We start from the raw sequence: 461,373 nt of genomic DNA, 5'->3' as shown, positions 1-461,373 counted from the left end.
TCCATGAGCCCCAAACATATTTCTGTAGATAATCGGCTGTGGTGTTGGAATAGAAGCGTTAGGATCTCCCATTTTAGCTGCAATTACAAATCCTCCTTTTACAATCATTTCAGGTTTAACTCCGAATAATGCTGGTTTCCAGATTACTAAATCTGCTAATTTCCCTTCTTCAAGAGATCCTACATATTCTGAAATACCATGCGCAATGGCTGGGTTGATTGTATATTTAGCAACATATCTTTTTGCACGATAATTATCGTTTCCGCTATCTTTATCTTCAGCTAAATCACCTCTCTGCTCCTTCATTTTGCTTGCAGTCTGCCAGGTTCTTGTAATCACCTCACCTGGTCTACCCATTGCCTGAGAGTCTGAACTCATGATACTGAAAACTCCCATATCGTGAAGAATATCTTCTGCTGCAATGGTTTCAGGACGGATACGGGAATCTGCAAATGCTACATCTTCAGGGATATTTTTGCTCAAGTGGTGGCAAACCATCAGCATATCTAAGTGCTCATCGATTGTATTGATGGTATAAGGACGTGTAGGGTTGGTAGAAGCCGGTAATACATTTGGATACATCGCTGCTTTGATGATGTCCGGCGCGTGACCTCCACCTGCTCCTTCCGTGTGGAATGTGTGGATTACTCTTCCATTGATCGCTCTCATTGTATCTTCTAGGAAACCACCTTCATTTAAAGTATCGGTGTGGATTGCAACCTGAACGTCATATTTATCTGCTACTTTTAAAGCCGCATCAATCGTTGCTGGCGTTGCTCCCCAGTCTTCATGGATTTTTACTCCTAAAGCACCTGCTTCCACCTGCTCTTCAATAGGCTCTTCTGCAGAACAGTTTCCTTTTCCGAAGAACCCTAAGTTCATTGGATATTCTTCTGCTGCTTCAAGCATTTTCTGCATATTGAATTTCCCTGGAGTTACTGTTGTAGCATTCGTTCCATCATTAGGACCTGTTCCTCCTCCGATCATTGTAGTGATACCACTATATAGAGAAGTTTCAATTTGTTGTGGACAGATGTAATGAATGTGAGTATCAATACCTCCGGCAGTTACGATATATCCTTTTCCACCGTGAACTTCAGTAGAAGCTCCAATGATCATGTTTGGAGATACTCCATCCATGGTATCAGGGTTACCTGCTTTACCGATTCCTACGATTTTCCCGTCTTTAATACCGATATCACCTTTTACAATTCCCCAGTGATCAATGATTACAGCACCTGTGATACAAAGGTCAAGAACTCCTTCATCTCTTTTGGCTGTAACATTTTGTCCCATACCATCACGTACGGTTTTTCCACCTCCGAAAACAGCTTCGTCTCCGTAATGCGTGAAATCTTTTTCGATTTCAATGATAATTTCAGTGTCTCCAAGTCTGATTTTGTCTCCAGCTGTAGGACCTAATATATTGGCGTATTGTTTTCTATCTACGTTTAAGCTCATCTTACTGATTTTTAAAGTTTAACTCTTCAACTTTTGCAAGGCTTGCTTTTTTCTGATCTTCAGAATCTACCTGTCCGTCAACAAGATTATTGAAGCCCATTGCTTTTTTAGTTCCTCCTATTTCTACCAATTCCACTTCTTTTTCTTCTCCCGGTTCAAAACGTACTGCAGTACTTGCTACAATATTCAATCTCTTTCCGAAAGCTTTTTCACGATCAAAGCTCATTGCCTTGTTCACTTCGAAAAAGTGGAAGTGTGAACCTACCTGAATAGGACGGTCTCCTGTATTGGTTACTTTTATTTTGACAGTTTCTCTGCCTTCATTGCAGATAATTGTACCTTCTTTTACAAAAATTTCTCCTGGTATCATAATCAAATAGGATTAACGGATTGGGTTGTGTACGGTTACCAGCTTCGTTCCATCAGGGAATGTAGCTTCAATCTGAACATCGTGGATCATCTCTGCCACGCCGGGCATTACATCTTCTTTAGTCAAAAGATTGGCACCTTCCTGCATGAGTTCAGCTACTTTTTTTCCATCTCTTGCCCCTTCAAGTAAAAAGTGACTGATGAGTGCAATGGATTCTGGATAGTTTAATTTAAGGCCTCTTGCCTTTCTTTTTAGGGCGAGTTCTCCTGCCAGAAATAGCATAAGCTTTTCCGTTTCTCTCGGTGTTAAGTGCATAGTATTTTTATTTAAAATTGAACAAACGATATCCTGTTCACCTTTCTGAAAAGGCAAATAGATAGAGTCAAGAATCTAAAAAGTGAAAATGACACTTATGAATCTGTATTATAGAATACAAACCATAACGAATCATTAAAAATTGTAAAAACGAGATTAGCAGCCCGCTATCTGCAGGGCATGATACAGAATGTACCTTGGTGCTGTAATATAAACACGGTTTTGAACGGCCGCAACCGAAGTGTTAAAAGTATACTTGGCAAAGAAATAGTGAAGCCATTGCTGAGCAAGTACTGAATAATCAAATTTCACTTTCTCCCAGTCATTGGAATCCTGTACATCCTGTGCATCTGAAAAACTGTACATTTCAGGCTGGGTCTGCTGATCCGATTTTTGCTGAAGAAGATGAATTTTTGATAAGAGATCAGAGTACGGTTCAGTTTTCCCTTTATGTGCCAAAAGACCTGCACATAAAGCTGAGAAAAACAATACAAAAGAGAAGAATATGACTCTTTTTTTCATACCTGATTAATAATGGTGTAAAATTAGAGTAATCTTAAAAGACAGGCTATCAAAAAAATTATTTAAAATGTTCAAAATCGCAACAAATGCAATTTTATCTAAATTTAACATTTCTTTATAAATGCCTTATTTACAACACCTCAAGCCCCTTTATGAACTATGACAAATATTTTATTGTCTCAATTCTGATAATGACCACCAATGCTCCCATCTTTTTCTTCTATATAAAGAATTAAATAAATACATTAAATATTTTTAAAATCTGTCTCCTAAAAAGTGTTATATAGTAATGATTATCGGCACATAAAGTTTATTCCACAAAAACAGGCGGGATTTTTTTCTTTCCTTATAATTATCGTAAATTTGTATACAACATACTTATTAAATTTAATAAAAAATAATAAAACGTAATATGTCAAAAGCAATTTCGCAAGTACCATTAGCGGTAAACGAACCGGTAAATTCTTATGAACCGGGATCTCCGGAAGTAAAAAGCCTTATCAACACTTATAAAAAAATGTGGGCTGAAAAGGTAGAAGTTCCAATGATCATCAATGGAAAGGAAGTAAAAACTGATAATAAAGTACAGCTTCAGTCTCCTCAGGATCACGCTCACGACTTCGGATTCTATTACCAAGGTGGTATGCAGCATGTGGATGACGCGATCAACGCGGCATTGGCAGCTAAAGAAGCATGGAACGAATTAGGTTGGGAACAGCGTGCAGCTATTTTCTTAAAGGCAGCTGATTTATTGGCGGGTCCTTACAGAGATGTAATCAATGCGGCTACGATGATCGGACAGTCTAAAAACGTACACCAGGCTGAAATTGATTCTGCTTGTGAGTTCATCGATTTCTTAAGATTCAATGTAGAGTTCATGACAGAAATGTATTCTGAGCAGCCAGTTTCTGACAACGGAATCTGGAACCGAGTAGAATACAGACCATTAGAAGGATTCTGTTTTGCAGTAACTCCATTCAACTTTACAGCAATTTCCGGAAACCTTCCTACTTGTATGGCCATGTTAGGGAATGTTGTAGTATGGAAACCTTCTGATAAGCAGGTTTATTCTGCAAAAGTAATCATGGATGTATTAATTGAGGCTGGTCTTCCTGCCGGGGTTATCAACATGATTTTTACAGACGGTAAAGAAACTGCTGAAAAAGTATTGGCTCACAAAGATTTCGCTGGTCTTCACTTCACTGGTTCTACAAAAGTATTCCAGGGAATGTGGAAAATGATCGGTGACAATATCCACAACTACAGAACATATCCAAGAATTGTTGGAGAAACTGGTGGTAAAGATTTCGTAATTGCTCACCCATCTGCAAATGTAGAAGCAGTAGCTACAGCTTTAGTAAGAGGTGCTTTCGAATATCAAGGACAAAAGTGTTCTGCGGCTTCAAGAGCTTATGTTCCTAAGTCTCTTTGGGCTGATGTGAAAAAAGTAATGGAAGCTCAAATGGCTACTATTAAAATCGGTTCTCCTGAAGATCCTTCCAACTTCGTAAACGCTGTAATCGATAAAAATTCTTTCGAAAAATGTAAAGGATATATCACAAGAGCTAACGAATCTTCTGAAGCTACCGTGGCTATCGGTGGAACATGTGATGATTCTAAAGGATGGTTTGTACACCCAACGGTTATTGAAACTACAAACCCTCAGTATGAAAGCATGGTAGAAGAGATCTTCGGTCCAATCCTTTCTGTATTTGTTTATGAAGATGCGGACTGGAAAGAGACTCTTAAATTAGTTGATTCTTCTTCTCCTTATTCATTAACAGGTTCTGTATTCTCTCAAGACCGTTACGCCATTGCTGAAGCTTACAAAGCTTTAGAAAATGCATCTGGTAACTTCTACATTAACGACAAACCAACAGGTGCTGTAGTAGGTCAGCAGCCTTTCGGTGGAGGTAGAGCTTCAGGAACTAACGATAAAGCTGGTTCTAAAATGAACCTTCTTAGATGGACATCTGTAAGAAGTGTGAAAGAAACTTTTGTTTCTCCAAAAGACTACAAATATCCATACTTAGGATAATGAGTAATAGGCAATGAGCATTGTTGTCTGTTCTTCAATATAGCCTCGGAATTTCGGTTTCGGGGCTTTTTTATGAATGATAGATAATGATAGATGATGGGGGTGCAACAGTTCAAAGTTTAAGGTTTAAGGTTAATTGTCATTGTAGAAATCACTTTAGTCTGCGCCTTCTCTACTCTAATGCTCTAATACTCTCCAACTCCACTTACCTAACATCTTTTAACAAACTTTACCTATATTTTACGACTTCCCCACCCCTGTTAGGAATAATAGTTGTTTTTTCATCTATACACCCCAAAATAAAATTGTATGAAAAAGTTATTGCTAACAGCCATCGGCATAGGATTATTTGCAGTGAGCTGTGGAACCAAGGAGTCATCCATGTCAACCAGTAATAGTGATTCAGCTAATACACGGGCTGCATCACCCATTACCACAGACACAATGACTACAAAGATGACGAATCCGGACAGTATTAAGATAAAAAAGGATTCGATGGCAACACCTCCTGCCAAATAGTATTACATATGTTTAATTTAAAATGGAAAATCTGCAGTTGAAAGCGCTGCAGATTTTTTTATATATAAATTAGAAGGATAAGGTCACAGGAACCAGGAAAATTAAATTTTAATTTGAGTTTTGGATATTTTACGTTTGACTAACGCCAATAGAATTGGGTATTTTATTGATTGAGCGGGCTAAAGCCTGCACCTATTGATGTTGATAGCCAAACGCACAATAGTTGTTTAATGACAAGATCTTTTATCTTTTATCTTTTATCTTTTATCTTTTATCTTTTATCTTTTATCTTTTATCTTTTATCTTTTACCTTTTATCTTTTACCTTTTATCTTAAATGATTATATTTGATTAACATCAAAAAAGTATTATTATGAAAAAATTATGGCTAGGAGCAGTTCTTGGGCTTCTTTTTCTTGGAAGTTGTGCTCAAAACAAAGAAAAAAGAGAGGAATTTAAAGATGCTCACAACAAAGACTCTTTAAGAAACAGAATGGGTGACTCTGCTGTGGCTAATTCAGAGCCTGCATCCGCAACTCCAGATACTTCCAAAACAAAAACCGACAGTACGAAAGTGAAATAAAATCGCAAATCCACAGAATATCTGTGGATTTGCACTTAAAAAAACTTGACTGAAAAAAAACCGGGCAATCAACCCCGATTATACTGTATAATCATATTCTAATCAGAATATTTTCTTTTGCAGATAAAAAGAGGAACCGTGACAATTTCATCAAAAACGAAATATACACGTGTTCCATATCTGAAGTTTCATGGTTTCGTTTGTTGTAGGGTGTCTATTTATTTCAGTAAAAAAACAATGGTTTCAAAAATAAAATAGATAAAGTGTAATATGATTGTAATCATTCCCATAACATTGTCGCAAAGATAGGATTGCAGGAGTCTTACAAAAAACAATAGGTTATCCATTTTCGCGAAAATGGTAAGACACAATATAGAACGCTATTTGTTTTTAATCGTTTTCGCGAAAATGAACATTTTTATCTAACTGATTTTCAGCATCAAGATGTTTAATATACGCTGATGGTGAAAAGTCTGTAACCGCCTTAAATACTGCTGCGAATTTACTATGCGAAGAAAAGCCACACTCATCAGCCAGGATACTGATTTTATATTGCCTGTACTTGTCATCATTGATAAGTTTATCTACAATATAGTTGATTCTTAATCTATTGATATAAGTCTTGAAATCTGCATTCTTGTGCTGATTAATTACATAAGAAAGATATTTGGTATTGGTATTAAGCTCTCCGGCTAAAAATGAAAGTGACATTCCTTTATTGTTATAAAGATCACCTTTTTCAAACTCATCAAGAAGTTCAAGCAGTTTAGTTTCGGTTTCGGAAGTCATGAGAGAATCATTCCTCTTTCGATCTGCTTCAGAATCTTTTTCATCTATTTCTTCTACGGATATATTGGAAAATTCAGAATTTACAGGCTGTCTTAGTAAAGATCCCTTATAACTGTTTGTAACACTCATTTGGGTTCTTATAATATTTCTCAGCTTTGTAAACTGTCTTTTTTGTCTTGTTCTGAAAAAGATGATTAAACCTACCAATGAAACAAACAATATGATAATGGCTGCATTTTTAGCCACATTCATTTGCCCGTTTCCTTTATTGGTTTTCGCTACTTCTTTACTCTTTCCTGAGAATTCTTGATTACGGACTGCAATACTGTCATAAGCCCTTACATACTTTACAGCATATAAAGATGCTTTGAAATTGTCTCCTATACCTTCATAATAATCATTGATATTAGAATAAACAGCTTTTTTAAGCTTCAAACTTCGGGAAGTATCAGCAATTTTTTCAGCCTTTTTAAGATATAGTTCCGCATCTTTCCAATTCTTCTGCTTTACCCGAATTCCTCCCAGCCCATTATAAACTAATCCAAGGGTACAGCTTCCAGCCTTAAGCAAATCTTCTGCTTTCCTATAATAGTTTTCAGAAACAGCATAATCATTAAGTTTAAAATAAACATCTCCCAGCAGCTGATAAGAAGCTGCTTCGGTCCTATCTTCATTCCGGCTTTCTATTTTTCCAAAATTCTTTAAGGAAAACTCTATGTATTGTATTGCATTTACATAGTTTCCAACCTCCATTTCATAAAAGGCCATTTCTTGATTCAGAAGGCCTTCAACTTCATTACTGTTTTGGAAATTGGAAATTTCTCGGGAAGCTCCCAGCCCTTTAATAATATATTTTTTAGCTCTTTCGTATAACCCTACCTGTCTATATTGTCTCGCTAATAATTTGCATACGCGGGCCATCCATTCTGTATCATGGGCCTGTTCAATTAATGAGTGGGCATTTTCACTATAGCATATTGCTTTTTTAAGATCGCCTCCATGATGATAAAGCTCTGAGGACAGCATCAAACTTTTTACTTTTTCTAATGGCTGATGAGCAACCCTATAAAGAGAATCGGCTGTTTTAATGGCCTTCGGTAAATCTTTATAGGCAGTGATAGAAGAAGCTCTTTCGCACGCTTGATCGAAGTTGTTCTTTTTCTGGGCAGATATGGAGATTGCTGTGACCAGCAAGAGCAGAAGTTTCAATAGATTATTAGACATAAAAAAACAAATTATTATTTTTATAATAACTCATCATTTTCTCACGGGTGTCTTTTTGTTTTTTACAAAATTAGTAATATTTTACTTTTTATTAAAATATTCTATTGAAATTTAATCATTTAACTAAAATAAGCATTTACATTAATTTTAATAATTAGTCCAAAACAATGGATGGTTTTCTTTCATATAAGCCTATATCTGTATTAAAAATAAAGTTCTTCAATAATTATTTTCAATGTGAACAACTTAAATGTCATCATATTTATTACATTTGCAGGAAACAAAACGTTTTTTATGAAAAAGATAGCAATACTTTCTACTCTATTTATAGGTGCATTAGCCTGGGCACAAGGCATTAAATTTGAGGACGGCAATTTTGCCTCTATCCTTGCCAAAGCTAAAAAAGAAAATAAACTGATCTTTGTAGATGCCTACGCATCATGGTGTGGACCATGTAAGTTGATGGTAAAAAATATTTTTCCTCTGAAAGCTGTAGGTGATTATTATAATACCCACTTTATCAATGCTAAAATTGATATGGAAAAAGGAGAAGGGGTAGAACTTGCCAAAAAATATAATGTAAAAGCATTCCCTACCTATTTATTTATAGATGGGAATGGTGAAGCTATACACAGAACATTGGGATATGTAGAAGAAAAAGACTTTATTCAGTTTGCAATGGATGCTGGAGATCCGAGCAAAAGATTGACATCTTTAAAGCAACAATTTGAAAAAGGAGAAAAGGATCCAGTATTTCTAAAAAACCTGGCAGAGCTTACTATTTATAATGATGCTGAATTTGCGGAAAAAGTCCTGAGCCGTTATTTCCAAGTGAAGCCAACGATGGACCAAGAGGATGCTCAATTGCTTATTTCAGGGATACAGACTACCGAAAGTCCTTTATATAAGATCTTTCAGACCAAGAAATCAGAGATTTCAAAACTTTTCCCTGATGATAGATATGAAAAATTCAATCAGAACTTCCAAATGAGCACCATTACTAAAAAGGCTTATAACCCGGATACAAAGACCTGGGATGATCAGTACTTCATTACAGAGGCTCAGAAATTGGTAAGCAAAGACAATGCAGAGAGATTATTAAAAAAACTAAAAGCCAGCAGAGCTTTAAAAAATAAAGACGTCGCTCTTTATGAGAAACTTACCCTAGAAGTATATCAAGATTACTCCAAAGCAGGTTCTAATGAACTGAATTCAGCAGCATGGAATTTTTTTGAAAATGTAAGTAATAAAGCATCCCTAGAGAAAGCTGTAGTCTGGGCACAGGAATCTGTAAAGAAAGACCAAAGTTTTGCCAATACAGATACCCTGGCAAACCTATATCATAAGATTGGTGATAAGAAAAATGCAAAATTGTGGGCTGAAAAAGCTATTGAACTGGCGAAAAATGAAGGCCAGGATTCAACAGACACTGAAAAATTATTGAAAAGTCTTTAGTGATTAGAATATAAAAGATAAAAACCACGGGAGAAATTTCTCCTGTGGTTTTTTATTGCTTTCATTTAATTATTATATACTAAGATTTGCATTTTAGTAAGCATAGCTTCAACATCCCCGTTATATCCCGCGTAAGCAGAAGGAACAAAATTAACGGTAGCACTACCACTCCAGGCACTATATTGAACTTTAAAAGTATAGGTTCCTGCAGAAAGAGTTACTGATTTCAAAAAGGTTACAGGAACAGGCATACTCTGTAAGACTACTCCTCCCGGAAAATTTCCCGCTTTAGAAGCAAAGGCTGAGGAAATTTTCACCCCATTTTGCAAAAGAGAAAAAACACCTTGGCTTGTATTGCCATCTGTTAGTGTTTCATATCCTAAAATCGTAAATAAAAAAGTTTGAGTTCTTCCTACCGGAACAACCAAAGTTATTGTGACACCAGGAACATCAATCGTTTGTCCCTGTGTGGCTGTTGCAGCAGTGGTACCTTGTACATAATATGCATTATTAATGGTTCCTGATATAGTATTCAGGGTTTGCCATGAAGGAGGTGCCCCCACACCTCCGGACGTTAAAATTTGTCCGGAAACACCTGCAGATCCTGCAGTATTGGCATTACCTCCTATATTGAGTTCATTAACAACCTGTAATGAGCCATTGACGTGAAGCGTTTTTTGAGGCGTTGGCGTTCCAACACCAACCTGCGCATTAAGAACAATTGAACCTAAAGCAAACAATGTAGAAAATAGGTTTTTCATCTGGTAATAAATTTTTTTGTTTTCAAATCAAATATACGTACTAATTAGAATAAAGTAATCAATATATCTAATATATGTGAAAAAAAAAATTAAAAATAAACGCTTATTAATCAAAAAAATTACACATAAAAAAACCGCAGAAAAAATCTACGGTTTTTTACTTTTATCATAATGTATAGGTTCTTTTTCTACTAACCTAAAATATTTAATTTGACGCGAAAAATAAATGGATTACTCCTTCAACTTTGAAATCAGTGAATATAAGATATGTTCTTATTTTCATCAAACAGCTAAAATTTGCTATTGAGGCGTTACACTATTTACTTACTTGGTTTTATTCATATTTTGACTCTTTCGTCATTAATATTCAAAAAGAACACTTCCCCAAGTGAATCCGCTTCCAAAAGCAGAAAGAAGAACTAGATCTCCCCTTTTAATTTTTCCTTGTTCAATAGCTTCGCTTAAAGCAATTGGTATAGAAGCAGCTGTTGTGTTTCCGTATTTCTGAATGTTGTTGAAGATTTTCTCATCCGGTAATCCAAATTTTTGCTGAACAAACTGAGCAATTCTAAGATTAGCCTGGTGAGGAATAAACATATCAAGGTCTTCTACTGTTTTTCCAGCCTTATTTAAAGCTTCCATCATTGTTTCCGGGAATCTTGTTACCGCATGTTTGAATACAAAGTTTCCGTTCATGATAGGATATACTTCTTTATTGGTCACATTTTCCGGTTCTTTTCTCATTCTGTCGCTCCATCCGAACTTAGAACCTGGGAACTGTGTACATAGTTCATCTGCATATTTTCCTTCAGAATGCATATTTACGGCCAACACATCTCCTGCATTTTCGTCTTCTGTTGCTGAAAGCACTATGGCTCCTGCACCATCTCCGAAAATAACAGAAACCCCTCTTCCTTCATCAGAAAAATCTAATCCGAAAGAATGAACTTCTGCCCCTACCACTAGGATATTTTTATAGGTTCCTAACTTGATAAAAGCATTGGCAACACTCATAGAATATACAAATCCTGAACACTGATTTCTTACGTCTAATGCTCCGATGGTATCACATCCCAGCATTTCCTGAAGTAAAACTCCACATCCTGGAAAATAATAATCCGGTGAAAGGGTTGCAAAAACAATATAATCAATATCTTTAGCTGTTAAACCAGCTTTTTCAATGGCTTTTTCTGATGCTTTGAATCCTAAGTAAGCAGCTGTTTCCTGAGAATCATTTCTGTTTTTTCTGTGTCTTCGTTCCTTGATGCCTGTTCTTTCCGTAATCCATTCATCATTGGTTGTCATTAGTTTGGCTAAATCATCATTTGTAACAACGTTATCTGGAACATAAAATCCCACACCTTTTATTGTACTTTTAATCATATAGTTTTAATAATTTTGGCAAAGATAAACTTATTTAAAACATAGTATTTCAAAATATTAGTATTTTTACTTTATGCCAATTGATACAATATACAGAAGTACCCACTGTGAATGGGTAGATGTAGAGGCTCCTACTGCGGAAGACCTGAAATTCCTTCATGAACGATACGAAATCAATAACCTTCTTCTGGAAGACACCATAGACCCCAATCACCTCCCCAAATATGAAGAAGACGGGAATGTAAAGTTTTTTCTTCTCCGTGAAAGTACAGAGCTGGAAAGAAAAAACCTGAATACGATCAGTGATATCAGTACAAAAATTGCTATTTTCATTCTGGATAAAACCATCATCACCATCCACAGAATGAAAACCAGAAGCATTTCTGAAACGAAAAAAAAGCTAACACTTACTCAGGAAGAAGTAACTCCTCAGAAAGTAGCTTTAATGATCGCCATATTGATTATGAAAAGCTTTGATGATGAATCGATAAGCTTATTGGAAACGATGGATAATATTGAAAATGAGATTTTCCTTAAAAACACCAATCATACCAGCCAAATCAGAAGACTGTATAAACTTAAAAGAAAATCCGGGCTCAATTCTCGTGTTTTAGTTATTTCCACGGATGCCATCGACAAGTTTAAATTATTAAACCTTCAGGATTCTGAAATTGTAGATTTAAAGGATAAACATAAGGATGTAGTCGCCGATTTTGACCATTTAAATATACAAATCACCAACCTTATTTCAATGTTTCTGGCCCTTTCGGATCAGAAAGCCAACCAGGTAATGAAAGTTTTGGCCATTTATTCAGTTTATTTCTTACCGATAACCTTTATTGCAGGAGTCTATGGGATGAATTTTGATAATATGCCTGAGCTTCATCATAAATATGGCTATTATTTTACATTAGGCGGTATGGCTCTGGTGGTTATCAGTACATTTATCTATGTGAGGCGCAGACAGTGGTAATTTATTTTTCTCGCAGATATCACAGATTACGCAGATGATTATGGAAACTTGCTTGATTAATCCAGTCATATCCTGATGGGAATATTTGATTTTAACTTTGTAATAAACCCAATACATTATCAATCTTTACGATAAAACAATCCTATTATTTCCAAATAAATAGTAATTTAGAGAATGCTTGCCTTATGGTTTGCAATAACCAAAACAAAATATTATAAACAGAAAATCAGAGACCATGAAAACTGAAGATCTTAATAAAATTCTACAGGATGACTCTCTTTCACAAGCTTCTAAGGATAAACTTATTGCTTTGCATGAGAATATTTCTGCTAAAGAATTTTCTGATCTTCTGGACGCGGAAGGCAATCAGTATATAGAATTTGTACAGGAAGGCGGCGGAGTCTGGGGAAGTGCATTGGTAGGTTATCTTTATGGATTGGAGATCTTTGGGATTCGTTTTCTGAAAGTTGCAGGAACCAGTGCCGGCGCTATTAATACTATGCTTATTGCAGCCTGTAAGACCAAGGAAGAACCTAAAAGTGAGCTTATCAAAGAGATTCTTTTCAGCTGGGATTTTGCTGATTTTATGGATGGAAAAACGTATGTAAAAACAACCCTCCATGCCATGCTGAACAATAAGAATTTCTTCAAGATCAATGCGGTTATTGCCGCTATTTTATTCATTATTCTTGTGAGTATTCCTTTTGCAGCTCCTTCCGGAAGTATCCTGAATGCCAAACTGATGTTTTTAATTCCTCTGATTCCGGCAATCATTCTTTTTTTCTGTATCAAAAAATTATACAACAACTTCAGGAAGGAAAATAGCGGGCTTAATCCAGGGATTATTTTCCAGAATACCATGAAAACGGCTTTGGAGAATTTTGGGATTAAAACAGTAGCCAATCTTAATGAGAAGTTTATACAAAAGGAATACGGCCTCAACCTCAACTACCGCTATGGAAATGGACAGGAATATTATAATATCACTTTAGCCGGTATTGAAAAAATCAAGGATAAAAATCTGGAACATATCGATCAGACCAGGTACAAGATCTTCTACGATAGTGCTGTAAATAATGACTATTATAAAAACAATCCTTTTTACCTTCTTCGATCTGAATATGTAGTAATTACTACAGATATCAATGCCAAAATAAAGGTAGAGCTTCCTACAATGGCCAATTTATACTGGTCTGAAGAGGAGCTGAAGCACATCAGCCCAGCAGAGTTTGTTAGAGCATCCATGTCTGTTCCTTTTTTCTTTGAGCCTTTTCAGAAGAGAATCAACAAGGATGACAGTTCTGTAAAATATGCCTGGAAATTCTGGATGAATACGAAACAGCAAGATATTAATCCTGTCGGAGTTTTTATTGATGGCGGGAGTATTTCCAATTTCCCTATTGATCTGTTTCATGCAGATGAAGTTTTTTATCCAAGGATGCCTCTTTTTGGAGTGCAGCTCACGAGCGATTCTGATCTTCTTTCTGAAAGAGGAAAAACGAGTGAGGAAATTCTCAAAACTCCTTTCAGTTATGCCGGAAATATCATCAGTACTTTACAGGGTTTTAATGATAAAGTTTTTCTTACCAAACATAGTTTCTACCGCCTGTACAGTATACAAACCGTTAATTGTGGAACCAGCAGCTGGCTCAATTTTTTTATGAAAAGGGAAGAGAAAGAGGATCTTTTCAACAGAGGCTTTCGGGCAGCCCTTGATTTCCTGAACCAATTTGACTGGGAGAAATATAAGTATGAACGCATGATGCTTACCATAAAAGAGAAAAAAATACTGAAAGAAGAGGATACGCCTACGGTGGGATAAGGATTTTTAGGTATTTTAGTCCCAAAAAGAAACTTATCATGAAATATATCTGTGAATGTTGCGGCGAAGAAAAAGAAGACTGGCCAGCTCTGGCTTATAATGCACCCTATTTTTATTCTTGCTTATCTGATAAGGAACAGGAAAATGCTGAACTTACCCCTGATTTATGTGTAGTGAAAAACAATGATGACACTCATAGATTCATTCGGGCTGTTTTAGTACAAGAAGTCAATGATGACTGCAGGGATCTTGAATATGGAGTCTGGGTTTCTTTAAGTGAAAAGAGCTATACTGAATACGTCGAAAATTACGATAATAAAGAATTCAAAGCTGAATATTTCGGATGGCTTAATACTTATCTTCCCGATTACGACTTCCCAGAAAGCATTCCTACCACAGTCGTGGTAGACAATACCATTGGGCGTCCGTTTGTTTTCCCACATCAAAGCTATGACCATCCTTTCGTTCATGATTTTTATAATGGAATTACGAAAGAAGAGGCTGAAAAAAGAATTAACAGGGTTTTAAATAGTTAAATATGAATAAGGCTAATAAATACATTTTCCTGATAGGACTTTCAATGATTTCCCTTTCCATCATTATGTTTTTACTATCTATAGGAATGTTTACTGCAAGAGGAAGCTATCAGGTATTTATAATCAAACTCAGTGAAGTCTCTTTTGTGCTATGGCTTCCCTTTTTAATTATAGGAGTATTTTTAACTGTATTAGGAATAGGAATCTACATGAAAAAGATCACCAAATAGATTCCTATTATTTTTTATAAGTTATTTAAAAAATCAAGATACATAGGAACACTCTTTTCTATCCACTCATCCGAAGGATTACGTTCTATCCCATAATACACAAAAGGTTCTTCATATTGTGCTTTAATATAATCAAAAGTCAGTTCATAAGGTCTGAAAAGTTCCTTCATTGTATATTTATATATCCCTGCCGATGTATAAGCATCTTCATCAATTCCGGCCGTAACAGCCAACGTCATTTTTTTCTCCGCCAACTTATAGCCGCTGTTACTTCCGTAGGCCCAACCGTACAAAATAACCTCATCCAACCATTGCTTCAGAAGTGGTGGACTGCTGAACCAGTAAAATGGAAACTGAAATACAATAGTATTATGAGATTCCATAAGCTCCTGCTCTTTGCCTACATTAATTTTACCATCAGGATAAGCTTCATATAATTGATGAACAGTGTATTTTTCAGGATATTTTTTTAATTCTTCAATCCATCTTTTATTGATAACAGATTTTTCAATTTCAGGATGTGTGACAATTACTAAAGTCTTCATTATGTTTAAATTTCTACAGCAAAATTACGACACGTTACCTACATTTTGTACATTAGCATCCAATTGTAGGGTACTATAAAAAATGTAAGGAATGACTAAAATAAAAGAAACCTCAACCAATTTTGCCAATAAAAAGGCTCTTGCAGACGAATGTCCTGAGATTTATGCATCAAATATCGTCGGTGGGCAATGGGCATTGGCTATCTGCTGCTATCTCATTAATGGTAAGATGAGATTTGGTGAATTGAAGAAATGTCTTCAAAACATTACAGAGCGTATGCTTACCCTCCAACTTCGAAGGCTGGAAGAAGATAAAATCATCACAAGAACTGTTTATGCTGAAGTTCCGCCAAGAGTAGAATATGAATTAACCGAGATTGGTTATAAGCTAAAACCTATTATTCTTGAATTCGAAAAATGGGGAATAGAACACAAAGAATTAATAAAAAAAGAAATCTACCACAAGGAATGATATTTTAAACCACAAAAGTCACAAAAGCTTTATACTTAAACACTTTAGTTCACATTAGAAAGTTTATAATAATACTGCATAAAGTTCACTTAAGTTTTTGAAAATCTTTGATTTTCGTCTTATGTGAACTTATTATACGCGAAACTTCTCCCTTCAAATTACTTAAGTGGTTAGTTCTTTTGTAACTTTTGGAGTTAAATTTTATAGTCCAGAACCATTTAATTCTTTTCCGTTTCTTTCCACAAAGGTTTCTCTTCTAATACTTTTGTATGAATCGGACAGGTTTCATGATGGGCTCCTTTCAGATATCCTGTGCTCATCAGAAATTCATTTACAATCTCACCACCTGTAAATTTGAATGTTTTCTTAAATAACTTCATCCATTCGGGTAATGTTTTAGGATGATGATGTTCCAGCCATTTCTCAAATGAACCAAATTCTTTTTGCAGTTCCATAATTGTTTTGGCATTTTCAATGGCAGCATTTACTTTTAGCTTGTTTCTGATAATTCCGCTGTCGCTTAAAAGTCTTTCACGGTCTTCCTCTGTATAGGCTGCTATTTTTTGAATATTAAAATCGTCATAAGCCTTTCTGAAACTCTCTTCTTTCTTCAAAACTGTTTCCCAGCTTAACCCTGCCTGATTAATTTCCAGAATAAGCCTTCCAAACAATTCATTATCATCATGAATAGGAAATCCATAATAATTGTCGTGGTAGTTTTTGTGCAGTTCCTTTCTGCTCTCAGGCTGCATTCCATCTATAGCTAAGCAATAACTCATTGAAGTATCTGTTTTAGTTTAATGGGATAAAGATAAGACATGGTTGTGACAACTGTTAGTCAGTAGGATTTTATTTTTAAGAAAAGGAAGATGGATGCTTGGAAGATGGAAGTTTATTGAGTGTGAAAGAACATCTCATATGTTTTTTATTAATAGATTATTTTTTCCAATGATTTTGAAAATATCAGTTGAAGAGTAGAAAATTCCCTTCCAGAGGTGAAGTGACAAAAATTCTTTGAATTTTTGACGGGGTTGTTTACAACATTCCCTACCCATAACTTTTCATGCAACACCTCAGAAATATTAACTAGATTAGCAACCTCAAATATCAGCCATGAAATCACTATTTTCTCTTCTGTTTTCCTTATTTTTAATTTCTCTTCATGCTCAGAATATCTATTCAAAAGCCTATGGAAATCAAGAAAATCCTGCCATTATTTTTATCCATGGCGGCCCCAGTGGAAATGCTACTTTATTTGAAGGAACTACAGCACAAAATCTGGCTGATAAAGGCTTCTATGTAATTGTATACGACAGACGAGGCGAAGGACGCTCCAAAGATGAAAATGCCACCATGACCTTCAAAGAAAGTTTTGAAGATGTGAATCAGATTTATAAGACTTATCATCTCAAAAAAGCACATATTCTTGCCCATAGCTTTGGAGGAATCATCGGGACTTTATTTACCAATCAGTTTCCGGAAAAAGTAAAAACCCTTACCCTTGCAGGAGCCTTATTTACCCAACAGGAAACCTATAATCATATTTTAAATCAAGCCAAAGAGTATTTCAAAAATGAACCGGTTCTGCTACAGGAAATTTCTGAAATAGAAAATCTGGATAAGCATTCTGCAGCTTACCGAAAAAGATGCTACGAAATAGCCAGTAAACTCAATTTCTTCAATATGCCCAATCCTACCGTTGAAAGCAAAATTTTAAGAGAAGAATATGAATCCGGTGAATTTTATAAAAATAATATCAGAAACCATAACGCTCCTATTAAGTTCTACCAGAATGAACCTTTGAATAACCTTGATAACACAGCAGTATTAAAAGAAATCAAAAGAAAAGGAATTCCTCTTTTTGCCGTTTATGGAAAGAATGATGGAATTTTCTCTGAGAAACAACTAAACGACCTTAAAAATATCGTTGGAAAGAATAATTTTAAGCTTATTGATAATTGTTCACACTATTTATTTGTAGATCAGCAGGATGAATTTTTGAAATTTATTAAGTTAACATTAAAATAAAGTGTAGTTTTGTAGGAATGTCAGAAACAAGAATCCATATGAAGACTTACAAAGCCATCATCACGATGCTTATACTGGTGTTTTCATTATCGCCATGTTCTGTTAAAAGAAATGTTCTTGATATTTTTGACATTCAATATATCAGCGGTTTAAATAAAGTAAAAATAACCTCCGGGCTTTCTTTACACTGTGATTCTTCTACAATTTCCACAAAAACCTCTATTTCAAAAGCTAACGTAAAATCCAAATATCAAGGATCTTTTGGGGATGGTACTGCTATTGCAAAAAAAGCAAAGGAAACCAAGCTATTTTTTAATGAATATTCAGGGCATACTACAGGAAACAGCCCGCCGAAGTATATTCTATTTAAAAGACTGAAATTAAATCTGGTTTAAAACTTTTTAAGCCATTATACTCAGTTTTTTACAATACAATATCAACTTCAATGAAACATACTACAAACAGCCAGTCATATGACTTGGCCGGATTATATACTTTATCTCTCCGAATGGTTATCGGGTGGACCTATTTCTCGGCCTTTTGGCGCAGACTTATCCTCGAAAACAAGCTCATCCCTGATGAAAAGGGATATATCGGAGAAAAATTCAATCATTTCCTTCCCAATGCTTTAGGCATTAAACCCATTATCGAATATCTTGTTACCCATCCGGATGCTTTACAGAGATCCATGATGATCTTTACAATTATCGAAGCCATCGTAGGATTATTTATTATTCTTGGCCTCTTTACCCGTTTGATGAGTATAGGAATTTTCAGTCTTGCTCTAGGAATTTTATTGGGTTCTGGCTGGCTGGGAACAACCTGCCTGGATGAATGGCAAATTGGGGTTTTAGGTATTGCAGGCGGCTTTGTCCTGTTCCTTACCGGAAGTGGTTCTTATTCTTTTGATAATTATTTGATAAAGAAAAACAAGCTTTTCACACAATCGAAATGGTTTCAATGGCTTGGTTCGGGAATACTTCCTATTGCCCAACCTAAGGGATTTGTACTGATAGGTTCTCTGTTAATTTTTGGACTCACCCTTTACACCAATCAATATTTTCATGGTGGTGTCTGGGGAACTTTGCATAATAAATCTGTAAAACCAAAGATTGAGATTTCCAATATTTCACATGATAATTCGGATCTGAAATTTGAAGTTTACAGAACAGAAGGCGCCGATGTATATGGCTCTTTTCTTATTGGGATTCATATATTGGATAAAAACGGAAATATTCTAAAAGAAATCGATCATAAAGAGCTTTCAAAGTTTTCTAAAGACCATATTAAAAACCATTATGTGGCCAAAGTAAAACCCGGAAAACACAGCCTTATTATTCCATTGGGAGCAAAGGCAGATCTCAGTATAGGAATTGAGGATATTCTTCAAAAAGATGAAATTCATACCATAAAACTAATTGACATTAGCGGAATTGAATGGGCAGAAATAATAAAATAAATGATTTAAAGCTAATCAGGCGATTAAGTTAATCGACAAAATATTTGATTTTGATTAGCCACAAATTCGCTAATAAAATGATTTTTTTAGGTTTTGGCTAAAGCCAATGGATGACTATTTATAATGAGAGCGGGCTAAAGCCCGCTCCTATTGATGTTGATGCTCTTTGGGATAATTGATTTTTAATAAAATGGCTGCGCTAGACTAAAGCCCACCCCTATTGATGTTGGATATCCAAATGCATAATAGATCTTGAGGAGGGCTATTTCTTCTCCACAATCACCTCATATACACATGAGCTGTCTGGATCAAGTTTCAGAACTTTCATTTTAAGTAAAACATCCAGTCCCATGGTATCGCATGCTCCCTGTATAAAAGGTTCTATAACCGGCCATTTCAGCAGTCCTGCGATTTGGAGACTTTGTGCAATCTTGTGGTAACGGTCTACTCCTTTAATCAGTAGTTCAACTCTGTGGTCATTTAATTCTTTGAAATCAAAATTATATTCGGGACTGGATGTAAAAACTGCTGCTATCAATACTTTTGCTACAGCCGGAATTCCTGGGTGCAAATTAGGTTTGGATTCTAAGTTTCTTAAGGCCATTCGTGATCCAAGATCATACATAAAGGCGGTAGAAAGATCATTAACGGCCTCTTCACCATAAAGCTTACCGGCCTGTTTCAATAATCCGCCATAAAAGGCTCCGGTAATATCTGAAAGACGCTGGGTAAGTTCTGTAAAGGTTCCAGGGAAAAAATCTGAGATAATCTGATCTCGATCTAGTTCAGGCACATAAACATCATTTTTTCTGAAATCTGATAATGCCAGGAAAGTTTCCGGCAGTTGTATTGAATTCATAGGTAAATTTTATAATTGTTTGGTATATTGTTCAGTAAAAAGTTTTTTCAAGGATGAAGTTTTAACTATTTAAATTCTCATCAAGATTATCTAGGTGATCAACTTCATTCCTCTTATAATATTCATTCAGGTCTTTTGCAGAGGTCATTAAGAAATAGTATTGATTAATTTTCATTTTACAACAGACTATCAACATTAATTTAATAATGTTAAAAGCCAATGCTTGTTCTGCTTCTTCAAACTATTTTGGAAACAGAAAAACGATCTTTACTTTATATAAGTACAATCAATAGGGTTAAAATAAATCAATACAATCTAGGAGCTGTTCCTGAAATAAGAATGTTGCGTACAACTTCTATCTGAGCCTTTTGAAAAGGCATACTTAGGGTGAGGGAATTTATTCATATTTTTTCATTTTGTAGTGTAAAGTTAAAAAAAAACAAACAAACTCTCCAATATGTGATATTATTTTTAATAAAAAAAAACAATTTATTAATATGAGTAAGAATTACTTAATAATACAAAGAAACAAGAAGTTGGAAGAAGAAGTGATAGAAGGAAAACTCAGCCTTGCCCTATTCAAATTAAGACCTAATAAACAAAATGCTCGTACAAACTTAACCTCATTCAACAAAAAAACCTCCGGAAATCCGAAGGTTTTAATTAAAATTTAGTGCATGGCTTCACTCAAATCTATTTTTTCTTTACTCTTTCTTTCTTTTATCAATAAGATAAACGGAATACATATTAAAAATATTACCCCGAGGTAAAGAAATACATCCATATAGGATAAAACAGTTGCTTGTTTGGTTACTGATAAGTCAAGCATTTTATAAGCAGCATTCATGGCAGCATCAGGAGTCATCCCTTTTGCAATGAAACTAGCCTTCAATGCTGCCAGTCTTTGCTGGACATCAAAACTGTTTACATCTAAATGGGAAATCAGATTATTCCTGTAGCTCTGGCCTGCATTGGCAATAAATGTTGTAATGGCTGCAATTCCAAAGGATCCTCCCAACTGTCTCATCATCCCTGTAAAGGCAGCACCCTGACCAATTTCCTGGCCTTTCAGGGTACTTAATGACAAAGATGTAATTGGAATAAACAATAATCCTAATCCTGCCCCTCTTACAATCAGCATCCAGAAGAAGGCATCTTTACTGGTATCTGGAGTCAGAATTTTATAGCCCCAGAAACTATAAACAAAGAAGATAAATAGTCCTAATGAAACCAGGATCTGTTGTTTTGCTCCTTTTGCCAGTAACCTACCAATGATAGGCATCATAAATGCGGTTGTCAATGCAGCCGGAATCATCAATGCTCCTGACTGTAGTGCCGTCCAACCCAAAATACTCTGAGTATATAATGGAACAATGAATGTGGACCCATAAAGTCCAAATCCAAGCACAAATGACATCATTGTTCCGATTCTTAAATTACTATTTTTAAGTACTCTGAGCTCCACAATCGGGTACTTAAAGGTAAGTTCCCGCCAAAGGAATAATATAAATCCTAAAACAGCAGCAACAGTAAAGGCTACAATCATCCCGCTGGCAAACCAATCTTCTTCATGGCCTCTTTCCAGAATAAACTGCAATGAACCTACTGTAACGGCTAATAAAGCGATTCCCAGCCAGTCAACATCTGATACTTTACGTTTTTCAGCATATTTCGGACTTCTTACAAACTGAAGCGTCATCAGTGTTGCAGCAATTCCGATGGGAATATTGATATAAAAAATATACGGCCAGCTGTAATTGTCAACAATATACCCTCCCAATGGCGGACCTAAAGTAGGGCCAATAATTACTCCTAATCCATAGATGGCCTGAGCCATACTTCTTTTTTCAATCGGATAAGATTCCGTAATGATCGTCTGTGAGGTTACCAATAAGGCTCCTCCACCAATTCCCTGCATCAATCTGAAGAATACCAGCTCCCAGATATTGGTTGCATTTCCACATAAGAATGAAAATATGGTGAATATAATGATGGATGCCGCGAAGTAATTTCTACGCCCAAACTGCTGAGAAAGCCAACTGGTCATCGGTACGATAATTACGTTTCCGATCGCATAGGCAGTAATCACCCAGCCCACTTCTGAAAGCGTAGCTCCAAGATTCCCCTTCATTTCATTCAAGGCAACATTTACAATCGTGGAGTCTACAATTTCAAGAAGGGCACAAAGAATGGCTGTGATTGTAATAATCACTCTTCGGGCTCCATATTCTACTAATGAATCTTGCATAAGTTTTTTATAATGTAAAAAGTCAATGATGAATTTCGCTTCGCAAGTGAATAATGAATCGCAAAACAGTCTGTTTTAAATTGACCACAAATCAAATTCAATATTTAGCTTTGAAAACTATTGACATTTAACAATTTTAAGTGTTATTTCAATGAAACCTCAGCCTTCACATTCATTCCTGTTCTTAATCTTTTTGCGATATTCTTATCAAGATTTACAAAATCAATTTTTACAGGAAGTCTCTGAACTACTTTTACGAAGTTTCCACTCGCATTATCCGGAGGAAGTATAGAGAACGTAGCACCAGTAGCCGGAGAGAATGAACTTACAACTCCATCAAATTCCTTATCAGGGAAAGCATCAATCTCAATTTTCACTTTCTGACCTTCTACCATTTTATCTACCTGCGTTTCTTTAAAATTCGCCACTACCCATTTCTGGTCATTTTTAACCAAAGCAAATAGCTGAGATCCCGCCTGAAGATACTGGCCTGCCTGAGTAGATACTTTTCCTACATATCCGTCCTCCGGAGCAAGAATTACAGTATACGATAAGTTTAATCTAGCATTTTCTACATCTACTTCTCTCTGTTTTGCTACTGAGTTCGCTACACTGATCTGCTGTGAACTTGCTGCAGTCTGAGATGAAGCGATGGTAGTCTGCTGAGCAATTTGGTTTCTTTGCTCTACCAGTACCTGAAGTTGCTTATCCGCAGATTGTTTGGCAGCCAAAGCCTGCTCATATTGCTGTTCTGTAATAGAGTGATCCTTTACAAGATTGGCATATCTTTTTAAATCCTGAGAAGTTTTCCAAACATTCACTTTAGCTGCTTCAATCTGAGCATTAGCTGTTGCTACAGCTGCTTCAGAACTGTTGATATTTTTAGAAGTAGCTGTTGTAGTAGCTTCTGCAGTAGAAATATTACTTTTTGCTGTCGTTAAAGCAGCTTGTGACTGTTCAAGAGCCATTTTCTGGTCTCTGTTGTCCAAAATCACAAGAGTGTCCCCTTTCTTTACGAATTGGTTATCTTTTACTTTTACCTCAGTTACATATCCTGAGATTTTAGAAATTACCGGTGCCATATTGGAAGCAATCTGAGCATCGTCAGTCTCTTCATGATACTGTCCGTAGCTGTATGCTCTGTAACCGTAGATTCCTCCACCGATTACTACGGCTGCTAAAATGATAGGAAAAACTAAACTTTTTTTCTTTTTAGGTTCAGCTGCCTGTGTATTATTATTTTCCATTTTGGTTTCGATCTGATTATTTAATTGTTAAAGTTCCTGTTGTTTGCAATAGTTTTCTGTAGGCTAAAGCGGCGTCTGCTTTTGCATTGATTACGCCAACGTTAGCTGAAATCTGAGCAGCGTCTGCATCCAATAATTCTGTCATAGTTGCAAGACCGTTATCATATTTGTTTTTAGTAATTCTGTAGTTTTCATTAGCCTGTTCAGCAGATTTTTCGAAAACAGAAATTCTTTTTTTAGAAAAATCTGTATTCTGATATTCTCTATTCACATCAAGCTTAATGTTATCATTCAGCAATTCGTCAGTAGCGGCTAACTGCTTCTCTCTTGCTTGTGATTGTCTTAGTGATGAATTTTCTTTCCAGATATTAGATAAGTTATAAGAAATCCCGATTCCGACATTCAATGCATTATAAACGGTAAGGAACTTAGGGATATCTGCAGCTACATAACCTCCTGTGAATGCTATTGAAGGAAGGTTTTCTGCCTTAGCAGCCTTTGTTCCCAGTTCTGCTGCTTTTCTCTGCTGAACCAAAGCCTGAAGATCCTTACGGTTTTCTCTGGCTTCGTTTATATAAAAATCAACCGGTTTCACCTCTGAACCTTCTTCAATATAGTTCTGATCCACCTCAAGCTCTGTATTATCAGGAAGTCCTAATAACAGATCCATATTGATGTTGGCAATATTGTAATTATTTTTAGCTTCAAGCAGTTGAAGTTCAATATTAGAAGTCTGAAGATTGGCTTTTAACCTGTCATTTCTGGCAATCAATCCGTTATTCTCCATTTTAAGGAACGTCTCATCTCTCTTTTGGGAAGCTGCAAGGTTTTCTTCAAAAACTTTAATAGACTGATTGGCTTTAAATAAGTTATTATAGGCCTGCGCGACATTATAGGCAATAGCAGTCTTGTCATTTTCCGTACTTAACTTTGAAGCTTCAACCAGATATTTTGCAGACTGAATCCCATATTTAATTCGTCCACCGCTATAAATCGGAACACTAAGATTAGCAGAACCGTATAATACTTGGTGAATTTCCGGGCCGCCTGCTCCACCTGCAGCTCCTCCAAGTTTCATATCTACAGTCGGTTTCATTGGAAGATACATATAGCTTCCTGAAATCTTCAGTTCCGGAAGCTGTCTGTTTTTAGCTTCCAAAAGATCAGCGGTAGCCTCCTCGATCTTGGCTGCATCGATCTTGAGATTCTTGCTGTTCTGGATTCCCAGCTGCACAGCTTCGTCAAGAGAAAGGGTCTTTTTCTCCTGAGCATTTGCATTTGCTATTCCTACGAATAGTGATAATGCAATCACTGAGTTATTTATTCTCTTCATAACCTAAAAGGTCTTTTAGTAAATGTTTTATATGTTTGTTAAGTTCTGTATAGTATTTTTCATCAAAAACACTCTCGTCTTCTGTATTATTCAGGAATTCCTTATACATAGGCTTGGCATTGAGAGCATAGAATAAGGTTCCGCTTACTGTGGAATGAAGAAGGTAAATGGGAGGATTCTTTGTAAAAATTCCCTTTTTCAAACCTCGCTCCAGGAGCTGAGAATACATAGAAATAAATCCTATTTTCGTTTCTTTTAAAAATTCTAAGATCTGAGGATTTTCTGCATGTAACTGTTCTCTCTGCATAATCCTGTAAAAGCATTTTTGATTTTTGATTCTGTTAGAAAACTGGTCTATTATTTTTACAATTTTCTCCCACTCATTGATATCAGTTCGTTCCAGGATTTCATTTGAAAAAAACTGTCCTTCCTTCATTCTATACTCTACCAATTTCTCATAAAGTTTTTCCTTAGAACCAAAATAATACGAGATCATAGAGATATTTACATTCGCCGCTTTTGCAATTTCCCGGGTTGAAGTTCCTTCAAAACCCTTTTCTGCAAAGAGCTTTTCTGCAGCGAATAATATATTTTCTTCTTTTGAAATCATGTTAGTGTCCATTTTTCAGGGGGCAAATTTACACAAGTTTTTAAACAAATCAAACGATTGATTGATTTTTTAATATAGATTTAATTTATATTTACAAAAAACAAATTCTATGGGCTTATTCGATTTCCTATTTAAGATATTTAAGAGAGAGAAAAAAACAAAGACAAATGAAGTCACTTTTAGAAATGATATTCCACAGGAAGTGCCAGTTGCTACAATCAATGAAGAGATACCAGCTCCAATACAGGAAACAATTACTCCGTTAACGGAAGAGCCAAATACCACATCCGTGGAAGATATCCCTGGTGTATCAGAAGAAACCGTTGTAACCTTCGATGAAGATGGAAACCGCTTCGATCTTGAAATCATTGAAGCTTTCAAAAGATATCATTCTAATCCTACTCTTGATGTTAATCTTCCGCTTGAAGATGACAGAGGTAATACTTACCTTGCTCATGAAGCTTATGGAGCCCTTTTCAAAGAATGGAAAAATATTCAATCAAAATGGGACCGCATGTCTTTATTCTATAGTTTCTGGGATCAATCTCAATTTGAGAAGCTTGAAGACTGGCAAGTAATAGAACGATTTGTAAAAGATAGATATTCTAAAAAGGCTCTTCAGTATTTTGAAGAAAATATGTCTGATAAAAGAGAGTTTACCAAAGAAGAGCTTGTTTCGCTGTCAAAATTGTACCGCGTATTATTGAATAATCCTACAGCAAAGGAATATATTGAGACAGCCTATCACAGTCATCATGAAGATGATGCTGTAAAAGTAGAATATGCAACTGTTCTGCATATCATAGGGAATCATTCTGAAAAAGAGCTTTCTCATCAGATATTTCATGAGGTATTGGATAAAAAAATACAACTCAATGATACGGAATCTGTTTTTGATTGTTTCAAATTCTCAGAAGGCTATACAGACTCTTCTATTTTTGCAATGTTATACCTGATCAATACTGAATCTGATAATGACACATGGGATCATATGGCTGAAGAATACTACTATTGTCCAGTTTTCAGATATGAACATGCTGTACAATTAGCACAAACAGACAATTCTTTAAGAGCATTGGCAAAACTTACCTCTTTAAGCCAGGAATTCCCATGGTTCAGAACGGCTCTTGAAAGCACTATAGGCAATATTAAGTCTATGCGGAAACAGCTCAATGACCCGAATTTTATGGAAAAAGAGCTGCAGGAATTCCAAGCATCATTAAAAAATGTATAGAGTAAGCAAAAAAATATTACATTTAGCCACTTAAAAATTTTTAAATCATGAAAAAAATCATCTCAATTCTTACCATTGTTTCATTCACCTTCAGTTATGCTCAGGAAAAGCCTAAGGAAGGAAGCTGTTGTGCTGGAAAAGACAAAAAAGAATGTTCTGTAAAAGATAAAAAAGCATGTTCAGATGCTCATCACAAAGGATGTGATGCAAAAGCAAAAACTGCAGAGAACACTTCAAAAGACAAAAAAGCTGCGAAAGATAAAAAGACAGCTTAAATCACAATACGATTAAAAAAACTCCGGAAATTTCCGGAGTTTTATATTATGTACTTTTATGAATATATCTTGATAATTTTATTCCAAGATCCGTCCATACTATTTTAGGATTTCCGTTTCGGGTCAAATGCAGATCTGCCGTATTGATCTCTTCAAGGATATTTTCGATATTGGCTCCACTGATGAACTTTGAAAAGCCAGCCCAGTTGAAACCATTAGCGTCAATCTTTTTATACACCAGATTTTCTGATTGATAATTCTGAAGAAGTGCCAATCTAAAGATTTCAGAACAGTAATTTAAAAAGTTCTTCTGCTTCTCTCTGTTCCAGCCTGCAATTTCTCTTGCCCATAAAATAATACTTCTCAGATACTCGGGTTTCTTCTTTACCATAAACGCATCACGAACCCATTGCACAAAAAGTTTTTCAAACTCATTACTTTTATCTCCGGAATTCAGCAATTTTATTGCTTCATTAAGGTTTCCTTGTGCTTCATGAACAATTTCTCTTACTTTTTCTTCGGTAACAGAAAAGTTTTTCTTCAAATACTCTTCAATATCCTCATCATGAATCCTGGGAATTTCTACCACTTGGGTACGGGAAAGTATGGTAGGAAGAATATCGTTGGTACTTTCTGCGGTAAGAAGGATAACCGTTTTGGCTGGTGGTTCTTCAAGAAACTTCAGAAACTTGTTGGAAGCAGCTATATTCATTTTGTCAGCTCTCCATACGATTAGTATTTTGGTGCCGCCTTCGAAACTTTTTAATGAAAACTTCTGGTTCTGGTCATCAACTTCGTCTGCCGAAATAAAAAGCTGCTTATTTTCCGATTCTAAAAAGGCCGTCCAGTCATCATAACTTGCATATGGAGAAGCCAGAATCATTTCCCGGAATTCCTCAAATTTATTTTTGCTTAAAGAATTTTTGTTATCTGTAAATACGGGAAAACTGAAGTGCAGATCCAGATGGTTAAGATGTTCTACCTTTGAGGCTGCATGCTCATTTTCCTGATTTAAAATCTCCTTTGCATAGGCCAATACCATTGGTAAAGTACCATAACCTTCTTTTCCTACGAAAAGCTGGGCATGGCTCACTCTGCTTTCGGCAATGCTTTCTCTAAGAAGTTTTTTCAGATTTTCCTGTCCGGCGATGTTCTCCCAATTCATGTTTCAAAGATAAAAAAACTGGAGAAGAATTCAGAGTTAAATTTATGAATGGTCAATTTTTACTTCTCAAAGCCAATAACGATATATAAATAAACAAATTAACGAACAAAGTGGATTCACTATTCATCATTCGCATGAATGCAAATTGTGAATTATCTCAATAATTTATATAAATTAATAAATAAAGTAAACTCATGATTAACAATTGACAGCAATAATCTTTAAAGATTAAAAATTCCCCATTACACAGCCCTTAACAAACTTTAACCACATATAATTTTTACAATTCATTAATATTTAAGATATTTGCGCATTGTTTTAAAAATAAAGAATGAAAAAAATCTTTGTAGTATCATTCATATCAGTTGGATATTTTCTGAATGCACAGAGTCTAAGTAACTCTCCGTATGCAAAATATGGAATTGGGGATGTAAAATATGATAATACGATCGAAACGGCTTCCATGGGAGGTATCTCAACCGCTTTTATAAGTGATTTTACCAGTAATTTTAACTTTGCTAACCCTGCAAACAACGCTAATTTCGAACTTACAAGTATAAAACTGGAAGCTACCAACGAAAACAACTATTTCAAATCGAATTTTAACGATATGAAATCTACAAAGCATTCTACGTATCTTTCTAATATTTCACTAGCATTTCCTATTTCCTCAAAGGTTAAAATGGGAATTACGTACCAGCCCTATAGTTCTAAAAGCTATGACATTCTTAGTCAGAATAAAACAAGTGATGGTACTATTATTGACCAAAACCAATTTAGAGGGAGTGGTACTTTAAATACAGCAGCTGTGGCTTTATCTTATAAGATCAATCAGGAATTCTCTGTAGGAGCCAGAGCTAATTTATACTTCGGGGACCTGTCTGATCTTACTGAATATAGTGCTGCAGGTTCAGAATACCTTGCTGGATATGAAACGAAAAACAGAATCAGAAATTTCAACTTTACTTTAGGTACAAGTTATCAGAAGCTTAATAGCCGTACTGATAAGAAATTAACGATCGGAGCTACGGCAACTTTCGGGAATATCGGTAATATGACGACTGAGTATACCAACAGTACTTACAGATATGCTGATGCAGCAGGTACAAAAACAGATATCAATCAAATAGATTATAAAGAAACCAAGTCTAAAAATCTTCTTCCATTACAGGCATCCGTAGGGGTTGGATATGGAAGTGAGAACCATTGGTTCCTTTCAGGACAGATTGATTACAAAAAAGGAGAAGATATTGCTTATTTTGGGCAGTCTTTCAGCTTACAGGATACTTACAGAATCTCTGCCGGAGGATGGTATTTACCTAATTACAACAACTTCAGAAGCTACTTCTCAAGGGTAATCTACAGATACGGAGCCTTCTATGAAAGAGGAAACCTTAAACTGGAAGGTAACAGCATTAATAAATTCGGTATTTCTGCCGGGGTAATGCTTCCATTCAAAAACAGCAGTATAACAAGAATGAGTGGTTTGGAGATTGGTGTTGAGCTAGGTAAGAGAGGTACTCTTAAGAACAATCTTATCAACCAAAACTTTATCAACCTGAAAGTCGGCTTCAATTTTGCTGATAAATGGTTCAGAAAGTCTCTTTATAACTAGAATGAATTTTTCAAAAAAAATAGTATATAAAAATATAGCATACCTTTTTAGTTGTGCTATATTTTTTATATTCACATCCTGTGAAGAGGATCTTACCAAAAAAAATGGAAATAACAGCAAAAATTTTCCTTCACAGATCATCAATAACGCGAATATCGTACAACGTGATTCCGGTTTTGTAATCCTGAAAGCCAAAGCGCCTATTATTGAAAAATATGAACTGATCGACAGTTCTTATACGGTGGCCAGAAAGGGTATTGATATTCAGTTTTTCGATAAGAAAAAACCTAAAACACCAGGAACAATTAAGGCCCAATATGCCAAGTTCTTTGATTATAAGAAATTTTACGAGGCGAAAGGTAATGTAAGAATTACAACCAATGAAGGACAGAAGTTTGCAATGCAGAGTGTCTATTGGGATCAGATAAAAAAAAGGATCTATACCAAAGATACAGTATATGTAACTATGGAAGACGGCTCAACGCTGGTAGGTGCCAATGGAATGACGGCCAAAGATGACTTTTCGGAATATACTTTCTATAACAATTCAGGAGACTTTAATTCTAAAAGACTTTCTGAAAATAAAAAATAGCTTCTGTTACCATGAAAATGCTTGCCATTGGACTCATGTCCGGAACAAGTTTAGACGGATTGGATATCTGTCTTGCTGAATTTGAAAAAAAGGACACATGGCAATTTCAGATTCTGAAAGCAGAAACCCTACCCTATTCCAGTGACTGGGAAAATAAACTTAGAAATTCTATCAACCTTTCTGCAGCAGACCTATTGGAGCTGCACTCCCATTATGGATTCTATCTGGGGCAAAGAACTAAAGAATTTATTCAAAAACATCAGCTTGAAAACATTGATCTGATTGCCTCTCACGGCCATACGGTTTTTCATCAGCCTCATAGAAAATTCACCCTTCAGATTGGAGATGGAAGAGCCATTAAGATAGAAACAGGAATACCGGTACTTTATGATTTCAGAAGCCAGGATGTTCTGATGGAAGGAAATGGAGCTCCATTGGTTCCCATAGGTGATGAGCTTCTTTTTTCTAAATACAATGCCTGCCTTAATCTGGGCGGATTCTCAAATATTTCTTTAACATCAGAAGGTAAAAGGATCGCTTTTGATATTGTTCCTGTCAATATTGTATTGAACCATCTGGCTCAACAGATGAATGAAAATTATGATGAAAATGGCGATCTGGCAAGAAAAGGAGAAGTGAATGAAATATTACTGAACCAACTTAATTCTTTAGACTTCTATCAAAAGGCTCATCCCAAGTCATTGGGAGTAGAATGGTGTCATCAATCTATATTTCCAAAGCTTAAAGATATAGCACCTTTGGAAGCATTGGCAACCTTTACGGAACATATTGCCCAGCAAATTGCCAAGATCATCAATAAATATCAGATAAAGAATATACTGATCACCGGCGGAGGAGCTTATAACACTTTTTTAATAGAAAAAATAAAAGCAAAAACAGAATCCGAGGTGGTTATCCCGGAAAAGCAAATCATCGAATATAAGGAAGCTTTAATCTTTGCTTTTATGGGGGTTTTGAAAATGAATAATGAGATCAATGTACTGTCTTCCGCAACAGGAAGTCTAGCTGATCATTGTTCTGGAACTATTGCTTAACTTAATCTTTGATGACTCCTCAAATTGGGTATATTTGTGCCTATTAAGGTCAACTGAAAATTTGTATTTTTAACTCATTTCTAGAACGAGAAGAAATGGCATCAGTCACCAAAATAAAAACCTATCATTTTCTCCCATGCAAGTATGGACTGGAGCTATTATTGGATATTGGCCGTATCGAAAAGCTGAATCATTATGTATTAGACGATACACTACACCAGCTTAGTTTTTACGAAATCATTTTTATTGAAGAAGGAACGGGCAGCTTTACATTGGACGAAAATAAGATGCCGGTAGCTCCACATACTATTATTTTTACAAGTCCAGGGCAAGTACGCCGTTGGGAAATAGAAGAAAAAGTTAAGGGCTATACATTACTCTTTGAAAAAGACTTTCTTCATCTATTTTTCTCGGATGAATTGTTCCTGTATCGTTTTCAATACTTTCATCAATATTCAAGCCCTACCCAAATGCAAATATCTGAGGCTTCGTTTGGAAAATGTCTGAATCTTTTATATGGAATAGAACAGGAATTCGGACAGCTTCAGAATGACAGCAATCATTTGATCAGATCACTTCTCTATCAATTATTGGTTATTCTCAATCGATATTATGCAAGTGTTTACAATGTTCAGAGAGACACGTCTATACATTCTGATTTTTACAGATTTAGATCTTTATTGGAAAAGAAATTAGGAGATGACCGAAGTGTTGAAACCTACTCAAAAATGTTGAATATCAGTCCGGGATTCCTTAATAAAATCTGCAGACAGTTTAGTGGATTATCCGCCCAGCAAATGATTCATTATAAACTGATTTCGGAAATAAAAAAGCTGCTTCATCAAAATAAGTCGGCCAAGGAGATTTCCTACGAACTAGGGTTTTCAGACCCATCTAATTTTAACCGTTTCTTTAAAAAATTTACAGGCATCACCCCTCAACAATACAGAAGAAATATATAAGAGATCATTTTAAAGAGAAAATGACCTTTTTATAATCTAAGAGTGTTCCTAATTTTACAAAAAAAGGAATATGATAAAATATACATTTAGTTTTCTCCTGTTTGTGATGAGTATATCTTTGTTACAGGCAGAGCAATTATACGTTAACCCTCAAAATGGTCATGACGCGAATATAGGAACAAAGTCTCAACCACTAAAAACTATTCTGGAGGCTGCAAAACGCGTCAATTCAAACAAAGAACAGGAAGCCACCACAATTATCCTTTCAGAAGGGGTACACCTTTTAACTCAAACTGTTGTATTTACGAATGATAAGTACACTCTTAAAAATCGTCTCATCATTCGAGCAGATGTTATGCCTGATGATGCAGACTGGACACCCCAAAAAATGCCGATTGTAGTAACAGCTACTCCACTTGAGTCAGGTATAGGTGGGCAGGAAGCAAGGGGTATACAACCAGAGGTCAGCCATGTTACTATTGAAGGACTTCGCTTTACTGGCAGTCCTGATTACTCGTATATGGATGGTACTAACCTGCGTCGTTCTTATCCTATATGGCGAGATGGAAAAAATCTGGATGATTTGCTTGTAACCCAATGCCTATTTGCTGGAAATGCAGATGTATTGCCTTTGCATGTGGGCGTCATCGCAAATGGTTATGGTCTGGTTATCGATCATTGTGTCTTCTTCAACTGTAAAATTCCTGTTGTTTTTTGGAAAAACGATGGCAAGACCGGCAGCCGTAGTGCGATGCGTTACTCATTGGTATATGGTGGTTATTTCTGCGGCGTTTGGACTACACAAGGAACCAATGGAGATGAGTTTGACTTTCATCATAACATCATAGCCAGCACAAATACAATATGGATCAGAGAAAAAGGCAGTCAACGCAAATACAAAGCTTCTGATAGTATTTTTGCAGATTACACCAAGCTGGCTGGATATGGAAGTGGCCCGTTAAGCGATAGTGATGCAACTTCAACAGATTTCCTGGAAATGAAAAATGTACAGACAACCGGAAGTATAAAAATTGAAAAAGACCAGAGTAAACGTAATTACCTGCAATTGGCAGAAGGTTCGGCTGGTTCTAATCTAAAAGCCGGACTTTTTAAAAAGAATCAATAGAGCTCATAAAAAAACCTTCATTTCTGAAGGTTTTTATGTATTATTTGTAGGCTTCGATCTTATCTGTCAATGTATTGATAAAGTTCTGTAATGGTTTTTCCACCATCATTTTAATGAACGGATTAAATTTCCCTTCAAACAACATCTGAACTTCTGTCTGGTTCTCATTGATCGGATTTAAAGTAGCGGTTAAAGAAAAATCTAAACTTGAACTTGCAGATTTAAGTACTGCTTTCTGATCGTCAACCTCATCAATTTTAAGGGCAATTTCCGGCATTCCCTGTAAACCGAATTTAAAACCATTATCTCTGGTTTCAAATTTCTGAAGACCATCCGGCATGAAATCTTTGTAATTTTCAGGAGTTTTCAGTAACTCAGATAACTCCTTAGATGATTTATTGACAATAATTTTTCGTCCTTCTAAATTCATTTTTTTATTTTGTATTTAAATTCTTATAAAGATAAGCTTCTTTACATTTACAATAACAACAAAATTATAAAAAAAATCTACAAAGACGTTATCCAAAGCATATTTTTAAAAGCAGAAGACTGTATCAGAAAAGAAAAACTTTTCTTTAAATAAAACGAATAAAGAAAGAATCTTATTTTAAACTAAACCAAACAATTGTTTGCATTTGGAAAAATAAAGCACATAGATTGGTTTATTTTCTTGCTATAATTTGATATATTTGCGTATAAATTGTGGTAAAAAGTGTGGTAAAAATAACCTATTTTCCCATCTCTTAACATCACTACCCTCTAAGGATCAATACTAACTATAACTATCTGAGATGTATAAAGTTTTTGTGAACGAAAAAAAATTATTGATATCTAAGCATCCCGAAGAACTTGAAAAAAAGCTTGGGTATGAAAGCTTCACGACTTTAGAGATTGCATTGGATCTTTTAGAGAATACCTCTGTAACCGAGCTTAATGTTTATGGTGAGAATATTGATAAAATCTGGCAGGAATTCCAAAAACTGTTCAGAATTATAGAAGCAGCCGGCGGGCTTGTTATTAAACCTGAAGGTGACATGCTTTTCATCAGAAGATTAGGTAAATGGGATCTTCCAAAAGGAAAAATGGAAAAAGGAGAATCCAGAGAAGAGTCTGCCGTAAGAGAAATTGAAGAAGAGACCGGTTTAAGAGATGTAGAACTCGTACAGTTTATCAATACTACGTATCACATCTATATTGAAAGAAACGGTGATAAAATCCTGAAATGTACCCATTGGTTTGAAATGAACTTCAATGGAGAAGATACTTCAAAGCCCCAGATAGAGGAAGGAATTACTGAAGTTGCCTGGAAAAACACCACTCAGATTGAAGATGAAGTTTTCCCAAGCACATTCCAGAATATTAAGCTTATTGTAAAAGAGTTCTGGGCTTCAAAGGCTAAATAAAATCAATTACCTTTTCCAGCGCTATCCCTCTTGATCCCTTCAGCAGTATATTTTCTGACTGAATTTTATTCTGTTGTAAATATTCAATCAGTTCAGTAGTGTTCTCAAAAGCAAGATCTGATGAATTCACCCCTTTGAAATGCTTTCCAACAGTGATGATCATATCAAACCCAAGTCTTTTCGCTAATTCTAAGATGTTTTGATGTTCTTTTTCACTCTCAGTACCCAATTCCAACATATCACCAATGATAATGGCTTTACGGCCCTCAAACGTGATAAAGTTGTGTAATGAAGCCATCATCGAACTTGGATTAGCATTATAAGTATCCAATACTAAAGTTCTATCTTCTTTTTTCACCACCTGCGAACGCATATTTGTTGGAGTATACTGCTCTACGGCATTCTTTATTTTGTCAAAGCTGATTCCAAAATGAAGACCAAGGCTTGCAGCAGCACAAAGGTTCGTAAAATTATACTCTCCTGTCAGCTTAGATACGGTCTTTTCTCCCTGATAAATCAATCCTACAAAATGATCTTCTGAAAAAGCTTCAAAATTGTAATCAGATTCTGCTTTTCCAAAAGTGATCTTAGGTGAATAATTTTCCGTTTTTTCTACCTGGATAGGATCATTTTCGTTAACGATAATGGTCTGATTATTTTCTTTAAGGTAGTCATACAATTCAGACTTTCCTTTAATCACTCCTTCGAAGCCTCCGAAACCTTCCAGGTGGGCTTTTCCAAAATTGGTAATATATCCGAAATCCGGCTGTGAAATGGTACAAAGGAATTCTATCTCTTTCTGATGGTTGGCTCCCATCTCAATGACAGCCATTTCATGTTCAGGTTTGATGGAAAGAATCGTCAATGGAACTCCAATATGATTATTCAGATTCCCATACGTATATTGAACATTAAATTTCTCTGATAGTACAGCATGAATCAGCTCTTTTGTTGTTGTCTTCCCATTACTGCCTGTAAGTCCGATAAAAGGAATGGTAAGCTTGCTTCTATGATAGATGGCCAATTGCTGCAGGAATTCAAGTGTAGAGGGAACATAGAAAATATTCTTATCCTTATTTTCGAATTCAGGCTGTTCAACAATAACTGCCAAAGCTCCTCCATCTATGGCTTTTTCTGCCAGGGTTGCTGCATTAAAATTATCACCAGAAAAGGCAAAAAAGATATCATTTTTGGCTATTTTTCGGCTATCGATCGTTACTTTGTCGGCCTGTAAAAATAAAGGATAAAACTGTTCTATATTCATATGGAAATATATATTTTTTCAAATAGCAACCACTAACTCTGTATCATGATTTCAGTACTTTTTCGAGAAGGGGTTTCATCGTTCAAAAATAAAAAAACCTTCCGAAAATCCGGAAGGTTTTTTAAAAGTATTTTTTGATAAATATTATCTTCTAGTTCTGCTCTTATCATTAGTTCTAGCATCCTGTGCAACACGGAAACCAACCCAACCATAAGCTCTGCCTTGATTCTTATATCTTCTTTGTCCTGGATCCAGCCAATATGCTGTATCTTGCCAAGAACCTCCTTTTACTACTCTTACTTCGTTAGAGATCGCTGAAGTTCTGTCTTTAGAATCTTTCTGCATTTTCACTCTACCGCTTCCATCTACAACGAATCTCTGACGAGGAGCATTGTACATATTAAATCCTGAAGCAGAATCAGACTCATTTCTGTATTCTAAAGAAGATTGTCTGTCACCGTCTCTATAGTTTCTGTAATCAGCAATAGTTTCTCTCTCGAATTGTCCAGGAAGCCCTTTATATACTAATCTACCATCAGCTAAGGTATCATACTTGATAGTTCCTTCGTCGATCATTTTGTAAGTTCCGTCACCGTTTCTTACAATAGCCTGAGGCATATTTCCTCTGTAGTAGTTGAAATCATTGTAATCTTCATCAATGATAGGTCTGTAAACATCAGCAGTCCATTCTGCAACGTTTCCATACATACCATAGATACCAAGGTCATTAGACGGATATTGTCTTACATCTGAAGTTTGTGCAGATCCATCGTTTTTCCATCCAGCAATACCGGAATAATCTCCTTTACCCATTTTAAAGTTTTCAAGGAACATTCCTCTTTCTTTTCCTTTAACTCCTCTTAATCTTTCGATTTCAGGTTTTTTACCAAGGTATTGGTTGTACTCTCTATTTTTCGCCATTCCTAAAGCTGCATATTCCCATTCAACTTCAGTAGGAAGTCTGAATTTCTGAACCATGGCACCATTAGGAGCTCTGTTGGCAGCCAGCAATCTTTGGTTAGTCGTTTTCATACCAGATTTCTGCTGCATTCTTTTTTCATTGATATACCCTTGCATTTCAGGATCATTCGCTTTGAATTTATCCATGTTAAATGCTGTACCTCCCTGGTTATTGGATTCATTGATATATAAATCTTTAGCAATAACACCTGCCTGCATCAAAGCTTTTTCATTTGCTCTGTCTGTCAGCCATTCACAGTATCTGTTTGCTTGTGTCCAGGAAACCCCTACTACCGGATAATAATCGAATTCCGGAGAACGCAGATAGGTTTCATTATAATCGTTTCTAGATAATTTGTTGTCCCATAATAAGGTATCCGGTAAAGCCCCGTTATAAATTTCCTTAAAGCTAGGATCACTTGGAGGGAATACATACTTCAACCATGTAAGGTATTCGCGGTATTCGTAGTTAGTAATTTCTGTTTCTCCGATAAAGAATGAACTCACCTGCATTCTGCGTGGTGTATTATTCCAATCATGCATAACATCATCTTTCACTAATCCCATTGTAAAAGTTCCACCTTCTACATATACCATTCCCGGCCAACCCTTCTGCTTCTGTTGCTTTCCTGCAAAAAACCAACCCTGTTTTTCGTTTGGTTTCCAACCCGTTTTACTGACAAATTTTTTGGTACCGCCACCTTTGCTGGTCCCTGATCCGCCACAGCTGGTTAATGCAAGTGTAGAACTTAATGCTATTAATGAAAACAACTTTAGTTTTTTCATAGTCGATATAAATATTTTCAAGAGTACAAAGAAAAAATAAATTATTCAATAAATCAAATAAAGATTTGATTTTTTTGAACAACGATAACAAATTAATTTTATTGTATTACAATTTAATTCTAAAATTTTCATTTATTTTGTAATTTAGCAATTTCAATAATAAACATGAAACGAAAAATCACGCTTTTATCTTTAATCGCTTTTGCATCAACACTTTACGCCCAAAGAAACACCATAGAATGGAATGGTTCCAAAATTCAGGATTTTGGTGACATAAAATTAAATCTTCCAAATTTTAAAAATGAAGGTTTTACTTTCAGCCAAAATAACGTTTTTATAGTAACAAAGCAAAAAATCGGAGAAAAGGAGCTAAAAATTTCGGACCTTGCCTGGGATGGAGTTTCTAACCAGGAATTATTTGAATTGGACAAAGGAGGACTTCCGGATCGTGATATTGCTGAAGTTACCTATTATACATTAGATGGGGAAAGATATGCCAGCATCAGTGTAGGTTTATTCAAAAAGACCAAAGGAGGTATTCTCAGATTATCTTCATTTAATGTTTCTGAAGCTTCTACTCCCATTAACAGCTTTGGAGGGGTCAATAAAATAGGAACTACCGACAACCCTCTTGCGAGTGGAAACTTTTACAAAATAAAGGTTGATAAATCCGGAATATTTAAAATTACATCTCAGTTTTTAAGAGATAGCGGCATCAACCCTTCTTCTGTAAATCCAAAGAATTTGAGAGTGTATGGAAACGGAGGAATTATGCTTCCTGAGTTCAATCAGGATGCCCGATATAACTCTTTACAGGAAAATGCTATTCAGGTAGTGGGTGAAGATGATGGCGTATGGAACGATAATGACTACGCCTTATTCTATGCACAAGGCCCGAATGGATACAACCTTTATGATACCAATAATGGAAAAGGGTTTAAAAGAAGAGAGACAAGATCAGATAACAGCAACAATCTCAAAAATATATATGATGATTTCTCCTACTATTATATCAACTTTGATAAAGGGGCAGGAAAAAGAGTCGGTACAATAGATGGGGACCTACCCGCTCAGCTGATTACCCGATATGACAGCTATCAGGTCATCAACAATGATCAGACAAATTTATTGAAAGTAGGAAGAATATGGGTAGAAGAAGCTCCTTTCACCACTGAAAAGACCATCACTCTTACCACAAACTCTCCTATGCAGCCTACAGATGTTATCAGATATAGATCACAGGTAATAGGATACAGGTCTCAACAGAATTTTATGGATATTAACATCAATGGTCTTAATCCTTTTAAGGAGAAGGTTCCAACTGATGACCCAACCTATTCGTATATTTTCTATCCTATGAGATATAACGGAACGATTACCAATCAGACCGGAAATCAGATCACATTGAAATACAATCCAGATATCTCTCCAAACCCTAACGGAGCTTTCTACTTTGACTATCTTGAAGTACAATACAAAGAGAATCTTGCATTCAATGGTTCTCAGATGAATTTCAGAGATTATTCTATTGTAAGCGGAAGCAATACAAATTATGGATTCAGCATTTCCAATACAGCCGGCCTGGAGCAGGTATGGGATGTTACAGATATTACGAACGCCAACAGAAGAGTAAATAAAGCAGGAGCCGGCTCTTTCAATTTCGCTTATACAGCTTCGGATCAGAACTTCAACAATGAATTTGTTGCTTTCCGTGCTGACGCAGCTTTCACTCCACAGTTTGTTGGAAGAATTGCCAACCAGAATCTTTCGGCAATCAGTAATATAGATTATCTGATTCTTACTGTACCTGAATTGATGGGGCAGGCACAAAGGCTGGCAAACTATCATCAAACAAAAAATAACTATAAGGTAGAAATCGTAGATGTCAATAAGGTCTATGAAGAATATGGAAACGGAAGCAAAGATCTTACCGCTGTAAGAGATTTTGTTACCAAATTAAATACTCCGGAAGGAAGACTTAAATATGTATTTATTCTTGGTGATGCTTCTTATGATTATAAGAACAGAATTTCCAATAATAACAATATCGTATCTTCTTACCAAAGTGAGTTTTCTTCAGATTATGTACAGTCTTTCGTTACAGATGATTATATTGTAATGACCCAGCCTCAAACAGCATCCAGTATAACATACAATCTACCTAACCTTCCTGTGGGAAGAATTCCGGCGGCCAATAATACAGAGGCGGCCAATATGATAGATAAAACCTTAGCGTATTACAATGGTCTTCCAGGACAATCCAGCCCTTTTGGAGAATGGAGAATGAGACTTGACTTTGTGGTGGATGATAACGAGGAAGGCGGTGGACCTTTCCATAATGTGATGAACAATACATTGGTCAATATATTTGAACAGCCAGGTGTTCAGACTCTGAAAGAATACAATGTTAAAAAAACATATCAGGATGCCTTTACCATGCAAAGTACCGCAGGGGGACCAAGATATCCGCAGGTAAACCAGTCTATCGCTAACAGCATAGGAAACAGCTTGTATCTTTTCTATTTTGGACACGGAGGAATCAACGGATGGGCTCAGGAAAGGGTATTAACAAGTACTGAAATTCAAAATTCTAATAACTTCTCCAGTGTTTACAGCAGATTCCCGTTTGTGTCTACCATAACCTGTGAATTTACTTTATGGGATGAGCCGGCTACCAATTCTGCTGGAGAGCAGTTTATGAAACTTAAACAGGGAGGTCCTGCTACAATGATTACTTCCAGCCGTGCCATAGCCATTGATTATGGGCGAAGCTTTACAGATACTTTCACCAAAAATATTTTCAAATTAACAAACGATGATTTTAATACATTAGGCTACGCTCATTTAAACGCAAAAAAAGAAACAGGAGCTAACCCTAATCACCTTAGAGTAAATCTATTGGGTGATCCGGCTATGAAACTGAGCCGTCCTCAAAGATTATTGGCTATTGATAATATTGAAACACCTGTGCCGGGATTAATCAGAGGGCTTGATTTTGTTAAAATAAAAGGCCATATCAACAATCCAAACGGTACGGTGAATACAACTTTCAATGGAAGAGTTTCGATTAATATTTTTGATAAAAAACTGAATAAAAAGACTCTGAACAATAATAACTGGTCTTATCCTGTATTAAATTATACAGAAGAAGGAAGCCCTATTGTAAAAGCTTCCGGAACGGCAGTAAACGGGGTATTCACTGCAGAGTTCTATGTTCCTAAAGATATCAACTATACTGTGGGTGAAGGAAGAATATTAGGATACGCAGACAATAAAGTAACTGACGTATTCAATAACCAGGCTGTTCAGGTTGGAGATATCAATCCTAATGGAATTAATGATAACCAGCCGCCAAAAGTAAAATTATATATGAATAACACCAACTTTGCAGATGGTGGAATTACCAATCAGAATCCGATGCTTCTGGCTTGTCTTACTGATGATACGGGAATTAACGCTACTGGATCAGGGGTAGGCCATGATATTACGGTATATTTAGATGGCCAGGTTATCAATACGGTTATTCTGAATGATTTTTATGCTGCTGGGGAAGGAAACGGGTGTTTAAATCCAAGTCTTGCTGAGTATCAAAAAGGAAATGTAAGCTATCCGTTCAGAAATCTTGCAGTGGGTCAACATCAATTAACATTTAAAGTTTGGGATATAAACAATAATTCGACAACTAGTACGTTAAATTTTGAGGTTAAAGATGAAGCTGACCAGCATCTGACGATCAACCGTCCGTTAAACTGGCCAAATCCATTCACCAATAAAACATATATTCAGTTTGAACACAATTGTGATGATATCCTGGATGTGAATGTACAAATTTATACCATCACTGGTAGATTGGTAAGAACTTTATCTCAGCCGGTAGTTGCAGAACCGTTCCTTCAGGGCTATAGAACCCCTCGCCAGGCTATAGAATGGGATGGAAGAGATGATTTTGGGTCTACAGTTGCAAAAGGTACATATATTTTTAAGATATTTGCAAAAAGCCAAAACCAAGAAAAATGCAAAGGAAGTGCCACAGCTGTAGAAAAAATGGTACTTTTGAAATAATTTAAATAACACATAGACAATAAAATTTATAAAAAACTGATAATATATAAAAGACAACATATGAATTTAACTACTAAACTGCTTTTAGGACTTGGGTTAAGTGCTGGTTTTCTAGGCTATTCACAAATAAACCCAGTACTTACCGGAGCTCCCTTCCTAAGAATTGCACCAGATGCAAGAGCGGGAGGTATGGGAGATCAAGGGGTGGTAACCTCTCCTGATGCATTCTCACAATTTTGGAATGCAGCTAAATATCCTTTCAGCAGAACAAGTTCTTCCGTAGGTCTTACCTATACTCCCTATATGGGAAAACTTACCAATGATGTATTCTTATTATACGGAGCATTTCATAAATTCCTTGGACAGGATGAAAGATCTACCATCTCTGCGAGTATTTATTACTTCAACATGGGAGAAGTAGACCTTACTCAATTAGTAGGTAATGATGTTACTTCAAATGGGGTATCAAAGCCTAACGAATTTTCCATTGATGTCGCTTATGGTTTGAAGCTTTCTGACTCCTACTCCATGGCTGTAACCGGTAGATTTATCCGTTCAGACTTAGCCGGAGGATTCAACACAGATAATACACTTAAAGCAGCAAACTCTTTTGCTGTAGATATTTCAGCATACTATACTTCTGAAAGATTTTCAAGTTTCGGAGGATATGACGGTAAATTAAATGCAGGTTTAGCCATACAAAACCTAGGTCCAAAACTGGATTATACCGGAAATGAAGAATCAAGATCTTATCTTCCAACGATGGCAAGATTAGGGATTGGGTATGATATGTATATGGATGACCTGAACAGAATCGGAATCTCCTTCGAAGGTTCAAAACTTTTGGTTCCGGGATCTGAATATGTGGGTGTAGATGCATACAGAAGACCTAAATATGAAATTCCAAATGTGGGGCCAATAGCTGGTATCGGAAAGTCATTCAAAAACCCAAACAGTATCATGTATAGTGGTGCTTTGGAATATTCTTATGACAATGCTTTTTCTGTAAGAGGAGGTTATTTCCATGAAAGTGAAGAGCAGGGAGCAAGACAATTTGCTACAGCAGGTATCGGACTAAAATACCGTTCATTTGGACTTGATCTTTCTTATCTGATCAATATGTCTAAAGTGAATACTGCATTGGATAACACTCTTCGTTTTGGTCTTACCTGGAACATTGGTGAAGAAACATCCAACAATGAACGATAATCAAAATCAACAATTATACAAAGCCTCATCTATTTTGCATGAGGCTTTTTTATTCACCATAGCACAATATGAAAAAATATATAATCTGTTTCACGATTCTCTTAGGCAGCTTTCAGCTTTATTTTTCTCAGACTATCTTAAAAGGCAAAAACTTCAAAGCCCTTATCGGAAATGTATGTGCCGAAACCGCTGAATATAATCCCTGTGCCAGCCATATGATTCATCTCGTTCTCAATTTTCGGGACAACGATGTTGTTTTCATAGAAAAAAACGTAAACAGCTGTAATGAAAATATCACATCCCGTATCCATGCAAAATGGAAACTAGATTCAGCTGGTAAGATCATCCTTTCCTATACTTCCAAAATTCCTGAAGGCAATTTTTTGGAAGGTTTCCGATTACAGTTAAACAACGATAAACTTATACGATATAAAAAGGATTGGCAGGAAAAAATGGTTGAATATGAATTTCAAAAGATCGAATAGTAAATCACCTTTCTATGATCAAGCCATTTTTTATGAAGCTAAAATTCATTATTGATAATCCCGCCATTAACACTATTAAAAAAATATAACATTTAAGTTTACAAAAGTCTATCCTTTATGGCGATTTTTTTAAATTCAATAGCTATTTTTGTAGTATGAACTATTCGGCGGAGCTAAAAAAATTTGTGACCAGTCAATATCTGTATTCTGCTATCAGAATTACATTAGCTACTGTTCTCCCTTGTTTAGTTCTTGCACACTTTGGAATTTTAAAAGAATACTTCCTCTTCCCTCTCGGAACCAGTTTTGTAGCTCTTACTGACCAACCCGGACCTTTTATCAGAAGAAGAAATGCACTGGCATTTGCCATTTGCTGTTTTGTCTTTGTAGCATTAATAGCCAGTCTGGTGATGAATTTTAAGATCCTTGTATTATTGGAGATTGTCGTCTTCGGAATGTTTTTCTCCTTAATTGGGGTTTATGGCCAGCGATTGGCTGCCGTGGGTTCACTATCACTAGTAGTACTCGCCATCTTTATTGATGGCCATCTTACAGGGGCTAATATTTTTAAAAGTTTGTTGATATTTGCCAGCGGGTGTATTTGGTTTTTACTGATATTCCTGGTAGTTACCACCATCCGCCCTTACAAACTGGCAAGTCAGATGATTGGGGAAAACTATCTCCAACTGGCAGAATTTTTAAAGATCAAAGCCAATTATTATCAGAAGAATCCAGATTTTGACAAGCTTACCACTCAGGTTATTGCCAAACAGATTGAAATAAAAAACCTGCAGGAAGATACCAGAGAAACTGTTTTTAAAACAAGAACCATCGTCAACGAATCTACGACTACCAGTCGATTATTGATGTTGATGTTCCTGAATTCCATGGACCTTCATGAGAAACTGATGACTTCTGAAAGTGATTATCAGAAGCTTCAGCAAAGCTTTGAAGACAGTATGATCCTCGTAAACATCCACGATTATCTTAATTTACTGGCAGAAGAGATCACCAATATCGGAATTGCCCTCCAAAGCGGAACACGGGCAAAACCAATGTTTAATCTAGAACTCGAATTAAAAAACCTCAACTATAATTATTTCGAACTTAGAAATAAACAGCTGTCTCCTGATAGTCTGGAAAACTTCATGGTTCTGCGTCAGATCCTGATGCGTATCAATGAAATTACCAAGGAGATCAATGAGATTTACAAAGTATTTTCACAGGATGTAAAACTGGCAAAAAGTTTATCCACGGGATTAGACTTAAGAAAGTTCATGCCTAATGAACCCAAACTGAACTCTAAAGTTTTAAGAAATAATATTTCATTATCCTCTTCCCATTTCCGCCATGCGATAAGAATTACAACAGCATTATTGCTGGGATATCTATTTTCCATGTTTGATTTTCTGGGATTGGGACATACGTATTGGATATTAATTACCATTACAGCCATTCTAAAGCCGGCTTACTCTATCACCAAGCAAAGAAATCTGCTGCGTCTCTACGGAACGGTGACCGGAGCTACAATTGCCTATATTATTCTGCATTTCATACACATCAATAGTGTTTTATTTGCCATTTTGCTGATCAGTATGATTATGTGTTTCAGCTTTTTAAAAGGAAGGTATTTTTGGGCAGTTCTTTTCATGACGATCTATGTCTTTCTGAGTTTTAATTTTTTAAATCCTGGGAAAGTAAATATCATTTTTAAAGACAGAGTTGTAGATACAGCTATTGCCGGAATTATAGCATTTGCAGTTTCCTATATTGTGTTACCTGTATGGGAACATACACAAAATCTGGATCTGATGAAAAAGTCTGCTGCAGACAATCTGATCTATTTCCAGAGTGTAATGTCTAAATTTTTACAAGGAAACTTCGATATTGAAGACTATAAAGTAAAACGAAAAAATGCCATTATTTCATTAGCCAATCTTTCCGATAATTTTCAGCGAATGATATCGGACCCTAAAAATCAGCAGAAAAAACTGGAAGTGGTTCATCAGTTTGTAGCCACTTCACATCTTGTTACAGCCTATACAGCTTCTTTGTCCCAATACTCTAAAAGCAATGAACAATATCCTGAAATAGATGCAGAAAGCTGGAGCAGAAAAATTGAAGCAGAAATGCAGCAAACCTCAACCCTGCTCAATGGAGATGATATCACAGAAGCTCTTAGAATGGAAAGCCGTCTGGAACCGGAAGATTCTTCTATTGAAGATATGCTTTTGAAGAGAAAGACCGAAATTGAGGAAAATGAAATTATTGACCGAAGAGATCCTGATAAAATATCTCATTTAACGGAACTGAAAAACATCCACGATATTCTGGAACTAATCTACGATGTTGCCAAAGAGCAACGAAAAGTAATCGAAAAATACAGAAGTGAGAAACATGCTACTCCTCCACAATCGTAAAGCAGTAGTCATCAAAAAATTCTACTCTGGCTTTAAATTCATCTGAAAACTGTTCATCGTATACACGACAGCTGATTTTATGAAGATGTTTCAACTCAAAAGGTTTCACTTCATAATTTTTCTTCAGTGACCAGTATTTGGAATGATGAATCTTGTACATACTCTCCTTTACACTCCAAATAATGGTGTAAAAAGTATCAGCTTTATCGTCAGGAATAAAACCTCGTTCGTTTTCATAGGTGAATTTATCAATCACCCTTAAAATCTTGGGATTGAATTTTTCAACATCTATTCCTATTTTATTGTTAGAAATAGCAATAGCCGCAAACGGGAAAGAATGGGTGATAGAGATTTCTGCATCCTTGGGAGAAAGAAAAGGTTCTCTCTCATTGTATAGAATTTTAGAGTAAGGCTTTAACCCTTTCAGAAGCTTACGAACCATCAATACTTCTACTAGTTTTTTAGGATGGTAATCCTTTACTTTTTCAGCATTTTCCGGTTCAAGGAGTTCGTTGATATCAAGTTCTTCACTTTCATCATACTTCCAAACTAAAATTGTGGCATTATCATCTGAAAAATCTCTGTAAAGGGGCATTCTTTTTTTATTGGACAAAAATAAGGAAAAAGTTGGAAGATGGGAGCTGGAAGATGGAAGTTTATATTTGTCGATAAAAGTAAATATAAACTTATTTAGAAAATCTATTCAAAAGCAGATATTCTAATTAGCTTAACCACTAGACCTTCCAGCTTCCTTCTTCCAGCTACCCTTCTTATTTATTTCGCCTGATGATTCGCATCATTTCTATGCTCTATAATTTCCAGATTGGCATCTACAAAGTAAGCACTTCCGAAACCATTTACATAAGAACCTTTTGTAGGCTGTAAAGCAATTAGGATAAAGTCACCCATTTCTGAAATGACATCCACTACTTTTCCGTGAGTTTGTTTTAGCTGCGTCACCACATGATTCCATGTTTCTGAGTCTCTTTCAATCTGTGAAGTGGCTGCTTCTATTGTTAAACGCTCTCTGGCATAAATCTGTTTGGTAGCAGACTCATCTTCAATAAACATGATTGAAGTTTTTCTGCCTTCCGAAAGATTTTTAGTATGTCTTGCCATAAAAGAAACCAGGATATAAAATGTATTGTCAACCTGTACAAACGGTGCGTAACTGGAATTAGGATTTCCCTCTGCATCTACAGTAGCCAGGATTACACTTTTTGATCTTTCAATTAACTCTTTTACTTTAGGAGTAACAGGTTTTGTTTTTTTCTCTGTATGAGTAGTATTCATAATATAGTATTTATCAGCTAAAAGTAATTATTTATATTAAGACTAAATAATTTTAAGCTATGTTTAATCTCATGAAACTGAAATTGATCTGCCGTTTTTTTATCTTAATTATAAATTGTAATTTTGCCTTTCGTTATCAATTGAATTTAAATTTATTCATTACATATGAGTACAACAACACAATACGTTCCTTATAAAGTTAAGGATATCTCCCTTGCAGAATGGGGAAGAAAAGAAATTACCCTTGCAGAAGCAGAAATGCCAGGTTTGATGGCAATCCGTGAAGAGTACGGACCATCTCAACCGCTTAAAGGAGCAAGAATCGCTGGATGTCTTCACATGACGATCCAAACGGCTGTGCTTATCGAGACATTGGTAGCTTTAGGAGCTGAAGTTACCTGGTCATCTTGTAATATTTTCTCTACACAGGATCACGCTGCTGCTGCTATTGCGGCTGCAGGAATTCCGGTTTATGCTTGGAAAGGTTTAAATGAAGAAGAATTTGACTGGTGTATTGAGCAGACTTTATTCTTTGGAGAAGACAGAAAGCCATTGAACATGATCCTTGATGATGGTGGAGATTTAACAAACATGGTTTTTGATAAATACCCTGAATTCACGAAAGATATCAAAGGTCTTTCTGAAGAAACAACTACCGGAGTTCACAGATTATATGAAAGAATGAAGAACGGAACTTTGGTAATGCCTGCTATCAACGTAAACGACTCTGTAACTAAATCTAAATTCGACAACAAATACGGATGTAAAGAATCTGCAGTAGATGCTGTAAGAAGAGCTACTGACGTAATGTTAGCTGGAAAAAGAGTGGTAGTTTGCGGATATGGAGATGTAGGTAAAGGTACTGCTGCTTCTTTCAGAGGAGCTGGTTCTATCGTTACTGTTACTGAAATTGACCCAATCTGTGCGCTTCAGGCTGCAATGGATGGTTATGAAGTAAAAAGATTGGATACTGTGGTAGATAATGCAGATATCATTATTACTACAACAGGTAACTTCAACATCGTAAGAGGAGAGCACTTCCTTAAGATGAAAGATAAAGCAATCGTTTGTAACATTGGTCACTTCGATAACGAAATCGATATGGCTTGGTTAAACCAAAACTATGGTCAGACTAAATCTGAAGTGAAGCCTCAGGTAGATATCTATACCATCGAAGGAAAAGAAGTAATCATCCTTGCAGAAGGAAGATTGGTAAATCTTGGATGTGCTACAGGTCACCCAAGTTTTGTAATGTCTAACTCTTTCTCTAACCAGACTTTGGCTCAGATCGAGTTATGGAACAATTCTGCAGCATACGGAAACGAAGTATATATGTTACCTAAGCACTTAGACGAAAAAGTAGCTGCTTTACACCTTAAGAAATTAAGCGTAGAGCTTGAGACCCTTTCTCCTGAGCAGGCTGAGTATATCGGAGTAGATGTAAAAGGCCCATTCAAGCCAGAATACTACAGATACTAAGATTCTAAAATATGATATTATCCCACTATTTTGAAATAGTGGGATTTTTTATTCCCTACCCTCAGAACATTTTCTATTTTTGAGTGCAAAAAATATACTATGAAAACTTACTTATTTCTAGGAGCCCTAAGCTCAATCTTATTATTTAGCAGCTGCAGCGGTGATGATGATGATAATGTATCCAATAATCCTGAAGCTAAAATATTCTTAAGTAAAGTCACAACTGTTAATTATACGAATCCTTCTAATATCAATACAAGTGTAGTAACATTTGATTATAACAGTAAAAAACAATTAATCAAAGTTTCATCACAAGGCAGAACAACAAGCTTTGAATATGATACTACCGGAAAACTTTCAAAAACAAATTACTATAATACAGATGGAACAATTGCTTATTATACCACCTGCACTTATAATGAAAATCAGCTAACTACAATTAAATCAATCTATCCAGATTCTAATGGTAACACAACAAAGGTTTACACCTATAACAATGATAAAATCACGGGTACTTCCCTTTGTTTTTCATTAAATTGTACCATTCCATCTATTTCATCATATACTTACAGCGGTGATAATGTTTCAACAGAAACCTCATTCAGTGATAATACAGGTGGTCCAACTACTATTAAAAGAGAATTCTCCTACGATAACAAGATCAATCCTTATTCTCTGACCAATACATACTTTAGAACTTATTTGGCTGGTACACAATTTTTAAGTCAAAATAATTATACGTCAGAAAAAATAAGCCGTAAGGATGGTGAGGGAAATTGGATTGAGATTCAAAATATGATCTATGAAATTCAATACAATAGCTCTCAATTACCTTCTAAGGTCATAGGAAAAGATGCTACTGGCAAGACCTTGATAGAGTATAATTACGAATATATTACTTTACAAAAACAATATACAACCTTTCCAGGCTAAAAACGTTTTGCCTTTTCAAAAGCAGATTATCAACTTATCTATAATAAGATGGAAGATGAAGATCATAGGTTTATCCCTCCGTATTTTTCCCATATTTTCTAATGATGACAACAATGTTAACAAAAAATGAATATATTTAGCTCTTTAAACAAAACATTAAATTCATGAAAAAACAAAGAGTATCAAATGCGTTTGTTGCAGCCTCTTGGGTCGCATTGGGAGCAGGAATGATTGGTTATATCGTAGGTCTTGCAAGAGCAGAAATGCAGCTGAATGAGAAAGGTTATTATTTTACGATCTTATTATATGGTTTATTTGCTGTGGTTTCTTTACAGAAAGCAGTTCGTGACAAATTAGAAAATATCCAGGTAACAGACATTTATTACGGAATCTGTTGGTTTGCTACCCTTTCTTCCATTGTATTACTAGCCATTGGCCTTTGGAATGCGACAATACTTCCAAGTGAAAAAGGATTTTATGCCTTTGCTTTTCTTCTGGCACTGTTTGGTGCTATTGCTGTACAAAAAAATACCCGGGACAATATGCTTCAGGAATAATACAAAAACTCTCCAACTACTGGAGAGTTTTTTATTTCACATCATTTAACTCATTTTTATTTAAAAAAAACACTTATACACACTTTAAAGCTAACAAAATATCTATTTATTTTATTTTAACTATATTTATTTCACAAAAAAATTAATATGAACAAAAAAAATCAATATGGCCGGGATGTTCAGCAATGCAGAATCTTTCAATCAAAATTTAGGAAACTGGAATCTTAGTTCATTACAAGTAGCAAACAATCTTCTTGAAAACACTCCTATGAGTTGTCAAAACTATAACAGTACTCTGTATGGATGGAGCCAGAATCAGTCAATGCCCAATAATATCAATATATCACCTGTTTCTGCACTGGCCTATTCAACTCCTCAGGCAGCTACAGCAAGGGATTACCTGATAAATACCAAAGGCTGGACGATTAACGGAGATATATACAATCCGGAATGCGTCTCTAATCTGGGAATTTCAGAAATAAATATAGATCATAAAATAAGTCTCTATCCTAATCCTGCAACAGATTGTATTTACATTAAAAACATTCACGCAGATTATTACACGATCCTTGATTTGTCTGGAAGAATTATTTTAAAAGGAGCTCCGGCAGAGGACAGAATTGATATCCGGGTTCTGGCACCAGGAAACTACATCCTACAGCTCCATACAAAAGATGGGAATCAGAATGTAAAGTTCATAAAAAAATAATCCCGGAGACCTGCTTCACCTCATAAAATAAACATCAATCTAAACTATAACCACTTTCCAAAATATTAATATGTATAAAAAACTATTACCATGTATTCTTTTTATTTTATTTTTTCAGATCGTAAAATCACAAAATGAGTTTATCACTGTTTGGAAACCAAGTCTGCCATCTTCACCTCCATCCTTAGGTATTCCTTACGCCTCTAATGAACATCAGATCTGGTTTCCGGGAATAGGAACCAATTATACGATCTACTGGGAAGAAATAGGTTATCCTTCTCATCACGCTACAATACAAAATATCACTTCCAATTATAATCTACTCATAGATTTTGGAGCATCATTAAATCCAGACCCATCTCAAGCAACTTACCGGGTAAAAGTAAGTGGCGGAAACGGGAATTTCAATCAGATACAATTTTTAAGCCCTCAGATCATTAATGGAAATCAAACTATTGGTACAGTAGGAGATCATTATAAAATTACAAACATTGAACAATGGGGGAATATTAAATGGCTTTCTATGGAAAATGCCTTCTTTTATTGTGAAAACATGGATTTTACGGCCACTGATATTCCAGATCTTTCTATGGTAACAAATTTATCCAGAATGTTTTCAAGCTGCAAAAAACTGGTGGGAAATCCAACCATCAATTATTGGGACATTGCCACGGTTACCTACTTAATAGGAACCTTTAGCGGATGTATTGTATTCAATCAGCCTATTGGAAACTGGAACACATCCAACGTTACTTCTACGGCGATAACATTCATGGGAGCAAAGAATTTCAATCAGCCATTAGCGAATTGGAATATGTCAAAAGTTGTTACTACAGCCTCGATGTTTTTTGATGCTTCTGAATTTAATCAACCCATCAACAGCTGGGATATGTCCAGTAATCTTGAAATGGAACTGATGTTTCAAAATGCTTTAAAGTTTAATCAACCTTTAAACAACTGGAACACTTCAAAAGTTATAGAAATGAATCTTATGTTTGCGAATGCCAAATCTTTCAACCAGGATCTCAATAATTGGAATACCGGCAATGTAACAATGATGAATAATATGTTTTTTCTTGCTGATAAATTTAATGGCAATATTTCAAACTGGAATGTAAGTAATGTCGTCAATATGGCTTACATGTTTAATGGGGCTAAAAACTTTAACCAAAATATTTCCGGATGGAATGTAAGTAATGTGACAAGTATGTTTAGTATGTTTAACAACGCGATTGCCTTCAATCAGAATTTGGGCAACTGGAAACTTAACTCGTTACAACAAGCTAATAACATCCTCACCAATACGGCGCTAAGCTGTCAAAACTATGATAAAACGCTTTCAGGATGGAGTCAAAATCCTTTAGGACCAAGTAATATCAATATATCATCAGCTTCACCTCTTTCTTATTCGCTCGCTGAGGCAGTAATGGCAAGAGATTACCTAATGAACTATAAAGGCTGGATCATCACAGGAGATACTTATAATGCTGAATGCAAATCTAATCTTGCAACCTCCGAGGTAAAAAGAGATCACAACATAAATGTCTATCCCAATCCTGCAACAGACGTTATTTACATTGAAAATGCTTATTCAGATCACTATACAATTCTTGATTTGCCTGGAAGAATTGTTTTAAAAGGAGCACTCATGAATGAACAAATTAATATCCAAACTTTAACTCCCGGAAATTATATTCTGCAACTTCATGGAAAAGAAAACACTCAAAATGTAAAATTTATCAAAAAATAAAAGTAAAAAGCCCCACTAAAAAGTGAGGCTTTTTATATACTGAATCGATTATTAAACTATTGATCAAAATGATTGGGATGCTGTGCTTTAATATCTTCCACAGTCCCCAATACTTTATCTTTTAAAGAATCCTGATATTTTTGAAGTTTTGCAGCTACTTCTTCGTTACCGCTTCCAATGATTTTAGCAGCTAAAATTCCGGCATTCAATGCTCCGTTCAACGCTACAGTTGCAACTGGAATCCCACCAGGCATCTGAAGAATTGAAAGCACAGAATCCCATCCATCAATAGAATTGCTGGACAAAATAGGAACTCCAATTACCGGAAGTGTTGTACAGCTTGCCACCATTCCCGGAAGATGAGCTGCTCCTCCTGCTCCGGCAACAATTACTTTAAGACCTCTTTCCTGAGCCGTCTTTGCATAATCAAACATTCTTTCCGGCGTTCTGTGTGCTGAAACTACAGTCAATTCATAAGGAATATCCAGGCTTTTAAGGAAATTTGCAGCCTGTTCCATGATCGGCAGATCACTCTGACTGCCCATAATAATACCTACCATCTTCAATTTTTATTAGATGTTCAAAGATAAAAAATAAAGCTGGAAGTTTATTGCCGAACAATCTAATATCATTCTTTTCATCCTGTAATTCCTACGAAGATCAGCAAAACTACCCTCCTTCCATCTACCCTATCATCTAAGCATTTCCAAAACGGTATCCCTCTTTATCTATATCATATCTCAATTTCTCTAAAACCTACGATCACTTCCATCCTCCAGCTTCCATCCTTCCATCTGTATCATCAAAAATAGTTTCAACTGTATCCATTTTCATCATTAAAAAACTGCTACATTTGCTTGTTACACTTCATTTTACTTTGAAAGATTATAAACTTATTTTCGCTGTTCTCACCGTTGCTTTTGTTTGGGGAACTACATTTTTAGCGATACGCGTGGCTGTGGAAACCATTCCTGCGTGGTTTGTAGCCGGAATCCGTCAGTTTCTGGCCTCAATTATTATGCTTATTCTCCTTCTTTCAAGAAAGGAATTCAAATGGATTGGCTGGAAAAGTTTAAGCTATCAGATTATTTTTGCTACCTTAATGCTGGTCATAGCTAACGGAATGACTACTGTTGCCGAAGAAACCGTATCAAGCAGCCTGGCCTCTCTCATCAGTGCCTGCTCCCCTATTCTGGTATTTTTAGGAAGTGTGGCTGTCGGTTTACAAAAGTTCAGCATCCGTGCTTTTCTTGGTGTTTTGATGTGTTTCAGTGGCATTCTGTTTATTTTCTGGGACGGACTGCAGGATCTGGCCAATCCGGATTACAGGATGGGTATGATCTTCCTTTTCTGTGCTATTTCAGGATGGGCATCAGGAACAATTTTCACCAAGAAACTCAATATCCAAAGCGGAAATATCACCCTGAACCTGTTTTACCAGTTCCTGTTTGCAGGCATCGTTCAAATCATTCTTGCTTTCTTATTTTCAGAGAACTATAACTTCGGAAACTGGACCTTGAAAAGTATTTCAGCAATGTTATATCTTTCTATTTTCGGTTCTGTAGCTGCTTTTTTTGCATTCCATTATGCTTTAACTAAAATTTCTCCTGTGCAAGTTTCCATATTGGCTTATATCAATACCATTATTGCCATATTCCTGGGCTGGCTGATTATGGATGAACAAATTTCAATGAAATTTATTCTTGCAGCTGCATTAATTATTTGTGGAGTATTCATCATTAATTACAAACCGGAAATGTTTAAACGGCAGAAGGTGGCTGCATAAGATAGGTTAGGATAAGAAAATGAATTTATCTTTTTTCAATGGTCTTCAGTAAGAATTCTACAATTATTGAAACAAAACATTACTTGTAGATTCCATTGATTTTTAACCAGTTTAAAAACAAATTTGTCCATTCACCGGTATTGGTATCTTTTTTACCTAATCCCCAGCCATGCCCTCCGGATTGAAACAAGTGCAATTCAGCAGGGACTTTGTGGTCCTTCAAAGCCTGATACATAAGGATACTGTTTTCGACTGGTGAAATAGGATCATCTTCAGACTGTGCCAGAAAAGTGATTGGAGTTCGCTCTGTTACCTGCTTTTCAACAGAATATTTTATCTGATCTTTTGTGTCTGATGATTTTCCCAACAAAGATTTAAAAGAATGTGTCTTGTTGTTGGGTGGAAGCATAGATATCACTGGATAAATCATAGCAGTAAAATCTGGCTTTGCTGAAATCTGATCAATGGCATCCTGTGGAGGATAATATACGATATCAAAAGTAGAAGAAATATATCCTGCAAGGTGACCTCCAGCAGAAAAGCCCAGAACACCTATTTTATCAGGATCAATCTTATATTTTCCTGCATTACTTCTGATGATTCGTAAAGCACGCTGAGCATCCTGAAAAGGAACTGATCTGGTAATCCAACCTTCCCCAGGCAGCCTGTAGATCAATTCAAAAGCTGTAATTCCCTGTGATCTCAGCCATTCTCCTGTAGGATTACCTTCGGAACCAGATTCAATATGAGCATATCCGCCTCCACTTATCACCAAAACAGCAATGCCATTAGGGTTTGCAGGTTGATGTATAATTAATTTGGGAACATTGATACTGGTATAAGAACCTTTTTGAGAAATTTTATTCTCACCCTGAGGTCCCGGTCCATCCGGAACCGTTTTCCATAGGGCAACAGAAGGCAATTGCCCTTTAACAGCAAAACTACTCCCTCCTAAGATAAGATGACAAAAAATAAAAAAAGAGAACAGAATATTTTTCATTTAATTTTAATTTGAGTATTCATCAAAACAACATTATAAATCTATAAAACTGCATTTCAATATATTAAAGATAACAAAAAACATATCCAGCCCAACCTCGTTTTTATATTCTCTTCATTTTTCTTATATTGTATACTCAACCTATACAACATGCTAAAAAACACATTTTTCGTACTTCTTGCGGCCTCTTTTATCCTGGTAAGCTGTGACTACAAGGAAAAGGAGAAGAACCTGACAGACAGGGAAAGACAATTATTGGAAAAAGAAAAAACATTCGCTAAAAAAGAATCCGAATACCAGTCTCTTTTAAAAATGAGGGACAGTATTTTTGCTAAAAAAGATTCTGTAGTAGTTGCTACATGGCCCGCAGAAATCTCCGGCCCATGGAACGGAAAAGTAATCTGTACAGAATCCAATTGCAGTGAATATGCAGTGGGTGACCAGCGTACAGATCTTTGGGAGTTTGATAATGATTCTACCCAGCCTATCACCAAGATCATCAATAACAACAATCTGGTAAGACTGTATTCCGGTAAATTTGAAAATAATGAAATCAGGCTTTCCTTCAAAACAGATTCTACAGCTAAAAAAAATGTAGAAATGAGCGTTCTGCTTAATGATATTTCTGACAACAAGATCAAAGGAACAAGAACCATTACCTCTGATGGCTGTACCGCTAAGTTTTCTGTTGAATTAGTACGTTCCACCAAATAAACACTTATGATTTTACTGAGTATACACAACCTGAGCCTTCCCATAGAGGATCCGGTACTAAAGTTCCTATTGGTACTGGTCATTATCCTTGCGGCTCCCTTATTACTAAATAAAATTAAGGTTCCACACCTTTTGGGCCTTATCATTGCCGGAGCTATTATAGGTCCCAATGGATTTAACGTATTATCCAGGGACAGCAGTATCGTAGTCACCGGAACTACCGGACTTCTTTATATCATGTTTCTCGCGGGATTAGAGATTGACATGGGAGATTTTAAGAAAAACAAATGGAAAAGTCTCACTTTCGGGCTTTATACCTTTATAGTTCCGTTTGTGTTGGGATATTTGGGTGGATATTACATCCTTCATTTCTCAATGCTTACCTCCATTTTATTTGCCAGTCTTTTCTCATCCCATACCCTTATTGCTTATCCATTGGTAAGCAAACTGGGAATTGCCAAAAATAAGGCAGTGAATATTACCGTTGGAGGGACTATGATCACAGATATCCTGGCCTTATTGGTGCTTGCCATCATTGTTGGAATGTCACAGGGAGATGTAGGAACAGAATTTTGGATCAAATTATCTGTTTCATTCATTGTTTTTGCCCTGATTGTATTGATCGTCTTCCCAATTATAGGACGTTGGTTCTTCAAAAGAGTTGATGATAAGATCTCACAATATATTTTTGTATTGGTTATGATCTACCTGGCAGCAATGCTTGCTGAATTGGCCGGAGTAGAAGCCATCATCGGAGCTTTCTTTGCTGGATTAGCGTTAAATAGACTTATTCCTCATACCTCATCTTTAATGAACAGGGTTGAATTTGTAGGAAATGCTATATTTATCCCATTCTTTCTGATCAGTGTAGGAATGCTGATTGATTTTAAAGTATTTTTCAAAAGCTGGGAAACACTGGAAGTCGCTGGAATTATGCTAGTAGCCTCTATCGGAGGAAAATATCTTTCTGCTGTAGCTACTCAAAAGACGTTCAGGCTAACGAAAGAAGAAGGAAAACTGATCTTCGGACTGAGCTCTGCCTCAGCTGCAGCGACTCTGGCATCCGTAATGGTAGGTTATAATATTATCCTTTCTGAAACAGAAACGGGAGAACCTGTAAGATTATTGAATGAGCATGTACTGAATGGAAGTATTCTATTGATCCTTATTTCTTGTACGATTTCATCCTTTATCTCCATGGCCAGTGCTCAGAAAATTGCAGAGTCAGATAATGAAGACACCGTTTCCGGAGACAGTCATGAGGAGGAAAGTATCCTGTTGGCAATTAATCATGAAGAAACTGTGGAGAGAATGGTCAATCTGGGAATTCTGATTAAAGCACATTCCAATACAGAAGATCTTTTTGCCTTAAATGTCATCAATGAAGATAAAAATGAATCTTCAGTGAAGAATGCTGAAAAACTGCTTCACCAGGCGGCTGATACAGCAGCAGCGGCTGATGTTAAATTACAGGCTCTTAAAAGATATGACAATGATGTTATCAATGGAGTAAACAACGTGATCAAAGAACAGAAAATCACGGATCTGATTATCGGATTGGAAGATGAGAAAGGCTTTTCACCGTCTTTTGTTTATAACCTTTATAATGGCTATCTTCAGAATGATGACGTGAACGTATTGGTATATCATGCTGCACAGCCTCTTTCAACCATTAAGAAATACGCTGTGATGATTCCTGAGAATGCCCATAAAGAAGCAGGATTCTTCCATGCACTTTTAAGGGTTTGGAATATCGCCAGAAATTCCGGAGCGACTGTTGTTTTTTATGCCCCGGAGAACATTGTGGATATTCTTCAGAAAATTATTAAAAAAGCCAATATAGAAGCTGAATTCATCATTATGAATACCTGGCAGGATGGTGAAAGAACAGCATCCCAGCTAAAGGATGATGAAGCATTGATTATTTTTATGGCTAAACGTGGGATGCAGTCCTATATTCCTCGTATGAGGCTTATCCCGGAACTGTTAAACAGATACCTGAATGATAATAATTACCTTCTGATCTTCCCATTCTCCGAATATGATAAAAACAGTCCTGAAATACGTTCTGTAGGCAATCATGGAGATTTTGTGGAAATCGGAAATGTGATTCAGAAAATATTTAAGTAAGGAGGTTTTGAAGCCGGAGGCTGGAAGTTATTGAGCATGATAGATAATGAATTTTCTTAAGAAAATCGGAAGTAATTTTCCGTCTGTAAGTAGCTTCCAGCATCCCTCTTCCAACTCCCAACCATTTTACTTATTTTTACTCAAAATTAAAATTCATTGAAAACAAAGAAGATAATCCTTGTAACGGCTGCTTTAAGTGTACAATTATCATTTGCTCAGTTTGCAAAGATTGTAGATAAAGACGGCTATGTGAATGTAAGGGAAAATGCAGATGCCAACAGTAAGATTGTTGGGAAGATCAATTCGGATGAGATTGTTTATATATTTGATCCTAATGATAAAAATTGGGCCAATGTAAGCAATGGTTATATTCATAATTCAAGGCTGAAATATATAGAATCCTATCAAAAAGTTCCATCTATTGCACGTGATGCCAGCAAAGCTGTCTTTAAGTCAGGAAACATTAAAGTAAATATCACTTCCGGAAAGTTTAATTTTAAAGAAAATGAAAAAGATTTCACCTCAACACTATATGGTGATTTCTATAAAGAACAGCAGGTATGGGGACTAGACGGAACCATTCCTAAGACCCACTATCTTTCCATTAGTGCACAAATTGGAGATAAAACCATTCAGATTCCTGCCAAGGAGTTTGAAAACCTGTTCCAGGTCAATAATAAATCTACGAACTGTTATTACGACCGCATCAATGATACTTTATACATCTCAATGCTGAATTCCGATGGAGCTGGTGCTTATGTTGCCCTTTTTACCATTGAAAAAGGCGAGTATAAAGGAAGAACGCTGGAGATTCCTTTTTAGTTTTATTTTCAGAATAATCTAATTTCCATGACCCATTAGAATAAACAATAAAGCTATTCTTAAAATTTAAAATGACCCAATGGCATTGAAAACAAAAAAGATCTTCCTGGCAGCTGCAATTTTAAGCATTCAACTTTCTTTTGCTCAATTTGCTAAAATAGTAGATAAAGACGGTTATGTAAACCTTCGAGAAAATCCGGACGCAAAAAGTAAGATCACAGGAAAGATCAACGCTAATGAAATTGTTTATACTTTTGAACTGGATAAAGCCGATAAAAACTGGCTGAATGTTTATTATGATCATAAAACAGCTGGTTATATCAATAGTTCAAAAGTTAAACTTATTGATTCATACGAGGTAATCCTTCCTATAATCAAAGATGAAAATAAAGCCATTTTCAAATCCGGAAATGTTAAGGTGGATATCATTACTGAAAAGTTCAATTATAAAGACAATAAAAAGTTCTTTTCTTCATCCAGTCATAACGGACAAAAAATAGAGGATAAATATAAAGGAAACCTGACATGGGGGACAGACGGAACTGCTCCCAAAACGCACTATAAATCTATTACCGTTCAGGTCAAGGATAAAAAAATTCAGATTCCCACTAAAGAAATTGAAAACCTTTTTAATATTAGCAATGAATTTACAACGTGTTATTATGATCGTAAAAATGACACAGTATATCTTACTATGATTAATTCCGATGGTACTGGAGCTTATGTTGCCCTTTTTAAAATCGTGAAAGGAGTTTATAAAGAAAGAATCTTAAAGAGACCTTTTTAAAAAAAGATGCCTATAAAAAGGGAGCCATTTTAACTTTAAAACGGCTCCCTTTTTATTATTTTAATTTTAAGTTATTCAGCAATCACTCTCACCATTCCCTTCACCATCACCAGCTTTTCCATAAGCTCTTCTCTGGAATCTGCAAGGACATTGATGTGCCCCATTTTTCTACCCGGTTTGGTTTCAGTTTTTCCATATAAATGAATATAAGTTTCAGGTAACTTCAAAACGTCTTCCATTCCTTCGTATACTACCTTTCCAGCGTAGCCCTCTGCTCCTACCAGATTCAGCATTCCGCTATAGGTAATAGCATCCGTATCTGCCAGAGGAAGATTCTTTACCACACGGTACATCTGCTCAAACTGTGAATTGGTATTTCCTTCCTGGCTCTGGTGTCCTGAATTATGAAGTCTTGGAGCTGTCTCATTCACCCAAACCTTTCCTTCTTTATCAAGGAATAATTCAATGGCAAAGAGCCCTGGGGAATTTACTGCGTTTAAGAACTTCTGAGTAATAATATCAATCTGGCTCTGAACATCTTCAGTAAGCAAAACCGGACACACATTGAAGTCTAAAAGATTAAGTTTTGGATCAGCCACCATTTCTGTCACCGGGAAAGTATTGGTTTCTCCTCTTTCATTTCTGGCAACGATTACAGAAAGCTCTTTATCAATATCTACAAGGCTTTCAATCACTGAAGCTTCTTTCCATAGATGTTGATAATCATCTTCTGTTTTAATCACCTGTACCCCTTTTCCGTCATAGCCGCCTGTATTCATTTTCTGAACAAAAGGTAATGGCATCATGATCTTTTCATCACTGTTCCATACGACCTGAAATTCCGGGCTTGGGATATCGTGAGCTTTATAAAATTCCTTCTGAAGGATCTTTTGCTGAATGGTCTTGATGATACCTGCATTAGGAACTACTTTGATTCCTTGTTTTTCAAGTTCAGCCAAAGCATCCGCATTGACGTGTTCTATTTCAATGGTTACGACATCCTTATCTTTTCCAAAGTTCAGAACAGTCTCATAATCATTGAAATTTCCTTGAGTAAAATATGAGATATTATGACATGGTGCATCAGAAGCCGGATCCAGAGTATAAAACTCATCATCATACTTCAGAGCACTTTGTATCAACATTCTTCCCAGCTGTCCGCCTCCCAGAATTCCTATTTTCATTTTTTATTTTTATTAGATTTACGCTTATTGAATTTTATCAATTTTTAAATATCCCAGTCCTATTGGATTTTCCTGATTTTCAGCATCCGATTTTGTAAGAACAATAGAATATTTTTCTTTCATAGCTTCCGGAAGAATATCATTCACATTAAAAATGTCATCAATATCCACTCCATGTTTGTCATCAATATGGCTTACAGCTCCTTCGAATCCCATAGTTTTATAAAATTCTGTTGCTTTGGCTCTCTTCACGATCTCTCCCATCGATTGCCCTACCATCAGATGCTGCTCATGGAATTCTTCAAAAAAACCTGGCTTATATCCACCCAAATTAAGGAAGAACAACTGATCTTCAGAGCTGTTTTCACCCTTTTCAACGATCTTCACTTCGTAACCATCAGCAAATCTTACTTCCTGATGACAATCTAAATGAATCTTTCCTTCCGCTTCTTTCCAGAAGGCTTTCATATCCGGAACCAAGTCCTTCAGACTTTCAGCAATCCCAAAAAAAACGTCATGCTGCTCTATGTTTCTTCCTTTGGGGGTTGCACCAAGGATCACATAAAATAATTTCATTTCACTTTTCATGCATACAAAAATACGTTAAATTTATCTTTTTCAAATGTTTGGCAGACTACTACAATAATTTTATATTTGTAACATTAATTGTAGTATGTCAGAAATCATCATACTCTTCTTTGGCGCTATTTCTGCGGGCCTTTTAGGCTCACTTACAGGGCTTGGAGGAGGGGTTATCATTATTCCTTTATTAACGCTGGGATTCGGTGTTCCAATGCATTATGCAATCGGTGCGTCTCTTATTTCTGTGATCGGAACTTCTTCCGGTGCTGCGGTAGCTTTCGTAAAAGAAGGTTTTACCAATATGAGAATTGGGATGTTTCTCGAAATCGCCACCACTGCCGGTGCTATTGTAGGAGCTTTGGTTTCAGGAATGCTTAACCCGAATACCATCGGAATTATTTTCGCCAGTATTCTTCTTCTGACCGTTGTTTTAAATTTAAAAGGAAAACCTGACCATCAGGAGCCTTTAATCCATGGAAGCCTTGAAGAGAAACTTAAGCTTTACGGAACTTTTCCGGATAAAGGAATCCTGAAAAACTATTCTGCAAGAAATACAGTACCTGGATTTTTGATGATGATGTTCGCAGGAGCTATGTCCGGATTATTAGGTATTGGATCTGGGGCATTGAAGGTATTAGCAATGGATAATATGATGAAGCTGCCATTCAAAGTTTCTACAACAACCAGTAATTTTATGATTGGGGTAACAGCTGTAGCCAGTGCATTGATCTACTTCCAAAGAGGGGAAATTATCCCTGTAATTGCGGCTCCCGTACTGATTGGAGTGGTCATAGGAAGTTTTATCGGTTCTAAAACCCTAATGGTTTCCAAAACGAAAAAATTAAAAGTATTTTTCGCCATTGTGATTACCATCCTTTCAGTGTATATGATGTATAACGGTATCAACAAAAGCTTCAGATAATGAAAAAGAATTTTACAGATGTAGATCTGAACCGCTCCGTAGGAAACCTCCTTAGACTGGGTGTAATTCTATCTGTGGCTACTTCACTGATCGGCTTTATCAAACTGTTTACCGAAGGTTTTGAAATGCCTAAAAAATACACCAGCCTTGTCGTAGGTACTTCTTCTGAGAAGGTATGGAGCCACTTTTGGGAATCATTATGCAAAGGAGAAGGAATGGCAATTATTCAATTAGGAATCCTTTTGCTGATCTTTACTCCGCTAATGAGAATTATCTTTGCTTTAATAGGCTATTTAAAAGAAAAAGACTACATCTATGTATTCATTTCTTCCGTTGTTTTAGCGATCATGGCAGTAAGCTTCTTTGCAGGTTATGCGCATTAATTACATTTCATAAAACTCCAGAGGCAACTGGTCTGGGTCCTGGGTAAAGAAAAATTCTTTTCCTGTAAATTCATCGATTCGGATCTCTTCGCAATTAAGCCCCTTTCCTATCAGCTCGTTTCTTTTCTCAGTTACATTTTCTACAGAAAAAGCAAGATGCCTCAACCCGCAAGCTTCAGGACGTGATGGACGGGCAGGTGGATTCGGAAAAGAAAACAGCTCAATGACATAATGCTCTCCAATGGCCAAATCCAGTTTATAAGACTGTCTTTCTTCACGATACACTTCACGGACAATCTGTAGGTCTAAAATCTCTGTATAAAACTTCTTTGATGCTTCGTAGTCTGAGCCAATGATGGCAATATGATGGATTTTCATTTTTTATTAAATAATTAGATTTTTATTATTTTATTTCCTTGCAGTTTTGCTTTCTTCGCGTATCAATAATATACTGAATCTTCCATTCATTATTCTGTTTTACCAATTGAAAACTATTGGCTCCGCAATGGGATAATTTTCCTTTCAGATAAAAGCTGTAAGGGGTAAATACACTAGCCATATTCCCATCTGTATGAATAGATTCTATGACAATTCTTTCATCAAGATCATTTGGTTTAAACTTAGAAATAGTGGCTGTAAATTCCTGTATACTATCACTTTTTACAATACCGTCTTTTGTAATGGACTGCAGAATTGCATTTTCAGCAAAAGCTGTTTTTACAAGCTCAGGATCGGCATTTTTCATGCCAAGAAACAGGTCACGGATAGGTTTCTCAATTTCCCTATTCTGTTGTCCGAAACAGAAGCTGCTGAGTAACAAAAGAATTACTGCTATTTTATTCATAAGGAACAGGTTTAGATAACTAAAATAAGTAAAATAAAATTTAAATTGATTATGAGATTTTAAAATCCATTTTTCTTAAATTGTAACAAAATTATTTCAGCCAAAGATTTTTTATATGTGGATTATTTATATGATTCTGGCCATACTTTTATTGGTCTTAACTCTACTACCCAAGATTCAGCATTCTCACTGGATATTCCGGGTTCCCGAATTTGCCAAAATACAGGTCACTTATCTTATATTTTTTACTTTTTTATTAGGGTTTATAATTGATTCTAAAGAATATTTATGGTATTACCAGGGGTTTCTGCTTGTTTTATTTGTTTATCACAGCCAAACCCTCATTAAATATACCCGCTTCTATCCTGTAAAAAAACATAAACACCGTTACAAATCCTCCGAAAAACTCCATTTTGTTTCAGCCAATGTATATCAGTTCAATAAGGAATATGAAAGATTTTCTAACCTTATTGAAAAATATGAGCCTGATTTTTTCATGACTATGGAAAGCAATAGCGATTGGGAAAAAGCAATGAGAAGCCTGGAAAAAAAATACCCCTACCAGCACAAAGTAACTCTTGAAAACACTTATGGAATGCACTTCTATTCAAAAATTGAAATTAAGGAAGCCAAAACTCATTATTTTGTAGCAGATGATATTCCGAGTATTGAGATACATATGGAAACAGCTGACGGTTTTCCATTTGTCTTCTTCGGCGTTCACCCACCGCCGCCAAGTCCAACAGAAGAGGAAACTTCCAAGGAAAGAGACGGGGATCTTCTAAGTACAGCCAAACGGGTAAAAGATATCAAAAAACCGGTTATTGTAGTCGGAGATTTCAATAATGTTGCATGGTCAAGATCATCTGTACTTTTCAGAAAAATAAGCCATCTGATTGATCCGAGAATAGGACATTCTTTTGTTTCCACGTTTCATGCCCGATACCGTCTTTTAAGATTTCCTATTGACCTCATGTTTCACAGTGAGGATATCTTCATCAAACAGCTAAAAACATTGGAAAATTTTGGATCAGATCACTTGCCGGTATACTGTGAGTTTTTCATAGACCATCACAATGATGAACAAGAGGAACTGGTAGAAACAGCCAATTCTGAAGAAAAAGCTGAAGCGGAAAAAATGATAAAGGAAGGAAAGCAGGAAGACGGCGACCGCGATATAGTAGTTACTGAAGATTAATAAAATAGGTGAGCTAAAGCCCACCTATTGAATATTATTTTAGTTTTTAAAACTTCATTACATCCTTCACTACCCCATTCTTTTGAGTATGTTGTAGTAATTCAGCTTCTATAAATGTTTTGATCTGCTCTTCCGAAGTATCACTTGGGAATAAAAGATGTACGTTGGCACCTGCATCCAAAGTAAAAAATAACGGCAGACCAGTATCTCTTCTAAAATCCCAGATTTTATTGATTACCTCTAAAGTTCCTGTTTTCATCAGGATAAAAGCTGGATCACTCATCATCATCATGGCGTGAAGAGTAAGAGCTTCATGTTCTACCAATTTGATAAAGCGTTCCATATCTCCGCTTCTCAGAATTTCCTTCATCGGAACAAAGTTTTCCCTTGCTTCCTGGAATCTTCTTTCTGCATATGGATTGGTATTCATCAGACCGTGTCCAACTGTTGAAGAAACACTTTTCTGACCTTCATGAATCAATAATACCCAATCATTGAAGCTCTTAAACACTGCATGAATTTCAGCCTCAGGATAAGGAACAGCAAATAGATCAGAGCTTCCCTGAACCTCTCCTGTTTCTCCCCAAACAATCAATCCGTTGTATAAACTCCTGCATGCACTACCGCTTCCTAATCTGGATAAAAATGATGCTTTTCTCAAAGATTCTTCTTCAGAGGTTTTCCCTGTAAATTTTTCATCCAATGCCATAAGACATTTAGCAATAGCTCCGAATCCTGATGCAGAGCTTGCAATCCCTGAACTGTGCGGGAAGGTATTTTCTGTTCTGATAATGTATTTTCCTTTTAAAATCCAAGGTAAATACTGCTCGATATTTTTGAAGTATTTTTCAATTTTTTCAGCAAACTTCACTTCTTCATTTCCAGCCAAAAATGTTTGTACAGAGAAAGGTTCATCTGCTAAAAACTCCATAGTTGTATTCGTCTTACAATGGTTTAAAGTATAACTGATACTTGGATTAGCCGGAATCTGATTCTCATATTTTCCCCAATATTTAATCAGGGCAATATTAGAAGGGCAGCTCTCTGAAACCGTGTGTGTATGAATGGTAAAATTTTCTTTTCCTATAAATTGTGTTGTCATAGTTTAATTTAAGTGATGCAACTTAAGTGTTTAAAACTTTCGCGTTTTTTGTGACTTATAAATAGATTAATACATTTTCTCTATAATATCCGCATATTTTTTAAGAACCACATTTCTTTTTACTTTCAATGTTGGAGTAATTTCTCCTGTATTGATATCAAATTCTGCCGGCATTAGTGTGAATTTCTTCACTTTTTCATAATCGGCAAGATGGGTTTGCAGTTCTTTGATTTTCTCTTTATAAAGACTGATGATCTTATCATTTTTTACGGCTTCTTCCCAATTGGTGAAAGGGATATTATTTTTCTTAATATAATCCTGTAAAAACTCAAAATTTGGAACGATTAAAGCAGATACAAACTGTCTTCCTTCTGCTACCAGCATGATCTGCTGAATAAAATTATTATTAGTCAGAAGGTTTTCAATCTGCTGTGGAGCAATATATTTCCCGTTAGAAGTTTTCATCAGATCCTTGAGCCTGTCTGTAATAATCAGGTTACCTTTATCATCAATTTTACCTGCATCACCGGTTTTAAACCAACCGTCTTCTGTAAATACTTTTTCAGTTTCTTCAGGTCTGTTATAATACCCTTTCATGATTCCGTTTCCTCTGGCCTGGATCTCATCACTTTCCCCAATGCGGATTTCTACTCCTGGAAGTGGTTTTCCACTCGTAGCATGTTCAAAATGAGTTAAAGGAAATAGTGTTAAAGTAGCTGTAGTTTCTGTTAAACCATATCCAACAGTAACATGAATGCCCACTGATTCAAAGAATCGGGTTACTTCAGGTGATAATGAGGCTCCTCCACAAGGTAAGAACCACAATCTTCCGCCCATTTTATTTTTGATCTTACTGAAGACCAGCATATCTGCCACGGATTCTTTTAATTTTAATCCAAAAGGAACCGGTCTTTCATTTCTTCTTAGTTCTGCAGTTTCCCATCCGGTTTTTAAAGCCCAGTCAAAGATCTTTTTCTTCAGTGAAGAGCCTTCTTCTGCCTTTTCCAGCACTCCCGCATATACTTTTTGGAAGAATCTTGGTACTGCACACATTGCAGTAGGTTTTACTTCTTCCAAAGCTTTGGCTACATTTTTCGGATCTTCAAGGAAATAAACTCTCGCGCCGCCATAAAGACATAACAAGCTCCAGCTTCTTTCAAACACATGGCTTAATGGTAAAAATGCCAGTGAAAGTTCTTCTTCAAAGTTTTTAAATTTAAAAAATTCAAAGTGAGAATCAAAAGCTTTGATGAAATTCCCATGGGTAAGCATCACCCCTTTAGGGGTTCCTGTAGTTCCGGAAGTATAAATCAACGTTGCCGTATCTTCATTTTCCTTCTTACAAATCTCCAGTTCTGAGGAAGCTTTTGCAATAAAATCTTCAAGATAAAAACTATTGAGTTCTTTCTTGATCCACACTGCTTTTTTAGAAATTATGATGGTTTCAAGATGGTTATCTTCATGATGTAAAATTTCCAGACAGGCATCATATTGCATTTGGTTTCCTACCAGGATCACCTTAGCTTCTGAATCTTTAATGATATATTCTGCCTGCTCCGCATTATTGGTAGAGTAAATAGGAACTGTAATTGCTCCAATAGCCATTGCAGCCAGATCCATAATCATCCATTCAGATGAATTGTCTGAATAAATAGCCACTTTATCGTTTTCCTGAACTCCTGCTTCTTTTAAAGCATTGGCCATTTTAAAAATAATTTCACTGAATTTTTTCCAGCTCAGCTCTTTCCAGGCTTCTTCTTTCTTTTTAAAGCCGATTGCCGCTTTTATAGGATGTTTTTCTACATTTTTAAGGATTATTGCCTCTGCAAGATTCATTTCTTCAGCTTTTTGTCGTTAATATAATTGTTCAGGTGAAAGTCGATACTTTCTTGGATGGGAATAAACCGATAATTCAGTTTCTCCGTGACTTTGTGATTGGAAATAGTGTTGAATGAAGAGATTGCTTCAATATTGGATTCTGTAGCCATTTTCAGCTTGGGAATTAACCATCCGAAAAGGATATTAGCCCATTTCCCTATGTTTAATATTGATCTTGAAAGAATTCTGGCCTCTTTAAGCCCCAATTGGGTTCTGATCTGTTTGGCCAGATCGGCATACCTGTTATTTTCGGAAACGATGATAAAGCGTTCTCCAAAAATATTGTTTTCCATAAGTTCTATGGCCGTTTTAGCAACATCTCTCACATCTACATAAGCGGATCCGCCTGCAAACGTAAAGCTATTATCTTCAAAAGTTGAAAAAAGCTCACCACTGCTTTGTGTCCAGTTTCCGCTTCCCACGATCATTCCAGGGTTAATGATGACAACATTCATTCCCTCAGCAGAAGCTCTCCAGGCTTCCATTTCAGATAGGTGTTTGGAAATAGCATAGGCTGAGTGCTCCAATTTCGGATTAAAATCAGAACCTTCGTCCAGCTCTCCCTTTTCATTATAATTGTCTAAAACAGCTACAGAGCTTACATGCAGAAACTTTTTAACACCTGATCCTTCACAGGCATACAACAAGTTTTCAGTACCTTTAATATTAGTGTGGTACATCTCTTTTTCATCTTTGGGATGAAAACTTACTTTTGCAGCACAATGATACACCTCATCTACTCCATTTAATGCATCCTTTAAAGAATCAATATCATCAAAATCTACATTTATCCATTCGATCTTATTGAAAAAATCATCAGGATTCTCTGTATAAAAGCCGTATGAATGCCTTACTTCGTTTAAATTGCTGCCCGGTCTCTTGGAAGCACGTACATTTTTACCTCTTTTAAGAAGTTCCAGCACGATTATTCTTCCCAGAATCCCAGTTGCACCCGTTACAAAAACCATTAATTATGTTACTTGATTGCTGACTAAAATATGACAATATTTTCTATCCGGCAATTCTTGAGGTTCCTGCAAAAGTTACCCTAAAAACTGCTTTTGCAAATTTGCGATTTTTAAAGCAAAATTCAACTTTATTTAACCAATATTATCATTCTGGAAATCAGAAAATATGAATTTTAAATACAGAATAATTTTATTTTAACCACAAATCGAAGATTCCACAAAGTCAAAGGCACAAAAGTTTTTGAACACTTAAGTTTTTGACAGGGTGGTAAAAAAAGCCCTGAAAGCTAAAAAACTTCCAGGACTACTATATAAAAAAATTAATCATTTATACCATCACAATATTATCTCTTCTCGGCACTTTGTCACAAAGCACATCTGCAATACTTTTAGAGATAAGATTTCCTTCCGTAAGATTATCCAGCCAGAAGAATTCTCCGGCAGCATTGATTTCTATAAAATAATATTCATCTTCAGGAGAAACAATTATATCTATGGCTCCATAATCTACATTGTAAACATCAAGAAGCTCCAGAAGCTTTTCTTTAACATCTGTAGGTAATTCTGTCTGGGTCCATTTATCAAGCAGATTAACCCCATCTTTCCTCCAGTCAACTTTAGCATCTTCAAATTGTTGAGAATCCACTTCAAAAGCATAGATTTCTCTTCCCACAATAGTCACACGAAGTTCTTTCTTCTTTTGGATCATTTTTTGAAACTGCATCGGACAATACAGCAGTGAATCCAGTTCTTCCAATTTATCTTCTCTTACAACATTAGTAAATACTACATTCTCTACTCCGTCTTCATAGATCGCAAATCCTGTTTGCATCTTGGCAACCACATTCTGATGTTTCAGAATAAATTGTTTTGCTTCTTCGGGATTGTTAGTCAGACAGGTTTCCGGTATGGAAAGCCCTATTTTATGAGCAATTTTAAGCTGTTCTTCTTTACTATCAAGCCTTCTGTAAATACTGGGTTTTCCTAATGAGTAAACATCAATAGATTCAAAGAATCCAAATAAAGTATTACGAATCTCACCCATAGCTGCACTATAGAACTTAGCCTCCATTTCGTCTTTCAATCCTTTACCGATATTATAAGCCCGGCGGTACCAGACTGCTGAAATATCATCTAAACGGTATTTTTTCTCAGCTGTTTCAAGCACAGTCACCCATTCCCCATTCTGAAAAACAGTGGACAATTTATTTTGTAAAGGATATAAGTCAACATCAAAGCGAATGACTTCACAATGGTTTTCTTCAATATATTTTGTTACTTTTTCAATGGAAAAATTATCTGCAGTATGTGTTATAATTAAAATTTTATTCATGGATATTAATTCTTTTGATAAGATGATCGGCAATTCTTTCTGCAATAGGAAATCCCAGTTCTTTTTGAAGCATTCCCCATTCTCCCTGCGGATTGACTTCAAGGAAATAATATTTCCCATCTTTCCCACGGATCATATCAATAGCGCCGGTATACAATCCCATTTCCTTCATCATAGAGGTCAGATTGGCTTTGATTTCATCAGGCAGTTCATAGGTTATCCAGAAATAATCTTCATGACCGACCCTCCAATCTGCATTTTCACTGTTGTTGATCTTTCCCGTAAAAAATTCCCCATCTACATACATGATTCTCAATTCATATTCTTTATTGATATAAGGCTGAAAAATCATGGGACAGTAGATAATATCTGAAAGATTCTCCAGTGTTTCCTGTTCAATGATCATCGTGGAGATTAGATTTTCACCACTCATTGTTTTCCGGGTGACCCCATGAAGTTTGGCAATCGCTTTTCCTGAACAATGCTGGTCAAAAAAAGCCTTTACTTTATCTTCATCATTGGAAAAAATAGTAGAAGGAATGGTTAGATTATTTTTGCCGGCTATTTTGAGCTGAAGCATTTTATTTGCATCGATTTTCTTTTCCTGTTCATAAGGATTGATCCACGGAAGATGTTCTAAGTGCGTAAACAGATTATAACGGAAACTTCCATATTCATTCAGAAAAATTTTCTCGTATTCCTGGTCCAATTCTTCAGGAACACTGATCCGCCATGCTTTTCTATGCCATACTCCTGTAATTTCATTGGAATGGATGGAATTTCCTTCCTCATCCGTTATCTCAAATGAGCTCTCGTAGATACTGATCTTCTGAAAATGATTCAGTCGATCAGAATTCAATCTGAAATAGGGAATATTTTTAGAAGAAATGTACTGAAAGAAAAGATCAATAGTATAAAAATCCTGCGAGTGAGTGATACAGAGAATCATTTGCCGATTTTATTAAAAAGGGAAACTTAAGATGTTAAGTTTCCCCGTTTGTTACAATTTTGTTAATATGTTACTATAAAATAATCATTTTATAATTCAGCTGAATCATCATCTCCATCAGAAGGATATTTCATAGTATGTTCCATATCGTTTAACTTAGAAGTTACATCATCGATAATCGGTTTTGTAATAACATCTCTCTCTGGAATTGTAATAATCGTTCCTCCTTTTACTGTTTCAGGATCTTTAAGTTGTTTTTCAAGAAATGACGCGAAAAACGGTTTCTTTTTTGAGTTTTTGTTTTCCATAAGTTAATATGTTTGTTTATTTGATAATCGAATGTACAAAAATTTCAACTTATGGAGAAATAAATTAATACTTTAAGATAATTTTAACATATTATCTCAATATAAAGTATATTATTAATTCAAACCGAGAAAATCCTTAACAACAATAGCAAAATCAACAGGATTTTCAGCCTGAACCCAGTGTCCTGCATTCTTAACCATAACAATTTTAGCTTTTGGAAATTGCTGCTTGATCCCATATTCATCCTGTGGTAAAATATAGTTGGACTTCTCCCCTGCAATGAACAAAGTTTCGCCTTCAAAAACGCCAAATTTCACAGCATTGGATACAAATTCATTATACTTCTCAGAAAGTGTTTTAAGATTAAATCTCCAATTCAGCTTTTTGTTATCGTCCCAGTACAGATTCTTGGTTAAAAACTGTATTGTTGATTTTTCTGGAATATACTGGTTCAAAACAGCTTCCACATCATTTCTTGAAGCTACCGTGTTGAAATCTACTGTTTCAAGAGCTTTGATAATTCCCTGGTGATGCGGTGGATATGCTTTTGGCGAAATATCTACTACAATTAGTTTTTCTACTTTTTCAGGATACTTCAGAGCAAACTGCATCACAGCTTTCCCTCCTAAGGAATGCCCTAAAACATGAGCTTTCTGAATGCCATAATGTGCCATATAACGGGCAATATCATCCGCCAGATCATCATGTGACATATCATCGGAATGAAAACTTCTTCCATGGTTTCTAAGATCAATTAGGTGTACCGGAAGATATTCTCCAAGATCTTTTCCAAAGCTTCCCCAATTATCAAGCATTCCAAACAATCCATGAAATACTAAAAGCGGCGTAGCAGTTAATTCTTCGCCAAATATTTTTGAGTTTAAGATTTCCATATTTTTAAAATAACAGATTTAGATATAGATTCCACAAGACGCAGAATACATGTTCATCATTAAGGCTTACGTTCAACGTCTGCATCTATTTTACCATTTCGCCAATCTTTTCAAATAAGACTGAACCGTATTTTCCAAGCCCATATACAATGCTTCAGAAACCAAAGCATGCCCAATAGACACTTCTAATAGGTTCGGAATATTGTCTGCGAAATATTTTAGATTTTCTAAGCTAAGATCATGACCTGCATTGATCCCTAAACCAAATTCATTAGCTGCAACAGCCGTATCATAATAAGGTTTGATCGCCTGTTCTTTATTGGATACATAGTTTTTTGCATAAGCCTCTGTATACAATTCAATTCTATCTGCTCCAGTTTTAGCAGCATATTCTACTAGCTCTGGCAAAGGATCAAGAAAGATAGAAGTACGAATACCTGCATTTTTAAATGCTGCAATAATTTCCGTAAGATAATCCAGGTGTTTTTTAGTATCCCAGCCTGCATTAGAAGTAATAGCATCATCTGCATCCGGAACCAAAGTTACCTGCTCTGGCTTCACGTCCAACACCATGTCAATAAAAGACTGATGTGGATTTCCTTCGATATTAAACTCAGTCGTCACCAATGGCTTCAGATCATACACATCTTTTCTTGTAATATGCCTTTCATCCGGTCGTGGGTGAATCGTAATTCCCTGACCACCGAATTCCTGAATCTTTATAGCTGCTTCTGTCACACTTGGTGTTTCACCTCCTCTTGCATTTCTTAATGTCGCAATCTTATTGATGTTTACGCTTAGTTTTGTCATTTTTATATTTAGATGTTAGATAGAAGAAGTTAGAAGATGGAAGATGGGGCTGGAAGTTGAGCCAGACTTATTACTTCTTTTTCACGTTCTAATTTCTTTATCATTTAAAATTGAATTTATTTTTTGAGCAAGTATTACTTTCTCTTTTAAACTTTAACACTTACCTGCATTACCTGAAGTTCAAACTCTTTGGATGCTACCAGTAGATGGTCAAAGATATCAGCCTGGATCTGCTCAAAATGTTCCCATTTTGAATCATTCGCAAAACAATACACTTCAAGCGGAAGTCCTTGTGGAGTAATTTCCAGCTGACGAACCATTCTCGTTGCATTTTTTTCGACATCAGGATCGTTCTCAATATATTTCTGTGCATAATACCTGAAAACCCCGATATTGGTAAGCTGTCTTCCATTGATAGTCTTATCATTATTGTTCAGGCTTTCTTTTTCTCTTCTGATTTCTCCTCTTTTTTGTTCCAGATAGTCTGCAATAAGGTTAATGTCTTTTAGACGCTCAATATCCTCATCAGTAAGAAACTTAAAGGAATTGATATTAAAGTAAATAGATTTCTTTATTCTCCTGTTATTGGATTCAGACATTACCTGCATATTTTTGATCTCCGTAGTCAGGAAATCATACGTAGGAATGGTAGAAATTGTTTTATCAAAATTGGTGATTTTAGTAGTTAAAAGGCTTATTTCCGTAATATTTCCTTCTATACTGTATTTGGGAATACTGATCCAATCACCTACTTTTAAATTCTTGGAAGTAGCTACGTGAATCCCGGTAACAAATCCCAGAATAGTATCCCTGAAAACAAGTACCAGAACTGCAGTTATTGCCCCAAGACTTCCTAAAATTGTTCCTCCTTTAATTCCAAAAATCAAGCAGATACCTATTACAGAAAGGACAAAGATTCCAAATATTTTTACACTTTCCGAAATAGCATTAAGCGTCATGATCTTGTAGTAATCCTGCTTAATCACAAAGTAATTTCTAAAAGCTGTTAAGGCTCTAAATAATAATCCTGCTATCACAAAAATAGTTGCTACTCCCACAATCATTTCCAGCAATGCAAAGCTTTTCGGATGTCTGTAGAAAACAGAAAACAAAGCATATCCGGCAAAGTTCAATGCTCCTAAATGAACCACAGAATTTGTAATTCTTGAATCATAAATTGACTTTAAAATAGGAAACTTTTCTTTATCAAAAAAGAATTTGAAAATAGTATTGACAATGAATTTAAAAATAAAATCCAAGATATAAATCATCCCTGCCAGAAATATAAATTTCAGCATAATCTGAATGGGAAGTGCCAGATCAGAATATACGTGATCCCTCACAAAATAATGGATCTGATCACTGATATTCTGTAAAAAATCTCTAGTATCTTGTATTTCGTCTTTCATTACAGCAAATTTATAAAATTAAGAATGATGATGTTGCTATTCCCAATCAATTTTCAGCCCAAAATATAAAGCTGGTTGTAAATTTCCGTTAAACTATTCAAAAATCTCCTGTATTTTCATACTTAGGCCTGTTTGTTGAATGACTAAGGTTTCATATATTCGTTTATATTTTAAAGAATGGATACAACTGTCATTAATATTCTCTGTCTTATTTTATTGTTTGTCGGCATATTAGGAACATTTCTCCCTGTTTTACCGGGTCTGCTATTAAGTATTTGCGGCTTGTTGATTTACAAATTCGGTACAGATGCTGATCTTCCGATGATCTATGTCTGGGCTTTTGGGATTCTCACAGCTGCCTCTGTGGTTTTAAGCTATGTAATTCCCGCAAGAACCAACAGAAAATATGGTGGGACCCGCTGGGGAAGTATTGGTTCGGTAGTAGGGACTATTGTCGGAATTTTTATTCCGATTCCATTAGGCTTCCTTATCGGTATGTTTGCAGGGGTATTTATCGGAGAAATGCTTCACGACAGCAAAGACATGAACAAAGCCTTACAGTCCACTAAAGGTGCTTTAATTGGGTTTATTTATGGTACAGGGTTCAGTTTTGTAGTGGGTGTGGCAATGTTTTTGGTAGTACTCCTTAATATGTTTGATATTATTTAACTCAAAAAAAGAAAAAATCATGCTTCATAAAGCCCTCTTATTTAGCCTGGGAATTTTCGCATTAACAGGATGCGAAGCCCAAAAGAAAACAAAAGCAGAAACAAAAACTCCTGAAATGACAACCCATACCCAATCGTCTGATGAACAAAAGAATGACCTCATCTATCTGACAGTGGGGGAAAATAAGTTCCTTTTGGAGTATAAAATGAACATCACATTCAAAGGAATTTCCGAAGACAGCCGCTGCCCTGAAGGGGTAAACTGTATTTGGGCCGGAGCTGCTCTTGCTCAAATTGAAGTTATGGGAACCTCTACCCGGCCTGTACTCCTGAATCTTGCCAGCATGGATTTCCCAAACAAAAACTATCATCAATCTGCTGAATTTAATGGTTACACCATCACACTCCAAGAAGTCAATCCTTACCCTAAATCAGGTGGAACTGAAGAGTTAAAAGGAAAATATAAAATAGCAGTCAGTATTAAAAAGAACAAAGCATCATCAGATACTACCAAGAAATCGCCTCCTTCCCTTTGGAAATAAGATACTCATTAATTTTTGAGAATGGTTTACTTCCAAAGAATCCTCTATAAACAGAGAATGGCGATGGGTGTGCCGATTTCAATATAAAATGCTTAGCCGGATCTATAAGTTCGGCTTTTTTTTGTGCAAATGCTCCCCACAATACAAAAACTACGTTTTCTTTTTTATCTGAAATTTCCTTGATGATATAGTTGGTAAATGTTTCCCAGCCGAGATCTTTATGAGAATTAGGTGAATGAGCACGAACCGTTAACGTTGCATTCAATAAAAGTACCCCTTGTTTTCCCCAATCATCTAATTCTTTGGAAGTTCTTACTACGCCAAGGTCATCTTTTAATTCAATAAAAATATTTTTAAGGGATGGCGGTGCTGTCACCTGCTCAGACACAGAAAAGCATAAACCATTTGCCTGAAAGTCATTATGATAAGGATCCTGGCCGATAATCACTACCTTCACATCTTCAAATGATGTAATTTCCAATGCTCTGAAGATTTGATTTTTAGGTGGAAAAACCTTAGTAGTTGCATATTCGTTCTTTACTTTTTCCCAAAGGGTTTTAAAGTATTCTGTACTTTTTATCGGGGCTAAAATTTCTGTCCAGGTCATATTGCAAAAGTAATTAATATTAAAATAAAAGCACAACTCATACTTTAAATATCTTCACTTTTCTTTTATGGAAATATTGTTTCATCCGACAATTAATCTCTATTTAATCTAAAAATAATATTGTCCGGATTATGTTCATCCTTTTCACCCTCTTCAAGAATAAAATGATATTTTAAAAGTAGTTTTTTTGAATTTTCATTAAATCTGCTTGTAATGGCTACAATCTGCTGCAACCCTAATTTATGAAATCCATACTCTAAAACAGCACTCAGCGCTTCAGACATAATTCCTTTTCTGTGATAACCAGGTAATAATTCATATCCCACTTCTGCCGTTTTTTTGTCTGGTGAAAAATTCCAAAGACATATCGTTCCAATAAGATTCCAGGAATCTTTATATGAAATTCCCCAAAAAGCGACCTCTTTGTCCTGAGTTTCTTTTTTGATATGTAAAATAAACTCCAGTGCGTCATAGTTGGTTTTCGGAGATCTCCTTTTCACATACATATTGGTTATTTCATTACTTCTGATACGCAGAATATCTTCTGTATGGGTTTCATTAATCTCTTTTAAGATCAGACGTTCTGTTTCCAGTTTCATATTTTTCATTAAAAATTACCCTCAAATCTCTGAAAAGAAATACAGAATAGGGAATCATTCTGCATTAATCTATTTTGTAAATCGCTCAAATATACGTAATAATCAAAATTCTCACTAAATTTGCATTGTGTATATAGATAAAGAAGATTTAGACGAATTAGAGTTTCCGCAATTGCTCGCGGAAATCTCCCCATTTGCGTATTCTCCCAAAACAAGAGAAAAAATTCTTCAACTTCGTCCGATGGAAATTGACGAGGCGGAACTTTCATTGAAAAAAACGTCAGAATATCTGTCGAGTTTTGAAAGTTCAAATGCGATTCCGTTTGATGAATATGAAGATATTGAAAGTGAGCTGAAACTGATGCTGATTGAGAATTACCGTCTGGAAAACAGTGCTTTCATCAAAATAAAAACCATCACGGAACAGATCGGAAGGTTACAAAAGTTCTTCCCTACCATGCCGGAAACATTTCCTACTTTACTGGAAGAGATTTCTGTACTGGAATTCAGAAAAGAGATCATCGAGAAGGTAGACAAGGTATTCAACCGTTTTGGTGAGGTAAAAAATGAGGCTTCTCCGGCTTTAAGAGGAATAAGAACTGAGATCCAGCATGCTAAAAAAGCGATTCAGGAAAATTTCAACCGTGCTCTGACCACCTACGGACAGAGTGACTTTTTGGATGATATACGGGAAACAATTATTGACGACCAAAGGGTTTTGGCGGTAAAATCAGGATTTAAAAAAAGAGTTCCGGGAAGAACCCTGGGAATTTCAAAAACAGGATCTATCACCTACATCCAGCCAGACAGTGTTGTAAAGCATTATTTCAAGCTTCGTGAAAATGAGGAAGAAGAGAAAAAAGAGATTGATAAAGTCTTAAGAACCCTTACTGCAGAGCTTGCAGAATTTCAACCTCAACTTTGGAGATATCAGGCGTATATTTTTGATCTTGATCTGGTAAGAGCAAAAGCTAAGTTTGCAGACCTGATCAATGGTATACTTCCTAAAATCAACCGCCATAGAACATTGAGACTGAAGGACGCTTTCCATCCTTTATTATGGTTAAGAAACAAGGTAGAGAACAAAACGATTCATCCCCAGACCCTGGCTTTAACGGATCACAATAGAATTATATGTATTTCAGGACCTAATGCCGGAGGAAAATCGATTACGCTGAAGACTGTAGGATTGCTTCAACTAATGATCCAAAGTGGTATTCTAGTTCCTGTTCATCCAAAATCCGAGATGTTTTTCTTTGAGAAGATCATGACTGATATTGGTGATAATCAATCCATTGAAAATCATCTATCCACCTATTCATCAAGGTTAAAGAAAATGTCCGGAATCATCCGTGAGGCTGATGCGAATACGCTTTTACTGATTGATGAGTTTGGAACAGGTTCTGATCCTGAATTAGGAGGTGCTTTGGCTGAAAGTTTCATGGAGTTTTTCTATGACAAGAAAAGTTTTGCGATCATTACCACGCACTATACGAATATCAAATTGGTGATAGAACAGCTTCCAAACGCTCAGAATGCAGCCATGCTTTTTAATGAAGAAACGCTGGAGCCCATGTACAAACTGGAAGTAGGACAAGCAGGAAGCTCATTTACTTTTGAAGTCGCTGAGAAGAATAAAATCCCAAGGTTTATCATTCATTCTGCCAAGAAAAAGGTGGAACATGATATTGTGAATCTTGATAAAACGATTGTAAAGCTACAACAGGAGAAATATGAGGTTGAAAAACTAAAAACTGACCTTGCCGAAAGAAAAGAGTCTGTAGAAGACAAACGTGATAATCTCCAAAAACTGAATGAACAGCTTCAGCAGAAACTGTTCAATTTCCAAAAGCTTTATGAAGAGGAACACCGTAAACTTCAGTTCGGAAACAAGATTGAAACTTTCATCGACAGCTATACAAAAGGAAAGTCTAGAAAAGATGTTGTAAAGGATTTTGTAAAACTGCTCGAACAGGAAAAATTCAGAAAGATTGGTGCTGATAAAGATGAATCCAAACGCCTTCAGGTGGTGAAGAGAAAGATCACCCAACAGCTTAAGAAGGAAGAGGTGATTGAAAAAATTGCTGAAACCAACGAAAAACTGGAGGAAAAACGTAAAAGCGACCGTGAAGTATGGATGAAAATAGGCCAGCGTGTCCGAATTACCGGAAGTACCAGCGTAGGAACCATTGAAAAAATTTCCAGAAATAAAGTGATTGTTAATTACGGAACTTTCAAAACAACAATTAATGCTGATGAATTAGAGAGAATCTAATCTATCTGAAAATGCATTAAGTTGAGAATTTGAAAATAAACTGAATACAATAATGGAAGAGAGTGTCTGAGGATACTCTCTTTTCTTTTGTAAATTGTTGTAATAATTTTCCTATTTTTAACAGAAACAATAATTTATGAAACCATTAAAAGTATTATCAGACCTTATTCCGATACCTAGTTATACGGTAATTATCCTTTGCTTTTTCTTTCCTTTTTTCCTGATAAAATGTGGGGATACCACCTTAATGTCTATTAAAGGAACAGATCTTGTAACCGGAGTTTCCAAACAAACAATGAATGAAAGGATGAAGGAAAGTTTAAAACAGAATTCACCTTTTGGTTCAGCTTTCGGGAATGATTCAAGTGATCATTCTTCCAACACTGACAGTGAATATTCACCTCTGAATGATTCCAATAATAAAAATGACAAAGAGAATATTCCTCCAAGCCCATTTATTATCATTGCTTTTCTGGCAGCTATTGTGGGAATTATTATTCATGTGATAAAAAGTATTAAGAAAAAATATATCTGGCATATTACTATTTCCTTGATAGGTCTCATCTCTTTGTTAACTTTTTATCTGACTTTCCAATCCAAGATGGAAGGTCTCGGAAACAATAAAGTTGGAATGGGATTAGGAGGCGGAGTGACCATCAGCTATGGTTTTGGAACGGCTTTTTATGTATGTGGGGCATTATTTCTTCTCATCATTTTATTTTTCGGAGTATTTTCTTATTATCTTAAAAATGATCCGGAGGCTATTTATAATTCATCTAATCAGAAAACAGAATCGTAAAAGAATTTATTTGCAGATAAAAAAAGAGTGTTTGATCCAGTATCAAACATTCTTTTTATTTATTTCCATGTTAGTTTTATTTTACCTTTTAATATTCATTTAAAAAAAACGTTTTTTTAAATCATCGGTTTGTTTGCAAAGTAAAAACAAAGGTTTCGTTATTTCCGATGATTATTATCAGGAGGTAATGGATATTAAACCTCTATTTATCTACTTTCCAATGGTCATTTGAAACTGATACAGGATTTAAAAGAATTGCAACAATATAGTTATCTTCCGCAAAGCATTTAATTTATATATTTGGGGAATTAAAAATCTGTTATAATGATTTCAGTAAACAAAGCATTGTACCTGTCTGCTTTCAGTATTTTTTCTTTAGCTTTCGTTAAAGGTCAGAATAAAGTTCCTTTTGGTGTTGTAAAAGCTGAAGAGGGCTACGCCAATGTACGTGTACACAAGGATAACTACAGAAAAATTGTAGATAAGATCCGTATGCGCAAAGGAGATGTATTTGTTTATGTAAAACCCGCTCCGGGAGAAACGGAATGGATCTGGATCAAATATCCAGAAAAGCAGGACGAAGACAAACCATTTGTTCGCTATGAAACACTTGATAAAGAAGGAATGGTAAATAAAGAGCGTATTGCTTTTATCGATCAGCTTCCTGCCTACACTCCTTCTAAATCTAAAAACGGAAGATCTCTTATTTTCACTGATAATTCCGATCCCAAAATCCCTACTTCCCAGAGAAGCAAAGTAGTAATTGATGTGTACCCATCCAATGCTGGTTACCGTAAAAAGGAAAAAGATGCCGAAGGGAAGCTTCTTACTATTGATAAAGTAAAGCCTTGGGGAATTGGAAATGATCTTCCTGAAGGCATGACGGAAATTAAATCTATCCGATTGCAGCAGCCTGGAAGAGGTTCTGTTTTCGTAAGAGAAGCTATCAAAAATATGTTCCAACCCACTATGGACTTTAACAATATAGGAGTAACCTCCCTGGACAATGACAACATTTTTCTTTATATGATCAATGGTTCCGGAGAAAACCGATATACTACTCTATGGACTATTAAAAAGGGAAGAGTAATCAGCCAGATTATTTACCATAATCCGGAATAAATTCATTAATTTTGCAGCCGAAAAAGTTTTACGCTTATTCATCATAGAAACTGGTTCTGCATAACCGCAGATTAAAAGGGAACCGTGTGAAAATCACGGACTGTCGCGCAACTGTAAGTAACTGAAATCTTTATCAAAAGATCCACTGTGCGAGGCATGGGAAGGAGATAAAAGATGTTACAAGTCAGGAGACCTGCCGCTTTCTTAAACAAGAAACTTTCGCGATTTGAAGTTTTATTGATCTGATGGATTGTTTCAGGGATTTCCAACGTTCCTGTCATTATTCTGTTGTTTTGATACTATTTCATTTCGCCTTAATTAATAATGAAATATGACTACAGAAGAAAGAATTGAAGCTGCCGAAACCAGAATCTTTAAAGCGGTTTTCCCTAACACAACCAATCATTATGATACTCTTTTCGGAGGTACTGCTATGCAGCTTATGGATGAAGTAGCCTTTATTGCTGCGACCCGTTTCGCAAGAAAAAGAGTGGTAACAGTAAGCAGTGACAAAATCGATTTTAAAAAACCAATTCCTGCCGGAACGATTGTAGAACTGATCGGAAAAGTTTCATATGTTGGAAAAACAAGTATGAAAGTAAGCGTTGAAATCTACACAGAGCAGATGTACTCTTATGAGAGAGAAAAAGCTATCGTAGGTGACTTTACTTTTGTAGCGATTGATGAATTCAAGAAACCAATCCAGATACTATAAATAAAAAAGTTTCGGGCGGCCAGAGGCCGCCCGAAACTCATTATAATATGTCTTTATACTAAACTCAGGATAAAATATTCCTGTTTTCTCTGATTTCAGAAAAGCTAAACAAGCAGCTTCTATAGATTACAAGAGGAATAATAAAATCCAGTTATCAGCTTTTTATTTGAGATTATTTTAAAACTTTTTCAGTTTCCAGGCTTCTGGTCAACAACAGTTCAAAAGCTTCTCCCATTTCATCTGATGCTCTCGTAATGGCCGTTTCAAGCATATTCCTGATCTGCTTTTCAGTAACACCTGCTTCTGTCCAGCTTTTTCCTGAAGTATGAGAATTCAGAATGAAAGGCATAATTCTGTCAATAGAACATGCAAAAATAGCATCTGGAGTAACTTCTTCTTCAAATTCAAGCCATAGATTGAAAAACTCTGTACGCAAAGGCTCATCAAGAATTCCGAAGATCTTCTGAGCAGAAATCTTTTCTCTTTCAAACTTCCCAACCATTGCTGCTTCATCGAAAAGGAAAGTATCTCCTGCTTCAATTTCCACAAGGTCGTGAATGGAAAGCATTCTTATCACTCTTAACAAATCGATATCCGCACGATTTTTAGCATAAGGATAAAGGATTTGCGCCAAAATAATGATTTGCCATGAGTGCTCCGCTGTGTTCTCTCTTCTGGAATCATCTGCATTATAATTTCTTCTCTGTACATTTTTCAGGGCATCTACAGCCAGGATAAAATCAATTTCTTTCTGAATTTTCATCTTACTTTTCTCTATTATATTGATCTGATGGATATACCTTCGTTTTGGTAGTCCATTTATTATTTTTCTTTTCTTTTATGGTAACTTTTACATAATCCTCATTGGTAAGATCCTCTTCTTTTTCAAGAACCTTATCAAGTCCTTTATTAGGAATTACTTCAAATTCTGTGGTGAAAAGTCGGCAGCAGCCATCCTTTCCAAAGGTAATAATGCGCTTGCGGACCGGATCTGTTTCAAAAAAATCAAAATTATCTGACCCTAGTTCTGTAAGCTCTTTACTTTTCACAAAAGCCATTCTGGTACTATTAAATACATACACATCATAAGATGCCGAACTGTAATTTCCAATATTACCATTTCTTATGGCGAGATCTTCAGTTCCGTCAAAATTAAAGTCACCAAAAATAAGAGGGCTTTGCTCCTTTGCTAAAGGGATCATTTTTCCACGCTGCAATCTCTGCCCCTTTCCAAGATGTAAAACCAGATTATCTGATGTAAAGGTTTGTACTTTGCTGTTTTTATTATCAAATAATTCCACTGTTCCCTTCTCCATACACTGATCATCAAAACAATTGTTGATATGAATAATGGCATTATAGTTTTTTGAAGCATCTTTTACCTCAAACTGGTACTGCCCAAAACATAAAGGCCCTAATAATAGAAAAGCGGATATACTCCTGTAGTAATTCAAAATATTCATGTTCATAGTAATATTGGATTCAAATGTTTTATAAAAACTTCCAAACAAAAATACGAATCATAGCTTCGATTTCAAAACTCAAATGTATTTAAACTCATTTGATGAAAGATAGATGATAATATATCATTAAACATTTTACCATAGATAAAAAGAAGCCTTACATTGATCAAAACCAGATTTTCATCCCTTATATTTTCAAAATTCACTCAATTTTTAAATTTTTTAAAAGGTTTTTCTCTTAAAATTGACTAATCAAAAAATTTAGTTTAAAAATTATCAATCTGATTATCAGCTTGATAATAATTTTATTTTCAAAATTTCACTACTTTGTATTGCATAATACCATTTTATTTACATATCTTTGTAATGTAAAATTAGAATAGGCTCAACTAGCTAGGAGTACTTTTCTAAAAATATAACCTTAATTAACAAAAATTATCAAAGATGAATACTGAAAATACCAAAGCGCAAATGCGAAAAGGAATTCTGGAATTCTGTATTCTAAGTCTCATCAATAATCGCGAAATGTATGTTTCTGATCTCATTGATGAACTGAAAAAAGGAAAACTGGATGTAGTGGAAGGGACCCTCTACCCTCTTCTTACAAGACTTAAAAACGGAGAGTTTCTCTCTTACAGATGGGAAGAATCTACAGGCGGGCCACCCAGAAAATATTATCAGATCACAGAAAAAGGAAAACTTTTCCTGAATGAACTTCTCAATACGTGGAATGAGCTTACAGCTTCAGTAAACCAAATCACTCAACAACATTAAAAAACAAAGCTATGAACAAGACACTCTCAATAGGACTCGCAGGTTTTTCTTTTACCATAGAAGAACACGCATATATAAAGCTCAGCGACTACCTGAACGCTCTGAGAAGCTCACTGGATGCTTCGGAAGCAGATGAGGTAATGCATGACATAGAAATAAGAATGGTAGAGATCTTCAGAGATTCTCTGGGAAAACGTGAAGTAATCAACGATACCGACGTAGAAAAAGTAATTGCACAAATCGGAACCCCTGAGAAAATCGAAGAACAGGAAGAGGCTTATTTTTCTGAAAAAAACACAACTAAAAATACAAACTCGGGAACTCACTATACAGACAAAAAACAATTATTCCGTGACCCTGAAAAACAAAAAATTGCAGGTGTTTGTGCAGGTTTAGCTCATTACGTAGGAATGGACATTACCGCTATGAGAATCATCTGGGTGGTGGTATTCCTTGTCATGATTCCTGCTGCAGGAAGTGCTTTGGTAATCCTACTGTTGTATCTAATCTTATGGTTGGTACTTCCAAAAGCACAAAGTGCTTCAGATTTCCTGAAAATGCAGGGAAAGCCTATGAACTTCGACAATCTTAAGAATGAGTCTAATAAGTTGGTACAATTTGCCAACGAATCTACTCAGAGGGTCGGAGAAATCTATAACGAAAACAAACCTTATATAGACAATGCAGGAAGCGGAATCTGGAATGTATTCAAATATATCATCGGAGCGTTCTCAGTATTGATTGCTGTAGGAAGTATTATCGGAGTATTTGTATTATTTGCACTTTTCGGAATGGATACAGATTTCCCAGGAGCTAATCAGATTAGATTCTATATGGATGACAATGGTCTGGATAAAGTACTGGCAGCGATCATGATCATAGGAAGTTTAATTCCAGCCATCCTTTTCAGCCTATTAAGTATTAAGATCTTCTCTCCAAAAACAAAACTGAGAAATCTTGGATGGGTAGTTGGTGGATTATTCCTTCTTCTGATCGGACTGGGAACTTATTTCGGAATCAGTATGGCTAAGAAAAACCTGATCTACAAAGGCAGCAAAGAAGATATCGAAAATGTAGCCATCAATACAACCTCAGATACTGTATATGTAGATGTAAAACAAGTAAGCATTCCACAAAACTATAAAGCTTATGATGATGATATTTATTCTGATAAAAGATCAGTGTATGAGGAAGATTATATCTCTGTAGAAGTAACAAGAAAACCGGAAGTAAAAACACCTTACTTAATCATTAAAAAAGAAGGGAATGGCTATAACTTCCCCATTCAGGTAACAGTACCAGTAGAGGTTGTAGATAATAAAGTGATACTTCCCAACTATATCAAATATCCTTATGAACACAGATTCAGAGATTACAGAGTAAATTATGAACTTGTAGTTCCTCAAAATGCAGTAGTAATCCCGTTGAAAAAAGACAGAATTGATTTTGACGGAGATCTGAACGGAGATGGTATTGATGATGACGACCAGGACAGAGATGAACACCATAACGGAATCAGAATCGAGAAAAATAAAATCACGGTAAACGGTTCCAGCATAGAATATAACTCCGATGATAAAGACAGTGTTATCATTAATGGTAAAAAAGTTCCGAACAACCAGGCTAAGAAAGTTATTGATTCCGTAGCATCTGATATCAAAAAAATCAATAAAGATGTGGACATCAAAATAAAAGACGGAAAAAACGAAATATCCATACAAACTAAATAATTAACTACAGAGAGTGGTAGAAGGTGTGAATGGAAAGCAACCGTTTGAAATTCACACCATTCTTCTCTCAGAAAAGTGAAAAAAAACTATTATTTAGTTCTCTATTTGGAAAAATTGTTATAATTTCGTATAGTTAAAATTTAATAACCAACCAACACTAAAAAAACACTCTTATTATGATACAATTTGCAATGGAATTCGTAATGAAAATCGTAGATTTAATCAACGGTTTGTTTTAAGAGCAATAATATTTCAATATATTTGTAAAAGTATAACCCAATTGGTTATACTTTTTTGTTTTAATCCAAGAATCTATGAAAAAGCTGATAGGCAAACTAATGTTAAAATTATTAGGCTGGAAAGTCGTTCTACAGGGCGATGTTAACAACCTGAACAGATGTATCCTGGTGGTAGCACCCCATACTCATAATATGGAATACATTTTAGGAAACTTTGCCTATTGGTCACTGAATAAACCTTTAAAAATCATCATTAAGGATGCTCATACCAAAGCCTGGTACGGAAGTGTTGTAAAAGGACTTGGAGGTATTGGCATCGACAGAAGCCAGAAAAATGACCTTGTCAATTTTGTAGCCAATCAGTTTGCTAAGGAAGATTTCAGTCTTGTTATTACCCCGGAAGGAACCAGAAGCTGGGTTCCGAAATGGAGAAAAGGCTTCTATCATATGGCAATGGCAGCAAAAGTTCCTATTGTACTGGCAGCAGGTGATTTCAAAAGAAATATTGTATACCTTGGCTACACCATTCCTTATGAAAGAATTGCCACAGTTCCATTTTCTGAAATCATGCAGGAAATTCAGGATTATTATGTGAAAAACGATATTGTCCCTAAGGTTCCGGCTAACTGGAATCCAAATATTATGGGAACCGGAGAATAAAAAATTCCTATCATTATTTATCAATCATCTCTTATCTATTATACAATGAAAGGTCAGACAAAAGAAGAAATATTAGCATTCATCAATAATTGGGGCGGCGAAACCCTGGCAAAAGCAATGGAGATCAAATTCATTGATATCGATCTCGAAAATGAAACTCTTACTGCTACCATGCCCGTACTGCCAAGAACACATCAACCCTTTGGGATTATGCATGGCGGAGCAAGTTGTGTATTGGCTGAAACATTGGGTTCAAGCCTGTCTAATATTTTTATTGACGGTGATAAATATTATGGTGTAGGAACCAACATTAATTCTAATCACCTAAGAAGTAAAAAGGATGGTATTGTAACAGCTACCGCACGCTTCATCAGAAAAGGAAAAACAATGCACGTTTCTGAAATTGAAATCAGAGATGAAAAAGGAACGCTTATCAACCATACTACAATGACGAATAATATCATTAACAGATAGGTTGAACATCCATAAAAAGTAAAAGCTCAAAAAATTTGGGCTTTTTTTATATCCTTCCTGCAACCCTTTGTTTTCTGTTTTAAAAACAATGTTTCCTTAAAAAACAGCTCATATAATTTTGACATCTTTAAGACTAATAATACCTTTGCAGAAAGGAAAATCAACTTCGGAATTTCCTATATTATTTCCGGTTAGTGATTTTCAAAATCTGTTCATAACTCATGATTTATTTCAAACTTCCCTTCAACGAAGGATTACATACTATAGAGGAAACAACTGATAAAAACGCTGTTAATTTTTATTCTTACAACAGCTTGAACCAGATCAGCTTTAATGGAAACATCATCAAGGTTGATACTGCTAAATTTAATGATCTTTCGATCACTAATGAGTCATTAACAGAAGACACAACAGATTTTACAGCAGAAACTAAAGAAGAATATTGCAATACTCTACAACAGGTAATTGAAGTAATTAAAGAAAATGATCTTCCAAAATTGGTGTATTCAAGAAGAAAGATCTTTACCGACTTTAATACCATTGATTATAAGGCTAGTTTTAATAATCTATGCACAACCTATCCCAATGCTTTCAGATATCTGTTTAATGATGGAGAAAATGCCTGGATGGGTGCTTTTTCAGAGGTATTAGGCAAGTTTAATAAAGAAACTCATGAGTTTGAAACCATGGCATTAGCAGGAACTCTTCCTACTACTGAACAATGGACAGAAAAAGAAATAGAAGAGCAGAAACCCGTCACCACTTACATTCAGAATATTCTTAAAAACTATTCAAACAACATTCAGCAGTCTGAAACTTATGATCATATTTCCGGGAATATCAAGCATCTTCGTACAGATTTTAAAACAACAATAAACCCCGATAATCTTGACAATTTGATTCAGGATCTCCACCCTACACCTGCAGTTTGTGGTATACCTAAAGATTTTTGCAATGAAAATATCCGAAAGTATGAGAAATTCCCCCGTGAATTTTATGCTGGCTATATTAAAGTGGAAACTCAAGAAAGTGTTCTTTATTTTGTAAATCTTAGATGCGCAAGGCTTTATAAAGATTCTGTACATGTCTTTGTAGGCGGTGGAATTACCGCTCAAAGTAACCCGGAAAAAGAATGGACGGAAACAGAGCTAAAATCTGAAGCCATTTTGAAAAATTTGGCTATTTCTTAGCGGAGTTTCTTTAACCACGGATTTTCACAGATTTCTTTCTGGCACCTATATTCTATTCTACTATTTAGAATAGATAGAAGGATAAAGCCTATCTAAATTGATTCCGAATGAGAAAATCTATATTCTTTATTCCCTGTTTTTTTGTAAAATTTGAAATTACTTGTGTTTCAATAATAAGTTTTGGCTAAAGCCAAATGGAATAATTCGTTTTATTTGTTTGGTGGGCTAAAGCCCACCCCTATTGATGTTGATAGCCAAACGCATAGTAATTGTTTGAAGAAAAGATCTTTGATCTTTTATCCATAAAAAAACCTCCTTCAAAGCGAAAGAGGCTATATCTATATAAATAAATATTCAATTTACTTCTTTACACCGATTCGGCTCCAGGTATCCATGACAAAAAGCAGGATAAGACCTATTGCAGCAGCAGATGCAGAAAATACAAACTTGATGTTGTCCTCATCAGCAATAAGATCATTCTGCCAGTTGATAGCATATAAATTAATAGCGATGAAAACGATGAACAGTACTAAAAATACTTTATAAAACTTCTTCATAATTTTTAAAAATTAACATAATTCAGCACCAATTGGGCAAAATTTGCAGTGAATAATTTAATTGAAATCGCTAAAAGAATAATACCGAAAACTTTCTGAAGAATCATCAAAGTAGCATCTCCTATTTTCTGCTCCAACCATTTCGCTGATTTCAGCACCAAATATACGAAAATTGTATTAAGAATAATCCCGCAGATAATATTAATATCATGAAATTCAGCTCTAAGGGATAGCGCCGTTGTTAAAGTTCCGGCACCTGCTACCAATGGAAATGCGATGGGTACGATAGAAGCAGCCTTTGCTTCGGTTGTTTTGTTGATCTCAATTCCTAAAATCATTTCCAGGGCTATGACAAAAATCACAAAAGCTCCGGCGATTGCAAATGAATTGACGTCCACCCCAATAAGTTTTAGAATTTTATTCCCTACAAACAGGAAAACAATCATAATTGCTCCGGCAGTAACGGCAGCTTTTCCAGCTTCGATCTTTCCGAACTTCTGCTGAAGGCTTACTATAATGGGAACTGAGCCGATAATATCGATAACGGCAAAAAGAACCATAAAGCTGGTAACGATCTCTTTAAAAGAGAAACCATCAAAAATTTCCATCTCTTTGTAATTAAAAATTTCGCAAAAATATGAAAATAAACTGACTATTTGCTAATTTGTGAATATAAATTAACAATTGTTTTCAAAAGTTCTTCTATACCATCATGAGATTTCACAGGAGCATATTTCTCCATCTGAATTTTTTGCTGCAGTCTTCCATATTGTTCAGCCACGGAAGAACCCTTGTGCTTTTCAAGAAAAGTCTTAAACTCCGCAACAGAGCCTTGAAAATACTGGTTTCTTACTTCCTGATCCAGTTCTTCCAAAGTAACAAAAAACTTTTCATACTCGCTGTTATCTTTGAGGTTCTCAAGATAACCGAAATAATCGTTAATATCCGTTTTCATCAACTCTCTGATTTCCTTTTCCGTTTCAGCCACTGAACCCAAAGGTTTTTGAGATACGGTTTCCCTAACTAATGTACGTTTTTTTTGCCAAGTTTTAAATAACAGATACACAACAAATAAGCCCAAAAGAATGACAATATTTGTTAAAAGAATACTCCAGTGGAATTTACTTTTTTCTTTTACTTTAAATGAAGTCGTTTTCAAAACAGGTGTATCTACAGTCTCTAACAGATTATTGGTATATTCATTTACCTTTTCTACTGTAGAACGGGATTCCAGAACCTGATCATGTGAAAGTGCGTTCACATCCAATATTTTTTGTCCCGCCTCTATATATTCTTTGTTTTCAGGATCAAAGAAAGCAAATGGTTCCGTCTTAATAGAAATAGCTCCTGATTTATTGGGAATAACTACATAACTGGCCAGAATCTCTCCTTTCATTCCGGAAGTGCCAGGAGAAACCTTTGAAGTCATTTTGGGAGCAAAAACTTCATAGTCCGGAGATGCTGCAATTTTCGGAAGGATTAGATCAGGCAAATTTCCTTCTCCACTCACCTTAACCACAACATTCAATGGTTTTTTGGCTTCTGGCTTTTCTTTAGTAATATTATAAACGCTTACATTAAAGTTTCCAACAGCATTTTTGAAACCTTCAGGTGCTCCTTCCGGAAGCTTTCTTACATTGATTTTTACTTTATTGGAAACAATCTTATTTTTGTTTGAATAAGTGCTTACAGATGCAGATACTCCCGGCACCTCAACATATCCAGCTTCATTAGGAAATACCATAAACATCGCCAGGATCTGGGAAGCCATATTCCCATTACCGGATGGGTCAATTTCAGATTTGGTGAAATTGATAGGATGTACATTGATATTTTCCTGCTGCGGAAGACGGATATTCTTTACTTTTCTAAGATTATCCATATTTCTGGAATATACTTTCAGAACAGCAATGGTAGGCTGATCCTGATAGACATCCCTGTCTTCAATCTCCATATTCAGGTATACTTCATTGGAAGTATTGCTGGCTAAAGATCTTTTGTCAACAATATCACGAATGTTTACATCGAAAGGTTCAGTTTTATAAATCTTATTGTTTACAGTAACCAGTACTGATCCAATTTTAATTTTACCTTTTTTCTTAGGTTCAAGAGCGATTCTGGATACTTTTTGGGTAATCAATGTATTTGTGGCAGGATCAATCACTGTATTGGTTACAGATCCACTACCGATAATATTGAATTTTGAAAGGTCTGGAAGCTGGAAACCTGTCTGCTGAACAAGGTCGCTTCCATTCAATTCAAGAACAATGGTAAGGTTTACAATATCCTTTCCGCCATACTCGCTTTTATCAGCATCAAGAGAAAGATTTACTTGTCCGTAAGTAATTACGGATGCTAAAGTAAGCAATATGTAAATCAATTTGTCTTTCATCACCAATCTTTCTCGTTGCTTTGGGGCATCGAATAAGAATTTTTGTTTAAAATTCTTCTGGCGGTTTCTTTTTCTTTTTCGTTTATTTTATCTAAGAGCTGATTTTCAAGATTTTTTGGCATTCTGCCCTCATTATTCTGATTTTGCTGAGGATTGCCCTGGTCACTTTTACCTTCGTTTTGCTGGCCATTTCCCTGATCCTGCCTTTGGTCTTTTTTATCACCTTTTTGATCTTCACCTTTGTTCTGATCGTTACCGCTGCCGCCTCCTTTACCGGATTTATTCTGCTCGCTTTTATTTTGCTGCTTTTCTTTTTCCTTCAACTTGGCAATTTCATAATTCTTACGGGTAGCCTCGCTGTAAGGGTTTTGTTTAAGTGCCTTTTTATAATAATCTGCCGCTTTTTCCGGCTGATTCATCTGCATATAGGTATTTCCTAAATTATGAAGGGCAGCCGCTTTATCAGGAAGAGTCTGTGACAGCTGTTCTGCTTTTTCAAACTCTGCTTTTGCTTCTTCATACTTTTTACTTTTATACAGTGCATTTCCCATATTGTAATGAGCAGTAAAATCTTTATCATTAGACTTCACGGCTTCCATGTATTTGGAAGAAGCTCCATCATAATCTTTACCGTCAAATTTCTGGTTCCCTTCATGAACCAAAGTTTTATAGTTTTCCTGCCCAAACAAAAAGCCTGAGAACGAGAAAGCAATTATAAACGATAAAAATATGGTTTTAGTATTCATTACCTGCAAAATTATTCCTTTATATGTTAAGAAACAGAGTTTTATTTGTTAAAATTGGGTTAAAGTACCTATAGATTTTATTCTATAAATAAAGGTAAAACTATAGGTTAAAATCATTTTTGGGATTAAAAATATAAATTAAAAAGAAAAACAGAATAGATACTGCTAAAAAATATTGATAATAATGGTTAGCATTCTGTGACTTTACCATTGTTTCTGATCCTGAAGACTTCTTATTAATCGCATCAATGATTCTGTCTGGAGCTTCATTGATATTATTTCCATCAATATACGTTCCTCCTGTAGAACCAGCCATTTTACTTAAGGCTTCTGTCTGCCTTTTGGAAATAACAGTATTTCCATTGACATCTGTTTTATAACCCATCAGCTGCCCCTCATTATACACAGGAACCGGAGCTCCTTCGTCTGTTCCTATTCCTACAGAAGTAATGGTTATCCCTTCTCTATTGGCAAGCCTTATTGCTGCATTATCATTCCCTTCATTATCCTCACCATCACTCAGTAATATCACTTTTCGTGATCCTTTGCTTACATTTTTAAATTTCTCAGTGGCTGCTTCCAGTCCTTTCAGAAAGTCTGTTCCCTGAATCTTCATAGAGTTCGTTTCAATAGCTCCGATATAAGTTTCTGCAGAATTATAGTCTGTTGTTAGAGGCATAATAGATATAGCCTGACCTGCAAAAATGACAATCCCGATTTTATCGTTCTTCATTTTCGACATTGTCTGCATCATCAGGTTTTTGGCTTCTGTAAGACGGCTTGGCTCAATATCTTCAGCATTCATGGAATTGGAAACATCCAGCATAAAAATCACATTATTCAATCTCTGATTGCTTTTTACCTCTTCGGAACCATTCAAAAGATCGATGATTGAAAATATCAGGAATAATGTACCCAACAGATATAATGCAGGAAAAAATCGTGTAAATCCTGAGTTTTTTTCAAATAAATTATCATGAAACTGGCTGGCCGCAAAAATTTCTCTCTTTCTTTTTCTCCATTTTAAAAAACGGATCAAAAAGGAAGCTAACAGAGGCAGCAGCAACAGTAAAAACAAATACCAGTAATTTCCTAAGGACCAACTCATCAGCTTAAAATTTTATAAAATACCCATCTCAATAATGCATCCAGTACCAGCATCGCCAGAGCTGCCCATAAAAAGATCTTGAAATACTCTTCATAATTGTACAGCTTAGACACTTTTACATCAGATTTCTCAAGCTGGTTGATCTCATCATACACTTCTTCAAGGCTGCTGTTTGAAGTCGCTCTGAAATATTTCCCTCCTGTTGTCTGAGCAATTTCTCTCAGCGTATTTTCATCGATCGTTACCTCAGCTTCCGTAAAAATAAGATCTCCAAAGAAATCCACTGCTGTAGGCATCAGCGCATAACCATTGGTTCCTATTCCGATGGTGTATACTTTTATATTATTATTTTTTGCCAGTTCCGCAGCAAGTTGTGGCGGGATCGCGTTTTCAATATTACTTACCCCATCCGTCATCAGAATGATCACCTTACTTTTGGCCTTACTTTTAATTAAATGATTCACAGCAACCGAAAGTCCTTCTCCTATAGCCGTTCCTGGTTCAAGACCATTAGAATTAAGGTTTTTGATCTCATCAATCACGACCTGATGATCTGAAGTTACAGGAACTTTGGTAAATGCTTCTGCTGCATAGGCAACTACTCCAATCCTGTCATTTGGACGCTTCTGAACAAATTTAACAGCAATATCCTTAAGGGCAGTAATACGATCCGGATTTAAATCTTTTGCCAGCATACTGAGTGAGACGTCAATAGACAGCATGATATCTACTCCTTTGGTATCATCTCTATCTTGTGAAACCGTAAAAGTTCTTGGTCTCGCCATGGCAATTATAAGTGCCGAAAGAATAATATATTTTGATATCTTCAGTAGAAAAAGAACTCCTTGTATACCTCCGCTAGTTCCCATGTTTTTTATGGTAGGAACTTTGATGCCTTTTCTTTTCTTTTTACCCCAATCTTTTATCAAAAGAGGAATAAACAGCAGAAAAAGCAGTAAAAACCATGGACTGTAAAACTCAAAATTAAACATCTTTTCTTAAGTTTTCGAATTCTAAATCTTTAGAGGACCTTTTCACAAAGTCTCTGATATCTGCAAAATCCTTTTCCATTGTAGCCTGATCCGGAAATGTTTTGGCAAATTTCACCAAATCTCCTCTCAGGAATACCTCTTCTACAATTTTTTCATTATCCTGAGAAATGGTATTGTTCTTCTTCATAACATCAATAAGATCATCAGTTAAAAGAACATCTGCAGGAAGATGATATTGTCTGGTAATAAAATTTCTTGATATTTCGATCAGTTCTACATAGAATGAGCGGAAATTACCGCCTTCAATATATTTTTTCTTTTTAAGAGAATCCAGCTCCTTCAATGTTTGATTGGTAGCAACTACTGGAGAGCTTTTCGCTTTTCTACCCCATTTTACAATCATGATAATGGCAATAATCAAAGCAATACCTGCCAATGCTGCCAGAATATAAAACTTGTAAAGCTCCCAATAATCCTTGGCTTCAAGTTTTACCTCTTTATTTTTCATAATGTCATTAATCTGGTCTGCTTTCTGAGCTGTATTAATGACTTCTATTTCGTAAGGAATGGTTTTAAGAATCTTATCTCCTACTTTAAATTCCAGTTCAGGAATGGTAAATTTTCCTTCTTCAAAAACAGCAAATTCTATTTTTCTTTCGTATGAATTGGCATTTTGTCCGATACTGTCCTTAGTTTCTTCAAAGTGAAAAGGCAGCAATTCATTTTTGGCTGCAGAGTTCACCTGCTCATCATGGAGATTATCAATCTTTATCACAAGATGATTGGTTTCTCCCAAAGCAATAGTTTTCTTCTCTATATTCGAGGATAGTATCTGTGAAAAAACATTTGCACAGATTAGAAAAGATAGTATTAAAAGTATTTTTCTCAATGTTAAATAATAATAAAGGCTAAAGCCTGATGTTTTATTGACGGGCAAACCCGATGTTATTTTTTCTGAAAATAATTATACAACAATTTTGAATAATCAGCGCCGGTATTTACATTCATAAAACTGGCCGAACTGTTGGCAAAATCTTCCTCCAATGCTCTTAATTTTTGCTTTTGTGCTTCTGCAAAAGTATATCTCCACCTTGCACTGGAAGTATTGGTCCATATTTCTTGCCCGGTTTCAGCATCATACAGCAATGTATACCCTACATCAGGAATTTCATTATCTTTTTCATCATATACCCTCATTCCCAGCAGCTGATGTTTCTTTGATGCCACCCTCAACATTTTAGAATCATATTCGTCCTGAAAGTCTGAGAACAGAAACACCAACGATTTTCTTTTAAAAATCCCCATCATATATTCCAGTGCTTTATCTATTTTAGATTCTGCCGGGATATAGTCTGCAGTAAGGATATTACTGATAATTGAAAGGATATGCTTTCTTCCTTTTTGCGGTGGTATTACTTTATATACTTTATCTGCAAACAGGATCAATCCTACCTTATCATTGTTTCCGGCTGCTGAAAACCCCAAACTGGCAGCAATTTCTGCCACATATTCTCTTTTCAGCTGGGCTTTTGTTCCATAATCCATAGAAGCAGAAATATCTACCACAAGCATCATGGTTAATTCCCTTTCTTCTTCCATCACCTTTACGAAGGGCTCACGGAACCGAGCGGTCTTATTCCAGTCAATTCTTCTGATCTCGTCACCAAACTGATAAGGGCGAACTTCTGAAAAAGTCATTCCCTGCCCTTTAAAGGCACTGTGATATTGCCCCATCAAAGCAGCCTCCGTCTTTTTTCGGGTACGGATTTCTATTTGCTTTACTTTTTTTACAATATCTTTTATCTGCATAGAGGGTTTTATGTTTAAGGTTTTGTAGGTTTGGGCTAAATTACTTTTCCAAATTATTACTTAAACTCAATAGATACATTCAACCATTCGTCATCAAACTTTGGACCGTATTTTTTATAAAAATTAATGGCAGGTTCATTCCAGTTGAGTACCTGGAAAACCATTCCACTATATGCATTTGATTTTCCATATTCTACTGTAGCATCAAACAGAAGCTTTCCGATCTGTTTTCCTCTCATTCTTTCTGTCACTACCAAATCCTCGAGATAGAGTCGTCTGCCTTTCCATGTTGAATATCTATCATAATATAATGAGATCCCTACAATTTCGCCATTCAATTCTGCAACGAAAGCACCCCAAACCGGGGATTTACCAAAGCCATCTTCCGTAAACTCATCCAGAGTTACAGTAACTTCGTGTAATGCTTTTTCGTATTCAGCCAGTTCTTTAATTAATTCCAACATGGAAGCACAATCCTCCTGAACTGCTTTTCTAATAATAACATCACTCATTATGGTGCCTGGATTTTTGCTAAAATTCTATTAATGATCTCTTCTGTTGTGATTTCTTCTGCCTCTGCTTCAAAGGTTAATCCCATTCTGTGTCTCAATACATCTTTAGCCAATGCTTTTACATCTTCAGGAATTACAAAAGCTCTTCCTTTTAAGAAGGCATACGCTCTTGAAGCAATCGCAAGGTTAATGGAAGCTCTTGGAGAAGCTCCGAAACTGATATAGTTTTTAAGTTCGGAAAGTCCGTAGTTTTCCGGATAACGGGTTGCAAAAACCATATCCAGAATATATTTTTCTATTTTTTCATCCAAATAGATCTGATTGATGATTTCCTTTGCATCCACAATATCCTGAAGAGATATCACAGGATTTACCGTTGGCTGATGGGAAGTTGAAACCATTCTCATCACTTGTCTTTCATCTTCAAAAGCAGGATAATCAATGGTACACTTCAGCATGAAACGGTCGCTTTGAGCTTCCGGCAACAGATAAGTTCCCTCTTGATCGATTGGGTTTTGGGTAGCCAATACCAAAAATGGTTTTGGAAGCTTCATGGTTTCATCACCAATAGTAACCTGCTTTTCCTGCATCACTTCTAAAAGCGCTGACTGTACTTTTGCAGGGGCACGGTTGATCTCATCCGCAAGAACAAAATTTGCGAATACCGGACCTTTTTTTATAGAAAAATCATTGTCTTTGATATTGAAAATCATAGTTCCTACAACATCTGCGGGAAGCAAATCCGGCGTAAATTGAATTCTGGAGAACTCACCATGAACAGCATCTGCCAGGGTTTTAATGGCTAAGGTTTTTGCTAATCCCGGAACTCCCTCAAGAAGAACGTGACCATTCCCTAAAAGCCCGACTAACAGACGGTCTACCATGTATTCCTGCCCAATAATCACCTTGTTGATTTCCTGTCTCAGAAGAGAAAATAAGTAGTTTTTTTCTTTTACTTTTTCCGTCAACTGACGGATATCCTCGGCTTGATATGTATCTGACATAGCTTGATTTAAAATAAGTGGTAAATTTCTGATAAATACTTGCATTAATCAACATAATGAATGCCATATTTGAGTTAAAGTTTGTTAAATATTCCGGGTTTAACAAACATTTTTGAATTCAAAACAGATTCTACTGTGATCATTCTATTTTATATTTCAATCTTTTATATTATCATTCAATCCATTATAAAAAATGTTGTGACCAATAATCATCACAACACTTTTTATATCAATTTAAATTTCTTAAAATAAAACCAGAGAAATTACAACTTTGTAATGTTAATTGTAAATGCACCTTCCGGCATATCTACTGAATCTTCGTAAGATCCTATATTGATAAAATATTCTGTTCCTGCGGTTGTTGTAATGGTCATTGTTTCCGCAGAACCTCCACCACCATTATCTTGTGTACCTACGCAAACCAAATTATCACAGGCTCCACTATACACCCCAATTTTAGGATCAAAAGAAGCTGCTCCAGGAGTAGCCTTGATGGTATATTGACTGCCATCTCCTGTAAATTTGAACCATAAACCATCGTTCATTCCATCATTAGCACATGCTAAAATAAATCCATTATTATTGGTGGAAGACATTCCATCAGCCTGTACAAAAGTATAAGGAAACGATGCTGCCTGCAAAGCTCCGGAACATGCATCATTTACAGGGATTGGAGGAATTGTTTTAAAGGTATAATCTGTACAACCGGCAGATTCTCCGTTAGCTGATACAGCAGTTACTTTAAAATAATAATTAGTATCACGGTTCAGAACAATAGATGGAGAAAGATTATAACTTACTCCATTTACAGTTTGATGATTGATAACATCCGTTCCACCAGGGGTTGTCCCTAAAGATAATCGATAAGAAGCAGCTCCCATTACCGATTGCCAGGTAATAGTTGGTGACAAAACCACAAATTGAGCATTATTGGCAGGAGAAATCACAAGGGGACATCCTGGTGCAATATTAGCAGTCAAACCTAAAATAGTTACAGCAGATTTGTAATCTACTCTTATTCCTCCTGGCGGGGACGCCGGATCAGCAACAGCACGATCGCCTTTATAAACAAGAGTGGAATTTTGCAAGTAAGGATAAACACGAAAAACCTCATCAAAATTATTAATATCAATACTTGGTGAGTCTTCTTTTGCAGCAATTATCAGATTATCAACATTATTATAAGCGAACGGAGTGGTAAAAATGACATCAACTTTATTACCATTCTTAGTAACGGTACCTGTAAATACCTGAGTCAATTGAGCCGCGGGAACCCAATCTGTATTGGATGCAAAGGATATTTTTGGAGTATGTCCAAGATAAACGGTCCAATTGGAAGAATCATTAATAACCGCAGAAGGATCAAGGTAAAAAGTAAGCCCTGTAATATTTCCGGCAGCATTGGCATTCACTTCCTGCTTTGGATAAATCTGCTGAACATAGGAATAAGAAAAAAAACTACTTATGGGTGCAGTTCCAACACCTGTGCTTCCGATATTGATATTGATCTGAGCATTAATAGTAATTACTGCAAACAACAGAGACAAAAGTAAAATTCTTTTCATTATTAATAATATTATCATTAAATACAATGCTAATTTAATAATAAAATATGGATTCTTATAATAAAAAAAAATTATTCAATCATTCCTCTTAATTAACATGAAGACCATCAGTACTCATCGCACTATTCATTTGAAAAATTTAAACATTCAACAACAAAAACATTATTAGGTTAAAAACAAAACCAAATACCTATATTTTTAATACATATTTTAATATATTTACACTAAATATCAACGATATGTATAAAAGACTATTTTTTGCAAGTCTATTTCTTACAGCTCTCTTTAAATCACAGACAACAAATGTGACGAATCTGATTTCTGATGCGGTCTATTATGACGGCTATGCTAATCCGGTAGCCACTCCTGTTCCTCCCGGCTTAATCAGACTGGGAAATACAAGATATGCGAGAAAGCTTACAGACTCAGAAATGGATTCCTTTAAAGCAAAAATTGCGATGAGGGTAACCATAGGCGCTCTGTGTGATAATTACGATCGTCTTGGAGAAGTATTCCTTTCCCTTGTTCCTAAAAATCAGGCAACCTATACTACGAATGACCCCAATGTTAAAAGAATTGAAGCGGCGCGATATATCACACCGTTCATGAATAAGAACCGATCACCCATCGAAGTTCCTTACACTTATGATATCAGTAATCTATACAGTGTATTTCATAATACCGAATTGCGAAATGCTTATGATATGTATATGGAGCTTGATGTTTTTGGAGTACCCTATGCTGCTCAAACGCAGGTTGCAGGCTGTGCAGGTAGAATTGACGTATTTTTAGGAAACCTGACTTTCTTTTCAACAGATGTAGGAGCAACCCCTACAGATTATAATACTATTGTTCCTATACTAAGCTATAATAGGCTCAATAACTACAACAGTACTGACGTTACTGGAGAGACAGTAAGACTGGTTACTTTCAATCTTCCTACCGCTGTCACTAATGCTCGCTTTTTTTTAATCTCCACACCACATGGAGCTGGTACAGGTGGTGAAGAATATATTAGAAGACAAAACTACACCTATATAGATGATGTACAGGTATTAACCTATACTCCGGGTGGAATTTCCTGTGAACCTTTCAGAGTATATAATACACAGGGTAACGGAATTTATCAAAGTGCTCCCGCAACATTTGCTCAATGGACTTCATGGAACAACTGGTGCCCAGGTAATTCGGTTCCTATCAGAGGGTTTACTATACCATCTATGACTGCTGGAAATCACACTTTAAAACATACAATCCCTACTGCAGTTTTTAACGGAAAGGATGGTGATGTATTTTTATCGGTTTATATGCAGGGTAAAAGCAATGCTTCTTTAAATGTAAAGGATGTAAAAACCATAGACGTGAATATTTATCCTAATCCCACCACTGACTTCGTCAATATAAAATCAAAAGAGGATGTTGCATCCATGACGCTTTTCAGTATAGATGGAAGAAAACTAACTGAAGTTTACAGAGAGAACAAAATCAATCTTTCATCATACAGTGCAGGAGTTTATTTCTTAAATATTGTTTTGAAAGACGGAACTACTTTTAAGCATAAAATCATCAAAAAATAATCAAACTCCATAGGCTCAAAAAATCAAACATCCCTTAAAAAACTTATGGAAAACACAAAATAATTCATAAAGAACAGTTAATAAAATAATAAAAAACCCTTCTTTGATAAAAATCATCGGAGGGTTTTTAGCTTCATAAAAATTAATAAATATCTAAAAAGGAGTCGTTAAATTTTCTAAAACCTATTATAATCCCATCAAATTTTTGTGTAAAAAGAAAATAATAAATAATCTGTTTTATTAACATTATGGAACTTTTACTTTAATCCTTTCCCCAAAAAATTGTCATTTCCAGTTTATTAAACTATTTTTGGTGATTAAAATTTCTGCAAAATGAATTATCATTTTCAAGCACACAGACAGGTAAGAAGAAACCTTTTAGATATCCTGCAGAACACCTCCCACGAGGATCTTCTGCTGATTCCAGATGGCTTCAACAATAATATTTACTGGAATATTGCCCACACAGTTGCCACTCAGCAGCTTTTACATTATTATTTAAGCGGCAATCCTTTCCGTATTGATAAATATTGGGTTGAAACTTATAAAAAAGGAACTTTACCCAACTTAAATGTTCAAAAATCCGAAGTGGAAGATCTGGAGTTTTTACTTACAGAAACCTCCAAAATTCTAATGAAGGATTATGACAGCGATTTCTTTTCAGATTACACGCCTTATACAACGAGTTTTGGAATGGATCTGAAGAGCATTCAGGATGCTATCATTTTTAACAATATGCATGAAAGCCTGCATTACGGGTATGTAATGGCGCAGAAAAGAGCAATTTTAGGAGAAAAATATTAAAAAGGAAGCTGGAAGAAGGAAGCTGGAAGTTTGTAGTCCTCATAAAACACAACTCCTCTAATCCCGAAACCACATATCCTTAAACATAAAATTATAGACAAATCAATGAAAGACGATTTTATTTTCGGGCTGCGTCCCGTGATTGAAGCAATTGAAGCGGGAAAAACGATTGACAAGATCTTTGTGCAAAATGCACTTCAGGGTCCTATTTATGCTGAACTAAAAGCAATTTTAGCGAAAAATAAAATCCGTCCCAATTATGTTCCGGTTGAAAAACTGAACCGTTTTACAAGAAAAAATCACCAAGGTGTGGTTGCTTTTATTTCGGATGTTCCGTTTCATAAAGTGGAGGATCTTGTTCCACAATTATTTGAGGAAGGTAAAACACCATTCTTATTGATTCTGGACAGACTTACAGATGTAAGAAACTTTGGAGCTATCTGCCGAACAGCAGAATGCGTGGGGATAGATGCTGTAATTATTCCTGAAAAAGGAGCTGCTCCTATCAATTCTGATGCAATCAAAACGTCTGCAGGAGCTATTTATAACATTAAAATCTGTAAGGAAAATAATCTTGCTCATGCAGTAGATTTCCTTCAACAAAGCGGGATTACTGTATTTTCAGCTTCTGAGAAAGCACAAAAATTAATCTATGATGTAGACTTCACAGAACCATGCGCTATTGTTATGGGAAATGAAGAAACAGGTATTTCTAAAGAAGTATTGCATCATTCTGATGAAAAGATAAAACTTCCTATTGAAGGGAAAACTCAATCTCTGAATGTTTCTGTAGCCTGTGGAGCTATCCTGTATGAAGCAGTAAGACAGAAGAGTTTGAAAATAAATTAATTCGATAACACAACACTTAAAAAAATTAGAAAATGAAAAACATAGCAGCAATAGCGCTATTATCATCTATAGCTCTTGTTTCTTGTAAAAAAGAAACGGCAAAAATCACGAAAGTAGATCCTAAGACAGGAAAAACAGTTACTGTAGAAGTTCCCGCAGATTCTGTAGCGAAAGTTGCAGAAAATCCTGCGATCAGAGACTCTGCCGGAATCGTTACTCAAACTTTCAAACTTGAAAAAGGTAAAACTTACCCTCTTACTACTTATCAGAGAGATGTAAAAACAATGACGGATCCTCAGGGAAAAACAATGACGGCAACCTCTGAATCTACAGATGAAATGAATTTCACCGTAAACGAAATCAAAGGAAATGTGTACGAAATGACACTTAACCTTGTTTCTAAAAGAAGTTCTCAATCTGCACAGGGAAAAACAGTTGTAGTAGACACTAAACAGCCTCTTCCTAAAGAAGATGATCTTAAAATGATCTGGAATATCAACAAAGCACTTACCAGCAACAAACTTGATATGAAAATGGATACCAAAGGAAATGTAATTTCTATTACAGGATTCGATGCTGTTTATACCAAAGTTTCAACGGCTTTGGGAACACTTATTAAGGATGCTAATGAAAGAGCTAGTGTTGTTGCAAGTCTTAAGCAGTCTTTTAATGAGAAAGTATTGAAAGATCAGTTCAATAAAAACCTTTCTATCATTCCTAAAAAAGGGGTGAAGATAGGAGAAAAATGGACTACCTCTGAAAATGCAGATCCAAGCGGAGCCATCAAGGTAACTTCAAACTATGTTTTAAAAAGCTTAGGAAACGGAACTGCTGAAATTGCTGTAACCGGGGGAATTCCTAAGAAAACCGAAAAGAAAGCTCAGGGGCCTATCACCCACAGCATGAGCAGTGAACTTGCTCAAAACGGGACCATCAAGTTTGATGAAAATACAGGATGGATCACGAACCAAAACATCAATGTAAAAACTACGCAGATAGAAACCATTTCAGATGGAAAGCAATCTCAATCTATGAAGAGCGTTTCCAATTCTTCTGTAATGGTAAACCCGTCTGCAAAATAATTCAAGCTTAAAAGTGTAAGATTCAATGTTTGATTCTTACACTTTAAACCTTAAATCAATTTATTATGAAGTACATTCTTGAGTTAGTACTTTCCGCCATTATTATTTTCTTTGTCTGGAACATTCTGAAAAGAATTTTTTTCAAGACATTTTACAGCTACAGGTTCAATAACCAACAGCATAATAATTCAAGAGAAGACATTCACAACTCAAATAAGAATAACAAAAAAGACCTTAAATGGGATGCCGAAACCGTAGACTATGAAGAGGTAAAAGAGAGTAATGACAAAAGGTAAAAAATCCAAGAAATAAAAGATAATAACCAGCATGGCAAAAAATAAAAACTTAATTTATATTGCAGTTTCATTAGTAATATTTATAGTTTTAGCATTTTTATATTCCACTCCTGTATTTTCAGGAAAACAGCTTTTCCAGCATGATATTGTTCAATACAGAGGAGGAGCAAAGGAACTTTTAGACTATAGAGCTAACACAGGAAATGAAACATATTGGAGTGACTCCATGTTTGGGGGAATGCCGACTTACCAGATGGGCAGCCAGTTTAAAGGCGATATCATCAAAAAAATCGACAGCAACCTTAATTTCCTGCCTAGACCGGTGAATTATCTCTTCCTGCTTTTTGCAGGTTTTTTCCTTTTGGGAATCGTCGTGGTCAGAAACTGGAAATACGCCTTACTGGGCGCCACTTTCTTTGGTCTTTCCACTTATTTCTATATCATTATTGCTGCAGGACACAATGGAAAAGTAAATACCATTGAATATTTTGCTCCTCTTTTAGCTGGTATTTTATTGGTTTACATCAGAAAACAATACATTTGGGGATTCATTGTCACTACCCTGTTTATGGGACTTCAAATCGCAGCGAATCACCCGCAGATGACCTATTATCTGTTTTTAGCTCTAGGGTTTTTATTCCTTTCTGAGTTAATCAGAGCGATCCAGAAAAAAACTCCGATGAAACATTTCCTGATTTCTTCAGGGATCATTGCGGCTTCTTGTATTATTGGTGTTGGAATGAATTCCCAAAGAATCATGGCCAATTCAGAGTATGTGAAGGAAACCGTTCGTGGAAAACAGATCTTAACCAATGACAGCCATACTTCAGGAAAATCCGGAATGGATAAGGAAAGTATGCTGATGTGGAGTTACGGGCAACTGGAAACTTTAAACCTTTTCATTCCAAGATTAATGGGGGGTGGAAACCAGGAACCGGAGGCGAAGGAAATGATGAATAAGGTACAGGAACTTGTTCAGGAAAATGTAGGCTCACAAGCTGAAATGGACAGAATTTCAAAAGGATTCAGCGGAATGACCTACTGGGGAGACCAACCGGGCACTTCTGGACCAGCTTATCAGGGAGCCATCGTATGTTTCCTTGCCCTATTAGGATTCTTCTTTGCATCGAAAAAATATCGTTATTGGATTTTAGGAGCTTCTATTCTTACTATTTTATTGGCTTGGGGAAGCAACTTTATGCCATTATCTGATTTCTTTATCGATTATGTTCCGTTTTATAATAAATTCAGAGCTCCTTCTTCTATCCTTGTTGTGGTAGAGTTACTATTCCCTCTAATCGCTATTATAGGATTATACAGATTCTTCACGGATGAGAAGCTGACCGAAGAATACAAACAAAAAATCCTGATCTATGTAAGTGGTGGAACATTAGGTTTGTTATTAGTTCTTTTACTATTCGGTAAATCATTACTAGGCTTTTCTACAGCAGGTGAGAAAACTTACTTCCCGCCCTTCTTATTGGATTATTTAGTGGATGAAAGGTATAAGTTATTTAAGGCAGATGCTTTAAAGGCATTTCTTTATGTAGCCATTGCAGCAGTAGCCCTATTCTTGAGTTTAAAGAAAAAGCTTAATCAGAACATTGCTTTAGTCATTATTGGTTTAGTAAGCTTATTTGATCTATGGACAGTCAACAAGCGTTATTTAAATGACGAAAACTATGTAGACAAAATCTTTGCTGAGAATCCTTTCCAGACAGAAAGCTCAGATCTATTGGTAGAAAAAACACAGGGAAATCCAAACCTTGAGTCTATTTTATCTACTGTAAATATTAATAAAGCTTTAGAAACTATTGCAGATAAAGATAAGGCACACTATAGAATTTACAACCAAACCCTAGGGGTTACCAGTGAGACCAATACCTCTTACTTTAAAGCTTCTATCGGAGGGTATCACGCTGTAAAACTGAGAAGATATGATGATGTTTTGAATGCTTATATCAGCAACATCGACAGTGTGAGAACTCCTAAGATCCTTAACTTACTGAATGCAAAATATATGGTTTTCGGAGGTCCTGATCAACCTCAGGTTGTTCCTAACCCTAAGGCCAACGGAAATGCATGGTTTGTAAGTGATCTTAAGTTTGTAGATACTCCTAATGAAGAAATCAAATATATCGGAGAGGTTGACAATAAAAAAACAGCAGTAATCGCCTCTTCTGACAAAGCTTATTTCAGCAATAAACCAGTTCAGGCAGATTCTACAGCATTTATCAATTTAACAACATACCAACCTAACGAGTTAGAATTTAAATCTCAGTCGAAGACTCCTCAATTGGCTGTTTTCTCTGAAGTATACTATCCTCATGGATGGAAAGTTCTTATTGATGAAAAAGAAGTTCCTTATATTAAAGCAGATTATTTACTTCGTGCGGTACATGTTCCTGCAGGAAACCATCACATCAGAATGGTATTTGAACCGGAAGTCATTGAAAAAGGAAAATGGATTTCCCTTTTAAGCTTCGGTTTATTTATTGCACTGGCTGCCTTTGGAGTTTTCTGGATGAATAAGAACAAGAAAAAAGAAACTTTAGTAGAACAGAAAGTCTAATTTAAACTTTGTACTGTGTCATTCTGAATGGAGCATAGCGCTATGAAGAATCTCAAATCAAAATGAAAACATTAGGAACTCATAATTACTATGTCTATATACTGACCAATAAAATAAAAATAGTATTGTACACAGGAGTTACCAATGATTTGAAAAACAGACTATATTGGCATCAGCATCCGGAATCGATCGATAAAAGCTTCACATCAAAATATAAATGATTTTATTTAATTTATTTTGAGCATTTTGATGACATTGAAACCGCAATAGCGAGAGAAAACAAATAAAAGGTTGGACTCGGAAAAAGAAAGAAAACTTAATTACAGAATTCAATTCCGATTGGACGTTTCTGAATGAAGAGGTAGAATAAGATTCTTCACTGCGCTGCGCTTCGTTCAGAATGACAAATGAATAATAGACCATTCATAAAAAATGGAACAGAAGAAAATATTGATTATTACCTATTACTGGCCTCCTGCGGGAGGCCCTGGTGTTCAAAGATGGCTAAAATTTGCAAAATATCTGCCGGATTTTGGATGGAAACCAGTGATCTATACGCCAGAGAACCCAAGCTATCCATTGATGGATGAAACCCTAATGAAGGAGGTTCCTGAAAACATCGAAATCGTTAGAACAAGAATATGGGAACCTTATCAACTGGCAGAAAAGCTAAATAAAAGCAATAAAAAATTCAAAGCCGGTCAATTTGATGTAGGAAAAAATCAAAGCTGGAAATCCAAACTTTCTATATGGGTAAGAGGAAATTTTTTCATTCCTGATGCCAGAGTTTTCTGGGTAAAACCTTCTATTAAATTTCTGGAAAAATATTTACAGGAAAATAAGATTGATACCATTGTAACTTCCGGCCCACCCCACTCTCTTCACCTGATTGGATTAGGCCTGAAAAATAAGCTACCGAATTTAAAATGGATTGCTGATTTTCGTGATCCGTGGACGGAGATTTCCTACTACAAACACTTGAAGCTTACCAAGAGTTCTGACAAAAAGCATCGCCAGCTGGAAAGTGCTGTCTTTAAAAATGCGGACATTACTTTGGCAACAAGTTACACTGATGCTGAAAATTTCAGAAAAGCCGGAGCCAATGCGATTTGTATCACCAACGGTTTTGATGAAAGTGATTCAAATGAAACAGATGCGGCACAAAAAGATACCCGTATAACCTTTACTCTAAGTTATATAGGAGTTCTGGAACAGCTTAGAAACCCGGAAAACCTTTGGAAAGCACTGGATGAACTGGTAAAGGAAAATGAAGAATTTGCAAAGTCTTTCAGCCTAAAATTTGTGGGCAGAATTGATGATAAGATTCTTCATTCGATAGAAAACTCGGGTTTGAAAAATCATATTTTAAATCTGGGCTATCTTTCACACGGGAAAGCTGTTGAAGAAATGCAGACTTCAGAAATACTGTTGATTACCAACTTCCCGAATGAATCTTCAAAAGGAATTATCCCCGGAAAAATATTTGAATATCTCGCTTCTGGAAAACAGATCCTTTCATTTGGTCCGGATCAGGCTGATGTAGCAAGAATATTGGAAGAAACCCATGTCGGAAAACATTTCGGCTATAATGATTCCGAAACTGTAAAAAGATTCATCCTTGAAAAATTTGAACTTTGGAAAGACGGAAAGCTTACTGAAAAAACTCAAAAGATCGAACAGTTTTCCAGAAAAAATCTCACCCAACAACTGACTGAAATTTTATAGAGAAAGGAAGCTGGAGGCAGGAAGTTATAGAATTGAGAAAAACAATTGTATTTTCATTTTCAAATGTAATTAAAAACTACAGACGTTTTTTATCACTTGAAATTCTTCCAGCTTCCTACATCCAGCTTCTAGCTTTTAAATTGTCCATTGATCATTCACAACAGCAATCAGGTAATATTTTCCCTGAAACTCTTCAAACACAAAACGAAGTGTTTTCCAATCCATTTCACCATTCTTTTCAGTCCCTTTGATGTAGTTTTCTGTAAAATCTTTCTTAGCGTAGATTTTCTCAAGATTATTCAGGGAGTTCCCACCTCCTATAAATTTATTCAGTGAATATTGAGAAGTGGTAAAATCACCTGAAAATACCCATTTTCCAAGATAATCATTAATGGTTGCTTTATAAGGATCTCCGGAACCATCCTTAGCTCCCCAGGTAAATAGTGTTTTTGTAGGCTGGTATTTCTCAAACTCTTCTTTCGAGAAATGTTTATCTCCTTTCGGATCTACAAAAGCATACATGGAGAAACTAATTCCTTTTTCAGGATGAATTAATGATGCGAATGTTTTATAATCTTTAGCTTTTAGAGCCTTCAACACCTCATCATTAACCATTTTAATATCGCCTTCTTTCTTCATTTTCTCCTTAGCAAGTGCAGCACTATCCAATGGTTTTACACGGGTAATAGTATCAATTTCGCTAGGGACCGGCTTTCCAGCCTCTTTCTTACAGGCCACTGCCAGACTCAGCATAAGGACTGAAACGAATAGTTTTTTCATATCTTTTAGTTTTGCAATAACTAGAAAAACACCAAAACTAATGCCAATGCAAGATACGGAGTATAATAGTCTCCAATCAAAAATATTCGTTTATGGCTTTCCTTTCTAGACTACACTGTTTCTCATCTATCCATCTATTATCTACTCGTCTATCATCTCAATATCTATTATCTCTTCCCTCTTGAATACTTTCTCCCAATTACATCGTACCTTTGGGATATGGAAATTTTGGATATTCTCATTATAGGAGCAGGCCCTATTGGCATCAACTGTGCCATTGAAGCCCAGAAAAACAACCTGAGCTATTTAATCATAGAAAAAGGAACCATTGTCAACTCGCTGTACAATTACCCTTTATACATGAGGTTCTTTTCAACTGCTGAAAAACTGGAAATTGATGGAACTCCTTTTATTTCCACAGCTCCCAAACCAGGAAGACAGGATGCTTTGGAATATTATCAAGGAATTGCACGACAAAAAGAACTGAATATTCATCTCTATGAAAAAGTACTGAATGTATACAAAACACTTGATGTATTTGATATTGAAACCACAAAAAAAAACTATAAAGCTAAAAATGTAGTGATTGCCACAGGATTTTATGATATTCCGAACCTTATGAATATTCCGGGTGAAGAACTTCCGAAGGTGAAACATTATTATACAGAACCTTATCCGTATGCAAGGCAGAAATTGGTAGTGGTAGGATCAAGCAATTCTGCTGTGGATGCAGCTCTTGAAACTTATAGAAAAGGAGCTGAAGTGACCATGATTATCCGCCATTCCGAGATTTCAAAAAGTGTAAAATATTGGGTAAAACCAGATATTGAAAACCGGATTGCGGAAGGAAGCATTAAGGCTTATTTTAATGCTGAAATGATGGAGGTAAAAGAAAATTCAGTAATTTTTAAGGATGAAAACAGCCAGACTCATGAAATTACAAATGATTTTGTACTGGCCATGACCGGCTATCTTCCGGATTTTCAATTTCTGAAAAGTTCCGGAATTGACCTGGATGGAGATTGTATGAATCCATTTTACAACCCTCAAACCATGGAAACGAATGTCCCTAATCTATATCTTGCAGGAGTAGTCTGCGGCGGAAAGGATACCCATCTTTGGTTCATCGAAAATTCAAGAATTCATGCTGGGATGATTATCAGTTCTATCCTATCTAAATAACCTGCAGATCGATCGTAATTCTAGTTATAAAATCAGTATTAAAAAGAGACTGAAAGATGGTGAGATAAATGCAAAAAATATGAACAGTAACCATTTATTTTTCGGGATACTTTTCCTTCTTCCGGTCATGAGTTGAAAACATGGGCACAGACAAGGTAAATATCCTGATATTCCCATTTTTCCACCCACCTTTAGCAATACAGCCTGTAGTAAAGGATATGATTCATATCTTTTATAATGATTTGGTCGTAATTTTTAAACACAATGGGACAGCATAAGCTTTTATTCTGTTAAAACTGGTGTGAGTACACTTTATATTTTAACGGTATAAGCCTCCCTATTTACAACTCTTTACAAATAAATTTAAAGCAGCTCAAAAATGAGCTGCTTTATAATTTCATATAATTATGATTTTATTCAAAAAAATTTATTACCCATAAAAAAATAGCATTCTATTTTTTAAACACAATATAATTTCCAGCGAAAACTCCAATGCAAACAAATGTAAATCAATAATTTAACATAAAATAATATATCTCAAATGCATGATATAAATTCATATTTTTAAAGAAGTTATTATCGAGTTAATAGCAGAAAAAAAACAAAAAAAATAAAAACATGAAAAAAAAAATCTACCTGTTTGGGGCTATTGTTGCCATAGGCTGCCAAAGTCTTTACTCACAGAACTTTTGGAAAAAAACAAAAATCAATGAGAGGAATGTAATTGAATCCAAAAGGAACATCGGAATTGATTATTCCAATGCCTATATTTTGGATATCAATCAACTGAAATCAGCATTACAAAATGCACCTGTATCAAAAACAGGGGCTGCAACCCAATCTACTGTAACCATAGACTTTCCCGGATTAGATGGAAAGTTTGAAAAATACAGTGTCCTTGAAACTTCAAACATGGCTCCGGAATTGGCAGCAAAATTCCCAGATATTAAATCCTACAGAGGAACATCTGTAAATAATTCTGGAAAAACAATCAGCTTTGGTCTTTCACCAAAAGGAGTGAATATCATCATATTCAGCCCGGGCCAAAAACCAACGGTAATTGAACCAGCAACAAAAGATGCTTCCGTATATTTGGTAAGTCCGGCAGTTCCGGAAATGCTTTCAAAAATCAATAATTTCGAATGTCAGATTCAGGAAAAAAATGCTGGCGCTGCCGCCAAAGTATTTCCTACTGATAATACCAATGACCAAAGATTCAGAACCTATAGGCTGGCAGCATCTACTGATGGGGAATTTAGTGAATATCATGGTGGTACTCTAGCTAACTCAATAGCAGCTATCAATAACTTAATGAGTTATATTAATCCTGTTTATGAGAGAGATCTTTCCATACATATGAATCTGGTGGCCAATAATGATCAACTTATTTTCCTGGATAAAACGACAGATCCATATTCAACATATGCAAGCTCACAAACATTAGATCAGGAAATTAAAAATACCCTTAATAATACTATCGGCAACGGTAATTATGATCTGGGAATGTTATTTTCCAACCAGAATACAGGCGGTGGAAAAGCTTCTGAAATAGGTTCCGTGTGTAATGGTGGATTCGCATATATTGGTGGATTTACTCCCGAAGGATTCATCTATGCAATTGCAGCAGCTCATGAAATGGGACATATGTTTGGTGCCAACCATACCTTTTCAAAACCTGAAAATGTAACTATAATACCAATGTTTTTGGGTCAACCTCAATCCGCTCAGGTAATTTTACCTGAAACAGGTGCTAATAGGGAGACGGGAAGCGGAGTAACTGTTATGGGATATCCTGGGGTAACAGGCGTGTATGATGTAGCGGATAAATTCAATGACCAGTTTCTGCATTATAGCATCAGCCAGATCAACAAATATGTCAAAACAACCAGTTGTGCTACTATAACAGAATTAGCCAATAATCCCCCAATAGTAAATGCTGGATCTGATTATACAATTCCCAAGGGAACAGCATTTAAGTTGACGGCTACTGGAACTGATCCTGATAATAATAGTCTAACCTACTCCTGGGAAGAGTCAGATATTGCTGCACCTAATCCAAATTTTGAAGTAGATTTCCTTGAATTGCTTTTAAATCCGGCAGGTGTTGTACAAAATCAAATTGCTCCCAAAATGAAATTTACCTATCCTGATCGTAATTCTGCTGTAAATCCAAATTTTAGAGTATATTCTCCCACTTCAAGCCCTACAAGATACTTACCTCCTCTCAACGAAGTTCTTGAAGGCAGCTTATACAGCACTTGGAATATGACCTCTGATGTGGCCCGAAGTATGAAATTCATAAGTTTGGTAAGAGATAATGCTACTGGTGGCGGACAGACAACAACAGATGAAGCCATCGTAAATGTAGATGCAAGCACTGGCCCATTCAAAATTACATCCCTCTCACTAAACCAAAACTATTCACCAGGATCCTCTCATCTTTTAAAATGGAATGTTGCTGAAACCAATGCCGCACCGATTAATACTCAGGCTGTAAATATTTTGATCTCAACAGATGGCGGAGCTACTTTCACACCACTTGTTTCCAATACCTCTAATGATGGTGAGGAAATGATCACCATTCCTTCCACATCTTCACAGAAGGCATTTATCATTGTAGAATCTGTAGGAAATATTTATTATGCTGCAAGCCCGGCATTCGCTATTGGGTATAATATAACGATGAACTGTACCCAATATCCGGCTGATGGTACTTTTGCTTTCAGCCCTGGGTCACCGGCAAACATTACTATCAATGTTTCCAATACAACATTGATTGAGGATATCAATATTATCATGGACCTTACCTACACCGATATTAAAGAATCAGCATTATTGCTTAAAGGTCCCGGAGATCAAAGCAATCAGATATTCTGGCTAGGAAACTGTTCAGGAACAAATATATTAAAAGCTACTTTTGATCAGGAAGGAGAATCTCCGGTGGTCAATTGCAATAATCTTGGAACCAATCCACATATAGAGCCTATAAGACTGGATCTGAGCAAATATTATGGCCAAAGTCCAAACGGAAACTGGATTATCAAAGCACTGCATACTTCAGATGTACTGAACAATGTTACAGCAAACACTTCTTCAGGAACTGTAAAGGCTGCAGCCATCGAACTTTGTACCAGACAACCAATCTCTACACTTGCAGTAAATGATGCAGCTATAGAGAAAGATGGATTCGAGATTTATCCTAACCCATCCAATGGAAAATTCAATGTCCTGATGAAGAAAAATATAGCATCAGAGGTACACATCTTTGATATTGCAGGAAGATTGGTACACAGTCAGAGCAGTATTACCAATGATACCCGAATAGACCTGACCAGCTTTGCCAAAGGAAACTACATTATGGTCTTCAATGCAGGTGGTAAAAAAGTGGCTAAAAAGGTCATTATCAAATAAACATCATTTTTATTTTCAAGAGAAACCCAGCCGAAATTATTTCGGCTGGGTTTTATGTATTGTATAAGAAATGGCTATGACTTTAAACCAAATCTTCTTCTATTTTCTTTTTATCTTTAATCATCCACGGAATAACAAAGTAAAATGCAATCGCAATTCCTGTCGCCAATATACCTGTTCCAACCCATAAAATATTAAAACCTAACTTATCAGCAATCAATGTTCCTATATAAGGGGTAATAATAAACGCAATGGAAAACGACATCCCATTCAGTCCCATATAAGCCCCTTTGTTATTCTCTCCTGAACGAAGGGCTGTAATAGTAGACATAAATGGAAGGGTCCAGATTTCTCCAATACAAAGAAATGTCATGGAAACTAATAAAGTAATCATACTGTAATCAAAAGCTAACATGGCATATGAAAAGCCGCATATAAATGTTCCGATTAACATTGTAAAGGCTAATGTAAAATACTTCTCTGAAAGCTGTACAAAGCCCATTTCAAGAAGAACGATCAGAAAACCACTATATCCTAAAACATATCCTATATTCTGTTGACTCAAATGGGCCGTATCCTTATAGAAAATTGTCAACGTACTGAATAATTGGAAGAAACAAATCGAAAACAACATACATAGAAAACAGAAAATTAAAAACTTAGTATCTTTATAAGGCGAGTTTTCTTTTTTGATAACAATTGCTTCTTTTACTTTTTTTGCTTCCTGCTTCGCTAATTTCGCACGGCCTTTAAAGAACCAGATATACATCAATCCTGCTAATAAAGCAGCCAGAGCATTACTGTAAAACAGGAATTCATAGGAAATGGCAGACAGGATTCCTCCCAATGCGGGACCTATAGAAAATCCTAAATTAACCGCCATACGATTTAGTGAAAAAGCCCGGGTTATATTTTCAGGTTTCGCATATTTTGTGATTGCCACGGAGTTGGCAGGACGAAAGGTCTCACTTACAATACTCTGAGCAAGGATAATGGCAGCTAAACCTACTTCTGTTTTAAATAAGGGAATCATGCAGAACAAAGGCACACTGAGCAATAAGCTCAAACTCTGTACCCTATATTCACCAATCTTATCAGTGATCATTCCACCAAACCATGAACCAATGACCGAACCGATTCCAAAAAAGCTCAGGACAATCCCTGAATTTTCAATGCTAAAGTGTAAATGATCTGTCATATAAACTCCCAAAAAAGGAAGTACCATAGAACCAGCCCTGTTGATGAGCATTACCAACGCCAGCATCCAACTCTCCTGCGAGAGTCCTTTGAAAGAACTCGTGTAAATGTTGATTAGTTTCACAATACTATTTTGGGGAAAAATTTGAAAATGCAAAGTTAGGCAAAAACAACCTCAAACACCTTTATTTTAAGCCTTTTTTATAAATAACATGCATAAAAATAAACTATGAACTGTACCTTAATAAAAGCGAATATTTTTGATATACAAGATTGAAAACCATTTATAAAATTCGTAAATTGCAGTAATAATAGGCTACATAACCTTAAATACAGAAAAAATACTTATAAAAAATCAATCAATACGTAAGAATGATAACCTACGAAAACTTACATGATACTCTGTCTTTTTACAGTATTGACTGCCGCCAATCCTACTATATCTCCTCCGGAAAACCCATTTTTGAATTTCCTAAGGTCCCTTTCAGAATGGATTACTATGCACTCTGTATTTGTACTGCAGGAGAAGTAAGTGTTGAAATAGACCATCGTCAGTATAAAGCAGACGTTCACAGTATTCTGGTTGCTGCCCCATCTACTATTGTGAAATTCATGGAGACCAGCCAGGATTTTATGATGAAACTATTATTCTTCGACAAAAATTTTCTGATCAAAAATATATCAAATCCTTTTATCATAGAGAAAATGAATCTATTCTCAAAAGGTTCCTACAGCATTGTAAAAACAACTCCCAAAAACTCATTGATACTTCAAAATCTTTTGAACTACCTCAAAAAGAAATCCAGAAGACAGGGAAAATTTACTGAAGAAATTGTTAGGACGATTATTTTTAATCTCCTGCTGGAAACAGCAGAAATCATGGAATCTAAACATAATTCAGCCCCTGATAAGGAAGAAGGAAAAAAGGACCTCTACCTTAAATTCAGTCAATTGATCCGTGAAAATATCAGACAGTACCGAACTGTTCAGTTCTATGCCGATCAGCTTTGTGTATCCAACAAATACCTTATTGAGATCATTAAAAAATCCAGCGGAAAAACGCCTCATGAGGTCATTGATGAAGCACTGCTAAAAGAAGCTTATGTCATGTTGGGAAATCCGGATCTGACGATCTCAGAAATTGCTTTTCAACTTCAATTTAACTCTGCTTCAGCTTTTGGACGTTTTTTCAAAAAACATACTTCCGTTTCACCTTCTGAGTACAGAATCTCAGAAAATATACAATCATAGGAATTTCGGGACACTAATTCTGACATTAGGGATATACATTGCTTTTTGAATAGAGGTACCTTTATAATGTTCATTAAAAACAATATAAAATGAGTACGATCAATTCAAAATTCGACAAAGTTTTAAATACCTCTGACCAGTTTGGGAAAGTAAACCACGAACCAGATTCAAGCAAAGAAGTTCAGATTAACACTCCTGAAAAGACAATGCCTTTTTCAGACCAGATCGGAAACTATCAAAGAAATAAGGGAATCCCTTTACAATCCTACGAAAACAGTAAAATCTATATTGTCGGAAGCGGCATTGCAGGGATGTCTGCTGCCTACTATTTTATCCGTGACGGCCATGTTCCTGGTAAAAACATTATTTTCCTAGATCAACTTGCTATAGAAGGTGGCTCACTGGATGGAGCCGGGAATCCAAAAGATGGATACATTATCCGTGGTGGCCGTGAAATGGATATGACCTATGAAAATCTATGGGATATGTTCCAGGATATTCCTGCTCTGGAATTGCCAGCCCCTTACAGTGTACTGGATGAATATCGTCTGATTAATGATAATGATCCCAACTATTCAAAGGCAAGATTAATTCATAATCAGGGACAAATTCAGGATTTCAGCAAATTCGGATTAGAGAAAAAAGATCAGCTGGCTATTGTCAAACTTTTATTAAAGAAAAAAGAGGAACTTGATGACCTCAGCATTGAAGATTATTTCTCCGAATCTTTCCTGAACAGTAACTTCTGGTTTTTCTGGCGCTCTATGTTTGCCTTTGAAAACTGGCACAGCTTACTGGAATTGAAGTTATACATGCATAGATTCCTTCATGCTATTGACGGTATGAAAGACTTCTCATGTCTTGTATTCCCTAAATATAACCAGTATGATACTTTTGTTACTCCTTTAAAAAATTTCCTTGTAGAAAAAGGAGTACAGATTCAGTTTGATACTTTGGTAAAAGATCTTGATGTTCATATTAATACTGAAGGAAAAACCGTAGAGGGGATCATTACCGAACAAAACGGAGAAGAAGTCATAATACCTATTGGTAAAGATGATTATGTGATTGTTACCACAGGATCTATGACAGAAAGTACTTTTTACGGAGATAATACGACTGTTCCTGAAGTGACCATAGACAACAGCAGTGCAGGACAAAGCGCCGGATGGAAATTATGGAAAAATCTTGCTGCTAAATCTGAAGTCTTCGGGAAACCTGAAAAGTTCTGCAGCCATATTGAAAAATCTTCCTGGGAGTCTGCAACGTTAACCTGTCGTCCATCTGCATTTACTGAGAAATTAAAAGAATTATGTGTGAATGACCCTTACTCAGGAAAAACAGCTACAGGAGGTATTATCACAATTACTGATTCTAATTGGGTCATGAGTTTTACCTGCAACAGACAGCCGCATTACCCTACCCAGCCGGATGATATTCTTGTAGTATGGGTATATGCCTTACTGATGGATAAAGAAGGAAATCATGTTAAAAAAACAATGCCGGAATGCACCGGAAACGAGATTCTTGCCGAATTATGTCATCATCTTGGAATGACTGATCAGCTTGATAATGTGATTGAAAATACCATCGTTCGTACTGCATTTATGCCTTATATTACTTCTATGTTTATGCCTAGAGCACAGGGTGACCGCCCAAGAGTAGTTCCTGAAGGCTGTACCAATTTAGGATTGGTAGGACAGTTTGTAGAAACCAATAATGATGTGGTATTCACGATGGAAAGTTCTGTAAGAACAGCCAGAATAGCAGTATACAATCTTCTTAACCTCAACAAACAGGTTCCGGATATTAACCCGTTGCAGTATGACATCAGACATTTATTAAAAGCCACTCAGGCATTAAACGACTATAAGCCGTTCCTGGGAGAGGGAATTTTAAGAAAGATTCTGAAAAACACTTACTTCGAACATATCTTGGTTGACCGTCCTGAAGAAAAAGAAGAACATGAATCTTTCTTTATGGAGCAGGTTGGTAAATTCCAGGACTGGATCAAAGGTGTGAAAGGCTAAAACATTTTCACAATTAATATTGTGAAGTCATATTCTATGTATGTGGTAAAATAAAAATTAAATTATTTTGAACCACATAGTCACATAGGATTTATGCAAATAAAAAAACAGGACTTATTTTTAAGTCCTGTTTTTATTATATAATGATTCCTGAAAATTATTCGGGCTTATAAGAATCTTTTAGTGTTACTGTACGGTTGAATACCAAGGCAGAATCCGTAGAATCCTGATCTTTTGTAAAGTATCCGATTCTTTGGAACTGAAGCGGTTCTCCAACTGCAACATCTTTTAAACTTGGTTCAGCAAAACCTTGAACTGTAGTTACAGATTCAGGGTTGATGAAGTTTAAGAAGTCTACATCTTTTTCAGCATCAGGTTGTTCTACTGTAAACAATTGATTATAAATTCTTACTTCTACAGGAATTGCATGTTTAGCAGATACCCAGTGAAGTGTTCCTTTTACTTTTCTTAAACTTTCTTCTGTTCCGCTTCCGGACTTACTTTTCTCATCATAAGTAGCATAGATGGTTGTGATTTCTCCATTTTCATCCTTCTCTACTCTTTCAGCTTTGATGATGTATGCTGATTTTAGACGAACTTCTCCGCCTAATTTCAGTCTGAAGAATTTATTGTTAGCTTCTTCTTTAAAGTCCTCACGTTCAATATACAATTCTCTTGAGAAAGGAATTTCTCTGGTACCTGCATTTTCCTGTTCAGGGTTATTTTCAGTTTCCACCCATTCCTCTTTATCTTCCGGATAGTTTTCGATCACCAATTTTACAGGATCTACTACTGTCATCACGCGTTTAGCTACCTTATTCAGGTCTTCACGTACACAGAAATCAAGCAACTGGATCTCGATAAGGTTTTCTCTTTTTGCTACTCCTACTTTATCAATAAAGTTTCTAATAGCAGTGGCTGTGAAACCTTTTCTTCTCATCCCGGAAATGGTAGGCATTCTTGGATCATCCCATCCTGTTACGACTCCTTCAGCGACCAATCTCTGTAACTTTCTTTTGGAAGTAATCATATAGGAAACATTCATCCTTGCAAATTCTCTCTGCTTGTTTTTAACCTTTCCTTCTTCATAAACCTGATCTAAGTACCAGTTGTACAATGGTCTATGGTTTTCGAACTCCAAAGAACAAAGCGAATGCGAAATTTGCTCAATATAATCAGATTCACCATGCGCCCAGTCGTACATTGGATAAATTTTCCAAGCCGTACCTGTTCTGTGGTGAGGTTTATTCAAAATTCTGTACATCACAGGGTCACGCATATTCATATTAGGTGAAACCATATCTATTTTTGCACGAAGAGACATTGAACCGCTTTCAAATTCTCCGTTTTTCATTCTTTCGAATAAATCCAAAGACTCTTCAACAGGACGGTTTCTGTATGGAGATTCAATTCCTGGTTCTGCAGGATTTTTTCTTTGCTCAGTAATTACCTCAGATGGCTGCTCATCTACATAAGCTTTTCCTTCTTTAATTAGTTGTACTGCCCAATCGTAAAGCTGCTGGAAGTAATCGGATGCATACAAAACTTTGTCCCATTTGAAACCTAACCATTCAACATCTTTCATGATAGAATCTACGAATTCCTGTTCTTCTTTCTCAGGGTTCGTATCGTCGAAACGAAGGTTTACGGGAGCGTTGTATTTTTCACCCAAACCGAAGTTGATGCAGATGGCTTTTGTGTGCCCTACATGCAGGTAACCGTTTGGTTCAGGCGGAAAACGGAAACGGATTTGATCTTTATTCAAACCGTTCGCCAGATCATCTTCAATAATTTGCTCAATAAAATTGAGTGATTTTTTTTCTTCTTCCATTAAATTAGCTTTTGTTTTATAGCAAAAAAAGTGGTACAAAGTTACGGAAAAATAAGCGTTTTTGAAAATGATAATTTTTCAGTCATATGCATTGTAATTCAGTATTTTTCATTAATTTAGGAAAAGCTAAAACCATCGTACCAAATTATCGCTTATGGCTGTTTATATCTTAAGCAATCGGAAAATCGTTCGTCACAAAGGCGAAAAAGTAGATTCTTTTTCCAATGACGAATATTCAATTCCTAATTTCAGGATCGCAAAATGTGATTTTGATAATTATAAGGAACCTACCGCTGCGGCCAAAAAGAAAAAAGATTACACCAATAGAAATATCCTGAATTACAAACTCTTCTCCGAGCCTGAAAAGCAAGGTTATGAAGACGTTCTGGAAGTTTTATTGAAAGAAAAAGGTATCAAAGAATCTCCACTTACAGCCAATAATCTTGGCGGAACTCAAAAGCTATTCTACGAACTGTACAAAAATATGTCTGCCACCAAAGACAGAAGTGATGTTCTGATATTTATCCACGGCTATCTGTATGATTTTGATGATGAATTAAAGGCAATGATTGATCTTAAAAGATTATTCATAGACAATCCAGCCTCTCCTGTTGAGCATATTTTGTTTGTAAGCTGGCCGGCTTCCGGCAGTATGATTCCATTGAGCTATTTTGATGACAAGGCCTCCAGCATCAACTCCGGAACATCATTGCTGAGACTGTTCTATTTTTATACTCAATTTTTAAAGGATATTTTTTCAAACCGTGATCTGATTCCTTGTAACCAAAGAATTCACATTATGACTCATTCCCTGGGAAACAGAGTCCTTCAAAGTATGCTATACAGTCTTAAAAGGGAAAATATTCTTAGAGTTATTGATCAGGTCCTGCTGTTGAATGCCGATGTTTCTTATAAAGTATTTGAGGATTCTGAAGACTCTTTTAATAAACTACCATTGCTTGCCAACCGGATTTCTATTTATCTGAACAGACAGGATCTGATTTTGGGAGCCTCACAGTTTACCAAAAACATCCTTACTCCAAGACTCGGTAAAAGCGGACCGAGTGATATTACACCCTATAAAGATATTGTTTCTATCATCGACTGTACTTTTGTGAAAGATGATGTATTGAGTGGCTTTAAATATGAAGTTGGAAATCATTGGGGATACCTTTCCAGTTCACAGGTCCAGAATGATATTTTTCAAAATTTATATGGAATAGACAGAAATCTTATCAGCAATAGAACCAAGAATAACGAAAATATTTTCACAATTATTTCTTAATGATTAATTAAAAAAATATTATAAAATCAAACCAATGTTAAAGTTGATTCAAACTTGAAAGATGGCATAATGATTGCCAATTCAAATAACAGAGAATTACAATTTTTTTATCATGAAAAAGATTAAAAAAAGGTTTTCTTATATTTTAACTTATATAAAGAAAGCCATTTTCGTAAAAGATGTGATTTAATTACAACAACCTAAAAAAGCAATAGACTATCCGAGCCAACAATTACTATATCCTTTAAGAATCTCCGAACACTCTTATTATTCCTACACAACATTTTGCAGGAATTTTTCTTCGTGACTATTTTTATGAATAATGGTTGATCTATTTCAACTCTCATATTTGACATATTGATATAAAAACTCTATCATTCTGTTAAAAATCAATAAATTAATTCACCTTATATTGTATAATTTAAAATGATTTTGGATATTTACTAAGCAAACAAACTAAAATATTAACAATGAAAAATCTAAGAAAATTAAACAAAGGAGAATTAAAACAAATTACTGGCGGAAGACCTCCACTTGGATGTAATAGCTGGAATCCACTAGAAGGATGCTGCAGAGCATGGGCTCCAGGTTACTGTGGTGGTACTACATGCCCGGATTCACCACCTCCATATTGCTAGTCACTATTTCACCTTTATATTTTGAATCAAAAAACAACTCATTTATGAGACAAAACCAGATTCAAAAATTATCCCCATAAAGCTCCAATACCTTAAACTTTGTGGTATTGGACTTTTTTATTAATGATTCTTTATTAGCAATAACATGGAATAATTTCACAAAACACTGTACATGTTGGGATTCAGAATATGCGAATATCTTTATATTCCTAATAATTTTATTTTCAAATCAGATCTAATTATCATTCATTAAAAATATCGACTATGAAAAATCTAAAAAAACTTCAAAGAACACAATTAAAGAGGGTTAAAGGAGGAGATATTCCTATTGGCTGTAACATATGGGACGGTGGAAAAAGATGCTGTAGAGAATGGCAAACTGAATATTGTAACAGTCCTACATGCCCGGATGCACCCCCTCCATTTTGTGGCTAATTTTTTCATCACTCGATAATAACATCAATCCAAACTAAATAGCAATTATGAAAAATCTAAGAAAATTAAACAAAGGAGAGTTAAAAACTATTAATGGCGGAAATATTCCTGTAGTTCCCATAGGATGTAACATTTGGGACTCCAGAGCCCGATGTTGCAAACAATGGGATTGGGAACACTTGGATAACCCAACTTGTTAATTCATTTCCTATTTTTTGAACCATAACAGCTCATTTCTAAGATCTAAACTGGATTCAAAATTATTTGTAAATAAAGCTCCGGTGCCTAAACCTTGCGGCATTGGACTTTTTTTCGTGAAGGTATATTGTGCAATAGCATTCAGACCAATATTACTTTCTAATGCAGAAGTAATCCACCAGCCAATATTTTGCTCTTCAGCCAGCGAAACCCATTCATCAGATCCTGCAAAACCACCTACTAATGCTGGCTTCAAAATGATATACTGTGGTTTTATTGTTTCTAAAAGTCTTTTCTTCTCTACAAGGTCTGTAATTCCGATCAATTCTTCATCCAAAGCAATAGGTGTAGGAGTCTGAGCACACAATTCTGCCATATCATTCCAGTTTCCTGCTTTAATAGGTTGTTCAATGGAATGAATATGTAAATCAGCCAATTGTTGCAGAACGGTTACTGCTTCCTTTTTACTGAATCCTCCATTCGCATCTACACGAAGTTCCAGTTTCTCTTTTGAAAATTTTTCTCTTAATGCCTGAAGAATACTATGTTCAGATTTCCAATCCACACCAATTTTTAATTTGATACAATGAAACCCTTTTTCCAGTTTATCCTGGATCTGTTCCTCCATATATCCTACATCTCCCATCCAGATCAGTCCATTGATAGTAATGGCCGATTTTCCTTCAGTAAATTCACTTGGAAAATAAAGATTCATTCCAAACTTTAGGTTCTGAACAGCTTGTTCGTATCCAAACCATAGGGATGGAAAATCATTTAATTCCTGTTTCAGAATATCAGGATCTTGATCGATGTTTTCACAAAGCCATTTTAATTTCTCTTCATAATCCGGTCTGTCATCAAAGCTCAGTCCTCTGAAGATAGCACACTCACCCACTCCTTTCTTTCCATTTTCAGAGACTTCAAGGATAAAGGTCTCCTTATCAAGCAAAACGCCGCGAGATGTTCCACTCGGGCGTTTGAATTCTAATAAATATTTAAAATAGGATGCTTTCATTATTTTACACTGTCAATACGCATAAATTCTTCTGCTTTCTCCACCATATCGATGCTTCCGCAGAAAAATGGAATTCTTTGGTGAAGTTCTGTTGGCTCAACTTCCAAAATTCTTCTGAAACCATCCGTAGCTTTCCCACCTGCCTGTTCTGCAAGGAAAGCCATTGGATTACATTCGTATAATAATCTTAATTTACCATTAGGTGCCTGAGAATAAGACGGATAGATATAAATCCCACCTTTTAGCATATTTCTATGGAAATCTGCTACCAGAGAACCAATATATCTGGAAGTATAAGGACGATCTCCTTCTTCCATCTGGCAATATTTAAGATAATTTTTTACTCCCTGAGGGAATTTGATGTAATTTCCTTCATTAATAGAATAGATCTTCCCCGTTTTTGGGAAAGTCATATTAGGATGTGAAAGGTAATAAGTTCCCAAAGAAGGGTCCAATGTAAATCCGTTCACACCATTTCCTGTTGTATAAACAATCATGGTAGAAGACCCATAGATTACATATCCGGCAGCAATCTGGTTCACTCCTTTTTGTAAGAAGTCTTCCAGCTGTACTGGAGTTCCAGGTTCTGTAACTCTTCTGTAAATAGAGAAGATCGTTCCTACAGAAACGTTCACATCAATGTTTGAAGATCCATCCAAAGGATCAATTAACACTACATATTTACTTAAATGACCATTTTCACCACATTTAATATCAATGAAATCATCATTTTCCTCAGAAGCAATACCACAAACAACCTCTCTTTGAGACAAAGCCGTAATAAAAATTTCATTAGCAATTACATCTAATTTCTGCTGTTCTTCTCCTTGAATATTCTGGTTTCCTGCAGCTCCTGTAATATCTACAATTCCGGCTTTATTTACTTCTCTGTTAACCACTTTCGAAGCCAATCTTATTGCACTTAGAAGACGAGAAAATTCACCTGTTGAATATTGAAAATCGTCCTGTTTATCGATAAGAAATTCTCCTAAAGTCTGTAATGGCTGATTTGACATATTTTTTCTTTTTACTTTTCCCCCAAATTTCGGAAAATTTATTGCATTAAGAAAATTTAATTACAAAAGAACTTAATAACTGTATATCAACACAATATACTCACAACAAAACATAATATCAAAGATTAACTTATGATTACCTCTCCATTTCTTAATCCCAAACTAATGAAAAATTCAGTTTGCTTATTATCCTGTAAAGGTTGAAATGAAACATTGAAAAAATGTACCTGATTATATTGTACTGATTTTGTTCTCAGGTTTCGGCTAAAGCCCATTGAATTTTTGTTTTTTATTAAATGGGCTAAAGTCCATTTCTACTGAATACATTATATAATAAATACAAATTTCATGTTTGCTGCCGATAAAGAAATATCAAATAAAAGTATGGAATAAATAAGATTCTTATTCCCTCTTAATGCTCTCTATTTCTGTGTTCAATCTCTATTAAATAATGCAGTCATGGTAATTTTAATGAAATCTTAATTCTATCACATTGCCTGCCTATTTCATATCTCGCTGTAAATTTATAATTTTGTCGTCCGTAAAAAACTCATGTAATTTTTATCTAACAATTTTATTTTTAACAATTTAATGAAAATTTTCAAGTTTGGTGGCGCGTCTGTGAAAGACGCCGACAGTGTAAAAAATGTGTCCATGGTTCTTCAAAGCCAAGGATTTGCCAAATGTTTGCTGGTAATTTCAGCAATGGGCAAAACGACCAATGAGTTGGAAAAAGTTGTAGAACTTTATTTCAAGAAGGATAACTATCAAACTGAGATTGAAAAGATAAAACGAAAACACATTGAGATTGCGGAGGGTCTTTTTCCAGAAAATCATGCGGTTTTTGCTGAAATCAATCTCTTTTTTGACGATATTGATTCTTTCTTAAGAAGAAATAAATCTCCTAACTACAATTTTGTCTATGATCAAGTAGTAAGCTGCGGGGAAATGATTTCTACCAAAATCGTAAGTGAGTATCTGAATGAGATCCAATTTATTAATCAATGGCTGGATGCAAGAGATTATGTAAAAACAGATAACTCTTACAGAGAAGGGGTTGTAGACTGGACAAAAACTGAAGAGTTTATTTCCAATTTAAATCCTGAACTTTGCTATGTAACGCAAGGTTTCATTGGTTCAGACGAAAATAATTTTACAGTAACGCTAGGGAGAGAAGGTTCTGACTACTCAGGAGCTATTTTTGCTTACTGTTTAAATGCTGATGCCATGACGATCTGGAAAGATGTACCGGGAGTAATGACCGGAGATCCAAGAAAATTCAGTGATGTATCTCTTCTTTCTAATATCTCTTATGAAGAGGCTATTGAAATGGCTTATTATGGAGCAAGCGTAATTCACCCGAAAACGCTGCAGCCTTTACAACAAAAAAACATTCCTTTTTATGTAAAATCCTTTGTAGACCCTACTAAAGAAGGGACTAAAATAGGAACTTCAGATAAAAACCAGCAGGAGGAATCTTATATTCTGAAAGAAAATCAGGACCTTTTAAAAATCTCAACCAGAGACTTCTCTTTCATTGCAGAAGATCATATGAGCTTGATATTTGGACACTTATCTAAATATAAAATAAAGGTTTCCCTGATGCAGAATTCTGCCATTTCACTGGCATTATGTCTGGAGGATAAATTTAATCATCTTGAAGAGCTTAACGAAGAGCTTCAAAAAATTTTTAAAACCGAAGCAATTAAAAATGTATCTTTATTCACAGTAAGAAATGCGAAGATGGATCACATTGATAAATTTTACCATGAAAAAAATGTATTATTGGAACAAATTTCCAAGAATACTCTTCAAATGGTAACACAATAATATTAATTGCGACTAAACACACATGAGTTTAATTTCGAAAAACGATCTGATCAAAGCTTCCGGCTTAAGTAAAATTGGGTTCCTAAAGAATCCAGTAGCATCTGCTGTGATGAGCATTGCTAAAATAAATGAAGTAAATAAATTATACGATAAATTAAAAGATAAGGAAGGCAAAGACTTTTTCGACTCATTTGTAAGAGAAAGAAACCTAAGCTATGTAGCTTTTGAAGAGGATCTGGCAAAGATTCCGAAAACCGGACCATTTGTACTGGTTTCCAATCACCCGCTGGGAGCTATTGACGGAATTCTGATGTGCAAGATCTTATCGGAGGTTCGTCCGGATTTTAAGGTAATGGGAAATTTCCTTTTGGAAAAGATCAAACCTATGGAACCTTATGTAATCGCGGTGAACCCTTTTGAAAACAGAAAAGAAGCTTACAGCAGTTCTTCAGGAATGCGTGAAACACTCAAGCATTTACAGGATGGAGGCTGCGTAGGTATTTTTCCGGCAGGAGAAGTTTCAAACAAGAACAATCCTTACGGAGAAATTTTAGATAAAGAATGGGAAAAAACAGCACTTAAGCTTATTAGAATGGCTAAAGTGCCTGTTGTTCCTATGTATTTCCATGCAAAGAACAGCCGACTGTTTTATCAGGTAGCTAAACTTCACCCAAGTTTACAGACGCTTATGCTTCCTGCGGAAATGATGAATGACAGGGAGAAACCAATCAGAATCAGAATTGGAAAGCCAATCTCTGTAAAAGCGATGGATGAAATGGAAACCATCGAAGAACTGGGAGAATTTCTAAAACGTAAGGTTTATATGATGAAATCTTACTACGAAAAAAGAAAATCTTTAGCTCAGAGCATTAACCTTCAGAATCTTTCTGTAAAATTCCCTTTATTGAAAGAGGAAAACATTGTTCAGAACATTATTGATGAAACCCCTATAGAGGACATCATTAAAGATGTGGATAAATTAAGGGGAACAGAAAAAATGCTTTTCAGTAACGGGAACTACGAGATTTATTTCACTACTTATGAAGAAATCCCTTCAATTATGAGGGAAATTGGACGTCAGCGAGAACTGACCTTCCGTGCAGTAGGAGAAGGAAGTAATCTTCCGTTTGACCTGGATGAATATGACAAGCATTATCATCACCTTTTCCTTTGGGATAATGGTGAAAAAAAGCTGGCTGGGGCTTACAGAATGGCTTTGGGTAGAGAGGTAATGAAGAAATATGGTATCAAAGGTTTCTACACAAGCTCTTTATTTGAGTTTGAGCAGGACATTCACCCTTTCTTTAAAAAGGTCATTGAAATGGGCCGTGCTTATATCTGCCAGGAATATCAGCAGAAGCCACTACCACTTTTCCTTTTATGGAGAGGAATTGTACATGTATGCCTTAGAAATCCTGATCATAAATTCCTGATGGGAGGTGTAAGTATTTCGAATAAGTTTTCTGAATTCTCCAAGTCGCTGATGATTGAGTTTATGCGTTCTAATTATTTTGATTCCGCAGTGGCTCAATATATCACTCCGAGAAATGAATATAAGGTAAAACTTAGAGACAGAGATAAGAGTCTTTTCTTTGACGAAATGGAATCGGATCTTAACAAATTGGATAAGATTATTGATGACCTAGAACCTGAATTAAGATTACCTGTTCTGATCAAAAAATACATCAAACAAAATGCTAAAGTCATTGCATTTAATGTTGACCCGAACTTCAACGATGCTATTGACGGATTGATGTATATTAGGATTAGTGACCTTCCTGAAAGTACGATAAAACCTGTACTAGAAGAAATGAGTGAACAAATTAGAAAGGAGCAGGAAAATAATCCAACTGATAATCAGTAGTTTTTCCAGTTAAGGTAAAAAAAGCACGATGAATACTTGCTTTGTATATGAAAACTTACTACTTTTGCATCACTTTAAAACAACGAAGTAAGTCAAACAAAAATATAATGGTTTCTTAGCTCAGTTGGTAGAGCAATGGATTGAAAATCCATGTGTCCCTGGTTCGATTCCTGGAGAAACCACTTGAAAACCTCTGATTAGTCAGAGGTTTTTTTGTTTTCTCATCTAGCCACAAATTTGCCTATTATCAAACAATATTCGTCACCAGTTTTTATATACAGGCTGAAAGCTACTTCTCTATTAAACTCATTTGTGGTAAACGTATCAAATCTTTGCAATAAGCTCGGTTTTCATTTTTAATGGCTAAACTTATGACTTAATCAAAAAAGGCCAAATAAACATATAAAACAACATTTTAATAATGAAAAATAAATTTCCCGCTTAAAGAAGTTATTTCAGGTAGTCAGCACATCAAAATCTTTAAAAACACTTCCTGTAATTCCTTATGCTGAACTACTTAAGATTTTTTCTTAAAAATTCATACCTTAGAAGTCCTGGAGGAAGCTCCTTACAATAAAAAAACAATTCATATTTGTTGAAATGCCCATCTAAATTGAGGCTATTAATCTTATAAGCCACTTCTCTGGAAATGCGTTCTATATTTTCTTTTTTCTGATCACAAACTATTGTAGAAAGGTAAAGAGTATAAACCAATGTATCTTTAGGATGTAAAAGTTTCTGTTCTGTATCGGGAGATCTTTCTATTTGGGTTAAATGATATTCTTTTTTTAATGCAGCAAATAGAATCTTTTCCTTCGGTAAACTATTAATCCTTTTAGCCGAAGAGAAATAACTTATCCAGGAAGACACCAAAAAACTCATTCCCAAATACACTATTACCCCACTACCTAAAATAATCAAAATCCGATTAATTGTACTTCCCATTAAGTTTTATAAATATCACTAAATATAAAGGTATTTATTTAATCTGCCGGCTGTTTCATCAAAGACATACAAAAAGACGGCACTACTCTTGTCCGAACTATGCTGATATCCAATTCAATAAAATAAAAACACCAGCTCTGAAAATAAAAAAAACATAAAAAACATTGCCAGAATAAAAAAAATACATTATTTTTGCACCACTTTAAAAACAACGAAGTAATGGTTTCTTAGCTCAGTTGGTAGAGCAATGGATTGAAAATCCATGTGTCCCTGGTTCGATTCCTGGAGAAACCACTTGAAAAGCCTCTGAATAATCAGAGGCTTTTATTTTATAGCAATTATTATCTACATACATCCCTTACAGTATTGCTTCCATCAATTTGATGTACCTTAATCAGAAAATGATCCTTTTACGTTGAAAAATGCGCTGCATGATTCTTTGCTTTCCTATCTTTGACTAATTATGTCTTTTGCTAACTCTTTATTTAAAAACTTTTTTACATTTGGGAAATATAAAAGCCCACTGAATCTTTTAATCCTAAATTATATGAAAAATTTAATTCTTCTGTTGTTATTATCTCCATTGTTTTGTTTAGCACAATTAAATTATAAGGATCTTACTTTTTTAGCCCATAATAAAGTTGATAAAAATATTGAATACATCCAACACAAAGGCTACGTTTTCAGACAAGAAAAAGCAACCGGAGATGGTACAAAACAAGTTTACTACGAAAAAGAAAAACTAAGCAGAACAATGATCGTCATGCGGGTATTAGATAATCAAAATGTTGTTATATCTTATGTTCCTGAAGACAAAAATAATTTTGAAAATATACAGAATGAAATCAATAAAACAGGGTTTAATCTGATAGATTCTACTTCAAGTGAAAGAGATTCCTGTTCTTCTTATCAATCAAAAGAATATTTCACCAAGTTTTGTGAAGTACAATTTCCCGGAAGTTCTGAAAAATCATACAATATTACTTTTTACAGAAAGGATGTTTCCTCAAATAACTAATATAAAACGATCATCAATAACATAAGCCTTAAAAATTCAAAAAACACACAAGTTCCTCATCTTGGCCAAATCACTGAGAGGCAAACTATTGTCCCACAACAAAGGACTTATCAATATATTTTTTCAAAAAAACACTGATTAAAACTTGCACAGTATTACAAAATATTATACTTTTGCATCACTTTAAAACAACGAAGTAAGTCAATACTAAATATATGGTTTCTTAGCTCAGTTGGTAGAGCAATGGATTGAAAATCCATGTGTCCCTGGTTCGATTCCTGGAGAAACCACTTTAAAGCCTCTGATCAGTCAGAGGTTTTTTTGTTATATATGATCAATATTTTTTGATACATAATAAACTCCCTCAAATTAATTTGAGGGAGTTACTATTTTTGAAACTAATTAAATCATTATACTGAGTTGTACTATCTTTTAACAAAAGCCTTCAGATCTTCTATTTCTTTATTCTGAGAAATGGCATAGAGTGTTAGTTCTTCAATCTTCTGAAGTAATTTCATTTGAAAGTCTCCCAGGTTAACACCATCTTTTGCAATGATCTCTCCAGAAGGAATCTCCGGAAGGTGCTTATTTTCTTTGACAAAAGATTCCAATTCATGGAGTGTTGGCATTTGATAATCCGGTCTGATGGAGGATTGTCCGTCAAAATATTTCTGAAAGACATAATCTGCAGGAACATTCATGTCCACAACAACATCTTCAGCATGGATTTTTCCTTTTACAGTAAGCTTCTGATCCGGATTCTTTGTTCCAATCCCAACATTACCGTTTGGAGTAATTCTCATCAATTCATTCATAGCAACTGGTGAATTGATACTTGTTTGTGCATTGGCACTTCCCAAAAATTTCACTCCTTCATTTCCTACAGTAATAGCTGTTTTATAATTGGAAAACGAAGCATTGCTTGATACCCATCCATACGCTGTGGAAGGCGATGCCTTGGCTCCATAACTCATATATGTTTCTGCACCGCTTCTTAATGATCCCCAGTTATTGAATGAACCATTTTCATATCGTATAGCTAAAGCATTCACTCCTTCTGTTGCAGATTTGCTTCCGGATAATATTTCTCCTACCACATCTAATTTTGCTGCTGGGGCTTCGGTTCCTATCCCCACATTTCCCTTAAGAAAAACGCGATCATCTCCCACGAAAAATTTAGCAATACTTCCACCATATTTTCCCACAAAATAATGATCAACCTGGTTATTAGTACCTAAGGCTCCGAAACCTCCTAAATGTTGTGTATTATCCGGTGAAACGAAGTTATATCCTCTGGACCATTGGGTAGTGTATCCCACAATTCCCACACCGTTTACAACACTAGACCCGGCATTCAATAAAATTCGTCCCTGAATATCTAATGGGGCTAGCGGCTTCTTGGTTCCTATTCCTACATTATCATTATAATTAACATAATGTTTATTCTGCCCGGTAAGCATATTGGTATAAATGTCGGATAATACTGCTTTATCAATTACAGCAGTTGAATTAGAATGCTGCGTTAGTCTGATAGCATACGTATTGCCGGATTGGCGTGTATGATAGAGTGTTAATTTATACTGTCCTATATTGCTATCCCATAGGATATCTCCAAGATAAATATGATCTGTAATAGGCCCCGATGCTTCTATGATTCTCGATAAAGGCTGATACCAAATACCACCATTAGCATTAGCTCCGATGATAATTTGTTTTTTGATAACACCTACCGTATTTTCATTATTCCATGCTCCTACAACTTGTATTTCTATATTTCCTTGTATTGCATTTCCCAACAAAATATCTACAGCTAAATTGCTTTCCAGATTTGGAAATCTAACTGATAGGTATTTATATTTGAAATTACCGGGAAATGATGTAGGGTCATCCAGGTGTAAGTAACTATCCAAAAGATCTCCAAACTGATTTTCTGTAGGTCTTTTTCCTGCTTTAAAATAATTTTTTAATTCTGTAATTGTTTTTTTTGCCATAATTAGTTTGGTTTTGCATCAATCTCTTTTTTAAGAGCAATGATATACAATGTTAATTCTTCAATTTTTTGAAGTAATTTGATTTGAAAATCTCCTATAGACAATCCACTATCTGTCATTTCCTTTGCTGAAGGGATTTCCGGAAGATGGCTTTTTTCGGAAATAAATTTTTCAAGTTCACCCATTTCTCGTAATTTATAATCAGCTGCAAAAACATGATCTGCTGTAGGAGTAGCTGTAATCACTACGTCTTTTGCTTCCAGTTTACCATGTAATGCCATATTCCCTGCATCAGACAATACAAGTCTGGCACCACCTCCACCATCTGGAAAGTAATTCCAGAATTGTAAACTATTACCATATTGCCCTGTCATATTATAAATGGCCCATCTGTTCGCAGTACCTGGGGTTGTTTTAATCTTATTATCTAAATAGATTGCTCCTCCTTCATTACTACTGATCTGGGACATGATTGCTCCCTGTACATCCAGTTTTTGCTGTGGATTATCCGTACCAATTCCTACGTTTCCATTTGGGTTAATCCTCATCAGTTCATTCATATTGACCGGAAGATCTAAACCAGTCTGCTGATGACTCGAACTTAAAAATTTAATTCCTTCACTTCCTGTAATCACCGCTGTATTATAGCGAGGAAAAGCACCACTGGTTGATAACCATTTTAAACCAGAATTGGGATCAGCCTTAACTCCAAAACTCATATAAGTTTCTGCACTGCTTCTTAGGGATCCCCAGTTATTAACCGATCCATCTTCATACCGGATCGCCATTGCATTATTTCCTTGTGTACCATCACCGTTTCCTGCATAAACAGTTCCTCTGACATCCAGTTTTCCTTTCGGAACTTCAGTTCCTACTCCTACATTTCCATTGGGTTTTACAGTCATTTTAATATTTTGACTGGTCACGAAATTGATAGATCCATAATGAGGATCATAAGAATTATCATTTTCTATATTAAAGTCAAAGTAATCTCCATACCTTCTCCCTAAGCCTGAAAACCCGGAATTCAATTCCAAATTAGCTTTATTATGGTAAGAAAGGCTCAATATATTACTTCCACCTGTTGCCCCGTTAGTGGTAAATTTTGCAACTGTTGCATTTTGATTATGAGAGTTTTCATGTACTACATTCAACTTTGTCTCAGGGGCAGCAGTTCCGATACCTACATTTCCGTCTTTATTTACTTTTAATGCTACTTTTGCACTTTCATTTGACATTAAGTTTCCCACCAAAAGGCTCCACTCATTGGTCATCGGCTGAAAAGGAACAGAAGCAGGGCTATTTCCTCTGATATCGACAGGAACCCATTCAATATTTTTATTAATGGATCTCACTTTAATAAAGACTTTTAATACCTGATCAGGCTCTCCATAGCTGTGAACAGCTCTGATACGGAATCTGTTGGTTCCACCGTTTACATCAACTGTAAAATTATAATTGGGCTCACTATCAATATAATTATTCTTATTAGTTGTTCCACATTCTCTCCAGATATCTGGATTTGAATGTGAAACAGCTGCAATATGAGTTGCTCCACAGGCTATATTTCCTCTTGTATATGCCAGAGATATCTCATAGAATCCTCCTGCATTTGCACTGCAAGGTGTGAAGTTTAAAAATTCCACATAATCTCCCGTCTGAAAATTGGCAGGAAATTCTATTGTAGTTGAATATTCTGAGGATTCATCTAAGTGAACATAGCTGTCTATTAAATCTCCAAACTGATTTTCAGTGGGCCTTTTTGCTGCTTTGAAATATTCTTTTAATTCTTGTCTATTTTTTTTTGCCATGATTATTTTGATTTTAAAATATCAATCTCTTTATCTAAAGAAATGATGTACAGTGACATTTCTTCAATTTTCTGGAGGAGCTTTATCTGAAAATCGGCTACAGAAAGCCCGCTATCTGTCATTTCCTTTGCAGAAGGAATTTCTGGGAGATGCTTGTTTTCATTAATAAACCTTCCAAGATCCTTGATTCCTCTTAAATTATAATCTGATGCAAAAACATAATCTGCTGTAGGAGTTTGGGTAATGACCACATCTTTTGCTTCAAGTTTACCATAGATGGCTACATTCCCACTTTCCTTCCAGTTCAAAACATTGAATTCGATATCTCCTTTCTTAATTCCTAAAGCACCTCCAGTCCAGCCATAAAGAAAAGGACCATCTAGTAAAGAGTTATCACTGTTATACCTTTTATATTTCAAACCATGAGCTAAATCATTACCCCCTAACTGGATAGGAAATCCAGCAGCAATATTAATTCCTCCTGCAACGTCAAGTTTCTGCAGTGGATTCTCTATACCAACTCCTATATTCCCATTGGGTGCTATTCTCATAAGCTCAGCCATAGCAACTGGTGAATCCTGCGGTATTTTTTCATAAGCGGAAGACAAAAACCTGATCCCATCGTTACCTGTAGTAACTGCTGTTTTGTAACTAGGATAAGATCCACTACCTGATAACCAGCCATAGGCTTTAGTATTGTCAGCTTTTGCCCCATAGCTCATATAAGTCTCAGCACCGCTTCTTAATGATCCCCAGTTATTTACAGATCCATTTTCATAACGGATAGAAAATGCATTGATTCCTTCCGTAGCATCACTTCTGCCAGCCTGAACGTTACCCCAGACATCTAGTTTAGATCTTGGATTATCTGTTCCTAATCCAAGATTTCCATTATAGTATACCGAATGTGTTTTTTGTTCAACCAATGGTTTAATATATACATTAGAAAGCCTTACCTGATCTATAAATGCGTTCTCATAAGAAAACTGTTTGATTCTTACAGCATATGGATTTTTATTACTGCTTGTATGATAAATCGTCAATTTATATTCATTTATTGCTGAATCCCAGACAATATCTCCAATGTAAATATTATCTAAAATTGTTCCCGCAGCTTCTACAATTCTGGCTGTTGTGGGATACCAAATATTTCCATTTGGATTAAACCCGATCTCAAATTGTTTTTTTATAATACCAACAGTTGACTGGTACATGGCTCCGCCTGTAATTTCAACTTCCAAACTTCCGTTCAGATAATTATTCCCCAAAAGAATATCCACCGCCATATTGGCTTGCTGATGTGGAAATTCGAAATATAAATCTTTATATTTATGGTTATCAGGGAAAAGAGTTTTATCGTCTAAATTGGCATAGCTATCGATAAGATCACCAAATTGACTTTCTGTGGGTCTCTTTCCAGCCTTAAAATATTCTTTTAAAGCTGCAATTGTTTTTTTTGCCATAATTTTTGTTTTTTTGATATAGTTCCCCCTTTTCCTACTGGTAAGGAGGAACTGTTTTATCTTTATTAATTGTGTGAAAGGTTAATTAAGGTCTTACAATGAATGTTCCCTGTAAAATCATTCCGTCTGTTCCATCGTGGGAAATTCCACCAATATCTGTCCAGGTTTCTTCTTTGTATATCGTAAGGATTTTTTCTTCAGTACTGAACATATTAGAGGTATTCTGAGAGACCATTTTGAAATGATGATATATTACTCTTCCTTCTGCATCTTTAATCTTCATAGGATCCAATCCTAATTTTTCAACAGGAAGGAAAAACTCATTTCCAGTCATATCAAATGCTTCTTTAAAGAACCACTCTTCTGTATTGGTTGCCGGATTATTACCATATACATACAGTTTTGCTTTTGAAGTATCTTTCTCATCTGTATCTATTCTGGCAATTTCTTTCCAGTTCCCCATCGGGCTCATTTTATAAAGATGATATTTCCCTTTATAGCAAACCTGATCCCAGGATAGGATTACCCAATTAATCACATCGGAGTCTACCGACTCTGAATGATATCTCAATACTGGTGCCGGTGGATTATAATTTTCTACCAACATGGTTACCGTAGTTTTTGAGGGTAATGACGGAGCCTGTTCCTGTACTGTTTTAGTAGCTGGTGGTGATACGTTATAATCTGTTGTGGTATACTCCACTTTTCTGGAAGCCACTACACGATAGAAAAGCGGATCTCCATAAGGATTTTCATCCAGGTCTTCAAATTCATCATACACCGTCCATGATCCATTTTCAGGATTTACTTCTACATCAGCAATCTTCACTGTTTTGATGTGTTTCATACTTAGTATGGAATCTGCATCCAGTTTATTGGTTGCTCTGTAAATAGAAATTTCATTGATCTTGTGTACGTCCGTATAAGAGTTCACTTCAATTCTTACTTTTGCAGAGATTCCTAATGTTGCATTGTCTACAATCGGCAATAAACTTAAAATCTTTGGTGGTTCAGCCGGATTGGTGTTAACCAGTTTAATAGGTCCCTGGAATTTACTAAATTCTCCCATCTGCAATTGGTTTCCTAATTCTCTTACTCCATAGAAGTAGAAGTTATCCGAAGCCCCATCAAGAGTGAAATCTGTAAACAATGTTGAATGTGGAGTTCCTCCTTGTCCTTGACTGTATACGGCAGCCATTGGAGCCATATCAAAATCTGCATGAGTAGTAGGCAGTAAATATCCTGAAGCATCCCTGATATTCTGCTTTTTATTTTTAGGTCTGTGCCCTTTCAGATCATTGAAATCAAAATTATGGATCTGCTGATAAATAATAGGAACTTCTGTAAGTGGCAGGAAACAGTTAATAATTGCTTCTTTAATAAAATGTCCGAAACGTAATTCATCAAACTTATTGGGAACTGCCTCAATCACACGATAGTTAATTGGATACGCTCCATTTGTCCACTTTGTTTCATCCAATAGCTTAGCATATCCATTTTGCCCTACTTGTAGGCCAAAATGTTCATTATGATTTGTAATGAAATAATTCATTGCATCAAATAATATTTTACTGTTTGGAAGTGGCATAGCAAATTTTACAGGGCCATCTGGTGGAAATGCTTCAAATCCTGTTGCTGATGTATTAAGAAGCATTTCAAAATCCACAAAATTCATCCATCTGTCAGTAAAAAACGCTTCATCATTACCCCCAAGAGCATTAAGACTATTTTTAATTTCTTCAATCTTTGTTGACTCATATAAAGAAGCTAACAATACAGCATTATTCGCTCTGAAAAACTGTACCGAATATGGTTTATGGTCATATTCCGTAATAAAGCTATAGGTTGACTTTCCGAATTTATCCGGTCTGGTTGCATATTTAGACCCTTTTGGCTTTCTCGGTGGTTTCGGCTCTACCATTCTATTGGCAAACATCACAGCAGGAACACTGAATTTAGACTTATACTTAGCTCCTTGCATGTCCACATTGTCATTGTCAACACTCTTAAATCCAAAGATAGAGTATCTTACATCTTCATTTTCAGGAGGTAAAACAGCATCCTCAATTAAGTTATTGGCTGCATTCTTATACAGATATACTCTGTAGGAAGGATAGTAATTGACCTGCATATTTTTGCCCATAACAGGATCAGTAGGATATACTGGTGGTGTTAAAGGTTTTGTTTGCATTGCTGCCAGATCATCCGGATGATAATTAAATATAGGTAAGTGATTCGCATCTTCATTAATCCTGAAGTTTTCATCATAAATATATACCACAAGATCCTGGCTGGTTCCAATATTTTCTGTTTTTACCACTTTGAAAATAGATCTGGACTCTTTAGGAACTCCATTACCATAATCTTCTACTGTAAATAACCTTACAATACCATTCAACCATTCAACCGAATCTGAGTTGGATGAAAACTGAGAATGCTTTGCCAGCTTGAATCCAGGGAATGTAACTTTATAAACCCCTCTATGGACTCTAAACTTATTAAACGGCTTTTCTATAATCTCTCCCTCACTATTTTGATATTTATCAATCTTCTCATAGTGCATCTCTATTTCAGCAGTTTTCCAGAACCCTCTACTCTTTTCAAGGAATCTCTGAACAGATCCATCCGATTGCTGGGTATGAATAATCTCTCTGTGGATTCCCCAATCATTGGTTCCTATCTTTACTTTCAACGAGTTAGGGTTTTTCGGTCCCCACGTTGGTGTATTCTGCATATTTTCAGTTGCACTGAATAATCCTTCGGTTCCCGGACTGAATGTAGGAAGTACCAGGCTACTCTGATCGATTACCGGTGAAGTCCCTGAAATAATAGCCGCACTTGGAGCTTTTTTAAACACGGTGAATTTCAATCCTGAAGATTCCACTGTGATACCGTTAATGATATAACTTTCGCCATCCAATAGGAAAATTCCTCCGATAAAATCATTAATGGTAGTTCCTGCCGGAATTTCCGATTTTAAAATATTTGTTGGAATTGAAGGTTGTGCAGGCATACTCGATCCCGGAGCAATAGTTCCTCCTGAGCTCGGCAGTGTATAATCTACTGTTTTAATGTCTGCTAAAAGCTGATTATTCGGATGATGACTGATACTGGAAACCTTTGCAGAAATCTCCCTCATCGTATAATTTCTGTAGAAAATCTCCACTTCATCAGCCATTACCTCTTTATCATCCGGGAAAATAGTACCCGGGTTCATATAATAATCATCGGGAAGTGTAGAATCAAATGGAATAGAGTATACAATTTCATCCTGGTAAATATGATGATCAAAACCAAGTCTTACCAATGTTTTATCCGGATCTGCGATTGCATTTCTACGATCCTGTTCTCCCTGAGAAGTAAGGGTTACAGGATATTCTTTCTGGATAAGGAAAGCTGTTGTTGCTGTTGGAGGTAATAACCTATTGTTCGGTTTAATCTTGGTTTCAATTGACAGTTCTTCTCCTCCAATCTGCGCTCTGGAGAACCAGTTGATTCCGTATCCTTTATAGAAATAGGTTCCACTTTTATCCTGCTTATGCATATACAATGGCGCATAGGTATCAGGAATCTGAAGAGGCAGTGTTTCAAAAGAGTCTGCCATACTATCAATATTTGCATATTTAGTATCATGACATAATTCCGGTTTGATCCAGATATAATCATCTGTTTTACCAGGTTCTACCACACGGTATTCAAGACCTGCATATACAGGAAATGTGAAAGAAGAGGCATCAAATTTTTCATACTCCCCCATAAATACCGGGTTTACTTCAAGTTCAGGAACCTGTTGGTTATAAATACTGATATAACGGTATTTTCCATTATGCGAATATCCTTCAGCATCATATAAACCGGCAGACTGCGGATTATTAGAATCCATCCCTTTATTCAGATTCATCAGCTTTACAGGCAATGAAAGTCTTTCAATTTCTGTAGAAACAGGAAGAGACATTGAAAGTAACTGATAGGTCTTATCCCCAGAATTGATATCCAGATTTCTATTGGTATAATATTCTGTAATATAAATATATTCGTTTCCGAAAACTTCATCTTTAATATCAAGATATCCTAATCCCAGCATTCTTGCTACATGGTAATCCAGAGCAGCAATATTCAAAATATCCAGGTTAGACACCTGCATATCTCCATCCTGAGGAAGATTCGTGCTAATATCAACTACCTGTTGTGAACCGGTAGGAGAAAGGTTAATTGAAATGGTTTCATTAGCCTTTGGATTCGGTTGATCATTACTCAACTCTACATATCTTTTAATTACAGTCTGAATGTCTCTGTCTAAAGGACCTGTAGAACTATGCTCCCATTTTTTACGATAATTATCTGTATTTACATACGCTCCATCGTTGTATCTTAACCATGCTCCATGAACAGGGTTCTCATTAGGCAGAGGATCTAACCTCTCAAAAACAGTGTCTCTCTCATCTGTAAGAGAGAATTCTCCCATAAGTTTCCATGCATTAGCCTGATTTCGGCTGATGATGAAGTCTGAATAGAACTCAAATTGAATTCTGGTAACAAGACAGTTGTAGGGTCTGAAACGCAATGTCTTTCCGTTTTCAGCATTAAAATAAGTATTCGCAAGCTCACTACCATAAGGTGTTGCTCTATAAGAAAGCTGCTGTTGGGACAAATTATTCTGATCTGCTACTGAAAGGGCCTCCAACTCCACACGTGCATCTTGCTGTTGATCTTCCACTTGTAACTCAGCAGCAAAGAAAATATCTGATTTACAAAGAACTTCTACAATTTCATTCCCATATTGCTGCATGAATTTAAGAGGATCCTGCATTGGGTTAACAGATTGTCTTACCTGTGCATATTTTGTCTTATTTTTGAAATAGACATAAAAAATTCTACTGTCATTATTAAACTTATATACCCACATCTTCTTACTTTCGTCAATAAGCTGTGGAGCTTGTGTAAACTCCAGATTGAAGATTTTCTTCTCATATAGGGTTCTATAAACTTTAACAAAATCATCAGGTTTATTGAAGTTATTCTTGTTGTCTGTAAGTCTTCCTTTGGGAAGGTGGTTTTCTCCCAATTCACCTCCGAATCCCCATCTCAGATGAATTCCCTTGGTACTATCTTCTCCTCTGGATCCGGCAGCCTGAAGGTAAAAATTAGGTGTTTGTAATCCTGAAAACTCATTGAAAGTAATCTCTGTTCCGTCGCCTCCATTTGATCCACATGCATTTTCATTAGCATAAGGCTTAGTGATGATATCAAAATTAAGTTCTTCTTCTTTGAAATCTACTTTCTTGGAAATATAGGGAGCATCTTTGAGCTTATAACCTTCTAATGATACGTTTATATTATTGGTAGGTGAAGTAAAACAGGTATTAATTCCTTTGCTCACAAGCCCTGTAAAATCGGAACCTTGCGTTCCTCTTACTGTCACTTCATTTCCTACAACCTGATCAATATAAAAACCTTTGATGGATGATTGCTGCGTCCATACAGGTGTATAATCGTATTCAGAATAACAGAAATTATACCCTGCACCTGTAGTTGCGTAGAAAAAATCTTTGCCGTGGATAAATTTTACGGATTGGGAATCCCAATCTTTAAATAAAAATGCTCTGTCATTAGGTGTTAACAAAACAGGTGTTTTGTTAATTTTACCTCCCCAATGCAATTCATAGCCACCCTGTTGGTTCGGACGGCAATAAACTCCGTTTAATACAACAGGAATATTGTTCACAGAAGGATATTGAGCAGTCTCTACCGGTTCATTTACCTGTCCATAGAAGGATACACCACGTGTTACACCATTCAGGGTTTCATTAGCACTAATATGAACTATTTCACTAAAGGTACTAATCCCGGTTACTTCCAGGGTTGCCCCTGGAGTACCGTTATTAATAATATCTGTTCTTGAACTTACTTTCCCTTCCCAGCCGGATAATAAGAGAGTTCCGCTCATCTTTGCGTTTACGTTATAAAAAGTAAGGTAAACCATTGAATCAGCAAGAATGTCAGCAAAAATGCGTCTTTCATCAGTTTCAATCGACTGAAAAACTTTACACCATACTACATCTCCATTTCCTTTGATCCTCATTACAACAGGAGTTTTATAGGAGGTTACTCCTACCACAGCAAAATCACCGTTTTTGAATGGCATTACCTTAACAAAGGTAGTATATCCTCCTTGAGGAGATTTAAAAGCTCTGTTCCATTTCAGGTTACCGCTTTCGTCAAGAACTGTAATCAGCCCGACTGAATCAATATTTCCCACCTGCATTACATTTCCCTGGCTTTTTGTAGAGGAATTGATTAATCCTTTGGAACTTATATAATTATGATTTTTTAAAAAACTCATTTTAGATTTAATTAATTGTTTAGTTTTAATTCGTTGATTGTCACTCCGCTTCCTGGAAATTCAGTATAAACTGATCCATTCCAGTATTTATACATAAACTGCAGTTTTAAATTCTGATCTTTAATCTTATTGCTCTTATGCACGACTAAAATCTGAGAATAATCTTTAGAAAAGATTAATTGGAAATCTTTATTATGTTCGTTTACACTATTAAGAACCTTAAGACATTCCTTCACTTTCTTCAATGGAATTCTAGGATCATTGAATGGCTCCGGATTCCTTATCAGTAATGCCACTACATCATTATTGGTATTGACTATTTTAACAAATTCTGTATTGGTAGGAGGATTTAATGGTTTTAGTCCCATTACTCCTTCAAAAGCGCGGTCAAATACTTCTGAATAGGTATTGGCAAGCCCTTTTAAGTTTGGATTTTCAGTACCTTCTGAAGCTAAGATATAGAGGTCATTAAGCTGTTGTGGCTTAAGATCTGCTTTCACTTCATAGATAGCATCCTTCTGTCCTATCACTTCGTTTTTATCATTATATTCTTTCAGCTTATAACTTTCTACCTGCTCTTTAAAGTCCTTGTATCTTGAAGTTCTGAATACGAACTCATGGATCTTCTGGTTCTCTTCATATACTTTGTAAGGATCTTCCGTTGTTGGTATAGCCTGTGGTTCATATTTTCCATCTCCGTCATCATCAAAGGCATTGTAGATAATGGCTGTGTATAGTTTTTCCGGACTCAGGTCTTCCAACTCAACTGAATATTTATATGCTTTTGGTGTAACCGGTTTCCCAAGATTAATGCTACAAGCCATTCCTGTGTTCGCCTGGTTGGCGTGATTCACATAGTTAAGCATCTGCTGAACTCCTAATGGTAAATTCGGATCATCATCTTCCCAGGCTTCCTTAGTTACCGGTATTGTTTCATGCTTTGTCCAGGTTGTAGGTAATGGATATGGAATACTAATACCTGTTATCGGATCTTTAATCGCGATATTAATGCTTCCTTTGATCTCCTCCACGTCCATTCCATTTACATTATGAGCAGTCCATGTTTTAAGCATATTATAGATATAAGGCTTAGTAAAAGAGAGTTGTATTTTACTCTGCTCGTTACCATAGAATAATGGTTTTGCCATCAGAAGATCTCCGTCTACATTAGGATATGATTTTTGCATATCGATATATGATTTCAGAGAAGTAATTGGATATTCATCTATATTTTTCTTCTTATCTGTCAGATTTCCATCAGCATCTTTAAGCTTTTCAATGTAATCTTCATTTTTCTTCTCAAAGTGTCCGATAGGTCCTGCTGTTTTAAAGGCAAAATAATAATCAATGATATGTGGTGTATCTCCATTTACATTATCTTTCAGTTTAAGATTGATGTAGTATACACTATTTGGTCTCCAAACCGGTTGAACCACTTTGCTCATTGCCTCCTGCATCAGCTGCATGTCGGCAGTTACAGCATCTTGTGATGGAATGGTCTGCTGATATTCGTAATCTTCAGCCGTTATCCATCTTACCTGATGGAACAAAGTATGACAAACGCTGGTTAGGTTACCATTTCCATTACCATCATCATCACTACAGCCGCAGTTTCCTAGCTTGAAAATAATGTCATGAATATCTTTTGTTAATTGTACTGCTACAGACATTTTAGCACCTTCAGTATTCAGATAGCTTCTCAGTTTCTCTACCAGATCTCTCACATATCCTGCTCCCTGGATCAGGTTATATTGTGGGAACTCTTTATCAAACTGGTAGATGGCATCAATGAACATGAAGAAACATTTTGAACTGTATCTTAACTGGGTTACTTCATCTACTCCCTGATAAACAATACATTGGTTAAGATTATACATAAGCCCCGTAAGGAAATCACAAAGTTTTGTATCTTTTGTACAAGGCTCTGCTTTAGAATCACATCCACAATCAGGAGTAAACTTCAGATTAAGAGGTTTTTCTGTGGTCTTACTTACCTTAATGATCGCAACCTTATTAATTCTTTCTTTTGGATAATCACTTGAATAACAGATATCAATACCATCTGCTTTCTCTGAGATTTTTGTAACTACGCTATTATATTTAATAAACTGGTTAGTAGGACCATAAGGTAAAAACAAGAAGATTACAGAATGAGTATTGAAGTCAACGAATGGTGGAGTATTGCCTCCTGTTACCATCATATACTGCGTTTCATAGTCTACCCATTTAGTTGCCACATTAGACATGCTAAAGTTTACTACTCCATTTCCAAATAATCCGTTATATCCATCTTCAACATGCATCACATTGAAATCAAGCTCTTTGCATTGAGAAGAAGTGCATCCTCCTCCTTTCAGTTTTTTCAATTCTTCAAGAAGCTTATCATATTCAGCCTGTTGATCTGGTGAAAGAACTACACTGGTTACCTCACCGGTTGTATTGGCTGTTGCAGTTGCCCAGATCTGGTCAATTTGTGCATTGATAGCATCAATCTCCTGCTGGTTGGCATTGTATGGAATAATTTCAATTTTACTTACATATTGGCCTGCATGATCAGCAGCTTCATAAACAAGCTTTGATGCCAGTTCTGCTTTTGTTTTGGTTACTTCTTCAATCAGGGCATAATTCTGATAAATACCCGTCGAGAATACATCTTTATAATATCTGACTCTCACGGAACTAGCCGTTGTAGAAAGAAACAACTCTGTACTTGCTGATGCTTCAGGAAGCAGGACAACCATTGTATTTCCATTGGTAATCTTTAAGGATTTAGAGAAATTATGTGAGTTGGCTGCATTGGAAACCGTCATATAATCCGTAGTATCCGATACTGTTCCTAAAAGGTTATAGTATGCTCCGTTAATAAAATTATAGGGAGCTCCCGCCGGTGGATAATATACAGTTCCTACCGTTTTGTCTTTCACATCAGACTCATGCCATACCTTTTTTGTTTCCGTACAGAATAGTGATGAAGCAGTAATCCCGTATTGTTCAGGAATAAACCATCCCGGTTGTGCAGCATCCAGGAATGAGAACGGTGTAGATGCCAGAATCCTGATGGTATCATACTTATCATTGGTTTTCTGCCAGAATCCTAATTTAAATTGATCAAGATTACCAATACTATTCGCTTCATCTGTTGTTAATACAGCTCTGTAAGGGTTGTATTTATTCCATACGGTTCCCTGTTTGTTAAGAATTTTAATCTCTACATCTTCAATGGAGTACTGGTGTTTCACCTGACGAAGTACATGACCTCCCGGCTGCGTTTTCTGAGGCGGGATAAGATCTGTAAACTCAGTGGCTCCGTTGGTATGCCCTCCGATTTTTTCACCTGCAGTAGAAGTTGGAATAAGTCCTTTTTCAATTTTGATATCGATATAGGTATCTAATGGAATGGTAGGAAGTTTTTCATGATCTTTAACAGATGGTAACGGCGCATTACCAACCTGCACTACAGGAAGATCAAAGGTCTCACTGGTCAACATATGAACTCCTTTTACCGCATTTTTCAATCTTGCTTCTTTCGGATAATCAATTTCCGGTGGATCTGATTCGTAAGTAAGAGGTGGTACAGCACTTGTATCCACTTTATCACTTTTCTCCCATTTAATACTTAAATGAACTTTAAGCTTAATTTTAAAGATTGCCAGCTTAATCTTGAGTTCGAATTTGAATTCTGCCAGGATCAGGAACGGGAATATAAGTTCTACTCTGAAATAGATCGAGATAAATAAGGCAACACTTACAATGAAAAGATTGATCTCTGCTCCTCCTTCCACATAAATATATCCTCCTACCTGCGGTCTTTCAAAACTGATGTGCGCTCCTACTTCAATAGCGGCATACACTTTTACAATAATCAGATTCAGGTTGAAGTCTACTCTTGCACCAGCTTCAATTCCTTTGGCGGCAATCATCAGATAAGATTCTGCCTTAATATTCACCGAATCTTTAAACAGACTGGCCCTGATCGGCTTGTCTCTTGTTCCGAAGTTGACATACCACGGTCTTTGATTTTTAAAGAAGAAGCCCATCTGAACTTCAGCCTTAATGTCAATGAATGATCCGTTATTCTTGTTAAGCTGGAAGTTACCTCCCGCTCCGATTTCCAGTGAATTATCACCTACAATAACGAATGCATAGAATGGCGGAACTTTAGGGTCATCTTCTGTAAGCCCAAGACGCTCACTGATGATCGTTAATCCGGCATCAATCGCAAACATACTTGGTACTGAAAGCAATACCATGGCACGCAATGAAGCAAGACGCCCATCTAAAGTTGCCAGAGAAGCTCCTGCTCCAAAGGAGAACGGTGCACTGTATTTCTGAGTAAACTGAGGCCCGATAAATTTATCCGTATTGATTCCTCGCTGCGGATGTACATAATAATCGTACCAGGTATCGTTTTCTGTCATTCCAATAGCTGCTTTTTCAGCTACATATCGGTATCCGATGAGTCCACGGAATCCGAAAATACCAAATGAACCTAATGGGATCACGAATGGCAATTCGACGCTTGCATCTACCAGGAATCCCGGATATTTAGGATCAAAAGCCATTTCTGCAGAACCTGAAATATTCATTTTCGGCAACTGAAGAGAAACTTTTCCTCTGTATTCTGTAGATTTTCCTGGTTCAGGAATAGTAAGAGCTCCTTTAATAATGGCTACCGCAGCACTTGCACTCGCTGTTCCCGGAATTACAAGGTCTACTTCTAAAGTTGAGATATGGAAATAATCATCTTTAGTTCCACCGAATTCATCGTTATCAGCAGTATAATAGTACTTTACCCCATTACCTCTTACATCAAGACCTAGTGGATTGATATTGATTCCACCATCAAATCCGATATAATTATAGGTACGCATATTCCCTTTATACATTCGCTGTATGGTTCCCATGTGGATGGCTGTAACCGCCATACGTACCGGACCTAAATTCAGGTGAAGGTTGGTTGGAATGATTGAACTTCCGCCTGCAATTTCAAATTTACCGTTGGCGTAATAACGGATAGCCGGCAGATCAATTCCTTCTTTTCCTAACAGTCTTTCTCCAAATGATCCTTCAGGGAAAGTAATTTTGGTATCTGCTTCCACATAGAAGTTATCATTCTTCTTCCCGATTTCTATTCTTTGTAAATAAAAGTTAAGGATGTTAAAAAGATTCATTTTAAGACCAAAAGGCAGAATGGCAGCAGAAAGTTTGAAATTCTCTTTGCTTTCCCATTCTCCAACAACGTCAATGACCATATCCAGGCCGTTATAATCTTTGAATTTTTTGATTTTCAATCCGGCATGTAATGAGGAATGTACTACCTGCCCCTGGTGGAAATCAATATCAAATTTGCTGAATCCTAATTCCCATGATTTCTCAGTATCTTTCCCAAGATTAAACCATAAGGTACGGTTATCTTTATCAAGACTATCAACAGACAGGCTTGCCAGAAATTTATAATAGTCTTCTTCTTTCTGGAACTCCCTGTAATCTCCTGCAACGGTTCTTAATCCCATTGGATAAACAAACTTAAGCTCAGAAGGTGATGCCAAGCCGTTCATGAAAGACATCAATTCATCCATGTTATGAATAGCTGTTTCATTAGAACTGCTCATGGATTTCACTTTCAGATTAGTATAATCCAGCTTAAAAAACTTGCTGAAGTAATCAACAACTTTTGTCTCGGTTCCTGTTGTTTTAACGGCGTAGGTAGGCCTAATGGCAATATTTCCTGAAAGCCCTCCGGTTCCGATCAGCATATGATTGGCTGAAATACCGATGGTCTGTTGAGTATTTCCTTCTGGATTTTTCTTTTTAAACCATTTTTTAGGAAGGAAAATCTCGGTGTATTCCATATAGACACCCATAAATTCCTTAGGTCTTCCGTCTGCATCGGCTTCAGCAATATTTTCCGTTTTGCTGAGGTCAATTTTAAGGTTGTGAATATCGATGATAAAACCTGTGTTTCCAATCTGAGCAGGGTTACTCATATTCAGGACCAGATCCATATTGTATCCGAAACCTTTTTCTGTATCAGCATAAAATAAAGCTTCCCCAAAACTTAGAGTTACTTTTTTGGTATCATCTTCAATGACTTCTAAAGGAGCAGTCGGGTGTTTTAATGGGTTTACCGGTTTTAAAATACTTCTGGGAAACTCAATCGCTGCCGACAGCATCAAGGTTGCCTTAAACTTCGGAATGGCTACCTCTTTAATGAACTCATCAATATCCTGCGGCATTAAAGCTTTGAAGAAAGTTTTTACCTTTTCTGCTGTCTCCTGGAGGTCGTTGGAAAGCAAATACGTTGCAAAAGCAACAAGAGAGGCATATTTATTATTTGATTTTGCGTAGATATCTTCTACAATATTGGCTACTGTAGTGGTATCATTTACCGCTGCAAGCCCTAAGCCATGTGCAGCATTAATATCACTGACAAACTGCATCAGAGGTGTGATATTCTGATTAACAGGCTTGACAAATGTGTTCACAAAGTGCGCGATGGCCTGTTCTTCCGTTACGTTGAGCACCCTAAGGGCTACCTCGAAGATCTGCTGAGGTTCAAAGGAGAAGTTTCCTAAGCTGAAGTAGCGTAAATACGCCAGGATCTTCCATTGGTATTCAACGGTGATGGGAAATGCGGAGATCGCGGTGTCATCTGTTCCGTTCAGGACTAATGAAATCCCTGTTCCCGGAATTTCAATATCGATTCTCTTGGAAACGACAGATAAACTGTAAAACGCTGAATCTCCTTTCGGCCCTTTACTATACTGTAAATCTTTATAATAGATTTTATCGAGGAGGTTAGTAATCCCCGGTTTTAAGAATCCCAGGATATCCGGGATGTCGTCTTTTGTAACCACAGAGGATAACCTCGGGTAATACCTGTGTGTTACCGGTGTTTGATTTGACATAAAAATAATTTTGTGTTTGGGTGAGTGGAAGGCTTTCGTTTAGGCAAACAAAAGCCTTATTAAGTAGGGGTTACTTAATTTCTCGTGGTGTTGGACTATTTCAGACAGCTTGATAGACTATCAACTTATCATTCTGAACATAATCATTTCTTTTTATTTTATTAAAAAATAAGAAGCAAATTATATAAATCACTATTAATAAAATTCGTGTACAATTTTATTAAATAAGACCTAATATTTCATTATAAAGTATAATGATCTAATAAATTTCCATTATCATCATATTTATAAATTTCCTGAGATGTTTCCCCTACGGAATAACATGAATAGGTAAGTATGCCTCCTTGATTATATTCATTCTCCCATCCTATATGGCTTCCTGATTTATACTCGATTTCTGCTTTTACAATACCATTTTGATATCTCGTAAAAACTATATAACCAGTATATAATTGATTATTATATAATGCAAGTCGACTTCCATCATAATCCCAATCACCCCACTGTATATCATTTAAATTAACTCTTTCTTTTGTTGGTTCTTTTAATCCCATAAAATTTATATTTTAATTTGACATTATCATTCGTATTTCCTTAGTAAGGAAAAAACAATCTGCACATCTAGGCATTATACCATTAACAGTATAGTTTTTATTATATCCTAGAATTTTTTTGAAGACATCATCGGTAATATTAACCCCATTAGCTTCAAGTCTCCATAAAAGTTCATTTAATGCTCTTACTTCAGCATGCGTCCCAGGAATATGTCCTGTAAATCCTTTACTAAAATCATCAATTTTCCATGTGTTTTTAAGTCTTACTTCAATATGATATATAAGTTTCTTTTCAATCCATGGATGTATTGTTCTGTATTGCCCTTTTTCAAAATTAGCATAAATAGATCTTATTTTATCTATATCAAGCATATTATTAGGCTTTGAAGGATTTCTATTCCAAACTACATTCAATGGATTTCCATCATTATTTTTAGGTTCCCGTAAGAAATCATCCATTTTGTTTTTAGAAATATTATCTCGTAATATAATCAGATCTGGAAAATCTTCATGAGAAAAACCACTTTTTAATGTTATATCTTTTAATTCCTTTGCATCATTAATAGCATTAACAGTAATATCAAATTCTTGCTCAACCCTAAGATATAATTTTTGACCATGCATTCCATAATGAGAAAACACTTCAGACAAAGATGTATCAAATGGAAATCCTGATCCTCTAACTGGAATATAATTTCTTAAATAATTTCTTTGAATTACAATATAGCTTGGTTCATTTATGAAATGATTAAAACTGCTTATATCATCTGATTTAAAATCATTATGAAAAATTAACAAATCATCATCTGAATATTTGCTAAAGTAAGTTTTAAAACTTGCTTCACTATTATATTTCTTCCAAGACTTAATGATATCCGGATTTGCTTTTATTCTACTAAAAAATTCTTCCTTACCTAATATATTTAAAAATTCAACCTGTTCCGTAGCTTCTAATTCTAAAAATCCAGCTCTAGTATTTCCTTCTACATGGAAACGCTTCCAAGCTTTTAACAATTGTGGCTTTGCTTTATAGCTATTGAATACGATATCAATATTCTCTACTTTATTTAAAAAGTCCCATCTTCTCTCATAACCAAAAGCTTCTAATTCTTTTTTAAATGAAGGCTCACTATAATATTTTGCCATACTATTAGTTTTTGCCTTACTTATAATAATCTCTAAAGCTGTTCGATCAGATGCACCAAGATTATAAAGCTTTTTCCAATTAATAATTGCTACAACTTCATCATTAATCTTTTCATTCATTTTTAACCATTTGCTAATATCATGCATTTGAATGAAATCAAAATAAAATCCTAATTGTTCTTCTTTAGTAAAATTTAAAAGTAAAGATTTAATATTATTAGTTGTTCCCGGGGCATATGTCTGAAGCAATGCATCTATTTTATCAACCATTGCTCCAAGATATTTTTCACTTCTTGCTAAAGAAATTAAAAAGTTTTTAGCTTCTAAACTAACAGCTATTGTAAGATTAGGATTACTAAGCATAGCTAATATACTTTCAGCTTCTTTTACTGCTTTAGTTTGTGCATACAAAGATCCTAGTCCAGTGCCTAACATTACAAGAAATGCAAGATTTCTTACCCTCTCATAAAACTCTTTATCTGTTTGATTAGTTGATGTTGAACTTAAATAAATGGCAAAATTTGCAAGAGTTGACGCTGTAAATGATATCGTTTCCGTAGTATTAATAATCTTCCAAAGTCGAATTACATTTGATGCATTTTGATAAGCAGAAGGGTTTAAAATTACTTTACCAGAGTCTGATAGGTATTTAAGATATCTCATTTCAGTTAATTCTGATGTGCCAGCTGTAAAATATAATAATAAAGCATCTACTGTAACCTGTACACCAAAATTGATTAAAGCATTTGTCTTATATTTTTCTTCAAATTCTTTGAAATAATAAAACATAAATGCTGGTACCTTAGGAATTGCAGGTAAACGAAACTCTTCTTTTTCATTATCTCCAACTTTCTTATATCCTAAAAGTAATATCGGTTGAAATAAATGATACCATAAATCCTTTTGACTTTCTACTCCTTGATAGATTGTAGATTGTTTTGCTTCGTATTTCTTAATACAAATTTTTTCATTATAAAATTTTTTATCAACTTCATAATGAGTAAATAGTACATCTTGTTCTATTTCGACTGCTTCAAATTCTAAGCTTTTATCTGTGGCAGGTTCACCATTTGATTTTTCAAAATATTCTCGTCCTGGTGAAACCAAGAAAAAACTATTAGGATTTAAACCATCTTGATTAGGTATAACTCCAGAAGGAATATGATTAGGATTATAGGTAGAAAATTTCCAAATAGCATATAAAATATAAACTAAAACTTTACGACTAAGTTCTTTATTTCCTACCGGAATACCAATAAGAGGAATATTAATTTGAATATAATATTCGTTTATTTTATAATACAGGTTTTGGAAATTTAACATTTCTCCATTACTTTTCTTCAATAAAAAACCAAGAAAATTATCTGCATCATTGGAATTGGCAAAACTAGATATGACCTTGAGTAAGTTATTTTGTGTTAAATAAGCTCCATCATCTTGTGGTAAATACTTTGTGTTTAAAGCATCTATCACTATTGCTAATCTAGTATCATAATCGAGTATTCCTAATCCTTCTGTAGTAAGATATTTCAACAATAAGTTTAGGCGGCGTTCATTATCAGCCTTATCTTTTTCTTCTTGGGTAGCCACACCTATTGTTTTATTAGGTAAGGCAACACCATCTTTTGTGATTGGCTTCCCATTAAAATCTAATGGGTTATTCTTACTATCATATCCAAAATAAATATCTTTATCTGCGGCTTTCAATGAGCTGTAAAAGCTTGAAATTGAATTATAATAAGCTTCTGCATATTCTAATGATTTCCCTTCTAATAAAAAACTGGCATCAACATTATCAACATATCCCCAATCTTTGAGTATATTTCCTATTATTTTATCTATTTTAAACAAACTATCATATTCAGAACTATTATTTAATTTTTCTTTCTTGTAAACGGCCTGCTTAATAGTATCCAAATCTTTTTTTGCTAATATTCCAAAAATCTCACTATGTATATAATAAGTTCTAAAGCAAATCATTGTAATTATTTTTGTATAATATTGCTTTCTAAATTCCTCATTATTTACAACTGAAATATTCTTTGTGAAAAACTTTCCAGAATACGAGTTTAGCTGATTATCAGATGTATCCACAATTATTGTATCAATTGGATATTTATTTGGATTAAATAAATCAATCTCCAAATCTTCAATAATTATTGTATATTTTCTTTGTTTATAATATTTGGATGGCTCATCAAATTCTAATCTTTCGAGTATAATGAAATCATACAATTGAGCATATTGAAAATTATTATCAAACCAATTTTTACTATTCAATAGTTCATCCAGTGATATTTTAAAGTTTTTGTACTTCGTATATTCCGTATTTAAACAAAAACCTCCATATCGATCGAATCTGTATTTTTTTGTATTTAATTTATCTTTGTCTCTATCAAGTATGTGTTCGTAACCAATATATATATATCTTAGAGGTGAATTACCACTATTTTGAATATTAAACTCCAAAATTTGTCCCTCAGGAGTTGTTAAAAACTTATTAGATCCTCCCGTAGGTAATAAATTATAAGCCTCTCCATTAGGATTAGTCCCCTCTTTTCTTACTATTTTTCTATTTGCTAAAAATAATGCTTCCATATTATTAAGTGATTTTCAAATTAATAACCTCCTTATTTACCTCTACATTAATTGGCATCCATTTAGCATACTCTTCTGAAGTAAAAACCAAGTTATCTAATGTTATTACAAATATTGGATCTGTTGGAAAGGCTATTAGAAGTTGCCCTAACTGGCTTTCTCCTATAACTCCTAGTAAATATTTTTTATATTGACGGCCTTCGGAAGATTCATAATAAGAAGTTTCTTCAATAAGAATATTTTTAAAATAAAATTTCGGATTATTTAATTGCTTATCAGAAATTAATGATTTAAACTTAGTATTTTCAGTATCTGTAATTCCTACAATTTTTTTACTTGGTAATGTCAGATTTTCTACATTCAGGGATACTCCTGTCATTAAAGCACCATCAGATGCTATCAATTTTTCTGCTTGGAGGTAATAAGGTCTTCCTAGTTGATAAAAATTATTTATTTTATCATTATAAGAAATTGTTCCACTATTAGAATTATCCTGATAAGCTGCCCTGCTTTCAAAAAAACCTCCTACATTCTGTCTAATATTATTCAACAACGTCTCGTAAGTAACTCTTTTCAAATTTTCTGTATCATTTTTCATGATCAGATCCTCCACTTTCTTGGTAGTTACTGTTGCGATATCTTTTCCTCCTGTTTTACTTTCAAAATCAATCAATAATAAATTCTGATCAATTACATATTGAAGCTCATTAGAATTTTTGGATGCTATCATTGGCTTTACATCAATCATCCCGAAAATATCATCAATATCCTTCAAATCATACGTTGTACTTACAGCAGGATCACCCGGATTTGGACCAGGAGTTTCAGAAGTAATTTTCACGGTTTTCCCTTCATAAATCAGTTGTATAAAAGAAGCAACCGTCTTACCGGCACTTGTTTTATCTAATTTAAAAGTAATAGGTTTCGTAAAATTGGTATCTGCTCCGTTTCCATCCTCCTGAAGCAGGTTTTTCCCTCTGATAAAATAATCCTCATTTCGGGTATCTACATGTAAAACACCTTGTTTTACGTACATGGCAGCAGCAGCATTGTTATCCGTTGTAAGCTGAACCACCAATGATGGTTGTGCAACCAGCTCTTTTACCGGCCATCCTGCTTCAAACTGCTCTAAAGAAAGATTCGCAGTGGTGGGTCCAATCTTAATATTGTTGGTATTTCCTTCCAGATTCTGATTTCCATAGAAATTATAAGATCTCTGTCTGCTTCCCTGGATATACAGATAGGTTGTATCAGCTGTTTTAAAGCCTGAAATCTGACTGGCAATTTCTTCTACCGTTTGCAGAACAGAATTATCACTCATATGGATCTTCCCTTTCCCCTGCGTATGTAAACCATAAAAGGCAGCAATATCAAGGAATTGAGTGGCCGTTTCTCTGATCAGTTTCTTTTTAAAAGGGGTATTTCCTATGGCCTGATCTAAAACGTGGTCTGCGCTTCGGGCAAAAGCCAGATTCAATTTAAATGGATTTGGATCGTTCGCTACTGTATAGTCTCCTTCGTTCAATACAATATCAATACCCACACTTCCGTTAGCATTTCCAAGATGCGTTCCTCGTGGGATCATTGGTAGTTCAAAAGCTTTTTTAGGCTGTTCAGTAGCAGTACCTCCGTTGACCTCAACTTTAGAAATCTTAAGGAAATAATCATCAATAAGATCGGATTCTAATTGGGAATTCCCTACTGGAAACCCGATATGCTGAGCCGTAAACTGAGGGACTGTAATTCCCAGCATATTATAGAGACCTGTAAACTCTTTTTTGATAATGTCTATAAAGGCTGTTGGTGTTCCTGATGTGATCAAATCACCTTGGAAGAAATCTGATCTGTTCAGGCCTCTGTATACGATATATTTGATCGCTAATCCTTTAATCGGCTGATTAAAAGGCTTCAGGATCGCATTTACTTTAGTGGAGTCATTTCCACAAGGTTGTAAAAATACCTGTCCCTGGCAAATGGTATATACTTTGCCGGTAAAGCTTACTTTGGAAGTGGTCCTGAATACAGTCCCATTGGCTCCAAATTTTCCGGCTGGCAGTTGCGAGAATACCTTTCCCTTCTCCAGGAAGAAGAAAGATTCCGGCAAAAGATCAGGCCGTACGTTAAGCCCTTTGCTGTCGGGAGCTGTTGATAAGCTTCCCGATGGAATATTTTGTGGCATTTTTGTTATTTTTGGTGTTAATAAAAGATAAGACGGTAGTAATGATCAGTCTGATAAAACTGAAAAGGACCCCGAACCCTTAAGGTTACTGAAGGCTTTAAGAATAGTAAGCCTGGTTATTTTTTAAAGAGTGTTTTTCTTAAAAATCCGATATGATTTTTCTTCATGCATCTTAACTGCTTCAATAATTTTTTTATTCAGTGTTCTTTTAGGTTTTAACAAGTGCTCAATAAGAAGCGTTTTATTCTTTCCGGAAAAGACAAAACCCTTCCTGTACAATCATTCCGTTTGATTGTAGTATTGATTTTCACGGTGAAATAATCCCGGGATTATTTCGTGAAAATTACATATCCGTCTTTATCTTTTGGTAAATTTTGTAAGTTTCTCCAGGTTGCTTTGATCTTTCGTTCGCCTTTCCAGATGGAGTTTCGCTCAAAGTGTGGCAGGTCTTTAAAGGTTTTCCAGTTTCCGCCCCAGTTCCAGCCATGTCTGGCAAATATCTTCACACATTCGTACCAGTCGGCTACACCATCATTATCCCAGTCTTTCGCAGTGTCCCAGCTTGCTGCTTTTCCGTCGATAATAAGGCAAATATCTACTGCTAATCCGTAATTGTGAATACTTTGTCCGGCCTTGGCATTAGTGACTTTTTTTCCGACTTTCGTTCTCCCCTGCGCATACAACGCATCTTGTTCTTTGAAAGTTCTCAGACCTTGGGTAATTCTTACTTTTGCTCTCCCGGTAAGGGCTTCATCACATTCTTTTATAATTTGTGTGACTTCTTTCCTTACCCATGGATGGAGATTTTTTATTCTGTTTTCACTTGGTTTATCCATGGATGATTACTATTTTGTGATTTGGTGTTTGATTCTTTAGCAAAGGTATTTCAGGCTAACGCCAAAACTTGACGTGTTATATTGAATGATTAAAAAAATTGAAATTGTTTGCTACAACTGGTTTGAAACTTTAAGTTTAGAAATGGTAAATATCATCAGGATAAGCAAGCGTACAGTCATCTATAGTTCGTTCTTTAATTCTGAAACAAAAGTATACCCCCCCAACGTCAAAACTTGACGCATTATATTTTTTCGAGGAAAATTTTATCAAAGAAGAAGGATTCACTGAAACTGGCTATTTAATAAGGATGGAAGAAGGAAACTAAGAAGCTTCTACACTATTATAAAACAAGAATCCGGCAACAGACTTATTGTTGCCGGATTTAATTATTCCTGTATTCAGTTATTTCTTACATTTACTATAGTCTGAAATAATCTGTATCAGGTTTTCCTCATTCTTAAGATCAAGACTTTCATTTTTCAGCTGGTCAGAAACCGACTTGCAGTCTTTAAGATAGTCTGCCAGCTTTTCGGATAACTTATCATTGGATCTGCTGTCCAGCATTTGCCCTTTAGGCTGTATATCTGTTTTGATGACATATTTTTGAAGCTCTACAGGATCCTGAAGGAGCATAACCTTATTCTCTTTTGCAACCAATCTATAGAAATAGGAATTATTACCATGCAGACTTCCATAATTCTGAAGCTTTTTCATGAGCTCTCCTTTTACATCCAGGCCATAGTAACATTCTTCGTTTCCATTCGGAGATACACAGAAATGTACTCCTGAATCAGCATCATATACTTTGGTCGCCATACTATTCATCCCTGGTAATCTTTTCTTCAGCGTAACACGTTGTCCAAACCGATCTGCCCCATCCTGAGGAAGTTTTTGTCCAGTTCTTTCCGGATCCAGCATTTCAAACCAAATCGTAACTGCTCCTTCTGTTTTCTTTCCTGATTTCTCAACCAGATACCCCGGAATATCATATAAATTGATACTGCGGTTCACTGCATCATTCATTTTTGCCTGATGAAGTTCCTGATTTTTATAGTAAGCCTGATGTTCAAGTGTATACCCTTCAATAAAAAGATTAGCTACAAACTCATTGATAAATGCATAATCTGAAGGTGCATAAGGCCTTGTAGCGGTAAAGGTAAATTCATTGTTATCAAAGGTTTTTACCAAATATGTTTTCAACCCCTGATTGGTTTGATACATAGAAGCCACCTTCACACCATCCAAATCAGTTACTTCCAGACAAGATCCCGTATTATTGAACCCTACACAGTTAAACGCTCTTGAATATCCAATAATTTTAGATTGAAAGCCTCCGCTATTGATCAAAATTTCTCCATTGGAACCCATTCTTGGATTGTAGAGGCTTCTGATATTATCAAGTCTGCTTTTTCTTGCATTATCTTCAGCAATACTGTTGGTTTTTGCAGCCAGATATTTGTCGCCCAGATTTTCCCTCGGAGTAGTAAAGAATTTTTCTAGTTCTGTCTTATCAAAACCATTTTCATTGAAAAGGTGATATTTTACGGCCAATTGATAAGCTACAATTCTATCTACCTTAAATGAGGTAACCAATACTTCATAAGGAATCTGAGTGGTCTTCCCATCTGCAGATTTCATATCAAGATAATAAAGAAACTGTTCTTTTGCTAACGTCACTCCTTTTAAATCGGCATCAAAAACCTTTTCATTCGCCAGGTTATAAAATTCAAAATGATCTCTGTAAGGGGATTTCAGGATTCCTACTTCCTTTTCATTGAATAAAATCTTATCTTTTTTCAACTGTATCTTTTGAGAGAATACTACAGAAGAAAATAATAAGGCTGTTAGTAGATATATTTTCATGATTCAATAGTTAACAATAATTTAAAGATGAAAAATACGAAAAAAAATGAAGAGAGGGAGAGGTTGGAAGCTGGAAGAGCGAAGGTTACTATTCTATAGGAACTTTTGTTTGTTGTTTGATGGAATAATCTAAATGAAGTATTGGATGATGTATTTTTCTATACGAGGTGTTATTTTTTAGACGCAAAGTTATAGTGATTCGGACGATTTATTTTTAAGTAAGCTAAGATTGCGGTAAACCGCCGATGAAGCGTGGGAATTGTGCATACGTTTAATAAGAATCAATTACATTGATTCTAGTTTTGCTTCCTTAAAATTGTAAAGATTTAAATTTAATCTTCGTTTGAAAAAATCAGGTGATAAATTAAATGGTTTAGATAAAATATTGGGTGATGTGTTTTTCTATACGAACTGTTATTTTTTAGACGCAAAGTTATAGTGATTCGGATGATTTATTTTTAAGTAAGCTAAGATTGCGGTAAACCGCTGATGAAGCATGGGGATGTGCATACGCTTAGTAAGAATCAATTGCATTGATTCTAGTTTTGCTCCCTTAAAATTGTAAAGATTTAAATTTAATCTTTGCGTTTGAAAAAATTAGGTGATAATTAAATACTTTTATTGATTCTTATATTGAGAGCCCTCTTTTCTTGGAATGACAAAATACAAAAGTTAAAAAGACTGAATTATGTATCCAAACCATCAGTACTTCCCTCTTCCAGCATCAGGCTTTCTGCCTCCTTAATTCTTTAACCAGTTCAGGCATTCAGTAATCTGCATTTTACTGATAAATACCTCATCACTTACTTCGGGTTTGGGAGAAAGTTTTAGTTCTACCTTTTGGCTTGAATGCTTGATGATTTCTGTAATTGCTTCTTTATTAATGATAAACTTACGGTTCACTTTAAAGAAAACCTGTGGATTAAGTTTCTGGATAATATCCTTGATGGTATCATCAAAAATATACGTTTGATTATCCATGGTTGTAAGGAAAAGATATTTTCCTGAAGCAAAGAAATAGGCTGTATTTTGTTCATCTACAGACCTTAGCTTATTACCTTCCCGCACCATAAAACGCTTCATCATCTCAGTATCTTCTCCCTGACGTAAGGTAGAAATGGATTTCAATAAAGGTTCTGGATCAAAATTATTTCTGATGGAAACAAATTTCTGTAATGCCTGATGGAGATCTTCTTCTTCAAAAGGTTTCAGGACATAATCTATGGTAAAATGTTTGAAAACACGCATTGCATACTCATCAAATGCCGTAATAAAGATGATGGGAGTAAAAAGCTCTACCTGCTCAAAAATTTCCAGGCTCATCCCGTCGCCAAGATGAATATCCATAAAAATAAGATCAGCAGAATCAGTTTCAAAGAAGTCTATTGCCTTTTTTTTAGAACGAAGAACCACAATTTCCGTAACAGGAATGATGTTTTGTTTATCTAAAAGGTCTTTCAGATAATTAACAGCCAGCAGCTCATCTTCAATAATGGCAATTTTCATACTGCAAAAGTACAAAAAAACCGCTAGAACGGTTAAATTCTAGCGGTTTCAGGGGTTGTTAATATGAAGTGTTCTATAAATTAGGATTATTTTTTCTTGCACTCATCGGATATTCTATTGTATATCTCGGATCATTCTGCTGAAGAATATAGTCCTTACCGTTAATGGTATGTTTAATTTCTTTCTGGTTAGCCCTTCTCAGGTCAAACCATCTGTGTCCTTCTACCGCAAACTCTCTGAATCTTTCATCAAGGATGAAATTCATAAAGTTTGCAGCATTCATTGGTGTTACCATATTCTGAACGGTTGTATATCCTTCCGGAGTATATCTGTTTTTAAGAACTTTTAATAACGTTTCTTTGGCTTCATCAAGTTTGTTCAGTTTCAGTAATGCCTCAGATTTTATGAAATACATTTCTGTAGTTCTGAAGGATACTTTAAATTCTGAACTTCCTTTTTTAATGATTTTATACTGGCTGCCATTTTTTTCGAAATAGAGCTTAAACCTTTTATCTGTAGTAGTATTGAATTTTGACATTAACTCAGAAGATGCAAATGATAAATTCTGTGCAGCACTGTCAAATACATCATCCAAAGCCATAATAGATTCTACCGCCATATAATGATGAGGAAGTGTACTACTGGTATTCAAATCAACAAGATCTCCTTTCATGGCTAATGCCTGTTCTGCATAATACAAAGCTTTGTTCCAGTCATTTTGATAAAGAGCTGTTCTGGCCTGTAAAGCCATTAATGCAATCTTGGAGAATCTATAGTTGATTCCTGCTGTCTGCTTCTGCTCTACCATAAGACCTTCTGCCTTACTCATATCTGCATGGATCAGATTATAAACTTCCTGCACGCTGGATGGCTTTAATACAGCTTCAATATCCATTTCAAGACTGATCGGAACCCCTCTGTCTGTAGAAGCTGTAGCACTGTTGTATGGCTTCGCATATAGATTCACCATGTCAAAATAGGCATAAGCACGTAATGCATAAGCTTCTGCAAGAATTTGCTGCTTTTCAGGAGAGTCTGCCATGGTTTTTACTCCTTCATTGATGATCTGGTTCAGATAAAAGATCACTGAATAAAACTTCACCCATGGGAATTCTAATGTTGCAGAATCATTATTGGTATCTTTCCACATCGCGATTTCACGATATACATTGAAATCACTGATATTTTCATTAACAGTTACCTCATCGGTACGAAGTACTGATAAAGACTTATGATTAGGATATTTTGCATAGGCTGAGGTAAGAACTTTACGATAATCTTCAACAGTAGTCGGAATTACTTTTCCTTCAGGCTGAATATCTAAAAATCTGTCACATCCTACAGTGGTAAAGCTGATAACCGCTAATGCTATGATCGTTGTTATTTTTTTCATTTTTTCAAGTTTTAAAAAGAAACATTAAATCCTACTGTCACTGATTTAGCAATAGGCTGTGCATAAATATTACCATACGTTTCCGGATCAAAATATCCTTTGTATCCATTACTGAATACAAACAGGTTACGTCCTTCCACACTCAGTCTTAAGCTGCTGATTCCCATAGGTGCCGTAAATTCTTTTGGAAGCGTATATCCCAGACGAATACTGCTGATTCTTAGGTAACTGATCTCTTTAGCCCATACATCCAATAATCCATACGTGTTGGAACGGTTTCCTGCAAACCATTTATTAGCCATCCAGCCATTAGGGTTTGCATCCATATCAGGACTTGTAATTCCTGGTAATGAGCCACCAGCTTCGTAAATTTCTCTTGTATAGTTTCTTCCTCTATCCAGATCCATTCCTCTGTAAGAAGGAGTACGCATTACAGTCTGCTTAAAGTTGAATGTCGCCGCAATCGTTAAATCAAAATTCTTAACCTTGAAGTTATTGATGATCCCTCCTGTGAACTTAGGATCTCTGTCTCCTACATAAGTGAAGAGATTTCTCAATTCTTCGTTTGTTAATTTTGTATCTACGAACTGTCCCGGAAGGAAGTCTGCATATACATCATAAAGCTTGAAGAATTCTTCGGCAGATACCTTTTCATTTCCTTTCCAGAATAATGGGTTTCCAGAAGCATCCATTCCTGCAGTTTTTAAAGCAAACACTGCATTTACAGGAAGCCCTTCTCTGGATGGAAGAAACGCATTATCACGAGGCTGCTCACTCAATACATTACTCTTATTATGGGCAAAGTTGATGGTAGTAGACCATTTGAAGTTTTCTTTATCGATGTTTCTTGTAGATAAAGCCAATTCAAAACCTTTGTTCGTGAGGCTTCCCCAGTTCATCATCGTATACTCAAAACCTGATTCAAGCGGCGTTTCCTTCATGCTGATCATATCTGTTCCTTTTCTGCTGTATACATCTGCAGTAAGGTTGATACGGTTTTTGAACAATCCTAAATCAAGACCAAAGTTTACGTTCGTAGTTTTTTCCCAACGAAGTTTATCATTTGGCGGGCTAATCACATTGATTACGTCTTCTCTCATTCCTGGAAGAATATTGGCATAATTGTATTCTCCAATAAAGAATGGTGAAGTATTACGGTCAATATTTCCCTGTAAACCATAGGAAGCTCTCAGTCTCATGTTGGAAACAGGTGTTATATTTTTCATAAAGTCTTCCTTCGTTACCAGCCATGAACCGGAAACAGCCCATATCGGAAGATATTTATACTTTTTGTTGACCCCAAATAAGTTCGTCCCGTCATATCTTACACTTCCGAAGAAAGTATATTTCTGATCGTAAGTATAGGATGCTGTAGCAAACATAGAAGCATAAGCATTCTCTACTGGCGGCATTTCGCGGTATGTTTCATACTTCTTTTCAGCAGCGAAATTGGCACTTGGGAAAGCAATCGGAGTAGCAGTTCTGGTATTTTTGTTATACCCAAAAGCTCTGGTAAGCGTTGTGTTATCTTCTGTTTTACGAAGCTCCGTTCCTGCCATCAAATCAATTTCATGTACAGAATTGATTTTGGTGCTGTAAGTTCCCTGTAATTTCCAGTTGTATTGGAAGAAATCGTTGTCCCAGTTTTGTTTGATGTCTCCGGCAGGCAGGAAATACTTATATCCACCGTCTTTATAATAACGGGTTCCTTCCTTCATCTTTCTGGTAAAATACGTCTCTTGTCCGGCATATTTTTCCGTCTTGTTAGTATCATACTGAATACCTAATTGAGACGTGAATTTCAGATTTTTTGAAACCTTATATTCTAAATCCAAAATCGCCTTTAATGAATGGTTTTTCAGCGTATAACTTGTATTCTGTCTTTCTTCAAGGAAGTTGAAAGGAATATAAGTATCTGCAAAACCATCGATATCTTTATCATACCTATAGCTTCCATCCGGATTAAACGGATTCATGTATGGATTAGCATTTCTTGAATAATTAATAGGGCTTGCAGCAGCATCTGCATCCGTCATAAATGATTCTTTCTCACTCTGAGTTCCGAAAACAGAGATCCCAGCTGTTAACTTATCACTTAATTTATAATTATTCTTTAAAGTAAGGTTATAACGCTTAAATCCTGTACCAATCGTTGTCCCTTCTTCATCATAATACCCTAAAGAGAAATAGTAATCTGAAGTTTCTCCTCCTCCGGAAATACTTACTCCATACTGTTTATTGATGGCATTTCTGTATAACAGTTTCCCCCAATCAGTAGTGTTATTTCTTAGCGCATTGATTTGGTTACGGGTCAATGGACTTAAAGCACCCAGGCCTCCAGTCCTAAAATCATCAAGCTGGTTATTCTGAGTTAAAATTCTCATCACCTCCCCCTTGTCTGCACGGTAAGTAAGATCTGCACGCTGAGCCAGCATCAATTCAAGATCTACTTTCTCTGAGGCGTTCATCAGGTTTAATTTCTCAAAATCAGGACGGGCTGTTACGAAAGTATCTGCAGAGAAATTCAATCTCATGCTTCCCTTCTTTCCTTTTTTCGTAGTGATGGAAATTACCCCATTGGCTGCTCTTGCTCCATAAATGGCTGTTGCAGCAGCATCTTTCAGGATGGTAATATCTTCAATATCATTCGGGTTCAACCCTGCAATAGAAAAATTCTGAAGCTGATCGATATTATCCTTATCGCTGAAGTTAGGAACATCATTTCCTTCTAACGGAAGACCATCAATTACCCATAGCGGATCCTGAGGGCCAGACAAAGACGCTGTTCCACGGATTCTGATTTTTGCAGGTCCACCCGGCGATCCTGTTTCCGGAGTCACCACTACCCCGGCAATCTGTCCGGATAGCATTTGGTCTACACTTGCCACCCCAGCCTGGCTGATGTTATCCATTTTTACCGTAGCAACCGCTGAAGTCTGCTTACGCTTTTCAATCTTCTGATATCCGGTAATGATCACTTCCTGAATCTTGTTTTTATCCGAAACTTCAGGAACCAATCTTACCGTATAGTTGGTTTTATCTTCATTGATTAGAATGATGCGGGATTCATACCCTGGAAAACTTACTAGGATAGATTTGATCCCTACTGGTATTTCCAGTATAAATTTTCCGTCCTTATCAGCTACTGTACCTACAGATACACTTTCGATAATACCGTCTAAATCTGTTTTTGTAGAAACGGACTGGGTTTCTATTTTTATAGATGCTCCTGCAATTACGCTGGAAGTATTACCGTCTTCTATCTTTCCTGTAATGGTCTTTTTTTCCTGAGCCAATGCAACCTGGGCCGCTAAAAGAGGTAAAAGGATTAGAGTTTTTTTCATTGCTGTTTATTTGTTTAAAGCCTCTTCAATACGAATAATTAAATCTGAATAATGCGCTCTTGAAGCGTCATCACCTCTGTATCTGGTTCCATTCAGGAAGTTCAGAACTTTTTGTAATTCTGATCTTTTGTACGTAGTTACTTCAGATACTCTCTTCATGGATGAATAATTGATGTTTCTAAGGTTTTTACCTTCTTCATGATAGTTGCAGATCATGGGCATATTTAATGTCTGATCTGTCTTCAATGTTTTTACGGCTGTTTTTTCGAATAATTTGTTCACCGAAACAATCAATGCATCCACATAGTTCTTCTGCGCCATTTTCTCAAGCATCGTAAGGCTTCCTCTCTTGTTAAAAATGGCTGTTCTTACCTGTTCAAATAAGTTTTCTACTGTGTAGATCTTATCTTTTGAACCTGAAACTTCATGCTTCAACTCGTTCTCAAGGAGTCTAAGCAATCGGTCATCCATAAAAAGGGAATAGATATTGGCATACTGCATTCCTCTGGCCAGGGTATATGGTGTCTGTTCAAACGGTCCCATTGGGGAGTTTTTCACCGAATATGTTTTCTCAGTAATCGGGTTAAAGAATAACCACTCTGGAAGATTGATCGAGTTTTTAACCAAATAATCAACCGCTCTTCTCTGGGTTTCAGCAGGAACTGCTTCATAGGCTTTTTTCTTATTACCAAAAACTGTATTGTTCAGGTAAATTCCTCCTACATTTGCCATTACATGTCCTGTATACAGATCCCATTGTCCAATTACGCCCATGTATAATTTACCAGCATCTGTATAATCTTTACCATCTTCATAGGTCCATTTTAAAAGATTATTGGCAACCACTTTAAGGTTCTTCATTCCGTATTCGCTGGCTTTCATTGCATCATCACCTAAATCTTCAGACTGCGAACGCGGGTCTATCGTTTCAAGATAACTTTGTTGTTCACCATAGAAATATAATGGGTCATCTTCATGCTTCTCTATTAAATTTCTCAGCGCTTTTTTCTCAGCGAATTCATCCGGATACCAACGGTACCCCCATTCAATAGCATATTTATCATAGATTCCGATCTTTGGAGTGATGGCTGTAACTCCATCTTCCGGTTGTGCCACATAATTGTAACGGGCATAATCCATAATGGAAGGAGCTGTACCCCCCATCTTATCGGTAAATTCTTTCGAACGAAGAGATTCTACAGGGAATGCAAAAGAGGATCCCATGTTATGCTTTAACCCGAAAGTATGACCCACTTCATGAGAGGATACAAAACGGATGGCTTCTCCCATATATTCATCACTGAATTTATTCGCTCTCGCTCTGGAATCAATAGGCCCTATCTGAATTCTCATCCATTCCTGAAGAGAAGTCATTACATTGTGCCACCAGATGATGTCTGCTTCAATGATTTCACCACTTCTTGGGTCTACTACAGATGGTCCCATCGCATTAGACTTTGGAGAAGCAGCGTATGTGATTACGGAATATCTTACATCATCAATATCAAAATCTTCATCTTTTTCATCCGGCATCTTAGCGATAACAGCATTTTTGAAACCTGCCTGCTCGAAAGCAACCTGCCAGTCATGAACTCCTGCAATGATCTTTTCACGCCATTGTTTTGGTGTGGAAGGATCTATATAATAAACAATCTGCTTTTTAGGCTCTACCAGTTCACCTCTCAGATATTTTTCTTTGTCTTCATCTTTAGGTTCCAGGTTCCAACGGGTGATGAAAAATTTCTCATCCATTTTCTGCTGCTGGTCATTGAAAGACCAGTGCTTTTCGCTGAAAAACCCTACTCTTGCATCTGCAACCCTTGGTTTCATAGGAACCTTAGGAAGCAGTACCAGATTGCTGGTTACTCCAAGTGTTACCGGAAGATCCACACCGCCTTCATTTACAGAAGTGCTCAGTTGGGATTTCACCACAAGATTTTCCGGGAATGTTTTTACTCCTTCAATAAAGGAAAGACTTGATTTTACTGATCCACCAAGGCCTACATTAGCCAATACATCATTAAAGCTTTTCTGATTTCCGTCAAAAACCTTATTCACTTTGATGGCTACCGAAGTAGAATCATTATTCTGAGCTTCAATATCAAATACCTCAATTACAGATCCTGAAAAGTTATCTTTAACAGATTTTGTAATGGCATCATTTTTAGGAGAAGACACCTTAGCTTCAGAAGTTCTTACCCATACTTTTTTGGCAACACTGTCTTTGTAAAAAGAAATGATCTTATTCTCATAGTTCATTCCTTTGTTCAAACCAGCCTCATTTACCTGCAATGGTACCTGAGACAGCTTGTTCACTACCAAAAACTGGCGTCCCATTAAACTGTCAGGAATTTCAAAATAAAGATCTGTTTTTACCTGAATGGTATTGAAAATCCCTTTTTTGTACGTTCCTTTCTTAATCAATTCGTCAATTTTCTTTGTCTTCTTTGATGATGAAAGATCTGCTTTTTCGGTTTTGTCCTTGGTCGTTTTTACAGTGTCTTTTTTCTGTGCAAGGACAGCAGGCGATGCCATAGCTAATCCAAGATACAGAGCAAGTCTGTAATTCTTCATTAAAATAGTCCGATTCATTCCAAATAGTAAATATCTTAGTTTCAGCTGGCAAAGCTATAGGTATAGTGAATTATATAGGGTGTTTTAGGGAGTGAATGGTGATTATTCGGGAGTGAATGGATTTTTTCATTTTATTTCATTAATGGCAAAAAACATATAAACTTTTCACCATCTACAGAAATATGAAGCGGATTTTCTCTAAAATACTCATAAACCTGATTCAAATAATCAATTCCAAATTTCTCTCCCTGTACTTCTTCCGTTTTGGGCTGATACGTATTCTTTACCGTGATGCCTTTCCCGTCTACTTCTATTGTAATTTCCAAAGGCTGATCTATGGTGGCAACATTATGTTTAATAGCATTTTCCGTTACGATCTGAAGGGATAAATAAGGAATTCGTTTCTTTAAACTTTCGGGATCTTTTATAATGAGCTGGAAAATCAGTTCTTCATCAAACCTGCTCTTCAAAAGCTCCATATATTTCCGGATAAAATCAATTTCTTTGGAAACAGGGACAATATTTTCTTTTGGCGGAACAATCAGGTATCTGTAGATTTTGGAAAGATTCATCGTGAATTTCTGAGCATTCTCTTTATTAATACCTATCAGCATATATAATGAATTCAAAGAATTGAAAAGAAAATGCGGGTTGATATTATTTTTAAGCTGCTGAAGCTGATTAATAACTTCTGCTTTATGCATCTTTTCATTATCAATTAACAGAAGATTTTTTTCGGACTGTATTTTTTCTTTTTCCCTGTAAGCTATACTGGTAGACCGTTGAAATAAAATAAAAACTGTTACAATAAGAAATAGAGCAGCCAGAAATATATAAACAGTATAAGCTTTAACCTTATTAGTATTCTCATCAATGATAAAGTTGACATGATTCACTACTGCATACCCATCAAAATTATCTGTTTTCAATGGTTTTATGAACCGTGTGACTTCCATTCCCAAATACTCTGAAGCTGCAATCCCTTCAGTGTATCCTGATTTTGTTTTATTGCATAACGTGTCCTCCGCTTTAATATCTGTGAATTTAAAAACATTTTTTCCAATGTACTTTTTCTCGGGATGGGTAATACAAATTCCTTCTTTAGTAAAAACGTAAGCATAGGTATTTGAACTTTTATCTACATTGGTAAAATATTGATGCAGATCATCTAAACTTACCGTAGAGCCATAATAAAGAACATTTTTTTCAGGCAATACCAAGGAATCATAACTTACCCAATACATACTGTCTTTACGGGTTATCAAAAGGTCTTTAAAATGTCCGGAACCGTTATTTTTTATGGAAATGGAGCGTGCTGTCTTATTCCTCTCTTTAAAAAGGTCTGATAAAGGATTATTGCTTTCATACGTTCCGGTTTTACTATGGTCATAATAATACCAGCTATAAGTTAGCAGGTTTCTTTTTTTATTTAAATCATTTAAAACCAACGAATAATCTCTATAGTTTTTCAGTCCGTCCTTTTGAATCAATTCACGAAGCAGATACTGATAATCTTCAATATTCCTGAATTCACTTTCCACTGATTCGTACTTCCTGAAAAATGTCTTTTTGGCAAAATCTTCGTTATTTTTACGGTTATCTTCAGCGATCAAATGGCTCAAAACAGCAAAAGCCACTACTGCAATTAAGCAGGTGGATAAAGCAGCAGCATAAATAGATTTTTGGGATAAGGCGTTTTTAAAACTAATACTCAATTCTTCTGCATTTATATTGTCCCCAAAAAAAGAAAGGCAATACCTGAAGCAAAGCCTATATTTTATAATTTATTGTATGGGATAATTTATTCGTTTGCAAAGATATAACAAAGATTCCAGGACCATTGAGTGAAATAAAATTATCTTAAAAATCCTGATAAATACAACCTGTTTTTGATGAAAAAACTGAGGATAAAATGATTTCTTTTGTACAAAAACAAAAACTGCCCTATATACAGCAGTTTAAATATATTCTGGTTTGCATTCTATTCTATAAGTTTTTTAATAATTCTTCAGCATTCAAAACGGATGCAAACTCTTCATTCAAATTGGCTAATGCCATGAGATGAACCAATTCTGCGTCATACTTTTCTCCATTTATTCCTATTCTGTCAAAAGCGGCTGTTGCATCTGAAATAACATAAGTTTCATATCCATAATTTCCAGCCATTCTTGAAGTTGTAGAAACACAATGGTTGGTGGTAATGCCTAGAATTACTACAGTATTTATTTTCTGAGCCTCTAACCTATCTTTCAGATCGGTTCCTATAAAAGCACTGTTCACGTTTTTAGTGATAATGCATTCATTACGCTGAGGCAAGACATTGTCATTAAATTCAAACCCAGGATCAGATTCATGTAATTTAGATTGAGGATTTGTTGAACTGTGTCGAATGTGAAATATTGGCAAATTAAGCTCCCTCCATTTTTCCAATATTTTTCCACTTATTTTTTCGGCGTCTTTATTATTTCTATTTCCACCCCAATAGTTTTCATCAAGAAATCCTTTTTGAATATCTATAAGGATTAATGCTGGCTTTTTATCTCTTAATTTCATATTATTTATTTGAAAAGTCTGCTCATCAAAAACTTTTTATACTGATCAGTCAAGGGACAATTAAAAAGGTCAAATACATGAACTGCCCCCGGAATCACCCAGAGCTCAGTTGCCACTCCTGCCTTATATAGTAATTGAGAGAACTCAATGCCTTCATCTCTTAAAGGATCAAGTTCACAGGCAACAATTGTTGTTTGAGGCAGTGCAGAAAAATTATGGTATTGAGTAAGATCTGAATAGGTAACACTATTCTTCATATTTTCTTTGCCTAAAAAATGCTGCCATGCTATTTCTGCATATCTTTTACTCCATAACGGAGAGTCTGTAAATTCCTGCATAGAAGAAGTATTCAATCCATTATGAATAACAGGATACAATAAAAATTGATGTTTAATATTATCTATATTCTGGTCGGCAGCCATCTGAGCTACTGCTGCTGCCAAATGTCCTCCTGCACTAGCTCCCATCACGGTAAGCTGTTCAGTATTTATTCCTAGTTGATTTTCGCCTTCATCAATCAGCCATTTCAAGGCATCAAAACCATCCAGAATAGGTATAGGAAACCGATACTGAGGCGACAGCCTGTAATCAACAGATATAATGGTCGTCTGCAATTCATCTGCTATCTCAAACATTTGGCTGTCGACCTGCTCTGGTAAACCAAAAACATAACCGCCTCCATGAAAATAGATCAACGTCTTGTTTCTATTAAAATTCTCTGGTTGATAAATATGCAATCGTATTTCTTCACCATTCACCGAACTTGAAATGAAGATATTTTTTATCTTAACATGATCCGGCCGTTTCACAGGATGAGTCTTTGTAAATTCTATTCTTTCCTTCTGTACCGCTTCCGGAGCATTTAAAAATATACTCTCATCGATCTCCAATGAATACGGAACGTTTTCCATGCTGGCCCTCAGCTCCTTATTAATTCTATTTAAATCCATAACATACCCATCTAAAAAAACTATAATAAAAGTCTGTGAAAACAGGACATTCATCCTATATTTCTTCTTTTATTTGTAAATTTAAATCATCAATCCGGTAAAATACAAACCTACGATAGATTGTAGGGAACGAACAAAAATGTTAGTATGAGCATTAAAGAATCATCCACCAATAACGAGAATAAAAAGACGCTGGAATCAAGCTGTTCCGAAATATATGCTGTGAATCTGATTAGCGGACGATGGATTCTTTCCATTTGCTATCATCTCAAAAAAGAAAAGCTGAGGTTTTTTGAACTGAAAAACAGAATTCCCAATATTTCAGAAAGAATGCTTACCCTGCAGCTTAAGAAAATGGAACAGGAAAATCTGATTGCAAAAACAGTATATGCTGAGGTTCCTCCCAGAGTGGAATATGAATTATCTGAAATAGGAAAAAAATTACTTCCGGTACTCAGCCAGCTGGAGATTTGGGGTAAAGAACACAAAGAATCTAAGAAAAAAGGCTAGTTATAATTGTGGTTTTATTATATTAGAAATAAAACCAGACTTATTGTATTCTGCTTTATCAACACCTAAAAACAATTGGAATCTAAAGATATAAGTCTTAAAATTAGTTAATATAGCCATTCTGCTTTAAGATTCCCTCATTTATATTTTGAAAATTATTTATCTTCGCTTCAAATCTTATTTGAAAATGAAGAAGATCATCTCCGGGATATCTATTGTTTGCTCTATTGCCATCTCTGCTCAGGAGACTATACAGTTTCAGGAACTACCATTTAAAGAAATTATAGCAAAGGCCAAAAAAGAAAAAAAATTGGTTTTTATTGATGCGTATGCTTCCTGGTGTGGACCATGCAAAATGATGGAAAAAAATGTTTTTCCTCAGAAATCCGTGAGAGAATACTTCAATACCAACTTTATCAATGCAAGATTTGACATGGAGAAAGGAGAAGGCAGAGATCTTGCTTCCAAATTCGGAGTACGATCTTATCCTACTTATCTTTTCCTGAATGGTGAAGGCGAACTTGTTTCCAGAAACACAGGTTATATGGAAGAAGGTATGTTTGTGGCAATGGCTCAGGATATTAATTCACAAGGAAATAAAAAAGGCTCTCTGAAAGAAAGATTTGCTAACGGGGAAAAAAATCCTGAATTCCTTATCAATATTATGAAGCTTAATTCTGATACTGATTACGAGTTTGCAAAAAAAGCATCTGAAAGATATTTTGAAAATAAAAAAGCATCTGAACCTCTTTCAAAAGATGAAATAGGGTTTATGTTATTTTTCCTGAAATCTACAGAAGATTCCAATTATAAAGCCTTTGTTTCCCGAAAAGCAGAGATCATCAAATTTCTTCCCGAAGAAACATACACTGAATTTGATTCCCAGTTAAAGCTATCAAAAATTGTAGAACAGTCCATTGATGATAAAAACAAAAAAGTAAATGATGATTACTTTATGAAAATGGCTGAACCATTAGTTGGGAAACAAACTGCAATTACTAAATTGAATCAGACCAAACTTAACTATTACGAGCGAAATGCCAATTTCCCGGAATACGAAAAAGCAGCTTTGGATTATTACAAAAATCCTGAAACATTCAATCCGGATGAACTTTTAAGAGCAGCATGGGTATTTGTAGATCATGTACAGACACCATCTTCTTTAAAAAAAGCGACCGAATGGGCTGAGAAATCTGTAATGCGGGGAGAAACTTCAGAAAACACCTACATCCTGGCTAAGCTTTATTTCTTAACAGGAAATAAGGAAATGGCAAAAAATTATGCTGAAATGTCTAAAAACATGGCCGTTCAAGCAAACAGAGATTCTAATCTAGCAGAAGAATTATTAAAACAAATAAAATAAACACTTGATGAAATACAGAGTATTAATGGGTGCTTTGGCATTCCTGAGCATAGGCTCACTGAAGGCTCAGGAACAGGAACAAAGCGAAGATAAAGGTTTGTATGTAAAAGGTAATGCTCTTTTTTTACCAATAGGAATTTTTAACCTAGCTGTAGAAAAGCAGATCAGTCCTAAATACACCCTACAAGGAGATGTTTTTGTCTCACCGTGGAAGTCTTTTGCAGGACATGAGTTACAATTTTACTCTGTTTCTGCTGAAGGAAGGTATTATTTCAAAGAGGCTTTCAAACATTGGTATATAGGAGCGAATGTCTCTGTTGCGGCATACAAAGCTGCTAAATGGAACTATTGGAATGACAATGTTACCCAAAAAGAGGATGGAGAATATGTCATGAATTCTAATCTTTACCAAAAAGGATACTCTATTATGTTGGGTATTACCGGAGGATATCAATTTCAATTATCTGATCGCTGGAATCTTGACCTCTATGCCACCATAGGAACTTCGCAAAGCTTTTATAAAGGATATGACAGAACAACCGGAAAACGCTATGATGATGCAGAAAACTTTAATAAAAGTGGTGAAATAATCCCCTACAGAGGCGGTGTAATGATCTCCTACAAATTTAAATAATACCATGAAACCATTCGGAAGAAATCATATTATCATTTCAGTGATCACTTTTGTGATCCTTTTTTTAATGAATTATCTGGGAAATGATCTTCCAGATAAGGTACAAAGAGCCTTATTAACTGCTTTTGCAGGTGTCGTAGGTTTAACGATTGGACTCTTTATCTTAAACAAGGGTAAAAATGATAAAAATCCACCCCAAAATTTTGATTAAAAATTAAAGGTTGGAAGCTGGAAGCACGAGGCTGGAAGTTACTTTAGTCGTACCACCACTAGGTCATTAAAAAAAGAATACAAGTCATCCTTTTTGACCTTCATAACTTCCAGCTTCCATCCTCAAACCTTTTCTATTCCCATTAATCTTCATACACTACATATCGGGTTCTGATCTTTTCAAAATCCACCAGGTCTTTCTTCCATGAAGCTTTAATTTCTGGGATTGATTTCCCGGCAATAATTTGCTTTCTGAATTCATCAGTCCCGGAAAGAGTATCAAACCACAAATTTTTTAAAAAGAAATCCAACTGAGGATTTTTGTAATTCTGGTAAGCCTTGATTACCCATTCTAGATTCAGTTCTCTTAGATCCTTAGGATAATTGGAAAGGTCTTCGCCATAACATAATTTCCCATTCAGGAATGGATCTTTAGCTCCATAACTTGGCTTAGGAGTAAATTTATAGGGTAAACTTTCCGTCCATGGAGAACCATAGATTTGGAAAGGCTGATCTGTACCTCTTCCTACAGAAACCTGAGTTCCTTCAAAAAAGCATAAACTTGGATATAAATTGATCGCTTTATCATTAGGTAAATTCGGTGATGGTTTGTCTAATATCGGATAACGTTGTTTTTTATGGTAGTTCTTCATCTGGATTAAAGTATACTTTGCCTGAACTCCATTTTTCAGCCATTTTTCTCCATTCACCATTTTTCCATACTCGCCAATAGTCAGCCCATACACTACCGGAACCTCATGCATTCCTACAAAACTAGCCCATTTTTTTCTTAAAACAGGTCCATCAGTATATCCATCGTGAGGATTGGGACGATCCAGAACCAACACTTCAACATTATTTTCAGCACCTGCTTCCATCAGGTAAGTCAAAGTAGAAATATAAGTATAAAACCTCACTCCTACATCCTGAATATCAAAAACAACAAGATCAATTCCTGCCAGTTGTTCAGGCTTCGGTTTCTTGTTACTGGCATACAGGGAAACAATAGGAATTCCGGTCTTCACGTCTACTCCATTTTTTACTTTTGCCCCTGCATCAGCATCCCCTCGGAAACCATGCTCAGGAGCAAAAATAGCTTTGATTTTCACTCCGTTTTTCACTAAAAAATCCACCAAATGAGTTTTATCATTCATCAATCCTGTCTGATTTGTCACGACACCAATGGTTTTATCTTTTAATAGGGGTAAATAAAGCTCAGGCTGATCTGCCCCGGTTTTAAAATCCGGTTGAACTTGAGTTTGAGAATAATATTGGTTGAATACTCCTAAAAAAATTAGGCAAATCAGAAGTAAATTTTTAATTTTGAAATCTAAATTCATAAGCTTGAAGTTTCCTTTATATTTCTCTAGAAAAATAGCGTTTTCCAAAGATAACAAAAATAACCTTTCAAGGGTTATCATCTTCATTGGCAGGCTTTCCGTGGCACTGGGAATTATTGTTTCCCTGATTACAGTAGCCACCGGATTCGGCTCCAAAAAAGCTATTAAAGAGAGACTCGCAGATTTCAGCGGACACATTACGGTAAGATCTACCCGATCTAATTCTTCTTATAATACATCAGTTTTAGATAACCAGGGACTGAATATTGCCAAGATCAAGGAACTTCCTGATGTGGAAGCTACCCAAAAATATGTAACCGTTACCGGAATTATGCGTAATGAGCATAATTTTGCAGGAATTATATTTAAAGGAATTGGAAAAGACTTCGACAGTTTAAGATTTAAAAAATTCCTTATTGCCGGAACTACACCTAAGGTAACTGAAGTAGGTTTTAATAGTGATGTTGCTATTTCACAAAAAATAGCCAATGATCTCCACCTTAAACTCAATGACAGTATAGTCACAGTATTCTTAAAAGCCGATCAAAAACCTCTTTATAGAAAGTTTAAAATCATTGGAATCTATAGAACAGATATTAAACTCATCGATGAACAGTTTGTGATTGGTGGGATTAATCATGCGAGAAAAATTCAGGATATGAAACCTGACGAGATTGGAGGAATTGATATTTTCTTAAAAAATGTAAATGATATTGATAAAGATTTCCCTGATATTGAAAAACTGATCGGTTATAAAAACTATGCGGAAAAAGCAACAGAGAAATTCCCACAGATTACTGACTGGATTAGTATTTTTGATACCAATATTGCTCTTATTATCATCATCATGCTGATTGTAGTGGTTATTAATATTATTATGGTTCTTCTGATCCTTATTATTGAAAGAACGAACTCTATCGGTTTACTTAAGACCTTAGGAGCAAGCAATGCGCAGATTAGAGCTACTTTTATCAATTATACCCTTATCATCATGATTCCGGGACTTTTATATGGTAATGCCATTGGATTAGGGTTAATTCTGATTCAGAAATTCTTTGGAATCATTAAGCTTAATCCTGAAAACTACTATGTAAGTACTGTTCCGGTAGATCTTAATCCTATTGCCATTGTTTCCATTTCATTAGGAATTTTGGCTATATCTGCTCTTGCATTAATTATTCCTAGTTATCTGATCAGTAAGATTTCCCCGGTGAAAGTAATTAAGTATAACTAATTTTATTATTGGTTAAAAAATTAAGCTTTTAATCATCTGTATTAGTTTTTGATCTCAATACAGATAATTTTAAAAGCCTTATCTTTGCACCGCATATAAAACATTTATGAAATACGCAAAAAATATCCTTGAAACTATAGGAAACACACCATTGGTAAAACTTAACAATGTACTGGGTGAAGACTTTCCGGCATTAGTTTTAGCAAAAGTTGAGACATTCAACCCTGGAAACTCGGTAAAGGACAGAATGGCTCTTAAAATGATCGAAGATGCCGAAAAAGATGGCAGATTAAAACCTGGAGGAACCATCATTGAGGGAACTTCCGGAAATACAGGAATGGGGTTAGCACTGGCTGCTATCATCAAAGGCTACAAATGTATTTTTGTAACCAATTCCAAGCAATCTAAAGAAAAGTGCGATATCCTTCGTGCGGTAGGAGCAGAAGTAATTGTTTGTCCTACAGATGTGAAGCCTACAGATCCACGTTCTTATTATTCAGTATCTAAAAGACTGGCGAAGGAGACCGAAAACGGATGGTATGTAAACCAATATGATAACCTATCTAACAGAACTGCTCACTATGAATCTACAGCACCTGAGATCTGGGAACAGACAGAAGGAAAACTGACTCACTTCGTAGCAGGAGCCGGAACAGGAGGAACTATTACAGGATGTGGCACATTCTTCAAGGAAAAAAATAAAGATATTAAAATAATCGGGGTTGACACTTACGGTTCTATTCTTAAAGAATTCCACGAAACCGGCGAATTACACTACGATCATGCTTATACCTACATTACTGAAGGAATTGGTGAAGATATCATCCCTGAAAACTATGATATGTCTGTTATTGATCACTTTGAAAAAGTAACGGATAAAGACGGTGCAATCTATGCAAGAAAACTGGCTAAAGAAGAGGGAATTTTCTGTGGATATTCTGCAGGAAGTGCTATTGCATCATTAATTCAGATGAAAGATCAGTTCACTAAAGATGATGTTATCGTAGTTTTACTTCACGACCACGGTTCAAGATATGTAGGAAAGATCTACAATGATGAATGGATGAAGGAAATGGGCTGGCTGGACTAAGCCAGAACACAACACTATAAAATAAAAATCAGAGCAAAATAAAAAATGCCCTAAAAGTATTTAACTTTTTAGGGCATTTTTTATTATTAAAAGCTTAAGATCTTAATTTTTCAGGAGCCTAATCCCGCTATCCACTCATACTCCTCACGCCATCTCCCTTATCCTTAGCGTAACCAAAGGGCCAACTCCATGCTGCGGGGGTAACCGTTTCTATCGGGGCTATTTTATGAGTAATAAGCAATGAGTAATAAATGATATTATTTTTAGGTATCTATTTTACATATCAACATCAATAAGGAATGTAATCCTTAACTTAATTGAAAGAAGGATGCCAAAAATAAATTCTATTTCCTAGGCTTTAGCTAAAATAAAAACAGAAATCCCATTTATTACGTTGGGGATTCATTCGTAATTTTTTTCAAAAACTTTTCATTAGGTTGTTTAAATACGACAGGTTCTGTCGTTGTTCCGTAGTAGCTTTGTATGATCAACGAAGGATGGCATAAATGCAATGAAGGATCTTAACCATTATAAATATTTCATGTTAAATCACCTAAAAATGATTTGTATGATGTAAAAAAAGTTAAATTTGTAAAAATTAAAAAAAAACTAATATTCAATTTAAAAACAACAAGTGAATGAAAAAGATTTATCTCAGTGCATGTACTGTATGCACTATTCTTGGGCTTTCTGCCCAGGAAGTTCTATGGCAAAAAGACATCCAATCCTCTACTCAGGATTTTCTAAGCCAGGTGACGACAACAATCGATCAGCAATATCTTATTACAGGAAGCTCTATACAGTCAGGAAGCGGGAAGCTGGAGGCTGGAAGTAAGCAGAATAATGGCTATGATTTCCATTTGGTGAAACTGAACCAACAGGGAGAACAGGTCTGGGAAAAGTATTTCTCAGGAAATAACCATGATTATCTTTCTGCCACGGTATCTACCCAGGATGGCGGGTTTCTTGTAGCCGGAACTTCGTATTCAGATAAAGGTCTGGATAAAAAAGATGACTCCAAAGGTGGATCTGATATGTGGCTGATCCGAATCAATGAATTTGGAGATGAATTGTGGCAGAAAACCTTGGGAACTGTCTCTGATGAAGAAGCCAAAGCAGTCATTCAAACTACAGATCTAGGGTTTTTTGTTGCCGGAAATGTACAAAACGCCTCCAAAGGCTATGGCTCTAAAGATGTCTGGATCACAAGACTCGACAAAGACGGAAAAGAACTCTCTCAATTGATTTTAGGCGGAAAAGGTCTGGATGAAGTAGAAAAAATGATTCCAACAAGAGATGGGGGAGCCTTATTGGGAATCTATTCAAGGAGCTCCGAAGTTAAGGATTCTGGGGTTAGAAATCCTGAAAGTAAATCTTCGACTGGAAATACTACTAACTATAACCTGATATCTGCTGCCTCAAAACAAAGCAGCAACTTCGGTGAAGGCGACTACTGGATCGTCAAACTGGATAAAACCGGAAAAGTAGAATGGGAAAAGAACTTTGGAGGGAAAGGAGATGATCATATCAGAACCCTGGCTCTAACGTCAAACGGTTATATCATTGGTGGAGAATCCCGATCCGAAAGATCCGGAAACAAAACCGTCGGCATTGAAGAAGGCACAGACCTTTGGTTGATTGCATTGAATGAAAGAGGCGATGAGCAGTGGCAGAAATCCTACAATTTCAAAAACCGTGATATCCTGATGGGAATGAGTGTGATCCAGAGTCAGGAGCCGAGAGCCAAGAATCAAGACATCACCAAAGGAATTTTATTAGGAGGGTATACCCAGGCCGAAGGAAGAATCGAAAAAGATGATGAAACATTCTGGATGCTGTATCTGGATGGCAACGGAAACGAACAGTGGAGAAAGCATGTAACAGGAGAATCCAGGCAAAAAGAAGAGCGGCTTTCAGACCTGAAATTAAACAGAGACGGTTCTATTGTGTTAGCCGGAACCAGTGCCAAAGAATTAGGCAAAGAAAACTGGAAGATTGTAAAGCTGGGCGACAAGCAGGTGACTGATTTGATTGCCAAATATGACATCAAGATCTATCCAAACCCAGTATCAGATTATGCCTATGTAGAAATCGGCTTTGATTTTAAGGAAGCTGATATTATGCTGTATGATATGAGCGGAAGACAGCTTCAGAATTTTAAAACAAAGAATAAGGTGACCAAGATGAATACCCAGGCTTTGATACAGGGAGCGTATTTAGTGACCATAAAAACAGATAAAAACAAGACAGCGAATGCAAAGCTGATCAAGAAATAAAAAACATTAATCATGAAAAAAAACTATAAAATACCTTTATTCCTTTTATTATTATCTGGTATCAGGATATTTTCTCAATTTGCCAATTTAACTAATGTTGTTCCTACAACCCCCGAAATGTCAGGATTGGTAAAAAGGGTTGATATTCCTGTTAATTACTCTTCAGGGGCCATTAACTATCCATTGAATATTTATACTTTAAAAGTTAAAGACCTTGAGATTCCAATTACATTGAATTATACATCTACCGGATTTAAACCCGGTGAAAATTCCTCTAATATTGGACTTGGCTGGGATCTGGAAGTAGGAGGTAAAATTTCACATAAAGTGAATGGTTTGGATGATCTTCATTCACCCAAAGAATATTCAGTTTTCCCCAATGGCTTTCCGGTTGACATGCCAATAAAAATTGATTTTGTTAATCCTAGTGCATTGAACTATCCTGAATATGGGCTTTTACGTGATAATTCAAATGCCTTATTAGACGAGAACGGAACTTTCATGCGGAATCCAGTTAATCGTATAGACACCGAACCTGATATTTTTCATTTTTCTTACCCAGGAAAAAGCAGCAAATTCTTTTTAGACAAAGATTTCAATGGAAAACAAATGCCGGCTGGAAAAGAAAAAATACAATTTGACGGGCTTAAATTTATAATTACAAATATTCAAGGTGACATTTATGAATATGCTGTTCAGGATGAGATTACTTTACAATCAGATATGGTTCTGTTAAGTGGCTCTTGTCCTTATAGCGGAGGGAATCTCATCTATAATAATTATTACTTATCAAAAATAAGGACTAAGAATGGTGATATCATTGATTTTTTATATGATTATGTTGATTATGCTTATGATAACCCCGCTTCTTATGTGAAAGGCAGTACCAAAGATTATTATAATATTCCAGAAGTTTATACAAGTTCTTTTGAAGTTAAATATTTATCTAAGGTAACACAGCATACTCTTCCCACCTTGAAAGAAATTAAGGTTAACACAAAAACAAAAGTTTCCTTTGAATACAAAAGCACCCCTAGAGGAGATGTAAAAAATAATTTTGCCAGAAAGATTTCGGCACTTGATAAAATAAAAATTCAGGAAGGAGGCAGTAGCTTTACAACAGTATTTGAACAATCTTATTTTACAGAAATGGGAGTTGGTGATTATATTACGGATAAAACAGCTTGGCTTAAATTAAACAGTGTAAGAATAAATGATAAATTATATTCATTTACGTACTATGAAGACCTTATGCCGGGAAAAGATAGTGAAAATAAGGATTTTTGGGGCTATTACAGTAAGTCAGCATACGGAAGATATAATGAGAAAGATTTTAGAGAGTATTTTTATTTGGGAGGCAAGAAGCCAGATCTTGAGAGCAGTCAGACTACGTTGTTAAAAGAAATTGTTTATCCAACAAAAGGAAGTGATGAGTTTATTTATGAAAATAATACTTATGATGAATTAGGATACCAAGAATTTAGTAAAAAGATAATAAGTGCCGGAGTTTATTATACCCCCGAATTCGATAATGGTGATGGTTATACAGAAACAGTAAATTTTGTGGTAGACAAGCCAACTGTATTTTTGTTAACGTATAATATTCCGTTTCAACCAGGAGGAGCTACAGCAGAAGCTAATGTGACTTATGATTTACGAAATAATACAGATAACACGTGGTTTCAATTTCCTGGAATGTCTGGGCATGGACAGACAGAGGTCACCTTATTCCCAGGATCATATACTTTATCTATGACAGCTAAGGGACTTCCTGATCCTTTTGTAATGCTTTATGCGGAAGAAACGGTTAAAACATATACGGGAAGGAAAAACCTTGTGGTTGGAGGAGTAAGAATTGGGAAAATAATTTCAAAGGACTATAATGGGAACCCACTTTTTACCAAAAATATTAATTATAACGATGAAAATAATATTTCCACAGGAAAAATCTATGATAAACCACTTGTTACCGAATTGGAACGAGGCTACACCTTTAAATATTATCCAGAGTTTTGCAAAGTACTTGATAAGTATTTTAATTATAGAAAATATTATAGTACCACGATAAGTGATATTTTAGGGTATAATGGTGCTACTGTATTCTATCCTAAAGTGACGGAAAGTATAACGGATAATGGGATTGATAAAGGGAAAACGGTTTATACCTTTTATGATGAGGATGATGGAAAACTATATTATGATACCCCTTATCTTTTATTTAATGATAATTCATGGAAGCGGGGATTTATAAAGAAACAGGAAATTTTTGAAAAAGGAAATCCAGTTCCTATTAAAACCATAACGAATGATTACTCATTTATTCAAACTCCATCAAGTAAACAAATAGAATCCGGACTAGATTTTACTGCTCCTACTAAACCTAATGAATTTCATAAGATGAGTTACCAAATTTTTGTTACCAGCCCGGAATATTTCCTTACTTGTGTGCCTAAAAACCCGGCTGCTAATTTTGATTTTTATGGAAAAAAACTAGTGTCCGCACAAGTAAATAAAGACAGGGAAATTATAGAAGAAAACCTGAATGGAAAATTATTAAGAACAGAAACTGAATATTTTTATAATAACCCATTACATATCCAGCCTACATCGCAAAAGATTACATTTCCGGACCAGTCTATCCAGGAAACAACTTTTCAGTATGCTCATGAGAAGGGAAATCATTACTTAATTAATAAAAATATTATTGGTCTTCCTTTGGAAACTACTATTGTGAATAAATTATATTCAACAGATACTGGGAAAACTACTTCCAAGATCGTTACATTTTATCCAACTTCTGAGACTGAAGCAAGTAATAAAACATCTGGATTACCATTGCCAACTTCCGTTGTATCCTATGATCTTCAGAATCCTACAGTAGCCTCTAATGAAGTGAACTATGACAAATATGATTCTAAGGGAAATGTCCAACAGTATACTACTAAAGGTGGTGCTTCAACGGTTATTATCTGGGGATACAACCAAACCCAGCCTATTGCCAAGATTGAAAATGCAAAACTGGAAAACATTAGCCAGTCTTTAATTGATAGTATTGTGAATGCTTCTAATACAGATGCTTCTGCTGAAAGAAATAATGACGAAACCAATTTACTGAACGCTTTTAATACTTTTAAGAATAATTTACCCGGTTATCAAATCACCACGTATAGTTACGACCTATTAATCGGAGTAAGAAGCATTACCCCTCCATCCGGAATTAGAGAAGTTTATCTTTATGATGATGCGGGAAGGCTTAAAGAAATCAGAGAGCATAATAATACCGGAAAACTGTTAAAAGAATTCAATTACCATTACAAAAACTAAAACGATGAAAAAAATTATAATTCCCATAGGTATACTGCTGATCAGTCATTCAGTACATGGTCAGCTCACCCAGGGAGAAAACTATATCCAATCCAAGACCTATCTGGATTACAATGGGACTACCCCTTCAAAAACCTCCGAAACCGTTCAGTATTTTGATGGTTTGGGAAGACCCAAACAGGTGGTCAATGTAAAAGCATCTCCATTGGGAAAAGATGTAGCAGTTCATATTGAATACGACCAGTTTGGAAGACAGGTTAAAGATTATCTTCCTGTGCCCCAATCAGCAACTCTGAATGGCGGTATTATTCCCAATCCGTTATCTAATGCTTCCCAGCCTAATATTTATGGCTCAGAAAAAATCTATTCAGAGAAAGTATTGGAAAATTCTCCATTAGACAGAATCCAGCAGCAGGTTCAGGTAGGTAACGATTGGAGTGCTAAGCCTGTGAAATTTAGTTATGAAGCTAATATAGCTGATGAAGTGTATCAGTTTATTACGACCACTACTTGGGAAAAAGGAGCCACAAAAAGTACTGTAAGCTTATCTCCAGGTAGAGTATATGCTCCCTCAACATTGTATAAAAATACTGTTACTGACGAAGACGGCAATCAAACTATAGAATTTAAAAATGGCAAAGGACAGGTTATACTGGTAAGAAAAACGACAAGTCCTGCATATTGGGATACGTATTATGTGTATAATGAATACGACCAGTTGGCTTTTGTACTTCCTCCCAATGCTATTCATAAGCCTGTTAATGATATCCTTCTTGATGATCTTTGCTACCAGTATCGTTATGACGGAAGAAACAGGCTTGTAGAAAAGAAACTTCCAGGGAAAGGCTGGGAATATATGGTTTATGATAAACAAGATAGACTGGTTCTTACTCAGGATGCCAATTTAAGGTCACAGGATAAATGGCTGTTTACAAAGTATGACCAGTTTTCAAGACCAATTTATACAGGATTAGTAGACAGCCAGCCAGGCAGAATTCAACAGGCTGCTGCAATAGAAGGCCATGGTTCCAATAGCGAAGTCAGATCTGCTAACAGTTGGAGTAATAGTGGAATGGACGTCTTTTATACAAGTAACCAAGCTTATCCTACAACTAACTTTAAGCTTTTAAGTGTCAATTATTATGATACCTATCCAGGGTATAGCTTTAATCCACCATTTCCTTCAACAATTCAGCAAGAAGAGACTTTAAAAGAAACAATCTCCTCTGAAGGAAAAAGTACCAAAGGACTTCCTGTGATGAGCCTGGTAAAGAATATTGAAGATGATAACTGGACCAAAAACTACAGCTATTATGACACCAAAGGAAGAGTGATCGGCACCCATTCTATCAATCACTTGGGCGGGTATACCAAAACAGAATCCAGACTGGATTTTGCAGGAATCCCACAAGCAGTCTATACTTATCATATAAGAAGACCAGGAGAAGCAGGAATCTCAGTAAAAGAGCGCTTTGTTTATGATCATGGAAACCGATTAAAGGAACATTATCACCAGGTAGATAGCAACCCTGAACAGCTATTGGCTAAAAACAGTTATAATGAATTATCACAACTGGCTAACAAAGAGGTAGGAAATAATTTGCAGAGTATTGATTATGCCTATAATATCCGGGGTTGGATGACAGATATTAATCCTACCCAGATGCCCTTGTCAGATTTAGGAGGTAAATTATTTGCCTATAAAATTAAGTACAATCAAAAAGATGGAATTGACAACCCAGATCCGGCTCAGTTTGCAGGGAAAAATGTAGTTCCGAAATACAATGGCAATATTGCAGAAGTGGATTGGAGGTCAGTGACAAGTATAGGGGCCAATCCTTCAGTTACTCCCAAAAGATATGGCTATGTATATGATAGTTTAAACAGACTGTCCGCTGCTTATTATCAAAATCCTACCAATGCCTACAGTAAAGAAAATATAGAATCTTTAGCCTATGATTTGAACGGGAATATAACCAGCCTTTATAGAACAGCTTTATTTAATACCGGAACCAATACCGCTACGGTCATTGATAATCTTGCGTATTCATATACCGGAAATCGGGTTATTTCAATTAATGATAATTCTAACAATTCTACAGGATACGAAGGAGGAGGAAGACCAATCAGCTATGATGCCAATGGTAATATGAAAGATATGAAGGATAAACAGATTCTAGGTATTAGCTATAACTATTTGAATTTACCCAACAGCTTTACCCGTGGTCCCGAATTTAGTACCACTAATCTCTATCGTGCAGATGGGGTGAAATTGCGCAAAAGAAATGTTGAAATGGCAGATGGCATTAATGGCACTGTTACCAGTATAGCAGACATTGATTATTTAGATGGATTTCAGTACAGCCATACAGCTGTTGAGGGCGGAGGCGATACTGGCGGAGGAGGTCCCATTGAGTTTTCGATGTCTCCTATGAGAAGAGCAATGGAAATAGAGGCCTTTTCTATAGAAGAAAGAAAAACGTCTGCCAAGACCTTAGAATTAAAATTCTTCCCAACAGCAGAAGGATTTTATGATTATGAAAAAGATCAGTATATTTACCAATACAAGGATCATCTTGGCAATGTGAGAATAAGTTTTGGAAGAAACAGCACAGGCGCTCTTGAAATTACAGATGCCAATGATTACTATCCATTTGGGATGAATCATCTGAAGTCAGGAAATGCATTCTTTGGACAGAGTACATATAAAAATTATAAGTACAATGGGAAGGAGATACAGGAAAGTGGGATGTATGATTATGGAGCGAGGTTCTATATGCCTGATTTGGGAAGATGGGGTGTGGTGGATCCGTTGGCAGAGAAGATGACCAGACACAGTCCATATAATTATGCTTTTAATAATCCTTTGAGGTTTATTGATCCAGATGGTATGGCACCTAAAGATGATTTTAGACTAAATAAAGATGGCTCCCTTAACTTGATCAGAAAAACAAATAGTGACGAAACAAAAGGAACTCACACAATTTATAATTCTGACTCATCAGAAGCTTTAGTTGTTAATAAGGATCTTATTGATAAAAAAGTTGAAGGAGAAAACAAGATGTATGGTGGGACAGCCACATTCTTGATTGAATCAAATAAAAAAGACGCTCAAACGATATTTAAATTTATGGCTAGAAACACCAAGGTAGAGTTTGGTTTAAATGAATATCAATTTAAGGAAGGAAAAGTGTCTATAATATCCACGAATCATGAATCCAATGTAGATACTGCTCAAGCTTGGTTTAATTATTCATTCTATGGAAAAGGAAAAGATTTAAAAATATTGGATAACTGGCATTCTCATCCCAATGCAACAGATTTAAAAGAATTTAAACCATCAGGTTACAACTCAGATGGCACTCCAAATGATTATACTGGAGATAGACAATACTATAAATATTTAAAAGAAAGTAATGGTGCAGGACTACCTCAATATTTTAATATTTATGGTACAAAGGTAAAATCAACTGTTCAATATAATGATCAAGTAATGAAAAAAATCAAAAAACTATGAAATCCTATATTTTAATTTTTCTTTCATTTATTTATCTGGCTTGTGATTCATCGTCGCAAAAAAAAGAAATGCTACCAAATAAGAATGAAATATCTCAAACAGACTCTGGAGTAAAACTAAATCTTATTACAATTAAAGAACCTTTAGAAAGAGAACTGAATGATTTTATAAAAAAGCTAGAAAAGAATGGACATGATAAAAAATCAATTCTTATCTATTTAAAAGATCAAAATGAGAATCATATGGATATTCTCTTGGCTAGTGATACGCCTAAGGAGATAGAGAACTTAAATGGATTTTCTGTCTATAATAATTATACACTTTATTTCTTTTTTAAAAATATTGAGAATAATTGTATGATAAATATTGAAAATAAGACTAGGAACGAAAAATTTAAAATTTTACCACCTGCTCCATATAATAATCCACAGAAAAGAATAGTTTTTAAAAAATGCACTAAGATTAAAGAGGAATATAATGACGGTTGGTAAGCTATAATACCTAAGTTTATCAGTACAAGTACAACGGCAAGGAGCTTCAAGAGACTGGGATGTATGATTATGGGGCAAGGATGTATATGCCTGATCTTGGAAGATGGGGTGTTATAGATCCGCTGGCTGAGAAGATGAGAAGATGGTCACCATATAACTATGCATTTAATAATCCTTTGAGGTATATTGATCCGGATGGCAGACAAGGAACAGATATTTATGAATTGAATAAAAAAGGAGAATTAATTTGGAGAGCAGCATCTGAAAGAGATGTAATTTATGCTTCCAAAAATTTTGATAAGAATAGCAATCTTAACGCTAATAATGATGGTGGTGTAGATGTGGGAGAAAAAGGTTATATTAAAAATAACTCTCAGGAAAAAACATTAAGTTCGCCAATTACAGATAACGAAGGTAATAGCAGTGATAAGCTATCTACATTAAGCTTCCATAATAATGAGTCAAAAGCTTCAGAAGTTGCAGAGTATTTTTACAATAATACGAATGTAGAAACAGCAAATTCTACTTATAAATCGTCTACTTCGGATAGTAATTTTTCTGTAATATCAACTTATCATTTACCTAGTACTTCTCCGCTTGATCCCAAAGGAACGGGATTAATGTCTAATTTTTCAGTAGGAGGCGATAACTTTTTTCAAAGTAGCTTAACAGCACAAGATCATAACCATCCCCTTGGTTATCAATTATCTCCTAGTGGATTTAATTATGGGGCAAAAGGCTTTAAGGTAAATACTTTTGACTGTAATGGAAAAAATTGTGATGTTAATGTAGCAAAAGCTCATGATAATATCAAGCTAAGAGTGTATTCAACTGTTTTAAAAAAATATATTAGATATGATGGATCCAGTGCAAATATTGAATAGGATATTATTTTTATGTGTTATATCATTTACAACTTTAAGTTGTTCAGCACAAAAAATCAATGTAAATAATATTGTTGATACTTATATTGATTACTATTCTTCAAGAAATAAAATTTTTAATCCTAGTAAAACATTTTTACAATTAGGAATTGATAATGAAGAGGATAATCTTAAAGAAAAAAATATCCATATAAATAATAATTGTTTTGATTGTATGGGAAAAATTAATGAAAAAGATTCAATAATTGAATATAGAGGTTATAAAGTAGTTATCTACGCAAACAATGTTGAGAATAAAAATATTTTGTTATCAAATTTTAAAAATACTAAGAAGACTAACGCCTTTTTTCTAAATAAATTTGACGATAATATAATTAATGACGATGGAAGTTGGACATTTAATTATAATGAAAATGCAAAAATATCTTTTTTTTGTAATAGTAATCCTATGAAAAATATGAAAGAGGATATGAAAGAAATTAAACAAAAGCTAGGTATACAGAATGTCAGAGATTGTGTATCAGCTCTACTAAACGATACTAAATGAAACATAGAACCACCGCAACTGCGGTGGTTTTCTTGTTCTGTTTTCATTTACAAAACAGAACAATAGAAATAAACCTTTGGGATAATGTTTAGGTATAGAATAAAAGGTTTGAATTTTTTATATTTGTAGTAATGAATAAAAAATCATGATGAAAAAACTAAAGAGTCTACGAAAACAGCGGGGCTATACTTTCATTGGTATGAGCTTCTAATTTATGTCCTATAAAAAAAATCAGAGCATTTTGCTCTGATTTTTTTATGATTGTATTCTATCTTTTAAAATGGTCTTTAGGAAAGAATAATCTCTTTCACTCATTGATTTTCTGGGAAACATATAACTGTATTTTCCTTCAAGGGAAATGAATTCATTATTACTGTCAAAAAATTCGAAGTCTTTCCATTCACTGGTTTCTTTTTCGCCATCAATATTGACTGTAAAAAAGTTATGATCGAATCTTATTTCGTAAACTTTACATTTTTCCAGTGTGTTCAGATAATGATTAACCTGTTTTTTCCATCTTGAGACTTTATTAACACTTACAGAGAGAAAAACGGCACATAGCAATAAAATAAAACTGAAAAAGTATAAAATTCCCTGACTTTCTTTGCTGAACCATCCTTTAAAAAGAAATGCAACAAGTAAAATCACTGCAGCTGCAATCGTTGTTATGGTTTTGCCTTTTGTGGTAGGAGAAAAAAGCAGACTTCCTTGATTGCCGCTAAAATAAATATCTTCAAAATTCTTTCTCTCAGGTTTTAATATAATCACTTTTTCCTCACTCATAATACATTGTTGCTTTAAAAAGCTACAAAACTAAGCTAAATATCTTCATATTGGTCACTGATGGCAGAAAGTTTATTCATTAGTTCTCTGTTTCTTCGTTTTAAAGCATCCAGTTTCTTCAACATATTATGAATCACCTCCAGACCCGGAAGATTGATTTCAAGATCATAATGCCAATTGGCAAATTTTTCCAAATCAGGCAGATCTTCATACATGAGATAATGCACTTCATTTTCAATCTGTATATTCAGCAGACCATAATCTACAAGCTCATCAAAAAAAGTGATTTCTATATTGTATATTCTTACGAGTTCTTCCCGTGATATTCTTTCACTCATAGCCTAGGAATTTTTAAGTTGTTCAAAAAGATCTTTCTGCTTATCGGTAAGGTTTACAGGCAGTTTCACTTCATAAGTTACAAACAGATCGCCATGCTCTCCCTCTTTCTTATAGATCGGGAACCCTTTTCCTTTCAATCTTACAGTCATTCCGCTTTGGGTTTCTGGTTTAACTTTAAGATTGACACTTCCATCCAGGGTATTCACCTTTACATCTCCACCTAAAACTGCGGTATATAAATCAATAATGACTTTTGTTTTAAGGTCGTCTCCTACTCTTTCAAAATTCGGGTCTACAGGAATATTGAATGTGATATAGAGATCTCCACTAGGTCCTCCATTCATTCCGGGATTTCCGTGGCCTTTTAATTTGATTTTCTGTCCATCATAGACACCGGCTGGAATTGTAATTCTTACTTTTTTACCATTGATTTCAAAAGTTTGTGGATGAGTTACTGCAGCATCCTTCAAATTCAAAGTTAATTCTGCCTGTACATCCTGCCCTTTGAACTTTCCTGAAGCTCTTCCTCTTGAACTTTTACCAAAACCGCCAGATCCGCCAAACATATCCTGGAAGAAATCTGAAAAATCTTCGCCTTCTCCAAAGTCCGCACCAGAGAAACCACCACCATAACTTTGATGTTGCTGATACTGTCTCTGTTGCTGTTGAGCTTTTTCGTACTCCTCACCATGCTTCCAATTTTCCCCGTATTTATCATACTTTGCACGATTTTCCGGATTACTGAGAACTTCATTGGCTTCATTCAGCTCTTTGAATTTTCTTTCTGATTCTTTATCATCAGGATTAAGGTCTGGATGAAGTTTTCTGGCTAATTTCCGGTAAGCCTTTTTAATGTCATCCTGAGTTGCGCTTTTATCTACGCCTAAAATTTTATAGTAATCTATATAAGCCATAGAAACGATGTTTACTCAAATTTATGAAATTTAGGTCTGAAAATTGCATAACAAAGTGTTAAAAATAAACCTATCTTTGATAAAAACTACCACATGAAAGAGGTACTGAAAAACTACTCCGGAATCTTATTTTTACTTCTGGGAATCACCATCGGAAGTATTATAGGAATCGTTGCTCCGGGTTTTGTGGAATACATTAAACCGCTGGGAGACATTTTCCTGAATCTTCTTTTTGTAAGTGTTGTACCTCTGGTATTCTTTGCGGTATCGAATTCTATAGCGTCTCTGGAACAGCAGTCCAAATTTGGAAAAATCATCCTTATCATGGCACTTACCTTTCTGTTTTTTATTCTGACGGCTGCTATATTTACTATCTGTGCAGTTTATCTGTTCCCTGTTTCAGGAGTTTCGGGAAGTTCTGAAATGATAACCGAAGCTGCGAACGAAGACAGTTGGGGAAATAGAATTGTAAGTTTCTTTACCGTAGGAGAATTTACAGCTCTTTTTTCAAGACAAAACATGTTGGCACTTCTTATTTTTGCCTTCATGACTGGGTTTGCAGCCAGAAAAACAGGAGATGCAGGACAACCATTCAGGATTTTTATAGCCTCAGGATATGAAGTGATGAAAGAACTTCTTTTATTGGTCATGAAGCTGGCGCCAATTGGTCTGGGAGCTTATTTCGCATATCAGGTTTCTACATTGGGGCCGCAGCTTTTTGGATTTTACGCTAAACCTTTAGGCTTATATTATGTTGCCGGAATTATTTATTTTCTTGTTTTCTTTTCTATTTATGCCTTTATGGCGAGTGGACAGAAAGGAGTGAAGAGTTTTTGGACAAATGCCATCTACCCAACTCTTACCGCTATCAGTACCTGTAGCAGCTTTGCTACCATGCCTGCCAATTTACAGGCAGCCTCTAAGATTGGAATTCCAAACTCTATTGCTAATCTAGTGATTCCTATTGGAACAACCTTGCATAAAAATGGGTCTTCAATGTCTTCGATTATTAAAATCTACGTGGCTTTTTTAATTATTGGAAAAGACTTTTTTGATCCGGCCAATTTACTTTTAGCTTTGGGAATCACTGTATTTGTAAGTATTGTAGCAGGTGGAATCCCTAATGGCGGATATATTGGAGAAATGCTAATGATCTCTGTCTATAAATTGCCTCAGGAAGCTATTCCGGCAGTGATGATTATCGGAACACTGGTAGATCCTTTAGCTACTGTTCTGAATTCTGTGGGAGATATTGTCGCCGCGATGTTTGTCAATCGATTTGTGAAGGATTGACCGTTCATATGAATTTAACGATACAAGATTCTCTGAATTCAAAAACCACAAGAGATTTAAACACTTAATTAGTGTTAAGCTAAAAATATTGATGAGTATGAAGTACACATAAGTTTCAGAAAATCTTTGATTGTCTTATCCGTAAATATCTGCGAAATTTGTGCAATCTGCGGGAGATCAAAAATCACAATGCTTTATTTATGAGCTGCGATAATTGATTTCATCGTCGATGAAGCTATGTGATTCCTATGTGGTTAATAGAAAAGAAAGCTATACAATCCGGCAAAAATCATCTTGAAATGGAATGGTGAGATTCTTCATTCGTCAGAAATCGAAGATTCGGCGTAGCCAATGACAACAGGTATGAAGTGATATAATTATCAAATTTTAAAGCTTATTCGCTGCGTTTTACGGGTTCCAGATTTTCATATTCTTCCTGGGTAAAAAGCCTGTATTGTACTTTGAATGTTTTTCCTAATGGAGTTTCCAGGGAAAAACCTCCCGGCCCGAAGCCGTCAGTGACATCAAGGGTAAAATGAGAGTATTTCCAGTACTCAAAAAGATCGCGGTCTATCCAGAATTCATGTCCGTTAATGGTTCCGATCATGGCATCATTCATTCTTGGAAAAAATCCGCCTTTTTCGAAACATTGCGGCTGGGTTCCCTCGCAACAGCCTCCTGCCTGGTAAAACATCAGCGGACCATATTTTTCTTCAAGTTCACGGATAACTTCAAGCGCCTTTTCTGTGGCGGAAAGTCTTGATATTTTTGTTTTCATTTTTCTTATTTTAAAGGCATTTATAAAAGATCCCGGTAAATAAATTTTAACCGGGATCAATCACTTCATTATTTAATTTGAGCCTGCAATATCTAATACGATTCTGCCATCAATCTGCCCTTTTTTCATTTTATCAAAGACCTCATTAATATCTTCTAATTTTGCTGAGGTTACTGTAGCTTTCACAAGTCCTTCATTGGCAAAGTCTAATGCTTCCTGCATATCTTTTCGGGTTCCTACGATAGATCCTCTTACAGTAATTCTCTTTAATACAGTTTCAAAAATAGGGAGTTCAAATGATCCTGGCGGAAGTCCGTTAAGAGCAATGGTTCCTTTTCTTCTTAAAACGTCAATTCCCTGTTTGAATGCAATAGGCGAAACGGCAGTAATCAATGCTCCATGCATTCCTCCTACTTCTTTATGAAGATATTCACCAGGATCTGTATTTTTTGCATTCACAACAATGTCTGCGCCTAATTTTTTCGCCAAATCAAGTTTGTCATCTGCTACATCAATAGCAGCAACATGCATTCCCATTGCTTTTGCATACTGTACTGCCACATGACCCAAACCTCCAATTCCTGATATAGCAACCCATTCACCGGGTTTGGTTTCAGTTTCTTTTAGTCCTTTATAAACTGTCACCCCAGCACATAAAATAGGAGCGATTTCCAGAAAGTTCACATCTGATTTTAAGTGTCCTACATATCTTGAATCTGCAATTACATATTCCGCAAATCCTCCGTCTACACTATATCCTCCATTTTTCTGAGCTTCACAAAGTGTTTCCCATCCTGTAATACAATAGTCACAGCAACCACAGGCACTGTAAAGCCATGGCACTCCTACTGCATCACCTTCTTTTACAAAAGCTTCAGGGCCACAAGCTACTACAATTCCCACCCCTTCATGCCCGGGAATAAGGGGCATTTTAGGTTTAGCCGGCCAGTCTCCATCTACTGCATGTAAATCTGTATGGCAAACACCACAGGCTATAACCTTTACAAGTACTTCATATCTTCCAGGGGCTCTAACAGGAACTTCTTCAATCTTCAGCGGCTGGCCATAGCCTTGCACTACCGCAGCCTTCATCGTTTTTGGGATCATATTTTATTTTTTAGGTGAGTTTTTATCATGGTTATTTGAGTAATTATCCGATTCTCATTTTAAAAATTTACTTTTTAGTGTAGATGTACATTAATAGTATCTTTTTGCGTGAGGGATAGTAAGGGCGGCGAGGAACGAGCCGGTGCGGAATATTATGGAGCACCGAAACGAAGTGAAGCCCTGCATAGCCCGACCGTTTGCCTCGGAAAAAGCCAAGGCAATCGGGCACGTCCTACATAATATTAAAAGAAACCTAACTTATTTTTATTATAGGAGATCAGCATATTTTTGGTCTGACGGTAATGGTCAAGCATCATTTTATGATTCTCCCTTCCGATTCCTGATTGTTTATATCCTCCAAAAGGAGCTCCTGCCGGATAAGAATGGTATTGATTTACCCAAACTCTTCCTGCTTCAATCTGACGCGGAATATTATACAATTGGTGCGCATCTCTCGTCCATACGCCGGCTCCTAATCCGTAAATGGTATCATTGGCAATTTTTACCGCTTCTTCTTCATCTTTAAAAGTCGTAAAGGCTAGTACAGGACCGAAGATCTCTTCCTGGAAAATTCTCATTTTATTGTTGCCTTTAAAGATCGTAGGCTGAATATAGAATCCGTCTTCCAGATCTTCTCCAAGATGATTCACATCACCCCCTACCAATACTTCAGCTCCTTCATCTACTCCCAACTGAATATAGGAAAGGATCTTTTCTTTTTGAATTTTAGAAGCCTGTGCTCCCATCATTACTGTTTTATCAAGCGGATTTCCAACTTTAATCGCTTTTACCCTTTCGATTACTCTTTGGATGAAAGCATCTGCTATTCCTTCCTGAACCAGAAGTCTTGACGGGCACGTACAGATTTCTCCCTGGTTAAGGGCAAAAAGTACAGCTCCTTCAATGGCTTTATCCAAAAATTCATCATCAGCATCCATGACAGAATTAAAGAAAACGTTAGGTGATTTTCCACCTAATTCCAACGTCACAGGAATGATATTCTCCGTAGCATATTGCATTACCAAACGTCCTGTAGCTGTGGATCCTGTAAAAGCAGCTTTAGAAACCTTAGGATTGGTAACCAGCGCTCTTCCAAGCTCTGCACCGAAGCCATTGACGATATTGACAACTCCTGCCGGTAGTAAATCTCCTATGAGCTCCATAAGAATCATGATAGAAACAGGTGTACTTTCTGCAGGTTTTAGAACTACACAATTTCCAGCAGCTAATGCCGGAGCCAGTTTCCAAGTAGCCATAAGAATCGGGAAGTTCCATGGAATGATCTGTGCAATAACTCCCAGCGGCTCATGAACGATCAGTGAAACGGTATCTTTATCCAATTCATTGTGAGATCCTTCTTCTGCACGGATGACAGATGCAAAATACCTAAAGTGATCAATAGCCAATGGAATATCAGCTGCTAAAGTTTCTCTGACTGCTTTACCGTTATCAATGGTTTCTACTGTAGCGAGGTATTCTAAATTCTGTTCTATTCTGTCAGCTATTTTATTAAGAATGACACTTCTTTCTGTAGCGGACGTATTTTTCCAGGTCTGGAATGCCTTTTCAGCAGCATCTACAGCCAGTTCCAGGTCTTCTTTTGAAGAATGGGCTACCTGAGTAAAATTCTTCCCATCAACGGGTGAAACTACATCAAAATATTGGCCTTTAACGGGCGGAGTAAATTTTCCGTCAATATAGTTATCGTATCTGCTTTTGAACTCGGGACGCTGCAAAAGTGTTGTTGATCTTGGTTCTGTAAGAGTGCTCATATCAGTATTTATTTTAATTTTTCGATACTGCCAAATTACAGGGATACTTGAAAAACCTATAGCACAATCGTATAAAAAAAGTGTAAAATAATACAGAATTCAATTTTATTATTTTCTTAACTGTAACGTTGGATCAAATTTATTATATTTGAGTTACTGCCTTTATCAAAATATTTAGAAATGAATAATAATAGCAAGTTTTTATTAAACACTCCTGAATTACGCAAGGAAAACCAATTATTGAGTCTTGTTGAGAACCAGACAAAATTCAATCTAAACAATTGTGAATTCAGTATTTATGAGACCCATAAAGCTGCTTTCGGAGTGAAACTTCATTTTGAAAATATTGCTTTTACAGCTATGCTGAGAGGTAAGAAACACATGAAGCTGGATAACAAAACCAGTTATTTTGACTATTCTCCCGGAGAAAGTATTCTGGTAGCGCCAGGTGAAACCATGGTTATTGATTTTCCTGAGGCTGATGATACTCCTACACAATGCATCTCTTTAAGTTTAAATCCTGACTTTATAGAGAGTTCTCTTAATCATTTAAACTATAATCTTCCCAAGGTGGATGAAGCCTCACAATGGAACATTCAACTGGATGAGTATTTTCTTTTTAATAACCAGGCGCTTGCTTCTGCTACTAACAACATTATGAGAATAGCCATGGATGATAATTCGCAAAAGGATATCATGGCTGACTTTGCACTGAAGGAACTCCTGATTCGGCTTATGCAGACACAGGCCAGAAGCATGGTGGAGAGAAATATTGTAAAAAATAAATCAAGAATCGGGTTTGTAGTAGATTATATTAAAAGAAACCTGCACCAGAAACTATCAATTGAAAGTATAGCCAAACTGGCTTATGTAAGTAAATCCAACTTCTTTAAGATGTTCAAAGATGAACTGGGAACTTCCCCAAATGATTTTATTCTGCAGGAAAGAATCAGCAAAGCCAAGGAATTGCTGGCCACTCAAAATAGTATTAAAGAAACAGCTTACCAAACCGGATTTTCAGATACTAATTATTTTACGAGGGTTTTTAAGCAGCTGGAGGGTGTTACTCCTAAAAGTTACCAGAACAGGATTATTATCCGTGAGTAAAATTGCTGATCTTGATGCAAGGTTAATATTAACTCTTTTATATGATTTGGTTCTCAAAATAAAAAAGAGCCCCATTTTCATGGGACTCTGCTTATGTATATTAGAAATATTATTTCTTAATAGTCATCATTCTGTTGAATGTTCGGGTTAGCCTGAATAGCATTAATTGGAAGCGGCCATAACCAGAAATGGCTATCTGCTGCAAGTTCCTGTGTCATCGCAGGTGTTCCGGTACCATCAGCAATATCTCCTTTATTAGATCTTTTAATAGATTTCCCTAATCTTTTCAATGTATACCATCTGTCATTTTCAAAAGCCAGCTCCAATCTTCTTTCTTTCAAGATAGCATCTAAAAGAGCTGTCCCAGCTTCTGTTCCAGGAGTGAATGAAGTATATCTTTCTTTTCTCAACTGGTTTAACAAAGCAAGAGCTGTCCCTTGATTTCCTAAGTTGTAAGAAGCTTCAGCTACGTTAAGCAATACTTCTGCAGTTCTCAGATACTTAACTGGAACAATGTTCACAGGTCCACCGTTACCTGAATATTTAGTAATGTGGTTATACATTTTTTTGTTGTACAAAGCAGTAGTGAAGTAAGCTGTTTTTCTTACGTCATTGCTAGCAAACATATTGAAGAAATCATAATCTGCAACAAATTCTGATCTGTACTGACCGTCAATTAACTGGTTGTAAGCAACCCCTACTGTATTACGCTCAGGTGCAGCATTTGAAATCTGGAATAAAACTCCATCAGTAATTTTAGCTAATCCTTCATTTTCTTTCCAGATACTGTTAAAGTTAGCCAATGTTGTAACACTTGGAGAAAGCCCTAAAGCTAATTGACCATATTTTACAGTATTAGCATAGTCTCCCTGATAAAGATATACTCTTGATAATAATCCGTATACAGCAGCTTTGCTGAATCTTCCTTTATCAGCATCATTCTGAGTAATTTTATCAGCTGCTAGTAACAGGTCATTAATGACTTTCTTATATGATTCATCTATTGATAAACTTCTAGAGGAATTATTATTCAAAGGATTAAAAGATTCAGAATAATAAATTCCGTATTTATTCTTTGCTTTGAAGTTTTGAGTTGGAATAGCGGAGTATGCTCTTAAGATATCAAAATGAGCAGCTGCTCTGATTGCTCTTGCTTCCGCTTCTACATTATCTTTTTGAGTACCAGTTAATACTCCGTTATTTAAATAAGAAAGTACGAAGTTAGCTCTGCTTACTACAGCGTATGCAGCACTAAACAACCCTGTAGTCTGTGAAACATCTGCAGAGAACTCAAAGTTTGCAGCTGCAGCGTTAGAGTTTCTTCCACCGTCTGAAATAATAAGGTTATCTGTAGTAAGATCACCCATAATAAGCTGGCTACCTGTATCACTCGTGTAATATCCTCCACTTTTAAATGCAGTATAAGCTCCATCTAAAGCCTGTCTGAATGATTCTGGTCTCAACATTGCCTGCTCTTCAGCTTCATTCACTGATGAAATCTGATCCAAATTTCTTTCACAAGACGTTAACGATACAAAAACAGTCAACGCAGCTAAACTTATTTTTATTATATTCTTTTTCATAAAGCTATTCAATATTAAAATTCTAATTGCATTCCTACCATGATCGTTCTTACAGCAGGATAAGTATAAAGGTTAAATGATCCTGGAACAAATAATGATGCAGATTCAGCAGATCCTACAGAAATTTCAGGTTCTCCGTGGAAATTAGTAAATGTAAATAAGTTCTGCCCCTGTACAAACAGTCTCAGTTTATTAATCGGAGCATCTTCTCCAAGCGCTTTTTTATCAAATGTATATCCTAATGTAAGGGATCTTAATCTCAAGTAATCTGATTTCTCAATCCACTGATCAGAATCACGCATACCGTTAGAGTCTACTCTTTGGAATACCCCCGTATCACCTGGAGTTCTCCACATATTAGCAGCTGCCTGCGCCATGTTTCTTCCCGCTTTAGCCTGGGTTGGGTCAACAGCAAGAGAATACATGTTGTTATATGTATAACCTCCTAACTTGAATGTGAAGTCTGCACTGAAATCGAATCCTTTATATTGAAGGGTAGTTCCAAAACCTCCGAAGCTTGTTGGGAAAGGAGATTTATCTGTAAGTGCAACAGCATCAGAAGCACTATATTTTTCTGTAATGTTTCCTGCTTTATCGTAATATTGAGCATTTCCATTATCTGGGTTTACTCCTGCAAATCTAACATTATAGAATACATATGGAGTTTCACCTACTTTAAGATAAGTGTATCCTAGGTTTCTTTCAGTCTGTCCGTCTGCTAGTTTATCAAGAGTTGATTTCTGGAAAGAGATGTTAGCACGTACAGTCCATTGGAAATCTTTCTTTCTCATCACGTCTACACTTAATTCAGCTTCAAGACCTTTCTGAGTCATATCACCAGCATTGATATATTGGTAATATGATCCTTCCTGCTTATCTAATGGTACTAGTTGTACGAAATCTTTTCTCTTGTTCTGGTAAACTTCTACGGATCCACGAATTCTTCTCTTCCACATTACAAAGTCAACCCCTGCGTTGGTTACAGCATTAGATTCCCATTTCAGATTCTGGTTACCAATGATATAAACTTTTTCGGTAGTGTTATAAGTTCCAGGAAATAAAGCCGCGTTATTTCCGTATAAATCGAAACCAACATTCGCTACGTTATAATAATCAGATAATGAACCGTCATTCCCGGTTGTACCATAAGAACCTCTAAGTTTCAAATCATTGATGAAACCACCTTTCATGAAGTCTTCTTTAGCAATATTCCAAGCAGCACTTGCTGACCAGAAGATGCCGCTCTTGTTATTAGATCCAAATCTTGAAGAAGCATCTCTTCTTAATGAGGCAGTTGCTAAATATTTACCTTCATAATCATAGTTTACCATACCTGCTAAACTGAAAAGAGTATTTCTGATTTTAGATCCGGTAAATGTATTTCTGTCTGAAGGAGTCGTGATAGAAGGAACACTAAGATTTGTAGATTTTAATCCATAAGCACTTGCATTCACTGTTTCAGTGAAGTTATCGTTATATTCGATAAATCCTAAGAAGTCAAAGTTATGTTTTCCGAATGATTTCTTATAGTTTAATGAGTTGTTCCATGTATAGTTAAACGCATAGAATGAGTTTTTCGCTAATGAACCTGTAGGAACTTTGTTGGTAGTTAAATCCAGGTTAGATCCCTTTTTCATCCACGTGGTATTCATATACCAGTCGTAAAGCCCATTGAAATTCGTTTTAAATTTCAATCCGTTCGTGATCTTATATTCTCCGAATAAAGTTACCGGGATTCTTAATCTCTGATCTTCAGATCTGTTATTACGGATCTGCTCTACAGTGTTAGAACCCGCTCTCATTTTCTGATTGTAGCTTCCATCTGGGTTATAAATTGGCTCGTAAGGAGCATATTTATACATTGCCGCAAATGGGTTCTGTGTATTATTTCTGTCTCTGAAGTTTTCTGTAACCTGATACTGAACACCAAGGTTAACTCCAACGTTTAACTTTTCGCTCAGTTTATTAGTGAATCCGAAGTTACCTGTATATCTCTTAAGCCCGTCTAGGTCTTTAAGAATACCATTATCAGCATCATATCCTAATGAATAGTAGAATGTACTTTCTCTGGATCCTCCCTGTGCACTAAACAAATAAGACTGAATGCTTGAAGGTCTCAAAAGATCTTTTTGCCAGTTGTGGTCATAAGCAGCAAGAGCATCGATTTCCGCCTGAGATCTTGGCACTACTTTTAAGTATCCTAACTCATTCTGGTAGTTCATTAACTCTCTGGCGTTCATCATTGTAAAGTTCTTATCCTTCAGCTTTTCACTGAAACCAAACTTACTTTCAAATGAATAGTTAGTTTTCCCAACTTTTCCAGCTTTAGTTGTTACTACAACTACCCCGTTTGCTCCTCTCGCACCATACTGAGCCGTAGCAGCCGCATCTTTAAGAACAGAAATTGATTCTACGTCTGCAGGGTTGATTGCACTAAACTGTCTAGCAGTCATGTACATACCATTTACTACATAAGTAGGTTCAGAAGAACCACCAACACCAGCAACCCCTCTTACCATAATAGTAGCGGCAGAACCCGGCTGTCCGGTAGCACTTTGTACATATACCCCTGAAGCTCTACCCTGTAAAGAGTTTCCGATAGATGTTGTAGGAGAGTTTCTTCTGATAGCATCTCCACTTACAACGGCCTGAGCCTGGGTAATTTCATCTGCTTTTTTCTTCTGATATCCAGTAACGATTACCTCATCGATCTTATTCTCCTTCAGAATAGAATCATTCTTAGATTTTTGCGCATAGGCAGCTTGTCCTAAAAAAAACAAAGCTCCAGCACTTAATACATGTAACTTCACATTCATATTAACAGATTTTAATATATTCAAGGGGACAAATATGTTAATAAATATTAATACCATCAATTTATTAAAACCTGAAAACCGCCCACCAGATAAGGGTTATTCTCAAATAACTCTAAAAAACAGTAAAGAAAAAGTTTAATTATAATTTAAATTTTAGCAAATAATAAAACATTTTAAGCATTAGTGGGATTTTAAAGAAAATCAAAATAAAAATTAATGTACATTAATTTAAAATATTAAATGAAAAAAATTAACAATAAACATTTATATAAGCGAAAAAAATAAAATAACCAATCTCCGATTTTTGCCTAAAATCAGTAAAAAAAAGCGTACTTTTTCTTAAAACAACGTGAAAAATAACCTGATAAAAATCAGGAAGACTGCCTAAAAAGGCAGTCTCCGTGAAAATAATATTAAAAATCTGTTAATATATGATATCCAGAAATTAGTCTAAACCAGCTTACTTTTGAGAATATTTTCTGACTTTATTTTGCCATTTATTTTATATTTTTCACAAAATAAACTGTTTTATTTAAACCAATCTTGGAAATTCATTTTTTACCAACCCGGATTTTGTTGTGCCGCCAGTGTCGGATTATTCACAACTTCCTCGTTAGGAAGCGGCCATAAAACTCTGAAATCTGTTTTAGGAATCATTGCAACCCCCAATGGTCCTGTATATGGAGTTCCTAAAGTAAAAGAAGCCCCAGTAGGCATAGCATTTGCCATTTTAGCAGGAATACCAGGAGTAGGTACTAAATCATCATATAGCAATCGGTGGATATCTCCCCATCTCATCCCCTCTCCTAAAAATTCAATTCTTCTTTCTGTTATAATAGCATCTACTAAAGAAGCAACATCAGTAAACGAAGCTGCTGTATATTGCTGAGTAGCCGGAGTAGCCAACGACCTGTTTCTCACTTGATTCAACTGAGTAATTGCCATTGCTGTATTACCTAGTCTGGCATTAGCTTCCGCCATAGATAAAATAACTTCGGCATATCTCATGATTGGAGACCCATCTGACAAGCCACTAGTATCTTTGTATTTATTAACAAATTTAACCCCTGAAGCCGCAGTTCTTACCATTAAAGTATCCCTTCTTCTTTTATCATTAGTCATCCATCGTGGATTTCTCCAAATAGCAGGACTAATACAAACCAGAGATCTGTCATTATATATAGATGCAAGTCCAGCATTAGTACCAGGGTTAGTATTTGCTGAATTTTCAATACTAAAAATAGACTCTGTATTATTATAGTTACTTTCTTTTAAAAATGGGATTTCAGGAGTCACAGTAAGACTATAAACAGCACTTAACTTCGCTCCTTCTGTAAGCACTTTATCCCATTTTCTCATATTAAGATATGCTCTAACTTTTAAAGCAATAGCAGCCTCTTTAGTAGCTCTGGTAATTTTAATATTACCATTTCTTGATTTTCTAGACACTGTCAAAATTTCTGCCTGATCCAAATCAGCAAGAATTTTAGTATAAGTTTCAGCGACAGTTCCCCTTCCTACTTTAAGTGCAGTTTCAATAGCTGCTGGGCTATTAATTGCAGTTGTACGATATGGAACTCCTGGATGTCCAGCATCAGCTGTAAAATTATAAGGACGTGAGAAGTGCTTTAACAATTCCAAATGAGCTAAAGCTCTTAAAAAATACATTTCCCCTAAATAATTATCACGTACAGCAGCTGTAATAACACCAGTCTCTCCAGCTTTCTTCAACCCATCTATTGTGATATTTGCTTTATTAACCAATCCATAAGCATTTGTCCAATAGTACGAATTATTAGGAGACCCTCCGTCGTAGGTTGCTGTATAAGTTAATTGGTAAAAAGTTGATGTATTCACCATATCTTCACCACGCATATCATTCTGCTCCACATAAGCAGCTCCAAACACATACCCTCTAGGAGTATTAGCTGCATCAGGCGCCGTTTTATAAACGCCATTCTGAGCAGCATTATATACCCCCATAACAGCAAGATCAACATTCACAGGTGTTGTAAAAGCAACATCTTCATAAACATTATTATAAGGCTGCAAATCCAACGTTTCTCTATCCGAACATGAGTTTGCTGTAGCCATTAATAATGATACCGATAAAACTGACAGTCCTATTTTTATTATATTTTTATTTTTCATTGTTACCTTATTTATAATGAAACATTAAAGCCCATACTGAATACTCTTTGACGAGGTGAGCCATTATAATCTACTCCCGCAGATTCCATTTCAGGATCAAGTCCTTTATATTTAGTAATGATAAAAGCATTCTGAGCTTGGAAATAAATTCTTAACCCTCTAATTCCAACATTTTTAAGAATGTCCTTCGGAAAGTTGTACCCTAAACTGATGATATCAAACTTCACAAAACTACCATCCTCAAGGAATCTTGATGTAGCATTACTTGTAAGATTAGAAAATGTATTATCAGCAGCATACAATTTTGGCGTCCATCCATCTCCCGGATTAGTTGGACTTTGCCATCTTCCTAGAATCTCCGTTGAGTTATTATTAAAGTTCAACGTCATCAAATCTCTTCTTGTTGCATTAAAGATCTTATTCCCACCACTGAAACGAACAGTAGTTCCTAAATCAAAGTCATAAAATCTAAACCTAAGGCTAACTGCCCCAAAATACTTTGGCAAGGTATTTCCTAATACTTTTTTATCAGACAATACCAATGAAGACGATTTGCTAACGTCATTAGGATTGGAAGGATCAAATACAGCATAAACTCCTTTACCAACAAGGCCCTGAACCAAACTACCATCTGCTTTATAATAAACAGGGTTACCATTAGCAACATTCACACCCCAGTACTCGTATCCATAAATAGACCTTAAGGATTCTCCCACACGGATAATATTATTGGCAGTAGGGAAAATATCAGAATTATTATTGGCCAGAGCTAACACTTTATTACTCATTAATGTCAGGTTAGCATTAATATCTAAACCAAATCTTTCAGTGTTAATCACACTGTAATCTGCTGAAAATTCAAATCCTTTATTCTTCATATCTCCAATATTCATGGAAATACTATTATTAGGAACCCCTAATGATGGAGCCAATGGAGCATCCAGAATCATATCTGAAATCTTATTTTCGAAATAATCAAAAGTCAGTTTTAATTTATTTTTCAACATTGAAAAATCTACTCCAACATCATACTTGTCACTAGCCTCCCATTTTAATTCAGGATTATAAATCTGTGAATAAGCTACCCCTGTATAATCTGCATATTTATAATTACTAAACAGTCCCATGTATGGATAATTACCAATATCAGTATTTCCAACTTTTGCATAAGAAGCTCTTACTTTAAAATCAGAAATCACATTGTTAATTTTTTCCATAAAGTTTTCCTTACTCACAGTCCACCCTACAGATACTCCTGGGAAATTACCCCATTTATTTTTAGTTGGTAATGAAGAAAGTCCATCCCTTCTTATAGAGGCTTGCAAGAAATACTTACCTGCATAGTTATAATTAAATCTTCCAGCATAAGACAGGATACCCTGTTCTGTGATCCCTCCACCGGACTGCGGCGTTGCCACAGAACTAGTAATAATTCCATTATTGAAGAAAGGAGTAGACAACCCTATCCCGCCACCATAAAAACTTTGCAACTTCTGTTTCTGATATTCATAAACCGCTACTGCAGTAATGTTATGTTTTTCAGCAAAAGTTTTATTGAAGGTTAGAACATTCTGTATATTAGTTCTCAGATAATCAGAAAAATCATTTCTGATATATCCATTAGATCCACGACCGTCACCATGCACAGGATTCCAATAGATAAATCCTTTAGTCTGAGACTGGTCAACACTCACTTGAAGTCTATAATTTAAATAAGGAAGCAGTCTTAAATCAGAATATACAGATCCTATCAATCTATTTACACTGGATTCCTGTTTATTATTATTAAGCGCATATACAATATTTGTAATATTATCACCTGCAAGTGCTAAGTTTTGCCATTTCCCTACAACTCTAGGGTCAGTGGTATCGATATTATATCCTGTTGGATGATTAGGATTAAAGATTGGTGTATTAGGTAACTGCTTAGTCGCATTATAAATATTTCCAGACAAAGATGAAGCACCTGTATTTAATCCTACATATTCTGTCTTGGTAAAACTAACATTTGTACCAATTTTCAACCAATCAAATGCCTGATGATCAATATTGGCACGAGTAGAATATCTTTTCATTTCATTAGGAAGCGCAATTCCTTCCTGATTTGTATATCCAATGGAAGTATAATAATTGGATTTCCCAAAAGAACCTGATGCAGATAAAGTATTATCTGTTTGAAAAGCCGCAGACCTTAAAACAGCTTTCTGCCAATCCGTATTATATTCTGTTCCAACAGCAATAGCAGACTGACCAGCGTTTGATCTTTTTTCATTTGAAATTGTTATAAACTCTGGAGTCTGAAGTAATTTATACAAACCTACCGGCATTGCATATCCAGCATAATTGCTAAAATTCAGACTTAGTCTTCCTCCTTTCCCTTTCTTAGTGGTTATCAGAATTACCCCATTAGCAGCTCTTGAGCCATAGATTGCTGTTGCGGCTCCATCTTTTAAAACTTCAAAAGTTTCAATATCATTAGGATTGATATCCCCTAACCCGTTAGTAGCTGTCTGTCCTCCGATATCTCCTGAGAAAATAGGAACTCCATCAACAATGTACAAAGGTGAAGTACCAGAGTTTATAGAAGCTACTCCTCTAATTCTTACTCTTGGAGCCTCCCCTAAAATTCCAGTTGTACTGGTAATCTGAACCCCGGCAGCTTTACCAGCCAGCTGTTGTTCAAAACTTGGAGCAGCTATAGTGGCAACATCAGCAGCTTTAATAGAAGTTACAGCACCTGTAATTTCTTTTTTCTTCTGAGTACCATATCCTACTACCAGGACCTCATCAATTTCCTTCGTGGAAATCGTGTCCTTTTTTACCTTTTGCGCCATAATGCCCTGTCCTATAAAAAATAGAACCCCCGCACTTAGCACAGATAATTTCCCATTCATATTAACAAATTTTAAGATATTCCGAAGACAAATATGTTAATAAGAAAGAAAGTTTCAAATAATAAAACTTTGTTAAAAAATAAATTTAAATTAACATTTTACATTAAAAACAAATAAATAATGTAAAATAAAAACTAATTTAGATTAATAAATGAAAACAATAATAGTTAATTTAACTTTAACATAATATTAACAACAATTAAATTTTCAATCAACATTAATTAAAAACAATATTTAAAAGAAAAAAATTAATTAAAAATTAAAATTAAATGAATAAAATTCAATATCACAAATGATGGATTTATGTTAAAAACAACTAATTCGATAGTAAATTAATAAAAATAACCCCAAAAATGATATTAAAAAAACAAAGCATTCCAATTTTAGGAATGCTTTTTATAAAATGAGTTTTTATTTCTATTTTTGACAGCCATAATATCTGGCTCCAACTAAAACAGGATTTTCAGTTTCTATAGAAATAAGACCAAATCCCTTGTAATCGGGATTTACAGACTGAATTAATTGCTTTCTGTGAAGCTTTTCATAGGTTTCAAAATCAATGGCCTTTCTATGATGCAGATTTTCGAATAAATTCCATTTTTCTACCACCTTTTTCCAATGAGCAGATACCTTACCGGCAAAAACCTTTGATTTGGAACCACTTCCATATCCAAGGAATCCAATTTCTTTTCCTGATAGATCTTCATTTTCATTAAAAGAAGTCTGCAAACCGGAAAGTAACGCCATAAAAATAGAAGCTGTATACATATTTCCAATTTCAGAAGAAGCTCTTTGAGTCTTTTCAATAGCTGAATTAATTAATTGCATATAATTTTCAGATTTAGCAACAGCTTTCTGTTCATCTGGAGTTTCATAGGAAATTCCATTTTCAAGACTGTAAATCTCTGTGAATACTCTTTTACCATGGAAGGCATAAGGAAGATGGAAAACAATATACTTCCAGTTTTCATAGGGCTTTTCTTTGCCTGTACTCTCTTTATAATGCTGATACGCTTCTCTGATTCTATCCTGATAACACTGATTGGAATACTGCCCGTCAAAAACCGGCTCATCCGTAAAAATTTCTATTTTATCAGGATATACTTCAGGCGCATCTTTTAAATCCTCTTTTATATATTGTCTTCTTGGTTTGAAAAAATCAAAAACACTTTCCGTAGCAACCCCCCAGTTATTTTCAATCTCAAGAAGGTCAGGCTTGGCAGAGACCAATAACGAAACAGCCCCTCCTCCCTGAGTATATTCTCCGGAGGAAGCCAGTTCATATTTTGCATAGTCACTGGCAATCACCACTGCTTTTTTTTCAGGATTCACTCTTACAAAATCCAGCGCATTATGCAGAGCATCCACTCCACCCACACAAGCAAAAGTCATGTCTATTACATCACAGTTCTTAAAAGCTCTTTCTCCAAAATCTACTTCCAATACTTTTTCCACCATCTGCATTGCATAAGAAGCAGTTGGTTTTGCCGCATCCAGGGCACTTTCTGTACCCATATAAATTCTTGAAATCTCTTTAGGATTAATATTATAATCACGAATTAATCTTAACAATGCTTCTGCTGCAAAAGTTGCTGCGTCCTCATGCACGTCAGGTAATCCCATTTTATGAAGCCCCAGACCCTTCTCCAATTTTGCCGGTTCTATGCCCCTTTTTTCTGCTAAATCTTTAATTTCCAAATACAAAGAAGGCACATAATAGCTTGCCGCTTCTATTCCAAAACTCATAATATTTTAAATTTTAAACGAATTTATAAAAGATAACACAAAAAACAGCAGTGAAAACAACTGATTTTTGTAAGATTATTAAAAATAAATAGAATCCAGCTAAATTTCATGAAAACACTTTTTAAACCTCTTCTACTTATAAGTGCAATTCACGTAAATTAACCTGATCAGACAAATCTATAAAAAGAAAGCCGGCACAATGGCCGGCTCTACATCTTATTTATATTATTTATAATTTTCAATGGTTTTATTAATAGCATCAATCTGTTTATTGATACTTGCTGCATTCTGTGGATTCTGTTTCAGTAATTCCATTTTTTTTCCTAGCCCATCCTTCAGCATTTGTACGACCATCATTTTAGCCTGTGGATTATCCCCTATTTGATTTTTTGCATATCCTAAAATCTTCGTTACATTTTCAGTAGCTTTCAAATTATCAGAAGACATGATCCAATTATATCCTTCTTCTGCAGCTTTACCCAATTCCGGATTCTGGAATTTAATAAACGGATAAAATGCCGCCAATGAAGCAATTTTAGGCATTTGAGAAACCACTTTCTTTTTTACAATAATGGGAAGCAATTGCGCCTTCAATTCGTCTGATGCTCCGTCCAAATCAATTTTATCTGCTAATACATCAACTTTTGATGGATCAGTAGTAAGAACAGCTCCCAACGAACTTGCTTTTACAGCATTAGAAACAGCATTCATTCCTTTTTCAAAAAGAGGAAGGTATTTTTTGTCTTTTGTTTTTGCCAAAGCAGCAATTGCAGCAGCCTGTGTCAATGTTTTAGGATCATTAGATGCTAATTTTTCAACCTCAGTTCCGAGTGCCTTCAGTTGTTCAGGATTGGTAAGATCTATTAATTCCAATGCTTGAATTCTGACTCTGAAGAACGGATCTTTTAATGCAGCGGCCAATAATTTTGTTACAGCTGGGCTTTTTCCAGTCTGATCTTTTATTCCTTCTAAAGCATTATATTTGTTTTTATACTCTTTGGAATTCGTAAACTGCAAAAGATTTTGTTCCGGGGTTTTCTTATCGGTGATATCGGCCAGCAAAACACCATCTGCATTAATGTTTACCAGATCCGGAGCTTTTGAAACATCAAAATTGAATGTATTTTTTGCATCGGCATTTACCCAAACGTTATATCTCTTCGGTTTTCCATTATCATAAACATCAATAGCCAAAGGAAATTCAAACATTTGATCCTGAGCCTGATTGATAGTGACAACCACCTGTTTTTTCACGGGTTCAAATGTAAATGAATAGTTGATCTTTGGATTTCCGCTTCCGAAATACCATTGATTAAAGAACCAGTTCAAATCTTTTCCTGAAACCTTCTCAAAAGAAAGTCTCAGCTGATGTGCTTCTGCATTATTATATTCGTTAGTTTTCAGGTAATCATTCATTCCGGCAAAGAAAGCATCATCTCCTAAATAGTTTCTCAGCATATTTAGAATTCCACCTCCTTTCTGATAAGTTACCAGATCAAATACATCTTCGCGGGATGAGTAATTGAATCGCACCAGATTTTTATTAAAATCAGATGGATTATGGATGTATCGATCTACATCTGTCATCAGATGATAATCAGCCTGATCTTTTCCATATTTATATTCATTCCAAAGGTATTCGGAATAATTAGCAAAAGATTCATTCACAGTAAGATTACTCCAGCTCTCCGCTGTAACCAGATCCCCAAACCAGTGATGGAACAATTCGTGAGCAATGGTATCTTCCCAAGTATTCTCATCAATAAGCTGACCTGGTTTTTGAAGAATATCACTTCCATGAAGTGTTGCTGTCGTATTTTCCATGGCTCCACTTACATAATTTCTCCCGGAAATCTGTGCATACTTTGCCCAAGGATAGTCATAATTCATTCTTTTTGAGAAGAAATCAATCATTTCCGGAGTGTTCCCATAGATCTGTTTTGCATAGGGCTCGTACTCTTTTTCAATATAATAGTCAACAGGAACATTTTTCCATTTGTCTTTTACAATAGCATATTCTCCTACTCCCATAAAGAAAAGATAAGTAGAATGCCTTTTATCCATTACCCAATGATCAGTTCTCAGACCATTGGCCTCTTTCTGAGAATCTTTCAGAATACCGTTTGAAAGTGTTACATATTTATCAGGAACCGTCATATAGATTTCCTGAGTTGTTTTCTGGTTAGGTTTATCAATGGTTGGAAACCATGCAGAAGAAGCTTCTGTTTCTCCCTGTGTCCAGATTTGTGTAGGAAGTTCAGGATCTGTTCCCTGAGCATTAATGAAATACAAACCTTTTGCATCATTAATTGCCATACTTCCCTGTTGCTTCACTTCGTTTGGACGGGAGGTATATTTGATATAGACTGTATAATCCTGATTTTTCTGATAGGTTTTATCCAGCGCGATTTTCAGGATATCATCTTTATATTCGTATTTTAAAGGAGATTTTTTACCATTGTTATCAAGAGCTACTTCATGAATCAACATTCCTTTTGCATCAAGGATCAGCTCATTGGCAGGATAGAAATAAGGTGAAGCAGTAAGCCATTCTTCTCCATTCATCTGTTCTTTTTGATAGTCGAAGTTTACCTTTAGCTTAGTGTGTTTTAATTCTGTTACTTTGGTATGGGTTGCTCTGTATACTTTCTCTCTTCCTGAGGTTTCGGTTTGCGCTGATACATTAGCGGAAAACATGATTCCCAGTATCGCAATCGATAGAATGGCCTTTCTCATCTGTCTACTTTATAATTTTAGAGTTATTTTTTTATTATGATATCGAAAATATCATTGACTAAGGTTTCATAGTCACCTGTTTTCAGCTGTTCTTTTGTTTTGGCAAAAGCTTTTTTCAGTTCACTTTCCGGATTTTCATCATCAACGATTTCTGCTGAAGCAACGCCCTTTAATTGAAGTACAATATTTTTCAGGACTTCTGGATCGGCATTCTCTTCAATATTTATTTTTAAATACTTCATGATCTTGTGCTTGGATTTATAATGAGCCTTTTTGTTAAAGGACTGGAATATAGTTCTTTCAAATTTAAAACTTATTTTGGAAAGAATAGCCCTCTTGGTGCTTTTTTACAGGAGATTATTGTAAAAAAAGAGATATTGGAGGATGCAAGTTACTATCCAACTAAATACTACGTGATATTTTTCTAAGGGATGCTGAAGAACTATGAACTTCAGGAGATTCTTCATTTCATTCGGAACAACAGGAAGCAGTTACCAATCATAAAATGAAAGTGATTTTCCGGCTGAAATAACTTCTAGCTTCCAGCTTCAGGCTTTCTATTCCAATACATCACTTCTCTCTAATGATCTTCCCGTTTTGATACAGAAATACCATCTCACATTTTGTTTGTCTGTCGGCATTAAAAATATATACTTTTTTAGCATCAATACCATTCATTTCAGACAGCATACGGCATTCCCAGTTGTTGTAAAAAATAGGTTCTCTCAAAATAAAGTGCGGATTGGTCTTCAATTCAGTGAGCATATCATATCTCAAGCATACTACTCCGCTTTCAATATGCTCTGTTTTCAATGTTTTACTCAATTCGTTAAACATGTTAAGATTAAACTGATTGGCATAGATCCAGGCATTTTTTACACTCATATTGGTAGTAAGTAAAAGAAAGGCAATTCCCGCCAAAAGGGAACCGGTTATTTTATTTCCCAACTTCAGTTTAAAAGACACATAAATGATTCCTGAAATGATAAAAATTGTATAAAAAAGTCTTATTGCACCAAGGCTTCGGTTATCAAAACCAAAAAGGGTCGGAATATAGGCTGAAACATAAAAAACACTTACTGCAAGGATTATTGAAATCATAGAAATTAATCCTATACTTTTAATGTCCTTCAATTTGTTTTTAAAATCATAGCCGGAAAATACTTTATAAATAGCGGAAGACATAACCAAAGCCAAAATAACTTCTATAATATGGAGGTTTTTAAGATTCAGTATCCCTTTATAAATTCCTACAAAAATATCTTTTAAAAACAGCTTTGCCGTTAAAATAGTTACCTGTACTACTCTTTCCCATTCAAAGAGCTTCCCTACTTCATCCCTTTGATAAGAATGTGCAAATATCCCAGGCTGAATTACTTTTCTGAAAAGAATAATTACTCCAGCAGTTAAAAACAGGAATATTATCCTTTTTTTATTTTCTTTTATTAGAAATAGATTCAAGAGAATAAGCGGCAGGAAAATCTCATAACTTAATATAGAAAGTATAAAAAACAGGGCACTGAGTATAATATTTTTTCGGATATAAACATAATAAATACTTATACAGAAGAATATAGTTGCCAGGTTGGAATTCAGCATAATCGGGGAAAACTGAATACTCGTCCCAATTAAGGAACACGAATACAGCAAAGTGATCAGACTCGCCAGTTCTTTTGACAGTATTTTTTGAGCCACCCCATAAACAGCAATCAATGAAAGTGGAAAAAACAGTATTCCTAAAAGATAAATGGAAGCATTATACTGCGAGAGAAAAACCAAAGTCCCTGTTACAAATCCTGATACCGGCCTTGCAGCCATATTGGAGGCATCCAGATAAGAATATATATAACTGAAATAAGGCTTAGAGACATATTTAGCGTTATAAACTTCTTTTAAATCATCTGCAACAATTACCTTTTCTCTGAAAATTGACAGCCAGATATAAAGGTTGTAAACAATGATCAGGATATTCAAAAATATCAGATATGTATTGCTTTGTTTTTTTTTCATATTATTTTTCAACATCTGTGGTGATCATTAGATTCTCACAAACATCAAAAATAATAGAAATCTGTCAATTACAAAAAATAATAAGGCAGGGATGAGATTAAATAGCTACAGGAGCCTTGATCCCCGGATGCGGATCATAATTTTCCAAGGTAAAGTCTTCAAAATCGAAATCAAAGATATTTTTAACATCAGGATTCAATTTCATGGTAGGAAGTGGTCTTGTTTCTCTTGAAAGCTGCCTGCTTACCTGTTCGAAATGGTTGTTGTAAATGTGAACATCTCCAAAGCTGTGAACATAATCACCTACTTCAAGATCGCAAACCTGAGCTACCATCATCAATAACAATGCATAGCTTGCAATATTGAACGGGACACCGAGGAAAACATCTGCACTTCTCTGATATAATTGTAGTGATAACTTCCCATCTGCAACATAAAACTGAAATAACGCATGACAAGGAGCCAAAGCCATATTCGGAATTTCCGCAACGTTCCATGCAGATACAATCAATCTTCTGGAATCCGGGTTCTTCTTGATCTGATCGATTACCTCAGTGATCTGATCAACGACCTTTCCGTCTGCTCCATTCCAGCTTCTCCACTGTGCTCCATAAACAGGTCCTAAATTACCATTTTCATCAGCCCATTCATCCCAGATGCTTACTCCATTATCTTTAAGATATTTGATATTGGTATCTCCTTTCAGAAACCAAAGCAATTCATAGATAATGGATTTTAAATGCACTTTTTTTGTAGTTACCAAAGGAAACCCTTTTGACAAATCATATCTTAACTGATACCCGAAAACACTTCTTGTACCAGTACCGGTTCTATCGGTTTTATCAGTTCCGTTGTCTAAAATATGCTGTAAAAGATCCAGGTAGTTTTGCATTTTGAAGGGGATTTATGGGTCAAATTTAGTAAAAAAAAGCATCAAAAAAAAGCACCCGGTTAATGGATGCTTCTTATAAGAGATATATCTTTTACCTATTAAAAAACGGTATATTCAATACTTCCAGGCGGTTAGGATAATTCTGAAACTACAAAACAGAAACACTAATTTTCTCACTATTTCCACTGATTGATTTCAACTGACCATATCTGTTTTTATCTATAAATTTATCATTTGAATATTCCAGTTTTACAGGACCAAACTTCACAAGTTTCTGAAACCTACTCTCATCAATGATATCTTTCATTCCGTAATCTATGGAGATATCACCTATTGTCTTCAATTTCCCAAGTCTGCTGTTATCCATGATATCATCAGCCCAGTAATCTATAGTAAGGTTTCCAATCCTCTTTACTTTCCCTGCTTTTTCTCTGGTAAATGCCGAATCATCCCAATAATCTACAGCGATATTTCCCATACTTTTCAGCTTTCCTGCTTTGTCTCTATTAAAAGCAGAATCGTCCCAGTAATCTATTTTTACACCCCCTATGCTTTTAAGTTTTCCATATTTAATCTTATCAAAAACAGTATCCTCATAATATTCAATTTTACCGTTTAAGTCAGGAGCATTGAAATCGGAAATTGATCCGTCAGCATTAAGCGTGATCACAAAACCATCTACAGTAAGCTTTACAGTTTCCAGGTCATAGGTTCTTCCGGAAATAGTTGCACGAACCTGTGCATTGATTAACAAACCACCCAATAAAAAGGCAAAAAGGAGTAAGTTTTTAAATTTCATATGATTAAAATTAATTTACCAAATATGTTCAATATGCTGATCGATATTGTTTATGGTAAATCTCTCACCCATTTTCTTGCCAAACATTGCTTTTACTAAAGGAGATTCTGCAGATACCGTCATAATCTTTTGGTTATCAAAAAGAAATTCTCCCATAGAAGCTGATACATAAAATAACCCTTTATTTGTTTTCACCAAAGCACCGTTCTGAACTTTATCAGAAGGATCTGAAGTTATCTTTTGTAGAATTCCCTGTTGATTCAGTACTTCATTAAGCTGCCGCTGCAGGTTATTGATTTCCTGCTGAAGCATTTCCCTTCCGGTTTCATACTTGTCTCCCATAGAGCTTTTTGTATCATTATTGGAAGCACGGGTTTCTGCAATCAGATTTTCGAAGTACTGGATCTTGTCTGCTATTTTAGCTTTAACTTTATTTATTATTTCCTGTTTGTTCATTGTAATGTGGGAATAGTGGTGATGCGATTTTGACACCCCTCCAGCGGAGGGAAATATAGTACCATTTAAAAACTTGTGACTTTAGGTTTTATTTTTCAAATACGGCGTAATCTGAAACTTTAAAATTGAAGTCTTTGCCTTCATCAAAATTCCTTTTTGTCTTTTCAAATACATTTCTGAAGGTCCCTGATAGATTTCCATCTTCAATTGTAAAATTCACAGGTTCTTTTGACATATTTAAAACAACCAACACTTCATCTTTACCATTTTTTCTTACGTAGGCCAAGATCTTGTCATTAGCGGTGGTATTCAGCAAGTAGGTAACCACATTCGGGTCGCCGCCTCTCAATGCAGGATTAAAAGCCTTTACATCCAATAATGTTTTATAGAAGTCAGCAACCTGATAGGTTTTCGTCCATTTAATTGGGTCTTTCTCGAAAAACTCTAATCTCTTCATGTTGGGAAGTTCCTGACCTGAATATAACAACGGAACCCCGTTCCACGTAGCTGAAAATACCGCCATAGGTTTTGCAATGACTGCATATTTTTCATATTCCGTTCCGTTCCACGAGTTTTCATCATGATTAGCAGTGAACCAGGCTCTCATTGACTGATCCCCGATATTGGAATATTGCACCAATAGATCCTTTAGCTCCTGAAGCGGCTCATTTTTTTTGTAATAATCAGCAGATTTATGCATCCATTTCCATGAATAGCTCGCATCAAAAACTTTCCCATATTCAGGACTTTCTAATTCATCAAATTCTCCCAGCCAGAAAAGTGGTTTTACTCTCTCTACTTCCGGACGGGCTTGTTCCCAAAAATCTACTTCTACCCAAGAGGCTAAGTCACATCTGAAACCGTCAATATCCGTTTCTGTTACCCAGAACTTCATGGCATCAATCATGGCATGACGCATTTCCTGATTTTTGTAATCCAGCTCAATGATATCATCCATTCCGGAAGCAATATGGAATTTCCCATCCGGATCTTTCAAATAAAATTCAGGATGTGTTTTGGTCCAGACATGGTCCCAGCCTGTATGATTGGCTACCCAATCGATAATCACCTTAAAGCCCAATCTGTGCGCTTCATTCACCATGTCCTTAAAATCATCCATTGTTCCAAATTCCGGATTAATGGAGGTATAGTCCGCTGCCGCATAAGGACTCCCAAGGCTGCCTTTTTTATTTTGCTGAGCAATCGGCGTAATCGGCATGAACCAAAGTGTTCTTACTCCCATAGCTTTCAGGCGGGGCATTTCTTTTGCAAATGCTTTAAAGGTCCCTTCCTGAGTATATTGTCTGATGTTTACTTCGTAGATATTTGTAGTATGTTTCCATTCTTTTGGCAGTTCTGTCATCCTTTTTGTATTTTTTTGAGTGGTACAGGAAACAATTCCCAGACCAATTATGGATAATAAAATTAATTTTTTCATTAATCTATTTTTAACAAAAATAAGGATTGTTTTTCAGGGAAAGAGGCTAAAATGGAAAATTACGGATGCTATTTTTGAAATAATACAGGTTATAAGAACAATTGGCCTAGAGTGTATTTTACGTTATCTGAAATTAACAAGTAGATTGGAGTAAGCTTGTAATACAATCACAAAATAAATGAACCATTAAGATTTTTAAGGAGATAAGAAAAATTAAGGAGACAGCTAAAGCTATTGATAAAGCTCTATGTTAAATTCATCTTTGATAAATCTTAAATTACCTTATAATCTTCATTTTTCTTAATGGTTTACGCTTATCATGTTTTTTTCTAACACAAAGTTTTTAGTAAGCTAATGTTATATTTTGAGGGAGCAAAGGGTGGAATCAACTTCATTGATTCTTTCTAAGCAGATGTGTAACTGTATATCTTGATGGAGATAGTTTCATTCAGGCTGCTTTAGCTTTCAATAAAAAAGCCCCGGATTAAAATCCAGAGCTCTATTTTTTATATCTACGTCTTATCTTTCATCATCGTTATCATCTTCATCATCAAAGACGTCATCGTTGTAGTCTTCTTCTTCCTCATCATCGAAGCTGTCATCTTCATCTGAGAAGTTTCCTCCTGCTCCAAAATCATCATCAAAGCTAAAATCATCATCCATAAGAGGTGTAGCGGATTTCTTTTTAGAACCTCCAGCACTTCCGTTTTTGCTAGGTGCTTTCAAAGGAACATTTCCAAATCTGAAAACGGTAATAGGATAGGAAACTCCTTTTTTCTCGTCAATGATTTCTACAAGTTCGCAATAAAACTCCCAAAGATCAAGAAGCCCATATTGAAACTGTGCTTTGTCTCCAGTATTTTCAAAAGCTTCATCAATATAAACATCTGACATAATCTCTCCATCACCATCATCACTCATATCTTCGAGCGGAACACTTTTTACGATTGTTCCATCACTCTCTAACAGATTAAAAGCAGAAAGTTCTTCACCTTGCAGATTGAACGCACTCTTAATTCCTAAATGTAAATTCCATAATGTTTGTTTTCCCCTAACTTCAATATCACGGAAAATATCCTCTTTCGCATCTAATATTACGCGGATTTTGTAAACCATATCAGTTTCTTAAATTACTTTTTTGCCTTTATAATTATGATAAATCTCTGGTGCAAATATATAATAAATGACATGTGACAAAAAAATATTTCAGGATTTTTTAAAATATTTTTTTTTCTTACATTTTGCCGGAATTATTTACTTTTTTCCAGCATAAAACTGAACTTGGTTCCTTCGAGATAAACACTTTCTACGGTAATGTTTTCATTGTGAGCTTCCAGGATATGCTTTACGATGGCTAATCCTAATCCTGAGCCGCCTTCTCTTCTGCTTCTGCTGGTTTCTACGCGATAGAAACGTTCGAAGATTCTTGGAAGAATTTCAGATTTGATTCCCATTCCGTTATCAATGACTTCAATCAGTACTTTATTTTTTAAAACACTGGTTTTAACAATCACTTTTGCTTCTTGCCTGTTAGCATAATGGATAGCATTGGAGATGAGGTTAATAAAAACCTGGGAAATCTTTTGTTTATCAGCTTCTACAAAAATTTGTGGATGTAAAGTCTGGATCTGTAATGTGGTATTATGTTTTTCAGCTTCAAATTCAAGCAGGTCGAAAATTTCTTTGATGAGAAGGTTAACATCAAACCTTGAAACAGTAAGGTTGATTTCTCCTGCTTCAAGCCTGTTAATCATATCAAGATCTGTAACAATAGCAATAAGCCTTTCTACGGATTTATCAATCCTTTCCAGGTATTTATCGCGGATTGTCAGGTTATCTACCCCGCCGTCTCTTAAGGTTTCCACATATCCCTGGATAGAAAACAATGGTGTTTTAAGCTCATGGGAAACGTTTCCGATATATTCTTTACGGTAACTTTCCATTTCCTTCATCATATCGATTTCTGTGGCTCTTTGCTGATTCAGGTCTGAAAATCTTTCCCCTAATTCTTTGATGGTAATATTCTCGTCATTATCATTCACCATTTCCTGGGGAAGAATTCCGGAAAGTCCTTTCACCTGCTTTCTTCCGTAATAATTGAAAAGAAGCTCCAATACTATACAGTTGATAATAAAGATAAGAACAATACAGATTAAAAGACCCGTCTTAAATAAAGGGGTCTCATAATAGATATCTTTTAATGAATCGAAAACGACCACTAAAAATAGCATCACCAAGGTCAGCAGACAGGAGGCGACGAGTGTAAGTCTGTAAAATTTCAATTTTACAACGTTTTAAAAATTGAACGTAAAGGTATTTTTCTCAGATAATTAAACGATAAGTTTATATCCTATTCCTTTTAAAGTCTGAATCGTATTGATTCCTAACTTTTCTCTTAGTCTTCTGATGTGAACATCAATGGTTCTTTCTCCTACGATGACATCATTCCCCCAAACTTTCTCAAGAATTTCTTCTCTTTTAAAAACTTTTTCAGTGTTGGAAGCCAGCAGATATAGCAAGTCAAATTCTTTTTTAGGGAGGAGAAACTGCTGTCCGCTTTTAGAAACTCTGAAGTTATCTTTATCAATGACAAGGTCACCAATTTCGATCAGCTTGGCATTATCAGAAACCTGAGAAGTTAATTGTAATAATGCATTTACTTTAGAGATCAGAATTTTCGGTTTAATCAGCTTTACAACATAATCATTAGCTCCTGCCTGGAAGCCTGCCAATTGAGAAAATTCTTCGCTTCTTGCGGAAAGAAAAACAATAAGTGTCTTTTGAAGTTCTTTTATTTTACGAAGTTCCTGACACGTTTCGATACCATCTTTTTCAGGCATCATTACATCCAGCAGAATAAGATCCGGAACGATTTCCTTTGCTTTTTCTATTCCTTCATTACCGTTGGTAGCGGTATAGATATCATATCCTTCTTTTTCTAAATTGTAAGACAGAATCTCTAAAATGTCCAGTTCGTCGTCTATTAAGAGTATTTTCTTTTGACTCATTTCAAATTTTTACTGTTTCAAAGTTAATCATTTTTGAATGATAGATTAATAAATTAGTTATCGTTCATATAAAGTTAACAATAATATCTTTTTCTTAATGTTTAGTTAAGAAAAAATTAAATTTTACTAAACCATTTACCCCATCAATCTTTTATTCCTTTGCACCGAAAGAAATCTAGTAATAAAGCAAGTAAAGAGAATGAAAATTAATAAACTTAGCATTGCAGTCTTATTTTTATCTGGATCTGTATTCTACGCACAGGAAACGAAGCAGGATACGATCGCTAAGGAGAAAAAAATTGAAGGCGTAGTAATCCAAGGAAGCAGCAATAAGAAAACTGAAACTGCGGTATTAGGAGAACAGAAGAAAGCGATTATTCAGAAACAAGCTGTAAGTGCTGAGGAGATTTCCAGAAAAGGGATCTCCAATGTAGAGCAAGGACTTACGAAAGTAACAGGGATCACTACGGTAGAAGGAAGAGGTCTTTTCGTAAGAGGTCTTGAAGAGCGATACAACTATTTATTAATTAACGGTCTTGGTTCACCATCTAACAACCCTTTCCAGAAGATTATTGCATTAAAGCAATTCCCAACGGATGTTGTAGGTAAACTGAACATCTATAAGACTTTCAACTCCAATCTTTACGGAGATTTTGCAGGAGCTACTTTTGACATTGAAACCCTTACCATTGACAAACCTTTTACGAAGGTAGAATTTAGTGTAGGAGTGAACACATTAAGTACTTTCAGAGATAACTTTAAAGTAGCTGAAGGAGCAGATGGAATGAATGGATATCTTGGATTGAATTCCAGAGACAGAAGACTTCCTGCTGAGATTAGAAATGCAAGACCTAATAACTATAGGTTTACAGCCAATGAATCATTAAGCTCTTTTAAAGACTCATGGAATGTAGATAATGTAAAAGCAATGCCTAATACAAGCATTGGATTTACTACTGCACAGAAGGTAAAAATGGGAGAATCTGGTAACTTAGGAATTCTATTTTCTTTAAATCAGGGAAGTAAATTTGAATATAAAGAAGGGGACAATAACCAATTTAAAGGGTTGGGCCAGCATTCATTCATTGAAAACATGAATTTTCTTAATCGTAAACAATATAATTACGAAACAGAATCTTCAATTTTATTAGGTTTAGGCTATAAAAACAAAGGAACTAATATCAATTTAAATGCTATCTATTTACAAAATACTAACAATATTATAGAAGACAACCATGGTTATAAAGATGGACAGGTACTTAATAAAACAACTTTCTTCAGAACTAACCAGCTAGATATTTCAAGATTTTTAGATTTACAGTTGACAGCTTCACAGAAAATAAACGAAAGACATCAGGTCAAAGCTGGAGCCAGTTATGTCATTAATAATTATCAGCAACCTGATAGAAAAATTGTAGAGGGAAATACAATTGATCCGATTACAGGAGCAACACTTACAGATGGAAACATTTCTATGCGCTATGGTGGAAATAATATTATTCGTCAGTACCTAGATGTTGATTCTAGATTTTATGGTTCTGCATTTGCGGAGTACCAATTATCCTTAGGAGAAAAGGGAGACAGAAAAGATTTTCCAATCCAGATTGCTTTAGGTTATAACGGTTTTTCTGACTTCAGAAAAACTTCCTATAGATTTATCTTTGGACGTACGTCTAATTCAGCATTAACGCCTTTCATTATTAATATCGACAATCCACAAGACATCTTTGATTCATCAATTAGAAAGGGAGATTTATATTATCAGGAAGGGTCTGATGTTTCACAATATTATTCAAGTTTCTACCAAATTATTAATGGTGGATATGCTAATATTAATTTTAAACCTAGTGATTCTTGGGATATCTTATTAGGGGCGAGATTTGAAAACGATATGACTTTAATCCGCTATTCTGAACAAAGTGCTGATAAAAAAATAAATCTGGATAAAAATAAGAACTTCTTTTTACCATCATTATCAATAAAAAAAGCACTTAACAATAAAAATAATGTTAGATTCTCATTTAGTAAAACAGTTACACGTCCTATATTAATTGAGACTATGCCTATTACTTACATTAACCCTGACAATGTAAATATCGTTGGTAATCCGGCTATTAAAAACAGTGAAAACTACAACTTCGATTTAAAGTGGGAATATTTCCCAACAAACAAAGAAATGTTTGCTGTTAACTTATTTGCAAAAAGAATCGACAATGCAATAGAACGTTCATTAGTTCCTTCTGGAAATGCTACTGGTTCTACCATTACTTTCTTCAATGCTAAAAGAGCAGAATTATTCGGAGTAGAGTTAGAGGGGATTTTAGGTTTAGGCAGAATATCCGAATCTCTTAGAAACTTTACACTAGGAGCAAATGCTACGATCATGCATTCAAATGTAGAAAGAAGTCAAGATCAAATTAACATGGAACGCCCTGATTGGTTTGCTATTACAGGAGAAAAATTAAATAAAAGAGGATTACAAGGAGCATCACCTTATACCATTAATGCTGATTTAAAATATGAATTAAAAGGTCGCAGCAATTTAGCACATACATTTTCTCTTGTCTATAATGTTTCAGGAAGTAAAATATTTGCAACCGGAGGGACAGGTACTGATAATTATTATGAAAAACCATTTCATCAGTTAGATTTTGTTTATCAAGGGCAGTTAACAAAAAATTGGAATGTAAAATTCGGAATCCAGAATATTTTAAACAGCCAGTATAAAATCTTAATTGGAGACAAAAATTACCTTCCAACTAATTTTGAGCAAGGAAACAACAGATTTACAAGCTATTACAGAGGTACTACATTCAACCTAACTGTAGGATATACATTCTAATAAATTAGTCAAAAAAATAAAAATAAAGTATAAAAAAGTATAAAAATGAAAAGAAGAGTTTTATCATTATTATCGTTAACAGCCGTGTTAACATTAGCCTTAAATTCATGTACTATCGAGGTAAATGATGGCCTAGGAGACGGTACTACAGTTACTACTCCAGGAACAACTGAAGGTGTTTTAAGCGGAAGCGGAACATTATCAGGTACTATTTCAAAAAATATCCTTATTAAAAAAGGCAACTATACATTAGATGGAATTGTAAAAGTAACCAATGATGCTACCATCACTATTGAAGCCGGAGCAACTTTCAATGTTACTACAACTAAAACAAGTGGACTTGTAATTCTTCAAGACGGAAAGATTAATGCAGTAGGTACTGCATCTGAACCGATTGTATTTACAACATCTACTAAAACTCCAGGAGATTGGGGAGGTATTACACTTTACGGAAACGCTCCAATCAAAGCAATTAATGGAAATGCGCAAGCGCTTTCTGAGGATGGAAACAATGTATACTATGGTGGAACAGATCCAAATTCAAACTCAGGTACAATGAAATTTGTAAGAGTAGAATATGCCGGAAAGAAAATCGGTGATGGTACTTCAGAAACCAATTCTATGACTTTTTATGCAGTTGGAGCAGGAACTATATTAGAAAACCTTGTTACTTACAAAGGAACAGATGATGGTTATGAATTCTTCGGTGGGACAGTGAGTGCTAAAAACCTTGTTTCTTATGGGAACTTTGATGACTCTTTTGACTGGCAAGATGCTTGGAGTGGTCAAAACAACACTAATTGGTATGCATTCCAAACAGGTACAGGAAACTTCGGAATGGAGATTGAAGCTTCTGGTAATGCTGATAATGTAGCCCCAAAAATTTCAAATATTACATTAATCAGAGATGCCAACACACTTCCAGAAACAGCAAATTCCCCAGAAATTACTGCAATCCAGTTTAAAAAGCAAGGAACAGGAATCTTCTCTAATGTTTATGCAAGTGGTTATAAAAATATCGGAACACAAAAAGCTTATAGCGTATTGATTCAAGATGCTGCAACAGAAACAAGCCAGGTAAATACAGGTAAAATAAAAGTAGAACCTCTTGCCTATTTAAATTCTGATAACCTTGGAGTTTGGGGGTATGCCTTCAGTCCAAATGGAGCTAAAACATTCACTAATGGTACTGTTACAAAAGTTTCTCTAGTACCGGGAGCTTGGGCTACGGTAGATGGAGTAAACCTTTTAGCAGCTTTACAATAACTAGTTTCTTCATTTCAAATAAAAAAAGCCATCAGAAAATTTCTGATGGCTTTTTCGTTATATAAAAACAGCCACCGAAAAAACTTCCGATGGCTGATTCACAAAAAACAAGTGTATAAAAAATATATACTACGTAAGATTTAATTTCTCCAGAAAAGGGTCCCTTCGTGCATCAGGGCTTTTATATCAGACATTCTGGAAACAGCTTCTGCTGAGCATGAAGCATCTGCTAAAACTACAGCAGCTTCATCACCCGCTTTAGGCCATTGTTGTTTTCCTTTGTCATCCAAAGGAAGAATACTTTGAGTAGCAAATTGTAATGCTCTTGACAGGGCAAATTCAGTGGCATAGCCATATAATTCTGCGATCAGGTTAGCTTTCTGTAACATACTTCCCGATCCGAAAGTACTCCAGAAATCCTGAACGTTATCATTTCCAATCAAAACATTTACTCCATGTTTTTTCATCGTCGGGATTGGCATAATGGTCTTTTTAAATGGTACTGAAGAAGCAATTCCTACTTTTCCGGCAGCCAGCCTTTCTGAGATTTCCTCAGCTTCTTTTGGAGAAAGATGAGCCAGGGCAAAGGCATGGCTTACAAACGTTTTACCTTGAAGGGCAGGATTTTCAATCGCTTTATCAATCAGATAGTTGATCGTCTTCATTCCGGACTCTCCTACTTCATGCAGGTGAATATCAATTCCTTTATGATGATCCAATGCTAACTGCACTGTAAAATCCATTACTTTTTCGATACTTCCATCAATACTTAATGGATCTACTCCACCAATAAAAGCTACACTTTTTAGTTTCGCAGCTTCTTTCATTAAAGGAGCTGTTTCTGTATAGTACACTCCATGCTGCGGGAACGCTACCAATTCTGCTTTAAAGGAATCTTTTTTATTTTGAAGAGCCTGTTCCAAATTCTCCAATGATTTTAATCCGGATGTAGGATCAATATTGAAATGGGTTCGTGCAAAATGAGTCCCATAATGCTGTTGGAGGCTGATAAGCTGTTCAGCTCTTTCTACTGAAGTTTTTAATAGCTCAGGGATGATTTCCTGCTCATAGGCAATCATATCCTTTACCGTTTTTCTTTTAGCAGAAAGTGCCTGCCAGGGAAGGCCATACCATGTTTTATCCAGGTGAATATGCATATCTCTGAAAGCAGGAAGCATCAGATACCCTTTGGCATCAATCGCTTTGGACGCAGGATCGTTGGCTTTTACCGATTTAATTTTTCCGTCTTCAATTTCTATACTGAAAAGGTCTGTCTTTGTTCCGATAACCTCTTCATTTTCGTATTCAAAACCTGTTTCCAGGCGGACATTTTTAAGAGAATAGTTTCCTTTTGCAGTTAATTGATAGGGAAATTTCATGTTCTAATATTTTAACAATACAAAATTACACCAGCTTCCTTTGAAAACCGGTGTATCAATTATGTCTTGTTTTGTATAAATTATTCTTTGAATTGAGAAGGTGTCATCCCAGTCTGCATTTTAAAGAATTTCGAAAAACTGGCATGGTCATAAAATCCAAGATCATACACAATATCCTTTACAGACATCTCAGAAACTTTCAAAAGACGCTTCGCCTCCAATAAAATACGGTCCTGAATAAGTGATGATGCTGAAGCGTTGAGATTCTTTTTGCAGACAATATTCAGATAGTTGGCAGAAATATTCAGTTTATCTGCATAAAAGGAAACTGATCTTTCGGTTTTGAAATGTTCATCAATCAGATGCAAAAATTTGGAAATAATCGGATTTGAATTGTATACTTCAAAATCCTTAAAAGCACCTTCCACTGTTTGACTCACCAACAAACCGATCAGTTCACTTCTCTTTTGAATCAGTTCCCAAAATACCTTTTCACCATTCAATTCTTTTTGAATCGCTTGAAACTCGTACAAAAATGTTTTAAAAACATCCTTAGAAAGATTAATTACAGGGTGGTTTTGATAATAAGAAGCCGAAAACCTCAATGAAGGTAAAAAGCTTTCAAACCAATCCCTGCTGATCATTAATTGATACCCTACAGTCTCTTTTTCGATCACCCATTGATGTACCTGATCCGGAAAAACAAGATGAATCTGATAATCCTTTACCTGATGTTCTGTAAAATCTATGGTATGTGATCCCACTCCATGTTCAAAAAGATTGATGATAAAAAAATCGTGTTTATGAGGATCATCGATAGAACGTGCTCCGTAGAGTTCATTAAATAACAAATGGCAGCCGCTAAGCTGATTCTCACTAAACTCCTGAATTCCTAAAATGGGAAAATGATCTGTATGATAACTCACGCTACCTGAATTTCTTCTAAAATTAATAAAATTTACGGGAGAAAATAGTAAAATAGCCACAAAAGAAACAAATGAATCCTTTGTGGCTAAAACACCAACTAAATTATATATCTAAATTTTTATGTCCTTGAAATGTTGGAAAATCGCAATGGCGCAAAGATTTTATCTATGATACTGTTTTTAAGGCGCAAAGATTTTATCTTCGATAAAATTAAATACTGCTGATTTTACATTGACAATCATCCTAACCTTTACAATTTTTTATGATTTTAAAATCAGGGCTATTTCTTTAAACCCTAATGATTCTGCATGCTGTAAAGGCGTTTTGCCTGCATGATCAGGAATCGTAAGGTCTGCACCGTTATCCTTCAATATTTGTACAATTTCCTGGTATTTTTGAGTTCCGTTTCCTAAAATTACAGCTTCCATTAAGGCTGTCCATCCTAATTTGTTCACATGATTAATTGGGAAATCTTTTATTTTAACCAATACTTTCACGATTTCTACATGTCCGCGTTCGCAGGCAGGAATCAAAGCTGTTCCATTATACCGGTTGAACACATCGAAGCGGGCCCCGTTTTCCAGGTATAATTTCACCAATTCTGTTTGTCCGCTTGCTCCGGCATATAAAAATGCACTGTCCAGCTGATCATCCTGAAGATTAACATCTGCTTTATAGGAAACCAATAGCTTAGCCATTTCGGTTTGTTTCTCAATGGTTGCTATTAGCAATAAAGAACGTCCTTTTCGGTCTCGTGTATTTACATCTGTTCCATTTTCCAGAGCAGATTTTACAGCTGGAATATTATTTTTCTTTACCTGAGTGATGATGTCTTTTTCCTGCATGATCTTTTCGTTTGGAAAATCACCGGATTTCTCCTGACACGCACTCAGACTTCCGAATGCTAAAAGAAATACCAATATTTTTCTCATGTTATAGTAAGGTTTATTTAAAAAACAACATTTCCCTGATGTACCAATGATTCTACCTTTGAGATTCTGGATACCGCCTCAGCAGAACAGCTTGCATTCAACAGGACAAAATCTGCTTTATCACCCGTTTTAGGCCATTGCTGAGCTCCTTTATCATCCAATGGAAGAATATTTCCTGTTGCAAGTTTTAAACTTCTTGATAATAAAAATTCTGTTGAATATCCGTACAACTGTGCCATCAAATTGGCTTTCTGAAGGACACTTCCGGTTCCGAAAGTATTCCAATGGTCTACAATGCTGTCATTTCCTGTGAGTACTTCCACGTTATGTTTATATAAAGTAGGAATCGGCATAATCATTCTTCCGAAAGGGATGGTAGAAACGATTCCAATCTGTGCTTCTGCTAGTTTTGCAGCAATATCTTCCTGTTTTGCTTCATTCAGTTTTGCCAGTATAAAACAGTGGCTGAGATAAGTTTTCCCTTTCAAAGATGGGTTTTCATTCACTTTTTTAATAAGGTATTCTACCGTTTTCAACCCGGAGTCTCCAGTTTCATGCAAATGGATGTCAATCCCTTTTTTATTGTCTAAAGCTAACTGAACTGTAAAGTCCATTACTTTTTCGATATTTCCATCTACGTTGAAAGGGTCTACTCCACCAATAAAATCAATATCCATTTTTGCGGCCTCCTTCAGATAAGGTGCTGAGTCTGTATAGAACACTCCATGCTGAGGAAAAGCCACCAGCTCTGCTCCGAAACTATTCTTTTTATGGTCTAAAGCTTTCTGCAGATTTTTTAAGGACTGAAGTTTGGAAGTAGGTTCAATATTGACGTGGCTTCTTGCAAAGGATGTCCCTTTTGATTGCAGCAACTCAATTAACTTTTCAGCCTTGAACGTTGAATTTTTCAGCATTTCAGGAAGCATTTTCTGCTCCAGCTCTATCATTCCCTTTACGCCACCTGTTCTTTTTCTTACAGCCTGCCATTTGTCGCCATAGAAAGTTTTATCCAAATGAATATGCATATCTTTAAATGCAGGGAGCATCAATAACCCTTTGGCATCTATAGCTTTTACATTGGGTTGATTGGGAGCAATCTTCGTAATTTTTCCGTTTTCAACCTCTACATAAAATAAATCTGTCTTAGTGGCAGAGACTTCACCTTCATCATATTCAAAACCAATTTCCAGACGAACATTTTTAAGGCTCAATTTTCCTTTTGCTAAATTATTTTTCTCATCCAAAAACGGAGATGCTGTCATGATATTCGGTATTAAAGTTAGTCCTGCCATTGCCAATGCTGAATTTCTGATAAAATCCTTGCGGGACATATTATTGTCTGAAGTCTTCATTTCCAATCTATTTATGACAAAATTAAAAAGAAGTGTTCTGAACAAAGTGTATGGTTTATTACTAAATCTGTATCATTTATATTTTTTTATCATTGTAATAAAAATCCTTACAATAATACATTATTAATTATTTTCTCATTAAAATAACTACTCATATAGGCATTATTGAACTAAAAAACATAGCTTTTAATACATTTCAAGCAATAAAACACGAGCTTTATTTTTTTTCGTATAATTTATATTTGTAAGAAAAATACATGAAAAAATTGATTAGCTTGATTTTAATCGGTGCGGCATCTATTGCATTTGCGCAAGTAGGTATTAATACTGAAAATCCTAAGGCCACCCTGGATGTTACCGCTAAAAAAAATGCTTTAGCCATTGAGGGCTTATTACCTCCAAGATTGACCCGAGCAGAACTTACAGAAAAAGGCAATACTTTATATGGAACTGAACAGGATGGTACCATCATATACATTAATGATGCTTCGGGAGGTGACCAACAAAGCCAAAGAGAATATATTGAAGGTAAAGGACTTTATATCTTTGATGCGGAAGCTTCCAACAAAGAAGGAAGATGGATGTGCTTATATTGTTATGCTGTTCTTTAATCAACTAATAAATAAAAAAGAGACTACCTTATAAATTTACCTTTGAAAAAAATATGAAAAAAATTATCAGCATTATTTCAGTGTGTGCAACTTCTATTGTATTTGCCCAAACAGGGATCAACACAGCAACTCCTAAAGCAACCCTTGACATTACTGCAAAAAAGGAAGTTTTGACCATTGATGGATTATTGCCTCCCAGATTAACCCGTGCAGAACTTACAGAAAAAGGAAACACTCTTTATGGAATGGAACAGGATGGTACCATCATCTATATTAATGATATTTCCGGAGGAGACAGACAAAGTCAAAGAGAGTATATAGAAAGTAAAGGTCTCTATATCTTTGATGCCGAGGCGGCCAATAAGGAAGGGCGATGGATGTGCTTATTCTGTTATGGCTTTGCTTAACAGATTATAGATACAAAAAAAGAGACTGCCTTTTGAGACAGTCTCTTGTTATTTATAAGTTGGAATATTCAAATTTTCTAACAGCTTCCAGTGTCATATCAATCTCTTTTTCCTTGATGGCATCACTGATGAAGTAGGTTTCATAACCGCTTGGCGGCAGATACACTCCATTCTGAAGCATCTGATGGAAGAAATTGTTGAACAATGAATGATTCGCTTCCTGTGCTTCATCAAAGTTTGAAACTCTGTTGGTATGGAAGAATACAGACATCATAGAACCTTTTCTGTTGATTTTATGAGCAATTCCTTTTTCATTTAAAATCTTTCCGATTTCAAGATCCAGCGTTTGGGTTGTTTTACTTAACCTGTTAAAGAATTCAGGATCGTTTTTAATCAGCTGAAGTGTTTTTAATCCTGCTCTCATGGCTAATGGATTTCCACTTAAAGTTCCAGCCTGATATACTCCTCCTTTTGGAGCCAGGTGATCCATGATTTCGTTTCTTCCGGCAAAAGCGCCCACTGGAAGTCCACCTCCAATTACTTTTCCGTAAGTAACTAAGTCAGCTTTTACATTAAATAGCTCCTGTGCTCCTCCGAATGCCAATCTGAACCCTGTCATTACCTCATCAAAAATCAATAAAGCTCCGTTTTCATCACAGATCTTTCTTAAGTTTTGTAAGAAGTCATTCTCAGGCAGTACACAGCCCATATTTCCGGCAACCGGCTCAATAATAACCGCTGCAATTTCTCCCGGATTGTGACGGAAAAGATCTTTTACCTGCTCAATATCATTGTAACGAGCCAACAAAGTATCTTTTGCTGTACCTTCAGTTACTCCTGGAGAATTTGGGTTACCAAAAGTAGCAGCACCACTTCCCGCTTTAATAAGGAATGAATCTGAATGACCATGATAACAGCCTTCAAATTTTACAATCTTATCTCTTTTGGTATATCCTCTTGCCAGTCTTACAGCGCTCATACATGCTTCTGTTCCTGAAGAAACCATTCTGATCTGATCGATATTCGGAACATTTTCGATAATGAATTTAGCAATTTCAGTTTCCAGTTCTGTAGGAGCACCAAAAGAGAATCCCTTTTCTGCCTGGATTTTTAGTTCCTCCAATACTTCAGGATGCGTGTGTCCTAAAATAGCAGGTCCCCATGAATTGATGTAATCGATATACGTATTATCATCGGCATCAGTAAGGTAAGCACCTTTTGCAGATTTCATGAAAACAGGAACGCCTCCCACTGATTTGAATGCTCTCACCGGAGAGTTTACTCCTCCCGGAATGTATTTGTAGGCTTCATCAAACAAAGCCGAACTTCTTTGATACTTCATATATATTTGTCGTTGGTTGACAGTTGCTGGTTGGCAGTTAAGTGTCAACGATAAACTCTCAACAAAAAATTTAAATTAGTTTCTTGGTTTTTTATCAATCAGATAAATCAGCTGTCCTGCAGATGGCTGCTGTCCTTCATCCATCCTGTTTTTAGCATATAATTTATGTAATTTGATTCCGAATTTCTGAGCAATAGCATGCATATCTTCTCCAGACATCGCTTTATAAGTAGCCGTATTTCCTGAGGAATTTTTAGATTCAAGGAACACGATATCATTTTTCTTCAATGTTTCGTTTTCCAGTTCATTCCACTTCATCAGACGGCTTTCGCTAACCTTGAATTTATTAGCAATAAATCTGACATCGGTATCTTCAGGAATCACAATATATTTCAACCCATCATTGGGATGGCTTTTGATGAGGATAGAGTTCAGAATCTCAGCTTTTGTTTTGATTCTTTCTACTCTTTTCTGCTGTTGTGCATAAGAGGTTTGCTTATAAGGAACTTCTACTGTCACCGGCTCTTTCGCTTTTTTTGTTGCCTTACCAGGCTCCAATTGTGCCATGAAAGTTCTGTCGTCTTTCAGATCCGGATACATTTTAAGGACAGCATACAACACTTCATTAGAATTTGTATTGTCGTATTCGTATAGTTTATACTTTTCAATTTTAGTGATTAAGATGGAAGCATAACGCGGATTGGTAGCATACCCTGCTTTTTTCAAGCCATACGCCCACGCTCTGTAATCCTTCATATCCAGATTGAAAAGGTTCTGGTAATATTTTCTAGTGGATAAAAAAATAGAATGATCTTCGTAAGATTGTCTTGGATCGTCATATACTCGGAAACATTCATTAGGAGCATCGTCCGTATGTTTCATTGTTTTACCGGTCCAATCTTCTTTACATTTGATTCCGAAGTGATTTTTACCTTCCTGTGCCAATCTGCTTTGCCCGCCTCCTGTTTCAAGAAGTCCCTGGGCAAGAGTAATAGAAGCCGGAATTTTATATTTTTCCATTTCCTCTACCGCATATTTAGCAAATTTCTGAATATACTGATCTTCGGTTGCCCAGCTCTGGGCAGAAAATTTTGATAAAACTAAAAGGCTTATGGATAGAAAAAGTCTTTTCATGTTTTTCAATTTTACTTATATAATTAAATTTCTATTCTGTTTTTCTAAAAGCAAATTAGCTCCTTCAATTCCCTGTAATCCACCAGTATGAAAGCACAAAACTCTGCTGTTCTCAGGAAAATAGCCTTCTTCAATCAATTCAAAAACCTTCTGCATCATCTTTCCTGTATAAATCGGTTCCAGAGGAATGTTGTATTTCTCTTTGAAATCATTGATAAAACGGATATTTTCATCACTTATTTTACCATAACCTCCAAAACATGAATCTATTAGATCAAAATTATGCTTCAAAGTTAATTCAAAAATTTTATTTTCAAGGGAAGCATCGTCTACGACCTTGCATCCTATAACTTTCTGATTATCTTCACAAAATTTTGAAATTCCGGCAATGGTTCCTCCTGTTCCAACTGCGGTGCAAAGATAATCAAAATCTTTTGTTTGCTCATTGAGCATCATTTTCACTCCTTCTACAGCTTCTTCATTGGTTCCTCCTTCCGGTACAACTAAAGCCTCGGGAAACTCCTGCTGCAGGAATTCTGTCAGTTTTTCTTTATGACGGTATTCTTCACGAGTAACAAATTTCAGGTTCATTCCGTTTCTTTTGGCGAAAAGTAAAGTAGGATTATCTCGCCATTTGTGTTGCAGCTCTTCTCCTCTAATGATTCCCAATGTTGGAATACCCGCTTTATTTCCTACTGCAGAAACAGCAGCAATATGATTGGAAAAAGCACCTCCAAATGTAATGATATAAGGCTTTTCAGGGTTACTTTCCAGATAACGGTTAACATTATAAAACAGCTTCCAGTATTTATTACCTGAAATCTGAGGGTGAATAAGATCTTCTCTCTTGATGAAGAGACTCACGCTTTTATGGATTAGGATTTCCTGAATGGGAATAGGTTCTGTAGGGAGTTGTAATAGCATTTTAGTTTTTTGGACTGCTCATGGGTTTATAGAGTACAAAAATAATAAAAGATTAATTATTAAATTTTTCCACAGGTAGCACAGATTTTCAAAGATGATAATTTCGTAATGCGGTGCAAGATATGTGATTTGTGATATTTTTATTTAAATCTTAGGTTTTGGCTAAAGCCAATGGAATTTGATTATTATTTGGCTGGGCTAAAGCCCACCCCTATTGATCTTGATAGTCGCTTAGATCGTAAATAGAAATACATATAATAGTTATTTAAAGACAAAATATTTTATCTTAAAAATATTTTCTAAAATTCCAGAATTTCCTTTTACTCAAATAATCCAGATTGCTTTCATTGGCATAGGCTTCTCTTTCAAATGAGATTCTTCTGTAGGCCAGGTAGTCATCTTTCAGTTTGAAAAACCAGTAATAATATTCAATCACATAGAAAATGTAGAAAAAGATAACAAGCATCTCCAACTGTTGCCGCAAATGGATTTTTTCGTGATTGATAAGTGTATTATTTTCCTTATCTTCGGGTTTCCTAATGAAGATAAAGGGAAAGAGAGCAATGCCGTTAATTTTTAATTTTTTTAATGGCTTTTGGCATACAATTATCATACTAACAAATATATAAAGTTTTTTGACTTGCATTTAACTTATGGCCCATTATGACATCAAAGAAGGTGAAGACTTTTATTATAATGAACAGGGATATAAAGTTTTTACAGAAAAGTTCCATCTGAAAAGAGGATATTGCTGTAAAAGCGGCTGCAGACACTGTCCTTACGGGTACGATAAAAAGACTGATACATTCATTAAAAATGACAAAAAAAAATAACTAAAATGAAAAAATATATTTTTATTTTGTTGGCATCTGCTACATTAGGTTTAACTTCTTGTAGCCCGTTTCAGGTACGTTCAGATTATGCTGAAACCGCCAATTTCAATTCTTACAAAACCTACAAAATAAGAATTGATGATCTAAAATTGAATGATATTGATAAAGACAGAGTTCTGAATGAGCTTTCAAGACAACTTCAAAGCAAAGGACTTCAATCCGGAGAGAATCCTGATCTTATTATCAACGTAAAAGCAAATCATAAAAAAATTACGGATGTACAAAGTTCTTCTCCTTACGGAATGTGGGGATGGGGCGGCCCATTTGGATGGGGTGTTGGAATGAACAGAACCTGGACAAGCAACTATAATGAAGGCGCTCTAATTGTTGACCTTATTGATGCAAAATCAAATAAGCTGGTTTGGCAGGGTATCGGAAGCGGAATTTCTGTAGATTCTCCAAGATCTAAACAGAGACAGATTCCTGAAATCATGGCTGAGATTATGAAAAATTATCCGCCACAAAGAAAATAAGATTGATAGCTATTATTATATATACCGGTACTTTTGTACCGGTTTTTTGTTTTTATAGGTATAGATTTTCAGGGAGTAAAGCAGAAATAAATTTTGACGAAGAGATATAGTTAAACAACTATTTTAAAGGCCCCATTTCGAGTTGAGGTTTATTTTTTTAACGGTTTTCATCAATTAACTTAATAATTGAATATCGTTTATCATCTTATGGTGAAAACTAAATGCAGCACATCTAAAATTAATGATAATGTAATTTTTTATTCACAAAAATGTAGTAATCTTGTGTGAAATTATATTAATATGAAAAAAATCATCTTATTCTCTGTATTCTCGGGACTTGCCTATGCCCAGGCACCTTCCGGATACTATAATTCAGCCAACGGACTGAGTGGTGCTGCACTAAAAACAGCTTTAAGCAGTATTATCTCTAGTGGACATCAGGATAAAGGCTACAACGGACTATGGACTGCCTATAAAACAACTGATATTGACAAAGACTACGAAAATGACGGGTCTATCCTAGATATTTATTCAGAAAAACCTGTAGGAACTGATCCATATAAATACACACCAGGATCTAATCAGTGCGGAACATACTCTACAGAGGGAAACTGTTACAACAGAGAACATATTGTTCCTCAAAGTTTATTTAATCAAGCCTCGCCCATGGTGGCAGACATTCATTTCATCAGAGCTACTGATGGTAAAGTAAACGGAATGAGAAGCAATTATCCGTTTGGAAAGGTGGGTAGTGCTACTTTTACTTCTCAGAATGGATCAAAACTTGGTAATTCCGTATCTTCAGGATATTCTGGGACGGTTTTCGAGCCGATTGATGAGTTCAAAGGCGATGTTGCCCGTATGATCTTTTATTTTGTAACCCGTTATCAAAGTAAGCTTTCTTCTTTTTCTTCAGGAAATATGCTGGGAAGCTCTACATTCCCTGGGCTTCAGACCTGGGAGCTGAATGTTCTTTTAGCATGGCATAATCAGGACCCTGTTTCCCAGGCTGAAATCAAAAGAAATAATGCATCCTACACGTATCAGGGTAACAGAAATCCTTTTATTGATAACCCAAGCTATGTAAACTTGATCTGGGGTTCTCAGCAGCCGACAGGTGATACTCAAGCTCCTACAGCTGCTACAAGTTTAGCAGTTTCTGCAAAAACTTCCAACAGTATTTCCCTTACATGGAATGCTGCTACCGATAACGTGGGAGTTTCTGCCTACAATGTCTATATGAACGGAAGTCTGAAAACAACAGTAAATTCAACTTCTGCAACTATTTCAGGATTAAATCCATCAACGACTTACGGTTTCTATGTGGTAGCTCAGGATGCTGCCGGAAATTCATCATCTAACAGTGCTACCGTTTCAGGAACCACAAATGCCGGAACTTCTAATCCATCTACGGATTGCGCCAATGAAAATTTCGAATCTATTCCTGCTGCAAGTTCTACCTACTCTACTAAAACGTGGAGCAATGGCGGTATTTCATGGACTGCTACGGATTCACGAACAGACCAAACAATCAACAATAAAGCCATTACGGTAAGAAGCGGATCATTAACATCCGGAAGTTCTGCTAATGGTATTGGGTCTTTAACTGTTACTACCCAGCTGAAATTCTCAGGAAACAATGGTGTTCTTGATGTAAAAGTAAATGGAACAACAGTAGGAACGGTACCCTACAGTACTTCTGCAACGACAACAACGATCAATAATATTAATGTTTCCGGAAATGTTACTGTAAGCCTTGTGAATAATTCGGCCAGCAACAGAGTCGCTATTGATGATCTGAAATGGACTTGCTATTCTGGTTCTTCTGCCAGGCAGGCTCAGAGCATTGCCACAGAGACCGCGCAAAGCTTTAAAATCACCCCTAATCCGGTAACCAATCAGGAAATTACTGTAAAAGGTGATGTTCAGAACATTAAAAGAGCTGAAGTTTATACTCTTCAAGGAAAAGTTCTGCAGACGATCGACAGACCTTTCAGAAACGGAAATGTAATCAGAACTGGAGCTCTTAACCAGGGAGTTTATATTTTGAAACTGGATGGAACCTCAATGCAGTTTATAGTAAAATAATTCAGGTATATTGATAATAAAAAATGGCTGGTCTTCTTTTGGAACCAGCCATTTTTTATTTTTCAGCTAAGATTTTAATCAGTAAACTCATTTAATGATTGCATGGATATTATTGCAAAGTACAATAGTTCAGGGATTTTTTAAAAGAGAATAAAAGATTTGCAATTCAAAAATTCCAGCACCCACCTCCCTTACTAGCTTACCTCCTCCCCTTGTCTTTTTCTTCAATCAACTTAGACCAATCTGTAAACATTTTGGTAATGGTTTTCTCATTCATCAGACAGAAAAAGAACATTCCTGCAAGAACAGTTAACCAGCAATACATCAATTTAATACCATTTTTATCTGTAATAAAATAGAGCACAAAAATGGTAAGTACTCCCAATAAAAAAGTAAACATCATTGTATACAACAGTACATTGATGATATACATATTGATCTTAAGTTTTCTAAAAATCCAACCTATCAAAGCAATTGGCAGCATCAACAATATCGGAATAAGAAGTGCTGCAAAAATCAGCATTTCCGGATGAGCTATCAGATCTTTCTCAAAACCAAAGAAGGTATTAAAACTGAACTCCATGATATTGTTTTTCCTGTTCTGTTACTTCTAGCAGGGTTTTATCATTATATCCAAGCATTTTTGCCAATATCACATTCGGAAATTCATGAATTCCGATGTTATAAAGATTGACACTGTCATTGAAAAACTCTCTTCTGTCGGCAATTTTGTTTTCCAGTTCAGAAATTCTCTTCTGAAGCTCCAGAAAATTAGTATTGGATCTCAGTTCCGGATAGTTTTCAGATACAGCAAAGAATGATGATAAGGCTTTTGAAGTTTCATTGGCCAATTCTGTTTTCTTGTCTGAATCGGTGGTACTATTATAAACAGTTCTCAGCTCCGTCAACTTAGTAAGAATGTCTTTTTCGTAGTTCATGAAATGTTTGGCTACGCTTACCAGATTGGGAATTTCATCAGCTCTCTGTTTCAGGATAACATCAATATTGCTGTACGCTTTATCAACATTGAATTTGAGTAACACCAATTTGTTATATAAATTAATCAGAAAGCTTACTACTGCTACAATCAGCAGTACAAGTAATATAATGGCTACAGTTTGATTCATTATTGTATGAGTATATAAATGATGATTAATAAAATAATAGAGCAGGTGAAAAGAAATGACCTCAGCAAAGGCTGGTATTTGTTCCATACAGTGATTCCTGATGATGAAGTAATCCCAAGAACTTTACGCTGTTCATCTTTTCTAATGAAAGGAACTCCATTTTTGGAATCAGCATAGCCTACCAACAGCATCTGCTGACCATGTTTTAAAAGAGTTTCTTTATATCTTTTATTGTAAGTACTGCTTATATTGGTCTCTCCCAATAAAATCAGTTCAATTCCGTCCGGCTGGATTTCAATGAGTCCTGTATGATCTTTCATCCTGAAAATGTTACATTGGGTTTCTCTATGAACAGTTGTATAAGTATTCTTTCCATCAGAATCTTTATCTACGTCTTCAATGGTATAATAATATCCGATACATTCTTCATTATTTACCGGTGAACGTAAAGGCGTTTCCATCACCAATGTACCTTCTATCTCAACAATTCCTTTAGCCAATGAGGATATTTTGGATGTAGGAAGTGAAGCCTGCAATCTTAAAAAACGTTTGGTTCCGGATGGTTTCAGAATATTAAAAAAAATCAGTATAAAAATGACTAAAGGGATACAATATAAAACACGGCCTGCATACTCATCATAATGGCTATTAATATCTGAAAGGTAATCGTGAAAAGGCATTTTTTCCTTAAAGATCAGCCATACTATATAATAGAGAAAACAGAACAGCACCACACCTAAAACGGTATAGCCTGCAGGGGATATTTTTTTCTTATTCTCCATATATATTGGGGGTTTGAAATCTATTTTCATGTTAGCTGTATTTCAAAAATACATTTTATTTCAGAATCATTCGTTTTTTTATGGCCTTACATCAGTGTTTAAGCACTATTAGCAATATACATCCTGCATTAAGGACAATGATAGCAAAAGATCCGTATAAGGAGATGGTAATTCGCTTTTTAAGAGGTTTATTTATAATATAAGTTATGAGTAAACATGCGAAAAAGGTTGCCACTCCAATAAAAACACAACCAAAAGCAAGCATAATCCAGTTGAGTTCAATTCTATTGGCTCTTTCTCTCGCTTCATTATCCGTAATTTTCAGGATTTGTCCTATTGCAGGTGGTTGGTTATCAGTAATATCCAATGTTTTTATGACTTCTTTTCCATTGAAATTGGTGTATTTTACTCGTGGAAAGTATACTGGCTTGTCATAGTATCCGGAACTGCGAAAGTTTTTGGTAGAAATATTCTCTTTTTTATAACCAATAACAACAGCTTCATATCGCTGTTCTGAAAAGGTTCTGTATGCCTTTTCCCAAAAGAAACTATAAGATAAAACCATCGTTATCGAATTGAGAGAAACCATCAATATACTTATAAAAAACAGCATAAATCCTTTTTCAAGCCATCCAACATTTCCTTTTATGGCACTTCTTTTTTTCAGAATTTTATCAAAAATCCTGTAAGCAATGTAAAGTGAAAATAAACATACAGCTAAAAGGAGGTATCCTAAAAAGGTCATATTTTATTTTGATTTGATGATGGCAAGAATTTAATTCGTTCTCTTGTAATAGGGGAAATACATGTCGTTTAAAATAAAAAAGACCGTCTTATAAAGGACAGTCTTTTATTTTTAAGGAATGAAGACTTAGCTGCTTGGCCAAAGTCCTGCATATTCAGAATTACCATAAGTAATAGTTTCAGCACTTACCACAAAGCTAATCAGCATATTATTGCTGTCTATTGCATCAAAGTCTACCTCGTGCTGGATCACATATCCGTTCTCCCATTTCAGAGTAATTAATGTTCCTTCTTCGTGAGATTTATTGAAATTGATTTCCCCAGTTGTAGGCTTGTATTTGCTGTTTAGTAAACTTTCCAGAACATCAGACTTTTCTGTTGCTTCGATCGTTACTTTAATCAGTGCATTAGACGGGTCTGATGCTACACGTCCTGAAACATCGGTAGCTCTCGAAACGCTGTAATTAAGTTTTAATAACTTCTGACCTTCACCTCCATTGAATTTTAAGATTCCTCTTGAATTTCCTGCCATATTCTTAAATTTAAATCATTAATGATAGCCCTGTTTAAAGGATTTCTCATAACAAAGATAGACTTCATGTTCTAATCTCAAAAGTTTTAGAACAAGAGTTTGAAAAATTGTAGTAATTCTACGACTTTACAATTTCAAGAATTATAAAATTTTCAAGAAAGGACTCTGGTTTTTATTCTTCTCTACAGTATAATCAGAAATGTTTGTAAACATAAGAAACAACCATGATGACAAGATTGATCCCCACCAGCGTCATAAGAACTGAAGAATATTTTCTTTTCCGATCTATAAAACTTATCCCCAGAATAACAAAAAACAGCAATACAGTATATACAGCAGGATACATTTTAAACGCTTCTGAAAACTTTCCTTCAAAAACCATAACAATGGCCCGCTGAGCACCACATCCCAGACATTCTATTCCCAAAAATTTCTTACTGGGACAGGTCAGCATAAAGTCTTCTATATTCATTGATGGAGGATTACAATATTATTATGAAGAGATCTTAGCCCGGGTATATTGATGTGGAAAAAAGCAGTCTTCCTTCATTTCAAAGCTTCCCTGAATAGCAATATATGGGTTCCTTAAGATTTCTCTCGCGACAAAGATCAAGTCTGCCTCTTCATTCTGGAGAATTTCTTCAGCCTGCTCTACTTTTGTAATTAAACCAACTGCTCCGGTTTTCACATGAGCTTCTTTCCTTATCTGAGAAGAAAAAGGAACCTGATAACCATTGAAAACTGAAATTTTTGCCCCGTGGATATTTCCTCCACTGGATACATCTATAAGATCAACGGAATGTTCTTTTAAAACTTTCGCCAACGCTACACTTTCCTCAATATCCCAGCCGTTTTCTGCATACTCAGTTCCGGATATTCTCACAAAAAGCGCTGTGTTATCATCCAGTTCTTCATTCACAGCATCCACAATTTCAATAAGAAAACGAATTCTGTTTTCAAAGCTTCCGCCATACTCATCCGTTCTGATATTGGATAACGGAGACAAAAACTGGTGGATAAGATAACCATGTGCTCCATGAATTTCAATAACATCAAAGCCTGCTTTTACAGCTTTTCGGGCTGCTTCTTTAAAATTCTGAACCTGTTCTTTCACCTCATCGGTACTCAATGCATGTGGAATTCTTTCGGAAGGATGGTAAGGAATGGAACTTGGCGCAATGGTTTCCCAGCCTTCTTCAACCGGGATCTGCAGGTTATTCCACGTAGAGCCTTTTCTGCCTGCGTGAGCCAGCTGAATGCCTATTTTGCTGTCTGAGTTTTTATGAACAAATTCTACAATTCTCTGCAGCTTTTCCGCCTGTTCATCGTTCCAGATTCCCATACAGTGATTCGTAATTCTTCCTCTCGGTTCTACTCCTGTAGCTTCCACTACAAGCAGACCGGTTCCGCCTTGTGCTCTGCTTCCATAATGTACGAAATGGAAGTCATTGGCTATTCCGTTTTCACATGAATACATACACATAGGTGACATAACCCAGCGGTTTTTCAATTCTACATTTCTGAATTGTATTGGAGAGTATAGCATTGTATAATATTAAAAAATTGAACTTTTTCATCGGAAGAATAAAATATTGCCCACCTCATTAAAAAGAACTAATTTTACCCCCCTTTTTTACTGTACAATATATGAAAAAAGACATACAGATCAGTTACGAATATTTTAAAAATAGCAGCGAGCTGAACGATATAGAAAAACAATTATTCGAAAGAGCCAAAGAGGCCCGCGAAAATGCTTATGCGCCGTACTCACAATTTTTTGTAGGATGTGCTGTATTGCTGGAAAACGGAGAAATATATTCCGGAAACAACCAGGAGAATGCCGCTTTTCCTTCAGGGCTTTGCGCTGAAAGAACCACTCTTTTCTGGGTGGCAGCCAATTTCCCTGATGTGAAAGTAAAGAAAATTTTCGTTGTAGGCGGTCCTAAAGAATTTCATGAGAAAAATCCACCAATTCCACCCTGTGGAGCCTGCCGACAGAGTTTGATAGAATACGAAACCAAACAAAATGAAAACATTGACCTTTATTTTTCAAGTATGAATGAGGAGGTAGTGAAGGTACGTGCTGTGAAGGATTTGTTGCCGTTCTACTTTGATTCTACATTTTTATAAGATCAATTTATAAAATTGTAATGCATGATTTTAAAGTAATATCCGGCTTTTGCTGTGATATTTAAAACAATACGGACTTACATTTTATGGTGAGTTATATTGAATTTAAACCAACAGTCGTTCTGTTGGTTTTTATTTTTAATACCTAAAATTTTATCTACATTAAAGTTTAATACAACCATGTTTGTACTCCCATAGCCATGAATGATATGTAGCTTGAAACCTATGTTCCGCTATGGCCTGTATAAGAGCTGATAAGGAATTAAAAAACTATTTTCTAAGAAAAGTAGAAGAGGGCAAAAATAAAATGAGTGTTCTTAATGCTGTAAGAAACAAAATAGTACATCGAATAATGGCCGTAATCAAACGAAAACAGCCATTTTTCCCAAAAGAAGAATTTTTATTAATAAAAAAGGCTTAGAATATTTGCTTATTAACATAGAAATCTATGTGGTTTAATTTTTTTTGCCACATAGGTACATAGATATTAGTCCTAAAAATATACGTTTGCTGAAAATCTTTGATTTTCTTGCTCCTTAAAAGAAGTATTCTTATTAAAACTCTTTGTGCTATTGCATTTTCCAACAAATAGCATCAAAGAAAAATCTGTAAAACCTGTTTAATCTGCAAGAAAAACATTCTCTGTGGAGTTTTTAAGCTCTCACAGATTTTACTAATTAAGCAGATCTTTAAAAATTATTAGAAAATAAAAAGGTTGTCTTATTCCTAAAACAACCTTTTTATTTTTTTACATTACCAATTAATCTTCTGTTTCCTCTTCGTCTTCCTCATCTTCATATTGCTCCAGGTAGTAGCTGAAAGTGAACTCTTCCACTTCTTCCTCTGCGTCTTCTAATGTTGTCAGAAGATCTTCAAAGATTTCCAGCTGATCTACGGTCATATTTACGAATTCAATGTGAAGCGGCATTTCAAGGTCTCCGGTAATGGTATCGAATAGCGCATCAAGGTTATCTCCAAAATGTTCAGGAAGCTGAACTTTTTCTTTTAATTGAGCATAGAAATCCTCATAATCGCCTATGTCTGTAAAATCTATATATACTGTCTTCATATTGAACTAAATTTCCAATTTTTACTGATTAAAAAAGTTTTGCATTTCTGGCAGAAATCCGTTTCTTCATTAGTTGGATTTTTACCTTCCGCATCTCTCATAAAACACATTTTTTCCGGGCAATGTGGCAGCCCCTGTGTATGGCCAAGTTCATGAATGGCAATCTTATAAAACTGCTCATCTGAATTCTCTTTGTTTAACCTAAAATCTGAAGCTACACAAGCCTTTCCAGGTCTATATCCTAAGCCCATCACTCCAAAATCTTTTATTTTGCCTTTGGTCACACTGATGTCTTTAGAAGTGAGGCCAATGGTTACAAAGTTTTCCTTGGTCTTAGTATTCAAAAACTTGATGATTGAATCTGCTCTATAGCGGTTCCTTTCCTTATAATAAGCATTTCCGGGAAAATCTATCGCTTCAAGCACCTCAACATTAGGATACACTTTTTTAATTCCTTCAGCCACAGCTTTTACTTTTTCAGATTGTATATCTCTGAAGGGCTGAATGAGTATGGTTACTGCGGTCTTTTGTTCCGGTTGTTTTTCCGTTTTTTGTTTTTCCGAGCATGAGAACATCAGAAATAAAAACAGTAAATAAGCAAAACTATTATTTTTCAAAATTACTACTTCTTCTCGTTTAAATACAAATTATACTTTAGTCATTGCGAACAGACTGAAGGTTTACAAACGCAGTTCAGAAGAGGCGAAGCAATAACTATTACTGTTTTTCAAAGCTTTTATAATGATTTTTAGTAAGATAAACATCTCCATTTTGGGTATAAATAATCCGGTCTGCATTTCTTTCACCGCAATGGTAATTGACATCAGCTTCAAAATACTTATCGCCATCAGGAAGTCTTCCTTCTCTATTACCGAATTTATCTCCACCAATAGCTTTTCCTGGAAGAACTTCACAAAGATTTCCTTTGGAAGGATTCCAGCCCTGTTTTCTGGCTTCACTTTTTGTAATATAATAATCCGGAAGTCTATGATTTTGTTTTACATAACTGATTACTGTTTTTTCTTCAGTCAGCTTTTCAATAGAAACCTGTGCTGATGAATTTCCGGTAGTATATTGATCCTCCGTTGAAGTACTTCCGTAATTTACAGTCTCTGTTTTATCTGAAGATGAATGATCTTTACTTTTAATAAAATTATTATAGATATACATCACAGACATTCCGAAAAGAAGGCCCAGACATATAAAAAAAACGGCTCTTATTCTGCTGTTCATAGTAAATGGTTTAATGTAACAATGCATCAATATAGCCATGTAAAAAAGACGGATAATCTATTACATGGCTCAATGAGTACATTATATTTATGATGCTCTCCAATCTTCAGGAATTTCACAAACAGGGATAGGATCCATCTTATGTTTTGCAGCCTTATGCATCCTGTCAAAGATTTGGAATACTTCTTTATCTCTGCCTTCATAATCATCCGCTGTTTTGGTCCCATATTCTTTCTGAATTTTTTCCAATTCCGGATAAGTAGCCCCTATTTGCTGCTCATCGGTACGGTCTACATCCCAAAGGCCATCTGTAGGAATCGCTTCCTGAATACTTTTAATTAGGTTTAATCCTTTTGCTAAGGCATATACTTCTGTTTTATAAAGGTCTCCAATTGGAGATACGTCTACACCGCCATCTCCATATTTGGTATAAAATCCAATTCCGAAATCTTCCACTTTATTTCCGGTTCCACACACTAAAAGTCCGTTAATCTGACCATAATAATAGAGCGTAAGCATTCTCAAACGAGATCTTGTATTCGCAAATGCCAGTTTTTCGTTTGGATACAGATCATCCTTTACATCAAAGGTTTTGTAAAGTTCTTCAAAAGCCGGTGTTAAATCAACAGACATTATTTCCACGTTTGAAAATCTGGATTTCAGATCATTCATATGATCCTGTGCTCTGTCTACCTGGTCCGCTTTCTGACGAATTGGCATTTCGATCAATAATGTTTTCAATCCGGTCATGGCAGCGAGGGTAGAAACCACTCCGGAATCCACTCCTCCGGAAACTCCAATTACATATCCATTTACTCTGGCTTTTGTGGCATAGTCTTTTAACCAGCCAACAATATGATCTATCACTTTCTGTGTCTGCATCGTTTATATTTTTTAGTCTATTCCAAATTCTTTGGGATATTTCACCATCCCTTTTTTATTTTTTAATCCTCCTTTTATCAGTTCCATGGCCATTCCGTTTTCTTCCGGAATTTCAAACGGAAATGAGATTCCAAAATTACTTGTTTTTTCGTAACCAAACTTTGGATAATACTCTTCATGTCCAATTAAAATTACCGATTGGTAACCCAGTCTTTGAGCTATAAGATGTCCTTCACGGATTAATTGACTTCCAATTCCCTGATTTTGAAACTCAGGTTTTACAGAAACAGGGGCCAAAGCTAATGATTCAAAAATTTCTGAATCATTTTCAATCTTAAGTTTTGTAAACAAAATATGTCCGGCAATGATTCCATTCTCATCTTCCGCTACTAATGACAGCTCAGGAATAAATGCCTCAGATTTTCTTAATTTTTCAACAAGAAAATGTTCCTGGTGATCACTATGCTCCATTTCTCTAAAGGCCTCTTCTGTCAATTTAAAAACCTCCTTATAGTCTTTTATCTCTTCTTGCCTTATTGTTATCATTATATATTAAAGATATTTTTCACGTTTCAATTCATACCAAAAGCATTTAACTCCTGAATCTTCAAATTCGCCGGTGTTTTCAAAACCCATTTTATTGAGGATATATTTAGAGCCTGTATTTCCAGAGTCTGCATAAGCATATATAGAACTTGCCTTCAATTCATTAAAGCCATAATCAAGAGTTGCTTTCGCTGCTTCCCAGGCATATCCTTTGCCCCAGAATTCCGGAATAAACCGATATCCCAAATCTAATGTTTCTACATATCCGTTTATAGGCTCTTTTAATAGTTTTAAACCACACCAGCCAATCAGTAATCCGCTTTCTTTTTCAATAACAGCGAGTCTTCCTACTCCATTTTCTTCATATTGCTTTTGGATCATTTTGATGACTTCCTTCGATTCTTCTCTGCTTTTCACTGGCGGTCCAAGGTATTTCATCACCTCAGGATCAGAATCCATAAGGAACATTCTTTCAAAATCAGTATCTTCTAGTTTTCTTAAAATCAGTCTTTGAGTTTCTATTTTCATCGTATTAGTTTGGGTCATTGATTCCAAAAATTGTTACATTCGCTTTTAGAGCTTTCTTTATGTCTGCATCATCCATTTTATTTCCGCCTACATTTAAAGTCTGTAAAGCAGCATTTTCGGAAATATCAATTTTCTGGATCTTGTTGTGTTCTACATTTAACCTCCTTAAGTTTTTAAGCTGGGAAAGATCTATTGTTTTTAGCTGATTTAAAGATAATGTTAATTGATCAATTTTTGGTGTTGTCTTTAGGGAAATATTATCCAGGCTATTATTATCCAGATATAAAGAAATGAGGTTTCTGAGATTTTCGGCTTTAAAGGAAGTTACTTTGCATCCAGTGCACGAAAATAGGTTTAGCTTATCCATATCTTGCAGCACGATTGAAGAGATGACATTATCATCCAACACTATCATTTTTACGTTTTTAAAGAAATGAAGATCCTCCGTGGAAGTAATCCCTTTTTCAACCAGAAAGAGATTATTAATTGCTTCTGCCTCAAGCTGGCTGATCGTTCCATCTTTATTCTGATCATAATTTTCAATGACAGCCTTTTCCAGGTTTTTATCTTTAAACGTAAGATTCTGGCCTTCTAAAAAAACAAACCCGAAAATACCGATGAATGCTGTAAATATTTTAAATTTCATCATGAAATATCCATTTAATCCTTATTTTTGTAAACTTAATGTAAAAATAATGAAGATTTTCAGATATATCGCCCTTTCTTCTATTTTAGCCGTAGGATTGATTTCCTGTAAAAAAGAACCTGAAAACCAGTGGAAAATAGAGGTAAAAGATACTACCGAAAAAATTGAAATGGCAGACATTTCCAAAGAACTTTATAACCCTAATATTCCTTTGGATCAGTTTAAAGCTCAGTTTCCATGGTTTCAGGGAACCGTTTCTGATGCAGATTTCTCCAAAAGAAGAACTGATGCAGAAGAAATTAAGATCTATAAAGAAGCTATTGGTAAAATAGATCAGGCTAAATTGCAGAAAGAGCTTCAGGATTTATTTGCCCATATCAAACATTATTTCCCACAGTTTAAAAGCCCAAAAGTATATCTGTTTTCATCAGCCTTACAGATGGTTCAGGATCCTATCTTCTATGATGAAAAAGGAAATCTTCTATTCATAGACATTACCGGTTTTATGGGGGATGGCAATGCTCATTACAAAGGATTGGAGCTTTACTTCCAGAAATCGATGAACCCGCAGAATATTGTTCCTAAAGTTTCTCTTCTTTTTGCAGAGAATATTGTAACGGAGTCACCGGACCATCAGAAATTCATAGATCAGGTTATCCTGAACGGAAAAGTAATGATTCTTCAGGATGCCTTCCTTCCTGATTTTCCAGATTATCTGAAAATGAATTATACAAAGAAACAATATGAATGGGCTACTTACAATGAAGCTAATATCTGGAATTATTTTGTAGAGAGTAATCTGTTATTCGGTGATGATCCGAGATTGGGAGAACGTTTTATTGCACCGGGACCATTCTCAAAATTCTATACTGAAATAGACAATGAATCCTCCCCTCAAATCGGAATTTTCACAGGATGGCAGATCTGTAAAGCCTATCTTAAAGAAAAGCCTGAAACAAAACTGACAGCCTTCCTGAAAATGGATGCTACTCAAATTTTTAACGAATCCGGTTATAAACCTCGTGTAACAAAATAGATAACAACTCATACCAATATAAGACCTTTTGTAACAACAGAAGGTCTTTTTTTATTTTTCACATCTCACCAACACAGAATATATGGAAAACTTAATTAGTATTCGAAATCTAAATTACGGGTTTACTCCCCATCAGCTGATTCTGAAAAATATTGATCTGTCAGTTCCGAAGGGAAGTATTTTTGGATTTCTGGGAGCCAACGGTGCCGGAAAATCTACAACGATGAAAATGCTGATTGGCAGTATTCCTGATGATAACCATGCCATCCGAATTTTTGACAAAGATTTATCTGATCTCTATCCGGAAGGATTTCAAAAAATCGGAAGTCTGATTGATACAGCAGCATTTTATGACCATCTTTCCGGATGGGATAATCTTATTATCATTTCCAGGCTTCGAAACTTACCCGAATCAGAATGTGAAAGGGTTTTGCATCTCGTAGGTCTTTGGGAAAGCAGAAAAATGAAAATGAAGAAATATTCCTTGGGAATGAAACAAAGACTTTCTATTGCCATGACTTTACTTGGAAAACCAGATCTGCTGATTCTGGATGAACCTGTAAACGGTCTTGATCCCAATGGAATGCTGGAAATGAGGGAACTCTTGATAAAACTTAACAAGGAGGAAGGGGTTACTATTTTTATTTCCAGCCATCTGCTTCAGGAAATTGAAAAAATGATCACCCATCTTGCCATTATTTCTCATGGTGAAATACGATTTACGGGAAGCATACAAGATCTTAATGAACTTTATAGATACAACCATATCAGAATAGGAATCAACAATGCCTCCCATTTTATCAATGAAATTCCGGAGCATTATTCTCCTAAAATCATCAATAAGAGTACCATAGAAATCACTGCAGAATCTAAAGAACATATTGCCACTCTTATCAAAAACCTGGTTTTGAATCATGCCGAGATCTTTGAGATCAGAAATAATGCAGGTCTTGAAGACTGGTTTATGGAAATCACAAAAAATTAAAACACAGATGAAAAAATTAATAATAGCCATTGGTACAGAATGGCTAAAAACAAAAGGATTAGGGCTTACTTATATCGCTCTTATTCTAGGTGCATTAATCCCTCTGCTTGGTTTTGTTCCTGACTTTTTCAAAAAGAATATTATCATAGATGAAATGCTGAGCTATTCTATATTTGAAAAAGCCATAGGTGGTGAAGCTATTAAATATTTCACATTTTTCGTATTACTTTTATTTGTGATTATTGCTTCCAACAGAATTGCCCAGACTGATCATAAAAACAATGGATGGCAGCTAATGGAAACTCAGCCAGTAAGCAGGCTTCAGCTGTATTTATCAAAGTATATTATCCTGATATTCCTTTGTACGCTATGTATTGCTTCTTATTTAGGGTTTAATATTATTTTAGCTTTAATAGATTATTATATTCATCCTGATCCTGCAAAACTTCTTACTGTTGATGCTGCCTGGCTGATAAAAACCTTTATCAGAATCTGGGTAACGATCTTAGGAATCGCGGCACTTCAACTCTGTGTTTCTGTAGCATTTCAAAGCTTCATCTGGTCATTTCTCATCGGTTCATTGGGAGTGGCTTCCAATATTACTTCTCTTGTACAGAAGCAGGCTTTTTTCTTCAACCCTTATAGTTCTCTATACACTTTTTGGAACGCTCCGGAAATAAAAGGACTGAACAGTTTCATTTCTCACTCCGAATATATGAGCCTTTTCTGGATGATTATTTTTCTTACTCTGGGCTATTTTTGGTATAGTAAAAAAGGATTTAAAAATGCTTTTCTTAAAAACAAAAAACAGATTCTGGTTTCTGCTGCGGCATTAATCATTGGTTCGGGATTGCTTTATATTTTCCAGAAACCAAAGCCGTATCACAGTGATGGAGCCGGAGTTGTTATTAGAGGAAAATTGGAAACTGATATTAAAATAGACTCTGTGAGGATTTATTCTAAAGATTTTCACAAAAAGATAGGGGCTGCAGCCGTCCAAAACCATACGTTCAATTGGGTGACAACCCGCCCTATCCCATTGGATGAATATATCCTTGAAATCGGAAATAAAAAAGTCAACTTCATTATGGCAAGTGGTGATTGGTTTGATTTTACTATCCAGTTGAACAATACAAAACGGATCTTTTATTTACGGTCTAATAGAAAAGCAGATCAGGCATACAGCAACAATGAAAGTGCTTTTGGCTATGAGTTTGAATCTGCTTTGGAAAAACAGAATTACATCAATGATCCTGCAAAATTTTATGACTTGGCCGAATCCGACTGGAAAGAAAATAAAAGAATCCTGAATGTATTTGCTGATCCCGAAAACAATGCGCTCTCCGAAGAGTACAAAAGGTACAGAAGAGAACTTATGTCTATTGAATATCTAAATGAAATCAATAATTATAGAAAAATGACTTCATTAACTGATGCAAAATTTGCTCCACCTGCATCTTTTCTTAAGGAATTAAATGGAAATATACAGAAACCAAGTGCTTTATTGAGTAAAAATGATAATTACCTGCAATATAAACTGGATCAGCTATTGTCTGATAAAGAACAAATCTCCAATCCCGACAGTATTCTTTTTGTGAAGATCGATCAGATGCCTAAAGGAATTTCGAAAGATCAGTTGTTATCCAAACACTTGGCTAAGACTATAGAACTACAGACTGACAGCATTGCAAGAAACAAAATTTTCAATACTGAAATCAACAAAATAGGTAATATAGATTACAAGCAGGATCTTTATTCAAAACTTGACCGGATCAACAGCTCTCAGAAAGGGGCCTTATTTCCTGATCTTAGCCTTCTTACAGATAAAGGGGTCGCTCAAAAGCTTTCTAAATATAAAGGTAAATATGTAGTCATTGACTTCTGGGCAACCTGGTGCGGACCTTGTAAACAGATCCGTCCCGTGTTTGAAACGAGGAGCCATCAATACAGATATTATGATAATATTCAGTTTATTTCTATCAGCCTCGATGAAAACCAATCAAAATGGACTAATTATTTAAAAACAAAAACATCCAATCTTCCGCAATTTTGGCTGGTAAATGCACAGCAATTTATGAATAAATACAAAATCCAGTCTATTCCAAGATTTATTATCATCGATCCGGAAGGGAAAATTTTTAACTTTAATACTCCATTTCCTGATGAAGATAATTTCGTAGAAATTTTGGATAAGCTAAAGAAGTATTAACTTTGCTAAAAATTTTAGATTGATATGAGAAAAACTCAGATTACGATAGATGTAGAGTTAGATGAAAACCACGTTCCGGAAAACATTACATGGAATGCACAGGATGGCGGGATTGAAAAAGAAGAAACAAAGGCTACCATGATCTCTGTATGGGATGATAAAACAAAAGAGGCTTTAAGAATTGATCTTTGGACCAAAGAAATGCCTGTAGACCAGATGAAGATGTTTATCCACCAGATTTTAGTTTCTTTAGGAAATACTTATCAGAGAGCAACTGGTGAAGAGGATGTAGCACAGTGGATGGAAGAAATTGCTGAAGAATTTGCTATCAAATCAGCTATAAAGTAAAAAAGCATACACAAAATGTAACAATGAAACAATTTAACAGTGTAACAACTAGAAAAACATTGGTAAATTGGTACAATGTTAGATTGATAAATTATAAAATATTATGAATTTTAATACCAAAGTAATTCACGGAGGGCAGCATCATGAGTCTGCAACAGGATCTGTAAATGTTCCTGTATTTTTAACCTCTACGTTTGCACAGAAAAGTCCCGGAGTACATTCCGGATATGAATATTCAAGAGCCGCTAATCCAACAAGACAGGCATTAGAAGATTCTTTAGCAAGTATTGAAAACGGAGCGAGAGGTTTAGCTTTCGGTTCCGGGCTTGCTGCTATCGACTGCGTTTTGAAGTTATTAAATCCTGGTGATGAGGTCATCGCAGTAGATGATCTTTATGGAGGAACTTACAGAATGTTCACCAGACTTTTTGAAAAATATCAGCTGAAGTTCACGTTTGTGAATTTTGATGACGTTTCTAAAATTGCAGATGTTATTACAGATAAAACGAAACTAATCTGGGTTGAAACTCCAACGAACCCTTTGATGAAACTTGTAGACATCAAAGCTGTAGTAGACATTGCTAAAGGGAAAGATATTTTAGTAGCTGTTGACAATACTTTTGCAACTCCTTATATTCAAAGACCTATTGATCTGGGAGCTGATATCGTAATGCACTCTGCCACCAAATATTTAGGAGGACACTCTGATGTAATCGCAGGAGCACTTATCGCCAAAGATGCGGAATTGGGTGAAAAACTTCACTTTATTCAGTTTGCAAGCGGTGGTATTTTAGGTCCTCACGATTCTTATCTTGTACTAAGAGGAATTAAAACACTGGCATTAAGAATGCAGAGACATTCTGACAATGGTCTTGCAGTAGCAAAATATCTTGAAACTCATCCTGCTGTAGATAAAGTAATTTATCCAGGATTAGAATCCCACCCTCAATATGAGCTGGCAAAATCTCAAATGAAGGAATCTGGAGGAATGGTTTCATTCACCTTCAAATCTGGAAAGAAAGAAGATGCAATCAAGTTCCTTGAAAAAGTAAAAGTATTCACATTAGCTGAATCTTTAGGAGGTGTGGAATCTCTAGCGAACCACCCTGCATTAATGACTCATGCTTCTATCCCTGCAGAAAAACGCGCAGAATTGGGAATCACAGATGACCTTGTACGTTTAAGCGTTGGAATTGAAGATGCAGATGATCTAATTGCAGATCTTGAAAGAGCATTTTCGTAAGACATAATAATATAGAAAATGAGAAGGATTTATTATCTTTCTCATTTTTTATTACTACCACCAAATACCTATGAAAAACACAAGAAAAGCAATCATTGCAGATTTACCTCAACTGGCTGAATTGTTCGATCAATACAGAATATTCTATCATAAGTCATCCGATATTCCTGCAGCTTCAGATTTTCTCCAGGAAAGAATTGAAAATCAAGACTCTGAAATTTTTGTAGCAGAAGAAAATGGTATCCTAACTGGTTTTGTACAATTATACCCTATATTTTCTTCCACAAGAATGCAGCGCTATTGGCTGCTGAATGATCTGTATGTCAATGCTCACCACAGAGGAAAAGGCTACTCCAAAGAACTTATTGAAAAAGCGAAAGAATTATGCAAAGCTTCCAGCGCCTGTGGAATTCTGCTTGAAACAGGAAAAAGCAATGATGTAGGTAACCAATTGTACCCTTCCTGCGGTTTTGAACGCTATGATTCCGTAAATTTTTACGAGTGGAGCAATTCATGAATAATAAGCAATGGATAATTAGTAATAAATATTATAAGCCAATATTTTATCTTCCCCGAATATCGTTAAAGGCAAATCCCCTAACTTATAACCCAAAAACAATATGACCCATTTCCAAAAATACATACAAAGATATTTAGATCAGATCCCATCCTCAGATTGGTTAGCTGAGTTAAAAATATCAGAAGAAAAAACAGTAGGAATTTACTCTAATCTTACGGAAGAACAATCAAAATTTGCATATGCTGAAGGTAAATGGACCTTAAAAGGATTACTCCTTCACTTATCTGATACAGAAAGAGTTTTTCAATACAGAATCTTAGCTTTTGCAAGAGGTGATAAAAACAATCTTCCAGGATTTGATGAAAATGAATATGCAGAGCAGTCTTTTGCCAGTGAAAGATCTCTGGAATCTTTACTGGAAGAATACAAACTGGTAAGAAAGTCCTCTCAGATTCTATTAGAAACAATGAATCCGGCAGCTTTACAAAATATCGGTACAGCAAACGGTCATGAAATCTCAGTGGAAACCATAGGAAAACTGATTATCGGACATAATTACCACCACCTGAACATTATTGAGGAAAGGTATTTATCTAAATTAGGATGGATGTAATGTAATAAAACGATAAGATAAGTTTTAGCTAAAGCTAGATGATTTTTTATTCATTGTTAAACGTGCTAAAGCCCATTCCTATTGAATTTGATAAAATGCTGCAAAAAATTATTCTAAAATAATATAATTAGCTTATTTGTTACTGAACAATTAATAATGCTTCCATAATTTTCACAAATACAGAACATCAATAGAGACGGGCTTTAGCCCGTCTTTTAATTTATAAATATTTCATTGGCTTTAGCCAAAACTTAGTTTAAAAAAGATTATTTTTGATAAAAACAACACAAATGTCCTTTATCAAAATTTACGTTCACCTTGTCTTCTCAACAAGAAACAGAACTCCCTATCTCAATACATTCGATCTAAGAATAAAGGTATGGAAACACATTAAAGAATATTCTTCAGAAAAAGGAATATTCTTAGACATGATTAATGGATATTCAGACCATTGTCATTGTCTGATTTCTTTAGGATCAGATCAGAATATAGAAAAAGTAGTACAATTATTGAAAGGGGAATCGTCTTATTGGATCAATAAACATCAACTCACCAAAGATAAATTTGCATGGCAGGATGAATATTTTGCTGTTTCTGTTTCTGAAGCCAGATTAGATGCGATAAGGAATTATATCAAAAATCAAGAAAAGCATCATCAGAAAAAGAGTTTTACAGACGAATTTCAGGAATTCATTGAAAAATATAATTTTAAAATGTAAGTTTTGGCTAAAGCCGGAAGGATTTTTTATTTATTGTTGAATGGGCTAAAGCCCATTCCTATTGAATTTGATAAAATGTTGCAAAGATTATTCTTCATTCATTATATAAAACATCAATAAAGATAGCTAATGCCCATCTTTAATAATTTATAAAACGTTCCAATGGCTTTAGCTAAAACTTAAAGATACTCCGATACACAATCCTTTTTTAGCTACAATTTTTTGCCCAAAATTCATATATTCTCTACCTTTATCCATTATTTTGAATGTAATAAAAATATGGAACCTATTATTGAAATATTAAAATCCGGCGGAACTATTCTGTACCCTACTGATACCATTTGGGGAATTGGCTGTGACGCAACCAATATAGAAGCTGTCAATAAAATTTTTGATATCAAAAAACGTGAAAAAAACAAGTCTATGATTATTCTGGTAGAGTCTGAAAAAAGGCTTCAGGATTTGGTAGATGTTCCCGAAATGGCTTGGGAAATTATTGATTTAAGCGAAAAACCGGTCACCATTGTTTATGAAAACCCAAGAGGTTTGCCTAAAGAATTACTAGCCGAAGATGGAAGTATCGGAATCAGATTGGTAAAAAATGACTTTTGTAAAAAATTAATCACGAAGCTGAATAAGCCTTTAGTTTCTACTTCTGCTAATTTCAGTGGTGATAAAAGCCCGTTGAAATTCTCAGATATTTCTTCGGAAATTATTAATCTTGTGGATTATGCTGTGGAGGAAGACAGAGATAAAGTTTCGAAATATTCAGGATCTTCGGTGATCAAAATATGGAATGATAACAGAATAAAAGTCCTTAGAGAATAAAAATTCTGTAGTAATCTGCTTATTTTTTAGAGTCTTGTCAGTTCATATCGGCAGGATTTCTTTTTTTTAATTCTATCTTTGCAAAATCCAACTCATAAAATACATGCTATGAATCATCAAGAATTCGCTAAAATGTGGGTAAATACCTGGAACTCTCATGATTTAGAGGATATCCTCACCCACTATTCTGATGATATTGAGATTACAACTCCCATGATTGCAATGGCTGCCGGAGGAAAGGAAAGTTTCTTAAAAGGAAAAGAAGCCGTTCGTGAATACTGGAAAAAGGCATTGGACAAGTTTCCGGATCTGCATTTTGATCTGATTCATTCCACAGGAGGAGTAGATTCTGTAGCATTATTTTATAAGTCTATCATGGATAAACATGCTGTAGAAGTTATGTTTTTTAATGAAGAGGGAAAAATAAATAGAATGTACGCTCATTATGACTAATGGCCGGCATTGTTAATTGACGCTATTATAAACGATGAAAATTAATCTTACTCAAAATAAGAATTTAAAACTTTTTAAAATAATTTCTGAAGCCGCAGAAAGAAATAACCAGTCGGTATATATTGTCGGTGGATATGTTCGTGATCTTCTGATGAAGAGAAAAGCATCTACTGATATAGATTTTGTGACGGAACAAAGCGGTATTGAACTGGCTCAGAGTGTAGCTCAGGACATTGATCCTAAATTAAAGGTTTCCGTATTCAAAACCTATGGCACCGCTATGATTAAATATAAGGATCTTGAACTGGAATTTGTAGGTGCCAGAAAGGAAAGCTATACCGAAAACAGCCGAAAACCCGAAGTAGAAGGCGGAACTTTAGAAGACGATCAGAAAAGAAGAGATTTTACAATCAATGCGATGGCTATTTCTCTGAATAAAGACAATTTTGGAGAACTCATCGATCCTTTTAACGGAGTTGAAGATCTGGAAAAAGAAATTTTAAGAACCCCACTAGAGCCTGCTCAAACGTATTCTGATGATCCATTGAGAATGATGAGAGCGGTACGATTTGCTTCCACTTTAGGTTTTACGATTGAAGAGAATTCTTTGGAAGCGATTAAACAGGAAGCAGAAAGAATCAAGATTGTTTCTATGGAAAGAATCATGGTGGAATTCAACAAGATCATGCTCTCTGAAAAACCTTCTGTAGGATTAAAATTAATGGAACAAACAGGGCTTTTAAAGCTTATCATTCCTGAATTGATCGAACTAAAAGGAGTAGAAGAAGTAGAAGGACAAACCCACAAAGATAATTTCTATCACACTCTGGAGGTAGTGGATAATATTTCTGTGAATACCAATAACCTTTGGCTGCGTTGGGCTGCATTACTTCATGATATAGGAAAAGCGCCTACCAAAAAATTTGTTGAAGGTACAGGATGGACATTCCATGGACATGAATTTTTAGGTTCTAAGATGGTAAAAACACTTTTTCAGAGATTAAAACTGCCATTAGGAAGCGATATGAAATATGTTCAGAAGATGGTTAAACTTTCTTCCAGACCTATTGCCCTGATTACGGATGATGCTTCAGATTCTGCATTAAGAAGGCTTTTATTTGATGCCGGAGAAGACCTTGAAGAACTGTTTACTCTTTGTAAGGCAGACATTACAACTAAAAACTCTAAAAAGCAGGAAAAATTCAAGAAAAATTTTGAATATGTAGCCGTGAAGATCAAAGAGGTTGAAGAAAAAGATCAGGTAAGAAATTTCCAGCCACCTATTACCGGAGAAGAAATTATGGAAATGTTTAACCTTCAGCCAGGCCGTGAAATCGGTATTTTAAAGGAAAAAGTAAAAGAAGCTATCCTTGAAGGTGAAATCCCAAATGAAAAGGAAGAAGCAACAAAATTCGTGATTGCTGAAGCCGAAAAACTGGGATTAAAAATAAACTAATTTTCACGATATAGAAAAGTAAAGCTGGATGAGTAATCCAGCTTTTTTATGTTTTTGAACAATATATATCAAAGCCGGGCGGGTTCTAAGAACCCGCCCGGAAAAAAACACAAATGATGAAAAAATAAAAAATTATTTTAAGTACGCCAAAGCGTATTATATTTTTAGTTCCAATATACTGAATTGGAAGCTATACCAGCAGAGAATGTTTTAATAATAGCTCCAGATGTATTGTAAACAACAATTTTACTATCCTTCGTAAATCCGTTTGCATCAGAGGTAAAAATAAGATCTTTAACCACACTGAATCCATATAGATCAGAATATTGTTCAGAGCTAGCTTCTACAGTAAACAATGGTGAAGTAGGTACAGTTCCTAATTTCATATCCATAGTATAAACACTTTTGCCTGAACTGAAATAGAATTTATCATTTGAAATCTCCAGGTTTTTAGCATCAGTAATTCCTGTTAAAGTAGTTGTTTTTGTAATAGCTCCTGTATTTGAAATCTGATAGATATAAGAATCTGTAGTTCCGGCTGCTATAGCATAAACGTTCTGATTATATGAAATAATCTTGTTGATATTTCCGTTTACAGGAAAAGTCTTCTGAATTTCATTGGTTGTTGTATTAATAATAGTGATATTATTTCCATATCCAAATGAAGCATTCTGTACAAAGATATTATTTCCTGCTTCCACAATTCTTTCAACAGTTTCTGTAAAAGGAATTTTTTTGATAAAAGAATTATCTGAAGTCTTATAAACACTTACAAATTTTTCTCCATTATATTTATCATTCGTTACATAAATATTATTGTTTGCAAATGCCATATAGCGAGGTGTATTCAACTCTTTTGTAATTTCACCAGTCGCTTTAAAGTTATTACGGTTTACAATCTGAATTTTATTTGAATTGTTTAATAATAAATAAGCATTGTTTCCATTGAAAGTAATCATTTGAAGAACATCCCCTAATTTTCCACCATTATTGAATGAAAAAATATTATCCTGCTTAAGACTTAAATCTGGAGTAACAAAAGTTACTTCTGCATTTGGCGTTCCATATTTTCCTTCATTGGCAATCAGGAATCCATTACTATAATCAATTCTAGGTAGAAGTTCATCAGTATTATCAGTACTACAAGATACAACACCCAAGAGAAGCGTAAAAGCAAAAAGAAGATGTAAAAATTTGTTCAGTTTCATATTATTTAAAAATTAATTGTTGCATAAATACTATAATTTCTTTTTGGCATCGGATAATCATATACTGTCTGGTAAACTGTATTTGTAAGATTATTCACTTTGAATCCTAGGGTATATTTCTTTAAAATATCCGCAGAAATACCAGCGTTTAAAATAAAATAAGGATCCAGTGCCACAGATCTTTTCTCATCTGCCGTAGTGTAAGTAAGTCCATTCATAAGCCCTTGAGCATATATTTTAAGGAAATCAAACTTATAATCTATTGAGCCACTAGCTTTGTGTAAAGGAACATACATCATCTGTTTTTGGGTTTCCTTATTAATAGATTTTGAATATGTATATCCCGTATTAACCTTCAGGCCATGTCTGCCAAAATTTTTATTCCAGGTAATCTGCGATTCTAAGCCATAAAACTCAGATTTATATGTATTAAAAGGAACCCAATAGCTATATGAAGTAGGAAGCCAGCTGATAAAATCCTTAATATCCATATAATATGGGCTGAGAGTAATCTTAAAATCTCTAAAATTAAACTCATGATCCATATCAATATTTAAGGAGGTCTCAGGACGTAGGTTCAGATTTCCTCCAGGCTGCCAATAAAGATCATTAAAAGTTGGATATCTGAAGTTTCTTGAAAAACTGGCACCTATATGATACCATGATAAAGGATTCCATTTTCCAGAAAAAGAATACAGAACTGGGGATGAAATGTTTTCAACAAAATCTTTCTTTATTCCTGCTTCAAAACGTAAATCTTTAGAAACAAAATATCTTATCATTCCTCCTAAAGATCCTATATTTCGACTGACACTTCCTATCCCTGTCTCATACCCCTCCGCCTTATTCACCTGAAACTCTCCAATCACATTAATATTGATTTTGGGAGTGATGAAATAATTAAAATCGTTTTTAAAGATATAATTCTTTCCTTCTGCTCCACTGGATTTAAGTGAATGGATATCTGAAAAATATTTGTAATTATCTTCCGTATAAGCAGCTTTGAAGCTGTTAGTGAGATTCACCTTATTGATATCCCAGGAGATCAAACTTCTCAAAGTATTTGCCTTATACTTCGACCTGTTACCATTTTCCTCGTAAATTGCGTAATGCTGAGAAGCGTCAAATATCTGGCTTTGCCATGAAATAGTCTGAGAATCCGTAATTTTATAAGCAGTTCCTATATTAAAGGTAGTATTGTAATACCTTCCATTGATATTTTTAAATGGGGTTCTCCCTACTACAAATTCCGGCACCTCATAATCATTAGCACTTACACTATAGTTTGCAGAAGCTTTAAAGCTAAATTTATCATTACTGTAAGAACCCTTTACAAAGTTATTATAGGTATCAAAAGATGCTACCTCTGAAAATAAAGATCCGTGGAATCCTTTATTAAACTCCAGGTTATTATTCAGATGAATACTTCCCCCAATAGCTCCTGATCCGTAGACAATACTTCCTCCACCTGCTTTTATTCCAATCTGGTCATATCCAAACAATGCAATATTATTAATATCTCCCTGTCCTAAAAAATTAGAGTTAATGTTAATACCGTTCCAGACAAAAGCAGTCTGCTGAGCTGATGTTCCCCTAAAAGAAGGTGAAGAAACGGCACCACGCCCATTTTCTTTAATATAAAGGTTAGATTGAAATCTAAGTAATTCTGAAAGATTGCCTGAATTCTTTTGAGCTTCTTCTGGTGTAATAGTTTTCACAGGGTGAAATTGTTTCACCTTGTTCATCTGGCTGTCGAATATATAAATAGTATCTACAGCTTTCTCCTGTCCGAAAAGAAAGCAGCCATAAGATGAGAGAAACAGTACCAGAGATCTTTTTATATCCATATCCTTCTACTTTTCCACCGAAAGCAATATGTTTTTTGATTATTATTCTGGCAGGTCTCCTGACTTTCGCTTTCTGCGCCTTCCCGTTTTTATACAGTGGCTGAGTACAGAAATTGGTATTGCGATCTACAGTTGCGGGGACAGTTTGGGAGTTACACCCAATTCCCTTTTCATTCCAATATACTGGAAACCAAAATTTTTGCAAAGATAGCTTTTTAAATGTATTAGACAAAAAGTGGATGTTGTAGCTGAAAACAAAGAAGATAGGAGTTGAAAAGTAGTAAAGTATATATATCAACAAAATAACTATAGTAATCCCCTTTAAAACTATATCTTTTATCGTAGGCATACTCTGATAAAATTCCCAACACCCCTCTTCAATGATTCATAAAAAACAGCTGTTTTCACTATTGAAAACAGCCATTCATGGTATAACTATTATTAAAATTTGCTAACTTTTACTTCTTAATGAATTTGTAATTCTGCTGTTTGCCTTCTTTCTCTGAAAGCTGTACTATATAATTCCCTTTTGGCAAAGATGATACGTCAATCTGATGTTCCATAGCAGTGTACGATCTTACTTTTTGCCCTACCATATTATAAATTTCTGCTTTTTCGATATTTCCTGTTCCTTTTATATATAAAATATCAGCTACCGGATTTGGATAAATACCCATTGTATTTTTATCTTTTGAAACATCACTCACTGATAAATATTCTGTAAGATCAAGATAAAATGCGACCATTTGATTCGAAGCATTCATTCCCGTTCCTGCTATTTTTTTCCCATCCTGAGAAATCGCCAAAGGAAGTCCCATAGTTACTCCATTGGTATTAATTCCTAAGCTTGTTGCATAATCATTAAGATTAACACGGCCATCTGCTTCTGTCCAGATAAAGCCTTCTCCCGACATAGGCGGTGCTCCAAATGCCCTGTAAAATCCAATAACCCTTGTTCCATCTCCAGAAACACCGGTCGCCCCTCCTTTGAATGAGAAAGAAGCATTAGGATGTGTTATATAAGTCACCCCCGTTGCTGCTTTCCATACATAAGGATTTGGGGTTGCTGAGCCAATAATGGTATTTCCATCTGCAGAAACAGCTCCCGCTTCTCCTACGTTATTTCCATTGTTATCTGTAATGAAACTTTCGACCCCATCTATCCACTTTGCACCACTTCTGGCTCCTGTAGGTTCATCCTGCCATCCTACTACCACAGCTCCATCTGCACTTATAGCATTCGCTCTTGAGCTTCTTCCGCTTACCATACTTCCAAGGTCTACCACTCCGTTTGTCTGATCCCATTTTACAGCATGGGCATTTGCTGCAGTAAGCCAGCCCAGGCCTACAATGGTGTTTCCATTGGGAGATATTCCCCATGTGGAGCTTACACTTCCGTCCCAACCGGTAGGAACAAGGCCGCCTTTGTTTGTCCATGTTGAGGTAAATACATCATAAATTGAAATTTCATTAAAACCTGTTGCTGCATTCGTAATTGATGATGCAATTGTATTTCCATCGTTAGAAACGACAGTTTTTCCCGCAGCCGGATACCCGTTTGAGATGGATCCTATCTGTACAATTCCAGTATTGGATGTCCACATATATATACCACCACCGCTGGTATGCATACTCACTATCCCTTTATCAGACACTGCCCCTACGTTATAATTCCCGAGTCCCATTACCGTAAGTTGAGCTTTTGCTGCACCAATATTTAAAAAACAATAAGCAACAACCATTTTCATTGACACTTTGTAAAAATTTTTCATATATTATTATATTTAATATTTAGAATCAACAGAAACAATATTAACATTATATTTACCCAAACAAAAGAAATAGACTTTCACAATTCGTGAATTTCGAAAGAATTAAAACTTTAAAAAATTAATAATCAAATACTTAAATAATTCTATTTTGTAGGCAGCTTTTCAGGCGAGTTGTTAAGAAGAACATGAAAAATAAATGGTTATTCAGAAAAATGGTTAAAAACAGTAGAAGAATATTTCTGCTGATCTTTACATTATGCTTTCTTATTATCAATGGACAGTCTGGTCCTGATTTTACTATTATTGCTGACAAAGCATTTCAGAAACTGTATCAAAATCCTGATGACTGTATTAGTTATACTCAGGGACTTTTAGTAGGTGATCAGGATATAGAACATAAGATTGTACTTCAGAACATTATTTCACAGGCTTTCGCCATGAAGGGAGATTATATGCAGTCAGTCAATAGTTTTTCTCAGAAAGAAAATCCAGGTCAAAGTCAGGAGCTCTCTTATTTTATGCAGATCTTTGGGGATTATAATCTTGCAGACCAATATCAGAACCTGGGATTGTATACTCAATCTAAAAAGATAATTGCTCATCTTTTATCAGATCAGAAGATTCTGAAAAGCAATGATCCCAAATTAAGAATCACTACCGCAAAACTCTATCAACTTCAAGCTTTGAACCTGGGAATTAATAGAGACTATTCCAATGCATTAAAAAATCTTGACAAAAGTGATCAATATACCAACAATGATAACCAAGAGAATAAAATTATTACAGCAGAGAACAATATTTTCCGTTCCTCTTATTTAATGAAACAAAATAAGCTAGCCGATTATAAAAAATTGATAGAAAATGTAATTTCTGACCTTGAAAAACAGCAAAACCAACCATTTTTACTCAGTTTAGCTTATGAAAATCTTTCCCGGTACTATTTCCTACAGCAGGATTATAAAACTTCAGTTCAAAAACTGGAACTAGGATTGTTATTAATTGAAGACCTTCCTTTTAACAATATAAAGATTAAGATTTACGAGTCATTGTCCCGTACTTATTTTGCCCTCCAGGATGATATAAAATATCATCAATACAACAAATATTATAATGATTTAAAAACCAAAACGGATTACAATACAAAAGAAGGAATACGATACATTGTAAAACTGGTGGAAACCAATCAAAATAAAACCCTTGAATTTGAAAAACAAACTTATTCAAAATCTTTCTGGACTTTCACTTTGATTTTATCTGCAATCATCATTGCTTTATTCATCTATTTTTTGATTATTAAAAGTAAAAATAAAGATTTGAAAAAGCAATTTGACTTCTTTGAAAAACAGAATTACCAGCAAAAACAAATTGTCCTTCCAACCACTATCTTACTCAAAAACACTCCTGATCCAGAAAGGAATTCCAATAAAATTTCTAAGGAAAAAGAGGAAGAAATCCTTCAAAAGCTTGAGGAATTTGAACAGTCTGACCGGTATCTGAACAAAAACATGTCATTATCAATGCTTTCAGCCCAATTGGAGATCAACACCAAATACCTTTCGGAGGTCATCAATAATAAGGAAAAAAATTTCAATGGATATATTAATAAACTAAGGATCAATCATATTGCTCAACTGCTAAGAACAAACCCTACTTTTCTTAACTATAAAGTAAGCTATCTTGCAGAGTACTCGGGCTTTTCTTCACATAGTGCCTTTACCACTGTTTTTAAATCTATTACAGGAATGTCTCCTAACGCTTACATCCAGGAAATCAGTAAAAGTAAAGTATCATGAAACTAAGATTAAAAATTTTCTCATTATTCCTTTTGTCCTCTATTTTTATAAACGGTCAAAGCACTTTAGATGCATCCCTGTTGAAAAAAGCTAAACTGGAAATCTATGATAATCCGGAGAAAGCCATTCGCATTGGAAAACAACTTCTGAAAAAAGACAATAGTCTCAAAACCTCTATTGACATCTATATGCTTCTTTCCACGGCTAATGTTGCCAAAAGAAATTTTGAAGAATCTCTGAAATATATTTTAAAGGCCAAAGAACTTTCACAAAAAACAAATGATGCAAAAAGCCAGGTAAGTGTACTGGTTTCTGTAGCGATACAGTATCAACAAATGGAACTTTTCAGCAAAAGTCTTGAAACATTGGATGAAGCAGATCAATATCTGGCCAAAATCCCTGAAAAAACTCCCGAAAAATATATAGAAACAGCCACAATCTATGCCATAAAAGGAATGATTTATAAAAGCCAATCCAACTCTGACATTGCCCTGGAAAAATTTCTGATCTCTATAGAAAACTTTGAAAAAGTGCCGGTAAAGAAAACTACTTACTCTAATATGAGTGTGGTGTATTACAATATTGGCTATTGCTATCTTAATCTCAATCAAATTGATAAGGCCCAACAGGCATTTTTGCAATCAACAGATTGTGCCCAGCGAAATAATGCCAAAAGTCTGGAAGCATTTGCGTTAAAGGGAATGTCTGAAGTATATAAACAAAAACATGAAAATCAAACCGCTGTCAATCTTTTGATAAAGGCTGAAAATCTCAGTAAAAATACAGGTGATATTATTTTGAATGAGGGAATTTACAATGAGATGGCCAACAACTACCTCGCCATGGGACAGCAGGACCTATATCAGCTGTACAATAAGAAATACTTTGAAATGAAATTTAAGAGAAAACAAAACGAACTGTCATCCATCAACCAAGTCATTGATAATCACAACAAAGAAACATCTGTAAAAAGCCAAAAACTAAAATCTCAGTATTATTATATGAATATTATGTCTTTTGTGATCGCCAGCATTCTTATCCCTATTCTACTATATTTTATTGTAAGAATCAGAAAACAGAATAAAAATTTTCAAAAAGAGATCCAACAGATCATACACACTCCATAATTTATATGCACAAAAAAAACATCCCAAAAATGGAATGCTTTTTTGTTTATGATATTTCAGGCTATTTGCCTATAACTTCAGTGATTGGATTTCCAACACTTCCGCTTGGGAACTGAATTTTCAATAATGAAGAAACAGTAGGAGCAATATCCGTCATGTGATAAGCTTTATTACTTTCTCCCTGCTTCACTCCCCAGCCCATAAAAATTAGTGGAATGTGTGAATCATAAGAATTCCATACACTGTGGGTAGTTCCTGTTTTAGAATACGGTGGAAGCATAGAATCGTGAGAGATTAATTGGATATCACCACTTCTCTGTCTGTTGATTCCGTTGATAATTCTTTGTTTAATAGGCTCCGGAATGCTTGATTCAGCCACTTTGTCTACAGAAACTGCATATAAAACAGTAGGATCTTTTTCTAACTCTTTAACTGTGAAGTTTCTTACATCATCCAATTCAAGTTTACTGTCTGCCAATACTTTTCTGTCAAAATAAATCTGATAGTTATCTATGGCGTTGATTAATTTATCCGCTCCGAATTTATCTTTCAGCTTTTGATTAAGATTCTTTTCAGCACCTTCTCCAAAGAAACCGGTTGGGATTTTATGCTCTTTTAAGAATCCTACAGAATGTGCTCCACCGTGATCAGCAGAAAGGAAAACAGTATACTCTCCTTTTCCTACTTTAGAATCCAGGTAGTTGAAGAATTGTGCTAAATCCTGATCTAATCTGATATACACATCTTCCACTTCAATAGAGTTTGGACCGAATTTATGTCCGGCGTAATCTGTAGAAGCCAGGTTGATCGCTAAAAAGTCTGTAATATTATCACCTCCTAATTTTTCCCCATCTACAGAAGCTTCTGCTAATTTCAATGTTAACGTATTTCCGAAAGGAGTATAACGGATGTTGTCTTTCTTAGTCTGATAATCTTTTGCAAGATCATTGTAAGGGAATGTAGGTGTTTTTGCACTTCCCAATAATCCTTCCCAAGGAGAATTGTCTGGTGCACTTTCCGTATATTGATTGATCGGAAGCAAAGTGTTCCAACCGTTAGCTACCAATTTTTCAGGTAAATTCTGTGAGTTAAATGATTTTACCCACTGAGGCAGATCATTCATATACCATGTACTGGTGATGAAATTCCCGGTACTGTCATCAAACCAGAAAGCTCCGTTGGGTGTATGTCCTGCTGGAAGAATAGAAGCTCTGTCTTTCAAAGAAACTCCGATTACTTTTCCCTGGAAGTTCGTTGCCAGTCTCAACTCATCAGTTACTGTTGTTGACCAAAGGTTTTTTGGAGAATGACTTCCTGTTTTTGTATTGGTTGTACCAACCGGCTGAACACTATCATCAGCAGTACAATATACTCCTTTACCTGTTTCTTTATCTGTCCAGTCATTTCCGGCAATTCCGTGAATTGCAGGTACCGATCCGGTGTAGATACAAGTATGTCCTAAAGCTGTAATGGTAGGAACATATGGAATGTGTACGTTATTTAAAGAATATCCTGTATTCAAAAGTCTTTTGAAACCGTCATTGCCATATTTATTGTAAAAACGGTATAAATAGTCCCAACGCATCTGGTCTACTACCAGACCAACTACTAATTTGGGTCTTTCAAGTTGAGAATTTCTGTTCTTCTGCGCATTGATTGTAACTACGGACAAGAAAGTAGCTGCCGCAATTGAAATGTTCCTAAGCATCCAAGTAAAATTTTATTGTTCACAAATTTAGGGGTTTTGAATGTTTTAGAACGTGAAATTTTATTTAAATTTGATCTTTATTCAATTCTCAACAAAAATTCATCATGATTCTCGGAGTATACTGGTACTTTAAATTCCCTGAAGATTTATATCATTTTAGATTTTTCAAGTTCTTCGAAGGATATGGCGGGCATGCAGATAATGCCGCAGAATTGACAGTAAGAATACAGGTTGGCCATCCGGATGATTTCATTGAAAAATTAGAAGAATTGAAATCAGGGTTTAAAAAGGCTTTTTTACACCTTAATATCAATGAAAATCAGTTCATCATCAGCATTGGAGATCATATGCTTTTTGATTTTCATTTTCAGTTTGCTCTTGAGATAGAAGAGCTTTTGATTCGTGAAAATGCTTTATTATTGGATTCCAGCATTCCATTTAAATCACTTTCTACTAAAACTTATCATGCAGCAAGAGACCAATTTGAAAACAATGAACATCGTTTTATACAGATTGTAGGTTCAGATTTTAAAAAGAATAATGCTGAAAACCTTTCTATAAGGATTGACTGTAACCTGCCTTTACATGATAAAGAATTCTTCATTAGTGATTTGGGTTCTATCTGTCGTGAAGAAAATATCAATGTATTCTATTATAATGATTATGATTTTAACAGCCATTGTAATCTGATGCTTTTCTTTACCAATGGCCGTCAGAAAAAAAATGCAATCCAAACAGTTAATCTCAATTCATTTGGAAATAAGGTCAGACAGCTTACTCAAAAATACCCTATTCATTTCGGTCATCTTGAGGGTTTAAAAAAGTATCCTCAAAACGGGCCTCACGTTGAATTGGTGATAGATGAGGAATATATTTTAAACAAAAAATAATTAAAAAAAACGACTAAATCTAATAGTATGATTAAATTTAAATATGTAATTCTTTATGTAGAAGATGTAGAATCAGCAATGAATTTCTACCAAAATACTTTTGATTCAAAAATAAAGTTCATTACTCCTGAAAAGGATTATGGAGAACTTATTACAGGAGAAACTACGCTTTCTTTTGCTTCCATTGCTTTAGCCAGTTCTAATATCAAAAAGGGATTTCTTCTTTCAAAAACAGAAGCTAAGCCTTTTGGAATTGAACTTGGATTTGTAACAGACGATGTGGAAGCCCTGGTTGAAAAAGCAATACAAAACGGAGCCGTTTTGTATGAAAATATTACCGTAAAACCTTGGGGACAGAAGACAGCTTACATTAAAGATCCTAATAATTATCTCGTAGAAATCTGTACTGAAATTCAATAAAATGATCATCCGTGGAAATAAAAAAACTACAAAGGCTAACGTCTAACCCCAGTTTGAATTGGGGAAACAATGGATATTCTACAGATATCATCTATTCTGTTTCTTCAATAGAATTCAGCGGCACCTTTGAGTTCAGTCTGAGAGAGAAAAAATTATCATACACGAAAGTATGGGAAACCAGTACTGAAGATATTGAAGAACTCAATACCCTCATTGAAAAAGATTCGTCTTTCGGGGCTTTTGCAGATAATGCCCTTCAAGGCTGGATTATCTGTGAGCACAGAACCTGGAACAATAGTTTTTACATTGAAAACGTTCTGGTTAATGAAAAGTACAGAAGACAGGGATTGGGAATTATGCTGATTAAAAATGCCATCAAAGAAGCAAGAAAACTGAACTGCCGGGTGATTGAGCTGGAAACCCAGAACACAAATTATCCTGCCATACAGTTTTACAGAAGAATGGGCTTCAATATCACAGGAGTGAATACCAGATTGTATGATCATTCTGAAGAAATTGCCGTTTTTATGACATTGGATATTGAATAAATCACTGATCAATATTTCAGATATGTTCTAGCTAAAACCAACAGTTTATTTATTGGAGAGCGGGCTTCCTTCGACGGAGCTCTGAATAATAGCCCGCTCCTATTGATTTTTACATTTATTTTATTTTCGGTAAAACGATCAGACTTTCATTCCCGGAAGCGTTTACAGCTTGTACGGCAAAGAAATAGTTGTCTTTAGAATAAGGCAGCTTAATGACAGTTTCTTTGGTAAATATTTTTTTCTGCCATACGGAAGCATCCGTTTCACGCATTAACACATAATATCCTGTTATCTCTCCCGATTTCGGTTTTTCCCAGGAAAGATCTGTAAAGTTGGTAAGTTTGGTGACTTCTATTTTCACATTTTCAGGTTTTGAAGGTGACTTTGCCAGGTTGGCCAGAACCGCAATATTCACGCCTACATTCTTTTTAAAATAGTCAAAATCCATAAATTCCGGTAAGTCTCCATACTGCACTCCATTTTCTTTTCTGATGTCCTGATGCTGATGATCAAAGTTTTCATTGAATTCCGTTAGTCGTACAGCAGAAAACCCCTTTTCAACAAATGGTGTATGATCTCCACCTCTCAAAAAACGGTCGTTTCTATAGATTAATTTGACCTGAAGATTATCTACATACCGTTCTCCTATTTCTTTAATATACCTTGCCAGCTGTCTTGGTTCTCCATCATTTTCTAATCCGAATTTCCTGATATCCTGTGCTTTTTTATCCAGTTCATATTGAGGCAGGCCTTCAGAAAAAACTCTCAACTGATGGGTGTTAATCAAATGGGTATCACTGCTGAGATTATTGGAGATCATATCATTATTCAACAAAGCTTCCAGTTGCCAACTTTCATTAGCAGCCTTCTCAGCCAGCATTTTTGATCCCAACAGGCCTTGTTCTTCTCCGGAAAATGCCACCAATACAATACTGGCAGGAAATTTAGATTTGCTCAGTATTCTTGCACTTTCAATAAGAGCAGCCACTCCACTTCCGTCATCATTGGCTCCTGGTGCATTATCTTTGAAATTCATCACATCGCTTACCCTGGAATCCAGATGTCCACTCATCATAAACACTCTTTTATCGTTGGGATTTGTGCCATGAATAATGGCAATGGCATTTCCTAAATCCGTAGTATGGTCTATTCTTTTTCCATCCGGCTGGATCGTTTGATTCTGGAGAAAAACCTCCATTCTTCCTCCTGCATTTTTCGCATAATCATTGAACTTTTTCAGCACCCATTTTCTAGCAGCATCTATTCCTCTTTTAGGGTCTGTAGTGGAACTCATGGTATGCCTTGTTCCGAAGCTCACCAGAGAATTGATGTGGCTTTTCAGAGAATCTGTACTTACCTGTGAAACATAATTGATGATTTCAGGATCCTGCTGAACTGTTTGCTGAGCATGGAATACAACGGGGATAAAGAACAAAGTGAATATCAGTTTTCTCATAATAGAGCTATCAATTAATCTTTTAAAACTTATTTTGAATTAATAAATTTACGAAAAAAGGGAATTAACAACTTAATTACAAAAGCCAATGACGGGAATATTTGATAAAAAATATGCATCTTTGAAAGACCTTATTTCTTTTTCTAAAGATTTACCATGAAAAATCTCCTTATTTACATCCGCTCTCTTACTCCATTTTCTGATGAAAGCTGGACATTACTTCAGCCCGCTCTCTCTGAAAAAGAATACAAGAAGAATGAAGTGATTTTGAAGGAAGGAGAAATATGTAAATCATTATTCTACATTGACAAAGGATACTGTAAATCGTATTACGAAATAGAGGGTGTAACGAAAAACACTGATTTCTTCTTTGAAAATGAAATAGTTACCAATATCGGAAGCTTCGGAAGCGGAATTCCTTCAGAATTTAATATAGTTGCCTGCGAGGAATTACATGCTGTTGTTTTTGATAAAGAAATACTCTTTACAATTGCACAACAATACATTGAAATAGAATCTCTGGGCCGTCACTGCATCCGTCAGTTTGCTACTAAACAGGAAGAATTCGCCAACCTGTTCAAACTGTATTCGGCTCAGGAAAGATTGGAATATCTTGAAAAAAAACATCCTGAAATGTTACAACGGGTTCCTCTTACCCAACTGGCGTCATTCCTTGGTGTCGCAAGAGAAACTTTAAGCAGAATCAGGAAACGAAGAATTTCGCAGTAGCTGAAACTTCTTACCCAAAGAATCAAAAAAAATAACATCATACCCCAACCAAAATGAAAACATTAATCTGGAAAGGAATTGCTTTTCAATCCTTAGAATATTTCAACATTACAGAAAATGACAAGAACCTGATCGTAGAATCAAAAATAATTGGTTTCTACGAAGACAAAATGTATACTGTAGATTATCAGCTAATCATCGATCCTAACTGGAATATCCTTGAATTTGTCATTGAATCTGAGGTTAACACAATCAAAAATAAATTAACCGGTAGAAAACTGCAGAATGAATGGGAAATAAACGATGTAATCAATCCTGATTTTAAAGATTTTCCTTTCATTGATATTTCTTTAACTCCTTTCACCAATACTTTACCCATCAATAATCTAAATTTGGCTGAAAGTGACATCCAGGAAATTAAAGTTATTTATATTGATGTTTTAAATAGTCTGGTAAAACCGGTTACTCAGCAATACACCAGAATTGATATGTACAGTTATCATTATGACAACCTACAAACTGATTTCAAAGCAGATATTGTAGTTGATAAAAATGGTTTGGTTGTCAATTATCCAGAATTATTTGAAAAAATTGCTGAGATTTAAAGCTCAATCTCATTAATTATTAATTTCTTTCTATTTAATTTCTTTCTATTCAATTTTTTATCTTTGACTCAACATCAACAATCACTATGACTATTGCTGAAATAAAAGAAGCTGCTCTTACTTGTGGGGTTCTAAACCCACAGGAGCTAAGTAAGAAGATAAGAGAATTAAAAGACAGTGGAATTTCATATCTTGGATGTTTTGCATTTACTCAACATAATCAACAAGTTTCCATTTTAGAAGCTAAAAACCTAACATTGGAACTTGATGCGTTTACAGAGGAAGAAAAAGCTGAATACAATGGGTATTACAATTTGATGATGGATGATTTTAAAGAAAACGAAGACTAAAGCTTATGGAAAAAACAGATAACAGAATTCAGGAAATTAAAGATAAAATAGAAAGACCTGCCACAGAATTTTTTACTGGCGGCTTCAGGCCTCTGAATGTGCTAGAAGAATCATGGATCGGGCGGGTATTTGCCTATGCTGAAGATGAAGAAATTCCTTTAGATAAAAATGGTGACCCAATGATGCCGCTTATCCAGTTCTATCTTCCTAACCAACCTTTTGTACCTGAGCTGATCAAGGATAAAAAATTAATTACAGTCTTTATCACTCAAGACTTTCCGGAAACTTTTGAGAAGATGGGGGAAAACTGGTTAATCAGAGAATATGATAGTCTGGAGAATATTGTCATCAAAGATTTACAAAGTCCGGTTTCTTATTTAAAACCATTTCCACTACGCTCCGAATTATATCCTAAAGATGCTCCTTTATGGGATGGTGGCGGAATTGAAGATATAGATTATAAATTAATCTCTGAAATTGTTAAGCTTGAAAGAGAAGGACATTTCAACAGCTATTTTGACATCATTAAGCACTGTTACAGTACTAAATTGGGTGGTTATCCATCATTCTGCCAGCCTGGCATCGGGTTTAAGAATGGTTTTGGAGAAGGCTTCGAGTTTGTTTTTCAGGTTTCCTCAGACAACAAAGCTCAACTGAATGTGATTGACAGTGGAAGCTTTATGTTTGCTAAGAATAAGGAAACTGGGGAGTGGAGTTTGTATTATGATTTTTATTAATAAAACAGGCAGAATGGAGGTTAGTATGGGTTGTAAAATTTTAAAAATCAATTTTAACAGAAAAAATAAATAGCTGTGTTCTTTATGAATATACTATTGTAAAGCTCAGTCTATTTATTTCTATAAGCATCCTGTATTCCAATGCTGGAGTATCTTAAAAATATAATCAGCAGTGAAAATGTGGTGAAAGGAAAATAATTTTTGTCCTTAGTAATAAACACGCCTTCACGATTGTTATAATACTATGAAAACAGTTGCCCTCCTACTCTTTTTTCTGTTTCTCTGACTGTCTTTCCAGCTCAGAATCATCAGTCTGAAGGCTTTTATGAAACTTCAGATCATGTAAAGATCAAATATAAAATCTCCGGAAAAGGAGAAGCTTGTATCTACATCCCAGGAGGGCCTGGGCAGGGATATCCGTCGTTTGAACTGATGGGAGGAAACAATCTGGAAAAAAACATGCAGATGATGTATATGGACCAGCGCGGATCCGGCGAATCCGGTACTTCTGAAAATTATCATCTTGATAAAATGATTCAGGATATTGAAGAACTGAGGCAATATCTCAAATTGAAAAAAATCTTTCTGCTGGCTCATTCTTTTGGAGGAATCATTGCAACAAATTATGCAAAAAAATATCCGCAGCATACCAAAGGGCTTATCCTTGCCAATGTCACGCTCTACTTCCTGAATGATGAATCTGTAAAAGAACAGATTGAATATGGAAACAATCTCTTACAGACAAAAAACAGAGAACTCCCCAAGGACAGCCTTTCTTCAGAGCTCACCAAAATCAGCAGTGCTTTAAGAAAAAAGAGAATCGGATATAAATTCCTGACCGAAGATATCGAAACCATAAAAGAGACAGATAAAATAGATTCTCTCCATCCCCGTATCATTGACTTTGGAATGGCTGTCATTTCAAAACCTAAAGACTTCCCGGAATACTATGCCGATTATACGTCCACTACAAAAGATATCAAAATTCCTGTACTTGTTATTACTGGAAAAAAAGATAAGGCAGTCGGGACTCAACATTATAAAACCTTTCGGTTTCCCAATCAGAAAATAGTTGTCATTGATGGCGGACACCTTCTGTATTACGAGAAAAATAAGGACTTTGTAAATGCTGTAAGCCGTTTTGTAAATGCAAATAAATAAGTCAATAATTATTAATTCAAAACCTTGTTAACATGTATGGAGTTTTTTAAATAAACAGAAAGCCGCGCCCACCGGGCGCGGCTTTCCTATATAAAATTCAGTATATTAGAATTTAAGATCTCCGTTCACTTCTCTTACCGCATTAGCAGCTTCAGAGAATTTCAATTGCTCTTCAGCAGTTAATGTTACGTTTACGATTGATTCTACTCCGTTTGCTCCGATAATAGCCGGAACTCCTAAGCAGATATCATTTTGACCGTATTCCCCTTCAAGCATTAAAGAACAAGGGATCATTTTCTTTTGGTCGCAAGCAATTGCCTGAACCATTACAGAAACAGCTGCACCTGGTGCATACCAAGCTGAAGTTCCTAATAATTTAGTAAGGGTAGCACCTCCTACTTTAGTTTCTTCGATAACATATTTTTGTTGATCTTCGCTTAAAAACTCAGTTACTGGAACTCCGTTTCTTGTAGCTTTGCTCAATAATGGAAGCATTCCTGTATCACTGTGAGCAGCGATTACCATACCGTCAACATCAGAAATTGGAGCTTCTAACGCTTCAGCCAATCTGTATTTGAATCTTGCAGAGTCTAATGCACCACCCATTCCGATGATTTTGTGCTTAGGAAGACCTGAAGTTTTGTGTACCAAATAAGCCATCGTATCCATTGGGTTAGAAACTACGATGATGATTACTTCCGGAGAATGTTTTACTAAGTTTTCAGTAACTTCTTTCACGATACCAGCATTGATACCGATCAATTCTTCTCTTGTCATTCCAGGTTTTCTTGGAATCCCTGAAGTGATTACGGCTACATGAGAACCTGCAGTTTTGCTGTAATCTCCTGTTGTTCCGGTAATTTTTGTATCGAATCCGTTAAGCGACGCTGTCTGCATCAAATCCATTGCCTTACCTTCAGCAAACCCTTCTTTAATATCTACCAAAACTACTTCTGAACAGAAGTTCTTCATTGCGATGTATTCTGCACAGCTTGCTCCTACAGCGCCTGCACCTACTACAGTTACTTTCATATTGTTACTTTTTTAATTATTTATTGTTTAGTTACTATTTAATTTTGAAACTTCCCAAATTTAATAAATCCTGAAAAAATGCACAATTTTTCAGGAAATTTATTAGCATTAAAAGGAATTAGTTGACATTCAGTAAAAATGAGTACAGCTTTTTCGCGCCAGACAGCACTTCTCCGTACTTTTCCTCTGAAACTTCAGTGTCCAAAACGTCTTTAAAGTTCTTCCACATGGATCCTGTATTTTCCTGATAGCATCCGAAGAAGTTAAAAGTCACCGCGTCAAAACCTTCCGTTTTAGAAAGCTGCTTGGCAATAACATTCCCTCCCAATGTAGAACCTTCAATGACATACATAGCCCCTAATGCTTCATGTTCATTTTCAAATTCAAGATGATGGGAAGCCGGTTGATTTTCAAGAGAAAGACTTTCGAGGTCCTTTTCAATAAGAGGAAGCTTCTTTCTTTCGGCAAGCTGAAGTTTATCAGCATACTTGTCAGAAAGGCTGTTGAATATTTTATTTTCACTGTGAAGAAGCATCAGGTAATTGGTATGGATGATCTTTTTATAATCTTCTAAAGTGAAGGTTTTATTAAAAATCTTTTCAGAATTAAAAAGTTTCTCGGCTGCATCGTGATAGTCTGCTGTATTGTGTTTAAGATATTCTGATACCATAATTACATTTTAAAGTTTCTCAAATGTAAGGCTTTTTGAACGTTAAAATGAAGGATGTCCCGTCTTTATTACTCTCATAATCTATATTTCCACCTATTCTTTTCATAATACGGTGTACAATAGACAATCCTACTCCATTTCCTTTAAATTTCTTCGCATTATCCATCCTATTGAAGATCTTAAACATTTTATGCTTCTCAGATTCCGGGATCCCGATTCCATTGTCTGAAATTCTGTAGACAATAGTTTGCCCGTCTTCAGCCCCTTCAATTTCTACCTTAGGCTGATCTTTATGAGACGAGTATTTCACTGCATTATTAATGATATTCAGAAAAACCTGGTGAAGCATCGTTTTATCAGCCAAAACATCCGGACATTCCTTAATAAGAATTTCACTTTGCGGACTTCCATATGTCATCTTTGCATTATCAGAGATTTTTTGAATGGTATTCCCCGTTTTCAGTGTTTCAAGTTGTATCTCACTATGTTTTGCACGGCTCAGCTGCAAAACATCCTGCATCATTTCAGCCATACTGTCTATTTCCTCAATGATTGTATTGATCTTGGTTTTGCTCTTTTCAGAACCATCGGTAAGATTTCCCAAAAGCATTTGTGCATTCAGTTTCATCACCGTTAAAGGAGTTCCCAGATCATGGGAAATCGTATAGGAAAAACTGTCGAGTTCTTCGTTCACTTTTTTAAGCTCATCATTAAGCCTTTTGATGGCATTGTAATTCTTGTGAGATGTTTCTAAAATAAGATCCCTCACAGCCTGCACAGCGCTTATATTTCTAGAATTCCATCTTTTGGAATGTCCTTTAATATTTTCTGTAAAAATACGGAATGAAGTTCTTGGGGAAATCATCTGTCTGTCTTCTCCATTTTGAGAAAACACCTCTATTTTCTTTTCCGGATTTCCAGCCCAGTCAATATGTTCATTAAATTCTTTACGGAACCAGATCAGCATCTCATTTTTATCTCTTTCAATAAAATAGATGATAATTCCAGCTGCGTTTTCAGACAACTTCAATTCCTCACCGTGATTTTTAAGGAAACTTCGGTTGACATAAATTCTGTCACTTGTATTTTCTAATGCCCAGTTTACAATTCTGCTGATACAGACCGCAGTGGGTACAGCTCCTTCAGTGATTATATTTTCATCTGATATTATAGCAAGGCCGTTTGCTTCCGGCAAATTCATTATTTCTGCTTTACTCTCCCAAAGCGAATCAAACAGGTTATTATGCTTTAGAAATTCCGTTTTAAGTTGAGAAATTCTCTCATTCAGTTCAAGTTGATAATTAAGCTCTTTTTTTGACTTAAAAGAAGAATAGGCATTTGCTGCCAAAGCCGTGAAAATACCTGCCTGTACTCTGTCTTCAAGGTCTATATGCTTAGGTTCCACATTCTGGCAGGTCACCAGTCCCCAAAGATGATTATCAATAATAATAGACACACTGAAGCTGGAAGAAACACCTGAATTTTTAAGATATTGCCCATGAACAGGGGACATAGCCCGTGATGCAGAAAGACTCAAATCAATATTCTTCATCGTTTTGCTTAGCACAGGAACCGTATCTGCATAAACATTACTAAAGATTCTTTTTCTCTTTTTAAGATAGAGCTCTCTTGCTTGTTTCGGAATATCAGATTCAGGATAGTGAAGTCCCAGGAAGCTTTCCATATCCTCATTTTTTTTCTCAGCAATTACTTTTCCTGAACCGTCCATCATAAATTTATACACCATTGTCCGGTCATAATTCACCACTTTAGATAGCGTCTCCAGAAGATGATTCCAAAGTTCCTGTTCATCATCAATCACATAAAAGTTATCGTATTTATTCGAGATTCTTTTATCCGGATTAATCAGAACTTCTTCAAATTCAAGAAAAATAGAGCCATTACTCCTGAAAACAGAAAAGTGATATTCCTTTTCATCAATAAAGATCTTGTCAAAATAGGTTTCATTCTCCCTTCTTGTAAACCGGTCCAGAGAAGTGTAAATATCCGAATCAATAATATTTTGAAAACTTTCCGGAAAATCCGTAAGCTTTCTTCCGAATAACCCATCCTGGTTGTCGATTTTAAAAATATCCGATATATTCCTGCTGAAAAAAGTAATGGAATGGGATTTCGCATCAATGCCAATCAGATAGCCAAAACTTTGTATAGAACCCGGAATATGGATAGGTTCTTCATGACATTCTACAAAATTCATATTTCTTTTCAGTCTATCTATCAAAGATAGCGCTTTTTTTTAACTGGTTTTGGTAATGTGGTATATAATTCTCACCTGTGCTAATGTGGTATCACCCAGTAGAAAAGCAGTTTTTACGTCCATTGAAAAATTATCGATTTTCTTCCAATTTCGATATGACATCTTTAAAATATACGAATTTTTTTTCAATAATAGCATTTTTAACTATTAAACTATGATTCATAACATGAAACACTGCTTATCAGCTAAAATAATTATGTTATTTAAACAAATTTAACTAAATTTATATCACCAAATAATGAATATCACCGCAAAACAATTGAATTATTCACAATAATTTCAATATAAATTTTAAATTCAAATAATACTATTATGAAAAAGTTCCCATTAATTTTATTTTCTCTTGTTCTTTCAATAGGATTATGGAATCCGTCAGAAGCATGTACCCGCGTTGTATACAAAGGTCCGCAAAATACCATTCTTACAGCCCGCTCTATGGATTGGCGTGATGAGATTCCGGCTAATATCTGGGTTTTTCCGAAAGGAATAGAACGCAATGGCCAAACCGGTCCTAAATCTGTAAAATGGACTTCCAAATATGGAAGCGTCATCAGCTCTACCTGGGATATTGCTTCTGCAGACGGAATGAACGAAAAAGGATTGGTAGCGAATATGCTATGGCTGGGAGAGTCTCAATATCCTAAATTCGATCCGAAAGGAGGGAAAAAAGGCCTTGCCATCTCTCTATGGGCACAATATTATCTTGATAACTTTTCAACGGTAAAAGAAGCGGTGGAATTTTCAAGAAAAGAACCATTTGTAGTAGTGAGTGATAATATTCCGGGAACAGAAAGATTTACAACCATTCATGTTTCTCTTTCTGATGCTTCAGGAGATAATGCTGTATTAGAATACATCAATGGAAAACTGGTTATCCATCATGATCCGTCTTACACGGTGATGACCAACTCTCCTATTTTTGATGAGCAGCTTGCTCTTAATAATTACTGGAAAGGGATCCCGGGAACGGTGATGCTTCCGGGAACCAATCGTGCAGCCGATCGTTTTGTAAGAGCTTCTTATTATATTGATGCTATTCCAAAAACCGCTGATACCCGCACTGCTGTAGCCAGCGTATTCAGTGTTATCAGAAACTGTTCCGTACCATACGGCATTTCTTCTCCTACAGAACCTAATATTTCTTCTACAAGATGGCGTTCTGTTTCGGATCAAAAGAATCTGGTATATTATTTTGAAACCGTTTTCACTCCAAACACATTCTGGGTAGATCTTAAAGATTTTGATCTGAGTGCCAAAGGAAAAGTGATGAAACTGGATCTAAGCAATTACCAGACCTATCACGGTAAATCAAATACTAACTTCAAAGAAACTCCATCTTTCAAATTCTTAGGCTTAGAATAAAAATTCAGATTTAAAATAAGTATTTAATCTTAGGTGTTTCTTTGTGAAAGAGTACCAAAGTTTAGCAAATCCTGAATATGATATCAGGATGAGAGATAAGATAATTTCCTTCCTCCGGAGAAACATACACCGGAAATGTAATGGAAGGAATTAAGCACCAAAAGTTTTTATAATGTATGGACACATACAGTGCATTCCCTCAATTTATCAAAATAGAGACAAGAACTTTTATGCTTACATACAATTCAAAAAAGCAAAAAATTAAACAAATAGATATGGCCTTTTTTTCATTAAAAAAGAGAAGTTTGATTCTGTGTATTCTCATGAGCTGTTTTTCAGCCAACGCTCAGATACAGGATTCTCTACAGACCACTCTCAAACCACAGGAAGAAGATCATGTGAAATATCCTCAACTTCAGATCAAAGGGCTTTTTCAGGCACGTTATCTGGTAGGAATGAGTAAGGATGTTGACGTAAATGGCCTTCATCATTCCGACGGATCGGGAACCAGCAATAATTTCATGCTGAAATACATGAGAGTGCAGGTAAGAGCACAAATCAGTAAACGTACTGAAGTGGTAGCCTTGGCTAACTTCGCAGATTTCAAAAATGATCCCAAAAGCAGAGTCCTTGAGAATGCTTACCTGAAATATACTTTCAGTCCCAAGTTGGCATTTACCGTTGGACAGTTCAGACCCTGGTTCGGTATTGAGGAGACCTATCCTATCGACATTATTAAATCACTGGACTGGTCTAATCAGTATTCGGAATTTGGAAAACTGGGCTGGACGAGCTTCCAGATCGGACTTTCTGCTACAGGACAAGTAAAATTAGGAGAGATACCTCTTCAATATGCGGTGTCTGTTGTCAACGGAAACGGGAAAAACCAGGTCAATGATAATGACAACGGAAAACAATATTCAACCCGGTTACTTTTCGGATTATCCAAGAAATATAATTTCAATGTTGGTTTAAACGGAGGGATCGGTGAGGTATTCAGCAAAAAAGTATATGCTGTAGGGATTGATTTAAGTTCAATGGTTCAATTTGATCCGAGATGGAGCCTGGATATGCAGCTGGAAGCTAAACAGGCTACCAATCATATTCTATACAATTCTATCGCTCCTGAAGTAAGACCTGATAATCCGGATCAGTACCTGATTCGCGGGGTTTATTTCCTTCCAAATCTGAGATATGAGATCAACCATAAAAATCTAAGCGCTTTCGAATTGTCTTGCCGATATGAGTATCTGGATACGAATTTCAGAATGGCATCCAATCCCAGACAAACTATCACTCCCATGGTAGGTCTTGAGTTTCTGAAAAACTACGGGGCAAGAATTCAGCTGGGTGTACAGTTCGACCGCTACAAATACCAGGTAGAAAATACCAATCAATACAACAACAATCTATTCATAGTGCAAGTACAGAGCAGATTTTAACGGATTAAATAGCAAGTATCATGAAAGAAATTAATATTAAAAACGTTGCGATCACATTTGTCGTTGCGTTAATCATCTGGTTTATTCCAGCTCCGAAAGGTGTTGCTGAGAATGCCTGGCATCTTTTTGCCATTTTTGCGGCAACTATTTTAGGAATTATTCTGAAAGCCGCCCCTATGGGAACCATGTGTATGATGGCCATCGGATTTACAGCCCTTACCCAAGTAGTAGCTCCCGGGGATGCCGGAAAATCTATTACCAAAGCACTTTCCGGATTTGGGGATAAAGTGATCTGGCTGATCGGGATTTCATTCTTTATTGCTAGAGGATTTATCAAAACAGGGCTTGGAAACCGTATTGCCTTTTTATTCATAAGGGTTTTCGGGAAAAGCTCATTGGGACTGGCTTACGGATTAGGACTTGCAGATGTTTGTCTGGCTCCGGCTATTCCAAGTAACACGGCAAGAGGTGGCGGAATTATCTACCCAATTATGAAATCTATGGCGATAAGCTTTGATTCCGTTCCTGAAAAACCGGAAACTCATAGAAAACTGGGTTCATTCTTAACATTGAATAGTTACTATATGAACCTCATCGCTTCTTCTATGTTCCTAACCGGAACTGCAAGTAACCCGATGTGTCAAAAATTTGCAGCCAACCTTGGTATCGATATTACATGGATGTCTTGGGCTGCTGCTGGTTTTCTGCCCGGTTTAGTAGCATTCTTCGTAGTTCCTTTGGTATTGTATAAATTATATCCGCCTGAACTGAAAAAAACAGGTGATGCTCCGAAAATGGCTGCTCAGAAATTAAAAGAAATGGGACCTATCTCCAGAAATGAATGGTTAATGCTACTGGCTTTCTTCATTCTTTTATTCCTTTGGATCTTTGGCGGAGCGCTTTCTATTGATGCCACCACTACCGCATTTATCGGATTAACATTATTGCTGTTAACCTCAGTGTTAACCTGGGAAGATGTAAAAGGTGAAAAAGGAGCTTGGGATACCATTGTTTGGTTCGCTGTTTTAGTAATGATGGCAAGTTCTTTAAATGAATTAGGCTTTATTGGCTGGTTCAGTAACCTTATCAAAGTTCAGATCGGAGGTTTGAGCTGGCAGGTAGCTTTCCCGGTTATTATCGTTGTCTATTTCTTCAGTCACTATATCTTCGCCAGTGCTACGGCTCACGTAGCGGCAATGTATGCAGCTCTTTTGGGAGTTGGAGTTTCTTTAGGAATCCCACCTATGCTTCTAGCCATGATGCTAGGTTTCATGGGATCTATTTATGGGGTACTTACTCATTACGGACATGGTCCGGCACCTGTATTCTTCGGGAGTGGATATGTAGATCTGAAAGCCTGGTGGCTTCGTGGTCTTGAAATAGGAATCGTACTCTTAATCATATACATGGTTGTAGGAGGTCTATGGATGAAAGTTTTAGGATATTATTAATTATTAAATCAACTCTATGTTATCAACATTGTCAAGAAAAATGCTGATGTGCCTTACAGGACTCTTTCTGGGATTCTTCCTGTTGATTCATTTCCTCGGAAATCTTCAGCTTTTTCTGCCTCAGGAGCAGGCTCATCTTCAATTCAATGCCTATTCGCATTTTTTATCAGGAAATATCATCATCAAAATAGTTTCTTATGTTTTGTATGCCAGTATTATTCTGCATGCGGTAGATGGGCTGATGATTACGTTAAAAAACAAAAAATCCGGTGGCAACTATCAGAACGACAGACGCGGAAGAGCCAGCAAATGGACTTCCAGAAATATGGGGATCCTAGGAACCTTAATCCTGATCTTTTTAGTAATCCATTTTCAAAATTTCTGGTATGTCTATAAATTTGGAAATCCGCCATTGGATGAGAATGGAAATAAGGACTTATATATTCTGGTAGTAACCGTATTTAAAGAATGGTGGTATGTAGTGATTTATGTACTTTCTATGATCGCCTTATGCTATCACCTGATCCATGGATTGTACAGTTCTGTAAGAACTCTTGGATTATATCATCCTAAGTTCGTGAAATGGGTTAAAATCATCGGAACTGCCTATTCTATCATTATCAGTTTAGGTTTTGCCCTCATGCCTCTTTATGTATTCTTTACTTATCATTAAAAAAGACCTATCATGATTTTAGATTCAAAAATACCACAAGGCCCATTGGAACAGAAATGGGCGTATTATAAAAAGAAAGCCAAGCTTGTGAACCCGGCCAACCGTAAAAAGCTTGATGTGATTGTTGTAGGAACAGGTCTTGCCGGAAGCTCTATTGCTGCTTCTTTAGGAGAAATGGGATACAATGTAAAGGCGTTTTGTTTTCAGGACAGCCCAAGAAGAGCACACTCCGTGGCGGCTCAAGGTGGGGTAAATGCCGCTAAAAATTATAAAAACGACGGTGATAGTGTGTACAGAATGTTTGTAGATACCTTAAAAGGTGGAGATTTCAGAGCCCGTGAAGCCAACGTATACCGAATGGCAGAATGTTCTTTAAACCTCATCGATCAGGCTGTAGCACAAGGCGTTCCTTTTGGCCGTGAATATGGCGGCTATCTTAATAACCGTTCTTTTGGAGGGGTTCAGGTGAGCCGGACATTCTATGCCAGAGGACAAACCGGACAACAATTGCTCCTTGGGGCTTACCAGGCTTTAATGCGACAGGTTGGAAAAGGTTCTGTACAATTATTTTCAAGACATGAAATGCTTGATCTGGTTACTATTGACGGCAAAGCAAGAGGAATTATCGTAAGAAATCTAGATACCGGAGAAATTGAAAGACATGCGGCTCATACTGTCATATTGGCAACCGGAGGATATGGAAAGATTTATTATCTCTCCACCTTAGCCATGGGATGTAATGGTTCCGCCATCTGGAGAGCACATAAAAAAGGAGCTTTAATGGCTTCTCCAAGCTGGATTCAGGTACACCCTACTTCCCTTCCGCAGTCCGGAGATTATCAGTCTAAACTAACTTTGATGTCTGAATCATTGCGTAATGACGGAAGAATCTGGGTTCCTGCAAAACAGGACGAAAACAGAGCACCCAATGATATTCCAGAAAGTGAAAGAGACTATTATCTGGAAAGAAGATATCCTGCATTCGGAAACTTAGCACCAAGAGATATTTCTTCCCGTGCCGCTAAAGAAAGAATTGATGCCGGATTTGGAATCGGTCCTTTGAAAAATGCAGTATATCTGGATTTTTCTAAAGCAATAAAAGAACAAGGAAAAGATAAAATTAAAGAGAAATATGGAAACTTATTCGATATGTATCTTAAGATCACAGGATATGATGCTTATAAAGAGCCAATGATGATCTCTCCTTCTGCTCACTTCTCCATGGGAGGCCTTTGGGTAGATTATGAGCTGATGACAACAGTTCCTGGATTATTTGCCTTGGGAGAAGCCAATTTTGCGGATCACGGAGCCAACAGATTGGGAGCCAACTCTCTTTTACAGGCTTCTGTAGATGGTTATTTTATTGCACCATATACCATTGCCAATTATTTAGCAGATGAAATTCACACCGGAAAAATTTCTCCGGATACTCCCGAGTTTGAACAAGCTGAAAATGCCGTTAAAAATCAGATCCAGGATTTAATAAATATCAAAGGAACTAGAACCGTTGATTATTTCCATAAAACTTTAGGGAAATTACTGTATGATTATTGCGGACTGGCCAGAAATGAAGAAGGGCTGAAATATGCGATTCAGGAAATCAGAAAACTAAAACAGGAATTCTACAAAGACGTAAGGGTTTCCGGGCAAGGGGACAAGATGAATGCCGAACTGGAAAAAGCAGGCCGTGTTGCAGATTATTTTGAAATCGGAGAACTGATGTGTTACGATGCTTTAACCCGTAATGAATCCTGTGGCGCTCACTTCCGTGAAGAGTATCAGACTCCGGATGGGGAAGCGATGAGAAATGATGCAGAATATCAATTCATCTCAGCATGGGCCTGGACTGGTGAAAATGGCGAACCTGAACTGATTAAAGAACCATTAATCTTTGAAGAAATACAGCCAACGGTAAGAAGTTACAAATAAAAAACAAAAATTATGGATTTACACCTTAAGATATGGAGACAGAAGGACAAACAAAGTGAGGGAAAACTGGTTAGCTATGACCTTAAAGGATTAAATTCTCACATGTCTTTCCTTGAAATGCTGGATACTTTAAACGAAAAACTGATCGTTGAAGGAGATGAACCTGTAGAATTCGATCATGATTGCCGTGAAGGGATCTGCGGACAGTGTGGAATGATGATTAATGGTATCGCTCACGGTCCTTTAAAAAATACAACCACTTGCCAGCTTCACCTTCGTTCATTTAAAGATGGGGAAACCATTCTGATAGAACCTTTCCGTGCAGAAGCATTTCCGGTGAAGAAAGATTTAAAGGTAGACCGTTCTGCCTTTGACAGGATTATTTCTTCAGGAGGTTTTGTATCTGTGAATACCGGTCAGGCCCCGGATGCTACAGCGATTCCGGTAACGCACCAGGTTGCTGAAGAAGCTTTTGATTCTGCTGCTTGCATCGGATGTGGTGCTTGTGTGGCCACCTGTAAAAACGGAAGTGCTGCTTTGTTTACCTCTGCAAAAATTGCTCACATGGCATTATTGCCTCAGGGTAAAGAGGAAAGGAGCAAACGTGTTTTGGATATGGTTTACCAGATGGATACTGAATTATTCGGGCACTGTTCCAATACGGAAGCCTGTGAAGTAGAATGCCCACAGGGAATCTCCGTTCTGAATATTGCCAGAATGAATTTTGAATACAACAGAGCCCTATTTTTTAATAAAAAAGGGTAAATAAACGAAGAACGCTAAAAATGATACTATGTGAAAGGGTGAATCTGCAAATGCAGGTTTGCTCTTTCTATTTTTTATGAATCTGTCTCAAAAAGGTGAAGGATAATATTGTTTGTATTTGTGGAATTTAACGCAAAGTTTTTAGCACATGATCTCTCATTTTTAAGGGAGCAAAGGATGGAATCAATTTCATTGATTCTTTCTAAGCGAATGCATATCCATTAAGCTTCTTCAACGACAAAGTCGCACTTCTTAGCTTCCTAAAATAAAACATTTGAATCATCTTTCTTTGCGATTTAAAAATGATCTGTTGGTTCAACAAAAAGTATAGATTTTATACGAATAACCGAATTTTGCACTTGATCAATTTTTATTAATCTATCATAGCCACTACCCTTGCCGGAGCAGCAGAACCACCTACAATCTTTAACGGAAATACACAGACTTTAAATCCTGATGGTGGTAATGCTTTAAGGTTGGTAAGCTGTTCTATATGCAGATATTCTTTTTCTATTCCTATACGATGACCTTCCCAGAAATATTCAGGATCATTCAATTCTTTAGCTTTTTTAGCCATAAACTTCAGAGGAAGATCCCAACCCCATTGGTCTATTCCCATTACTTTCACCCCTTGATCAATCAGCCATTCCGTTGCTTCACGGCTCATTCCGGTTCCTTTTTCTACAAACGCAGGAGTTCCCATTAATTTGTCCCGATCCGTTCTTATCAAAACAATATTTCCTTCCTGTATGGTAATCCCGTTTTTGTTGAGATCTTTTTTCAGATCATCCACTGTAATCGCTACAAAATCCTCCTTGTGGCTGCAGTCTATAACAATACCATCTCCGTAACACCATTCTAAAGGAATCTGATCGATCGTTTTCGCAGGCTTGCCTTCTACTACAGGTCCGTAATGCCAGGGTGCATCAATATGAGTAGTGGCATGAAGTCCCATATTTTTAATCGTATCATCTGCCCAGCCTGTCCAGTTTTTAGGAAAAAGTCTGAAGGGAAGATTCAAAGCCAAACGAATCAGCCAATGGGATTTTCTATGAGGCTTATGTTTAATTTTCACTCTCATAAACCATGGATCTCCTGCATTGTACTGAATAGGTTTTGATAAGTCGATAATGGTTGTTTTCATAGGTTCAACTTTGGGAATAAAGATAGTAAGTTAGATTGGAAGATGAAGGATGGAAGCTGGAAGTTATGAAGACCACAAAAACAGTTATTCGTCTCTTTTACTCTCTTCAAGATAAGATTAATGATGTGGTTGATTATTAGTAATTAAAACTGAAAGTAACTTCAAGCTTCTTTCTTCCTGCTTCCTGCCTTTAAAATATCTTCGGAATCATAATCTTCTTCGGATCATTCTCATCATACATAATCTCTATAGTTCCTTTTTTAGGGACAGAAGAAAGATTCAGGAGGCTTATAATTTTTTTATAGGTGGCAATATGTTCATTTCCTCTGAAATCTTTGAAACTCACCTGAAACATAATCTGCGGCTGATCGTTAACACTAACCCCTGTTTCACTAACGCTGAGAATATGAGCTTCTGCATTTCTTCCTGCAAAGAGAATCCGCTCGTTTTTCTTATTCTTAAAAAACTTTCCTACAATAAGCTGAAAAACCAATACATAAATAAGAGTCATCACTCCACTGAAAATAATCGGATGCATGAAAGTGAGAAACTGCCAGCCAAAATCAAAGGATTCCCTCATATAGAAATAAGAGTACAGACCGATAATATAAGTAATTAACAATATGATAAATATTATTCTCAACATCATCCCTGATGCATTGAAGCCTACCTTTTGATCACTTAAAATAAAATAAGGTTCCTGTGAGGCATTAGGATTCAACAATACCTTCACATGATTCCCTACATCAAATCTTTTTTCCTGTGGTTTAGAATCATGAAACATCATTTCATGCTCAATCACTGCATTTCTAAGATTAGGAAATGAAAGAACAATCTGAATAGCATTCATATTGGTTTTCGGAAAGTATTTAATAAGCTGATAGCGAATAATTTTTGCTTCTCTTGGAATACCATTTCTCAAAATAGAATGAATGGTATTCTTCTGTTTGAATGTTTTAATGAAAAGAGTATTGATGAAGAATATGAGAATATATCCCCATATTAACAAAGAAAGACCAAGATATCCATAGCTCACCGCTAGTGAATTTCTTGGTCCTATTGTAACTTCCTCAGTCATCATATAAATGAATATCGGAAAGGGTATACAGAAAAAAATGAGGAAAGCTCCCCAGAAAATGAGCATAAATTTCATAACTACTGTTTTGCAATCGGCAATAAAGTTATGATATTATTTTTAATGAAAAACATAAAGGCTGGAAGCTTGAAGAAAGAAGCTGGAGGTTATTTTTGGTTATAGTTACTAATAGTCAACGACATCATTAACTCTACCTTAAAAGGATAAAAACAGACGAATACCTGTTCTTATAACCTTTATAACTTCCAGCTTTTCTGAACTCTATTATACTTCTTTATCGAAATACAATCTATAATATTTTCCTTTATCATCCTCTCCCATCTCAAGTTTCTGACGGTCTCCGTGAATGTAAATATGGAAGTTTTTATCTAGTTTGATGATACTTTTAAAGTGTCTTTGAGTCTTTTTCACAGCAGATTCATTGATCGGGAATTCTTCTGCAATATTCACCTGCATATCCTGTTCGTAATCAGTTTTAAAATTCACAAAGCTTTCGATCACATGCTCATCTCCCAATACTTCATTGGTAAATTCATCCAATTTGAACTCTTCTTTTTCTTTGAAGAAATTGATGGATTTATTCAGGAAATCCGCCTGATCCGCTTTTGAAACTTCAAATTCCTGAGGAAGCTGCTTCGTGATATAATCTTTGTAAACCATCAATGCTTCCTGAGTGTGGAAATACTCATCATCACGCTGTTTTACCTTTAAGAAATCTTCAAACCAGTAGTACATATCTCCGTTTTTGTTGTTATCAACCACAGAAAGTACATAACCTGTATCTTTATTATTGTTGTAGATCAACGCTGCTTTATCAATTTTAGACAAACCAATTCCCTGATCTTTTTCAATATCAAATGTTTCTTCCGTAGGATGAATTTTCAGGAATGATTCTCTTTTCTCCGTTTTAAAAATCCCAATTTTATCTACTTTATCAGGACGGTCGCTTTCATCTTCAAAAAGAACGATAAACAACTCTCCACTCTGAACTCGTGGGTTTTCAGCCGCTTCAAAAAGGTGTTTTGCTATATTTTCAGATTCCCAGATAAATTTGGACTTATCATCAAAAATTTCAGATACAGCACTGTAAATCGGGTTATTCACCAAATAGGTGTCACTATAAAAATGAAAAGTTTCTTCCGACTTGAATGATCCTAAAAAGTAATCCTCAAGCATCTCTGCCATACCTTCCTCCAACTTCAATTCCTCCTGGGAAAGTGTTAGAGAATCTCCGTTGATCTTATTTCCGACTCTGTGTACTATTATTTTTGAAAACATCTTCTGAATATTTGGACTGCAAAGATATTCATTCTATCCTTTCTATGAAACTGAAAATTAGTATTGATTGTGATGATCTTTTTAACCAAAAACCGAAGATTCGACGAAATCAAAAGTCACAAAAGTTTTATTTTAAAAACACTTTAGTTCACTTTAGAAGTTTAAAATAATACTGCAGAAAGTACACTAAAGAGGAAAAACTTAGATTTTCAAGATACACCTTTGATTATTCTTTTCTAATAATTGATGGTTATCATTCTGAATACAAACTGAAGGTTTGCGAACATAGTTCAGAAGTGAAATGAAGAATCTAAACCATATATGAGATTCTTCCTTCGTCAGAAATCGAAGATTCGGCGTAGCCAATGACAAGTATGAAAATCTAAATTACATCAAAAAAACTAAAATTTTCAAATCTCCTGATTAAAGAGAAGCTTCATTTAATATTCTTTAAACCTTATTATATCTTAATGGTTCCTATTCATCTCTTCCAATTTGATAAAATCCTTATCATTTTGAAATGCTTTTTCATCTTTTAAATCTCAAACACAAACTCACAAACAATTGTATTTCAACCAATTAAATTAAACCCAACTTCAAAGGTACACCATTGGCATCATCAATTTCAAAACATACAAAAATGGACTTGAAAACATTGAACCGAATAGACAAACTAAGAAGATTAAAAAGCAAAGGACCCCAAACTCCTAAATGGTTGAAGCCTTATCATTTACTTTTTATCGCTTTTTTAATCGTTTTCATGTTTGGAGCTTTCATTAAACTGTTGGAACAAAACCACATTTAACAATATATACTATGAACTATTTACAAGCTGTACAGGAAATCAATGAGCTACTTCCTGACTTTGAAACGGAATTGAATGAAACGAAAAGCCCCAACTCATACAGTGTGATCCGGACTTTCACGGAACGTATCAAAAATATGATCCGCCAGAATGACAGTAAGCTGCTATTCAAAAGTTTACAAAAAATAGACAAAATGTATCTTCATGGAGATACGTTGTTAAAAAATGCCATTGAAAACACTTTTATCTACTCTCTGGACAATTTTACGACGTTTTGCAGTAAGGAATACCGCCAAATAATCTTCAGCCATATCTCTTCTGACCTGAAAAACAGCTATTCGAGACAAATTTACAGTCATGGTATATGAAACTTTTATTACATTTTTCAAAGGTTTCATTACAAAGTGTTTAAATTAAACAAAAATAAAAATAACTCACAATCAATAGATTATGAAAAATAAAATCAGAAGAATTTCCGATTGGAAAACTTGGAAAAATACGAATAACAGACACAATGCAGAGATATTACTCACTCACATCGCTGTGATTGTAGGGGTTTTTATTTTTGCAGCATGTCTTTAAATTTTGGTATACATTTCGCTGCAATAAAAAGTGTTTGAAAAATTCTTAATTATGATGAAAGTACAAATGCAAACTATTAATCAAAAAATAGCTGTTGAATACTTAAAATTTTTCTATCCGCGACTTCGTAATGAAATCATACAGCTGTCTGGCCAGGACAACTTTGCAGGAATTATGCAGGCAACAGTCAATTATCTGAAAGGATTGTTGAAAGAATCGAAGATCAACATTATTGCCCATCATATCAAACTGATGGATGGACTTTACAGAAACGGAAACTCCTATGTAAGAACAATGATTGAAAATATATTCGTAAGATCTTTTGAAAGCTTTAAAAAACATGCTAAGATTGCCCATTGGAAACTTCTTTACCAGTATATGCCAGTAAGCTTTCAAATTATTTATAATGAGCAGCAGAAGCAGGATCAGATTTATTTCGGAAAATAAATTTTCACGAAAAATTGGCTTGAAATACACAAAATAGATAATGATTTCACAAATAAAGATCATTATAAAATTAAGATTCAATAGATAAAAAATTGCCTCAAATACTGTTATTTGAGGCAATTTTTATTGGGTCTGTAGATTAGAAATTTTTACTTCTTGGTAAATACCTTTTCAATGCTTGAAATCTCTTCTTTACTCAGTTTTGAACTTTTCTCGAGCTTAGCAATAAAAGTGGCTACTTCTTCAGGAGTTGAAGGGGATCCCAAATTCTCTCCTTTAGCATTAAATGAGTCTACCAACACCTCACCTTTTGGATTTAAGATCAACCAAAACGGTAGTCCTGCATTTTCTCCTTTGTATTTATTCATCAATTCCTGTCCACCAGGATTTTCAAGAGACTTCTTCTCTCCTCTTTCCTGAACATCTACATAAGCAGTAACAAACCGATTTCCGAAAATAGATTGGGTCTCCGGAAGGTTCATGTTTTTTTCCATCATCTTACACCATTTACACCATGAAGCATGAAATACTAATAAAACATTTTTCTTACTTGCTTTAGCCTCAACAGAAGCTTTATTTAATACAATATCAGCCTTTTCCTGTGCCGCTCCCAGCTGAAACAACAATAAGGCAACAACCACAATAATTTTTGAATATTTCATTGAATTTTATTTTATGATGTACGAATGTAGGGATTTTTCTCTTGTTGATTCCTTAAATCCGCCCCATAAAATCTTTATTTATATTGGCATTTTTTGTAATTTCGTTTCATTACAATACCATGGTTTTCATTTTTAATCAATATAAAAAATGATTGAAGTAAAAAAATATTCCAACCAGTCAGGGCATCCTGAACCAAGAAGAGTCATCAAGTATACTTTATTCTGGTGCCATACCGGAACTGCTGAAATTCTGATTGACGAAAATATTTTTATACTGAAAAGTAGCCAAACTATTACCATTACTTCCGGACAGTTTCATCAGCTAATTTCAGTGAAAGGTGAACTTACCGCTCTTGAATTTACGTTGGATTTTTTCTGCAAAAGTGACAGTGATATTGAATTGATTTTCCACAACGGATTATTCTGTCATTTTGGAATGAATGAAATGATTACTGTTCAACATCCTGCATTTTTTACAGATACTCTCAACCTTATTGAAAAGGAAATACAAGAAAAACCTTATCAATACCTGATTTCCACACATTCTCTGGTAGAATTATTATTGGTGGAAATTAACCGCAGTAAAATTGCCAATGGTGATGAAATATGGAAACCAGATGCTCTGTTTTTAAAGTTTTTGGAAAGTGTCCGAAATCATTTTTCAGATCATCATCCCGTATCCTATCATGCTGATGCTTTGGCAACCACTGAAGCTAAACTGAATGAGGTTTCTAAACTGCATACCAATAAAACGGCTCAAAACGTCATCTACAGTCTTACCATTTCCGAAGCCAAAAGATTATTACTGTATGAAAAACTGAGTGTCAAAGAAATTGCTTACCAGCTTGGTTTCAATGATCCTTTTTATTTTTCAAATTTCTTTAAAAAACATACTTCCCTTTCACCTAAAGATTATCAAAAATCTGTGAAGAATTAGCATAAGGCGGGAGGATGGAGGCAGAAAGTTTCTGAAGCCTATATCATGATACAATGGATCAGTGCTAAAAATTAATTAATATAAAGGTTCAAAATAATTAATTTTCTACCTCTAAGCTTTTTTGTTTTTTTACGCAAAGTTTTTATTTAAAGTACGCCTTATTGTTAAGGGAGCTAAGAAGAAATCGATTCATCAATTCTGATGAAGCGAATGTTATCCAGCTACTTTATCGAATCAACGGAGTTGATTCCATCTTTGCCTCCTAAAAATAAAACATAAGTTTCTTAAAATCTTTGCGTCTGAACTAAAAACAGATTCAATATAATTTATGTGACTATATACAATTTTACGCCATTGTCATTGACTACGTTGAATCTTCGATTTCTGACGAAGGAAGAATCTCATATATGGTTTAGATTCTTCATTTCACTTCTGAACTACGTTCGCAAACCTTCAGTTTGTATTCAGAATGACAGAATTTCTATATAAGGATTAGTGTAAAATTGTATATAATTACCTGATTTATTAACCCGGATCCTGAACCTCATCCAAATATTATATGCTTTTCCCGGAATTGTCTATTCTTTAGGCGAGCGCTTTCGCTGAACTTTGTACCTGTCATTAAGACCTAAAAATTACGTATATGAAAACAAGACAGGACATCGCAGGATTTTTATTAAGAATAGCATTGGCAGCCGGATTTTTATCTGCTGTAGCCAGCCGGCTGGGCTTTTGGGGTGTGCAGTCTTCAGGATGGAAACATTTTGTAAGCTATACTGCTGAAGTTAATTCATTTTTCCCTTCATTATGGGCTCTTACACTTGCTGTATTCTCCACTGCTGCAGAATTAATCATCGGTATTTTTCTGTTGACAGGGTATCAGGTTCGTAAAGCAGCACTCGCCGCATCTGTTCTTACTTTACTGTTTGGAATTGCCATGAGCATTTCTTTCGGATGTAAAGAAGCTTTGGATTATTCTGTTTTTGTATTCAGTGCGGGAGCCTTTTTACTCAGTACTTTCCCTCACTATATATGGTCTTTAGATCGATTTTCACATTAATAATAATTTAAAATATACTATCATGAGTACTAACATCTACGACTACATCGTAAAAACAGAGCAAAAAGAATGGCAGCCTTTAATTGAAAAAGGAGTTCATTATAAAGGTATTTTTGTAAAGTCCTTAAAATTTGATCCGATACAAAACCGGTCTACAACAATCCTTCTAAAATTTGAAGCAGGAGCAAGCTATCCTTATCATAACCATCCGGCAGGTGAAGAGCTTTTCATTCTGGAAGGTGATGCTGTTATCGCAGGCGGAAACCTGGAAAAAGGAGATTATCTGTATACTCCACCCAATTTCAAACATTCTGTACAATCAGAAAATGGCTGTATTATTTTGTTTATGGTTCCGGAAGAAGTGGAAATCCTTTAATCCGATCAATCCTTTTACAATCAAACCTGTGATGGACTGCTTTTTAATCACGGGTTTGCCTGTTTCTTCCCTTTTATTCACTGTAAAAAATGTATCTTTGACTATCAAATTACATCATGAATAAAGATTTTGAAGCTTTTAAAGAGCAGTTGTCGTGGCTTATTCACCCTTCTCAAATCGATACCGTTTCTGAAGCGGAAATCAGATTATCTCAAACATTCAAAGATACCTTCCCTGTTCTTACCAATTTAATATCCAAGGCAAGGGTTTTGAATCTGAATATTGATCATGAACCTCATCGTCTTTTTTCCTGGACCCATAAAAACAATGAAATTTTCGGTTGGCTAACCAAAACAGAATCTGGTTTTACCTCTACTCTTCCTTTTATTGAAGAACACAAACTGTTACTCAAGGAAATTGGTGGGATCCGGGAATCTTTTAATCAACCAGCTCCAAGTCTTTCCAATAATCAGGAGTTTATGTTCACCGGATCAGCATGTTCTCTAGGGATTAATGATTGGGAAGAATATTATGAAGAACTATGCTCAAGTGAAAACAAATCTCCAATAGCTTGCCAAAACCTCATCAGTTTTGTCATTGAAGCTAACGGAAATACTACCGTATATGATTCCCAGACAAAAGAGGTTTTCCTTTTTGCCCACGATCACGCTTTTGACAATGTAAATTTTCTGGAGAACCAGCCGGAGTATACTTTTCATCAGTTTCACAACATCACCTATTTTACAGATTATGTAGAAGCGCTGGCCCAGGAATGGAAAAATGAAATCATCTAAACCTCCAGTTTTCACCTTAATCTCTTAAATTAATTACTTTTACACCTTATTAAATTTATATCTGAAATGAAAAAATTCGGAATATCCGTTCTTATATGTCTGTCTTCATTATTAAGTGCCCAAAACAAACAGCAGATTGATACTTTCTATACTGCTATCCGTGAGAATAACTTTCCACTGGTAAAGAAAATAGTGGATCAGGGATTTCCAATTAAGACCACACTTCCTGAACAAACAGCACCTGTATTAGCCGCTATCTGGAAAAAGAATTTCCCTATGGTTGAGTATTTGGTAGAGAAAGGAGCCAACATTACTGCTAACAAAAAATTGGTAGATGGAGCTATTGAATATGGAAGCCCGGAAATTACTTTCTACCTTATCAAAAAAGGAGCTTATGCTAAAAATGCATTGTATACAGCAATCTTCTACGAAAATTTTGGAATAGCCAAAGAATTATATCTGAACCACCAGCCACAGACTACCAATTATGAAGACATGGGAAGGTTTTTATTGCTGGCCGTAAAAAGCAAAGATCTGGAATTCATTAAGAAACTTCCACTAAAAACAAAGGATTCTCCAATGGATTACTTTGATGATGATGGATATAATGCTTTATTGCTGGCAGTAGAAAAGAATGAAACTGAAATTGCAAAATATCTTCTTTCTCAGGGAGCTGATAAAAAATCCAGAATCACTTTTGAGACTGATAATGGTACCGCTTCCGGAAAAACAGCCCTACAGATGGCCAAAGCCAATAAAAATACAGAACTTATGAAGCTTTTGAAATAAAAAAACGCCATGAACAATATCAAAAAACTAATAGTCTTTATTGCAGCATCAGTTCTCTGGAACTGTCATGACAATATCCCGAAAACAACTCCAAGTAAAGTGGACCACACTACATTACTGGTGGCTACAGAAGGAAATATTTATAATTTTGATCTTGATAAAAATACCATTGCCTGGCAATATAAAAGCCCAATAGATGCGGCTGGTAACAGAAACTTTTTTGTTTTGGACGGACAGAATATTTTCATGCCTTTTGAAAGCGGAAAATTTATCAATTTTGATCTTAATACCGGGAAAATCATCTGGCAGCAACAGATCTATGGAAATGAAGAAACTCCCATGAGCATGAGCAATGATCCCAATGCTGAAGTTGCAGTGTTACGCCCTTTAGTTCCTTTGTTTATGGCTAAACCTTTGGTCGATGGCCAGAATATTCTGATGGTGTCAGCCGGACAGCCTGAGAATGTAAAAAATGCCTGGTTATACAATTTCAACAGAACGAATGGAGAGCGAAAATGGCTGAGTGAATTACCCACAGTATACAATTATTTTGCTCCGGTAAAATACCGTGATTCTTATTTTGTAAATTCAGCTGTTTTCCTTAACAAATACAGTATACAAAATGGCACAGATACATCCTACGGGATGTTTGACGGTGATGTGGAAATAGCAGGCCAGCCGAGACAGCATCATGAACCTAATCAGTTTGCCAATACTACTTACAGCCAGATACAGACGGATGGAGACCATCTGTTTATTGCCGAAGATAGTGGAAGTATTTATGCTTTAAATCTAAATAAAGACGGCAACCTGCCTGATGGAGATATTTCTGACCCTAATAACACCTTTATTAAAAATCCGAAAGTTTTCAAATGGATATTCCAGGATAAAACTTATGGTTCACATAAAAGCAACAAGTTCTTTTTGAAGGATGGTATCTTATATATAGAATTCGGGCTTCCTATTGATGGCAGAAGCTGTCTTTTTACCCTCAATGCTGATGATGGAAAAATGAAATGGCGAAAAATGATACCTTCTGAGATCAAAAGCTGGACACTTAACGGCGAAAAAATCATAGGTTATACAGCAAAAGGTATTTTTTATATGGATACCAATGGTGAAAACTATGCGGAATTCAATGTCAAAAATTTACCGATCTCTGATATAACATCCATCGACAAAACTCATTTTCTATACATCACCCAAAAAGGGATTGAAATTTTTGATACCGCTGACAAAACAGCAAAGTTGGTAGTAGCAAAAGCATTCAATAATAATGAATATAATAATTTACAGATACAGTATATTTCAAAATAGTATTTTCAAGTATTATAATATGTTTAGATAATAATAACCTACTGTATGGAGGGTTCTAAACAGATGTACAATATTTTATTTTCAATATTATTTATTTTATCGTATTTTGCCTCCCCTCATAAAAAACTAAAAAACCTACGATGAAATTTAATTTTACAAAAAAATCTATTATACTCTGGGGCATTGTCATCATTGCCGTAATCATCTTGCCTGATTCACAAATATATTATCAGCGCTATAAGCTGCAATCTGATCAACTTCCGGAACAATATAAGTCTTATTCTTCACTAGACAGTCTGAAAGATAATGAGTATGAAATCATAAAATTGTCCCGCGGTATCCATGAGCCTGTTATTCAGGAAAACGACAGTACTATTGTCATCATTACCAAAAGAGATCACGATTCTGAAAAAGAAGGTAATAACAATACCTATACGTGGTATAAAATAAATCTGAAAGGCCAGATAACGGATAGTCTCCAATACCAATACAACAGTGAAGATGGTGTACATAATTATCAGACCTTCAATGATTATATTCTGGACGTAGATCAGAATACTTATTCTAATTGGCTGAAGGATGGTGATACCACCCATTATCCTTATAAAAATTTGGATGAAGCTAAAATATTTTCGGTGGCAGAAACCGAAGATATCATTGCCAAAAGGGATTATATGTATGATGACATTATCCATTCTGAATCTCCCGAAAATGAATATAAGTATAAACTCACTGTATTTAAAGATAATGTCTGGAATTATTTTTATGCTGAAAAAAACTGGCATGGTTATCCGAAAAATACACCTAACAAAAAAGCCATTGACTATGGAAAATCTGGTTATGAATTAGATAAACCGTCAGGACTTATCAAAAGAGATCATGTTCAAAAAGAAAAATGGAGTGCCCGTACTTTCTGGAGCCTAAAAAATCTAAGCTGGGGAACTGGAAATGGTTCTGGCGGCCATGGATGGACAGGTACCTCTTATTTCTCCATAAAAATGCCGAAAAAAACACTGCATTATAAACAGAATGTTTTCATAGACTATCCTGATAATAATGTAAGAGACCCTTTTTCTTATTTCGTATACCAGCCTAAAAACGGAGATTATTTGCTGCTCATTGATGAAGAGAGCCAGATCTACTATCTCATAAGGCCTAAAAAACCTTAGAGGGACAATTGTTAAAATTCAGATCAATCTATTCTTATGAACATCTTTAAACTCTTTTTGAAGCGTCTGCTTATTACAGCTATACCTCTGGTATGTCTGTTTATTTTTTCTGAAATTGCATTTCAGAATAATCGGAAAAAGGAACATCCTACAGATGTTGGTTTAGGGATAGCATTGCTCCTCACTTTTATTTTATTCTCTTTGTTTATAGGCTTTATGGCAGATTTTATTATAAGATTAAGAAAGAGAGAGTATAAAACAGCCCTTATTGACCTTCCTTTCCTATTGTGCTTCATTATTCCTGCTTTATATCTTGCCTGTTTATGGGGCGGTGGTGATGGATTCTGCAGCTGGATGCTGGATACTGCACGCAATTTATAATACTGATTGTCTTATTTTTTTATTTTGTATTCGAACTGAATCCGGAGTGAAAGACTACTCTCCTGCCTTCAATGTATCATAATTATTAAATCCTTTATAGATTCTGGTTTCCTTAAGCTTCCCTTTGTTATAGATTTCTACTTTTTCTATATCGGAAGATTTTTTATTAAAATATTTTATTTCGGTCAACTGTCCGTCATTGTTAAAAAATTCGGTTTTGAGGTTTCTTCCGTCTTCCTGAACATGTTTTGTTCGTAGTTTTCCGTTCTTTTTATAAGAATAAGTCTTTTGATTATAAAAATTACCTTCGTTGTAAGTAATTCCCTCATAGGTATACTGAGCAGTATACTTTCCTTCTTCTATCAGTTGCTGGCTTCCATTATAAACAAAATAATACGCTCCATCTTTTGGGTTTATTAATGTATACTTTTCCATTAACTTTGGATAACTATCAGGATAGGTTACCATTACCTCTTCCTTTCTGAAAACAGTGGAATCATTCTGTGATACCCATAATGTATCTGTATCATCTGGACCGCTTTTGTGATGGACTTTTGAGATGATAACGTTTTTGTCGCGGCCATCATTTTTCCCTTTGGTATAATTGCAGGCCATGATAATACCGGCGGGTAACCATAGCAACGATAATATTTTCAGCATTTGAATGTATGTTTTTATTTTATTGTTAAGGTATCGTCTCTACTCCTGATAATTTGAAGTTTCCTTTTTCTTCTTTTAACCAGAAAACAAATTGAGCACCTTCATGTCCATCCCCAAATTCATTCGGGCGGTAAGTGGTATACAATACAATATAATTTCTGTCTTTAAATCCTGGATCAGATTCGTCATAGGAAAACTTTGTTTCATTACGTTTTAGCCTTTCCAGTAATTCTTTATTAAAAATAGTACTGACATGCTTTTTGTAAAAAACATCCTTTGCTACAAAGGCATTTTTCTCAGGAGCACTTTCAAAGCATAGGTAGCAGTATACTTTTGAAGTGGTTAACTGATTCAAGGACGCATAATCTTTCTCCGTAATCAAGTGAATTATTTTTTGAGTAAACGCTTCAGCCTTACTTTGTAATTGTTGAGTCTCCCCTTTTTTTTGCCCATAGCATACCAGCTGTAACCCGATTAAAAAAAACAATGAAAGGTATTTTGTCAACTTCATTTTTAATATTTTTTGGTGATTTTATTATTTTTTTAGGTCTAGTGATTCCTTATAACTTGCAATATTAAAACAATGAATATCATTGTCTGCTTTCTCAAAATTATGATTTACAGCATTTTCATTACTGCGAAAAATAAGCGCGTAAGCATAGTTCTTACTTTCTCTTTCCAATTTTTCTTTTCTTTTCAGTCCAACAAGATCAAACTCATAAATCCCTCTGGGCAGATCAAACCCTCTTGCCGGAAAATAAGATTCAATATGTCCATCTGCTCCTGTTGGAATCTGATCTTCTTTATCCGTTATATTCTGTTTGATATTTTCCAGACGGTATTCCAGATAATCAAAACTGGCAAAGCAAATTCTCCCTATCTCACCCACTTCAAGAAAAAAGTTATTGTACCGAAAGACCTCATCATATTCCTGGGGCCATTCAATATTTTTCTCATCTACAGAAGTAAATATTGTATATTCGAAAACATTGATCTGATAAAACGGAAGAAACTTTCCATCTTTAATAGAGCTCAAAAAAAAGATCCTTATGCTTGTCAAAATAAGACAGCAATTTCTTCCCTCTGCACTTCTTTTCCCTGAGATATTCCGTAAACAGATCTGTAGAAATAATAGCCATTCCATAGCCATCTGCAGAAAATTCACCTATATTTTCCATATTTCAATCCTATTTTTAGATACTTAAATATTTCGTCTCCAATTTTTTAACATGGAAACCACCAACTTATTGAATAGATCCTGTTGTCTTTAAAATACATATTAATATGTCCATCAGAAATATCCTCTTTATCTTCCCTTAATCTGATCACCGGAAGTTCTCCTTCACCAAAACGTTCCAAATGGCTAATGTTTTGTACCGAATTGGGAAATATCTTTTTAATATCCTCCAGCGTAGTCTTTGCATCTATTCTAATTCCTTTGTACAGAATAAAGTTTCCATTGAAAAATCTGAATTCATTAACTCCTACTTTTTGCTTGCTGCTTTCAAAGCAAGATCCGTTTTTATAGAGATATTTATCCTCAGCGCTTCCCTCTTCAAAAATATAGGAACACGGCTGCTCATCAGCCATTAGTTTAGTACTGTCTGCCTTTCCGAAAACTTTTTCAAAATCCTTAAAGTCGAAAATCCTTTTTAGTTTACCATTGAAACGTATATCTTCTGCCAGCATAACATCGTCCTGCCCATCGTTTACTGCTTCTGATGTCTGTATGGTGTTTTGTACTGCGGAATCTGTTCTAGTTGTATTTTCTTTCAGTTCGGTTTTGGATGCCTTCCCCTGCTTTTCTTCTTTTTTCGTATTACAGGCCTGAAATAGAATGATCATGAATGCTATAGAAAAATACTTCATATTTTAAATTTGTTTACATGGTATAAAACTCTGATCAAAAAACAAAGAAAAGAATTCGTCTTCTGCTATCAGAATCGGTTTTATCAACACGAAATTACAAAAAAAGCCTTACTAAAGCATTTTTAGACCCATTATTAATCTTTTTTAACTTTTACAATAAAAATAAGGAAGTGTATTTCAAAGACTCATTATTTCAGATATTTATATTAACTTTTGGTATTATTTTGTAATTTTAAAACCAATCTTAATAAAAGATTAATAACCAACTCATCAGAACATATTATGTCCAATATTGATCACGCTATACTCATTGGCTCTTCAAAAGAAAAAGTATACCATGCCATTGCCAGCCAATCTGGTTTATCTGCATGGTGGACTCCTCATACCAAAACCAGTGCTGAAGTAGGCAGTATTGCCAGATTCTCTTTTGGTCCGGATTATTTTAAAGAGATGAAAATCATAAAACTTACTCCTTTTGAGGAAATTCAGTGGCATTGTATTGCAGGTGCTCATGAGTGGATTGGAACTGATATTTCATTTCATCTTTCATCCGGAGATAAGGAAACACTTCGTAAAATGCATCCGGAAATGGAAGGCCAGATTGAGCAATTGGTATATGACAGCGGTACATTATTGATATTCCGTCACAAAGGCTGGGATATCTACTCACCGATGTTCGCTGAATGCAATTACACCTGGGGGCAGTTTCTGAGAAGTCTTAAATTACTTTGTGAAACCGGGAAAGGAAAGCCCTGGCCACATCAGCATCGAATATGAACTAGTTTTAAGACAGGAAGCTGGACAAGGCAAGCTGGAAGTTACTTTAGCTGCAGCATCAATGATTATCGCAGCATCAATTTATAGTTATTCTTTAGAGGCCGCATAATTCCCACTTTTAATTTCCCAGATTACATTATGGAATGGTATCAATCCCTGTTATTTTAAATTTACCGTCTGATTTTCTCAAAGTAATCATCCCTTGAGCACCTTCCCAATGTTCTGAAGGCGGAGCCAAGGTATATAAAAAGTAAATTCCATGTCTTTTCACTTCTTGATTAAAATAAGGATGGAAAAACTGTATATTAAAATTTTTATATTTTTTCACTTCAGTTTTTAACGGTTTTTCAAAAAATATTTTATAGTGTTTTTTATGAAATAAATCTCTGGTTACCTTCACTGTGAGATGATTACTGTTTTTAGATTCTGTATCATCTCTACACGGTCTGCAATAAAAGGGAAATTCACAAAGGGTTTTTATTTTTTCCTTATTATTGTTCATTACAGCATCGGTAAAATCAGTCCAGAATTTTTGTAACAGAATCTGGTCCTGAGCAGAGATTTTATTATCAGCTATCCCTATCTGCCCGGGAATGCATATTGAAAATAAGAAACTAAATAATACAACCAGAATATTTTTCATAACAGGTTATTTTTATTATTTCAGATTATTATTTTCCTTATAAAATTGATTGTCTGTTTCTCTCAGAAAATCAAGATAACTGAAATTAGCCGCTTTATTTTTTCGATATTCCAGATAATCATTATAATATTGGAACACTCCGCCTAATCTGGAAGTTAACAAAGGGGTTTCTTGGGCACTGATTGCTTCTAAATAGCCAACTTTCTTGCCCTTTTCATTCAACATTGACAATACAAGATATGTGATACCATTCTGCTTACCACTAAAAACTCTGGCTCTATCCACACTATCTTTTCCATTATCAAAAACCAATTTGAACTTTTCCTTTGTATTCAGCAGATAGCCCAATACTTTTTGAAAATTATCCGGATTTTCGAGATTAAGTTTAAATCCCTCACAGTTATTTCCCTGATTTTTTCCGTAAAAAGAAAGCATTCCCGGAGTAAAATTTCCTGATTCCGGAGCATCTTCGATATTAATTCCTCCAAAATTAATGGGAAGCTTACCATTATTCACAACATCCGCTTTGTAGATAGCATATTGAATAGCCTCTGTTCCCACGCCGGTTCCATACGTTTTCAATCCTAATGTTTTTAAATCAGCCTGCTTAATAGGAAGCTTCATTTTCTCTAAATCAAAACCCTGACTTTGACATGATTGAAAAAAAAATGAAAAGCTTAGGATGAAAAAGAGAAATTTCAGTTGATGCATGATATTAAAATTTTATATTGGTAATCAACAGACAAGATACAAAATTTAGATTCTTACTATTCAATATCCAGATCCGGTTTTGGAAATGTTTTTTGAAAATTAAAGGAATATTCTGAAGCTCCATTCTTTTGCAGATACTCTAGTCTTTCCAATGCTTCTTCTATACTTGGATATTGATCATCTTTAATCCACCAGAGTACATATGATGCTTTTCCGTATTTTTGGAACCATTCTTTTCTTCTTCGTAAAAAATCAGCGTGAAACGTTTTGTAAGTAAAATATTCCAATGATTCTTTATCTTTCCATACTGAGAGGTTGATGATGACCTGTTCATCATTAAATGGATTAAAACCTGTAGCGTTATTATCTTCATCCTTTAGCCGCCATACAAAACCATTACTCTCTTCTGCGAGTTGATTCACTGAATCAAAGTGTTCAACAAATTCTTTCATGACCGGATCTTCAATAGTAACGCCAATCATCCTGGCTACATTAATTTGTGCTAATTGATACATTTTATTATTTCCTGTTTTATGTCTATTATTGTGTAAAAATAGGTCCTGCAGTATTAGTAGAAAATAACTATCAATTTAGATACTATAAAAAAGATGGAAAAAAAATGTGAAACTTCTTATATTAATGTCAACCAAAAATCCTACCCTTGTGCCGTAAGTTTTGTAATGGATCTTATTGGCGGCAGATGGAAAGGAGTCATTCTATGTCATTTAAAAAATGGAGACAAACGGTTTGGTGAACTTAAAAAAGAGCTTTCTTTTATCACTGAAACAACATTAAGCCTTCAATTGCGACAATTGGAAAAAGATCAGCTGATTACCAGAACTGTTTTCGGGACAAAACCTCCGGTTAAAACCGTATATAGCTTATCAGAATTGGGCACTTCATTTATTCCGTTGTTAGATAATATCAATGAATGGGGTAAAAATATTCTGGAAAGGAAAATAACATCTTAAAAATCTGAAAAGCTACTCAAATTTTTAAGATGTATTTCAGATTAATACACTTTGCTTCCTTTAATAGTCAGGGCATGTTTAGTTTTTATTGAAGGACAGCATCTTCCGTCTTCTTCAGTATATTCCAGTTTTTCTACAATGATTTTTCCATTTTTAATGGTATCAAAGGCAAACAGGTAATCCGGTTCATATCCTGCTATCACTTTAACGGTATGTCCGTCATTTTTGTACAGTGACAACCCCTGACCTATCAGTGCATTTCCGCCTCTAGGTGCAATATTCCAGTAAATAGCTATATCTTCTATCCCATCACCGGTAAAATCTCCTACATTAGGAACCTGAAGATCAATAACACCATCATCATACGTTTTAAGAATCTTAGGCAGATAGGCTTCAAATTGTTTTACAGCCAATTTCACGGCTTCTTCTTTGGAAATGCTTCTTTTGGGAGCTTCCGATTCTTTTGAATTTGATTTCTGGTCTTTGGATAAAGACTTTCCTTCTTTCAGTTCATCTTTTTGCAGCCCTTTACGGTCAGAATTGTTGCAGCCTGTCAACACTGCAAGCAGCCCTAAAACACCGATGATCTTTCTCATATACTTTGTATTTCTGATAATAAAATTGAAGTGATAAATATACAGTTATATGACACAATCGGGCCCATTGGATTTTTATTATTGGATTAAAAGACAAAATATAACCTTTTGAAAGGTATTATTTAAGTAAAATCTTTATCCGTACGCTACAATCTATCTCGAAAGGAATAAAACCTTGTGAATATTTAAAAACAAAATTAATGTCTGAAAAATCAATTTTCATTTTAACTAAATTCATTAATCCAGCCACTTTATCAAAAAACAGAAAAACCAATCGCTTATTATTATAAGAGATTGGCTGATTGCCACCATCTGCATTTCTTGTACAAAATTAATTTTAATTACTTCATTAAAACTTCAGGATTGGCAATATGAGTTGGATGGCCATTGATATAGTTGATAACATTTTCAAAGGCTTTCCCAAAATACAGCTCGTAACTTTCTTTAGCCACATACCCTAAATGTGGGGTACAAATCACATTATTCATATTCAGCAGACTAAAATCCGGATTGTAAATAGGTTCATCTTCATAGACATCAATTCCCGCTAAAATATTTTTACCGCTTTTCAGTGTATTCAGCAGTGCATATTCTTCAATAAGCTCTGCCCTTGCTGTATTTATTAATACTGAATTTTCTTTCATTTTCATTAAATCCTCTTCTTTTACAATGTGTAAGGTATTTTCATTCAGTCTTAGATGTAAACTGATAATATCTGCTGTCCTAAAGAATTCATCTTTATTGTACGCTTTTTCAAAACCATCCTCTACTGCTTTGTTTCTGGAAGCTTCACTTCCCCAAACCAGAACTTTTGCACCAAATACTTTTGCATATTGAGCAATCCTCTGTCCTATTTTACCATATCCCCATATTCCTATTATTTTTCCATTGATGGTATTCCCAATATTAGTCTGCCAGTGTCCATTTTTCATTCCTTCAATAGCTTGAGGAATTTGTCTTACGGTATTCATTATCAGTCCCCAGGTCAATTCTGCAGGAGCTATTGGAGATCCCACTCCTTCTGCAACAAGAACATTGCGCTCAGTACATTCATCCAGATTCAGATGATTAGATATTTTTCCTGTCTGACTTATCAGCTTCAGGTTGGGCAAGTATTGAAGTAATTCATTAGAGATTTCAGTTCTTTCACGAGTCAGCACTATAACTTCTGAATCTCCAATTAATGATGCTAATTTCACAGGATCTTTTTCGCTTTCATGCAGAATATTTACATTTTGATGTTTCAATATTTGAAAACATTCCAGATTTTCAATGATATTTTGATAATCATCCAATATTGTTATTTTCATATTTTTATTTTTAATATCAGGTTTACAATTGTAGATAATTCCTTACTTCAAATATTGTTCTATAGATTTTTCAAGAATCTCTTTACCATTTATTGTCAGATTTTGATAGCTATAGAAACCATAAACAGAGTCAAAATTCAATTCTGAAAAGCGTTTTTTAATCCTTACTATTTCAGATCTCTCTAAAGGAATTCTATTAGGATAACTATACATAATAGCAAAAAAATTCATACTCGGTGAAAGATACATCGTATCACCACAAAGCATCACTCCATGCTCTGAAAAATGAGGAAGCATCAATATGCTGCTTCCTCTGAAATGGCCGCCAATGTTTTCAATTGTTATAGCATCCCAGAGTTCAAATGATTTACCAGACCAAAGATGTATACATTCCCCATGATCAACAATATATTCTTTATCAAGCTCATGGAGATAAATAGGGCAATTAAATTGTTTTGCCCAATCATTCATATTACTGTAGTAATGAGGATGAGAAATAGCTATTGCATTTATTCCACCTTTTTCACTGATAAAATTGATTACATGCTGATCTAATAAAGGAATACAATCCCAAAGAATATTCCCATTTTCTGAAAGAACCAACAAGGCTCTTTGTCCTATAGCAAATCTTGGAGTAACTGTAATCTCATAAAGATCTTCTCTGATCTTCAGAATCCTGGTTTTATTTGTTTTTGATAATTTTTCATGCGTTGTCCAGGACTGTCCTCCAACTGGTATATATTGCCTTTCATCTGCACATATGCTGCATACCGGCAAGTCATAGTTTTCCGGAAACTGTGTTCCACAGGCTGTACATACATTTTTCATTGTATTCATTTATCATAAAGTGTTAGTTTTCAGAAGTCATATTCATCGAACCATATAGTGTTCAATATCTTATGAATTTCATATTCCAAAATTATACAAAACACCTTTTTGCTGAAATGGATAAAATGTCGAAAGAAATGGATATTTAGGAAGCTAAGAATGAAGTTTTCTGAACTCTGTTGGACTCATCTGATTATTTACCATAAAAAATCTTGTAAAATATGAAGAATCATCAAACCCCAGCTGAAAAGCAATTTCTTTAATCGAAAAATCTGTGTAAGTCAACATTCTTTTAGCTTCTAATAAAAGCCTGTCCTTAATGAGCTGATGAGCTGTTTTATGACTGTTTCTTTTACATAACTCGTTTAAAGTTCTTGTTGAAAATTTAAGCTGCTCACTATAAAAGGTAAGATTGTGCTGATTCCTAAAATGATTTTCCACCAACTCCTGAAACACCTGAAACCGAATAGAATTGGAAGTATAAAGATTATCGATTGGGAAACTTTCTTTTTTGATTTGATATATCTTTAACAGTAATGATTTTAATAAACTTAAAACCAATGTTGTCATTGGAACTCCACTTACCTTGGTTTCAGCAAAAATAATTTCAAAAAGATTTTTGATTTTTTTTGCCTCGCTCATCGGTAAATTAAGAACCGGGAGAACATCAACATCATTGAAAATAGCAAATTTCAATAAGAATTTTGATGCCGGCTCATCATTGGTAAAAAAATGTTCATTGAATTTGATGACTCCACCAGAGGATAATGTATTCTTTTGAATTTTATGGGCATTCCTGGGATGTAACAAAAAAATACAAGGTCCTGAGTAATGGTAATCCACAAAATCAATCGTATGAATTCCGCTTCCTTTTTCTACCCAAATAATTTCGTAATAAGTGTGTTGATGAATATCAAGCCTGTTACTATTTTTGAGATTTGCATCCTGATAATAACTAATGTAAAAGTTTTCTAACATGCTATTAGGAAAGCTATCTTGTTCAGAATAAATATGAATGTTATTTTTTTTCAAAAATTATTGTCTGGAAAGGTTAATTACTAGATACTATCACATCAGCAAATCTATGTAAATTTTTGTAAGTTAAAACTTTAGACTTAAAACTATATTTTTTCTTTTCATAAGTTCTTGTTTAACCTTTACAAAAGCCGATAAACACGACAATTCAATATTATTTTATAAAAAAGTGAAGAAAAAATTTGCGCAACCGATTGGTTTCATTTAACTTTACATATATAATTCCACCAAATAAAATGACAAGACGGGATATTTTTCAGGCCATTGCAGATCCTACCAGACGGGCCATTATCAGCCTCATTGCGATACAGGCTATGACTCCTAATGCTATAGCAGAACATTTTGCAACTACAAGACAGGCAGTTTCAAAGCATCTGCGCATTTTAGTGGAATGTGAACTTGTAAAGCAGGGACACCAAGGCAGAGAAATATATTATTCTCTTGAAATTGATAAGATGAAAGAGATAGATCATTGGCTGGAACAGTTCCGTACAATATGGGAGACTAAATTCAACCAATTAGATGAATTATTAGCAAACATCAAAAAATAAGAAAATATGAAAACTAATCTTTTATTTGATTTTTCTGTAAACAAGGAAAACAATACAATCGTTATCAAACGGGAATTTAATGCCAATCTTGAACTGGTTTGGCAGGCATGGACAACCGCTGAATTATTAGATCAATGGTGGGCTCCGAAACCTTATCATGTTGAAACCAAATCACTAGATTTTGTGGAAGGCGGAAGATGGCTGTATGCAATGGTAAGCCCTCAGAATGAAAAACTGTGGTGTAAAGCTGATTATGATAAAATAGATGTTCAGAAAATATTGACATGGCTGGATGCATTCTGTGATGAAAACGGAAAAGAAAACACAGATAAACCGCGCTCCCATTGGACCAATATTTTCTCAGAAGAAAATGGCATCACCACTGTCAATATTACACTTCAGCATGACAGTCTTGAGGATATAGAGACGATGATTCAGATGGGATTCAAAGAGGGGATTACCATGTGTATGCAGAATCTGGATGAACTTTTGCCAGCCATAGCAAAGTAATTCTCCCTATGATTAAAATTAAAAGTTCTGTTTCAAAAGTTAATTTTAAACTTTTGAAACAGAACTTCTACAATTGAAAATTACCGAAAAAGATCATCTAAAAACCTATATTTATCAAAGTCTTCATCCATGCATTATAGTCTATCTCTGATGGAATATTGTATCTTTTCCTGGATCTGGATTTTCGCATTTCCACAGTGTGAACCGTTACAGAGATATAGGCAGTAATTTGCTTAGCAGAAAAGCCAAGATATAAAAAAGCTGAAAATATAAGTTCTTGATTTTTGATTCTGGGATTAATCTCTAGCATTTTTTCATATACTTCCGGAGCAAATGATTAATCTGTTATTAATAGTAATTCAAAAAAGACAGTTAATAGATATTATTATCACATTCTTTATTTGCTAGTATTGAAAGTCTTTCAATAATTCTTCATAATCAGGTATAAACCCTGGGAAAGCAGTACCTTCTATCCTATAAGTGATGACCTCATTTTTTCCTACATAAGCTTCTAAAACATCTTTTATATAATCTGATATATAGTCATTTTTTTGACCAGTTATATTTACTTTGCCTCCTGAAGCAATTGCTAAATAGATTTTTTTGTTATTAATAAGTCCCACTCTGCTACCAGTTTGATCAAATCTGTAAGTAATACCTACACGAACCAGCTGATCAATCCAGGCCTTCAAATTAGCAGAAATTGAAAAATTATGGATAGGAGTACTGATAACAATAATATCAGCTTCACTCACTCTCTCTAACAAATTATCTGAGTATTTGAATCCTTCAAAAGAGGTATAAGCAGGGTCCTCCGGTGACATATAGAATCCTCGGATCATTGTATGGGTAAATAATGGTGGTTGCTCTTCCACTAAATCCCATGTTTTAACCTCTATTGAAGAATCTTTATTTTTCAGATTCTTAATTATTTCTTTACCTAGATGGGTGCTGTAAGAATCATTTCCTCTGGCGCTTGATGTGATATGCAAAATCATTTTCATCTTTTAAAATTTATATTATTACGATTAAAGTATAATGGGTAAAAGGTCCAATAAAAATTTTATCATCAAATCATTATTGACAATCTTCTATAATGATCTCTTCTTACCTTTTTGATTATTTTTTTAGTTTCTGGGTTGTACTTTAAGTTGACATCAATAGTTTCACTGCTTTTCTATTCGCTATTTTTCACGATCTGATCTACTGGAAGCTAATATTATTCAAAATATACCCCCAATAAATATGACAGTTGACAATTATCTAATGCCGCATTTGGAAAGAACGATTCCATCTCCGAAAATGCTATATGCTCTTCTAAAGCTAAAGTTTTTAACATAACAAAAATTCTTATACAAAGTAAAGACACACATTAAGAGTGAAATGTGACGTTTTGTTAGGTACTATTCAATACCATCATGCTTCTTCTGTGAGAAATAGCATGATGATATTTTTTAATGAGTAATATATCTATTGGAAACAATAAACAAAACTATTTAGAAAAAAAGATGTTCAGAAAAAAGTTACTTTTATTCTCTAGAATTCAGTAGAACAGGATATCTTAATAGTCCTTTTACTTATTTTAAATACTATTTTCTTTATTTCTAGACCATTGATTAACAGCCTTAGTTTGTAAGTTGAATTTAATCGCTATGAACCGAAGAGTGGTAGCTATTACTATGGCTATTATAGCAGATGTCTGGGCATGAATCCCACAGCTTATTCCCAGAATTAAAAATATCGTAATAGCAACAATAGAGTTCACGGCATAATACTGTCCGGGTTTAAAGAAATGAGATTCTTCTTTAATTAATATATCACGAAGCAGCCCTCCTCCAACAGCATTTATAAATCCAATAATGAATGCTGAGAAAATACTGAATTCCAATATAATAGCTTTTTGAGTACCAAATACAGCATACATTCCTAATGAAATAGCATCAATAATATTAATAATCTGTGAGAAATGCTTACTGTATTTATACCAGAACATAGCAATACTGCCAGCTAAAAAAACCGATAATAGATATCTGTAATCCAAGAGAGGGGCAGGTGGTCCATTTTGTAATAACGTATCCCTGATTAAGCTGCCACCGGTACTGGTAACCATTGCAACAATAAAAACCCCTATAAAATCATATCCTTTTTCAATTGCTTTTACAGAACCTGAAAAAGCAAATAAAAAAACTGCTATAAGGTCAAAGAAAGTGGGAAGCAAATAATGTCCGTTCATTTTTTTGTGTTTTCGTAAAAATACACTTTTTATATGAAGGCTATTCTTTTGGAAGATTAGGTAGTTTTAGAGACATGGAGAAAGAAATACTAAAAAAAGGTTAGAATTTAACTTTCAAATAACACAGCCCTATACTTCGCTTAATAATATTAATCTCATTGTTTGAAAATCATATATTATTAAAAATCATTTGAATATAAATTAAATACCAACAATTTAAAATGATAAAACAATAACAAAAGAAATATAAAATAGATGTCCAGTTTACTAATATCTTTATTTTGAGGTACTATTTAAAAGTTTTGAATTTGTTGATTTATTAATGAATATCAAATAATCAAAAGAATTAGCAACATTTGTCTTTTTAAATTCATTTTTATCTGTTCCTGATCCCGTTTTGCGAAATAGAATATCTTTCAATATCCAATGGCCAAGTTTGTTATCATCCTTTCTGATTGCTTTTAAATCCAAAATAAAAATTGGAATGCCGAGTGAATTAAGCTTATATTCTAATGTTTCTGCCCTTGCTTTTTCTGAGTTATAAGTACCTAGTTTACCATCAATACTTGCAGAATAAGTACCTTCATAAAAGGCAAATCCAAAATTCACAAAATCTTTATTATACATTTCATTGATCCAATAGCCCATTCGATCTGATTTTAACTTGGCAATATGATAATTATGAGCGGAGACAATTACTTTAGAATTCTGATAGTTTTCTTTCATCCATTTAACATTCTCCGCCATAAATTGGTCCCTCTTAATAAAACTGAGTTCGATATATTGTCTGATAATATCTACATTTAGCAGGAAGCGCGATTTCTCTTCCGGATTTTTTATGGAGACAGATTTTTGTTTTATTAAAAACAGATACTCAGATATAGTGTTTTGACCTTTTTTAGAATAGGTTCTAAAGCCTCTATTATTTTCTTTTAAAGCTGTTTCAAGATCATTAATCTCTTGTTCAGACCAATTATTTTCCTGATATATTTTTCTTATCTGATCTATCGCTCCATTTGCATACTGCATATCAAACCCATCAAAAAAAACTTTTGAATCATGATTTTCATTATGTTTTTTTAACCATTCAACAAAATTTAAAGTTTCTTCGGTTTGCCAAAGCCAGAAATACATACCTTTTAGAATATCTTTAGGGTTTCCTTTTCCTTCCTGAATATATTGATTCATTAAAAAACTTTCAGGCATATTGGCTTCGAGCGAAAAAACATTGAAATTTTTATTAGCGATCAAATATTCACTTATTCTATATTTCATTTGATACACTTCACTCGAACCGTGAGTAGCTTCTCCTAGTCCTACGACTGTAGAATTTCCAATGAGTTTGTTTAAGATGAGTAAATCACTATTATCTTTTTCCGCCGGGTTTAAAGTTTTGATTGGATATATAAATTTCGAAATATATTCTTTCTCTTCAGGATTTAAATCATTTTTTGATTGTGCATTGATTGTTATAAAAAATACAATCAAAATAAAAGATAATTTCAACTTCATTTGCTGGTTATAGTTATAGTAAACAATTATACAAAAATATTGCTTAAAATTATTAATGTAAACATTTTATAATACACTATGTTGTAGATCTTTTTTCTTTTTCAATTCTTACATCAATATTAATTGCCGGACTTCCTGCAACTATTTTCTCCCAATTGCTGTAAAAAGTTCTTTCAAAAACAGTTCTTAACAATGCAGCACTAAAACCAAAATCACCTTTAAATCCACTCATAACCTGTACAGATACGTAAAAATCTTCTTTATCAATCCAAACAGAATAATCATTTAAATCAAAAGTAAATGTCCCGTCTATGATTTTATCTGCAGTGAGTTCTGTGGTAAGATTTTCCAAAAGAATAGATTCTCCCGGTTGTTTATTTTTATTAGAATAAATATTGAAATTGAGAACTATAGGTTTATCTGTTTTAAACTTTGCAATGTTAAGATGTATTTTCTCTATTTTCAGCCTTTTTTTGTTTGAAAATGGGATTGCAAATTCCCTATAAGCCGTTTGACTGGAACCATTTGAGCTAAACCCATACAGCATTTTCTTTGCTTTTGATTTGACTCCGATATTCTTACTTTCAAAAGCTTTTGGAACTATTTTTAATTCAGCAATTTCATTAACTTTTTCTTTAAGAATAATAGTATGATTATTTGAATGGATAAAATCTTTGATATTTTGCTCAAAAGAATTATACCCTCCTAATTGAACAATTATTTTTTTAGATTGATCAATATCGGATAAATCAATACTGTAATTTCCATTTTCATCTGTAAGTGCTCCGATATTTTCATTTTCAACTCCGATTCTTGCGTAGGGAATCACCTGATTTTTTTCGTTAGAAATAATTTTCCCAGAAATAAGTTGAGAATTTGTAAAATTGAATAGCAATAAAGAAAAAAAGATAAATTTTATTTTCATATGTATATTTTATTATTAAAATACTGATCAAATATACTATTTATTATCAATTTTCATTAGTCAACAGATCTTAGTCATTTGCAAACTTATCTGTTTACCAATACCAATAGAAAAATAAAATCAGAAAATATCAAAAGGTAAAAAAGAAAACCCGCCTTAGATAGTGATCTAAAGCGGGTTTATATATTTATTAATTATTATTAATCAATAATTATTTTACTTCTTCGAAGTCTGCATCCTGTACATCTTCAGCTCCGGCGTTATTTCCGCCAGGGTTCTGAGCACCTGCATCAGCACCTGGCTGTTGACCCGCTGCATATAATTCTTCAGAAGCCGCCATCCATGCTGCATCTAAAGCTTCAGTTTTAGCTTTTACGTCATCAGCATTTTTAGCTTCGAAAGCAGTTTTCAATTCTCCGTGAGCTGCTTCGATTGCTGCTTTTTTGTCAGCAGAAAGTTTTTCACCGAATTCTTTCAATTGCTTTTCAGTTTGGAAGATCAATCCGTCAGCTTTGTTGAAGATCTCAACTTCTTCTTTTTTCTTAGCATCTGCTGCAGAGTTTTCCTGAGCCTCTTTCTTCATTCTTTCAATTTCTTCGTCAGAAAGACCTGAAGAAGCCTGGATTTTGATAGTCTGTTCTTTACCAGTTCCTTTATCTTTAGCAGATACACTTAAGATACCATTCGCATCAATATCGAAAGTTACTTCAATTTGAGGAACTCCTCTTGGTGCTGGTGGAATATCTGTAAGGTCGAATCTACCGATTTCTTTGTTGTCATTGAACATAGATCTTTCCCCTTGTCCTACTCTGATGCTTACCGCTGGCTGGTTGTCAGAAGCTGTAGAGAATACTTCAGATTTTTTAGTTGGGATCGTAGTGTTCGCTTCAATTAATTTAGTGAATACAGAACCCATTGTTTCAATACCTAAAGAAAGTGGGGTAACGTCAAGAAGTAATACGTCTTTTACGTCTCCTGTTAGTACACCTCCTTGGATAGCAGCACCAATTGCTACAACCTCGTCCGGGTTAACTCCTTTAGATGGTTTTTTACCGAAGAATTTTTCTACTTCTTCCTGGATGATCGGGATTCTTGTAGAACCTCCTACCAAGATTACCTCATCGATATCAGAAGTTGATAAACCTGCATCTTTTAATGCTTTAGCAACCGGCTCCATAGATCTTCTTACTAGATCTGCAGATAGTTGCTCGAATTTAGCTTTAGTTAAAGTCTTCACTAAGTGTTTAGGACCTGTAGCTGTAGCTGTGATATACGGTAAGTTGATCTCAGTCTGTGGAGAAGAAGATAACTCGATTTTTGCTTTTTCAGCAGCTTCTTTCAATCTTTGAAGCGCAATTGCATCTGATTTTAAATCTACACCTTCTTCAGCTTTGAATTCGTCAGCCATCCAGTTGATGATTACATCATCAAAGTCATCACCTCCTAAGTGAGTATCACCGTTTGTAGATAATACTTCGAATACACCATCACCTAAATCAAGGATAGAGATATCGAAAGTACCACCTCCAAGGTCATATACTGCAATTTTCTGATCTTTATGGTTTTTATCAAGACCATAAGCTAACGCTGCAGCTGTAGGTTCGTTGATAATTCTTTCTACTTTAAGACCTGCGATTTCTCCAGCTTCTTTAGTAGCTTGTCTTTGAGCATCGTTGAAGTAGGCAGGAACAGTAATTACTGCTCTTGTTACTTCTTGTCCAAGATAATCTTCAGCAGTTTTCTTCATTTTCTGAAGAGTCATTGCAGAAATTTCCTGCGGTGTATATTCTCTGTCGTCGATTTTTACTTTTACTGTATCGTTTGGTCCAGCTACAACTTTATAAGGTACTCTTGAGATTTCAGCAGCATCTTCTTTGAAGTGTGTACCGATAAATCTTTTGATAGAGTAAACAGTTTTAGTTGGATTCGTTACAGCCTGTCTTTTTGCAGGATCACCCACTTTTCTTTCTCCATCTTCTGTAAATGCTACGATAGACGGAGTAGTTCTCTTACCTTCTGCGTTAGGAATAACAACAGGGTCTTTACCCTCCATTACAGCAACACAAGAGTTGGTTGTTCCTAAGTCAATTCCAATTATTTTACTCATAATATTTTTATTTTTTTCTAATTTTTATATTTAATTTACATTCACTATTTCACAACATTTGTACCATACCCCGTTTTGTGACAAAATGACACAATCAAGACAAAAACCCTGAAATAATAAGGTTTTCTGTTACACGAATACTGAAATTTTTTCATGTAAAATTGATTTTACTATTATTATCAGTCATAATCATCACATCATTTAATAAATATATAGATAGGATAAAATAATATTAGACGGGCGGAAATCCCATATTACAACATGACAGGAATAAAAGTGTTAAAATTAATCAAAGTTTAACCTAAGAAATAGAGATATAATCTGTACGAATTATTATTTTTGATAAAATATACACATTTAGAATGTCATTACACTTTAATCCACGAGATATTACATGGTTGGCCTTTAATGAAAGGGTTTTACAGGAAGCCATGGATGAAAAAGTTCCTTTACATTTAAGAATACGTTTCCTTGGCATTTTCTCCAACAATCTGGATGAGTTCTTCCGAGTGCGTGTTGCCGGATTAAAGCGTGCCATGGATTTTAAGGAAAAGGTAATTGCCGAATCCTTTTATCAGCCCCCCTCCAAAATTCTTCAGCGAATCAATGAAATAGTAATGAAACAGCAGCTGAATTTCGATAAGACCTGGAAAAAAATCCAGACTGAAATGGCTGATCATAAGGTATTCATTAAAAATGCCAAAAACCTTACTGCCCAACAAAAGGAGTTTGTCAGAAACTACTTTGATGAAGTGGTAGAATCTAATGTGATCCCTATTCTTCTTCATGAAAACACCCCAATGCCATATCTGAGAGATAAAAGTCTCTATCTTGGGGTTGCGATGAGGAAAAAAGACTGGCAGTATTCCAGTAATTATGCCATCATTGAAATTCCGTCCCGATTTGTAGGCCGATTTGTATTGCTTCCTACAGAAGATCCTGAAGAAAAGAATGTAATGCTCCTGGAAGATGTTATTACTTTCAACTTACCGCATATTTTCTCTTATTTCGGATATGATGAGTTTGCAGCCAATGCATTTAAAGTAACCAAAGATGCAGAATTGGATTTGGATAATGACATCCGTACCAACTTTGCAGAAAAAATAGAGAAAGGGCTTAAAAACCGAAGAAAAGGGAAACCTACCCGTTTCGTTTTCGATAAAGATATGGATAAGGCCTTGCTGGAACTCCTTATCAGAAAACTGAATTTAACCAAGAAAGACAGTATTATTCCTGGAGGAAAAATCCATAATTTCAAACATTTCATGGATTTCCCTGATGTTTTTGAAAAATATGAAAGACCTGTAGAGCGAACATCTTTTACTCATCAGGCTTTTGAACATGGAGAAAGAGTGACAGACGTTATCATGAAAGAAGATGTACTGCTTACTTTCCCATATCATAAATACAACCCGGTGATTGATCTTCTGCGTGAAGCCGCCATGGATCCGGATGTAAAATCGATCCAAATTACCGCCTACAGACTGGCTAGTAACTCAAAAATCAGTAATGCATTGATTTATGCAGCCAGAAATGGTAAAGAAGTAACGGTAATGCTTGAACTGCAGGCCAGATTTGACGAGGAATCCAATCTAGAGTGGAAAAATATGCTCGAACCGGAGGGAATTACTGTTCTGATAGGTCTTCCAAACAAAAAGGTGCATGCCAAGCTTTGCGTTATCAAAAAGAGAGCCCATAATAAAACCATTCAATATGGATTTGTAAGTACTGGAAACTTCAATGAGAAAACAGCAAGAATTTATGGTGATCATTTGCTTCTTACTTCTGACCGAGGCATTATGGCAGATATCAATAAAGTCTTCAATGTGCTTAAAAAGCCAAAAGATGATTACCTTCCCGTTTTGAAAACTTGTAAAAATTTACTAGTTTGCCCTCAATTTATGCGTGAAAAGATTGTTCACCATATTGATAAGGAAATTGAGGAAGCAAAAGCAGGAAGAAAAGCAGAAATCATCGTTAAAGTAAATTCACTGAGTGACAGATCTTTAATAGAAAAATTATATGATGCAGCTACAGTAGGAGTAACCATCAGACTTATCGTAAGAGGAATCTATTGTGCCGTTAACCAAAAAGAATTTAAAGAGAAAATTAAAGCTATCAGCATCGTAGACGAATATCTGGAACATGCCAGAGTCATGTATTTTTATAATAAAGGAGCGGAAGATCTGTATATTTCCTCTGCCGACTGGATGACCAGAAATCTTGATTACAGAATTGAAGCTGCCGCCAAAATAACCGATAAGAACCTTAAAAAAGAATTAAAAGACATTCTCGATATTCAGCTTAGGGATAATGTAAAAGCAAGGATTTTAGATAAAAAACTGAGCAACGAATACATCAGAAACGATAAAAAAGAGTGTAGATCCCAAATAGAAACCTATAAGTATCTAAAAGATAAAACAAGTAAAAAATGAAGATCGCAGCAATAGATATAGGAAGTAATGCCGCCAGACTTCTCATCAATGAAGTAAAGATAAATAACAAAAAACCAGAATTCATCAAACTCAACCTTCTGAGAATCCCTCTGAGATTGGGTATGGATGTATTTACCATAGGAAAAATAGGTCCCGAAAGAGAAAAAATGGTCATCGATTCCATGAAGATTTTCAGTGATCTGATGAAAATTTATAACGTAGATCATTACAGAGCCTGTGCAACCAGTGCGATGCGTGATGCTGCCAATGGCGATGAAATTATAAGACAGGTAAATGAAACCTCAGGAATTAATATTGAGATTATTTCCGGAGATGAAGAAGCCACTTTAATCTATGAAAACCATGTCGCTGAAGGTCTTGACAAAGAGTTTGCCTACTTATATATTGATGTAGGTGGTGGCTCCACAGAACTTACCTTCTATGAAAACGGCAAAATGGTGTATGAAAGATCTTTCAATATAGGGACCATCCGTCTTCTCAACAATCTTGTCACACTAGATAACTGGAATGAAATGAAAGGAGAGATCAAAAAAAATATTGTCAGCAAAAAACCAATCGTGGCCATCGGATCAGGAGGAAACATCAACAAGATATTCTCCATGAGCAAAACCAAAGATGGAAAACCTATGTCTTTATCTCACCTGAAAAAAGTTCACAAAGAATTTAATGAACTTTCGGTAGAAGAAAGAATGACAAAGTACAGCCTTAGAGAAGACAGAGCCGATGTATTGGTTCCTGCCTTAAGTATTTTCAATAATGTAATGGCATGGGCAGATATTAATAAGATTTTTGTTCCGAAGATCTCCGTGGCAGACGGTTTGATCCAGAATATTTACAGCCAGTTGCAGCATAAGAAATAGTTTCTTAAACATAACCAGATTCAGAACCAGGCAATTTTTGTCTGGTTTTATTTTTTCAAGCTGTCATTGCGAGCAAAGCGAAGCAATCTCATCATCACAACAATCAGAAATATTTCATTCAAAACCACCTTATTCTTTAGGTTTTGGCTAAAGCCAATGGAATTTTTATTTATTTAGCCCGGCCCTATTGATATTGACATCCGGATGCATAATAGTTGTTTAACGACAAGATCTTTTATCTTTTATCAAAAAAAAATAAAGTAATCCTTCATCCTCATCCGTCATACAACTATCAATAGCAAAACAATGAATCCAATCAAAATAATTCTTACAGGAGCCACCGGAATGGTCGGTGAAGGTGTTTTAATGGAATGCCTTGAAAACCCTAATATCTCTCAAATATTGAGTATCAGCAGAAAACCATCAGGAAAAACGCATCCAAAACTGAAAGAATATCTCGTTCCTGACTTTTTAAGCATTGATCTCAATGATGAAAATCTCAAAGGTTATGATGCTTGCTTCTTTTGTGCAGGAATCAGCAGCGTGGGAATGAATGAAGAAGATTATACCAGAATCACTTATGATACCACGATCCATTTTGCAGAAGCTGTTTTACATCAAAATCCTGAAATGGTATTCAATTATGTATCCGGAGCCAGTACCGATAGTACCGAAAGCGGAAAACAGATGTGGGCACGGGTAAAAGGCAGAACAGAAAATGCGTTAAAAAAGATGAATTTTAAAGGGGTTTACAATTTCAGACCCGGATTTATGAAACCTATTGAGGGTCAAATCAATGTAAAATGGTTTTTCAAACCTTTTATTTGGTTTTTTCCTATTTTTTTACCGTCAAAATCATTAACTTTACATGAAGTTGGAAAAGCTATGATCAATACCGTAAAAAAAGGGTATCCTTCTTCAACATTAGAAATTAGAGACATTAAAAATTTAGCGATATGAGAGACATGTTAAAAAGAATTGTCCTGGTTATATTTGTACTCTTGGTTCTGACTGCAGTTTCAGGGTTTCTCTATATGCAGAAACACCCTCTGGAAGGTGCTAAATCAGGAACAATGCTAAATTTTTCCGGTAAACCTGCAAAATAGCTAAATCTAAAACATAAGTCTATCATTATTCTCTCTTTTATCAGAAACAGACCTATTTTTTAAACATTTATTAAAATTCCATTAAAATAGTTGACAAACATAAAGTTCATTTTTGTATCTATCTAATTGAAATCAAAAATGATCAACAACTACCTATTAAAAGGGTCTGTCGTAGCTGCATTCTTTTTCCAGAGCGGGCTATTTGGGCAGACACTTATTCATTACTGGAATTTTAATAATAATTCATCCGAAACCGCCATCACTGCACCTTCATCTACACTGGTGAACGGCTCTCTTTCAGCAATAGCAGGAGGAACAAGTGTAATAGATTTTGCAGGAGGAACCGGACAAAATTTCAGTATTGATAATTTAAATGCAAGAAATGGAGATTTACCGGGAACACATTTAAGATTCAACAATCCTATTGGCGGCGGATTACAGTTTAATCTGCCTACAACCGGATACAATAGTGTCATTGTAAAGTTTACAACAAGAAGATCCGGACAGGGAGCCGGAACACAAGCCTGGTCTTATACAACGGATGGAACTACTTTTATCCCTTATCAAACGGTAAGTCCACAAGATGCCGATCCACAATTGATCACTTTTGATTTTTCTGCGGTGTCAGGAGTTTCCAATAATCCCAATTTTAAATTAAAAGTTGAATTCTCTGCAACAGGTGGCGGAACAAGTGGTAACAACCGTTTTGATAATTTTACAGTAGATGCAACACCTACAGGAACTTCCGATACAACTCCACCAACAGCCACTTATCTTCCTATCAACAATACCAATAATGCTTCAACAACTGTAAATCCTACTATTTCCTTTAATGAAAATGTAAGATTAACAAATAACTCTGCGATAACCGATTCTAATGCACAAAACCTTGTAGAATTCCGTCTTGGAAATGCTACAGGTACACAAGTTCCATTCACGACAGCTTTTAGCAACAACGTCATCACCATCATCCCAACTTCCGGCTTAGTGCCGGGACAAATGTATTACCTGGCGCTTAAGCCCAATACTGTTGAAGATTTCAGTGATAATGCCGTAACAGCAGTCACTTCTTCTACATTTACCACTGCCGGAACCTCTATTTCTCTTGAGAAAAATTTCATCAAGGTGGAGGAAAATGCAGGAACACTGGCTTTCAAAATCAATGTAGCCAATCCTTCAGCTTCAACGGTAAATCTTGTTGTAAAACCTGCTCCTTTTAGTACTGCAGATAACAATGACTTTACTTTAGCCAATCAAACCATCAATATCACTCCTTCCACAACGAGTTATACTGTCAATATTCCCATTATTGATGATATATTGGAAGAACAAAAGGCTGAATATTTTGTAATAAGCCTTGAAGATCCAACAGGTGCAACCATTTCAGGAGATAATTCTGCAACGATTTATATTGTAGATAACGATAAACCAGCACCCGTTCCTTCTAATGAGATCAAACTGAATTATATCGGAAGCTTTGATCCTTCCGGAAACAACAACAGTTCTACGGAGATTGTAGTTCATGATCCTGCTACCCAAAGACTGTTTACCATCAGCTCTCTTACCGATGTTTTTGATATTATTGATTTCAATACCCCTACTGCTCCATTGGTTGTGAATACCATCAATATGGCTCCTTATGGTGGAATCACCAGTATAGCTGTTAAAAATGGAATTATTGCAGCAGCATCTCCCAATACCAATCCACAACAAAACGGTTCTGTAGTGTTCTTTGACATCAATGGAAATTTCCTAAAGCAAGTCACTGTAGGAGCCTTACCGGATATGATCACCTTTACACCTGACGGAACAAAAGTAATTACAGCCAACGAAGGAGAACCTAATGATGCCTATACGGTAGACCCTGAAGGAACCATCAGTATCATTGATATTTCAGGCGGAATTGGTAACCTCACGCAAAGCAATGTAACTACATTAAATTTTAATAATTTTGATTCACAAGTGGCTGCTTTAACCGCTACAGGCCTAAGAAAAGTAAGAACCAACAATACCCTTTCCCAGGATCTGGAGCCGGAATATGTTACAGTAAGTGCAGACAGTCAAAAAGCTTGGGTTACCCTTCAGGAAAACAATGCGATTGCTGAGGTGGATCTTGCTACTAAAAGCATCACAGGAGTCTGGGGGCTTGGAAAAAAAGATATGAACCTTCCTGGAAACGGTTTTGATGCTTCAGACAATAATGGTGAGGTTCTTATCGCCAACTGGCCTGTAAAAGCCTATTATCTTCCTGATGCCGTACAAAATTATAAGATAGGAAACACCCACTATATTGTAACTGCCAATGAAGGAGATGAAAAAGATCTTTCCGGATACAGCGAAAGAACTACTGTAGGGGCTAACAGTTACACCCTAGATCCTACAATTTTCCCAAATGCGAATATCTTAAAAGCTTCTCACAACCTGGGAAGATTCAGAGTGTCTTCTGCTACAGGAAATACTGATGGAGATACAGATTTTGAAGAAATTGCAGCTTTAGGAGCCCGCTCATTCTCCATTTTCAATGCAGATACAAAGCAACAGGTATATGACAGTGGAGATCAGTTTGAAAGATATATTGCAGACAAACAACCATTGATCTTCAATGCAGATAATGAATCCAATACCATTAAAAGCAGAAGCCGTGCAAAAGGTCCAGAACCGGAAGGAGTAGCTCTTGGAACGATCCATGGGCAAACCTATGCCTTCATTACCCTGGAAAGAACTGGTGGTGTAATGGTTTATAATATCACGAATCCAAATAATCCTACGTTTACAGATTATAAACATTCTCGTTCTACCTCAGCTTACGGTGGAGATAATGGTCCTGAAGGAATTATTTATATTGCTCCTGAAAATACCACCACTAATAAAGGATATGTTATTATTGCCAATGAGATCAGCGGAACACTATCAATGTATGAAGTGGCCCTACCTCCTACTTTGACCACTGGTGAAGTAAATTCCGAAAAAGCAACATTCAATGTATTCCCGAACCCTGTTAATAAAGGAAATATTTTATATTTCAACAGAAAACAGGATTACGAATTATATGATATGTCCGGAAAACTGATTAGAAAAGAAAAAAATGCCCTTACAATCAGTACTACAAATCTTTCTACAGGAGTTTATCTTGTAAAAACTTCAGAAGGACATCTTAAAAGAATTATTGTAAAATAATATACCATTCTACGATTTGATTGAAGCCTCTATTTTTAGGGGCTTTTTTATTAGGATCTATTTAAATTATACCACTGGAAGAGAGGTTGAAACCACCAACATCCTTGTCAAGGTTTAAAACCTTGACAAGGATTGTCTCTTAGATTAAACTAAAATCTTTGGATTTAAAACAATAACCTATCCCCACCGTTGAAATAGATTTTCTTTATCTTCTAAAAAAGCAATCATTTAACTTTTGATTAACTATGAGAAAATTATTTTGTACTTATATTTACCCACAACAAAAACCAAATTCAATATGAAAAGTATTAAAACAGCAGGTATTTTAGCAATTCTGTTACTAGGAACAGGAACAGCATTTTCTCAATCCAGAAAAACAGAATCTACGAAAGGAGTAGAGCAGTCTAATGGAAAAACAATACAGGTAGACGGTGTAGGCCATACCCTCAATTATAGTCTTAATGGTGGAAATGTTGAGGTTTCGGGAGGTGATAATACAGTAACAGTTAAAGGAAGTGCAAGGAAGATTTCAGTTTCGGGAACAGGTAACAAAATATATATTGATAAAGTGGATAATGTTGCCATAGAAGGAGGTAATAATACGGTATACTACAGAACTTCAGGAACAAAATCAGGAAAACCTAATGCTTCTCTTACAGGAGTGGGAAATAAAGTGGTGAAACAATAATTTACCCATATCATTAAACAACTAAGGCTCAAAGATATCTTTGAGTCTTTTTTAATAGTTTAAATCAACGATTATTTTCAATAGAAATAGAATTTATTTCCCTTAAAGTATAAACTTCTTCCATAATTATATAACACCAAGATTTTTATTCATTCTAATTTTATCCCGCGAAATGAAAAGAGTCTTTCACATACTGTTTATTCTTCTTTATATTGTAGTTTCTTCGGGATTTACTACGAGTAAACATGTGTGTAAAGGGAATGCAAGTGAAGTACATGTAGGTCTGAAAAAACTCTCTGATTTAGACTGTCCGAAATGCAGTGCCAACAAAGAAAAAAATCACAGTAAATGTTGTAAACTGGAAGTAAAAAAGATCTGCAAAGAAGATAACCTTCCTCACTCCTACAAAAACTCTCCTGTTAAGTTTTTATCGGCATCGATTCCTTATTATAATCTGGGTGCTGTATTTGATTCGGTATCTGCTCTTGATGCTGAAAACCATACTTTTTATTTTGATCCTTCAAAATACCATCTCAACTACCCTTCTCTTTTTATCCTTCATTGTGTTTATAGAATTTAGAATAGATTGAATCCTATGTGATCCCGATCGGGACAATTATTTTTCAATTTTAATTCTAAAAATATTCTATGAATTTATCATTCAGAGCACTTATCCTATGGCTGAGTTGCCCTGCACTATCCTTTGCTCAGTTGACGAGTTTAGAGGATGTACTTCTCAGGGCCGAAAAAAACTATCAGTCTATTCAAAAAAAAGAAATCAATATACAGGCTTCACAGGAAAGACTTAAGCTTCAGAAAACATACTATTTGCCGGAAGTAACATTGGCTGTTCAGCAGAGTTTCGGAACCATCAATGCCCAAAACGGACCTATGTACAATATGGGAGTTTCAGGTATTGCCTCCACTTCCATGCCTCTGGCAGAACAAAACTGGAATGCAGCTTTTGGAAGCTTATATCTGGCCAATATCAATTGGAATGTCTATACTTTTGGAAAACTTAAAGCGAAAGAAAATATAGAAACAGCTGATGTGGAGCTTCAAAAAGCAGATTTGAAACAGGAAATATTTCAGCAGCAGATAAAGGCCGCCGCCGCTTATTTCAATCTTCTTGTAAGTCAGCGTCTTGAGCATGTACAACAGGAAAACCACAAACGTTCAGAGGTCATTTATATGATTGCCCAGGCAAGAGCCAATAGCGGGCTGATCCCAGAAGTAGATGCATCACTGGCCAAAGCAGAAATGTCAAATGCACAAACTGCAATCATCAATGCCAATGACCATGTTCTTGATTATAATCAAAAACTATCAGATCTTCTGGCAGAGAACTTCAGAGACTATCAACTGGATCATTATTTCAGTAAAAATACTCCCATTTTCATCCAGGAAGTCTCTTCTTTTGATCAACATCCCAGCAGTCTTTTGGTGACTCAAAAAATTAATAAGAGTAAGCAGCAGGAAGGTTATCTCAATAAATCTGCTTTGCCCTCACTTTCAATGTTTGGTTCATTTCAGGGACGTGGATCCGGTTTCGAATGGAACTATGTTCAGGATAATTCTGCGTATTCCCCATCTTATCTTGAAGGTATTGGCATCAATAGGATGAATTATATTGTAGGATTCAATCTCAGCTGGAACCTTACTGATTTTTACAGGAATAATGCCAGAATAAACGAACAGAAACTGATTACAAAGACTTTGGATGTGGATTATCAGCTCCTCCAGCAGGAACTTTATAATCAGCAGAGCCTTTCAGATCTGAAATATAAAAATGCTTTGTCAAAAGTAACTGAATCCAAAATCCAGTTACAGTCCGCTACCGATGCCTTTAATCAACAAAAAGCACTGTACGAAAACGGATTAACGACTATTGTAGATTTTACACAGGCATTATATCTTCTGAACCGGGCTGAAATCAACTATGAAATTGCCCAGAACAATTCCTGGCAGGCTGTAGTACTGATGGCAGCTTCCAAAGGAGACCTATCACTGATTACCAAAGCAATTGCTCATTAATTCAAAAATTTAAACATGAATCTTATAAAGTTTGCATTACGCAGGCCAATATCTGTAATGGTATTGGTATTGGGGCTGTTGTTTTTCGGAATCAAAGCTGCCAAAGAAGTAAAAGTAGATATTCTTCCTGAAATGAATCTTCCTGTAGTGTATGTTGCCCATTCTTTTAATGGATATACGCCACAACAGATGGAAGGCTATTTTACCAAAATGTATGTCAATATGCTTTTATTCACCAATGGTATTAAAAGTATTGAATCTAAAAATACCCAGGGTCTCACCCTCATGAAAGTTAATTTCTATGAAGGAACCAATATGGGGGAAGCTATTGCACAAATCAATGCACTTTCTACCCGCTCACAGGTGTTTTTACCGCCCGGAGCCCCGCCACCTTTCATTATTCGTTTTGATTCCTCATCACAGCCAGTAGGACAGCTTGTCTTCCGAAGCAATACGAAAACAAATAATGAACTTCAGGATATAGCGAATTTCAATGCCCGTCCTTTTCTTATTGCTATTCCGGGGCTTACTACTGCTCCACCGTTTGGGGGAAGCCCGCGTACCATAGAGGTGAATGTAGATCCTGTTAAACTACGGGCTCATCAATTGTCACCTGAACAGATAGTAGAAGCCATCAGCAGAAATAACATTACCTCACCATCAGGAAATGTCTATATAGGTGAGACCAATTATCTCACTCCTACTAATAATACGGTAAAAAAAGTGGAAGAACTTGGAGATATTCCTTTATTTAAAGGAACTGCAGATAATGTATACGTCAAAGATGTGGCTACTGTTAAAGACGGAGCTGATATCGCCACTGGATACGCTCTTATAGACGGAAAACGTTCTGTATACATCAATATTGCCAAAGCCAGCAATGCCTCTACCTTAGAGGTTGTCAACAAATTAAAACAATCACTCCCGAAAATTCAACGAAATATGCCGGATGATGTGGAGATTTCCTATGAGTTCGATCAGTCTGTTTATATTTCAAATGCCTTGAAAAGCTTAGCGGTTGAAGGTATTTTAGGAGCTTTGCTTACTGGGTTGATGGTGATGCTTTTCCTTAATGACCGCAGAGCGGCTTTGATTGTGATTATGACCATTCCGATTTCAATTATTTCAGGAGTATTATTTCTAAAATTATTCGGACAGTCTATTAATATTATGTCTTTATCAGGACTTGCTCTCGCAATAGGAATATTGGTAGACGAAAGTACGGTTACCATTGAAAATATCCACCAGCACTTTGCGATGGGAAAAAACCGTGCACAGGCTATTTGGGATGCTTGTAAAGAAATAGCCTTCCCAAAATTACTCATCATGCTTTGTATTCTTGCTGTATTTGCACCTGCATTTATGATGACTGGCATTCCCGGATCTTTATTTATGCCTTTAGCAATGGCCATAGGATTTTCGATGATTATCTCTTTTATATTATCACAGACTTTTGTTCCGGTGATGGCTAACTGGCTGATGAAGCATGATCCTAAGATGTGTGAAAATCACAATGCAAATTGGTTTAACAGCTTCCGAGACCGTTTTACCACATTCTTATCCTCTCTCATGAAACGAAGAAAGCTTATCGTGAGTATAAGCCTTGCAGCTGTTTTATGCTTAGGAATCGGATTGTATCAGAAAACTGGAAAAGATGTATTACCTGCTGTTAACTCAAGACAGTTTCAGGTTCGTATAAAAGCTGCAGAAGGAACCCGTATTGAAGTTACCGAAATAAAAGTTAAAAAATTTCTGGAGCATCTGAAAAATAAAGTAGGAAAAGACAATATCGCTATTTCATCTGTGTTTATTGGCCAGCATCCTTCAACATTCGCTGTTAGTCCTATTTATCTTTATAATGCAGGTCCACACGAAGCCTTAATGCAGGTTGCCTTAAAAGAATTCAACGGTAATTCTGATGAATTGAAGGACGAATTGCGAAAGTATTACAAGGAAAAAATGCCGGATCTTCAAATCTCATTTGAACCCATTGAACTTACGGAAAAGATTTTAAGCCAGGGAACCAATACTCCTGTTGAGATCAGAATTTCAGGGATGATGAAAAAAATGAACCGAATGTATGCGGAAAAGCTTTTAGCCAAATTAAAAGAAATTGAATATATGCGGGATCAGCAAATCCCACAATCTATGAGCTATCCTGCATTACAAATTAATATTGACAGGGTAAAAGCTGCACAATTAGGATTGGATGCACAGGATATTGCTAAATCACTGGTAACAGCTACCGCATCTACCCGATATACCAATAAGAATTTCTGGGTAGGCGGAATGATGGGAATTGCTTATGATGTACAGGTGCAGACTCCCCAAAATATTCTCAACAGCAAAGAAGAGCTGGCTAATATTCCGTTATCCAAAAACTCAGATAGACCTGTTTTGGGTGATGTGGCCACTATAAGCTCTGCAAAAGAATTGGGAGAAAGCTACAATTTGGGAACAATGGGCTACACTACTGTTACAGCTAATCTCCATAAAACAGATCTGGAACAAGCTTCCAAAGACGTACAAAAAGCCATCGAATCTCTTGGTGAGCTTCCGAAAGGAATTAATATTGAAGTTTCCGGAATGGCTCCTGTCTTGAATGAAACCATGAGCAGTCTTTCTTCCGGACTTCTTATCGCCGCTGCGGTAATTTTCCTGATGCTTGCGGCTACCTTTCAATCATTCCGTGTTTCATTGGTTATTTTAACAACAGTTCCTTTTGTCATGGTAGGATCATTAGCATTACTAAAATTGACAGGTTCTACCCTGAATCTTCAGTCTTATATGGGACTCATTATGTCCGTTGGAGTTTCTATCGCCAACGCTGTTCTATTGATAAGCAATGCCGAAACCATTCGAAAATCAACAGGAAATGCACTGGATGCCGGCATTGAAGCGGCAAAACTTCGTATCCGCCCGATTATTATGACAACTCTTGCTATGGCTGCCGGTATGCTTCCTATGGCTATAGGCTTCGGAGAAGGGGGTGACCAAGTATCTCCGCTAGGACGTGCTGTGATCGGAGGGCTTATTTTTTCAACCTTCTCTGTTCTGATTATTCTTCCCCTTGTCTTTGGATGGATCCAAAAAAATGCCGGCACTATTTCTCCTTCCTTAGATCCTGAAGATGAAGAAAGTATTCATTATTCTAATTCCAACCCATAATTTTTATACTCAATGAAAAATCTATTATACACCGTTGCTATTCTAACCCTTATGATTATTCCTGCTTCTTGCAGCAAAGAAAAAGAAACAGCTCAACAAGAAGCCAAGCCTATGATGATGACTAGCATGGAAACAGTAGCTATAAAAAAAAGTAATCCCAAAGTAGATCTTAAACTTCCCGGTGAATTGGTTCCGGATCAGGAAACCGCATTATTTGCCAAAGTACAGAGCTATGTAAAAAAGATCAATGTAGATATTGGCTCTTATGTAAGTGCAGGACAGGTTCTCATGGTTTTGGAAGCTCCGGAAATACAATCTCAAGCTGCTAATGCGAAAGCAAAATGGCAGGCACAGGAAGCCATCTATGCTTCTACAAAATCAAGCTACAGCAGAATGTATAAAGCCAATGAAACAAAAGGAGCCATTGCAAAAGATGCACTGGATCAGATCACTGCCCGTAAACTCTCTGATGAAGCACAAGTAAATGCAGCAAGATCTGCGTATCGTGAACTTCAGAATATTAATCAATACCTGGTTATCCGTGCTCCTTTTAGTGGAATAATCACGGAAAGAAATGTAGACCTGGGCGCTTATGTAGGTCCTATGGGAGGAACACCACTTATGGTTATTCAAAATACGTCAAAGCTTCGCCTTAGTTTATCGGTCTCCGAAGCAAATATTCCTTATCTCAATGTGGGTGATACCATCTCATTCCGGGTCAATGCTATTCCTGAGAAAAATTTCAAAGCCACAATATCCAGAAAAGCAGGATCATTAGATCTTAAGCTTCGTTCAGAAAAAATAGAAGCCGATTTTATCAATCATTCCAGAGAATTAAAGCCTTTTATGATTGCTGAATCTATCATCCCGCTACAGAATAAAGAAGCAACTTTTTTTATTCCCAGATCTGCTGTGGTAGAAAGTAATATGGGAATTTATATTATTAAAAAAGACCATGGAAAAGCCAAATTCATTCCGGTTAAAAAAGGAAGAATTCTGAATGATACTATTGAAGTTTTTGGAGAGTTATCCGAAGGAGATCACATCGTTAAAAAGCAAACGAAGAAATTACAGAAGGAAGTTTAATTAAATAATATTATCATGAAATTAATAGTTAGAAACACATTTTTAATTCTTTTCAGTACTATGGCTTTATATGCCTGTAGTAAAGAGAAAATAAAAAGTTCGGAAACTGCAACCGTGCAGAAACAGCAACCTCAGCTTGCAGCCTCAGGAAAGTATGTAAAAGGTAGTCATGTTCCCAATGAAACAGTATGCATGGTTAACAATGCTTATATGGGCAAAAAGCAGATTGAAGTTCCCCACAACGGAAAAATGTACTATGGATGCTGTGAAATGTGCGTAAAGCGTATTCCATCTGATAAAACAGCCAGAGAAGCTATTGATCCATACACCGGAAAAACAATTGATAAAGCTGATGCTTATATTGTCATGATCAGTGATGAAGGTGAAGTAGCTTATTTTGAAAATGAGGAGAATTATAAGAAATTTCTCACTCAGAATTCATAATTATATTTTTAAATTATTTGTTTAAGGCTTGATAACCATTAATTATCAAGCCTTTTTTAAACAGAAACAAAAAAGACAGGCCTTATACAAAAGCCTGTCTTTTTACTATCTCAGATAGAGTATTATTCTACGTTGATTACCTTTTCAATTTCCGGGGCATGTTGTTTGATTGTATTTTCTACCCCTAATTTTAAGGTTGAAAAATTCAGCGAGCATCCGGAACAGTTACCCAGAAGTTTTACAAAAACCTGATTATCCTTCACGTCAATAAGCTCAATATCACCACCGTCTTTGTTCAAAAACGGTCTGATGCTTTCCAGAGCTTCCATTACTCTTGTTACTGTATCTTCGTGCGTTATGTTTGTTTCCATATTTTTTCAGTTCAATTCGGTTTTTTCAAATTTGATTGAAAGTTACTATTATTTTGCTTTTGGTGAGCAACCTGCCATTGTGGAGATCTTCACAGCCTCTGTTGGAGGAAGGTTTTTATTTCTCTCTACAAGACTTTCTACCATTTTTCTTGCTGTTTCAGTATAGATCTCTGCAATTTTAGAATCTTCCTGAAGAGCAGCCGGTCTTCCTACATCTCCTGCTTCTCTGATGCTTTGGATCAAAGGAATCTCTCCCAATACAGGAATTCCAAGATCTTCTGCCAGATATTGTGCTCCCTGGTTTCCAAAGATATAATATTTATTCTCAGGAAGTTCTTCTGGTGTAAAATACGCCATATTTTCTATTAATCCAAGAACCGGAATATTGATGCTCTCCATCTGGAACATGGCAATCCCTTTTCTTACATCTGCCAAAGCAACGTGCTGAGGTGTACTTACGATCACGGCTCCTGTTACAGGAACTTCCTGGATGATAGATAAGTGAATGTCACCTGTTCCTGGAGGAAGATCAATCAATAAGAAATCCAATTCTCCCCATGCAGCATCTCTAATCATTTGGTTTAATGCTTTTGAAGCCATTGGTCCTCTCCAAACTACCGCTTGGTTAGCTCCGGAAAAATATCCAATAGAAAGCATTTTCACTCCATAATTTTCAATAGGCTTCATCATATTTTTTCCGTCCACTTCTACAGAGATTGGTTTTGCGCCTTCTGTATCGAACATGGTAGGAACTGATGGTCCGTAGATATCAGCATCTAATAATCCTACTTTAAAACCCATTTTTGCCAACGTTACTGCCATATTTGCAGAAACTGTAGACTTCCCTACTCCTCCTTTTCCGGAAGCAATAGCGATAATATTTTGAATCCCAGGAATCTGTTTTCCTTTGATCTGGCTTTGCTGAATTTCACTTGGTTCTGGAGAAACTATTTTAAGTTTTAAATGAACGTCTTCTCCAAACTCACTGGCAAAAGCCTGCTTCATGGCAGCTTCCAGTTTTTTCTTTTCGTGCATTGCTGGTGAGTGAGCCGTCATGTCAATATAAACATCATTACCCATAATCTGAAGATTATTCACCAAATCATCTACTTCTATTTCTTTAAGGAATTCCTGAACCTTTTCTTTCGTCAACATATAAATATAAATTGTTTACAAATTTACGTTTTTTTTCGGTAATTTAGAATCAATAAAATCTATAATATCAGGTGATAAATCAGATCGTTAAAAATTTTGTTTATCCTGTTTTTTCATCATAGGAACCATCCGCCATCAAACAAAATCTATGGAAACTATTGCTTACCCATCTAAATATGCATTACCAAAAGAAATATTCACTATAGGAAAAACAAGATTCAAATGGTATGATCTGGCTAAAGATTCTGCTGAGGTTTCTTCACAGGATATTCAGAATGCCAAAACATGTATTGAAAATGCTGGTGAAAACTTTCAAAATATCGAAGATCTTGGATTTGTGATCATGCACCGATGTGGAGAAAATTATCTTCTTTTGATATGTACATGGCGAAGTGAAAACGAATTATGGGAAAGCGTCTACTATGACGGAAGTGGAAAATTTGAAATATGGGATAGAAATAAAACCCACCTCCCGACTTACTGTGTCTGGGAAATGGGCATTGTTTACCATGAGTCCCAGGCATGGAAAAAATACCTGGGAACTGCAGGGCATGAAAGTCATAAGTTGGAATATCTTAATAACTTTTTTGAAGGCGAGGTTTAGTCGGAAGGAAGTTGGAAAAGGAAGGCTGGAATTTATAGTAGTTTATTAACAACTAAAGTTTTATTTAACTAAAATATCAACCTTTAATACAATTAGTTATTGTAAGAATAAAAGTACTTCCTACATACCGTTTCCAGCCAGTTTTCTTTTCAAAACCTATCAATAAATTGTAATCAGTAAACTGCAACTTATCAACAACCTGACAATACCTCCAGCATCACTCTTCCTGCTTCCAGCCTTAATTCGCTCTATCTTTCTCGTCAAAATTCACATTACGGCGTACTCCTTTTACCTTTTTATTTCCGAAAGTATAGGTTGCTGATACAGTAAGCCTTCTGGCATCATAGTAATTATTAAAATAATGTGTTCCGGTTGTAAAATAGATTTCCCCTCTACTTCTTGCCTGCTTGAAAATATCGGAAACAATGACACTCATCTGCAGATTTTTATCCATAAGGTTCATCTTGAATCCTGCTACAAAATTTCCTACAAAAGCAGAATATCTATTTCCAAAATTGGAAGGAAGACGGAGCCAATAGTTGGCAATAAGCTGAATATTTTTTTTCTTATCCAGCGATATATTATTCTGAAAATCGAACACATAGCTATATCCTTTCTTTGTTAAGGCATCTGTAGCAAACACCTCCATACTGCTGTAAGCAATATCTGCAGAATAATTGGTTTCCCAACGTTTAAAGAATGTATTGGAATAATTTATTGTAGCACCTATGCTGTTTTGGTTATAGTAATTGAAAAAAGTACTCGTTCTGCTTTCCCCGGACAGGCTGGCCAGCTGTCCAAATCCATCCAATGTTCTCTGAAAATAAAGGGTAGTGGATAATTTCCCTTTGTAGACATGGGAAAATTCAAAATTATGATTGATAGACGGCTGTAAGAAAGGATTCCCGGTAAAATAAGAATTTATATTGGTGTACCAGCGATACGGATTGATGGCACGAAACCCAGGTCTATCAATCCTTTTGGAATAATTAAGACTGAATGTATTATTCTCATCACTCTTATAACTCACATAAGCGGTAGGGAAAAAATTTCCATAGGAACTTTCCGATTGTTGTCCGGAAGTGAGAGAATTTCCGTTCACTACAGAATATTCATAACGAAGCCCTACTTTTGCCGACCATTTTTCATTGAAGGATTTCTCAAGACTGAAGTAAGCAGCATAATTTTTCTCATTATACTTAAATTCATTACTTTTCGAAACATCCGTTACATAACTTCCATTCTCAAGGTTTTGGTAAAAGATACTTGAATTATTATCGAAATTGGTAAATTTTATTCCAGCTTCTGTTTTAGCAAATTCATAAGGCAGGGTAAGATCTGCCTGCCCTGAATAAATTTTATAGTCCACCACTGATGGTGATCTCACAACAAATTCATTCCCGGAGTTTTCTATCGTTGTAAAATCTATAGTCGTCTTAGGGAGATTAGAAAAATAATTCCCTGTAATGCTCAATTTATTATCCTGCTTTCCAAACTTAAAGTCATAGTAAGCACTTATTGTATGTTGTGCAGATTTCCCCCTATGTTCAGCGTAAGTAGAAAGTGTATTGGTATACTGATCATTCTGAAAGTAATCCGAAGTATTCTCAACATCCATATTGGAATGTCCAAATCCATAATCATAAATAAAGCCTACATTTGATTTTCCGTTTAACTGATAATCAACACTCAAATTAGCTCCAAGTCCATCTCCAAAATCTTTCCTGTCATCATGGCTTTTAAGTCCTTCTGTTCCCGTTATTCTGTAGTTTTCAAAAGAATGTTTTTGGTATTTGCTTTGTCTCAATTTTAATGAAGAACGTAATTTTTCATTTTGATAATTGATCGTTGCACTGTTTGAAAAGCCAGGATAAGTCTGTTGCTGAAAGCTTGTCGTAAGACTTCCGCTCCAGCCCAGATTTTGATTTTTCTTCAGAACAATATTGATAAGACCACTATTTCCCTGAGCTTCATATTTAGCAGGCGGCGTAGTGATCACTTCAATTTTCTCTATATTTTCTGATCTGAGACTTTTAAGATAGGTTACAAGTTCGGCTGAAGATAAGTTCAGAATTCGTTCATTGATCATAATGGCAACGCCGCTTTTCCCTGCAATAGAAACTCCTGCATTCTCATCAACTTTCACTAAAGGTGTTGTAGCCAATGCATCTGCTCCATCCATTCCCTGGGAAGCAACAGAATTGGCCACATTAAAAACCAATCTGTCAGCTTTTCTTTCAATCAGCTTTTTTTTAGCAGTAAGTGTTACCCCTTCAATTTGCTTTTCCTTTTTTTCTTCAATGAAAAAGTCCTGCTTTACATTCCCATTCACCGTAATATCTGTATGGGAAACTTCCATTCCGTCCTGAAGCAGTTTTATAGTATAATTCCCTTCTTCAGAAAGCTTCAATGAATAATTTCCTTTTTCATCAGAAATGGCAGTCTGCTTTTTCTGATCCTTTACAGCTATAATTTCCACATAGGAACCTGCTTTTCCAGAGTGGGTGATCTTCCCTGTTATAGTTTGAGAAAAAAAAGCGGCTGGTAATAAAATAATGGCTGAAACTAGTATCTTCTTCATGCGGTTTAATAATCATGGTTTTATATAAGACAAGCTGATACTGAGTTTTATTACATGTTAAGAAAAAAATGAGCTGGTGGTTGGAAGAATGAAGTTATTAAACCCCGGCTACGAACGACATTTTTTTAATAAGATTTTCTAAACTTATCCATTAACTATAATCAACAGATAACAAGTTACTCCTAATCTAACAGCACCTCCTGCTTCCCACTTCAAGCCCAAACCTCTTTCTAAACTTATGAATTAATTACAATCAATAAACTGAAATTTACATATCTCCTGACAGTACTTCCATCTTCCATCTCTCATCTTCCAGCCCACTCTTTTTCAATTTCCCACCCCTCTTTTCATATTTGGTACTGTACTTGATTTATACCCGTTCTTAATATCAGAATATGAAAAAAGGACTGTTTGCATTGTCTTTATTATTGATCCAGATTATAGATGCTCAAAATCATTCTCAGCATATGGATCCAAAGATGGAAACCAATGATCCAACAAATACTTTTCAGCAGGTCATTGCCGCTCCGGCCGTTAAAGCAGACAGAATCTTTGATTTTTCTACCAAGGTTGAGATTACTTCATCGAATTCGGCTGATAAAATCTATTATTTGACTATAGATGCGAGTGATACCAACAAAAAAAAGAAATTCACAGTTTACAAAAAGCCTTTCGTTATTAGTAAAACAACACAGGTTCAGGCTTATGCAGAAAGAAAAAGAGAAAAAAGTTCAGTAACAACAGCTAATTTTAACAGAAGACCTAATTATTGGGAGATCACTACCCTATCAAAAATTGATCCTCTATATACAGCTACCGGAAAACTCGCATTAATTGATGGAATCAAAGGTGATCTGGATTGGCGAAAAGGAGATTGGCAAGGTTATCTAGGGCAGAATTTTGAAACTGTAATCGATTTTCAATCTCCTCTGCAAATCACCCAGATTTCCTCTACCTATCTTCAGGACCATAAAGCCCACATCTTAATGCCAAAAAAAGTGGAATATTATGCCTCTATGAATTCAAAAGATTTTATTCTTCTGGATACTATCAACAGTGATATTGATCCTAAAGATGAAAAGGTGCAGATCAAGGATTTTGCCACTGAAATTCTTCCTACCGAAGCAAGATATCTTAAAGTAAAAGCTTATTATTTTGGAAAACTTCCCGGTTGGCGTCAGAAAACAGGTGGCGAAACATATATCTTTGTAGATGAAATTTCTGTAAAATAGTAAGAATAATTGGAGATGAAGGTTCAGCCCCAATAGCTCACTTCAGCTTTTCAACCCAAAAATAAAGACCTTCGAAAATTTCGAAGGTCTTTATTTTTTTATTAATTCATTCTTTCTACCCATTGCAGGACTTCCGGAAGTTCTCTATCAGAAAACTCAATATGAATTACTCTTCTTTTCTTTCCGTTCGTAGTTCTGTTTGAACCATGTAGTGTAAGTGGTTTCATCAACATCACACCACCTTTATTTACCTTACAGATTTCTTCTCTTTCTATCGTCCAGTCTATAGTTTCCGGTCTGTAAATTCCTTTAGCATGAGATTCCGGAACCACTTTTAACGCTCCATTATTTTCATCCGCATCATCCAGATGGATTCTGATGGTGTAAATACTCTCTAAAATATCCAATGGCGGCTGTACAGCAAACTGATTCTGTTTTGTCGTCCACGGACCAAAACCAGATAGCTCCAGCTTTTTATCAACAGAAATCGTCAGATCCTGATGATAAGCAACATACCAATTGGAGGTTTCAGGTTTATCAAAATAGATACTTTTAACTACAAAATACCGGTCACCAAAAATTTCATTGATGATCGTTCTGATATTGTCATTAAAGATGAAATCTTTAATTTCCGGAACTTCCTTTAAGAACTGTCTTATGGCAAACAAGTCCTCGGACTTTCTGAAATTCTCTTTTGATGTATCTATGTTGTCCAGAACATTGATAATCTGAGCAACCTCTGCATCAGAAAATACTTCATTAATAACTGAAAAGCCATATTTCTCAATATGGCTTTTATAAGTTGATAAGCTGTTTAAACTCATTATTTAAATTTTGTCTAAAGGTTCGGTTAACTGCCCTTCCCATTTCGAGACTGCTGAAGTAGCCAGTGTATTTCCTAATACGTTAGTCATACTTCTTCCCATATCACAGAAGTGGTCAATTGGTAAGATTAAAGCAATACCTTCCGGTGGAATCCCGAACATTGAACAGGTTGCTACAATAATCACCAAAGACGCTCTCGGAACTCCTGCAATCCCTTTAGAAGTAAGCATCAATACTAAAAGCATGGTGATCTGCTGCCCGATGGTCATTTCTACTCCATAAATCTGAGCAATAAAAATAGAAGCAAATGTCATATACATCATACTCCCATCCAGGTTAAAGGAATATCCTAAAGGAAGAATGAAAGAGACTACTCTGCTGTTACATCCGAATTTTTCAAGCTCTTCTACCAATTTTGGAAATACGGCTTCCGAACTGGTCGTAGAGAATGCAATGAGTAATGGCTCTTTAATTCTTTTTAATAAATCAAACAGTCTGTTCCCTAAGATAAAATATCCTACCAATAAAAGAACCAGCCAAAGTACGCCCAATGCAAAAAAGAAATCTCTCAGATAGATGGCGTAAACCTTAAAGATCTCAAAACCATTGGTCGCTACCACGGCGGCAATGGCTCCCAATACTCCAAGAGGAGCAAACCACATGATATATCCTACCATTTTAAGGATACCATGAGCAATAATATCAAAAAGTTTTACTACGGGTTTAGAATATTCTTCTCCTAAATTAGCTAAAGCAACTCCGAACATAATCGCAAATACTACAATCTGCAATACTTCGTTGGTGGCAAAGGCTTCAAATAAACTTTTAGGAATCATATGCTTTACAAAGTCCTCTAATGAAAAACTTTTACTGCTTTTCAAAAGATCTTCTGCTGAAGCAACGTCCTGTACGGGTAATTTGGTTACATGTCCCGGCTCCAGCCAGTTAACAAGTATCAACCCGATAAAAAGGGAAACCAAAGAAGCGGAAATAAACCAAAGCATTGCTTTTGTACCTACTCTTCCGATCATTTTGATGTCACTCATTTTAGCAATTCCTACCACCAGTGTAGTAAATACCAAAGGCGCAATAATCATCTGTACCAACCTGATGAAAACCGTTCCCAATAGTTTTATATTCTTTGAAAAAGGTTCTGCACTTTCCGGATATTGCACATGTACAATTCCTCCAATTCCTACTCCCAGGATAAGTGCGATGATAATTGCTATAAAAAGTTTATTCTGTCCTTTCATATATATAGTTCAATTTGCGCAAATATAATGGTTTTTGAATTGGCAGAATATTTTATTCTCATCATGCTAAGGCCACAATAAGTTTTTGAAACATAAAAATTAAATCGCTGGTTCAGAAAATATTGTAAAAAAATTAAGAAACATTTATTGAATTTTTATTCTTTTGGTACAAATTTTATTATTACATTTGATTGTATAACAACATTAATAAATATACAATATGAAAAAAACTATCGCAATGGCTGCATTAGCTGTAGCTGTATCTTTCGGGGCAGTTTCTTGCAAGAAAAAAGTTTCTGATGCCGATCTTCAGACTCAGGCTACAACTGTAGTAACTTCTAATCCCAATGCTTCTGTTGAAGTAAAAGAAGGTGTAGCTCACTTAAGCGGAACTTTCGCAGATCAAGCGTCTAAGGATGCTATGATTGCTCAATTAAAGGCAATTAAAGGAGTAAAAGATGTAATGGATATGTCTAAAGTTGAAGTAACTCCAGCTCCGGCACCTGTTGAAACTAAATCTGCTGTAGATCCTGCTGTTCAGAAAAAAGTTCAGGATGCAGTAAAAGATTTCCCTACTGTAAAAGTAGAAGTTATCAATGATGAGCTTACCCTTACAGGAAACGTTTCTAAGGAACAAGCTAAAAAAATCAAGCAGTCTGTTGACGCTTTAAAAGTTGGTAAAGTTAAATTTAACTACACAGTAAAATAATTAAATTAAGATGAGTACATTACAAGATAAATATTCAAGCGTAGTTTCAGCAGCTCAATCTGCTGGGATTTCAAACTTACAGGTTCAGGAACAAGACGGAATTTTATATGTTTCCGGAGATGCTTCCAATACAGCTGCAAAAGATGCAGTTTGGAATGCTTTAGGTGCTATTGATTCTACTTATTCTGCTTCAGATATCAATATCGATGTACAGGTTGCAGGTCTTGCTTCAGGTGCTTCTCTTACTGTAGCTACAGATGAATCTAATCTGAATATCAGACAAGAGCCTTCTACTGAAGCTGCTGTAGTAGGAAAAGCTGCAAAAGGTTCTGCTGTAACTTTAATTGAGCAGACTTCTGATGACTGGTGGAAAGTGAAAACTGCTGACGGTCAGGAAGGATATGCTTATTCAAGATATTTAAGAGCATAAAAATATTTTTTTAAATATTCATAAGGAACATCCCTATATTGGGATGTTTTTTTATTTTTACGCTTTGGAAAGCTCAATGAAGAAAATCTTATTATTCGTGTTTTTGGTGTGTAATTTTTTAATTATATACGCTCAAAGACTATATATTGATGGAAAAGTAACCGATCCGGAAAAAAAACCTGTAGAAAATGCCACCATATATCTGCTAAAGGCTAAAGACTCCACCATTATCAATTATACAGCAACCAATAAAGAAGGTAAATTCTCGTTGCAGACCGATGAGGTAAAAGAACCTTCCTTTTTAAAAATTGATACTGAAAAACTATCGTATTCAAAAGCACTTGAAAATATTCAGCAGTCATTATCTTTGGGTAATATAGAACTTGAAAAAAAGAAAATCATTGCTCTTGATGAGGTGAAGATTACGGTTTCTCCGGTGAAAGTAAAGAATGACACTATAGAATTCAATGCTTCTGCTCTTAAAGTTCCGCCAGACAGTCAAATTGATGAACTTTTGAAACAGATTCCAGGAGTGGAAATTGGGAATGATGGGAAAATTACCGTCAACGGAAAAGCTGTAGACCAGATTATGGTCAATGGAAAACCTTTTTTTGACAAAGATGGAAAGACTGCCCTACAAAATCTTCCTGCAGACATCATTAAAAATATTCAATTTACAACTACCAAAACTAAAGAAGAAGAATTCACCAAAAGAGCTCCGAAATCTCAAAATACTACCATTAATTTCAATATTGATGAAAAGAAAAACAAGGGTCTTATGTCAAAAATACTGGCCGGATATGGTTCTGATAAACGGTATGAAGGAAATGTATTTTTAAATTACTTTAAAGGAGATACCAAAATCAGTGTATTAGCATCTGCCAATAATATCAATTCAAAAAGCAGCTCCGGAGATCAGATCTTTGATACAATGGGACGTGGCAGCGGTCAGCAGGGAGGCGGAATTCAAAAATTCAATAGTTTTGGATTGAATTACAATGACAAACTTGGGAAAGATGCCAATCTTGACAACCTCAGCCTGCAATATACAGACTCTAATACTAAAACCCGGTCCAAAGCTTCAAAGACAACACTTCTTCCGGATTCTACTCTTAAAACAGATTCTGAAAGCAATAATGAGAATGAATCCAGACAATATATTTTTAATAGTTCTGTGGGCATAAAACTGGATTCATTGACTAATATTTATATCGCACCTTCGTTTTCAAAAGCAGAAACTTTCAGCTCGGGACAATCCGCGTCATCAACCTTAAAGGATGAAAAACTTTTAAATGAAAGTAAAAATATCACTCAAACTAAAGGAGAGACCAATACTTTCAGCCCCAATATTAATTTTTTCAAAAATTTCAAGAAAAGAAACAGGTCAATGATGGCCATGATGAATACTTCTATTACAGAATCTAATAATGATAATATCAATCAGTCACTGAATACTTTTTTTAAGGATTCCGGGATGACTACCGATAACCGTAATCAATTACAGAAAACCCGTTCTCAGGATAATAATTATAGTTTTATGGCCAAATATACAGAGCCAATCTCAGATTCTGCCACCATAGGTATCGGCCTGCAATACAACTCAAAATTAACCCGAGATATAAGAGATTTTAATGATTTTGATCCTGTTACAGGGCAATATTCTCAGTACAACACCCGCCTTTCTAACAGTATGGATCAAAAGATCAATCAATTTACCCCTGAATTATCTTACTATCTTTATAAAAAGAAATTCGGTCTCTGGGCTACGGTAAATATTGATATTTCAGAGATGGATGTCAATTCAGTTTTTAACGGACAACTGTATAATCTTCAGAAAAGTTTTGTCTTACCCAAATATTCAACCAATTTCCGATATTCTTTTACAGATCGTCAATCATTAATTATATCCAACTCTTCCAGTTTCACAATTCCTGATGCCGGAAAGCTGATTCCCTATAAGGATGAATCTAATCCCCTTATTACCAATACCGGAAATCCTGACCTTAAAAATACCTGGACCAACGAAACAAGTGTATCTTTCAATAGCTATAATATGGTTAAGAATTTAAACTACCACATCATGGCTGGGTTTACTTATAGAAACAACGATGTTATCAATTATTCCAAATATGATAATTCCGGAAGGCAGATTATCACCTACAGCAATATCAGTGGTAATAAAAACTTCAGCTTCAGTATGGGACTCACCAAAACATTCAAATGGAACGACCATAAACTTAGAATTGCTCCAAGGTTCAGCATGAATTACAATTATAATAACGGATTTATCAATGGTGAAGCATTTACAAGCAGAGCATACAATTTCAATCCGGGCCTTAATCTGAATTATGAAATAAAAGATATATTTACCATAAAACCATCCTACAGCCTTGGTTATAGCTTTTCAGATTACACCAATTATAATGTAAACAAAGTAAACACCACCAGCCAATCTCTTAAGGTTGAACTAACGAATTATTTGTTCCAAAAGACTTTTTTCATTGGCAATGACCTCTCCTACAATACGAACTCCAATATTGCTCCCGGATTTAAAAAGGATTTCTATTTCTGGAATGCCAGCCTTGGATATTCATTCTACAATAAACAACTGACCGCAAAAATAAAGGTATATGATGTACTGAATCAAAATCAAAGTGTAAAAAGAACCATTACGGATTCTTATTTTGAAGACCGTGAAGATTTAATCCTGAAACGGTACATTATGTTTTCTCTGAGTATGAAGATTAATAAGTTTGCAGGTAAAAAACCGAAAAAGAAATAAACACCATACTTTTATATATTTTCATAAACGGCCGGAAAATTTTCCGGCTTTTTTGTTAGCTAACCACAAAGTCACAAAAGTTTTTGAACACTTAAGTTCTTTTAAAGTAACTACTAACTGCTTGAGAAGTACACTTAAGTTTACTAAAACTCTCCGATTTCCACAAATATTCAAGTCGAAAGACTACACATTCCCATCCTCTGGAGGGGTGGCAAAAATTCTTTGAGTTTTTGACGGGGTGGTTTTATTGTCTGCACTCCTCTTCAGGTCCAAAAACTCTTTTACAAATTCCACAATCAACAGTAAAAAATCAAAACAAATCCACTTTTAAAAGAAGATTCATCTGAGAAAACACAATGAAAGTATTTTTATTTCTAAATTAGCCACAAATTTTACTTATGAAGACCCCTATTTCAGTTGTATTCATTCTTCTTTTCGTTTTTGGAAAGGCTCAGAATACGGAACAAAAAGACAATTTCGTTAAAGATAACTTTACTAAGAAGGAATTTTATATTCCCATGCGTGACGGAGTAAAACTTTTCACTGCTGTTTATATTCCCAAGGATATTTCAAACAAGAACAAATATCCTTTCCTGATGCAAAGAACATGTTACAGCATTGCTCCTTATGGTGAAAATGAATATAAAACCAAAGTGGGTCCCAATGCTTATCTGATGAAAGACAAATACATTTTTGTATATCAGGATGTACGCGGAAGATATATGAGTGAAGGAACATTCACCAATATGACTCCACAGGTAGAGCGTAAAACAAAGAAAGATGTTGATGAAAGTACAGATACCTACGATACTATCGATTGGCTTTTAAAAAACGTTAAAGATAACAATGGGAAAGTAGGACAATTTGGAACATCTTATCCTGGTTTTTATACTGCTGTAGGAACACTAGCACAACATCCTGCACTAGTTGCTTCTTCACCACAAGCTCCGATTTCTGATTTCTGGAATGATGATTTTCTTCACAACGGAAGATTTATGTTAGGGTATTTCAGAACATTTCCTGTTTTTGGAGTTCAGAAGACAAAACCGGAGCAAAAGGCTTGGTATATGGATTCATTCATTAAACAAACTTCTGAAGATGGTTTAAAATTCTACAGAGACATGGGAACTCTGAAAGATGCCTATGAAAAATATTATAAAAATAATTTTTTCATGACAGAAATTATGAACCATACCAACTATGATGAATTCTGGCAAAAAAGAGGACTGCTTCCGCACCTGAAGAATATCAACCATGCAGTAATGACTGTTGGAGGCTGGTTTGATGCTGAAGATCTTTCCGGACCTTTAAATATCTACAAAACTATTGAAAAGACAAGTCCTAAGGCTAAAAACACCATTGTAATGGGACCTTTCTCTCATGGTGGATGGTCTCAGGAACAAGGTAAGCACTTCCACAGTGAAACGTATTTCGGAGACAGCATTGCAACGTATTACCAGAAAAATGTAGAAACAAAATTCTTTGCTCATTATCTTAAAGGGAATACAAAAGAAGATGCAGGTCTTCCGGAAGCTTTGATGTATGATACCGGAGCCAAACAATGGAAAGAATTTGCCTCTTATCCGCCTAAAAATGCTCAAAAAGTAAATTTCTATCTATCAGATAAAACATTAAAAAATACTTCTGCACAAGGATATTCTGAATATTATAGTGACCCTAATAATCCGGTTTTAAGTTCCGATCATTTAAAGGATTTCAATGGGTTTACTCCAAAAAATTATATGTCTGAAGATCAAAGATTTGCTGTAGGAAGACCTGATGTGTTAACGTTTACTACAGATGTACTGACAGAAGATATGGCTTTCGCAGGAGAAATTATGGCAAAATTGAATATTTCTTCATCTTCTACAGATGCTGATTTCGCTGTAAAGCTAATTGATGTGTATCCTGAAGATTTTAAACCGGTAGAAAAGAAAGATGGCGTGATTTACGGTAACTATCATCAAATGGTAAGAAGCGAAATTATGCCTGCAAGATTCAGAAATACCAAAGAAAAAGGGGAAGCTTTGGTTCCTGACCAGAAAACGGCAGTGAACTTCAGACTTCAGGATGTGGTTCATACTTTTAAAAAAGGGCATAAAATCCAGATTCAGATCAGCAGTACGTGGTTCCCGCTTTTTGCGCTGAATCCTCAGAAGTTTATGGATAATCCGAATTTTGCTTCTAAGGAAGATTATACTAAAGCATTTATTAGAGTGTATGGTGACAGCTCTATTGAAGCTGATGTATTGAAATAAATTGAAAAAGCTGTTCGGATGAACAGCTTTTTTGTTTTTGGCTCTCGCAGATTAGGCTGATTTTGCAGATGATTGCGTTATCAATCTGCATGATTTGCGTAATCTACGAGAGCTTTTATTTTTCAATAAAGATGATTATTTCCCACTGATTACACAGATTCTCACAGATGGTTGCAATATTAATCTGCGTGATTTGCGTAATCTGCGAGAGCTTTTTATTCTTCAATAAAGATGATTATTTCCCACTGATTACACAGATTCTCACAGATGGTTGCAATATTAATCTGCGTGATTTGCGTAATCTGCGAGAGTTTTTCTATTCTTCAATTGTTCTGAACGTAAGATTTACTCTTGGAGTTTTCACTTTGGTCGTTGGTGGCAACCTATGCAGCCAGTTGTCCTGAGTTGTTCCTTTCATAATGAGCAGACTTCCGGTTTCCAGGAATATTTCTACTTTTTCTTTGGTCGTTTTATGCTTGAATAGAAACTTTCTTTCTGCTCCGAAAGTCAGGGAAGCGATAGCTCCATGTTTTTTCAGATCGGTTTCTCCGTCACTATGGTAAGCCATTCCTTCACTTCCATCATGATATAGATTAAGCAGGCAAGAGTTATAAGTTTCTCCTGACACTTCTTCACACTTCTGTTTTAATTTCAACAATTCAGGAGTCCAGGGTTTTGCATGCTTTGTTCTATTGGAGTAAGTATATTCAAAAGCTTTTTCTCCGAACCAGGCTACCTTTCTTTTGGTAAGAATTAATTTTCCAAAAACTACCGCCTCGTCATGCTGCCATGGAATCTGATTGAAAAGATAATCGTAATAAGTTTCTGTCTCTTCTTTTGAGAAAACTTTTCCATAGTACAGAACAGTTCCGTCATGCGGAAGAAGGCTTAGTGGATAATCTGGTGTTTCATCAAACAGGCTGAGCATTGTTTTTAATTTTGGATAATACAAATTACGTAATGTTTCTGGAAAGGAATTGTAATTTTTTATAAAACTACCCCATCAAAAATTCAAAGAATTTTTGACATCCCTCCAGAAGAGGGGAATATTTTCTTCTTAAACTGAAATATTGGTGAAAATTGAAGATTTTCAGTAAATTTAAGTGTACTTCTCAAGCAGTTAGTAGTCACTTAAAAATAACTTAAGTGTTCCAAAAACTTTTGTGTCTTTTGTGGTTAAAAAAATATTTTAAGAGTAAAGCTGCGAGCTTTCCCAGCCCACAATCATCTGTTTTCTGTCACTTCCCCATCGGTAACCGCCAAGATGTCCGGTGGATTGGATCACACGGTGACAAGGAATTAAGAATGCTACAGGATTACTGCCTATTGCTGTTCCCACGGCTCTTGAGGCTCTAGGATTTCCTATTTTTTCTGCAAGGTTGCCGTAAGTAGACAGTTTCCCCATGGGAATGGTCAATAGACTTTCCCAAACTTTTAATTGAAAATCGGTTCCTTTTAAATGAAGTTTGATGGTGTTGAGTTTTGTCCAATCTTTATTGAATATGGACAATGCATTTTTCTGAAGCGTATCTTGTTTTTCAAAAAAAGAAGCATTAGGAAATTTATGCTGTAAATTCCCTAATGCAGTTTCTTTATCATTTTCAAAAGCCATATAGCAGATTCCTTTCTCTGTGGAAGCTACCAGGATATTTCCAAACGGACTTTCTGAAAAACTATAATTGATAACAAGGCTTTTTCCACCATTTTTATATTCAGCCGGAGACATTCCTTCTATTTTCACAAACAGATCATGCAGTCTGCTTGTACTGGAAAGTCCCGTTTCATAAGCGGTATCAAAAATACTTGCTTTTTCTTCCTTCAATAAATTTTTAGCATGTTCAAGGCTGATGAACTGTAAAAATTTTTTCGGACTTGTTCCTGCCCAATCTGTGAAAATCTTCTGAAAATGGGCCGGGCTCAAGTGAATATTTTCTGCCACTTCCTCCAAACTTGGCTGAAGCCTGAAATTGCTCTGGATATAGTCTATCGCTTTGGCAATTCTGTTGTAATCTATTTGACTTTGTGTGGACATTTTATTATGTTTTTATATCACAAATTTCCAAAGAATACCCGACAGAAAAAATCCGATTCTTGCGGAATATTAGTTATTGTTGTTATAAATATCGTTATAAGCAAGCATTTTGTAATATAACTTAGCTGCAAGGAAAGCGGTTGGCTTAGCCATTGGAGAATCCATTAATTCTACAATATCAAATGCCACTACGTTACATTTTTCGAATACTTTTCTTAATAATTCCAATGTTGGATACCATTGTAATCCACCTGGCTCAGGAGTTCCTGTAGATGGAGCAATAGAAGGATCAAAAGCGTCAAGGTCAATCGTAATATATACGTTTCCTGAAACTTTCTCCAATACATCATTTACCCAGTTTTCATTGTTCGCAATCTCGTGTGCAAAGAATACTCTTCCTTCCGGTAAATATTGAGCTTCTTCAGCATCCATAGAACGAATACCCACTTGTACTAAGTTATGCTTCTGATTCGCTTCAAACACAGCACAAGCATGATTAGAAGTAGAGCCATGGAACTCAGGACGTAGATCTGTGTGAGCATCTAATTGAAGAACTGTAAGGTTTTCAAATTTTTCTCCTACTGCACGGATAGAACCGATAGAAACGGAGTGCTCCCCTCCAAATAAAGTAAATACTTTTCCTTCGTTGTTCAAAAGCTCTTTTGTTTTCTGATAAACAGCTTCTGTCATTGCTTCAGGTGTAGAGTTTTCAGAAACTTCTCCAGCTAAGTATACTCCCTGAAGATAAGGTTCGGTTTGTGTTTCAATGTCATAAAGCTCCATATTTTCAGAAGCATCTAGGAATAATTCCGGACCTTTATCAGCTCCTTTTCCCCATGTTGAAGTTCCATCGTAAGGAACTGTTACCAACATTACTTTCGAATTCTCCAACGTTGCGTTTTCCTCTGGAATTCCTGCGTATGTTTTCATGCTTTATTTAAAAATTTTAATGTTGTAATTAATCGCAAAGATACGAAGAGTTTACGAGTTGAAGAGTAAGAGCTGTGAGAGTTTGTAAATGATAATTATCCGTTAATACAAATCAGTTAGGAAGCTCGAGGCTGGAAGAAGGAAGTAATGAATGTTTAAAGAATCAATTGAGTTCAATTTAATAAATTTAATAAATACCTTCAATCTATTTATCATCGATATATTGAAATTTATCCTAGAATAACTTCCAGCTTCCTTCTTCTAACTTCCTGACTTTTCTTTATACTAACTTAGATCAACCAAAAGCTGACCTTTTAATTCATAACAGTTCTTGCCATAACTTTCCCCTTTCAACTCAATTTCCTATTTTTGTGAAAAACTTAAATATGTCTTTAAAAGCTGTTCTTTTTGATATGGATGGGGTCATTGTAGACACAGAACCATTGCATAGAAAAGCCTATTTCAAAACGTTTGATGAATTGGAAATTGCAGTTTCCGAAGATTTATACACCTCTTTTACCGGGGCATCCACCAAAAGGGTTTCTGAAACTCTGATTAAGGAATTTAATTTAGATCAGACTTACGAATCTATTGCGGTTATCAAAAGATCTCACTTTAAAGATTATTTTTATAATGATGATGAATTTGATCTGATTCCCGGAGTAAGAAATCTGATTCAGCATTATCACGAAAATGGCATCAAACTTATTTTAGCTTCTTCTGCGACCATGACAACGATTAATATGGTATTCGAGAAATTCGGATTGGAAAAATATTTCAGTGGAAAGATCAGCGGGGCCGATTTAAAGGAATCCAAACCTCATCCTGAAGTTTTCCTACTGGCTGCTGAAATGGCAGATGAACCCGTTGAAAACTGCATGGTGATTGAAGATTCCACCAATGGTGTTCTTGCCGCCCACAGGGCTAAGATATTCTGTGCCGCTTACAGAAGTCCACATTCAAAAAATCAGGATTATACTTTAGCTGACACGGTGGTTTCTGATTATGAAGACCTTGAACTGGATAAAATTTCAAAATATTTCTAAATAAAAAAGCTCTCAGAATCTGAGAGCTTTCGTATTATTCTATGAGATTGCTTCGTCACTTTCGTTCCTCGCAATGACAAGTTGATGTTTATTTATAACCAAGAAGTTTCAGGATATCTTCTGGCTCCTGTTTTTCACGGAAAATTTCATATTGCAATTCACCGTTTTCATCTTTCTGAATCAGGACGTGTCTTGGCTGAGGCATCAGACAGTGGTGTACACCACCATATCCTCCGATGGTTTCCTGATAAGCCCCTGTATGGAAGAATCCGATATACAAAGGTTTTGTATCACTGAAAACAGGCAGATAAATGGCATTAGTATGCTGCTCAGAATTATAATAATCATCTGAATCACATGTCAACCCGCCTAAGAATACTCTTTCGTAACTATCTTCCCAACGATTTAGAGGAAGCATGATAAAGTGTCTTGAAATTGCCCATGTATCCGGAAGTGTTGTCATGAAAGAAGAATCGATCATATTCCACTTTTCTCTGTCATTCTGACGTTTCTGAGAAATGATTTTATAAAGGTTAGCTCCACTTTCTCCAACAGTAAAACTTCCGAATTCAGTATAGATATTTGGTTCTTCTACCCCTTCCTCTTCACAGAATTTTTTGATCTGAGAAACAATTTCCTCTACCATATATTGGTAATCATAATCAAAATTCAAAGAGGTTTTGATTGGAAAACCACCCCCAATATTCAGTGAATCTACTTCAGGAGCAATTTTCTTCAAACGTGCATATACACGAAGACATTTGTATAATTCGTTCCAATAATAAGCAGTATCCTTGATTCCCGTATTGATAAAGAAGTGAAGCATTTTCAACCTTGCATTCGGATGTTCAGCGATTTTCTGGCTATAATAAGGAATAATATCTTTATATCCGATTCCTAATCTTGAGGTATAAAATTCGAACTTAGGTTCTTCTTCTGAAGCAATTCTGATCCCGATATTGAATGTAGAATCTATACTTTCTGTAAGTTTATCCAGTTCACGGTAATTATCCAGAATCGGAGTAATGTTTCCAAAACCATTATTGATCATATCTGAAATATTGGTCAGATAATCATCCGTTTTGAATCCATTACAGATTACCTCAATGTTTTTATCTACTTTTCCTTTCTCATAAAGAGATTTTACAATATCCATATCATAGGCAGAAGAAGTTTCTATTGAAATATCATTCTTCAAAGCTTCTTCCAATACGAAATTGAAATGACTGGATTTTGTACAGTAACAGTAGGTATAATTCTTTTTATATTCAATTTTTTCAAAAGCTTCTTTAAACCAGCTTTTAGCCTTTTGAATATTTTGAGAAATTCTCGGCAGATAGCTAATCTTTAGCGGAGTGCCAAATTGTTCGACTACGTCCATCAATGGAACGTCGTGAAACAACAAATTGTTCTCAGAAACATTAAATTCCTCTGTAGGAAAATATAATGTCTGATCAATAAGTTCCGAGTACTTTATTTTCATTTCTAAACAAGTGAATTAAGAAATGCAAAATTGCTAAAAAAGTTTGATTTTTAGATGTTAAAATTATTATAATTTAAAATAAACCTCCAATATTGTGTTTTATGAAAATTTAGGTCTGATAATCAATGCGTAAACTTTTGAATATATTCTTCTCTTTTAGCCTCAGAAATGCCTAATACCCGCTGAATATAAGCATCTGTAGATCCATATTTTTTATCGATCTCACTAAAAGCTGCATCAAGGTATCTTTTTTCTACCCAACTGAGCTTTTCCAAAACCTGTAAATCCATCTTCGGATACAGAAAATGCAGATTGTTTGCCAGCCGAAGCCTTTTCTCTACCAAAGGTTTTCTGAAGTTATTGGACAAAAGATATTCATTATAAATAGTTTCTTTATCAAACTTTAGTATAGTTAAAATTAAAGCGGTAACAATTCCTGTTCTATCCTTACCTGCAGTACAGTGATAAAGAATAGGTTTTTCGGACTCCATAATTTCCGTAATGATGGTTTTTATAGTCTCCGGATTTTCCGTAACATATTCACGATAAAAATCAATCATTCTTTTGTCAGCATCAGAAGAATTTACTTTTCCTTTCAGCACCAGTTTTCTTGCCTGTGACAACTGATCTCCTTCATCTTCAAAAGCTGAATATTTCTTATACGTGATTCCATTCGGCAAATGGTCAGGATTCTCAAAAATCTCTTTTGAATTCCTTAAATCTATAATTTCCGTAATTCCTAATTTTCCAAACTCATCAAAGGATTTCTTTTTAAGTTTATGAAGATGGGCACTTCTGTAGAACATTCCTTCTTTCAAAGACCGTCCTTCGGTATTTTTAATATTACCTACTGCCCTGAAATTATGGACCTTTTTAAGCTTAATTGCTTTCTCTGTTTCATTCTTGCCATATTCAGGAGTTTCAAAATGCTGCGTTTTACATGAGAAAACACAGAATAATGAAATAGTGACAATCGGTATTTTGATGAATATATTCAATATCTTTTTCTTTTATCACAAAAGGTACAAAAGTTTATTTTAATACCCCTTCAGCTCACTCAAGTAAGCTTAAAAAATCATATAAAAGAAGCACACTTAAGAAGAAAATTAAAGATTTTCAGAACTTAGGTGCACTTCTCAAACAGTTAGAAGTCACTTTAAAAGCTTAAGTGTAAACTTTTGTGACTTTGTGGTTTAAAATTTATTTTAAGTTTTGGCTAAAGCCAATGGATCTTATTTTATTTTTACTAAGCAGGCTAAAGCCCGTTTCTATTGAATTACTTGTGTAGTTTTATTTAAAATTTAGTGGCTTATATAATTTTACATTACTGTCATTCTGACGAAGGAAGAATCTCATAATATGGCTTAGATTCTTCATTTCACTTCGTTACATTCAGAATGACAGAGTCATAATAATAAAATAACCGCGTTAGTGCAAAATTGTATGTAATTACCTAAAATTTTATCACAAATAATTTTTCCCAATAAAAATCAACAGGTCTCCTTTTTCATAGGTAATGGAAACCTCATCTTCCACTGCAAAGTTTCGGGTTCCGATTCTTGCGGTAATGTCTAAACTTCCATTATTCAAAGGCCAATTCAATCCTGTTGTTGTAATATTCTCAGCTGCAGGAAATGGATATAGTGAGATCATCTTATCTTTTATTCCTTTTACCGTAAAGTTTTTTGAAATGAAATAATATGCTGAAAATTCATCATAAAACTTCACTTCTAATCTATCTTTAAAAGCATAAGCAACTGTAAGATTTCCTAAAAAATGATCCTGTTCACCCCCACTACCTCCATAAACTTCTACATTCTTCCCTCCTTTTTCAATAATGATATCCAGTGCTTTATAAAAATCTGTATGATTCTGATCTGGTGTATGGATAAATTTTTCCTGATAAATATTTTCATCAGATCCGGAGTGAGAATCAAAATCACCGGAAATGAAGTCCAGCTTATCTAAAGGAAACCCTATTCTTTTGAGATAGTGAAAAGCACCGTCTGTACAGGCGATGAGGTCATAATGCTCTGGATTAGGGAAAAATTTTGGAGCTTCTCCGTTGATGAAAAGTAATACTTTATCTTTCATTCGGGTTCCAGTATTCTTCAGATTCGTTGTTGAGTTTTGATATATATCTTGCTAAAACAAAAAGATAATCTGACAATCTGTTTAAATATTTAATCAATTCCGGACGTACTTCTTCAGATTCATTTAAAAATACCAATGAACGTTCTGCTCTTCTGCAAATGGTTCTAGCGGCATGCAAAAATGTTGCAGGTTTTCCACCTCCGGGAAGGATAAAATACTGAAGTGGTTCCAATTTCTCATCAAAAGCATCCATCCATTGTTCCAGTTCTTCAATTTCTGTTTCTGAAATAATAATTGGAAGCCGTGATTTTCCGTTGGCCAGCATCAGTTTATCTACTGGAGTAGCTGCTTCTGAACCTACAGTAAATAAATCAAACTGAATTTTTTTCAGTTGTCTTAAAACTTCTTGATCTTCAATATGACTTTTTGCAATTCCAATGAACGAATTCAGTTCGTCTATATTTCCATAGCTGTCAACTCTCGCACTGGCTTTGGAAACTCTTGTTCCACCATAAAGTGCTGTCTGACCTTTATCTCCTGTTTTTGTATAAATTTTCATACTACTAAAATACTTTTTTTTGTACAATGTAAAAAGTAAAATATAGCAATAACATCCTATTCTATCTGAAAAACAGCCAACTGACATTAGGAATTAATGTCAGTTAATATTTGCATATGAGGGCTTTATATCTTTTGAATATAGCTTAAAAAGTATAATTAACATTTAGCTGAAAAGTGGTTCCGTTAAACCCAAACTGGTTCACCTCCCAAGGATATTTGAACCTTCCTCCAAGATCTGTTACGATATCTCCTTTACTATCTATAACATCCGGGTAGATATTAAATAAATTATTGACAACTCCGGAAACTTTAAGGTCTTTCGTGATTTTATAGGTTAAAACGATGTCTGTAATTACTTTACCAGAAAATGTCTGATCTTTGGCAGGATCGGTCGCATGCTGCCATGTAACAGAACCAAAGTACGTATTATTTAAGTTAAAATTAAACTTTGAAATATCATAAGAAAGACTAAGAATAGTTTTTGTTTTTGGTCTTGCAGAAATAATTCTGGATTGCTCTTTTCTATCAAAAAAGTTTTCAGAGTATCCGTTTTCAGCTAAAATAGACGGAACGGCAATATTATCTACTATTTTAGTCTCATTATAATTGAAAGCAGCAATAATCCCCAGTCTTCCTTTACCTATAAAAGAATTATAATTAGCTACGAAATCTACCCCTTCTGTAACGGTATTTACTGCATTGGTGAAAAACTTCAAAGAGGTTATTTTATTATTATCTAAAATTACTTCTACAGGGTTTGTAGTATCCGGACTACCCGGAGCCCCGGTCTTATAACCAATATCGCCTGAGAAAAGGACCCGGTCTTTAATTTTTATTCTATAATAATCTGCTGTAATAGTAAGGTTTTTAAAAGGTTTTACGGCAAACCCTCCAGTAATGTTAAAGGCTTTTTCAGCATTTAATTTTGGGACACCAAGGTCAGATCTTACAATTTGAGAATCGTTATTGAAGGTTCCTTGATTAGCTACGGTATTTCCTGTAATCTTGGTTTGAACATTGGAATAATAAATTTGGTGTAATGAAGGTGCTCGAAACCCTGTAGAAACAGATCCTCGAAAAACTAATTTATCATCCAGTAATTTATACCTTGCATTTCCTTTCCAGGAAACATTATTTCCAAAATCACTAAAATTTTCATATCTCACCGTTCCTCCGATCAGCAGGTTTTTCGTAACATCCCATTCAGCATTCATATAAGCTCCAATATTCTGGCGATTTTTATTGACTTCATTTTGAGGCTGCAATCCCGGAAATGACTCTGCACCAGTTCCTATATACGAAGCTTGCTCTCCTGCCGTTGCCTGATAATTTTCATTACGCACTTCAACTCCAGCTCCTAAAACAAACGTCCCAAAATTTCGGTTGATATCTATATTTCCTATAATATTACTAAACTGATGACCACCTGCTTTAAAACGGGTTGGTGAATTTACACCCAAAGATGTATTAATGGTATTTCCTACAACATAATTTACCGCATTAGAGCCAAAGGTCGCACTTCCATCAAAACTCCATTTTCCAAACATACCTTTCCATCCGGAGGTTAAATTATAATCATAAACATCTGTTTTAAATTCTGGTTGAAATCCATTATAAGGCTGTCCTTTTGGAGTTAATAAGCCAAAATCTGAAGTTACCCAATAAGGTGTTCTATACAAACCATAACTGGTTCCATTCCTATAAGTTGTACCCCCAAAAGCATAAAATTTGCCTGTTTCTCCTGTTGGCAATTCAAAATTCACAAACATATTAGCAACTTTTGTCTCCGGCTGTCCTATAATCATTCCTAAACCAGGATTGGCTTGAGTCCAGGCATTCTCCACCCCAAAAAGATCATCTTTTGTAATAGAACCTGCACGGTTCGTTTTATTTTGGGAAGAATATCCTAATGTAAGATTCAAGCTTCCATTTTTCGCCACTCTTATTCCTGTATTAAAATCTGCTCCGATATTAAAGCCATCTCCTTTTGAGGTAATACCTGAAAAAAGATTGACTGTACTTTTTCCAACACTGTTCTTAAGAATTATATTGATTACTCCAGCAATAGCATCAGAACCATATTGTGCAGAGGCGCCGTCTCTCAATACCTCTACATTCTGTAAGGCGGCAGATGGAATACTTTTCAGATCCGTACCTACCTCACCTTTTCCTGGTGTATCATTTACATAAATTAAAGCACTTTGATTTTTTCTTTTACCATTAACCAAAACTAATGTTCTGGAAGGTCCTAGTCCTCTTAAATCTGCCGGATCAAAATGAGCTGTAGCATCAGAAACAGTTTGCTGTGATGAATTAAAAGAGGGCACAGAATAGGTTAAAGCTTTATCAAAAGTAACCTGTCCTGTGGATTTTAGCTGTACAGCCGAAATATTATCAATAGGAATTGCCGAAGTAATGATGGTTCTGGGTTTAGTTCTCCCCGTAGTAACCACTACTTCATCAATATTATTTTCTTTTACAGTTTCCTGAGCATATGCAATAGTACCCGCTCCGCTTAATACTAATGCATAGATTTTTTTATTAAAGATTTTCTTTTTCATATCAAGTATTAATAATTAAATAGTTTTATAAAATTATTAAATACTTAACATAAAAATCAAACATGTAATAAAAATACCATTCAAAACATAATAAAATATTATTAATATGTAAAAATAAAAACTCGGTTTATAAAATATAAAATAACTTATTAATCGTCTAAAAAGAAATATAACAATCACTTTGCATTTTATATGAAAAATAATTAACTAATGTTACCAAATATCATAATTTTATTCCTTCAGACAAATAGTGTAACCTCGTAATTACTGGGCACAAAAAATGGCCGGGAGAAACCGGCCATATCCAAATTATTTATTTACCTCTACATATTGTATGATGGTCTGATTTTTTGGGTTGTAGATAATAGTACTACTGTTGGGAAATCTTTTCAGCTTATAATACCGAATGCTTTTATCGGTTTTAATATCTTCTAAAAAGCTTGTATCAAAAGTATTATCAGGAAGAAATTTTGAAAGAAGGCTTATTTTATTAATGATGCTTTGTCCATCAATTTTTCTTGCTGTTTTATCTGATTTTTCTTCATTAGAAGTGGGCTGTTTTTCTAAAAAGGGAAGCAATACGGCAATGTCTGCTTTATATTTAAAAATATAGCCTTCAGTTCCTGTAGGAAGTTTTATTTTTTTCCCTTTTTCTTCTGAAATCATCTCAGTTCCGGCATTAGGAAAAACAGTATTAAATTTAACATCCTCAGAATTAGTCAATGAATTAATAGATTCATTGACTGTTTTTTTAACAGTCTCTTCTACTGCTTCCTGAGCTTTCTGTTGTACTTTTTCTGTGGTTTCCTGAACCGTCTGATCTATTTTTTCTTCAATTTTATTACATGATACTAATAAAAAAGTGGCCATTACAGGCAAAACATACTTCTTCATAATTCTAAATAATCATTTTCTTTTCATTAATATACTTCTCTTAAACGGAAAAGTAGCCTTCAATATTTTAGCAAAGAAATAAAATATTTTTTCAGCATCAAAAATCCTACTGACAAACTGTTGTCATCACCCGCTCTTACCTTTGTATCAACAATAACAAACAAAAACAATACATTATGACAACTACAGCAACAGCAACCCAGCAATTCATGACTTCTGAGCAATTATTAAAAGACTGGCAAGGTCACAGAAACCTTACAAGAAGAGTGATTGAAGCTTTTCCTGAAAAAGAATTATTTGAATTTTCAATTGGTGGAATGAGGCCATTCGCTAAAATGGCAGTGGAACTCATTTCTATCGGAGGCACAGCTTTGAAAGGAATTATTGAGAACAATGTGGAAGCTTATAGCGAAGAAGCTTTTAACCCAAAAACCAAAGAAGACATCCTGAAAAAATGGGATGAAGAAACTGAGGTGATCAACCATTATTTCAGACAAATTACTGAAGAGCGTTTCCAGGAGACTTTTAATTTATTTGGTCAATATGAGTTCCCGGTATACGAAAATATTCTTTATTTTATTGATAATGAAATTCATCACCGTGCACAAGGATATGTTTATCTGAGAGCTTTAGGGATAGAACCGCCTTTCTTCTGGGAGAGATTTTAATACAAAACAGACTTATAAACCATTTCATCTATTTGCCAATAAAAGTCAATTTACCTCAGCAGTTTTTGTTGAGGTTTTTTACTTATGTTTTTCTATCATTTTGACAAGAAGTTCATTCATTCTTGTCCTAAGACTCTCTGGTTCCAGAACTGTGGCATAGTCTGCAAAAGTGATAACCCAGCGGGGAAATCCATCATTAATCCATTCTGTTTCAAAAGTAAGCTCCATTCCCTGATCGGTTTCTACTTCTTCAATCAGACCATAATATTTCTTAGAATTAACAAGGTGAGCCATTATCTTTTTGTCTACCAAAAGTTTTGCCTGAACTTTATTGCCATGTGACTTTCTGTAATCGTTGATCTGACCGTATTCCTGCAAAAAAGGAATCTGTGTTTTAGAAATTTTTAGAATTCTATCTACTCTAAACTGCCTGAAATCTTTTCTCAATGTACAGTAGGCCATGATATACCAAAAATTAAATTCAAAGAAAATCCCGACTGCTTCGATCGTTCTATTCGTTACTCTTGAATCTACCGTTTGATATTCAATATTCAGCTGCGTTTTCTCTGCAATACTTTCCAAAATAATAGGAATGACATTCTTCAGAGAATCTTCCTCTTTCTGCTGGGTATGAACATTAAAAACATCAATTTGTTTTTCAATATTCTGTATTAAGTTTTTATCTGAATACCTCAATACTGAACGCACTTTTTCCATGGCGGTCTGGTAGTGATTTCCCAAACTCTGATGAGAAAATTTCTGCATCAGCTTTTCAGCAGTGATAAAACTCAAGACTTCTTCTTTCGTAAACATAATCGGCGGAAGTTTATAACCTTCCATCAGTGAATATCCGTTTCCTGCTTCTCCCACAATTGGAATTCCTGCATTCTCAAGGGTTTTTACATCCCGGTAAATAGTCCTTACACTCACATCAAATTTTTCAGCCAGATCCTGAGCCCTTACTACAGATTTAGACTGCAGCTGGGTAAGGATGGCTGTAACGCGGTCGAGTTTTTTTAGATAGTGATCGTTCATATTGCTTTAGCAAAGCTAAAATTCTTTTTTGAGGTATAGCTCATAATATAGCAGCTTTTTCATTAATTTTATTCTTGCAAAACAGGCCTATTTTTTATGCGTCATACCCATTTTATTCAAACTATTGAAAAGATTTTAAAGTTGGAACAACCAGTAATGGATGGGCTTATTTCCCACCTGGAAGCCAAAACTTACAGAAAGGGAGATTTCCTTTTAAAAGCAGATGAAACCTGCAGATATTTTTATTTTATTGAAAAAGGAATAGTCAAACTTTTCTTTGATAATGGTGACAAGGATTTTATTATGACATTCTTTACTGAAAATGCTTTTTTTGCTGAATTGAGTGGTTTTCTTACTGGCCAGCCATCAAAATATATGATTGTTGCTTTGGAATCCACTGAAGTGCTTCGTATCCATAAAGATATCATTGTGGATTTATGTAAAAAATACCATAGTGCAGAGACACTTTTCAGTAAATTATATTCAAAAGCTCCTGTTAATATGATGGGAAGAATCAGTGAAATGCTGGAAGATGATGGAAAAAAGCGATATCATAATTTTCTGGAACAAAGGCCGGATCTTATTCAACGTATCAGTCTTGGAGATCTCGCAGACTATATTGGGATCACACAGGTTTCTTTAAGCAGAATCAGGGCGCAAAAGTTGTAAATAATCCCGAAAGACTTCATTTTTTTCATTCTACATCCGATTTCTTTTCTACATATAATTTATCATTTGTAAAAAAAAGCCAGAAAATTCTATTCTACATTTGTCACATAATTAATCAAAAAAACAAATATTATGTCACAAAGAATCAATGCATTTGCAATGGGAAATAAAGCTGTAAATGCGCTGCAAAATATGGGATTTCAGGTACAAAATTCCTCCTTGGATAATCAGTTTTTAGAATTGTTATATTTCCGGGTTTCTCAAATAAACGGATGTACTTTTTGCCTTGATATGCATTCTAAAGAATTAAAAGCTAAAGGTGAAACGGAACAAAGGATATTTTTGGTAAGCGCATGGAGAGAATGCTCTTTTTATACGGATAAAGAAAAAGCCGGGCTGCTGTGGGCAGAAAGCTTAACAACCTTGAATGGTAAAGAAATCCCAGATGAAATCTATTCACAGGTAAGTCATCATTTTTCTGAAACTGAAATTATAGATCTTACCATGGCAGTTATTGCGATCAACAGCTACAATAGAATCAATATTGCCTTCGGAGCCAATGTAGGGACTTATCAGGTTCCTGAAAAAGTACATTAAAGATCTTATGAAAGATAAAAACCTCAGCTTAACTAGAGCTGAGGTTTAATTTTAATTTTCTTTAAGCGTATTTACCAATTTATCGAGATTTAAGCTTCTTGCCGAGGCATCGAAAATTTCACGGTAAGTACCTTCTTTACTGTACAGCTCATCATGAGTTCCGTTCTCTACTACCCTTCCTTTTTTCATCACATAAATGGTATCCGAATCTAAGATCTGCGATAATGAATGGGAAATAATGATCACAGTCCTTCCTTCTTTGATAGCATCTAAAGAATTCTTGATCTGTTCCGTTGCAATGGCATCCAAACTTGCTGTTGGCTCATCCAGGAATATAATAGGTGGGTTCTTCAAAAACAATCTTGCAATCGCAATTCTTTGTTGTTGTCCTCCTGAAAGCTGGGTAGCATCATGCTGGTAACCTGTAGGAAGATCCATGATCTGATCGTGCAGATATGCTTTTTTAGCAGCAGCCTGAATCTCCTCAAAAGTAGCATTCATATCTCCATAACGGATGTTGTCTTCAATACTTCCCTGAAAAATGTGATTTTTCTGAAGAACTAATCCAAGATCACTTCTCAGAAATGTATTATCAAATTCATTTAAGTTCACATCATCCAGCAGGATTTCTCCTGAGTCCGGCAGATAAAATTTACATAGAAGATTAATCACCGTGGATTTTCCTGCTCCACTTAATCCTACCAATGCTGTTGTTTTTCCATTTTCAATTTTCATGGAAACATCATGTAAGGCTGGCGTTCCATTAGGATAAGTAAAGTTGACATTTTTCAGTTCAAAAGTTCCTTTAATTTTCTTCTCCACAAAGTTTCCATTAGGTTCCACTTCATGATCGGCATTGAGGATATCAAAATATCCTTCAGCATAGATCATCGCATCGTTCATGTCATCATAGATTCTGTGCAATTGACGGATAGGCGCTGACACATTATTAAAAAGCATAATATGAAGCATAATGGCTCCAATAGTCATCTGCTGATCCAGTACAAGATAAACCGTTAAAAGAATAATTAAAACAACTCCAAACTGTTCAATGAAAGTTTTTAATCCGTCGTAAATAAAGTTAGTCTTCCTTGTGAACATCTGGCTTTCCATCAGCTGCATCTGGAGATCATATTGTTTTTTTCCTTCAAATTTTTCACGGACAAAACTTTTGATGACCATAATAGAATTGACCAGATTTAAAAGACCGGAAGTTTTCTTTTCTCTCTGATTTCTGAGCTGCCGGCGCACTCCGCTCAGCTTTTTGGCCTGCAGTGAGCTTATGTAAAAATAAATCGGAACAATAATAGTAGAAACCGCTCCTACATATACATTCTGCATATACATGATGATCAGTGCAATAATCGCGTTGGAAAAAAGAGGAAGAATATCAATGAAAAAATTTTGCACCAATTTGGTTAAACTCTCAATCCCACGGTCTATCCTGATCTGGAGTTTTCCGGATTCGTGGTTTTCATCATTGAAGTAAGCCACACGATAGCCCAAAATTTTATCAATGGCTGATTGTGCCAGCACCGAACTGACATTAATCCTGATTTTTTCCCCATAGAATTTCTGTCCGAAATTGATGAAAATATTCAATAATTCTTTTCCTAATAAAATAATGGAGATGATGATAAGGATATGAATTCCTTCTGTCATTGGATGTGGAAGATGGGTAAGTTTGGTTACCTCATCTACGGTATACTTCAATACAATTGGGTTAACCTGTGCCGCAAGAGCGCCAAGAAAAGTAAGAAACAATGTTCCATAAATCATTAATCGATAAGGTCTGATGAATGGAACAAGCTGCTTATAAATCCCGAATAAAGTAACTGTTCTGTTGAATGGTTTTGCCATAGGAATTATTTAAACTGAAAAACGTACCGTTTCGAAAAGAAAAGGTACGTTTTTATTATGATTTTTGGCAAATAAATCGCTTAGTATTACACTTTATTTTTTTAAACTTCCATCATCATTAATATATATATAAACTGATGATCTTTATCTGCAATTTTCCCTCCTGCTTTAACAAAGCTTTCCCAAATTCCACACCAATCTTCTGTATCTCTTTCATCAGGGGTATCCCACCGTATAATTGTAGAAAATTCATGATTTTTTAAATCTGTTAAAACCCCATATTCATTATCAAGAAAAACTTTAGTTCCAATCTTAATATTTTGAATAAATCTGAGAATATCCTGATTACCCTTCATACATATAGGTTGTCAGATAATGAAGCTCTGGCTGGCTTACTTTTTTAGATTCTGCCTCTGCTTGCTCCAGAGAATACTGTGAATTAATTTCTTTTTTCTGGAAAACAAATGAGTTATTTGCATTTTTATCCACCACTTCACTGAAGATATGTTCAATCTCTGAGTTGCCTAATGAAGCAAAACTAACATCTTCAAAGCCATGCATCAGTCTCAGATTATCATATTCCTTAAAGTTTTCATCAACAAATCCCTGCAGATGAGTTTTTGAATCAAAATTACCTGCCCAGATGTTATAGGCATATTTTTTCTTCTTGGGTTTATCTAAAATACTTTGGTATACGAAGTTTTCTCCAAGATAAGCTTCTCTTACCTGTGGGTCATTCGCAAGATCTTCCGGAAGTCCTTCTTTAAGGATCTTTCCTTCAAACATAATATACGTTTTGTTGGTAATGGCAAGAGTCTGTTGTACGTTGTGGTCAGTAATCAGAATTCCGATATTTTTATCTACAAGACTTCTTACAATCTTTTGAATATCTTCTACTGCAATCGGGTCTACGCCAGCGAAAGGTTCATCCAAAAGAATAAAATTCGGGCTTGTTGCCAAACAACGGGCAATCTCCGTTCTACGCCTTTCTCCTCCTGAAAGAAGATCCCCTCTGTTTTTACGAACGTGTTGTAAAGAAAACTCCTCGATCAGTTCATCACATTTGATTTGCTGTTCTCGTTTGGAAAGTTTTGTCAACTGCAATACTCCCATAATATTTTCCTCTACAGACAATTTTCTGAAAACGGAAGCTTCCTGTGCCAGATATCCGATTCCTTTTTGGGCTCTTCGGTACATGGCATCTGTAGTAATCTCCTGTTTATCCAAGAAAATTTTTCCTGAAGTAGGCTTAACCAACCCTACAATCATATAAAACGATGTGGTTTTTCCTGCTCCGTTCGGACCAAGCAAACCAACAATTTCTCCCTGCTGAACCTGTACAGAAACGCCTTTTACAACTTTTTTAGGACCGTATTCTTTGATTAAGTTTTCTCCTCGTAAAATCATAGGGCAAATATATCAAAAATATAAACTTCACTTATATCTTAATGTAAACTTGTTGATCTAAAATTTGAAACCTTTTAGCATTCAGTGTTTGTAACTTTTAATAATTTAGATCTACTTATTATAAAAATATTCAATCAATTACAAATACTAAGAAATGGAAAATTACGGTTACACAAAAACAGAAAATACAGGACCCCAACAACAGACGAATATCCCTTACCGTTCAGAGAAAAAACTTCCTGCAGCCCTATTAGGTATTCTTGTAGGCTGGCTGGGCTTAAATAAGTTTTATCTTGGATATACCAAAGAAGGAATTATCCAATTGGTTCTGAACATTGTTACCTGTGGCATTGCTTCTATTATTCCTTTTATTGAAGGCACATCTATCTTTGTATGGATGACAAACAGTTTGATGACACCTATGTTTATGGGAAAAAGCCTTGGTTATAATTAAACATCAACATAATGTGAAATATTTTCATTATTTTAGTCTAGCTAATTAATAAAATATTCACCATGAAAAAATTAAGTAAAAAAGAATTGAAGGATATCCATGGCGGGGGTATTCGTTTTCCTGATTCACAAGGTAACTGTCCGTTTGGTTGGTACCTATGCCCCACCAATGTTTGTGTGGATGATAAAGGTGGAGAAAGTCCTATTCGTGAAGGAAACCCTTATTACCATGCATGTTTTGGATAATAAAGTATCATTATAACAAAAAAGAGATTGCCTTAAGCAATCTCTTTTTTGTTGAGGTAATTTCTATTATTTATTAAGGATCATTGCTGCTTCTTTAGCAAAATAAGTAAAGATCATATCTGCACCTGCTCTTTTGAAACATGTAAGATTTTCAATAATCGTCTTGTCGTTATCCAGCCAACCGTTCTGAACCGCTGCTTTCACCATTGCATATTCACCACTTACATTATAAACAGCTATCGGAAGATCAATCGCTTCACGTACCTTGGAAACGATATCCAGATAAGGAAGTCCAGGCTTAATCATAATCACATCCGCTCCTTCATCAATATCTTTAAATACTTCGTTCAAAGCTTCACGAGTATTGTGGAAATCCATCTGATATGTTTTTTTATCTTTTGGAATTTCAACATTTTCTTTAGGGGCACTATCTAAAGCACTTCTAAAAGGCCCGTAGAAAGAACTTGCATATTTTGCAGCATAGCTTACAATACCCACATCTGTGAATCCACTTTGTTCCAATGCTTCACGGATCACCTGTACTCTTCCATCCATCATATCGCTTGGTGCTACAAGATCTGCTCCTGCTTCCGCATGAGATACTGACATTCTTGCCAATGCCTCGTTCGTTGCATCATTTAGAATTTTTCCATTTTCAATAATACCGTCGTGTCCATAGATTGAATAAGGATCTAAAGCTACATCAGGCATTACCACCATTCCCGGAACAGCATCTTTGATGGCTTTGATGGTATTCTGCATCAATCCGTTTTGGTTCCACGCTTCTTTTCCGGTATTGTCTTTCAGATGTTCGGATACCTTCATGTACAAATTGACAGCTTTTACGCCTAAAGAAAATAATTCCTTACATTCTTTTACTGTTAAATCGATGCTTCGCCTGAAAATTCCCGGCATCGATGGGATCGGTTCCTGCATGTTTTCGCCCTCCATTACGAAGATCGGCATTACAAAATCATCAGTTGTAAGCACATTTTCTCTTACCAAACTTCTGATAGATTCATTAACTCTAAGTCTTCTATTTCTTGAATGTATCATTTTGGAATACTTTTTGAATAAGTTTGTACAAATTTACTATAAGTTATACAAAAAACTATTGTATGAAATTATAGAATTTGTTATATTTGTTATATATATTCGAGAAATTATAAATTTGATGAAAAAACTTTTACTTTTATTTTTATTTGTAGGCGCTTTTGTTGGATTTTCCAACAATTTACAAGCTCAGCTTAGAGAGCCGGGTTCCATCACTCAGAAAGCAGATGATGGTGTTTTGCTTGCCTATCCAAATCCTGCAAAGGATTTCCTTATTATTAAGGCAAAAGATTCTTCTTTAAGAATCAAAAGTGTGACCTTTTATTCTATTTTGGGTATGCAAGTTGCCAATTATACAGTCAATATGAACTCCGGAGAGATTAATATTGAAAAATTAAAACCCGGAAAATATCTGATTCGTTATATTTTGAGCGACAATACGCAGAAAGTTACTCAAATCGTGAAACAATAAATTAAGATCCTGATAATCATCAGGATTTTTTCTTTTATACCAATCTCGTTTAATATTTCCGTAACTTTAAGGACTTTTTTATACTAATTGTAAAAATAACTTAATGCTAAAAGCTGAACATATTAAAAAGACCTATAATACTGGAAAAAAGGTTGCATTGGATGATTTCAGCATCCATGTTCCTAAAGGCAGTATCTACGGACTTTTAGGGCCCAACGGAGCCGGAAAAACCTCATTCATCCGTATCATTAACCAAATTACCCAGGCAGACTCCGGAGAGATCTTTATCAATGGAGAAAAACTGAACCCCAACCACATTAAAGATATTGGTTATATGCCCGAAGAAAGAGGGCTATACAAAAACATGAGTGTAGGCGATCAGATCCTCTATTTCGGAGAACTGAAAGGAATGAGTAAAAATGATGCTCTGAATGAAGCCAAAAAATGGTTTGACAAGCTGAATATCGATCAGTGGTGGAAGAAAAAGCTTTCTGAACTGTCTAAAGGAATGGCTCAAAAAATCCAGTTTGTGGTAACGGTGCTTCACAGACCTCATCTTTTAATTCTCGACGAACCTTTCTCTGGTTTCGATCCTGTAAATGCCAACCTCATCAAAGACCAAATCATTGATCTTAAGAATAACGGAACTACCATTATTCTTTCTACCCACAGAATGGAAAGTGTGGAGGAAATGTGTGACTATGTGGCATTGATTAACAACTCCAAGAAAATTATAGACGGAAGGGTTTTTGATGTGAGAGAAAAATTCAAAAAAAATATTTTTGGAATTACACTTTCCGAAGTCAACAATGAACAACTGGAAAGTTTCAAAAATAAGTATGAGCTTTTCAACTTTTCCAATGAGAACAGCCTGGTTTCTTTTGACCTGAAAAATGAAGCAGATCAGAATAATATTCTTCTCGATCTTGTACATGTAGGAAAAGTAAGATCATTTGACGAAAGAATTCCTAGCATGAATGAAGTGTTTATTAACGCCGTAAGTAACCATTCTTAATTTTATGAAAAATATTTTTTTAATTACAAAGAGGGAGTTTCTTACACAGGTTAAGAAAAAATCCTTTATCATATTGACTTTGCTGGCTCCTGTTATGATTATTGCTTTTGGTGCAGTGATCGGATTAATGTTTAAAGCTAACGAATCACATAGCGTTATTGAAGTGGTTGACAGAAGTGGTTTATTCATCAATCAATTGAAGTCTAATGATAAGCTAAACTATGTATTTGTTTCCGCAGCAGACGAAAAATCTAAGATCAATAACTTAAAAGGAAATGAATCTCTGGATGGAATCTTAATTTTACCTGAATTAAAAGGGCAGAATTATGAAGAGCTTGAAACTGGAACAAGATTGATTATCAACAGTAAAATGGGCTTTGATACCAAGCAGAAAATTGTTTCTGATATAAGTAATGTTGTTAAAAAGGAAAAAATCAAGCAATTAGGAATTCAGGAAACTCAGCTGAATGATCTGGATAAGAGTTTCAGCCTGAAAACCATTAATGTTGCTGATAATAATAAGGAAGATTCTGATCTTACTTTTGGTGTTAAATCCGGACTTAGCATGGTACTGATGTATGTTACTTTCATGTTTATTATTATCTATGGAGTAAGGGTAATGCGAAGCGTTCTGGAGGAAAAGAATAACCGTGTTGTAGAGATCATTATTTCTTCAGTAAAACCTTTTGAACTAATGATGGGTAAAATACTTGGAGTAACTCTGGTTGCCCTTACCCAGTTTCTGATCTGGATCACCATGTCTGTAATTGGAGCTTTGGTTTTAAATACCGGATTCTCTCCTCTTCAGCAAAATGTTCCTGGTGCCAACGAGCAAATTGCAAGTAAATTAGATATGACGCAGCTTGCTACTCAGATTTCTCATAGTTTACTGGAGTTAAATTTCCCATTGATTATTTTTGTCTTCATCGTTTTCTTCCTTTTAGGATATATTTTCTACAGTTCCATTTATGCAGCGATTGGCTCTGCTGTGGATAATGAAACGGAGACTCAGCAATTCACCTTATTTGCGATTTTACCATTAACACTGGGAATGTACGGAAGTTTTTCATTAATGAATAATCCTGATGGTCCTATGGGCTTCTGGTTGTCTATTATTCCGTTTACTTCACCGGTGGCCATGATTGCCAGAATACCTTTCGGAGTTCCGGCATGGCAGATTGCCTTATCTATTGCATTATTGCTGGCAACAACTGTCTTTATGATATTCCTTGCCGGAAAAATCTATCGTGTAGGAATTTTAATGTACGGAAATAAGGCTACTTTAAAGGAGCTTTGGAAATGGATTAAAGGTTAATCCTTACTCAGGAAGCTTATAAAATAAAAACTTAAAAAGGGGCAGATTTGCAAACACGCGAATCTGTCCTTTTTATTTTAGTATGAGATACTTGATCAATAAGAGCATTAATCTGCTTTCTTTACTACGAGAAACCAAAAGGATTTGATGCAAAGTTTTATAATAAAGCTCTATATTTTTAAGGAAGCAAAGATGGAATCAATTTCATTGATTCTTTTTAAGCAGACGGTTGATTGGCTGGATAGTTTTACTCCGTTTAGTATTATCTTAATTCAAAAGAAATCCCGGAAAGTAGTTTCCGGGATTTCTTATTTATATTCTGAATAAAATGTTTTATTTGAATATATAGCTTAAGGTAAGAGCTAACACCTGTTCAGACTTTTTCTTATCAGTACCTTTAGTTTCTTTTTTAAGGCCAGGATAAGTATCTCCAAGACCTAAGTCATATTTTAAAGCTACTTCAAGTTGTCTTTTATAACTATATCCTATTCCCAGTCCTATTCCCCAGTTAAAGCTGTTCGCTTTTCCATGCACCCCTGAAGGCTGCGAAGGATCAGTAACATCTGGATCATAATAAGGTCTGTTTGCAGGAACATCTTTAACATTTTGGCTCAACAAAAAGTTAAATCTAGGACCCAATAGTCCAAAGAATTCAGATTCTGCTTCCGAAAAATACCCTTTAAAGTAAAGTGGTACGCTCAGATAGTTATTCGCATATACTGCATTATACCCATCAAGATTCTTTGCATCACTATCTTTACCTGTTTCTCCTGCACCATAGTATGAAACTTCAGGCTGGATATAAAACTGGTTGGTCTTTCCTACGGGAATTAAGGCCAAGACTCCACCTTGAAAAGTGTATCTTGGGCCAGAAGGATTATGGGCGTTTGATACTCTTGAGTAGTTGAGTCCAGCTGTAACTCCGAATCTTGTATTATTCCACTGCACTTGTGCAAAGGATAATGTAGAAAGGACTAAAGCTGAGGTTAATAAAAGTTTTTTCATATTTTATTTGGTTTTATATTATCCTAGGATCTTAGCTACAGTAGCACCGATATCAGCAGGAGAATCAACAACGTTAATACCGTTCTCTCTCATGATTTCCATTTTTGCCTGAGCTGTATCTTCTGCACCCCCTACAATAGCACCAGCGTGTCCCATTGTTCTTCCTTTTGGAGCTGTTTGTCCAGCAATAAATCCAACAACTGGTTTAGTAGATCCACTAGCTTTGTACCATCTAGCAGCTTCTGCTTCAAGTCCTCCACCAATTTCACCGATCATTACAACAGCTTCAGTTTCAGGATCGTTAATGAATAATTCAAGAGCTTCTTTTGTAGTTGTTCCGATAATTGGGTCACCACCAATACCGATAGCTGTAGAAATACCGTAACCTGCTCTTACTACCTGATCAGCAGCTTCGTAAGTAAGTGTACCTGATTTAGAAACGATACCTACTTTACCTTTTTTGAAAACGAAACCTGGCATAATACCAATTTTAGCTTCTTCAGAAGTAATGATTCCAGGGCAGTTTGGTCCGATTAATCTGCAGTCTCTGTCAGCGATGTAAGATTTTACTTTTACCATATCAGCTACAGGAATACCTTCAGTAATACATACAATTACTTTGATCCCTGCTTCAGCAGCTTCCATGATAGCGTCTGCTGCAAATGCCGGTGGTACGAAAATGATACTTACATTTGCTCCTGCTTTTTCAACAGCATCAGCTACTGTGTTGAATACCGGCTTTCCTAAGTGCTCGCTTCCTCCTTTTCCTGGAGTAACACCACCTACTACGTTTGTTCCGTATTCAATCATCTGACCAGCGTGGAAAGTTCCTTCGTTCCCTGTAAATCCTTGTACAATTACTTTAGAATCTTTGTTTACTAAAATTGACATTTTATTGTTGTTTTAATTTATTTATTATTTTATTAATGCTCACAAATTTACTCAAATTTCTTTGATTTTAGACAAAACCTTTGGAATTGTTTATTTGAGATTTCTCAGCTTTACTTCTTTTTTCAGATAAGTCTTGAAATCTTCTGCAAACATTCCGATATAGGTTCCTTTTTCAAGGTCTCTGTTCACTCCGGTTTTTCCTAAAAGTACAGATCCACTCTCGATTTTATTCCCGGAAGCGATGCCAACTTGTCCCCATAGCGTTACTTCATCCCCTATCACACAACAGCCTGCAATTCCGACCTGAGAAGCAATCAGACATTTTTTTCCAATTACAGTATCGTGCCCAATCTGAATCTGATTATCCAAAACAGAGCCTTCCCCAACTATGGTAGAGTCTGTAACTCCTCTGTCAATAGTACACCCATTTCCAATTTCCACATTGTTTTCGATCACCACATTTCCTACAGAAATTAAACGGTCAAAGTTTCCATTTAATTTTCTGTAATAGAAAGCATCTCCTCCCAATACGGTATTAGCCTGAATGATTACATTATCACCAATAACGGTTCTGTCACCAATTACTACATTTGGGAAAATTAAAGTATTTTTTCCAATCGTCACATTGTTTCCGATTACAGCGGAAGAATGAATTCTTGTTCCTTCCCCTATTTCCACATCGTGAAGCACTTCCGTGAAGTTATAAATTCTTGTAAAATGGGTATTGATCTTATTAAAATCTCTGAAAGGATCATCAGAAACTAAAAGCGCTTTACCTTCAGGGCAGTCTACTTCTTTATCAATCAAAATAATAGTTGCCGCAGAGTTTAGTGCCTTATCGTAATATTTGGGATGATTTACAAAAACGATATCACCAGGTTTTACCATGTGAATTTCATTGGTTCCCAATACTTCAAAGTCTTCCGGACCAATAAATTTTGAGCCTATTAAATCTGCGATCGTTTTAAGCTTTTGCGGAGAATGGAATCTCATAACAATAGATTTTCTTATAAAACAAAATTCGGAATGCTAATGCAAACCGAATTTATGTAAATTTTATTTATTCTTTTACTCTTTCTAAGTAGCTACCGTCTTCAGTGCTTACTTTAATTCTGTCTCCCGGTTCAATGAACAAAGGAACCATTACTCTTGCTCCTGTTTCAACGATAGCGTTTTTAAGAGCGTTGGTTGCAGTATTTCCTTTTACACCCGGATCAGCTTCAATGACATCCAGATATACAGATTGTGGAAGTTCAGCAGAAAGTGGAGTTTCGTCAGCTTCTTTAAGGATGATGGTTACTTCTTCACCAGCTTTCATAAACTGAGCATTTTCAATCATTTCTTTGTTGATGTATAATTGAGAGAAATCCTCGTTATTCATGAAGTGGAATCCATTCTCATCATCGTAAAGATATTGGAACTTTCTAGTGATTACTTTTACTTCATCAATTTTATGTCCTGCGGAAAAAGTATTATCAATTACTTTACCGTTAGTTACTGACTTTAATTTTGTTCTTACGAAAGCAGGTCCTTTCCCTGGTTTTACATGAAGAAATTCGATTACTTTAAAAATATCATTGCTATACTCGATGCAAAGACCTTTTTTGATATCGTTACTTGTTGCCATTAATTTATATATATTATCTTTTTATTTTATTTTCAGCATTTTAGTTGCTGTCTTTTCCTGTTCCGTATCCTTTTACGATCCCTCTTGGAGAGTTTTGGATAAACTGAAGAATTTCATCTCTTTCAGCCGTAGGAAGCATTTCTTTTTCAATATATGCTAACGCTTGAGAAACGTTCATCTTCATTTGGAAAATAGCTCTGTAAATCTTTTGAATTTCAAAGATCTTCTCATTGGAAAAGCCTCTTCTTCTAAGACCTACTGAGTTAATCCCAGCATAGGAAATAGGATCTCTTGCCACTTTCACATACGGGGGAACATCTTTTCTGATCAAAGATCCTCCTGAAATCATTGTATGCTTTCCTATTTTACCAAACTGCTGAACAGCAGATAAACCTCCCATTACGGTAAAGTCTCCAATTTCAACATGTCCTGCAATACCGCAACCATTGGCTATAATCACATTATCTCCTATAATACAGTCATGGGCAACGTGGGAAGTCGCCATAATTAGGCAGTTGCTTCCTACTTTGGTATATCCTAAAGCTTTTGTTCCTCTATTTATTGTTACACATTCTCTTAAGGTAGTATTATCTCCAATAATGGTTTGTGTATCTTCACCATCGAACTTTAAGTCCTGAGGAATAGCAGAAATTACGGTCCCGGGAAAAATCTTACAATCCTTTCCTATTCTTGCCCCATCCATGATGGTAACATTTGGACCAATCCATGTTCCTTCTCCAATTTCTACATCCCCTGCAATTGTAGTAAATGGTTCTACGATTACATTTTTGCTGATTTTCGCACGTTTATCTACGGCTGCTAACTGATGAATCATTTAATCAACTTTATTTTTTGCAACTTGAGCCATAAGCTCTGCTTCTACTGCCACAGTATCTCCTACATATCCGTACCCCTGCATGTGTACAATACCTCTTCTGATAGGCTCTATCAATTCAATTTTGAAGATAAGTGTATCTCCCGGAATTACTTTTCTCTTGAATTTCACTTTATCAATCTTGATAAAATAGGTAGAATAGTTTTCAGGATCCGGAACACTTGCTAAGACAAGGATACCTCCTGTTTGAGCCAAAGCTTCAACCTGAAGTACTCCTGGCATTACAGGTTCTTTAGGAAAATGACCAACGAAGAAAGGTTCATTCATTGTGACATTCTTTAATCCTACTACATGAGAATCTGAAAGTTCTAGAACTTTATCAATTAATAAAAACGGAGGTCTGTGAGGCATAAGCTTCATAATTCCGTTAATATCAAATACCGGCTCTTTTGTTAAATCAAAATCCGGAACGTTTTTCTTTTTCTGCAATTTCCACTGACGATTTAGTTTCTTCGCAAACTGAGTGTTTACGAAATGTCCTGGTTTATTAGCAATAACCTTTCCTTTAATTTTCACTCCTGCTAAAGCTAAATCACCAATTACATCAAGTAATTTGTGTCTTGCCGCTTCGTTAGGATAGTTTAGGTTAAGATTATCAAGAATACCATTTGGTCTGATGGATACATTATCCTTACCAAAGGCTTTTTTCAATTTTTCTGTAGTTTCCGGAGTTAGATCCTTATCTACATAAACGATCGCGTTGGAGATGTCTCCACCTTTGATCAATCCGTGGTCTAAAAGCATTTCCAATTCATGTAAGAAGCTGAATGTTCTTGCTGAAGAGATTTCGTCTTTAAATTCGGAGATATTTTTAAGGGTAGCATTCTGGGTTCCTAAAACTTTAGTTCCAAAATCTACCATGGTAGTTACTTCGTAAGTATCTGAAGGGATGATGGTGATCTCTGAACCTGTAGCCGGATCACTGTAAGTAAGAACTTCTTTTACTACAAGATATTCTCTGGCAACATTCTGATCTACAACTCCTACGCTTTCGATAGCTTCTACAAAATACTTTGAAGATCCATCTAAAATAGGAGGCTCAGAAGCGTCCATTTCCAACACTGCATTGTCTATATCGCAACCTACTAAAGCAGCCAAAAGGTGCTCGCAGGTAGTAATTTTTACGCCAAGCTTCTCTAATGTTGTACCTCTCTCTGTTGCTACTACATAATTAACATCAGCTTCAACCTGAGGGTGTCCCTCCAAATCGGTTCTTACAAATACAAATCCCGTATTCTCTTTTGCGGGTTTGATGGTAAGTTTTACTTCTTTACCAGTATGAAGGCCTTTTCCAGAAAGTGTTACTTCTTCCTGAAGCGTTTTTTGCATATCACTCATTAGTATTATCTTTTGAGTTATTCTCAAGATTATTTATTCTGTTAACTATTTCAGGGAAATTTCTGAAATGAACATAGCTTCTTAAATAGTCATTATAGCTGATTGCCGGTGAACCATATAAAGTTTCTCTATCGTTAACACTTGAATTCACACCACTTTGGGCCTGAATTTTCACCTGGTTTCCGATTTTGATATGTCCGACAACTCCTACCTGACCTCCAATTTGATTCCAGTCTCCAATGGTAGTAGAACCTGCAATTCCGGCTTGTGCTGCAATTACATTATTCTGTCCTATTTTCACGTTATGGGCAATCTGAATCAGATTATCAATTTTTGTACCTTTTCCGATGATGGTAGAACCTATTGTTGCTCTGTCTATACTACAGTTTGAACCAATTTCTACATCATCTTCAATAATTACGTTTCCAAGCTGTGGGATCTTTTTGAATCCTTCAGCCGTAGGTTGAAATCCGAAACCATCTCCTCCTACTACTGTATTGGAATGAATAACACAATTGTCCCCAATAATACAGTAATCGTAAATCCTGGCACCACTATCTATTTTACAGTTTTTACCAATTTTTACTCCTTTACCGATATATACATGTGGATAAATTTGTGATCTATCTCCAATCTTAGCTTTCTCAGAAACATATGTAAACGCTCCTATATACACTTGATCCCCTATCACAGCTGAATCATGGATGGACGAACCATCTTCAATACCTTCTTTTCTTCCTCTCATTTCCTGATATAAATTCATCAGAATCTGAAAAGATAGATAGGCATCTTTTACTACAATTAAGGTCGGGTTATAACTATTTTCGTTCAGAAGTTTTTCCGAAACGATGATTACGGAGCATTTTGAGGTATCTAGAAAATGAGAAAATCGATCTTGTGCTATAAAAGAAAGATGTCCTGATTCTCCATTTTCAATTGGAGAAACCCCTGTAATAAGTGCATTCTCATCACCTATTATTTTTCCGTCAATAAAACTTGCAATTTGCGAAGCTGTGAATTCCATATTCTGCAAAGATAAGAAATTCTATAATTTGCAAACATTTTTTGATTTCAGATATTCAATTTTAATATTATTTAAGAATCTCAACGGGAGATATCTCTTGGAAACATAAGGATATAACGGGTCGTTTTATTTACCATCAACCCTGATAAAAGTTGATCTTCTGATTCGTGAAGCTTCATTTTTTTACCATTTTTCTGCAATAAATAAATCGGCTGCTTTTCGGTATCGTAAGGTAAAAGTTTTCTTTTTATCTCATGGACCAATTCTTTCCCATTATCAATTTCAAAAAAATCATTGGTGATTTTTATTTTATCTTCAATAATTCTTTCATCAAAAGGATGGGATGAAATAATGGTCTTTGGAAGATTTCTCTGAATAACACTCTTACACCAATAGGATAAAACAAAGTCGTCAGAATTCTGCCATTCTTTCATAGCCTGAATCACATCATTATCATCTAAGCTGGTAAATCTTTCTATATCTTCATCTGTTGCTGCACTCTTTCCACGGTATAAAAAATATTTAAGATTCTCTGTTGCCGGAAGTTCAATTCCTTGAGAAATCAGATATTTTGCCCTTTCAAGAATTTTCACCAATAAAAATTCTGCCAATGCAGATGTCTTATGATAATAGACCTGCCAATACATAAACATCCTTGCTGTTAAAAAGTTTTCTATAGAATAAATTCCTTTTGCATCAATAACCAGCTCTCCTTCTTCACATACATTCATCATGGAAATGATTCTCTGGGTATTAATATTTCCTTCTGACACGCCTGTAAAAAAGCTGTCTCTTTTCAAATAATCCAATCTGTCAACATCCAATTGGGATGAAATCAGCTGATTAAAGAATTTTCTATGGTATTTCCCCTGAAACATTTCAATTGCCATGGATAGCTCACCGCTAAATTCTTCATTCAACTTATTCATCAACAATAAAGAAAGCTTTTCGTGGTGCCAGTCATCCATTAACATATTTTCCAAAGCATGGGAAAACGGTCCATGTCCTATATCATGCATTAAAATAGCCAACATTGCTCCTTTTTCTTCTTCTTCAGAAATTTTAACGCCTTTCTGCTTCAATGTTTCTAATGCTGTAAACATCAAATGCATTGCCCCCAGCGCATGATGGAATCTTGTATGGGTAGCTCCCGGAAAAATCAGATTCAAAAGACCGGTCTGGCCAATCCTTCTCAATCTCTGGAAATAAGGATGTTCAATAATATCAAATAAAATTTCGTGGGGAATTTTGATAAATCCATGAACAGGATCATTGATAATTTTTAGCTTATTCTGCATTGGAACGTCTATATAAGTAAACAAAGTTAGGGATTTTTAATTTGAAGGATGATTAAATTAGTATTAAAGAGGCTCGAAGCCGGAAGATGGAGGCTCGAAATCATTAAGAACAATAACCAATGATTGCCAATTCATTTTAAGAATAACGAATATGCAATAACTTTTTGTAATACTGAACCTCTGTTAACTTCCTTCTTCCAGCTCCTGGCTTCCTCACCTTTTCCCACTATTCATCAAAAAACCTTTGCCGTTCTTGTATTAATCACTTATCTTTGAGAAAAACCAATTCTTTTTGATGAGAAAACATTCTCTTTTCATTTTATTCTTCTTTTTAAGTCTACATTTTCCTGCACAGATTTTATCTGAAAATCAAAAACTGGAATCTCTTTGCAGAGTTTGGGGGTTTTTAAAATATTATCACCCTCATGTAGCAAAAGGTAATCTGAACTGGGATCAGCAGCTTTTCAAAAAAATTAATGAACTTGAAAGAATCAATGACAAAGCAGCATTGAACAATTTGTACTCCAATTGGATTACAGATCTTGGAAAAATCAATGAGTGTACAGAATGCATTCCGGAAGCCGAAAAAAATTATTTCCTGAAAAACTTTGACTTAAGGTGGATAGATAATTCCAATATATTCACTGATATAACTTCTCAAAAGCTTCGGTATATTGAAAAGAATCGCAACACTGACAACAATCATTTTATAGGAAAAGGAGGACGAAAAATATTTTTCAAAAATGAGCATTCTTACGGATCACAATTTACTTCCAAACAAATCAGTTTATTGGAGCTCTTCAGATATTGGAATTATGTGGAATATTTTTTCCCTTACAAATATCAAACAGATCAAAAATGGAATGAGGTTTTGGCAGAGATGATCCCAAAATTTCTTACGATCAATAATGACCAGGATTATCAATTGACCTTAGCAGAATTGGTAGCCAAGATTGATGACTCCCATGCTTTTCTTTTTTCACCATTGATCAGCCTTCATCAATATGGAAACAGAAAACTGCCATTAGAATATTCTTATGCGGAAGGAAGATTGATTGTCACAAAAATTAATGAGAACAAACTGAATGAGAAAACACCCTTTAATATCGGGGATGTTATTTATGACGTAAATGGAAAAACAATTCCACAAATGGTCAACAGCCTTGGAAAATATATTCCTGCCTCTAACTCATGGGGGAAAGTGAATAAGGTAAAAAGCAAACTCCTTTTCAGCAATCAGGATTCTCTTTCCGTTAAATTAGAAAGAAATGGGCAAAATATGGAAGTGACTGCTAAAACTTATTTTGCAAAAGATATTATTATAAAGAAAGTACCCACTGCTCAAAAATGGAAATTTCTGGATGAAGAAAAGAAAATAGGCTATATCAATATGGGAATTCTAGCTAAAGATGAGGTAAATGAAATGTACAAAAAACTAAAATCTACAGAATCCATTATTTTCGACCTCAGAAATTATCCCAAACTTACCATCATTCCTTTAAGTGAATTGTTACTTCCCCAATCAACAACTTATTATCAATTTAACTTCCCGGAAACCACCTACCCTGGAAAATTTTACAGCAGGAAGAACAATATTGGCAGAAAGAATCCCGATTATTATAAAGGAAACGTCATAGTTTTGGTAGACGAAAACACGCAAAGCCAGGCAGAAACTACAACCATGATGTTTAAGCAGCATCCAAAAGCCAGAGTGATTGGAAGCAATACTTCAGGTGCCAATGGAGATATTATCAAGTTTAAAATCGCAGACTTAGATACTTGTTTTACTGGTCTTGGCGCTTATTATCCCGATGGCAGAGAAACGCAAAGGATCGGAATTATTCCGGATATCCTTATAAAACCAACTGTAGAAGGAATAAAAAGTGGGAAAGATGAGATTTTGGAAAGAGCTTTGCTGTATATAAAAAATAAGAATTAATTTATACAGAAACAGGAAGTGTTACAGACCATTTTCATTTAACTAATATTTAACTTTTAAACTTCCTATTTTGTGAGATTTTAAAAGGATTTGGTCAACATTTTGATAGAATAACCATGTAAAAAATAAATTATGTCAGAAAAGATATTATGGATAGATGATGAAATAGATTTACTTAAACCTCATATCGTATTTTTAGAGAAGAAAGGTTATCAGGTAACCCCTGTTAACAATGTGAATGAGGCTTTGGAGCTTATGGATTCAGAGAAATTTGCCCTAACACTCATTGATGAGAATATGCCTGGAATTTCCGGGTTGGAAGCCATTCCTATGATTAAGGAAAAGGATAATTCATTAAAGATCGTCATGGTGACCAAAAGTGAGGAAGAACACATTATGGAAGAGGCAATCGGTTCTCAAATTGCAGATTATATCCTAAAACCTGTAAACCCTAATCAGATTTTACTTTCTTTAAAAAAGAATCTTCAGCAGGATAATCTTGTAGAACAAAAAACCATTTTACAATATCAACAAGAATTCAGAAACCTTTCTATGGAACTTTCTTACCTTAGAACGTATCAGGATTGGGCGGAATATTATAAAAAGATTCTAAGCTGGGAAATTAAATTCGATAAAGTAGCAGACAATGAATTTGCTGATCTTTTACAATCACAGAAAGAAGAAGCTAATATTCAGTTTGCCAAGTTTATTGAAAAAAATTATGCAGACTGGCTTACGGATTCCGATAAACCTCTAATGAGCCATACCCTTTTTAAGGAAAAAGTAAAACCAGAGGTAGAAAAAGAGAAAGTACTTTTATTAATGGTAGATAACCTTCGTTATGACCAGTGGAAAGTAATTGAACCATTATTTACCAAGTATTATAATAAAATTTCGGAAGATTATTATTACAGTATCCTTCCAACTGCTACACAATATGCAAGAAACTCATTCTTCGCGGGTTTAATGCCATCAGAAATTGAAAAACGTTTTCCCGACAAGTGGTTTAATGATAATGAAGAAGGAAACAAGAATGAATTCGAGCGTGACTTCCTGGAAGATCAGATGAAAAGAATTGGTCTTGGGTCCAAGTCTATGAAGTATCTGAAAGTATTGAATGCAGATTTTGAAAGAAAGATCTATGATGATTTCAATCAGCATAAAAACAATGATCTTTTGGTAATTGTCTATAATTTCATTGATATTCTTTCTCATGCCAAAACGGATAACCATATTGTAGACCAGCTTATCCGTGATGATAAGACTTTCCGTTCTCTTACACTTAACTGGTTTGAAAACTCTTCATTACTGAAGATTATCAAAACGGCAGCTGAAAACGGATATAAATTAGTGATCACAACAGACCATGGAACCGTCTATGTTAAGAAACCAAGCAAAGTAGTAGGTGACAGAGAAACCTCTACTAATATCCGATATAAAACAGGTAAAAGCTTAACGTATGATGACAGTGACGTATGGGCTATTACCAACCCTGAAAAACTTTTCCTTCCAAAAGGAAATCTAAGTTCAAAATATATTTTTGCTAAAAACAATATATTCCTGGCTTACCCTAAGAACTACAATCATTTTGTAAATTACTATAAAGAAACCTACCAACATGGTGGAATCTCATTGGAAGAATGTATCATTCCTATCAGCATTTTAGAACCCAAGTAGTTTTTTTCATAGTTTATTTAATTTTGGGTTTAAGGCGGGAAAAATCAATTGATTTTTCCCGCTTCTTTTTTTAGAGTCTGTAAGAGTTCCTATCTTCGTACAAAATAAAAATATGTTCATTATTTCGCTTACCTATAAAATGTCAATTAAAGAGGTAGAACACCATATTCCGGAACACAACTCTTTTCTTCAAAAATATTATGATGCAGGGCTATTTATTGCTTCAGGAAGAAAGGAGCCGAGAACCGGAGGAATTATTATTTGTAATGCTCCCTCTCAAAATGAGGTTGAAAATATCATTAAAGAAGATCCTTTCCATATCTATCATGTTGCAGATTATGAAATCACAGAATTTATTCCATCAAGATACAATGAAAACTTTAAAATATTTATAGAAGACTAATGAGATTAATTACATACAATGTCAACGGAATCAGAGCAGCTTTCACTAAAGATTTTCTGGGCTGGCTGAAGACTGCTGATCCGGATGTGATCTGTATTCAGGAGAGTAAGGCCGGAAACGATCAAATAGACATCGAAAGCCTTGAAAAATTAGGATACCATAGTTATTGGCATTCAGCAGTAAGAAAGGGGTATAGCGGTGTTGGAATCGCATCAAAAATAAAACCTAATCATGTAGAATATGGTTGCGGTATTGAAAGCTATGATAATGAGGGAAGAATTATCCGGGCTGATTTTGATGGATTTTCTGCTATTTCAGTATATGTACCCTCTGCCTCGAATATTGAAAGACTTGATTTCAAGATGCAGTTCTGCCATGATTTCCTTGAATATATCAAGAATTTAAAAAAAGAAATTCCTAACCTTATTATATCCGGTGATTTTAATATCTGTCACGAGGCTATTGATATCCACAATCCTGTTGGCTTAAAGAATGTTTCAGGATTTCTTCCTATGGAACGAGAATGGATGACCAATTTCATCAATGAATGTGAACTGATTGACAGTTTCAGATTCTTCAACAATGAACCGGACAATTATACGTGGTGGAGTTATAGACAAAATTCAAGGGAAAGAAATAAAGGCTGGAGACTGGATTATAACTTCACTTCTTACAGCTTAAAGGATAAACTCAGCCGAGCTGTTATTTTGAAGGAAGCGGTTCATTCCGACCATTGTCCTGCTTTATTAGAATTGGATGTATAAAAAGCATGATATCTATCAACACAAAAGCCAGCTGAAATCAGCTGGCTTTTTTTAATTTAAATCATAAGATTAATCGACAATTTCATATTCAACCGGAATTGTACCATGACTGATATCTCCGATCTCATCGAACGCGGCTTTAGACATATCTAAAGATCTTGATGAATGGAAAGGGCCTCTATCATTAATCCTCACTATTACTTCTTTACCATTCTTAAGGTTAGTAACCTTAACGTTTGTTCCAAAAGGAAGCGTTCTGTTTGCTGCAGTAAACTTTGAATTATCAAAGATTTCTCCGCTAGCCGTTTTTCTACCGTTAAATTTATCGTGGTAGTACGATGCATAACTTGTTTTTTTCGCATCTAAGGCATTATTCGTAAATGAATAAATACCTAAAGTTGAAATCATCATTATGATTACGAGAATGAATCTTTTCATCATTTTGAAATTTTTATTGTTTGACAGGGCAAAAGTATCAGGAATCTCATTAACTCCCTACTCAGACTGTTAAAAACTGTTAATAAAAACCAAATTATATGTTAATCACCCTTGTAACCTCCTATGAATAGGGATTTTAAACACACCTGTTAAAAAGTGTTAAAAAAACAATATAAATGTTAATTTAATTAACTAATTTATGCATAATTTAGAAAATGAAATATCTCAACAATCTAAAAATCAACACGTTACAAAAATGAAAAATATGGATTATATACATAAAATTCAGTTTTAAAAAGCCAAAAGTGTTAAGGTTTACTTTAGGATAAAATGGCTGGTAGAATAACTCCAGGGCTATAAATTACCATTATTCACTTTTATTTTAACAACAATTTCAGCTTCATTATTTATAATGACTGAATTAGTAGTACAAAATCATCATACTTTTTTAAGCATCCTCGGTATAAAGATCTTCATTTCTTTGTAATCGTATTTCAAAAATAGGAGTTAAGAATCACATTAAAGAATTTATAATGGAAATATGATGCCAATAATTATAAACTTTATAAAACCTACTTAATATAATTTGTAGTACATTCTCATTATATCCTACCTAAAAGTCATTTTATGGCTAATCTAAATCCGTTATAATTCTTGATTAGTGATAAGATGTTCAGCTAAAGTCATACAATTTTTACAATCAAATGTATCAGGTCATATCATTAGAATTCAGACTGAAGATTTTGTTAACTGCCAAAGCTAAATGAAGCTAGCTTATATAATGGTTTATTCATCAAAAATTGAATATAAGATATATATCAACACAAGTATAAATAAATATAACATCAAATAAAAAACCAACGAGTTATCGTTGGTTTTAATATGTAATTAAATAAAATTCTTTTATTTTAAGTATTCTAAGATATATTCGTATGTATCTTGTGGGTAAACTACTGACATACTCTGAGAACCTGTAACAGCAGCACCTGTTGCCGTATCATAGGAATACAAATCTCTAGCATAGACAACTTTATTACCATTACCTGTACCTACACCAGCTTTTTTATAAATAGTAATACCATACATTGATGTAATACCAGTAGGAGGTGTAATTGTAACAGCAGTACTAGTTCCTGTAGTTGTAAACTGTCCTTTAATAGCGTAAACCTGAGCACCAGCAACTAATGTGTTGGTAGCTGTTCCAGCTGCAGCAGTTGTTACATCGAATTTAGGAGAAGTAGCTCCACCTAATGGCAACCATCTACCATTTGTAATATTTCCTGGGTTACCTGGGTTTGAAAAATAATAAAATCCAGGAGTAACAGCAGTTACAGCACCCTGTCCTGCCAAAGTATTACCTGTAGCGCTATTATATACAACAATACCATCGAAATCGGAATTAATCACAAGATTATCCATTGGATCAGTGGTAAAAGTATAAGTTGTTAAGTTTGTTCTAGGGAATCCTAATGCTTTTCCCCAGCTAGAATTTGGTAGCTCTTCAAACTTGGAAGCATCCATGAAGAGGTTGGTATTTGTAAGAGCTGAAGCTGTATTTCCGTTCGTTGTAATTTGAGCATTTGCACTAACCCCAAAGAATACTAAAATACCAGCTGTTATTTTTAATAAAGTATTTTTCATTTTAATTTATGTTTTTAAGATTAGTTTCTTCCTGAAATTAAGTACCAAGTTGTACCATTACTAAAAATGCCTACAGCACCTTGTGCACTAATTGCAGTAAGACCTTTAGGTGTTCCAACTCCGTCAGTACCTGCAAACTGTAAACTTCCTCCAACTTGAGCTCTTATATAAATAGTTCTATTAATATAAGAAGCTGGCGTAGGTAAAGTTAATTGTGTACCAGAAGTAAATTCCCAAACATCAAAGTTAGAATTTGACCAATCATAGTTTGTTGCTGCTGCCTGAGCTAAGTTTAGTCTAAGCGGAGCTGGAGCTGAAGAACCTCCTAGTGGTTTCCAAACGTTATTACCATTTGTACCATCATAATAATAGAATCCTGTGGCTGTAACATTCACTGTTTTACCAGTTCCTGCACCACCTAGTGCATTAACAAATACAAGCGCTCCATTCTGAGCACTCGCAGCAGTAGCGTTCCCATTAGCATAAGCTGTAGTTCTAGCTTCTAAATCAGCTCTTGATAGACGAGGGACTAATAAGGCATCAGGCCTAGTAGCATCAGTACTGGCTACTACATCTAGAGTCGTGGCAGGTGTGGTTGTGTTAATCCCCACTCGCCCTTGCTGAGCCTGTGAAAGAGCCGTAAAGGCAACGAGCATCGTCGCTGTTAATAAAAATTTTTTCATAAGTTTTTAAAGATTTTAATTACATTATTTTTCATCAATATTTCCAAAGGGAAAATGTATCTCAACTTGCGATTATTATCTTAAGGCTAATATAAATAAAAAAAACAGATTTTTGAATTTTTAGCCCAATTTTAATAAATAACTTATTGATAGCACATGATTTAAAAACATTGCTTATGGCGCAAATTTAAGACATAATTTTCTAATTTACATACTTTATGATAGAAAATTAAAAAATCTTAATATTCAAAAATATAATCTATTGAAAATCAATAATTTAAAAAATTTAACATAAAATATTTTTTGTTAAACCTTATTAATTTTTGTTTTTTACTTCCCAGAAAGTCAAACTTTTTCTTCCTGATTAATAATGTTTTATATTTCTACATTAATTCACCGTATAAATCAAATTCTTCGGCTGAAGTAATCTTCACATCAGCGAATTCTCCAATGGAGATATAAGTATCTTCAGCAGATACTAAAACCGTGTTATCTACATCCGGAGAATCATATTCTGTTCTACCAATAAAGTAGTTTCCCTCTTTACGATCGAAAATACATCTGAATACTTTTCCTACTTTCTCCTGATTCTTTTCCCAAGAGATCTGAGATTGCAATTCCATGATTTCTTCTACTCTTCCTTCTTTTACTTCCTGTGGAATATCATCTTCAAGCACATAGGCGCCTGTATTTTCTTCATGAGAATAGGTAAAACAACCTAATCTATCAAATTTCTGTTCTTTAACCCATTCTTTAAGCTCCTGGAATCTCTCTTCAGTTTCTCCTGGATATCCTACAATAAGGGTTGTTCTGATTGCCATATCCGGAACTTTTTCTCTGAATTTCCCTAAAAGCGCATCAGTTTTCTCATGGGTAGTTCCTCTTTTCATTGATTTCAACAGATCAGAATTGATGTGCTGAAGAGGAATATCTATATAATTACAAACTTTAGGCTCTTCACGGATAATATCCAAAACATCTTCTGGGAAACCACTTGGGAAAGCATAATGAAGGCGAATCCATTCAACTCCTTCTACTTTTACTAATTCTTTCAGTAAATCTCCTAATGCACGTTTTTTATAAATATCAAGTCCATAATAAGTAAGATCCTGAGCAATAAGAATTAATTCCTTAGTTCCTTTTTTAGCCAGTTTTTGAGCTTCAGAGACTAATTTTTCAATAGGAGTAGAAACGTGGCCCCCTCTCATCAAAGGAATAGCACAGAATGAACAAGGTCTGTCACATCCTTCTGAAATTTTAAGGTATGCATAATGTTTCGGGGTTGTGGTTAACCTCTCTCCTACTAATTCGTGCTTGTAGTCTGCACCAAGATGTTTTAATAGTATCGGAAGGTCCCTCGTACCAAAATACTGATCTACATCCGGAATTTCTCTAACCAAATCCGGTTTATATCTTTCGGAAAGACAGCCTGTAACAAATACTTTTTCTACTTCTCCTCTGTTCTTTGCTTCTACATAATCAAGGATGGTATTGATAGATTCTTCTTTAGCATTATCAATAAATCCACAGGTATTAATTACAACAATATCTCCACGGTCTTCATGAACTACTTCCTTTCCATTGGCTTTCAACTGGCTCATTAATACTTCAGAGTCATATACGTTCTTGGAACATCCAAGTGTAACTACATTGATTTTTTTCTTCCCTACCGATTTTGTACGCATCTTTTTGATTTTGAGTCTGCAAAGATACAAAATATTAAAGAGTAAAGATTACAAAAATAAAAACCACTTTAAAAAAGTGGTTTTCAGTGGTATACTTAAAAGTTTTTTTCTTTAAAACTTGGAGCGTTTTGATCTTTTTCTGAAAGAACTGCATCTTTCTCATCAATCTTCCAATCAATATTAATATCGGGATCATTGAATTTTACGCTTCCTTCCGATTCTTTATTATAAAAGTTATCACATTTATAAGAGAATACGGCATTGGTACTTAATACAGAAAAACCATGTCCAAAACCTCTTGGTACATAAAGCTGCAATTTGTTTTCACCAGAAAGTTCAATCCCGAACCATTGTCCGAAGGTTGGAGAATCTTCTCTCAAATCTACTGCAACATCCCACACACTTCCTTCAAGGCAGGATACCAATTTAGCCTGAGCATGCTCTCCCTTTTGAAGATGAAGTCCTCTTAATACACCATAAGATGATTTGGAAACATTATCCTGAACAAAGTGCCCGTTCATTCCTGTAAGTTCTTCGAATCTTTTTTCATTGAATTTTTCAAAGAAGTAACCTCTGTCGTCTTCAAATACAGTAGGCTCTATGATATAACAATCTTTAAGTGGAGTTTCTTTAATTTTCATAACAATTGAAAATTTATATAATTTTTTATTTTAAAATAATTAATAAAGTATTCAATAAAATCCTGACATCATTTTTAAATGATAAATGTTTCCAATATTCAAGATTCATTTTAACTTTATGTGGAAATAATACTTCGTCATTATATTTTAAAGGGTCTTCCTGTATTTTAAGAATATTTTCTTCATTCCTATATACAATACTGGCTTCGCATGTTAGTCCCGGTTTTAATTCCAGTACCTTTCTATCTTTACCTTTAAGTTGATCATAATAACCTTTGACATCAGGTCTTGGACCTACAAAACTCATTTCACCTTTTATAATATTCAATAACTGGGGAAGCTCATCTAATTTAAATTTTCTAAGTATTCTTCCTATTTTTGAACAGCTTCTATTCTTTTCGTGAATAGTTTTAAATTTAAAAATGATAAAAGTTTTACCGTGTTGTCCAATTCTTTCTTGAAAAAAAATCCCATTGGAAGAAGTATCCAAACTGGCAATGATAAATAAGATAATCAGCAATGGCATCAGAAAAAAAGTTAACATTATCGCAAGGATAAAATCAAAAATAATTTTCCAATATTTATACTGATTCATTTATTTTCAAAAATTAGGATCCGAAATATGCTTTTATCACCTTTGATATTCTTTCTCTATCTTCATCAGATAAATTAGAACCAGAAGGCAGGCATAGCCCGTTATCAAATAGTTTCTCGGAAATATTTTTGCCATAGTATGGAGCGCCTTCAAAAACAGGTTGTAAGTGCATAGGTTTCCAAAGTGGTCTTGATTCAATATTATCTTCAAGGAAAGCCAATCTTAATTCTTCTCTATTTTTCCCTGTAATTTCTGGATCAACAATGATTGCTGATAGCCAATGATTAGAATAAAAGTTTGAATTGGGTTCAGAGAAAACTTCTACTCCATTAATATCTTTAAAAATATCAACGTAAAAGTCATGCATATTTCTGCGTGCTTGAATTCTATCTTTCAAAACCTCCATTTGCCCTCTTCCGATCCCTGCAACAATATTACTCATTCTGTAGTTGAATCCAATATGAGAATGCTGATAGTGAGGGGCATTGTCTCTAGCCTGAGTAGATAGAAAAACCGTTTTATCTTTATCTTCCTGGTTATGGCAAACTAAAGCCCCACCTCCTGAAGTTGTAATAATTTTATTTCCATTGAAACTTAAAACTCCAAAACGGCCAAAAGTTCCGCAAGATTGTCCTTTATAAGTAGAACCTAATGCTTCTGCGGCATCTTCAATAATTGGAATCTGATATTCTTGAGCTATCACTGTAATCTCATCCATTTTTGCTGGCATTCCATATAAATGAACTACAATAATGGCTTTAGGTTTTTTACCTTTTTGAATTCGATCTTCAATTGCTTCTTTCAATGCTTTTGGACACATATTCCATGTATCCGGCTCACTATCTACGAAAACAGGATTTGCTCCGCAATAGGCAATCGGATTAGCTGAAGCAGAGAATGTCATAGACTGGCAGATTACTTCATCTCCATGCTTTATATCACATTCAATAAGCGCAAGATGAAGCGCTGCTGTACCTGCAGAAAGAGCTGCTACCTTTGCATTTCCATCCAAAAACTTTTCAAGATCTTCTTCAAATCCATTTACATTAGGACCTAAAGGAGCCACCCAGTTTTCAGCGAATGCTTCGTTGATATATTTTTGCTCGTTGCCTCCCATATGTGGTGAGGAAAGCCAGATTTTTTGTGACATTGTATTTTAATTATTGTGCGCTATAACCACCATCAATCAATAAATCGATTCCGGTAATCCATTTTGACTTATCTGAAATTAAAAATGAAATTCCATTAACCACATCTTCAACCTCTCCTATTCCTAATGGATGCATCTTTTTTATTTCTTTTATATTTTCTTCACTAATCGAATCTAAAATTTTAGATGACATTTCAGTGGTAACCATACCTGGTGAAATACAGTTAACTCTAACTTTCTTAGAGGCCAATTCTAATGCCAAAGCTTTAGAAGCTGCAACCAAACCACCTTTAGACATACAATAAGCTGCTTTTGCTGGCTGTCCTAAATTTCCCATTACAGAACTGATAAATATAATAGATCCACCTTCAGCAGAAAAATTCCCTTTTTTCTGTAGAATTTTAGTTATCAATAATGCAGGAATAGTATTTACCTGAAGAATATCAGTTAAAAAATCAGATTTCACAAACTTTAAAGGAATTGTTCCTTCTTGACCAGCAGAATACACAAAGCCTGTAAAAGGTTCACCTGTTTCTTTTGCTGAGGAAGAAATAACTGCTTCTAGTTCTTTTTCATCTTTTACATCCACTGCAAAATAACGATGCCCGGATCCTTCACATGATTCCAGAACTTCTTTTAGTTTATCTTCTGATCTTGCAATAAGCACTAATTTCGCCCCTTTTTGTGCAAGACCTATAGCAGCTGCTCTACCTATTCCTGAAGAAGCTCCTACAATTAATATTTTATGATTAATTAACTCCATTCATTTTATTTTTCAATCATCTCAATGATTTTATCCATAGAGGTCATTTCTCCAATTTCTTCAGGCTCAAATGATTTATCAAAAGCGTCTTCTAATTCAACGATAAGATTCAAATGTTTCAAAGAATCCCAATTTTCAATATTACCTTGTGTAATTTCAGCTGGAAATTCATTAACTGGCATTTCAAATACTTCAGCCATTATTTCTATAATTTTTTCCTTCATAGTTTTTATTTTATATTAATTGTATAATAGTCTTTTATTTCAATATTTTGATTGGGATCAAAATTATAATATTTAGATCCATCTTCAAGTTCTTTTTCTAGTACAAATCCTACTTTTTCTAAAAAATCTTTCGTCATAACATTCTTTTTGCTTGGAATATACTCTGCTTTCAGAGGTTTATTACTTACAGATGTTAGATTTTTAATAATACTCAATAAGGTTATTTTCTCTATTTCTCTTCCTAAAATACGACAGCTTAGTAAATAAGAATCTAAAAAGAATTCATTTTCATTTTCATCAATAATGCATTCGATTGTTATTCCGTTATCTCCAAACTTGTCTTTAACATTAGCACAGAAAATATGTCCTCCATTATCCATCTTTGCTTTTAAATCTTCTTCTGTATAACGTTGAGTACGAAGATTGAACTGATTGGTTTTTTGGGTCATCTGCGCCAATCTGGTAATATTCCCGTCATTAGCTGGTATAATATCTACTACAATATCAAGACTTGACAGATAATCATCCATATTTTCAAAAACTTTTTTACTTTCATTTCTGAAAAAGTTTTCTTTATATTGTTCTGTCTTTTTTATGTCTTCGTTAGACAATTCAAAGGTTGAAAAATATTCATTATAAATATTCCAAAAGAAATTAACGAGTTCATATGGTTTTTCTGGAAAATCCGGAACGACAACTTCTGGTAAAAATTCTTTCACCAAGCCTCTTTCAATTGGATTATCATCGATAAAAACGAAACTGTCTGTACCTATATTAAGTTCTTCTGCAATAGATTTAATATTTTCAGCTTTATTTTGCCAATTGATTCTATAAGCAGACAGTACTTTATCATTGATCAGGTTATTAGGATTATTATTCCAAAGTTCCTGTACATCTGCAAAGTTATTTTTACTGCAAACGGCAAGGATTATCCCTTTGTTTGATAACTCCAATAGTAATTCCTGAAAACTTTTAAAGGCATTTCCCGGATAGTCCTGTCCTAATTTAACCCCATGTACTCCATCTTCACCTACAACTCCTCCCCAAAGTGTATTATCACAATCAAGAACAATACATTTCTTTCTTTTCAGACTTATAAAATCCAACTGTGCTACAAACCATTTTTTAAAAGGCTTAGCTAGTTTAGGGTTTATAATCATCTGTGAAGTAAAGAAGAATCTCCAATCTACCTTATCCAATTGTTGCTTTTCAAAGAATTGGTTGATATCTACCACCTTTAGGTTAGACTGTCTAAGTACAAGATCTTTTAAAAAGACATTATTAAACTGAGATATAGCATCAGAAACTTCTGCATTTTTAATTTGCCAGTTATTCTGAAAATTTTCAGTCAGAGTAAGTATTACAACTCTCTTATCTGTAATTAAATTTGTAATTAATGAAATTTTTGATTTAATTTCCTCAATTTCATCTGTTTGATTTTCAGGTGTTTTACTTGGATCTATCTGATAAAATAGTACAATATTGTCAAAATCTTCTGCAGGCAAAGATACATCACCATAACCACTGAATATTGAAGAGTTATCAAAAAGATATTCTACGGTATAATTTCTATAAATATAATTTCTCATCATTTTTCCAATAATTCAATAAGTCCCAGATTAGGATTATAAAAAAAACAAATGTTTCGTCCATTAAAAGCGACTGCTGGAGTTGGTGAAATCACCTGTACAAAACGCTGTTTTTTAAGTTCTTCTATTTTTTGCTCAAAATTTTCCACTTCATAGCAAATATGATATAAAGATGATCCTGACTTAGATAAAATTTTAGAAACAGGATTTTCTTCTGCCACTGGTTCAACCAATTCAATTAAATGGTCATTCTCATTTTTTAAAAATAATAAATTAACCCCTTGTAACGGATCAAATATAATTTCCGAAGACGCTTCATAGCCTAAAGATAAAAAAGGTTTCACGCTTTTCTCAATAGACTTAGTTGCTAATCCATAATGGTGTACTTTCATTAGTATTCTGTTAATTCGCAAATATGTGTATTAGATAAGTCTATTGATGCAGCTGCCCAAGACAAACCTGCTCCAAAACCGCTTATAACAATTTTCTTATTTTCAGCCTCCCAATTCCTTAATTCACTTACTATAGTTAAAGGAATTGTTGCAGAACTTGTATTTCCAAATTTATCTAAACTTATCGGCACATTCTTCATATCATACTTGAGTTTTTTTGCAAAAAACTCTATCATGAATTTATTAGCCTGATGGAAAACTATAGATCCATAATCTGTAATTTGAGTATCTGTTTTCTCTAAAAGTTCTTTAATACTTTTCGGAACTACACGTAGAGTAAAATTGAAGACATCGATTCCATTCATATATACTTCCAAATCGTTCCCTATACTTCCATCTTCCCTTTCTTTTTCAAGTAAACTCTCTTCTGAATATGGGTTTCTACATCCTCCTCCAGGAACACAAACTGCATTCCATCCTTCTCCATCTGTATGAAGGACAGCATTGAAATCACCTTCTCCTTTCTCAAGTAAGGTTGCTGTTCCAGCATCTCCATACAATAAAGCATTGGTTTTATCCTTTGGATTAACTATTTTTGAGAAGGTTTCACCATCTAAAAGTAAAACACGGTTTACATTTGGTAAGTTCAGATAGGATAATGCAGTAGTCAATGCATAAACATATCCACTACATGCCAAAGAAACATCAAAACATAGAGTATCTTTACTTAATCCTAATCTGTGCTGTAAAATCGGAGCTGTTGCCGGAATTCTAAAGTCTGAAGTCTGAGACATGAAAATAAGAACATCAATAGAACTTCTATCAATATTCATTTCATTTAACAATTGTTCTGCAGCATTGTAACATAAATCAGATGCACAAGTCTCCTTATCTACAATACGACGCTCTACAATTCCGACAGATTCAATTGTTTTCTTAAGTTCATCTTCCGGGAAAAGATCCCCTAGGCTTTCGTTTTTCACTATGTTTTTAGGAACACAGGCAGAAATACCTTTAATTAATACCTTGGGTATTTGGATAAATGCCATAATTATCCTTTTACAATATTATAAATGTCTCGTATAGTTTCAGACTTTTCAATATCCTTACTGGATAGCTCTGCATCATATTCTTCCTCCATAACAGCCAGTAAACCTAGTGCTGCTAAAGAGCTCCATTCATCCAAATTTTTGAACGATGTATCCATTGTTAACTCAGAAGCTTCAGTATCATCAAAAATTGTTGCAAAGTCTTCTATAAATTTGTTTTCGTCCATTCTTAATTTATTTTTTAATTATATTTTCATTTTCACGGCAGGAGTTCCTATATAGGTTCCTTCATCTTTAATTGACCTCAATAATATTGCACCAGCACCAAGAATATTTCTACATCCGATTTTCTTTTTCTGGATAACTCCACAACTAAACCCAAATAGGTTAAGATCTTCTATCGTTACAGCTCCTGAAATCTGAACATTTGGACTAAAAACATTATAATCACCTACCATATCATCGTGCCCTAAAGTTGCTCTTGTATTAAAAATATTAAAATTACCTACTGTTGTATTACAACTAAAAATAACATTCAAAGATAGTATATTTCCTTCTCCTAAATGAATTGATTCTTTTCCTAAAAACTGAACACTGGGATGGATAATATTCGGAAATATTAAATTAGAATTATGGAGTCTATTTCTGATCTGATAAATTAGCTGAGGAGTACCTATTGCAATAGCAACCTCCAAAGGATAGTCAATCTGATTCAGATCCTCAACTTTTCCACATATTTTTCCAAAACGATTCTCATATAAATCATCAGCATCATCATAGAACCCTACAAATTCATAATCTACTCCTTCATGCTCTAGCTGGTCTCTCCAAATACAGTACACTTCTTGTCCAAATCCTCCTGCTCCTATTATTGCTATTTTTTTCATTATTTTCTAATTAAATCCATTAAAAGCTTCTGTTGTTGCCTGTCCTTCCTGAGAGATTCCCTCTTTTATAAACACTTTTTTTATAGTAAGAAAGAATATCTTTACATCCAAAGAAAAGGATAAATGATCTACATACCAAACATCTAATTCAAATTTTCGTTTCCAGGAAATTGCATTTCGTCCATTCACTTGAGCCCATCCTGTAATTCCTGGTCTCACTTCATGTCTTCGTTTTTGTTCCGAATTATACAAGGGAAGATATTGTGGTAATAAAGGTCTCGGTCCTATTAGCCCCATATCACCCTTCAAGACATTTATTAGTTGTGGAATTTCATCCAAGGAAGTTTTCCGCACAAAAGACCCAATTCCTGTCAATCGGTCGGCATCAGGCAACAAATTTCCATTTTCATCTTTTTTATCGTTCATTGTCTTGAACTTCACAATACTAAAGATCTTCCCGTTCCTACCAGGTCTTTTTTGAAAGAAAAAGGGTTTTCCCTGATTTGCAAAATACAAACCAACAGTAACCAGTAGGAAAATAGGGATTAAAATCAAAAAACCTATTAATGCTAAAAAGAGATCAATTATTCTTTTAAAAACAGATTTATACATAATTTTCATTTACATCATTTAAATTTAAACCAATTGAGCACCATAAAAATAAAAAACTTCTTCCGGTCTCTCATCAATTGGGTATTATATTTTAAAATCATTCGATTTCGACTAACATATCCTCCTAAAAAAGCTTTATATATTGCATATTCCTCAGTGTTCTTTTCTACATATTTTATAAAATTTCGAGCATGTACATCGTGATAACCATCAAGTACTTTTGATAGTTTACTTTTAATGGTACTAAGAGATAATTTGTTGAGATGACCATGAACATTTGAATCATGTATTCTATAATGTATATAGGAATTTGAATCTATACTCACTTTGTACTGATTATATCTTGCAAAGAAATATATCAGCCAGTCATGTGAAAATTCATCCCAGTCAGAAGTATTCAAACGGTTATTAACAAACTCTTTTAATTCAAACACCAGTTTCCTTGTTAGCACATAGGTACATCCTGCACTTCCTCCTTCGAATAAAAAATCGTATTTTTTTTGAGGAAAGTCTTTCTTCAATTCGGTCAAAGAACCACTAGACACATCCCATTTTGTAAGATTAGAACAGTATAAATCAGAATTGTCTTTCTGTAATATGTCAACAGCTTTCTTCATTTTTTCAGATAACCAAATATCATCCTGATCTGAGAAAGCAATATAATCAAAGTCATCATCAGAATGAAGATCACTTACCATTTTTAAGAAATTTTTTGCTGCAGAACCTGTTCCTGGTATATTTTGAGAAATTAAAATTTCAGGATAGCTCTCTTTTATAATTTCTAAAGTTTTGTCTTTACTTCCATCATCACTAACCGTTACATTCACCTCTATTCCTTGCTGATTTAAAATAGAGTCCATCTGTTGCCGGATATATTTTTCACCATTATAGGTTGCAAGAAGTATTTTAATTTTCATCATCCGTACTTAGTAAGTTTATTAAATCTAAAATTTGATCTTGTACTTTTAATTCTGATTTTTTAAGAGTTTCTTCACTAGCTAAGACTATTGCATCTACAATTGATTTTTCACTCGTGGGATCAAATACTAAAGACGGATCACAGACCGCATAAGTATAGGGTAAGTTGGCACCAATTATTTTGCATCCCAATTCTATCCCTTCTATTAAACCTAAACCAAAACTTTCCGCTAATGAAGGATAGATTATATATTCTGTTTCTAAATATTTTTGGATTAAGTCTTCTCTTTTTACAAATCCTAAATTTTCAATAGGATATCCTTTTGAAATGGCATCTTCAATTAGCTGTAAAATTAATGGAAATTTTTCGCTAACTGTTACAATTAACTTGCCCTTTTGAGTTTTATCATATGCTTTACAAAAAGCACTAATTAATTTAGAGTGATTTTTATTGGCTTGAGCATTACTAGCATATAAGAATGTGTTTTTTACTCTTATACTATCTTTATTTTCTACATCAGAAATAAGTGAAGGATAGAATGGTAAAACCCTTGCTTTATCTTTTTGTTTAAACTTTTCAACAAACTGGTTTTCCAGTGTTTTACTTTGAAAAAACCAAGTATTGGTATTTTTACTATACTTTTTTAATATTGCTACTTTTAAAATATATTTTATTTTTTCAATAAAACTAAAATCTCTAGGGACATTCAATAAAATGAGATTATGAAAATAAGTGTACACAAAGCTTTTCTTCACCGCAATAGGAGGTGGTATATTACCCAAAACAAATATTTTATTAAATCTTTCTGAATTTAATTTATAGAAGTTTTTTCTCTGGCTTAATGAAGAATTTATTATTAGCATTTCATTACTTTGCTTAATTGCAAAATCAACAGGTAATCTGTCATCTAATAAATAAAAGACTTTAATTTCCCTTTTTTCAAGCTCAGTTATTAAATAGTTAAGTAAAACCCTTCCTCCTCCATTGTTTATGAAAATAGCATCAATTAATAACATATTTATTCAATAGTTTTATTATGATTTTAATCGAAGATTTGACATAGTGTTTAACACATACAATTTGGGTACAATATTCAGATAGAAACTCTTTTCTCCTATAATGTCATTATTATAATCCACTGATGCAGTATACCTTGCATCTTTTGCATTTGATGGAATAAAATTTGGAATTAAAGCAATATTTTTATTCCTTCCCAATTTATAGCCGTAATTACCTCTTACAGATTTTGTAATTACCTCTTTTTTTCCATTAAGTATATATTCTATCTCAAAGATTGTAGAAATTCCTAAAAACTGAGTACCATTCTCATTCAGTATCTCCACCTCTGCAACCAATAATTGATCATTAGCAGAAATTTTTTGATATTTTTTTTCTTTTACTTTTGCTGTACCTGCATTTACAAAAGTAAATTGTTTATTTTGTTTAGCCCAATTTCCTATATCATGTTTTTTGTAATTCCCAGTATTAATAGCCTCTTTCTTATTATTTAAATCAACTGGTATTTTAATGACTGTACCTACTTTTTTTGCAAAATCAGTAAGATAAATATTTTCTTCATTACTCTCGTTTAATCTCAAGTCACATTCATCTAAGAACAATGAAACTTGGTCATAATTATATACTAGCAATCCTTTAAATGTAAAAGGTTTAAAATTATTTGAGATACCATCAAAATTATTTCCTTTTATAAAAATTTTATTCTTTGGATTTAGGGCCGTTGTTCTAATAACAGGAAGATAATTATTATTCTCATCTTTAAAAACAGAAGAAACATATACCGCATCTGAAATAATAGACTCAAAGTGATTTCCTTCAAAATTGACGGTTGCATTACTCACCTCTAAATCTACAAGATAGTTGGGAACCCTACCATCCGCATACTTAATATTTCCCTCCATATTATTATTCCGGATATTTACAGCATCTTTTGCAAAAGTTCCTCTTATAATTCTAGAATTATCGTGGCACATATTATTTTCAAAAGTAAATCCCCATGCTAAATTTCTAATGCCAGCTTGCTTGTCCTTAGATTGAATATCCGAAAAAAATACACATTCATCATTTTGATTAAATGCATTTTGTTTAAGTTGTACAAAAGCAACTAAGTATTGATTTTTTGCCATAAATTTTATGGCAAAATTAAATCCTGTAAAATGACATCTTTCAATAATAAAGGGCCACGTAGGACCATTCCATTCAGATTGAAATAATACAGCCGTAGTATTCCCTGATTGCCTTTTTTCTAAACTACTAAATTGAATGTCTGCAATCCTGACAGGATCTTTTACATTTTTATCAAAAATTATTCCTGTGCTATTTTTAGGAATAATAAATTCACTACTGCTTATACTAACTGCTTCATTATTTGTTTTATTTAGCCAACTTTCTTCTCTTAATAAAGCCCCTTCACCTATAAGTTGCACTCCTCCGGTTTTAAAACTTACACTTTTTTTTAGTAAAAATTTACCAAAGGGAACAAATAATGTTTTCCTTTTATTTTTTTCACAAAAATCAATTGCTTTTTGAAAAGAATCACTATCATCTGTTATACCATCTCCTTTTGCACCAAAATCTTTTAAAGAAAGTACCCATTTTTGGTTTCCTATAATTGATTTTTGATTTTGTCCTAAAATTAAGACTGAAAATAACAAAAGAAACCCTTGAATAAAACTATTATAGACTTTCATAAATTCCAATATATTGATTAGAAACATATTCAACACTAAATCGTTTAAGGTTGTGTTTACCTTTCTTGATTATTTCTATTTTTTCTTCATTAGAAAGATTTAATGCAATATTTAGCCCTTTTTTAATACTCTCAACAGAATTAGGATCAACTAAAATAACTCCTTCTCCCCCGATATCACTCATTGGTAAAATATTAGAGGTAACAACTAGTGTATTTTGTGCCTGAGCTTCAAGAATGGGAAGCCCAAAACCTTCATAATTAGAAGCAAACAATAAAATATCTGTTTTTTGATATAAAGCTTTCAGTTCTTCATCACTGATATTAAAACAATTATGATAACAAATCTTATTTGAGCGTAGCAAGTCTTCATATTCTATTTCCAATTTGCCCACAATAAAAACTTCAACAGGTAAATTCTGTAACGCTTTAATTGACCTTTCTATATTTTTATTTGCCCGGGTACCTACTATAAGTATTTTTGTTGTTTTTGATCTATCAGTTACAAAGTCTTCTGCAATATCCATTGTAACACAATTAGGAATTACAACTACTTTCCTAGCAACAGATGGCATTATTTGTACAATCTCTTGCTTAGTTTTTTCAGATATAGCAACAATTACTTTAGCTTTTCTAAAAGGAAGGTATACCCAAAAAATTTTAAATATTAAAAACCTAATAAATGATAAATTTCTATAAAGTCCCAGATCATGTACTGTTATTAATATTTTATTTGTCTTTAAAGCTATTGCTGCAAAGTGTATTTGTCCTGTAATATGAACTATCGAATCAATATTAACCGACTTTCTATAAAATAAAATACTTTTAAATAAATTAACAGTACCATTTCCAAAAGGATTTTCTATATTTTGTATAACTATTCCTTTATTTGAAATACTCTTCTTAACAAAACTGAAAAGTTTTTCAAAACTGATTTCATTGGGGTTAAATTTTCTATCTAAAAATATTACTTTCATATCCTATTTAATGCATTTTTCTAAAGAAATCTATATTATACCAAATACCTTTATATGGATCAAATAGATCAGAATATTCTCCAATTGACTGGTACATTAGTACTATTCCCAGTACATATAAAATTATCAAAAAAAACATTTTGTCTAATGGCTTTTTTAAAATGATAAAAACAGAGGACATCAATAAACATTCCATGATATTAAAATATAAACTTCCTCTACTTACCATTACATTTAATGAGCTTGAAAAAAACAAATAAATTAAAATGCCTACCCAATATCCATTAAATAGTAAATTATAATTCTTAAATCGGGAAATCACTTTTTCTCTGATAACAAAAAAAAGTAAAAAAAAGAAAAGTCTCTTAAAGACCCCCATGATAGTTAATCCATATTCACTTGCAGCTGCTTTAGCGCCACTCAGGTAGGCTTCAGTTTTAGACATAAAATGCTCATTAATAGCCCCTAAAGATCCAAAAATCTTTAAAGGAAGTGGTGATACTCCAATAACAAAAGCAAGTAAAAGCCCTGAAATTACAATTGTTTTTGAAAAATATCTGTTTAAAAAGAAATAAACTCCCCCTAAATAAGCTGTAGCATGAAAACTAATGCTCGCCACTAATGAGAAAATAAATTTTTTCTTATTTTCATTCAATAAAAAGCTCACTCCAAAAAGCATAAAAACAACTCCTAATAATTGTCTATTCGATCCCACAATACCTAGGGAAGACATGAAGTAAAAAAGAAAAGCAGTCTGAGGATAAGGTACTATCTTTTTAAATGAAATTATCAATAAGCTATAAAAAATAATCGCATGAACAAATAAAAAGGTTGAGTAATTATCTGTAGCAGATTTTACAAGCCAACTTAAAAGACCATAACCAATTTCTGTTCTCCATATATCCAATGCATTTTCTAAGGTATCGGATTCTTGAAATAAATATTCATAAAGGAGCCAATCTGTTCCAGTATACCAGCGCCCACCAATAATTAAAACGGCTCCTAAAAAGGTAACAAATAAAAATAAATTTTGTAACTTTCCTTTTGCTATTTTAAAAATTTCAAAAAAAGAAAATATAAAAAGAATTATTGAAAATATAATATAAACCTCCATTAAATCCCTAATAAATTAAACAATCGTTTCATCCTAACATCATAAGTATGATTCTGTAAAAAATGTTTTTTTTGTGTATCTGCTATTACATATCTTTCTTCTTGATTATTCAGATAATATTTAATCAAATCAATAGATTCCTCAATGGTATTAAAAGTAAATTTTTCATGAGGAATAATTGAGTATTCTTCTAAGGTTGGCTTATAGTCACAAATTTGGAAAGCCCCAATCCCAGCAATCTCAAAAAACTTGGCATTTACTGACTGAATCTCAGCATAGTGAAAGTTATTAAATACAATTTTAGATCCCAACAATACCTCTGCTTTTCTACTTCCTGTAATAAATTCATTTTGAAAGTTAGCACTTATTTTATGTAAAGGAAATCTTTTATCAGGTGTTCCAAAAAGTTTAACATTTATTCTTGCATCTATCAGCTTTTCTACCATTTTAGCTCTATAAGGATACATTGTTCCAAAACATACTACATCAATATTGATTTTTTCTTCTAAATCTTTTTTATTTTTAAGATCAAAATGATGTACTCTCTCATTAAATGCTTCTGGAAAATAAAACGTATTTAGCCCCATTTTACTTTTCATAAAATTGAGCATAAATGGATCTTTAGTAAAATAAGCATCATATTGGGATATAAAAATCTGCTGATGTTCTAAAGTCGTTAATTGATCGGGGTTGATATGTATTACCAATGTATTTTTAAGTTGTTTCTTAATAAATTCTATACATTTTGGATGAATGAATCTATAGGTACATATAACTAAATTGGGAGTTTCATCCACAATTCGTCTTGCTATTTTTTGAAATATACTCTCGTCATATTTAGTAAATAGTTTTCTTCCCCAGTAATTAAATCGATAAGGAATACTTACGACATCTTTAATATCAATATGAAAAATCTCATGTCCTAAATGTTTTAGTGAGTCGTGAATATGAAATTCCAAACTATCATAATCTTTACTCCCTAATATTGCAATTTTCATAAATTAATATTTTTTAATTATATTAGTGATATATTTTACATTTTCCAAAAATTTATATTTATAATTGAAAATATTTAAAATTAGTTTACTAATATCCAATAATTTAAACTTATAATATTCTTTCGGAAAATTTTTCTTCGCGTAATAAACCCGGCTTGTATGAACAATTGTTCTTTTGGCATTCGAAACTTTCTTTTTCTCAGCAAAAGACCCTCCTTCCAAATGAATTATTCTGGTTCCTGTAAAAATATAGTTTTTATACTGAGCTCTGGAAATTGTAAGTTGTAAATCACTTTCCTCATAATACATAAAGTAGTTAGAATCAAAGCCGGATACACTATAAAATAATGATTTCCTCATAAACATATCAGCTCCTAAAACATATTCTATTTCAAAATATTCTTGGTTGAGATTATAATTAGTTTCTGTGATTTCTATAAACCTTCCTACAATGGGAAATCCTTTTATAATTTCCTGATTGAATGATTTTATAGTAGGAAAAGTTCCTCCAAACCCATTTAGTTCATTATTTTCGTCAATCATTAAACACCCTAGAACTCCAATATTTAATTTTTGTTCGTTCTTACTGAAAAAATCCAATATTTTTAAGAGAGAGTTCTCAACAAAAATAGTGTCTGAATTAAGCAGAAAAATATATTCTCCCTTTGCTGAAGAAACTCCTAAATTATTAGCTCTTCCAAAGCCTAAATTTTCAAAAGCTTCAATAACTTTCACATCAGGAAATCTTTTTCCTATTTGAGATACAGAATTATCTGAGGATGCATTATCTACAACGATGATCTCAAAATCTATATTTTGTGTATAGTTATAAATACTTTCGATGCAATTAATGGTAAGTTGCATTGTATTGTAATTAACTATAATTATTGAAATCATTTTTTTCTAGATTTGTTATTTTTTGCAAGCTAGCTTCTGTTAATTCTGAATAAAATAAATTTATATTCTCTACAATATCTTTTTTTGATATTTTTTTCAAATTAACATTCATTCTTTTTTCAATTAAATATTCTTCTAATCGAAATTTAATCAGCTTGGCGGGATTTCCTCCTACAATACTAAATGGCGCTATATTCTTTGTAACAACACTTCCTGCAGCAATTATTGCTCCTTTTCCTATAGTAACTCCTGAGAGTATTACAACATTACTGCCTATCCAAACTTCGTCGTCAACAATAATTGCTCCTTTTGACTGGGCATCATCATCCGGTGAGCTTTCTAAAAACATTGACTTTAATGGATAAGAAGTAAAAGCATTCACTTGATGATTTCCCCCTAAAATAAATATTACATTACTGGCAATACTTACATAACTTCCTATTTGCAGTCTTTCATCAGAATTACCATAAGATTCTGTTATAATTTCTCCATATGATTCATTACCCACTGTTATAATATCAGGATTCTTAACCTGGCTTGAAAGACTTGTATAATTGTGTCTGTTATTTATTCTCCAAATAACAGATTGCTTTTTTCTTGATAAAAATTGAATAAAACCAATTCTCAAGACATTTAATAGTTTAAGCCATACAATCATTTTAAAGTTTTTCATATATTGAAATAAGGTCATCCATGTGTTCAGAGGATTTTTTTGTCCCTTTTATATTATTGATAACTTTATTATAAAACGTATAAAATTCATCTGATTCTATATGGGATTTTATCATTTTCAGCCCTTCATTTGTGTTATCAAATAAAATTCCATTTTCATCATTAATAAAATCTGGTAACCCACCCATTCTTGTTCCAATAATTGGGATTCCTGAATTTAAAAATTCAAAAACAACCTGAGGCGCATTATCTTCCCAAATAGGTAATACCAATCCAACATCAACATTTTTTAGGATATCCTTAAGTTCATCATGCTTATATTTTCCATGATAGGTAATATTAGGAAAAGAATGAATCTTTTCCTCCAACCCTGCTGCAATTCCTCCGTAAATATGAAATGTGTGTTTGCTATTTTTAGCAATTTCAAAAAAAAGATCAGCCCCTTTATGATAATTTAAATTTCCAATAAAACCCAATCTTAATTTTTCATCATTATTTCTTAATTTTCTTTTCTCAAAACTATTTCTAAAATCATCTTCAGCAGTATAGTTTCCAATATGATTTACAAAGAAATTTTTATTATTATACCCATTTCTTTGATAAATTTCTCTTACTCTATTTGAAACTGCAATTATTGCATTAGCTTTGGAAAACAATTTTTTACCAACTTCAAATTTCTCTGTATGCCCTGAAGAATCTTGGATTTTATCAATTTTAAAAGTTCTTGCAAGTTTTCTAACGAAACCTCCAATATATCTGTTATCAATTGTTTCTTCCCAAGAGATACAAGTATTACACTTTAGATTATCGTTTGAAGATTCACATAGCTTACCATGTCTATCAAGTAGTATTATTCTATTACATACATATGAATAGTCATGCAACGAAATAACAACTTTAGCATATTTCATAAACATTTCTAAAATAGCAATTGGTAAATCAATCATCATATGGACATGAATGATATCAGGGCGTAATTCTGATATTATTTTTTCTATTCTTTCTATATCCAGATTTCTAATGACACTACTTAGGTGAAATGGTCTTAGTACAGGATTATAATTTATAAGATTATAATCATATTCCTTTATTTCACCATTGTCTTGTGAATAAAGGACATATACCTCATTTTCAAATGAAGACAGAGTTGTTGAAATATTTCTTACATAGTTGGTTATTCCTCCATTAAAAGAAATATCATATCCTGTACTTATCTGTAATATTTTCATTATTATTTATTTTTTTCGAAATGAGATTAATATCATTTCTTTTATACTTTGAAATCTAAAATTTCCAATATCAAATGGATTAACATTTTTTCGCCTTAAAGCAAAATACATTAATAAGGTAACAAAACATTCTATAATTAAACAATTCCATGCCGTTCCAATATACCCCCATATTTTACTCATAAAAATATTAAGAATAACTCCAAATATACTTGCTATAAAAGTTGTTTTAAAAAACAGTTTATCCATTCCCATATTAAGCATTAATTGTATGCCAAAGATATTAGACATTCCAATTATAAAAGGTAAAAAAGAAATAATTTGTAAAGCAGCTATAGATTGATCAAACTTATGGCCGTAAAATAATTTTATTACAATAGGTGCAAAAATTAATAAACAAATGGAAGCTGCTAAAGTTAAATAAAAAACAATTGGCATAATCTTCTTTATGGTATTAATACCGTTCTCTTTTGATATTGCAAATGATTTACCTACAAATGGGAAAAGTGCAGTAGATAATGGCATTGCAATAATCGAATTAACAATATTCAGAAAATTTTGGCTAGTTGTATAATATCCTATTTCTTTATTATCTGCAAAAAAGCCCAAAACAATAGTATTCGTAGAAGTATATAAACTAATCACCACCGTAGAAAAGAAAATCATTCTTTCATTAAAAATAATTTTCAGTGATTTATGAATTGAAATTAGCTTTACAGAAAATTTAAATTTCCAGATGGCGTAAAAGAATAAAAAAGTATTAATTGAAATAATAAAAAATGCATTAAGTACCGCTAAAAAAATATAGTCATCACTTCTTTTTATTAAGGTAAAAACCAAAACAACATTCAAAATACCTCGAACAAAATTAAGTTTAGCAAAAATTGAAAGTTCTTGTAATCCTTGAAAAATATATTGAGGCGATATTACTGTCCCCAAACAACCAACAAATAAGATGGAAACAGTCAATAAATCCTTTTGAATTGGTTTAAAAAAATATAAAGCTATCACAAATAAAATTATTGAAAATAAAAATAATAATATCCTTGCGCTTAAAACTTCCGAAATAACAGTATTGATAACATATTTATTTCCATCTGCCTTAGCTATTTTCCGAGTACCAGTTAAATCAAATCCATAAGCAATTAAAAGAGTAAAATAACCAATAAAAGCTGTTGAATAATTAAATATACCATATCCCTCCGGACCTATTATTCGAGAAATATATGGAATCGTTATCAACGGAAAAACAAAATTAACCGCCTGAACGAGGCTAAGGAAAAGTGTATTTTTTATTAGTTTAGAAGAACTCACGTTTTTATTTACCAAATTTTATTCATTCTAGTACGGTAATATGAAAAAATTGAAGATTACTATTTGGGATTATATTCCAAAAATATCTCTAGATTTTTTCAATGCAGAACCAATTACCTGATGCATATCATAATACTTATATTCAGCCAGCCTCCCACCAAAAATAACATTTTCTTGTTTGTCTGCTAACTTTTTATATTTTCTATACAACTCATTATTTTCGTCATCATTAATAGGATAATAAGGTTCAGTATTATTGCTTGCTTCTAATGAATATTCCTTAGTTATAATTGTCTTACTTTGGGTCCCAAATTCAAAATGCTTATGCTCAATAATTCTTGTATAAGGTTCATTTTTACTTGTATAGTTTACTACAGCATTTCCCTGATAATTTTCATTATCTAATATCTCAGTCTCAAAACGTAAACTTCTATAAGAAAGCTTACCATATTGAAAGCCATAATATTCATCAATTTTACCTGTAAAGACAATATTATCAGCAAGAGAATCAAAATATTCTCTGTTCAAAAAATAGTCTGTATCCAACTGAACTTCTATTTCCTCTAATAATCCATCTATTAACTTATTATATCCGCCAATTGGAATACCCTGGTACTTATCATTAAAGTAATTATTGTCGTATGTGAATCTAACAGGAAGTCTTTTTATAATAAATGCAGGTAGGTCTTTACATTCTCTTCCCCATTGCTTTTCAGTATATTCTTTAATCAGCTTGTTAAAAATATCTGTTCCGACTAATGATAAAGCCTGTTCTTCTAAGTTGGAAGGATTAGAAATGTTGAGTTCTTTAATCTGATTCTTTATATACTCCTGAGCTTCTTTTGGGGTAATAACTCCCCAAAGTTTATTAAAAGTATTCATATTAAAGGGTAAATTATATATTTCCCCTTTATAATTTGCCACAGGTGAATTTGTATATCTATTAAACTCAACAAAGCTGTTTACAAAATCCCATATAGCTTTATCATTAGTATGAAAAATATGAGCACCATATTTGTGTACATTTATTCCTTCAACATTTTCACAATAAATATTGCCTCCTTTATGTTCTCTTTTATCAATTATTAAGCAACTTTTACCTGCCAATTTTGCTTTGTGAGCAAAAACAGCTCCGAATAACCCAGATCCTACTATTAGATAATCATATTTTTTCATCTTTATATAATAAGTATTTTTTATGTTAATTTTTTATCGGATAAATTTTCATAAATATCCTTCACTTTTTGAGCTTTTTCTCTTTTCAGTACTAAAATTGCATCATCAGTAACAACTAAAATACTTTTTTTAAGACCCAAAAATTCTGTATGAATACTGGTTCCTATTACCATATTCCCATGTTCATCTGTTGAATGGCCATTGTCTTTTAAGTAATTGTACAGAGACTCAAAAGATCCCATATCAGACCATTTAAAATTTGATTTCACCACTTTAAGTCTGTTAGTCTTTTCCATTACTGCATAATCTACAGAAATGGAAGGAATATTCATACTTTCATCAATAGGCAGCCTATCTTCATTTCTGGCATTAAAAGCAATTTCAGATTTGGTATAAACGTCAGGTTGATATTTTTTAAGTTCTTCTAAGAAAATACCTGCTTTAAAGCAAAACATTCCTGAATTCCATAGAAAATCACCTTTGAGTATAAATTCCTGTGCAGTTTCTTTATTAGGTTTTTCTCTGAATCCTATCACATCATTACCTTTTATCTGAATATATCCAAATCCTGTTTCGGGCTTAGTTGGAACTAAACCAAATGTAACAATCCAATCTTTTCTTGCTAGATTAATTGCTTCAGTTACAGATTTCCTATATTCCTTTTCATCTTCTATCAAATGATCTGAAGGAGTAATAAGTAAAATATCATTCTTATTTGTAGAAAATGCTGCAAAAGCTATAGCCGCAGCAGTATTTCTAGGGGAGGCCTCTATTATCTGTTGATATTCAGGAATGTCAATCTCTTGTAATGCTTTTGAAGACAATTCGAAATTATCAGTATTTCCTATTACGGTTAAACAATCACATAAACCAATGTTTCTAATTGCTGTTAACTGAAAAAGTGATCTCTCTCCGAAAATATTCAAGTACTGTTTAGGTTTATTCTTTCTAGATAAGGGCCAAAGCCTACTACCTACTCCTCCGGAAAGTATTATATTAATAATTTTAGACATTATAATCTTTCTTTAATTTTTTCCAACCAGTTTTTTTCCTGAGCTGAATAACCATAACCATACTTGTTACCATACCCATAGTAATTTTTATCCACATCATTAAGTACAAAACCTACATTCTTAATTTTCTGGTTATCAATATTATTATTAGCAAATTCAATAAGAGATTTTTCAGTATATCTAGACCTTGTAACATATAATGTAGCATCTGCCAAATCTGCAAACAAGAAAGTATCTGTCACTAATAATAGAGGAGCAGTATCTAAAACAATGTAATCATATTTGGTTCTTAAATTGTCTAATAATTCTTCATATCTCCCATTGCTTAGTAACTCTGTTGGGTTTGGGGGAATCATTCCTGAATAAATCACATCACAATGTGGATTGAATGAAGTAACATGAATTATATCTTCCAATTTGGTTTGATCCGAATACAAATACTCTGTCAAGCCTATCAATCCTCTTCTCGATGTATTATAACGTTGAAGCTGAGGGTTTCTTATATCTGATCCTATAATAATAACTTTCTTTTTAGGAGTTGCTAATGTTAAAGCTAAATTAACAGATACAAAAGTTTTCCCTTCACCTTTAACTGAAGAAGTAACAAAAACTACTTTTCCTTTATCTTTTTTAGGTAATAAAAAGTTCATGTTAGTAATTAAAATACGGAAGGCTTCGGCCATCGGGGAAAGATCATTAACCTGTACAATATCTGACTCTCCCTTCAAAACGCTTGGTAATTCTCCCAATACAGAGACATGAGAAAGTTTTTCCAAATCGCTCTTACTTTTGACTTTATTATTAAGTATTTCTTTAAGATAAATAAGAATAATAGGTAAAAGAAGCCCAACTAGCAATGCACCTCCTAAGAAAAGTATTTTTTTAGGAGCTACAGGAGCAGGTGATGCATATGCATAATCTATAATTCTTGCTTTATTCGCTGTAACAGCCAATGAAATTGCTGTTTCTTCTCTCTTTTGTAATAGAAGCAAATATAAATTTTCTTTTATTTGCTGTTGTCTCTCAATGCTTCTAAACATCTTTTCCTGTGCAGGAATTTTAGTGATTTTTGTACTTATATTGTTTTGCTCACCCAGATATTGATTTTTAGCAAGTTGTAATCCCGTTCTATTCTTCACTAAACTTTCCATAACGGAGCCTCTAAGAGAAGCTATTTGTTTATTAAGGTCAATGATTAAAGGGTTCTGAGGGGTAGCGTTTTCCAACAATCTATTTCTCTCTAAAACAAGCTGATTATAAGTTGAGATATTAGTAGCGGCAGTACTATTGTTTAGTCCTACATTGGAAGGTAATACTTGGGTATTATTCTGCCTTCCCATAAAATCAATTAAAGCATTGGTAAGTTCAAGTTGAGATTCTAATTCAATTTGTTTTGATCTAGCTTCGGCTGATGTTTCAAGATTTATTTTAGCTTCTGTGGATAAGTCTGTAATTTGATTACTTGATTTGAAACGTTCTTTTTCATTTTCAACCTGACCAAGTTCCTTTGAAATAAGATTGATTCTATCATCGATAAAATCTTTAGTTTTTTGAGACTCTGAATTTTTGTCACTAATTGCATCATTATTATATACCCTTACTAAGGTATTTACAATATCCTTAGCTTTATTGATATTAGCATAATTTAATGATAAATTAATAACAGTTACATCTTTATTAGCTAAATTTACCCCTAATATTCTTTGCAAATAATTCACAGTACCCTCTATAGAAGAATATGTGAAATACATATTGTTAACATCTTCAGCTTTAGATTTTTTATAAATTGGATTTTTACTAATTAATAAATTAGCATAAGGTAGACTGATTGTTTTATTAAACTGAGTTTTAATTTCAGGGAAACCGTCACTTGTTAAAACAATATTTTGTCCAGAAACTTTAATGTTAACAGGTGCTATTTTATTTAAATAATCCTTTTCATTAATAACTTGAATGGTTATGGGTGATGCCTCTTTATAGAGTTCCACATCAGTCAATTTCGATTTTGTGTATATTGAAGTCTGTAAATTATTCTGCTTTACAACCTCATACATAAGTTTCTTAGACTTGAAAATTTCTATTTCATTATCAATACTATTCGTTCCCATTCCTCCAAAACCAGATAAGTCTTGTAAAACCCCAAACTCTCCTCCTGCTGCAGGAGTCTTTTTAGCATCTTTAATAAGAACAGATGACTGAACTTTATATATAGGTGTAACAAACTTTAAATAAAAGTAGGTTGTAATTAAGCATATGATAGGCACTATAATAAACCATACCCAGTTTCTTAAATAGGGTTTAATAATCTCCTGAATATTAATTTCTTTTTCTGATTCTTCAATAATTGGATTATCCATTATTTAGTTTTAAATTTTACAAATTGTTAAGTTGTTATATTTAACAACAGTTGTTAATTAGTTTTCTAATTTTAGAGTCTTGCGTCTACTAAACTTCTATCGATACAAGCTTTAGTGTCAAAAATAACACTATCTTCCTTTTTGATTTTTTCAAAATCTAGTGTGAGAAATTCTCTGTGGGATACAGCAATGATAATTGAGTCATACTTTTTATTTTCTTCAAGTTGATCCAAAATAATGATACCATATTCATGCTTGACTTCCTCTCTTTCCGCCCATGGATCAAAGATATCTACGTCTACGCCATACTCTTTTAATTCATTATAGATATCAATAACTTTTGTATTTCTTACATCAGGGCAATTTTCCTTAAAAGTTACTCCTAAGATTAAAGCCTGAGAATTTTTGATAACATTTCCTTTGTTAATAAGTAGTTTTATCACTTTTGATGCTATAAATTTCGCAATTGAATCATTTACTCTACGACCTGATAATATAACATCTGGATGATAACCTAGTTGTTCCGCTTTGTGAGCCAAATAATATGGATCTACGGAAATACAGTGTCCCCCAACAAGTCCAGGTTTATATTTTAGAAAATTATACTTCGTTCCTGCTGCTTCAAGAACATCACTGGTATCAATTCCCATTCTATCAAAGATGAGAGCCAATTCATTAACAAAAGAGATATTTACATCTCTTTGAGCATTTTCAATTGCTTTTGAAGCCTCTGCTACTCTAATACTAGGTGCTTTATGAGTACCTGCTATAATTATTTTTTTATATAATTCGTCAATTTCCTGTGCTATCTCATCCGTAGAACCAGAAGTAACTTTCATTACACTGGTTAAGGTGTTTATTTTATCACCAGGATTGATTCTTTCAGGAGAATATCCTACAAAGAAATCCTCATTAAATTTTAGACCTGAATATTTTTCCAGAATTGGTACACATTCTTCTTCTGTACATCCTGGGAAAACAGTAGATTCATATATAATTATATTTCCTTTCTTAATAATTTCTCCCAGCATCTTTGAAGCGGTGAGCAATGGGCTCAGGTCTGGGGCATTGTATTTATCAATAGGTGTAGGAACTGTTACAATAAAAACATTGCACCCAGCAATTTCCTGAATATTACTTGTTCCTCTATAGCCAATATTACCATTCGATTCATTATATCGTACTAAACTTTCTTTAAGTTTATCAATATCTGCTTCTAATGTGGTATCGTGACCATTATTAAGTCCATTAATTCTTTCCGTATTAATATCAAAACCCAAAACCGGATAATGATGAGCAAACTCCAAAGACAAAGGTAATCCTACATATCCTTGTCCAATAATGGCTATATTATATGATTTCATTCTTTTGTGATTCTTTACAAATAATCAAAATTAACAATACTATTTTGATAATTTAGTTACCGTAATTTTTATTTTTTAAATAAACCTATAACAACAGCAATAGCTGTAACACCAATAGAAATAGCACTCAGATAAAGTCCCGTATTCGGATTCTGTCTTGATGCAATTTCTTTTGCTTTAGTTGACTGAACAATAATGGCATCGCCTTGCTTTAAATTATAAAACGGAGAGTTAATTAAATTAGCATCCTGTAAGTTAATTCTACCATGAGTAACTGTTCCATTTTCAGTCCTTACCACTAATACATCTGTTCTTTTTCCATATCCTGTTAAATCACCAGCAAGTCCTAAAGCATTCAAAATAGTTGCCTGTCCGTTAGTAATTGTATAGTCTCCTTGTCTGTTAACCTCTCCAAGTACTGTAATTTTAAAGTTAGCCAATCTTACACTTACAGTTGGATTAATAACATATTGGCTTACTTTTTCTTTTAGTTCATTTTTAATATCAATCAAAGTTCTATCTGTTGTACTAATTGTACCAATAACTGGAAAATCTATATTACCATTATTATCTACAATATAGGTAGGTCCTGATAATGTACTTATTCCCTGATTAGGCATATTTCCGCCTGCAAAGGCATTACCACTCTGAATCATCTCAGAGGAAGAATAATTCTGATTAAATGGCCTTACGACATCCATATCTTTAGCGGTAATAAGGATAACCAGTTGATCTCCTGTTTGAATTGTATTACGAGAATTTTTTGCAGATGATTCAATAGCCACCTGTTCTATATTCTGCATATAGTTTAAATCATTCTGAACATTATCTTTTACCTTACATGATATTAATAAGAGTATAGAAAACAGCCCTAATATTCTACTTTTCATATTTTAAAATTGTACAAATATACATTTATATTTTTTCCTATTTATCCAAAACCTCGTAGATGGAATTATTACTTATAAATTCCGGTACAATAAGCTTTAAAATCTTCACAACTTCTACTTTTTCCTGCATTATAGAGGCTTCCGTTATCTGATTCACCAACCGTTCTATTTCGAAAAACGACATTGTAGGATCTTTAGAAATCATGATTTTTTCATTGTGGGTAGGAAGTGTTTTAGCATTATCGCTCAGCAGTTCTTCGTATAGCTTTTCCCCCGGTCTCAATCCTGTATAAATAATCTTGATATCAATATTAGGTTCAAAGCCTGATAGTTTAATCATTCTTCTTGCTAAATCAAGAATTTTAACAGGTTCTCCCATATCAAAAACGAAGATCTCTCCCCCTTGCCCCATAGTTCCAGCCTGAAGAACAAGTTCACATGCTTCAGGAATCGTCATGAAATATCTTACAATATCAGGATGGGTGATTGTAACCGGACCTCCTGCCTCTATCTGTTTTTTGAAGTGAGGAATAACGGATCCGTTTGAACCCAGCACATTTCCAAATCTTGTGGTAATGAATTTTGTAGTATTTCCTTCAGCATGTTGTAAAGATTGAACAAATAATTCTGCTGCTCTTTTGGAGGCGCCCATTACATTGGTAGGATTTACCGCTTTATCTGTTGAAATCATTACAAATCTGTTTACCTTGTAACGGCTGGACAAAACAGCAATATTCTTTGATCCTAAAACATTGACACGAATTGCCTCATTAGGATTATCTTCTACAAGTGGAACATGCTTATAAGCTGCAGCATGATATACCATGGAGAAGTTATACGTTTGGAATAACGGCTCTACTCTATGGATATTAGATACATCAGCCAATACAAACTTGAATCTGATGTGAGGAAATTTTTCCTTCATTTCAAGTTCAATATCATATAAAGGGGTTTCAGCCTGGTCTAAGACAACAATCAAAGATGGGGTAAACTGTGCAACCTGTCTTATGATTTCACTACCAATAGATCCTGCACCACCTGTAACTAAAACATTTTTACCATAGTGTCTGCTTTTAACCTCTTCATTTTCAATTTTGATTGGTTTTCTGTTCAGAAGGTCTTCAATCTGAAGATTTCTAATAGAACCACCAAGGTCACTGTCTCTTAATTTTTGTACAGAAGGAGCTTTAAAGACATTCAGATCTTTTTCCAGAAATAAATTCACCCATGAATTCATTTCATTTTTAGACATCATTTCTTTTACTATAATTACTCCATCAATGACTAAATCATCTTTTGTACTGAGTTCAATTCTCTCTTTAGTATAAATTGGCTTACCCAAAAGTGATGCTCTTTTTGAATCAGATCTCTGCGTCAAAAATCCAACTACATGATAAGGAAGATTTGGATTATCTAAAATAGCTCTTGCGATTGCTATTGATTGCTCATCAATACCTAATACCAAGATTCTTTTTTTCAAAGTACTCCTTCTATATTCTCTTACAATGTGAAAAAACTCTTTCACATATAATCTAAAGAGAAATAACCCCATGAAAGAGATCACAAAATATAAAACCAGATAAGGAGCTAAAATAAACTTTCCGCCTGTAGTCCAAAAGTATATCAGATTGATTGTAGCAACCACAAACATTGTACTAAAACATGATACAAGCAATTTGAACAAATCTATGAAAGTAGAATGCCTGATAATCCCGGCATATGTTTTAAAGATATACATAAAGAAGGTATTCACCAATATGATAAAAGCAAAAACAATACTTTTATCTTCATGGTAAATAAATTCCTTTTGTGTAATTTTTTCAATAATATAGGTAGAAAGGAATAGAGATATAACCAGAATAACAATATCTATTACTAATATTATCCATCTAGGAAGATATCTTACGTCTGAGAGATTGACAACATTATCTCCTCCAAATACTTTTTTTCTAAGAGAATTATACATTGTCTATATTTGTGTTCATATTTTTAATTCGTGTAAGATTCAATTATCCACCAATGATAATTTCGATACAATCATGCAAAAATAAAATAAAATTTTATTCCTTCACTGAAATCAAAAATAAATTTGATGTTTAACTATTTTCTGAAATCATTAAGAGTCAGTCAATAGAGCAAATGATTGACAAAAATCATACCATAAAAATTCAGCAAAGAGTGATATTTGTGAATAATTTGCCTCTTTTTTTATAACTATTTGATCTTTATCTTTTTTAAAAGTCTAAAATAATTATGATTTTAAAACTTAATTAATATTTAGTCAAAAATATCATTTATTTTCTCATATTCAAAACCTCTGCTCATCAAATATTTTATAGTTTTTGCTTTTTTTTGATATTCCTGTAGTCCCTTTTGCTTAGAAGAATAGTCTTCATAGATTCTTGTAATGGTTTTGGTATAATCATCTTCATATATTTCATCAAAACACATACTAATCATCTTTTCAGAAATCTGCTTTTGTTTAAGATTCATTTTGATTTTATTCCTTCCCCAGTGTTTAATATAAAATTTTCCTCTGATATAGCTTCTGGTAAATCTTTCTTCATTAAGATAGTTTTCATTCATCAAATAAAGGATAATTTCCTCCTTTGCCTCATCAATCAATAAAAACTCCCTCATTTTTTGTTCTACCTCGGCATGACAACGATCCTGATACACACAATAGCTTACCAGTTTCTGCTTAATTTCATCAAAAGTAAAAGACTTCTTTTCCATGTGGATAAAAAAAGAATGAGCTTCCGCCCATTCTTTATATTATATTATACTATTTATTAGTAGTTGAATAACGCTTTTCCTTCCATTAATGCATTAACATTCTTTCTCACAGATGCAAGAACTTCTTCATTTTTGATATTGTCTACTACTTCAGAGATTAATCCCGCAATAGTTTCCATATCATTTTCTTTAAGCCCTCTTGTTGTGATAGCAGCTGTTCCCAGTCTGATACCAGATGTTGTAAATGGAGACTTATCATCAAAAGGAACCATGTTTTTATTACAAGTAATATCAGCAAGCACTAATGCTTTTTCTGTTTCTTTACCATTTACGCCTTTATTTCTAAGGTCTACCAGCATTAAGTGGTTATCTGTTCCTCCACTCACGATATCAAATCCTCTGTCGATCATTGCTTTTGATAAAGCTTGTGCATTAGCCTTAACCTGTTTTGCATACGTTTCAAACTGACCATCCAAAGCTTCTCCGAAAGCAACCGCTTTACCAGCGATCACATGCTCTAACGGACCACCCTGAATTCCTGGAAATACAGCTCCATCCAATACCTGGCTCATCATTTTTGTTTCTCCTTTTGGAGTTTTGTGGCCGTAAGTATTTTCAAAATCTTTCCCCATCATAATCATTCCTCCTCTTGGACCTCTTAATGTTTTGTGAGTCGTAGTGGTTACAACGTGGCAGTGTTCAAATGGTGAATTCAATAATCCTTTTGCTACTAAACCTGCAGGGTGAGCAATATCAGCCCAAAGAGTCGCTCCAATTTCATCAGCGATTTCTCTGAATTTAGCATAATCAAGATCTCTTGAATACGCCGAGAATCCAGCGATCATCATTTTCGGTCTTTCTCTTAAAGCAACTTCTCTCATTTGGTTATAATCGATAAGACCTGTTTCTCTTTCTACTCCGTAAGAAACTACTTCATACTGAATTCCTGAGAAGTTAACAGCAGAACCATGAGTAAGGTGTCCACCCATTGAAAGATCCATTCCCATGATCTTATCTCCTGGTTTCAAAACAGCAAGATAAATGGCTGCATTCGCCTGAGATCCAGAATGTGGCTGTACGTTCACATAATCTACACCGAAAAGTTCTTTCGCTCTGTTGATCGCTAATGTTTCAACCTCATCTACAACTTCGCATCCACCGTAATATCTTTTTCCGGGATACCCTTCAGCATATTTATTTGTCAGTACACTTCCCATTGCTTTCATCACATTTTCAGAAACAAAGTTTTCTGATGCGATAAGCTCTAATCCATGGGCCTGTCTTTGTCTTTCCTTTTCAATCAGGTCGAAAATAATATCCATTTTACTTTTAGTTTTTGAAATTTTTCACCCCAAATGTACGGATTTTTCGTTGAGATTTTGGTATGGATAAAAATGATTTTAAGCACTAAATAATGAAATATCCGAAAAACAATCAAATCTTTTACATCATTCAATTGTATAAAGTAAATCTCTAAAACTCTTCTTCCGAAAGTTCCTTATTTACCATGGCTCCAGCAAAATTACCCTGTGCTACAGCATTAGCTACGGACCTCATCATGGTTGTATTATCTCCACAGGCAAAAACTCCGGGAACAGAAGTTTTCTGCATAAAATCTACTTTGATAAATCCATGTTCTGTTAACTCACAAGCCAATTCAGATACATCAATATTCTGTTCAAAAGGAATTTTCGCATACAAAGCTTTTAAAGAAACTTCATTCCCATTTTTAAATATAATTTTTTGAATATTTCCGTTTTCATGTTCAAGTTTCACAATTTCATCTTCATTAAGGTTGATTGTATTCTGCTTTAATTTTTCAACCTGCTCATGGGTAAGTTTAGTTTTTCCGTTAGTAAATAAAGTAAGTTCTTTCGTCAAATTAAAAACAAGTTTAGAAAATTCGTAAGCTAAATCTCCATCAGATAGAATTCCTGTTACTTCATTTCTTACCTCATAACCATGGCAATATGGGCAGTGTATAACAGAAATCCCCCAACATTCTGTAAATCCATGAATATCAGGCATTGTATCCTTTACTCCTGAAGCCAAAATGATTTTTTTAGCATAAAATGTATCTTCGGAAGATAGTTCTACAGAGAAGCCATTAGTATTTTTGGCTACTCTTATCACTTTACCATCATAAAACTGAATACTGTCATACTTTTCTACATCCTTTTTCGCAAGTTCTCCTATTTCTTTTGGCGTTTTTCCATCATGAGTAACAAAATTATGTGAATGCGGGGTCTGTCTGTTACAGGGTTTCCCGTCGTCTATAATCAAAACATTCCTCAAGGATCTTCCCAATGCCATTCCTGCTGATAAACCAGCATAGCTTCCTCCTATGATAATAACATCAAAATTTTTACTTTGCATATTTCAGTTGAGATATAATTTATTAAGGAGATAAAATTACAATAAATCCAACTAACGCAATACAGTTGCATTAATATTTTTTTTTAATTTGCTAAGAAAGTTTCAAAATTGAATTTATTTTTTCCATTGATCTTTCATATTATCAATCTCATCCTGAAGTCTCTTTCGTATATCTATATTGGCATCTTCAAAACTGAAAATAACTGTTCCTTTTCCTCTTGCATAAGGGCTGGTAACAGAATCTGCTATTGCAGAATGTTTAAAAAGAGCTCCTGTCTTTTCAAGTTCATCTTCTGAGCTATCTTTAATTCTAATTAGATTTTTGTATTCCTTACTTAAGTCAAACCAGTTGATATAGTCGGCATTAAATGAAACTGCCTTTACACCCTTTTTTGAGTAAAAATTAATTGCTCCCGCCTGTCCATAATTATCGCAAAGCACTAAAGTATTCCCGGATTTTGATAATTGTGAGTATTGTTTATCTACTTTATGTGCTAGTTCTTTCCATCCCAGCATATCAGCAAAATCCTGAGGTAAGGAATGATCTTTACCATCTTCCCAACGCAGGAGCCCCAATTTTTTATAATTTTCAGGATTTTTCACTATAGATTCTGGAGTTTTGTTAGGAAATGCCAAATTATATATTGGCAAAAACAAAAGGATAGGATGTAGAAGACAAACTGGTTTTAGAAACCTTTTCCATCCACTATTTAAAATATTCTCAAGGTAAACAGCACCGAATCCAATGTATATAGGATAAATACCTACAGCATAATAATCTTTTGCCCTAAAAAACATAAATACTGCTATGGTAATAATATATCCCCAGAAGAAAAACCTAATTTTTTCAAAAGCTTTATAAAACAATAATGCATAAAAGCCAAACAGAATAACAAACGTGACACCAATAAAGAATAAAAGCTGAGATTTCAAAAAGTCAAATCTGTTAACATTCACCAATTGAAATTCGGAAAGCTCTTTCATATGGTGAATTACCGGAAATCCGTTATTAAACTGCCAGACAATATTGGGGAGAATAATTATTAATGCTAAAAGTGCAGCTCCATATGTATGCGAATTTACAAAAATCCTTCTTTGTTTTGTTATGAGAAGTGCAGGGATAAATCCTAATGCAAGAAAAGCAATATTGTATTTGTTCAAAATTCCGATTGCAAAAATGCCCCCGCCCCAATATAACCACTTTACTTTTTCTGTATTGACGTATTTTATCAGAATGTAGAAAAAAGAAGTCCACAGCAAAACATCCAATGAATTGGGCTGATAAAGCATATTTAATCGGAGCAGCGAAGATAACAATAACCCTAGGGTGGCCAGAATACAGGCAAAAATACCCCCTTTTAATTCCTCAATAGCTTTCCAGACAATAACCATCGTTAATGCTCCAAATAAAGCTGGAAAAAATCTAATCCAAAATACAGAATCTCCCAATATTTTTATAAGCCACGATATCCATGAGCTTACGGGAGGAACAGAGATATACCCCCAGGCAAGATGATTACCTTGGTCTAAGTGCAAATATTCATCTCTTTGCAAATCATATTCAGGGTTTACCAAGGAATATTGAAGAACAAATTTCACAATGACAAAGAGGATCAAAATTAGGTAGCTTTTCTTCATAGTTTGATTTATAATTAAAAATAAGACATTTCAAACTTCTGATTTATTACATCAATATAATATCTGGCTTTTATAAAAAAATCCCGAAGTATACTCCGGGATCTAACAGTTTAAAATGTATAGTAAGTTTATTATTTTGCTTTTGCTTTTTCTTTCAACTCTTCTTTGTCTTTATCAGAAGGATTCCAAACTTTCACTTCAGAATCTTTTGTAATATTGGATCCCGGAAGAATTTGAACATTAATTCCGTCGCTCGCTCCTAGTTTAATATATACTTTTTTAAATTTTCCATCTGCCTGCTTTACTTCTACAAAAGGAACATCTTTTCCTTGCTTCTTTTCATACTGAACTAAAGATTCATCCAGTAATAAAGCATTTTTCTGTGAGCTTAATACAATTTCTCCATTCGCAGAGAATCCGGCTCTGATATATTCATTGTTAGGATTATCTACGTTTCCTTCTACCGGGAATTTAATGGTTCCTGCATTATCTTTTCCTTTTGGAGCAATCATGGTTAGCTTTCCAGGGAAAGTTTTATTCTGTAAGGCACCGATTACAATATTCATATCCATTCCTTGCTTTAACTTTCCTGCCTGCGCTTCATCAATTTCTCCTTTGAATATCAGAGAATTTAGATCGGCTACTGAACAAATGGTTGTTCCTGCATTAAAGTTATTCGCTTCAATTACCTGACTTCCCAATTTTACAGGGACTTCAAGAACGGTTCCTGAAGCTTTGGAACGGATTTGTGTAGTTGCTAACCCTTGCCCCTGAAGTTCAGGAGTAGCTCCGGTTTTAGCGATCTGTAATCTTTTTTGTGCTGTATTCAACTGCTGCTGAGCATTTTTCAAGGTCTGCTGCTGGGAGAATAGCTGCTGCTGAGCATTAAGGAACTCTTGTCTGGAAGCTACACCTTGATTATACAATTTATCCTGCATATCAAACTGCTTCTGCATATTTCCAACATTCATCTGTGCATTGCTTATCTGAATCTGTGCATTCTGAACTTCCTGCTGAGCTGCATTCACTTCAGAAATACTTGGTACAATTTTCACTGTAGCAATCAGCTGGCCTACTTCCACTCTATCACCTTCCTTCACTAAAATTTTATCGATAATCCCAGTAATATTGGGTTTAATTTCAATTTCTTCCTTTGGAACAATTTTCCCAGTGGCCATTACCTTATCATCCATATTCTGGATACTAGGTTTACGGGTAAGGAAAGCCTCGCTTTCTTGGGAATTTGATTTTATAAGATAACCGATCCCTGAGAACAATGCCACTGCAAATAAAAGCCCCAACACTATATAAATGGCTTTTTTCCAAGTGAATTTCTTTTTCATATGTATAGTTTATTTTTTATTAAAAAGATTGAATGATTTAAAAATTAAAAGATGATTCTTTTTATTTTTAAATTTTCAAATTATTTCATTTTCAAATTATTACTCTGTCCTTAATGCTTCAATCGGTCTGATTTTAACCGCTCTCTGTGCAGGGATCATCCCGATAATTAAACCTAATATTACCATTACTGCCATGGCAGCAAATACATTTCCGTAGTTTACCGTTGGATTATAAAAAGGAAACGAATCCTGTCCCTGAGTGGCTATATTTAAAATCATCAACACAAAAATCCCAAACATAAATCCTAACAAACCAGAAGAGAGTGTGATCACAACACTTTCCAATAAGATCTGATTTCTTACTTCAGCCGGTTTTGCTCCCAATGCCCTTCTGATTCCGATTTCTTTAGTTCTTTCTTTTACAGTAATCAAAAGAATGTTTGAAATGGCAATCACCCCTGCCAGAATCGTTAATGTTCCTACAATAATGGTTAAAAGCTGCATTCCGGTAAGGAAACCTGTCAGTTTTTTAAACTCTTTCGCCACGTTTGCACTTCCAAATGCATTGGTATCCTCAGGAGACACTTTATTTTTTGATTTTAATATTTGTTTTATCTGATCTTCCAATACATTAAGGTTAGCATTAGGCTTTCCTACAATAGCAAACAAATCAATCTGCTCCCCAGCGTTAAACATTTTAGTATAGGTGGATAATGGGATAAAAGCACTCTGATCATTTTCAAAACCACCTCCTTTTTTCACTCTGAAAACTCCAATTACATTAAAGAATAAGCCTTTAATATTGATGGATTTTCCAATTGGGTTTTCATGCTTCTTGGAATCAAAAAGGTTCTTATAGATTTCTTCTCCAATAACCACTACATTTTTATTTCCTGAAACGTCGGCATCATTGATATAGCGTCCGTAAATAAGTTTCTTTTCTGAAATTTTATTTCCTACTGAATAGTCTCCAGTAAGAGAATAGGTTGCACTTTTCCCGTTTCTTGACATGGATTCCCCTGGAGTCCCCGTGAAACTTCCTTTTGCATTTTGTGGTGATATATAATCAATATCTGTAAGTTTCTTTTTCAGCATTTCCATATCAGACAAATTCAAATGAACGTCTCTTCCTTTTGGAAACCCGTCATATGGGATTGATGTTTTCTGCGCCCATAGGAAAATGGAATTGGTAGCAAATCCGGAAAACAATTTATCAAAACCATTTTCCATTCCTTTTGCTGCCCCAAGAAGGCTTACATACAAAAACATGCCCCATCCTACCCCAATCATGGTAAGAAATGTGCGGAGTTTATTATTTCTCAATGAATAATAAATTTCCTGCCAAGTATCTTTTTTAAATATGATATTCACCTTTCTGAATTATAAATTATTAAAAGTTGTAAAAGAGTAAATCAACAAACTGTTATCATTACTTCATTTTCAAATTATTTTATTTTCAAATGACTATTCTGTTCTCAATGCTTCAATCGGTTTAATTTTTGAGGCTCTGTATGCCGGAACAAATCCCGCAACCAACCCAGAGAAAACCAATGCAATAAATGCCATAAAGATGGATCCCCACCCGACACTCGGATTCTTAATGAAAAACTCTTCAAGGCTGTCACCGATCAGACTTAGGGTTAATACCCCAACTCCTATTCCCACAAATCCCGAAACTACAGTAATAACCACACTTTCCTGAACAATCAATGCAACAATTCCTGCCGGTTTTGCTCCAATAGCTTTTCTTACTCCAATTTCTTTGGTTCTTTCTTTAACGATATACACCATGATGTTACTGATCCCGATGATCCCTGCCAATAATGTCCCCAATCCAATAAACCCAACAATTGCTGTAAGAACTGCCATAAAGGTGAAAGTATCGTTCATATTTTTGGCATTATTCCATACACGGACTCCATTTTCGTCATCAGGAGAAACATTTTTTCTTGCTTTTAATTTATCTCTCAGTTCGTCGCCATATTTAATAGCATCCTGAGGGTTAAGTAATTTATCATTATAAGCTATATAAACCGTGTTTACAGTATCAGAACCTTTCTTCATCTGCTGTAAAGTGGTAATAGGTACGGTAATATGTCTTTCGTCTCTGTCTCCGCCATCATCTGAAAATACGCCTACTACTTTAAACATTGTTCCATTGATATCCAGTTCTTTCCCTATGGAACCTCCGTTTTTAATAAGGTCCCTCTGAACCATCCTTCCGATAACTGCTACATTTTGTTTTCTTGCTAAATCAAAAGAGTTAATGTATCGTCCATCAACAAGTTTTCTGTTTTCAATAACCTGTTCTCCAGGTTCTGCACCGTGTACCTGATACAGTCCACTTTCTTTACCATATTTTACCATTAAATTGGTAGCATATCTTGGGCTGGCTGCTCCTACTTTTTCTTTATCTGTATTCACCAGGAAATCGTAGTCATCATTATTCATGTTTACTGTTCTGTCAGACTGTAATCCTTTATAAGCTAAAGTTGTTTTTCCTGTATAAATGGTAATCAAATTTTTAGCATCTCCTGCAAACCCTTCTGAGAAAGCATTCTGAAGCCCTTTTCCTATTCCAAAAAGTACAATGAAAATAAACAGTCCCAAAGCCACCGTAAATCCCGAAAGTACCGTCCGAAGTACATTACTACGGATAGAACTGAATATTTCCTGCCAACGATCTAGGTCAAACATTTTTATTAGTATTAAAAGATTGAAAAATTAAAATCATTTAATTTTCAAATTATCTCATTTTCAAATTTTCAAATTGCTTAAAGCACAATCTGTTTAATAAACTCATCACTTTCAATGATCCCATCCTTCAGCACTACATTCCTTTTCGTCTGTGCAGCTACATCCGGTTCGTGGGTTACCACAATGATTGTTTTTCCTTCATTGTTAATATCCTGAAGAAGTTTCATAATATCATGGGTGGTTTTTGAGTCCAATGCTCCTGTAGGCTCATCCGCCAACACCACTTTCGGATCAGTGATAAGAGCTCTTGCAATGGCAACTCTTTGTTTCTGCCCTCCTGAAAGTTCATTAGGAAGGTGATTGGCCCATTGGGTAAGACCTACTTTCTCCAGATATTCCAATGCTTTCTGATTACGTTCCTTTCTTGGTACATTCTGATAATATAATGGAAGAGCTACATTTTCAAGTGCTGTTTTATAACTGATAAGATTAAAAGACTGGAAAATAAATCCTAAAAATTTACTTCTGTATTCCGCAGCTTTTACTTCAGACAAATGCTCGATAGGAACACCATCCAGCTCATAAGTTCCTGAATCTTTTTCATCCAGAATACCAATGATATTCAAAAGAGTAGATTTTCCGGAACCAGAACTTCCCATAATGGAAACAAACTCTCCCTCTGAAATATTCAGATTGATCCCCTTCAAAACATGAAGCTTGCTTTTTCCTGTATCGTATGACTTGTGTAAATCCTGAATTACTAACATTAAGTGATGTATGTTTTATACCCAATAAGTAGATGATATTTCCAAATTGTTACAAGAAAGAAAATTTATTCAAATATTTTTTTGTTTAACACTTTACTCCTTTATTTAAAATAGTTTATAAAGTTCCGTTTAACTGTAACTTGGGTTTTCCATGTATTTATCCCCTATATTGCCTTCTAGCCTATTATTCGAGCCAGTTTCATGTAAATGTGGAAAACTTTTACAGCTAAAAGTCAGTCTATTAGTATTTACCTCTTTCAAAATCAGTTCTTTTTTTCGAACTTTGTCATTAGATTTTGCTCAGAAAAGAAAACTTGCAGTGTGAATAACTTAAATTCACAACCATCACAAAAACAAAAAGTTAACCCCCTTCTGAACATTATCCACATAGATCTGAATTATTTAATTATAAAGATATTTTAATATGGGAATTTTTGATAAGAGAGTAAGCTATAAGCCATTTGAATACCCTGAAGTTCTACAATTTGTAGAAGCCATCAACAAATCGTTCTGGGTACATTCGGAAGTGGACTTTACTGCAGATGTACAAGATTTTCATTCGCAGTTGGAACCACATGAAAAGCATGCTGTGAAAAATGCGCTATTAGCCATTGCACAGATCGAGGTGTCTGTAAAGACATTCTGGGGGAATTTATACAACCACCTTCCGAAACCGGAGTTCAATGGGTTAGGATCTACTTTCGCAGAATGTGAGTTCCGTCATTCTGAAGCATATTCCCGTTTATTAGAAGTATTAGGATATAATGATGAATTCCTTAATGTAATTGAAATTCCTGCTGTAAAGGGTAGAATTGAGTTCCTTGGAAATGCTTTAAAACATGCCAACTCTGCTACTCCTAAAGAATATGTTTCAGCATTATTGTTATTCAGTATCCTGGTAGAAAACGTTTCTCTTTTCTCTCAATTTGCCATCATCCTTTCTTTCACAAGATTCAAAGGCTTCATGAAAAATGTTTCCAACATTATTGCATGGACTTCTGTAGATGAGCAAATTCATGCTAATGCAGGAATCTACCTGATCAACAAAATCCGTGAAGAACAACCTGATCTATTGACAGACAGCGATATTGAAGATATCTATACCCTTGTGGATGAGTCTATCGCAAGAGAAGGAGACATCCTAAGCTGGATCTTTGAATTAGGAGAAATTGATAACGTATCTAAAGAAGATCTATTAAACTTCATGAAGTACCGTGTAGATGACAGCTTGAAGAAAATCAACATGAAAACAAGATACAACATCACTCCGGAGCAATACAGACCAATGGTATGGTTCGAAGAGGAAGTTTTTGCCAATTCATTAGATGATTTCTTTGCAAAAAGACCAGTGGATTACACGAAACACGATAAGAGTATTACAGCAAACGACTTGTTCTAATGTAAAGGCGCGAGCGAAGCGAGCGTCAAAACAGATCGTATTAGGATAATTGTATTCCTTATACTTCAAACAAGAGTTAACTTAATAAACACAAATAACAATGATTAATGTAATGGTAAGCTATACTGTAAAACCTGAATTTGTTTCATCAAATAAGGCCAATATTCAAAAGTTTTTAGAGGATTTTAAAAACCTTGATCAATCAACATTTGAATATAAGGTTTTCGTAAAAGAAGATGGCATTACATTTCTACATTATTCAAACTACATCAATGAAGATATTCAGCATGAAGTTTTGAATGTTCCGTCTTTTAAGGAATTTCAAAGAGTAAGAGATGAAAGTGGACTGAACGACTCTCACAAAGTAGAATTTTTACAATCAATAATATAAAAAAAACAAGATTCCGGAGTGACAGCCTCATTCCGGAATTCGAAAATATAACATCTATGGAAGAGCAAAATTCAAATATATGGTGGCTCAACGAAGAGTCTGAGCAGATGCTGAACAGAGGATATCTGTTGAAAGGTGAAACGGTAGACGGAGCTATCGACAGAATTACCACTGCTGCTGCGAAAAGGTTATACAAACCAGAACTTCAGCCAGCTTTCAAAGAAATGATCACAAAAGGATGGATCAGTTTCTCTTCGCCTGTATGGGCTAATATGGGAACAGAGAGAGGTCTTCCTATCTCTTGTTTCAATGCTCACATTCCGGACAGCATTGAAGGAATTACTCATAAAATGGGTGAGGTGATCATGCAGACAAAAATCGGAGGAGGAACTTCAGGATATTTTGGGGAACTAAGAAACAGAGGTACCGCTGTAACAGATAACGGAAAATCTTCCGGAGCAGTTTCTTTCATGAAACTTTTTGACACAGCAATGGATGTTGTTTCTCAGGGAGGCGTAAGAAGAGGAGCTTTTGCTGCTTACTTAGATATTGACCACGGAGATATTGAAGAATTTTTATCCATTAAAGATATTGGCAGCCCTATTCAGAACCTTTTCACCGGAGTATGTGTTCCGGATTACTGGATGCAGGATATGATTGATGGTGATATGGAAAAACGTAAAGTTTGGGCAAGAGTATTGGAAAGCCGTCAGCAAAAAGGTCTTCCTTATATTTTCTTTACCGATAACGTAAACAGAAACAAACCACAGGTATATAAAGACCTTGGAATGACAGTAAACGCAAGTAACCTTTGTTCTGAAATCATGCTTCCTTCTACCATGGAAGAATCATTTATCTGCTGTCTGTCTTCCATGAACCTTGAATTGTATGATGAGTGGAAAGATACAGATGCTGTTAAATTAGCCGTTTACTTCCTGGATGCTGTATTATCTGAGTTCATTGACAAAACTGAAGGAAACTACTACCTACAAGGGGCAAGAAATTTCGCAATGCGTCACAGAGCTCTTGGGCTAGGAGTTTTAGGATATCATTCTTATCTACAAAAAAATATGATTCCGTTTGAAAGCTTTGAGGCGACTCAGTTCAATGCAAGAGCATTCAGACATATCAAAGAACAAGCTGAGCAGGCTTCAAGAGAATTAGCTAACATCTACGGTGAACCAGATGTTCTGAAAGGATATGGATTAAGAAATACCACTACCATGGCTATTGCTCCTACCACTTCAAGTTCTGCGATCTTAGGACAGACTTCTCCTGGAATTGAGCCTTTCTCTTCTAACTATTATAAAGCAGGTCTTGCTAAAGGAAACTTTATGCGTAAGAATAAATACCTGGCAAAACTATTAAAAGAAAAAGGATTAGATAACGAGGAAACATGGAGAACGATCATGTTGAATCACGGTTCTGTACAGCATCTGAATGAGCTTACTCCTGAAGAAAAGGCAGTATTCAAAACATTCAAAGAAATCTCTCCAATGGAAATTATTTCTCAGGCTGCACAAAGACAGCAATATATTGACCAGGCACAGTCTCTGAACCTTCAGATTCCATCTACAATGCCTGTAAAAGATGTAAACTATTTATATATTGAAGCCTGGAAAAAAGGAGTAAAAACACTTTACTACCAAAGAAGTTCTTCTGTTTCAAAAGAAATGATGGTGAACTTTGTATCTTGTTCAAGCTGCGAAGCATAAGATCAAATAATAAATAAATATATCCGCAAAAGCATGCCTGATAGGCATGCTTTTGCTATTTCTAACAGTCTTTAAAGGTTATTCTATTTTATCATTCCGGATTTCTCCCATTCCTGCTGTTATATGTTTATCTATTGAAGATATTTTTTGATCTGTTTTTTTCGTACATTACACATAAGTATTTCATTTTAAATAATTTACATTAAAGAAAATACTATTTTAAACCCAATATACTACTGTATTTTTTATTTATATAACACAAAATGAATATTTGAAACTAAAAAAACAAATTATGAGAAAAAAAATTTTAATGTTTGCATGTCTTATTTTCTTTTTAATAGGATGTGAAAGCGATTTTATGGATCACAAGGGCAACAATCAGGAAGGTGAGATCATTACCCTTCTTCAAACTGGCGACATCCATTCTTATTTGGATTCCCACCCGGAATTATTTGTCAGCAATAATTCTATTATTTTCCGGAAATCGGTTGGCCTGGCAAATATCAAAACCCTGATAGACAAAATCCGCAATACTAATCCCAATGGTACTATATTAGTTGACGGAGGTGACCTGATTCAGGGAAGTGGAGAAAGTGTATACTCTAAAGGACAAATTTTCCCTCCGCTGATACGCGAAATGAAGTATGTTGTACTTATTCCCGGAAATTGGGAAGTAGTGTATGGCAAACAGGCAATGATTGACGTGATGAGCGATTATAAAACGAATGTTATTGCAGCCAATATGTTTCATAAAGAAAATAACAGTTTTATTTTTCCTCCTTATTGGATTACTGAAAAAAAAGGGATAAAAATAGGATTTATCGGTTACAATGACCCTGAAATTCCTATTCGTCAAAACCCTGCTTTTAGTGAAGGCATAAAGTTCACTGAAATAGAAAGCAATCTGAAAGAGCTGATTACAGAGCTTAAAGAAAATAAAAAAGTGGATGTTCTGTTTCTGGTTACCCATATCGGGATTTCCAAGCAGGTCCTTCTTTCCAATAACCCTGCCGTTGAAGGAGTCGATTTTATATTGGGTAATGATACCCATGAGCGAATCAGAAAACCCATACAAGGTAAATACGCCAACGTAATTGAGCCTGGTGCTTTTGGCTCATTTGTAGGAAAGTTGGATTTGAAAATTAAAGCAAAAAAAATGATTGGTTATAATTATGACCTGATAGAAGTGAATCCTTCTAAATATCCTCCCAACCCAAAAATGCAATATCTGGTTGATCAGGCCAAAGCGCCTTATAGACAGGAAATGCAGCAGGTATTAGGATATACCTCTACCCCTATATATCGATATCTGGTGGTGGAAAATCCTATGGACAATATGATTACTGATGCATTATTATGGAAATCCGGAGCTGATTTTTCCGTTTCCAATGGATTCCGTTTTGGAGTTCCGATTATCCCGGATCAAACTGGTAAAAAAGCCATTACCAAAGAGGATCTCTGGAGAATGCTTCCTGTGGATGAACGGATAAAAATGGGGGAAGTTACCGGCCAGCAGATTAAAGATTGGTTGGAAAAAGAAATTAATAATGTTTTTTCCAAAGACCTTTCCAAACGTTTTGGAGGTTGGCTGGTCCGTTTTTCAGGAATGACCTTGAAATTTGACAGCTCTAAAGACATAGGAGACCGTATCCTGAAAATAACGATAAAAGGAAAGCCTCTGGATCTGAATGCTACCTATAAAATGGCAACATTTAACCGAACCGGTGAGCCCATGAACGTATTATGCAGGCTATCAAATGCCAAAAATGTAATTATAAAAGATTACACGCTACATGATACTATGGAAGAATATCTGCAGACAAACGGAACGGTCAGCCCTAAGCTGGATGGGCGATCCATTGCAGTTGATTTAGGAACTAATGCATTTTCACAGCTTTCAGGAACAGATTATGTCTTCCGATAAATTTTCTAATAAAAAAGGCCCGGAAAGAAAATCCGGACCTTTGAAAGAAGTATAGTAAAAAAAGAGTAATTAAAAATTATATCTTACCCCTAGCTGAGCTTGAAACCTTGAAGCAAACTGATCAATGGTATAAGCTGGGCCTGGTGTTTTGAAATTATAAGTAGGATCTCCAGCTGATGGCTGCCCTGATGCGATATTTCCAGCTTTGGTAAGCCCTACACTTGCTGTAGAATTGAATGTATTCGGTACAAAGTATACTTTACCCCAATCCTTATTCAATAAGTTAGTGAAATTGATGATACTTAAAGAGATCTGAAGAGTGTTTTTAGATTTTTCACTCAGTCTGATCTCATCCATGATTCTGATATCTGCCTGAATATTCCAAGGTGTTGTATCACCATTCCTTTCCGTAAACTTTCCTCTTCTTGATTTCAGATAATCATTGTTATTAACGAAGTTCTCATAATCAGCAACTTGCTGCTGGGCACTTACCACTATGTTTCCTGATCCATCTTTTATAGGGACAATATATTTTGCAGCTTCAGCAGCATCTTTAAAGATATAAGCAAGACCTGCTGCCTGTCCCGTATTGGCGATCGTACTGTTTACAAATCCCCAAGAAAAAGGATTTCCTGATTGTGCATTAAAATATACATTCGTATACAACTTATTGGATTTGGAAATATTAAACGCATATCCAAGATTAGCTACGATCCTGTTTTTGATAGCAAAATTAGAAGTTGTCAATTGAGGATCATTAGGAGTCAGCGATTGATTCATCTGCCAGTTACTTTCCATTGAGTTTCTGATACCGTTTGTAATATCTTTTGCATCACCATAGGTATAGGCTGCAAAGAAATTAAATCCGAAATGATATGATTTTGAAATCTGAGCGGTCAGGTTGTAACGATATCCTTCCTTTGTATTAGATAAAAGGTAAGCATTAGAGAACTTACTATTGATATTGGTTGTGTAAATTGGCATTTCATGATTCACATCATAACTGTAATATGTTACATTATCCGTTTTATTCACCTGCTGGAATTTCAGATCATAAAGTACTTTCGTATAAATACCTTCCAAAGTCAATTTATATCCGGCAACAGTGTAATCCAATGCCAGAGAGCTTCTCCAAACTCTTGGCATTTTAAAATTGTTATCAATAAGGTCAACCTGTACTTTAGATGCCTTTGGGTCTTTGGTTGGATTCTGCCAATTCGGAAGATTAGTTCCTACCAATGGATCTCCATACTGTGCAATCTGTGCTGTTGTTGGCCCATTGATATCATAACTTCCAAAGCCAACTCCATCATTATAATAAGCATATCCTAACCACGCAAACGGAATTCTTCCTACAAAAATACCGGAACCTCCTCTTAATACTACAGATCTGTCTTCTGTAACATCAATGGTAAATCCAAGTCTTGGAGATAATGTTGGTTTGTTAAGATAATTGTTGGTCAATTGGCTCAACGGGGTATAGCTATAAGTATTTCCTAAATTAGGATCCTGAGGAGATTGATTCACCAATGGACTTAGCTGTGGCTTATTAGGTAAATCTGTATAATCTACTCTTATCCCTGGCGAAAGCCTCACTCTTCCCCAATTGATCTCATCCTGCAGATATAATGAAAGAAGGTTGACTTTATATTGAGCATAAGGATTGTCAAAAAGGTCCTGCCTGCTATTTCCGCCAAAAGGATAAGTTCCTCTTACTCTTGCAGGGGTACCATTATAAAAATCGTTTAATGATTTATAAGATATTCTTCCGTTTAAGGCATTTACAAAACCATAATTGATATTGTATAACTCATTGTGAGTTCCTAACAAGAACGTATGATTTCCTGTTTTATAAGTTAGGTTATCTGTAATTTCAAAAGTCTTCTGTTTCATATTGAAAACAGTGGCTTCCCTGTCATTTCCTAACAAAATAGTTCCCCCATTATGCGTAATCTCAACCTGTGGGAACATAGCATTACCAGAAGTGGGATCTCTATAATCGTGAATAGAAGAATACCCAACCACCAAATTATTATTCCATTTATCATTAAAACGGCTTTTCAACTCAAGTGTAGTGGTTGATGCCGTGTTTTTCTGAACAAAATCCATACTGGAAAACCTGAAATTAGCACCATCTCTTTCAAGGTTGGATGCCTGAGAAAAGACTGTATTATTTTTGATGGATAAAATATGTTTATCATTAATCTTCCAATCTAACTTATTAAAAAGCTTTGCACTTTCAGAAAAGTTATTATATGCATTAAAACTTCCTACATTGAACCCATATTTCTTTTGTACAAAATCTGATATTTTTTGGGCTGTAGACTCATCAATCAATGCATTAGGATCGTTTGCATTATAAAATATGGGGTCTACCCTTTTCGTATACTCCAGGTTTGTAAATAAAAACACTTTATCCTTCACTACTGGCAGCCCTACTCTTCCACCATAAATAAAATCTGAGAAGTCACTTGGCATTTTAGAATTATCCCCCACTCTGTTTCTTCCTGTGATCGCAGCATTTCTTCCATACACATACAAGGAACCTGTTACATCATTACTTCCGCTTCGGGTCACCGCATTGATACTTCCGCCAAGAAAATTTCCAAGCTTTACATCATAAGGAGCAATATACACCTGTACATCCTGAATAGCATCCAAACTGATTGAATTGGAACGCGTACTGCTTCCAGGCATCCCTGAAGTCCCGGTCTGTCCTCCTAAAGAGGGGCTGAAACCAATTGCATCGTTGTTGATGGAACCATCAATCGTAACGTTGTTATAACGAAAATTGGTGCCATTAAAAGAGTTATTGGCACTTTGAGGAACTAATTTGGTAACATCCTGAATTCCTCGGTTGATATTAGGAAGTCCTGAAATTTGTGCCTGGCTGATCCCAACTCCGTTTTTTACAACTGTTTTTTTAGAAGTGATCTTCACCTCATCAATGGTCTTTTCTTTGTTTCCAATTTCTACCACTGGAAGATCATTACTTCCTAATGAAAGCTGTAAATTAGGATTTTCATAAATAACCTGTGACCCGTCAGATACTTCCAATTTATAAGGACCTCCCGGCTGAAGATTATCTAAGCTAAACTGCCCTTTACTATTGCTTTTGGTTTCAAAGGTACTATTGGTAGGAACGTGTACTACCTTTATCGTAACTTCAGAAGAAATTCCTTTTAGTCTTCCAAAAATTCTAGAGCTGGTTTCCTGTGAGAATGCAAATCCAAAAGATAATAAAGCAAAAGCACAGATCAATTTTTTCTTCATATTTTTAATGCTACAAAACTTGTCACAAAATTAGATCGAGCAAAAATGAAGTATGGTAACATAGAATTAACATTGCGTAACATAAAGTTTAATATTTCCTTAAAAAAAACTTAATATCCATCACCATCTGTTCCCACATTTTATATTCTTTCTATGAAAATTACAGCAAAAAAATGCTTAATTTTAAACATTAAAACAGCTTAATATGAAATTCGGACAAGTAGAAGACCCTTCAAAAATAGACTTCACCCTTCCCAAAGATCATTCCAGAACCAAGGAAATTTTGAGCCTTAATAAAAAAGGACTGGAAAATATTTCGATCGGATGTGCCAAATGGAACAAAACAGATCTTAAAGGGTTTTATCCTAAAGGAATCAAAGATGAGCTGACCTATTATGCCACCCAATTTAATTCCATCGAACTCAATGCAACCTTTTACGGAATGCCTACCCCGGAACAGGTAAAAACATGGAAGGAAAAAACTCCCGAAAACTTTAAATTCTTCCCTAAAATCACCAATACCGTTTCTCATTTCAGAAGACTGATAGACGTTACAGATCCTGTTACTCATTTTGCGTCTGCTGTTATCAATTTTGATGAAAAAATGGGAATGGCTTTCCTTCAGCTTCATGATAACTTTAAGCCAAAAGATTATGACAGATTGGAAAAATTTGTAAAAGAATGGCCTAAAGAAGTTCCTCTTGCCATAGAACTCAGAAATACGGAATGGTTTACCAATGAAGAAATCCTGAATACAACCTGTGAACTGTTTGAAGCTTACAATATCACCAATATCATTGTAGATACTGCCGGAAGAAGAGATATGCTTCACATGCGTCTTACCACTCCCAATGCGTTTATCCGATATGTAGGAGCCAATGCAGAGAGTGATTATGAAAGATTGGATGACTGGTTAAAACATCTTACCCAATGGAAAAAAGAAGGCCTCCAGAATCTCTATTTCTTCGTTCACCAGAACATTGAAAAAGCTTCCCCTCTCCTGTCAGCTTACTTCATCAAAAAAATGAATGAAGAGTGGAAAACAGACCTTCATATTCCTAAAATGGCCACTGAAGGTACTGGAACTTTATTTTAGTTAAAATTTTAAATAGAATAATTTTAATTTACTGCTTATATTGCAATAAATCACTTTTCATAACGTAAAAATTTATAAATTAGAGTATGTTCTGTTCTTCATTAATAGGACATACTTAAAAAAATAAATGTCATGAAAAAAGAAATTTGCAAAATCAGCATCTCGAGCAATTGGCTTGGAGATGAATATATCTTCTATGAGGATCGTACGATAAAAAGAGTGTATGACAACCATAGTCTGAACTCCAACAAAACAGAATGGCTGGAACCTCAACAGATCAGTAAACAAAATAAAGATAAGTTAATAAAAGGCTGTCCTGAAGAGTTTAAAGAACAAATCATGCATCTTCTGGATTATCCTTAAATAATAAACTCTCGCAGATTTTGCCAATAAAACAGATAGATGCAATCATCTGCAGGATCAGCAAAATCTGCGAGAGAATTTATAACTTTTTTCTTATTTATTTTTCTTCAGAAGTAACACCAGATTAAGAAATAACAGCAGAAAATCCAATGTGATCCAGATGCCCAGTTTCGTATTTTCGTAATTGTAAGTATCCACCTGCTTCTTAGCAGCATCAGACAATTTCATACTTTGATTGATATAATTCTGCACTTCTACAATCTGATCGATATTCTTATTAGGAACAGAATGCTGTGAAAAATATACCAGATTTTTCTTCCCAAGGTAACCTACAATCCAATATTCATCAGATTTGTCCATTTTCAAGTATTCTATCCTGTAATATTCCGGACGTATTTTTCCGATATGTTTAGGTTCAAGCTTAGTGGTGTTCTCAATTTTATTAACATTGATAAGATAGAAATCCAAGGCTTGCGGGAGTTTATTAATGACCTGTAACCCTACAGAATTATCTACAAATGCCACAGCGCTTTTCTTTATAAACCAATACGTAAAAATTGAGATGGAAGAAACTACTGTTACAATACGGAACAGTCTTGCCCATTTTGCCATTCTTCCCGACTTTACTTTATATAAAATCAGGGAAAATATACACGCCCAAAAGATAACAAGAATGAAAAATACCATACTGCAAAGATACTCATTTCAGAATTTTTGAGAGAATGTTAATCTACATTCCACTCTTTATAGAACTGATCAAGGAAATTCAGCATATAATCGTGTCTTTCCTGGGCCATCTTTTTCCCATGTTCGGTATTCATCAGATCCTTCAGCAGCAATAGTTTTTCATAAAAATGATTGATTGTTGTCCCGTTAGATTTTTTATATTGCTCTTTAGACATATTCAAATCAGGCTGAACATTAGGGTCATACATCAAATTATTTTTAAACCCGCCAAAATTAAATGTCCTTGCTATTCCGATTGCTCCAATAGCATCAATACGGTCGGCATCCTGTACAATTTTCAATTCAAGTGGTGGATTAGCAGGAACCTGACTTCTGTTTTTAAATGAAATATTTTCAATCACAAATAGAACCTTTTCAATGGTTTCACCAGGAACATTTTGACTTTCTAAAAATTCTCTGGATATTCTTGGAGCTATTGTTTCGTCTCCGTTATGAAATTTAGGATCTGCAATATCATGCAATAATGCAGATAATTCTACTACATCCGGATCACAGGTTTCTTCTGTTTCTGCTATTTTTTTAGCAAGTTTCCATACTCTTTCAATATGGAACCAGTCATGCCCAGCTTCAGCTCCTTCTAACTTTTCTTTTACAAATTCTACAGTATTGTTAATTGTACTTTTCATTAATCTATCAGTTCATTTAAAATAATATTCCAGAGCTTGTGATTATAGCTTCTAAAAAAATTAACATGCCCGATTTCTTTTTTCTCAGACTCTGCGGTTTTCACCAGCCTATAAGTCGGTTTAAGATTAGGATAAGTATTGTTTAAAAGACTCAGAACTCCTTTTTCTGTCAGCCAGACATCATCTTCAGCACGAATTACAAATACTTTCTGCGTTAAATTTTTAGAATAATCATCAATCTTCTCCAACAGTCTGTTGGTTGATTTTTTGTTTAAAATTAAGGTTCTCCAATCATATGCACAATTTTTTGGAAGACTTTCTCCAAGTCCGAACCAATTTGCAGGAAAATATCCTAACAATGAAGTAGTTAAAGGCTGTACAATTCCGAATCCCAGATAGGCTTCAATCTTTGTCTTCAACCTGAGGTTTCCCACAAACGCATTCTGAGTTCCTACAAACACAAATTCTTCAAACATTTCAGAATCTTCATTCATTCCTAAAATCAAAGCCCCTACCGAATGTCCCAAACAGAACTTTCTATGCTTGGGAAACTTATTTTTAATGTATGTTGTAAGTGTTTTATAATCCTTTGAACCCCAAATTCTCATAGATCCATGGAACCCTTTCATATTTTCCGGTTTAGACAATCCTATTCCTCTGTAATCATAAGTAATCACAGTAAATCCCTGCTCTGAAAAGTATTGGGCAAAAGAAAAATAAACCTGCTGCTTTACCCCCGTTGCTGAGTTGATGAGCAATAGTTTTCCATTATTTTTTTCAGATTGAAAAAGATGAACAGCCAAAGATGCTTGATCTTCTGTGGTAAGTATTAGTTTTTCCATAGATAAAAAGAAAAAATCCACTATAAAAGTGGACATTTTCAGTATATTATTATGTTTAGTTTTAAACTTTCGATATGCCGTAAATAGCTTTAAGAAAGGAAATCTGATATTCTTGGCAAGCCGGTCTGTGAACCTTTGCCTCCGGAAACACGTGATGAAACTTCATTTCCAAATTTCACACATTCTTCTACAGAGTTCCCATGGCAAAGTGCGATCGCAAATCCTGAAGTAAATGCATCTCCCATCCCCATCTTATAAACTGTCTTCTCTTTATTCTTTCTATAGTACTTCATTTCTGTACCATCAAAGTAAATAGTAGAATTCGTGTCATCTCTTACAAACACTTTGTTAAAGTATTTTTTAAGAACCTCTTCTCTCTTTTCTTCACCAAAAATAATGAATAACTCATTACTTTTAGCTACTATGAAGTCTACCATTTCCAGAATTTCATCATTTACTCTCATAGCTGGAGAGGCATACAATCCTACTTTCTTGCCATATTTTTTAGCTTTTCTCACCGTATATTCCACTACAGCCATTGAAACCTCAAGCTGTACCAGAACAAGGTCTGAAGTATGGAAATAACGATCAGCCTCATCAATATGAGATATATTAAGATATTTGTTGGCTGCAGGTACTACTACAATAGCAGCATTTCCCTGGGAGGTCGTTACATAAGCCGTTCCTGTTGACTCTTTATCTGTTTCATGTACAAAACCTACATTCACACTTTCGCCCACCAGGTTTCTCATGATTTGCTGTCCCAGAGGATCCATTCCAACACAACCTATAAAATAAACACTGGCTCCCAATCTTGCTGTTCCTACTGCCTGATTGGCTCCTTTTCCCCCGAAATAACTTTCTGAGTTGACTGCCAGAACAGTTTCGTTAGGTGAAGGAAGTTTATCGGTTTCCAAAACAAGATCTATTGAAGAGCTTCCTACAACGATAATTTTTGGTTGTTCTGATGAGAAATTCATTGTGTTTTGATATTAGTTTAAAAATTATAACAGACTAAATTCCGTGCCAAAAATAATTAATTTTACCTAACTTATTTCAATAAATTCTGTAATAATTTTCACTGGTGATTGATTTCTATCATAAGCAATATAGCTTGCATAAAAACCTTCCCCATATCCGGTCTCAAAAGCAAATATAGTTCCCGGGTGAGTTTCTGAAGGCTTTAAAAATGCATATTGATCTATTGCTCCGTTTTCATCAAAGAAATACTCATGGAAAAACTCTTCGTATATTCCCATAAAATCTCCGCCTTTGTTATGATAAAGCCTCTGTTCCAGTTCATTAAGACTTTTTTGAGTATCCGCATCCATGAAACAGCCCATTCCGCTTTCTACGGGATATCCGAACACTTCACCTTCTGCCAGTTCTTTTATATGCTGTCCCTCAGTAGTAGCCAGCTTCCAGTCTGCAATTTCTGAAGTATTAAAAATAATTTCTGCATAGGCTACACAATTACTATCTCTCTCTTTATGCAGCATTACAGAAAATTCTCCTTTTGGAAATTCTGTAGAAAAAGGCAGCATATCATTGGTGATTAAAGGATCACAAGCGACCAGCTTTCCACTGGAAAGATAAATTTTTCCTACTTCAAAGCTTTCTAATAACGGGCTTTCTACAAAGTCCTTCGAAAATAGCTTTTTTATGTTTTCTATATGTGTCATTTTATTGTATTACTTATTCTCAGTGTCAGGCTGAGCGGAGTAGAAGCCTTTTTGATTTTTGCTGTCAAAATTATCAGAGTGACTTTTGTTGTGGCAAACAGACAACTCTTTTAATTGATCCCAATTATCATTAATTATAGCTTCTTTTTTCTTTCTACTCCAACCTTTCACTTGTTTTTCAAACGCTATTGCTTGAATAATGTCATTAAATACATAAAAGAAGACTAGTTCAACCGGTCTTCTTTTATAAGTATAACTTTCAGGAAACTTACCTGATTGATGTTGAGCTAATCTCACTTCAATATCATTGGTAACCCCTGTATAATAGGAGTTGTCGGAACATCTTAAAATATACACGAAATATTGTTTCATTTTTATTCCAAAAAGGCTTCGACTCCGCTCAGCCTGACATTCCAACAACCACTTTGGTTTATTGGTGTTATTTACAAACTTTTCAGCTTCTCTTCCAAGATCGCAATCTTATCAAGAGCATCTTTTTGTTTCTTACGCTCTACCTCTACAATTTCAGGTTTAGCATTAGCAACAAACTTTTCGTTAGAAAGCTTTTTATCTACTGAAATTAAGAATCCTTTCAGATACTTTAATTCTTCTTCAGTTTTAGCTTTTTCTTCCCCTAAATCTAAGTTTTCACTTAAAGGAATAGAAACCTCAGTTGCTCCTACAAGGAATGTAAAGCTTGGCTTATCTGTTTTTTGCCCGAAGTGGATTTCAGAAACATTTGCCAGTTTTCTTACTACTGCTTCATTAGCAAATTCAGCAGCATTGGTATATATTTCAGCCGCTTCTCTTGGAGAAATTCCTTTGGTCTGACGGTAATTTCTAACCCCAGAGATCAATTCTGCTGCCGTTTCAAAGTTTTTAATGATCGTTTCATCAAACGCAGCCGCTTCTTTTTGCTGAGCGACAACTAAAGCGTCTTCAATATTTCTCTCTGAAATCGTCTGCCATAATTCTTCTGTCAAGAAAGGCATGAACGGATGAAGTAATTTCATCAGTTCTTCAAAGAAATATATAGTTTTATTATACACCTCTTTAGAAATACCTTCTCCATAATTTGGTTTGATGGCTTCCAGGTACCAACCACAAAAATCATCCCAAATTAATTTATAGATCAAGTGCAGGGCATCAGAAATTCTGAATTTCTCAAACTGATCGTTGATTTCAGCAATCGTTTTATTTAATTTATTTTCAAACCATTCGATAGCTTGGTTATCTGTAGCTATTGCAGGCTTATCTTCATGATTCCACATGTTGATTAAACGGAAGGCATTCCAGATCTTTGTCATGAAGTTTCTACCCTGAAGCATTAAATCTTCATCAAAAAGAAGGTCATTTCCTGCTGCAGAGCTTAATAGAATACCTACACGAACTCCATCAGCACCATATTTATCCATTAATTCAAGCGGATCCGGAGAGTTTCCTAAAGATTTTGACATCTTTCTTCTCTGCTTGTCTCTTACGATTCCTGTAAAGTAAACATTCTTAAACGGAACTTCTTTTCTGTATTCCAATCCTGCCATAATCATTCTGGCTACCCAGAAGAAGATAATATCCGGCCCGGTAACCAAGTCAGAAGTTGGATAGTAATAGTTGATATCTTTATTTTCCGGATCAAGTAATCCGTCAAATACAGACATTGGCCATAACCATGAAGAGAACCACGTATCTAGTGCATCATCATCTTGTCTAAGACCTTCTATTGTTAATTCCTGATTTCCTGTTTTTTGTTTTGCTAATTCTAAAGCTTCTTCTTTAGTTTCAGCAACTACAAAATCCTCGTCTCCTGCACCGTAATAGTACGCCGGGATTTGCTGTCCCCACCAAAGCTGACGGGAAATATTCCAGTCACGGATGTTTTCCATCCAGTATTTGTAAGTATTTTTAAACTTATCCGGATAGAATTTCACTTCATCATCCATTACTACATCCAATGCCGGCTTAGCAATTTCAGACATTTTAAGGAACCATTGTACTGAAACTTTAGGTTCAATAACAGCTCCTGTTCTTTCGGATGTACCTACTTTATTTACGTAGTCTTCTGCTTTTAACAAAAGACCTTTTTCTTCTAATTCTTTTGCGATCTGCTTTCTTACATCAAATCTATTTTGTCCTGCATAATGAAGACCGTGTTCGTTAAGATTTCCGTCATCATCTAATGCATCAATCATTTTCAATTGATGTTTTTGGCCGATCTCATAGTCATTGGTATCATGCGCAGGAGTAATTTTCAATGCCCCTGTTCCAAATTCAATGTCAACATATTCATCCTCAATAATAGGAATGATTCTGTTAACGATAGGTACAATTACATTTTTACCTTTTAAGTGAGCGTATCTCTCATCATTCGGATTGATACATACGGCAGTATCCCCGAAAATAGTTTCAGGACGTGTAGTGGCTACAGAAAGGAATTCTTCTGAACCTTCAATTTTATATTTAAGGAAATATAATTTTCCGTTCTGCTCTTTAAAGATTACCTCTTCATCTGAGATATTGGTTTTCGCTTCCGGGTCCCAGTTTACCATTCTGTACCCTCTGTAGATGAATCCTTTGTTATAAAGATCTACAAAGCTTTTGATAACCTGTTGTGAAAGTTTATCTTCTAAGGTGAAACGGGTTCTGTCCCAGTCACATGAACATCCTAATTTTTTAAGCTGCTCAAGGATTGTTCCACCGTATTTATTAGTCCATTCCCAGGCATGTTCAAGGAATTGTTCACGGGTAATATCAGACTTGCTGATTCCTTCAGACTTCAACTTAGCAACAACTTTAGCTTCGGTAGCAATAGAAGCGTGATCTGTTCCCGGAATCCAACAAGCATTAAACCCGCGCATTCTTGCACGACGGACCAGAACATCTTGGATGGTATTGTTCAACATATGTCCCATGTGTAAGATCCCCGTCACGTTTGGCGGCGGAATGACCACGGTATATGGTGGTTTCTCATTAGGCTCTGAGTGGAAGTATTTGTTTTCCAACCAGTAATTGTACCATTTTTGTTCTGTTTCCTGTGGATTGTACTTTTCTGAAATCTGCATAAATTCTATTTCTTTGGCTTGCAATTTGCAAAAATAGTCTAAAGAAAAAAATTTTTAAGCATGAATTAAAATAATTTTTAACTTTGTTTCACAAAATTTATCTAACAAACATATTAACATTCAAGAATATGAAGAAATTAATCGCAGGAATTGCATTATTCGGAACATTTGCTCTTGCATCTGCACAAACTATTACGTTTGATAAAACTACTTTCGACTATGGTAACATTAAGCCTAGTTCTGATGGTACAAGATTCTTTACAGTAACTAACACTGGTGATAAGCCTTTGATCATTTCAAACGTAAAACCATCTTGTGGATGTACTACTCCTGAGTTCAGCCAGGATCCGATCATGCCAGGAAAATCTGCTAAGATCAAAGTTGGATACAACACCGCTCTTACGGGAGGATTCAACAAAATGATTGAGGTTTTCTCTAATGACCCTGCCAACAGCAGAAGCGTAATCTATATCAAAGGAAACGTAGATGCTAATGCTCCTGAACCAAAAGTATTAACGCCTGCTGAGCAGAAAGAAGCTGCTAAAGCTGAGAAAAAAGCTGCAAAAATTGCTAAGAAAGCTGCTGCAAAGTAGTTTTCTACTTAAAAATAATGAAACCGTCTCAATTGAGGCGGTTTTTTTATTATATTTATAGTAACAGATATAGATTAGATAACATCAACTTAATTTCATCACCATATGACGCTTCTTTAGGTTTTGGCCAAAGCTAAATGGAATATTTAAATCTATTTTTGATCGGCCGGGCTAAAGCCCGCTCCTATTGATGTTGATATCCAAATGCATAATAACTGTTTAACGACAAGATCTTTTATCTTTAAATAAAAAAATATATGGACACCAATTTCTCAGACGACTTTAAGGTAAGTGGAAAATTCTCAATAGAAAAAGCATCTACTTCTTATAAGGGAAAACTTACCAAAGAAGAAGGGACTCAATTATTAATTCAGGAAAAAGAAAAACTCCGTGAACTGCAGGAAAAATTATACGCCGATGGAAGCCAATCTCTTCTGGTTGTACTCCAGGCTATGGATGCCGCAGGGAAAGACAGCATGATAGAACATGTATTTGGAGGAGTAAACCCTCAAGGCTGTAATGTAACAAGCTTTAAAACACCAAGTTCAAAGGAATATTCCCACGATTTTCTCTGGAGGCATTATTTGGCCTTACCTCAAAAAGGAATGATCGGAATTTTCAACCGCTCTCATTACGAAAGTGTTTTGGTATGTAAAGTTCACCCTGAATATAATTTAAGTGAGAAAACATGGTCTTCTGTAAAAGATTTTGACGATAAATTCTGGGAAAACCGCTATGAGAGTATCAGAAACTTTGAAAAACATCTTACTCAGAACGGAACAACCATTGTTAAAATTTTCCTGCATGTTTCTAAGGACGAGCAAAAGAAAAGACTTCTGGACAGAATCAATGAACAGGAAAAAAACTGGAAGTTTTCTGCTGGAGACCTTCCGGAAAGAGCTTTATTTGATCAGTATATGGAAGCTTATGAAACAGCAATCAACGAAACATCAAAAGATCATGCCCCATGGTATGTACTTCCGGCAGATAATAAATGGTTTGCAAGAATGGCAGCAATTCAGATTATTATAGACACGTTGGAAAAAATGAATTTTAAATATCCTCAACTTTCGGAAAAAGATAAATTGGAATTACAGGAAGCAAAAAAACAATTGGAAAGTGAATAAAGACTATTCTATATTTTCCAAAAAATCACGAGAAAATCTATAAGCCGGATTCTGTACTCCCGAAGAAGCGCCTGTTATTTATCTACGCCTTACATTACTGCAAGACTTGAGCTGATTACCCCTCGGTTTTCAGGACGAGCCGCCCCTATTTCCATTGCTGAAAAGAACCGATATACTTACCATTGCACCGCAAAGAGTTTACCTGGTTTCACTACAGCCGAACTGTACCTGCTTTCTGTTGCACTTGTCCTACCCTCACGGGTGACGGATGTTATCCGCTTTGCTGCTCTATGGTGTCCGGACTTTCCTACCTCCCGTAAACGGGAAATCAACAAGCCGATTTTCTCGCGGGTGCAAAGATACATAAATTTTGCGGTAAAAATATAAAGAGGTTCGAAGCAGGAAGTGAGAGGCTGGGAATCATTGAGCTACGAAGTCTGCGCTAACAGACATTTTATATTATTTTTTTCAAGGCTGTCTGATCAGATTTTAAGGTAATGTTAAAATAAGTCTTGAGAATAACTTCCAATCTCCAGCTTCAGGCTTCCTGGCCAGATTAGAATTATCTTTGATTTCACCATAATTATTCTTCCGCAATTACCACATTATTATTATCTTCGTGGCATTATACATCTATGGATTCCAGAGAAAAAGAATTTGCGCAGCTCATCAAAGATAATCAGGGCCTGATTATTAAAGTATCGCGCTTATATACCAATTCGCTGGAAGATGAAGAGGATCTTTTCCAGGAAATAGTCCTACAGCTCTGGAGAAGTTATGATTCCTTTAAAGGAAACTCCAAGATTTCAACATGGATGTACCGTGTAGCGCTTAACACAGCCATTACCCTCTTTAGAAAAAAAAGCAAAAGCCTTCCTACGAATGAGCTGGACGTCAACCACAGAGATTTTGTGGAAGATGATGATGAAAAACAGCAACAGGTATCACTTTTGTATACTGTAATCAAGACTCTTCCTAATATAGAAAGAGCCATTGTCATGATGTATCTTGACGATCTGCCTTACAAGGACATCGCAGAAAACCTCGGAATCACTGAAGTCAATGCACGCGTGAAAATGAACAGATTAAAGAAAACCCTTAAAGAACAGATGGAAAAATATGCCTGAATTTGATTTAGATAGTTTTAAAAAGACATGGCAGGAACAACCTGTACAGCCAAAATATGACAACAGTGAGATTCTTCAGATGTTGAATAGAAAATCACGTAATTATGTAAAATATATTTTCTGGATCAGTGTTTTTGAATTCCTGTTCTTTTCTGTATTAGGCTTATTCTACTTCTTTCAGGATGATGAATCTGACAGCTTCCGTAAAATACTGGATAAGCTGGGTACTCAGGAAGCCCCTGAAGTAGAAAATAACTTTGGTCATTTTTATCTGGCTATTAAAATTCTAAGTGTATTAATTACAGCTTATTTTGTATTAAAATTCTATCAAAATTACCGTAAAATAAAGATCGAAGAAAATCTAAAAGGTCTTATTACGAGAATCATCGGCTTCAAAAAAACAGTCAATGCCTTTATCCTGATTAGTATCGTATTACTGCTGGCATTTACCTTTGTATTGATCGCCTTTATATTCTACACTTTAAATTCTCAAAACATACAGCCTTCTGGCTCCAATCTTACGGTTATTATTGTCGCGATTACCATCAGTACTTTGTTGGCCATTTCTATGATCTGGGTATATTACAGATTAGTATATGGAAGTATCATCAAAAAACTTGATAAAAATCTGGAACAGCTTAAAGAAATAGATTCTCAGGAAAATTAGCATTCATAGGCTATAGTTCAAGATATTATTGTTAATTTTATTTCACCAAATCTTTTTACTATGCCTTTATCATATGTTTATGGAACATCTGAGGTTCCATTATTAGGACAGACTATTGGAGCAAATCTTAAAAGTACTGTCGAAAAATTTCCTAACCAAGAAGCTCTCGTCTGTGTTCATCAGGGTTATCGAGCTACTTACCAAGAATTTTACAATCAAACAACTGCTATTGCCAAAGCGCTTATATTTTTAGGTGCAAAAACTGGTGACAGAATAGGAATATGGGCTTCCAACCGGTATGAATGGGTACTTCTTCAATATGCCACAGCCAGAATCGGAACCATTTTAGTCAATATTAATCCGGCTTACAGAACCCATGAACTTACCTATGTACTCAATCAGTCAGAAGTAAGGTTTATTTTTTCTTCCTTAAGCTTTAAAACGAGCAACTATAAAGAAATGGTTGAATATGCCAAGGAAGTCTGCCCCACTTTGGAACACGAAATTTTCTTTGATGACAACTGGGAAATCTTCGTCAACAATGGGCAGGATATTTCCGATGAGGTTCTCCATAGTTTCGAAGAACATGTACAGTTTGATGATCCTGTCAATATTCAATATACCTCAGGAACCACAGGTTTTCCAAAAGGAGTTACACTTTCGCATCATAACATTTTAAATAACGGATATTTTATTGGTATCCGCTTAAAGTATACAGAAAAAGACCGTGTATGCATTCCCGTTCCTTTTTATCATTGCTTTGGAATGGTGATCGGAAATATATGCTGTACAACGCACGGAGCCTGCATGGTAATTCCTAATGATAGTTTTGATCCTGAGATTACGCTAAAGGCTGTTTCGGATGAAAAATGTACCTCTCTTTATGGGGTTCCTACCATGTTTATTGCCGAACTTGCCGTAAAGGATTTTGACACTTATGATTTTTCAAGCCTAAGGACAGGTGTTATGGCCGGCTCTGTATGTCCACCGGAAATTATGAAGAAGGTGGAAAACCTGATGAATATTAAAGAAATGAGTATTTGTTATGGAATGACAGAAACTTCTCCAGTGTCAACACAGACTTTAATCGGAACTCCACTAAAGAAGCAGGTCAGTACAGTAGGAACAGTTCAGGATCATCTTGAAATAAAGATCATAGACGAAAGTGGAAAAATTTTGAAACGTGGTGAACATGGCGAACTTTGTACAAGAGGCTACTCTGTCATGCTGAAGTACTGGAACGATCCTGAAAATACAAAAAAAGTACTGGATGACGCCCGATGGATGCACACCGGAGACATGGCCGTAATGGATAAAGATGGATATATTACCATTTCAGGAAGAATTAAAGATCTGATCATCCGTGGTGGAGAAAATATTTCCCCTAAAGAAATCGAAGACTTCTTATATACCTATACTCATATCCTAGATGTACAGATCATCGGAGTACCCAGTGAAAAATTTGGAGAAGAAGTGATGGCCTGGGTGAAAGTACGAAAAGGCTTTACCATTACAGAAGAGGAACTATTAGAATATTGTAAAGGAAAAATTGCTCATTATAAAGTTCCGAAATACTGGAAGTTTGTGGATGAGTTTCCCATGACTATTTCCGGAAAAATAAGAAAAGTAGAAATGCGGGAGATCTCTATGAAAGAATTGGGATTGGAAAGTAAAGTTTAGATTTTTGTTGAAAGATTTAACCAAAATAAAAAAGCATTTCATTTTTGAAATGCTTTTTTATTATTAAAGTTCTTTTCTTAATCTTGCAACAGGAATATTAAGCTGTTCACGATATTTTGCGATCGTTCTTCTGGCAATATTATATCCTTGCTCTTTTAAAATCACTACCAAAGCATCATCCGTCAATGGCTTTCTCTTATTCTCTTTGCTGATAACTTCCTGAAGGTGGGTTTTGATCTCTTTAGTAGAAACCTCTTCACCGTCATCATTGGTTAAACTGTCTGAGAACAAATCTTTAAGGTAAACAATCCCGTTGGGTGTATCTGCATATTTACTTTTTACCACTCTTGAAATGGTAGAAATATCAAATCCGGTAATATCTGCTACATCCTTTAAGATCATTGGCTTCAGAGACTTTTCATCACCAGTGATAAAATAATCTTTCTGGAACTTCACTATGGCTGTAATGGTCTGCAACAAAGTATTCTGACGCTGATTAATCGCATCAATATACCATTTGGCTGCATCTAATTTCTGCTTGATAAACAAAGCAGCCTGCTTGTGCTCAGAAGAGTTTTTATCATGTGAATAGGTTGTAAGAATGTCTTTATATTCTTCAGAAACTCTTAATGTAGGAGCATTCTTGCTATTAAGCATAGGAATCACCTGCCCATCCTTCACCTGAATGACAAAATCCGGAATAATTTCCTGGTTGATGGTAATCGTTTGAGTATCGAAGTTTCCACCCACTTTTGGTGATAGCTTTGAAATTTCCTCCAACGCATCTTTCAGATCTTCCTCCTCAATATCATACTTTTGAATAATCTTATTATAATGCTTATTGGTTAAAGCATCAAACTGATATCTCAGAATATTGGCGGCTAAAGAAACCGCTTTATCAGCGCTTACTTTCTTTTCAATCTGTAGTAATAAACATTCCTGAAGACCTCTGGCACCCACTCCAGGCGGATCCAGCTTCTGAACATAATTTTCAAGAATATCCTCTACTCTTTCCTTAGTCGTATAAATTCCCTGTGAGAAAGCAAGATCATCTACGATAGATTTGATCTCTCTTCTCAGATATCCGTCAGTATCAAGATTACCAATCAGGTATTCTGCAATCTTCAGATCTTCTTCATTGATATTAACCAGGTGAATCTGTTCTGTCAGGTAATCATATAAAGACTGTCCTTCTGTTAAAAGACTTTCATTGTCAAATTCTTCATCATCCGGAGAGTAGTTGCTGGACGCAGTCTTATAACTTGGTTCGTCGTCATAAAGATATTCATTAACGTCGAAATCTGTTTCAATGCTTTCCGTACCCTCATCCTGATAAGCATCTTCCAGGGAAGAATAATCATCTTCCTTAGAATCCTCTTTTACAATTTCCAAAGCAGGGTTTTCTTCTAACTCTCTCTCCAACTCCTCTTCAAATTCAAGAGTATGAAGCTGAATAAGCTTCATAAGCTGGATCTGCTGAGGGGCCAGCTTCTGTCCTAATTTGAGTTGTAAGTGTTGTTTAAGCATATTAATATTGGCGTTTTAACATAACATATTCTACGAATTTAATAAATTTATTTGATAAAAAATACATTTAGCATGATTTTTGCTTTATACTTTTTACATAATAAACTATTGAAAAATAAAAAAAGCCTTAAACAAATGTTTAAGGCTTTTTTTTATGATTCTAGAATTCAGCGCTTTTCGGCGTTCTTGGGAAAGGAATTACATCTCTGATGTTCGTCATTCCCGTTACAAAAAGAACGAGTCTTTCTAATCCTAAACCGAAACCTGCATGGGGTACAGAACCGAATTTTCTAGTGTCTAAATACCACCAAAGTTCGTGCTCATCTACATGCATATCTGCCATTTTCTGTTTTAAAACGTCTAATCTTGCTTCTCTTTCAGATCCACCGATGATTTCACCGATACCTGGGAAAAGAACATCCATTGCAGCAACTGTTTTGTTGTCTTCGTTCAGCTTCATATAGAAAGCTTTGATTTCTTTCGGATAATCGAATAATACTACCGGGCATTCAAAATGTTTTTCAACCAAGAATCTTTCATGCTCAGACTGAAGATCTGTGCCCCAGTTTTCAACAGGGTAAGCGAATTTGCCTTTTTTGTTCTCTTTTGAGTTCATTAAAATCTCGATAGCTTCTGTATAGCTTACACGCTTAAAACGTTTAGCAATTACATTTTCAAGTTTCTCAATAAGACCTTCTTTTGCTCTTTCTTTTTCTGGTTTTGTCTTTTGTTCTTCAGCAAAACGATTGTCTAAGAATTCAAGATCGTCTTTGCAGTGATCCAATACATACTGAATTACATATTTTAAGAAATCTTCTGCAAGATCAATGTTATCTTCAAGGTTGTTGAAAGCAACTTCCGGCTCAATCATCCAGAATTCTGCAAGGTGTCTTGTAGTGTTTGAGTTCTCAGCACGGAAAGTAGGTCCGAACGTATAGATTCTACCTAATCCCATCGCAGCAGTTTCCCCTTCAAGCTGCCCAGAAACGGTAAGGTTGGTTTTCTTACCAAAGAAGTCTTGAGCGAAATCAATTTCCCCTTCTTCAGTTCTTGGCATATTGTTTAGATCAAAGTTGGTAACTCCGAACATTTCTCCTGCTCCTTCAGCATCTGCTCCAGTAATAACAGGAGTATTGATATAGAAGAACTGGTTTTGGTTGAAGAATGAGTGAACTGCAAAACTTACCGCATGACGTACTCTGAAAACTGCCCCAAATAAGTTTGTTCTGAATCTTAGGTGTGCCTGCTCACGAAGTTTCTCTAGGCTATGTTTCTTAGGCTGAAGAATGGTACTTTGAAGCTCTTCTGTAAAGTTATCTCCTAAAATAATAATTTTTTTAGCAACAATTTCTACAGATTGTCCTGCTCCCTGGCTTTCCACTACTTCACCTACCACTTTAAGAGAAGAAGCTGTACTAATATTTTTGATGATCTCTTCATCAAAATTTTCGAAATCAACAACTATCTGCAAATTATTAATCGTAGAACCATCATTAAGTGCAATAAAGCGATTAGCACGGAATGATCTTACCCATCCGTAAACTGTAATGTCATGATGTAATACTTTCTTGTAATCCTTTAGGATTTCTTTGATCGTTTGCTTTTTCATTTGTTTTAAAGGATTTTATTTATCCTGATTTTATCTTAATAATTTGTCCCAGTCTATGCTTTGAAACTTTTCTTTTAGTTTCGGAAAATCTCTTTCTGAAAGTATATTTTGAGTTACATTTTGATTTTTGTAGTCTAAATATATTTCTCCTACATAAGTAATCTTCCCTTTTTCTACAGTGAAGGGAAAATCTATTTTCATCGCAGCATTGCTTGAATATAAACCTCCGTTTCTAAATAAGGTAATGGCATTGAAATGATAATCTCCTGCTGGTTTTTTGAATGCAAAATAATAAACACCTTTCTCGCCATCAAAAAAATCAGGTTTCAATTTCATTTTTACCATCTGTTCCGGAACAATCCACAATCTATCCTCTCCATTCAGTTTGTCTTTCCCCCCAATTATGTTATGATATAATCCGTATCCATTAAAAATAGGTTTTTCATTTTTTATCGAAAAGGCTCCAATAACCATTCCTTGCGTATCATTTTCATTAAAATTTTGCGGAATATCCGTTGAAGGTAAATTAGCACATCCAATAAAAATAAATAATGTAAATAGACAATACGTAATTTTTTTTAACATAAATCTTCCTGATTGTTAGTGAGTGCAAAGTTACAAAAAACAGCGCAATTTAAATATTACGCTGTATTAATTAAAAAATGATTTATCAATTATTTAATTAAAAATGCTGTTTTAAATAGGAATTAATTAAAAAAAATTGTTTTTCTCCTCTGTTTTCCTTTCCTCATTTTCCAGGCGTGATAACAACTTGGGACATCATATTGCCATTGGGGAAGAAATAGTATGATAAAAATAACATCTACATGAGATATCAATCCAAGAATTACTGCCAGATCAAAGGTCCAGCCTGTTTTCTGAAAACCTATCAGATAAGTAAAGGCCAATAAAAGACTCAAGCCCCACATTTTAGCTAAAAATGCATGAGTACAGGTTTCTTTTCCAAACTTCCAGATGCTTACGATATAACATAATGCTTCCATGATGAAGATCAACAGAATACTCTTCCATTCATTGATAATAAGATCCGGATTGAGAAAATAAGAAGCTGCTCCTAGTGAAAGCCAGAAAATAAGATCAGTCTGGCTATCCAATCTTCTTAATTTTTCTGAAGAAACACCTGTTTTTCTGGCAATAATCCCGTCAAAAATATCAGTAAACAATCCAAAATACATGAGGATCAGAATAGGTTGACGTGCTGATTCTCCTACAAAATATCCCAGATACAGAATCACAAAAGCTGTAATAAAACGGGATAAGATCAATAAATAAGGTATATTTTTCATGACTTTATTCTTAAAAATTAATGAGGGGTAAACTTCTCTTATCATTTTTGTTCCATATTCCAATCTGTAATCCTTTCACTTTTTTAGATCTGTTAATAACACCTATTTGAACTCCTTCCATTTCATTTGAATAATTATGAATCCCTATCTGCAATCCCTTCATTTTCTCCGACGTGTTAAAAGCAGATACACTTAAGCCTTTCATTGCAGTTATGTCATTTCCCATTACGGAAATTAAAACACCATTCCCTTGGTCTAAAGAATTCGCCCACCCTGTTACCGAAATCCCGCTTACTTTTTTTCCATAATTATAAAGAGAAACAGATACCCCGTGATGAATTATTTTTTTACCATATCCTGCTGTAGAAACTGTAAGTCCGTTTATTATGAGAAGAGTCCCATCATCTCTTTGTTTAGCTGGATCAGCAAACATCCACATTAGAAATCCTAAAGGGTTAGGTTCTAAATTTAACCCATTAATTTTCTGAGTTTGTCCCGCGTAATTTTCTATTAAGCTTCCGCCTAATCCTATGGCAACTCCATTTACTTCTTTTACTTTTGAACTCAAAGGGGTCAATGAAACTATCTTACTTTTTATTGCTGCAAGTGAGTCCTGTGAATATATTGCTTCTTGTAATAAAAAGAAGCAGATCACTAAAATCTTTGTTTTCATAACTCTTAATTTTAAAATTATATTTCAAAATTATCAGCAGAAGGCAGAGTATTGAATGTGAAAAAAAATTAAAAAATTTATACTATTTGTGAAAATCGCAAAACATATGGATAAGGATATTTTCAAAAAAAATTTGTTCTCAAAAAATATTACATTTGTGAAAATCACAAACCATGCATCAGGAAGCTTTATTAAAAGAAATCCGGAGAAAAATAGGTGACAGATCATTAAATGATGAAATAGCCAATATTCTTAATATCAGTTATGATGCGGCCCATCGAAGAACTTCACTGAAGGCGAAATTCAGTTTTGAAGAGGCCCTGGAGCTCGCCAAATATTATCAAATATCATTAGATCAGTTTCTGGGAACAGAAAATCAATTGGTGGTTCAGAGAACACAGCCGGTAAGGAATACTGAGGATCTCTTAAATTATTTCGAAAACTCTCTTAAGATTCTGAATGTTTTTCAGGATGTTACCCACTCAAAAGTTTATTATTCTGCCAAGGATATTCCCTTCTTTTATACCATTTCAGATTCTGTTTTATCCCGCTTTAAATTTTATGTATGGATGAACTTATTGAATCAGGATAAGTTTTTAAGCCCTTTTCAGGATTTTAATATGCAATATCACTCGGTAAAAAATGATATGCTCAAAGATTTATATGACAAACAAAACGTTACAGAAATCTGGAATGACACAACAATCATGAGCGCATTAAGACTGATTTCTTTTTATTATGAAATGCGTTTACTGAATAAAAATGATATTGAATTGATTCTTGAGGATCTCAAAAACCTGCTGATGGAATTGGAAAGTAAAACACTGGAAAAATCTAACTTTCAGATTTACATCAACGATCTTGTGATACTCAACAATAGCATTTTATTTAAGAATGAACAGCAGTGTTCTTTTTTTATCCCGTTCAGCATGTTCGGGTATATGATGACCAATGATAAAATAACCTGTGAAGATTCATTGAGTTATTTCGAACATCAGATCAAGAATTCAAGATCATTGAATGAATCCGGAAACCGGGAAAGGAAAATGTTCTTTAATACAATGTATGAACAGATTGACCAATTAAAACTTAACTTATCATGAATACACTTCGCAAGGGAGAATATTTTGGTGAGACCAACCGAATGGTCAATTTAGAAGGATTAACCATCACAGATACAATATATACCCATCCTTATGTAGACTGGCATTATCACGAGAATGCTTATTTTACCTTCCTCCTTCAGGGCAATATGACAGAAGGAAACCAGAAAGAAATATACGGGTGCTCACCAGGAACTCTATTATATCATCATTGGGAAGATCCGCACTATAATAGTAAACCAGATGTTTTTACCAGAGGCTTCCATATAGAAATCAGTCAAAATTGGTTTGACCGTTTTGATATTCAGAAAAACAAAGTTGAAGGCAGTTTCAATATAAAAAATCCAGCCTTCAAATTATTGGTACATCTGATTTTTAAAGAAACAAAAATCAATGATCCATCTCTTGAAATGGCTATCGATCAATTATTAGTACATCTTTTTAGTCAATTAACTTATGAGAAGGAAATCAAAGAAACAAAACCTTTATGGGTAGGCCAGATTAATGAAATCTTACATGAAAATGTTACTGAAACTCCGAATCTGACTGAACTTTCTAAAACGTTGAATATCCACCCTATTCATTTAAGCCGAGATTTTCATAAATATTTTCATTGCAATCTGGGAGAATACCTCCGAAAACTAAAGATTAATAAAGCAATGGAACTTCTTCATTCGTCATCTTCATTAACGGATATTGCTCTGGAATGCGCAAAAGATTGAAGATGTAATGTTTATAATAACTGAACAATTTTAAAAAAAATGAAAATATATTTTTTTGTAATATTCTTATTATTTACTGGATGCAATTCGTCCGGTCAAAATAATGATGGTTCAAATAAAGCTCTGGATAATGATATAATTCAGAAAAAAGTACAAATTGATTCATTGAAAATTTACTTTCATAATGCAAAAGAAAAGAATAGTAAAGAAAATGAAATAAAATTTATTAATTTATTTCCTAATTCTTTTTTGCAATTTCAAGAAACATTTGGATATGATGATTCAAAAGAAAAAGGAATGCCTCTTTATAAGGAATCTTATGATTATATTCAATTGTTTTTTAAATCTATTAATAAAAATCCTTCTTATAATAAAAAGTTATTCAATTTAGCTATTAATGGCTATTGGAATGCTGATGCAGAAAATTTTTTGCAAATGAATTTAGAAAAATATTTTTCTGAAAACCCATTATTAGTTTGTAAAATATTGAATGAATATACAATAGAACAACAACGAAGTATATGGAATTTTATCTCTGATGGTATTGAAAGTAAAAAAGAAATTCCAAAATATCTTGATGATATTAAAAAGTGTAATGATAAAATATATACACTTGCTATTAAAAGTTTCAAATCATCTAAGGTAGATAAAGAAAATTCAACTTTTCAAACTTATGTTTTAGATACAACAGAAATGAAAGCAAATGGCAAAGAGTTTAGAATTTCCGTTTTAGAAGATAATAAAAATAAAAACTCTGAAAAACATGCGGGTTTACCAGTAGTTGTAGAAATTAAAAATGGAAATAAGTATGATAAGATAAATGAAAATAACAACATTATCTTTAAGAACGATGAAAATTGCGTTATTGGAGAATATAGTAAAACAAGTGTCAAAAATAATTATTTTACTATTGAACAGGTATATTGCAAAGGCTTTTTATATGTTCAATCTTATACAACATTTAAGATAGTTGATAATGATAATATTTTCCTGCACAAATATGGTGAAGAATATACATATCGCAGTAATCCTGATAAAGATATCCAATCAGTAACAAAATCTGAAAAGGATTTTGGAAAAGTCAAATTCGAAAATATAACAGAAGAGTTCTTAATGAAATTAGTAAAATAATAAAATAGAGCTACTACTCTAATTTAAACATATACAAACTAAAACGTTCTGGAGAACAGTAGAACAACGAGAATTAAAAAGTAACTATAAGGGTATATACATAAAAGCAGAATAAAATCTGAAATAAATTTACAATTTCCTTTCTAATCAATTAGAACACATGCTAATAAAACAGCAATGTTAATTTCATTCTATTTTACTGTAAAGAAGTTTATTATTTTTGTTTAAATACTTCTTACCATGAGAACAACTTTATTATTGATTTTTATTTTCACCCTGCATCTTTACCAGGGACAAAGCAAAAATATAGTCAATCCTGAAAAAATTGAGAATTCAATTCAGAAAAAATATTCCGGAAAAATTGTTTTCCTTAGCAAAAGTGTTGCCCTTGAAAACCTGAAAGATTCTGATATGATTACTTCTTCAACCTTTCAGGAAAATGGTGATCTTGGGATTTATGCTTTTTTTGACAACTCACTGATCAACTATCTCCATCAGCTTAAACCCAATTGGACCGTGGAAGATCTTCTTAAAAAAGGAAATTTTCAATTTTCATTCTATGTTGATGAAAAACCGATCTATAAAGAAAATCTCAATACAGGAGCAGGAACTTCAGAAAATAAAAAACTTAAAACGACATTAAGAATTCCTCTTCTCAGCAGTAAAAATGAAGATTCATGGGGTAGATATTTGTGGATGCGTTTTTATAGGGGACACGACGGAATAGATGCATTGACAGACGGAAATCATACTTTAAAAATTGAAATCCGTCCTTATCTGAATACAGGAAATATAATTACAGGACCTGTTATTGCAGAAGGGCAAATCAACCTGAATATTCCTAAACAAAATATTTCAGAATATCAAATGGCACTTCAGCCTGTCATGGCTAACAGCGGGTGGAAAGTTTCAAATGAAAAAATACATGCTGAAACCATCAGAAATCTGAATAAAAAAATTGCAGAAGAAAGGTTTAAAAATATTACAAGTATTGTTGTTATTAAAAACGAAAAGCTTCTTCTGGAAGAATATTTTAATGGGTCTGGAAGAGACTCTTTGCAGGATACCCGTTCGGTTGGAAAAACATTTGCTTCTGCATTGATGGGGATTGCGATCCAAGAAGGCTTTATTAAAAACGAATATCAGCATCTGAAAGAATTTTATGATGTAAAATCATTTGAAAATTACTCACCCCGAAAAGACAGCGTTACCATAAAAAGCCTGCTAACGATGAGCTCCGGTTTTGATGGGAATGATCAAGACTCAGACTCTCCAGGAAATGAAGAAAACATGTATCCTACTGATAATTGGGTAAGATTCACATTGAATTTACCCATGACCGAAAATAAAATAGGGAAAAACTGGAACTACTTTACAGCTGGAGTGGTAGTAACAGGTGATATTTTAGATAAAACGTTTCCTAAAGGATTAAAAGAGTACGCTGATAAAAAATTATTTCAGCCACTAGGAATCAAAAGCTATAAATGGCAGTTTACTCCTCAACAAAAGCCTTCTTTAGCAGGTGGCTTACGGATGAGAACCTTAGATTTTGCAACATTCGGGCAATTATATAAAAATAAAGGAATCTGGAACGGAAAAACGATCTTAAATACCAATTGGATAAAGAAGTCTTTCACGAACTACTTTACAGACCATAAAGATTTTGAAGGCTATGGTTATTTATTTTGGAGGAAAATTTATAAAATGGGAAACAAAAACCTAGAAGCTTATCAATGCAGTGGAAATGGTGGAAACAAGATCATTATATTTGCAGATATACCGGTTGTGATGGTCATTACAGCTACAGCTTATAATCAACCTTATGCCCATTCACAAGTTGACAAAATGGTAGAAGAATATCTTTTACCCGCTTTAATGATCAGTAAAGAATAATTTCAGATAATAATGGTAGAAAAATGAGAGAGAATAATTCTTTATAACAATTACTCGTCTTTTTTAGAGGGAACCAGGAATACATCAATAAGGCCTTCAGGAAGTACCATTTTGATCATTCTTTCTTCTCTGTCCACGTTAAGAATCCAATCTTTAATCATAGGAATAACTACTTCTTTTCCATCCAGATTGGTTATGAAATACACCTGTGCCGTTTGATCATTTACAGATCTGATTACACCACAGTTGTTATCATTTTCATCAAAAATTTCAAATCCAATGATTTCGTGATAATAGAATTGCTTCCCTGTAAGTTTTGGAAGTGAAGCCAGCGGAAGGTAAACACTTTTACCTAAAACCTGGTCTACCATTGCTTCAGAAGCATTTTTGAATGCAAGATTCAGAGCATCTAATTTGCTCCAGGATGATTTTTCAATAAAAAATGGAACCAATAATCCGTTGATTTCAACGAATATTGATTCCAATTTATTGTAAAGCTCAGGCTGGTCGGTATCCAATTTAAGGATAACGTTGCCCGCAAGTCCATGTCTGCGTGTAATTTTCCCCAACAAATAGCAATCTTCTTTACGCATAACAGGAAATGTTCTTAAGCTTCAGTGTTTTCTTCAGTTTCAGCAGCAGCTTCTCCTTCTGTAGCAACTTCTTCAGCAGGTGCGTTTGCAGCTTCTTCAGCAGCTTTAGCATCAGCTTCAGCTTGTGCAGCAGCAGCGATTCTAGCTTCATTTACTTTTACTTCAGCTTCTAAAGCAGCTTTTTTAGCATCAGATTTAGCAGTTGCTAAACCGTCAACTTTACCTTGTACTTTAGATTCTTTAGCCTCTACCCAAGCGCTAAATCTTTTTTCAGCTTCAGCTTGATCAAAAGCTCCTTTAGCAACACCACCTTGTAAGTGTTTTTTGTAAAGAGCACCTTTGTAAGATAAAATAGCTCTAGCAGTATCAGTAGGCTGAGCACCGTTGTTTAACCACTGTACAGCAGAATCAACGTTCAACTCGATAGTTGCTGGGTTAGTAATTGGGTTGTAAGTTCCTAGTTTCTCGATGAATCTACCATCTCTTCTAGCTCTAGAATCTGCAACCACGATGTGGAAGAAAGGTTTACCTTTTTTACCGTGTCTTTGTAATCTGATTTTTACTGACATAATGTTTGAATTTTACGGGAACTCGTCCCAGTTAAATATTTAAGAGTGCAAAGATAGTAAAAAAGTTTGAAGTAAAAAGCTCCAAGTAAAAAGTTTTGTAAAATTCAATTACTTTTCTCAGGAGCCGGGAACCTGCTTTCGCTACTCGCTTTTTTCTTATACAAAGAAAAAGAGCTTAAACAGGCCGCTCAATCAGGGCTAATCCAAATTTCCCATATAGAAAAGCCCCAGGCATTTCTGGTTTTCTTCTATCGTCAGAGACTCTTTCAAATGGTCAACAATCTTAGGAGAACTCCAATAGCAACCGATATTATTGGCTGTACAGCTCAAATACATGTTCTGAACGGCCATTGAAGTAGCCGCAATTTCTTCCCATTCCGGAACCATTCCGCTAAAATTAACAACAATGGAAACAACCACATTGGCTTTATTGATTTTAAAACCAATATCATTGTATTTTTTTTCTAAGAATAGCTGCTCTGGTTGAGTAGCTTTATAAATAGCCTGCATTTCTGAAGCTAATTTAGCCTTTTCTTCTCCTTTAAATATTTTGAAACGCCAAGGCTTAGTACGTTTATGGTTAGGAGCTAAAGTCGCTGAATGTAAAATTTCATCAATAACTTCCTGAGAAATTTCTGCATCCGTATAATCTTTTGGGAAAATACTCCTTCTCTGCTCTATGATTTCTTTTAAAACTTCTGCTTTATTCATAAAGACAAAAATACAACATGTAAGTTAAAATGCGGGAGATATGATGAAGATTTAATAGTAATTCTGGTTGGAGAAATAAAATAAGAGATAATGGTGAATAGCCAATCACTGCGCTTGTCAATTTTTGTAGATAGCAATGATTCACCATTCATTTACGAAGCAAAATTCATTATTGATGATAAAAACTTATAGCACTTCAACAATCTTCTGATGAATTTTGTTGAGTGTAAACTCATCTCCTGCTTTCATTCCCATCATTTTTTTTGCCATAGGACTTTCGGAAGAAATGGCGTAAAAGCGATCTCCTTCAAAGAAAAATTCGCCTAGCGATACTGAAATATAGAAACGGGCTTTATTGGTAATCACTAAAGAACCTAGCTGAACCCGATCCGTAGAAGTATTCAGCACCTTTCCCATATTCCGTTTGAGATCATTTAAAGCACCTAGCTGCCGCTGCATTTGGTAGATTTCCTCCTGCATTTCTTCACGCATACTGTCATATTTAGGTGTTTTTTTGATGTCACGACTCGCTTCCAGAGTAAATTCAATGAAGTTTTTAAGCTTTTCAATTTTTTCTGTAATGGTATTTTTTACAAAGTCTCTGATATCACTTTTTTCAAATACAATCTTCTCCATACAATCGTTTCTTTATATAAAGATAATATTTTTAGAATAATATTTACTCTTTTCATATTTTACAAAAAGTAAACCATCAGCAAGAACAATTCTCTACCTTGATATTACAGCACAAAAAAGCCCTGTAGTTTTTTACAAGGCTCTTATTTTATTTTTCTGATAATTTCTTCAGGTCATCCAGTCCCTGCCCGAACATTTTATTCATATTGCTGTCCATCATCGGCTTCATGATCTTCATCATAGTGTTTAGTTCATTATCAATCATCCAGGTCACTTTCGTTCCGGCACCTTCAGGAGTTAGTACAATAGCACTTTTAGCATTTCCCTCAAAAGGTTTTATAAAATGAAGCTGAGTTCCCAATTTTTCATTAGGGACTATTTCCATAATAGATTGTTCTCCTTCGCTATCATCTCCCTTCCAATGATAAGAATCTCCCATTTTATTTCCTTCTCCGGAATAAGTAATTTTAATATTTTTTATTTCTTTTGAAAAAGGATCCCACATATTATATCCTTTTAATGAACCTGCATATTGCCATACTTTTTCTTTAGGAGCGTTGATGACAACAGATTTTTCATAGTGATAATCTTTACTGAAGGCCAACATGGCAAAAACAGCATATACGATAAGCAGTAAAATGATAATGCCAATAAATTTTAAGAGTGTTTTCATAGTCTGTATATTTAAGGTTATTTATTTCAAAATGAGTCTCTCATCTGTTTTCAAAATTAAATATTCTGACATCATACCCTCTTTGCATAGGACAAGATTATTTAAAGATAAGGTATTTTTGTCATACCTTGGCTTTCAGGCATTATTTTTGAGCATTTCAGCTGGGATTCCCCGATGAATTCTTACATTTACGTTTAACTAAAAATCGAAAAATGAATATATTAACAGAAAAATTTAATACACCATATCACTCAGCACCATTCGGAGACATTAAAAATGAAGATTATCTTCCCGCTTTCAAGGAATTAATTCAAAAATCTGAAGAAGAAATTAATGCTATTGTTGACAATCCTGATGCTCCTACTTTTGAAAATGTCATTGAGGCATTAGCGTATTCCGGTGAACAGCTGGATGTGGTTTCTAATATCTTTTTCAATTTAAATTCAGCAGAAACCAGTGATGAGCTCCAGCAGATTGCTCAGGAAGTTTCTCCGATTTTAACAGAATATTCTTCTAAAATTTCTCAAAACGAGGGCCTTTTCAACAAAATCAAAAAAGTGTATGATGAAAAGGAAAAATATAATCTCAATGAAGAACAGGAAATGCTTTTGAATGAGACCTATAAAGGTTTTGTAAGAGATGGCGCTTTACTGAATGAAGAAGACAAGGAAAAATTAAAGAAGATCAGTATGGATCTTTCAATAAAATCTCTGCAATTCGGACAAAATGTACTGGCTTCTACGAATGCTTACTTCAAACATATTACAGATAAAGAACAATTAGCCGGAATTCCGGAAGCAATTCTCGAACAATACGCAGAGGAAGCTAAAGAAAGAAATCTTGAAGGATGGGTGGTTACTTTACAATATCCAAGTTATATTCCATTCATTACATATGCTGAGAACCGTGAACTGAAAAAAGAACTGGCATTAGCCAATGGTAAAAAATCTTTTGATGGCGGAGAATATGATAATCAAAATCTTATTAAAGAACTTCTTCAATTAAAACAACAGAAAGCTGAGCTTTTAGGCTATAAAGATTATGCAGATTTTGTATTGGAAGAAAGAATGGCAAAATCTCCGGTAAAGGTTTTTGATTTTTTAAATGAACTTTTAACAAAGGCAAAGCCTTATGCCGATAAAGAAGTTGAAGAATTAAAATCTTTGGCAAAAGCTGATGGAATTGAAGAAATGCAAGGCTATGACCACGCTTTCTATGCTGAAAAACTTCGTAAGCAGAAATTTGACCTTAATGATGAAGAACTCAAACCTTACTTCCCGTTAGATCAGGTACAGGATGCTGTTTTCGGACTGGCTGGAAAACTCTTCGGGTTAACCTTTGAAGAAAGAAACGATATTCCTAAATACCATGAAGATGTAAAAGTCTATGAAGTAAAGGAGAACGGAACTTATAAATCCTTATTATATGCTGACTATTTCCCAAGAAAAGGGAAAAGAGCCGGCGCATGGATGACCAGCTACAAAAATCAGTATAAGCAGAACGGAGAAAACTCACGCCCGCATATTTCTATTGTCTGCAACTTCAGCAAACCTACAAAAGATACGCCTAGCTTACTGACATTCCAGGAAGTAACTACTTTATTCCACGAATTCGGACATGCCCTTCACGGAATGATGGCAGATACTCAATATCCTAATCTATCCGGAACTTCTGTAAAATGGGATTTTGTAGAGCTCCCTTCTCAGTTTTTGGAAAACTTCTGTTATGAGCCTGAATTCCTGAAAACCTTCGCAAAACATTATAAAACCGGAGAAGTTCTTCCTGACGAAAAAATTGCAAAAATTGAGCAGTCTAAAAACTTTATGGAAGGCTACCAGACTTTAAGACAATTAGGTTTTGGTTTACTGGATATGAACTATCATACAAAAGTTGCGGAGCTGGAGAATAAAAGTGTAAAAGAGTTTGAAGATCAATACACCAAAGCTACAGCACTTTATCCAATCAATCCTGAAACAGCGATGAGCCCAAGTTTCTCTCATATTTTCCAAGGCGGATATTCCGCAGGATACTATTCTTACAAATGGGCAGAGGTCTTGGATGCTGATGCTTTCCAGTATTTCAAAGAAAACGGAATTTTCAATCCGGAAATTGCTGCAAAATATAAAGTAATTCTGTCTTCAGGAGGAACAAAAGATCCTATGGAACTGTATAAAGCATTCAGAGGAAGTGAGCCTAAAGTAGAGAGTTTATTAAAAAGAGCTTTTGGATAAGAAACATTCAACAATACTTCAAAAACAGATGAGTAACATACCACAAAGACTCGAAAATGTTAAAAAACTCCAGGCGAAAAGATGGGAGAATGAAGATCATTGGGATACATTAAATGATCTTTTAGTGAAAGAGCTGGATGAAATTTTACTTATTGAACCTGACAATACTTCTGCACTCATCAACATTGGAGCAATTTATTCCGATATGGGCGAAAATGAGAAAGCCTTGGATTATTTAAAAATGGCTTTAAACCTGGGATCTGAAGATAAAAACCTTTTCGTAAACCTGGCCATAGTTATGATTTATATGGAAAAACATCAGGCAGAATATTTAGAATATCTGGAAGATGCTGAGGGAAAAATTGAAAATCCGCTTACTTTTAAAGCTTATTTTGACCCTCAATCTCATTAAAATTATGATTGAAAAACTAAATAAATTAGCCGCAGCTTTTAATGACTCATTAAAAGCTGCTCTTATCAATATTACCCCTAAAAAGATTGATGAAATCCTCGACAACAGAGATTCTTCAGAATTTTCTGATGCATGGCTGAAAGCCTATCAGGCAGTGGATGGAAAAGAAATAGACGAAGAAACCGAAGATGCTGTTACACATATCCGAAAGGAAATTTTCATCTCTATTTTCAAAGCTACCAGCTCTTCTGAGCTGCCAGCTTATATTTCTGATGACTTTGGATTAATTTCGTCTTACTGTATTCACAATATTGAAAACAGCTGGGTAACCAACTTACTGTTTACTTATCTTAACCATCAGATTCCTCAGGGTGATTTGTTGACAACAGATAAAACATTGAAAGAATTAATTTCATAAAAAAACCAAAAGCAAATAACAAGATATGAGCACTATTGAACAGCTTTATCAATCATTAGATCAGCGCCGCCGTCCCGAAGATGTTGCGGAAATGATTGTTGAATTAATGAGAGGTCAATTAGCTATTCACGAACTGGCAACTTTAAGTAAAGCAGCCAGCCGTTCTCTGAAAAATAGTGTTTATGGATATACCTCAATGCTTGAAACTTTTGGAAAGGCAGTCGGTGCAGACAAACAGATCAAAAAAGCCATTGAAATATTTAAGATTGATGAAAAAGAAAATTCCGGTTATCACAGTGTCAATGGTATTGAAACATTTCTGAAAGAAGTTTCACCGCTGATCCATAAAGATATTGGAGAAAATAATTTTAAAAGTGACAGGCTTAATAAAGATCTGAGAAAACTGGCCGGATTAGATATCTCCAAGCGGAATTACAACAAGAAATGGAGGCTTTTAAAACGTATTGAAATCCGTCTTCAAAAATTCATCCATGAATCAAAGAAGATTGAACTTCAGAAAATAGCTAAACACGGGCTTTCTCATACCATCAGCTTTGAAAATTTCAGCAAAGATCTGAATACAGCCTGCTTTATTGCTTATTTCAATGCGAGAAGTAATCTCAGAAGTACATTCACCAACCAAAGTCAGGAAAGACCCTTTGATGAAATCTGCGAAATGTTGTTCAACAGGTGCCTGAAAAATCCGGGCGAAACTCATTGGGAAGCGATTTCCTATATGTATACGGATGCTAAAGTTTTAGAACATCTGAATGATGAAAAAAAGGGTAAGCTCTTAGGAAAATGGACTGCTATTTTACAGGAACTTTCCGATTTTCTTGAAGAACTATGGAATCAGAACGATATCTACAGGAAAACAATGGCTGTAAAGAAAGGAAATGACTCCACCACCTGGAACAATACCGCCGGAGCCTGGAATAAAGCCCGAGATAACTGGATGAATCTCATTTATGCCCTTGGTCTTGACTCTATTCTGGAGGATATCTGTTTCGGAAAAGTAATGCGATTAATGGCTGCGGATGTTATTGCCTGGCATTTATCAACCGGAGGAAAAATTGATCCTAATACAGAAGTTTGGAATGTAGTACCTTTGCCGTGGGAAGTTTTTCAGGAAAGGGCTTTCTGTAACAAAGAAATGATCGTCAACGCCTGTAAAGAAGCAGGCATTGATCCCGAAAAATCAGGTTGGATTGCTCCCCGCACTCATGGAGTAAATGAATTTAAGCCTACTCCGGAACTGGTACACGGAGTAACTGTTTCCAATCCTTTTCTGGCTAAAGTCTTAAGACAAAACAAATATTTTTCAGGAAAACTCTGAAACAAAAATAAAAAGGATAGGTTAGTTCAGTGGCAGAACACCCGGCTCTTTAACCGGGTTGACGCAGGTTCGAGCCCTGCACCTATCCTGATTTCTGATATAGCTCAGTGGCAGAGCGCCCGGCTCTTGGACCGGGAGGACACAGGTTCGAGCCCTGTTATCAGACCAAAAAATAATCTATGAAAAAAACGCATCTACTCTATTGCCTTCCGATTATATTCTTATTAAACTGTAAAAAAGAAAAGAAAGACTCCTTATCAGAAAGTCAATCCCGGGAAGTTAATCAGGTAGAAAAAAAAGATTCTTTGATCACTACAAAAATTGATTCTGCTCAAGTCCCTCAATCATTAAAGTATAAAGGAAATTTCAAAGAAGGATTCCGATGGAAGGATGCAACCGGAGAATATATGGTTGTTACTTCTGAAACTGGAGTTTACATCAATGAAAATTTTCAACATGAAAATGATGGTGGTGATGCCGAAGTATTTGCCCAGTGCTATTCTTTGGATAATAACCAACAAATATGGAAAGTTAATGACTTTATCAAAGACTGTATGGTAGATATAGATGCTGCATTTAAGAAAAACTCTTTAAGTGTAACAGATCTTGATAAAAACGGTATTGCAGAGATCTGGGTAATGTATGAAATTGCCTGTAAAGGAGATGTAAGTCCTTCGGATTTAAAGGTTATCATGTATGAAGGAAAACAAAAATTTGCCATGCGTGGGGAAACAAAAATTCGAACAGGAATGGAAAACAACGGTAAACCTGTATTTGAAGGCGGGTCTTATACCTTTGATAAAGCTTTTCAACAGGGACCAAAAGTTTTCAGAGATTATGCTGAAAAATTATGGAATGAGCATATGGAGGATTAATTGATCCTCTTTTTTATTGGATTAAAATTCAATACATTTGATCCATAAAACTATCTCATCACCTTAAAAAATTTAAATCATGTTTTTAGCTGTTGTCCTTCCCTTTCTATCTTTTATCGTTAGAGGAAAAGTTCTTACCGGAATCATATGCTTTTTCTTACAAATTACCTTGATTGGCTGGCTCCCGGCAGCGATTTGGGCCGTGATGTCTTTAAATAACGAAAGAGCAAATAAACGAAACGAAGATTTAATTCGCGCTGTTCGTGAAGGCAGAAAATAGAATCATTTTACCTCTATATAGTCAATCCTTTATTTCGGTAAAGGATTTTTTTTGAATCAGTGTTTTAAAACTGTTTCAGCTAATAATTGTAAATTTATTGTTCATTAATTCCGGTTTTAAACCTTTAAATCTGTTCTATGAAAGAAAATAAATATGATAATCCGTCTTTTTTTGACCAATATGAGAAAATGCTTCGCTCCCAATTAGGACTGGAAGGAGCCGGAGAATGGCATGCCCTGAAAAATATGTTACCCGATTTTAAAGGAAAAAATGTACTTGACATCGGCTGCGGATTTGGTTGGCATTGCAGATATGCTATAGAAAACGGAGCGAAATCGGTTATTGGGATTGACATTTCAGAAAAAATGCTGGACAGGGCAAAAGAAATCAATAATCTAGAGGGTATTCTGTATGAAAGAAAAGCCCTGGAAGATGTTGATTATCCGGTTGAGCAGTTTGATATTATTTTAAGTTCATTAACCATGCACTATGTGGAATCATTCGATACGATTGTCCAAAATATTCATCAATGGTTGATTTCAGGCGGTCATTTTATATTTTCCGTGGAACATCCTGTATTTACTTC

The 461,373-nt window shown here is 35.0% G+C and carries 413 protein-coding genes, 5 tRNA genes, 1 other RNA gene, 2 pseudogenes and 2 riboswitches (2 of these 423 only partly in view); of the genes and pseudogenes, 190 read left to right on the top strand and 231 right to left on the bottom strand.

Features of this window, described 5'->3' with window-relative positions; all coding sequences use genetic code 11:
- From ureC to AC3HD6_RS02615, 4 genes are all read right to left on the bottom strand, one after another.
- Positions 1-1,461: the 5' portion of an urease subunit alpha gene (ureC, locus tag AC3HD6_RS02630; RefSeq protein ID WP_488894932.1), read on the bottom strand. It extends 261 nt beyond the left edge of the window; 1,461 of the gene's 1,722 nt are visible here — the first part of the coding sequence; its start codon is at positions 1,459-1,461; its stop codon lies off the left edge, out of view.
- Position 1,462: 1 nt separating this feature from the next.
- Positions 1,463-1,831, bottom strand: coding sequence for an urease subunit beta (gene ureB / locus AC3HD6_RS02625; RefSeq protein ID WP_066691888.1), 369 nt, complete (start codon positions 1,829-1,831; stop codon positions 1,463-1,465).
- A 12-nt stretch (positions 1,832-1,843) separates the two neighbouring features.
- Positions 1,844-2,146, bottom strand: a complete 303-nt coding sequence (gene ureA / locus AC3HD6_RS02620) for an urease subunit gamma (RefSeq protein WP_002977652.1) — start codon at positions 2,144-2,146, stop codon at positions 1,844-1,846.
- Between the two features lie 156 nt (positions 2,147-2,302).
- Complete coding sequence (locus AC3HD6_RS02615) at positions 2,303-2,668, bottom strand: hypothetical protein (RefSeq protein WP_488894931.1); 366 nt, start codon at positions 2,666-2,668, stop codon at positions 2,303-2,305.
- Positions 2,669-3,080: 412 nt separating this feature from the next.
- On the opposite strand from AC3HD6_RS02615, the gene pruA reads away from it, so the two are divergent.
- From pruA to AC3HD6_RS02600, 3 genes are all read left to right on the top strand, one after another.
- Positions 3,081-4,706, top strand: coding sequence for an L-glutamate gamma-semialdehyde dehydrogenase (gene pruA / locus AC3HD6_RS02610; RefSeq protein WP_488894930.1), 1,626 nt, complete (start codon positions 3,081-3,083; stop codon positions 4,704-4,706).
- Positions 4,707-5,015: 309 nt separating this feature from the next.
- On the top strand, positions 5,016-5,225 hold the full coding sequence (locus AC3HD6_RS02605; protein WP_082811258.1) for a cytochrome C551: 210 nt from the start codon (positions 5,016-5,018) through the stop codon (positions 5,223-5,225).
- 372 nt (positions 5,226-5,597) lie between these two features.
- Complete coding sequence (locus AC3HD6_RS02600; RefSeq protein ID WP_488894929.1) at positions 5,598-5,807, top strand: hypothetical protein; 210 nt, start codon at positions 5,598-5,600, stop codon at positions 5,805-5,807.
- Positions 5,808-6,197: 390 nt separating this feature from the next.
- Here AC3HD6_RS02600 and AC3HD6_RS02595 read toward each other — a convergent pair whose 3' ends face one another.
- Entirely contained in the window at positions 6,198-7,820 is a 1,623-nt protein-coding gene (locus AC3HD6_RS02595; protein WP_488894928.1) for a tetratricopeptide repeat protein, read from the bottom strand.
- Between the two features lie 294 nt (positions 7,821-8,114).
- On the opposite strand from AC3HD6_RS02595, the gene AC3HD6_RS02590 reads away from it, so the two are divergent.
- Positions 8,115-9,275, top strand: a complete 1,161-nt coding sequence (locus tag AC3HD6_RS02590) for a thioredoxin family protein (protein ID WP_488894927.1) — start codon at positions 8,115-8,117, stop codon at positions 9,273-9,275.
- 65 nt (positions 9,276-9,340) lie between these two features.
- On the opposite strand, the gene AC3HD6_RS02585 is transcribed toward AC3HD6_RS02590, so the two are convergent.
- Both AC3HD6_RS02585 and AC3HD6_RS02580 read right to left on the bottom strand, forming a co-directional pair.
- Positions 9,341-10,036, bottom strand: coding sequence for a hypothetical protein (locus AC3HD6_RS02585; RefSeq protein ID WP_488894926.1), 696 nt, complete (start codon positions 10,034-10,036; stop codon positions 9,341-9,343).
- Positions 10,037-10,396: 360 nt separating this feature from the next.
- Positions 10,397-11,419 carry a 3-oxoacyl-ACP synthase III family protein gene (locus tag AC3HD6_RS02580; RefSeq protein WP_488894925.1) on the bottom strand — a complete coding sequence of 341 codons (1,023 nt, stop codon included), beginning with the start codon at positions 11,417-11,419 and terminating at the stop codon, positions 10,397-10,399.
- A 73-nt stretch (positions 11,420-11,492) separates the two neighbouring features.
- Here AC3HD6_RS02580 and AC3HD6_RS02575 point away from each other — a divergent pair, with 73 nt between their 5' ends.
- The 4 genes from AC3HD6_RS02575 (at position 11,493) to AC3HD6_RS02560 (ending at position 14,980) form a co-directional block, all read left to right on the top strand.
- Entirely contained in the window at positions 11,493-12,392 is a 900-nt protein-coding gene (locus AC3HD6_RS02575) for a magnesium transporter CorA family protein (RefSeq protein WP_123910743.1), read from the top strand.
- Between the two features lie 235 nt (positions 12,393-12,627).
- Positions 12,628-14,214 (top strand): patatin-like phospholipase family protein, encoded by a 1,587-nt coding sequence (locus AC3HD6_RS02570; RefSeq protein WP_488894924.1) that lies wholly within the window; start codon positions 12,628-12,630, stop codon positions 14,212-14,214.
- 38 nt (positions 14,215-14,252) lie between these two features.
- Positions 14,253-14,750 carry a DUF2199 domain-containing protein gene (locus AC3HD6_RS02565; protein WP_488894923.1) on the top strand — a complete coding sequence of 166 codons (498 nt, stop codon included), beginning with the start codon at positions 14,253-14,255 and terminating at the stop codon, positions 14,748-14,750.
- Between the two features lie 2 nt (positions 14,751-14,752).
- The gene (locus tag AC3HD6_RS02560) at positions 14,753-14,980 is read left to right on the top strand and encodes a hypothetical protein (protein WP_488894922.1); all 228 of its coding nucleotides are present in this window, start codon (positions 14,753-14,755) and stop codon (positions 14,978-14,980) included.
- Between the two features lie 14 nt (positions 14,981-14,994).
- On the opposite strand, the gene AC3HD6_RS02555 is transcribed toward AC3HD6_RS02560, so the two are convergent.
- On the bottom strand, positions 14,995-15,525 hold the full coding sequence (locus AC3HD6_RS02555) for an NAD(P)H-dependent oxidoreductase (protein ID WP_488894921.1): 531 nt from the start codon (positions 15,523-15,525) through the stop codon (positions 14,995-14,997).
- A 91-nt stretch (positions 15,526-15,616) separates the two neighbouring features.
- Between AC3HD6_RS02555 and AC3HD6_RS02550 the strand changes: the two genes are divergently transcribed.
- Positions 15,617-15,997 (top strand): winged helix-turn-helix transcriptional regulator, encoded by a 381-nt coding sequence (locus tag AC3HD6_RS02550; RefSeq protein WP_488894920.1) that lies wholly within the window; start codon positions 15,617-15,619, stop codon positions 15,995-15,997.
- Between the two features lie 218 nt (positions 15,998-16,215).
- Here the strand turns inward: AC3HD6_RS02550 and AC3HD6_RS02545 are convergent, their stop codons facing one another.
- A complete protein-coding gene (locus AC3HD6_RS02545; protein ID WP_488894919.1) occupies positions 16,216-16,776 on the bottom strand; it encodes a DNA-3-methyladenine glycosylase I in 561 nt (186 codons plus the stop codon).
- 334 nt (positions 16,777-17,110) lie between these two features.
- On the opposite strand from AC3HD6_RS02545, the gene AC3HD6_RS02540 reads away from it, so the two are divergent.
- The 3 genes from AC3HD6_RS02540 to AC3HD6_RS02530 are packed head-to-tail and all read left to right on the top strand — an operon-like array spanning position 17,111 to position 19,484.
- Complete coding sequence (locus tag AC3HD6_RS02540) at positions 17,111-18,025, top strand: alpha/beta hydrolase (protein ID WP_488894918.1); 915 nt, start codon at positions 17,111-17,113, stop codon at positions 18,023-18,025.
- 38 nt (positions 18,026-18,063) lie between these two features.
- Complete coding sequence (locus AC3HD6_RS02535; RefSeq protein WP_488894917.1) at positions 18,064-18,420, top strand: hypothetical protein; 357 nt, start codon at positions 18,064-18,066, stop codon at positions 18,418-18,420.
- A gap of 50 nt (positions 18,421-18,470) precedes the next feature.
- Positions 18,471-19,484: a TQO small subunit DoxD gene (locus AC3HD6_RS02530; protein ID WP_488894916.1), complete on the top strand. Its 1,014-nt coding sequence runs from the start codon at positions 18,471-18,473 to the stop codon at positions 19,482-19,484.
- A gap of 262 nt (positions 19,485-19,746) precedes the next feature.
- On the opposite strand, the gene AC3HD6_RS02525 is transcribed toward AC3HD6_RS02530, so the two are convergent.
- Positions 19,747-20,343 carry a hypothetical protein gene (locus tag AC3HD6_RS02525; RefSeq protein WP_488894915.1) on the bottom strand — a complete coding sequence of 199 codons (597 nt, stop codon included), beginning with the start codon at positions 20,341-20,343 and terminating at the stop codon, positions 19,747-19,749.
- 497 nt (positions 20,344-20,840) lie between these two features.
- On the opposite strand from AC3HD6_RS02525, the gene AC3HD6_RS02520 reads away from it, so the two are divergent.
- Positions 20,841-21,017: a hypothetical protein gene (locus tag AC3HD6_RS02520; RefSeq protein WP_488894914.1), complete on the top strand. Its 177-nt coding sequence runs from the start codon at positions 20,841-20,843 to the stop codon at positions 21,015-21,017.
- Here AC3HD6_RS02520 and AC3HD6_RS02515 read toward each other — a convergent pair.
- The 4 genes from AC3HD6_RS02515 to AC3HD6_RS02500 all read right to left on the bottom strand — a co-directional run bounded on the left by AC3HD6_RS02515 (position 21,014) and on the right by AC3HD6_RS02500 (position 25,793).
- Positions 21,014-22,591: a DHA2 family efflux MFS transporter permease subunit gene (locus AC3HD6_RS02515; RefSeq protein ID WP_068944120.1), complete on the bottom strand. Its 1,578-nt coding sequence runs from the start codon at positions 22,589-22,591 to the stop codon at positions 21,014-21,016. The two genes, AC3HD6_RS02520 and AC3HD6_RS02515, sit on opposite strands and share 4 nt — an antisense overlap.
- Positions 22,592-22,734: 143 nt before the next feature.
- On the bottom strand, positions 22,735-23,838 hold the full coding sequence (locus AC3HD6_RS02510) for an HlyD family secretion protein (RefSeq protein ID WP_488894913.1): 1,104 nt from the start codon (positions 23,836-23,838) through the stop codon (positions 22,735-22,737).
- 16 nt (positions 23,839-23,854) lie between these two features.
- A complete protein-coding gene (locus tag AC3HD6_RS02505) occupies positions 23,855-25,171 on the bottom strand; it encodes a TolC family protein (protein ID WP_068944122.1) in 1,317 nt (438 codons plus the stop codon).
- Complete coding sequence (locus AC3HD6_RS02500; RefSeq protein ID WP_068944123.1) at positions 25,155-25,793, bottom strand: TetR/AcrR family transcriptional regulator; 639 nt, start codon at positions 25,791-25,793, stop codon at positions 25,155-25,157. The genes AC3HD6_RS02505 and AC3HD6_RS02500 overlap by 17 nt, the downstream gene beginning before the upstream one ends.
- 97 nt (positions 25,794-25,890) lie before the next feature.
- Here AC3HD6_RS02500 and AC3HD6_RS02495 point away from each other — a divergent pair, with 97 nt between their 5' ends.
- Together AC3HD6_RS02495 and AC3HD6_RS02490 are read left to right on the top strand one after the other, a co-directional pair.
- Positions 25,891-27,015, top strand: coding sequence for a hypothetical protein (locus AC3HD6_RS02495; protein ID WP_488894912.1), 1,125 nt, complete (start codon positions 25,891-25,893; stop codon positions 27,013-27,015).
- Between the two features lie 47 nt (positions 27,016-27,062).
- Positions 27,063-27,290, top strand: a complete 228-nt coding sequence (locus tag AC3HD6_RS02490) for a hypothetical protein (protein WP_488894911.1) — start codon at positions 27,063-27,065, stop codon at positions 27,288-27,290.
- 46 nt (positions 27,291-27,336) lie between these two features.
- Here the strand turns inward: AC3HD6_RS02490 and AC3HD6_RS02485 are convergent, their stop codons facing one another.
- Positions 27,337-28,455 (bottom strand): DNA polymerase III subunit, encoded by a 1,119-nt coding sequence (locus AC3HD6_RS02485; protein WP_488894910.1) that lies wholly within the window; start codon positions 28,453-28,455, stop codon positions 27,337-27,339.
- 331 nt (positions 28,456-28,786) lie between these two features.
- Here AC3HD6_RS02485 and bamG point away from each other — a divergent pair, with 331 nt between their 5' ends.
- From bamG to AC3HD6_RS02460, 5 genes are all read left to right on the top strand, one after another.
- Positions 28,787-30,070 carry a BamG family beta-barrel-assembly machinery protein gene (bamG, locus tag AC3HD6_RS02480; protein WP_068944127.1) on the top strand — a complete coding sequence of 428 codons (1,284 nt, stop codon included), beginning with the start codon at positions 28,787-28,789 and terminating at the stop codon, positions 30,068-30,070.
- Between the two features lies 1 nt (position 30,071).
- Entirely contained in the window at positions 30,072-30,662 is a 591-nt protein-coding gene (gene lptC / locus AC3HD6_RS02475; protein ID WP_488894909.1) for an LPS export ABC transporter periplasmic protein LptC, read from the top strand.
- A gap of 11 nt (positions 30,663-30,673) precedes the next feature.
- Positions 30,674-31,717: an anhydro-N-acetylmuramic acid kinase gene (locus AC3HD6_RS02470; protein WP_488894908.1), complete on the top strand. Its 1,044-nt coding sequence runs from the start codon at positions 30,674-30,676 to the stop codon at positions 31,715-31,717.
- A 95-nt stretch (positions 31,718-31,812) separates the two neighbouring features.
- A complete protein-coding gene (locus tag AC3HD6_RS02465) occupies positions 31,813-32,679 on the top strand; it encodes a helix-turn-helix domain-containing protein (protein ID WP_488894907.1) in 867 nt (288 codons plus the stop codon).
- A gap of 70 nt (positions 32,680-32,749) precedes the next feature.
- The gene (locus AC3HD6_RS02460; RefSeq protein ID WP_488894906.1) at positions 32,750-33,805 is read left to right on the top strand and encodes a hypothetical protein; all 1,056 of its coding nucleotides are present in this window, start codon (positions 32,750-32,752) and stop codon (positions 33,803-33,805) included.
- 40 nt (positions 33,806-33,845) lie between these two features.
- Here AC3HD6_RS02460 and AC3HD6_RS02455 read toward each other — a convergent pair whose 3' ends face one another.
- Positions 33,846-34,235 carry a hypothetical protein gene (locus tag AC3HD6_RS02455; RefSeq protein WP_045499550.1) on the bottom strand — a complete coding sequence of 130 codons (390 nt, stop codon included), beginning with the start codon at positions 34,233-34,235 and terminating at the stop codon, positions 33,846-33,848.
- 361 nt (positions 34,236-34,596) lie between these two features.
- Here AC3HD6_RS02455 and AC3HD6_RS02450 point away from each other — a divergent pair, with 361 nt between their 5' ends.
- Complete coding sequence (locus tag AC3HD6_RS02450) at positions 34,597-35,208, top strand: NUDIX hydrolase (protein WP_488894905.1); 612 nt, start codon at positions 34,597-34,599, stop codon at positions 35,206-35,208.
- On the opposite strand, the gene AC3HD6_RS02445 is transcribed toward AC3HD6_RS02450, so the two are convergent.
- A complete protein-coding gene (locus AC3HD6_RS02445) occupies positions 35,201-36,472 on the bottom strand; it encodes a UDP-N-acetylmuramoyl-tripeptide--D-alanyl-D-alanine ligase (protein ID WP_488894904.1) in 1,272 nt (423 codons plus the stop codon). The genes AC3HD6_RS02450 and AC3HD6_RS02445 overlap by 8 nt on opposite strands.
- A gap of 144 nt (positions 36,473-36,616) precedes the next feature.
- Positions 36,617-38,218: a gliding motility lipoprotein GldJ gene (gldJ, locus tag AC3HD6_RS02440; RefSeq protein WP_488894903.1), complete on the bottom strand. Its 1,602-nt coding sequence runs from the start codon at positions 38,216-38,218 to the stop codon at positions 36,617-36,619.
- 165 nt (positions 38,219-38,383) lie between these two features.
- Between gldJ and porU the strand changes: the two genes are divergently transcribed.
- From porU to AC3HD6_RS02420, 4 genes are all read left to right on the top strand, one after another.
- The gene (porU, locus tag AC3HD6_RS02435; RefSeq protein WP_488894902.1) at positions 38,384-42,280 is read left to right on the top strand and encodes a type IX secretion system sortase PorU; all 3,897 of its coding nucleotides are present in this window, start codon (positions 38,384-38,386) and stop codon (positions 42,278-42,280) included.
- A gap of 60 nt (positions 42,281-42,340) precedes the next feature.
- Positions 42,341-43,489 carry a type IX secretion system outer membrane channel protein PorV gene (gene porV, locus AC3HD6_RS02430; protein WP_488894901.1) on the top strand — a complete coding sequence of 383 codons (1,149 nt, stop codon included), beginning with the start codon at positions 42,341-42,343 and terminating at the stop codon, positions 43,487-43,489.
- A gap of 68 nt (positions 43,490-43,557) precedes the next feature.
- Positions 43,558-43,974, top strand: a complete 417-nt coding sequence (locus AC3HD6_RS02425) for a hypothetical protein (RefSeq protein WP_488894900.1) — start codon at positions 43,558-43,560, stop codon at positions 43,972-43,974.
- Positions 43,975-44,129: 155 nt separating this feature from the next.
- On the top strand, positions 44,130-46,394 hold the full coding sequence (locus tag AC3HD6_RS02420) for an FUSC family protein (RefSeq protein ID WP_488894899.1): 2,265 nt from the start codon (positions 44,130-44,132) through the stop codon (positions 46,392-46,394).
- Here AC3HD6_RS02420 and AC3HD6_RS02415 read toward each other — a convergent pair.
- Together AC3HD6_RS02415 and AC3HD6_RS02410 are read right to left on the bottom strand one after the other, a co-directional pair.
- Entirely contained in the window at positions 46,375-46,989 is a 615-nt protein-coding gene (locus tag AC3HD6_RS02415; RefSeq protein ID WP_488894898.1) for a 4'-phosphopantetheinyl transferase superfamily protein, read from the bottom strand. The genes AC3HD6_RS02420 and AC3HD6_RS02415 overlap by 20 nt on opposite strands.
- A 179-nt stretch (positions 46,990-47,168) precedes the next feature.
- Positions 47,169-47,687, bottom strand: coding sequence for a pyridoxamine 5'-phosphate oxidase family protein (locus tag AC3HD6_RS02410; RefSeq protein ID WP_488894897.1), 519 nt, complete (start codon positions 47,685-47,687; stop codon positions 47,169-47,171).
- 165 nt (positions 47,688-47,852) lie between these two features.
- Between AC3HD6_RS02410 and ahcY the strand changes: the two genes are divergently transcribed.
- From ahcY to AC3HD6_RS02385, 5 genes are all read left to right on the top strand, one after another.
- Entirely contained in the window at positions 47,853-49,166 is a 1,314-nt protein-coding gene (gene ahcY, locus AC3HD6_RS02405) for an adenosylhomocysteinase (RefSeq protein ID WP_115971143.1), read from the top strand.
- Between the two features lie 99 nt (positions 49,167-49,265).
- Entirely contained in the window at positions 49,266-50,099 is an 834-nt protein-coding gene (locus AC3HD6_RS02400; RefSeq protein WP_488894896.1) for a hypothetical protein, read from the top strand.
- 164 nt (positions 50,100-50,263) lie between these two features.
- The gene (gene yiaA, locus AC3HD6_RS02395; RefSeq protein WP_065392731.1) at positions 50,264-50,656 is read left to right on the top strand and encodes an inner membrane protein YiaA; all 393 of its coding nucleotides are present in this window, start codon (positions 50,264-50,266) and stop codon (positions 50,654-50,656) included.
- Between the two features lie 166 nt (positions 50,657-50,822).
- Positions 50,823-51,365, top strand: a complete 543-nt coding sequence (locus tag AC3HD6_RS02390) for a T9SS type A sorting domain-containing protein (protein WP_488894895.1) — start codon at positions 50,823-50,825, stop codon at positions 51,363-51,365.
- 70 nt (positions 51,366-51,435) lie between these two features.
- On the top strand, positions 51,436-53,115 hold the full coding sequence (locus AC3HD6_RS02385) for a BspA family leucine-rich repeat surface protein (protein WP_488894894.1): 1,680 nt from the start codon (positions 51,436-51,438) through the stop codon (positions 53,113-53,115).
- Between the two features lie 56 nt (positions 53,116-53,171).
- Here AC3HD6_RS02385 and purE read toward each other — a convergent pair whose 3' ends face one another.
- A complete protein-coding gene (gene purE / locus AC3HD6_RS02380; RefSeq protein ID WP_123910708.1) occupies positions 53,172-53,675 on the bottom strand; it encodes a 5-(carboxyamino)imidazole ribonucleotide mutase in 504 nt (167 codons plus the stop codon).
- A gap of 317 nt (positions 53,676-53,992) precedes the next feature.
- Between purE and AC3HD6_RS02375 the strand changes: the two genes are divergently transcribed.
- A complete protein-coding gene (locus AC3HD6_RS02375) occupies positions 53,993-54,901 on the top strand; it encodes a DMT family transporter (protein WP_488895340.1) in 909 nt (302 codons plus the stop codon).
- Between the two features lie 79 nt (positions 54,902-54,980).
- On the opposite strand, the gene AC3HD6_RS02370 is transcribed toward AC3HD6_RS02375, so the two are convergent.
- Positions 54,981-55,901, bottom strand: a complete 921-nt coding sequence (locus AC3HD6_RS02370) for an alpha/beta hydrolase (protein WP_488894893.1) — start codon at positions 55,899-55,901, stop codon at positions 54,981-54,983.
- A gap of 150 nt (positions 55,902-56,051) precedes the next feature.
- On the opposite strand from AC3HD6_RS02370, the gene AC3HD6_RS02365 reads away from it, so the two are divergent.
- The 4 genes from AC3HD6_RS02365 (at position 56,052) to AC3HD6_RS02350 (ending at position 60,354) form a co-directional block, all read left to right on the top strand.
- The gene (locus tag AC3HD6_RS02365) at positions 56,052-56,615 is read left to right on the top strand and encodes a hypothetical protein (protein WP_068944147.1); all 564 of its coding nucleotides are present in this window, start codon (positions 56,052-56,054) and stop codon (positions 56,613-56,615) included.
- A 6-nt stretch (positions 56,616-56,621) separates the two neighbouring features.
- The gene (locus AC3HD6_RS02360; protein WP_488894892.1) at positions 56,622-58,745 is read left to right on the top strand and encodes a cation:proton antiporter; all 2,124 of its coding nucleotides are present in this window, start codon (positions 56,622-56,624) and stop codon (positions 58,743-58,745) included.
- A gap of 156 nt (positions 58,746-58,901) precedes the next feature.
- A complete protein-coding gene (locus AC3HD6_RS02355; protein WP_488894891.1) occupies positions 58,902-59,567 on the top strand; it encodes an SH3 domain-containing protein in 666 nt (221 codons plus the stop codon).
- A 79-nt stretch (positions 59,568-59,646) separates the two neighbouring features.
- Complete coding sequence (locus AC3HD6_RS02350) at positions 59,647-60,354, top strand: SH3 domain-containing protein (protein WP_488894890.1); 708 nt, start codon at positions 59,647-59,649, stop codon at positions 60,352-60,354.
- 71 nt (positions 60,355-60,425) lie between these two features.
- On the opposite strand, the gene AC3HD6_RS02345 is transcribed toward AC3HD6_RS02350, so the two are convergent.
- Entirely contained in the window at positions 60,426-61,538 is a 1,113-nt protein-coding gene (locus AC3HD6_RS02345) for a 5-(carboxyamino)imidazole ribonucleotide synthase (RefSeq protein ID WP_488894889.1), read from the bottom strand.
- 24 nt (positions 61,539-61,562) lie between these two features.
- Positions 61,563-62,114 (bottom strand): DUF1543 domain-containing protein, encoded by a 552-nt coding sequence (locus tag AC3HD6_RS02340; RefSeq protein ID WP_488894888.1) that lies wholly within the window; start codon positions 62,112-62,114, stop codon positions 61,563-61,565.
- 97 nt (positions 62,115-62,211) lie between these two features.
- Here AC3HD6_RS02340 and AC3HD6_RS02335 point away from each other — a divergent pair, with 97 nt between their 5' ends.
- Positions 62,212-63,042: a sulfite exporter TauE/SafE family protein gene (locus AC3HD6_RS02335; protein ID WP_347217684.1), complete on the top strand. Its 831-nt coding sequence runs from the start codon at positions 62,212-62,214 to the stop codon at positions 63,040-63,042.
- On the top strand, positions 63,042-63,425 hold the full coding sequence (locus AC3HD6_RS02330; RefSeq protein ID WP_068944153.1) for a DUF1634 domain-containing protein: 384 nt from the start codon (positions 63,042-63,044) through the stop codon (positions 63,423-63,425). Before AC3HD6_RS02335 ends, AC3HD6_RS02330 begins: the two co-directional genes overlap by 1 nt.
- Here AC3HD6_RS02330 and gloA2 read toward each other — a convergent pair whose 3' ends face one another.
- Both gloA2 and AC3HD6_RS02320 read right to left on the bottom strand, forming a co-directional pair.
- Positions 63,426-63,803: an SMU1112c/YaeR family gloxylase I-like metalloprotein gene (gloA2, locus tag AC3HD6_RS02325; protein WP_488894887.1), complete on the bottom strand. Its 378-nt coding sequence runs from the start codon at positions 63,801-63,803 to the stop codon at positions 63,426-63,428.
- Positions 63,804-63,828: 25 nt separating this feature from the next.
- The gene (locus tag AC3HD6_RS02320) at positions 63,829-64,269 is read right to left on the bottom strand and encodes a nuclear transport factor 2 family protein (protein WP_488894886.1); all 441 of its coding nucleotides are present in this window, start codon (positions 64,267-64,269) and stop codon (positions 63,829-63,831) included.
- 115 nt (positions 64,270-64,384) lie between these two features.
- On the opposite strand from AC3HD6_RS02320, the gene AC3HD6_RS02315 reads away from it, so the two are divergent.
- Entirely contained in the window at positions 64,385-65,467 is a 1,083-nt protein-coding gene (locus AC3HD6_RS02315; RefSeq protein WP_488894885.1) for an endonuclease/exonuclease/phosphatase family protein, read from the top strand.
- 46 nt (positions 65,468-65,513) lie between these two features.
- Here AC3HD6_RS02315 and AC3HD6_RS02310 read toward each other — a convergent pair whose 3' ends face one another.
- From AC3HD6_RS02310 to AC3HD6_RS02270, 9 genes are all read right to left on the bottom strand, one after another.
- Positions 65,514-66,569, bottom strand: a complete 1,056-nt coding sequence (locus AC3HD6_RS02310; protein WP_488894884.1) for a diphosphomevalonate decarboxylase — start codon at positions 66,567-66,569, stop codon at positions 65,514-65,516.
- 66 nt (positions 66,570-66,635) lie between these two features.
- Positions 66,636-68,405 carry an AMP-dependent synthetase/ligase gene (locus AC3HD6_RS02305; protein WP_488894883.1) on the bottom strand — a complete coding sequence of 590 codons (1,770 nt, stop codon included), beginning with the start codon at positions 68,403-68,405 and terminating at the stop codon, positions 66,636-66,638.
- Positions 68,402-69,415 (bottom strand): NAD-dependent epimerase/dehydratase family protein, encoded by a 1,014-nt coding sequence (locus AC3HD6_RS02300; protein ID WP_488894882.1) that lies wholly within the window; start codon positions 69,413-69,415, stop codon positions 68,402-68,404. The genes AC3HD6_RS02305 and AC3HD6_RS02300 overlap by 4 nt, the downstream gene beginning before the upstream one ends.
- 328 nt (positions 69,416-69,743) lie before the next feature.
- Entirely contained in the window at positions 69,744-70,748 is a 1,005-nt protein-coding gene (locus tag AC3HD6_RS02295) for an MvdD family ATP-grasp ribosomal peptide maturase (RefSeq protein ID WP_488894881.1), read from the bottom strand.
- A complete protein-coding gene (locus AC3HD6_RS02290) occupies positions 70,741-71,697 on the bottom strand; it encodes an MvdC/MvdD family ATP grasp protein (protein WP_488894880.1) in 957 nt (318 codons plus the stop codon). The genes AC3HD6_RS02295 and AC3HD6_RS02290 overlap by 8 nt, the downstream gene beginning before the upstream one ends.
- An 89-nt stretch (positions 71,698-71,786) precedes the next feature.
- A complete protein-coding gene (locus tag AC3HD6_RS02285) occupies positions 71,787-72,005 on the bottom strand; it encodes a microviridin/marinostatin family tricyclic proteinase inhibitor (RefSeq protein ID WP_068944162.1) in 219 nt (72 codons plus the stop codon).
- A gap of 114 nt (positions 72,006-72,119) precedes the next feature.
- Positions 72,120-72,899, bottom strand: coding sequence for an alpha/beta fold hydrolase (locus AC3HD6_RS02280; RefSeq protein ID WP_488894879.1), 780 nt, complete (start codon positions 72,897-72,899; stop codon positions 72,120-72,122).
- A 90-nt stretch (positions 72,900-72,989) separates the two neighbouring features.
- Positions 72,990-73,709 (bottom strand): pyridoxine 5'-phosphate synthase, encoded by a 720-nt coding sequence (locus AC3HD6_RS02275; protein WP_488894878.1) that lies wholly within the window; start codon positions 73,707-73,709, stop codon positions 72,990-72,992.
- A 146-nt stretch (positions 73,710-73,855) separates the two neighbouring features.
- The gene (locus tag AC3HD6_RS02270) at positions 73,856-75,118 is read right to left on the bottom strand and encodes a mechanosensitive ion channel family protein (protein ID WP_488894877.1); all 1,263 of its coding nucleotides are present in this window, start codon (positions 75,116-75,118) and stop codon (positions 73,856-73,858) included.
- Positions 75,119-75,295: 177 nt separating this feature from the next.
- Between AC3HD6_RS02270 and AC3HD6_RS02265 the strand changes: the two genes are divergently transcribed.
- Positions 75,296-75,787: a DUF456 domain-containing protein gene (locus AC3HD6_RS02265; RefSeq protein ID WP_488894876.1), complete on the top strand. Its 492-nt coding sequence runs from the start codon at positions 75,296-75,298 to the stop codon at positions 75,785-75,787.
- Positions 75,788-75,806: 19 nt separating this feature from the next.
- Positions 75,807-76,328, top strand: a complete 522-nt coding sequence (locus AC3HD6_RS02260; protein ID WP_488894875.1) for a hypothetical protein — start codon at positions 75,807-75,809, stop codon at positions 76,326-76,328.
- Here AC3HD6_RS02260 and AC3HD6_RS02255 read toward each other — a convergent pair.
- Positions 76,294-76,935 carry a uracil-DNA glycosylase gene (locus tag AC3HD6_RS02255; protein WP_488894874.1) on the bottom strand — a complete coding sequence of 214 codons (642 nt, stop codon included), beginning with the start codon at positions 76,933-76,935 and terminating at the stop codon, positions 76,294-76,296. The two genes, AC3HD6_RS02260 and AC3HD6_RS02255, sit on opposite strands and share 35 nt — an antisense overlap.
- Before the next feature lie 92 nt (positions 76,936-77,027).
- Positions 77,028-77,534: a GNAT family N-acetyltransferase gene (locus tag AC3HD6_RS02250; RefSeq protein ID WP_488894873.1), complete on the bottom strand. Its 507-nt coding sequence runs from the start codon at positions 77,532-77,534 to the stop codon at positions 77,028-77,030.
- 127 nt (positions 77,535-77,661) lie between these two features.
- Between AC3HD6_RS02250 and AC3HD6_RS02245 the strand changes: the two genes are divergently transcribed.
- From AC3HD6_RS02245 to AC3HD6_RS02230, 4 genes are all read left to right on the top strand, one after another.
- Positions 77,662-79,809, top strand: a complete 2,148-nt coding sequence (locus tag AC3HD6_RS02245) for an endonuclease MutS2 (protein ID WP_488894872.1) — start codon at positions 77,662-77,664, stop codon at positions 79,807-79,809.
- A 136-nt stretch (positions 79,810-79,945) separates the two neighbouring features.
- Positions 79,946-80,608 carry a hypothetical protein gene (locus AC3HD6_RS02240; protein WP_488894871.1) on the top strand — a complete coding sequence of 221 codons (663 nt, stop codon included), beginning with the start codon at positions 79,946-79,948 and terminating at the stop codon, positions 80,606-80,608.
- A gap of 324 nt (positions 80,609-80,932) precedes the next feature.
- Positions 80,933-81,730 carry a hypothetical protein gene (locus AC3HD6_RS02235; protein ID WP_488894870.1) on the top strand — a complete coding sequence of 266 codons (798 nt, stop codon included), beginning with the start codon at positions 80,933-80,935 and terminating at the stop codon, positions 81,728-81,730.
- Positions 81,731-81,764: 34 nt separating this feature from the next.
- Positions 81,765-81,945: riboswitch (cobalamin riboswitch) on the top strand.
- A 116-nt stretch (positions 81,946-82,061) separates the two neighbouring features.
- A complete protein-coding gene (locus AC3HD6_RS02230; protein WP_047098292.1) occupies positions 82,062-82,445 on the top strand; it encodes an acyl-CoA thioesterase in 384 nt (127 codons plus the stop codon).
- A 172-nt stretch (positions 82,446-82,617) separates the two neighbouring features.
- Here the strand turns inward: AC3HD6_RS02230 and AC3HD6_RS02225 are convergent, their stop codons facing one another.
- Both AC3HD6_RS02225 and AC3HD6_RS02220 read right to left on the bottom strand, forming a co-directional pair.
- Entirely contained in the window at positions 82,618-83,208 is a 591-nt protein-coding gene (locus AC3HD6_RS02225) for an HD domain-containing protein (RefSeq protein WP_488894869.1), read from the bottom strand.
- Position 83,209: 1 nt separating this feature from the next.
- A complete protein-coding gene (locus tag AC3HD6_RS02220) occupies positions 83,210-83,914 on the bottom strand; it encodes an XAC2610-related protein (RefSeq protein WP_488894868.1) in 705 nt (234 codons plus the stop codon).
- Between the two features lie 438 nt (positions 83,915-84,352).
- Here AC3HD6_RS02220 and AC3HD6_RS02215 point away from each other — a divergent pair, with 438 nt between their 5' ends.
- The 5 genes from AC3HD6_RS02215 to AC3HD6_RS02195 all read left to right on the top strand — a co-directional run bounded on the left by AC3HD6_RS02215 (position 84,353) and on the right by AC3HD6_RS02195 (position 88,975).
- Complete coding sequence (locus AC3HD6_RS02215; protein ID WP_115973188.1) at positions 84,353-84,682, top strand: PadR family transcriptional regulator; 330 nt, start codon at positions 84,353-84,355, stop codon at positions 84,680-84,682.
- An 11-nt stretch (positions 84,683-84,693) separates the two neighbouring features.
- Positions 84,694-86,412: a PspC domain-containing protein gene (locus tag AC3HD6_RS02210; protein ID WP_488894867.1), complete on the top strand. Its 1,719-nt coding sequence runs from the start codon at positions 84,694-84,696 to the stop codon at positions 86,410-86,412.
- A gap of 314 nt (positions 86,413-86,726) precedes the next feature.
- Positions 86,727-87,311 carry a 1-acyl-sn-glycerol-3-phosphate acyltransferase gene (locus tag AC3HD6_RS02205; protein WP_488894866.1) on the top strand — a complete coding sequence of 195 codons (585 nt, stop codon included), beginning with the start codon at positions 86,727-86,729 and terminating at the stop codon, positions 87,309-87,311.
- 45 nt (positions 87,312-87,356) lie between these two features.
- Positions 87,357-87,785 carry a PaaI family thioesterase gene (locus AC3HD6_RS02200; RefSeq protein ID WP_089737210.1) on the top strand — a complete coding sequence of 143 codons (429 nt, stop codon included), beginning with the start codon at positions 87,357-87,359 and terminating at the stop codon, positions 87,783-87,785.
- Between the two features lie 221 nt (positions 87,786-88,006).
- A complete protein-coding gene (locus AC3HD6_RS02195; RefSeq protein WP_488894865.1) occupies positions 88,007-88,975 on the top strand; it encodes a chorismate-binding protein in 969 nt (322 codons plus the stop codon).
- Positions 88,976-89,334: 359 nt separating this feature from the next.
- Here AC3HD6_RS02195 and AC3HD6_RS02190 read toward each other — a convergent pair whose 3' ends face one another.
- The 11 genes from AC3HD6_RS02190 to AC3HD6_RS02140 form a co-directional block, all read right to left on the bottom strand.
- Positions 89,335-89,532, bottom strand: coding sequence for a hypothetical protein (locus AC3HD6_RS02190; protein WP_066694630.1), 198 nt, complete (start codon positions 89,530-89,532; stop codon positions 89,335-89,337).
- Positions 89,533-89,537: 5 nt separating this feature from the next.
- Positions 89,538-90,140, bottom strand: coding sequence for a MarC family protein (locus tag AC3HD6_RS02185; protein WP_488894864.1), 603 nt, complete (start codon positions 90,138-90,140; stop codon positions 89,538-89,540).
- Positions 90,141-90,184: 44 nt separating this feature from the next.
- Entirely contained in the window at positions 90,185-91,924 is a 1,740-nt protein-coding gene (locus AC3HD6_RS02180; protein WP_488894863.1) for a BatD family protein, read from the bottom strand.
- Entirely contained in the window at positions 91,924-92,670 is a 747-nt protein-coding gene (locus AC3HD6_RS02175) for a tetratricopeptide repeat protein (protein WP_488894862.1), read from the bottom strand. The genes AC3HD6_RS02180 and AC3HD6_RS02175 overlap by 1 nt, the downstream gene beginning before the upstream one ends.
- 100 nt (positions 92,671-92,770) lie before the next feature.
- A complete protein-coding gene (locus tag AC3HD6_RS02170) occupies positions 92,771-93,778 on the bottom strand; it encodes a vWA domain-containing protein (RefSeq protein ID WP_488894861.1) in 1,008 nt (335 codons plus the stop codon).
- Positions 93,778-94,770, bottom strand: coding sequence for a VWA domain-containing protein (locus AC3HD6_RS02165; protein ID WP_068944181.1), 993 nt, complete (start codon positions 94,768-94,770; stop codon positions 93,778-93,780). Before AC3HD6_RS02165 ends, AC3HD6_RS02170 begins: the two co-directional genes overlap by 1 nt.
- Entirely contained in the window at positions 94,763-95,659 is an 897-nt protein-coding gene (locus AC3HD6_RS02160) for a BatD family protein (protein WP_488894860.1), read from the bottom strand. Before AC3HD6_RS02160 ends, AC3HD6_RS02165 begins: the two co-directional genes overlap by 8 nt.
- Positions 95,660-95,715: 56 nt before the next feature.
- On the bottom strand, positions 95,716-96,579 hold the full coding sequence (locus tag AC3HD6_RS02155) for a DUF58 domain-containing protein (RefSeq protein WP_488894859.1): 864 nt from the start codon (positions 96,577-96,579) through the stop codon (positions 95,716-95,718).
- A gap of 56 nt (positions 96,580-96,635) precedes the next feature.
- A complete protein-coding gene (locus AC3HD6_RS02150; protein ID WP_488894858.1) occupies positions 96,636-97,091 on the bottom strand; it encodes a GNAT family N-acetyltransferase in 456 nt (151 codons plus the stop codon).
- A complete protein-coding gene (locus AC3HD6_RS02145; protein ID WP_488894857.1) occupies positions 97,091-98,095 on the bottom strand; it encodes an AAA family ATPase in 1,005 nt (334 codons plus the stop codon). Before AC3HD6_RS02145 ends, AC3HD6_RS02150 begins: the two co-directional genes overlap by 1 nt.
- A gap of 263 nt (positions 98,096-98,358) precedes the next feature.
- The gene (locus AC3HD6_RS02140) at positions 98,359-99,660 is read right to left on the bottom strand and encodes a hypothetical protein (protein WP_488894856.1); all 1,302 of its coding nucleotides are present in this window, start codon (positions 99,658-99,660) and stop codon (positions 98,359-98,361) included.
- Between the two features lie 239 nt (positions 99,661-99,899).
- Here AC3HD6_RS02140 and AC3HD6_RS02135 point away from each other — a divergent pair, with 239 nt between their 5' ends.
- From AC3HD6_RS02135 to AC3HD6_RS02100, 8 genes are all read left to right on the top strand, one after another.
- The gene (locus tag AC3HD6_RS02135) at positions 99,900-101,237 is read left to right on the top strand and encodes a peptide-N-glycosidase F-related protein (protein ID WP_488894855.1); all 1,338 of its coding nucleotides are present in this window, start codon (positions 99,900-99,902) and stop codon (positions 101,235-101,237) included.
- A gap of 333 nt (positions 101,238-101,570) precedes the next feature.
- Complete coding sequence (locus tag AC3HD6_RS02130; RefSeq protein ID WP_066694648.1) at positions 101,571-102,041, top strand: DinB family protein; 471 nt, start codon at positions 101,571-101,573, stop codon at positions 102,039-102,041.
- 105 nt (positions 102,042-102,146) lie between these two features.
- Positions 102,147-102,890 (top strand): 23S rRNA (guanosine(2251)-2'-O)-methyltransferase RlmB, encoded by a 744-nt coding sequence (gene rlmB / locus AC3HD6_RS02125; RefSeq protein ID WP_066694653.1) that lies wholly within the window; start codon positions 102,147-102,149, stop codon positions 102,888-102,890.
- Positions 102,891-102,922: 32 nt separating this feature from the next.
- On the top strand, positions 102,923-103,972 hold the full coding sequence (locus AC3HD6_RS02120; RefSeq protein WP_068944186.1) for a DUF6263 family protein: 1,050 nt from the start codon (positions 102,923-102,925) through the stop codon (positions 103,970-103,972).
- Between the two features lie 65 nt (positions 103,973-104,037).
- Positions 104,038-104,268, top strand: a complete 231-nt coding sequence (locus tag AC3HD6_RS02115) for a hypothetical protein (RefSeq protein ID WP_123857160.1) — start codon at positions 104,038-104,040, stop codon at positions 104,266-104,268.
- Between the two features lie 31 nt (positions 104,269-104,299).
- Entirely contained in the window at positions 104,300-106,840 is a 2,541-nt protein-coding gene (locus AC3HD6_RS02110; RefSeq protein ID WP_488894854.1) for a YfhO family protein, read from the top strand.
- 62 nt (positions 106,841-106,902) lie between these two features.
- Positions 106,903-107,061 (top strand): GIY-YIG nuclease family protein, encoded by a 159-nt coding sequence (locus tag AC3HD6_RS02105; RefSeq protein WP_488894853.1) that lies wholly within the window; start codon positions 106,903-106,905, stop codon positions 107,059-107,061.
- Positions 107,062-107,272: 211 nt separating this feature from the next.
- Entirely contained in the window at positions 107,273-108,565 is a 1,293-nt protein-coding gene (locus tag AC3HD6_RS02100) for a glycosyltransferase family 4 protein (RefSeq protein ID WP_488894852.1), read from the top strand.
- 135 nt (positions 108,566-108,700) lie between these two features.
- Here the strand turns inward: AC3HD6_RS02100 and AC3HD6_RS02095 are convergent, their stop codons facing one another.
- Positions 108,701-109,345: a hypothetical protein gene (locus AC3HD6_RS02095; protein WP_488894851.1), complete on the bottom strand. Its 645-nt coding sequence runs from the start codon at positions 109,343-109,345 to the stop codon at positions 108,701-108,703.
- Positions 109,346-109,564: 219 nt separating this feature from the next.
- Here AC3HD6_RS02095 and AC3HD6_RS02090 point away from each other — a divergent pair, with 219 nt between their 5' ends.
- Positions 109,565-110,527, top strand: a complete 963-nt coding sequence (locus AC3HD6_RS02090) for a YpdA family putative bacillithiol disulfide reductase (RefSeq protein ID WP_488894850.1) — start codon at positions 109,565-109,567, stop codon at positions 110,525-110,527.
- Between the two features lie 618 nt (positions 110,528-111,145).
- The gene (locus AC3HD6_RS02085) at positions 111,146-113,938 is read left to right on the top strand and encodes a reprolysin-like metallopeptidase (protein WP_488894849.1); all 2,793 of its coding nucleotides are present in this window, start codon (positions 111,146-111,148) and stop codon (positions 113,936-113,938) included.
- An 82-nt stretch (positions 113,939-114,020) separates the two neighbouring features.
- Here the strand turns inward: AC3HD6_RS02085 and AC3HD6_RS02080 are convergent, their stop codons facing one another.
- A complete protein-coding gene (locus AC3HD6_RS02080; RefSeq protein ID WP_488895339.1) occupies positions 114,021-115,202 on the bottom strand; it encodes an MFS transporter in 1,182 nt (393 codons plus the stop codon).
- Between the two features lie 305 nt (positions 115,203-115,507).
- On the opposite strand from AC3HD6_RS02080, the gene AC3HD6_RS02075 reads away from it, so the two are divergent.
- Entirely contained in the window at positions 115,508-116,386 is an 879-nt protein-coding gene (locus AC3HD6_RS02075) for an AraC family transcriptional regulator (RefSeq protein ID WP_488894848.1), read from the top strand.
- Between the two features lie 89 nt (positions 116,387-116,475).
- A complete protein-coding gene (locus AC3HD6_RS02070; RefSeq protein ID WP_488894847.1) occupies positions 116,476-118,416 on the top strand; it encodes an oleate hydratase in 1,941 nt (646 codons plus the stop codon).
- A 157-nt stretch (positions 118,417-118,573) separates the two neighbouring features.
- On the opposite strand, the gene AC3HD6_RS02065 is transcribed toward AC3HD6_RS02070, so the two are convergent.
- Positions 118,574-120,247, bottom strand: a complete 1,674-nt coding sequence (locus tag AC3HD6_RS02065) for a glutamine--tRNA ligase/YqeY domain fusion protein (protein WP_488894846.1) — start codon at positions 120,245-120,247, stop codon at positions 118,574-118,576.
- Positions 120,248-120,401: 154 nt separating this feature from the next.
- Here AC3HD6_RS02065 and AC3HD6_RS02060 point away from each other — a divergent pair, with 154 nt between their 5' ends.
- The 4 genes from AC3HD6_RS02060 to AC3HD6_RS02045 all read left to right on the top strand — a co-directional run bounded on the left by AC3HD6_RS02060 (position 120,402) and on the right by AC3HD6_RS02045 (position 122,805).
- Positions 120,402-121,532 (top strand): alpha/beta hydrolase, encoded by a 1,131-nt coding sequence (locus tag AC3HD6_RS02060; protein ID WP_488894845.1) that lies wholly within the window; start codon positions 120,402-120,404, stop codon positions 121,530-121,532.
- 470 nt (positions 121,533-122,002) lie between these two features.
- Positions 122,003-122,170, top strand: a complete 168-nt coding sequence (locus AC3HD6_RS02055) for a bacteriocin-like protein (protein WP_488894844.1) — start codon at positions 122,003-122,005, stop codon at positions 122,168-122,170.
- Positions 122,171-122,434: 264 nt separating this feature from the next.
- Positions 122,435-122,605, top strand: coding sequence for a bacteriocin-like protein (locus AC3HD6_RS02050; protein ID WP_488894843.1), 171 nt, complete (start codon positions 122,435-122,437; stop codon positions 122,603-122,605).
- 47 nt (positions 122,606-122,652) lie between these two features.
- Positions 122,653-122,805, top strand: coding sequence for a bacteriocin-like protein (locus AC3HD6_RS02045; RefSeq protein WP_488894842.1), 153 nt, complete (start codon positions 122,653-122,655; stop codon positions 122,803-122,805).
- Between the two features lie 8 nt (positions 122,806-122,813).
- Here AC3HD6_RS02045 and AC3HD6_RS02040 read toward each other — a convergent pair whose 3' ends face one another.
- Together AC3HD6_RS02040 and fbp are read right to left on the bottom strand one after the other, a co-directional pair.
- Entirely contained in the window at positions 122,814-123,818 is a 1,005-nt protein-coding gene (locus tag AC3HD6_RS02040; protein WP_488894841.1) for an o-succinylbenzoate synthase, read from the bottom strand.
- Positions 123,818-124,834, bottom strand: a complete 1,017-nt coding sequence (gene fbp, locus AC3HD6_RS02035; RefSeq protein WP_068944199.1) for a class 1 fructose-bisphosphatase — start codon at positions 124,832-124,834, stop codon at positions 123,818-123,820. Before fbp ends, AC3HD6_RS02040 begins: the two co-directional genes overlap by 1 nt.
- Before the next feature lie 591 nt (positions 124,835-125,425).
- On the opposite strand from fbp, the gene AC3HD6_RS02030 reads away from it, so the two are divergent.
- The 3 genes from AC3HD6_RS02030 to AC3HD6_RS02020 all read left to right on the top strand — a co-directional run bounded on the left by AC3HD6_RS02030 (position 125,426) and on the right by AC3HD6_RS02020 (position 128,710).
- On the top strand, positions 125,426-126,664 hold the full coding sequence (locus tag AC3HD6_RS02030) for an aspartate kinase (protein WP_488894840.1): 1,239 nt from the start codon (positions 125,426-125,428) through the stop codon (positions 126,662-126,664).
- A gap of 22 nt (positions 126,665-126,686) precedes the next feature.
- The gene (locus AC3HD6_RS02025; RefSeq protein ID WP_488894839.1) at positions 126,687-128,528 is read left to right on the top strand and encodes a bifunctional lysophospholipid acyltransferase family protein/GNAT family N-acetyltransferase; all 1,842 of its coding nucleotides are present in this window, start codon (positions 126,687-126,689) and stop codon (positions 128,526-128,528) included.
- A 109-nt stretch (positions 128,529-128,637) separates the two neighbouring features.
- Positions 128,638-128,710 (top strand) — tRNA-Phe (locus AC3HD6_RS02020).
- 331 nt (positions 128,711-129,041) lie between these two features.
- Here AC3HD6_RS02020 and AC3HD6_RS02015 read toward each other — a convergent pair.
- The gene (locus AC3HD6_RS02015; RefSeq protein WP_488894838.1) at positions 129,042-129,473 is read right to left on the bottom strand and encodes a hypothetical protein; all 432 of its coding nucleotides are present in this window, start codon (positions 129,471-129,473) and stop codon (positions 129,042-129,044) included.
- Positions 129,474-129,694: 221 nt separating this feature from the next.
- Here AC3HD6_RS02015 and AC3HD6_RS02010 point away from each other — a divergent pair.
- The 3 genes from AC3HD6_RS02010 (at position 129,695) to AC3HD6_RS02000 (ending at position 130,781) form a co-directional block, all read left to right on the top strand.
- Positions 129,695-129,767: transfer RNA gene (locus AC3HD6_RS02010), tRNA-Phe, on the top strand.
- Between the two features lie 253 nt (positions 129,768-130,020).
- Positions 130,021-130,491 (top strand): hypothetical protein, encoded by a 471-nt coding sequence (locus tag AC3HD6_RS02005; protein ID WP_488894837.1) that lies wholly within the window; start codon positions 130,021-130,023, stop codon positions 130,489-130,491.
- A gap of 217 nt (positions 130,492-130,708) precedes the next feature.
- Positions 130,709-130,781 (top strand) — tRNA-Phe (locus AC3HD6_RS02000).
- A gap of 135 nt (positions 130,782-130,916) precedes the next feature.
- Here the strand turns inward: AC3HD6_RS02000 and AC3HD6_RS01995 are convergent.
- From AC3HD6_RS01995 to AC3HD6_RS01915, 17 genes are all read right to left on the bottom strand, one after another.
- Positions 130,917-132,482, bottom strand: coding sequence for a hypothetical protein (locus tag AC3HD6_RS01995; RefSeq protein ID WP_488894836.1), 1,566 nt, complete (start codon positions 132,480-132,482; stop codon positions 130,917-130,919).
- A gap of 2 nt (positions 132,483-132,484) precedes the next feature.
- Positions 132,485-134,293, bottom strand: coding sequence for a hypothetical protein (locus tag AC3HD6_RS01990; RefSeq protein ID WP_488894835.1), 1,809 nt, complete (start codon positions 134,291-134,293; stop codon positions 132,485-132,487).
- 2 nt (positions 134,294-134,295) lie between these two features.
- Positions 134,296-135,756, bottom strand: coding sequence for a hypothetical protein (locus AC3HD6_RS01985; RefSeq protein ID WP_488894834.1), 1,461 nt, complete (start codon positions 135,754-135,756; stop codon positions 134,296-134,298).
- Between the two features lie 85 nt (positions 135,757-135,841).
- On the bottom strand, positions 135,842-142,099 hold the full coding sequence (locus AC3HD6_RS01980) for a hypothetical protein (protein WP_488894833.1): 6,258 nt from the start codon (positions 142,097-142,099) through the stop codon (positions 135,842-135,844).
- 11 nt (positions 142,100-142,110) lie between these two features.
- Positions 142,111-149,007, bottom strand: coding sequence for a hypothetical protein (locus AC3HD6_RS01975; RefSeq protein ID WP_488894832.1), 6,897 nt, complete (start codon positions 149,005-149,007; stop codon positions 142,111-142,113).
- 242 nt (positions 149,008-149,249) lie between these two features.
- Positions 149,250-149,561, bottom strand: a complete 312-nt coding sequence (locus tag AC3HD6_RS01970) for a hypothetical protein (protein ID WP_488894831.1) — start codon at positions 149,559-149,561, stop codon at positions 149,250-149,252.
- 12 nt (positions 149,562-149,573) lie between these two features.
- A complete protein-coding gene (locus AC3HD6_RS01965; protein WP_488894830.1) occupies positions 149,574-153,305 on the bottom strand; it encodes a hypothetical protein in 3,732 nt (1,243 codons plus the stop codon).
- A gap of 4 nt (positions 153,306-153,309) precedes the next feature.
- Positions 153,310-155,484 (bottom strand): hypothetical protein, encoded by a 2,175-nt coding sequence (locus AC3HD6_RS01960; RefSeq protein WP_488894829.1) that lies wholly within the window; start codon positions 155,482-155,484, stop codon positions 153,310-153,312.
- Between the two features lie 329 nt (positions 155,485-155,813).
- Entirely contained in the window at positions 155,814-156,320 is a 507-nt protein-coding gene (locus AC3HD6_RS01955) for a M15 family metallopeptidase (protein ID WP_488894828.1), read from the bottom strand.
- Positions 156,321-156,723: 403 nt separating this feature from the next.
- The gene (locus AC3HD6_RS01950; RefSeq protein WP_488894827.1) at positions 156,724-158,184 is read right to left on the bottom strand and encodes a hypothetical protein; all 1,461 of its coding nucleotides are present in this window, start codon (positions 158,182-158,184) and stop codon (positions 156,724-156,726) included.
- Between the two features lie 741 nt (positions 158,185-158,925).
- Positions 158,926-159,690: a LytR/AlgR family response regulator transcription factor gene (locus AC3HD6_RS01945; protein ID WP_488894826.1), complete on the bottom strand. Its 765-nt coding sequence runs from the start codon at positions 159,688-159,690 to the stop codon at positions 158,926-158,928.
- A gap of 73 nt (positions 159,691-159,763) precedes the next feature.
- Positions 159,764-161,083: a RagB/SusD family nutrient uptake outer membrane protein gene (locus AC3HD6_RS01940; RefSeq protein WP_488894825.1), complete on the bottom strand. Its 1,320-nt coding sequence runs from the start codon at positions 161,081-161,083 to the stop codon at positions 159,764-159,766.
- Positions 161,084-161,094: 11 nt separating this feature from the next.
- A complete protein-coding gene (locus AC3HD6_RS01935; protein ID WP_488894824.1) occupies positions 161,095-164,427 on the bottom strand; it encodes a SusC/RagA family TonB-linked outer membrane protein in 3,333 nt (1,110 codons plus the stop codon).
- A gap of 6 nt (positions 164,428-164,433) precedes the next feature.
- On the bottom strand, positions 164,434-167,019 hold the full coding sequence (locus AC3HD6_RS01930) for a zinc-dependent metalloprotease (protein ID WP_488894823.1): 2,586 nt from the start codon (positions 167,017-167,019) through the stop codon (positions 164,434-164,436).
- Positions 167,020-167,132: 113 nt separating this feature from the next.
- Positions 167,133-168,716 (bottom strand): histidine kinase, encoded by a 1,584-nt coding sequence (locus AC3HD6_RS01925; protein ID WP_488894822.1) that lies wholly within the window; start codon positions 168,714-168,716, stop codon positions 167,133-167,135.
- A 271-nt stretch (positions 168,717-168,987) separates the two neighbouring features.
- The gene (locus AC3HD6_RS01920; RefSeq protein ID WP_488894821.1) at positions 168,988-169,554 is read right to left on the bottom strand and encodes a cysteine hydrolase family protein; all 567 of its coding nucleotides are present in this window, start codon (positions 169,552-169,554) and stop codon (positions 168,988-168,990) included.
- Positions 169,555-169,559: 5 nt separating this feature from the next.
- Complete coding sequence (locus tag AC3HD6_RS01915) at positions 169,560-170,504, bottom strand: alpha/beta hydrolase (protein ID WP_488894820.1); 945 nt, start codon at positions 170,502-170,504, stop codon at positions 169,560-169,562.
- 147 nt (positions 170,505-170,651) lie between these two features.
- Here AC3HD6_RS01915 and AC3HD6_RS01910 point away from each other — a divergent pair, with 147 nt between their 5' ends.
- The 4 genes from AC3HD6_RS01910 (at position 170,652) to AC3HD6_RS01895 (ending at position 173,222) form a co-directional block, all read left to right on the top strand.
- A complete protein-coding gene (locus AC3HD6_RS01910) occupies positions 170,652-171,014 on the top strand; it encodes a winged helix-turn-helix transcriptional regulator (protein WP_488894819.1) in 363 nt (120 codons plus the stop codon).
- Positions 171,015-171,201: 187 nt separating this feature from the next.
- A complete protein-coding gene (locus tag AC3HD6_RS01905) occupies positions 171,202-172,377 on the top strand; it encodes a thioredoxin family protein (RefSeq protein ID WP_488894818.1) in 1,176 nt (391 codons plus the stop codon).
- A gap of 7 nt (positions 172,378-172,384) precedes the next feature.
- Positions 172,385-173,011 carry a DUF3575 domain-containing protein gene (locus tag AC3HD6_RS01900; protein ID WP_488894817.1) on the top strand — a complete coding sequence of 209 codons (627 nt, stop codon included), beginning with the start codon at positions 172,385-172,387 and terminating at the stop codon, positions 173,009-173,011.
- A gap of 4 nt (positions 173,012-173,015) precedes the next feature.
- A complete protein-coding gene (locus AC3HD6_RS01895) occupies positions 173,016-173,222 on the top strand; it encodes a hypothetical protein (RefSeq protein ID WP_488894816.1) in 207 nt (68 codons plus the stop codon).
- Between the two features lie 142 nt (positions 173,223-173,364).
- Here AC3HD6_RS01895 and AC3HD6_RS01890 read toward each other — a convergent pair whose 3' ends face one another.
- The gene (locus AC3HD6_RS01890; RefSeq protein WP_488894815.1) at positions 173,365-174,561 is read right to left on the bottom strand and encodes an exo-beta-N-acetylmuramidase NamZ family protein; all 1,197 of its coding nucleotides are present in this window, start codon (positions 174,559-174,561) and stop codon (positions 173,365-173,367) included.
- Positions 174,562-174,565: 4 nt separating this feature from the next.
- On the opposite strand from AC3HD6_RS01890, the gene AC3HD6_RS01885 reads away from it, so the two are divergent.
- The 8 genes and pseudogenes from AC3HD6_RS01885 to AC3HD6_RS01850 all read left to right on the top strand — a co-directional run bounded on the left by AC3HD6_RS01885 (position 174,566) and on the right by AC3HD6_RS01850 (position 187,924).
- Complete coding sequence (locus AC3HD6_RS01885; RefSeq protein ID WP_488894814.1) at positions 174,566-175,795, top strand: ABC transporter permease; 1,230 nt, start codon at positions 174,566-174,568, stop codon at positions 175,793-175,795.
- Positions 175,796-175,901: 106 nt separating this feature from the next.
- Positions 175,902-176,885, top strand: coding sequence for a PLP-dependent cysteine synthase family protein (locus AC3HD6_RS01880; protein WP_068944225.1), 984 nt, complete (start codon positions 175,902-175,904; stop codon positions 176,883-176,885).
- 638 nt (positions 176,886-177,523) lie between these two features.
- Positions 177,524-179,161, top strand: a complete 1,638-nt coding sequence (locus AC3HD6_RS01875) for a T9SS type A sorting domain-containing protein (RefSeq protein WP_488894813.1) — start codon at positions 177,524-177,526, stop codon at positions 179,159-179,161.
- A 12-nt stretch (positions 179,162-179,173) separates the two neighbouring features.
- The gene (locus AC3HD6_RS01870; RefSeq protein ID WP_488894812.1) at positions 179,174-182,485 is read left to right on the top strand and encodes a hypothetical protein; all 3,312 of its coding nucleotides are present in this window, start codon (positions 179,174-179,176) and stop codon (positions 182,483-182,485) included.
- A 4-nt stretch (positions 182,486-182,489) separates the two neighbouring features.
- Positions 182,490-186,002, top strand: a complete 3,513-nt coding sequence (locus AC3HD6_RS01865) for a DUF6443 domain-containing protein (RefSeq protein ID WP_488894811.1) — start codon at positions 182,490-182,492, stop codon at positions 186,000-186,002.
- A complete protein-coding gene (locus AC3HD6_RS01860; protein WP_488894810.1) occupies positions 185,999-186,493 on the top strand; it encodes a hypothetical protein in 495 nt (164 codons plus the stop codon). The genes AC3HD6_RS01865 and AC3HD6_RS01860 overlap by 4 nt, the downstream gene beginning before the upstream one ends.
- Before the next feature lie 17 nt (positions 186,494-186,510).
- Positions 186,511-186,696 (top strand): annotated as a pseudogene (locus tag AC3HD6_RS01855) (RHS repeat-associated core domain-containing protein); the annotation flags it as partial.
- A 652-nt stretch (positions 186,697-187,348) separates the two neighbouring features.
- Positions 187,349-187,924 carry a hypothetical protein gene (locus AC3HD6_RS01850; protein WP_488894809.1) on the top strand — a complete coding sequence of 192 codons (576 nt, stop codon included), beginning with the start codon at positions 187,349-187,351 and terminating at the stop codon, positions 187,922-187,924.
- Positions 187,925-188,179: 255 nt separating this feature from the next.
- On the opposite strand, the gene AC3HD6_RS01845 is transcribed toward AC3HD6_RS01850, so the two are convergent.
- Genes AC3HD6_RS01845 through AC3HD6_RS01835 form a run of 3 tightly spaced genes read right to left on the bottom strand, consistent with a single transcriptional unit; the run spans position 188,180 to position 189,960 of the window.
- A complete protein-coding gene (locus tag AC3HD6_RS01845) occupies positions 188,180-188,707 on the bottom strand; it encodes a hypothetical protein (protein WP_488894808.1) in 528 nt (175 codons plus the stop codon).
- A gap of 35 nt (positions 188,708-188,742) precedes the next feature.
- Positions 188,743-189,045 carry a chaperone modulator CbpM gene (locus tag AC3HD6_RS01840; RefSeq protein WP_488894807.1) on the bottom strand — a complete coding sequence of 101 codons (303 nt, stop codon included), beginning with the start codon at positions 189,043-189,045 and terminating at the stop codon, positions 188,743-188,745.
- Positions 189,046-189,048: 3 nt separating this feature from the next.
- Entirely contained in the window at positions 189,049-189,960 is a 912-nt protein-coding gene (locus AC3HD6_RS01835) for a DnaJ C-terminal domain-containing protein (protein WP_488894806.1), read from the bottom strand.
- 93 nt (positions 189,961-190,053) lie between these two features.
- On the opposite strand from AC3HD6_RS01835, the gene AC3HD6_RS01830 reads away from it, so the two are divergent.
- Positions 190,054-191,253 (top strand): dicarboxylate/amino acid:cation symporter, encoded by a 1,200-nt coding sequence (locus tag AC3HD6_RS01830; RefSeq protein ID WP_488894805.1) that lies wholly within the window; start codon positions 190,054-190,056, stop codon positions 191,251-191,253.
- 394 nt (positions 191,254-191,647) lie between these two features.
- Here AC3HD6_RS01830 and AC3HD6_RS01825 read toward each other — a convergent pair whose 3' ends face one another.
- The 3 genes from AC3HD6_RS01825 to AC3HD6_RS01815 form a co-directional block, all read right to left on the bottom strand.
- On the bottom strand, positions 191,648-192,031 hold the full coding sequence (locus AC3HD6_RS01825; RefSeq protein WP_488894804.1) for a DUF779 domain-containing protein: 384 nt from the start codon (positions 192,029-192,031) through the stop codon (positions 191,648-191,650).
- A 72-nt stretch (positions 192,032-192,103) separates the two neighbouring features.
- Positions 192,104-193,138 (bottom strand): alcohol dehydrogenase AdhP, encoded by a 1,035-nt coding sequence (gene adhP, locus AC3HD6_RS01820; RefSeq protein WP_488894803.1) that lies wholly within the window; start codon positions 193,136-193,138, stop codon positions 192,104-192,106.
- A gap of 242 nt (positions 193,139-193,380) precedes the next feature.
- Positions 193,381-194,910, bottom strand: a complete 1,530-nt coding sequence (locus AC3HD6_RS01815; protein WP_488894802.1) for an aldehyde dehydrogenase family protein — start codon at positions 194,908-194,910, stop codon at positions 193,381-193,383.
- Between the two features lie 180 nt (positions 194,911-195,090).
- On the opposite strand from AC3HD6_RS01815, the gene AC3HD6_RS01810 reads away from it, so the two are divergent.
- The gene (locus AC3HD6_RS01810; protein WP_488894801.1) at positions 195,091-196,017 is read left to right on the top strand and encodes an AraC family transcriptional regulator; all 927 of its coding nucleotides are present in this window, start codon (positions 195,091-195,093) and stop codon (positions 196,015-196,017) included.
- A gap of 116 nt (positions 196,018-196,133) precedes the next feature.
- On the opposite strand, the gene AC3HD6_RS01805 is transcribed toward AC3HD6_RS01810, so the two are convergent.
- From AC3HD6_RS01805 to AC3HD6_RS01735, 15 genes are all read right to left on the bottom strand, one after another.
- Complete coding sequence (locus tag AC3HD6_RS01805; protein WP_488894800.1) at positions 196,134-197,600, bottom strand: RagB/SusD family nutrient uptake outer membrane protein; 1,467 nt, start codon at positions 197,598-197,600, stop codon at positions 196,134-196,136.
- 14 nt (positions 197,601-197,614) lie between these two features.
- A complete protein-coding gene (locus AC3HD6_RS01800; RefSeq protein WP_488894799.1) occupies positions 197,615-200,416 on the bottom strand; it encodes a SusC/RagA family TonB-linked outer membrane protein in 2,802 nt (933 codons plus the stop codon).
- A gap of 558 nt (positions 200,417-200,974) precedes the next feature.
- Positions 200,975-202,567: a RagB/SusD family nutrient uptake outer membrane protein gene (locus AC3HD6_RS01795; RefSeq protein WP_488894798.1), complete on the bottom strand. Its 1,593-nt coding sequence runs from the start codon at positions 202,565-202,567 to the stop codon at positions 200,975-200,977.
- An 11-nt stretch (positions 202,568-202,578) separates the two neighbouring features.
- Positions 202,579-205,461 carry a SusC/RagA family TonB-linked outer membrane protein gene (locus AC3HD6_RS01790; RefSeq protein ID WP_488894797.1) on the bottom strand — a complete coding sequence of 961 codons (2,883 nt, stop codon included), beginning with the start codon at positions 205,459-205,461 and terminating at the stop codon, positions 202,579-202,581.
- Between the two features lie 417 nt (positions 205,462-205,878).
- Positions 205,879-207,207 (bottom strand): hydroxymethylglutaryl-CoA synthase family protein, encoded by a 1,329-nt coding sequence (locus tag AC3HD6_RS01785; protein ID WP_488894796.1) that lies wholly within the window; start codon positions 207,205-207,207, stop codon positions 205,879-205,881.
- Positions 207,208-207,432: 225 nt separating this feature from the next.
- Complete coding sequence (locus AC3HD6_RS01780; protein ID WP_488894795.1) at positions 207,433-209,943, bottom strand: M1 family metallopeptidase; 2,511 nt, start codon at positions 209,941-209,943, stop codon at positions 207,433-207,435.
- Positions 209,944-209,966: 23 nt separating this feature from the next.
- The gene (locus AC3HD6_RS01775) at positions 209,967-210,185 is read right to left on the bottom strand and encodes a hypothetical protein (protein WP_068944240.1); all 219 of its coding nucleotides are present in this window, start codon (positions 210,183-210,185) and stop codon (positions 209,967-209,969) included.
- A gap of 328 nt (positions 210,186-210,513) precedes the next feature.
- Positions 210,514-211,953: a hypothetical protein gene (locus AC3HD6_RS01770; RefSeq protein ID WP_488894794.1), complete on the bottom strand. Its 1,440-nt coding sequence runs from the start codon at positions 211,951-211,953 to the stop codon at positions 210,514-210,516.
- Between the two features lie 97 nt (positions 211,954-212,050).
- Complete coding sequence (locus AC3HD6_RS01765; protein WP_488894793.1) at positions 212,051-212,845, bottom strand: thymidylate synthase; 795 nt, start codon at positions 212,843-212,845, stop codon at positions 212,051-212,053.
- 148 nt (positions 212,846-212,993) lie between these two features.
- Entirely contained in the window at positions 212,994-213,644 is a 651-nt protein-coding gene (locus AC3HD6_RS01760) for a hypothetical protein (protein ID WP_488894792.1), read from the bottom strand.
- Between the two features lie 15 nt (positions 213,645-213,659).
- On the bottom strand, positions 213,660-214,100 hold the full coding sequence (locus AC3HD6_RS01755; RefSeq protein WP_488894791.1) for a hypothetical protein: 441 nt from the start codon (positions 214,098-214,100) through the stop codon (positions 213,660-213,662).
- Positions 214,101-214,188: 88 nt separating this feature from the next.
- Entirely contained in the window at positions 214,189-215,538 is a 1,350-nt protein-coding gene (locus AC3HD6_RS01750) for an alpha-amylase family glycosyl hydrolase (RefSeq protein ID WP_488894790.1), read from the bottom strand.
- 519 nt (positions 215,539-216,057) lie between these two features.
- Positions 216,058-216,654 carry an IS1096 element passenger TnpR family protein gene (locus tag AC3HD6_RS01745; protein ID WP_068944247.1) on the bottom strand — a complete coding sequence of 199 codons (597 nt, stop codon included), beginning with the start codon at positions 216,652-216,654 and terminating at the stop codon, positions 216,058-216,060.
- Between the two features lie 134 nt (positions 216,655-216,788).
- Entirely contained in the window at positions 216,789-217,820 is a 1,032-nt protein-coding gene (locus tag AC3HD6_RS01740) for a sensor histidine kinase (protein ID WP_488894789.1), read from the bottom strand.
- Between the two features lie 48 nt (positions 217,821-217,868).
- Entirely contained in the window at positions 217,869-218,546 is a 678-nt protein-coding gene (locus AC3HD6_RS01735) for a response regulator transcription factor (RefSeq protein ID WP_068944249.1), read from the bottom strand.
- A 199-nt stretch (positions 218,547-218,745) separates the two neighbouring features.
- Here AC3HD6_RS01735 and AC3HD6_RS01730 point away from each other — a divergent pair, with 199 nt between their 5' ends.
- Together AC3HD6_RS01730 and AC3HD6_RS01725 are read left to right on the top strand one after the other, a co-directional pair.
- Entirely contained in the window at positions 218,746-221,388 is a 2,643-nt protein-coding gene (locus AC3HD6_RS01730; protein WP_488894788.1) for a TonB-dependent receptor plug domain-containing protein, read from the top strand.
- A gap of 45 nt (positions 221,389-221,433) precedes the next feature.
- The gene (locus tag AC3HD6_RS01725) at positions 221,434-222,654 is read left to right on the top strand and encodes a hypothetical protein (protein ID WP_068944251.1); all 1,221 of its coding nucleotides are present in this window, start codon (positions 221,434-221,436) and stop codon (positions 222,652-222,654) included.
- Between the two features lie 140 nt (positions 222,655-222,794).
- Here AC3HD6_RS01725 and AC3HD6_RS01720 read toward each other — a convergent pair whose 3' ends face one another.
- From AC3HD6_RS01720 to AC3HD6_RS01705, 4 genes are all read right to left on the bottom strand, one after another.
- Complete coding sequence (locus tag AC3HD6_RS01720) at positions 222,795-224,033, bottom strand: amidohydrolase (RefSeq protein WP_488894787.1); 1,239 nt, start codon at positions 224,031-224,033, stop codon at positions 222,795-222,797.
- Positions 224,034-224,113: 80 nt separating this feature from the next.
- Positions 224,114-224,959, bottom strand: a complete 846-nt coding sequence (locus AC3HD6_RS01715) for a helix-turn-helix domain-containing protein (RefSeq protein WP_068945172.1) — start codon at positions 224,957-224,959, stop codon at positions 224,114-224,116.
- Between the two features lie 261 nt (positions 224,960-225,220).
- On the bottom strand, positions 225,221-225,892 hold the full coding sequence (locus tag AC3HD6_RS01710) for an ankyrin repeat domain-containing protein (protein WP_488894786.1): 672 nt from the start codon (positions 225,890-225,892) through the stop codon (positions 225,221-225,223).
- Between the two features lie 17 nt (positions 225,893-225,909).
- A complete protein-coding gene (locus AC3HD6_RS01705; protein WP_488894785.1) occupies positions 225,910-227,244 on the bottom strand; it encodes an amidohydrolase in 1,335 nt (444 codons plus the stop codon).
- A 257-nt stretch (positions 227,245-227,501) separates the two neighbouring features.
- Here AC3HD6_RS01705 and AC3HD6_RS01700 point away from each other — a divergent pair, with 257 nt between their 5' ends.
- The gene (locus AC3HD6_RS01700; protein WP_488894784.1) at positions 227,502-227,855 is read left to right on the top strand and encodes a hypothetical protein; all 354 of its coding nucleotides are present in this window, start codon (positions 227,502-227,504) and stop codon (positions 227,853-227,855) included.
- Positions 227,856-227,908: 53 nt separating this feature from the next.
- A complete protein-coding gene (locus AC3HD6_RS01695; protein ID WP_488894783.1) occupies positions 227,909-228,262 on the top strand; it encodes a hypothetical protein in 354 nt (117 codons plus the stop codon).
- 52 nt (positions 228,263-228,314) lie between these two features.
- Here AC3HD6_RS01695 and hemL read toward each other — a convergent pair whose 3' ends face one another.
- The 4 genes from hemL to AC3HD6_RS01675 all read right to left on the bottom strand — a co-directional run bounded on the left by hemL (position 228,315) and on the right by AC3HD6_RS01675 (position 232,275).
- A complete protein-coding gene (gene hemL / locus AC3HD6_RS01690; protein ID WP_488894782.1) occupies positions 228,315-229,604 on the bottom strand; it encodes a glutamate-1-semialdehyde 2,1-aminomutase in 1,290 nt (429 codons plus the stop codon).
- A 75-nt stretch (positions 229,605-229,679) separates the two neighbouring features.
- Complete coding sequence (locus AC3HD6_RS01685) at positions 229,680-230,738, bottom strand: glucosaminidase domain-containing protein (protein WP_488894781.1); 1,059 nt, start codon at positions 230,736-230,738, stop codon at positions 229,680-229,682.
- Positions 230,739-230,753: 15 nt separating this feature from the next.
- Complete coding sequence (locus tag AC3HD6_RS01680; protein WP_488894780.1) at positions 230,754-231,662, bottom strand: 1-aminocyclopropane-1-carboxylate deaminase/D-cysteine desulfhydrase; 909 nt, start codon at positions 231,660-231,662, stop codon at positions 230,754-230,756.
- Positions 231,663-231,948: 286 nt separating this feature from the next.
- Positions 231,949-232,275: a hypothetical protein gene (locus tag AC3HD6_RS01675; protein WP_068944261.1), complete on the bottom strand. Its 327-nt coding sequence runs from the start codon at positions 232,273-232,275 to the stop codon at positions 231,949-231,951.
- Between the two features lie 40 nt (positions 232,276-232,315).
- Here AC3HD6_RS01675 and AC3HD6_RS01670 point away from each other — a divergent pair, with 40 nt between their 5' ends.
- From AC3HD6_RS01670 to AC3HD6_RS01660, 3 genes are all read left to right on the top strand, one after another.
- Positions 232,316-232,495, top strand: coding sequence for a C1orf53 family protein (locus AC3HD6_RS01670; protein WP_047387294.1), 180 nt, complete (start codon positions 232,316-232,318; stop codon positions 232,493-232,495).
- A 5-nt stretch (positions 232,496-232,500) separates the two neighbouring features.
- Positions 232,501-233,028 (top strand): DUF4136 domain-containing protein, encoded by a 528-nt coding sequence (locus AC3HD6_RS01665; RefSeq protein WP_488894779.1) that lies wholly within the window; start codon positions 232,501-232,503, stop codon positions 233,026-233,028.
- Positions 233,029-233,328: 300 nt separating this feature from the next.
- On the top strand, positions 233,329-235,116 hold the full coding sequence (locus tag AC3HD6_RS01660; RefSeq protein WP_488894778.1) for an endonuclease: 1,788 nt from the start codon (positions 233,329-233,331) through the stop codon (positions 235,114-235,116).
- 199 nt (positions 235,117-235,315) lie between these two features.
- Here AC3HD6_RS01660 and AC3HD6_RS01655 read toward each other — a convergent pair whose 3' ends face one another.
- From AC3HD6_RS01655 to namA, 7 genes are all read right to left on the bottom strand, one after another.
- On the bottom strand, positions 235,316-235,699 hold the full coding sequence (locus AC3HD6_RS01655) for a hypothetical protein (protein WP_488894777.1): 384 nt from the start codon (positions 235,697-235,699) through the stop codon (positions 235,316-235,318).
- Positions 235,683-236,243: a LemA family protein gene (locus AC3HD6_RS01650; RefSeq protein WP_488894776.1), complete on the bottom strand. Its 561-nt coding sequence runs from the start codon at positions 236,241-236,243 to the stop codon at positions 235,683-235,685. The genes AC3HD6_RS01655 and AC3HD6_RS01650 overlap by 17 nt, the downstream gene beginning before the upstream one ends.
- Positions 236,243-237,025 (bottom strand): hypothetical protein, encoded by a 783-nt coding sequence (locus tag AC3HD6_RS01645; protein ID WP_488894775.1) that lies wholly within the window; start codon positions 237,023-237,025, stop codon positions 236,243-236,245. Before AC3HD6_RS01645 ends, AC3HD6_RS01650 begins: the two co-directional genes overlap by 1 nt.
- A 91-nt stretch (positions 237,026-237,116) precedes the next feature.
- Positions 237,117-237,770 carry a hypothetical protein gene (locus tag AC3HD6_RS01640; protein WP_488894774.1) on the bottom strand — a complete coding sequence of 218 codons (654 nt, stop codon included), beginning with the start codon at positions 237,768-237,770 and terminating at the stop codon, positions 237,117-237,119.
- 126 nt (positions 237,771-237,896) lie between these two features.
- Positions 237,897-238,301 carry a type VI secretion system tube protein TssD gene (gene tssD, locus AC3HD6_RS01635; protein ID WP_488894773.1) on the bottom strand — a complete coding sequence of 135 codons (405 nt, stop codon included), beginning with the start codon at positions 238,299-238,301 and terminating at the stop codon, positions 237,897-237,899.
- A 193-nt stretch (positions 238,302-238,494) separates the two neighbouring features.
- Positions 238,495-238,773 (bottom strand): DUF2752 domain-containing protein, encoded by a 279-nt coding sequence (locus AC3HD6_RS01630; protein ID WP_488894772.1) that lies wholly within the window; start codon positions 238,771-238,773, stop codon positions 238,495-238,497.
- Between the two features lie 21 nt (positions 238,774-238,794).
- A complete protein-coding gene (gene namA, locus AC3HD6_RS01625; RefSeq protein WP_488894771.1) occupies positions 238,795-239,847 on the bottom strand; it encodes an NADPH dehydrogenase NamA in 1,053 nt (350 codons plus the stop codon).
- A 101-nt stretch (positions 239,848-239,948) separates the two neighbouring features.
- On the opposite strand from namA, the gene AC3HD6_RS01620 reads away from it, so the two are divergent.
- Positions 239,949-240,431 carry a cytidine deaminase gene (locus AC3HD6_RS01620; RefSeq protein ID WP_488894770.1) on the top strand — a complete coding sequence of 161 codons (483 nt, stop codon included), beginning with the start codon at positions 239,949-239,951 and terminating at the stop codon, positions 240,429-240,431.
- A 760-nt stretch (positions 240,432-241,191) separates the two neighbouring features.
- On the opposite strand, the gene AC3HD6_RS01615 is transcribed toward AC3HD6_RS01620, so the two are convergent.
- The 7 genes from AC3HD6_RS01615 to AC3HD6_RS01585 all read right to left on the bottom strand — a co-directional run bounded on the left by AC3HD6_RS01615 (position 241,192) and on the right by AC3HD6_RS01585 (position 245,338).
- A complete protein-coding gene (locus AC3HD6_RS01615; protein ID WP_068944271.1) occupies positions 241,192-241,500 on the bottom strand; it encodes a barstar family protein in 309 nt (102 codons plus the stop codon).
- Positions 241,497-242,117: a Zn-dependent protease gene (locus tag AC3HD6_RS01610; RefSeq protein WP_488894769.1), complete on the bottom strand. Its 621-nt coding sequence runs from the start codon at positions 242,115-242,117 to the stop codon at positions 241,497-241,499. The genes AC3HD6_RS01615 and AC3HD6_RS01610 overlap by 4 nt, the downstream gene beginning before the upstream one ends.
- Positions 242,118-242,217: 100 nt before the next feature.
- A complete protein-coding gene (locus AC3HD6_RS01605; RefSeq protein ID WP_488894768.1) occupies positions 242,218-242,733 on the bottom strand; it encodes a ribonuclease domain-containing protein in 516 nt (171 codons plus the stop codon).
- A gap of 87 nt (positions 242,734-242,820) precedes the next feature.
- Positions 242,821-243,615 (bottom strand): NAD(+) synthase, encoded by a 795-nt coding sequence (gene nadE, locus AC3HD6_RS01600; protein WP_488894767.1) that lies wholly within the window; start codon positions 243,613-243,615, stop codon positions 242,821-242,823.
- 12 nt (positions 243,616-243,627) lie between these two features.
- Positions 243,628-244,161, bottom strand: a complete 534-nt coding sequence (locus AC3HD6_RS01595; protein ID WP_488894766.1) for a GNAT family N-acetyltransferase — start codon at positions 244,159-244,161, stop codon at positions 243,628-243,630.
- 6 nt (positions 244,162-244,167) lie between these two features.
- A complete protein-coding gene (locus tag AC3HD6_RS01590; protein ID WP_488894765.1) occupies positions 244,168-244,689 on the bottom strand; it encodes a GNAT family N-acetyltransferase in 522 nt (173 codons plus the stop codon).
- A gap of 4 nt (positions 244,690-244,693) precedes the next feature.
- Positions 244,694-245,338: a leucine-rich repeat domain-containing protein gene (locus AC3HD6_RS01585; RefSeq protein ID WP_488894764.1), complete on the bottom strand. Its 645-nt coding sequence runs from the start codon at positions 245,336-245,338 to the stop codon at positions 244,694-244,696.
- Positions 245,339-245,384: 46 nt separating this feature from the next.
- Between AC3HD6_RS01585 and gldB the strand changes: the two genes are divergently transcribed.
- From gldB to AC3HD6_RS01530, 11 genes are all read left to right on the top strand, one after another.
- Positions 245,385-246,371 (top strand): gliding motility lipoprotein GldB, encoded by a 987-nt coding sequence (gene gldB, locus AC3HD6_RS01580; RefSeq protein ID WP_488894763.1) that lies wholly within the window; start codon positions 245,385-245,387, stop codon positions 246,369-246,371.
- 82 nt (positions 246,372-246,453) lie between these two features.
- Entirely contained in the window at positions 246,454-247,356 is a 903-nt protein-coding gene (locus AC3HD6_RS01575) for an ABC transporter ATP-binding protein (RefSeq protein WP_488894762.1), read from the top strand.
- 7 nt (positions 247,357-247,363) lie between these two features.
- Positions 247,364-249,565, top strand: a complete 2,202-nt coding sequence (locus AC3HD6_RS01570) for a thioredoxin-like domain-containing protein (RefSeq protein WP_488894761.1) — start codon at positions 247,364-247,366, stop codon at positions 249,563-249,565.
- Between the two features lie 24 nt (positions 249,566-249,589).
- Positions 249,590-249,913 (top strand): gliding motility protein GldC, encoded by a 324-nt coding sequence (gene gldC, locus AC3HD6_RS01565; RefSeq protein ID WP_488894760.1) that lies wholly within the window; start codon positions 249,590-249,592, stop codon positions 249,911-249,913.
- Positions 249,914-250,016: 103 nt separating this feature from the next.
- Complete coding sequence (locus tag AC3HD6_RS01560) at positions 250,017-251,156, top strand: cystathionine gamma-synthase (protein WP_123910585.1); 1,140 nt, start codon at positions 250,017-250,019, stop codon at positions 251,154-251,156.
- A 70-nt stretch (positions 251,157-251,226) separates the two neighbouring features.
- The gene (locus tag AC3HD6_RS01555; RefSeq protein WP_488894759.1) at positions 251,227-251,673 is read left to right on the top strand and encodes a GNAT family N-acetyltransferase; all 447 of its coding nucleotides are present in this window, start codon (positions 251,227-251,229) and stop codon (positions 251,671-251,673) included.
- Between the two features lie 103 nt (positions 251,674-251,776).
- Positions 251,777-252,289: a DinB family protein gene (locus AC3HD6_RS01550; protein ID WP_488894758.1), complete on the top strand. Its 513-nt coding sequence runs from the start codon at positions 251,777-251,779 to the stop codon at positions 252,287-252,289.
- A gap of 290 nt (positions 252,290-252,579) precedes the next feature.
- Positions 252,580-253,008: an IS200/IS605 family transposase gene (gene tnpA / locus AC3HD6_RS01545; protein WP_488894757.1), complete on the top strand. Its 429-nt coding sequence runs from the start codon at positions 252,580-252,582 to the stop codon at positions 253,006-253,008.
- A 279-nt stretch (positions 253,009-253,287) separates the two neighbouring features.
- The gene (locus AC3HD6_RS01540; RefSeq protein WP_068944281.1) at positions 253,288-253,836 is read left to right on the top strand and encodes an L-threonylcarbamoyladenylate synthase; all 549 of its coding nucleotides are present in this window, start codon (positions 253,288-253,290) and stop codon (positions 253,834-253,836) included.
- A gap of 108 nt (positions 253,837-253,944) precedes the next feature.
- Positions 253,945-254,289, top strand: a complete 345-nt coding sequence (locus tag AC3HD6_RS01535; RefSeq protein ID WP_488894756.1) for a nuclear transport factor 2 family protein — start codon at positions 253,945-253,947, stop codon at positions 254,287-254,289.
- 34 nt (positions 254,290-254,323) lie between these two features.
- Positions 254,324-255,745: a CCA tRNA nucleotidyltransferase gene (locus tag AC3HD6_RS01530; RefSeq protein WP_488894755.1), complete on the top strand. Its 1,422-nt coding sequence runs from the start codon at positions 254,324-254,326 to the stop codon at positions 255,743-255,745.
- A 164-nt stretch (positions 255,746-255,909) separates the two neighbouring features.
- Here AC3HD6_RS01530 and AC3HD6_RS01525 read toward each other — a convergent pair whose 3' ends face one another.
- The 3 genes from AC3HD6_RS01525 to AC3HD6_RS01515 form a co-directional block, all read right to left on the bottom strand.
- Positions 255,910-256,953, bottom strand: coding sequence for a DUF5074 domain-containing protein (locus AC3HD6_RS01525; RefSeq protein ID WP_488894754.1), 1,044 nt, complete (start codon positions 256,951-256,953; stop codon positions 255,910-255,912).
- Positions 256,954-256,958: 5 nt separating this feature from the next.
- A complete protein-coding gene (locus tag AC3HD6_RS01520; RefSeq protein WP_488894753.1) occupies positions 256,959-258,800 on the bottom strand; it encodes a TonB-dependent receptor plug domain-containing protein in 1,842 nt (613 codons plus the stop codon).
- A 32-nt stretch (positions 258,801-258,832) separates the two neighbouring features.
- Positions 258,833-259,010: riboswitch (cobalamin riboswitch) on the bottom strand.
- A gap of 248 nt (positions 259,011-259,258) precedes the next feature.
- Complete coding sequence (locus AC3HD6_RS01515; RefSeq protein ID WP_488894752.1) at positions 259,259-260,572, bottom strand: T9SS type A sorting domain-containing protein; 1,314 nt, start codon at positions 260,570-260,572, stop codon at positions 259,259-259,261.
- Positions 260,573-260,757: 185 nt separating this feature from the next.
- Here AC3HD6_RS01515 and AC3HD6_RS01510 point away from each other — a divergent pair, with 185 nt between their 5' ends.
- Positions 260,758-262,365, top strand: a complete 1,608-nt coding sequence (locus AC3HD6_RS01510) for a helix-turn-helix domain-containing protein (protein ID WP_488894751.1) — start codon at positions 260,758-260,760, stop codon at positions 262,363-262,365.
- Positions 262,362-263,492: a tetratricopeptide repeat protein gene (locus AC3HD6_RS01505; protein WP_488894750.1), complete on the top strand. Its 1,131-nt coding sequence runs from the start codon at positions 262,362-262,364 to the stop codon at positions 263,490-263,492. The genes AC3HD6_RS01510 and AC3HD6_RS01505 overlap by 4 nt, the downstream gene beginning before the upstream one ends.
- 61 nt (positions 263,493-263,553) lie before the next feature.
- On the opposite strand, the gene pafA is transcribed toward AC3HD6_RS01505, so the two are convergent.
- Positions 263,554-265,200, bottom strand: a complete 1,647-nt coding sequence (gene pafA, locus AC3HD6_RS01500; protein ID WP_488894749.1) for an alkaline phosphatase PafA — start codon at positions 265,198-265,200, stop codon at positions 263,554-263,556.
- 104 nt (positions 265,201-265,304) lie between these two features.
- On the opposite strand from pafA, the gene AC3HD6_RS01495 reads away from it, so the two are divergent.
- From AC3HD6_RS01495 to AC3HD6_RS01485, 3 genes are read left to right on the top strand one after another with little or no spacing between them, the layout of a single operon-like run.
- Positions 265,305-266,090, top strand: a complete 786-nt coding sequence (locus AC3HD6_RS01495) for a hypothetical protein (RefSeq protein ID WP_488894748.1) — start codon at positions 265,305-265,307, stop codon at positions 266,088-266,090.
- Positions 266,091-266,117: 27 nt separating this feature from the next.
- Entirely contained in the window at positions 266,118-266,510 is a 393-nt protein-coding gene (locus AC3HD6_RS01490) for a VOC family protein (protein WP_488894747.1), read from the top strand.
- 11 nt (positions 266,511-266,521) lie between these two features.
- A complete protein-coding gene (locus tag AC3HD6_RS01485) occupies positions 266,522-267,058 on the top strand; it encodes a GNAT family N-acetyltransferase (RefSeq protein ID WP_488894746.1) in 537 nt (178 codons plus the stop codon).
- A 115-nt stretch (positions 267,059-267,173) separates the two neighbouring features.
- On the opposite strand, the gene AC3HD6_RS01480 is transcribed toward AC3HD6_RS01485, so the two are convergent.
- A complete protein-coding gene (locus tag AC3HD6_RS01480) occupies positions 267,174-268,514 on the bottom strand; it encodes a M28 family metallopeptidase (RefSeq protein ID WP_488894745.1) in 1,341 nt (446 codons plus the stop codon).
- Between the two features lie 156 nt (positions 268,515-268,670).
- Here AC3HD6_RS01480 and AC3HD6_RS01475 point away from each other — a divergent pair, with 156 nt between their 5' ends.
- The 5 genes from AC3HD6_RS01475 to AC3HD6_RS01455 all read left to right on the top strand — a co-directional run bounded on the left by AC3HD6_RS01475 (position 268,671) and on the right by AC3HD6_RS01455 (position 272,096).
- Positions 268,671-269,243 carry a Crp/Fnr family transcriptional regulator gene (locus tag AC3HD6_RS01475; RefSeq protein WP_488894744.1) on the top strand — a complete coding sequence of 191 codons (573 nt, stop codon included), beginning with the start codon at positions 268,671-268,673 and terminating at the stop codon, positions 269,241-269,243.
- Between the two features lie 53 nt (positions 269,244-269,296).
- Positions 269,297-269,848 carry a putative glycolipid-binding domain-containing protein gene (locus tag AC3HD6_RS01470; protein ID WP_488894743.1) on the top strand — a complete coding sequence of 184 codons (552 nt, stop codon included), beginning with the start codon at positions 269,297-269,299 and terminating at the stop codon, positions 269,846-269,848.
- Positions 269,849-269,934: 86 nt separating this feature from the next.
- Positions 269,935-270,198 (top strand): hypothetical protein, encoded by a 264-nt coding sequence (locus AC3HD6_RS01465; protein WP_488894742.1) that lies wholly within the window; start codon positions 269,935-269,937, stop codon positions 270,196-270,198.
- Between the two features lie 5 nt (positions 270,199-270,203).
- Complete coding sequence (locus AC3HD6_RS01460) at positions 270,204-270,935, top strand: YwqG family protein (RefSeq protein WP_488894741.1); 732 nt, start codon at positions 270,204-270,206, stop codon at positions 270,933-270,935.
- 282 nt (positions 270,936-271,217) lie between these two features.
- Positions 271,218-272,096 carry an alpha/beta fold hydrolase gene (locus AC3HD6_RS01455; RefSeq protein ID WP_488895338.1) on the top strand — a complete coding sequence of 293 codons (879 nt, stop codon included), beginning with the start codon at positions 271,218-271,220 and terminating at the stop codon, positions 272,094-272,096.
- Between the two features lie 105 nt (positions 272,097-272,201).
- On the opposite strand, the gene AC3HD6_RS01450 is transcribed toward AC3HD6_RS01455, so the two are convergent.
- The 3 genes from AC3HD6_RS01450 to AC3HD6_RS01440 all read right to left on the bottom strand — a co-directional run bounded on the left by AC3HD6_RS01450 (position 272,202) and on the right by AC3HD6_RS01440 (position 276,016).
- Positions 272,202-273,128: a malate dehydrogenase gene (locus tag AC3HD6_RS01450; protein ID WP_318846891.1), complete on the bottom strand. Its 927-nt coding sequence runs from the start codon at positions 273,126-273,128 to the stop codon at positions 272,202-272,204.
- 118 nt (positions 273,129-273,246) lie between these two features.
- Complete coding sequence (locus AC3HD6_RS01445) at positions 273,247-273,798, bottom strand: biliverdin-producing heme oxygenase (protein ID WP_488894740.1); 552 nt, start codon at positions 273,796-273,798, stop codon at positions 273,247-273,249.
- 19 nt (positions 273,799-273,817) lie between these two features.
- Entirely contained in the window at positions 273,818-276,016 is a 2,199-nt protein-coding gene (locus AC3HD6_RS01440; protein WP_488894739.1) for an ATP-binding protein, read from the bottom strand.
- Between the two features lie 372 nt (positions 276,017-276,388).
- Here AC3HD6_RS01440 and AC3HD6_RS01435 point away from each other — a divergent pair, with 372 nt between their 5' ends.
- The 6 genes from AC3HD6_RS01435 to AC3HD6_RS01410 all read left to right on the top strand — a co-directional run bounded on the left by AC3HD6_RS01435 (position 276,389) and on the right by AC3HD6_RS01410 (position 283,698).
- Positions 276,389-277,438: a linear amide C-N hydrolase gene (locus AC3HD6_RS01435; RefSeq protein ID WP_488894738.1), complete on the top strand. Its 1,050-nt coding sequence runs from the start codon at positions 276,389-276,391 to the stop codon at positions 277,436-277,438.
- Between the two features lie 323 nt (positions 277,439-277,761).
- Complete coding sequence (locus AC3HD6_RS01430; protein WP_488894737.1) at positions 277,762-278,880, top strand: porin; 1,119 nt, start codon at positions 277,762-277,764, stop codon at positions 278,878-278,880.
- Between the two features lie 20 nt (positions 278,881-278,900).
- Positions 278,901-280,331: an anion permease gene (locus tag AC3HD6_RS01425; RefSeq protein ID WP_488894736.1), complete on the top strand. Its 1,431-nt coding sequence runs from the start codon at positions 278,901-278,903 to the stop codon at positions 280,329-280,331.
- 16 nt (positions 280,332-280,347) lie between these two features.
- Complete coding sequence (locus AC3HD6_RS01420; protein WP_488894735.1) at positions 280,348-281,004, top strand: succinate dehydrogenase cytochrome b subunit; 657 nt, start codon at positions 280,348-280,350, stop codon at positions 281,002-281,004.
- A 12-nt stretch (positions 281,005-281,016) separates the two neighbouring features.
- The gene (locus tag AC3HD6_RS01415; protein ID WP_488894734.1) at positions 281,017-282,933 is read left to right on the top strand and encodes a fumarate reductase/succinate dehydrogenase flavoprotein subunit; all 1,917 of its coding nucleotides are present in this window, start codon (positions 281,017-281,019) and stop codon (positions 282,931-282,933) included.
- Between the two features lie 12 nt (positions 282,934-282,945).
- On the top strand, positions 282,946-283,698 hold the full coding sequence (locus AC3HD6_RS01410) for a succinate dehydrogenase/fumarate reductase iron-sulfur subunit (protein ID WP_488894733.1): 753 nt from the start codon (positions 282,946-282,948) through the stop codon (positions 283,696-283,698).
- A gap of 373 nt (positions 283,699-284,071) precedes the next feature.
- Here AC3HD6_RS01410 and AC3HD6_RS01405 read toward each other — a convergent pair whose 3' ends face one another.
- The 3 genes from AC3HD6_RS01405 to AC3HD6_RS01395 form a co-directional block, all read right to left on the bottom strand.
- Positions 284,072-284,842 (bottom strand): cyclase family protein, encoded by a 771-nt coding sequence (locus AC3HD6_RS01405; RefSeq protein WP_488894732.1) that lies wholly within the window; start codon positions 284,840-284,842, stop codon positions 284,072-284,074.
- Between the two features lie 190 nt (positions 284,843-285,032).
- Entirely contained in the window at positions 285,033-285,923 is an 891-nt protein-coding gene (locus tag AC3HD6_RS01400) for a hypothetical protein (RefSeq protein WP_488894731.1), read from the bottom strand.
- Between the two features lie 279 nt (positions 285,924-286,202).
- Positions 286,203-287,216: a nucleoid-associated protein gene (locus AC3HD6_RS01395; protein ID WP_068944308.1), complete on the bottom strand. Its 1,014-nt coding sequence runs from the start codon at positions 287,214-287,216 to the stop codon at positions 286,203-286,205.
- 640 nt (positions 287,217-287,856) lie between these two features.
- Between AC3HD6_RS01395 and AC3HD6_RS01390 the strand changes: the two genes are divergently transcribed.
- The 4 genes from AC3HD6_RS01390 (at position 287,857) to AC3HD6_RS01375 (ending at position 289,050) form a co-directional block, all read left to right on the top strand.
- Positions 287,857-288,021, top strand: coding sequence for a hypothetical protein (locus AC3HD6_RS01390; RefSeq protein ID WP_488894730.1), 165 nt, complete (start codon positions 287,857-287,859; stop codon positions 288,019-288,021).
- A gap of 11 nt (positions 288,022-288,032) precedes the next feature.
- Positions 288,033-288,389: a DUF7674 family protein gene (locus tag AC3HD6_RS01385; RefSeq protein ID WP_488894729.1), complete on the top strand. Its 357-nt coding sequence runs from the start codon at positions 288,033-288,035 to the stop codon at positions 288,387-288,389.
- Positions 288,390-288,471: 82 nt separating this feature from the next.
- The gene (locus AC3HD6_RS01380) at positions 288,472-288,603 is read left to right on the top strand and encodes a hypothetical protein (RefSeq protein WP_488894728.1); all 132 of its coding nucleotides are present in this window, start codon (positions 288,472-288,474) and stop codon (positions 288,601-288,603) included.
- 51 nt (positions 288,604-288,654) lie between these two features.
- Positions 288,655-289,050 carry a DUF7674 family protein gene (locus AC3HD6_RS01375; protein ID WP_068944310.1) on the top strand — a complete coding sequence of 132 codons (396 nt, stop codon included), beginning with the start codon at positions 288,655-288,657 and terminating at the stop codon, positions 289,048-289,050.
- A 149-nt stretch (positions 289,051-289,199) separates the two neighbouring features.
- Here AC3HD6_RS01375 and AC3HD6_RS01370 read toward each other — a convergent pair whose 3' ends face one another.
- Positions 289,200-289,712, bottom strand: a complete 513-nt coding sequence (locus AC3HD6_RS01370; protein WP_488894727.1) for a thioredoxin family protein — start codon at positions 289,710-289,712, stop codon at positions 289,200-289,202.
- 148 nt (positions 289,713-289,860) lie between these two features.
- On the opposite strand from AC3HD6_RS01370, the gene AC3HD6_RS01365 reads away from it, so the two are divergent.
- From AC3HD6_RS01365 to AC3HD6_RS01330, 8 genes are all read left to right on the top strand, one after another.
- Positions 289,861-290,649, top strand: coding sequence for a helix-turn-helix domain-containing protein (locus AC3HD6_RS01365; protein ID WP_488894726.1), 789 nt, complete (start codon positions 289,861-289,863; stop codon positions 290,647-290,649).
- A 643-nt stretch (positions 290,650-291,292) separates the two neighbouring features.
- On the top strand, positions 291,293-291,709 hold the full coding sequence (locus AC3HD6_RS01360) for a DoxX protein (protein ID WP_488894725.1): 417 nt from the start codon (positions 291,293-291,295) through the stop codon (positions 291,707-291,709).
- 22 nt (positions 291,710-291,731) lie between these two features.
- Positions 291,732-292,085 carry a cupin domain-containing protein gene (locus tag AC3HD6_RS01355; protein ID WP_488894724.1) on the top strand — a complete coding sequence of 118 codons (354 nt, stop codon included), beginning with the start codon at positions 291,732-291,734 and terminating at the stop codon, positions 292,083-292,085.
- A gap of 116 nt (positions 292,086-292,201) precedes the next feature.
- Positions 292,202-292,879 (top strand): hypothetical protein, encoded by a 678-nt coding sequence (locus AC3HD6_RS01350; protein WP_488894723.1) that lies wholly within the window; start codon positions 292,202-292,204, stop codon positions 292,877-292,879.
- A gap of 66 nt (positions 292,880-292,945) precedes the next feature.
- Positions 292,946-293,668: an ankyrin repeat domain-containing protein gene (locus AC3HD6_RS01345; protein WP_488894722.1), complete on the top strand. Its 723-nt coding sequence runs from the start codon at positions 292,946-292,948 to the stop codon at positions 293,666-293,668.
- Positions 293,669-293,677: 9 nt separating this feature from the next.
- A complete protein-coding gene (locus tag AC3HD6_RS01340) occupies positions 293,678-294,985 on the top strand; it encodes an outer membrane protein assembly factor BamB family protein (protein WP_488894721.1) in 1,308 nt (435 codons plus the stop codon).
- 140 nt (positions 294,986-295,125) lie between these two features.
- Positions 295,126-296,154: a hypothetical protein gene (locus AC3HD6_RS01335; RefSeq protein ID WP_488894720.1), complete on the top strand. Its 1,029-nt coding sequence runs from the start codon at positions 295,126-295,128 to the stop codon at positions 296,152-296,154.
- Positions 296,155-296,190: 36 nt separating this feature from the next.
- Positions 296,191-296,535, top strand: coding sequence for a hypothetical protein (locus AC3HD6_RS01330; RefSeq protein WP_488894719.1), 345 nt, complete (start codon positions 296,191-296,193; stop codon positions 296,533-296,535).
- 54 nt (positions 296,536-296,589) lie between these two features.
- On the opposite strand, the gene AC3HD6_RS01325 is transcribed toward AC3HD6_RS01330, so the two are convergent.
- Genes AC3HD6_RS01325 through AC3HD6_RS01305 form a run of 5 tightly spaced genes read right to left on the bottom strand, consistent with a single transcriptional unit; the run spans position 296,590 to position 299,064 of the window.
- Positions 296,590-297,195, bottom strand: coding sequence for a hypothetical protein (locus tag AC3HD6_RS01325; RefSeq protein WP_488894718.1), 606 nt, complete (start codon positions 297,193-297,195; stop codon positions 296,590-296,592).
- A gap of 25 nt (positions 297,196-297,220) precedes the next feature.
- Positions 297,221-297,706 (bottom strand): hypothetical protein, encoded by a 486-nt coding sequence (locus AC3HD6_RS01320; RefSeq protein ID WP_488894717.1) that lies wholly within the window; start codon positions 297,704-297,706, stop codon positions 297,221-297,223.
- A gap of 24 nt (positions 297,707-297,730) precedes the next feature.
- On the bottom strand, positions 297,731-298,231 hold the full coding sequence (locus tag AC3HD6_RS01315) for a hypothetical protein (protein WP_488894716.1): 501 nt from the start codon (positions 298,229-298,231) through the stop codon (positions 297,731-297,733).
- Positions 298,218-298,373, bottom strand: coding sequence for a hypothetical protein (locus AC3HD6_RS01310; protein ID WP_488894715.1), 156 nt, complete (start codon positions 298,371-298,373; stop codon positions 298,218-298,220). The genes AC3HD6_RS01315 and AC3HD6_RS01310 overlap by 14 nt, the downstream gene beginning before the upstream one ends.
- A gap of 46 nt (positions 298,374-298,419) precedes the next feature.
- Complete coding sequence (locus AC3HD6_RS01305) at positions 298,420-299,064, bottom strand: hypothetical protein (RefSeq protein WP_488894714.1); 645 nt, start codon at positions 299,062-299,064, stop codon at positions 298,420-298,422.
- A 282-nt stretch (positions 299,065-299,346) separates the two neighbouring features.
- On the opposite strand from AC3HD6_RS01305, the gene AC3HD6_RS01300 reads away from it, so the two are divergent.
- Complete coding sequence (locus tag AC3HD6_RS01300) at positions 299,347-299,841, top strand: SRPBCC family protein (RefSeq protein WP_488894713.1); 495 nt, start codon at positions 299,347-299,349, stop codon at positions 299,839-299,841.
- A 136-nt stretch (positions 299,842-299,977) separates the two neighbouring features.
- On the opposite strand, the gene AC3HD6_RS01295 is transcribed toward AC3HD6_RS01300, so the two are convergent.
- The 3 genes from AC3HD6_RS01295 to AC3HD6_RS01285 form a co-directional block, all read right to left on the bottom strand.
- Positions 299,978-300,484, bottom strand: coding sequence for a hypothetical protein (locus AC3HD6_RS01295; protein ID WP_488894712.1), 507 nt, complete (start codon positions 300,482-300,484; stop codon positions 299,978-299,980).
- 15 nt (positions 300,485-300,499) lie between these two features.
- Positions 300,500-301,108 carry a hypothetical protein gene (locus AC3HD6_RS01290; protein ID WP_488894711.1) on the bottom strand — a complete coding sequence of 203 codons (609 nt, stop codon included), beginning with the start codon at positions 301,106-301,108 and terminating at the stop codon, positions 300,500-300,502.
- A gap of 143 nt (positions 301,109-301,251) precedes the next feature.
- Positions 301,252-301,710, bottom strand: a complete 459-nt coding sequence (locus AC3HD6_RS01285) for a DUF3291 domain-containing protein (protein WP_488894710.1) — start codon at positions 301,708-301,710, stop codon at positions 301,252-301,254.
- 93 nt (positions 301,711-301,803) lie between these two features.
- Here AC3HD6_RS01285 and AC3HD6_RS01280 point away from each other — a divergent pair, with 93 nt between their 5' ends.
- On the top strand, positions 301,804-302,166 hold the full coding sequence (locus AC3HD6_RS01280; RefSeq protein ID WP_488894709.1) for a winged helix-turn-helix transcriptional regulator: 363 nt from the start codon (positions 301,804-301,806) through the stop codon (positions 302,164-302,166).
- Between the two features lie 41 nt (positions 302,167-302,207).
- Here AC3HD6_RS01280 and AC3HD6_RS01275 read toward each other — a convergent pair whose 3' ends face one another.
- From AC3HD6_RS01275 to AC3HD6_RS01260, 4 genes are all read right to left on the bottom strand, one after another.
- The gene (locus AC3HD6_RS01275; RefSeq protein WP_488894708.1) at positions 302,208-302,762 is read right to left on the bottom strand and encodes a membrane lipoprotein lipid attachment site-containing protein; all 555 of its coding nucleotides are present in this window, start codon (positions 302,760-302,762) and stop codon (positions 302,208-302,210) included.
- Between the two features lie 341 nt (positions 302,763-303,103).
- The gene (locus AC3HD6_RS01270) at positions 303,104-304,072 is read right to left on the bottom strand and encodes a D-2-hydroxyacid dehydrogenase family protein (RefSeq protein ID WP_488894707.1); all 969 of its coding nucleotides are present in this window, start codon (positions 304,070-304,072) and stop codon (positions 303,104-303,106) included.
- Between the two features lie 42 nt (positions 304,073-304,114).
- The gene (locus AC3HD6_RS01265) at positions 304,115-304,900 is read right to left on the bottom strand and encodes an MBL fold metallo-hydrolase (RefSeq protein ID WP_488894706.1); all 786 of its coding nucleotides are present in this window, start codon (positions 304,898-304,900) and stop codon (positions 304,115-304,117) included.
- 153 nt (positions 304,901-305,053) lie between these two features.
- Complete coding sequence (locus AC3HD6_RS01260) at positions 305,054-305,878, bottom strand: helix-turn-helix domain-containing protein (protein ID WP_488894705.1); 825 nt, start codon at positions 305,876-305,878, stop codon at positions 305,054-305,056.
- Positions 305,879-306,171: 293 nt separating this feature from the next.
- On the opposite strand from AC3HD6_RS01260, the gene AC3HD6_RS01255 reads away from it, so the two are divergent.
- On the top strand, positions 306,172-306,486 hold the full coding sequence (locus tag AC3HD6_RS01255) for an ArsR/SmtB family transcription factor (RefSeq protein WP_488894704.1): 315 nt from the start codon (positions 306,172-306,174) through the stop codon (positions 306,484-306,486).
- Positions 306,487-306,492: 6 nt separating this feature from the next.
- Positions 306,493-306,996, top strand: coding sequence for an SRPBCC family protein (locus AC3HD6_RS01250; protein ID WP_488894703.1), 504 nt, complete (start codon positions 306,493-306,495; stop codon positions 306,994-306,996).
- A 404-nt stretch (positions 306,997-307,400) separates the two neighbouring features.
- Here the strand turns inward: AC3HD6_RS01250 and AC3HD6_RS01245 are convergent, their stop codons facing one another.
- The 5 genes from AC3HD6_RS01245 to dnaK all read right to left on the bottom strand — a co-directional run bounded on the left by AC3HD6_RS01245 (position 307,401) and on the right by dnaK (position 313,773).
- Positions 307,401-308,000: an FMN-dependent NADH-azoreductase gene (locus AC3HD6_RS01245; RefSeq protein WP_488894702.1), complete on the bottom strand. Its 600-nt coding sequence runs from the start codon at positions 307,998-308,000 to the stop codon at positions 307,401-307,403.
- A 578-nt stretch (positions 308,001-308,578) separates the two neighbouring features.
- Positions 308,579-309,229 carry a trimeric intracellular cation channel family protein gene (locus AC3HD6_RS01240; RefSeq protein ID WP_488894701.1) on the bottom strand — a complete coding sequence of 217 codons (651 nt, stop codon included), beginning with the start codon at positions 309,227-309,229 and terminating at the stop codon, positions 308,579-308,581.
- Positions 309,230-309,505: 276 nt separating this feature from the next.
- Entirely contained in the window at positions 309,506-310,741 is a 1,236-nt protein-coding gene (locus tag AC3HD6_RS01235) for an erythromycin esterase family protein (protein WP_488894700.1), read from the bottom strand.
- Between the two features lie 76 nt (positions 310,742-310,817).
- The gene (locus tag AC3HD6_RS01230) at positions 310,818-311,666 is read right to left on the bottom strand and encodes a carboxypeptidase-like regulatory domain-containing protein (RefSeq protein WP_488894699.1); all 849 of its coding nucleotides are present in this window, start codon (positions 311,664-311,666) and stop codon (positions 310,818-310,820) included.
- Positions 311,667-311,877: 211 nt separating this feature from the next.
- A complete protein-coding gene (gene dnaK, locus AC3HD6_RS01225) occupies positions 311,878-313,773 on the bottom strand; it encodes a molecular chaperone DnaK (protein WP_488894698.1) in 1,896 nt (631 codons plus the stop codon).
- Positions 313,774-314,135: 362 nt separating this feature from the next.
- Here dnaK and ppk1 point away from each other — a divergent pair, with 362 nt between their 5' ends.
- The 11 genes from ppk1 (at position 314,136) to AC3HD6_RS01170 (ending at position 328,792) form a co-directional block, all read left to right on the top strand.
- A complete protein-coding gene (ppk1, locus tag AC3HD6_RS01220; protein ID WP_488894697.1) occupies positions 314,136-316,208 on the top strand; it encodes a polyphosphate kinase 1 in 2,073 nt (690 codons plus the stop codon).
- Positions 316,205-317,089 carry a Ppx/GppA phosphatase family protein gene (locus tag AC3HD6_RS01215; RefSeq protein ID WP_488894696.1) on the top strand — a complete coding sequence of 295 codons (885 nt, stop codon included), beginning with the start codon at positions 316,205-316,207 and terminating at the stop codon, positions 317,087-317,089. Before ppk1 ends, AC3HD6_RS01215 begins: the two co-directional genes overlap by 4 nt.
- A gap of 306 nt (positions 317,090-317,395) precedes the next feature.
- Complete coding sequence (locus tag AC3HD6_RS01210; RefSeq protein WP_488894695.1) at positions 317,396-318,049, top strand: NAD-dependent epimerase/dehydratase family protein; 654 nt, start codon at positions 317,396-317,398, stop codon at positions 318,047-318,049.
- Positions 318,046-318,195 carry a hypothetical protein gene (locus AC3HD6_RS01205; RefSeq protein WP_488894694.1) on the top strand — a complete coding sequence of 50 codons (150 nt, stop codon included), beginning with the start codon at positions 318,046-318,048 and terminating at the stop codon, positions 318,193-318,195. The genes AC3HD6_RS01210 and AC3HD6_RS01205 overlap by 4 nt, the downstream gene beginning before the upstream one ends.
- A gap of 138 nt (positions 318,196-318,333) precedes the next feature.
- The gene (locus AC3HD6_RS01200; protein ID WP_488894693.1) at positions 318,334-321,372 is read left to right on the top strand and encodes a choice-of-anchor I family protein; all 3,039 of its coding nucleotides are present in this window, start codon (positions 318,334-318,336) and stop codon (positions 321,370-321,372) included.
- A gap of 298 nt (positions 321,373-321,670) precedes the next feature.
- Positions 321,671-322,060, top strand: a complete 390-nt coding sequence (locus tag AC3HD6_RS01195) for a DUF3060 domain-containing protein (protein WP_488894692.1) — start codon at positions 321,671-321,673, stop codon at positions 322,058-322,060.
- Positions 322,061-322,232: 172 nt separating this feature from the next.
- Entirely contained in the window at positions 322,233-322,640 is a 408-nt protein-coding gene (locus AC3HD6_RS01190) for an HYC_CC_PP family protein (protein WP_488894691.1), read from the top strand.
- A 68-nt stretch (positions 322,641-322,708) separates the two neighbouring features.
- Positions 322,709-324,094 carry a TolC family protein gene (locus AC3HD6_RS01185; protein WP_488894690.1) on the top strand — a complete coding sequence of 462 codons (1,386 nt, stop codon included), beginning with the start codon at positions 322,709-322,711 and terminating at the stop codon, positions 324,092-324,094.
- Positions 324,095-324,109: 15 nt separating this feature from the next.
- Complete coding sequence (locus AC3HD6_RS01180; protein WP_488894689.1) at positions 324,110-327,262, top strand: efflux RND transporter permease subunit; 3,153 nt, start codon at positions 324,110-324,112, stop codon at positions 327,260-327,262.
- 12 nt (positions 327,263-327,274) lie between these two features.
- Positions 327,275-328,348 (top strand): efflux RND transporter periplasmic adaptor subunit, encoded by a 1,074-nt coding sequence (locus AC3HD6_RS01175; RefSeq protein ID WP_488894688.1) that lies wholly within the window; start codon positions 327,275-327,277, stop codon positions 328,346-328,348.
- Between the two features lie 15 nt (positions 328,349-328,363).
- The gene (locus tag AC3HD6_RS01170; protein ID WP_488894687.1) at positions 328,364-328,792 is read left to right on the top strand and encodes a hypothetical protein; all 429 of its coding nucleotides are present in this window, start codon (positions 328,364-328,366) and stop codon (positions 328,790-328,792) included.
- A gap of 122 nt (positions 328,793-328,914) precedes the next feature.
- On the opposite strand, the gene AC3HD6_RS01165 is transcribed toward AC3HD6_RS01170, so the two are convergent.
- Positions 328,915-329,163: a NifU family protein gene (locus AC3HD6_RS01165; protein WP_002977212.1), complete on the bottom strand. Its 249-nt coding sequence runs from the start codon at positions 329,161-329,163 to the stop codon at positions 328,915-328,917.
- A 48-nt stretch (positions 329,164-329,211) separates the two neighbouring features.
- The gene (locus AC3HD6_RS01160; RefSeq protein WP_294328817.1) at positions 329,212-330,318 is read right to left on the bottom strand and encodes an Mrp/NBP35 family ATP-binding protein; all 1,107 of its coding nucleotides are present in this window, start codon (positions 330,316-330,318) and stop codon (positions 329,212-329,214) included.
- Positions 330,319-330,466: 148 nt separating this feature from the next.
- On the opposite strand from AC3HD6_RS01160, the gene AC3HD6_RS01155 reads away from it, so the two are divergent.
- Positions 330,467-330,922: a hypothetical protein gene (locus AC3HD6_RS01155; protein WP_488894686.1), complete on the top strand. Its 456-nt coding sequence runs from the start codon at positions 330,467-330,469 to the stop codon at positions 330,920-330,922.
- 238 nt (positions 330,923-331,160) lie between these two features.
- On the opposite strand, the gene AC3HD6_RS01150 is transcribed toward AC3HD6_RS01155, so the two are convergent.
- Positions 331,161-333,503 carry a TonB-dependent receptor domain-containing protein gene (locus tag AC3HD6_RS01150; protein ID WP_488894685.1) on the bottom strand — a complete coding sequence of 781 codons (2,343 nt, stop codon included), beginning with the start codon at positions 333,501-333,503 and terminating at the stop codon, positions 331,161-331,163.
- Positions 333,504-333,898: 395 nt separating this feature from the next.
- Between AC3HD6_RS01150 and AC3HD6_RS01145 the strand changes: the two genes are divergently transcribed.
- Positions 333,899-334,735 (top strand): FN3 associated domain-containing protein, encoded by an 837-nt coding sequence (locus AC3HD6_RS01145; protein ID WP_488894684.1) that lies wholly within the window; start codon positions 333,899-333,901, stop codon positions 334,733-334,735.
- 101 nt (positions 334,736-334,836) lie between these two features.
- On the opposite strand, the gene AC3HD6_RS01140 is transcribed toward AC3HD6_RS01145, so the two are convergent.
- Positions 334,837-335,559, bottom strand: coding sequence for a phytanoyl-CoA dioxygenase family protein (locus AC3HD6_RS01140; RefSeq protein WP_488894683.1), 723 nt, complete (start codon positions 335,557-335,559; stop codon positions 334,837-334,839).
- 3 nt (positions 335,560-335,562) lie between these two features.
- A complete protein-coding gene (locus tag AC3HD6_RS01135; protein WP_488894682.1) occupies positions 335,563-336,813 on the bottom strand; it encodes a dicarboxylate/amino acid:cation symporter in 1,251 nt (416 codons plus the stop codon).
- 220 nt (positions 336,814-337,033) lie between these two features.
- On the opposite strand from AC3HD6_RS01135, the gene AC3HD6_RS01130 reads away from it, so the two are divergent.
- The 4 genes from AC3HD6_RS01130 to AC3HD6_RS01115 all read left to right on the top strand — a co-directional run bounded on the left by AC3HD6_RS01130 (position 337,034) and on the right by AC3HD6_RS01115 (position 342,992).
- Positions 337,034-337,522 carry a BON domain-containing protein gene (locus AC3HD6_RS01130; protein WP_488894681.1) on the top strand — a complete coding sequence of 163 codons (489 nt, stop codon included), beginning with the start codon at positions 337,034-337,036 and terminating at the stop codon, positions 337,520-337,522.
- 10 nt (positions 337,523-337,532) lie between these two features.
- Complete coding sequence (locus AC3HD6_RS01125; protein WP_045500166.1) at positions 337,533-337,952, top strand: SH3 domain-containing protein; 420 nt, start codon at positions 337,533-337,535, stop codon at positions 337,950-337,952.
- A 76-nt stretch (positions 337,953-338,028) separates the two neighbouring features.
- Positions 338,029-340,734, top strand: a complete 2,706-nt coding sequence (locus AC3HD6_RS01120) for an outer membrane beta-barrel protein (protein ID WP_488894680.1) — start codon at positions 338,029-338,031, stop codon at positions 340,732-340,734.
- A gap of 398 nt (positions 340,735-341,132) precedes the next feature.
- The gene (locus AC3HD6_RS01115) at positions 341,133-342,992 is read left to right on the top strand and encodes a CocE/NonD family hydrolase (protein WP_488894679.1); all 1,860 of its coding nucleotides are present in this window, start codon (positions 341,133-341,135) and stop codon (positions 342,990-342,992) included.
- 316 nt (positions 342,993-343,308) lie between these two features.
- Here the strand turns inward: AC3HD6_RS01115 and AC3HD6_RS01110 are convergent, their stop codons facing one another.
- The 3 genes from AC3HD6_RS01110 to speB form a co-directional block, all read right to left on the bottom strand.
- Positions 343,309-343,920: an alpha-ketoglutarate-dependent dioxygenase AlkB family protein gene (locus tag AC3HD6_RS01110; RefSeq protein ID WP_488894678.1), complete on the bottom strand. Its 612-nt coding sequence runs from the start codon at positions 343,918-343,920 to the stop codon at positions 343,309-343,311.
- Between the two features lie 261 nt (positions 343,921-344,181).
- Positions 344,182-345,024, bottom strand: coding sequence for a bifunctional helix-turn-helix domain-containing protein/methylated-DNA--[protein]-cysteine S-methyltransferase (locus AC3HD6_RS01105; protein WP_488894677.1), 843 nt, complete (start codon positions 345,022-345,024; stop codon positions 344,182-344,184).
- Between the two features lie 69 nt (positions 345,025-345,093).
- On the bottom strand, positions 345,094-345,954 hold the full coding sequence (speB, locus tag AC3HD6_RS01100) for an agmatinase (RefSeq protein ID WP_065394861.1): 861 nt from the start codon (positions 345,952-345,954) through the stop codon (positions 345,094-345,096).
- A 386-nt stretch (positions 345,955-346,340) separates the two neighbouring features.
- Here speB and AC3HD6_RS01095 point away from each other — a divergent pair, with 386 nt between their 5' ends.
- The gene (locus tag AC3HD6_RS01095; RefSeq protein ID WP_488894676.1) at positions 346,341-347,000 is read left to right on the top strand and encodes an HAD family hydrolase; all 660 of its coding nucleotides are present in this window, start codon (positions 346,341-346,343) and stop codon (positions 346,998-347,000) included.
- Positions 347,001-347,088: 88 nt separating this feature from the next.
- On the opposite strand, the gene AC3HD6_RS01090 is transcribed toward AC3HD6_RS01095, so the two are convergent.
- The 6 genes from AC3HD6_RS01090 to AC3HD6_RS01065 form a co-directional block, all read right to left on the bottom strand.
- Positions 347,089-348,483: a type III PLP-dependent enzyme domain-containing protein gene (locus AC3HD6_RS01090; protein WP_068944353.1), complete on the bottom strand. Its 1,395-nt coding sequence runs from the start codon at positions 348,481-348,483 to the stop codon at positions 347,089-347,091.
- 122 nt (positions 348,484-348,605) lie between these two features.
- Positions 348,606-349,481 (bottom strand): tyrosine-protein phosphatase, encoded by an 876-nt coding sequence (locus tag AC3HD6_RS01085; RefSeq protein WP_488894675.1) that lies wholly within the window; start codon positions 349,479-349,481, stop codon positions 348,606-348,608.
- A 466-nt stretch (positions 349,482-349,947) separates the two neighbouring features.
- Positions 349,948-350,577: a thiamine diphosphokinase gene (locus AC3HD6_RS01080; protein ID WP_488894674.1), complete on the bottom strand. Its 630-nt coding sequence runs from the start codon at positions 350,575-350,577 to the stop codon at positions 349,948-349,950.
- Positions 350,567-351,136: a cob(I)yrinic acid a,c-diamide adenosyltransferase gene (locus AC3HD6_RS01075; protein WP_488894673.1), complete on the bottom strand. Its 570-nt coding sequence runs from the start codon at positions 351,134-351,136 to the stop codon at positions 350,567-350,569. Before AC3HD6_RS01075 ends, AC3HD6_RS01080 begins: the two co-directional genes overlap by 11 nt.
- Before the next feature lie 145 nt (positions 351,137-351,281).
- Complete coding sequence (locus AC3HD6_RS01070) at positions 351,282-353,699, bottom strand: TonB-dependent receptor plug domain-containing protein (protein ID WP_488894672.1); 2,418 nt, start codon at positions 353,697-353,699, stop codon at positions 351,282-351,284.
- 309 nt (positions 353,700-354,008) lie between these two features.
- Positions 354,009-354,593 carry a hypothetical protein gene (locus AC3HD6_RS01065; protein WP_488894671.1) on the bottom strand — a complete coding sequence of 195 codons (585 nt, stop codon included), beginning with the start codon at positions 354,591-354,593 and terminating at the stop codon, positions 354,009-354,011.
- Positions 354,594-354,769: 176 nt separating this feature from the next.
- On the opposite strand from AC3HD6_RS01065, the gene AC3HD6_RS01060 reads away from it, so the two are divergent.
- Positions 354,770-355,261, top strand: coding sequence for a DinB family protein (locus AC3HD6_RS01060; protein ID WP_488894670.1), 492 nt, complete (start codon positions 354,770-354,772; stop codon positions 355,259-355,261).
- A gap of 78 nt (positions 355,262-355,339) precedes the next feature.
- On the opposite strand, the gene AC3HD6_RS01055 is transcribed toward AC3HD6_RS01060, so the two are convergent.
- Positions 355,340-356,296, bottom strand: coding sequence for a helix-turn-helix transcriptional regulator (locus tag AC3HD6_RS01055; RefSeq protein WP_488894669.1), 957 nt, complete (start codon positions 356,294-356,296; stop codon positions 355,340-355,342).
- Between the two features lie 96 nt (positions 356,297-356,392).
- Between AC3HD6_RS01055 and AC3HD6_RS01050 the strand changes: the two genes are divergently transcribed.
- Together AC3HD6_RS01050 and AC3HD6_RS01045 are read left to right on the top strand one after the other, a co-directional pair.
- The gene (locus tag AC3HD6_RS01050) at positions 356,393-356,965 is read left to right on the top strand and encodes a Crp/Fnr family transcriptional regulator (protein WP_488894668.1); all 573 of its coding nucleotides are present in this window, start codon (positions 356,393-356,395) and stop codon (positions 356,963-356,965) included.
- 132 nt (positions 356,966-357,097) lie between these two features.
- Positions 357,098-357,562 (top strand): carboxymuconolactone decarboxylase family protein, encoded by a 465-nt coding sequence (locus AC3HD6_RS01045; RefSeq protein ID WP_488894667.1) that lies wholly within the window; start codon positions 357,098-357,100, stop codon positions 357,560-357,562.
- A 51-nt stretch (positions 357,563-357,613) separates the two neighbouring features.
- Here the strand turns inward: AC3HD6_RS01045 and AC3HD6_RS01040 are convergent, their stop codons facing one another.
- From AC3HD6_RS01040 to lptB, 3 genes and pseudogenes are all read right to left on the bottom strand, one after another.
- Complete coding sequence (locus AC3HD6_RS01040) at positions 357,614-359,341, bottom strand: ABC transporter ATP-binding protein (RefSeq protein ID WP_488895337.1); 1,728 nt, start codon at positions 359,339-359,341, stop codon at positions 357,614-357,616.
- Positions 359,342-359,523: 182 nt separating this feature from the next.
- Positions 359,524-359,778: a hypothetical protein gene (locus AC3HD6_RS01035; RefSeq protein ID WP_488894666.1), complete on the bottom strand. Its 255-nt coding sequence runs from the start codon at positions 359,776-359,778 to the stop codon at positions 359,524-359,526.
- A gap of 325 nt (positions 359,779-360,103) precedes the next feature.
- Positions 360,104-360,829: pseudogene (gene lptB, locus AC3HD6_RS01030) on the bottom strand (LPS export ABC transporter ATP-binding protein); the annotation flags it as partial.
- A 154-nt stretch (positions 360,830-360,983) separates the two neighbouring features.
- On the opposite strand from lptB, the gene AC3HD6_RS01025 reads away from it, so the two are divergent.
- Together AC3HD6_RS01025 and AC3HD6_RS01020 are read left to right on the top strand one after the other, a co-directional pair.
- Positions 360,984-361,283, top strand: coding sequence for a TM2 domain-containing protein (locus tag AC3HD6_RS01025; RefSeq protein ID WP_488894665.1), 300 nt, complete (start codon positions 360,984-360,986; stop codon positions 361,281-361,283).
- A 62-nt stretch (positions 361,284-361,345) separates the two neighbouring features.
- Positions 361,346-361,528, top strand: coding sequence for a hypothetical protein (locus tag AC3HD6_RS01020; RefSeq protein ID WP_488894664.1), 183 nt, complete (start codon positions 361,346-361,348; stop codon positions 361,526-361,528).
- Positions 361,529-361,594: 66 nt separating this feature from the next.
- On the opposite strand, the gene hemB is transcribed toward AC3HD6_RS01020, so the two are convergent.
- Positions 361,595-362,584 carry a porphobilinogen synthase gene (hemB, locus tag AC3HD6_RS01015; RefSeq protein ID WP_488894663.1) on the bottom strand — a complete coding sequence of 330 codons (990 nt, stop codon included), beginning with the start codon at positions 362,582-362,584 and terminating at the stop codon, positions 361,595-361,597.
- Positions 362,585-362,702: 118 nt separating this feature from the next.
- Between hemB and AC3HD6_RS01010 the strand changes: the two genes are divergently transcribed.
- The 3 genes from AC3HD6_RS01010 (at position 362,703) to AC3HD6_RS01000 (ending at position 365,383) form a co-directional block, all read left to right on the top strand.
- Positions 362,703-363,053, top strand: a complete 351-nt coding sequence (locus AC3HD6_RS01010) for a T9SS type A sorting domain-containing protein (RefSeq protein WP_488894662.1) — start codon at positions 362,703-362,705, stop codon at positions 363,051-363,053.
- 103 nt (positions 363,054-363,156) lie between these two features.
- Positions 363,157-364,068: an ABC transporter ATP-binding protein gene (locus tag AC3HD6_RS01005; RefSeq protein WP_488894661.1), complete on the top strand. Its 912-nt coding sequence runs from the start codon at positions 363,157-363,159 to the stop codon at positions 364,066-364,068.
- Positions 364,069-364,072: 4 nt separating this feature from the next.
- A complete protein-coding gene (locus tag AC3HD6_RS01000; protein ID WP_488894660.1) occupies positions 364,073-365,383 on the top strand; it encodes an ABC transporter permease in 1,311 nt (436 codons plus the stop codon).
- Positions 365,384-365,716: 333 nt separating this feature from the next.
- Here AC3HD6_RS01000 and AC3HD6_RS00995 read toward each other — a convergent pair whose 3' ends face one another.
- The 8 genes from AC3HD6_RS00995 to AC3HD6_RS00960 all read right to left on the bottom strand — a co-directional run bounded on the left by AC3HD6_RS00995 (position 365,717) and on the right by AC3HD6_RS00960 (position 373,461).
- Complete coding sequence (locus tag AC3HD6_RS00995) at positions 365,717-366,388, bottom strand: porin family protein (protein ID WP_068944367.1); 672 nt, start codon at positions 366,386-366,388, stop codon at positions 365,717-365,719.
- An 18-nt stretch (positions 366,389-366,406) separates the two neighbouring features.
- Complete coding sequence (sucD, locus tag AC3HD6_RS00990; protein WP_123910440.1) at positions 366,407-367,279, bottom strand: succinate--CoA ligase subunit alpha; 873 nt, start codon at positions 367,277-367,279, stop codon at positions 366,407-366,409.
- Between the two features lie 90 nt (positions 367,280-367,369).
- Positions 367,370-368,272, bottom strand: a complete 903-nt coding sequence (locus AC3HD6_RS00985) for a UDP-3-O-(3-hydroxymyristoyl)glucosamine N-acyltransferase (RefSeq protein ID WP_488894659.1) — start codon at positions 368,270-368,272, stop codon at positions 367,370-367,372.
- Positions 368,273-368,339: 67 nt separating this feature from the next.
- The gene (efp, locus tag AC3HD6_RS00980; RefSeq protein WP_047095902.1) at positions 368,340-368,906 is read right to left on the bottom strand and encodes an elongation factor P; all 567 of its coding nucleotides are present in this window, start codon (positions 368,904-368,906) and stop codon (positions 368,340-368,342) included.
- 40 nt (positions 368,907-368,946) lie between these two features.
- Positions 368,947-369,741, bottom strand: a complete 795-nt coding sequence (lpxA, locus tag AC3HD6_RS00975) for an acyl-ACP--UDP-N-acetylglucosamine O-acyltransferase (protein ID WP_129055045.1) — start codon at positions 369,739-369,741, stop codon at positions 368,947-368,949.
- Positions 369,742-371,139: a bifunctional UDP-3-O-[3-hydroxymyristoyl] N-acetylglucosamine deacetylase/3-hydroxyacyl-ACP dehydratase gene (locus tag AC3HD6_RS00970; RefSeq protein WP_488894658.1), complete on the bottom strand. Its 1,398-nt coding sequence runs from the start codon at positions 371,137-371,139 to the stop codon at positions 369,742-369,744.
- Entirely contained in the window at positions 371,132-372,163 is a 1,032-nt protein-coding gene (gene lpxD / locus AC3HD6_RS00965) for a UDP-3-O-(3-hydroxymyristoyl)glucosamine N-acyltransferase (protein WP_123910434.1), read from the bottom strand. The genes AC3HD6_RS00970 and lpxD overlap by 8 nt, the downstream gene beginning before the upstream one ends.
- 80 nt (positions 372,164-372,243) lie before the next feature.
- The gene (locus AC3HD6_RS00960; RefSeq protein WP_488895336.1) at positions 372,244-373,461 is read right to left on the bottom strand and encodes an HD domain-containing protein; all 1,218 of its coding nucleotides are present in this window, start codon (positions 373,459-373,461) and stop codon (positions 372,244-372,246) included.
- A 295-nt stretch (positions 373,462-373,756) separates the two neighbouring features.
- Between AC3HD6_RS00960 and AC3HD6_RS00955 the strand changes: the two genes are divergently transcribed.
- From AC3HD6_RS00955 to AC3HD6_RS00940, 4 genes are all read left to right on the top strand, one after another.
- Positions 373,757-375,400, top strand: a complete 1,644-nt coding sequence (locus tag AC3HD6_RS00955; protein ID WP_488894657.1) for a S41 family peptidase — start codon at positions 373,757-373,759, stop codon at positions 375,398-375,400.
- Between the two features lie 132 nt (positions 375,401-375,532).
- Entirely contained in the window at positions 375,533-377,077 is a 1,545-nt protein-coding gene (gene porX, locus AC3HD6_RS00950; RefSeq protein WP_068944373.1) for a T9SS response regulator signal transducer PorX, read from the top strand.
- Between the two features lie 112 nt (positions 377,078-377,189).
- Positions 377,190-377,480, top strand: coding sequence for a YciI family protein (locus tag AC3HD6_RS00945; protein ID WP_488894656.1), 291 nt, complete (start codon positions 377,190-377,192; stop codon positions 377,478-377,480).
- On the top strand, positions 377,480-378,244 hold the full coding sequence (locus AC3HD6_RS00940; RefSeq protein ID WP_068944376.1) for an exodeoxyribonuclease III: 765 nt from the start codon (positions 377,480-377,482) through the stop codon (positions 378,242-378,244). The genes AC3HD6_RS00945 and AC3HD6_RS00940 overlap by 1 nt, the downstream gene beginning before the upstream one ends.
- A 69-nt stretch (positions 378,245-378,313) precedes the next feature.
- On the opposite strand, the gene AC3HD6_RS00935 is transcribed toward AC3HD6_RS00940, so the two are convergent.
- The 39 genes from AC3HD6_RS00935 to AC3HD6_RS00745 all read right to left on the bottom strand — a co-directional run bounded on the left by AC3HD6_RS00935 (position 378,314) and on the right by AC3HD6_RS00745 (position 419,777).
- Complete coding sequence (locus AC3HD6_RS00935; protein ID WP_027374598.1) at positions 378,314-378,685, bottom strand: septal ring lytic transglycosylase RlpA family protein; 372 nt, start codon at positions 378,683-378,685, stop codon at positions 378,314-378,316.
- 900 nt (positions 378,686-379,585) lie between these two features.
- Complete coding sequence (locus AC3HD6_RS00930) at positions 379,586-380,323, bottom strand: hypothetical protein (RefSeq protein WP_488894655.1); 738 nt, start codon at positions 380,321-380,323, stop codon at positions 379,586-379,588.
- Between the two features lie 20 nt (positions 380,324-380,343).
- Positions 380,344-380,979, bottom strand: coding sequence for a hypothetical protein (locus AC3HD6_RS00925; RefSeq protein WP_488894654.1), 636 nt, complete (start codon positions 380,977-380,979; stop codon positions 380,344-380,346).
- Between the two features lie 410 nt (positions 380,980-381,389).
- Positions 381,390-382,691: a 30S ribosomal protein S12 methylthiotransferase RimO gene (gene rimO, locus AC3HD6_RS00920; protein WP_488894653.1), complete on the bottom strand. Its 1,302-nt coding sequence runs from the start codon at positions 382,689-382,691 to the stop codon at positions 381,390-381,392.
- 95 nt (positions 382,692-382,786) lie between these two features.
- Complete coding sequence (rfbC, locus tag AC3HD6_RS00915; protein ID WP_488894652.1) at positions 382,787-383,332, bottom strand: dTDP-4-dehydrorhamnose 3,5-epimerase; 546 nt, start codon at positions 383,330-383,332, stop codon at positions 382,787-382,789.
- A 25-nt stretch (positions 383,333-383,357) separates the two neighbouring features.
- Positions 383,358-383,927 carry a sugar transferase gene (locus tag AC3HD6_RS00910; RefSeq protein WP_488894651.1) on the bottom strand — a complete coding sequence of 190 codons (570 nt, stop codon included), beginning with the start codon at positions 383,925-383,927 and terminating at the stop codon, positions 383,358-383,360.
- Between the two features lie 13 nt (positions 383,928-383,940).
- On the bottom strand, positions 383,941-385,077 hold the full coding sequence (locus AC3HD6_RS00905; RefSeq protein ID WP_488894650.1) for an aminotransferase class I/II-fold pyridoxal phosphate-dependent enzyme: 1,137 nt from the start codon (positions 385,075-385,077) through the stop codon (positions 383,941-383,943).
- Positions 385,078-385,087: 10 nt separating this feature from the next.
- The gene (locus AC3HD6_RS00900) at positions 385,088-385,840 is read right to left on the bottom strand and encodes an SDR family NAD(P)-dependent oxidoreductase (protein WP_488894649.1); all 753 of its coding nucleotides are present in this window, start codon (positions 385,838-385,840) and stop codon (positions 385,088-385,090) included.
- A gap of 5 nt (positions 385,841-385,845) precedes the next feature.
- Positions 385,846-386,064, bottom strand: a complete 219-nt coding sequence (locus AC3HD6_RS00895; RefSeq protein WP_488894648.1) for an acyl carrier protein — start codon at positions 386,062-386,064, stop codon at positions 385,846-385,848.
- 5 nt (positions 386,065-386,069) lie between these two features.
- Positions 386,070-387,653 carry an HAD-IIIC family phosphatase gene (locus AC3HD6_RS00890; protein WP_488894647.1) on the bottom strand — a complete coding sequence of 528 codons (1,584 nt, stop codon included), beginning with the start codon at positions 387,651-387,653 and terminating at the stop codon, positions 386,070-386,072.
- Complete coding sequence (locus AC3HD6_RS00885) at positions 387,653-388,045, bottom strand: VOC family protein (protein WP_488894646.1); 393 nt, start codon at positions 388,043-388,045, stop codon at positions 387,653-387,655. Before AC3HD6_RS00885 ends, AC3HD6_RS00890 begins: the two co-directional genes overlap by 1 nt.
- Positions 388,045-389,094, bottom strand: coding sequence for a 3-oxoacyl-ACP synthase III family protein (locus tag AC3HD6_RS00880; RefSeq protein WP_488894645.1), 1,050 nt, complete (start codon positions 389,092-389,094; stop codon positions 388,045-388,047). Before AC3HD6_RS00880 ends, AC3HD6_RS00885 begins: the two co-directional genes overlap by 1 nt.
- A 2-nt stretch (positions 389,095-389,096) precedes the next feature.
- The gene (locus AC3HD6_RS00875; RefSeq protein WP_488894644.1) at positions 389,097-389,321 is read right to left on the bottom strand and encodes an acyl carrier protein; all 225 of its coding nucleotides are present in this window, start codon (positions 389,319-389,321) and stop codon (positions 389,097-389,099) included.
- Between the two features lie 18 nt (positions 389,322-389,339).
- Positions 389,340-389,981 carry a PglD-related sugar-binding protein gene (locus AC3HD6_RS00870; protein WP_488894643.1) on the bottom strand — a complete coding sequence of 214 codons (642 nt, stop codon included), beginning with the start codon at positions 389,979-389,981 and terminating at the stop codon, positions 389,340-389,342.
- Between the two features lie 6 nt (positions 389,982-389,987).
- Positions 389,988-390,593 (bottom strand): sugar transferase, encoded by a 606-nt coding sequence (locus tag AC3HD6_RS00865; RefSeq protein WP_488895335.1) that lies wholly within the window; start codon positions 390,591-390,593, stop codon positions 389,988-389,990.
- Between the two features lie 14 nt (positions 390,594-390,607).
- Complete coding sequence (locus tag AC3HD6_RS00860) at positions 390,608-391,513, bottom strand: glycosyltransferase (protein ID WP_488894642.1); 906 nt, start codon at positions 391,511-391,513, stop codon at positions 390,608-390,610.
- Complete coding sequence (locus tag AC3HD6_RS00855; RefSeq protein WP_488894641.1) at positions 391,500-392,528, bottom strand: glycosyltransferase; 1,029 nt, start codon at positions 392,526-392,528, stop codon at positions 391,500-391,502. Before AC3HD6_RS00855 ends, AC3HD6_RS00860 begins: the two co-directional genes overlap by 14 nt.
- 18 nt (positions 392,529-392,546) lie before the next feature.
- The gene (locus AC3HD6_RS00850) at positions 392,547-394,220 is read right to left on the bottom strand and encodes a glycosyl hydrolase family 28-related protein (protein WP_488894640.1); all 1,674 of its coding nucleotides are present in this window, start codon (positions 394,218-394,220) and stop codon (positions 392,547-392,549) included.
- Complete coding sequence (locus tag AC3HD6_RS00845; RefSeq protein ID WP_488894639.1) at positions 394,207-395,196, bottom strand: glycosyltransferase; 990 nt, start codon at positions 395,194-395,196, stop codon at positions 394,207-394,209. The genes AC3HD6_RS00850 and AC3HD6_RS00845 overlap by 14 nt, the downstream gene beginning before the upstream one ends.
- A 7-nt stretch (positions 395,197-395,203) precedes the next feature.
- Positions 395,204-396,310: an EpsG family protein gene (locus tag AC3HD6_RS00840; RefSeq protein ID WP_488894638.1), complete on the bottom strand. Its 1,107-nt coding sequence runs from the start codon at positions 396,308-396,310 to the stop codon at positions 395,204-395,206.
- Positions 396,310-397,308 (bottom strand): CgeB family protein, encoded by a 999-nt coding sequence (locus AC3HD6_RS00835; protein WP_488894637.1) that lies wholly within the window; start codon positions 397,306-397,308, stop codon positions 396,310-396,312. The genes AC3HD6_RS00840 and AC3HD6_RS00835 overlap by 1 nt, the downstream gene beginning before the upstream one ends.
- A gap of 3 nt (positions 397,309-397,311) precedes the next feature.
- Complete coding sequence (locus tag AC3HD6_RS00830) at positions 397,312-398,205, bottom strand: glycosyltransferase family 2 protein (protein WP_488894636.1); 894 nt, start codon at positions 398,203-398,205, stop codon at positions 397,312-397,314.
- Complete coding sequence (locus tag AC3HD6_RS00825) at positions 398,183-398,878, bottom strand: CatB-related O-acetyltransferase (RefSeq protein ID WP_488894635.1); 696 nt, start codon at positions 398,876-398,878, stop codon at positions 398,183-398,185. The genes AC3HD6_RS00830 and AC3HD6_RS00825 overlap by 23 nt, the downstream gene beginning before the upstream one ends.
- Entirely contained in the window at positions 398,865-400,106 is a 1,242-nt protein-coding gene (locus tag AC3HD6_RS00820) for a glycosyltransferase (protein ID WP_488894634.1), read from the bottom strand. Before AC3HD6_RS00820 ends, AC3HD6_RS00825 begins: the two co-directional genes overlap by 14 nt.
- A 6-nt stretch (positions 400,107-400,112) precedes the next feature.
- Positions 400,113-401,420, bottom strand: a complete 1,308-nt coding sequence (locus AC3HD6_RS00815; protein WP_488894633.1) for a flippase — start codon at positions 401,418-401,420, stop codon at positions 400,113-400,115.
- A 69-nt stretch (positions 401,421-401,489) separates the two neighbouring features.
- A complete protein-coding gene (gene glf, locus AC3HD6_RS00810; RefSeq protein WP_488894632.1) occupies positions 401,490-402,596 on the bottom strand; it encodes a UDP-galactopyranose mutase in 1,107 nt (368 codons plus the stop codon).
- Positions 402,597-402,616: 20 nt separating this feature from the next.
- Positions 402,617-403,609 carry a mannose-1-phosphate guanylyltransferase gene (locus AC3HD6_RS00805; RefSeq protein ID WP_488894631.1) on the bottom strand — a complete coding sequence of 331 codons (993 nt, stop codon included), beginning with the start codon at positions 403,607-403,609 and terminating at the stop codon, positions 402,617-402,619.
- The gene (locus AC3HD6_RS00800; protein ID WP_488894630.1) at positions 403,609-405,966 is read right to left on the bottom strand and encodes a GumC family protein; all 2,358 of its coding nucleotides are present in this window, start codon (positions 405,964-405,966) and stop codon (positions 403,609-403,611) included. The genes AC3HD6_RS00805 and AC3HD6_RS00800 overlap by 1 nt, the downstream gene beginning before the upstream one ends.
- A 71-nt stretch (positions 405,967-406,037) precedes the next feature.
- Entirely contained in the window at positions 406,038-407,330 is a 1,293-nt protein-coding gene (locus AC3HD6_RS00795; protein ID WP_488894629.1) for a nucleotide sugar dehydrogenase, read from the bottom strand.
- Positions 407,331-407,398: 68 nt separating this feature from the next.
- The gene (locus AC3HD6_RS00790) at positions 407,399-408,220 is read right to left on the bottom strand and encodes a polysaccharide biosynthesis/export family protein (protein ID WP_488894628.1); all 822 of its coding nucleotides are present in this window, start codon (positions 408,218-408,220) and stop codon (positions 407,399-407,401) included.
- A 37-nt stretch (positions 408,221-408,257) separates the two neighbouring features.
- Positions 408,258-410,186, bottom strand: coding sequence for a polysaccharide biosynthesis protein (locus AC3HD6_RS00785; RefSeq protein ID WP_488894627.1), 1,929 nt, complete (start codon positions 410,184-410,186; stop codon positions 408,258-408,260).
- A 311-nt stretch (positions 410,187-410,497) separates the two neighbouring features.
- Positions 410,498-410,962, bottom strand: coding sequence for a regulatory protein RecX (locus AC3HD6_RS00780; protein ID WP_488895334.1), 465 nt, complete (start codon positions 410,960-410,962; stop codon positions 410,498-410,500).
- Positions 410,963-411,012: 50 nt separating this feature from the next.
- Entirely contained in the window at positions 411,013-412,278 is a 1,266-nt protein-coding gene (gene glyA, locus AC3HD6_RS00775) for a serine hydroxymethyltransferase (RefSeq protein ID WP_488894626.1), read from the bottom strand.
- A 151-nt stretch (positions 412,279-412,429) separates the two neighbouring features.
- The gene (locus tag AC3HD6_RS00770; RefSeq protein ID WP_488894625.1) at positions 412,430-413,332 is read right to left on the bottom strand and encodes an NAD(P)/FAD-dependent oxidoreductase; all 903 of its coding nucleotides are present in this window, start codon (positions 413,330-413,332) and stop codon (positions 412,430-412,432) included.
- Between the two features lie 114 nt (positions 413,333-413,446).
- A complete protein-coding gene (locus AC3HD6_RS00765) occupies positions 413,447-414,970 on the bottom strand; it encodes a glycosyltransferase family 39 protein (protein WP_488894624.1) in 1,524 nt (507 codons plus the stop codon).
- A gap of 131 nt (positions 414,971-415,101) precedes the next feature.
- A complete protein-coding gene (locus tag AC3HD6_RS00760; RefSeq protein WP_488894623.1) occupies positions 415,102-416,313 on the bottom strand; it encodes an efflux RND transporter periplasmic adaptor subunit in 1,212 nt (403 codons plus the stop codon).
- Between the two features lie 99 nt (positions 416,314-416,412).
- Complete coding sequence (locus AC3HD6_RS00755; protein ID WP_488894622.1) at positions 416,413-417,684, bottom strand: ABC transporter permease; 1,272 nt, start codon at positions 417,682-417,684, stop codon at positions 416,413-416,415.
- Between the two features lie 93 nt (positions 417,685-417,777).
- Complete coding sequence (locus AC3HD6_RS00750) at positions 417,778-419,010, bottom strand: ABC transporter permease (RefSeq protein WP_488894621.1); 1,233 nt, start codon at positions 419,008-419,010, stop codon at positions 417,778-417,780.
- A gap of 77 nt (positions 419,011-419,087) precedes the next feature.
- The gene (locus tag AC3HD6_RS00745; RefSeq protein WP_488894620.1) at positions 419,088-419,777 is read right to left on the bottom strand and encodes an ABC transporter ATP-binding protein; all 690 of its coding nucleotides are present in this window, start codon (positions 419,775-419,777) and stop codon (positions 419,088-419,090) included.
- A 424-nt stretch (positions 419,778-420,201) separates the two neighbouring features.
- Here AC3HD6_RS00745 and AC3HD6_RS00740 point away from each other — a divergent pair, with 424 nt between their 5' ends.
- The 4 genes from AC3HD6_RS00740 to AC3HD6_RS00725 all read left to right on the top strand — a co-directional run bounded on the left by AC3HD6_RS00740 (position 420,202) and on the right by AC3HD6_RS00725 (position 425,206).
- Complete coding sequence (locus tag AC3HD6_RS00740) at positions 420,202-421,176, top strand: ribonucleotide-diphosphate reductase subunit beta (protein ID WP_041461620.1); 975 nt, start codon at positions 420,202-420,204, stop codon at positions 421,174-421,176.
- Positions 421,177-421,276: 100 nt separating this feature from the next.
- The gene (locus AC3HD6_RS00735; protein WP_488894619.1) at positions 421,277-421,567 is read left to right on the top strand and encodes a hypothetical protein; all 291 of its coding nucleotides are present in this window, start codon (positions 421,277-421,279) and stop codon (positions 421,565-421,567) included.
- A gap of 56 nt (positions 421,568-421,623) precedes the next feature.
- Positions 421,624-423,282 (top strand): ribonucleoside-diphosphate reductase subunit alpha, encoded by a 1,659-nt coding sequence (locus tag AC3HD6_RS00730; RefSeq protein ID WP_068944408.1) that lies wholly within the window; start codon positions 421,624-421,626, stop codon positions 423,280-423,282.
- Positions 423,283-423,574: 292 nt separating this feature from the next.
- Positions 423,575-425,206, top strand: a complete 1,632-nt coding sequence (locus AC3HD6_RS00725; RefSeq protein WP_488894618.1) for a bifunctional metallophosphatase/5'-nucleotidase — start codon at positions 423,575-423,577, stop codon at positions 425,204-425,206.
- 69 nt (positions 425,207-425,275) lie between these two features.
- Here AC3HD6_RS00725 and AC3HD6_RS00720 read toward each other — a convergent pair whose 3' ends face one another.
- On the bottom strand, positions 425,276-428,479 hold the full coding sequence (locus AC3HD6_RS00720) for a TonB-dependent receptor (RefSeq protein WP_488894617.1): 3,204 nt from the start codon (positions 428,477-428,479) through the stop codon (positions 425,276-425,278).
- 205 nt (positions 428,480-428,684) lie between these two features.
- On the opposite strand from AC3HD6_RS00720, the gene AC3HD6_RS00715 reads away from it, so the two are divergent.
- Together AC3HD6_RS00715 and AC3HD6_RS00710 are read left to right on the top strand one after the other, a co-directional pair.
- Positions 428,685-429,575: a DUF72 domain-containing protein gene (locus AC3HD6_RS00715; RefSeq protein WP_488894616.1), complete on the top strand. Its 891-nt coding sequence runs from the start codon at positions 428,685-428,687 to the stop codon at positions 429,573-429,575.
- A 132-nt stretch (positions 429,576-429,707) separates the two neighbouring features.
- Entirely contained in the window at positions 429,708-429,938 is a 231-nt protein-coding gene (locus AC3HD6_RS00710) for a hypothetical protein (RefSeq protein WP_488894615.1), read from the top strand.
- Positions 429,939-430,031: 93 nt separating this feature from the next.
- Here the strand turns inward: AC3HD6_RS00710 and AC3HD6_RS00705 are convergent, their stop codons facing one another.
- From AC3HD6_RS00705 to AC3HD6_RS00675, 7 genes are all read right to left on the bottom strand, one after another.
- Complete coding sequence (locus AC3HD6_RS00705) at positions 430,032-430,550, bottom strand: hypothetical protein (protein WP_488894614.1); 519 nt, start codon at positions 430,548-430,550, stop codon at positions 430,032-430,034.
- A gap of 113 nt (positions 430,551-430,663) precedes the next feature.
- Positions 430,664-431,311, bottom strand: a complete 648-nt coding sequence (locus AC3HD6_RS00700; protein WP_488894613.1) for an HD domain-containing protein — start codon at positions 431,309-431,311, stop codon at positions 430,664-430,666.
- The gene (locus tag AC3HD6_RS00695) at positions 431,311-432,153 is read right to left on the bottom strand and encodes an alpha/beta hydrolase family protein (protein ID WP_068944415.1); all 843 of its coding nucleotides are present in this window, start codon (positions 432,151-432,153) and stop codon (positions 431,311-431,313) included. The genes AC3HD6_RS00700 and AC3HD6_RS00695 overlap by 1 nt, the downstream gene beginning before the upstream one ends.
- An 89-nt stretch (positions 432,154-432,242) precedes the next feature.
- Complete coding sequence (locus AC3HD6_RS00690) at positions 432,243-433,133, bottom strand: ribokinase (RefSeq protein ID WP_488894612.1); 891 nt, start codon at positions 433,131-433,133, stop codon at positions 432,243-432,245.
- 66 nt (positions 433,134-433,199) lie between these two features.
- Positions 433,200-433,835: a DUF4241 domain-containing protein gene (locus AC3HD6_RS00685; RefSeq protein WP_488894611.1), complete on the bottom strand. Its 636-nt coding sequence runs from the start codon at positions 433,833-433,835 to the stop codon at positions 433,200-433,202.
- Positions 433,836-433,844: 9 nt separating this feature from the next.
- Positions 433,845-434,207, bottom strand: coding sequence for a GIY-YIG nuclease family protein (locus AC3HD6_RS00680; protein ID WP_488894610.1), 363 nt, complete (start codon positions 434,205-434,207; stop codon positions 433,845-433,847).
- Positions 434,208-434,278: 71 nt separating this feature from the next.
- Complete coding sequence (locus tag AC3HD6_RS00675) at positions 434,279-436,894, bottom strand: valine--tRNA ligase (protein WP_488894609.1); 2,616 nt, start codon at positions 436,892-436,894, stop codon at positions 434,279-434,281.
- Positions 436,895-437,022: 128 nt separating this feature from the next.
- On the opposite strand from AC3HD6_RS00675, the gene AC3HD6_RS00670 reads away from it, so the two are divergent.
- Positions 437,023-437,487, top strand: coding sequence for a DUF1573 domain-containing protein (locus tag AC3HD6_RS00670; protein WP_066700282.1), 465 nt, complete (start codon positions 437,023-437,025; stop codon positions 437,485-437,487).
- Between the two features lie 257 nt (positions 437,488-437,744).
- On the top strand, positions 437,745-438,614 hold the full coding sequence (locus tag AC3HD6_RS00665; protein WP_488894608.1) for a polyphosphate kinase 2 family protein: 870 nt from the start codon (positions 437,745-437,747) through the stop codon (positions 438,612-438,614).
- A gap of 24 nt (positions 438,615-438,638) precedes the next feature.
- On the opposite strand, the gene rnpB is transcribed toward AC3HD6_RS00665, so the two are convergent.
- Positions 438,639-438,962, bottom strand: an RNA gene (gene rnpB / locus AC3HD6_RS00660) — RNase P RNA component class A.
- Between the two features lie 287 nt (positions 438,963-439,249).
- Here rnpB and AC3HD6_RS00655 point away from each other — a divergent pair.
- From AC3HD6_RS00655 to AC3HD6_RS00645, 3 genes are read left to right on the top strand one after another with little or no spacing between them, the layout of a single operon-like run.
- Positions 439,250-439,741, top strand: coding sequence for an RNA polymerase sigma factor (locus tag AC3HD6_RS00655; RefSeq protein WP_068944421.1), 492 nt, complete (start codon positions 439,250-439,252; stop codon positions 439,739-439,741).
- Positions 439,734-440,408, top strand: a complete 675-nt coding sequence (locus AC3HD6_RS00650) for a DUF8845 family protein (protein WP_488894607.1) — start codon at positions 439,734-439,736, stop codon at positions 440,406-440,408. Before AC3HD6_RS00655 ends, AC3HD6_RS00650 begins: the two co-directional genes overlap by 8 nt.
- Before the next feature lie 60 nt (positions 440,409-440,468).
- Complete coding sequence (locus AC3HD6_RS00645) at positions 440,469-442,088, top strand: AMP-binding protein (protein ID WP_488894606.1); 1,620 nt, start codon at positions 440,469-440,471, stop codon at positions 442,086-442,088.
- 63 nt (positions 442,089-442,151) lie between these two features.
- Here the strand turns inward: AC3HD6_RS00645 and rpoN are convergent, their stop codons facing one another.
- The 5 genes from rpoN to AC3HD6_RS00620 all read right to left on the bottom strand — a co-directional run bounded on the left by rpoN (position 442,152) and on the right by AC3HD6_RS00620 (position 447,204).
- Positions 442,152-443,615 (bottom strand): RNA polymerase factor sigma-54, encoded by a 1,464-nt coding sequence (rpoN, locus tag AC3HD6_RS00640; protein WP_488894605.1) that lies wholly within the window; start codon positions 443,613-443,615, stop codon positions 442,152-442,154.
- A 160-nt stretch (positions 443,616-443,775) separates the two neighbouring features.
- Positions 443,776-445,224 (bottom strand): asparagine--tRNA ligase, encoded by a 1,449-nt coding sequence (asnS, locus tag AC3HD6_RS00635; RefSeq protein WP_488894604.1) that lies wholly within the window; start codon positions 445,222-445,224, stop codon positions 443,776-443,778.
- 30 nt (positions 445,225-445,254) lie between these two features.
- Positions 445,255-445,809 (bottom strand): hypothetical protein, encoded by a 555-nt coding sequence (locus AC3HD6_RS00630; RefSeq protein WP_488894603.1) that lies wholly within the window; start codon positions 445,807-445,809, stop codon positions 445,255-445,257.
- Between the two features lie 122 nt (positions 445,810-445,931).
- Entirely contained in the window at positions 445,932-446,531 is a 600-nt protein-coding gene (locus tag AC3HD6_RS00625) for a CDP-alcohol phosphatidyltransferase family protein (RefSeq protein ID WP_488894602.1), read from the bottom strand.
- 10 nt (positions 446,532-446,541) lie between these two features.
- Positions 446,542-447,204, bottom strand: coding sequence for an LA_2272 family surface repeat-containing protein (locus tag AC3HD6_RS00620; RefSeq protein ID WP_488894601.1), 663 nt, complete (start codon positions 447,202-447,204; stop codon positions 446,542-446,544).
- A gap of 173 nt (positions 447,205-447,377) precedes the next feature.
- On the opposite strand from AC3HD6_RS00620, the gene AC3HD6_RS00615 reads away from it, so the two are divergent.
- The 4 genes from AC3HD6_RS00615 (at position 447,378) to AC3HD6_RS00600 (ending at position 452,053) form a co-directional block, all read left to right on the top strand.
- Positions 447,378-448,307: a helix-turn-helix domain-containing protein gene (locus AC3HD6_RS00615; protein ID WP_488894600.1), complete on the top strand. Its 930-nt coding sequence runs from the start codon at positions 447,378-447,380 to the stop codon at positions 448,305-448,307.
- Positions 448,304-449,029, top strand: coding sequence for a helix-turn-helix transcriptional regulator (locus AC3HD6_RS00610; protein ID WP_488894599.1), 726 nt, complete (start codon positions 448,304-448,306; stop codon positions 449,027-449,029). The genes AC3HD6_RS00615 and AC3HD6_RS00610 overlap by 4 nt, the downstream gene beginning before the upstream one ends.
- Before the next feature lie 39 nt (positions 449,030-449,068).
- Positions 449,069-450,160: a hypothetical protein gene (locus tag AC3HD6_RS00605; protein WP_488894598.1), complete on the top strand. Its 1,092-nt coding sequence runs from the start codon at positions 449,069-449,071 to the stop codon at positions 450,158-450,160.
- Positions 450,161-450,400: 240 nt separating this feature from the next.
- On the top strand, positions 450,401-452,053 hold the full coding sequence (locus tag AC3HD6_RS00600; protein ID WP_488894597.1) for a serine hydrolase domain-containing protein: 1,653 nt from the start codon (positions 450,401-450,403) through the stop codon (positions 452,051-452,053).
- Positions 452,054-452,103: 50 nt separating this feature from the next.
- On the opposite strand, the gene rimM is transcribed toward AC3HD6_RS00600, so the two are convergent.
- The 5 genes from rimM to AC3HD6_RS00575 all read right to left on the bottom strand — a co-directional run bounded on the left by rimM (position 452,104) and on the right by AC3HD6_RS00575 (position 455,235).
- Positions 452,104-452,646 carry a ribosome maturation factor RimM gene (gene rimM / locus AC3HD6_RS00595; protein ID WP_488894596.1) on the bottom strand — a complete coding sequence of 181 codons (543 nt, stop codon included), beginning with the start codon at positions 452,644-452,646 and terminating at the stop codon, positions 452,104-452,106.
- A gap of 14 nt (positions 452,647-452,660) precedes the next feature.
- On the bottom strand, positions 452,661-453,215 hold the full coding sequence (locus tag AC3HD6_RS00590) for a 30S ribosomal protein S16 (protein WP_488894595.1): 555 nt from the start codon (positions 453,213-453,215) through the stop codon (positions 452,661-452,663).
- Positions 453,216-453,413: 198 nt separating this feature from the next.
- Positions 453,414-453,926 (bottom strand): nitroreductase family protein, encoded by a 513-nt coding sequence (locus AC3HD6_RS00585; protein ID WP_488894594.1) that lies wholly within the window; start codon positions 453,924-453,926, stop codon positions 453,414-453,416.
- Between the two features lie 186 nt (positions 453,927-454,112).
- Positions 454,113-454,562 carry a hypothetical protein gene (locus tag AC3HD6_RS00580; RefSeq protein ID WP_068944435.1) on the bottom strand — a complete coding sequence of 150 codons (450 nt, stop codon included), beginning with the start codon at positions 454,560-454,562 and terminating at the stop codon, positions 454,113-454,115.
- Between the two features lie 148 nt (positions 454,563-454,710).
- Positions 454,711-455,235 carry an SRPBCC family protein gene (locus tag AC3HD6_RS00575; RefSeq protein WP_488894593.1) on the bottom strand — a complete coding sequence of 175 codons (525 nt, stop codon included), beginning with the start codon at positions 455,233-455,235 and terminating at the stop codon, positions 454,711-454,713.
- Between the two features lie 212 nt (positions 455,236-455,447).
- Here AC3HD6_RS00575 and AC3HD6_RS00570 point away from each other — a divergent pair, with 212 nt between their 5' ends.
- The 9 genes from AC3HD6_RS00570 to AC3HD6_RS00530 all read left to right on the top strand — a co-directional run.
- Entirely contained in the window at positions 455,448-457,466 is a 2,019-nt protein-coding gene (locus AC3HD6_RS00570; protein ID WP_488894592.1) for a M3 family metallopeptidase, read from the top strand.
- A 28-nt stretch (positions 457,467-457,494) separates the two neighbouring features.
- Positions 457,495-457,878 carry a hypothetical protein gene (locus AC3HD6_RS00565; protein WP_488894591.1) on the top strand — a complete coding sequence of 128 codons (384 nt, stop codon included), beginning with the start codon at positions 457,495-457,497 and terminating at the stop codon, positions 457,876-457,878.
- Between the two features lie 4 nt (positions 457,879-457,882).
- Positions 457,883-458,296, top strand: a complete 414-nt coding sequence (locus tag AC3HD6_RS00560) for a hypothetical protein (RefSeq protein WP_488894590.1) — start codon at positions 457,883-457,885, stop codon at positions 458,294-458,296.
- Positions 458,297-458,321: 25 nt separating this feature from the next.
- Positions 458,322-459,632: a hypothetical protein gene (locus AC3HD6_RS00555; RefSeq protein WP_488894589.1), complete on the top strand. Its 1,311-nt coding sequence runs from the start codon at positions 458,322-458,324 to the stop codon at positions 459,630-459,632.
- A 14-nt stretch (positions 459,633-459,646) separates the two neighbouring features.
- Positions 459,647-459,721, top strand: a tRNA-Lys gene (locus AC3HD6_RS00550).
- A 4-nt stretch (positions 459,722-459,725) separates the two neighbouring features.
- Positions 459,726-459,798 (top strand) — tRNA-Lys (locus tag AC3HD6_RS00545).
- A 13-nt stretch (positions 459,799-459,811) separates the two neighbouring features.
- Entirely contained in the window at positions 459,812-460,507 is a 696-nt protein-coding gene (locus AC3HD6_RS00540; protein WP_488894588.1) for a M949_RS01915 family surface polysaccharide biosynthesis protein, read from the top strand.
- A gap of 79 nt (positions 460,508-460,586) precedes the next feature.
- Entirely contained in the window at positions 460,587-460,787 is a 201-nt protein-coding gene (locus AC3HD6_RS00535; protein ID WP_228407666.1) for a YqaE/Pmp3 family membrane protein, read from the top strand.
- 137 nt (positions 460,788-460,924) lie between these two features.
- Positions 460,925-461,373, top strand: partial view of a class I SAM-dependent methyltransferase gene (locus tag AC3HD6_RS00530; RefSeq protein WP_488894587.1) — the 5' portion only. Its footprint extends 283 nt past the window's final position; the window shows 449 of its 732 coding nt (coding positions 1-449); the start codon lies at positions 460,925-460,927; its stop codon lies off the right edge, out of view.

This window comes from Chryseobacterium sp. II3a (assembly GCF_057815135.1).
Note: the sequence above shows the minus strand (reverse complement) of the source record. Positions and strands in the feature narration are given on the sequence as shown.

Bases quoted from the DNA above. Each gene is read 5' to 3' on its own strand.
- AC3HD6_RS01000 (WP_488894660.1), top strand. From the start codon at position 364,073: ATGAAAAATATTTTTTTAATTACAAAGAGGGAGTTTCTTACACAGGTT.
- AC3HD6_RS02335 (WP_347217684.1), top strand. From the start codon at position 62,212: ATGTCAGAAATCATCATACTCTTCTTTGGCGCTATTTCTGCGGGCCTT.
- AC3HD6_RS00585 (WP_488894594.1), bottom strand. From the start codon at position 453,926: ATGAATAAAGCAGAAGTTTTAAAAGAAATCATAGAGCAGAGAAGGAGT.
- AC3HD6_RS02400 (WP_488894896.1), top strand. From the start codon at position 49,266: ATGAAAACTTACTTATTTCTAGGAGCCCTAAGCTCAATCTTATTATTT.
- AC3HD6_RS02195 (WP_488894865.1), top strand. From the start codon at position 88,007: ATGATTTATTTCAAACTTCCCTTCAACGAAGGATTACATACTATAGAG.
- AC3HD6_RS00600 (WP_488894597.1), top strand. From the start codon at position 450,401: ATGAGAACAACTTTATTATTGATTTTTATTTTCACCCTGCATCTTTAC.
- AC3HD6_RS02415 (WP_488894898.1), bottom strand. From the start codon at position 46,989: ATGCCCCTTTACAGAGATTTTTCAGATGATAATGCCACAATTTTAGTT.
- AC3HD6_RS00860 (WP_488894642.1), bottom strand. From the start codon at position 391,513: ATGATGAAAATTAAAATACTTCTTGCAACCTATAATGGTGAAAAATAT.
- AC3HD6_RS00670 (WP_066700282.1), top strand. From the start codon at position 437,023: ATGAAGAAATTAATCGCAGGAATTGCATTATTCGGAACATTTGCTCTT.
- AC3HD6_RS02460 (WP_488894906.1), top strand. From the start codon at position 32,750: ATGATAAAATATACATTTAGTTTTCTCCTGTTTGTGATGAGTATATCT.
- AC3HD6_RS02055 (WP_488894844.1), top strand. From the start codon at position 122,003: ATGAAAAATCTAAGAAAATTAAACAAAGGAGAATTAAAACAAATTACT.
- AC3HD6_RS01475 (WP_488894744.1), top strand. From the start codon at position 268,671: ATGAAAAATCTCCTTATTTACATCCGCTCTCTTACTCCATTTTCTGAT.
- rimM (WP_488894596.1), bottom strand. From the start codon at position 452,646: ATGCGTAAAGAAGATTGCTATTTGTTGGGGAAAATTACACGCAGACAT.
- AC3HD6_RS01295 (WP_488894712.1), bottom strand. From the start codon at position 300,484: ATGAAAAATATTCTGGTTGTATTATTTAGTTTCTTATTTTCAATATGC.
- AC3HD6_RS00695 (WP_068944415.1), bottom strand. From the start codon at position 432,153: ATGGAAAAACTAATACTTACCACAGAAGATCAAGCATCTTTGGCTGTT.
- AC3HD6_RS01205 (WP_488894694.1), top strand. From the start codon at position 318,046: ATGAGAGACATGTTAAAAAGAATTGTCCTGGTTATATTTGTACTCTTG.
- AC3HD6_RS01065 (WP_488894671.1), bottom strand. From the start codon at position 354,593: ATGAAGAAGTATGTTTTGCCTGTAATGGCCACTTTTTTATTAGTATCA.
- AC3HD6_RS01660 (WP_488894778.1), top strand. From the start codon at position 233,329: ATGAAAAAAATCATCTTATTCTCTGTATTCTCGGGACTTGCCTATGCC.
- AC3HD6_RS01135 (WP_488894682.1), bottom strand. From the start codon at position 336,813: ATGAAAGGACAGAATAAACTTTTTATAGCAATTATCATCGCACTTATC.
- AC3HD6_RS00925 (WP_488894654.1), bottom strand. From the start codon at position 380,979: ATGCTCGTTGCCTTTACGGCTCTTTCACAGGCTCAGCAAGGGCGAGTG.
- AC3HD6_RS00900 (WP_488894649.1), bottom strand. From the start codon at position 385,840: ATGGAGTTAATTAATCATAAAATATTAATTGTAGGAGCTTCTTCAGGA.
- tssD (WP_488894773.1), bottom strand. From the start codon at position 238,301: ATGGCAGGAAATTCAAGAGGAATCTTAAAATTCAATGGAGGTGAAGGT.
- AC3HD6_RS02115 (WP_123857160.1), top strand. From the start codon at position 104,038: ATGAAGTACATTCTTGAGTTAGTACTTTCCGCCATTATTATTTTCTTT.
- AC3HD6_RS02360 (WP_488894892.1), top strand. From the start codon at position 56,622: ATGATTTTACTGAGTATACACAACCTGAGCCTTCCCATAGAGGATCCG.
- AC3HD6_RS02550 (WP_488894920.1), top strand. From the start codon at position 15,617: ATGACTAAAATAAAAGAAACCTCAACCAATTTTGCCAATAAAAAGGCT.
- AC3HD6_RS01935 (WP_488894824.1), bottom strand. From the start codon at position 164,427: ATGAAAAAAACTCTAATCCTTTTACCTCTTTTAGCGGCCCAGGTTGCA.
- AC3HD6_RS01850 (WP_488894809.1), top strand. From the start codon at position 187,349: ATGATGGATCCAGTGCAAATATTGAATAGGATATTATTTTTATGTGTT.
- rfbC (WP_488894652.1), bottom strand. From the start codon at position 383,332: ATGAAAATTAAAGAAACTCCACTTAAAGATTGTTATATCATAGAGCCT.
- AC3HD6_RS00940 (WP_068944376.1), top strand. From the start codon at position 377,480: ATGAGATTAATTACATACAATGTCAACGGAATCAGAGCAGCTTTCACT.
- AC3HD6_RS01990 (WP_488894835.1), bottom strand. From the start codon at position 134,293: ATGGCAAAAAAAAATAGACAAGAATTAAAAGAATATTTCAAAGCAGCA.
- AC3HD6_RS01665 (WP_488894779.1), top strand. From the start codon at position 232,501: ATGAAAAAATATATTTTTATTTTGTTGGCATCTGCTACATTAGGTTTA.
- AC3HD6_RS02510 (WP_488894913.1), bottom strand. From the start codon at position 23,838: ATGGAAAATAATAATACACAGGCAGCTGAACCTAAAAAGAAAAAAAGT.
- AC3HD6_RS00680 (WP_488894610.1), bottom strand. From the start codon at position 434,207: ATGAAACAATATTTCGTGTATATTTTAAGATGTTCCGACAACTCCTAT.
- AC3HD6_RS02190 (WP_066694630.1), bottom strand. From the start codon at position 89,532: ATGAAGAAGTTTTATAAAGTATTTTTAGTACTGTTCATCGTTTTCATC.
- AC3HD6_RS02535 (WP_488894917.1), top strand. From the start codon at position 18,064: ATGAAGACTTACAAAGCCATCATCACGATGCTTATACTGGTGTTTTCA.
- AC3HD6_RS02065 (WP_488894846.1), bottom strand. From the start codon at position 120,247: ATGGAAGAAGAAAAAAAATCACTCAATTTTATTGAGCAAATTATTGAA.
- AC3HD6_RS01145 (WP_488894684.1), top strand. From the start codon at position 333,899: ATGAAAAAAGGACTGTTTGCATTGTCTTTATTATTGATCCAGATTATA.
- AC3HD6_RS01075 (WP_488894673.1), bottom strand. From the start codon at position 351,136: ATGAAAATTTATACAAAAACAGGAGATAAAGGTCAGACAGCACTTTAT.
- AC3HD6_RS01435 (WP_488894738.1), top strand. From the start codon at position 276,389: ATGAAAAAGTTCCCATTAATTTTATTTTCTCTTGTTCTTTCAATAGGA.
- AC3HD6_RS01890 (WP_488894815.1), bottom strand. From the start codon at position 174,561: ATGAATTTAGATTTCAAAATTAAAAATTTACTTCTGATTTGCCTAATT.
- AC3HD6_RS01510 (WP_488894751.1), top strand. From the start codon at position 260,758: ATGAAAAATAAATGGTTATTCAGAAAAATGGTTAAAAACAGTAGAAGA.
- AC3HD6_RS00970 (WP_488894658.1), bottom strand. From the start codon at position 371,139: ATGAGTGATATGCAAAAAACGCTTCAGGAAGAAGTAACACTTTCTGGA.
- AC3HD6_RS01810 (WP_488894801.1), top strand. From the start codon at position 195,091: ATGAATAATAATAGCAAGTTTTTATTAAACACTCCTGAATTACGCAAG.
- AC3HD6_RS01540 (WP_068944281.1), top strand. From the start codon at position 253,288: ATGGAACCTATTATTGAAATATTAAAATCCGGCGGAACTATTCTGTAC.
- AC3HD6_RS00875 (WP_488894644.1), bottom strand. From the start codon at position 389,321: ATGGACGAAAACAAATTTATAGAAGACTTTGCAACAATTTTTGATGAT.
- AC3HD6_RS01775 (WP_068944240.1), bottom strand. From the start codon at position 210,185: ATGAAGTATTTAAAAATAAATATTGAAGAGAATGCCGATCCAGAAGTC.
- AC3HD6_RS00850 (WP_488894640.1), bottom strand. From the start codon at position 394,220: ATGAAAGTCTATAATAGTTTTATTCAAGGGTTTCTTTTGTTATTTTCA.
- AC3HD6_RS00560 (WP_488894590.1), top strand. From the start codon at position 457,883: ATGATTGAAAAACTAAATAAATTAGCCGCAGCTTTTAATGACTCATTA.
- AC3HD6_RS00740 (WP_041461620.1), top strand. From the start codon at position 420,202: ATGGGAATTTTTGATAAGAGAGTAAGCTATAAGCCATTTGAATACCCT.
- porU (WP_488894902.1), top strand. From the start codon at position 38,384: ATGAAACGAAAAATCACGCTTTTATCTTTAATCGCTTTTGCATCAACA.
- AC3HD6_RS02165 (WP_068944181.1), bottom strand. From the start codon at position 94,770: ATGTTTAATTTTGAGTTTTACAGTCCATGGTTTTTACTGCTTTTTCTG.
- AC3HD6_RS02345 (WP_488894889.1), bottom strand. From the start codon at position 61,538: ATGAAAATAGGAATTCTGGGAGGCGGACAGCTGGGAAGAATGTTGATA.
- ppk1 (WP_488894697.1), top strand. From the start codon at position 314,136: ATGTCATTACACTTTAATCCACGAGATATTACATGGTTGGCCTTTAAT.
- AC3HD6_RS01880 (WP_068944225.1), top strand. From the start codon at position 175,902: ATGAAATACGCAAAAAATATCCTTGAAACTATAGGAAACACACCATTG.
- AC3HD6_RS01755 (WP_488894791.1), bottom strand. From the start codon at position 214,100: ATGAACAAACAGGAAATAATAAATAAAGTTAAAGCTAAAATAGCAGAC.
- AC3HD6_RS01825 (WP_488894804.1), bottom strand. From the start codon at position 192,031: ATGAAAACAAAAATATCAAGACTTTCCGCCACAGAAAAGGCGCTTGAA.
- AC3HD6_RS02130 (WP_066694648.1), top strand. From the start codon at position 101,571: ATGAATTATCATTTTCAAGCACACAGACAGGTAAGAAGAAACCTTTTA.
- AC3HD6_RS02110 (WP_488894854.1), top strand. From the start codon at position 104,300: ATGGCAAAAAATAAAAACTTAATTTATATTGCAGTTTCATTAGTAATA.
- AC3HD6_RS02320 (WP_488894886.1), bottom strand. From the start codon at position 64,269: ATGAATAAAATAGCAGTAATTCTTTTGTTACTCAGCAGCTTCTGTTTC.
- AC3HD6_RS02050 (WP_488894843.1), top strand. From the start codon at position 122,435: ATGAAAAATCTAAAAAAACTTCAAAGAACACAATTAAAGAGGGTTAAA.
- AC3HD6_RS02540 (WP_488894918.1), top strand. From the start codon at position 17,111: ATGAAATCACTATTTTCTCTTCTGTTTTCCTTATTTTTAATTTCTCTT.
- AC3HD6_RS00750 (WP_488894621.1), bottom strand. From the start codon at position 419,010: ATGTTTGACCTAGATCGTTGGCAGGAAATATTCAGTTCTATCCGTAGT.
- AC3HD6_RS01835 (WP_488894806.1), bottom strand. From the start codon at position 189,960: ATGGCTTATATAGATTACTATAAAATTTTAGGCGTAGATAAAAGCGCA.
- AC3HD6_RS01165 (WP_002977212.1), bottom strand. From the start codon at position 329,163: ATGGAAACAAACATAACGCACGAAGATACAGTAACAAGAGTAATGGAA.
- AC3HD6_RS00835 (WP_488894637.1), bottom strand. From the start codon at position 397,308: ATGAAAATTGCAATATTAGGGAGTAAAGATTATGATAGTTTGGAATTT.
- AC3HD6_RS01530 (WP_488894755.1), top strand. From the start codon at position 254,324: ATGAAAATTAATCTTACTCAAAATAAGAATTTAAAACTTTTTAAAATA.
- AC3HD6_RS01110 (WP_488894678.1), bottom strand. From the start codon at position 343,920: ATGCTCAGCCTGTTTGATGAAACACCAGATTATCCACTAAGCCTTCTT.
- AC3HD6_RS01385 (WP_488894729.1), top strand. From the start codon at position 288,033: ATGAACTATTTACAAGCTGTACAGGAAATCAATGAGCTACTTCCTGAC.
- AC3HD6_RS01035 (WP_488894666.1), bottom strand. From the start codon at position 359,778: ATGAAGGGTAATCAGGATATTCTCAGATTTATTCAAAATATTAAGATT.
- AC3HD6_RS00710 (WP_488894615.1), top strand. From the start codon at position 429,708: ATGAAAAAAGAAATTTGCAAAATCAGCATCTCGAGCAATTGGCTTGGA.
- AC3HD6_RS02600 (WP_488894929.1), top strand. From the start codon at position 5,598: ATGAAAAAATTATGGCTAGGAGCAGTTCTTGGGCTTCTTTTTCTTGGA.
- AC3HD6_RS01175 (WP_488894688.1), top strand. From the start codon at position 327,275: ATGAAAAATCTATTATACACCGTTGCTATTCTAACCCTTATGATTATT.
- AC3HD6_RS01380 (WP_488894728.1), top strand. From the start codon at position 288,472: ATGAAAAATAAAATCAGAAGAATTTCCGATTGGAAAACTTGGAAAAAT.
- AC3HD6_RS01975 (WP_488894832.1), bottom strand. From the start codon at position 149,007: ATGTCAAATCAAACACCGGTAACACACAGGTATTACCCGAGGTTATCC.
- AC3HD6_RS00675 (WP_488894609.1), bottom strand. From the start codon at position 436,894: ATGCAGATTTCAGAAAAGTACAATCCACAGGAAACAGAACAAAAATGG.
- AC3HD6_RS00840 (WP_488894638.1), bottom strand. From the start codon at position 396,310: ATGGAGGTTTATATTATATTTTCAATAATTCTTTTTATATTTTCTTTT.
- efp (WP_047095902.1), bottom strand. From the start codon at position 368,906: ATGGCAACAAGTAACGATATCAAAAAAGGTCTTTGCATCGAGTATAGC.
- AC3HD6_RS00845 (WP_488894639.1), bottom strand. From the start codon at position 395,196: ATGAAAGTAATATTTTTAGATAGAAAATTTAACCCCAATGAAATCAGT.
- AC3HD6_RS02305 (WP_488894883.1), bottom strand. From the start codon at position 68,405: ATGAATCTTGCAGAGGCAATAATCCTTAAAAATGTAGAAAAACATCCT.
- AC3HD6_RS01705 (WP_488894785.1), bottom strand. From the start codon at position 227,244: ATGAAGACTTCAGACAATAATATGTCCCGCAAGGATTTTATCAGAAAT.
- AC3HD6_RS02200 (WP_089737210.1), top strand. From the start codon at position 87,357: ATGAAAGGTCAGACAAAAGAAGAAATATTAGCATTCATCAATAATTGG.
- AC3HD6_RS01465 (WP_488894742.1), top strand. From the start codon at position 269,935: ATGACTATTGCTGAAATAAAAGAAGCTGCTCTTACTTGTGGGGTTCTA.
- AC3HD6_RS02025 (WP_488894839.1), top strand. From the start codon at position 126,687: ATGAGTTTAATTTCGAAAAACGATCTGATCAAAGCTTCCGGCTTAAGT.
- AC3HD6_RS01795 (WP_488894798.1), bottom strand. From the start codon at position 202,567: ATGAAAAATAAAAATATAATAAAAATAGGACTGTCAGTTTTATCGGTA.
- AC3HD6_RS01950 (WP_488894827.1), bottom strand. From the start codon at position 158,184: ATGAAAATATATCTACTAACAGCCTTATTATTTTCTTCTGTAGTATTC.
- AC3HD6_RS01265 (WP_488894706.1), bottom strand. From the start codon at position 304,900: ATGAAAAATGTATGTACAGCCTGTGGAACACAGTTTCCGGAAAACTAT.
- AC3HD6_RS01555 (WP_488894759.1), top strand. From the start codon at position 251,227: ATGAAAAACACAAGAAAAGCAATCATTGCAGATTTACCTCAACTGGCT.
- AC3HD6_RS02420 (WP_488894899.1), top strand. From the start codon at position 44,130: ATGAACTATTCGGCGGAGCTAAAAAAATTTGTGACCAGTCAATATCTG.
- AC3HD6_RS02180 (WP_488894863.1), bottom strand. From the start codon at position 91,924: ATGAAAGACAAATTGATTTACATATTGCTTACTTTAGCATCCGTAATT.
- AC3HD6_RS00565 (WP_488894591.1), top strand. From the start codon at position 457,495: ATGAGTAACATACCACAAAGACTCGAAAATGTTAAAAAACTCCAGGCG.
- AC3HD6_RS01400 (WP_488894731.1), bottom strand. From the start codon at position 285,923: ATGATGACTGAGGAAGTTACAATAGGACCAAGAAATTCACTAGCGGTG.
- AC3HD6_RS00575 (WP_488894593.1), bottom strand. From the start codon at position 455,235: ATGAAAACACTCTTAAAATTTATTGGCATTATCATTTTACTGCTTATC.
- AC3HD6_RS01560 (WP_123910585.1), top strand. From the start codon at position 250,017: ATGAATTTTAATACCAAAGTAATTCACGGAGGGCAGCATCATGAGTCT.
- AC3HD6_RS02235 (WP_488894870.1), top strand. From the start codon at position 80,933: ATGATTTCAGTAAACAAAGCATTGTACCTGTCTGCTTTCAGTATTTTT.
- AC3HD6_RS00590 (WP_488894595.1), bottom strand. From the start codon at position 453,215: ATGTCAGTAAAAATCAGATTACAAAGACACGGTAAAAAAGGTAAACCT.
- AC3HD6_RS01930 (WP_488894823.1), bottom strand. From the start codon at position 167,019: ATGAATCGGACTATTTTAATGAAGAATTACAGACTTGCTCTGTATCTT.
- AC3HD6_RS01200 (WP_488894693.1), top strand. From the start codon at position 318,334: ATGATCAACAACTACCTATTAAAAGGGTCTGTCGTAGCTGCATTCTTT.
- AC3HD6_RS00870 (WP_488894643.1), bottom strand. From the start codon at position 389,981: ATGAAAAAAATAGCAATAATAGGAGCAGGAGGATTTGGACAAGAAGTG.
- AC3HD6_RS01310 (WP_488894715.1), bottom strand. From the start codon at position 298,373: ATGGAAAATATAGGTGAATTTTCTGCAGATGGCTATGGAATGGCTATT.
- AC3HD6_RS02520 (WP_488894914.1), top strand. From the start codon at position 20,841: ATGAGTAAGAATTACTTAATAATACAAAGAAACAAGAAGTTGGAAGAA.
- bamG (WP_068944127.1), top strand. From the start codon at position 28,787: ATGAAAAAAATCTTTGTAGTATCATTCATATCAGTTGGATATTTTCTG.
- AC3HD6_RS01105 (WP_488894677.1), bottom strand. From the start codon at position 345,024: ATGTCCACACAAAGTCAAATAGATTACAACAGAATTGCCAAAGCGATA.
- gldJ (WP_488894903.1), bottom strand. From the start codon at position 38,218: ATGAAAAAACTAAAGTTGTTTTCATTAATAGCATTAAGTTCTACACTT.
- AC3HD6_RS01375 (WP_068944310.1), top strand. From the start codon at position 288,655: ATGATGAAAGTACAAATGCAAACTATTAATCAAAAAATAGCTGTTGAA.
- AC3HD6_RS01335 (WP_488894720.1), top strand. From the start codon at position 295,126: ATGAAATTTAATTTTACAAAAAAATCTATTATACTCTGGGGCATTGTC.
- AC3HD6_RS01460 (WP_488894741.1), top strand. From the start codon at position 270,204: ATGGAAAAAACAGATAACAGAATTCAGGAAATTAAAGATAAAATAGAA.
- AC3HD6_RS00570 (WP_488894592.1), top strand. From the start codon at position 455,448: ATGAATATATTAACAGAAAAATTTAATACACCATATCACTCAGCACCA.
- AC3HD6_RS01130 (WP_488894681.1), top strand. From the start codon at position 337,034: ATGAAAAAAACTATCGCAATGGCTGCATTAGCTGTAGCTGTATCTTTC.
- AC3HD6_RS02605 (WP_082811258.1), top strand. From the start codon at position 5,016: ATGAAAAAGTTATTGCTAACAGCCATCGGCATAGGATTATTTGCAGTG.
- AC3HD6_RS01615 (WP_068944271.1), bottom strand. From the start codon at position 241,500: ATGAAGACAGTATATATAGATTTTACAGACATAGGCGATTATGAGGAT.
- AC3HD6_RS00705 (WP_488894614.1), bottom strand. From the start codon at position 430,550: ATGGCAAAATGGGCAAGACTGTTCCGTATTGTAACAGTAGTTTCTTCC.
- AC3HD6_RS00895 (WP_488894648.1), bottom strand. From the start codon at position 386,064: ATGAAGGAAAAAATTATAGAAATAATGGCTGAAGTATTTGAAATGCCA.
- AC3HD6_RS01720 (WP_488894787.1), bottom strand. From the start codon at position 224,033: ATGAAATTTCCCTATCAATTAACTGCAAAAGGAAACTATTCTCTTAAA.
- AC3HD6_RS02410 (WP_488894897.1), bottom strand. From the start codon at position 47,687: ATGAATACTACTCATACAGAGAAAAAAACAAAACCTGTTACTCCTAAA.
- AC3HD6_RS01985 (WP_488894834.1), bottom strand. From the start codon at position 135,756: ATGGCAAAAAAAACAATTGCAGCTTTAAAAGAATATTTTAAGGCTGGA.
- AC3HD6_RS02500 (WP_068944123.1), bottom strand. From the start codon at position 25,793: ATGGACACTAACATGATTTCAAAAGAAGAAAATATATTATTCGCTGCA.
- AC3HD6_RS01765 (WP_488894793.1), bottom strand. From the start codon at position 212,845: ATGCAAAACTACCTGGATCTTTTACAGCATATTTTAGACAACGGAACT.
- AC3HD6_RS01195 (WP_488894692.1), top strand. From the start codon at position 321,671: ATGAAAAGTATTAAAACAGCAGGTATTTTAGCAATTCTGTTACTAGGA.
- AC3HD6_RS02185 (WP_488894864.1), bottom strand. From the start codon at position 90,140: ATGGAAATTTTTGATGGTTTCTCTTTTAAAGAGATCGTTACCAGCTTT.
- rpoN (WP_488894605.1), bottom strand. From the start codon at position 443,615: ATGCTTAAACAACACTTACAACTCAAATTAGGACAGAAGCTGGCCCCT.
- AC3HD6_RS02290 (WP_488894880.1), bottom strand. From the start codon at position 71,697: ATGATTCTCTGTATCACTCACTCGCAGGATTTTTATACTATTGATCTT.
- AC3HD6_RS01575 (WP_488894762.1), top strand. From the start codon at position 246,454: ATGGAAAACTTAATTAGTATTCGAAATCTAAATTACGGGTTTACTCCC.
- AC3HD6_RS00790 (WP_488894628.1), bottom strand. From the start codon at position 408,220: ATGAAAAGTAGAATATTAGGGCTGTTTTCTATACTCTTATTAATATCA.
- AC3HD6_RS01240 (WP_488894701.1), bottom strand. From the start codon at position 309,229: ATGAACGGACATTATTTGCTTCCCACTTTCTTTGACCTTATAGCAGTT.
- pruA (WP_488894930.1), top strand. From the start codon at position 3,081: ATGTCAAAAGCAATTTCGCAAGTACCATTAGCGGTAAACGAACCGGTA.
- AC3HD6_RS01815 (WP_488894802.1), bottom strand. From the start codon at position 194,910: ATGAGCACTCTTACAGAACCAAGATCAACAACACTTTTGCAGCGTCCC.
- namA (WP_488894771.1), bottom strand. From the start codon at position 239,847: ATGCTATACTCTCCAATACAATTCAGAAATGTAGAATTGAAAAACCGC.
- AC3HD6_RS00880 (WP_488894645.1), bottom strand. From the start codon at position 389,094: ATGGCATTTATCCAAATACCCAAGGTATTAATTAAAGGTATTTCTGCC.
- AC3HD6_RS00825 (WP_488894635.1), bottom strand. From the start codon at position 398,878: ATGAAAAACTTTAAAATGATTGTATGGCTTAAACTATTAAATGTCTTG.
- purE (WP_123910708.1), bottom strand. From the start codon at position 53,675: ATGGTAGGTATTATTATGGGCAGTCAGAGTGATCTGCCGATCATGGAA.
- AC3HD6_RS01365 (WP_488894726.1), top strand. From the start codon at position 289,861: ATGATTGAAGTAAAAAAATATTCCAACCAGTCAGGGCATCCTGAACCA.
- AC3HD6_RS01945 (WP_488894826.1), bottom strand. From the start codon at position 159,690: ATGAAAATTGCCATTATTGAAGATGAGCTGCTGGCTGTTAATTATCTG.
- ahcY (WP_115971143.1), top strand. From the start codon at position 47,853: ATGAGTACAACAACACAATACGTTCCTTATAAAGTTAAGGATATCTCC.
- AC3HD6_RS02595 (WP_488894928.1), bottom strand. From the start codon at position 7,820: ATGTCTAATAATCTATTGAAACTTCTGCTCTTGCTGGTCACAGCAATC.
- glf (WP_488894632.1), bottom strand. From the start codon at position 402,596: ATGAAAAAATATGATTATCTAATAGTAGGATCTGGGTTATTCGGAGCT.
- AC3HD6_RS01960 (WP_488894829.1), bottom strand. From the start codon at position 155,484: ATGCCACAAAATATTCCATCGGGAAGCTTATCAACAGCTCCCGACAGC.
- AC3HD6_RS02135 (WP_488894855.1), top strand. From the start codon at position 99,900: ATGTATAAAAGACTATTTTTTGCAAGTCTATTTCTTACAGCTCTCTTT.
- AC3HD6_RS01965 (WP_488894830.1), bottom strand. From the start codon at position 153,305: ATGGAAGCATTATTTTTAGCAAATAGAAAAATAGTAAGAAAAGAGGGG.
- AC3HD6_RS01055 (WP_488894669.1), bottom strand. From the start codon at position 356,296: ATGAACGATCACTATCTAAAAAAACTCGACCGCGTTACAGCCATCCTT.
- AC3HD6_RS01285 (WP_488894710.1), bottom strand. From the start codon at position 301,710: ATGTATCAATTAGCACAAATTAATGTAGCCAGGATGATTGGCGTTACT.
- AC3HD6_RS01955 (WP_488894828.1), bottom strand. From the start codon at position 156,320: ATGGATAAACCAAGTGAAAACAGAATAAAAAATCTCCATCCATGGGTA.
- AC3HD6_RS01140 (WP_488894683.1), bottom strand. From the start codon at position 335,559: ATGAGTTTAAACAGCTTATCAACTTATAAAAGCCATATTGAGAAATAT.
- AC3HD6_RS01320 (WP_488894717.1), bottom strand. From the start codon at position 297,706: ATGAAGTTGACAAAATACCTTTCATTGTTTTTTTTAATCGGGTTACAG.
- AC3HD6_RS01895 (WP_488894816.1), top strand. From the start codon at position 173,016: ATGAAACCATTCGGAAGAAATCATATTATCATTTCAGTGATCACTTTT.
- porX (WP_068944373.1), top strand. From the start codon at position 375,533: ATGTCAGAAAAGATATTATGGATAGATGATGAAATAGATTTACTTAAA.
- AC3HD6_RS01410 (WP_488894733.1), top strand. From the start codon at position 282,946: ATGGATTTACACCTTAAGATATGGAGACAGAAGGACAAACAAAGTGAG.
- AC3HD6_RS01520 (WP_488894753.1), bottom strand. From the start codon at position 258,800: ATGGATATAAAAAGATCTCTGGTACTGTTTCTCTCATCTTATGGCTGC.
- AC3HD6_RS02330 (WP_068944153.1), top strand. From the start codon at position 63,042: ATGAAAAAGAATTTTACAGATGTAGATCTGAACCGCTCCGTAGGAAAC.
- AC3HD6_RS00910 (WP_488894651.1), bottom strand. From the start codon at position 383,927: ATGAATCAGTATAAATATTGGAAAATTATTTTTGATTTTATCCTTGCG.
- AC3HD6_RS02365 (WP_068944147.1), top strand. From the start codon at position 56,052: ATGCTAAAAAACACATTTTTCGTACTTCTTGCGGCCTCTTTTATCCTG.
- AC3HD6_RS02090 (WP_488894850.1), top strand. From the start codon at position 109,565: ATGGAAATTTTGGATATTCTCATTATAGGAGCAGGCCCTATTGGCATC.
- AC3HD6_RS01840 (WP_488894807.1), bottom strand. From the start codon at position 189,045: ATGAGTGAAAGAATATCACGGGAAGAACTCGTAAGAATATACAATATA.
- AC3HD6_RS01355 (WP_488894724.1), top strand. From the start codon at position 291,732: ATGAGTACTAACATCTACGACTACATCGTAAAAACAGAGCAAAAAGAA.
- AC3HD6_RS01325 (WP_488894718.1), bottom strand. From the start codon at position 297,195: ATGCTGAAAATATTATCGTTGCTATGGTTACCCGCCGGTATTATCATG.
- AC3HD6_RS00905 (WP_488894650.1), bottom strand. From the start codon at position 385,077: ATGTCACAAAAAATCTGGCTTTCCTCACCACATATGGGAGGCAACGAG.
- AC3HD6_RS00580 (WP_068944435.1), bottom strand. From the start codon at position 454,562: ATGGAGAAGATTGTATTTGAAAAAAGTGATATCAGAGACTTTGTAAAA.
- AC3HD6_RS02255 (WP_488894874.1), bottom strand. From the start codon at position 76,935: ATGACCTGGACAGAAATTTTAGCCCCGATAAAAAGTACAGAATACTTT.
- yiaA (WP_065392731.1), top strand. From the start codon at position 50,264: ATGAAAAAACAAAGAGTATCAAATGCGTTTGTTGCAGCCTCTTGGGTC.
- AC3HD6_RS01860 (WP_488894810.1), top strand. From the start codon at position 185,999: ATGAAATCCTATATTTTAATTTTTCTTTCATTTATTTATCTGGCTTGT.
- AC3HD6_RS02205 (WP_488894866.1), top strand. From the start codon at position 86,727: ATGAAAAAGCTGATAGGCAAACTAATGTTAAAATTATTAGGCTGGAAA.
- AC3HD6_RS01550 (WP_488894758.1), top strand. From the start codon at position 251,777: ATGACCCATTTCCAAAAATACATACAAAGATATTTAGATCAGATCCCA.
- AC3HD6_RS00795 (WP_488894629.1), bottom strand. From the start codon at position 407,330: ATGAAATCATATAATATAGCCATTATTGGACAAGGATATGTAGGATTA.
- AC3HD6_RS01280 (WP_488894709.1), top strand. From the start codon at position 301,804: ATGGAAAAAAAATGTGAAACTTCTTATATTAATGTCAACCAAAAATCC.
- AC3HD6_RS02515 (WP_068944120.1), bottom strand. From the start codon at position 22,591: ATGCAAGATTCATTAGTAGAATATGGAGCCCGAAGAGTGATTATTACA.
- AC3HD6_RS02495 (WP_488894912.1), top strand. From the start codon at position 25,891: ATGGGCTTATTCGATTTCCTATTTAAGATATTTAAGAGAGAGAAAAAA.
- AC3HD6_RS01750 (WP_488894790.1), bottom strand. From the start codon at position 215,538: ATGAAAAAATTAATTTTATTATCCATAATTGGTCTGGGAATTGTTTCC.
- AC3HD6_RS02450 (WP_488894905.1), top strand. From the start codon at position 34,597: ATGTATAAAGTTTTTGTGAACGAAAAAAAATTATTGATATCTAAGCAT.
- AC3HD6_RS02175 (WP_488894862.1), bottom strand. From the start codon at position 92,670: ATGAATACTAAAACCATATTTTTATCGTTTATAATTGCTTTCTCGTTC.
- AC3HD6_RS01090 (WP_068944353.1), bottom strand. From the start codon at position 348,483: ATGAAAATAAAGTACTCGGAACTTATTGATCAGACATTATATTTTCCT.
- AC3HD6_RS02490 (WP_488894911.1), top strand. From the start codon at position 27,063: ATGAAAAAAATCATCTCAATTCTTACCATTGTTTCATTCACCTTCAGT.
- AC3HD6_RS01490 (WP_488894747.1), top strand. From the start codon at position 266,118: ATGATTAAATTTAAATATGTAATTCTTTATGTAGAAGATGTAGAATCA.
- AC3HD6_RS02170 (WP_488894861.1), bottom strand. From the start codon at position 93,778: ATGAGTTGGTCCTTAGGAAATTACTGGTATTTGTTTTTACTGTTGCTG.
- AC3HD6_RS01020 (WP_488894664.1), top strand. From the start codon at position 361,346: ATGAAAAAATTAAGTAAAAAAGAATTGAAGGATATCCATGGCGGGGGT.
- AC3HD6_RS02225 (WP_488894869.1), bottom strand. From the start codon at position 83,208: ATGAAAATTCAGAAAGAAATTGATTTTATCCTGGCTGTAGATGCCCTG.
- AC3HD6_RS01995 (WP_488894836.1), bottom strand. From the start codon at position 132,482: ATGGCAAAAAAAACAATTACAGAATTAAAAAATTATTTTAAAGCAGGA.
- AC3HD6_RS01120 (WP_488894680.1), top strand. From the start codon at position 338,029: ATGAAGAAAATCTTATTATTCGTGTTTTTGGTGTGTAATTTTTTAATT.
- AC3HD6_RS00885 (WP_488894646.1), bottom strand. From the start codon at position 388,045: ATGAAAGTACACCATTATGGATTAGCAACTAAGTCTATTGAGAAAAGC.
- AC3HD6_RS01440 (WP_488894739.1), bottom strand. From the start codon at position 276,016: ATGAATTTTGTAGAATGTCATGAAGAACCTATCCATATTCCGGGTTCT.
- AC3HD6_RS02285 (WP_068944162.1), bottom strand. From the start codon at position 72,005: ATGGAAAACAAAAACTCAAAAAAGAAACCGTTTTTCGCGTCATTTCTT.
- AC3HD6_RS01470 (WP_488894743.1), top strand. From the start codon at position 269,297: ATGAAAACATTAATCTGGAAAGGAATTGCTTTTCAATCCTTAGAATAT.
- AC3HD6_RS01585 (WP_488894764.1), bottom strand. From the start codon at position 245,338: ATGATGAAATTTAAAATATTTACAGCATTCATCGGTATTTTCGGGTTT.
- sucD (WP_123910440.1), bottom strand. From the start codon at position 367,279: ATGTCAATTTTAGTAAACAAAGATTCTAAAGTAATTGTACAAGGATTT.
- AC3HD6_RS01005 (WP_488894661.1), top strand. From the start codon at position 363,157: ATGCTAAAAGCTGAACATATTAAAAAGACCTATAATACTGGAAAAAAG.
- AC3HD6_RS01735 (WP_068944249.1), bottom strand. From the start codon at position 218,546: ATGAGTCAAAAGAAAATACTCTTAATAGACGACGAACTGGACATTTTA.
- AC3HD6_RS01800 (WP_488894799.1), bottom strand. From the start codon at position 200,416: ATGAATGTGAAGTTACATGTATTAAGTGCTGGAGCTTTGTTTTTTTTA.
- AC3HD6_RS01260 (WP_488894705.1), bottom strand. From the start codon at position 305,878: ATGTTAGAAAACTTTTACATTAGTTATTATCAGGATGCAAATCTCAAA.
- AC3HD6_RS02100 (WP_488894852.1), top strand. From the start codon at position 107,273: ATGGAACAGAAGAAAATATTGATTATTACCTATTACTGGCCTCCTGCG.
- AC3HD6_RS00935 (WP_027374598.1), bottom strand. From the start codon at position 378,685: ATGATGAAAAGATTCATTCTCGTAATCATAATGATGATTTCAACTTTA.
- AC3HD6_RS02070 (WP_488894847.1), top strand. From the start codon at position 116,476: ATGAGTACGATCAATTCAAAATTCGACAAAGTTTTAAATACCTCTGAC.
- AC3HD6_RS01940 (WP_488894825.1), bottom strand. From the start codon at position 161,083: ATGAAAAAAATAACAACGATCATAGCATTAGCGGTTATCAGCTTTACC.
- AC3HD6_RS02615 (WP_488894931.1), bottom strand. From the start codon at position 2,668: ATGAAAAAAAGAGTCATATTCTTCTCTTTTGTATTGTTTTTCTCAGCT.
- AC3HD6_RS00725 (WP_488894618.1), top strand. From the start codon at position 423,575: ATGAGAAAAAAAATTTTAATGTTTGCATGTCTTATTTTCTTTTTAATA.
- AC3HD6_RS02315 (WP_488894885.1), top strand. From the start codon at position 64,385: ATGTGGATTATTTATATGATTCTGGCCATACTTTTATTGGTCTTAACT.
- AC3HD6_RS02570 (WP_488894924.1), top strand. From the start codon at position 12,628: ATGAAAACTGAAGATCTTAATAAAATTCTACAGGATGACTCTCTTTCA.
- AC3HD6_RS02215 (WP_115973188.1), top strand. From the start codon at position 84,353: ATGAATACTGAAAATACCAAAGCGCAAATGCGAAAAGGAATTCTGGAA.
- AC3HD6_RS01695 (WP_488894783.1), top strand. From the start codon at position 227,909: ATGAAAAAAATTATCAGCATTATTTCAGTGTGTGCAACTTCTATTGTA.
- AC3HD6_RS02080 (WP_488895339.1), bottom strand. From the start codon at position 115,202: ATGCTGGCGTTGGTAATGCTCATCAACAGGGCTGGTTCTATGGTACTT.
- AC3HD6_RS01480 (WP_488894745.1), bottom strand. From the start codon at position 268,514: ATGAGAAAACTGATATTCACTTTGTTCTTTATCCCCGTTGTATTCCAT.
- AC3HD6_RS01780 (WP_488894795.1), bottom strand. From the start codon at position 209,943: ATGAGAAAGGCCATTCTATCGATTGCGATACTGGGAATCATGTTTTCC.
- AC3HD6_RS01630 (WP_488894772.1), bottom strand. From the start codon at position 238,773: ATGAATATAGAAGACTTTATGCTGACCTGTCCCAGTAAGAAATTTTTG.
- AC3HD6_RS02250 (WP_488894873.1), bottom strand. From the start codon at position 77,534: ATGAAACTGGAAACAGAACGTCTGATCTTAAAAGAGATTAATGAAACC.
- AC3HD6_RS01700 (WP_488894784.1), top strand. From the start codon at position 227,502: ATGAAAAAATTGATTAGCTTGATTTTAATCGGTGCGGCATCTATTGCA.
- AC3HD6_RS00665 (WP_488894608.1), top strand. From the start codon at position 437,745: ATGGACACCAATTTCTCAGACGACTTTAAGGTAAGTGGAAAATTCTCA.
- AC3HD6_RS02590 (WP_488894927.1), top strand. From the start codon at position 8,115: ATGAAAAAGATAGCAATACTTTCTACTCTATTTATAGGTGCATTAGCC.
- AC3HD6_RS01970 (WP_488894831.1), bottom strand. From the start codon at position 149,561: ATGGGATTAAAAGAACCAACAAAAGAAAGAGTTAATTTAAATGATATA.
- AC3HD6_RS00610 (WP_488894599.1), top strand. From the start codon at position 448,304: ATGAATACACTTCGCAAGGGAGAATATTTTGGTGAGACCAACCGAATG.
- AC3HD6_RS01190 (WP_488894691.1), top strand. From the start codon at position 322,233: ATGAAAAGAGTCTTTCACATACTGTTTATTCTTCTTTATATTGTAGTT.
- AC3HD6_RS02545 (WP_488894919.1), bottom strand. From the start codon at position 16,776: ATGAGTTATTGCTTAGCTATAGATGGAATGCAGCCTGAGAGCAGAAAG.
- AC3HD6_RS01570 (WP_488894761.1), top strand. From the start codon at position 247,364: ATGAAAAAATTAATAATAGCCATTGGTACAGAATGGCTAAAAACAAAA.
- AC3HD6_RS01430 (WP_488894737.1), top strand. From the start codon at position 277,762: ATGAGCTGTTTTTCAGCCAACGCTCAGATACAGGATTCTCTACAGACC.
- pafA (WP_488894749.1), bottom strand. From the start codon at position 265,200: ATGCTTAGGAACATTTCAATTGCGGCAGCTACTTTCTTGTCCGTAGTT.
- AC3HD6_RS00830 (WP_488894636.1), bottom strand. From the start codon at position 398,205: ATGATTTCAATAATTATAGTTAATTACAATACAATGCAACTTACCATT.
- AC3HD6_RS01515 (WP_488894752.1), bottom strand. From the start codon at position 260,572: ATGAAAAATTTTTACAAAGTGTCAATGAAAATGGTTGTTGCTTATTGT.
- rimO (WP_488894653.1), bottom strand. From the start codon at position 382,691: ATGCGTACAAAATCGGTAGGGAAGAAAAAAATCAATGTAGTTACACTT.
- AC3HD6_RS02105 (WP_488894853.1), top strand. From the start codon at position 106,903: ATGAAAACATTAGGAACTCATAATTACTATGTCTATATACTGACCAAT.
- AC3HD6_RS02465 (WP_488894907.1), top strand. From the start codon at position 31,813: ATGGCATCAGTCACCAAAATAAAAACCTATCATTTTCTCCCATGCAAG.
- AC3HD6_RS02455 (WP_045499550.1), bottom strand. From the start codon at position 34,235: ATGAATTTAGAAGGACGAAAAATTATTGTCAATAAATCATCTAAGGAG.
- AC3HD6_RS01445 (WP_488894740.1), bottom strand. From the start codon at position 273,798: ATGGTATCAGAATATCTTAAACACAATACAGCAGACTATCACGATGCA.
- AC3HD6_RS01095 (WP_488894676.1), top strand. From the start codon at position 346,341: ATGTCTTTAAAAGCTGTTCTTTTTGATATGGATGGGGTCATTGTAGAC.
- AC3HD6_RS01845 (WP_488894808.1), bottom strand. From the start codon at position 188,707: ATGAGTGAGGAAAAAGTGATTATATTAAAACCTGAGAGAAAGAATTTT.
- AC3HD6_RS01300 (WP_488894713.1), top strand. From the start codon at position 299,347: ATGTCCAATATTGATCACGCTATACTCATTGGCTCTTCAAAAGAAAAA.
- hemB (WP_488894663.1), bottom strand. From the start codon at position 362,584: ATGATACATTCAAGAAATAGAAGACTTAGAGTTAATGAATCTATCAGA.
- AC3HD6_RS01830 (WP_488894805.1), top strand. From the start codon at position 190,054: ATGAAAGAGGTACTGAAAAACTACTCCGGAATCTTATTTTTACTTCTG.
- AC3HD6_RS01025 (WP_488894665.1), top strand. From the start codon at position 360,984: ATGGAAAATTACGGTTACACAAAAACAGAAAATACAGGACCCCAACAA.
- AC3HD6_RS02295 (WP_488894881.1), bottom strand. From the start codon at position 70,748: ATGAATAAAATTTTAATTATAACACATACTGCAGATAATTTTTCCATT.
- AC3HD6_RS01865 (WP_488894811.1), top strand. From the start codon at position 182,490: ATGAAAAAAATTATAATTCCCATAGGTATACTGCTGATCAGTCATTCA.
- AC3HD6_RS01215 (WP_488894696.1), top strand. From the start codon at position 316,205: ATGAAGATCGCAGCAATAGATATAGGAAGTAATGCCGCCAGACTTCTC.
- AC3HD6_RS01230 (WP_488894699.1), bottom strand. From the start codon at position 311,666: ATGAAAATAAAATTTATCTTTTTTTCTTTATTGCTATTCAATTTTACA.
- AC3HD6_RS01605 (WP_488894768.1), bottom strand. From the start codon at position 242,733: ATGAACAGCAGAATAAGAGCCGTTTTTTTTATATGTCTGGGCCTTCTT.
- AC3HD6_RS01275 (WP_488894708.1), bottom strand. From the start codon at position 302,762: ATGAGAAAGATCATCGGTGTTTTAGGGCTGCTTGCAGTGTTGACAGGC.
- AC3HD6_RS00745 (WP_488894620.1), bottom strand. From the start codon at position 419,777: ATGTTAGTAATTCAGGATTTACACAAGTCATACGATACAGGAAAAAGC.
- AC3HD6_RS01450 (WP_318846891.1), bottom strand. From the start codon at position 273,128: ATGAAAGTAACTGTAGTAGGTGCAGGCGCTGTAGGAGCAAGCTGTGCA.
- AC3HD6_RS02155 (WP_488894859.1), bottom strand. From the start codon at position 96,579: ATGCAGATAAAAGATATTGTAAAAAAAGTAAAGCAAATAGAAATCCGT.
- AC3HD6_RS00865 (WP_488895335.1), bottom strand. From the start codon at position 390,593: ATGTATAAATCTGTTTTTAAAAGAATAATTGATCTCTTTTTAGCATTA.
- AC3HD6_RS02085 (WP_488894849.1), top strand. From the start codon at position 111,146: ATGAAAAAAAAAATCTACCTGTTTGGGGCTATTGTTGCCATAGGCTGC.
- AC3HD6_RS01505 (WP_488894750.1), top strand. From the start codon at position 262,362: ATGAAACTAAGATTAAAAATTTTCTCATTATTCCTTTTGTCCTCTATT.
- AC3HD6_RS01395 (WP_068944308.1), bottom strand. From the start codon at position 287,216: ATGTTTTCAAAAATAATAGTACACAGAGTCGGAAATAAGATCAACGGA.
- AC3HD6_RS02260 (WP_488894875.1), top strand. From the start codon at position 75,807: ATGCTTCATAAAGCCCTCTTATTTAGCCTGGGAATTTTCGCATTAACA.
- AC3HD6_RS00890 (WP_488894647.1), bottom strand. From the start codon at position 387,653: ATGAGAAATTATATTTATAGAAATTATACCGTAGAATATCTTTTTGAT.
- porV (WP_488894901.1), top strand. From the start codon at position 42,341: ATGAATTTAACTACTAAACTGCTTTTAGGACTTGGGTTAAGTGCTGGT.
- AC3HD6_RS01420 (WP_488894735.1), top strand. From the start codon at position 280,348: ATGTTATCAACATTGTCAAGAAAAATGCTGATGTGCCTTACAGGACTC.
- AC3HD6_RS00945 (WP_488894656.1), top strand. From the start codon at position 377,190: ATGTTCATTATTTCGCTTACCTATAAAATGTCAATTAAAGAGGTAGAA.
- rlmB (WP_066694653.1), top strand. From the start codon at position 102,147: ATGAAAGACGATTTTATTTTCGGGCTGCGTCCCGTGATTGAAGCAATT.
- AC3HD6_RS02575 (WP_123910743.1), top strand. From the start codon at position 11,493: ATGCCAATTGATACAATATACAGAAGTACCCACTGTGAATGGGTAGAT.
- ureA (WP_002977652.1), bottom strand. From the start codon at position 2,146: ATGCACTTAACACCGAGAGAAACGGAAAAGCTTATGCTATTTCTGGCA.
- AC3HD6_RS00730 (WP_068944408.1), top strand. From the start codon at position 421,624: ATGGAAGAGCAAAATTCAAATATATGGTGGCTCAACGAAGAGTCTGAG.
- AC3HD6_RS00930 (WP_488894655.1), bottom strand. From the start codon at position 380,323: ATGAAAAATACTTTATTAAAAATAACAGCTGGTATTTTAGTATTCTTT.
- AC3HD6_RS02150 (WP_488894858.1), bottom strand. From the start codon at position 97,091: ATGAGTGATGTTATTATTAGAAAAGCAGTTCAGGAGGATTGTGCTTCC.
- AC3HD6_RS01210 (WP_488894695.1), top strand. From the start codon at position 317,396: ATGAATCCAATCAAAATAATTCTTACAGGAGCCACCGGAATGGTCGGT.
- AC3HD6_RS02040 (WP_488894841.1), bottom strand. From the start codon at position 123,818: ATGAAAGCATCCTATTTTAAATATTTATTAGAATTCAAACGCCCGAGT.
- fbp (WP_068944199.1), bottom strand. From the start codon at position 124,834: ATGTCAAATCAGCCATTACAGACTTTAGGAGAATTTCTTATCGATAAA.
- dnaK (WP_488894698.1), bottom strand. From the start codon at position 313,773: ATGAGTAAAATAATTGGAATTGACTTAGGAACAACCAACTCTTGTGTT.
- AC3HD6_RS01080 (WP_488894674.1), bottom strand. From the start codon at position 350,577: ATGAAAGATAAAGTATTACTTTTCATCAACGGAGAAGCTCCAAAATTT.
- AC3HD6_RS02275 (WP_488894878.1), bottom strand. From the start codon at position 73,709: ATGACAAAACTAAGCGTAAACATCAATAAGATTGCGACATTAAGAAAT.
- AC3HD6_RS02505 (WP_068944122.1), bottom strand. From the start codon at position 25,171: ATGAAGAGAATAAATAACTCAGTGATTGCATTATCACTATTCGTAGGA.
- AC3HD6_RS01340 (WP_488894721.1), top strand. From the start codon at position 293,678: ATGAACAATATCAAAAAACTAATAGTCTTTATTGCAGCATCAGTTCTC.
- AC3HD6_RS01245 (WP_488894702.1), bottom strand. From the start codon at position 308,000: ATGAAAATGATTTTGCATATCACATCAAGCGCCAGAGGAAATGATTCT.
- AC3HD6_RS02350 (WP_488894890.1), top strand. From the start codon at position 59,647: ATGGCATTGAAAACAAAAAAGATCTTCCTGGCAGCTGCAATTTTAAGC.
- AC3HD6_RS00735 (WP_488894619.1), top strand. From the start codon at position 421,277: ATGATTAATGTAATGGTAAGCTATACTGTAAAACCTGAATTTGTTTCA.
- glyA (WP_488894626.1), bottom strand. From the start codon at position 412,278: ATGGATATTATTTTCGACCTGATTGAAAAGGAAAGACAAAGACAGGCC.
- AC3HD6_RS01370 (WP_488894727.1), bottom strand. From the start codon at position 289,712: ATGAAATATTCAAAAATTATTGTGGTTGTTGCCTTATTGTTGTTTCAG.
- gloA2 (WP_488894887.1), bottom strand. From the start codon at position 63,803: ATGAAAATCCATCATATTGCCATCATTGGCTCAGACTACGAAGCATCA.
- AC3HD6_RS02045 (WP_488894842.1), top strand. From the start codon at position 122,653: ATGAAAAATCTAAGAAAATTAAACAAAGGAGAGTTAAAAACTATTAAT.
- AC3HD6_RS01670 (WP_047387294.1), top strand. From the start codon at position 232,316: ATGGCCCATTATGACATCAAAGAAGGTGAAGACTTTTATTATAATGAA.
- AC3HD6_RS00625 (WP_488894602.1), bottom strand. From the start codon at position 446,531: ATGAAAAATATACCTTATTTATTGATCTTATCCCGTTTTATTACAGCT.
- AC3HD6_RS02015 (WP_488894838.1), bottom strand. From the start codon at position 129,473: ATGGGAAGTACAATTAATCGGATTTTGATTATTTTAGGTAGTGGGGTA.
- AC3HD6_RS02560 (WP_488894922.1), top strand. From the start codon at position 14,753: ATGAATAAGGCTAATAAATACATTTTCCTGATAGGACTTTCAATGATT.
- AC3HD6_RS02210 (WP_488894867.1), top strand. From the start codon at position 84,694: ATGAACAAGACACTCTCAATAGGACTCGCAGGTTTTTCTTTTACCATA.
- AC3HD6_RS01900 (WP_488894817.1), top strand. From the start codon at position 172,385: ATGAAATACAGAGTATTAATGGGTGCTTTGGCATTCCTGAGCATAGGC.
- AC3HD6_RS02120 (WP_068944186.1), top strand. From the start codon at position 102,923: ATGAAAAACATAGCAGCAATAGCGCTATTATCATCTATAGCTCTTGTT.
- gldC (WP_488894760.1), top strand. From the start codon at position 249,590: ATGAGAAAAACTCAGATTACGATAGATGTAGAGTTAGATGAAAACCAC.
- AC3HD6_RS01675 (WP_068944261.1), bottom strand. From the start codon at position 232,275: ATGATAATTGTATGCCAAAAGCCATTAAAAAAATTAAAAATTAACGGC.
- AC3HD6_RS01645 (WP_488894775.1), bottom strand. From the start codon at position 237,025: ATGGAGAATAAGAAAAAAATATCCCCTGCAGGCTATACCGTTTTAGGT.
- AC3HD6_RS01050 (WP_488894668.1), top strand. From the start codon at position 356,393: ATGCGTCATACCCATTTTATTCAAACTATTGAAAAGATTTTAAAGTTG.
- AC3HD6_RS01620 (WP_488894770.1), top strand. From the start codon at position 239,949: ATGAAAAAAGACATACAGATCAGTTACGAATATTTTAAAAATAGCAGC.
- AC3HD6_RS00645 (WP_488894606.1), top strand. From the start codon at position 440,469: ATGCCTTTATCATATGTTTATGGAACATCTGAGGTTCCATTATTAGGA.
- AC3HD6_RS00605 (WP_488894598.1), top strand. From the start codon at position 449,069: ATGAAAATATATTTTTTTGTAATATTCTTATTATTTACTGGATGCAAT.
- AC3HD6_RS02485 (WP_488894910.1), bottom strand. From the start codon at position 28,455: ATGAATTGGGAGAACATCGCCGGACAGGAAAATCTGAAAAAACTTCTT.
- AC3HD6_RS01235 (WP_488894700.1), bottom strand. From the start codon at position 310,741: ATGAAGTTGAAATTATCTTTTATTTTGATTGTATTTTTTATAACAATC.
- AC3HD6_RS01525 (WP_488894754.1), bottom strand. From the start codon at position 256,953: ATGAAACTGAACAAATTTTTACATCTTCTTTTTGCTTTTACGCTTCTC.
- hemL (WP_488894782.1), bottom strand. From the start codon at position 229,604: ATGAAGTATCAAAGAAGTTCGGCTTTGTTTGATGAAGCCTACAAATAC.
- AC3HD6_RS02585 (WP_488894926.1), bottom strand. From the start codon at position 10,036: ATGAAAAACCTATTTTCTACATTGTTTGCTTTAGGTTCAATTGTTCTT.
- AC3HD6_RS01730 (WP_488894788.1), top strand. From the start codon at position 218,746: ATGAAAATTAATAAACTTAGCATTGCAGTCTTATTTTTATCTGGATCT.
- AC3HD6_RS01655 (WP_488894777.1), bottom strand. From the start codon at position 235,699: ATGGAGTTCAGTTTTAATACCTTCTTTGGTTTTGAGAAAGATCTGATA.
- AC3HD6_RS02140 (WP_488894856.1), bottom strand. From the start codon at position 99,660: ATGAAAAGAATTTTACTTTTGTCTCTGTTGTTTGCAGTAATTACTATT.
- AC3HD6_RS00985 (WP_488894659.1), bottom strand. From the start codon at position 368,272: ATGAGATTCCATTCTCCGCAAAAGCTTAAAACGATCGCAGATTTAATA.
- AC3HD6_RS02030 (WP_488894840.1), top strand. From the start codon at position 125,426: ATGAAAATTTTCAAGTTTGGTGGCGCGTCTGTGAAAGACGCCGACAGT.
- AC3HD6_RS01250 (WP_488894703.1), top strand. From the start codon at position 306,493: ATGAAAACTAATCTTTTATTTGATTTTTCTGTAAACAAGGAAAACAAT.
- AC3HD6_RS02280 (WP_488894879.1), bottom strand. From the start codon at position 72,899: ATGGAAATCTTAAACTCAAAAATATTTGGCGAAGAATTAACTGCTACG.
- AC3HD6_RS00615 (WP_488894600.1), top strand. From the start codon at position 447,378: ATGCATCAGGAAGCTTTATTAAAAGAAATCCGGAGAAAAATAGGTGAC.
- AC3HD6_RS01060 (WP_488894670.1), top strand. From the start codon at position 354,770: ATGACAACTACAGCAACAGCAACCCAGCAATTCATGACTTCTGAGCAA.
- AC3HD6_RS00535 (WP_228407666.1), top strand. From the start codon at position 460,587: ATGTTTTTAGCTGTTGTCCTTCCCTTTCTATCTTTTATCGTTAGAGGA.
- AC3HD6_RS02525 (WP_488894915.1), bottom strand. From the start codon at position 20,343: ATGAATTCAATACAACTGCCGGAAACTTTCCTGGCATTATCAGATTTC.
- AC3HD6_RS00785 (WP_488894627.1), bottom strand. From the start codon at position 410,186: ATGTATAATTCTCTTAGAAAAAAAGTATTTGGAGGAGATAATGTTGTC.
- AC3HD6_RS01535 (WP_488894756.1), top strand. From the start codon at position 253,945: ATGAATCATCAAGAATTCGCTAAAATGTGGGTAAATACCTGGAACTCT.
- AC3HD6_RS01390 (WP_488894730.1), top strand. From the start codon at position 287,857: ATGGACTTGAAAACATTGAACCGAATAGACAAACTAAGAAGATTAAAA.
- AC3HD6_RS01045 (WP_488894667.1), top strand. From the start codon at position 357,098: ATGTCACAAAGAATCAATGCATTTGCAATGGGAAATAAAGCTGTAAAT.
- tnpA (WP_488894757.1), top strand. From the start codon at position 252,580: ATGTCCTTTATCAAAATTTACGTTCACCTTGTCTTCTCAACAAGAAAC.
- AC3HD6_RS01290 (WP_488894711.1), bottom strand. From the start codon at position 301,108: ATGAAGCTTCCTATTAAGCAGGCTGATTTAAAAACATTAGGATTGAAA.
- AC3HD6_RS02445 (WP_488894904.1), bottom strand. From the start codon at position 36,472: ATGAATATAGAACAGTTTTATCCTTTATTTTTACAGGCCGACAAAGTA.
- AC3HD6_RS00630 (WP_488894603.1), bottom strand. From the start codon at position 445,809: ATGTTAAAAAAAATTACGTATTGTCTATTTACATTATTTATTTTTATT.
- AC3HD6_RS01070 (WP_488894672.1), bottom strand. From the start codon at position 353,699: ATGAAAAAGAAAATCTTTAATAAAAAAATCTATGCATTAGTATTAAGC.
- AC3HD6_RS00770 (WP_488894625.1), bottom strand. From the start codon at position 413,332: ATGCAAAGTAAAAATTTTGATGTTATTATCATAGGAGGAAGCTATGCT.
- AC3HD6_RS02370 (WP_488894893.1), bottom strand. From the start codon at position 55,901: ATGAAAAATATTCTGTTCTCTTTTTTTATTTTTTGTCATCTTATCTTA.
- AC3HD6_RS01785 (WP_488894796.1), bottom strand. From the start codon at position 207,207: ATGAGTTTTGGAATAGAAGCGGCAAGCTATTATGTGCCTTCTTTGTAT.
- AC3HD6_RS01305 (WP_488894714.1), bottom strand. From the start codon at position 299,064: ATGAAGTATTTTTCTATAGCATTCATGATCATTCTATTTCAGGCCTGT.
- AC3HD6_RS02220 (WP_488894868.1), bottom strand. From the start codon at position 83,914: ATGAACATGAATATTTTGAATTACTACAGGAGTATATCCGCTTTTCTA.
- AC3HD6_RS00620 (WP_488894601.1), bottom strand. From the start codon at position 447,204: ATGAAAACAAAGATTTTAGTGATCTGCTTCTTTTTATTACAAGAAGCA.
- AC3HD6_RS01170 (WP_488894687.1), top strand. From the start codon at position 328,364: ATGAAATTAATAGTTAGAAACACATTTTTAATTCTTTTCAGTACTATG.
- AC3HD6_RS00555 (WP_488894589.1), top strand. From the start codon at position 458,322: ATGAGCACTATTGAACAGCTTTATCAATCATTAGATCAGCGCCGCCGT.
- AC3HD6_RS01125 (WP_045500166.1), top strand. From the start codon at position 337,533: ATGAGTACATTACAAGATAAATATTCAAGCGTAGTTTCAGCAGCTCAA.
- AC3HD6_RS01160 (WP_294328817.1), bottom strand. From the start codon at position 330,318: ATGTTGACGAAAGAAAAGGTTCAGGAATTCCTTAAAGAAATAGAAGTA.
- AC3HD6_RS01915 (WP_488894820.1), bottom strand. From the start codon at position 170,504: ATGGATTTAAATAGAATTAATAAGGAGCTGAGGGCCAGCATGGAAAAC.
- lpxD (WP_123910434.1), bottom strand. From the start codon at position 372,163: ATGGAATTCACAGCTTCGCAAATTGCAAGTTTTATTGACGGAAAAATA.
- AC3HD6_RS01270 (WP_488894707.1), bottom strand. From the start codon at position 304,072: ATGAAAATAACAATATTGGATGATTATCAAAATATCATTGAAAATCTG.
- AC3HD6_RS01115 (WP_488894679.1), top strand. From the start codon at position 341,133: ATGAAGACCCCTATTTCAGTTGTATTCATTCTTCTTTTCGTTTTTGGA.
- ureB (WP_066691888.1), bottom strand. From the start codon at position 1,831: ATGATACCAGGAGAAATTTTTGTAAAAGAAGGTACAATTATCTGCAAT.
- nadE (WP_488894767.1), bottom strand. From the start codon at position 243,615: ATGCAGACACAGAAAGTGATAGATCATATTGTTGGCTGGTTAAAAGAC.
- AC3HD6_RS01425 (WP_488894736.1), top strand. From the start codon at position 278,901: ATGAAAGAAATTAATATTAAAAACGTTGCGATCACATTTGTCGTTGCG.
- AC3HD6_RS01595 (WP_488894766.1), bottom strand. From the start codon at position 244,161: ATGATAACAATAAGGCAAGAAGAGATAAAAGACTATAAGGAGGTTTTT.
- AC3HD6_RS01360 (WP_488894725.1), top strand. From the start codon at position 291,293: ATGAAAACAAGACAGGACATCGCAGGATTTTTATTAAGAATAGCATTG.
- AC3HD6_RS01350 (WP_488894723.1), top strand. From the start codon at position 292,202: ATGAATAAAGATTTTGAAGCTTTTAAAGAGCAGTTGTCGTGGCTTATT.
- gldB (WP_488894763.1), top strand. From the start codon at position 245,385: ATGAAGATTTTCAGATATATCGCCCTTTCTTCTATTTTAGCCGTAGGA.
- AC3HD6_RS01650 (WP_488894776.1), bottom strand. From the start codon at position 236,243: ATGAATCAAACTGTAGCCATTATATTACTTGTACTGCTGATTGTAGCA.
- adhP (WP_488894803.1), bottom strand. From the start codon at position 193,138: ATGATCCCAAAAACGATGAAGGCTGCGGTAGTGCAAGGCTATGGCCAG.
- AC3HD6_RS01905 (WP_488894818.1), top strand. From the start codon at position 171,202: ATGAAGAAGATCATCTCCGGGATATCTATTGTTTGCTCTATTGCCATC.
- AC3HD6_RS01495 (WP_488894748.1), top strand. From the start codon at position 265,305: ATGATTCTCGGAGTATACTGGTACTTTAAATTCCCTGAAGATTTATAT.
- AC3HD6_RS01345 (WP_488894722.1), top strand. From the start codon at position 292,946: ATGAAAAAATTCGGAATATCCGTTCTTATATGTCTGTCTTCATTATTA.
- AC3HD6_RS00995 (WP_068944367.1), bottom strand. From the start codon at position 366,388: ATGAAAAAACTTTTATTAACCTCAGCTTTAGTCCTTTCTACATTATCC.
- AC3HD6_RS02230 (WP_047098292.1), top strand. From the start codon at position 82,062: ATGACTACAGAAGAAAGAATTGAAGCTGCCGAAACCAGAATCTTTAAA.
- AC3HD6_RS01155 (WP_488894686.1), top strand. From the start codon at position 330,467: ATGGAAACTATTGCTTACCCATCTAAATATGCATTACCAAAAGAAATA.
- AC3HD6_RS01875 (WP_488894813.1), top strand. From the start codon at position 177,524: ATGAAAAAGATTTATCTCAGTGCATGTACTGTATGCACTATTCTTGGG.
- speB (WP_065394861.1), bottom strand. From the start codon at position 345,954: ATGAAAACATACGCAGGAATTCCAGAGGAAAACGCAACGTTGGAGAAT.
- AC3HD6_RS02095 (WP_488894851.1), bottom strand. From the start codon at position 109,345: ATGAAAAAACTATTCGTTTCAGTCCTTATGCTGAGTCTGGCAGTGGCC.
- AC3HD6_RS01920 (WP_488894821.1), bottom strand. From the start codon at position 169,554: ATGAAATTAAGAGATAAAAAGCCAGCATTAATCCTTATAGATATTCAA.
- AC3HD6_RS01790 (WP_488894797.1), bottom strand. From the start codon at position 205,461: ATGAATGGGAAATTATCTGTGCTAAGTGCGGGGGTTCTATTTTTTATA.
- AC3HD6_RS02270 (WP_488894877.1), bottom strand. From the start codon at position 75,118: ATGAAAGACGAAATACAAGATACTAGAGATTTTTTACAGAATATCAGT.
- AC3HD6_RS01770 (WP_488894794.1), bottom strand. From the start codon at position 211,953: ATGAAAAAAAAACAAAGCAATACATATCTGATATTTTTGAATATCCTG.
- AC3HD6_RS00760 (WP_488894623.1), bottom strand. From the start codon at position 416,313: ATGAAAAAGAAATTCACTTGGAAAAAAGCCATTTATATAGTGTTGGGG.
- AC3HD6_RS02075 (WP_488894848.1), top strand. From the start codon at position 115,508: ATGATAACCTACGAAAACTTACATGATACTCTGTCTTTTTACAGTATT.
- AC3HD6_RS02240 (WP_488894871.1), top strand. From the start codon at position 79,946: ATGAAACCATTAAAAGTATTATCAGACCTTATTCCGATACCTAGTTAT.
- AC3HD6_RS00960 (WP_488895336.1), bottom strand. From the start codon at position 373,461: ATGCAGAATAAGCTAAAAATTATCAATGATCCTGTTCATGGATTTATC.
- AC3HD6_RS00650 (WP_488894607.1), top strand. From the start codon at position 439,734: ATGCCTGAATTTGATTTAGATAGTTTTAAAAAGACATGGCAGGAACAA.
- AC3HD6_RS02060 (WP_488894845.1), top strand. From the start codon at position 120,402: ATGGCTGTTTATATCTTAAGCAATCGGAAAATCGTTCGTCACAAAGGC.
- AC3HD6_RS02300 (WP_488894882.1), bottom strand. From the start codon at position 69,415: ATGGTTTTTGTAACGGGTGCAACTGGGATTCTGGGAAGAATAATCGTG.
- AC3HD6_RS01590 (WP_488894765.1), bottom strand. From the start codon at position 244,689: ATGAAAATAGAAACTCAAAGACTGATTTTAAGAAAACTAGAAGATACT.
- AC3HD6_RS00700 (WP_488894613.1), bottom strand. From the start codon at position 431,311: ATGAAAAGTACAATTAACAATACTGTAGAATTTGTAAAAGAAAAGTTA.
- AC3HD6_RS01040 (WP_488895337.1), bottom strand. From the start codon at position 359,341: ATGATTTATGGAACATTGTTTCTTACTTTTCTTGGCGCTCTTGCGGCA.
- AC3HD6_RS00690 (WP_488894612.1), bottom strand. From the start codon at position 433,133: ATGAATTTCTCATCAGAACAACCAAAAATTATCGTTGTAGGAAGCTCT.
- AC3HD6_RS01685 (WP_488894781.1), bottom strand. From the start codon at position 230,738: ATGAAAAGACTTTTTCTATCCATAAGCCTTTTAGTTTTATCAAAATTT.
- AC3HD6_RS00655 (WP_068944421.1), top strand. From the start codon at position 439,250: ATGGATTCCAGAGAAAAAGAATTTGCGCAGCTCATCAAAGATAATCAG.
- AC3HD6_RS01680 (WP_488894780.1), bottom strand. From the start codon at position 231,662: ATGCTATTACAACTCCCTACAGAACCTATTCCCATTCAGGAAATCCTA.
- AC3HD6_RS01980 (WP_488894833.1), bottom strand. From the start codon at position 142,099: ATGAGTTTTTTAAAAAATCATAATTATATAAGTTCCAAAGGATTAATC.
- AC3HD6_RS02265 (WP_488894876.1), top strand. From the start codon at position 75,296: ATGGATACAACTGTCATTAATATTCTCTGTCTTATTTTATTGTTTGTC.
- AC3HD6_RS02340 (WP_488894888.1), bottom strand. From the start codon at position 62,114: ATGAAATTATTTTATGTGATCCTTGGTGCAACCCCCAAAGGAAGAAAC.
- AC3HD6_RS01745 (WP_068944247.1), bottom strand. From the start codon at position 216,654: ATGGTTTACAAAATCCGCGTAATATTAGATGCGAAAGAGGATATTTTC.
- AC3HD6_RS01255 (WP_488894704.1), top strand. From the start codon at position 306,172: ATGACAAGACGGGATATTTTTCAGGCCATTGCAGATCCTACCAGACGG.
- AC3HD6_RS00800 (WP_488894630.1), bottom strand. From the start codon at position 405,966: ATGGATAATCCAATTATTGAAGAATCAGAAAAAGAAATTAATATTCAG.
- asnS (WP_488894604.1), bottom strand. From the start codon at position 445,224: ATGAAAAAGCAAACGATCAAAGAAATCCTAAAGGATTACAAGAAAGTA.
- AC3HD6_RS01185 (WP_488894690.1), top strand. From the start codon at position 322,709: ATGAATTTATCATTCAGAGCACTTATCCTATGGCTGAGTTGCCCTGCA.
- AC3HD6_RS00820 (WP_488894634.1), bottom strand. From the start codon at position 400,106: ATGAAAATATTACAGATAAGTACAGGATATGATATTTCTTTTAATGGA.
- AC3HD6_RS00805 (WP_488894631.1), bottom strand. From the start codon at position 403,609: ATGTCTAAAATTATTAATATAATACTTTCCGGAGGAGTAGGTAGTAGG.
- AC3HD6_RS01910 (WP_488894819.1), top strand. From the start codon at position 170,652: ATGAGCATTAAAGAATCATCCACCAATAACGAGAATAAAAAGACGCTG.
- AC3HD6_RS02145 (WP_488894857.1), bottom strand. From the start codon at position 98,095: ATGTCAGATACATATCAAGCCGAGGATATCCGTCAGTTGACGGAAAAA.
- AC3HD6_RS01330 (WP_488894719.1), top strand. From the start codon at position 296,191: ATGAACATCTTTAAACTCTTTTTGAAGCGTCTGCTTATTACAGCTATA.
- AC3HD6_RS01725 (WP_068944251.1), top strand. From the start codon at position 221,434: ATGAAAAGAAGAGTTTTATCATTATTATCGTTAACAGCCGTGTTAACA.
- AC3HD6_RS02530 (WP_488894916.1), top strand. From the start codon at position 18,471: ATGAAACATACTACAAACAGCCAGTCATATGACTTGGCCGGATTATAT.
- lptC (WP_488894909.1), top strand. From the start codon at position 30,072: ATGAATTTTTCAAAAAAAATAGTATATAAAAATATAGCATACCTTTTT.
- AC3HD6_RS02580 (WP_488894925.1), bottom strand. From the start codon at position 11,419: ATGATTAAAAGTACAATAAAAGGTGTGGGATTTTATGTTCCAGATAAC.
- AC3HD6_RS01415 (WP_488894734.1), top strand. From the start codon at position 281,017: ATGATTTTAGATTCAAAAATACCACAAGGCCCATTGGAACAGAAATGG.
- AC3HD6_RS01805 (WP_488894800.1), bottom strand. From the start codon at position 197,600: ATGAAAAAGAATATAATAAAAATAAGTTTAGCTGCGTTGACTGTTTTT.
- AC3HD6_RS02310 (WP_488894884.1), bottom strand. From the start codon at position 66,569: ATGACAACACAATTTATAGGAAAAGAAAATTTTACCATTCATACACAC.
- AC3HD6_RS02565 (WP_488894923.1), top strand. From the start codon at position 14,253: ATGAAATATATCTGTGAATGTTGCGGCGAAGAAAAAGAAGACTGGCCA.
- AC3HD6_RS02470 (WP_488894908.1), top strand. From the start codon at position 30,674: ATGAAAATGCTTGCCATTGGACTCATGTCCGGAACAAGTTTAGACGGA.
- AC3HD6_RS01180 (WP_488894689.1), top strand. From the start codon at position 324,110: ATGAATCTTATAAAGTTTGCATTACGCAGGCCAATATCTGTAATGGTA.
- AC3HD6_RS00955 (WP_488894657.1), top strand. From the start codon at position 373,757: ATGAGAAAACATTCTCTTTTCATTTTATTCTTCTTTTTAAGTCTACAT.
- lpxA (WP_129055045.1), bottom strand. From the start codon at position 369,741: ATGATTCATCAGTTAGCAGCCGTAGATAAACGTGCGAAAATCAGCAAA.
- AC3HD6_RS02005 (WP_488894837.1), top strand. From the start codon at position 130,021: ATGAAAAATTTAATTCTTCTGTTGTTATTATCTCCATTGTTTTGTTTA.
- AC3HD6_RS01760 (WP_488894792.1), bottom strand. From the start codon at position 213,644: ATGAAATTTAAAAACTTACTCCTTTTTGCCTTTTTATTGGGTGGTTTG.
- AC3HD6_RS01870 (WP_488894812.1), top strand. From the start codon at position 179,174: ATGAAAAAAAACTATAAAATACCTTTATTCCTTTTATTATTATCTGGT.
- AC3HD6_RS01150 (WP_488894685.1), bottom strand. From the start codon at position 333,503: ATGAAGAAGATACTAGTTTCAGCCATTATTTTATTACCAGCCGCTTTT.
- AC3HD6_RS00685 (WP_488894611.1), bottom strand. From the start codon at position 433,835: ATGACACATATAGAAAACATAAAAAAGCTATTTTCGAAGGACTTTGTA.
- AC3HD6_RS02390 (WP_488894895.1), top strand. From the start codon at position 50,823: ATGGCCGGGATGTTCAGCAATGCAGAATCTTTCAATCAAAATTTAGGA.
- AC3HD6_RS01405 (WP_488894732.1), bottom strand. From the start codon at position 284,842: ATGAAAACAACCATTATCGACTTATCAAAACCTATTCAGTACAATGCA.
- AC3HD6_RS01640 (WP_488894774.1), bottom strand. From the start codon at position 237,770: ATGACCTTTTTAGGATACCTCCTTTTAGCTGTATGTTTATTTTCACTT.
- AC3HD6_RS02425 (WP_488894900.1), top strand. From the start codon at position 43,558: ATGAAAAAATATATAATCTGTTTCACGATTCTCTTAGGCAGCTTTCAG.
- AC3HD6_RS02555 (WP_488894921.1), bottom strand. From the start codon at position 15,525: ATGAAGACTTTAGTAATTGTCACACATCCTGAAATTGAAAAATCTGTT.
- AC3HD6_RS01710 (WP_488894786.1), bottom strand. From the start codon at position 225,892: ATGAGAAAAATATTGGTATTTCTTTTAGCATTCGGAAGTCTGAGTGCG.
- AC3HD6_RS02385 (WP_488894894.1), top strand. From the start codon at position 51,436: ATGTATAAAAAACTATTACCATGTATTCTTTTTATTTTATTTTTTCAG.
- AC3HD6_RS00540 (WP_488894588.1), top strand. From the start codon at position 459,812: ATGAAAAAAACGCATCTACTCTATTGCCTTCCGATTATATTCTTATTA.
- AC3HD6_RS01010 (WP_488894662.1), top strand. From the start codon at position 362,703: ATGAAAAAACTTTTACTTTTATTTTTATTTGTAGGCGCTTTTGTTGGA.
- AC3HD6_RS00765 (WP_488894624.1), bottom strand. From the start codon at position 414,970: ATGAAGAAAAGCTACCTAATTTTGATCCTCTTTGTCATTGTGAAATTT.
- AC3HD6_RS00715 (WP_488894616.1), top strand. From the start codon at position 428,685: ATGAAATTCGGACAAGTAGAAGACCCTTCAAAAATAGACTTCACCCTT.
- AC3HD6_RS00720 (WP_488894617.1), bottom strand. From the start codon at position 428,479: ATGAAGAAAAAATTGATCTGTGCTTTTGCTTTATTATCTTTTGGATTT.
- AC3HD6_RS00855 (WP_488894641.1), bottom strand. From the start codon at position 392,528: ATGTTATTAATTGATGCTATTTTCATAAACAATGGAGGAGGAAGGGTT.